Origin of the sequence: Maridesulfovibrio sp., from assembly GCF_963676065.1 — a bacterium.
Classification (GTDB): domain Bacteria; phylum Desulfobacterota; class Desulfovibrionia; order Desulfovibrionales; family Desulfovibrionaceae; genus Maridesulfovibrio.
In genome coordinates, this window is sequence record NZ_OY780933.1 from 173,014 (window position 1) to 634,386 (window position 461,373).

General features: G+C 48.9%; 396 protein-coding genes and 1 tRNA gene (2 of these 397 cut by a window edge). 241 read left to right on the top strand and 156 right to left on the bottom strand.

The genetic code is table 11. From position 1 onward, the window contains the following. From ACKU35_RS00770 to ACKU35_RS00790, 5 genes are all read left to right on the top strand, one after another. On the top strand, positions 1 to 581 hold the 3' portion of the coding sequence (locus ACKU35_RS00770) for an acyl-CoA dehydratase activase (protein WP_319762177.1). 184 nt of this gene lie to the left of the window's left edge; only the last 581 of its 765 coding nucleotides appear in the window; its start codon lies beyond the left edge, outside the window; its stop codon occupies positions 579 to 581. A 108-nt stretch (positions 582 to 689) separates the two neighbouring features. Next, positions 690 to 2,201, top strand: coding sequence for a 30S ribosomal protein S1 (locus ACKU35_RS00775; protein WP_319762179.1), 1,512 nt, complete (start codon positions 690 to 692; stop codon positions 2,199 to 2,201). Between the two features lie 104 nt (positions 2,202 to 2,305). Continuing rightward, complete coding sequence (locus tag ACKU35_RS00780; RefSeq protein WP_319762181.1) at positions 2,306 to 2,473, top strand: hypothetical protein; 168 nt, start codon at positions 2,306 to 2,308, stop codon at positions 2,471 to 2,473. 4 nt (positions 2,474 to 2,477) lie between these two features. Continuing rightward, on the top strand, positions 2,478 to 3,203 hold the full coding sequence (locus ACKU35_RS00785; protein ID WP_319762183.1) for a sulfite exporter TauE/SafE family protein: 726 nt from the start codon (positions 2,478 to 2,480) through the stop codon (positions 3,201 to 3,203). Between the two features lie 28 nt (positions 3,204 to 3,231). Then, positions 3,232 to 3,732 carry an FxsA family protein gene (locus ACKU35_RS00790; protein WP_319762185.1) on the top strand — a complete coding sequence of 167 codons (501 nt, stop codon included), beginning with the start codon at positions 3,232 to 3,234 and terminating at the stop codon, positions 3,730 to 3,732. A 72-nt stretch (positions 3,733 to 3,804) separates the two neighbouring features. Here ACKU35_RS00790 and ACKU35_RS00795 read toward each other — a convergent pair whose 3' ends face one another. Next, complete coding sequence (locus ACKU35_RS00795; RefSeq protein ID WP_319762187.1) at positions 3,805 to 4,527, bottom strand: septal ring lytic transglycosylase RlpA family protein; 723 nt, start codon at positions 4,525 to 4,527, stop codon at positions 3,805 to 3,807. A gap of 109 nt (positions 4,528 to 4,636) precedes the next feature. Next, complete coding sequence (locus ACKU35_RS00800; protein WP_319762189.1) at positions 4,637 to 4,945, bottom strand: hypothetical protein; 309 nt, start codon at positions 4,943 to 4,945, stop codon at positions 4,637 to 4,639. A 39-nt stretch (positions 4,946 to 4,984) separates the two neighbouring features. On the opposite strand from ACKU35_RS00800, the gene rlmD reads away from it, so the two are divergent. From rlmD to ACKU35_RS00820, 4 genes are all read left to right on the top strand, one after another. Further along, on the top strand, positions 4,985 to 6,382 hold the full coding sequence (rlmD, locus tag ACKU35_RS00805) for a 23S rRNA (uracil(1939)-C(5))-methyltransferase RlmD (protein ID WP_319762191.1): 1,398 nt from the start codon (positions 4,985 to 4,987) through the stop codon (positions 6,380 to 6,382). A 20-nt stretch (positions 6,383 to 6,402) separates the two neighbouring features. Further along, positions 6,403 to 10,326, top strand: a complete 3,924-nt coding sequence (locus ACKU35_RS00810; protein WP_319762193.1) for a class I adenylate cyclase — start codon at positions 6,403 to 6,405, stop codon at positions 10,324 to 10,326. A gap of 56 nt (positions 10,327 to 10,382) precedes the next feature. Continuing rightward, a complete protein-coding gene (locus ACKU35_RS00815; RefSeq protein ID WP_319762195.1) occupies positions 10,383 to 11,627 on the top strand; it encodes an HD domain-containing protein in 1,245 nt (414 codons plus the stop codon). A 104-nt stretch (positions 11,628 to 11,731) separates the two neighbouring features. Next, entirely contained in the window at positions 11,732 to 12,217 is a 486-nt protein-coding gene (locus tag ACKU35_RS00820) for a CBS domain-containing protein (protein WP_319762197.1), read from the top strand. 95 nt (positions 12,218 to 12,312) lie between these two features. Here the strand turns inward: ACKU35_RS00820 and ACKU35_RS00825 are convergent, their stop codons facing one another. Next, entirely contained in the window at positions 12,313 to 13,326 is a 1,014-nt protein-coding gene (locus ACKU35_RS00825) for an HD domain-containing phosphohydrolase (RefSeq protein WP_319762199.1), read from the bottom strand. A 432-nt stretch (positions 13,327 to 13,758) separates the two neighbouring features. Here ACKU35_RS00825 and mraZ point away from each other — a divergent pair, with 432 nt between their 5' ends. The 29 genes from mraZ (at position 13,759) to ACKU35_RS00970 (ending at position 47,876) form a co-directional block, all read left to right on the top strand. Beyond that, positions 13,759 to 14,208 carry a division/cell wall cluster transcriptional repressor MraZ gene (gene mraZ, locus ACKU35_RS00830; RefSeq protein WP_319762201.1) on the top strand — a complete coding sequence of 150 codons (450 nt, stop codon included), beginning with the start codon at positions 13,759 to 13,761 and terminating at the stop codon, positions 14,206 to 14,208. Positions 14,209 to 14,346: 138 nt separating this feature from the next. Then, a complete protein-coding gene (rsmH, locus tag ACKU35_RS00835; protein WP_319765318.1) occupies positions 14,347 to 15,321 on the top strand; it encodes a 16S rRNA (cytosine(1402)-N(4))-methyltransferase RsmH in 975 nt (324 codons plus the stop codon). A gap of 6 nt (positions 15,322 to 15,327) precedes the next feature. Further along, entirely contained in the window at positions 15,328 to 15,618 is a 291-nt protein-coding gene (locus tag ACKU35_RS00840; RefSeq protein ID WP_319762203.1) for a hypothetical protein, read from the top strand. Positions 15,619 to 15,642: 24 nt separating this feature from the next. Continuing rightward, entirely contained in the window at positions 15,643 to 17,589 is a 1,947-nt protein-coding gene (locus ACKU35_RS00845) for a penicillin-binding transpeptidase domain-containing protein (RefSeq protein ID WP_319762205.1), read from the top strand. A gap of 16 nt (positions 17,590 to 17,605) precedes the next feature. Continuing rightward, positions 17,606 to 19,066, top strand: coding sequence for a UDP-N-acetylmuramoyl-L-alanyl-D-glutamate--2,6-diaminopimelate ligase (locus tag ACKU35_RS00850; RefSeq protein WP_319762207.1), 1,461 nt, complete (start codon positions 17,606 to 17,608; stop codon positions 19,064 to 19,066). Further along, a complete protein-coding gene (murF, locus tag ACKU35_RS00855) occupies positions 19,063 to 20,451 on the top strand; it encodes a UDP-N-acetylmuramoyl-tripeptide--D-alanyl-D-alanine ligase (RefSeq protein ID WP_319762209.1) in 1,389 nt (462 codons plus the stop codon). The genes ACKU35_RS00850 and murF overlap by 4 nt, the downstream gene beginning before the upstream one ends. Then, complete coding sequence (mraY, locus tag ACKU35_RS00860) at positions 20,448 to 21,527, top strand: phospho-N-acetylmuramoyl-pentapeptide-transferase (protein WP_319762211.1); 1,080 nt, start codon at positions 20,448 to 20,450, stop codon at positions 21,525 to 21,527. Before murF ends, mraY begins: the two co-directional genes overlap by 4 nt. 8 nt (positions 21,528 to 21,535) lie before the next feature. Beyond that, positions 21,536 to 22,837 carry a UDP-N-acetylmuramoyl-L-alanine--D-glutamate ligase gene (gene murD / locus ACKU35_RS00865; protein ID WP_319762213.1) on the top strand — a complete coding sequence of 434 codons (1,302 nt, stop codon included), beginning with the start codon at positions 21,536 to 21,538 and terminating at the stop codon, positions 22,835 to 22,837. After that, on the top strand, positions 22,834 to 23,949 hold the full coding sequence (ftsW, locus tag ACKU35_RS00870) for a putative lipid II flippase FtsW (protein ID WP_319762215.1): 1,116 nt from the start codon (positions 22,834 to 22,836) through the stop codon (positions 23,947 to 23,949). The genes murD and ftsW overlap by 4 nt, the downstream gene beginning before the upstream one ends. Further along, positions 23,949 to 25,046 (top strand): undecaprenyldiphospho-muramoylpentapeptide beta-N-acetylglucosaminyltransferase, encoded by a 1,098-nt coding sequence (murG, locus tag ACKU35_RS00875; RefSeq protein WP_407944200.1) that lies wholly within the window; start codon positions 23,949 to 23,951, stop codon positions 25,044 to 25,046. Before ftsW ends, murG begins: the two co-directional genes overlap by 1 nt. A gap of 53 nt (positions 25,047 to 25,099) precedes the next feature. Continuing rightward, positions 25,100 to 26,512, top strand: coding sequence for a UDP-N-acetylmuramate--L-alanine ligase (gene murC, locus ACKU35_RS00880; RefSeq protein ID WP_319765321.1), 1,413 nt, complete (start codon positions 25,100 to 25,102; stop codon positions 26,510 to 26,512). Positions 26,513 to 26,524: 12 nt separating this feature from the next. After that, a complete protein-coding gene (gene murB, locus ACKU35_RS00885; RefSeq protein ID WP_319762219.1) occupies positions 26,525 to 27,412 on the top strand; it encodes a UDP-N-acetylmuramate dehydrogenase in 888 nt (295 codons plus the stop codon). Continuing rightward, the gene (locus ACKU35_RS00890; protein ID WP_319762221.1) at positions 27,409 to 28,263 is read left to right on the top strand and encodes an FtsQ-type POTRA domain-containing protein; all 855 of its coding nucleotides are present in this window, start codon (positions 27,409 to 27,411) and stop codon (positions 28,261 to 28,263) included. The genes murB and ACKU35_RS00890 overlap by 4 nt, the downstream gene beginning before the upstream one ends. Before the next feature lie 53 nt (positions 28,264 to 28,316). Beyond that, positions 28,317 to 29,546 (top strand): cell division protein FtsA, encoded by a 1,230-nt coding sequence (gene ftsA / locus ACKU35_RS00895; RefSeq protein ID WP_319762223.1) that lies wholly within the window; start codon positions 28,317 to 28,319, stop codon positions 29,544 to 29,546. A 223-nt stretch (positions 29,547 to 29,769) separates the two neighbouring features. Next, positions 29,770 to 31,047 carry a cell division protein FtsZ gene (gene ftsZ / locus ACKU35_RS00900; protein WP_319765323.1) on the top strand — a complete coding sequence of 426 codons (1,278 nt, stop codon included), beginning with the start codon at positions 29,770 to 29,772 and terminating at the stop codon, positions 31,045 to 31,047. A gap of 66 nt (positions 31,048 to 31,113) precedes the next feature. Continuing rightward, positions 31,114 to 32,799: a radical SAM protein gene (locus ACKU35_RS00905; RefSeq protein WP_319762225.1), complete on the top strand. Its 1,686-nt coding sequence runs from the start codon at positions 31,114 to 31,116 to the stop codon at positions 32,797 to 32,799. Positions 32,800 to 33,416: 617 nt separating this feature from the next. After that, the gene (locus ACKU35_RS00910) at positions 33,417 to 33,887 is read left to right on the top strand and encodes a periplasmic heavy metal sensor (RefSeq protein ID WP_319762227.1); all 471 of its coding nucleotides are present in this window, start codon (positions 33,417 to 33,419) and stop codon (positions 33,885 to 33,887) included. Between the two features lie 145 nt (positions 33,888 to 34,032). Beyond that, positions 34,033 to 34,881, top strand: a complete 849-nt coding sequence (locus tag ACKU35_RS00915) for a DUF4405 domain-containing protein (RefSeq protein ID WP_319762229.1) — start codon at positions 34,033 to 34,035, stop codon at positions 34,879 to 34,881. A gap of 15 nt (positions 34,882 to 34,896) precedes the next feature. After that, positions 34,897 to 36,660, top strand: a complete 1,764-nt coding sequence (locus tag ACKU35_RS00920; RefSeq protein ID WP_319762231.1) for an ATP-binding protein — start codon at positions 34,897 to 34,899, stop codon at positions 36,658 to 36,660. Continuing rightward, a complete protein-coding gene (locus ACKU35_RS00925; RefSeq protein ID WP_319762232.1) occupies positions 36,660 to 38,060 on the top strand; it encodes a sigma-54 dependent transcriptional regulator in 1,401 nt (466 codons plus the stop codon). Before ACKU35_RS00920 ends, ACKU35_RS00925 begins: the two co-directional genes overlap by 1 nt. A 610-nt stretch (positions 38,061 to 38,670) precedes the next feature. Beyond that, on the top strand, positions 38,671 to 39,861 hold the full coding sequence (locus ACKU35_RS00930; protein ID WP_319762235.1) for a glycine betaine/L-proline ABC transporter ATP-binding protein: 1,191 nt from the start codon (positions 38,671 to 38,673) through the stop codon (positions 39,859 to 39,861). Position 39,862: 1 nt separating this feature from the next. Further along, positions 39,863 to 40,702, top strand: coding sequence for a proline/glycine betaine ABC transporter permease (locus ACKU35_RS00935; RefSeq protein WP_319762238.1), 840 nt, complete (start codon positions 39,863 to 39,865; stop codon positions 40,700 to 40,702). Between the two features lie 34 nt (positions 40,703 to 40,736). Then, the gene (locus tag ACKU35_RS00940; protein ID WP_319762240.1) at positions 40,737 to 41,588 is read left to right on the top strand and encodes a glycine betaine ABC transporter substrate-binding protein; all 852 of its coding nucleotides are present in this window, start codon (positions 40,737 to 40,739) and stop codon (positions 41,586 to 41,588) included. 65 nt (positions 41,589 to 41,653) lie between these two features. After that, a complete protein-coding gene (locus tag ACKU35_RS00945) occupies positions 41,654 to 42,508 on the top strand; it encodes a glycine betaine ABC transporter substrate-binding protein (protein ID WP_319762242.1) in 855 nt (284 codons plus the stop codon). Between the two features lie 143 nt (positions 42,509 to 42,651). Next, positions 42,652 to 43,707, top strand: coding sequence for an HDOD domain-containing protein (locus ACKU35_RS00950; protein ID WP_319762244.1), 1,056 nt, complete (start codon positions 42,652 to 42,654; stop codon positions 43,705 to 43,707). A gap of 89 nt (positions 43,708 to 43,796) precedes the next feature. Next, a complete protein-coding gene (locus tag ACKU35_RS00955; protein ID WP_319762246.1) occupies positions 43,797 to 44,021 on the top strand; it encodes a NifU family protein in 225 nt (74 codons plus the stop codon). A 150-nt stretch (positions 44,022 to 44,171) separates the two neighbouring features. Beyond that, complete coding sequence (gltX, locus tag ACKU35_RS00960) at positions 44,172 to 45,566, top strand: glutamate--tRNA ligase (RefSeq protein ID WP_319762248.1); 1,395 nt, start codon at positions 44,172 to 44,174, stop codon at positions 45,564 to 45,566. Positions 45,567 to 45,752: 186 nt separating this feature from the next. Next, the gene (locus tag ACKU35_RS00965) at positions 45,753 to 47,420 is read left to right on the top strand and encodes a gamma-glutamyltransferase family protein (protein WP_319762250.1); all 1,668 of its coding nucleotides are present in this window, start codon (positions 45,753 to 45,755) and stop codon (positions 47,418 to 47,420) included. A gap of 93 nt (positions 47,421 to 47,513) precedes the next feature. Then, positions 47,514 to 47,876, top strand: a complete 363-nt coding sequence (locus ACKU35_RS00970) for an STAS/SEC14 domain-containing protein (protein ID WP_319762251.1) — start codon at positions 47,514 to 47,516, stop codon at positions 47,874 to 47,876. Positions 47,877 to 47,964: 88 nt separating this feature from the next. On the opposite strand, the gene rpmB is transcribed toward ACKU35_RS00970, so the two are convergent. Further along, positions 47,965 to 48,177: a 50S ribosomal protein L28 gene (gene rpmB, locus ACKU35_RS00975; RefSeq protein ID WP_319762254.1), complete on the bottom strand. Its 213-nt coding sequence runs from the start codon at positions 48,175 to 48,177 to the stop codon at positions 47,965 to 47,967. A 183-nt stretch (positions 48,178 to 48,360) separates the two neighbouring features. Here rpmB and ACKU35_RS00980 point away from each other — a divergent pair, with 183 nt between their 5' ends. From ACKU35_RS00980 to ACKU35_RS01100, 25 genes are all read left to right on the top strand, one after another. Continuing rightward, positions 48,361 to 48,879 (top strand): DUF177 domain-containing protein, encoded by a 519-nt coding sequence (locus ACKU35_RS00980; protein WP_319762256.1) that lies wholly within the window; start codon positions 48,361 to 48,363, stop codon positions 48,877 to 48,879. 50 nt (positions 48,880 to 48,929) lie between these two features. After that, positions 48,930 to 49,109, top strand: coding sequence for a 50S ribosomal protein L32 (gene rpmF / locus ACKU35_RS00985; protein ID WP_015850548.1), 180 nt, complete (start codon positions 48,930 to 48,932; stop codon positions 49,107 to 49,109). Then, on the top strand, positions 49,102 to 50,127 hold the full coding sequence (gene plsX / locus ACKU35_RS00990; protein ID WP_319762262.1) for a phosphate acyltransferase PlsX: 1,026 nt from the start codon (positions 49,102 to 49,104) through the stop codon (positions 50,125 to 50,127). Before rpmF ends, plsX begins: the two co-directional genes overlap by 8 nt. Positions 50,128 to 50,219: 92 nt before the next feature. After that, positions 50,220 to 51,206: a beta-ketoacyl-ACP synthase III gene (locus ACKU35_RS00995; RefSeq protein ID WP_319762263.1), complete on the top strand. Its 987-nt coding sequence runs from the start codon at positions 50,220 to 50,222 to the stop codon at positions 51,204 to 51,206. A gap of 187 nt (positions 51,207 to 51,393) precedes the next feature. Further along, complete coding sequence (fabG, locus tag ACKU35_RS01000; RefSeq protein ID WP_319762264.1) at positions 51,394 to 52,137, top strand: 3-oxoacyl-[acyl-carrier-protein] reductase; 744 nt, start codon at positions 51,394 to 51,396, stop codon at positions 52,135 to 52,137. Positions 52,138 to 52,172: 35 nt separating this feature from the next. Further along, the gene (locus ACKU35_RS01005) at positions 52,173 to 52,403 is read left to right on the top strand and encodes an acyl carrier protein (protein WP_163291710.1); all 231 of its coding nucleotides are present in this window, start codon (positions 52,173 to 52,175) and stop codon (positions 52,401 to 52,403) included. Positions 52,404 to 52,522: 119 nt separating this feature from the next. After that, on the top strand, positions 52,523 to 53,761 hold the full coding sequence (fabF, locus tag ACKU35_RS01010; protein ID WP_319762269.1) for a beta-ketoacyl-ACP synthase II: 1,239 nt from the start codon (positions 52,523 to 52,525) through the stop codon (positions 53,759 to 53,761). Between the two features lie 221 nt (positions 53,762 to 53,982). Beyond that, positions 53,983 to 55,221, top strand: coding sequence for a serine hydroxymethyltransferase (glyA, locus tag ACKU35_RS01015; RefSeq protein WP_319762271.1), 1,239 nt, complete (start codon positions 53,983 to 53,985; stop codon positions 55,219 to 55,221). A gap of 215 nt (positions 55,222 to 55,436) precedes the next feature. Further along, complete coding sequence (locus tag ACKU35_RS01020) at positions 55,437 to 55,892, top strand: cytidine/deoxycytidylate deaminase family protein (RefSeq protein WP_319762273.1); 456 nt, start codon at positions 55,437 to 55,439, stop codon at positions 55,890 to 55,892. Continuing rightward, entirely contained in the window at positions 55,867 to 57,009 is a 1,143-nt protein-coding gene (gene ribD, locus ACKU35_RS01025; RefSeq protein WP_319762275.1) for a bifunctional diaminohydroxyphosphoribosylaminopyrimidine deaminase/5-amino-6-(5-phosphoribosylamino)uracil reductase RibD, read from the top strand. The genes ACKU35_RS01020 and ribD overlap by 26 nt, the downstream gene beginning before the upstream one ends. A 3-nt stretch (positions 57,010 to 57,012) precedes the next feature. Then, positions 57,013 to 57,669, top strand: coding sequence for a riboflavin synthase (locus ACKU35_RS01030; RefSeq protein WP_319762277.1), 657 nt, complete (start codon positions 57,013 to 57,015; stop codon positions 57,667 to 57,669). 158 nt (positions 57,670 to 57,827) lie between these two features. Next, complete coding sequence (locus ACKU35_RS01035) at positions 57,828 to 59,045, top strand: bifunctional 3,4-dihydroxy-2-butanone-4-phosphate synthase/GTP cyclohydrolase II (RefSeq protein WP_319762279.1); 1,218 nt, start codon at positions 57,828 to 57,830, stop codon at positions 59,043 to 59,045. Positions 59,046 to 59,060: 15 nt separating this feature from the next. Next, the gene (gene ribE / locus ACKU35_RS01040) at positions 59,061 to 59,531 is read left to right on the top strand and encodes a 6,7-dimethyl-8-ribityllumazine synthase (RefSeq protein ID WP_319762281.1); all 471 of its coding nucleotides are present in this window, start codon (positions 59,061 to 59,063) and stop codon (positions 59,529 to 59,531) included. Positions 59,532 to 59,719: 188 nt separating this feature from the next. Then, positions 59,720 to 60,187 carry a transcription antitermination factor NusB gene (gene nusB, locus ACKU35_RS01045; protein ID WP_319762282.1) on the top strand — a complete coding sequence of 156 codons (468 nt, stop codon included), beginning with the start codon at positions 59,720 to 59,722 and terminating at the stop codon, positions 60,185 to 60,187. Positions 60,188 to 60,407: 220 nt separating this feature from the next. Next, positions 60,408 to 62,903 (top strand): leucine--tRNA ligase, encoded by a 2,496-nt coding sequence (gene leuS, locus ACKU35_RS01050; RefSeq protein WP_319762284.1) that lies wholly within the window; start codon positions 60,408 to 60,410, stop codon positions 62,901 to 62,903. Positions 62,904 to 63,015: 112 nt separating this feature from the next. Further along, positions 63,016 to 63,522, top strand: a complete 507-nt coding sequence (gene lptE, locus ACKU35_RS01055) for an LPS assembly lipoprotein LptE (protein ID WP_319762286.1) — start codon at positions 63,016 to 63,018, stop codon at positions 63,520 to 63,522. 2 nt (positions 63,523 to 63,524) lie between these two features. Next, positions 63,525 to 64,499, top strand: coding sequence for a DNA polymerase III subunit delta (gene holA, locus ACKU35_RS01060; RefSeq protein WP_319762288.1), 975 nt, complete (start codon positions 63,525 to 63,527; stop codon positions 64,497 to 64,499). Between the two features lie 229 nt (positions 64,500 to 64,728). Then, positions 64,729 to 65,406 carry a DNA repair protein RadC gene (gene radC, locus ACKU35_RS01065; protein ID WP_319762289.1) on the top strand — a complete coding sequence of 226 codons (678 nt, stop codon included), beginning with the start codon at positions 64,729 to 64,731 and terminating at the stop codon, positions 65,404 to 65,406. A 28-nt stretch (positions 65,407 to 65,434) separates the two neighbouring features. Continuing rightward, a complete protein-coding gene (locus ACKU35_RS01070; protein ID WP_319762291.1) occupies positions 65,435 to 65,707 on the top strand; it encodes an acylphosphatase in 273 nt (90 codons plus the stop codon). A gap of 185 nt (positions 65,708 to 65,892) precedes the next feature. After that, positions 65,893 to 68,340, top strand: coding sequence for an endopeptidase La (gene lon / locus ACKU35_RS01075; RefSeq protein ID WP_407944201.1), 2,448 nt, complete (start codon positions 65,893 to 65,895; stop codon positions 68,338 to 68,340). Between the two features lie 91 nt (positions 68,341 to 68,431). Next, positions 68,432 to 69,331 carry a DMT family transporter gene (locus ACKU35_RS01080; RefSeq protein WP_319762295.1) on the top strand — a complete coding sequence of 300 codons (900 nt, stop codon included), beginning with the start codon at positions 68,432 to 68,434 and terminating at the stop codon, positions 69,329 to 69,331. Positions 69,332 to 69,462: 131 nt separating this feature from the next. Next, on the top strand, positions 69,463 to 69,720 hold the full coding sequence (locus ACKU35_RS01085) for a zinc ribbon domain-containing protein (protein WP_319762297.1): 258 nt from the start codon (positions 69,463 to 69,465) through the stop codon (positions 69,718 to 69,720). A 33-nt stretch (positions 69,721 to 69,753) separates the two neighbouring features. Next, positions 69,754 to 70,680 (top strand): hydroxymethylbilane synthase, encoded by a 927-nt coding sequence (gene hemC, locus ACKU35_RS01090; protein ID WP_319762299.1) that lies wholly within the window; start codon positions 69,754 to 69,756, stop codon positions 70,678 to 70,680. After that, a complete protein-coding gene (locus ACKU35_RS01095) occupies positions 70,667 to 70,936 on the top strand; it encodes a helix-hairpin-helix domain-containing protein (protein ID WP_319762301.1) in 270 nt (89 codons plus the stop codon). The genes hemC and ACKU35_RS01095 overlap by 14 nt, the downstream gene beginning before the upstream one ends. 168 nt (positions 70,937 to 71,104) lie before the next feature. Then, the gene (locus ACKU35_RS01100; protein WP_319762303.1) at positions 71,105 to 71,326 is read left to right on the top strand and encodes a hypothetical protein; all 222 of its coding nucleotides are present in this window, start codon (positions 71,105 to 71,107) and stop codon (positions 71,324 to 71,326) included. Between the two features lie 96 nt (positions 71,327 to 71,422). Here the strand turns inward: ACKU35_RS01100 and selD are convergent, their stop codons facing one another. Further along, positions 71,423 to 72,463, bottom strand: a complete 1,041-nt coding sequence (selD, locus tag ACKU35_RS01105; RefSeq protein WP_319762305.1) for a selenide, water dikinase SelD — start codon at positions 72,461 to 72,463, stop codon at positions 71,423 to 71,425. Between the two features lie 143 nt (positions 72,464 to 72,606). After that, positions 72,607 to 73,695 (bottom strand): nicotinate-nucleotide--dimethylbenzimidazole phosphoribosyltransferase, encoded by a 1,089-nt coding sequence (cobT, locus tag ACKU35_RS01110; RefSeq protein WP_319762306.1) that lies wholly within the window; start codon positions 73,693 to 73,695, stop codon positions 72,607 to 72,609. Between the two features lie 68 nt (positions 73,696 to 73,763). On the opposite strand from cobT, the gene ACKU35_RS01115 reads away from it, so the two are divergent. Beyond that, on the top strand, positions 73,764 to 74,600 hold the full coding sequence (locus ACKU35_RS01115) for a WcbI family polysaccharide biosynthesis putative acetyltransferase (RefSeq protein WP_319762307.1): 837 nt from the start codon (positions 73,764 to 73,766) through the stop codon (positions 74,598 to 74,600). 22 nt (positions 74,601 to 74,622) lie between these two features. Here the strand turns inward: ACKU35_RS01115 and ACKU35_RS01120 are convergent, their stop codons facing one another. From ACKU35_RS01120 to pyrR, 3 genes are read right to left on the bottom strand one after another with little or no spacing between them, the layout of a single operon-like run. After that, a complete protein-coding gene (locus tag ACKU35_RS01120) occupies positions 74,623 to 75,219 on the bottom strand; it encodes a hypothetical protein (RefSeq protein ID WP_319762309.1) in 597 nt (198 codons plus the stop codon). After that, positions 75,219 to 75,773, bottom strand: a complete 555-nt coding sequence (gene thrB / locus ACKU35_RS01125; protein WP_319762311.1) for a homoserine kinase — start codon at positions 75,771 to 75,773, stop codon at positions 75,219 to 75,221. The genes ACKU35_RS01120 and thrB overlap by 1 nt, the downstream gene beginning before the upstream one ends. Positions 75,774 to 75,830: 57 nt before the next feature. After that, positions 75,831 to 76,367: a bifunctional pyr operon transcriptional regulator/uracil phosphoribosyltransferase PyrR gene (gene pyrR / locus ACKU35_RS01130; RefSeq protein ID WP_319762313.1), complete on the bottom strand. Its 537-nt coding sequence runs from the start codon at positions 76,365 to 76,367 to the stop codon at positions 75,831 to 75,833. 141 nt (positions 76,368 to 76,508) lie between these two features. Here pyrR and ACKU35_RS01135 point away from each other — a divergent pair, with 141 nt between their 5' ends. Further along, a complete protein-coding gene (locus tag ACKU35_RS01135) occupies positions 76,509 to 78,995 on the top strand; it encodes a heavy metal translocating P-type ATPase (protein ID WP_319762315.1) in 2,487 nt (828 codons plus the stop codon). Positions 78,996 to 78,997: 2 nt separating this feature from the next. Then, positions 78,998 to 79,837: an arginase family protein gene (locus tag ACKU35_RS01140; protein ID WP_319762317.1), complete on the top strand. Its 840-nt coding sequence runs from the start codon at positions 78,998 to 79,000 to the stop codon at positions 79,835 to 79,837. A 114-nt stretch (positions 79,838 to 79,951) separates the two neighbouring features. Here the strand turns inward: ACKU35_RS01140 and ACKU35_RS01145 are convergent, their stop codons facing one another. Beyond that, a complete protein-coding gene (locus ACKU35_RS01145; RefSeq protein WP_319762319.1) occupies positions 79,952 to 80,527 on the bottom strand; it encodes a tetratricopeptide repeat protein in 576 nt (191 codons plus the stop codon). Positions 80,528 to 81,155: 628 nt separating this feature from the next. Here ACKU35_RS01145 and ACKU35_RS01150 point away from each other — a divergent pair. Then, positions 81,156 to 82,532 carry a sodium:alanine symporter family protein gene (locus tag ACKU35_RS01150; RefSeq protein WP_319762321.1) on the top strand — a complete coding sequence of 459 codons (1,377 nt, stop codon included), beginning with the start codon at positions 81,156 to 81,158 and terminating at the stop codon, positions 82,530 to 82,532. A gap of 131 nt (positions 82,533 to 82,663) precedes the next feature. Here ACKU35_RS01150 and ACKU35_RS01155 read toward each other — a convergent pair whose 3' ends face one another. Further along, the gene (locus ACKU35_RS01155) at positions 82,664 to 83,218 is read right to left on the bottom strand and encodes a TetR/AcrR family transcriptional regulator (protein WP_319762323.1); all 555 of its coding nucleotides are present in this window, start codon (positions 83,216 to 83,218) and stop codon (positions 82,664 to 82,666) included. A gap of 200 nt (positions 83,219 to 83,418) precedes the next feature. On the opposite strand from ACKU35_RS01155, the gene ACKU35_RS01160 reads away from it, so the two are divergent. Further along, positions 83,419 to 83,730 (top strand): IscA/HesB family protein, encoded by a 312-nt coding sequence (locus ACKU35_RS01160; protein WP_319762325.1) that lies wholly within the window; start codon positions 83,419 to 83,421, stop codon positions 83,728 to 83,730. Between the two features lie 172 nt (positions 83,731 to 83,902). Then, complete coding sequence (locus ACKU35_RS01165; protein WP_319762327.1) at positions 83,903 to 84,796, top strand: hypothetical protein; 894 nt, start codon at positions 83,903 to 83,905, stop codon at positions 84,794 to 84,796. A 14-nt stretch (positions 84,797 to 84,810) separates the two neighbouring features. On the opposite strand, the gene ACKU35_RS01170 is transcribed toward ACKU35_RS01165, so the two are convergent. Both ACKU35_RS01170 and ACKU35_RS01175 read right to left on the bottom strand, forming a co-directional pair. Continuing rightward, complete coding sequence (locus tag ACKU35_RS01170; RefSeq protein WP_319762329.1) at positions 84,811 to 85,569, bottom strand: transporter substrate-binding domain-containing protein; 759 nt, start codon at positions 85,567 to 85,569, stop codon at positions 84,811 to 84,813. A 181-nt stretch (positions 85,570 to 85,750) separates the two neighbouring features. After that, positions 85,751 to 86,410: a CBS domain-containing protein gene (locus ACKU35_RS01175; protein ID WP_319765326.1), complete on the bottom strand. Its 660-nt coding sequence runs from the start codon at positions 86,408 to 86,410 to the stop codon at positions 85,751 to 85,753. Between the two features lie 258 nt (positions 86,411 to 86,668). Here ACKU35_RS01175 and ACKU35_RS01180 point away from each other — a divergent pair, with 258 nt between their 5' ends. The 6 genes from ACKU35_RS01180 to ACKU35_RS01205 all read left to right on the top strand — a co-directional run bounded on the left by ACKU35_RS01180 (position 86,669) and on the right by ACKU35_RS01205 (position 91,560). After that, the gene (locus tag ACKU35_RS01180) at positions 86,669 to 87,019 is read left to right on the top strand and encodes a hydrogenase maturation nickel metallochaperone HypA (protein ID WP_319762331.1); all 351 of its coding nucleotides are present in this window, start codon (positions 86,669 to 86,671) and stop codon (positions 87,017 to 87,019) included. Positions 87,020 to 87,035: 16 nt separating this feature from the next. Next, positions 87,036 to 87,692 (top strand): hydrogenase nickel incorporation protein HypB, encoded by a 657-nt coding sequence (gene hypB, locus ACKU35_RS01185; protein ID WP_319762333.1) that lies wholly within the window; start codon positions 87,036 to 87,038, stop codon positions 87,690 to 87,692. Between the two features lie 113 nt (positions 87,693 to 87,805). Continuing rightward, a complete protein-coding gene (locus ACKU35_RS01190) occupies positions 87,806 to 89,140 on the top strand; it encodes a sigma 54-interacting transcriptional regulator (RefSeq protein ID WP_319762336.1) in 1,335 nt (444 codons plus the stop codon). Positions 89,141 to 89,271: 131 nt separating this feature from the next. Further along, positions 89,272 to 89,739, top strand: coding sequence for a NifB/NifX family molybdenum-iron cluster-binding protein (locus ACKU35_RS01195; RefSeq protein ID WP_319762338.1), 468 nt, complete (start codon positions 89,272 to 89,274; stop codon positions 89,737 to 89,739). 5 nt (positions 89,740 to 89,744) lie between these two features. Beyond that, positions 89,745 to 90,104 (top strand): NifB/NifX family molybdenum-iron cluster-binding protein, encoded by a 360-nt coding sequence (locus ACKU35_RS01200; RefSeq protein ID WP_319762340.1) that lies wholly within the window; start codon positions 89,745 to 89,747, stop codon positions 90,102 to 90,104. A gap of 193 nt (positions 90,105 to 90,297) precedes the next feature. Next, entirely contained in the window at positions 90,298 to 91,560 is a 1,263-nt protein-coding gene (locus ACKU35_RS01205) for an iron-sulfur cluster carrier protein MrpORP (protein ID WP_319762342.1), read from the top strand. 83 nt (positions 91,561 to 91,643) lie between these two features. Here ACKU35_RS01205 and ACKU35_RS01210 read toward each other — a convergent pair whose 3' ends face one another. The 6 genes from ACKU35_RS01210 to rfaD form a co-directional block, all read right to left on the bottom strand. Continuing rightward, a complete protein-coding gene (locus ACKU35_RS01210; protein ID WP_319762344.1) occupies positions 91,644 to 92,792 on the bottom strand; it encodes an ABC transporter substrate-binding protein in 1,149 nt (382 codons plus the stop codon). A gap of 78 nt (positions 92,793 to 92,870) precedes the next feature. Then, positions 92,871 to 93,059, bottom strand: coding sequence for a hypothetical protein (locus ACKU35_RS01215; protein WP_136673534.1), 189 nt, complete (start codon positions 93,057 to 93,059; stop codon positions 92,871 to 92,873). Between the two features lie 17 nt (positions 93,060 to 93,076). After that, a complete protein-coding gene (gene alr, locus ACKU35_RS01220) occupies positions 93,077 to 94,201 on the bottom strand; it encodes an alanine racemase (protein ID WP_319762351.1) in 1,125 nt (374 codons plus the stop codon). A gap of 28 nt (positions 94,202 to 94,229) precedes the next feature. Then, complete coding sequence (gene mutL / locus ACKU35_RS01225) at positions 94,230 to 96,119, bottom strand: DNA mismatch repair endonuclease MutL (protein WP_319762353.1); 1,890 nt, start codon at positions 96,117 to 96,119, stop codon at positions 94,230 to 94,232. A gap of 230 nt (positions 96,120 to 96,349) precedes the next feature. Next, positions 96,350 to 98,662, bottom strand: coding sequence for an LPS assembly protein LptD (locus tag ACKU35_RS01230; RefSeq protein WP_319762355.1), 2,313 nt, complete (start codon positions 98,660 to 98,662; stop codon positions 96,350 to 96,352). A gap of 13 nt (positions 98,663 to 98,675) precedes the next feature. Next, positions 98,676 to 99,653, bottom strand: a complete 978-nt coding sequence (gene rfaD / locus ACKU35_RS01235; protein ID WP_319762357.1) for an ADP-glyceromanno-heptose 6-epimerase — start codon at positions 99,651 to 99,653, stop codon at positions 98,676 to 98,678. Positions 99,654 to 100,105: 452 nt separating this feature from the next. Here rfaD and ACKU35_RS01240 point away from each other — a divergent pair, with 452 nt between their 5' ends. The 3 genes from ACKU35_RS01240 to ACKU35_RS01250 all read left to right on the top strand — a co-directional run bounded on the left by ACKU35_RS01240 (position 100,106) and on the right by ACKU35_RS01250 (position 103,101). Continuing rightward, positions 100,106 to 101,425 (top strand): L-serine ammonia-lyase, iron-sulfur-dependent, subunit alpha, encoded by a 1,320-nt coding sequence (locus ACKU35_RS01240; RefSeq protein WP_319762359.1) that lies wholly within the window; start codon positions 100,106 to 100,108, stop codon positions 101,423 to 101,425. 114 nt (positions 101,426 to 101,539) lie between these two features. After that, positions 101,540 to 102,613, top strand: a complete 1,074-nt coding sequence (locus ACKU35_RS01245; protein ID WP_319762360.1) for an OmpA family protein — start codon at positions 101,540 to 101,542, stop codon at positions 102,611 to 102,613. A 68-nt stretch (positions 102,614 to 102,681) separates the two neighbouring features. Continuing rightward, positions 102,682 to 103,101, top strand: coding sequence for a hypothetical protein (locus ACKU35_RS01250; protein WP_319762362.1), 420 nt, complete (start codon positions 102,682 to 102,684; stop codon positions 103,099 to 103,101). 310 nt (positions 103,102 to 103,411) lie between these two features. Here ACKU35_RS01250 and ACKU35_RS01255 read toward each other — a convergent pair whose 3' ends face one another. Further along, complete coding sequence (locus ACKU35_RS01255) at positions 103,412 to 105,415, bottom strand: methyl-accepting chemotaxis protein (RefSeq protein ID WP_319762364.1); 2,004 nt, start codon at positions 105,413 to 105,415, stop codon at positions 103,412 to 103,414. Positions 105,416 to 105,424: 9 nt separating this feature from the next. Next, positions 105,425 to 105,856 (bottom strand): cytochrome c family protein, encoded by a 432-nt coding sequence (locus ACKU35_RS01260; protein ID WP_319765327.1) that lies wholly within the window; start codon positions 105,854 to 105,856, stop codon positions 105,425 to 105,427. A 589-nt stretch (positions 105,857 to 106,445) separates the two neighbouring features. On the opposite strand from ACKU35_RS01260, the gene ACKU35_RS01265 reads away from it, so the two are divergent. The 8 genes from ACKU35_RS01265 (at position 106,446) to ACKU35_RS01300 (ending at position 113,693) form a co-directional block, all read left to right on the top strand. Further along, a complete protein-coding gene (locus ACKU35_RS01265) occupies positions 106,446 to 107,006 on the top strand; it encodes a 4Fe-4S dicluster domain-containing protein (RefSeq protein ID WP_319762366.1) in 561 nt (186 codons plus the stop codon). Further along, positions 107,003 to 107,893 (top strand): CoB--CoM heterodisulfide reductase iron-sulfur subunit B family protein, encoded by an 891-nt coding sequence (locus ACKU35_RS01270; RefSeq protein ID WP_319762368.1) that lies wholly within the window; start codon positions 107,003 to 107,005, stop codon positions 107,891 to 107,893. The genes ACKU35_RS01265 and ACKU35_RS01270 overlap by 4 nt, the downstream gene beginning before the upstream one ends. A 28-nt stretch (positions 107,894 to 107,921) precedes the next feature. Then, positions 107,922 to 109,880: a CoB--CoM heterodisulfide reductase iron-sulfur subunit A family protein gene (locus tag ACKU35_RS01275; RefSeq protein ID WP_319762370.1), complete on the top strand. Its 1,959-nt coding sequence runs from the start codon at positions 107,922 to 107,924 to the stop codon at positions 109,878 to 109,880. Further along, entirely contained in the window at positions 109,868 to 110,332 is a 465-nt protein-coding gene (locus ACKU35_RS01280; RefSeq protein ID WP_319762372.1) for a hydrogenase iron-sulfur subunit, read from the top strand. The genes ACKU35_RS01275 and ACKU35_RS01280 overlap by 13 nt, the downstream gene beginning before the upstream one ends. Before the next feature lie 30 nt (positions 110,333 to 110,362). Continuing rightward, positions 110,363 to 111,322, top strand: coding sequence for a 4Fe-4S dicluster domain-containing protein (locus ACKU35_RS01285; protein ID WP_319762373.1), 960 nt, complete (start codon positions 110,363 to 110,365; stop codon positions 111,320 to 111,322). A 2-nt stretch (positions 111,323 to 111,324) separates the two neighbouring features. Beyond that, positions 111,325 to 112,383: a 4Fe-4S dicluster domain-containing protein gene (locus ACKU35_RS01290; protein WP_319762375.1), complete on the top strand. Its 1,059-nt coding sequence runs from the start codon at positions 111,325 to 111,327 to the stop codon at positions 112,381 to 112,383. Then, on the top strand, positions 112,376 to 113,206 hold the full coding sequence (locus ACKU35_RS01295) for an FAD/NAD(P)-binding protein (protein ID WP_319762377.1): 831 nt from the start codon (positions 112,376 to 112,378) through the stop codon (positions 113,204 to 113,206). The genes ACKU35_RS01290 and ACKU35_RS01295 overlap by 8 nt, the downstream gene beginning before the upstream one ends. 118 nt (positions 113,207 to 113,324) lie before the next feature. After that, positions 113,325 to 113,693, top strand: coding sequence for a response regulator (locus ACKU35_RS01300; protein WP_319762379.1), 369 nt, complete (start codon positions 113,325 to 113,327; stop codon positions 113,691 to 113,693). Between the two features lie 17 nt (positions 113,694 to 113,710). Here the strand turns inward: ACKU35_RS01300 and ACKU35_RS01305 are convergent, their stop codons facing one another. The 8 genes from ACKU35_RS01305 to ACKU35_RS01340 form a co-directional block, all read right to left on the bottom strand. After that, positions 113,711 to 114,892 carry an NAD(P)/FAD-dependent oxidoreductase gene (locus ACKU35_RS01305; RefSeq protein WP_319762381.1) on the bottom strand — a complete coding sequence of 394 codons (1,182 nt, stop codon included), beginning with the start codon at positions 114,890 to 114,892 and terminating at the stop codon, positions 113,711 to 113,713. Between the two features lie 240 nt (positions 114,893 to 115,132). Then, positions 115,133 to 116,020, bottom strand: a complete 888-nt coding sequence (locus tag ACKU35_RS01310; RefSeq protein WP_319762383.1) for a methyltransferase domain-containing protein — start codon at positions 116,018 to 116,020, stop codon at positions 115,133 to 115,135. Then, positions 116,021 to 117,040, bottom strand: coding sequence for a hypothetical protein (locus ACKU35_RS01315; RefSeq protein WP_319762385.1), 1,020 nt, complete (start codon positions 117,038 to 117,040; stop codon positions 116,021 to 116,023). After that, on the bottom strand, positions 117,037 to 117,729 hold the full coding sequence (locus ACKU35_RS01320) for a hypothetical protein (RefSeq protein WP_319762386.1): 693 nt from the start codon (positions 117,727 to 117,729) through the stop codon (positions 117,037 to 117,039). Before ACKU35_RS01320 ends, ACKU35_RS01315 begins: the two co-directional genes overlap by 4 nt. 51 nt (positions 117,730 to 117,780) lie before the next feature. Then, positions 117,781 to 118,758: a sulfotransferase gene (locus tag ACKU35_RS01325; RefSeq protein ID WP_319762388.1), complete on the bottom strand. Its 978-nt coding sequence runs from the start codon at positions 118,756 to 118,758 to the stop codon at positions 117,781 to 117,783. Beyond that, positions 118,758 to 119,801 (bottom strand): GNAT family N-acetyltransferase, encoded by a 1,044-nt coding sequence (locus tag ACKU35_RS01330; RefSeq protein WP_319762390.1) that lies wholly within the window; start codon positions 119,799 to 119,801, stop codon positions 118,758 to 118,760. The genes ACKU35_RS01325 and ACKU35_RS01330 overlap by 1 nt, the downstream gene beginning before the upstream one ends. 15 nt (positions 119,802 to 119,816) lie before the next feature. Continuing rightward, positions 119,817 to 120,863 (bottom strand): DegT/DnrJ/EryC1/StrS family aminotransferase, encoded by a 1,047-nt coding sequence (locus ACKU35_RS01335; RefSeq protein WP_319762392.1) that lies wholly within the window; start codon positions 120,861 to 120,863, stop codon positions 119,817 to 119,819. Next, on the bottom strand, positions 120,856 to 122,253 hold the full coding sequence (locus ACKU35_RS01340) for a hypothetical protein (RefSeq protein WP_319762394.1): 1,398 nt from the start codon (positions 122,251 to 122,253) through the stop codon (positions 120,856 to 120,858). Before ACKU35_RS01340 ends, ACKU35_RS01335 begins: the two co-directional genes overlap by 8 nt. A gap of 386 nt (positions 122,254 to 122,639) precedes the next feature. Here ACKU35_RS01340 and ACKU35_RS01345 point away from each other — a divergent pair, with 386 nt between their 5' ends. Continuing rightward, positions 122,640 to 123,779 carry a DegT/DnrJ/EryC1/StrS family aminotransferase gene (locus ACKU35_RS01345; protein ID WP_319762396.1) on the top strand — a complete coding sequence of 380 codons (1,140 nt, stop codon included), beginning with the start codon at positions 122,640 to 122,642 and terminating at the stop codon, positions 123,777 to 123,779. A 256-nt stretch (positions 123,780 to 124,035) separates the two neighbouring features. Here ACKU35_RS01345 and ACKU35_RS01350 read toward each other — a convergent pair whose 3' ends face one another. Both ACKU35_RS01350 and asnB read right to left on the bottom strand, forming a co-directional pair. After that, a complete protein-coding gene (locus ACKU35_RS01350; RefSeq protein ID WP_319762398.1) occupies positions 124,036 to 124,914 on the bottom strand; it encodes a radical SAM protein in 879 nt (292 codons plus the stop codon). Between the two features lie 14 nt (positions 124,915 to 124,928). Then, complete coding sequence (gene asnB, locus ACKU35_RS01355) at positions 124,929 to 126,800, bottom strand: asparagine synthase (glutamine-hydrolyzing) (RefSeq protein WP_319762401.1); 1,872 nt, start codon at positions 126,798 to 126,800, stop codon at positions 124,929 to 124,931. Between the two features lie 453 nt (positions 126,801 to 127,253). On the opposite strand from asnB, the gene ACKU35_RS01360 reads away from it, so the two are divergent. The 5 genes from ACKU35_RS01360 to ACKU35_RS01380 all read left to right on the top strand — a co-directional run bounded on the left by ACKU35_RS01360 (position 127,254) and on the right by ACKU35_RS01380 (position 135,784). Beyond that, on the top strand, positions 127,254 to 128,816 hold the full coding sequence (locus ACKU35_RS01360) for a Gfo/Idh/MocA family oxidoreductase (RefSeq protein WP_319762403.1): 1,563 nt from the start codon (positions 127,254 to 127,256) through the stop codon (positions 128,814 to 128,816). Between the two features lie 10 nt (positions 128,817 to 128,826). Further along, a complete protein-coding gene (wecB, locus tag ACKU35_RS01365) occupies positions 128,827 to 129,867 on the top strand; it encodes a non-hydrolyzing UDP-N-acetylglucosamine 2-epimerase (RefSeq protein ID WP_319762405.1) in 1,041 nt (346 codons plus the stop codon). A 21-nt stretch (positions 129,868 to 129,888) separates the two neighbouring features. Beyond that, positions 129,889 to 132,060, top strand: coding sequence for a hypothetical protein (locus ACKU35_RS01370; RefSeq protein WP_319762406.1), 2,172 nt, complete (start codon positions 129,889 to 129,891; stop codon positions 132,058 to 132,060). A gap of 81 nt (positions 132,061 to 132,141) precedes the next feature. Further along, positions 132,142 to 134,706: a CDP-glycerol glycerophosphotransferase family protein gene (locus tag ACKU35_RS01375; protein ID WP_319762408.1), complete on the top strand. Its 2,565-nt coding sequence runs from the start codon at positions 132,142 to 132,144 to the stop codon at positions 134,704 to 134,706. Positions 134,707 to 134,734: 28 nt separating this feature from the next. Further along, positions 134,735 to 135,784 carry a glycosyltransferase family 2 protein gene (locus tag ACKU35_RS01380; protein ID WP_319762410.1) on the top strand — a complete coding sequence of 350 codons (1,050 nt, stop codon included), beginning with the start codon at positions 134,735 to 134,737 and terminating at the stop codon, positions 135,782 to 135,784. Between the two features lie 29 nt (positions 135,785 to 135,813). Here the strand turns inward: ACKU35_RS01380 and ACKU35_RS01385 are convergent, their stop codons facing one another. Continuing rightward, complete coding sequence (locus ACKU35_RS01385) at positions 135,814 to 136,788, bottom strand: glycosyltransferase (protein WP_319762412.1); 975 nt, start codon at positions 136,786 to 136,788, stop codon at positions 135,814 to 135,816. A 269-nt stretch (positions 136,789 to 137,057) separates the two neighbouring features. Between ACKU35_RS01385 and ACKU35_RS01390 the strand changes: the two genes are divergently transcribed. Continuing rightward, positions 137,058 to 138,179, top strand: coding sequence for a hypothetical protein (locus ACKU35_RS01390; RefSeq protein ID WP_319762414.1), 1,122 nt, complete (start codon positions 137,058 to 137,060; stop codon positions 138,177 to 138,179). A 77-nt stretch (positions 138,180 to 138,256) separates the two neighbouring features. Here ACKU35_RS01390 and ACKU35_RS01395 read toward each other — a convergent pair whose 3' ends face one another. Further along, positions 138,257 to 138,685 carry a PACE efflux transporter gene (locus ACKU35_RS01395; RefSeq protein WP_319762417.1) on the bottom strand — a complete coding sequence of 143 codons (429 nt, stop codon included), beginning with the start codon at positions 138,683 to 138,685 and terminating at the stop codon, positions 138,257 to 138,259. 128 nt (positions 138,686 to 138,813) lie between these two features. Here ACKU35_RS01395 and pseF point away from each other — a divergent pair, with 128 nt between their 5' ends. The 10 genes from pseF to ACKU35_RS01445 all read left to right on the top strand — a co-directional run bounded on the left by pseF (position 138,814) and on the right by ACKU35_RS01445 (position 149,782). Further along, complete coding sequence (gene pseF, locus ACKU35_RS01400; RefSeq protein ID WP_319762419.1) at positions 138,814 to 139,500, top strand: pseudaminic acid cytidylyltransferase; 687 nt, start codon at positions 138,814 to 138,816, stop codon at positions 139,498 to 139,500. Then, positions 139,490 to 140,491 carry an acylneuraminate cytidylyltransferase gene (locus ACKU35_RS01405; RefSeq protein ID WP_319765329.1) on the top strand — a complete coding sequence of 334 codons (1,002 nt, stop codon included), beginning with the start codon at positions 139,490 to 139,492 and terminating at the stop codon, positions 140,489 to 140,491. Before pseF ends, ACKU35_RS01405 begins: the two co-directional genes overlap by 11 nt. Before the next feature lie 17 nt (positions 140,492 to 140,508). Then, positions 140,509 to 141,423 carry a class I SAM-dependent methyltransferase gene (locus tag ACKU35_RS01410; protein WP_319762421.1) on the top strand — a complete coding sequence of 305 codons (915 nt, stop codon included), beginning with the start codon at positions 140,509 to 140,511 and terminating at the stop codon, positions 141,421 to 141,423. Between the two features lie 5 nt (positions 141,424 to 141,428). After that, the gene (locus tag ACKU35_RS01415; RefSeq protein ID WP_319762423.1) at positions 141,429 to 142,178 is read left to right on the top strand and encodes an SDR family NAD(P)-dependent oxidoreductase; all 750 of its coding nucleotides are present in this window, start codon (positions 141,429 to 141,431) and stop codon (positions 142,176 to 142,178) included. Between the two features lie 9 nt (positions 142,179 to 142,187). Further along, positions 142,188 to 143,024 (top strand): transketolase, encoded by an 837-nt coding sequence (locus tag ACKU35_RS01420; RefSeq protein WP_319762425.1) that lies wholly within the window; start codon positions 142,188 to 142,190, stop codon positions 143,022 to 143,024. Then, positions 143,024 to 143,953 carry a transketolase C-terminal domain-containing protein gene (locus tag ACKU35_RS01425; RefSeq protein WP_319762427.1) on the top strand — a complete coding sequence of 310 codons (930 nt, stop codon included), beginning with the start codon at positions 143,024 to 143,026 and terminating at the stop codon, positions 143,951 to 143,953. The genes ACKU35_RS01420 and ACKU35_RS01425 overlap by 1 nt, the downstream gene beginning before the upstream one ends. Positions 143,954 to 144,253: 300 nt before the next feature. Next, positions 144,254 to 145,459, top strand: coding sequence for a class I SAM-dependent methyltransferase (locus tag ACKU35_RS01430; RefSeq protein ID WP_319762429.1), 1,206 nt, complete (start codon positions 144,254 to 144,256; stop codon positions 145,457 to 145,459). Between the two features lie 125 nt (positions 145,460 to 145,584). Beyond that, positions 145,585 to 146,814 carry an ATP-grasp domain-containing protein gene (locus ACKU35_RS01435; RefSeq protein WP_319762431.1) on the top strand — a complete coding sequence of 410 codons (1,230 nt, stop codon included), beginning with the start codon at positions 145,585 to 145,587 and terminating at the stop codon, positions 146,812 to 146,814. A 5-nt stretch (positions 146,815 to 146,819) separates the two neighbouring features. Then, entirely contained in the window at positions 146,820 to 148,760 is a 1,941-nt protein-coding gene (locus ACKU35_RS01440) for a glycoside hydrolase (protein ID WP_319762433.1), read from the top strand. Between the two features lie 2 nt (positions 148,761 to 148,762). Continuing rightward, a complete protein-coding gene (locus ACKU35_RS01445) occupies positions 148,763 to 149,782 on the top strand; it encodes a sialidase family protein (RefSeq protein WP_319762435.1) in 1,020 nt (339 codons plus the stop codon). A 128-nt stretch (positions 149,783 to 149,910) separates the two neighbouring features. Here the strand turns inward: ACKU35_RS01445 and ychF are convergent, their stop codons facing one another. Next, complete coding sequence (ychF, locus tag ACKU35_RS01450; RefSeq protein WP_319762437.1) at positions 149,911 to 151,011, bottom strand: redox-regulated ATPase YchF; 1,101 nt, start codon at positions 151,009 to 151,011, stop codon at positions 149,911 to 149,913. Between the two features lie 376 nt (positions 151,012 to 151,387). Here ychF and ACKU35_RS01455 point away from each other — a divergent pair, with 376 nt between their 5' ends. Both ACKU35_RS01455 and ACKU35_RS01460 read left to right on the top strand, forming a co-directional pair. Beyond that, a complete protein-coding gene (locus tag ACKU35_RS01455; protein WP_319762440.1) occupies positions 151,388 to 152,812 on the top strand; it encodes a mannose-1-phosphate guanylyltransferase/mannose-6-phosphate isomerase in 1,425 nt (474 codons plus the stop codon). A 10-nt stretch (positions 152,813 to 152,822) separates the two neighbouring features. Then, entirely contained in the window at positions 152,823 to 153,686 is an 864-nt protein-coding gene (locus ACKU35_RS01460; protein ID WP_319762442.1) for an N-acetylneuraminate synthase family protein, read from the top strand. Between the two features lie 16 nt (positions 153,687 to 153,702). Here ACKU35_RS01460 and ACKU35_RS01465 read toward each other — a convergent pair whose 3' ends face one another. Continuing rightward, the gene (locus tag ACKU35_RS01465) at positions 153,703 to 154,593 is read right to left on the bottom strand and encodes a LysR family transcriptional regulator (RefSeq protein ID WP_319762444.1); all 891 of its coding nucleotides are present in this window, start codon (positions 154,591 to 154,593) and stop codon (positions 153,703 to 153,705) included. Positions 154,594 to 154,699: 106 nt separating this feature from the next. Between ACKU35_RS01465 and ACKU35_RS01470 the strand changes: the two genes are divergently transcribed. Both ACKU35_RS01470 and ACKU35_RS01475 read left to right on the top strand, forming a co-directional pair. After that, positions 154,700 to 155,692 (top strand): aldo/keto reductase, encoded by a 993-nt coding sequence (locus ACKU35_RS01470; protein WP_319762447.1) that lies wholly within the window; start codon positions 154,700 to 154,702, stop codon positions 155,690 to 155,692. Positions 155,693 to 155,851: 159 nt separating this feature from the next. Continuing rightward, entirely contained in the window at positions 155,852 to 157,240 is a 1,389-nt protein-coding gene (locus ACKU35_RS01475; protein WP_319762449.1) for an ATP-binding protein, read from the top strand. Positions 157,241 to 157,287: 47 nt separating this feature from the next. Here the strand turns inward: ACKU35_RS01475 and ACKU35_RS01480 are convergent, their stop codons facing one another. The 3 genes from ACKU35_RS01480 to ACKU35_RS01490 form a co-directional block, all read right to left on the bottom strand. After that, complete coding sequence (locus ACKU35_RS01480) at positions 157,288 to 157,650, bottom strand: cupin domain-containing protein (RefSeq protein ID WP_319762451.1); 363 nt, start codon at positions 157,648 to 157,650, stop codon at positions 157,288 to 157,290. A 113-nt stretch (positions 157,651 to 157,763) separates the two neighbouring features. Then, complete coding sequence (locus tag ACKU35_RS01485; protein ID WP_319762452.1) at positions 157,764 to 161,000, bottom strand: efflux RND transporter permease subunit; 3,237 nt, start codon at positions 160,998 to 161,000, stop codon at positions 157,764 to 157,766. Then, positions 161,000 to 162,157 (bottom strand): efflux RND transporter periplasmic adaptor subunit, encoded by a 1,158-nt coding sequence (locus ACKU35_RS01490; RefSeq protein WP_319762453.1) that lies wholly within the window; start codon positions 162,155 to 162,157, stop codon positions 161,000 to 161,002. The genes ACKU35_RS01485 and ACKU35_RS01490 overlap by 1 nt, the downstream gene beginning before the upstream one ends. Positions 162,158 to 162,371: 214 nt before the next feature. Here ACKU35_RS01490 and ACKU35_RS01495 point away from each other — a divergent pair, with 214 nt between their 5' ends. Next, positions 162,372 to 164,309 (top strand): ATP-binding protein, encoded by a 1,938-nt coding sequence (locus tag ACKU35_RS01495; RefSeq protein WP_319762455.1) that lies wholly within the window; start codon positions 162,372 to 162,374, stop codon positions 164,307 to 164,309. Between the two features lie 17 nt (positions 164,310 to 164,326). Here the strand turns inward: ACKU35_RS01495 and ACKU35_RS01500 are convergent, their stop codons facing one another. After that, the gene (locus tag ACKU35_RS01500; RefSeq protein ID WP_319762457.1) at positions 164,327 to 165,193 is read right to left on the bottom strand and encodes a hypothetical protein; all 867 of its coding nucleotides are present in this window, start codon (positions 165,191 to 165,193) and stop codon (positions 164,327 to 164,329) included. Next, the gene (locus ACKU35_RS01505; RefSeq protein ID WP_319762459.1) at positions 165,190 to 166,296 is read right to left on the bottom strand and encodes a pyruvate carboxyltransferase; all 1,107 of its coding nucleotides are present in this window, start codon (positions 166,294 to 166,296) and stop codon (positions 165,190 to 165,192) included. The genes ACKU35_RS01500 and ACKU35_RS01505 overlap by 4 nt, the downstream gene beginning before the upstream one ends. Positions 166,297 to 166,620: 324 nt before the next feature. Here ACKU35_RS01505 and nifH point away from each other — a divergent pair, with 324 nt between their 5' ends. From nifH to ACKU35_RS01565, 12 genes are all read left to right on the top strand, one after another. After that, on the top strand, positions 166,621 to 167,448 hold the full coding sequence (gene nifH / locus ACKU35_RS01510) for a nitrogenase iron protein (protein WP_319762461.1): 828 nt from the start codon (positions 166,621 to 166,623) through the stop codon (positions 167,446 to 167,448). A 53-nt stretch (positions 167,449 to 167,501) separates the two neighbouring features. Then, on the top strand, positions 167,502 to 167,849 hold the full coding sequence (locus ACKU35_RS01515; protein ID WP_319762463.1) for a P-II family nitrogen regulator: 348 nt from the start codon (positions 167,502 to 167,504) through the stop codon (positions 167,847 to 167,849). Between the two features lies 1 nt (position 167,850). Then, on the top strand, positions 167,851 to 168,225 hold the full coding sequence (locus ACKU35_RS01520; RefSeq protein WP_319762465.1) for a P-II family nitrogen regulator: 375 nt from the start codon (positions 167,851 to 167,853) through the stop codon (positions 168,223 to 168,225). A gap of 21 nt (positions 168,226 to 168,246) precedes the next feature. Beyond that, the gene (gene nifD / locus ACKU35_RS01525; RefSeq protein WP_319762467.1) at positions 168,247 to 169,881 is read left to right on the top strand and encodes a nitrogenase molybdenum-iron protein alpha chain; all 1,635 of its coding nucleotides are present in this window, start codon (positions 168,247 to 168,249) and stop codon (positions 169,879 to 169,881) included. Positions 169,882 to 169,899: 18 nt separating this feature from the next. Next, on the top strand, positions 169,900 to 171,273 hold the full coding sequence (nifK, locus tag ACKU35_RS01530) for a nitrogenase molybdenum-iron protein subunit beta (protein ID WP_319762469.1): 1,374 nt from the start codon (positions 169,900 to 169,902) through the stop codon (positions 171,271 to 171,273). A 57-nt stretch (positions 171,274 to 171,330) separates the two neighbouring features. Continuing rightward, positions 171,331 to 172,464 (top strand): NifB/NifX family molybdenum-iron cluster-binding protein, encoded by a 1,134-nt coding sequence (locus ACKU35_RS01535; RefSeq protein ID WP_319762471.1) that lies wholly within the window; start codon positions 171,331 to 171,333, stop codon positions 172,462 to 172,464. A gap of 78 nt (positions 172,465 to 172,542) precedes the next feature. Then, on the top strand, positions 172,543 to 172,845 hold the full coding sequence (locus ACKU35_RS01540) for a (2Fe-2S) ferredoxin domain-containing protein (RefSeq protein ID WP_319762473.1): 303 nt from the start codon (positions 172,543 to 172,545) through the stop codon (positions 172,843 to 172,845). Between the two features lie 65 nt (positions 172,846 to 172,910). Then, positions 172,911 to 173,366 carry a GNAT family N-acetyltransferase gene (locus ACKU35_RS01545; RefSeq protein ID WP_319762474.1) on the top strand — a complete coding sequence of 152 codons (456 nt, stop codon included), beginning with the start codon at positions 172,911 to 172,913 and terminating at the stop codon, positions 173,364 to 173,366. A 15-nt stretch (positions 173,367 to 173,381) separates the two neighbouring features. Then, complete coding sequence (gene nifE / locus ACKU35_RS01550; RefSeq protein ID WP_319762475.1) at positions 173,382 to 174,746, top strand: nitrogenase iron-molybdenum cofactor biosynthesis protein NifE; 1,365 nt, start codon at positions 173,382 to 173,384, stop codon at positions 174,744 to 174,746. Positions 174,747 to 174,748: 2 nt separating this feature from the next. Then, positions 174,749 to 176,107 carry a nitrogenase component 1 gene (locus ACKU35_RS01555; protein WP_319762477.1) on the top strand — a complete coding sequence of 453 codons (1,359 nt, stop codon included), beginning with the start codon at positions 174,749 to 174,751 and terminating at the stop codon, positions 176,105 to 176,107. 118 nt (positions 176,108 to 176,225) lie between these two features. Further along, positions 176,226 to 177,497, top strand: coding sequence for a radical SAM protein (locus ACKU35_RS01560; protein WP_319762478.1), 1,272 nt, complete (start codon positions 176,226 to 176,228; stop codon positions 177,495 to 177,497). Positions 177,498 to 177,689: 192 nt separating this feature from the next. Then, positions 177,690 to 178,550 (top strand): hypothetical protein, encoded by an 861-nt coding sequence (locus ACKU35_RS01565; RefSeq protein ID WP_319762480.1) that lies wholly within the window; start codon positions 177,690 to 177,692, stop codon positions 178,548 to 178,550. 100 nt (positions 178,551 to 178,650) lie between these two features. On the opposite strand, the gene nifA is transcribed toward ACKU35_RS01565, so the two are convergent. Further along, positions 178,651 to 180,243 carry a nif-specific transcriptional activator NifA gene (gene nifA, locus ACKU35_RS01570; RefSeq protein WP_319762482.1) on the bottom strand — a complete coding sequence of 531 codons (1,593 nt, stop codon included), beginning with the start codon at positions 180,241 to 180,243 and terminating at the stop codon, positions 178,651 to 178,653. Positions 180,244 to 180,453: 210 nt separating this feature from the next. Between nifA and ACKU35_RS01575 the strand changes: the two genes are divergently transcribed. Beyond that, positions 180,454 to 182,397 (top strand): aldehyde ferredoxin oxidoreductase family protein, encoded by a 1,944-nt coding sequence (locus tag ACKU35_RS01575; RefSeq protein WP_319762484.1) that lies wholly within the window; start codon positions 180,454 to 180,456, stop codon positions 182,395 to 182,397. Between the two features lie 28 nt (positions 182,398 to 182,425). Here the strand turns inward: ACKU35_RS01575 and ade are convergent, their stop codons facing one another. Beyond that, positions 182,426 to 184,126 carry an adenine deaminase gene (gene ade, locus ACKU35_RS01580; RefSeq protein WP_319762486.1) on the bottom strand — a complete coding sequence of 567 codons (1,701 nt, stop codon included), beginning with the start codon at positions 184,124 to 184,126 and terminating at the stop codon, positions 182,426 to 182,428. Positions 184,127 to 184,380: 254 nt separating this feature from the next. On the opposite strand from ade, the gene ACKU35_RS01585 reads away from it, so the two are divergent. The 10 genes from ACKU35_RS01585 (at position 184,381) to ACKU35_RS01630 (ending at position 195,236) form a co-directional block, all read left to right on the top strand. Beyond that, entirely contained in the window at positions 184,381 to 185,430 is a 1,050-nt protein-coding gene (locus tag ACKU35_RS01585; RefSeq protein WP_319762488.1) for a UDP-glucose--hexose-1-phosphate uridylyltransferase, read from the top strand. Between the two features lies 1 nt (position 185,431). Continuing rightward, positions 185,432 to 186,760 (top strand): galactokinase family protein, encoded by a 1,329-nt coding sequence (locus ACKU35_RS01590; protein WP_319762490.1) that lies wholly within the window; start codon positions 185,432 to 185,434, stop codon positions 186,758 to 186,760. Position 186,761: 1 nt separating this feature from the next. Further along, entirely contained in the window at positions 186,762 to 187,784 is a 1,023-nt protein-coding gene (locus ACKU35_RS01595) for a LacI family DNA-binding transcriptional regulator (RefSeq protein WP_319762492.1), read from the top strand. After that, positions 187,784 to 188,803 (top strand): aldose epimerase family protein, encoded by a 1,020-nt coding sequence (locus ACKU35_RS01600; protein ID WP_319762494.1) that lies wholly within the window; start codon positions 187,784 to 187,786, stop codon positions 188,801 to 188,803. The genes ACKU35_RS01595 and ACKU35_RS01600 overlap by 1 nt, the downstream gene beginning before the upstream one ends. 104 nt (positions 188,804 to 188,907) lie before the next feature. Next, positions 188,908 to 190,005, top strand: a complete 1,098-nt coding sequence (locus tag ACKU35_RS01605; RefSeq protein ID WP_319762496.1) for a sn-glycerol-3-phosphate ABC transporter ATP-binding protein UgpC — start codon at positions 188,908 to 188,910, stop codon at positions 190,003 to 190,005. 73 nt (positions 190,006 to 190,078) lie between these two features. Beyond that, positions 190,079 to 191,341, top strand: coding sequence for an extracellular solute-binding protein (locus ACKU35_RS01610; RefSeq protein WP_319762498.1), 1,263 nt, complete (start codon positions 190,079 to 190,081; stop codon positions 191,339 to 191,341). Between the two features lie 123 nt (positions 191,342 to 191,464). After that, positions 191,465 to 192,583 (top strand): sugar ABC transporter permease, encoded by a 1,119-nt coding sequence (locus ACKU35_RS01615; protein ID WP_319762500.1) that lies wholly within the window; start codon positions 191,465 to 191,467, stop codon positions 192,581 to 192,583. Between the two features lie 3 nt (positions 192,584 to 192,586). Continuing rightward, complete coding sequence (locus ACKU35_RS01620) at positions 192,587 to 193,426, top strand: carbohydrate ABC transporter permease (protein WP_319762502.1); 840 nt, start codon at positions 192,587 to 192,589, stop codon at positions 193,424 to 193,426. Positions 193,427 to 193,657: 231 nt separating this feature from the next. Continuing rightward, the gene (locus ACKU35_RS01625; protein WP_319762503.1) at positions 193,658 to 194,542 is read left to right on the top strand and encodes a carbohydrate kinase; all 885 of its coding nucleotides are present in this window, start codon (positions 193,658 to 193,660) and stop codon (positions 194,540 to 194,542) included. 22 nt (positions 194,543 to 194,564) lie between these two features. Further along, the gene (locus ACKU35_RS01630; RefSeq protein ID WP_319762505.1) at positions 194,565 to 195,236 is read left to right on the top strand and encodes a D-lyxose/D-mannose family sugar isomerase; all 672 of its coding nucleotides are present in this window, start codon (positions 194,565 to 194,567) and stop codon (positions 195,234 to 195,236) included. A gap of 60 nt (positions 195,237 to 195,296) precedes the next feature. Here the strand turns inward: ACKU35_RS01630 and ACKU35_RS01635 are convergent, their stop codons facing one another. The 3 genes from ACKU35_RS01635 to ACKU35_RS01645 all read right to left on the bottom strand — a co-directional run bounded on the left by ACKU35_RS01635 (position 195,297) and on the right by ACKU35_RS01645 (position 197,442). Next, the gene (locus tag ACKU35_RS01635; RefSeq protein WP_319762507.1) at positions 195,297 to 196,169 is read right to left on the bottom strand and encodes a response regulator; all 873 of its coding nucleotides are present in this window, start codon (positions 196,167 to 196,169) and stop codon (positions 195,297 to 195,299) included. Further along, positions 196,162 to 196,566: a response regulator gene (locus ACKU35_RS01640; protein WP_319762509.1), complete on the bottom strand. Its 405-nt coding sequence runs from the start codon at positions 196,564 to 196,566 to the stop codon at positions 196,162 to 196,164. Before ACKU35_RS01640 ends, ACKU35_RS01635 begins: the two co-directional genes overlap by 8 nt. Before the next feature lie 213 nt (positions 196,567 to 196,779). Further along, complete coding sequence (locus ACKU35_RS01645; RefSeq protein WP_319762511.1) at positions 196,780 to 197,442, bottom strand: HAD family hydrolase; 663 nt, start codon at positions 197,440 to 197,442, stop codon at positions 196,780 to 196,782. 113 nt (positions 197,443 to 197,555) lie between these two features. Between ACKU35_RS01645 and ACKU35_RS01650 the strand changes: the two genes are divergently transcribed. After that, entirely contained in the window at positions 197,556 to 197,939 is a 384-nt protein-coding gene (locus ACKU35_RS01650; protein WP_319762513.1) for a response regulator, read from the top strand. Positions 197,940 to 197,946: 7 nt separating this feature from the next. Here the strand turns inward: ACKU35_RS01650 and ACKU35_RS01655 are convergent, their stop codons facing one another. Genes ACKU35_RS01655 through ACKU35_RS01665 form a run of 3 tightly spaced genes read right to left on the bottom strand, consistent with a single transcriptional unit; the run spans position 197,947 to position 205,400 of the window. After that, complete coding sequence (locus ACKU35_RS01655; protein ID WP_319762515.1) at positions 197,947 to 198,999, bottom strand: hybrid sensor histidine kinase/response regulator; 1,053 nt, start codon at positions 198,997 to 198,999, stop codon at positions 197,947 to 197,949. Positions 199,000 to 199,010: 11 nt separating this feature from the next. Beyond that, a complete protein-coding gene (locus tag ACKU35_RS01660; RefSeq protein WP_319762517.1) occupies positions 199,011 to 200,090 on the bottom strand; it encodes a two-component system response regulator in 1,080 nt (359 codons plus the stop codon). Between the two features lie 3 nt (positions 200,091 to 200,093). Beyond that, entirely contained in the window at positions 200,094 to 205,400 is a 5,307-nt protein-coding gene (locus ACKU35_RS01665; RefSeq protein ID WP_319762519.1) for a transporter substrate-binding domain-containing protein, read from the bottom strand. A gap of 211 nt (positions 205,401 to 205,611) precedes the next feature. Here ACKU35_RS01665 and ACKU35_RS01670 point away from each other — a divergent pair, with 211 nt between their 5' ends. The 3 genes from ACKU35_RS01670 (at position 205,612) to ACKU35_RS01680 (ending at position 207,542) form a co-directional block, all read left to right on the top strand. After that, the gene (locus tag ACKU35_RS01670) at positions 205,612 to 206,310 is read left to right on the top strand and encodes a Crp/Fnr family transcriptional regulator (protein ID WP_319762521.1); all 699 of its coding nucleotides are present in this window, start codon (positions 205,612 to 205,614) and stop codon (positions 206,308 to 206,310) included. A gap of 94 nt (positions 206,311 to 206,404) precedes the next feature. Beyond that, entirely contained in the window at positions 206,405 to 206,716 is a 312-nt protein-coding gene (locus ACKU35_RS01675; protein WP_319762523.1) for a DUF190 domain-containing protein, read from the top strand. A gap of 112 nt (positions 206,717 to 206,828) precedes the next feature. Beyond that, a complete protein-coding gene (locus tag ACKU35_RS01680; RefSeq protein WP_319762525.1) occupies positions 206,829 to 207,542 on the top strand; it encodes a DUF554 domain-containing protein in 714 nt (237 codons plus the stop codon). A 54-nt stretch (positions 207,543 to 207,596) separates the two neighbouring features. On the opposite strand, the gene ACKU35_RS01685 is transcribed toward ACKU35_RS01680, so the two are convergent. Then, on the bottom strand, positions 207,597 to 208,505 hold the full coding sequence (locus tag ACKU35_RS01685) for a hypothetical protein (protein WP_319762527.1): 909 nt from the start codon (positions 208,503 to 208,505) through the stop codon (positions 207,597 to 207,599). Between the two features lie 96 nt (positions 208,506 to 208,601). Continuing rightward, positions 208,602 to 209,837, bottom strand: a complete 1,236-nt coding sequence (locus tag ACKU35_RS01690; RefSeq protein ID WP_319762529.1) for a patatin-like phospholipase family protein — start codon at positions 209,835 to 209,837, stop codon at positions 208,602 to 208,604. Between the two features lie 152 nt (positions 209,838 to 209,989). Between ACKU35_RS01690 and ACKU35_RS01695 the strand changes: the two genes are divergently transcribed. From ACKU35_RS01695 to ACKU35_RS01730, 8 genes are all read left to right on the top strand, one after another. After that, positions 209,990 to 211,189, top strand: coding sequence for an aldo/keto reductase (locus ACKU35_RS01695; protein WP_319762530.1), 1,200 nt, complete (start codon positions 209,990 to 209,992; stop codon positions 211,187 to 211,189). A 66-nt stretch (positions 211,190 to 211,255) separates the two neighbouring features. After that, complete coding sequence (gene larC / locus ACKU35_RS01700) at positions 211,256 to 212,476, top strand: nickel pincer cofactor biosynthesis protein LarC (RefSeq protein WP_319762532.1); 1,221 nt, start codon at positions 211,256 to 211,258, stop codon at positions 212,474 to 212,476. Positions 212,477 to 212,551: 75 nt separating this feature from the next. Continuing rightward, positions 212,552 to 213,364 (top strand): ATP-dependent sacrificial sulfur transferase LarE, encoded by an 813-nt coding sequence (gene larE, locus ACKU35_RS01705; RefSeq protein WP_319765331.1) that lies wholly within the window; start codon positions 212,552 to 212,554, stop codon positions 213,362 to 213,364. Positions 213,365 to 213,366: 2 nt separating this feature from the next. Beyond that, positions 213,367 to 214,119, top strand: a complete 753-nt coding sequence (larB, locus tag ACKU35_RS01710; RefSeq protein WP_319762534.1) for a nickel pincer cofactor biosynthesis protein LarB — start codon at positions 213,367 to 213,369, stop codon at positions 214,117 to 214,119. A 211-nt stretch (positions 214,120 to 214,330) separates the two neighbouring features. After that, positions 214,331 to 215,122: a GntR family transcriptional regulator gene (locus ACKU35_RS01715; protein WP_319762535.1), complete on the top strand. Its 792-nt coding sequence runs from the start codon at positions 214,331 to 214,333 to the stop codon at positions 215,120 to 215,122. A gap of 7 nt (positions 215,123 to 215,129) precedes the next feature. Then, positions 215,130 to 216,767 carry a choline dehydrogenase gene (gene betA / locus ACKU35_RS01720; protein ID WP_319762538.1) on the top strand — a complete coding sequence of 546 codons (1,638 nt, stop codon included), beginning with the start codon at positions 215,130 to 215,132 and terminating at the stop codon, positions 216,765 to 216,767. A gap of 19 nt (positions 216,768 to 216,786) precedes the next feature. Further along, the gene (betB, locus tag ACKU35_RS01725) at positions 216,787 to 218,262 is read left to right on the top strand and encodes a betaine-aldehyde dehydrogenase (RefSeq protein WP_319762539.1); all 1,476 of its coding nucleotides are present in this window, start codon (positions 216,787 to 216,789) and stop codon (positions 218,260 to 218,262) included. A gap of 87 nt (positions 218,263 to 218,349) precedes the next feature. Then, the gene (locus tag ACKU35_RS01730; RefSeq protein ID WP_319765332.1) at positions 218,350 to 219,294 is read left to right on the top strand and encodes a glycine betaine ABC transporter substrate-binding protein; all 945 of its coding nucleotides are present in this window, start codon (positions 218,350 to 218,352) and stop codon (positions 219,292 to 219,294) included. A gap of 113 nt (positions 219,295 to 219,407) precedes the next feature. Here ACKU35_RS01730 and ACKU35_RS01735 read toward each other — a convergent pair whose 3' ends face one another. From ACKU35_RS01735 to ACKU35_RS01755, 5 genes are read right to left on the bottom strand one after another with little or no spacing between them, the layout of a single operon-like run. After that, on the bottom strand, positions 219,408 to 220,142 hold the full coding sequence (locus ACKU35_RS01735; RefSeq protein WP_319762541.1) for an AMIN domain-containing protein: 735 nt from the start codon (positions 220,140 to 220,142) through the stop codon (positions 219,408 to 219,410). Between the two features lie 10 nt (positions 220,143 to 220,152). Next, positions 220,153 to 223,659: a type VI secretion protein IcmF/TssM N-terminal domain-containing protein gene (locus ACKU35_RS01740; protein ID WP_319762543.1), complete on the bottom strand. Its 3,507-nt coding sequence runs from the start codon at positions 223,657 to 223,659 to the stop codon at positions 220,153 to 220,155. A 26-nt stretch (positions 223,660 to 223,685) separates the two neighbouring features. Then, entirely contained in the window at positions 223,686 to 224,417 is a 732-nt protein-coding gene (locus ACKU35_RS01745) for a DotU family type IV/VI secretion system protein (protein ID WP_319762545.1), read from the bottom strand. A gap of 3 nt (positions 224,418 to 224,420) precedes the next feature. Then, a complete protein-coding gene (gene tssK / locus ACKU35_RS01750) occupies positions 224,421 to 225,800 on the bottom strand; it encodes a type VI secretion system baseplate subunit TssK (protein ID WP_319762547.1) in 1,380 nt (459 codons plus the stop codon). A gap of 3 nt (positions 225,801 to 225,803) precedes the next feature. Beyond that, the gene (locus ACKU35_RS01755) at positions 225,804 to 226,376 is read right to left on the bottom strand and encodes a type VI secretion lipoprotein TssJ (protein WP_319762548.1); all 573 of its coding nucleotides are present in this window, start codon (positions 226,374 to 226,376) and stop codon (positions 225,804 to 225,806) included. A gap of 197 nt (positions 226,377 to 226,573) precedes the next feature. Here ACKU35_RS01755 and ACKU35_RS01760 point away from each other — a divergent pair, with 197 nt between their 5' ends. After that, a complete protein-coding gene (locus tag ACKU35_RS01760) occupies positions 226,574 to 228,028 on the top strand; it encodes a type VI secretion system contractile sheath domain-containing protein (protein WP_319762550.1) in 1,455 nt (484 codons plus the stop codon). A gap of 2 nt (positions 228,029 to 228,030) precedes the next feature. Here ACKU35_RS01760 and ACKU35_RS01765 read toward each other — a convergent pair whose 3' ends face one another. The 16 genes from ACKU35_RS01765 to ACKU35_RS01840 all read right to left on the bottom strand — a co-directional run bounded on the left by ACKU35_RS01765 (position 228,031) and on the right by ACKU35_RS01840 (position 249,601). Beyond that, positions 228,031 to 228,804 (bottom strand): hypothetical protein, encoded by a 774-nt coding sequence (locus ACKU35_RS01765; protein WP_319762552.1) that lies wholly within the window; start codon positions 228,802 to 228,804, stop codon positions 228,031 to 228,033. A gap of 18 nt (positions 228,805 to 228,822) precedes the next feature. Continuing rightward, a complete protein-coding gene (locus ACKU35_RS01770) occupies positions 228,823 to 229,227 on the bottom strand; it encodes a DUF4150 domain-containing protein (protein WP_319762554.1) in 405 nt (134 codons plus the stop codon). Between the two features lie 17 nt (positions 229,228 to 229,244). Next, positions 229,245 to 229,868, bottom strand: coding sequence for a DUF3540 domain-containing protein (locus ACKU35_RS01775; protein ID WP_319762556.1), 624 nt, complete (start codon positions 229,866 to 229,868; stop codon positions 229,245 to 229,247). A 111-nt stretch (positions 229,869 to 229,979) separates the two neighbouring features. Next, positions 229,980 to 231,041, bottom strand: a complete 1,062-nt coding sequence (locus ACKU35_RS01780; RefSeq protein ID WP_319762558.1) for a pentapeptide repeat-containing protein — start codon at positions 231,039 to 231,041, stop codon at positions 229,980 to 229,982. Then, positions 231,038 to 234,871, bottom strand: coding sequence for a DUF2169 domain-containing protein (locus ACKU35_RS01785; protein WP_319762560.1), 3,834 nt, complete (start codon positions 234,869 to 234,871; stop codon positions 231,038 to 231,040). Before ACKU35_RS01785 ends, ACKU35_RS01780 begins: the two co-directional genes overlap by 4 nt. 12 nt (positions 234,872 to 234,883) lie before the next feature. Beyond that, positions 234,884 to 237,193 carry a type VI secretion system tip protein TssI/VgrG gene (locus ACKU35_RS01790; RefSeq protein WP_319762562.1) on the bottom strand — a complete coding sequence of 770 codons (2,310 nt, stop codon included), beginning with the start codon at positions 237,191 to 237,193 and terminating at the stop codon, positions 234,884 to 234,886. Positions 237,194 to 237,214: 21 nt separating this feature from the next. Further along, positions 237,215 to 239,896 (bottom strand): type VI secretion system ATPase TssH, encoded by a 2,682-nt coding sequence (gene tssH, locus ACKU35_RS01795; protein WP_319762564.1) that lies wholly within the window; start codon positions 239,894 to 239,896, stop codon positions 237,215 to 237,217. Continuing rightward, positions 239,893 to 240,933 (bottom strand): type VI secretion system baseplate subunit TssG, encoded by a 1,041-nt coding sequence (gene tssG, locus ACKU35_RS01800; protein WP_319762566.1) that lies wholly within the window; start codon positions 240,931 to 240,933, stop codon positions 239,893 to 239,895. The genes tssH and tssG overlap by 4 nt, the downstream gene beginning before the upstream one ends. Further along, positions 240,897 to 242,627, bottom strand: coding sequence for a type VI secretion system baseplate subunit TssF (tssF, locus tag ACKU35_RS01805; RefSeq protein ID WP_319762568.1), 1,731 nt, complete (start codon positions 242,625 to 242,627; stop codon positions 240,897 to 240,899). The genes tssG and tssF overlap by 37 nt, the downstream gene beginning before the upstream one ends. A 110-nt stretch (positions 242,628 to 242,737) precedes the next feature. Next, complete coding sequence (gene tssE, locus ACKU35_RS01810) at positions 242,738 to 243,157, bottom strand: type VI secretion system baseplate subunit TssE (protein WP_319762570.1); 420 nt, start codon at positions 243,155 to 243,157, stop codon at positions 242,738 to 242,740. A gap of 178 nt (positions 243,158 to 243,335) precedes the next feature. Beyond that, entirely contained in the window at positions 243,336 to 243,818 is a 483-nt protein-coding gene (locus tag ACKU35_RS01815; protein ID WP_319762571.1) for an Hcp family type VI secretion system effector, read from the bottom strand. A 92-nt stretch (positions 243,819 to 243,910) separates the two neighbouring features. Beyond that, positions 243,911 to 245,392, bottom strand: a complete 1,482-nt coding sequence (tssC, locus tag ACKU35_RS01820; RefSeq protein WP_319762573.1) for a type VI secretion system contractile sheath large subunit — start codon at positions 245,390 to 245,392, stop codon at positions 243,911 to 243,913. Positions 245,393 to 245,403: 11 nt separating this feature from the next. Then, positions 245,404 to 245,886, bottom strand: a complete 483-nt coding sequence (tssB, locus tag ACKU35_RS01825) for a type VI secretion system contractile sheath small subunit (RefSeq protein ID WP_319762575.1) — start codon at positions 245,884 to 245,886, stop codon at positions 245,404 to 245,406. A gap of 45 nt (positions 245,887 to 245,931) precedes the next feature. Beyond that, a complete protein-coding gene (gene tssA, locus ACKU35_RS01830; RefSeq protein WP_319762577.1) occupies positions 245,932 to 247,488 on the bottom strand; it encodes a type VI secretion system protein TssA in 1,557 nt (518 codons plus the stop codon). A gap of 265 nt (positions 247,489 to 247,753) precedes the next feature. After that, positions 247,754 to 249,031, bottom strand: a complete 1,278-nt coding sequence (gene serS / locus ACKU35_RS01835; RefSeq protein WP_319762579.1) for a serine--tRNA ligase — start codon at positions 249,029 to 249,031, stop codon at positions 247,754 to 247,756. A gap of 117 nt (positions 249,032 to 249,148) precedes the next feature. After that, entirely contained in the window at positions 249,149 to 249,601 is a 453-nt protein-coding gene (locus tag ACKU35_RS01840; RefSeq protein WP_319762581.1) for a hypothetical protein, read from the bottom strand. Positions 249,602 to 249,686: 85 nt separating this feature from the next. Between ACKU35_RS01840 and ACKU35_RS01845 the strand changes: the two genes are divergently transcribed. From ACKU35_RS01845 to ACKU35_RS01865, 5 genes are all read left to right on the top strand, one after another. After that, positions 249,687 to 250,166, top strand: coding sequence for a CinA family protein (locus tag ACKU35_RS01845; RefSeq protein WP_319762583.1), 480 nt, complete (start codon positions 249,687 to 249,689; stop codon positions 250,164 to 250,166). Then, positions 250,167 to 251,411, top strand: a complete 1,245-nt coding sequence (locus ACKU35_RS01850; protein ID WP_319762585.1) for a carbohydrate porin — start codon at positions 250,167 to 250,169, stop codon at positions 251,409 to 251,411. A gap of 23 nt (positions 251,412 to 251,434) precedes the next feature. Beyond that, the gene (thpR, locus tag ACKU35_RS01855) at positions 251,435 to 251,989 is read left to right on the top strand and encodes an RNA 2',3'-cyclic phosphodiesterase (protein WP_319762587.1); all 555 of its coding nucleotides are present in this window, start codon (positions 251,435 to 251,437) and stop codon (positions 251,987 to 251,989) included. A 228-nt stretch (positions 251,990 to 252,217) separates the two neighbouring features. Then, on the top strand, positions 252,218 to 253,633 hold the full coding sequence (locus ACKU35_RS01860) for a HAMP domain-containing sensor histidine kinase (RefSeq protein ID WP_319762589.1): 1,416 nt from the start codon (positions 252,218 to 252,220) through the stop codon (positions 253,631 to 253,633). Next, the gene (locus ACKU35_RS01865) at positions 253,630 to 254,973 is read left to right on the top strand and encodes a sigma-54 dependent transcriptional regulator (RefSeq protein ID WP_319762592.1); all 1,344 of its coding nucleotides are present in this window, start codon (positions 253,630 to 253,632) and stop codon (positions 254,971 to 254,973) included. The genes ACKU35_RS01860 and ACKU35_RS01865 overlap by 4 nt, the downstream gene beginning before the upstream one ends. On the opposite strand, the gene ACKU35_RS01870 is transcribed toward ACKU35_RS01865, so the two are convergent. Then, on the bottom strand, positions 254,970 to 257,015 hold the full coding sequence (locus tag ACKU35_RS01870; RefSeq protein ID WP_319762594.1) for a S16 family serine protease: 2,046 nt from the start codon (positions 257,013 to 257,015) through the stop codon (positions 254,970 to 254,972). The two genes, ACKU35_RS01865 and ACKU35_RS01870, sit on opposite strands and share 4 nt — an antisense overlap. Before the next feature lie 494 nt (positions 257,016 to 257,509). Here ACKU35_RS01870 and ACKU35_RS01875 point away from each other — a divergent pair, with 494 nt between their 5' ends. The 5 genes from ACKU35_RS01875 to ACKU35_RS01895 all read left to right on the top strand — a co-directional run bounded on the left by ACKU35_RS01875 (position 257,510) and on the right by ACKU35_RS01895 (position 267,044). Continuing rightward, positions 257,510 to 258,121, top strand: a complete 612-nt coding sequence (locus tag ACKU35_RS01875) for a hypothetical protein (RefSeq protein WP_319762596.1) — start codon at positions 257,510 to 257,512, stop codon at positions 258,119 to 258,121. A 39-nt stretch (positions 258,122 to 258,160) separates the two neighbouring features. Further along, positions 258,161 to 259,960 carry an SLC13 family permease gene (locus tag ACKU35_RS01880; protein WP_319762598.1) on the top strand — a complete coding sequence of 600 codons (1,800 nt, stop codon included), beginning with the start codon at positions 258,161 to 258,163 and terminating at the stop codon, positions 259,958 to 259,960. A 148-nt stretch (positions 259,961 to 260,108) separates the two neighbouring features. Continuing rightward, a complete protein-coding gene (gene nhaB, locus ACKU35_RS01885) occupies positions 260,109 to 261,731 on the top strand; it encodes a sodium/proton antiporter NhaB (RefSeq protein WP_319762600.1) in 1,623 nt (540 codons plus the stop codon). Between the two features lie 345 nt (positions 261,732 to 262,076). Then, positions 262,077 to 264,917, top strand: a complete 2,841-nt coding sequence (locus tag ACKU35_RS01890; RefSeq protein ID WP_319762602.1) for a PAS domain S-box protein — start codon at positions 262,077 to 262,079, stop codon at positions 264,915 to 264,917. Between the two features lie 48 nt (positions 264,918 to 264,965). Continuing rightward, positions 264,966 to 267,044, top strand: coding sequence for an EAL domain-containing protein (locus tag ACKU35_RS01895; RefSeq protein WP_319762604.1), 2,079 nt, complete (start codon positions 264,966 to 264,968; stop codon positions 267,042 to 267,044). Positions 267,045 to 267,083: 39 nt separating this feature from the next. Here ACKU35_RS01895 and ACKU35_RS01900 read toward each other — a convergent pair whose 3' ends face one another. From ACKU35_RS01900 to ACKU35_RS01970, 15 genes are all read right to left on the bottom strand, one after another. Further along, complete coding sequence (locus ACKU35_RS01900) at positions 267,084 to 267,908, bottom strand: thioredoxin domain-containing protein (protein WP_319762607.1); 825 nt, start codon at positions 267,906 to 267,908, stop codon at positions 267,084 to 267,086. 99 nt (positions 267,909 to 268,007) lie between these two features. Next, a complete protein-coding gene (locus ACKU35_RS01905) occupies positions 268,008 to 269,264 on the bottom strand; it encodes a hypothetical protein (RefSeq protein WP_319762608.1) in 1,257 nt (418 codons plus the stop codon). 102 nt (positions 269,265 to 269,366) lie between these two features. Beyond that, on the bottom strand, positions 269,367 to 270,593 hold the full coding sequence (locus ACKU35_RS01910) for a type II secretion system F family protein (protein WP_319762610.1): 1,227 nt from the start codon (positions 270,591 to 270,593) through the stop codon (positions 269,367 to 269,369). Positions 270,594 to 270,617: 24 nt separating this feature from the next. Next, positions 270,618 to 272,210: a GspE/PulE family protein gene (locus ACKU35_RS01915; RefSeq protein ID WP_319762612.1), complete on the bottom strand. Its 1,593-nt coding sequence runs from the start codon at positions 272,208 to 272,210 to the stop codon at positions 270,618 to 270,620. 13 nt (positions 272,211 to 272,223) lie between these two features. Further along, on the bottom strand, positions 272,224 to 273,846 hold the full coding sequence (locus tag ACKU35_RS01920; RefSeq protein WP_319762614.1) for a secretin N-terminal domain-containing protein: 1,623 nt from the start codon (positions 273,844 to 273,846) through the stop codon (positions 272,224 to 272,226). A gap of 44 nt (positions 273,847 to 273,890) precedes the next feature. Next, entirely contained in the window at positions 273,891 to 274,769 is an 879-nt protein-coding gene (locus tag ACKU35_RS01925; RefSeq protein ID WP_319762616.1) for a PDZ domain-containing protein, read from the bottom strand. Positions 274,770 to 274,772: 3 nt separating this feature from the next. Next, positions 274,773 to 276,320: a type II secretion system protein GspM gene (gspM, locus tag ACKU35_RS01930; protein WP_319762618.1), complete on the bottom strand. Its 1,548-nt coding sequence runs from the start codon at positions 276,318 to 276,320 to the stop codon at positions 274,773 to 274,775. After that, complete coding sequence (locus tag ACKU35_RS01935) at positions 276,317 to 277,663, bottom strand: PilN domain-containing protein (protein ID WP_319762620.1); 1,347 nt, start codon at positions 277,661 to 277,663, stop codon at positions 276,317 to 276,319. The genes gspM and ACKU35_RS01935 overlap by 4 nt, the downstream gene beginning before the upstream one ends. A 13-nt stretch (positions 277,664 to 277,676) precedes the next feature. Continuing rightward, complete coding sequence (locus tag ACKU35_RS01940; protein ID WP_319762622.1) at positions 277,677 to 278,672, bottom strand: type II secretion system protein GspK; 996 nt, start codon at positions 278,670 to 278,672, stop codon at positions 277,677 to 277,679. Between the two features lie 4 nt (positions 278,673 to 278,676). After that, on the bottom strand, positions 278,677 to 279,276 hold the full coding sequence (locus tag ACKU35_RS01945; RefSeq protein ID WP_319762624.1) for a prepilin-type N-terminal cleavage/methylation domain-containing protein: 600 nt from the start codon (positions 279,274 to 279,276) through the stop codon (positions 278,677 to 278,679). Further along, positions 279,248 to 279,676: a type II secretion system major pseudopilin GspG gene (gene gspG / locus ACKU35_RS01950; RefSeq protein WP_319762626.1), complete on the bottom strand. Its 429-nt coding sequence runs from the start codon at positions 279,674 to 279,676 to the stop codon at positions 279,248 to 279,250. The genes ACKU35_RS01945 and gspG overlap by 29 nt, the downstream gene beginning before the upstream one ends. Further along, complete coding sequence (locus ACKU35_RS01955) at positions 279,673 to 280,155, bottom strand: PDZ domain-containing protein (protein WP_319762628.1); 483 nt, start codon at positions 280,153 to 280,155, stop codon at positions 279,673 to 279,675. The genes gspG and ACKU35_RS01955 overlap by 4 nt, the downstream gene beginning before the upstream one ends. Next, on the bottom strand, positions 280,152 to 280,568 hold the full coding sequence (locus ACKU35_RS01960) for a prepilin-type N-terminal cleavage/methylation domain-containing protein (RefSeq protein WP_319762630.1): 417 nt from the start codon (positions 280,566 to 280,568) through the stop codon (positions 280,152 to 280,154). The genes ACKU35_RS01955 and ACKU35_RS01960 overlap by 4 nt, the downstream gene beginning before the upstream one ends. Beyond that, complete coding sequence (locus tag ACKU35_RS01965; protein WP_319762632.1) at positions 280,558 to 281,046, bottom strand: prepilin-type N-terminal cleavage/methylation domain-containing protein; 489 nt, start codon at positions 281,044 to 281,046, stop codon at positions 280,558 to 280,560. The genes ACKU35_RS01960 and ACKU35_RS01965 overlap by 11 nt, the downstream gene beginning before the upstream one ends. A gap of 10 nt (positions 281,047 to 281,056) precedes the next feature. Continuing rightward, positions 281,057 to 281,371, bottom strand: a complete 315-nt coding sequence (locus tag ACKU35_RS01970; RefSeq protein ID WP_319762634.1) for a hypothetical protein — start codon at positions 281,369 to 281,371, stop codon at positions 281,057 to 281,059. A gap of 315 nt (positions 281,372 to 281,686) precedes the next feature. On the opposite strand from ACKU35_RS01970, the gene ACKU35_RS01975 reads away from it, so the two are divergent. After that, positions 281,687 to 283,597: a hypothetical protein gene (locus ACKU35_RS01975; protein WP_319762636.1), complete on the top strand. Its 1,911-nt coding sequence runs from the start codon at positions 281,687 to 281,689 to the stop codon at positions 283,595 to 283,597. Between the two features lie 118 nt (positions 283,598 to 283,715). Here the strand turns inward: ACKU35_RS01975 and ACKU35_RS01980 are convergent, their stop codons facing one another. Beyond that, positions 283,716 to 284,105 carry a PaaI family thioesterase gene (locus ACKU35_RS01980; protein WP_319762638.1) on the bottom strand — a complete coding sequence of 130 codons (390 nt, stop codon included), beginning with the start codon at positions 284,103 to 284,105 and terminating at the stop codon, positions 283,716 to 283,718. Positions 284,106 to 284,381: 276 nt separating this feature from the next. On the opposite strand from ACKU35_RS01980, the gene ACKU35_RS01985 reads away from it, so the two are divergent. Together ACKU35_RS01985 and ACKU35_RS01990 are read left to right on the top strand one after the other, a co-directional pair. Beyond that, the gene (locus ACKU35_RS01985) at positions 284,382 to 285,812 is read left to right on the top strand and encodes an ATP-binding protein (protein ID WP_319762640.1); all 1,431 of its coding nucleotides are present in this window, start codon (positions 284,382 to 284,384) and stop codon (positions 285,810 to 285,812) included. Further along, a complete protein-coding gene (locus ACKU35_RS01990) occupies positions 285,784 to 287,145 on the top strand; it encodes a sigma-54 dependent transcriptional regulator (RefSeq protein WP_319762642.1) in 1,362 nt (453 codons plus the stop codon). The genes ACKU35_RS01985 and ACKU35_RS01990 overlap by 29 nt, the downstream gene beginning before the upstream one ends. 16 nt (positions 287,146 to 287,161) lie before the next feature. On the opposite strand, the gene ACKU35_RS01995 is transcribed toward ACKU35_RS01990, so the two are convergent. Beyond that, positions 287,162 to 287,452 carry a hypothetical protein gene (locus ACKU35_RS01995; protein WP_319762644.1) on the bottom strand — a complete coding sequence of 97 codons (291 nt, stop codon included), beginning with the start codon at positions 287,450 to 287,452 and terminating at the stop codon, positions 287,162 to 287,164. A gap of 139 nt (positions 287,453 to 287,591) precedes the next feature. Here ACKU35_RS01995 and ACKU35_RS02000 point away from each other — a divergent pair, with 139 nt between their 5' ends. From ACKU35_RS02000 to ACKU35_RS02040, 9 genes are all read left to right on the top strand, one after another. Further along, positions 287,592 to 288,020 carry a universal stress protein gene (locus ACKU35_RS02000; protein WP_319762646.1) on the top strand — a complete coding sequence of 143 codons (429 nt, stop codon included), beginning with the start codon at positions 287,592 to 287,594 and terminating at the stop codon, positions 288,018 to 288,020. A gap of 119 nt (positions 288,021 to 288,139) precedes the next feature. Further along, positions 288,140 to 289,066, top strand: coding sequence for a sulfite exporter TauE/SafE family protein (locus ACKU35_RS02005; RefSeq protein WP_319762648.1), 927 nt, complete (start codon positions 288,140 to 288,142; stop codon positions 289,064 to 289,066). Between the two features lie 2 nt (positions 289,067 to 289,068). Continuing rightward, positions 289,069 to 289,815 (top strand): TIGR02186 family protein, encoded by a 747-nt coding sequence (locus ACKU35_RS02010; protein WP_319762649.1) that lies wholly within the window; start codon positions 289,069 to 289,071, stop codon positions 289,813 to 289,815. Between the two features lie 17 nt (positions 289,816 to 289,832). After that, positions 289,833 to 292,436: a PEP/pyruvate-binding domain-containing protein gene (locus tag ACKU35_RS02015; RefSeq protein ID WP_319762651.1), complete on the top strand. Its 2,604-nt coding sequence runs from the start codon at positions 289,833 to 289,835 to the stop codon at positions 292,434 to 292,436. 4 nt (positions 292,437 to 292,440) lie between these two features. Continuing rightward, on the top strand, positions 292,441 to 292,845 hold the full coding sequence (locus ACKU35_RS02020) for a response regulator (RefSeq protein WP_319762653.1): 405 nt from the start codon (positions 292,441 to 292,443) through the stop codon (positions 292,843 to 292,845). A gap of 31 nt (positions 292,846 to 292,876) precedes the next feature. After that, a complete protein-coding gene (locus ACKU35_RS02025; protein ID WP_319762655.1) occupies positions 292,877 to 293,689 on the top strand; it encodes a universal stress protein in 813 nt (270 codons plus the stop codon). Then, on the top strand, positions 293,689 to 294,555 hold the full coding sequence (locus ACKU35_RS02030) for a universal stress protein (RefSeq protein ID WP_319762657.1): 867 nt from the start codon (positions 293,689 to 293,691) through the stop codon (positions 294,553 to 294,555). Before ACKU35_RS02025 ends, ACKU35_RS02030 begins: the two co-directional genes overlap by 1 nt. Before the next feature lie 211 nt (positions 294,556 to 294,766). Then, a complete protein-coding gene (locus ACKU35_RS02035; RefSeq protein WP_319762659.1) occupies positions 294,767 to 295,843 on the top strand; it encodes a tRNA-dihydrouridine synthase family protein in 1,077 nt (358 codons plus the stop codon). Between the two features lie 94 nt (positions 295,844 to 295,937). Next, positions 295,938 to 296,630 carry a glutamine amidotransferase-related protein gene (locus ACKU35_RS02040; RefSeq protein ID WP_319762661.1) on the top strand — a complete coding sequence of 231 codons (693 nt, stop codon included), beginning with the start codon at positions 295,938 to 295,940 and terminating at the stop codon, positions 296,628 to 296,630. A gap of 111 nt (positions 296,631 to 296,741) precedes the next feature. Here ACKU35_RS02040 and ACKU35_RS02045 read toward each other — a convergent pair whose 3' ends face one another. The 16 genes from ACKU35_RS02045 to ACKU35_RS02120 all read right to left on the bottom strand — a co-directional run bounded on the left by ACKU35_RS02045 (position 296,742) and on the right by ACKU35_RS02120 (position 316,266). Beyond that, positions 296,742 to 297,203, bottom strand: a complete 462-nt coding sequence (locus tag ACKU35_RS02045; RefSeq protein ID WP_319762663.1) for a hypothetical protein — start codon at positions 297,201 to 297,203, stop codon at positions 296,742 to 296,744. Between the two features lie 20 nt (positions 297,204 to 297,223). Then, positions 297,224 to 297,427, bottom strand: a complete 204-nt coding sequence (locus tag ACKU35_RS02050) for a hypothetical protein (RefSeq protein ID WP_319762665.1) — start codon at positions 297,425 to 297,427, stop codon at positions 297,224 to 297,226. 11 nt (positions 297,428 to 297,438) lie between these two features. Further along, entirely contained in the window at positions 297,439 to 298,485 is a 1,047-nt protein-coding gene (locus ACKU35_RS02055) for an FAD:protein FMN transferase (protein ID WP_319762667.1), read from the bottom strand. A 96-nt stretch (positions 298,486 to 298,581) separates the two neighbouring features. Next, entirely contained in the window at positions 298,582 to 299,808 is a 1,227-nt protein-coding gene (nqrF, locus tag ACKU35_RS02060) for an NADH:ubiquinone reductase (Na(+)-transporting) subunit F (protein WP_319762668.1), read from the bottom strand. 60 nt (positions 299,809 to 299,868) lie between these two features. After that, on the bottom strand, positions 299,869 to 300,477 hold the full coding sequence (gene nqrE / locus ACKU35_RS02065) for an NADH:ubiquinone reductase (Na(+)-transporting) subunit E (RefSeq protein ID WP_319762670.1): 609 nt from the start codon (positions 300,475 to 300,477) through the stop codon (positions 299,869 to 299,871). A 14-nt stretch (positions 300,478 to 300,491) separates the two neighbouring features. Beyond that, on the bottom strand, positions 300,492 to 301,109 hold the full coding sequence (locus tag ACKU35_RS02070) for an NADH:ubiquinone reductase (Na(+)-transporting) subunit D (RefSeq protein ID WP_319762672.1): 618 nt from the start codon (positions 301,107 to 301,109) through the stop codon (positions 300,492 to 300,494). Further along, positions 301,102 to 301,881, bottom strand: coding sequence for a Na(+)-translocating NADH-quinone reductase subunit C (locus tag ACKU35_RS02075; RefSeq protein ID WP_319762674.1), 780 nt, complete (start codon positions 301,879 to 301,881; stop codon positions 301,102 to 301,104). Before ACKU35_RS02075 ends, ACKU35_RS02070 begins: the two co-directional genes overlap by 8 nt. Further along, positions 301,874 to 303,073: an NADH:ubiquinone reductase (Na(+)-transporting) subunit B gene (locus ACKU35_RS02080; RefSeq protein ID WP_319762676.1), complete on the bottom strand. Its 1,200-nt coding sequence runs from the start codon at positions 303,071 to 303,073 to the stop codon at positions 301,874 to 301,876. Before ACKU35_RS02080 ends, ACKU35_RS02075 begins: the two co-directional genes overlap by 8 nt. Before the next feature lie 5 nt (positions 303,074 to 303,078). Next, a complete protein-coding gene (locus tag ACKU35_RS02085) occupies positions 303,079 to 304,419 on the bottom strand; it encodes a Na(+)-translocating NADH-quinone reductase subunit A (RefSeq protein WP_319762678.1) in 1,341 nt (446 codons plus the stop codon). A gap of 272 nt (positions 304,420 to 304,691) precedes the next feature. Further along, positions 304,692 to 305,903, bottom strand: a complete 1,212-nt coding sequence (locus ACKU35_RS02090; RefSeq protein WP_319762680.1) for an MFS transporter — start codon at positions 305,901 to 305,903, stop codon at positions 304,692 to 304,694. An 878-nt stretch (positions 305,904 to 306,781) separates the two neighbouring features. Then, positions 306,782 to 307,912 carry a DUF362 domain-containing protein gene (locus tag ACKU35_RS02095; protein ID WP_319762682.1) on the bottom strand — a complete coding sequence of 377 codons (1,131 nt, stop codon included), beginning with the start codon at positions 307,910 to 307,912 and terminating at the stop codon, positions 306,782 to 306,784. A 573-nt stretch (positions 307,913 to 308,485) separates the two neighbouring features. Continuing rightward, positions 308,486 to 308,899, bottom strand: coding sequence for a choice-of-anchor X domain-containing protein (locus tag ACKU35_RS02100; RefSeq protein ID WP_319762685.1), 414 nt, complete (start codon positions 308,897 to 308,899; stop codon positions 308,486 to 308,488). Positions 308,900 to 309,164: 265 nt separating this feature from the next. Beyond that, the gene (locus ACKU35_RS02105; protein ID WP_319762686.1) at positions 309,165 to 309,836 is read right to left on the bottom strand and encodes a response regulator transcription factor; all 672 of its coding nucleotides are present in this window, start codon (positions 309,834 to 309,836) and stop codon (positions 309,165 to 309,167) included. Positions 309,837 to 309,950: 114 nt separating this feature from the next. Then, positions 309,951 to 312,689, bottom strand: coding sequence for an ATP-binding protein (locus tag ACKU35_RS02110; protein ID WP_319762688.1), 2,739 nt, complete (start codon positions 312,687 to 312,689; stop codon positions 309,951 to 309,953). Positions 312,690 to 312,702: 13 nt separating this feature from the next. Then, positions 312,703 to 314,691, bottom strand: coding sequence for a 7TM diverse intracellular signaling domain-containing protein (locus tag ACKU35_RS02115; RefSeq protein WP_319762691.1), 1,989 nt, complete (start codon positions 314,689 to 314,691; stop codon positions 312,703 to 312,705). Positions 314,692 to 314,976: 285 nt separating this feature from the next. Continuing rightward, on the bottom strand, positions 314,977 to 316,266 hold the full coding sequence (locus tag ACKU35_RS02120) for an MBL fold metallo-hydrolase (RefSeq protein WP_319762693.1): 1,290 nt from the start codon (positions 316,264 to 316,266) through the stop codon (positions 314,977 to 314,979). A gap of 204 nt (positions 316,267 to 316,470) precedes the next feature. On the opposite strand from ACKU35_RS02120, the gene ACKU35_RS02125 reads away from it, so the two are divergent. The 6 genes from ACKU35_RS02125 to ACKU35_RS02150 all read left to right on the top strand — a co-directional run bounded on the left by ACKU35_RS02125 (position 316,471) and on the right by ACKU35_RS02150 (position 324,483). Continuing rightward, a complete protein-coding gene (locus tag ACKU35_RS02125; protein ID WP_319762695.1) occupies positions 316,471 to 317,499 on the top strand; it encodes a LacI family DNA-binding transcriptional regulator in 1,029 nt (342 codons plus the stop codon). A gap of 69 nt (positions 317,500 to 317,568) precedes the next feature. Then, a complete protein-coding gene (locus ACKU35_RS02130) occupies positions 317,569 to 318,570 on the top strand; it encodes a C4-dicarboxylate TRAP transporter substrate-binding protein (protein WP_319762696.1) in 1,002 nt (333 codons plus the stop codon). 58 nt (positions 318,571 to 318,628) lie between these two features. After that, complete coding sequence (locus ACKU35_RS02135; RefSeq protein WP_319762699.1) at positions 318,629 to 319,126, top strand: TRAP transporter small permease; 498 nt, start codon at positions 318,629 to 318,631, stop codon at positions 319,124 to 319,126. A 4-nt stretch (positions 319,127 to 319,130) separates the two neighbouring features. Beyond that, the gene (locus tag ACKU35_RS02140; protein WP_319762701.1) at positions 319,131 to 320,411 is read left to right on the top strand and encodes a TRAP transporter large permease; all 1,281 of its coding nucleotides are present in this window, start codon (positions 319,131 to 319,133) and stop codon (positions 320,409 to 320,411) included. Positions 320,412 to 320,424: 13 nt separating this feature from the next. Then, positions 320,425 to 321,366: a glycerophosphodiester phosphodiesterase family protein gene (locus ACKU35_RS02145; protein ID WP_319762703.1), complete on the top strand. Its 942-nt coding sequence runs from the start codon at positions 320,425 to 320,427 to the stop codon at positions 321,364 to 321,366. A 63-nt stretch (positions 321,367 to 321,429) separates the two neighbouring features. After that, positions 321,430 to 324,483, top strand: coding sequence for a hypothetical protein (locus tag ACKU35_RS02150; protein ID WP_319762705.1), 3,054 nt, complete (start codon positions 321,430 to 321,432; stop codon positions 324,481 to 324,483). A gap of 306 nt (positions 324,484 to 324,789) precedes the next feature. On the opposite strand, the gene ACKU35_RS02155 is transcribed toward ACKU35_RS02150, so the two are convergent. The 5 genes from ACKU35_RS02155 to ACKU35_RS02175 all read right to left on the bottom strand — a co-directional run bounded on the left by ACKU35_RS02155 (position 324,790) and on the right by ACKU35_RS02175 (position 332,217). Next, positions 324,790 to 326,340 (bottom strand): methyl-accepting chemotaxis protein, encoded by a 1,551-nt coding sequence (locus ACKU35_RS02155; protein ID WP_319762707.1) that lies wholly within the window; start codon positions 326,338 to 326,340, stop codon positions 324,790 to 324,792. 647 nt (positions 326,341 to 326,987) lie between these two features. Further along, a complete protein-coding gene (locus ACKU35_RS02160) occupies positions 326,988 to 328,352 on the bottom strand; it encodes an NAD-dependent succinate-semialdehyde dehydrogenase (RefSeq protein WP_319762709.1) in 1,365 nt (454 codons plus the stop codon). 33 nt (positions 328,353 to 328,385) lie between these two features. Continuing rightward, entirely contained in the window at positions 328,386 to 329,684 is a 1,299-nt protein-coding gene (gene gabT / locus ACKU35_RS02165) for a 4-aminobutyrate--2-oxoglutarate transaminase (protein WP_319762711.1), read from the bottom strand. A gap of 313 nt (positions 329,685 to 329,997) precedes the next feature. Next, entirely contained in the window at positions 329,998 to 331,647 is a 1,650-nt protein-coding gene (locus tag ACKU35_RS02170; RefSeq protein ID WP_319762713.1) for a sigma 54-interacting transcriptional regulator, read from the bottom strand. 111 nt (positions 331,648 to 331,758) lie between these two features. After that, positions 331,759 to 332,217, bottom strand: a complete 459-nt coding sequence (locus tag ACKU35_RS02175) for an Lrp/AsnC family transcriptional regulator (protein ID WP_319762715.1) — start codon at positions 332,215 to 332,217, stop codon at positions 331,759 to 331,761. Between the two features lie 542 nt (positions 332,218 to 332,759). Here ACKU35_RS02175 and ACKU35_RS02180 point away from each other — a divergent pair. The 9 genes from ACKU35_RS02180 (at position 332,760) to aguB (ending at position 343,040) form a co-directional block, all read left to right on the top strand. Beyond that, positions 332,760 to 333,779 carry an ABC transporter ATP-binding protein gene (locus tag ACKU35_RS02180; protein ID WP_319762716.1) on the top strand — a complete coding sequence of 340 codons (1,020 nt, stop codon included), beginning with the start codon at positions 332,760 to 332,762 and terminating at the stop codon, positions 333,777 to 333,779. Further along, on the top strand, positions 333,772 to 334,680 hold the full coding sequence (locus ACKU35_RS02185) for an ABC transporter permease (protein WP_319762718.1): 909 nt from the start codon (positions 333,772 to 333,774) through the stop codon (positions 334,678 to 334,680). Before ACKU35_RS02180 ends, ACKU35_RS02185 begins: the two co-directional genes overlap by 8 nt. A 2-nt stretch (positions 334,681 to 334,682) precedes the next feature. After that, positions 334,683 to 335,504, top strand: a complete 822-nt coding sequence (locus ACKU35_RS02190) for an ABC transporter permease (RefSeq protein WP_319762720.1) — start codon at positions 334,683 to 334,685, stop codon at positions 335,502 to 335,504. Next, the gene (locus ACKU35_RS02195) at positions 335,497 to 336,537 is read left to right on the top strand and encodes a spermidine/putrescine ABC transporter substrate-binding protein (protein WP_319762722.1); all 1,041 of its coding nucleotides are present in this window, start codon (positions 335,497 to 335,499) and stop codon (positions 336,535 to 336,537) included. The genes ACKU35_RS02190 and ACKU35_RS02195 overlap by 8 nt, the downstream gene beginning before the upstream one ends. A 48-nt stretch (positions 336,538 to 336,585) precedes the next feature. Then, positions 336,586 to 338,139, top strand: coding sequence for an amidohydrolase (locus ACKU35_RS02200; protein ID WP_319762725.1), 1,554 nt, complete (start codon positions 336,586 to 336,588; stop codon positions 338,137 to 338,139). 59 nt (positions 338,140 to 338,198) lie between these two features. Next, complete coding sequence (locus ACKU35_RS02205; protein WP_319762727.1) at positions 338,199 to 339,554, top strand: putrescine aminotransferase; 1,356 nt, start codon at positions 338,199 to 338,201, stop codon at positions 339,552 to 339,554. An 8-nt stretch (positions 339,555 to 339,562) separates the two neighbouring features. Further along, positions 339,563 to 340,996: an aminobutyraldehyde dehydrogenase gene (locus ACKU35_RS02210; protein WP_319762729.1), complete on the top strand. Its 1,434-nt coding sequence runs from the start codon at positions 339,563 to 339,565 to the stop codon at positions 340,994 to 340,996. 79 nt (positions 340,997 to 341,075) lie between these two features. Further along, a complete protein-coding gene (locus ACKU35_RS02215; RefSeq protein WP_319762731.1) occupies positions 341,076 to 342,146 on the top strand; it encodes an agmatine deiminase family protein in 1,071 nt (356 codons plus the stop codon). A gap of 9 nt (positions 342,147 to 342,155) precedes the next feature. Continuing rightward, positions 342,156 to 343,040, top strand: coding sequence for an N-carbamoylputrescine amidase (gene aguB / locus ACKU35_RS02220; RefSeq protein ID WP_319762733.1), 885 nt, complete (start codon positions 342,156 to 342,158; stop codon positions 343,038 to 343,040). A 156-nt stretch (positions 343,041 to 343,196) separates the two neighbouring features. Here the strand turns inward: aguB and ACKU35_RS02225 are convergent, their stop codons facing one another. Next, the gene (locus ACKU35_RS02225) at positions 343,197 to 343,559 is read right to left on the bottom strand and encodes a hypothetical protein (RefSeq protein ID WP_319762735.1); all 363 of its coding nucleotides are present in this window, start codon (positions 343,557 to 343,559) and stop codon (positions 343,197 to 343,199) included. A gap of 88 nt (positions 343,560 to 343,647) precedes the next feature. Next, complete coding sequence (gene ccsA / locus ACKU35_RS02230; RefSeq protein ID WP_319762737.1) at positions 343,648 to 344,085, bottom strand: cytochrome c biogenesis protein CcsA; 438 nt, start codon at positions 344,083 to 344,085, stop codon at positions 343,648 to 343,650. Positions 344,086 to 344,770: 685 nt separating this feature from the next. Between ccsA and ACKU35_RS02235 the strand changes: the two genes are divergently transcribed. Both ACKU35_RS02235 and ACKU35_RS02240 read left to right on the top strand, forming a co-directional pair. After that, on the top strand, positions 344,771 to 345,472 hold the full coding sequence (locus ACKU35_RS02235; RefSeq protein ID WP_319762739.1) for a response regulator transcription factor: 702 nt from the start codon (positions 344,771 to 344,773) through the stop codon (positions 345,470 to 345,472). Then, entirely contained in the window at positions 345,465 to 346,769 is a 1,305-nt protein-coding gene (locus ACKU35_RS02240) for a HAMP domain-containing sensor histidine kinase (protein ID WP_319762740.1), read from the top strand. The genes ACKU35_RS02235 and ACKU35_RS02240 overlap by 8 nt, the downstream gene beginning before the upstream one ends. Before the next feature lie 377 nt (positions 346,770 to 347,146). Here the strand turns inward: ACKU35_RS02240 and ACKU35_RS02245 are convergent, their stop codons facing one another. From ACKU35_RS02245 to ACKU35_RS02320, 16 genes are all read right to left on the bottom strand, one after another. After that, the gene (locus tag ACKU35_RS02245) at positions 347,147 to 348,694 is read right to left on the bottom strand and encodes a hypothetical protein (RefSeq protein ID WP_319762742.1); all 1,548 of its coding nucleotides are present in this window, start codon (positions 348,692 to 348,694) and stop codon (positions 347,147 to 347,149) included. 840 nt (positions 348,695 to 349,534) lie between these two features. After that, complete coding sequence (hydF, locus tag ACKU35_RS02250; RefSeq protein WP_319762744.1) at positions 349,535 to 350,734, bottom strand: [FeFe] hydrogenase H-cluster maturation GTPase HydF; 1,200 nt, start codon at positions 350,732 to 350,734, stop codon at positions 349,535 to 349,537. Then, positions 350,727 to 351,746 (bottom strand): [FeFe] hydrogenase H-cluster radical SAM maturase HydE, encoded by a 1,020-nt coding sequence (gene hydE, locus ACKU35_RS02255; RefSeq protein ID WP_319762746.1) that lies wholly within the window; start codon positions 351,744 to 351,746, stop codon positions 350,727 to 350,729. The genes hydF and hydE overlap by 8 nt, the downstream gene beginning before the upstream one ends. Continuing rightward, positions 351,746 to 352,105: a hypothetical protein gene (locus ACKU35_RS02260; protein ID WP_319762748.1), complete on the bottom strand. Its 360-nt coding sequence runs from the start codon at positions 352,103 to 352,105 to the stop codon at positions 351,746 to 351,748. Before ACKU35_RS02260 ends, hydE begins: the two co-directional genes overlap by 1 nt. Beyond that, complete coding sequence (locus ACKU35_RS02265) at positions 352,068 to 352,334, bottom strand: hypothetical protein (RefSeq protein ID WP_319762750.1); 267 nt, start codon at positions 352,332 to 352,334, stop codon at positions 352,068 to 352,070. Before ACKU35_RS02265 ends, ACKU35_RS02260 begins: the two co-directional genes overlap by 38 nt. Beyond that, positions 352,315 to 353,748: an aspartate ammonia-lyase gene (locus tag ACKU35_RS02270; protein WP_319762752.1), complete on the bottom strand. Its 1,434-nt coding sequence runs from the start codon at positions 353,746 to 353,748 to the stop codon at positions 352,315 to 352,317. The genes ACKU35_RS02265 and ACKU35_RS02270 overlap by 20 nt, the downstream gene beginning before the upstream one ends. 38 nt (positions 353,749 to 353,786) lie before the next feature. Next, positions 353,787 to 355,196 (bottom strand): [FeFe] hydrogenase H-cluster radical SAM maturase HydG, encoded by a 1,410-nt coding sequence (hydG, locus tag ACKU35_RS02275; protein WP_319762754.1) that lies wholly within the window; start codon positions 355,194 to 355,196, stop codon positions 353,787 to 353,789. A gap of 34 nt (positions 355,197 to 355,230) precedes the next feature. Next, a complete protein-coding gene (locus ACKU35_RS02280; protein ID WP_319762756.1) occupies positions 355,231 to 356,685 on the bottom strand; it encodes a sigma-54 dependent transcriptional regulator in 1,455 nt (484 codons plus the stop codon). 5 nt (positions 356,686 to 356,690) lie between these two features. Then, entirely contained in the window at positions 356,691 to 357,809 is a 1,119-nt protein-coding gene (locus tag ACKU35_RS02285; protein WP_319762758.1) for an ATP-binding protein, read from the bottom strand. Continuing rightward, positions 357,806 to 358,312 carry a 4Fe-4S dicluster domain-containing protein gene (locus ACKU35_RS02290; RefSeq protein WP_319762760.1) on the bottom strand — a complete coding sequence of 169 codons (507 nt, stop codon included), beginning with the start codon at positions 358,310 to 358,312 and terminating at the stop codon, positions 357,806 to 357,808. Before ACKU35_RS02290 ends, ACKU35_RS02285 begins: the two co-directional genes overlap by 4 nt. A gap of 3 nt (positions 358,313 to 358,315) precedes the next feature. Then, on the bottom strand, positions 358,316 to 359,704 hold the full coding sequence (locus ACKU35_RS02295) for a [Fe-Fe] hydrogenase large subunit C-terminal domain-containing protein (RefSeq protein ID WP_407944192.1): 1,389 nt from the start codon (positions 359,702 to 359,704) through the stop codon (positions 358,316 to 358,318). Then, the gene (locus ACKU35_RS02300) at positions 359,701 to 360,294 is read right to left on the bottom strand and encodes a 4Fe-4S dicluster domain-containing protein (protein WP_407944193.1); all 594 of its coding nucleotides are present in this window, start codon (positions 360,292 to 360,294) and stop codon (positions 359,701 to 359,703) included. The genes ACKU35_RS02295 and ACKU35_RS02300 overlap by 4 nt, the downstream gene beginning before the upstream one ends. Then, positions 360,279 to 362,378 carry a formate dehydrogenase subunit alpha gene (gene fdhF, locus ACKU35_RS02305; RefSeq protein ID WP_319762762.1) on the bottom strand — a complete coding sequence of 700 codons (2,100 nt, stop codon included), beginning with the start codon at positions 362,376 to 362,378 and terminating at the stop codon, positions 360,279 to 360,281. The genes ACKU35_RS02300 and fdhF overlap by 16 nt, the downstream gene beginning before the upstream one ends. 413 nt (positions 362,379 to 362,791) lie before the next feature. Beyond that, positions 362,792 to 362,867: transfer RNA gene (locus ACKU35_RS02310), tRNA-Thr, on the bottom strand. A 157-nt stretch (positions 362,868 to 363,024) separates the two neighbouring features. Then, on the bottom strand, positions 363,025 to 363,540 hold the full coding sequence (gene tpx / locus ACKU35_RS02315; RefSeq protein ID WP_319762763.1) for a thiol peroxidase: 516 nt from the start codon (positions 363,538 to 363,540) through the stop codon (positions 363,025 to 363,027). A gap of 123 nt (positions 363,541 to 363,663) precedes the next feature. Continuing rightward, on the bottom strand, positions 363,664 to 364,743 hold the full coding sequence (locus tag ACKU35_RS02320) for a TOBE domain-containing protein (protein ID WP_319762765.1): 1,080 nt from the start codon (positions 364,741 to 364,743) through the stop codon (positions 363,664 to 363,666). 136 nt (positions 364,744 to 364,879) lie between these two features. On the opposite strand from ACKU35_RS02320, the gene modA (ACKU35_RS02325) reads away from it, so the two are divergent. The 23 genes from modA (ACKU35_RS02325) to ACKU35_RS02435 all read left to right on the top strand — a co-directional run bounded on the left by modA (ACKU35_RS02325) (position 364,880) and on the right by ACKU35_RS02435 (position 389,668). Continuing rightward, the gene (gene modA, locus ACKU35_RS02325; protein WP_319762767.1) at positions 364,880 to 365,614 is read left to right on the top strand and encodes a molybdate ABC transporter substrate-binding protein; all 735 of its coding nucleotides are present in this window, start codon (positions 364,880 to 364,882) and stop codon (positions 365,612 to 365,614) included. Beyond that, positions 365,614 to 366,279 (top strand): molybdate ABC transporter permease subunit, encoded by a 666-nt coding sequence (modB, locus tag ACKU35_RS02330; RefSeq protein WP_319762769.1) that lies wholly within the window; start codon positions 365,614 to 365,616, stop codon positions 366,277 to 366,279. Before modA (ACKU35_RS02325) ends, modB begins: the two co-directional genes overlap by 1 nt. After that, complete coding sequence (locus ACKU35_RS02335; protein WP_319762770.1) at positions 366,276 to 366,986, top strand: ATP-binding cassette domain-containing protein; 711 nt, start codon at positions 366,276 to 366,278, stop codon at positions 366,984 to 366,986. Before modB ends, ACKU35_RS02335 begins: the two co-directional genes overlap by 4 nt. Then, positions 366,986 to 367,711 carry a molybdate ABC transporter substrate-binding protein gene (modA, locus tag ACKU35_RS02340; RefSeq protein ID WP_319762772.1) on the top strand — a complete coding sequence of 242 codons (726 nt, stop codon included), beginning with the start codon at positions 366,986 to 366,988 and terminating at the stop codon, positions 367,709 to 367,711. The genes ACKU35_RS02335 and modA (ACKU35_RS02340) overlap by 1 nt, the downstream gene beginning before the upstream one ends. A gap of 4 nt (positions 367,712 to 367,715) precedes the next feature. Beyond that, positions 367,716 to 368,390, top strand: coding sequence for an ABC transporter permease subunit (locus ACKU35_RS02345; RefSeq protein ID WP_319762774.1), 675 nt, complete (start codon positions 367,716 to 367,718; stop codon positions 368,388 to 368,390). A 12-nt stretch (positions 368,391 to 368,402) separates the two neighbouring features. Next, positions 368,403 to 369,134, top strand: coding sequence for a Rossmann-like domain-containing protein (locus ACKU35_RS02350; RefSeq protein WP_319762776.1), 732 nt, complete (start codon positions 368,403 to 368,405; stop codon positions 369,132 to 369,134). Between the two features lie 619 nt (positions 369,135 to 369,753). After that, on the top strand, positions 369,754 to 370,773 hold the full coding sequence (locus ACKU35_RS02355) for a molybdopterin-binding protein (protein ID WP_319762777.1): 1,020 nt from the start codon (positions 369,754 to 369,756) through the stop codon (positions 370,771 to 370,773). Between the two features lie 68 nt (positions 370,774 to 370,841). Next, on the top strand, positions 370,842 to 373,565 hold the full coding sequence (locus ACKU35_RS02360) for a molybdopterin-dependent aldehyde oxidoreductase (protein ID WP_319762779.1): 2,724 nt from the start codon (positions 370,842 to 370,844) through the stop codon (positions 373,563 to 373,565). 133 nt (positions 373,566 to 373,698) lie between these two features. Next, entirely contained in the window at positions 373,699 to 375,972 is a 2,274-nt protein-coding gene (locus ACKU35_RS02365; RefSeq protein ID WP_319762780.1) for a pyridine nucleotide-disulfide oxidoreductase/dicluster-binding protein, read from the top strand. Then, positions 375,969 to 376,187, top strand: coding sequence for a DVU_1557 family redox protein (locus ACKU35_RS02370; RefSeq protein WP_319762782.1), 219 nt, complete (start codon positions 375,969 to 375,971; stop codon positions 376,185 to 376,187). Before ACKU35_RS02365 ends, ACKU35_RS02370 begins: the two co-directional genes overlap by 4 nt. Next, the gene (gene trsM / locus ACKU35_RS02375) at positions 376,187 to 376,837 is read left to right on the top strand and encodes a DVU_1556 family methyltransferase (protein WP_319762784.1); all 651 of its coding nucleotides are present in this window, start codon (positions 376,187 to 376,189) and stop codon (positions 376,835 to 376,837) included. Before ACKU35_RS02370 ends, trsM begins: the two co-directional genes overlap by 1 nt. Before the next feature lie 129 nt (positions 376,838 to 376,966). Then, positions 376,967 to 377,431 carry a DVU_1555 family C-GCAxxG-C-C protein gene (locus tag ACKU35_RS02380; protein WP_319762785.1) on the top strand — a complete coding sequence of 155 codons (465 nt, stop codon included), beginning with the start codon at positions 376,967 to 376,969 and terminating at the stop codon, positions 377,429 to 377,431. After that, positions 377,421 to 378,770, top strand: a complete 1,350-nt coding sequence (gene trsS, locus ACKU35_RS02385) for a radical SAM (seleno)protein TrsS (RefSeq protein WP_319762788.1) — start codon at positions 377,421 to 377,423, stop codon at positions 378,768 to 378,770. Before ACKU35_RS02380 ends, trsS begins: the two co-directional genes overlap by 11 nt. After that, positions 378,763 to 380,097 (top strand): DVU_1553 family AMP-dependent CoA ligase, encoded by a 1,335-nt coding sequence (locus tag ACKU35_RS02390; protein ID WP_319762790.1) that lies wholly within the window; start codon positions 378,763 to 378,765, stop codon positions 380,095 to 380,097. The genes trsS and ACKU35_RS02390 overlap by 8 nt, the downstream gene beginning before the upstream one ends. After that, positions 380,094 to 381,131, top strand: a complete 1,038-nt coding sequence (locus ACKU35_RS02395) for an XdhC family aldehyde oxidoreductase maturation factor (protein WP_319762792.1) — start codon at positions 380,094 to 380,096, stop codon at positions 381,129 to 381,131. The genes ACKU35_RS02390 and ACKU35_RS02395 overlap by 4 nt, the downstream gene beginning before the upstream one ends. A gap of 1 nt (position 381,132) precedes the next feature. Continuing rightward, on the top strand, positions 381,133 to 382,263 hold the full coding sequence (locus ACKU35_RS02400; protein WP_319762794.1) for a DVU_1551 family NTP transferase: 1,131 nt from the start codon (positions 381,133 to 381,135) through the stop codon (positions 382,261 to 382,263). After that, positions 382,263 to 382,880, top strand: a complete 618-nt coding sequence (locus ACKU35_RS02405; protein WP_319762796.1) for a histidine phosphatase family protein — start codon at positions 382,263 to 382,265, stop codon at positions 382,878 to 382,880. Before ACKU35_RS02400 ends, ACKU35_RS02405 begins: the two co-directional genes overlap by 1 nt. Positions 382,881 to 382,980: 100 nt before the next feature. Continuing rightward, positions 382,981 to 384,123, top strand: a complete 1,143-nt coding sequence (locus tag ACKU35_RS02410) for an iron-containing alcohol dehydrogenase (RefSeq protein WP_319762798.1) — start codon at positions 382,981 to 382,983, stop codon at positions 384,121 to 384,123. After that, positions 384,123 to 385,325, top strand: coding sequence for an ATP-binding protein (locus ACKU35_RS02415; protein ID WP_319762800.1), 1,203 nt, complete (start codon positions 384,123 to 384,125; stop codon positions 385,323 to 385,325). The genes ACKU35_RS02410 and ACKU35_RS02415 overlap by 1 nt, the downstream gene beginning before the upstream one ends. Next, the gene (locus ACKU35_RS02420; RefSeq protein WP_319762802.1) at positions 385,318 to 386,661 is read left to right on the top strand and encodes a sigma-54 dependent transcriptional regulator; all 1,344 of its coding nucleotides are present in this window, start codon (positions 385,318 to 385,320) and stop codon (positions 386,659 to 386,661) included. Before ACKU35_RS02415 ends, ACKU35_RS02420 begins: the two co-directional genes overlap by 8 nt. 170 nt (positions 386,662 to 386,831) lie before the next feature. Beyond that, complete coding sequence (locus ACKU35_RS02425) at positions 386,832 to 387,377, top strand: TlpA disulfide reductase family protein (protein ID WP_319762804.1); 546 nt, start codon at positions 386,832 to 386,834, stop codon at positions 387,375 to 387,377. Between the two features lie 12 nt (positions 387,378 to 387,389). Next, positions 387,390 to 387,974, top strand: coding sequence for a peroxiredoxin (locus ACKU35_RS02430; protein ID WP_319762806.1), 585 nt, complete (start codon positions 387,390 to 387,392; stop codon positions 387,972 to 387,974). A 512-nt stretch (positions 387,975 to 388,486) separates the two neighbouring features. Then, a complete protein-coding gene (locus tag ACKU35_RS02435; protein WP_319762808.1) occupies positions 388,487 to 389,668 on the top strand; it encodes an iron-containing alcohol dehydrogenase in 1,182 nt (393 codons plus the stop codon). Positions 389,669 to 390,155: 487 nt separating this feature from the next. Here ACKU35_RS02435 and ACKU35_RS02440 read toward each other — a convergent pair whose 3' ends face one another. After that, positions 390,156 to 391,148: a DUF6976 family protein gene (locus tag ACKU35_RS02440; RefSeq protein ID WP_319762810.1), complete on the bottom strand. Its 993-nt coding sequence runs from the start codon at positions 391,146 to 391,148 to the stop codon at positions 390,156 to 390,158. Between the two features lie 8 nt (positions 391,149 to 391,156). Beyond that, on the bottom strand, positions 391,157 to 391,285 hold the full coding sequence (locus ACKU35_RS02445) for a hypothetical protein (RefSeq protein WP_319762812.1): 129 nt from the start codon (positions 391,283 to 391,285) through the stop codon (positions 391,157 to 391,159). A 740-nt stretch (positions 391,286 to 392,025) separates the two neighbouring features. On the opposite strand from ACKU35_RS02445, the gene ACKU35_RS02450 reads away from it, so the two are divergent. The 3 genes from ACKU35_RS02450 to ACKU35_RS02460 all read left to right on the top strand — a co-directional run bounded on the left by ACKU35_RS02450 (position 392,026) and on the right by ACKU35_RS02460 (position 395,017). Next, on the top strand, positions 392,026 to 393,207 hold the full coding sequence (locus ACKU35_RS02450) for an iron-containing alcohol dehydrogenase (protein WP_319762813.1): 1,182 nt from the start codon (positions 392,026 to 392,028) through the stop codon (positions 393,205 to 393,207). A gap of 278 nt (positions 393,208 to 393,485) precedes the next feature. After that, the gene (locus tag ACKU35_RS02455; RefSeq protein ID WP_319762815.1) at positions 393,486 to 394,652 is read left to right on the top strand and encodes an ATP-grasp domain-containing protein; all 1,167 of its coding nucleotides are present in this window, start codon (positions 393,486 to 393,488) and stop codon (positions 394,650 to 394,652) included. A 71-nt stretch (positions 394,653 to 394,723) separates the two neighbouring features. Then, positions 394,724 to 395,017, top strand: coding sequence for a hypothetical protein (locus ACKU35_RS02460; RefSeq protein ID WP_319762817.1), 294 nt, complete (start codon positions 394,724 to 394,726; stop codon positions 395,015 to 395,017). 280 nt (positions 395,018 to 395,297) lie between these two features. Here ACKU35_RS02460 and ACKU35_RS02465 read toward each other — a convergent pair whose 3' ends face one another. Beyond that, positions 395,298 to 396,209 (bottom strand): hypothetical protein, encoded by a 912-nt coding sequence (locus ACKU35_RS02465; protein WP_319762818.1) that lies wholly within the window; start codon positions 396,207 to 396,209, stop codon positions 395,298 to 395,300. A 104-nt stretch (positions 396,210 to 396,313) separates the two neighbouring features. Here ACKU35_RS02465 and ACKU35_RS02470 point away from each other — a divergent pair, with 104 nt between their 5' ends. The 6 genes from ACKU35_RS02470 to ACKU35_RS02495 all read left to right on the top strand — a co-directional run bounded on the left by ACKU35_RS02470 (position 396,314) and on the right by ACKU35_RS02495 (position 402,807). Beyond that, positions 396,314 to 397,180, top strand: a complete 867-nt coding sequence (locus ACKU35_RS02470; RefSeq protein ID WP_319762820.1) for a hypothetical protein — start codon at positions 396,314 to 396,316, stop codon at positions 397,178 to 397,180. 320 nt (positions 397,181 to 397,500) lie between these two features. Next, a complete protein-coding gene (locus ACKU35_RS02475) occupies positions 397,501 to 398,970 on the top strand; it encodes a class I SAM-dependent methyltransferase (RefSeq protein WP_319762821.1) in 1,470 nt (489 codons plus the stop codon). Positions 398,971 to 398,979: 9 nt separating this feature from the next. After that, complete coding sequence (locus ACKU35_RS02480; protein WP_319762822.1) at positions 398,980 to 399,747, top strand: exodeoxyribonuclease III; 768 nt, start codon at positions 398,980 to 398,982, stop codon at positions 399,745 to 399,747. 280 nt (positions 399,748 to 400,027) lie between these two features. Beyond that, positions 400,028 to 402,181 carry a methyl-accepting chemotaxis protein gene (locus ACKU35_RS02485; RefSeq protein ID WP_319762823.1) on the top strand — a complete coding sequence of 718 codons (2,154 nt, stop codon included), beginning with the start codon at positions 400,028 to 400,030 and terminating at the stop codon, positions 402,179 to 402,181. 224 nt (positions 402,182 to 402,405) lie between these two features. After that, the gene (locus ACKU35_RS02490) at positions 402,406 to 402,555 is read left to right on the top strand and encodes a hypothetical protein (RefSeq protein WP_319762824.1); all 150 of its coding nucleotides are present in this window, start codon (positions 402,406 to 402,408) and stop codon (positions 402,553 to 402,555) included. A 72-nt stretch (positions 402,556 to 402,627) separates the two neighbouring features. Beyond that, complete coding sequence (locus ACKU35_RS02495) at positions 402,628 to 402,807, top strand: hypothetical protein (protein ID WP_319762825.1); 180 nt, start codon at positions 402,628 to 402,630, stop codon at positions 402,805 to 402,807. A gap of 182 nt (positions 402,808 to 402,989) precedes the next feature. On the opposite strand, the gene ACKU35_RS02500 is transcribed toward ACKU35_RS02495, so the two are convergent. Further along, entirely contained in the window at positions 402,990 to 403,160 is a 171-nt protein-coding gene (locus ACKU35_RS02500) for a hypothetical protein (protein ID WP_319762826.1), read from the bottom strand. Positions 403,161 to 403,319: 159 nt separating this feature from the next. Here ACKU35_RS02500 and ACKU35_RS02505 point away from each other — a divergent pair, with 159 nt between their 5' ends. The 5 genes from ACKU35_RS02505 to cbiD all read left to right on the top strand — a co-directional run bounded on the left by ACKU35_RS02505 (position 403,320) and on the right by cbiD (position 408,629). After that, complete coding sequence (locus ACKU35_RS02505) at positions 403,320 to 404,060, top strand: RNA methyltransferase (RefSeq protein ID WP_319765337.1); 741 nt, start codon at positions 403,320 to 403,322, stop codon at positions 404,058 to 404,060. Between the two features lie 81 nt (positions 404,061 to 404,141). Then, entirely contained in the window at positions 404,142 to 404,885 is a 744-nt protein-coding gene (locus tag ACKU35_RS02510) for a tetratricopeptide repeat protein (RefSeq protein ID WP_319762827.1), read from the top strand. Between the two features lie 27 nt (positions 404,886 to 404,912). Then, the gene (locus tag ACKU35_RS02515) at positions 404,913 to 406,289 is read left to right on the top strand and encodes a cobyrinate a,c-diamide synthase (protein WP_319762828.1); all 1,377 of its coding nucleotides are present in this window, start codon (positions 404,913 to 404,915) and stop codon (positions 406,287 to 406,289) included. A 32-nt stretch (positions 406,290 to 406,321) separates the two neighbouring features. Further along, positions 406,322 to 407,491 carry a DNA polymerase IV gene (gene dinB / locus ACKU35_RS02520; protein ID WP_319762829.1) on the top strand — a complete coding sequence of 390 codons (1,170 nt, stop codon included), beginning with the start codon at positions 406,322 to 406,324 and terminating at the stop codon, positions 407,489 to 407,491. Continuing rightward, positions 407,484 to 408,629, top strand: a complete 1,146-nt coding sequence (gene cbiD, locus ACKU35_RS02525) for a cobalt-precorrin-5B (C(1))-methyltransferase CbiD (RefSeq protein WP_319762830.1) — start codon at positions 407,484 to 407,486, stop codon at positions 408,627 to 408,629. Before dinB ends, cbiD begins: the two co-directional genes overlap by 8 nt. Here cbiD and ACKU35_RS02530 read toward each other — a convergent pair. Next, the gene (locus ACKU35_RS02530; RefSeq protein WP_319762831.1) at positions 408,590 to 408,862 is read right to left on the bottom strand and encodes a hypothetical protein; all 273 of its coding nucleotides are present in this window, start codon (positions 408,860 to 408,862) and stop codon (positions 408,590 to 408,592) included. The genes cbiD and ACKU35_RS02530 overlap by 40 nt on opposite strands. Positions 408,863 to 408,992: 130 nt before the next feature. Here ACKU35_RS02530 and cbiE point away from each other — a divergent pair, with 130 nt between their 5' ends. From cbiE to ACKU35_RS02550, 4 genes are all read left to right on the top strand, one after another. Continuing rightward, complete coding sequence (cbiE, locus tag ACKU35_RS02535; protein ID WP_319762832.1) at positions 408,993 to 410,228, top strand: precorrin-6y C5,15-methyltransferase (decarboxylating) subunit CbiE; 1,236 nt, start codon at positions 408,993 to 408,995, stop codon at positions 410,226 to 410,228. After that, positions 410,229 to 410,984: a precorrin-4 C(11)-methyltransferase gene (gene cobM, locus ACKU35_RS02540; RefSeq protein WP_319762833.1), complete on the top strand. Its 756-nt coding sequence runs from the start codon at positions 410,229 to 410,231 to the stop codon at positions 410,982 to 410,984. A gap of 78 nt (positions 410,985 to 411,062) precedes the next feature. Next, positions 411,063 to 412,718: a sensor domain-containing diguanylate cyclase gene (locus ACKU35_RS02545; RefSeq protein WP_319762835.1), complete on the top strand. Its 1,656-nt coding sequence runs from the start codon at positions 411,063 to 411,065 to the stop codon at positions 412,716 to 412,718. Then, positions 412,718 to 413,113 carry a secondary thiamine-phosphate synthase enzyme YjbQ gene (locus ACKU35_RS02550; RefSeq protein WP_319765339.1) on the top strand — a complete coding sequence of 132 codons (396 nt, stop codon included), beginning with the start codon at positions 412,718 to 412,720 and terminating at the stop codon, positions 413,111 to 413,113. Before ACKU35_RS02545 ends, ACKU35_RS02550 begins: the two co-directional genes overlap by 1 nt. Positions 413,114 to 413,171: 58 nt before the next feature. Here the strand turns inward: ACKU35_RS02550 and ACKU35_RS02555 are convergent, their stop codons facing one another. Continuing rightward, on the bottom strand, positions 413,172 to 413,432 hold the full coding sequence (locus ACKU35_RS02555) for a hypothetical protein (protein ID WP_319762837.1): 261 nt from the start codon (positions 413,430 to 413,432) through the stop codon (positions 413,172 to 413,174). 264 nt (positions 413,433 to 413,696) lie between these two features. On the opposite strand from ACKU35_RS02555, the gene ACKU35_RS02560 reads away from it, so the two are divergent. From ACKU35_RS02560 to ACKU35_RS02575, 4 genes are all read left to right on the top strand, one after another. Continuing rightward, the gene (locus ACKU35_RS02560) at positions 413,697 to 415,832 is read left to right on the top strand and encodes a SpoIIE family protein phosphatase (protein WP_319762839.1); all 2,136 of its coding nucleotides are present in this window, start codon (positions 413,697 to 413,699) and stop codon (positions 415,830 to 415,832) included. Positions 415,833 to 415,834: 2 nt separating this feature from the next. Further along, on the top strand, positions 415,835 to 416,080 hold the full coding sequence (locus ACKU35_RS02565) for a cysteine-rich small domain-containing protein (protein ID WP_319762841.1): 246 nt from the start codon (positions 415,835 to 415,837) through the stop codon (positions 416,078 to 416,080). Positions 416,081 to 416,095: 15 nt separating this feature from the next. Continuing rightward, on the top strand, positions 416,096 to 416,650 hold the full coding sequence (amrA, locus tag ACKU35_RS02570) for an AmmeMemoRadiSam system protein A (RefSeq protein WP_319762843.1): 555 nt from the start codon (positions 416,096 to 416,098) through the stop codon (positions 416,648 to 416,650). Between the two features lie 132 nt (positions 416,651 to 416,782). Continuing rightward, the gene (locus tag ACKU35_RS02575) at positions 416,783 to 417,691 is read left to right on the top strand and encodes a phosphotransferase (protein WP_319762844.1); all 909 of its coding nucleotides are present in this window, start codon (positions 416,783 to 416,785) and stop codon (positions 417,689 to 417,691) included. A gap of 92 nt (positions 417,692 to 417,783) precedes the next feature. Here ACKU35_RS02575 and purN read toward each other — a convergent pair whose 3' ends face one another. From purN to ACKU35_RS02590, 3 genes are all read right to left on the bottom strand, one after another. Beyond that, positions 417,784 to 418,458 carry a phosphoribosylglycinamide formyltransferase gene (purN, locus tag ACKU35_RS02580; RefSeq protein ID WP_319762846.1) on the bottom strand — a complete coding sequence of 225 codons (675 nt, stop codon included), beginning with the start codon at positions 418,456 to 418,458 and terminating at the stop codon, positions 417,784 to 417,786. Positions 418,459 to 418,645: 187 nt separating this feature from the next. Further along, a complete protein-coding gene (gene cobA, locus ACKU35_RS02585; protein WP_319762848.1) occupies positions 418,646 to 420,160 on the bottom strand; it encodes a uroporphyrinogen-III C-methyltransferase in 1,515 nt (504 codons plus the stop codon). A 277-nt stretch (positions 420,161 to 420,437) separates the two neighbouring features. Next, complete coding sequence (locus ACKU35_RS02590) at positions 420,438 to 423,092, bottom strand: valine--tRNA ligase (protein ID WP_319762850.1); 2,655 nt, start codon at positions 423,090 to 423,092, stop codon at positions 420,438 to 420,440. A 228-nt stretch (positions 423,093 to 423,320) separates the two neighbouring features. Here ACKU35_RS02590 and ACKU35_RS02595 point away from each other — a divergent pair, with 228 nt between their 5' ends. Both ACKU35_RS02595 and ACKU35_RS02600 read left to right on the top strand, forming a co-directional pair. Continuing rightward, entirely contained in the window at positions 423,321 to 424,583 is a 1,263-nt protein-coding gene (locus ACKU35_RS02595; protein WP_319762852.1) for a BPL-N domain-containing protein, read from the top strand. A 109-nt stretch (positions 424,584 to 424,692) separates the two neighbouring features. Next, positions 424,693 to 426,654: a FapA family protein gene (locus ACKU35_RS02600; RefSeq protein WP_319762854.1), complete on the top strand. Its 1,962-nt coding sequence runs from the start codon at positions 424,693 to 424,695 to the stop codon at positions 426,652 to 426,654. 30 nt (positions 426,655 to 426,684) lie between these two features. On the opposite strand, the gene ACKU35_RS02605 is transcribed toward ACKU35_RS02600, so the two are convergent. The 19 genes from ACKU35_RS02605 to aprB all read right to left on the bottom strand — a co-directional run bounded on the left by ACKU35_RS02605 (position 426,685) and on the right by aprB (position 448,414). Further along, a complete protein-coding gene (locus ACKU35_RS02605) occupies positions 426,685 to 428,487 on the bottom strand; it encodes a hypothetical protein (protein WP_319762856.1) in 1,803 nt (600 codons plus the stop codon). Further along, positions 428,411 to 429,223: a tRNA pseudouridine(38-40) synthase TruA gene (gene truA, locus ACKU35_RS02610; RefSeq protein ID WP_319762858.1), complete on the bottom strand. Its 813-nt coding sequence runs from the start codon at positions 429,221 to 429,223 to the stop codon at positions 428,411 to 428,413. The genes ACKU35_RS02605 and truA overlap by 77 nt, the downstream gene beginning before the upstream one ends. Before the next feature lie 32 nt (positions 429,224 to 429,255). Then, on the bottom strand, positions 429,256 to 429,942 hold the full coding sequence (locus ACKU35_RS02615; protein WP_319762860.1) for a hypothetical protein: 687 nt from the start codon (positions 429,940 to 429,942) through the stop codon (positions 429,256 to 429,258). Further along, positions 429,866 to 430,303: a flagellar export protein FliJ gene (fliJ, locus tag ACKU35_RS02620; RefSeq protein ID WP_319762862.1), complete on the bottom strand. Its 438-nt coding sequence runs from the start codon at positions 430,301 to 430,303 to the stop codon at positions 429,866 to 429,868. Before fliJ ends, ACKU35_RS02615 begins: the two co-directional genes overlap by 77 nt. 25 nt (positions 430,304 to 430,328) lie before the next feature. Beyond that, the gene (locus ACKU35_RS02625; RefSeq protein ID WP_319762863.1) at positions 430,329 to 430,493 is read right to left on the bottom strand and encodes a hypothetical protein; all 165 of its coding nucleotides are present in this window, start codon (positions 430,491 to 430,493) and stop codon (positions 430,329 to 430,331) included. Positions 430,494 to 430,506: 13 nt separating this feature from the next. After that, positions 430,507 to 431,718 carry a hypothetical protein gene (locus ACKU35_RS02630; protein WP_319762865.1) on the bottom strand — a complete coding sequence of 404 codons (1,212 nt, stop codon included), beginning with the start codon at positions 431,716 to 431,718 and terminating at the stop codon, positions 430,507 to 430,509. A gap of 315 nt (positions 431,719 to 432,033) precedes the next feature. Next, on the bottom strand, positions 432,034 to 434,127 hold the full coding sequence (locus ACKU35_RS02635; RefSeq protein ID WP_319762867.1) for a methyl-accepting chemotaxis protein: 2,094 nt from the start codon (positions 434,125 to 434,127) through the stop codon (positions 432,034 to 432,036). Between the two features lie 187 nt (positions 434,128 to 434,314). Next, positions 434,315 to 434,506 carry a ferredoxin gene (locus ACKU35_RS02640; RefSeq protein ID WP_319762869.1) on the bottom strand — a complete coding sequence of 64 codons (192 nt, stop codon included), beginning with the start codon at positions 434,504 to 434,506 and terminating at the stop codon, positions 434,315 to 434,317. 232 nt (positions 434,507 to 434,738) lie between these two features. Further along, positions 434,739 to 435,452: an ABC transporter ATP-binding protein gene (locus tag ACKU35_RS02645; protein ID WP_319762871.1), complete on the bottom strand. Its 714-nt coding sequence runs from the start codon at positions 435,450 to 435,452 to the stop codon at positions 434,739 to 434,741. Between the two features lie 3 nt (positions 435,453 to 435,455). Then, entirely contained in the window at positions 435,456 to 436,625 is a 1,170-nt protein-coding gene (locus ACKU35_RS02650; RefSeq protein WP_319762873.1) for an ABC transporter permease subunit, read from the bottom strand. Between the two features lie 28 nt (positions 436,626 to 436,653). Beyond that, entirely contained in the window at positions 436,654 to 437,556 is a 903-nt protein-coding gene (locus ACKU35_RS02655) for a branched-chain amino acid ABC transporter permease (RefSeq protein ID WP_319762875.1), read from the bottom strand. 143 nt (positions 437,557 to 437,699) lie between these two features. Beyond that, positions 437,700 to 438,833 carry a branched-chain amino acid ABC transporter substrate-binding protein gene (locus ACKU35_RS02660; RefSeq protein ID WP_319762877.1) on the bottom strand — a complete coding sequence of 378 codons (1,134 nt, stop codon included), beginning with the start codon at positions 438,831 to 438,833 and terminating at the stop codon, positions 437,700 to 437,702. A 29-nt stretch (positions 438,834 to 438,862) separates the two neighbouring features. After that, on the bottom strand, positions 438,863 to 439,618 hold the full coding sequence (locus ACKU35_RS02665; RefSeq protein ID WP_319762879.1) for an ABC transporter ATP-binding protein: 756 nt from the start codon (positions 439,616 to 439,618) through the stop codon (positions 438,863 to 438,865). A gap of 621 nt (positions 439,619 to 440,239) precedes the next feature. Continuing rightward, entirely contained in the window at positions 440,240 to 440,923 is a 684-nt protein-coding gene (locus ACKU35_RS02670) for a hypothetical protein (protein WP_319762881.1), read from the bottom strand. A 21-nt stretch (positions 440,924 to 440,944) separates the two neighbouring features. Beyond that, the gene (gene qmoC / locus ACKU35_RS02675) at positions 440,945 to 442,165 is read right to left on the bottom strand and encodes a quinone-interacting membrane-bound oxidoreductase complex subunit QmoC (RefSeq protein WP_319762883.1); all 1,221 of its coding nucleotides are present in this window, start codon (positions 442,163 to 442,165) and stop codon (positions 440,945 to 440,947) included. Positions 442,166 to 442,179: 14 nt separating this feature from the next. Continuing rightward, positions 442,180 to 444,468 (bottom strand): hydrogenase iron-sulfur subunit, encoded by a 2,289-nt coding sequence (locus ACKU35_RS02680; protein ID WP_319762885.1) that lies wholly within the window; start codon positions 444,466 to 444,468, stop codon positions 442,180 to 442,182. Positions 444,469 to 444,474: 6 nt separating this feature from the next. Continuing rightward, a complete protein-coding gene (locus ACKU35_RS02685; protein ID WP_319762886.1) occupies positions 444,475 to 445,713 on the bottom strand; it encodes an FAD-dependent oxidoreductase in 1,239 nt (412 codons plus the stop codon). Positions 445,714 to 445,871: 158 nt separating this feature from the next. After that, on the bottom strand, positions 445,872 to 447,863 hold the full coding sequence (aprA, locus tag ACKU35_RS02690; RefSeq protein ID WP_319762888.1) for an adenylyl-sulfate reductase subunit alpha: 1,992 nt from the start codon (positions 447,861 to 447,863) through the stop codon (positions 445,872 to 445,874). A gap of 65 nt (positions 447,864 to 447,928) precedes the next feature. Further along, positions 447,929 to 448,414, bottom strand: coding sequence for an adenylyl-sulfate reductase subunit beta (gene aprB, locus ACKU35_RS02695; RefSeq protein WP_319762890.1), 486 nt, complete (start codon positions 448,412 to 448,414; stop codon positions 447,929 to 447,931). Positions 448,415 to 449,317: 903 nt separating this feature from the next. On the opposite strand from aprB, the gene sat reads away from it, so the two are divergent. The 11 genes from sat to ACKU35_RS02750 all read left to right on the top strand — a co-directional run. Next, the gene (gene sat, locus ACKU35_RS02700; protein WP_319762892.1) at positions 449,318 to 450,598 is read left to right on the top strand and encodes a sulfate adenylyltransferase; all 1,281 of its coding nucleotides are present in this window, start codon (positions 449,318 to 449,320) and stop codon (positions 450,596 to 450,598) included. 179 nt (positions 450,599 to 450,777) lie between these two features. Beyond that, entirely contained in the window at positions 450,778 to 452,418 is a 1,641-nt protein-coding gene (locus ACKU35_RS02705) for a chorismate mutase (RefSeq protein ID WP_319762894.1), read from the top strand. Further along, positions 452,381 to 452,635 carry a hypothetical protein gene (locus ACKU35_RS02710; protein WP_319762896.1) on the top strand — a complete coding sequence of 85 codons (255 nt, stop codon included), beginning with the start codon at positions 452,381 to 452,383 and terminating at the stop codon, positions 452,633 to 452,635. The genes ACKU35_RS02705 and ACKU35_RS02710 overlap by 38 nt, the downstream gene beginning before the upstream one ends. 120 nt (positions 452,636 to 452,755) lie before the next feature. Next, positions 452,756 to 454,672 carry an aconitate hydratase gene (locus ACKU35_RS02715; protein WP_319762898.1) on the top strand — a complete coding sequence of 639 codons (1,917 nt, stop codon included), beginning with the start codon at positions 452,756 to 452,758 and terminating at the stop codon, positions 454,670 to 454,672. 99 nt (positions 454,673 to 454,771) lie between these two features. Continuing rightward, the gene (locus ACKU35_RS02720; protein ID WP_319762900.1) at positions 454,772 to 456,673 is read left to right on the top strand and encodes a SurA N-terminal domain-containing protein; all 1,902 of its coding nucleotides are present in this window, start codon (positions 454,772 to 454,774) and stop codon (positions 456,671 to 456,673) included. Positions 456,674 to 456,860: 187 nt separating this feature from the next. Then, the gene (gene argJ / locus ACKU35_RS02725) at positions 456,861 to 458,045 is read left to right on the top strand and encodes a bifunctional glutamate N-acetyltransferase/amino-acid acetyltransferase ArgJ (protein ID WP_319762902.1); all 1,185 of its coding nucleotides are present in this window, start codon (positions 456,861 to 456,863) and stop codon (positions 458,043 to 458,045) included. A 36-nt stretch (positions 458,046 to 458,081) separates the two neighbouring features. Further along, a complete protein-coding gene (locus tag ACKU35_RS02730) occupies positions 458,082 to 458,699 on the top strand; it encodes an HD domain-containing protein (RefSeq protein WP_319762904.1) in 618 nt (205 codons plus the stop codon). Between the two features lie 160 nt (positions 458,700 to 458,859). Then, on the top strand, positions 458,860 to 459,666 hold the full coding sequence (locus ACKU35_RS02735; protein ID WP_319762906.1) for an ABC transporter permease: 807 nt from the start codon (positions 458,860 to 458,862) through the stop codon (positions 459,664 to 459,666). Positions 459,667 to 459,675: 9 nt separating this feature from the next. Beyond that, positions 459,676 to 460,515, top strand: coding sequence for an ATP-binding cassette domain-containing protein (locus ACKU35_RS02740; protein ID WP_319762907.1), 840 nt, complete (start codon positions 459,676 to 459,678; stop codon positions 460,513 to 460,515). A gap of 18 nt (positions 460,516 to 460,533) precedes the next feature. Beyond that, positions 460,534 to 460,980, top strand: coding sequence for an outer membrane lipid asymmetry maintenance protein MlaD (mlaD, locus tag ACKU35_RS02745; RefSeq protein WP_319762908.1), 447 nt, complete (start codon positions 460,534 to 460,536; stop codon positions 460,978 to 460,980). Between the two features lie 34 nt (positions 460,981 to 461,014). After that, positions 461,015 to 461,373, top strand: partial view of an ABC transporter substrate-binding protein gene (locus tag ACKU35_RS02750; protein WP_319762910.1) — the 5' portion only. The gene runs 307 nt beyond the window's last position; the window shows 359 of its 666 coding nt (coding positions 1-359); its start codon is at positions 461,015 to 461,017; the stop codon falls past the right edge of the window.

Genomic DNA, 461,373 nt, shown 5'->3' on the forward strand with positions numbered 1-461,373 from the left:
AAGAACTTACCGGCTGCGAATGTTTTTCACTGACAGAAATCAAGGCGTATGCACTGGGAGTATCGCACCTTTACCCCGAAGCGCGGACCATTCTGGATATCGGCGGGCAGGATACCAAAGCAATCTCCCTGCTCGGCAAAGGCAAAGTGGCAAAATTTGAAATGAATGACCGCTGCGCTGCCGGGACCGGTAAATTTCTGGAGCATCTGGCTACGGTTTTCCAGATTCCCATTGAAGATTTCGGAGACTATGCACTCGGCGGCAATGAACCGCTCATGATCAACAGCATGTGTACCGTCTTCGCGGAAACCGAAGCTACATCACTAATGGCGCAAGGAAAAAATCCGCGGGACATCGCACTTGGGCTGCATGGCTCCATCGTGCGCAGAACGACAAACATGCTCAGCCGGGTCGGACTCAAAGGAGAATTGGTATTCGCCGGAGGAGTAGCAAACAACCCTTGCGTTATCAGCATGTTAGAAGACTCCATAGATATCAAACCGATTATTCCTGAAGAACCGGATTTCGCAGGAGCGCTCGGCGCAGCCATTCATGGAAATATGCAATTAAAATTATCTTAATAAATCGTTTGAAAATTGTGCCTTTTCCCGTTAGGTTCCCATTGTCTACGGCACTATAAAAATCCTACCTTGCCGGGACCAATTTGCCCTTTCAGGAGAATCAAGAGCATGTCCGAGAAAAACTTGGAAACAACTGGCGAAGAAAACTTTGCCGAACTGTTTGAAGCCTTCCAGTCCGAATCCAACGATAACCTTCAGGTCGGAGACCAGATCAAAGGTACCGTCATTTCCATCACCAAAGACTCTGTCTTCGTAGACACCGGGTCCAAGGTTGACGGAGTTGTCGACCGTGATGAACTGACCGACGAAGAAGGCGGACTGACCGTTAAAGACGGAGATACCGTAGAACTTTACGTTATTTCCATGAACAACAATGAAATCGTCCTTTCCAAAGCCATGTCCGGCGCTGGTGGACTGAATATGCTGCGCGAAGCATATGAAAACAAAGTCCCGGTCGAAGGAAAGGTTGAAGAAACCTGCAAAGGCGGTTTCAGAGTTAAAATGATGCACCGTAAGGTTTTCTGCCCGGTCAGCCAGATCGACTCCACTTTTGTCGAAGACGCTGAAGCTTTCGTTGGCAGCACCCACAATTTTCAGGTCATCAAGTTCGAAGAAAACGGTCGCAACATTGTTGTTTCCAGAAGGGTGCTTCTCGAACAGGAACAGGAAAAAGCCCGCGAACAGTTCATGCAGGACGTCCAGCCTGACGCAGTAATGGAAGGTAAAGTAACCAAACTGATGCCCTTCGGCGCATTTGTTGAGCTTACTCCCGGCGTAGAGGGCATGGTTCACGTTTCTGAACTGAGCTGGTCCCGTTCCGCAAAACCCGAAGACATCGTCCAGCCCGGTGATGAAATTACCGTACGCATCCTTTCCATGGAGCCGCGTAAAGACGGTAAGGGTCTCAAAATCGGCCTTTCCCTTAAACAGCTTCAGGCTGACCCCTGGGATGAAATCGGCGACAAATTCAAAGCCGGCGACAAGATCAACGGAACTGTTGTTCGCTGTGCCGACTTCGGTGCTTTCGTTGAAATCGCTCCCGGTATCGAAGGTCTGGTCCACATTTCCGAAATGAGCTACACCAAGCGCGTCCACAAACCGGAAGATGAAGTCTCCCCCGGTCAGGAAGTTGCTGTCATGGTTAAAGATATCGACCCGGTAAAACGCCGCATCAGCCTTTCCATGAAAGACGCTGCAGGTGATCCGTGGATGGATATGGAAGATACCTTTAAAGTCGGTCAGGAAGTTGAAGGAACCGTTGAGAACCGCGCTGAATTCGGTATCTTTATCAACCTCGCCCCCGGCATCACCGGTCTGCTGCCCATGTCACGCATCACCCGCTCCGGCAAACAGGCTGAACTTGAAGCTCTCAAACCCGGTGACAAGGTGACCATCTCCATCGAAGAGATTAACCCCACAGACCGCAAGGTTACTCTCACCGCAGGTGAAGCGAAAAAAGAATCCGGCGACAGCGACTGGAAAGAATACGCCAAATCAGCTCCCAAAAAGCCCGCACCACGCAAATCAGCTCCCAAATCTACCTCCACCTCAGGTGGTACCGGTGGTTTCGGCGGCCTGCTCGGTGACAAGCTTCAGGAAGCCATGAAAAATAAAAAATAATTATCAAAACGGCCGGGCATTCCTTAGTAGTGCCCGGCCTTTTTTTTTACATGAACAACAACTCAATCATTTGTTGGAAAGACTGCTGAACAGGATTCAAGGAGGTGAGTTCACGCCTTCAGAATCTTGAGCCCGGTATGACCGTAAAAGTTGAAATCCGTAAAGACCAGCGCTCCAACATTGATATAATATGTAGGGTTAGGAAATCTGAAATTATTGCTGAAGATAATATTCCGGAGAACCTAACCATGCTCACCCTGCGCAAAAGATAAAATCATGTCACCTTTCCTGCTTGTACCTGCAATTTTCCTCCTCGCAGGCCTTCTCCAAGGTCTTACCGGATTTGGTTCCGCTCTGATAGCCATGCCTTTACTCGCTTTCATTCTCAATATTAAAACAGCGGTAGCGGTCTGCACTCTTTGCGCAGTCATCATCAACCTGAGAATGTGCTGCAACCTGCGCTCGAACATGGATTCGCGCAAAATCATGCCACTAATTATTGGCAGCATTCCCGGAACAATTTTCGGAACCATCGCCCTGAAGGAAGTGGACGGGCACCTCATAACTTTTTTCCTCGGATTCCTGGTGGCCGGGTACGCTGGCTACTCCCTGCTGGTAAGACCCATCATTCTAAAGCTGAATCCGGTCTGGGGATATATTTCCGGATTCCTGACCGGAGCTATAGCCGCGTCTGTCAGCGCAGGGGGACCGCCCACAATTATTTACTCATCCCTCATGGGCTGGAGAAAAGAAGACTTCAAGGCCACACTCTCGGGATTCTTTCTGGTTTCTGCCGCAATGGCGGCTCTGGGACATCTGATCAGTGGACTCACAACACTCTATGCCTTCCAGCTCTTCCTTGTATCCCTGTTACCGGTTCTGGCGGGAGTCTTTTTCGGACACAGGCTTGCAGGAAAGGTCTCGGAAGACCTTTACAAAAGAATAATCATGATCCTGCTTGTCTTCATGGGAATCATGCTTATTTTCCAAAGCACGGGTTAAGATATTTAAGAACGGGAGTTTGTTTTTTATGTTCGCTAAAATTTTTCTGGGTTTTGTTCTTATTCCTCTGATCGACCTCTACATTCTGGTACAGATCGGCTCAAAAATCGGCACACTGAATGCCATCGCTCTTTGTCTACTGACAGCTTTTGTGGGTGCGGCCCTTGCTAAATCACAAGGCGTGGCCACCATGCAGAAGGTGCAAGAAAATCTGAATAAAGGCATCATGCCCGCCGAAGATATCCTCGACGCGGTGCTGATCTTTCTGGCGGGTCTGGTTCTGCTGACCCCCGGATTCATGACCGATATATTCGGCCTGCTCATCCTTTTCCCGGTCACACGCGGATATTTCAAGCGAATGCTCAGGGCTCAATTTGAGAACATGAAAAACAACCCGAATATTCATGTAGTCCACCACAATTCAGAATTCACGGCATGGACCAATCAGGATCAACCCAGGCAAAGAATTGATCATGACATCATTGATGTTGAGGTCGAAGACAACAAGAATGATAAGCCTTTAAAATAAAATATACCCCCAAAATAAAGAATCCCGCGACACATCGTGCCGCGGGATTCTTTATTTGAAAATAAAAAAAAGTCAGTCCTGAATAACATCAGCCAGTATAAAAGAACCGGGGAAACCTTTTCCCAACGAGAGATGCTCTTTCCGGGCACTATCCAATGTCTTGTACATACCAAGCTGGACCTTGAATATCTGGGCGCTGTCAGTGACCACGCGGACGATGCGTGTGTTATGAAAGCCGGATTTGTTAAGCCTTTCAACAAGGCGGTCGGCATTGGTCTTAACCTTGTATGCCCCGGCCTGAATATAAAACGCGCCGTAAAGATTCTTATGCACACCGGCCGGAACAGACGTCGTGATTTGAGTTTCCGGTTCCGGGCGATAGGGTTCAATAAGCACCTTGGCCTTGCCGGAATCAATGAAGCCAAGCTTCCGGGCAGCGGCGCGGGAAAGATCGATGATGCGTTCCGGCACAAAGGGACCCCGATCATTGATGGTTACAGCAACCGTCTTTTTATTGCCGAGGTTGGTAACATTAACCTTTACTCCCAGCGGCAGATAGTTATGGGCAGCGGTCATTTTTTCCATATCATATGGCTCACCACTGGCAGTCAGCTTTCCCTGAAAGCTCTCCCCGTACCATGAAGCCACGCCTGTTTCTTTATAATCAGCGGGAATCACGATTGTTTCGTATGTAGAAGAAACTACATCCGTTTTGTTCTGAGCTTCATCCTGCGCAAAGGAAGGGACCGCAATCACAACCAACAAAAGCTGCCACAAAATAAAATATTTGATCATTAATCTCTCCTGCCCAATTTAGTACAATGCATGTTACCTTTATGCAGATTTCGGGTCGGTGGCAAGCTTTCCCCTTGGAAATGAAGTAAAAAATAATAACTGTAGTCCTCTACAGCTTCTTCATTTCGCGACGGTGCTTTTCCTCGTTATACTCGCCCAGCTCATACATACGGATTTTATTACTTCGCGGAAATTCCCTTTTAAACAATGTTTTTAATAGCTTTTTCATGCCCTTCAATGCGGACAGGTGCTCAATTGTTTCATAACCGTCTTCGTAAATAATATATTCATGGGTCCGAACGTGCAAAATTAACAGGGAACGGTTGCGTTTGTAAGTCCGCAGGTCTATGCAGTGGCCCACAGGGAGTTTTTTTAACTTCCGCAAAACCGATTCAAGTGCTGTTGCCTTATCAATCATAGACCGGAACCTACAGCGGTCAAAGGAGAACTGTCAAATATGAGTAGTGAAACCAAGCCCATCCAGAAGGGCGATACTGTTGAGACCGTAATCGAATCACTGGCCTTCGGGGGAAGGGGTATCGGTCGGTATGAAGGATTGACCCTTTTTGTGGAAGGAGTCGTTCCGGGTCAGACAGTTCTTTGCGAGATAACCAAGCTCAAAAAAAGATTCGCTGAAGCCAGACGGAGCGAAGTAATCAATCATGCTGAGGCAGAAAAGACTCCGGCATGCGAATATTTCGGAACCTGCGGAGGGTGCCTGCATCAGGATATGAATTACGAGGCTCAGGTCTACTGGAAAGGCCGGCAGGTCTGCGAAACCCTGCAACGCATCGGCAAAATCCCGGAAAACACACCGGGCATGGACGATAAAGCTCAGCCTTCACCTCTGGAATACGGGTACCGCAACAAGATGGAATTTTCATTTCACGGCATCGGCGATTCCCTCAAGCTCGGATTCAAGCTGCGCGGTTCAGAAAGGGAAGTGCTGAATATAGACAGCTGTCCCCTGCTCCCTGAACAATGTGCCGGCCTGCCGAAGATGGTCCGGGATTACTGCGCCGGCACCGGGATAGGCAGCTACCTTCACAACCGCGGTGGATACTGGCGCAAACTGGTCGTCCGTTTCTCACATCATAGCGGGGAAATGATGGTTCACCTCATCACAGCTCCGGCCAAATCACACCATGCAATCAAAGGGCTGGGTAAACTTCTTTCCGAGAACTTTCCGCAACTGAAAAGTTTCGCGCACTCTACCCGCAAAGGACGCGCTGACCTCGCCACTGGTGAAAGACTTATTTCCGTTACCGGGCAGGAGTACATAACCGAAAAGCTGTCCCGCGCTGATGGTACTGCGATCAATTACCGCATCACCCCCAACGCGTTCTTCCAGACAAATTCCAAGGGTGCGGAAAAACTATACCGCAAGAGCGTTGAGCTGGCTGATCCAAAGCCGGACGATGTGGTCTGGGATCTTTTCTGCGGCTCTGGCGGAATCGGACTTTTCATGGCCGGGGATGTGAAAGAAATGATCGGCATCGAAGTTTCTGCTGAGTCGGTCGAATCAGCCAAGGAAAACGCCAAGCTGAACGGACTGGACAATACGCGCTATATTGTAGGCAACCTTGCTTCCGCAAAAGGGCTTCCAGCCGATCTGACCAGGCCGAACATCATCATTGTCGATCCGCCGCGTTCTGGGGTTCCCGAGCAGTCTCTGCAAAAAATTATTGAGCTGGGAACTGAAAAGATTCTCTATATTTCCTGCAACCCCGCAACACTTGCCCGGGATATAGCAAAAATGGAAGGAAGATACCGGCTTGAACGCTTTGCTGCGGTTGATATGTTTCCTCATACCGCGCATATAGAATCCATCGCGTTGTTGACGAAAACGGGCTAATCAGGTCAGAATATTCGTATATGGTTAAGACAGGAACAAACGACACCCTGCTGGATGAACTCCGCAGACTGACTCTTTATCCTCCCGAAGAACGGCAGCTGGCTGAATTGCGCCTCAAAATCGAAGGTAAATTCAGTGATTCGCATAATCCTCCGGATGGACTGGAATCAGCAAAATACTCTATGCTTTTTTTCGGGATGGCCCGAAAAGCCATAGAACAGGAAGCGGAACAGGGCGGTAAAATATCCTTTGCACCGGAGCCAACAGACACCACTGTGGCTATCTGTCTTGACAACCTTGCTCTAATGGGCCCCTGCGGCAGGAATATGGCTGCCATTCTTCTCTGCAATAAACTGCTACCGTTTTCACGGGTTAAAGGCTGGTTTGCCGAGCAGCAGGACAAAATTGCCATTGCAGTAGCCGACCGCATGACGGTGATACATTGCGCGGATATGCCGGAACGGATCAGATTCGCACAATCAGTACTGGAACGTGCGTCTAAATTAGACCTGCATAAATCAATAGATTTCTTCGCCCGCAACGGAACCCGCAAGGGACAGCTTTCCTTCAGTTCACTGGGAAGATTCATGTCCGGTAAGTATGGAAAAACCTGCCGTGAAAAGCTGCGCTGCCCGGAGAGTCTTGAAGAAATAACCCTCTGCACCGAATCCATGCCTCCTTATCCCGATAAGGAAATGCTCAAAGATATTTCATTCCACCTGAAAACCATGGACCCGATCATCATGGAAAAGGTGCTCCGGGCAGTAATCAGATTTGCCGATGAAATAGATGATGAGCTGCTGAAAGAAATCCGACAACTTACCGGTTCCGCATCTCTGCCACTGGCCAAAGCGGCATTGGACGCCCTGATCAAATTCGGAGGTATCGGACGGGGAAAAATCTTCGCTCAGACTTTTAATGATTCTCCCAAAATCAGGGCAGAAATCATTAATCGGGTTCCACTGCTGAGCAGTGATAATTTTTCCCGCTTCATGAACGGGATTTCAAATGTCTTCCATGATCCTGTGCTGGCGATGCTTTATTCCACCATCAGTGAAGAAGATCCGCAATGTTTCGGCAATACTCTCAGCAACCTGCTGAAACATTCCCGCAGCAAAAAGAAAAACGACCTCAAACCCTTACTGGCCGAAATACTTGCCAGGGGCAGCTTTGAAGAACCTCTCAGGCCGGAAATACCTGAAGCCAAAAAAGTTCCGGGCGTGGATTTTATCAAACAGGGCGGGCCCATCATGCTCAATATTGAGCAGAAAAAGGAACACCAGACAGGGTTCAAACGAATATTCGGCCAGTCGCAAACTCAATCCGACGGACTTCCAGATATCTTTACCGACGGCCAGATTACCAACCAGCGACTGCATAAACTAAACAAAAGGAAAAGCCTCTGCCGGGGACTGACTTTCCAGAACTGTACCTTTACAGCCTGCGAATTCAGGGAATCCCTTATGGAGGAATGTCTTTTCAAGGGGTGCAGTTTTGAGGCCTGCACATTTGCCGACGCTGTTTTTCTGGAAAGCGAATTCAAAGACTGTTCGTTTAGCGGATGTTCGCTGAATAAAATCACATTTTATGACTGCTCCCTGAAAAATTGTACTTTCGAGACCTCACATCTCGATTACGCTACAACCTTTTTGAGCACTTTTAAAAAATGTCGTTTTGAAGCTGTCGCGGCTTCGGGAGCCTATTTCTGCCGAACCAACTTTTCAGTTACAACCTTCAGACTCTGCGATTTCCGGGAGACCCTGTTTTACAAAAACAAAATAAATGGTTGTGATTTCTTTTTCTCCGATTTTGCCACAGCCCTGTTCAGGGACGGAATTTTCAGCTGCTCAGACTTTCAGGAATGCAGCACAATTCACTGCCGGGCCATGAACATGCTGACCGAATCACCGGAATTGCTCAAGGCCATGATCCGGACCTTCAGCACGCGACTGGATAAACGGGAAAGACGCAAAGAAAAATCGACCGGATTCGGAAAAATTAATGAATACAGCAAGGACATCCTCGGCAAAACAATTAAACGCTGGTTCGCCCTCAAGGATATTGACCGCAACTACGCAAACTTCGCAGCGAATAACAAACGCAGGCTGGAATGGGCCGCAGCCAAACTTGACAGCAAAAAGAGGGAACTGCTGCAAATAATACCTGCCCTGCTGCACACCAACATTTTTGAAGTCAATTCAGGTTTGGATCTTAACGGTATAAGCTCCAGAATAAACGGCTATGAACTGACTCTGCAGACTGCGGAAGTTCTGAGAAATTTTTTCCCGGAAACGCCTTATAAAGCAGGCGGCAGAGACTCCATTCCCATTGAATCTTTCATGTCCATCGGCAGTACCGGAACGATCGCCCAAACCCGTGATTCAGACCTCGACTGCTGGGTCTGTTGTAACTTCAAGGGTAAGCCATCCGAAAGCCGTGAAAAACTGGCCGAAAAGTTCAAACACATCGAAGAATGGTCCATGAAGGAATTCGGGCTGGAACTTCATTTTTTCATCATGGACATCAGAGAAATTCGCAACAACCAGTTCGGCTTAAGTGATGAAGAAAGTTCCGGTTCCGCACAAAGTGCAATCCTGAAAGAAGAATTTTATCGCACTGCGCTGCTGCTGGCCGGCAAACCTCCGCTGTGGTGGTTTACCCCGCCGGAAGCCCGGGATCAGGTATACGAAGCAGGCAAAAAACGTGTTGCACTGTTGAAGGGGAAAAATTTCTGTGTAGATCTCGGCAATGTTCCCGATATTCCGGTGGAAGAATTTTTTGGTGCCTCTCTCTGGCAGATTGTCAAAGGGATAAAAAGCCCCTTCAAGGCCATTATGAAATTCGGACTGCTGGAATTATACACATCAGACAGTAAATATTCGCTACTCTGCGAAAAGCTGAAAGAAAATGTCCGGCAAGGAACCTATCACATCCACCGGGTTGATCCATACATGCTCCTTTACCGCGAACTTGCTGTTTTTTTTGCTCTGCAAAACAACAAGAAATATGTATGGCTTACGGCTATGGCACTGCGTTTAAAATGCGGTCTGGTAGGCGAAAACGGGATTGAAAAAGTCCCGACACGTCCGGAAGAGATGGAATTGGTTAAATTCTCCGAAAATCTATCCGGAGAAGCACCGGAAGGAACGGTACACGGATTCAAGGACCTTTCCGATTTCAGTTCCGTGGTAAGGCTGGGCAAACAGATAAACCAGTTTATGGTAAATACCTACATGAAGGTCCGCGGCGAACAGGATAAATTTCCCGGAGTTGCCATAACCCCCGAAGACCTTACCCGACTGGGCAGGGTGATTTTCTCGATCTTCGCCAAACGTAAAAATAAAATACTCAGGCTTTCACTGCCCGGACCCAGAACCCATTTTTTCAATTCCATCAATATTTCCAGAAGAGACAAAGGAAAGATCTGGGACATTCATGGAGAATATCCGGACGATTCAGGCTCCAGAAAAGTCATGGCTGCGATAGAATCCGGGCCGGACCTCAACTGTATGTTGGTCTGGCTGGCCTTGAACGGGCTGTACAACCATGACATGCAGGTCAAAACCGACATCAGTTCCGGCCCCCTGCGGGAGAGAGAAATCAAAAAGCTCTTCAGCGATCTGATGCATTTCTTTCCACCTCAAAAGACCTTCAGCGTGGCCTTGGAAGAAACCCTGAATGCGGAACGCATAATCAAAGGATTTTTTATATTGAATCTCTGCGTTCCACCGGAGATCACAAAGGTGCAGGAAGCGCACTTTGTATACAGCACCAACTGGGGAGAAGTTTTCTGCAAACCGCTCAAGGTGGATATAAAACTGGTCGAGACACCGGAAAATTACCTGAAAGAAAACATGGGAGCGCTTTGCGACGGAGAAATCGTGCTGGGGCAATTTGTACCGCATAATTCCGCATGCCCGCTGCTCAAAATTCCGGTAAAATAATTTTCCCCCAGAGACTATAAAACCGGATAAACATACTGCCTGAAGGACATACTTAAATGCCGATAATTCGTAAAAGCCTGCTGCAACTCATTTTTTCCGGCTCATTCATGAAAAGATGGAACGATAAACTCAGGCCCATGGAATTGGTGGAGGTAGACAAGCAGGCTCATAAGATGATCGCCGCATGGGTTCTATTTGTGCTCAACAGTGAGCATCTTGAGCTGCAGGACCGTATCAAACTCGGCAATGATATAGTAGAGGGCGGGATATTTGAATACCTCTTCCGCATAGTCATCACCGATATCAAACCTCCGGTGTTCTACCGCATCAAGGAAAATCCCGAACATTACCGCAAACTTTCCAAATGGGTCCTAAAGCAGCTTCGCCCAAGACTGATGCCTCTCGGTAAAGAATTCTGGGAACGGCTGACCGAATACCACCTGAATAATGATGAAACCTCTCTGGACCGGAAAATCCTCGAAGCCTCTCACATGTACGCCAGCTACTCTGAATTCAAGCTTCTCAAACACCTCAATCAGCCCGACGATGAACTGGACGGGATTGAACGAAATTTCATAGACCGTCTTGAAAGTTTTTCCCACCTGAAAGGGGTAAGCGCCCTGCTGCATTCGGAATCAACCCCGCTAGGCCGTTTTGCCGACCTCTGCGGACGGCTACGATTCCAGACCCGCTGGTCACAGACCCCGCGCATACCGGAAACTTCCGTACTGGGACATGTTTTCATCGTGGCCACTTTTGCATGGTTTTTCAGCCTCGAAAAAGGGGCCTGCCCACTGAGAAGGCAGAACAATTTTTTCACCGGGCTGTTTCACGATATACCGGAACTGCTGACCAGAGATATAATCTCACCGGTTAAAAAATCCGATCCTACTATAGGAGAATTGATCCGCGAATACGAAGAGCAGGAAATGGAAAGCAGGATCATGGCTCCCCTTAAGGAGAACGGATACGATCAAATCGCGGACAGGCTGGGCTATTTTCTCGGAGTAGAAACCGGCTCGGAATTCGATGCTACGGCAAAAGTCGGCGGCTGTGCCAAAAAAATATCAACAGAAGAACTTGATGCCCGTTACAATGACGATTCCTACGACCCCAAAGACGGGGAACTTCTCAAGCTGTGCGATCATCTGGCCGCTTTTATGGAGGCATACAATGCCATGCAAAACGGGATGACCTCTCCGCATCTGCATCAGGCATACTGGCGCATAAGCCAAAGTTACATGGAAGATCCAGTAGTGGCAGGCATTCATATCGGCCCTCTGCTGGCTGATTTTGAATAATCCGCCTTTGCGTGAAATTACAAAATGTGCTTTAAATACTGCAACGATTACAAACTTACTTTGTTCAACCACAAACGATAACAGGACTTCAGAAGGAGATTTCAATGCTGCTAAGAAAACGCGCATGGGACATAATGAATGAAGATTTTTCCACGATCGATGAGTCTGCAAGCCTTTCCGAGGCAATACGAACACTCAGAGACAGCATGAAGGAAGCCCCGGAAAATCAAATAGTGGTAGTGAAGAAAAAGAACGGATCTCTTCGCGGTGTTGTCTCCATCTGGACCATGCTCAAAGCCGTTGAAGATATGGTCCTCAAAGATGAAGACCTGAGCCTGACCGAAGAAGCGGACTGGGATCGAGCTTTTAAAAGAGCCGGAACAGCCTGCTGCTCAGCTTCCCTTGATGGCCACATTGAAGAAAATCTGACAGTTCTCAAACCCACCGACCCGATGCTGGTAGTACTTGAAATTTTCCGCAAGAAAAAGCGTACATGGGCGCTGGTTCAAGAAGGAGGAAACATCATCGGTGTGGTTCACCTGAACGATGTATACCGTGAAGTAACCAGAGATCTGGTTCAGCAGTTTTAATTATTCCATCTCCGTTACTCTGCCGGACGCATTGAAAATCAGCCCTCTCTCCATGATGGAAAGAGGGCTGATTTTTTATTTACTATGGAATAAATTTATTTTTTTAACGTCAGTGCCCAAGCCTGGATATTTTTGGTCACTTCCGGATCGTAGCCCTTTTCCTGCGCTAGAACAGTCGCGGCCTTGAGCGGATCAAGCGCCTCAGCGTGAGGACGTTTGCTGATCATCGCACAGTAGGAATCAATGGCGGCAATCAATCGGCCCAGTTTACTTATATCACGACCGGACTTCCGCTGGGGATAACCTTTTCCGGTAAGCCGTTCGTGATGCTCAAGCACACAAGATTCTATTTCCTTATACTTGAGATCAAGCTTGCTGAGCATCTCATAACCGAGCATTGGATGCTTATCCACTTTCTGCCGCTCATCTGTAGTAAGCGGTTTTGGTTTCTCGCGTATAAATAGGGGTATCTTGGTCATCCCCAAATCATGTAGAAAAAAACCTGCCGTCAACCTGTTGAAATGGTTACGATTGACATCTCCGCTGGAGAAGGCTTCAGACTTCATGCGAATAAAAATATTCAGCGCAAGAATACCGCAGTTCACGCTGTGCTGACCGAGAGTGTGCTCCTTATGCAGTCTTTTTGCTAGAGCCTTGATGCGGAAAGGATCGTTCCAGAGATATTCCGTCAGAACCATCAGGTCGTCCCAGAGCTTTTCCATTACCGCGGCCACGGGCTGGTCTAGAAACTCACTTATCCGCATGGTCAGGGCTTCCAGAAAAATATCCGCAATCTCGCTTTCCTTGAGATTCCGGTCAATGAGGACAAGATCCAGCTGATAGGAAATGTGTTTCACGTATACCGGATGATCCTTACGGGATACAAAAATGAGCCCCTCTTTGACCAGTCCAGCCAACTGCTCGATCTGCTCTTTGGTCAGCCGACCTCCCACCTTGTAGAAGGTTGTGATTCTGGCGATATCTTCCTTAAACATGAAAATATCCAACGGAGGTCTGAACTTATTGAAACTCTGAAGGATATCGGGACTGATCTGGTAATATTCTTCATTCAACCCCTCAGGAACATCCATTCTACCTTTTGCATGCATACTTAAACCACACCCTATCAATTATAAACGATTGGAACAGTTAGACTAAATGAGTAGAAGTCCGTAAAAGCACAAAATCCCCATCCTACGTACAAAACAGCTAAAAACAGCGTCTGAAAATACTCAGAATCATAGTTTTCAAATTTTCTATAGCACTCATATTCCTGTTCGTGAAGCCTGTGCCTCACAGGTTACAATTTTTATCCATTTTTTTTAAAAAAAACATAAACTTTTTTTCCCCTTTTCTTAATTCTTTCTAAGGTCCGTATATATAAGCTTTTAGATGTAGCAAAATCTGTCTCGAGCATTGAAAACAGCTTATTTGGGACCCTATTATTTTATAAAGGGGTCTTGACTTTTTAGCCATTTTCACACACAGGTGGTGAGACGGGGGGAATTGGTGGTAAATCTGTGTGATTGAGTGGTAAAAAAATGAAGTTTAGAGGTCATGCACATAGAAGCATGGATGCCAAAGGCAGACTGATGCTTACGCCGGATTACCGGGATCAGGTTTATTCTGACTCCCCGGAAGGCTGTGTGACCTTGACTATTTTCGAAGGAAATATAGTCGGCTTCACTCCACCGGATTGGATGGTACTTGAAGAAAAGCTCACCAGCATCAAGAGCCCCAGCCGGAAACTCAGGAATTTCATCCGAATAATCATATCAGGTTCCGAAGAAGTCTACCTTGATAAACAGGGTAGAATCACCATTCCCTCCTATCTGCGGAAAAGCGGCAAACTGGACAAGGACGTAGTCCTTGCCGGAGTCGGCGACAGATTTGAAATCTGGGACAAGCGGGAATACGAATCCCTGCTTGAACAGGATTTCGACGATGTCTCAGACGAACTGGCTGAATGCGGAGTCGAACTCCCGTTCTAGCCTTTACTGCTGTTCCGCCCCACTTGGCACACGCATCTACAGATTTTTAAAACTTGATTTTCAAGGCCGTCACAGGTTCATCCCGACTCCCCCCAGAGTTATGATTTGATACCGACAACTGTTTTGGATCAGGAAATTATGGAAAGCAAGAAATTAAAGCCTGAACAGGTTCACACTTCCGTTCTGCTGAATGAGGTCATCGATTGGCTGGCTCCTAAACCGGGAGGCCGCTATCTTGATGGCACCCTCGGCATGGCCGGTCATTCCAGTGCAATTCTCAAAGCCGCCGGTTCGGGGGCTGAACTGGCAGGACTGGACCGTGACGAGCAGGCGCTCGAACTGGCAGGAGAACGTCTGGCCCCTTTTAATGGGCAGGCGCACAGGTTTCACCTTGCTTTCAGTAAGTTTGAAGCAGCCCTGAACGAACTGGGCTGGGATACTATTGATGGAGTAGTACTCGATCTCGGTGTGTCTTCCCTGCATCTGGATCATGCAGAACGCGGATTCAGCTTCATAAAAGATGGACCGCTGGATATGCGCATGGACCCGGCAGGAGGTATGCCGCCGGCTTCTTCCATTGTTAACAAAGGTTCTTACTCCGACCTGAACAGAATTCTGAAGCTTTACGGCGAAGAACCTCTGGCCTCCAAGATCACTAAAGCGATCATTGCGGCACGGGAAGAAAAAAAGATTACAACCACCCTGCAACTGGCCTCTATTGTTGAGAAAGCTTATCCGGCCAAACGTAGAGCCCTGTCCCGGACTCATCCGGCGACTAAAACTTTTCAGGGATTGCGCATTGCCGTGAACTCCGAACTGGAAGAACTGCAAACCTTCCTCAACAGGATTCCGGAAAGACTGAATCCCGGTGCAAGGGTCGCGATAATTTCCTTCCACTCGCTGGAAGACCGTATCGTAAAAAAGACATTCAAAGCCCAATCGCAGGGCTGCGATTGTCCGCCCATGCAGCCTATGTGCACCTGCGGAAAGACCAAGTTGATGAATGTGTTGACCAGAAAACCGATTCTGCCCACAGAGCAGGAAATGGAGGTTAACACCCGAAGCCGCAGTGCCAAACTCCGGGTGGCAGAAAGGACCGGGGAGGAGGGGTAACAGGCCATGAAAGGTGATTCCAAAGGAATAGCCATGGCCCTGACCCTGACCATGGGATCGGCACTCATACTGGGGCTGGTCTCGGTCTGGCTGAACATCGAGCGGGTCGACAAGGCTTACGACTTAAGGCGCATGGAAAAAAGACTCGATGAACAGGAATCTCTGGCCGCAAAGCTGGAGGTAGAAAGAAACAATCTGCTCTCACCCATAAGGTTGAGGGAGTTGGCAAAAGAATACGGTTTCGGTCCGGCCTCGCAAGGGCAGATAAGAAGACCCGCCAAGAAGGCGAAACCATAGCATAAAAACAGGGAGCCCGAAGCAATGGCTAAAAGGAAAAAAGAAAGCCTGAAGGCGAGCAGGACCAAGCTGCTCTTCGTCATGGTCCTTTTTGCCCTTGTATGGACAGGTCTCTTGGGCAGGGCGGCATGGCTGCAACTGTACAAGGGAGCTGATTTGTCGCGCATGGTCTCCCGTCAGCACCTCGCAGCGGAACTGGAACGCGGGGAACGCGGTTCCATCTATGACCGCAACGGTAATCTGCTGGCAACCAGTGTGGAAGCTTCGTCCGTATATATCCGCCCGGTCAAAGTCACCGACGTGGACGGCACGGCTTATAAGCTTTCCAAGATTCTCGGCATCTCAAAAGCGAAATTGAGGAAGAAACTTTCCAGAAAGTCGAACTTCATATGGATCAAACGGCAAATCAACGACCGAATTGCCCAGAAGATTAAAAAGGCCGAAATGCCGGGCGTATATCTGACCACGGAATACGTCAGACTTTATCCCAACAACTACCTTGCAGGTCAGCTGCTTGGTTTTTCAGGGATCGACGGCAAGGGGCTTGAAGGGCTTGAAAAAGAATTTAATGACCGTCTCGCAGGACGCAAGGCACAGTTCGTTGTGCAGCGCGACGCATCCGGTCGCAGGTTGTATCTCGATGCCATGGGTCGGGAGATGGACGTCCGAGGCAAGGACATCCACCTGACCCTTGATTCACAGTTGCAGTCAATCACTGAAAATGCGCTGGCTGAAGCTGTGAAAAAATATAACGGCCAATGGGGATCGGCCATAGTAGTTGAAGTCGCCAGCGGCGATATTCTGGCCATGGCCAACTGCCCGCGCTTCAACCCGAATATTTTCCGCACCAGTTCTCCGAGTATTTGGAGAAACCGTGCGGCTCTTGACGTTGTAGAACCGGGATCAACCTTTAAACCGTTTCTCATGGCTGCGGCCCTTGAACATAAGGTTGTAACCCCGGAAAAGCTCTTTGACTGCGAAAACGGACGCTGGAAAATCAACGGTAAATACATCAAGGACACCCATAAAGAAGGGTGGCTCCCAGTACATAAAATCCTGCGATACTCCAGCAACATAGGTTGTGCCAAGATCGGGCTGGAACTGGGCGTGCAGAACTATCACAAGTTCATCAGCGACCTAGGTTTCGGACATAGAACTGGCCTGCCTATCCCCGGCGACCGCAAAGGACTGGTCCACCCGGCCGCCAAATGGAATGATATCGACCTTGCTGCCGGTTCATTCGGGCAGGGAATCGGTGTAACCACCGTACAGATGGCTAAGGCCTACCTGACCCTTGCCAATAAAGGGGTTGAAAAGCCGCTTAGATTGGTGCAATACCCCCGCTCCGAGCAGGAAGAAAAGCCCAAGCGGATCTTCAGCGCAGAGGTAGCCGAGAAGGTACTCTCCATGATGCGCGAAGTAGTGCAGGAAGACGGTACCGGACGCAAAGCCCGCATAAGCGGGACCACCGTGGCCGGAAAAACCGGAACGGCCCAGAAAGCACATAAACAAGGCGGATACGGAACCGAATACATAGCCTCGTTTGTGGCACTGGTTCCGGGCTACAACCCGGATTACATTGTTTATATGATGGTCGATGATCCTAAACCGAACCATTACGGAAGCACAGTTGTGGCTCCGGCGGTTAAGGAAATCATGACCCAGACTCTTGCCTACTACGGCAAGCTGCCCGAACACCGTAAGCCGACACCGCTTATGGCTGCGGGAAATAACTACACCGCAATGCCCAAAAAAGCGTTGCGGGCTACGCCTGCAAAAATGACCGCCGCAGGTGATGAAGTCCCGGATCTGAAAGGAATGCCCATCCGCAGGGCAATTGAAATATTGGTTCAGAAAGGATTCGTCCCCAAACTGAAAGGTCAGGGGATGACCGTAACTAAACAGCTGCCCTCCGCAGGTGAGAAATGGCCTGAGGACAAAAAAGCTGAAATGGTACTCTGGGTCTCTTAATTGAAGGAATTTTTATATGTCTAAAGCAGTACTGAACAGATCAGAATGGGAATCACTTCTCGCCAAAGTAGGCGAGGGTTTGATGGTCCATACAGATTCACGGGAAGTCCGCCCCGGTGATATTTTTATCGCCATTTCCGGACCCCTGCGTGACGGTGCTGATTTCGTTCCTCAGGCACTGGAAAATGGTGCCGCATATGTTGTCTGTGAAAAAGAGATTGAAACAGGTTCCGCCGAACTGATCCTTCATCCCTCTCCCCGCGAAGCTCTGGGAGAACTGGCCGAAACTTATTTTAAAACAGCAGACTGCAAAATTAAGCTGGTCGGCATAACCGGTACCAACGGTAAAACCACCACCACTTACCTGATCGAGCGGCTCCTTATCGCTGCCGGAATGAAAGTGGGCGTGCTCGGCACGGTTAGCTATCGCTGGCCCGGATATGAACAACCGGCCCCGCTGACAACTCCCGGATGCTGGCAACTGCATGAGATGATTTCCAGAATGGATGCAGCTGGAGTCGAAGTTGCAGTAATGGAAGTTTCCTCCCATGCCCTGCATCAGAACCGTGTCTGCGGACTCAATTTCGACGCCGCGGTTATGACCAACGTCACTCAGGATCATCTGGATTACCACGGTGATATGGAAGAATATTTCAAAGCCAAATGCATGCTCTTCCAGCATTATCCCAGCGCGCTGAAACGCGGCATCATCAACTTCGATGATCCATACGGCAGACGCCTGCTCGAATGCTACTCCCCGTCCATCGGATATGGCATGGACTCCGCCTGTGCCGCAGGTGAAAAATCCCTTTGCGGGGAAATGATTTCCTGCTCCGGCAGCGGCATGCGTCTTAAAATGACCTATGACGGCAAGGAATGGGAAATCGAAACCGACCTTATCGGTAAGTTCAACGGTTCCAACCTGCTGGCAGCACAGGCTATCGGTCTGCACATGGGATTGACCCCGGAGCAGATGAATGTGTTCAAGGAATTTGATGGAGTTCCCGGCAGGCTCGAAAGGGTCCGCAATAATCAGGAACTTAATATTTTCGTGGACTACGCCCATACTCCGGATGCGCTGGACAACGTCCTGAGCACCCTCAAGGATCTTGATTTCAAAAGGATTATCTGTGTGTTCGGCTGCGGCGGTGACCGCGACCGGGCCAAGCGTCCGCTCATGGCTGAAGCAGCCTGCCGCTATTCCGATGTAGCGGTGCTGACCTCTGACAATCCGCGTACCGAAGATCCCATGCGGATAATAGAAGATGTGCGTCCCGGCCTGAAAGACTGCGCGCAGATCATAGAAGAAGTTGACCGAGCCAAGGCTATCAGAAAAGCAATTGCGGAAATGACTGTGGACGATGTGTTGCTCATAGCGGGCAAAGGACACGAAACATACCAAATTATCGGAACGGAAAAGCGGGACTTCAGCGATAGCGAAGAAGTCTCAAAGGCGATCAAGGAGATTTACGGTTGAAGCTGACCTTAAGAGAACTAGAAGAACAGCTCATGGGAAGCAGCGATCTTCCCTCTGCGGCAGACATCGAAATCGCAGCCGTGCGCATTGACAGCAGGCTGGTGAAAAAAGGTGATGTCTTCTTCTGCATTGAAGGGGAAAATTTCGACGGCCACAACTTTGCCCGGCAGGCTCTTGAAGCCGGGGCGGTCGCGGTTGTTGTTTCCCAGTTCATACCTGAACTTGAGGGTAAGCCGGCCATTATGGTCCGCGACACCGTACAGGCTCTTGGCCGTGTAGCCGCATACTGGCGCCTTAAATCCAATGCCCGCATGATCGCCGTGACCGGGTCCGCCGGGAAAACCACGGTTAAGGAAATGCTGGCTCACGTGCTTTCCGGTTCCGGACTGGTGCACAAAAATTTCATGAATCTGAACAACCAGCTCGGCCTGCCCCTTTCCATGCTTGAAGCAACTGGAGAGGAGACTTACTGGGTCATGGAGCTTGGCATCAGTCTGCCGCACGATATGGGCGAACTAGGCCCGATTGCTCAGCCGGATATGGCAATCATACACAACATCGGTCCCGCGCACCTTGAAGGTCTCGGATCTCTTGAAAATGTTGCCGCCCATAAAGCATCTCTTTTCAAATACATTCGCCCCGATGGGAAAGCCCTCTGCTGCAAGGATCACGAACTGCTCTGGAACGCGGCAAGCGCCATCACGGAGCCCGTGGCATTTTCCTCTCAGGATGAGGATGCGGAGTACTACAGCACCATGCTGCACACGCTGCCTGACGGTTCCGGAAGATTCCTGATCAAGGCTGGAGATGAAACAGCGGAAGTAATCCTGCCCACATGCGGATCACATTTTGCTGAAAACGCGGCGGCGGTTACCTGCGCTGCGCACCAGCTGGGCATGGGGCTGACTGAGATAGCGGAAAGATTAAAAACAGTAGAACTGCCCAAGCAGCGGTTCCACTGCCACACCCACGGCGAATGGACACTTATCGATGATTCATACAACGCAAACCCGCTATCCATGAGTCGCGCCATCGATACAGCCAAAAACATCGCCGGGGAACGCCCTCTGGTACTGGTGCTCGGAGATATGCTGGAACTGGGCGATGAAGCCGGATGCGCGCATTGCGATCTCGGCAGCAAAATTGCCGAGACCAAGCCGGCTGCAACTTTTTATCACGGTATGCATTACGCAGAAGTGGCTTCCCAGACTAACGGGTGCACTCTGGTGCCGGTGAAAAAACCTATCGAATTTTTGAACGGAATACATGAACTCGGTTTGAACGACGCAGTCGTACTCTTTAAGGGTTCAAGATCCTGTCACATGGAAGAGTACTTCCACGTGCTGAGCAATGAAATTAACGGGGAAAGCGGAGGCAACAAATGATCTATCACTTTCTGGTCCCCCTTAGCGCGCAATTAGGTGTGCTGAATGTATTCCGTTACATTACCTTCAGGTCAATCTACGCCCTGCTCACCGCGCTGGTCATCACCATCGTGCTCGGGCCGATGATGATGCGCTGGCTGCAAAAGATAAAATGCGGGCAGTATATTCAGGCCGAAGTAGGCGAACTGCATAAGTGCAAGGCCGGAACTCCGACCATGGGCGGACTGCTGCTCGGCTTCGGCGTGCTGGTCTCGACCCTGCTCTGGGCGGATCTGGCCAATATTTACGTATGGTTGACCATGATGGTTTTCGCCGGGTTCGGCCTTGTCGGATTTGTGGACGATTACACCAAGATCAGGGGCAAACAGAACAAAGGGATATCGCCCAAGGCAAAACTTCTCGGACAGTTGCTGGTAGCCGGAACGGCTGTCGGTCTGTTGATCATGCAGCCTGCTTATTCCACACAGCTCGCGGTGCCGTTCTTCAAGAACTTCACTCCTAATCTGGGCTGGATGTATCTGCCTTTCGCGCTTCTGGTCATGATCGGGGCCTCCAACGGTGTGAATTTAACTGACGGTCTGGACGGACTGGCGATTGGGCCTTCCATAACCAGTGCCACCTGTTACGCATTTTTTATTTACATCGCCGGGCACGTGGGAATGTCCACTTACCTAAACGTTCCCCATGTTCCGGGAGTCGGAGAAGTCACTGTTTTCTGCGGCGCGCTGGTCGGCGCGGGACTGGGATTTCTCTGGTACAACGCATATCCTGCCCAGCTTTTCATGGGCGATGTAGGTTCACTCAGTATCGGCGGCGTACTCGGTTTCATCGCCGTGCTCTGCAAGCAGGAACTGCTGTTGATCATTGTCGGCGGTGTTTTTGTCTTTGAAACAGTTTCTGTAATCATGCAGGTAAGTTATTTCAAAGTAAGCGGAGGCAAGCGCATCTTTCGCATGGCCCCGCTGCATCACCATTTTGAACATAAAGGAATCCCGGAATCCAAGATCGTTATCAGGTTCTGGGTTATCTCGATATTAATGGCCCTCATGGCCCTGAGCACTCTTAAGATCAGGTAAGGGAAGTTATGGATAGCGCATTTGTAGAACAGGTCACCTCGACCAAAATGTTCACCGGTCGGTTGGCAGTTGTCGCCGGAGCCGGAAGATCAGGACTTGCCGCAGCAAAACTGCTGCACAAGCTCAAGGCTACCGTGCGCATTGTGGACAGTAACGTGGATCTCACAGACGATATTCTGAAAGGCCTAGGCGATACCGAGCTCATGACCGGACCCTTCTGTGAAGAACAGTTCGCCGGAGCAGATGTAATCATCGCCAGTCCCGGTATTCCGGCCCGCAAGATAGCTCCGTTTATCGGCGATCTGCCGGAACGGGCCATCATTTCCGAACTGGAACTGGCCTCATGGTTCGCCAATGAGCCCAAAATCGCCATAACCGGAACCAACGGCAAAACCACAACCACCGCCCTGATTGAACACATTCTGAAAGAATCCGGACGCAAACCTTTCGCCGGAGCCAACTACGGTACGCCTCTATCAGAATTTATAGCCGCAGACGGCGAAGCGGATGTGCTGGTGCTCGAAGTATCCAGCTTTCAGCTTCAGAACTGCCGTTTATTCAGACCAAAGGCCGCGATATTGCTGAATATCTCTCCCAACCATCTCAACTACCATGAAGACATGGATGAGTATCTGGCGGCCAAACTCAAAATTTTCGAGCGGCAGAGCGAAGACGAACTGGCAATCCTGCCCGCTGAAATGCGTGGGCAGCTTGACCCGTCCGAGTTCACCAAAGCCGAAGTAAAATGGTTTGACGGTTCCACTTTCGCAGAACAGCCCAACCTGCCCGGTTATCATAACCGCCTGAATATGGAAGCAGCATGGCTGGCTCTGGAAAAAATAGGTTTGACCCGTGCGGAATTTGAAGCCGGACTCAAAACATTTACCGGCAAACCGCATCGCATTCAGGATATCGGCTCGGTCGATGGAATCCGTTTCATTGACGATTCCAAAGGTACAAATCTCGATGCAGTCAGCGCGGCCCTGAAAAGCTTTGACGGTCCTGTCCGGCTGCTGCTTGGCGGAGTCTTTAAGGGCGGAGATGTAAGCTCGTTGATTCCCGACATGCTGAATAAAGTAGCCGAAGTGGGACTTTTCGGTGCAGGTCGCGAATATTTTGAACCCGCTCTTAAAAATGAATTTAATCTGTCATGGCACGAAGACCTTGAAAAAGCAGTACGTGCGCTTTTCGAAAATGCACAGGCAGGGGACACCATTCTGCTCTCTCCGGCAACAGCCAGCTTTGACGCTTATTCCGGTTATGAAGAAAGAGGCGCAGATTTCAAACGGATCATGGAGGAACTCTCTTGAATAAGAAAAAGAACCTCTCCGGCAAACCAGAACGCCTTGATTACTGGCTGCTGGCCGCGGCATTGCTGCTGGCCTGTTTCGGACTGATGATGGTCCTTTCCGCCAGCGGAATCATGGCCGAGCGTTTCTTTGACGACAAATACCTCTTCTTTAAAAAGCAGGCGGTATTTCTCGTGATCGGCACTTGCCTGATGTACACCTGTTCCCGTTTGCCCAAAGCCCTGTACTACAACATGGTCTATGTCTGGCTCATGGCCGCTTTCGTGCTCCTTCTGCTCTGTGACTTCTCCCCTCTATCGGTAGCAGCGGGAGGCGCAAAACGCTGGATCGCAATGGGACCTATCCGCATTCAGCCGCTGGAATTCTGTAAGCCGGCGCTGGTGCTGTATCTTGCCTATTTCTTCTCCCGCAAGCAGGAGATGATCAAGACTTTCAACGTAGGATTCCTGCCGCCCTTCGCCATAACCGGGGCTTTATGCCTGCTCCTGATGCTGCAACCGGACTTCGGCGGCTCGGTATTTTTGTGCATGATCCTCTTTTTCATGAGTCTGGTCGGCGGAACCCGTATAAGCTACCTGCTGACTTCTCTGGTCTTCGCTGGCGGCGCCGGATACATGCTCATCACCAGTTCCCCGTACAGGCTCAAACGCATGACCGCGTTCATCGATCCTTTCAAATCCGCCCACGAGGAAGGTTACCAGCTGGTGCAATCCCTCTACGCTTTCGGGTCGGGAAATGTTTTCGGTCAGGGCCTTGGAGCGGGCAAACAAAAACTTTTCTTTCTCCCTGAAGCGCACAACGACTTCATCATGGCTGTTGTGGGCGAAGAACTGGGATTCATCGGTGTACTGGCCGTGTTTGCGATTATCGGATTCCTGGTCTGGCGCGGATTTAAAATAGCTCTGGCGCAGGACGATCTGCAGGACCGTTTCACCGCTTACGGACTGACCATCATGCTGGCACTGGGATTCAGCCTCAACCTCGCCGTGGTCATGGGAACCGTTCCGCCAAAAGGCGTGCCGATGCCTTTCGTAAGCTATGGCGGATCGAGCCTGATCATTTCATGCATCTGCATAGGCATCCTCCTCAATCTATCAAGGGGGAAAGTATGATGAACCGCATTGTCCTTACCACTGGCGGTACAGGGGGACATGTATTCCCTGCACTGGCAGTTGCCCATGAGATCAAAACCCGTTTCCCCGGCTGCGAGATTCTTTTTCTCGGCGGTAAAGGTCCGGAACGGGATATGGTCAGTCGGGCGGAGATATCCTTTAAGGGACTCCCGGCAAAGGGCATCGTAGGCGGCGGCATCAAAAAAGTTTTCAGTTCACTGTGGATTCTGAATGCACTTGTCATGGCCCTGAAAGAACTAGTCTCTTTCAAGCCCGATGCTGTGATCGGTTTCGGTGGATACGCCGGATTCTGTCCGGTACTGGCAGCATGGATCATGGGCATTCCCACCGCAATCCACGAACAGAACAGTGTGCCCGGAGTGACCAACCGGATTCTGGGCAAAGTTGTAAAAAAAGTTTTCGCATCTTTTGAAGATAAAAAAGGATTATTCCCCGCGGCTAAAACCACTGTTGTGGGCAATCCGGTCCGCAAGGAAATAATCGACTCCGGCAGGAGCACAGTTGGTAAATCGGTACTGGTATTCGGTGGAAGTCAGGGCGCTGCGGCCATCAATGACGCAGTCATAAGCGGACTTCCCAAACTGAAAGAAGCAGGCATCACCCTGCGCCACCAGACTGGAAATGACGACTATGAAAAAGTTCGCAGGGCATACGAATTAAACGGACTTAACAGCGAAGCGGTCTCCCCCTTCATCCACGACATGGGCAAAGCATATGCCGAAGCTTCCCTTGTAGTGTGCAGATCCGGGGCATCAACTGTCTTTGAAATTGCGGCAGCGGGAAAGCCGGCGATATTTATCCCCTTTCCGTATGCCACACATGACCATCAGACCGGGAACGCGCTTTCCCTTGCTGATTTAGGAGCGGCAATAGTCATCCCGCAATCGGAACTTGGTAATTCCGAACAGGGAGGGCAAAGGCTGGCTGATGAAATTATAAAGCTGATTACGGATCAGGACCGGCTGAAAGCCATGGGAAGCAGAGGACTTTCATTTGCCCGGACTGATGCGGCCTCCGCCATAGCGGAAGGACTTGGAGATATTATTAGAATGAAGAAAATGAGAGGTGCAGCATGATCGCAGCGGAAGGACCTAACGTACCTTTGGTAACGGAGACCACAAGCCCAATCATGCGCAGCAGGGTTGGCAACATTCACATGATCGGTATCGGCGGCTCAGGCATGAGCGGCATAGCCGAGGTGTTGATCAATCTGGGATTTACCGTAACCGGCTCCGATCTTGCCGCTGGAGCTCCGGTCAAGCGTCTGCTCAAAATGGGTGCGCAGGTTTTCATCGGACACGGAGCTGAAAACGTCAAAGAAGCTGACGTGGTGGTTAAATCTACGGCCATATCCGAAGAAAATCCTGAAGTGGTCAAAGCACGTGAACTCGGAATCCCCATCATTCCCAGAGCGGAAATGCTGGCCGAACTGATGCGCCTGCGTACCGGAATAGCAGTAGCCGGAACCCACGGTAAAACGACTACCACCTCTTTGCTGGCAACAATTTTCACGGAAGCGGAGCTGGACCCCACCGTCATCATCGGCGGCAGGCTGAACACCTTCGGAAGTAACGCCCGCTTAGGTGACGGGCAATTTCTAATTGCCGAAGCTGATGAATCAGACGGATCTTTCCTCTGCCTCGCGCCGATCATCACAGTGGTTACAAATATTGATAAAGACCACCTTGATTTCTACGGCAATCAGGAAGCGATTGATGAATCCTTCCGCAAATTCATGAATTCAATTCCTTTCTACGGAATGAACGTGGTCTGCGGAGATGATTCCGGGGTGCAGAGACTGCTGCCCTCAATCAAACGTCCCTGTATGACTTACGGTTTGAACAAGGAGAACAGATTACGCGCGGAAATCCTTTCCTGCGAAGTGCGCTCCCTCTTCAAGGTATTTCTGGACGAGAAGTTGCTGGGTGAAGTTTCACTGGCCCAGCCGGGTAAGCACAACGTGCTCAATGCCCTCGGCGCAATCGGGGTATCCCTTGAAGCCGGGCTTGAACCCGAAGTTATCCTTTCAGGACTATCCAACTTCATGGGAGTCGGTCGCAGGTTTGAGAAAAAAGGGGAAAGCAAAGGAATTCTCGTGATCGACGATTACGGGCACCACCCTGCGGAAATTCAGGCAACCCTTGAGACCGCTAAATCATGCTTTCCGCAGCGTAGGCTGGTGGTGGCTTTCCAGCCCCACAGATTCACCCGCACTCAGGCATTGTTCGGTGAATTCTGCAAAACATTTGAAAAAGCCGATGAGCTGCTGCTGACCGAAATTTACCCCGCTTCGGAAGATCCCATTCCGGGCGTAAACGGAATGTCACTGGCACAGGGTATCAGGCAGGTGAGCGACACCAAAGTCCGCTTTTACCCGGATTTTGAGATGATGCAGAATGAACTGCCCAACATCCTGAAACCCGGAGATATGTTTATCACTCAAGGGGCAGGATCAATCTATACCGTGGGTGAAAAGTTTTTAAAGTATCTCGAAGAGGACGGCGAAAAAGTCCTGAAACCTGAAGAAATGACCGCATTGTAACGGATAATATTGATGACACTGGAACTGCTTCATAAACCGAGCATGGCTCAGCTCACCTCACTAGGCATTGGCGGAAACGCACGTGTTCTGGCCAAGGTGCGCGACGAAGCCGGGCTGGACGAGCTATCCCGCTTTGTTGAGCGCGAGGGCAGCGGCCTTATTGCCATCGGTGAAGGCAGCAACCTGCTGGCCGGGGATGGAGAATTGAATCTCGCCCTCGTACAGATCGCCTGCCGGAGCAAAGCCGAAGCACTGATATCCGGCACCAGAGTGCTGGCTCCCGCTGATATGCGCTTGCCGGGACTCCTTGCAACGCTCATCAAAAACGGTCTTTCCGGCATGGAAGGACTGGCCGGGATTCCCGGTTCCGTCGGTGGTTCCGTCGCCATGAACGCAGGTTCTTACGGCACCGACATGCAGTCCTCCGTAAAAAGGGTCCGGCTGTGGACTCCTTCAAAAGGGCTTTTCTGGAAAGACACCGCAGATCTGGAATGGGGATACCGTCACTTTTCCATTGGTCAGAATAACGGCAGTGAAGATGATTTTTTTCTGGTCTGGGAAGTTGAGTTTGAACTTACCCGCTCCACCGAAGAAGAGGTGCGAGGCAGGATCAAAAACAACTTTGAAAAGAAAAAGTCCACCCAGCCGGTCACAGCAAAGACCGCCGGGTGTGTTTTCAAAAATCCTGAAGGCTATAGCGCGGGCAGACTGCTCGACGAAGCCGGATTTAAAGGTAAAAAGATCGGCGGTATGGGCTTTTCCGAGATGCATGCCAATTTCCTTGAGAATAAAGGAAACGGCACAGCAGCGCAGGCACTGGAACTTATGGATCAGGCAAGCGAAGCCGTGGCTGAAAAATTCGGCGTCACCTTAAAGCCGGAGGTAATAATACTGTCATGAGCGTAGCAGGAGTAAATAAAAGCAGGCTTAACCTGACAAAGTCAGGAAAAAAACGCAGCAGCAAAAACAAAGTTAAAAGGCGCAAGTTGAACTCGCAGCCTATCGGAAATATTTTTTCCGTCCTGCTGCGTAAATTCTGTATCTCAGGAGCCTGCCTGCTTGTACTGGCAATGATCGGAGTAGGTTGTCTTGCCGGGTACCGCTGGGTTACCACCCTGCCTTATTTTGCCCTGCAAGACATCAAGGTAACCGGCAATCATCGCTTGAGTTACGGAGAGATCCTGTCCATCGCAGATCTGAGCCTTAACAAAAACAGCCTCGCGGTGAACATCGGAGACGTGGAAAGCAGGCTGAGTAACAATCTGTGGATAAAATCCGCGGCTATCAGAAGACAATTGCCGGGTAAAATGCAGATTCACGTGCGAGAGAAAAAGCCTCGCTTCATAGTCCGCAACAATGACGCTCTTTATTACTGCGACAGCAAAGGTGAGCTGATTGCCCCGGTAGCTCCGGGCAAATTCAGTTCCCTGCCCTTTCTGAATATTGAATCAGAAGCCATGAACAAGGCAACCATCCTGCCGGAATTCATGAACAAACTCAGCAGACGGGAGCTGCCCTTCGATTCGGGCCAGATAGCATGGATCGACATCAAAGGCGGCAACAGGATGGAAATTTTTATGGACAGACTCAGCCTTACGGTGCTGCTGGGACTGGACAACTGGCAAGAACAGCTTTCACACCTGAACACAGTTTGGAAAGACCTCAAGAACAGGGGAGAGTTCAGGGATGTGGCAGTCATTTCAACCGGAAAGAACAGGGTTTGGGTTGAAAAACGCAATTCCGGGAAATGATTGCCTCAATTGGCAATACCCCGAATTTACAAGGATGATGAGGAGAAAGAATTATGTCCAAGTCTGATCTGATCGTCGGCCTCGATGTAGGCACTACCAAGATCTGCGCGGTCGTGGGGGAACCCACCGCGGACGGAGTCGATATCGTAGGTATCGGCACTGCCCCGTCCACAGGATTGCGCAAAGGAGTGGTGGTAAACATCGAGCAGACAGTACAGTCCATCAAGAAAGCTCTTGAAGAGGCTGAACTCATGGCCGGCTGCGAAATACGCTCCGTTTATGCGGGCATCGCAGGCAGTCATATCAAAGGTTTCAACAGCCACGGAGTTATCGCTGTAAAAGGCGGTGAAGTAACTCAAAAGGATGTTGACCGGGTTATCGATGCGGCGAAAGCTGTCGCCATTCCGCTGGACAGGGAAGTTATCCACACCCTGCCGCAGGAATACATCGTTGACGATCAGCGCGGTATCGCCGATCCGCTGGGCATGGCCGGTGTGCGTCTTGAAGTAAAAGTCCACATCGTTACCGGAGCAGTCACCTCCGCCCAGAACATCATCCGTTCCTGTCACCGTTCAGGACTTGATGTTTCCGACATTGTTCTTGAATCACTCGCCTCCAGTAAGGCAGTGCTTTCTGAAGAAGAACGTGAAATCGGCGTCGCCATTGTCGACATCGGAGGCGGAACAACGGATCTGGCTATTTTCGCCAACGATTCCATAAAGCATACTTCCGTTATCGCTCTTGGCGGTAACAACCTTACTAATGACATCGCCTTCGGTCTGCGCACTCCTATGGGGTCAGCTGAGCAGATCAAGGTCAAATACGGAACCGCGCTTACCGATCTGGTTACAACCGATGAAACCATCGATGTTCCCTCGGTCGGAGGACGCGACCACCGCAAAATGTCTAAACGGGTTCTGGCAGAAATTTGTGAACCGCGCTGCGAAGAAATCCTCTCCCTGGTTGATCAGGAACTGGTCCGCAGCGGATACAAGAATATGATTGCCGCAGGCGTTGTCCTCACAGGAGGAACCTCTCTCGTGGACGGCATGCAGGAACTTGCGGAGCAGATTTTCGATCTGCCGGTTCGCATCGGCTATCCCGCCGGAATAGGCGGACTCAAAGATGTTGTGAACAGTCCCAAATTCGCCACAGCGGTGGGACTGCTTATGTACGGCGCGGAAAAAGAAGGCAGCTCCGAGCAGGTCTTCAGAATCCGTGATGAAAATGTTTTCAACCGCATTCTGGGCAGGATGCGTAAATGGTTTACTGATATTGCATAATTGATTGATGCGCTCTGCGCCTTGATTAATTTGATTTCGCCTCCGGCGGTTTAACCCCTTTGAAAGGGTTTAAGAATCCCAAACTTTTTCAGTAGGATTCCTCCGCTGGGAATTGAAGGACAGGAAGAATTATAAATCAGTAAACTTGGGCATGAAGGTATTTCCGGCTCCGATCACCGGAAAAAATCTAAGCAAAAGTTTAACAGGGGAAATGAAAATGATGATGGATTACATGGAAATTGAAAATGACGGTCAGGCCCGCATCAAGGTTATCGGTTGTGGTGGCGGTGGCGGTAACGCTATCAACAACATGATCCAATCCGCACTCTCCGGTGTTCGCTTTATCGTAGCCAACACTGATGCACAGGACATCAACAAATCTCTTGCTGAATACAAAATTCAGCTCGGCGACAAACTGACTAAAGGTCTCGGCGCAGGCGCAAATCCAGAGGTGGGTAAAAGCGCTGCCCTCGAATCCGTAGACCAGATCCGCGAACTGGTCAGTGACTGCGATATGGTTTTCGTTACCGCCGGTATGGGCGGCGGAACCGGAACAGGCGCTGCTCCCGTTATCGCTGAAGTTGCCAAGGAAGCAGGAGCCCTCACTGTCGCTGTTGTAACCAAACCTTTCTATTTTGAAGGCAAACGCAGACTGCTGCAGGCAGAAAAAGGTATTGAGGAACTCAAACAGGTGGTTGACTCCATCATCACCATTCCCAATGACCGTCTGCTCCAGCTTGCCGCCAAAAAAGCAGCATTCTCCGAAATGCTCAAAAAAGCTGACGAAGTCCTCTACTACGGCGTTAAAGGTATTGCCGATCTGATCACCGTTCACGGCCTGATCAACCTTGACTTCGCTGACGTACAGGCTGTTATGTCCAGCTCCGGTCTGGCCCTTATGGGTACCGGTATCGCACGGGGTGAAAACAGAGCCCGTGAAGCTGCCATGAAGGCAATCACCAGCCCGCTGCTTGAAGATGTTTCCATTGAAGGCGCGAAAGGCGTACTCATCAACATCACCTGCTCCCCTGACATGACCATTGATGAAGTCAGTGAAGCAGCCAACATCATCTATGAAGAAGCACACGAAGAAGCACAGATTTTCTTCGGTACTGTCTTCGATGCTGAAGTGGGCGATGAAATGCGCATCACCGTTATTGCTACCGGAATCGACACTGCTGTCGAACAGACTGTGACTCCCCCCGTTGAACAGCAGTCTTTCGGTCAGCCCCAGCGCCCCAACCTGACTCCCAGAGGCATGACTCCAAAAAAAGAAGCCACTACCAACGTACGTCAGATGGGTAGCGCCCACGCAGAAGAAGACCGCTCCATCCCAGCTTACCTGCGCCACACCACAAGCAAGCCCGTTGAAGCGGCTGGTAACTCAGAGCCTGTTCAGCTTAAGCCAAAACAGGCCGCGAACTCCGGTGGAGAGGAATTCATCTTCCATGATGACGATGATTTTGAAGTTCCGACATTCATCCGCAAACAGGCTGATTAAATACAGCCGGCGATGATCATAAATCGGAAACAGGCCGGACTTAATTGTCCGCACCGCAAATAGCCTATGTCCGCAACTGAAGAATTCTTCTATTACGGAAAGGAAGAACCCTCGCCCGATGAAACTGGAGGCCGTCTGCCCACGGCCCTTGTTTTCCTCGGACGGAAGGGGTCTGCACTCTCAACCTTAGGTTGGCAGGCAGTCTATCGCTTGCTCGCTCCGGACGCGGAGCTCGCAGTGGAAAGATTCTTCCTTGGTGACCCGGGGCAGCCGTCTGTTTCCATGGACAGTAAAAAAGAACTGTCCGAGTTTCCCCTGATCGGTTTCAGTATCAACTTTGAGGAGGAATACCTCCACTTGGTCAGGATGCTGAAAGATTCGGGCGTTCCGCCACTGGCGACGGAACGCCCGGACTTCCCGCTGGTCATGGGAGGAGGTCCGGTGGCCTTCCTCAATCCCGCACCAATCGCGCCCTTCTTTGATATGTTCTGGGTGGGTGAAGCCGAAGCCGGATTGAAAAATCTATGCCTCGAGCTGAAGCACCATATTTACAACGGGGGAAGCAAAAAAGAATTTCTGGACCTGATCAAAGATCGTGACGGGGTATACGTCCCCGGAATGACCAAAGGTCCCGTCCGCAGAGCCGTGCTGCCTCCCGGACCTATAAATGAAGGACATGGAGTACCGCTCTTAAATCAACCGGCCTACTCCTGTTTCATCAGTCCGGAAGCTGTTTTCAAAGATATGTTTCTTGTGGAAGTCAACCGCGGCTGCCCATACGGATGCCGATTCTGCGCCGCAGGTTATATTTATCGACCGCCCCGACACGCCTCCATAGACCAGCTCAAAAAAATAGTGGAACTCGCTGATCCGCCCAAGGTGGGACTGGTGGGAACCGCCCTAACTGACTGGCCCGATCTCATTCCGTACATTGAATGGCTGAAAAAACGTAAAACTAAATTTTCCCTTTCATCAGTTCGCGCCGACGGGCTGACTGAAGAGCTGCTCGATATCCTGCGCGCTTCCGGCGTACGGACCGTTACCCTTGCCCTTGAAGGAGCCAGTAAACGTCTGCGTGCTGCTGCCAGCAAGAACTTAGACGAAGATGACTTTCTGCGCGCGGTTGAATTATGTGCCGCCAAAGGAGTCAATCATCTTCGGGTGTATGTCATTGTAGGCTGGCCGGGTGAAACAGACGAAGATTACGAAGAACTGGCTATCATGCTTGAAAAGATGGATCAGGCCCGCAAACGCGGACAGGGTAAAAAGAAAAAACAGTTCATGCGCATCACCTTCGGAGCCAGCTGTCTTGTGCCCAAACCATGGACTCCGTTGCAGTGGGCACCCATGCCGACTGAAAAAGAACTCAAGGATGTGCTCTCCAAGGTTAAAGGGCTGACCAAAAAATATAAAGGTATGGCTTTTTCCGGGGATTCACCTTTTCAGGCCCGCTTGCAGGGTATCCTTTCTCGCGGTGATGAATCACTTGCGGAATTCATCAGCTATGCCGCAGAACACGGCGGTTGGAAAAAAGCGACCAAATTTTACAAGGGTAATCCGCAAAGATTCATCGATGACAAACTCGATAAAGACTCCACTCTGCCTTGGGACTTTATAGATACCGGTGTAAAAAAATCCTACCTTTGGCGTGAGTGGCAGCGCTTCCAAAAAGCCGAAACTACTCCCGTATGCCCTCCTTCCGGCTGCGCTGAATGCAAATCGTGCGGCATGTATCAGTGGCTGAACGAATAATTCTGTCCACGCTTCAATCTTCCGGATACATTAAATTTATTTTGTGCAATCTATTATTTTCCTGCACAAGATGTGCAATTGTTAACCTAAACGTGCACCATCCCACACATATACTTTAAAGCAAACACAACCTTAAATACAATTAATTAAGCCACTTAATACGCATGGCACATCCTATGCTTATTAAAGATTACGAGACAGCCTTTTCCTGCGAAGGAGATCACTTAAAAAATGAAATCGTGTTCACATCATAGCCGTTATGGTTATGAGCATAGCAGGAAGTTAAAGACGTCTTTAATACCCATCAGGATGAATCCCAAAATTTCATCACCCTATACGTTTAATGCAGTACACTCCTTCCCCACTAAAAAGGAGGCCCTCTCACCGGGCCTCCTTTTTATTTACAAGCTGGGTTCAAACTCTTTACAGACGCAAAATCCTGCATGTGAGCATGCACCCATTTGTGCAGCAAGTTGCACAAATCCTTTGCACTAAAATTTAGGAGCCACTCAACACAGACATAAGCTACTGTTTTGTTTATACATAAGAATTTGGCACAGCACGTGCTATATTAAAAACTGAGAGGGCAACAACTTTTAACAGAATCAGGAGATCATATGAAAAGAAAAACTCTGGTCCCGCTGATCGTTGTGATGGTTCTGGCTGTTGCATCAGTCGCCATGGCACGCAACGGTTACCGGAACGCTGGTTACCATAACGGTAACTGGGCTGCATATGAGCAGCTGACACCTGAAAAACAGAATCAGGTGCAAAAAATCATCCAGAAATATGAATCCACATTTCAAAATCTTAAGAGTGAGCAGTGGGCGAAACACACTGAACTCAAAGCTCTGGTGGATTCCGGTAACGCCGATAAAGAGACCATCCACAATCTGGTAAAGGAACTCTCCCAAGTACGGGATAAGCTTTACACAGAACATAAAAAGATGGCGGATGAAATTGAGAAGGAAACCGGCCTGACATTCCCTCCCATGGGGCAGGGAATGGGTAACGGCGGCAGGGGCTGCGGCAACGCCCAGAGGGGCGACTGTCCCTCAAGCGGTGGATGTCCGGGCCAACGTTTCTGAACCTTATAAATAACGTTCATCTACACTTAATTACAGGAAAACGGGAAAAAAGGAGGACCACGTGGTCCTCCTTTTTCATTAAATTTCTTTCAATAGCGCCCATCATTAAGTTATTAATGTAAAAAACCAAAAAATGGAGCGCACCATGACCAGAAAAATCATTTCGCTGACCAGCTTTTTTTTATTTATCGTTCTGATTATTTCCAGCATTGTTTTATACGTCGTACCACAGGGGCGAGTGGCCTACTGGGCGGACTGGTCCCTGCTTGGTTTGAGCAAGGAACAATGGGGCGACATACATATCTGCACCGGAATCATGTTCCTCGCAGTCTCCCTGCTCCACATCTGGCTGAACTGGAAACCAATCCTCGCCTATCTTAAGAAAAAAGCAGGAAAACCCAACTTTACCTCGCCCGCGTTTTTCATCAGTATAACCCTAACCCTTTTCGTAGTCTTTGGCTCCTTGCTCAACCTGCCACCAATGAAGCAGATACTTGAATTAAGCCAAGACATTAAAGCCTCGGGCGAAGCAAAATACGGTATCCCGCCATATGGACACGCAGAGCTCAGCCCCTTGGAAATCTTCTGCAAACGTATGGGCCTTGATGCAGACAAGGCAGCCGAGTCTTTGAAAAAGGCAGGAATTGAGATTGAGTCCACTAAAGAAACCATCAAATCAATTGCCGCCAGAGCCGAAATTACCCCTAAAGAACTCTATGAAAAAATCCTCAAGGATCAGCCACGGGAAAAATCAGACATCTCAAATATGGATCACAAAAATACCCAAGAGCAACAGTCCTATACTCCGGGAGCCGGAATAGGACGCATGAGCCTTGAAAATTATTGCGCTAAATTCAATCTGGACCTGAACACAGCCATCGACATTTTGCGTGAACAGGGCGTAGTTGTTGACAAAGAGACATCCATAAAGGAAATTGCAGGGGCACTGGGCCTGAGCTCACCACACGCGATCAGTACTCTGCTTAATCCCTAACAAAAAAAGTATTTAATGGAACTAAGCCTAAAAAAATCACATAAACTGCCCCTTGCGCTCGCACTGCTGGCCCTGATTCTTCTCGGGGCAGGCAGTCTGTATCTTACGTGGCACAATCTGCGCCAGATGCACCAGACCGTGTTCGAGCACATGCTCCTTTCAGCCCGTTCAATTGCACGCGGACTCGATATCCAACTTGTTGAAGGAGCACGCCGCATGAGGCATCCGGGCCAGCACAATATGCGCCTGCCTGAAGAACTGCTTCCGGACGCACGGGAACTTTTCCGGGAAATGGTTGCCCAGGGAGATCTGCTTTACATCGCTCTTTACGGACCCGACCGCAAACCTATGCTGATAGTGGAGCAGGGAGAAGGCAACAGGCAGGTATATACCCCTCCGCCGGGCCTGTTTAACATGATTACCGCGATGCGCGAATCCAGCACTCCGGTTTTGATCCATGGTAAAGCTGCCCTGCTTTACGGCGCGGTAGGACAGCCTCTTTTGCAAAGATTATACGGGCACGAGAAAACCCGGAGCGGACTCATGCCACCTCAGGACAAAGAAACTTACCTTCTGCTTGGTCTCAGCGCGGAAAAGCATCTACGACAGTTCAATCAATACCGCAGAGCCGCCTTACTCCAGACCGGATATATCTTTCTGGCCGGATTTGTCCTCTGGCTGCTTGCCGTGGCCTACTTTCAACGCAGGGAACAGGGTAACAAACTGACCCGGCTTGAACGCTTTCAGGCAAACCTGCTGGACAATATGCCCGACGGACTGCTGACCCTTTCTCCACAGGAAAACATCATCGCGGCTAATGGATCTGCCCATGCATTGCTGCAAAGCGCGGCCGAAGCATCTCTGGTCGGCAAGAACTGGAATGATTTTTCCTACGAATCACTTCAGGATTTCAGGCGGGATAATGTTGTTTGGGAACATGTCCGGTTAGGCGGAAAAAATCTGGAACTTATTTTCCTGCCCTACTTTGAAAGTCAGGACGAAAAAAGAACCATGATCATCATCCGCGACCGCACCGATATTGCCGATCTGGAAGAGGATCTTTACGAAGCGCGCCGACTTGCCTCCATCGGTTCTCTGGCTGCCGGAGTGGCTCATGAAATCCGTAATCCTTTGAGTTCACTGCGCGGTTTTGCCCAACTGTTTGCAGATAAATTTAAAGACGAACAGCCCTACGCAACATATGCCACAACCATGCTGACCGAAGCTGACCGCCTGAACCGGGTGGTCACAGACCTGCTGTACCTCTCAAAACCGCATGTGATGAATCCTGAGCGCATGAATCTGCAGGAACTCTGCGATTCCATGCAGACCCTTATGGGCTTCGACCTCGAGCACAAAGGTACACAGTTGCAGACAACGGTGAATCACACTGAAGTATACGCAGACCCGGATGGTATCCGGCAGGTCCTGCTCAATCTGTTGGTCAACAGTCTGGACGCTGTACCCGATGAATACGGCAAAATTTCAATCACAGCCGAGGGCACGGGACACGGAGTATGGATCAGCGTTTGTGACAACGGTCCGGGCATGCCCGAAGATATTCGCAAGCATGCCCTCGAACCGTTCTTTACCGACAAACCCAAAGGAACAGGACTCGGTCTTGCCATAGTCAATACAATCATGCGCGGACATAAAGGACGTGTTACTATTTCCGCACCGGACCGCATTGAAGCGGGTGATGACCCGAAAACCGGTGCGTTAGGCGGAACATGCGTCAAACTGTTCTTTCCCGACCAGCGTGATGAAGGAACCGAATAATGGATGCTAATGAAAAAAATGTACTCATAGTTGATGACGAACCGTCACTGCGCATGCTCATTCGGGCTGTGCTGGAAAGTGACGGATGGACTGTGCATGAAGCCCAGTCAGGGGAGCAGGCCCTTGAGATCCTGCCCGGACTTACCCTGAACGCAGCCCTGATAGATATGCGCATGGACGGCATGGACGGCATGTCCCTGCTGACAGAACTCAACACCATCATGCCCGGTCTGCCCGTTATCATGCTCACAGCCTTCGGAAACGTGAACTCCGCGGTCATAGCCATGAAGCACGGAGCCTTTGATTACCTGACAAAGCCAGCCGATAATGAGGAGCTGAAAGCAGTTCTGGCCAAGGCACTGAATTACTCCCGTCTGGTGGATGAAAATGAAAAGCTCAAATCCGCAGCCGGAGCAACGGAGCAGATGATCGGCAGCTCACGGGCCATGCTTCAGGTGAAAGAACTTATCGAACAGGCCGGACCTTCCGAGGCGACCATACTGGTGCTCGGCGAATCGGGCACAGGTAAAGAACTGGTTGCCGAAGGACTGCATAGATCCAGTCTGCGTGCAGACAAACCGCTGATTAAGGTAAACTGCGCCGCCCTACCGGCAGACCTGCTGGAAAGTGAACTTTTCGGATACATGAAGGGGGCCTTTACCGGTGCCAACGCCAACAAACCGGGCCGTTTTCAACTTGCTTCCGGCGGCACCCTCTTCCTCGATGAGATCGGGGAGATGGACCCGGTACTGCAGGCTAAAATTCTGCGTGCGCTGCAGGAAAAAATTGTTGAACCGCTTGGCAGCGTCTCTCCGGTGGAAACAGATGTACGTATCATCGCCGCCACCAACCGGGACCTTAAAGATGAAGTGGAAAAAGGGAATTTTCGCGAGGACCTATATTACCGTTTAAGTGTGCTGGAAATCCGCATACCCCCCTTACGCGAACGCGTGGATGATCTTCCCGCTCTGGTGGCTCACCTGCTGGAAAAACTGGGCCGCAAAAATAATAAAAAGGTACGCTCGGTCAGCCCGTCTTTCCTCGACGTTCTGGGCCGTTACAATTGGCCCGGCAACGTGCGTGAACTTGAAAATGTGCTGGAACGGGCCATCATCCTGAGCCGCAGCGAAGTGCTGGGACCGGAACTACTCCCGCAGCAGGTGCAGAATACCGATCCCCGGCAGACACCCCCCAAACAGTCTGCCACATCCCAAGATCCGGACAATGGTGCAACGACTCCTAAATCAGTCACACCTACACTTGATGACGCCGAACGTCAGGCGCTGATATCCGCCCTCGAAGCCAATCAGCATCACCGTGAACGGACCGCCGAAGCATTGGGAATCAGCCGCAGGACCTTGCAATACAAATTAAAGAAATACGGACTTACCCGCCGCTGAAAATCTTTCCCTCAAAGAAATGATCAAGCCCGAAAATTTTATTTTCGGGCTTTTTTTATAAACGATTTAATTAAAAACAGTTAACGCCGTTACAACCTGCCCTAGCCATACAATCTACAAACACGAATCGCCTTGTCTTGATCACTGCTGAAATGGCAAAAAAATCGACTCTTCTCATAAAAAATTGATCTAATTTGACATAGAGGCATATTTTATCTAACCTTTGACTCTGGACTTTGCGTGTCTATAATTAAAACCAGACACAAATCAGCGAACTTTAACCTGAGTTCATCAATCGTCAGAAGGCAGTTTTTGCTTTATGATAAGTGGCTACTTACAAACTGCACTTTTCCAAAGTAAAAACACAGTTTCAAACTTATAACATTAAACACAACTGCAACAAACGAATACTGCATAGAAAAATGCAAGCCACACAACATTACTACATTAAAATATCCAGAACCCCAGTTCAGGAAATCAATCCCAATTCTGCCCCGGAAAAAATTCCCGTTTTCTTCGCCTTTTCACACAAACGCAACCACTGCAATTAAATCATACCGCCTTTCGTTACACGCATTGGCGGAGCTTAGTTTTTATAAACGGAGAAATCATGGAAAAGATACGAGTTGAAAATCTCTACAAAATTTTCGGTTCCACCCCAAAAAAGATTATTCCTATGCTCAAAAATGGCGCAAGCAAGGAAGAGATCATGGAGAAACACAAACACGGGGTTGGCGTAAATAATGCGAGTTTTTCTGTCGACGAAGGAGAAATCGTCGTTGTTATGGGCCTGTCCGGTAGCGGAAAGTCCACATTGGTGCGCTGCATCAACAGATTAATTGAGCCCACCGGCGGTAAAATCTTCATTGACGGGGAAGACATAACAGGCCTGAAAAAGGAAGAACTGCGTCAGGTTCGCCTCAAAAAGCTGGGCATGGTATTTCAAAACTTCGCTCTTTACCCCCACCGCACCGTACTCAAAAACACTGAGTATGGACTTGAAATCGGAAAGGTGGACCCTGAAGTAAGAAAACAAAAGGCCATGGAAGCCCTCGAACTGGTCGGTCTTTCCGGCTGGGAAGACTCCTACCCCGATCAGCTCTCCGGCGGTATGCAGCAGCGTGTGGGCCTTGCCCGCGCACTGGCTCTTGATCCGGACATACTGCTCATGGATGAAGCGTTCAGCGCCCTTGACCCGCTCATCCGCCGCGACATGCAGGACGAATTGATCAACCTGCAGGAACGCATGCACAAGACAATCGTCTTCATCAGTCACGACCTTGACGAAGCACTCAAGCTGGGTGACCGCATCGTGCTCATGAAAGACGGTGAAATCGTACAGATCGGTACTCCGGAAGAAATTCTTACCGAGCCCGCGAACGAATACGTACGCCGCTTTGTTGAGGATGTGGACATAACCAAAGTCCTCACCGCTGAATCGGTAATGAAAAAAATCGATGCTGTGGCCTACATCAAAACCGACGGTCCCAGAGCTTCCCTGCGCAAAATGCGTAAAAACAGCATATCCAATCTTTTCGTTCTTGACGAAAAGCACAAGTTGATCGGCATGCTCAATGCCGGGGACTGCGCCAAATTAGTTGAAGAAGGCGGAAAAGACATCAGAACCATTATGCACACAGATCTTGAAGCCGTTGACCTTGAGTGTCCGGCTCAGGAATTATTCAACATCATGCATGACCGAGTACTGCCCCTCCCGGTCATTAATGATGAGAACAGATTAAAAGGTGTTATCGTACGAGGAACACTTATCGGGGCACTGGCCGAAAGAGGAGGCAATTAGTATGATTATTCCACGCATTCCCGTAGGGGACGTAATCGAATCATCCATTGATTTTCTGGTGGAACATTTTTCATTTGCCACCAAAGCTTTCTCTGCCGTTTTAGAAACGGGGCTTGATGTTGTTGAAAGTGTAATGAAAGCCTGCCCGCCGTGGGCGTTCATTATCATTGTGGGCCTGGTTACATGGAAACTGGCCAAGAGCAAACGTACAACTATCTTTGCTATGGCCGGACTGCTGCTCATCTGGAACATGGGCTTGTGGAATGCCACCATCAGCACAATTGCACTGGTCATCGTCGCTACGATGCTGGCCCTGATGATCGGTATACCCATTGGTATTCTGGCTGCAATGAACAAGCACATAAACAAGGTGGTCATGCCGGTACTGGATGTCATGCAGACCATGCCCGCATTTGTATACCTCATCCCCGCCATTCCTTTCTTCGGACTGGGTAAGGTTGCAGCTATCTTTTCAACAATCATCTTTGCCATGCCTCCATCCATCAGGCTGACCTGCCTTGGTATTAAGCAGGTCCCGGAAGATCTGGTGGAATGCGCCGAGGCATTCGGTTCAAACCGCTGGCAGAGACTCTTTAAGCTTGAACTTCCCATAGCAACCCCAACCATCATGGCCGGGGTAAACCAGACAGTTATGCTGGCCCTCTCCATGGTTGTTATCGCGGCCATGATCGGCGCGAAAGGACTTGGTGGTGAAGTATGGAAAGCCATCCAGAGACTACAGATGGGTAAGGGATTTGAAGCAGGTATCGGTATCGTAATCGTGGCTATGATCATGGACCAGGTGCTCCAGAAAATGGGCACTGGTAAAAATAGCAAATAAAAGAATTACTGAAGTATATATACAGGAGATAATTATGAAAAAGATCCTAGCCTTAACGTTAGCAGCGTTACTTCTTGCTTCTTTCAGCACATCCGCTTTCGCAGGCGGCAAAAAAGTAAAACTGGCATATGTTGAGTGGGACTGCGCAACTGCGACCACCAACGTCATCAAAGCCGTTCTTGAAGAACGTCTGGGAGTGAAATGCGAGATCATTCCAGTTGCTGCTGCTGTTATGTGGCAGGGCGTAGCCTCGGGTGATGTTGACGGCATGGCCGCAGCATGGCTGCCTGTAACTCACGCCAACTATCTCAAACGGTTGAAAAATGACATTGTGAATCTCGGTCCCAATGTAACCGGAGCCAGACTGGGTTGGGCTGTTCCTTCCTATGTTACCGTAGATTCCATGGCCGACCTCAATAAATACGCAGATAAATTCAATGATAGAATCATCGGCATAGATCCCGGCGCAGGCATAATGATCCGCTCTGAAGACGCTATCGATGAATACGGCCTTGACAAGATGGAACTCATGGAAGGCTCCGGGGCAACTATGACCGCAGCTCTTTCCAGCGCCATCAAGGACAAAAAATGGGTTGTTGTGACAGCGTGGTCTCCTCATTGGATGTTCGGCCGCTGGGACCTCAAATACCTCAAAGATCCCAAGAAGGTGCTCGGCGAAGCGGAAACCATCAATACGATCGTCCGCAAAGGCCTCGATAAAGACATGCCCAAAGTATACGCCTTCCTCGACAAGTTTGCATGGAAAGACGCAAACCAGTTACAGATGGTTATGGCATGGAATCAGAAAAAGGGTGCCGATCCTTATGAAAACGCCAAGCGTTTTATAAAGGAAAATAAAGCTCAGGTTGATTCCTGGCTCAAATAGTAACTTACAGTCCCTTGCCGTTTTTGGTGGGGGACTTTTTTTTATCACAACCCAAGGAGTATAGAATGAAAAAGATCACTTTAATTCTAATTACGTTTCTTCTTGCATGCAGTTTCGCTTTCGGAGCATATGCAGATGATTCAAAAAAAGTAACACTTGCTTATGTTGAGTGGGATTGCGCGACAGCTTCCACCAACCTTGCCAAAGCTGTTATCGAAGAACGCCTGGGCTATGAATGCGAAATCCTTCCTGTCAGCGCAGCGGCAATGTGGCAGGCTGTAGGCACCGGCGATGTTGACGGTTTGGTCACCGCATGGTTGCCCGTTACTCACAAAGAATACCTGGAGAGAGTAAAAGACAAGGTTGAAGACCTCGGTGCTCTTGTCGGCGGAGCCAAGTTGGGATGGGTTGTTCCTTCATACGTAACAATCGACTCCATTGAGCAGCTCAACGCAAACGCAGACAAGTTTGACGGCAAAATCATCGGTATTGACCCCGGTGCTGGCCTGATGTCTCTCTCTGAAGAAGCAGTAAAACAATACAATCTTGATAACATGGAGCTGATGGAAGGATCCGGTGCTACCATGACCGCAGCACTTGCTGACGCTATCAAAAACAAGAAGTGGGTTGTTGTAACCGGCTGGTCTCCTCACTGGATGTTCGGCCGCTGGGACCTCAAATATCTCAAAGACCCCAAAGGCGTTCTTGGCGGAGAAGAAAAGATCCACACAATCGTCCGCAAGGGTCTCAAAAAAGACCAACCCAAGGTATACTCATTCTTGGAAAAATTTGCTTACACTAATCCCAACCAGCTTCAGAAGCTTATGGCTTGGAATCAGGAAAAAGGAGCTGATCCTTATGAAAACGCCAAGCGTTTCATCAAGGAAAACAAAGCTCAGGTCGATTCCTGGCTTAAATAAATTCCGCAGCTGAAAACAGCTAATATAAGCCCTGCAGGAATCTTCTGCAGGGCTTTTATATTTCTGGACACAGAGCTTTCCCTAATACCGCTTTTAATATATTATAAAAACAACAAATTAAGAAAAATCCAAGGCGGTTGACTATGACTGAGAGTACTCCCATCCCTGAAGAATTCATACTCAAGGCAACAGCTTTGATGGAAGACCGTTTCAGCAACACCGACAAAAACCATCCGATAATGAACACGCTTTTCGAGCTGGGAATCAATCACGTTGCCAGAGACCTTATGGAATCTCCGGATCGCTACAGGGAACACCCCGAACTGCCTATGCCCACCAAAAAATTTGATCCGGTAGACCCGATTGCACTGGTGCGGACTGAGGTCAAATTACCTTCCCTGCCACAGGTTTTCATTGAAATGCGCCAAGTCATCAATGACCCCTCAAGTTCGGCATCCGATCTGGCGAAAGTAATTTCACGGGATACGGCTCTTTCGGCTTTTCTTCTACGCATGGTCAACAGTGCATTTTACAGCTTTCCCGCTCAGATCGATACCATCTCACGGGCAGTGGCGGTTATCGGCACCAACCAACTTTCCACCCTCGCCATGGGCACTTCAGTCATGGACATGTTCAAAGGACTGCCGACTGATATCATCGATCTTGAACTGTTCTGGCGGCACAGCTTCGCCTGCGGAATCATAGCCAGCCAGCTTTCCAAAACCTTCAAGCAGGGTACGCCGGAAAAATGTTTCGTGGCCGGACTGCTGCACGATATCGGTCGCCCGATGTTCATGATGGCCCTTCCCGAGCAGGCTGTTGCCGCCGCGTCTATCTCCTGCAACAAGAAGGCCCTCATGTTCAAGGCCGAAAAGGTAGTCGCCGGGTTTGACCATGCTGAACTCGGAGGAATGCTGCTGCGCAAGTGGAACCTGCCCTTCTCGCTGGTAAACGCTGTGCTGTATCATCATACTCCGGCAAAGGCGTCCAAATCCCCGGAAGCTCTTTACGTATATTTCGCAAACATCATTGCCAAAACCATGGGTATAGGTGGAAGCGGAGATTTTTTCATCCGAAACATAAATAATGAAAGATGGGAGAAGCACGGTCTGTCTGCTGATAGATTACGTAAGCTTGACGCCGAACTGATTCCGATTCTGGATGAAGCATTTTCCATTCTGCAAAACATCGCAGCCTAAAACGAGCTGATAAAAAACAAGTACTCACGGGTTTGACAAGGCCGGTTAAAGAAAGTACTTGAGCGGGCATAGCAAACGGAGGATTTACCATGCTTGATAAAGTCGAAGCCGCGCTTAACAAGGTCAGACCTCTTCTTCAGGCTGACGGCGGCAACGTGGAACTCGTTGAGGTTACAGATAAAGGGATCGCCAAAGTGCGCTTGCAGGGTGCCTGCAAAGGATGCCCGATGTCTCAGATCACCTTGAGAAACGCCATTGAGCGTACCCTGCTCAAGGAGATTCCCGAACTCAAAGGCGTAGAGCCTGCCGAATAGAAAAAATCATCCGGTCGGAGCATGCTCCGGCTGGCTGATAAATATTTTGAACACCCCGGGTTCAATATAAGATACCGCCCTTGATGGCGGATTTTTTAGTTTTCAGTTCAGCGCATAGCGCACCACAATATATTTCAGGAGACAACCATCATGGCCAAGACAGTAACCCGTTTCGCTCCCAGTCCGACCGGACACCTGCACATCGGCGGAGCACGTACCGCTCTATTCGCATGGCTTCTCGCCAGACACGACGGCGGAGAATTTGTCCTGCGCATCGAAGACACCGACCGGGAACGGTCCAAGCAGGAATATACCGATGCCATCCTCGATTCCATGAAATGGCTGGGTATGGACTGGAATAACGATCCTGTTTACCAGAGTGACCGCTTCGATCTTTATAACGGATATATCGATCAGCTGCTGGCCGAAGGCAAAGCCTATTGGTGTGAATGCACAGCGGAAGAAGTGGATGCCATGCGCGAAAAAGCCATGAAGGAAAAACGTAAGCCCAAATACGACGGTTCCTGCCGCGAAAAGGGACTCGGACCCGGCGAAAACAGGGTTGTCCGCTTCAAGGCCCCCCTTGATGGACGCACCTCCTTCACCGATATTATCAAAGGCCCCATCAGCGTGGAAAATGCTGAAATGGATGATATGATCCTGCGTCGCAGCGACGGTTCCCCCACCTACAACCTCGCAGTTGTGGTGGATGACCACACAATGGGTGTTACCACCGTCCTGAGGGGAGATGACCACGTAAACAACACACCGCGTCAGATTCTTCTGTACCAAGCCTTAGGCTGGGATATACCTAAATTCGGCCATGTTCCCATGATCCTCGGTGCTGACAAGAAAAAACTTTCCAAACGTCATGGCGCGCTTTCCGTAATGGAATATGAAAAAATGGGTTACCTCCCCGAAGCTGTGGTCAACTATCTCGTTCGCCTCGGCTGGTCCCACGGTGATCAGGAAATTTTCTCCCGTGAAGAGCTGATCGAACTTTTCGATACCGATAATCTCGGAAATTCACCTTCCGTATTTGATACAAAAAAACTGGACTGGGTGAACAGCGAGTACATCAAGGCCAAAGCTCCGGCCGATCTCGTTCCCGGCATGCGCGCCTTTCTGCCCGCAGAAATTGAGGCTGAAGACGCATACCTTGAAAAAATCATCCCCCTGCTGCAGCCCCGCTCCACCAATTACAAAGAAATGGCCGCCATGTGCGATTTCTTCCTCGTGGACAGTGCAGCACTGGAATATGACGAAAAGGCCGTGACAAAGGTGCTTACGCCCGAAGCAGTGGATATCCTCAAAGAGTTGACCGCACGCATCAGCGCCGACGACGAATTCAGCCATGATTCCCTTGAAGCTGTATGCAAAGGCTATCTTGAAGAGAAGGAGCTTAAATTCAAAGCCATCGGTCAGCCAGTACGTCTCGCCCTTTGCGGCCGTACACAGTCCCCCGGAGGACTCTACGACCTCATGCTCGTCCTCGGCAAAGATGAAACCATCGCCCGCCTGAACCGCACTGTTACTTTGGTTTAGATCTGCTCCTAACGCCGACAAACGAAATATAAGCAAAAACTCCTTGCATCTTATGATGTAAGGAGTTTTTTTATGGATAAAATCTACTGCTCATGATCAACCTGTGCGTCATTTCTACTATTGCTTTTTGCCTGCTGCATACCATAACATTGCGCGACAAAATAAAATTTCAGCCGGAGATCTGTCATGAGACCTTTTGAAATACACAACCACATCCAGCCTGATTTCACCTTCAATTCCCGCCGTTCTCCTGTTTACGCCACCAGTGGGATGGTTACCTCCAGTCAGCCGCTGGCAACCGAAGCTGGACTGGAAATACTCCGCGCAGGCGGTAACGCAGCGGACGCAGCCATCGCCGTTGCCGCTGCCCTTGCCGTGGTTGAGCCATGCAGCACAGGACTTGGAGGAGACGCTTTCGCCCTCTTCTATCAGGCCGAAGCTAAAAATATTTTCGCCCTGAACGGCTCCGGTAAATCCGCGCAGGACATTTCACTTGAAAAAATCAAGGCCATGGGAATCACCGATAAACTTCCTGCGCGTCATGCCATGACTGTAAATGTCCCCGGCGCACTTGCACTCTGGGCCGACCTGATTGAACAGCACGGCAGCATGCCTTTATCAAAAGTTCTCGGCCCGGCCATACGCTATGCCATGCAGGGGTTCCCGGTAAGCCCGGTAACAGCAAAACTCTGGCATGCAGACACAGATGTTCTGCTCAACAGCCCCGGGGGCGAGCAACTGCTCTTGAACGGCAGGGCTCCCCGCTGCGGCGAGCTTATGCTCAACCGCAATCTGGGACTGGTTCTTGCCCGCTTGGCGGACTGCTCACCGCAAGAAGCAAAAAAACTTTTTTACATCGGTAATATCGCGAAAAAGATAGTGAGCATTGTCAGAGAGAACGGAGGTTTCCTTTCTGAAGAGGATATGGCTTCCCACTCAAGCCTGTTTCAAGAATCCATATGCGTTAACTACCGAGGATACGAAATCCATGAATGTCCGCCCAACGGACAGGGATTGGCCGCCCTGCTGGCCCTGAACACCCTCTCCGGAATCAATTTATCAGAACTGGGAAAAGCAGACTCACCCGAGAGGCTGCATTATCTTATCGAAGCCATGCGGCTGGCCTTTGCGGATGCCCGGACACATGTAGCCGATCCGCATCAGTTCCCGGCACCGCTGGAAAAATTCCTATCAGCAACATACGGCGCAAAAAGAGCAGCCCTGATTTCACCGGACCGCGCCAAAACGGATCACTCCTGCGGTGTGCCGCTCAACCATTCTGATACTATCCAATTCTGTGTGGTCGACAAGGACGGAAACGGTTGTTCCATGGTCAATTCCATATATATGGGATTCGGTACCGGGATTGTTCCGGAAGGACTGGGTTTCGCACTTCAGAACCGAGGTCACAACTTTTCGCTGGACCCTGCCCACCCGAATGTTCTGGCCGGAGGAAAACGCAGTTACCACACCATAATCCCCGGAATCTGCCTGCGTGAGGATAAATCGCTGCACTCAACTTTCGGGGTAATGGGCGGATTCATGCAGCCGCAAGGACATTTACAGATAATCTCGGCCATGCTCGACGACGGAGCCGATCCGCAGGAAGCCTTGAACAGGCTGCGTTTCTGCATTGAGCCGGGCGAAGCCGGAGGCAGGATCTGCCTTGAGGAAGGGACGCCCGACAAGACGGTGGAAAAATTATCCGCCATGGGCCATGATCTTGAAATACGCCGTGGCTATGATCGAGACATCTTCGGCCGAGGCCAGATAATCGTACGCGATTCTAACAGCGCTACACTCTGTGCGGGATGCGATCCCCGTTCAGACGGATACGCTGCCGGACTGTGCTAAAAAAAGAAAAACCATTTCAACACATACAATTTAGCAGGAATATGTTAGATTTTGATCAAATTTTTTAATTTTAAACGGAAATGGAGCTAAAAGATGATCAAAATCATGAAAGAAAGCAGCGGCCCAATGCTGGCGGTAACCGCAACGGGCACGATTTCCGGCGAAGATTACACCGAAATCTGGATTCCGGCCCTTCAGAAAACAATTCTCGACCATGGCAGATGCAAGGCTCTGCTTTACATGGACAAAGATTTCAAGGGCTGGGATTTGAAAGCCATGTGGGAAGATACGAAATTCGGATTCGCACACCGCAATGACTTTGAAAAGCTGGCCGTTGTCGGCGGACCGAAATGGGTGGAATGGGGTACGAAAGTGGCAGGATTACTGGTCAGCGGAGAGGTGAAGACCTATCCTGTCGAAGAACTGGATGCAGCCCTGAAATGGACAGCAGCATAGTTTTTGAATAAACCGCAAAAGCCCTAGCCATAAAAATATGACTAGGGCTTTTTACACGACAAGTCGTGCGAAAAATAAAAAAAGAAGCTTAGCTTACTTTTTTTGTAGCTACGGGCTTAATAACAGCGCCGGAGCGGATGCAGCGAGTGCAAGCTTTGATGCTTTTTACTTCACCGGTGGGAAGCTGAGTGCGGACTTTCTGCAGGTTGGGCATGAAACGTCTCTTGGACTTGTTGTGAGCATGAGAAACGTTGTTGCCTGTCTGAGGACCTTTACCGCATATATCGCATACCTGGGACATGTTGTACCTCCTTAATGGTAGTCACTTTTTTTAGATTGCCGGAAAGCATGATTTACCGCAAGGGAAATTGCTCTACCCGAACAAAAGAGGTATCATTTAAACGCTCGCTCTGGAAAATGCAAGCTCTTTTTCCTTGACATAAGAAAAAAAACTCATATAGGAAACCCTTCCGCGAGGAAAAATATGTCTGAACTCTGGATTACATTAAACGACATTCCCGAAGAGGGACAAAATTTTGTTTTTGAGGACCAGAACTTCTGGTCCGCATCATGGAAACAGTATAATGTGGACGTCAAGCCCGGCGATACGCTGGTGTCTGAAGTCTACGTCCTTCCTCAGGATAAAGGATGCCTTGTCAGAGGTGGAACCAAAGGTTCCGTGACAATTGCATGCGACAGATGCACGGCAGACTACAAGCACAATATTTCCACCGAATTCGAGGAATATGAGCAGGTCGCAGAAGACGGAGATGATGAAGAATCTCCTGTCGTCAAGACCAAAGAAGGGCTCAAACTCGACATCGGTGCCCTCCTTTGGGAGCATTTTGCTTTGGCACTTCCGATTAAGCCTCTTTGTAAAGAAGCTTGCAAAGGACTTTGCGCCAAATGCGGAGCCGACCTTAATAAGGGCGGCTGCGAATGCGAACAGAATGAGGGCGATCCAAGGCTTGCGGTTTTCCGCAATCTTAAGATAAAGAACTAGATTCCGGTCCACATGGATCGGTTTAAAAAAAATCTTTAGGAGACTTAGTCATGGCACAGCCGAAAAAGAAAACTTCCAAATCCCGCAGAAACATGCGTCGTTCACACGACCACGTAGCAACCCCCAACGTAGTATACTGCGAGTGCGGTGAACCTATCATCCCTCACAGAGCTTGCTCTTCTTGCGGTTCCTATAAAGGCCGTCAGGTAATCAATTCCGAAGATGCCTAGCATTATACCCCGCATTGCCGTAGACGCCATGGGTGGCGATTACGGTCTTTCGGTTATTGTCCCGGCAGCGGTGAATGCCGCTAAGACAGGACTGCCGATTACGCTGGTAGGAGATGAGCACATGATCCGGTCCGAGCTGGAAAAGCTTGATACCGGATCATGTGCTATTGATATTGTCCACGCTTCTCAGGTTGTCACAATGGAAGACAAACCTGCCGATGCAATGCGCAAGAAGAAGGACTCATCAATTCAGGTAGCATGCAGACTGGTCAAGGAAGGCAAGGCCGACGGAGTCGTCAGTGCCGGTAATTCCGGGGCCACTGTAGCCTGCGGAATGTTTACTATCGGCAGGATCAAAGGGGTTCTGCGTCCCGGTATGGCCGGAATTCTGCCCACGGAAAAGAAACCGATGGTTCTGCTTGATGTCGGGGCCAATGTCGACTCCAAGCCTGAACACCTCTTTCAGTTCGGCCTCATGGCCGACGTACTGGCCCGCGATGTGCTGGGATATAAATCCCCGCGCATAGGTCTTTTGACTATCGGAGAAGAGGAAGGCAAAGGCAACTCACTGGTAAAAACAACCTACGAAATGCTCAAAAATTCTTCATTGAATTTTGTAGGCAATATCGAAGGTCGTGACATTTTTACCGGGGACGTTGATATTGCGGTATGCGACGGTTTTGTAGGCAATGTGGCACTCAAGCTGGCCGAAGGGCTGGCAACCAGCTTCGGCAGCCTGCTGAAGGGTGAACTAAAGCGCGACATTGTGTCCAAACTGGGAGCAATGCTCGCAATCAAAGCTTTCAAAAGATTCCGCAGACTGTTAGACAAATCCGAATACGGCGGAGCTCCGGTTCTCGGATTAAAAGGAATTGTCCTGGTCTGCCACGGTAAAGCCGATTCCCGGGCAGTGGAAAAAGCCATTGAAATGGCTGCCACTTTTGTCAAGAACGATGCTGTCGCTCACCTGAAAGAAGGTTTGGCCGCTCACAAGGAAATTACTGCACGCGAATTATAACGCGGAGCATTTTTTTCTGCGGTCCCGCTTCCGGCTGGTGACGCATCCCCGGATTATCAGCTCTCTTTCCATCCTAAAACAGGACTGGTATAATGAGTACTTTCTCGCATATCAGGGGCCTTGGTTTCCATGTCCCTGAACGTCTATACACTAATACTGATCTTGAAAAAATCGTCGACACCAACGACGAGTGGATTACCACCCGTACAGGTATAAAACAGCGCCACGTTGTTGAAGACGAAACATGCCTGGACCTCACCTATGAGGCATCTTTGAAAGCCCTCAAAGACGCCGGCATGGAAGCGGACGAACTCACCCACATCATCATCGCCACTTTTACCGGCGACATGCCGGTACCCTCTACCGCCTGTATGCTCATGGAGCGCCTTGGTATCAAAAACAAGGCTGCTATGGATATAGCCGCAGCGTGCTCCGGATTTGTATATGGCATTGAAGTAGCGAGAGCACTTATCAACCTTGATCCCACGGCAAAAATACTGCTCTGCGGAGCGGAAGTACTCACCAGCCGCGTAAACTGGGAAGACCGCTCAACCTGCGTTCTCTTCGGAGACGGTGCAGGCGCAACAATTCTAACTGCGGGTGACGGCATAGAGACAGGCAAAATTGTTGACACGCTCATCCGCGCCGATGGCGGTCCGAGTTCCAACCTGACTGTTAAAGGTGGTGGATCAGCGCATCCCTACAAAATCAACCAGAAGGTTGGCGAAGAATATTTCGTTCAGATGCAGGGACGTGAAATCTATCGCTTCGCAGTCAGATCCATGACTGCCATATGCAACGAGATTCTGGAAAAGCACAACCTGACAGCCGACGATGTAAACGTACTGCTGCCTCATCAGGCCAACCTGCGCATTATCGAAGCCGTTGGTAAAAAGCTTGGCGTTGACCGTGAACGGGTATTTGTCAATGTCGATAAATACGGAAACACCTCCGCAGCATCAATCCCGATTGCCCTTGCCGATGCAAGGGAATCCGGTTTCATCAATGAAGGCGATCTTGTACTGCTGACTACTTTCGGCGGCGGCCTTACATGGGGAGCTGCTCTGGTTCAATTTTAAAGTGCTGTTTTGTAAAAGTCTGACTGTTTTCACGAGATTTTAACAACAGTGCCGTATAACAGGCAAAAACTACATAGCGCAAACGCGCATGTATGTTTAAACAAATTAATTTAGATTAAATTTGCAGTCACTGCCGCTTTAGGCTATGAGACGCATGACCGGATTAATTCAACATAGAGGAAAGTAAATGAGTGAACTGCCAAGTACCGCCCTTGTGACGGGCGGTTCCAGAGGAATCGGAGAAGCCTGTGCCAAACGGCTTGCCAAAGACGGCTTTGAAGTATTTATTACTTACGTTAGCCGCCCCGACGGAGCCGAAAAAGTCTGCGCTGAAATTGAAGCCGCAGGCGGCAAGGCCCGCTCATTCAAACTTGATTCTTCTGACCGTGAAGCTGTAACCTCTTTTTTCAAGGAAGAGATCAAAGGCAAAGTCAAGCTGGACGTTCTGGTAAATAATGCCGGAATCACCCGCGACGGACTGCTGGTCCGCATGAAGGATGAAGACTGGGACAAAGTTCTGGACATCAACCTGACAGGAGCCTTCACCTGCCTGCGCGAATCCGCGAAAATCATGATGAAGCAGCGTAACGGACGGATTATCAATATCTCCTCTGTAGTAGGTCAGGCCGGTAATGCCGGACAGGCCAACTACGTATCGGCCAAGGCCGGCCTCATCGGGCTGACCAAAGCCAGCGCCATTGAACTTGCACCGCGCGGGGTCACTGTGAATGCCGTTGCACCGGGATTCATTCAGACCGACATGACCGCAGAACTGCCTGAAAAAGTCATGGCGCAAATGATGGACAACATACCGCTGAAAAAACTCGGCACATCCGATGATATAGCGAACGCGGTTTCCTTCCTTGCCAAGGAGGAATCGGGTTATATCACAGGCCAGACTCTCGCTGTTAACGGCGGGATGTACATGTAATCAAGAAACACTAAAATAATGATTTGGAGGGGACTATGTCCGCAGCTGAAAAAGTAAAAGCAATTATCGTAGACCAGCTTGGCGTATCCGAAGACGAAATTAAAGACGAAGCTTCCTTTGTTGAAGATCTCGGTGCCGACTCTCTCGACCTCACCGAACTCATCATGGCTATGGAAGAAGAGTTTGACGTCGAAATCGAAGACGAAGAAGCTCAGAAGATCCTTAAAGTCAAGGATGCAGTAGCATTCGTTGAAAGCAAACAGTAGACTGATTGCTTACAGGGTTTTTAAAAAGAGCGCCTTATTGCTCCTCACGGGCGTAAGGCGCTCCTTTTGTATGGCCCGCCCAAAAAATTAACCCCAACATATTTTACAGGTTTAAATATATGAACAGGGTAGTAGTAACAGGCGTTTCCGCCATCACCCCCATTGGCAACGATATAGACACAAGCTGGGAGAACCTCCTTGCAGGAAAATCAGGCATTGCTGAAATCACTGCCTTTGATGCCAGCGAGTACACCGCACGAATAGCCGGTGAGGTCAAGGATTTCGATCCTAAGGAATTCATCCCCCACAAGCAGGCCAAGCGCATGGAAAGGTTCACACAGTTTGCTGTGGCAGCCAACCAGATGCTTATGGAGTCCACCGGACTCAAGCTTGAAGGTGACGACCGCGAACGTGCCGGAGTTGTTATCGGTGTAGGCCTCGGCGGCCTTGAGACCATCGAGAAACAGCATGCCAAACTGCAAAAGTCCGGCCCCAAAAAGATCACACCTTTCTTCATCCCTATCATAATCGGTAATATGGCAGCCGGACAGGTTTCCATCTTCTCCGAAGCACAGGGACCGAACCTGTGCATGTGTACTGCATGCGCATCCGGAACCCACGCCATCGGCACTGCATACACCGACATCATGCTCGGTCGTTCCGATGTTATGATCTGCGGCGGAGCCGAATCCACCATCACCCCGCTGGGTTTTGCCGGATTCACCGCCATGAAAGCACTCTCCACCCGCAACGACGATCCCGCCACCGCATCCCGTCCTTTCGACGCAGGGCGTGACGGTTTTGTCATGGGTGAAGGCGCCGGTCTGCTGCTGCTGGAATCCCTTGATCACGCCCGTAAACGTGGTGCTGAGATTCTTGCGGAAGTTGTGGGCTTCGGTGCATCTTCAGATGCCTACCACATGACCGCACCGCCGGAAGACGGCGCAGGCATGGCCAGAGCCATGAACGCTGCCATTCGTGAAGCCAAGATTGATCCTTCTGAAATTGATCACATCAACGCACACGGAACTTCCACCAAACTGAACGACTTCTGTGAAACCAAAGCCATCCATAGTGTCTTTGGTGATCACGCCAAAAATATTGCCATCAGTGCTAATAAATCTCAGATCGGCCACCTTCTCGGCGGCGCGGGCGGTGTTGAAGCCGCTTTCGCGGTCAAGACACTTGCGACCGGTATCATCCCCGGAACCGCAAACCAGATAGAAGCTGACCCCGATTGCGATCTCGATTACTGTAAAGACGGTAAACGTGAACAGCAGGTTAAATATGCACTGAGCAACTCGTTCGGCTTCGGCGGAACCAACGGCTGCATGCTGTTTAAAAAGTTTGAAGAATAAGAATTAAAATGCCTTCGGAGACTCTCCGAGGGTCCCTTCAGGGGGACCAAAGGGACTAAGCCCCCTTTGGAATCCCTGAGGGTTTATATTTGTTAGCTTAAGTAAATATTTCACTTGTCTCAGTGAAGCCCTATTAAAAGTTTTTGGGATTCTTAAAACCTTTTTTCAAAAAGGGATTAAACCCCCGGAGGGCCGCCGAAGGCATAAAAAAGGAGCTTGTCATGGAAGAACTGATGATGAAAGACCCGGCAGTAGCGGCTGCCATCGGACAGGAAGTAACCCGCCAGATGACCAAGCTTGAACTCATCGCTTCGGAGAACTTTACCTCCACGGCGGTCCGTCAGGCCATGGGCAGCGTAATGACTCACAAGTACGCAGAAGGTTACCCCGGAAAACGTTACTACGGCGGTTGTGAATTTGTTGACCTTGCTGAAGACCTCGCCCGTGACCGTGCTAAAGAAATTTTCGGCTGCGAATACGTAAACGTACAGCCCCATTCCGGATCTCAGGCCAACATGGCTGTTTACTTCGCTGCTCTCAAACCCGGCGACACCGTTCTCGGCATGGACCTTTCCCATGGCGGACACCTGACTCACGGTTCCCCGGTAAACTTTTCCGGTAAGCTTTTCGATATCAAATTCTACGGTGTTGATCCCGAGACCAAAACCATCAACTACGACAATGTTCTTGAAATTGCCAAAGAGTGCAAACCCAAGATGATCATTGCCGGTGCTTCCGCTTACCCCCGTATCATCGACTTCGCACGCTTCCGCCAGATCGCGGATGAAGTAGGCGCGGTACTCATGGTGGATATGGCTCACATCGCAGGCCTCATCGCTGCAGGCGTTCATCCCTCCTGCATCGAGCACGCTCACTACACCACTACCACTACCCACAAGACTCTGCGCGGTCCCCGCGGCGGTATGATCCTCTCCACCGAGGAAAACGGTAAGGCACTTAACTCCAACATTTTCCCCGGTATTCAGGGCGGCCCGCTCATGCACGTCATCGCTGCTAAAGCGGTTGCTTTCGGCGAAGCACTCAGACCGAACTACGTTGAATACCAGAAACAGGTTGTCGCCAACGCACAGGCTCTGGCAAAGAACCTCATGGACGCAGGTTTTGAGCTCGTATCCGGCGGAACCGACAACCACCTGATGATGCTTGACCTGACCAACAAGGACATCACCGGCAAAGACGCCGAACGCGCCCTTGACGAAGCAGGTATCACCGTCAACAAGAACACCATCCCCTTCGAGACCCGTTCCCCATTCGTTACTTCCGGCGTACGTATCGGTACACCGGCACTGACCACCCGCGGAATGAAAGAAGAAGAGATGGTAAAGGTCGCAGGCTGGATCACCGCCGCCATCGACTCCATCGGCAATGACACCAAGCTGGCCCAGATCAGCAAGGAAGTAGCCGAGTTCGCAAAATACTACCCGCTCTTCGCATACTAGGAAGCAGTGTGGGGAAAATATCTCCCCGCACAATTTGCCGATCGAAGCGGCAAAGCCCAACTAAAAAAGTTTGGGATTCTTAAATCCTTTTCAATGGGTTTAAGCCGCCGGAGGCGATATGCTTTCATCAAAAGCGCGAAGCGCATCATAACCAATAAAAAACGGACCCGAATATTCGGGTCCGTTTTCTCAGCTTCAAAGAAGGGAGCATTTTCATGGATAACAGAATGCCTTGGCCGGACTATTTCATGCGCATAGCGCACCTTGTCGCAGAGCGCTCCACCTGTACCCGCCGCAAAGTAGGTGCAGTAGCCGTGCTTAATAAACGCATCCTTGCCAGCGGTTACAACGGCCCGCCTTCCGGTACCGCTCATTGCGCCGACGTAGGCTGCATCCGTGAAAAAATGGGGGTCCCATCAGGGGAACGCCATGAACTCTGCCGCGGCCTGCACGCTGAGCAGAACGTCATCATTCAAGGCGCAACCCACGGTGTTTCACTTCAGGGAGCAGAAATTTACTGCACTACCCAGCCCTGCCTTATCTGCACAAAAATGCTGATCAACACCGGGGTCTCCGCCATATATTATTCCGAAAGCTACCCGGATGAACTGTCCGAACAAATGCTCAAAGAAGCCGGAGTCAAATTTGCACTTCTTCAATTCGACAACTAGTCCGAACGAAGAATTCATGGCCAGAGCTGTTGAACTGGCCATGCGCGGACGAAACCGCACCGCACCGAACCCGACAGTAGGCGCGGTAATGGTCCGTGACGGACAGATTGTAGCCGAAGGCTATCACCGCTACTGCGGCGGCCTGCATGCCGAACGGGAATGCATAGCTGATGCCAAGGCCAAAGGGGTCAATATGTCCGAATGTACTATGTTCGTGACACTTGAACCATGCAACCATCACGGCAAAACACCACCGTGCACCGAAGGTATACTTGAAGCTGGAATCCCGCATATTGTTGTCGGAACCCGCGATCCCAATCCAAAGGCCGCCGGCGGCATTGAATATCTGGTATGCAAAGGTGTGCGAGTTGATCAGGGCATCCTGAAAGAACAGTGCAAAGACCTGATCTCAGATTTTCTGTGCTGGCAGTTCAAAGACCGGCCATATTCCATTTTGAAACTGGCCTGCACTGTGGACGGCAAAATAGCAGGGACAACCGGGGCTCAGGAAGCTGTTTCCTGCCCGGAATCTTTTCAGGATGTGCAAAGGCTGCGCTCCATGGTCGGAGCGGTTATCGTCGGCGGCAACACCCTACGCGAAGATAACCCGAGCCTGAATTGCAGGCTTGATCCTCTGCCCGACAACTTTCATCAGCCTAAAGCTGTGGTTGTAACCGGTCACCTGCCGGAAAATCACGACGATTACACCCTGACCACAACCCGCGCCGCTGAAACAATTTTCTGGACCAGTGAGGAACAGGCAGCTACAAAGACTGCCACCGAGTTGAAAGACAAGGGAATTGAAGTACAGCCCCTTCCCAGCGGGAAAAAAGGTCTTATACTTGAAAGCGGATTCAAAATATTGCGCCAAAGGCACTCCATACTGCGCACGCTGTGTGAAGGAGGCGGTAAACTGGCCTGCTCCCTGGCTGAACAGGGACTGATGGACGAATTTGTCATGTATCAGGCTCCTCGTATACTGGGGAATGTCCAAGGCAGAGCCAATTTCGCAGGGTCCGGCAATAAACTCATCAGCGATACGATGGAACTACGCGTAAGCCGCGTAGAACAAAGTGGCCGTGATTTAAAAATAGTTTTCAAACCCGAAGGACAATAAACGATGTTCACCGGACTGATTCAGGGAAAAGGACGCGTTGAAAAAGCCGAGAACAGGGGCGGTGAAACCCGTTTCAAAATCAGTGCTCCAAGCATTAAAGATTATGAAAAGGGCGAATCCATAGCCATTAACGGGGTATGCCTGACTGTTGAAACCTATAGTGACAGCTGGTTTACCTGCTATGCCAGTAAAGAATCAATGTCGGTCACCAATCTCGGAAAACTTAAACGCGGATCGATGATAAACTATGAACGCGCGCTGGCCATGGGCGACCGATTGGGCGGCCACATTGTATCCGGTCATGTGGATTGTCTGGGTTCTGTTGAATCTGTACGTCCCGCAGGTGAATCCAAAATTTACCGCATTAAATTTCCTTCCGAGCACGGTAAATATTTTGTTCCCAAAGGATCGGTGGCTCTTGACGGAATAAGCCTGACAATCAACGATTGCGGCCCGGACTATCTGGAAGTGAACATAATTCCCGAAACACAGCAGGAAACGACAATCTCCCAATGGACACCGGGATACGCGGTAAACATCGAGACTGATGTCATCGGCAAATACGTTGAGCGGATGGTCGCGCCTTGGACCGGAGCCAAGGTTGAGGAAAAACCGCAGAGTAAGCTTACAATGGATTTCCTGCGTGAAAATGGTTTTTAAATAAACCTATTTTCATATATAACATGCTGAAATAAAACGACAAAAAAACATATTTCACCCTTTCTGTTTTTTGATGTATGAAGACAGACCTGTTTGTTTATTCGGACAGCGATTTTTTTAAATAACCCTCCGCTTGTCGGAGCATGAGGATAACGAATATGCCTTTCTGCACTATTGAAGAAGCAATTGAGGACCTCCGTAAAGGTAAAATGGTCATCATGGTCGATGACGAAGACCGTGAAAATGAAGGTGATCTTGTCTGCGCCGCAGAAAAAGTGACCCCTGAAATCATTAACTTCATGGCTACTCACGGCAGAGGGCTTATCTGCCTCGCCATGTCCGGTGAAATGGTCGACCATTTGAAGCTGCCGCTTATGGCTCAGTCAAACGCTTCCCAGTTCGGTACCAACTTTACGGTTTCTATTGAAGCACGGGAAGGTGTTACCACCGGGATTTCCGCAGCTGACCGCGCCACAACCATTCTGGCCGCTGTTAAAGATGGAGCCGAAGCAGAGGACATTGTTTCCCCCGGTCATATATTCCCCCTGCGCGCAAAAGACGGCGGAGTTCTGGTTCGTGCCGGACAGACTGAAGGCAGCGTAGACCTCGCCCGCCTCTCAGGCCTGAAACCCGCAGGCGTAATCTGCGAAATAATGAAAGAAGACGGCACCATGGCCCGCCTTCCCGACCTCAAAATATACGCTAAAGAACACAATCTCAAAATCTGCTCCACTGAAGACCTTATCAAATACCGTATGAAATTCGGCAGCCACACCGTCACCCGCGAGGCTGATGCGGAACTGCCTACACGTTGGGGTGATTTCAAGGCTTCAGCTTTCCATTCAAGCGAAGATAACCGCACCCACATCGCTCTTATTATGGGTGATATTGAACCGAGTGAGCCGGTGCTTGTCCGTGTTCATTCCGAATGCCTTACCGGTGATGTTTTCGGTTCCCAGCGCTGTGACTGCGGTGATCAGCTCGCTTCCGCTATGTGCATGATCCGCAACGAAGGCAAAGGCGTACTTCTGTACATGCGTCAGGAAGGACGAGGTATCGGCCTCGGCAACAAGATCAAGGCCTATCACCTGCAGGATCTCGGTTGCGACACAGTCGAAGCCAACGAGAAACTCGGCTTCAAGGCGGATCTGCGTGAATATGGAACAGGTGCCCAGATTCTGGTTCAGCTCGGAATAACCAAAATGAAGCTCATGACCAATAATCCCAAAAAGATTGTAGGACTTGAAGGCTACGGACTTGAAGTTACCGAGCGTGTGCCCATCGAAATGGATGCCTGCGAAATGAATCTCGATTACCTGAAAACCAAAAAAGAAAAGATGGGCCATATGCTGGATCATCTTGATGATAAAAAATAAAAAGGGAGAAGCACCATGCCTCATATCAAAACTATTGAAGGTCAGCTCGATTCCAAGGGCCTGAAAATTGCGCTCGTTGCCGGCCGTTTCAACGATATCATCGTTGACAGACTGGTTGGCGGAGCTGTTGATTACCTTGCCCGCCACGGCTGCAACAAAGAAGACATGACTCTGGTCAAAGTTCCCGGTGCATTCGAAATCCCCGTTGTTACCAAAAAACTTGCTGAATCCGGCAAATATGATGGAATCGTGGTTCTCGGTGCTGTTATCCGCGGCGCAACTCCCCATTTTGACTATGTCTGCAATGAGTGCGCAAAAGGTGTCGCTCAGGTAATCATGGACAAAACCCTGCCTATCGGCTTTGGTCTGTTGACATGTGATACCATTGATCAGGCTGTCGAACGTGCCGGTTCCAAAGCTGGCAACAAAGGCGTTGAAGCAGCTTCCGCAATGCTGGAAACTGTCCGCGTTTTGCAGCAGCTTTAAATAAAGTTTGCAGATTTCGGACTGTTTCTTTAGAAACAGCCATGATTGCTGAACATAAATAGAAGGCATACGGTCTCCGTCCTACAGTCTGGAGGCCGTATGCCTGTTGTGTTGTTTAAATAACAATTTAGATGTATCTTGCGTTGCACGGCAACTCTAGCCGCTACACCCGCAACCGCAGGATAGTGATGCAGATGTCCCAAACTAAAGGTTTAAGAAGAAAAGGCCGCATACTTGCTTTTCAGGTACTTTACGGCTTGAGTTTTGTCCCTCCCCACGGCGGATGGACATGTGAACGTATTTATAACCAGAGCCCCGCAGTGCTCAGGGAAGAAGAAGAGGATCTGATCCTATACGCCCGCCAGTTGCTAATCGGAATCTGGGATGTGCAGGAAGAACTTGACGAAGTTATCAGCCGCTACTCCAAACACTGGAAGATCGAAAGAATCGCAAAAGTCGAACTGGCAATCTTGAGACTGGCAGTTTTCGAGCTGATTCATAAACCCGACATCCCGCTGAAAGTGGGTATTAACGAGGGAATAGAACTGGCCAAGAAGTTCGGTGACGGCAACTCCCGCAACTTCATTAATGGAATTCTCGATGCCGTAGCCCGCGACATCGACACCGGTAAATTCAAAGTGGAAAAAAATTTCTAATTGTTTGGATACCCCTGCCGGGGGGTCTTAAACCCTTTTGTAAAAAGGGTTTAAGAATCCCAAAAACTTTTATCGGGGCTTCGCCAATTAGTAATAACCAAATGTCATAAACTAAAAAACAAACAGGGATTCCAAAGGGGCTTAGTCCCTTTGGCCGCCTGAGGCGAAATCAAATCGTCAAAAGCGCGAAGCGCATCAGCGTCCCAGAAGGATTTTCATAATGGGTTTTGGGAAATACAAACCGGAATTGATTGAAAACAAGTGGCAGAAGGAATGGACCGAGAAGGGTGCTTTCAATGTGGAAGCCGACGAGTCCCGCCCCAAATACTACGTGCTGGAAATGTTCCCATACCCTTCCGGGAAAATCCACATGGGCCATGTGCGCAACTACTCCATCGGTGATGTTGTCGCCCGGTATAAGCGCATGAAAGGCTTCAATGTTCTCCACCCTATGGGTTGGGACGCATTCGGCCTGCCCGCTGAAAACGCAGCCATCAAAAACAACACTCACCCCGCCGAGTGGACCTACGCGAATATTGATGACATGCGCACCCAGCTTAAACGCCTTGGCTACTCCTATGACTGGCGCCGCGAACTGGCGACCTGCCATCCCGGCTACTATCAATGGGAACAGCAGTTTTTCCTGAAATTTCTTGAGAAAGGTCTTATCTACCGCAAAAAATCACCGGTAAACTGGTGTGAAACCTGCCATACGGTTCTGGCTAACGAGCAGGTAGAAGAAGGCCTTTGCTGGCGCTGTGACACCGAAGTTGTACAGAAAGAACTTTCCCAGTGGTTCATGCGCATCACCGATTACGCCGAAGAGCTGCTTGAAAGCCTGAATGAGCTTGAAGGCGACTGGCCGGAACGCGTAATCACCATGCAGCGTAACTGGATCGGTAAATCCATCGGTGCGGAGCTTGATTTTGAAGTTGAGAATTCTGATGAAACCATCAGTGTTTTCACTACCCGCCCGGATACTCTTTACGGTGCTACTTTCATGTCTCTCGCTGCCGAGCACCCGATGGTTGAAAAACTTATCGAGGGTAATCCCGAAGCGGACAAGGTCCGTGAATTCGTACAGAAAGTGTCCAATATGGACCGCATTGTACGCGACGCAGACGACCTTGAAAAAGAAGGCGTATTTACCGGGGCATACTGCATCAACCCGCTTAACGGCCGCAAGATGCCCATCTACGTAGCGAACTTTGTACTGATGGGCTACGGAACCGGTGCAGTCATGGCTGTTCCCGCGCACGACCAGCGAGACTTTGAATTTGCTAAAAAGTACGATCTGCCCATGCAGGTGGTCATCCAGCCCGAAGGGGAAAACCTCAAGGCTGAAGATCTGGACGAAGCGTATTCCGCTCCCGGCGTACTGACAAATTCCGGTGAATTCGACAATATGCCCAATGAAGAAGCCAAGGGCGCAATCGTTGAGTACCTCGGTAAATCCGGAAAAGGCAAGAAATCCATCAATTACAGACTGCGTGACTGGAATATTTCCCGCCAGCGCTTCTGGGGTTCCCCGATTCCGGTAATCTACTGCGACCATTGCGGAATCGTACCTGTTCCGGAAAAAGATCTGCCCGTTGTACTGCCCGAAGATGCGGTTATGAACGAGGACGGCCGTTCCCCGCTGCCGGATATGGAAAGCTTCCACAATGTGGTCTGCCCCACCTGCGGTAAAATGGCTACACGCGAAACAGACACCATGGATACCTTCGTTGAATCATCATGGTATTTCATGCGTTACACCGCCGCCCGCAAAGACGACGCTCCTTTTGACAGTGACGCCCTAAAATACTGGACTCCGGTAGACCAGTACATCGGCGGTATCGAACACGCCATCCTGCATCTTCTCTATGCAAGATTTTTTACCAAAATCCTGCGCGATGAGGGTTACACTGAACTTAGCGAACCGTTCAAAAACCTGCTCACTCAGGGCATGGTTCTTAAAGACGGCGCCAAGATGTCCAAATCAAAGGGCAACGTGGTAGACCCCAACGCCATGATCAATAAATACGGCGCGGATGCCACAAGACTGTTCATCCTCTTCGCCTCCCCGCCGGAAAAAGACCTTGAATGGTCTGATCAGGGTCTCGAAGGTGCGCACCGTTTCCTGAACAGAATCTGGAGACTGGCAGAAGAATTTGAAGGCAAGCTCAGCCCTGTCGGTGCATGTGCTAAACCTTCAATGGATCTTTCCTCCGATGCCCAGAAGCTGCGTCTGAAAGAACATGAGACAGTTAAACGCGCCAGCCGTGACATGGAGAACAAATTCCAGTTCAACACCGTCATTGCCGCGACCATGGAGCTTGTTAACGAGATTTACTCTCTTAAAGACAAACTCATTGAGACTGAAGACGGACGTTTCGCGCTTTCTTCCGCATACAGCACAGTGCTGACTGTACTTTCCCCCATTGCCCCGCACATCTGCGAGGAACTCTGGGGTACCGTCGGCTATGAAGGCTATATCGCTGAAGTTGCATGGCCGGAGTACGATGAGGCCGCGCTGGTAACTGACGAAATCCTGATTATCATTCAGGTGAACGGCAAAATGCGCGGAAAACTTTCCGTTCCCGCAGCCGCATCCAAAGAAGAAATTGAAAAGACAGCTCTTGCCCACGAAAACGTGACCAAGCACACCGATGGCAAAACCATCCGCAAGGTCATCGTAGTTCCCGGCAAGTTGATAAATATTGTGGCGAACTAGGTTTGCCTCCGGCGGCAGTGGAAGGGAAAATTCTTGCAGGAATTTTCCCTTCCACAAGCCCCAACCCCTTCTGAACCTTTTAATAAGCTTCGCGTCCAGAGGAGTTAATACCGTGGTTGTTGTAAAATATGTGAAAAAGCTGGTCCTGCTTCTCTGTCTTGTTTTTGCCGTCAGCGCTTGCGGCTACCATAACTCCGCAACTGAGCCCAACAGGGTAGGTGAACAATTCCGCGAAGTAGCCATCGCCAAGGTGGAAAACCCCACCCTCGAACGCTGGCTGGAACCGAAAATCCGCTCCATGCTCCGTGATGAGATCACCCGCCGCGGTCAACTGGTCTGGACTGATAAATCCAAAGCCGACGCTCTTTTCAATATCAAAGTTCTGGAACTTTCTGACGGCAGCCGCATCCTCGGAGACCAGGATGTGACCATGAAATATGACATGACTCTCAAAGTCCAGATGAAAGTCACCGACGCGACCGATGGTTCACTGATATGGAACTCCGGTCCTTTTTCTGTAACAGAATCATATTATACAGGCCAGGAAGAAGCCACAAAGCAGCTTGTAACCAAACTCTTGGTCCGCAGGCTGGTGGATAAAATGAATCAGGCCTACTAAGCATGTCCAGACCGGGATACATGTTTCTCATCTGCCCCGATGCAGAACTGCTGCACGCCAATATCGGCGAGCTTCAGGAAAAGTACGGAGCCGAGGATTATGAGAAGAAAGTGTACTGGGCGGACGAAGACCTGCCCCCGCAATTCTGGGATGATCTGACCCTGCAAACCCTTTTCGGATCCAGCAAGGTAGTCATCCTTCGCCGCGCGCACAAACTGAAGGCCGCTGTCTGGGATAATATAGATAAGACAGTCGCCTCTCTTTCAAGTTCATCATTTCTTTTCATCTGTCTGGAAGGACAATGGAAAAGCAAAACCGCCCCTATCCCGGCGGTGCTCAAAAAACGTAAATGCTGGAAGTTCGCTGAAAAGCAGAAATGGTTCTGGAAATCTGCCGGACTTGATCAAAAATCAATCTCCGCATTTGTCGGTAAATGGGCCAGAGCCAACGGCCTGACCATTGAAAGCCCGGTCCTGAACACTCTTTCGCAGACGCTGCCCAAAGATGCCCGCGCCGCACGGCTGGAGCTGGATAAACTAGAGCTCGCCGCCGGCGAGGATCGCAAAATCCTCATGGAACATGTGAGCCTTATCGCGCATACCGAAGAGATGGATTTTTTCGCTTTCATGCGGTCCATGTCCGAGGGAGGCGATCCGGTTGAAATATGGCGGCGAGTGCTGACTAATCACAGTGAAAAAGATTCCATGATCTTCATGCTTACAGCGTCCCTGACCCGTGAAGCACGCTCCTTATGGATGATGAGCCACGGCGAAGATTCGGAAGTCCGGCTGCCTCCATTTGTAAAAAAACAAAAACAGGCCCTTGCCAGACGGCTGGGTCCTGCACGTATCGCCAGACTGTTCGACATTGTCATGGAAGCGGAAATAGGTATAAAAACAGGACAGCGCAAGCCGGAGCAGGCTCTAGAACTGCTTGTGGCCTCGCTTACCTCTCTCTTTGCCCCTCCCAGACGCTAAAAGGACACCCCCAAACCAGCTCCTGAACGTGTAAAAATCTGTTTTTTACACGTTTTTTGCATTTTTTAGACTGTTTTACACCAATTTAGGACTTAAACAGGTTGCTTTGCACCTGCATCCGGTTTATCCATGCTAACAGTAAAACTGTCCGCCGGAACCTAATACTTTTATCTGAATACGGCCCGGATTGTAACTGGACCACTTGCCAAAGCATACTTACTATTTATTTATGAATGATAAACCTCATTACCACGGTCACCGCCAGCGGCTTAAAGAAAAACTCGGAAAGAACGCGACAGGTCTTGCCGATTATGAAATATTGGAGCTGGTATTAGCTCAGGTTCTGCCGAGAAGGGACACCAAACCCCTAGCCAAAGAGCTGCTTGCAGAATTCGGTTCACTTGGGAAAGTGTTCCGGGCCCCGGAAGAACAGCTGAAAAAGTTTAAAGGTATCGGGCCGGGGGTTTTAATTTTTTTTACGCTCATGCGTGAGCTCAGGACCAGAATAGCCGAAGAGCCCATGAAAGAACCGGAGAGTTTGTCCTCTCCGGAAGCTGTTCGAAAAGCAGCCATGGCCCGGATAGGAAATCTATCCAAAGAAGAATTCTGGATTGCACTGGTCAATAACCGTAACAAAGTGATATGCTGGGATAGGCTGTCAGAAGGAACTGTTGATAAGACGGCAGTGTACCCGCGTGAGGTTGTGGCACTGGCTTTACGCCATAACGCCAGCGGAGTGATTCTGACCCATAACCATCCCGGCGGGGACCCGTCTCCATCGCCTGAAGACACGGAAAGGACTATGGAAATAGCCGCTCTCTGTCAGGACATGGAAATACGTCTGCTGGACCACGTCATCGTAACAGCGGATCGGTTCCACAGCTTCAAGGATGCAGGATATTTGTAGTTCACCTCAACATCACAAGGAGGGTCCTATGACCAGAAGCTATCATTGCGTTATTACAGGTAAGGTTCAGGGAGTATTCTTTCGCGCATGGGTCAATGATCAGGCCGTCGCACTGGGGCTAACCGGCTGGGTGCGCAATCTGGATGAAAACAAGACCGAAGTGCTGCTTCAAGGCGACGAAGTAAAAATCGCCGAGATGAGAACCCGGTTGCTGGTAGGTCCTCCCCTTTCACGGATTTCCGATGTGAAGTGTGAATGGATGGATCACGATAACGAGCATACCGAGTTTGAAATCCGCTGATGAAGCGCATGATAATTTAATGACAAACTCTCCGGCCTCTGGCGTATAAAAAGAGGCCGGAGAGACTTATGAAATAGTGAACAACAACCAGTTCAGAACTGAAGGATTTTGCGTTGAAGAAAAAAAAATCACCGATCAAACCGCTGAAACTGAACAAGAAAGATAAAGCTGAAGTTCAGAAAAAAATGCAACATAAGTCCACATCGGATGCAGGCAATGATCAGGGCTTGAACAAGCCGCCTGTTTCACCGCTGAATGTTCTTCATGATGCCGCAGATCTGCTTGAAGACGCAGGCTCCATCCCCGAAGACGCCTATGTGGATATCCCCAACACACTTCCGGTACTGGCTGTGCGGGATATTGTTGTCTTCAACTACATGATCCTGCCGCTCTTCGTGGGCCGGGAAAAATCTGTAAACGCTGTTGAAGCTGCCATGACCGGCAACCGCTATGTCATGATCCTGACCCAGAAGGACGAAAGTGTTGAAAACCCCGAGCACGAGGATCTTTACCTTTCCGGAACAGTGTGCATGATCATGCGCATGCTCAAGATGCCCGATGGCCGCTTGAAAGTGCTGGTACAGGGAGTTTCACGGGCAAAGGTAAAAAGATTCATCGGTTCGGAACCCTTCCATATCGCTGAGATTGAAGCCATTCCCGAATCTGATTCCGGCGAACTTGATGCCACACAGGAAGCACTGGTCCGTTCTTCACGTGAGCAGAGTGAAAAAATCCTGACCCTGCGCGGAATTTCTTCAACCGACATTATGAGTGTACTCAACAATGTCGATGAACCCGGGCGTCTCGCCGATCTTATTGCATCGAATCTGCGCATGAAAGTTGATGTGGCCCAGTCCATCCTTGAATGCGAGAAGCCGGTTGAGCGGTTGACTCTGGTCAACACCCAGCTCACACAGGAAGTTGAAGTGGCTTCCATGCAGAATAAGATCCAGTCCATGGCCAAGGAAGGAATGGATAAGGCTCAGAAAGATTTCTTTTTACGAGAACAGCTCAAGGCCATCAAAAAAGAACTTGGTGAATCCACGGATGAAGCCGAAGAGGCCGAAGAAATACGGGCCGCAATAGCTAAAGCGAAAATGCCCAAGGAAGTACGCAAAGAAGCTGAGAAACAGCTGCGCCGCCTCGAAGTCATGCACCCTGAGGCATCAGAAGCTACAGTCATCCGTACCTACCTTGATTGGATGATAGAAATTCCGTGGGCTAAACAGTCCCGTGACCGGCTTGATATCATCGATGCCAAAAAAATCCTTGATGAAGACCATTACGACCTTGAGAAGGTCAAGGAACGCATCCTGGAATATTTGAGTGTGCGCAAGCTCAACCCGTCCATGAAAGGACCTATCCTTTGTTTTGTGGGCCCTCCCGGTGTCGGTAAGACTTCGCTCGGCCGATCTATCGCCCGCAGCCTGAAACGCAAGTTTCACCGTATGTCCCTCGGCGGAATGCGTGATGAAGCTGAAATTCGCGGTCATCGCAGAACCTACATCGGTTCCATGCCCGGCCGCATCATTCAGGCCATCAAACAATGCGGTACCCGTAACCCGGTGATCATGCTTGACGAAATCGACAAGCTCGGTTCCGATTTCCGGGGCGATCCCTCTTCCGCTCTGCTGGAAGTACTGGACCCGGAACAGAATAACTCGTTCACCGATCATTACCTTAACGTGCCCTATGATCTTTCCAAGGTCATGTTTATCTGCACCGCCAACGTGCTGGATTCCATTCCCCGTCCCCTGCTGGACCGCATGGAAGTGATCCGCATTCCCGGCTACACAGAATATGACAAGATCAATATCGCCAAACGCTACATTCTTGGACGCCAGTGCAAGGAAAACGGCCTCAAAGAAAGCGAAATGATTATGGCTGATGAAATCATCGGCAAAATCATCAAGGAATACACACGGGAAGCAGGTCTTAGAAACCTTGAGCGTGAAGTTGGTTCCGTTTGCCGCAAACTGGCCCGTAAGAAGGCGGAAGGCGAAAAAGGCCCCTTTGAAGTAACTGCCGACAACCTGCATAAATATCTCGGTATTCCTAAACATCTTGAAGATGAGAAGGAAAGCGAACTACCCGCAGGCGTAGCTCTCGGACTCGCATGGACTCCGGTAGGAGGAACCGTGCTCCACGTGGAAGTTTCGGCCATGCCCGGCAAGGGCAAGCAGCTGCTGACCGGTCAGCTCGGTGATGTGATGAAAGAATCCGCACAGGCTGCGGTTTCCTTTGCCCGCCGCCATGCAGAGGAATACGGAATCAGCCCTAAATTCCACGAAGAGCAGGACCTGCATATCCATGTTCCTGACGGCGCTACTCCCAAAGACGGCCCGTCTGCGGGTGTTACCCTCGTAACCGCTCTGGTTTCCGCCCTGACCGGAATTCCGACCAATCCGGAACTGGCCATGACCGGGGAAATTTCCCTGCGCGGCCGCGTTCTCCCTGTCGGCGGAATCAAGGAAAAAATCCTCGCTGCGGTCTCACTGGGAATGAAAAGGGTATTGATACCCTCCCAGAACCAGAAGGACCTTGAGGATATCCCAGAAGAGCTGCTTAAAGACATTGAGATAACCCCCATCGAACGCATCGATGAAGTCTGGCCCATCGCCAAGACTAAGTAAGCCTGATCGAAAGATATAATCCAAAGGCCCGCAAGCAAAAATACTTGCGGGCCTTTTCGTTTCAAATCAGAACAGAATGAGATTATTTTAAATGAACACCGTAAAAAAATTACAACCATTAAAAAGCGTAAAGCCGATTCAACAGGTACTCACGGGAGCTATCCTGATTAGTTTTTCGGCTGTATGGGTCGGTTTAGCAGATGTTCCGGCAACAACATCTGCTTTTTATCGCGTTTTTTTCGGATCATTATTTTTATTCCTGGCTGCTGCTTTCTCAGGAGAGTTAAAACAAATAAGCTTAAAGCAAGTGGTGCCGTATAGCCTATGCGGATTTTTATTCGCGCTGGACTTATATTTCTGGCACGAGAGTATCCTTTTGGTCGGTCCCGGTCTGGCTACGATTTTAGGTAATTGTCAGGTTTTTATCATGGCTTTGTGCGGAGTATTGTTTTTGGGCGAAAAACTTACCAGAAGGTTTGTTTTCTCTCTACCAATCGCAATTTTTGGCCTGCTTCTCCTGATCGGTTTTAATTGGGCGGAACTTTCGCAATCGTCAATTAAAGGCATCATGTACGGACTGTTGACCGCACTTTCCTATGCGTTATTTATGCTGCTGCTGAGAAGAATTCAGGCACAGAAAGAAGCCAATCTTGTATACTCGCCGCTACTTTTTATATCCGCATTCTGCGCTGCTTTTCTGGCTGTACCTCTATTGTTAACCAACGCATCTTTTGCCATTCCAAACCTTGAATCTTTTGGATCACTGCTTGCGCTGGGTTTGTTCAGTCAGGCTGTAGGATGGATAATGATAGCGACAGCCATGCCAAAAATTCCAGTCTCTATCACCGGGTTTGTGCTCTTGCTTCAGCCATTCCTTTCATTTCTCTGGGATGTTTTAATTTTTTCCAGGCCGACAACACTTATCCACTGGCTGGGTGTTATAGTCACCCTTGCAGCGATATATCTGGGAGTATCACGGAAACAAAGCTGATATTTAAAACTACCCACGAACCTTGCCATCTCCGCATCCGTACTTATATGTAGCCCAGACATTGCCCCGCCTGACAATTTGGGCTATGCAATTTTTCGCAACTGAGATTTCAAAGCACGGAGTAAATTTAAATGCCTATTTTCGAATATAAATGCGCTGACTGCGGCAAGGAATTCGAGGAGCTGGTTTTCAACCGCGACGAATGTCCTCCCTGCCCGGAATGTAAGTCTGAAAAGACCGGAAAACTTATGTCCGCCTGCAAGTTCAAAACCGGTGGCGGCGTACCTGATTATGGTAGTACTGATGCTGCTCCAGCGCCTGCGGCTTCTACCAGCAGCAGTTCCTGTTCCGGATGTTCCGGCGGTGACTGCTCTTCCTGCGGCAGTTAGACCAATATAAATTTCAAACTACACGGCGGAATAATGAGAAAAATAACCATCGCAACCCGCGGCAGCAAGCTCGCCCTCTGGCAGGCAAACCACATTTCCGATCTTCTGCGCGAAGAGTATCCCGGAATAGAAGTTCAGCTGCTCAAGATAAAAACCAAAGGCGACAAAATTCTTGACGTTCCACTTGCAAAAGTGGGCGGCAAAGGCCTTTTCGTAAAAGAAATCGAAGAAGCACTGCTCGACGGTCGGGCCGACCTCGCCGTACACAGCATGAAGGATGTCCCTACCGAACTGCCGGAAGGTCTCGAGGTGGGCATCATTCCCCCCCGTGAAGCTGAAACCGACACCCTGCTTTCCGTGAAATACGATTCACTGGAAAGCCTGCCCGCCGGTGCGGTTGTCGGAACAAGCAGCCTGCGCCGCCAATCACAGGTGCTGACCCTGCGTGACGATCTGAAAATCGAATCCTTGCGCGGCAATCTTGATACCCGCGTGCGCAAACTTCTTGATGGAGAATTTGACGCTATCGTAGTTGCCACAGCAGGACTCAACAGACTCAATCTTTCCGCTCCCAAGAGTGAAATTCTCGGCCCCCCGACCTTTCTGCCCGCGGTGGCACAGGGAGCTCTAGGAATCGAATACCGCATTGAAGACACCGAAATACAAGATATTCTCGCCTTCATTCATGATGAAGTCACCGCCCGTCAGGTTCACGCTGAACGCGGTTTCCTGACCGGTCTGGACGGAGGATGTCAGGTTCCCATCGCGGCATGGTCCCAGCTTGATGGGGATCAGGTTAAACTGACCGGCTTTGTCGCTGACATTGACGGTTCCAGCCCAATCCGCATGGAGAAATCCGGCCCCGCCGAAGATGCGTGGAACATCGGAACCGCCCTTGCTGAAGAAGTACTGGCCGCAGGAGCCAAAGAAATTCTCGATCGCGTTTATGATAAATGCTGATCCGGCAATCCTGAAACAGTTCCAGACAATTCCGGGAGTAGGCAGCTCAATTGCCAAGGACCTTTGGAATCTGGGCTACCGTTCCCTTTCCGAAATCAGGGACGAAAACCCGGACGACATGTACGAACGGCTGGAAGAACTGGCCGGCTGCCATGTGGACCGCTGCATGCTTTATGTTTTTAGGTGTGCGGTTTATTGTGTAAGCAATGAATACCGGGACCCGGAACTCGAGAAATGGTGGAACTGGAAGGATTGATCAAAGCATAAGAGCCAAAAGCCCGGAGCATGATATATGCTCCGGGCTTTTTTAATCTATTTCTTTTTTAAATCGAAACCCTAAAGTCCCCTCTCAACTGTCCGATATGAACATAAACAGGGATCTTTAAAAAACATCATTTATAACTTCCAGGGACGGAGGTATACAATGGCAAACGGACATGAATTCAACAAGGTGTCACAGGTTCCTCCCGTAAGGGACGAAGATCTTGCGAACTCAATGAAGACTCTGCAAAAGAAGAGATTGCAGAGAAAGGCATACGCGGACCCGGATATGCACCGCGAACTGGTGAAGATAATTTCTTCTCCTGTTTACAATGCCAACGCGGAGCTGATTCAGGCAGTTACGAGCAGCCGAGGTTCCGCCTAAAAAAATTTCAAATACTGGAATCGCCAATTCCTCCTCATAAAAGAAAAGGCGCAGGTTTTCGCAAACCTGCGCCTTTTATATTTTTTAAAAAACAAACTATCTGATCCGCAACCGGGCAACCCCGCTTTCAAAAGCTTTCACCTCTCCCACATGAGCGGCCAGATCACCTTCCTGCACGAGCATATCAATAGCCTGTTGCAATTTATTTTCAGGAACGGCCAGCACCAGTCCGCCGGATGTCTGGGCATCAAAAACCAGTTCGGCCTTTATGCTGTCAACGTCAGCGGCTACATGTACCTGTGAGCTGCAAAAATTACGATTGGCAAAGCTGCCCGCAGGTATCATTCCCATAGAAGCCAGTTCAACCACATCGTCCATAAACGGCACAGAATCCAGCCACAATTCAACAGAAACGCTTGAAGCTTCTGCCATTTCCAGCACATGCCCGCCCAGACCAAAGCCGGTAATATCCGTAGCACCTTTTAGATCCAACTCACGGATAACCTTTCCGCCCGCGCTGTTCAGTCTGGAAGCCCATTTGTACACATCACGCTCGAAGCGCTCTGCTCCATCCCAATCTGCCTTCAGGGCAGTTGCCAGCACTCCGGTTCCGAGCGGTTTGGTCAGCAGCAGCTGGTCCCCTTCGCGCAAGCCCTTATTCGAGGCGAAGCTGTCCGGGGAAACCATTCCGGTAACGGAAAGACCGTACTTTATCTCATCATCTTCAACGCTATGCCCGCCGGCCAGCACGGCTCCTGATTCCCGGATTTTATCCATACCGCCCTGCAGAATCTCACGCAGGATAGCGGGCCCCATTTCCTTCATGGGATAGCAGACAATATTCATTGCGGTCCACGGCTCACCGCCCATGGCGTAGACATCGGAAAGCGCGTTGGCAGCAGCAATCTGCCCGAACCAATACGGATTGTTCACAACCGGTGTAAAAAAATCAACGGTCTGGACCAGTGCTTTGCCCGCAGGAAAAGAGACTATGGCGGAATCCTCGTTCCCGCCCAGCCCGGTAAGAAGGCGCTCGTCCTCCACGGCCAGCCCGCTCAAAACCTGCTCCAGGTCCCCCGGAGCAATCTTGGCGGCTCAACCAGCTGCTTTTACAGTCTTTACCAATTCTTTAGGCATGCCTAGAATCCTTATTTAATGCGTTATTCACTTTTTGACACAAACATTACATCAACAATAATGCTTAGTACGAAGGTTATTAATTTTTAATGAAGAGTCCAGAAAAATCTCCCCGGAGCATTCTTTAACCGGAAAAATAAAACTTACAGATCCCCTCCGGGAGCGACTCCGGCATCATCGAATGTTGCCATTTCGTTATAAATATTTGCGGCTGCGCGCAGCAGAAACATGGAAAGCGCAGCTCCGGAACCTTCGCCAAGCCGCATATCAAGATGCAGGAGAGGATTGCGGTCAAGCGCCTTGATGACTTGCGCGTACCCCGGTTCCGCCGAGGCATGGCTGAGTACGCAGTAGCCTCCGACCGCCGGACAGATCTGCGCCGCAGCAGCATAAGCCGCTGTAGAAATAAACCCGTCAATGCAGATCATCTGCCGGTTCTTGGCTCCGCCGATGATAAGTCCGGCGAGAGCGGCAATTTCATAGCCGCCGAGGGCGGCAAGAATAGCCAGAGGATCGGAAGATCGTACGGTTTCGGCATTGACGTCCAAAGCACGGCGGATAACCTCTATTTTACGCAGCACAGCTTTGGCATCGATGCCTCCGCCGGGCCCCGTAATATCTGCGGGATCAAGATCGAAATATGCGCAATACAAAGCAGTGGAAGGCGTGGTGTTGGAAACGCCCATCTCGCCGGTCCCCAGCACTTTTACTCCCTGCTCATGAGCCTCGTTCGCAAGCTCAAGGCCTAGAAAAATTGCCTTGAGGCAGCTTTCTTCATCCATGGCCGGTCCCTTGGAAATATTGGCTGTGCCGCACGCAACTCTACGCTGAATCAAATCGGGGTGATCAGGAAAAGGGCCGCCCTTGCAACCGGCGTCGACCACCATCAATTCCACCCCGGATGTGCGGGCAAGGACATTAATCCCCGCTCCGCCGGTCAGAAAGTTCTCAACCATCTGCCGGGTAACTTCTTGCGGAAAATAGCTGACATTCTCCTCATTGACCCCGTGATCCCCGGCAATGGTGTAAATACGGGCCGGATCAGCCATGGGAACATAACCGCCGGACGCGACATATATTTTTACAGCAAGATCTTCCAATCTTCCCAGACTGCCGAGAGGCTTGGTCAAATTATCCAGATGGGCTCGGGCCCGTCCTTCCAGAGAGGAATCCACCTGCTGCACTGCGCAGACAATGCGCTCCAGCTCTGTTCTGGAATATTTACTTGTCATTTTAACCTCTTTTGGATGATCTGCTGTATTGAGGAACCATAATCTAGTGTGCTAGTATTTATCTTGAAATGAAGAAAATATGTATCCTCCATGCCAATTGTCAGGGTGAGCCGCTGGAAGAGCTGTTCAAGCTCAGCGACGGATTCAACAGCGAATTCGATCTCCACCGCTACACCAATTATACACGGGATCATATTCCTGAAAAGATTCTAAGTGAATGTGATCTTTTCCTGTTTCAGACTCTTTCGGAAGCATGGGGGGAACACTCTTCGGAAAAATTATGCGCAGGGCTGAAAAAAACAGCCCGCTCAATCGCTATTCCCAATATGCTTTTCAAGCATTATTGGCCGCTGTGGTCCGGCGCTCCCGGCTTTAATTACCGTGATATATTTCTGGACACACTTCTTGAAAAGAAGCTGAGCGAATCTCAGATTTTGCACCTTTTCCTGAACACAAGGCTGACCAATATCTATGATATTAAAAAAATTATAGCAAAGTCCGAACAGATTGAGAGGGAAAAGGAAAAGCTTACCCCGGTCAAATACGTGGACTGGGTCCTGAAAAACTACACCCAAAAGCCGCTTTTCATGACCATCAATCATCCCGGCAGGGAATTGCTGGTAATGACCGCCAACGCACTGCTTGGAGAATTGGGCATAGCCCCGTTGACCGAACAGGATCTTGAAAATTTCCAAACGCCGTTCGCAGACTTCGAGCAACCCATTCATCCGCAGGTGACGGAGCTGCTCGGTCTCGAATTTCTGGGGCCGGAGCATCGTTATCACGTCTATGGTGCGGAGCTGACCTTTGAAGAATACGCCATGCGCTACATCAAATGCCGCATGAGCGGTATCGACGATTTCATCGGCTTTCTCACCGCCACGGCGACAATGGAAAAATCCTGATCAGCCTCTATCCGTTCAGGAACTAGCCGTTCAGGTTAGGCGGACCCATGACTATCATCTCAGCCAGAGTCAGATCGACCTTGGGCATGGTCCTGATCTTATTTCCAAGCAGCCCCATCTCAAGCCCCACAAGTTCCTTGTAAAGCGGGGTACGATCCACCACGGGAACATTCTCCATCTCTTTGGTCAGATCCTGACACTTGAAGCAACCGGGAAAAGACAGCTGTCGTCCGTTAGGCTGACGCAGAGTATTCACCACACCGTGCATGCGACAGATCATCAGCCTGTGCTTATAAACTCCGCACAAACCGTCATCATTTAGCGGACACATTGTCTTGGGCCGGATGCCGTTTTCCAGCATGGCTTTTGCATTTCGCACATATTCTTCAGAACGGCTGATATATTCATTACGCTTATCTTCGGGAAGTTTATTGAGTCCCTGCCAGAGATAAGTCCACTCTACGTAGGTGTGGTGCTGAAAATAGCTGGTGCAGCAGTTTTGTTCGCACCCCTCGCAGGAGAGTCCGATTTTGGCGGAAGTGTCAGCATAAACGGAGGCCATGCGTTCATAAAGTGCGCCCAGTTTGCGGAACACGGCCTGTCGGGTCATTTTTTTCATTATATATCCTTAACTTCACTTACTTCTTTTGATTTTAACCACTTAAGAACCTGATCCGCACATTCTTCCGGTGAGCAACGGTCCGTGTCAACGATAAAATCAGCATACTGTTCGTAGAGGGGAATCCGTTCCTTATAAAGCTCATCCAGAGACTGTCCCGGGATAATGGCCAGCCCGCGATCTTCGCCCTGACCGACACGGTTAAGGCAGGTTTCACTGGAGATGCGCAGATAAATAACAGGACCGAGCAGTTTCAACCGCTCCATGGCTTTGGGGCCGTAGACGACACTGCCTCCGGTGGACACAACCATGCGGAAAACCCCGATCCCGGAAACGATGTATTCCTCGGACTTCCGAAATTCCTCAACTCCCAGATGATCAACTATACTTTGCAGCGGACTTCCGTAATACCCCTCGATGACCGAATCCGTATCCATGTGCTCCCAGCCGAGTTTCTCAGCCAGAAGCGGTGCCAGAGTCGACTTTCCGGCCCCGGCCATACCGATCAGAATCACCGAACAATCCTCTGAAAATTCATTGTTCCATACTTGCATAAAAAATATCAAACCTTCCGGGCGCAATACGCTCCGCAGCTGGTACGGTGGAGTAAATCAGGAATGAATGAGCACAACCTTGTCTTCGTCATCCCGTTCTTTGACCAGAACATTTACATGCTGATTTTCAAACGTGACCACTTCCTTGCCCACATAGTCGGCACTGATAGGCAGCTCACGATGACCGCGATCAACCAGCACCAGTAATTCAACCCTGTGCGGCCGACCAAAATCGAGCACGGCTTCAAGGGCGGCGCGTACAGTCCGGCCGGAAAAAAGCACGTCATCCACTAAAATTACAGAAGCCGATTCAATGTCAAAAGGTATTTCTGTGCAATTGATGCTCGGCTGCCGGCCCAGATTCGTCCAATCATCCCGGTAGAGGTTAATATCCAGCTTTCCGAGCGGGATCTTCCTGCCGAGCTTTTCATCCAGGCTGCGTTTTAAACGTTCAGCGAGATCCGCTCCCCGCCGCTGGATACCGATAATTGCGAGGTTCTCATCGTCTCCACGCCGCTCGGTGACCTCTGAAGCAAGACGATCCAGAGTACGGGCCATTGCTTTTTCCGAAAGGATAATCTTCTGTTCTTTCATGATTCTCCGCACCAAAAGATGTTGATTATTATTATCAAATCTGTTCAAATTATTTTTAAAAAAGTAACCTGCCGGGACTAGCTATAATTAATGTATCAAGTCAATGCAATCCCCGCAATTTCGGCAAACAAGGAAATATCAATGCAGAGTACATTTGAAATCAAGGGAATGACTTGCTCCGCCTGTTCTGCAAGGCTGGAGCGGGTAGTTGGAAATATGGATGGAGTCAGCCGCGCGACAGTAAATCTGGCTGCAGAACTGCTTTCGGCTGAACATAATCCGGAACAGATTTCAAGCTCGGATATCATCGCTGCTGTGGAAATGGCCGGATTTGAAGCTACGCAAAAAATTGAAGGAACCGAGCTGACTCTTCCAATTTCGGGAATGACCTGCTCAGCATGCTCTTCAAGACTGGAAAGAGTGCTGAATGCCACTGAAGGAATTATCAGCGCGCAGGTCAGCCTTGCCTCGGAAACCGCAACCATTAAGTTCAATCCTTCCGGGGTAGCTCTACGCCAAATACGAAAACTGATTTCCGACGCCGGATTTGAAGCTGGACAGATTCAATCCGCGCACAACGCCAAAGAAAATTTTGAGCAAAGAAAAGCCGAAAATTTAGCAAGACAGAGTGAAATGAAAAACCGGCTCATAGCCGCCATGGCTTTCACCGTCCCGCTGCTGATCATAACAATGGGACACATGATCGGCATGCCGCTGCCGGGCTTCATCAATCCGCAGAGTTCCCCTCTGGGCTTTGCGCTCATTCAGCTGGCCTTGACCGCACCCGTGCTCTGGTTCGGTCGCAATTTCTATCAGCACGGCTTTCCCAACCTGCTGCGCGGAGCTCCAAATATGGACTCCCTTATCGCCGTGGGAACCTCAGCAGCGGTGGTCTACTCGCTCTGGAACACAATTGAAATCGGGCTGGGCATGGATGCACAAGCACGGGCGATGGATCTTTATTTTGAATCGGCTGCCACCATTATCGCCCTCATCTCTTTAGGTAAATTTCAGGAAACCCGCGCTAGATCGCGTACTTCGGCTGCAATCGAGAAACTGATGGATCTAACCCCGGCACAGGCAATTCTGCTGCAGGGAGATGAACAGATTCCCACACCGGTGGAAGAAATCGAACCGGGAGATTTCATTCTAATCCGACCCGGCGACAGGGTTGCCGCTGACGGCAAAGTTACAGAGGGACATTCCGATGTAGATGAGTCCATGCTTACCGGTGAATCCATGCCTGTTCCCAAGACAGCAGGCGACGATATGGCCGGAGGGACGGTAAATATTGGCGGAGGAGCCCTCAAAGTACAGGTCGCCAATGTGGGCGAAAACACCGTACTCTCGCGTATCATCCGCCTTGTGCAGGAAGCGCAGGGATCAAAGGCCCCTATTTCGAGCCTTGCGGATACCGTAAGCTTTTATTTCGTGCCCACGGTTATGATCATCGGCATTATCGCCGCGCTGGGCTGGTTCTTTTTCAGCGCTGAACCATTCACCTTTGCCTTGCGCATTTTCATCAGTGTTATGGTCATAGCCTGCCCATGCGCCATGGGTCTTGCCACGCCTACTGCCATAATGGTCGGAACAGGGCGCGGAGCACAGCTCGGTGTACTGGTAAAGTCCGGCGCAGCCCTTGAAACAGCAGGGAAAATCAATACCATGATTTTCGACAAGACCGGGACCCTGACCTACGGCAGACCGGAAGTGGCCGACACATTCACTGTGGAGGGGGTAACTCCGGAAAAATTGCTGCTTCAGGCCGGTTCCGCAGAAAAGCAATCTGAACATCCGCTGGCTAAAGCCGTGACCAACGCGGCTGAAAAACTCGGATCACCGCTACCGGCAACAACTGCTTTTCAGGCTGTAGCGGGGCTCGGTATAAATACGGAAACTGACGGCAGCACAATGCTGCTGGGTAACCGTAAATTCCTAGAACAGAATTTTATCGGCGGGCTGGATGACACCGCCGCCAATGAAGCAGCCCTCGGTTTTGCTTCCAAAGGGCAAAGCCCGCTCTACATCGCAAAAGACGGAAAGCTGGCCGGGATTCTGGCAATTGCCGATCGCATCAAGGACGAAACAGCACAGACAATCAGTAAACTCCATGACCTCGGCGTGCAGACAATTATGCTGACCGGTGACAACGATAAGGTCGCCAACGCCATTGCCGATAAAGCCGGAATTGACAAAGTAATTGCTCAGGTAATGCCTGACCGCAAGGCTGAAGTGGTCAATAAAGAGAAGGAAGGAGGCCGCAAGGTGGCGATGGTCGGTGACGGAATAAACGATGCTCCGGCCCTTGCTTCAGCTGATCTGGGTATCGCGATGGGTACTGGAATTGACGTTGCGATCGAATCAGGAGATATTGTACTCATGAAGGGCGATTTGGGAGGAGTGCTTACCGCCCTTTCATTAAGCCGCGCAACAGTCAGAAATATCAAGCAGAATCTGTTCTGGGCATTTGCCTTCAATGTACTGGGGATTCCGGTTGCGGCTGGCTTGCTCCATATCTTCGGAGGCCCGACCCTTTCACCCATGTTTGCGGCAGCGGCTATGTCGATCAGCTCAGTTACTGTCGTCAGCAACGCTTTGAGACTGAAATTATTTAAACCGGAAGATTGATTTTGAAAGACATTACCCTTGTTTTCCCGCAATGGCAGGGTTCCATCGATAATGAAGCCTTGACAGCCGGAGCGCTCGCACTGGCTGAGGGGATTAAGGGGCTTCCCGCCCTGAATACAGTGCAGACGGCCCCGTTCAGGAAAATAAAAAGCAGCTCTTCGATTGCCGGCAAGGATGACATCGTCAAGCAATTGCAGAATGCCTGCACCATACTGGAACAGAAAAATCCGGATCGTGTACTCCTGCTGGGCGGTGACTGCTCTACTGAAACAGGCCCGGTTTCGTGGATGTCCCGTAAATACGGTGCTGACACCGCTTTAATCTGGCTGGATGCCCACCCTGACCTTAATACCCCGGAGAGTTCACAATCCGGGCGTTTTCAGGGTATGGCACTTTCCGCTCTTTTGGGAAATACGGGCCGGGAAATTACAGATTCCATGTTCGACACCCTGCAACCGGATCAGGTTTTCTGCGTCGGCGTCAGAGTTTTTGATCCCCCGGAACTTGAATTTATCGCCAGCAAAAAGATGCCCTTTTTCGGTCCCGGCGAACTGGAACGTGATCCGGCGTGGCTTGCAAGACAGATTCACACTGCCGGTTTCAGCAAAGTATACATTCACATGGATGTGGACGCGATCAATCCCATTGGTTTCCCTCATGGCAAACCGGCGCCGCCTGCCGGACTTAACTTCATTAATATCCTGAAAATTATTGAAGAAGTCGGCAAAAAAACGGATATCTGCGGGCTGGGTATCACCGAATTTCATCCCGGCAATGAAAGGGGCATTGAAAAAGCGTCCCAACTCATAGAAAAAACATTGCCCGACTTTCTATTAAAATAGCAAACAACACAAAAAATATACCGTACTGCAATCAAAATTGCAGTACGGTATTATTACTTTACCGGTCAGAGTAGTATTCAATGCGTTAAATACTGCTCCTTTGTGCAAAAGCTACTATTGAAGATCCCTGATCATATCTTTGATCAGCTTCCCGCTGGGAGTTTTAGCCCCGGGATTCATTTGGACCAATCCATTCCATGTCTGAATCGCCGCGGCCTTATCCTTCAGGTCATAATACTGGACAATCCCCTTATTAAAACGTGCGGTCTCATGATCCGGCGCAGCAAGGATCGCTTTATCAAAACTCTCCACAGCCTTTTGCGGATTTCCGTTACGGCGGTACATTACGCCCAGATCAGTAAGCACATGCGCATCACCCGGCTTAAGTGCTAATGATTTTTTATAGGCATCTATGGCTTTGGAATGCTGATCCGTATCGAAATACAGGTTGCCGAGCCTTGCCCACAAATCTGCTGAATCCGGCTGCGATTCAAGCTGCCGCTGTGTTTCCACTATCTGTTGCGCAAATCCTGTTCCCCCGGCAGTCGTCGCTGGAGTTGTAGATTCCTTCAGTGCGGGAATGAGCACCCCGCCCAAAAAAAGCCCCGCCGCCAGTGCTACGGCAGCTATTATAATAGTACTTGTTCTGTTTTCTGAGGCCATCCCTTGCCCCTTTTTATTCTTTCCCAAAATACTTCTCCCGGTCATCCGGCCTCAAATTCCGGATCACCATATTTTGCACAAAATATGTGCAAAAATTAGTGTTTAATGCAAAATAAAACACAACTTTTACCCCAAAGACCCTAAACATCCATTCGCCTGATTAGAAAAATATTCAAGCAAAGGTTATACCACAAGCCGACAGATTTTTTTTGAGGCTGAATCAGGCAAATATTATTCTGGCAACATGCTGCTGTCTTTACAAAAAAAGTAAATCAGAAAAGCACCTGTCACTACTACATTTTTAGATTTTATTAAAAAAACACAGTGTTTTTTAATAAAAACGAAATTTATCGAATAATATTCTTTATCTTTTTAAATATACTCAATGAATATAAAATCACAAAATAAGATTACAAAAACGTATTTTACCACTGTAAAACAAAACTTATACCGAATATATTAAATGCTTAAACATCACTATTGCGCAAAATAAACAATATTTTTTGACGCAAAAAATATTAATCCATAAAATTCTTGCTCATTTCTTCTGTATTATGTACTTATCCCAGAACAATATTTTGTAAGGGTTTTTTTCTGCGAAATAAACACAATCATTTCACAGAATTTTGGTGCTAAAGCAAACAGGGGATTATTTATGGATTTCATGACTTCGTTGGACGCAATTGTTGGAAAAATCGGCGCATTCGCGTGGGGACCGCCCATGCTGATTCTTCTGGTCGGCACAGGCTTCTGGCTGACCCTCGCACTGCGCGGTGTTCAATTCAGCAAACTTTTTTACGCATTGTACCTTGCACTGATCAAACGCAAGGAAGAAACAGATGAACCCGGCGACATCACCCACTTTCAGGCTCTGATGACCGCCCTCTCCGCTACAGTCGGAACCGGTAACATTGCCGGTGTTGCCACAGCGGTAGCAGTCGGTGGCCCCGGTGCGCTGTTCTGGATGTGGGTCACAGGGCTCGTCGGCATGGCTACAAAATATGCGGAAGCAGTTCTGGCTGTTAAATACAGAGTAGTCGACGAAAACGGTGAAATGAGCGGCGGTCCCATGTACTACATTTCCAAGGGACTGAAAATGCCTTGGCTGGGAACACTTTTCGCTATATTCGCTTCCTTCGCAGCCTTCGGTATCGGTAATATGGTTCAGTCCAACTCTGTTGCAGACGCGGTTGAAGCTACCTACGGAATTTCCCCTTACGTTACCGGCGGCCTGCTTATGATCCTGACCGCAGCTGTTATTCTCGGCGGTATTAAAAAGATCGGTAAAGTAACAGGGCTGCTTGTACCCGTCATGATTGTTTTCTACATGGCAGGCGCATCATACATCATTTTCGCCAATATCGCAGAAGTCCCCGCAGCATTTGCGCTTATTTTTGATCAGGCTTTCAACCCCACTTCCGCTGTTGGCGGATTTGCAGGCGCAAGCGTGATGCTGGCCATCCGCATGGGTGTCGCCCGCGGTGTTTTCTCCAACGAATCCGGACTCGGCAGCGCCCCTATCGCAGCCGCAGCCGCACAGACCAAAGAGCCTGTAACTCAGGCGCTGGTCTCCATGACCCAGACCTTCATTGATACTCTGATAGTCTGCACCATGACCGGCCTTGTCCTCATTCTCACCGGCGCATGGTCCGGCGGCACCACAGGTGCGGAACTGACCACTATCGCCTTTTCACAGGGTATGCCCGGCGGCGCACACATCGTCACCATCGGCCTGATTCTTTTCGCTTACTCCACCATCCTCGGCTGGTGCTACTACGGCGAAAAATCCATGGAATACCTGTTCGGAGTTAAAGCAATACTGCCTTTCCGTCTGGTCTTCATCTGTTTCGTCGGTATCGGCGCCATCGCCAAGCTCAGCTTTGTATGGAACCTTTCCGATACCTTCAACGGCCTTATGGCTATCCCCAACCTCATCGGTTTGATCCTGCTTACCCCTGTTGTGGTAAAAGAAACCAGAGCATTCTTTGCTAAAAAGAACGCAAATGTTTCCGCTCAGACAGAATCAAACTAGTCCGAAACGATAGCATAAAATGACAAAAGTCCCCTGCCTGAAATTCAGGCAGGGGACTTTTTCGGTTTATGGATCATAAAAAAGGGCCGCTCCGCTAAGAGCAGCCTCTATAAAATTATCATCTTAAAAAACTACATCAGAATACTGCGGCGACAGAATTCAACTGCTTCAGCGCGAACATCCTGACGATCAGGCCAGTAGAGCTGCATTCTGGTCAAACCGAAGATAATTGTCATCACAACCGTTGCGTTTTCTTCAACCGCAACATCGCGAACAACGCCCTTTTTAATACCGATTCTGATACATTCTTCAAGAACCAGATCAAGATTTTTCATAAAAACAGCCATAAGCCGTTTTGGTGATTCCAGCAGACCGTACGTTGAAAGCATGATTTTCATATCTACTTCATGAGCTTCTACAAAAGAGAAATACTCATTCATGATCTCTTCAAGAGAGCACTCTTCACGGTCCAATTTCTGACGGATGGATTCTATATAATAAGAGAATTGCTCCTCAAGGGCATCGAGAATGTGCAAGAGAATATCTTCCTTGCTTTCAAAATGCCTATAGATAGTACCCTCCGAAATATTTGCCATTTTAGCCAGATTGGCAGTTGTGGCCTTATGGAAACCCACCTCTGAAATCATTTCCTTGGCTGTTGCGAGGATGATGTCCTTGGTTTTCATTTTACGGTCTCCCTTGAGCGCCCATACGCCCATGTTCAATCATTTTTATAAAATATTTTATCAAACTTTTTGCCTGATTACTAACACTCGTTCTAAACTGAATTAATTACCCCATGCAAGGGATGAGGTCAACCGGATTAGATTGACAAAACCTGATAGAAAACTTATTTTAGATAGATAAATCCTATAAGGAGGAAATCATGATAGAAATTACTGAAGCTGCACAAAAACAGCTTGAAAACTATTTTGCAGATAAAGACAGGACTCCCATCCGCATCTACCTGGCCACAGGTGGCTGAGCTGGCCCCAGGCTGGCATTGGCTCTGGATGAGCCAAAAGATAACGATGTGAATTTTGAAATAGAAGGGTTCACTTTCCTGCTGGATAAAGACCTTAATGAACAAGGCAGCCCTTTCCGTGTTGACCTCAGCTATACCGGTTTTGTGATTGACTCTAAAATCGAGCTTGGCGGTGGTGGTGAATGCGGCTCCTGCTCTGGAAGCTGTGGCTAGATAACAGCCTAATATAAAAAGCTTTTACATTGCAGTAAAATACGTTAGCGGCTTAATGGTCGCCTCTTCGGAGGCGACTTTTTTTATCACTTTTGTAACATTTTTTATTTTGCAGAGAACTGAAACAAGATGTAAGATGATCACCCTGTTGATTAACAGAGTGGAGATTTAAGTGAGGAAACGGGAAAGAATCCAAGGTATTTTTTCAGCCCAGAGAATGTCCGTAATCGGAACGGGAACAACCAAAAAAAAGACTAAGCAACTTACATACTGGTATGCCGAAGAACAAGAAAACGGTGTCCTGAAAGTTCAAGCTATAAACGATAACTACATTCCCACCGGACCGGTCGTGGCAGTGGAAATGGAACTTTTTTTAAAAGACTACCATCCTGAACCGGAACTATATGTAAAAAAAGTCATTCCCAACCTGAAAAAGCTGGAAAAATCAATATCTTTAGGCGAAAGCCATCGTGCTAACGGTGAGACTTATAGCGCCGAGTATGAATTCAACAAAGCCATGAGCCTTGATGAAATGAACGTGCGCGTGAATTTCGGACTGGGATTGACCTATTTCGACCGTGGTGAAGTTGAACGTGCGGAAAATATTTTCAAACGTCTTGTTTGTCTGGAAGGCAGTTTCGAACCGCAGCATAAACACCTGTTCAACGAATTCGGTATATCTCTGCGTAAAAACGGCATGCACCAGCAGGCTCTGGCATATTATCTCAAAGCAATCGATCTGGTACAGAGTGATGAAAACCTGCATCTGAATATCGCCCGCGTCTATTTTGAAGCCGGGGAAATAAAACCCTGCCTCGAACACCTGCGCCAATCATTATTAATAAACAGGGAACTCGAAGAAGCCTGCGTTTTCCTGCAGTTTCTCAAAAGCAAAGGTTTTATAGAAGACTGCACGCTGGATCAGATAATTGGAAGAGAGAGCGACAGCAGCGATATCATTGATTCACTGCTCAAGAAACCACCCAAAGAAGAAGCAAATCCGCTCAAATCGCAGACACCGAAAGCCAAATCAGCATCCCTGACTGAAGAACTTAATTTCCTATAAATATAGAGAGTGGATCAGTCCGGGCAGGGCTGAATCCACTTTTCCTGTATACCCTTGATGACTCCACGCTTTTGCAAGGCATCAAAGGCTTTCTGCCAAAGCAGGACCTTTGCGGGGTCAGTTGATTTTGAAAAAGCCATATACAGCTTGAGTTTGCGAAAAGATAAAACTGGAACGGCGTTGTTCAACAATTCTTTATCATTTTTCAGAAACTCTTTAACTCCGATGTCTGATGTTGCCACCAGATCAATCCTGCCGCGGACAAGTTTTTTAAAATTAATTTTCTGGCTGTCGGTAACTTCTAGATTGGTAAAGCCCATACTTTTCAGAAATTGAGCTCTTGCGTCATCACGATACACACCTATCCCTGATACCTTTTTGGCTTCACTCAGGCTGCTTAGCTTTCGCCCATTTTTTCGCCCATAGAAAACCCAATTATAACAGGCAACAGGACCTACCCATTGAAACAAAGCCTCCCTTGCCTTTGTCCTACTGGTGGAAAAAAGCATCACATCGGGCTGGGTCTGCAAAAATTTGTAACCACGGGCCCACGGCATAACTTCAATGGGGGTGTCACAACCAAGTTCTTTTTTTATGGCCTCGACAATTTCCACTCCGAACCCGATCAAATCACCTTCATCGTCTTCATAAGCGGAGGGAGGACTTAACTCTGTAATAATTTTTAAATTACAGTCCGCTGCCCGCGTTGCAGAATCAGTCAGCGCAACGATTAATAATCCTAAAAAAAGTACATAAAAAAAACTTTTCACCACAGCCAGCCCCTTTTGATTGCCGCACAGGATTTTGTTTAAATATAACCTGACTGAAAGCTAAAAACAACCGCCACACTATTTTTTTTTGGATCTATTAAATTTTGCATTAAAAAGCCGGAAACAGGTAATCCTGTTTCCGGCTTCAAAAGATTAAGACAATTTCAAAAAAGACCTGATAAATTTATTTTCCTGTCCACTCAGACATGAAATCTTCAGGGCCGACAACCATGTAGCCGCGTTCCTGAAGAGCCGCCACGATGGGAGAGGCATCTTCCGTGTCCACACGCACAACCACCATCCTGCGATTGTTATGGTGAAAAAGACCGGTGCTGATAATACTGTACTTCATGTTAGAGATAATACCGGCCACTTCATAAAGCACTCCGGTCCGCTCCTCTACATCTACAACAATACGAGAGCCGCCCTGCTTAAGGCCCATTTCTTCAACCAGCAATTCAAGCATTTTGTTGCGGTTGATGTAGCCGATGAGATTTTTTGCTTCATCGACGACAGCCAGCCCTGAAAGATTCATTTCAAACATCAGATCCGCAGCAGCTTCAATCTCAGTTTCCGGAGGAATGGTAGTAATGGTTTTACGCACCACCTCTCTGACGGTCAGCTTGCTGAGAAGATAGTTCAGTTCATGCTTGTCCAATGAGCTGATCACTGAAGGAAGGGCCGCACGGACATCCTCTTTGGTGACATAGCCCACGAGGTCGTCGCCCTCTTTGACAAGAAGCATCCACAACTGATTGTCTTCCAGAATTTTGTCCGCTTCCTTTACCAGAGTGTCAGGGGTTACGGTCACAAAGTCCTTGAGCATTTTCAGTCCCACATACATCTGCATGTCCTCCAGAGTCCGGCAATAGTCCGGTGCGTAAAAAAGTTTAATTGAAATACCCACACCCCATACCCAAGCTTTCGCGCACTTGCAAGGAATGCCCTCGTCTGCGGATATTTTTTACTTTATCATAACGACGACCAAAAACACTCTATCATATAGATGAAATATAAATGCTGTTCACCGTGTCACCATAGTTATACATTTATGCGCTAAAGCACCTTGCCCCTGTTAATTTTTTGGGTTAGTCCAAAATCCATGCACGAAATGTCAATAGCGCAAAGTATACTTGCAATCATTGAAGAGGAAATGGAAAAGCAACCCGGTGCCAGCCTCAAGAAAGTTGTGGTAGGTAACGGAGCGCTTGCTGGAGTAGTCTCTGATGCTCTTACTTTCGGCTGGGAAGCGGTTACCGTGGGAACATCCCTGCAAGGCTCTGTTCTGGAAGTAAACGAAATTCCCATCAAAGTCCGCTGCGGCGGGTGTAAACACGAATTTTTCCCCGAAGACAAACTTTACATGAATTGCCCGGAATGCGGTCTGGAAATTGGTCATGAAGTTCTTCAGGGCAAGGAATTGCAAATCGAAAGCATTGAGATTGACGATTAACCTTAAGGAGTTGGAAATGGGTGAAATCCCTGTGGTACGCAATATTCTGGAAGCAAATGACAGAATTGCCGATGAACTGAAACAGTTTTTCAAAGAAAAAAATATTCTTTGCCTCAACCTCATGAGCTCACCCGGGTCCGGTAAAACCAGCCTATTGGAAAAGACCCTCGCGGACCTCAAAGATGAATTCAAGATGGCGGTTATCGAAGGAGACCTGCAAACCGATAACGATGCTCGCAGAGTAGCCGCTACCGGAGCACAGGCTGTACAGATTAACACCGAAGGCGGATGCCATCTCAACTCCAGCCAGGTTAAGGAAGCTCTTTCCCTGATTGATCTCGAAGGGGTGGATATCCTTTTCGTAGAAAATGTGGGCAACCTCGTATGTCCCGCCGAATTCAACGTAGGTGAAGACCACAAAATCACTCTGCTTACTGTAACGGAAGGGGATGATAAACCTGAGAAATATCCCCTCATGTTTCACATTTCATCAGTGATGATCCTCAACAAAATAGATCTTCTGCCCTACGTGGATTTCGACCTTGAAAAAGCGCAGCAGCATGCGCGCAAGCTCAATGCCGACATCGCCCTCTTCCCCCTCTCCTGCCGCACCCGCGAAGGATTGGAAGGGTGGTACGAATGGCTCCGCAAGGCCCGCGAAGCTAAGAAATAATAAAAGCCTCCGGCGGCCCTGCCGGGGGTTTTAGAGCTTTTTGCAAAAGGGAGTCCAGAGGGAAAAAACTTATACATAAGTTTTCCCCTCTGGCCGCCGGAGGAATAGATATCATGAAATTCCCCAGTAATCTGCCTTGCTCTGCTGTCCTTGACTCCCTTGCAGACGGGGTCTTCACGGTAGACCGGGATTGGAACATCACTTTCTTCAACGAAGCGGCCAGCCGGATTACCGGTATTCCCGCCGAAGAAGCAGTGGGGGCCAAATGCTGGGATGTGTTCCACTCCAGTCTCTGCGACGGGGACTGCGCCCTGCGGTCCTGCCTGAACGATTGCGGACGAATCTCCAACAAATCCATATTCTTCATTCACGCGGATGGCCGCAAGGTGCCTGTATCCATCAGCGCCGCACCGCTCGTTGATGCACAGGGACGCACACTTGGTGGAGTGGAAAGCTTCCGGGACCTGACGGATATCCAGATGATCCGCCGTGAAGTCGAGGACTCATGGCGCTTTGAAGACATCATCGGTAAAAGCGAAAAACTTGGCAAAGTTTTCACCATACTGCCGCAGGTCAGCAAAAGTGAAGCAACGGTTCTGCTACTAGGTGAATCCGGCACCGGTAAGGAATTGTTCGCCCGGGCTATCCATAATTTAAGTGAACGCAAGCACGGCCCCTTTGTTGCAGTAAACTGCGGCGCCCTGCCCGACAATCTTCTTGAGTCCGAACTTTTCGGTTACAAAGCAGGAGCCTTTACTGATGCCCGCAAGGATAAAGCCGGTCGTTTTGAACTGGCCGCCGGCGGTACCATCTTTCTTGATGAAATCGGGGACATGCCGGCTAAACTGCAAGTGAAGCTGCTGCGGGTGTTGCAGGAAAAAACCTTTGAACCTCTGGGCGCGGTCGAAAGCGTGAAGGCTAATGTACGCATTGTAGCCGCCACCAACAAAAATCTGGCCGACCTGGTGGACCAAGGACAATTCAGGCAGGATCTCTATTACCGCTTAAATGTTGTTACGCTGAATCTCCCCGCACTCAAAGACCGGGTAGAAGACATCCCTCTACTGATCAACCATTTCGTCAACAGACTTAATGCCCTGCAGGGCAAGGATATCGACGGCATTTCCGAAGACACCCTGCATATCCTCATGCGCCATCCGTATCCCGGTAATGTTCGCGAACTGGAGAACATTCTTGAATTCGCCTTTATTCTCTGCCCTTCCGGCTTTATTCAGGTAGAACACCTGCCCGAATATCTACAACCCAAAGCCAAAGACAATACGCCAGACGCCGATATGCCCATGACCATGGAAGAAGTAAAATGTATGGCCGTTCGCCGTGCATTAGAACGCAATAACGGGAAAAAAATGGCAACCTGCCGCGAGCTGGGAATATCCAAAGACACCCTGCGGCGCACCATCTCCCGCTGCGACAAACTGGACGCATAATTAGTCCGTCATCTCATCTTTTCGGCTAAATATGAGCCGAAACACGCTTCCCCTCTCACTCTACCATTAGATAATATACTGAATTAACTTGCGTTAATATTCATGGCACAGACTATGCCTATTGTATTGCCATGAGAAGATACGAAGGACGCGATAACAATTCTACACTGCTTTGTTTAGCCTGTTATGGAGACAGGCTGGCCTCCGTATTCGACAATGCACCGGAACTTAAGCTGTTCCGGATGGAAGACAATAAAATTTGCCCCGCAGGTTACCTATCCCTTCCCTCAAAAGACCCAAAGGACAGGACATCCGCCATTATGACCTGCGGGGCAACGTTTTTAATATGTGGCGCAATATGCGGTTGCACCATGAATGAAATGGAACAGGCCGGAGTCAGAGTCATTCCCTGGATAAGCGGAATGATCGATGATGTGCTCACGGCCTATCAACAGAACTGTCTGGAAAATCTTGTAATGCCCGGTTGCCGAGGCAGAGGCAGATGCGGACAGGGAAACAGAGGAGTCAGGGGCAGAAGGAACGCGCAGGAAAATATTAATCCCGGCGGACCGTCCTTGAACTCGGTAGCAAAGGAGTAAATAATATGAAAATAGCCATCAGCTGTCAGGGCAACGATCTCAATGGTGAAATCGACCCGCGTTTCGGTCGCGCAAAAGGTTTTCTGATCTGCGACACCGATGCCGATACTCAGGAATACGTTGATAACACTCAAAATCTTAACGCCGCTCAGGGTGCCGGAATTCAGGCAGCTCAAAACGTAGCTGCAACAGGAGCAAAGGCGGTTCTGACCGGACATGTTGGCCCTAAAGCCTTCACCGCGCTCGATAAAGGTTCAATCAAGGTCTATCTCATTGAAGAAGGAACCGTCGCCAAGGCTCTGGCAGATTTCAAAGCCGGTAAGCTTGAAGCTGCCGCCGATGCCGACAAACCCGGGCACTGGTAAAATTTCCACATACCGTTCAGTCATGTCTTTTCTCCTCTCCCTTGCTCTGCGGGCATGACTGAACAATTTACCAGCATTGACAAGTCTGGTTCACGTCTTATTTTACCATGAAATGTCTACTGTAACAGATTGAAAAAATCTGTTTTTTATAATGACAACCCCCTCTTCAAGACGAGGGGCAGGAGATTGATATATGAGCGATCACGCATGCGGAAGCTGCTCTTCCTCCGGGTCCGGATGTTCCTCCGGTTGTTCTGAAGGATGCAGCCCTGAAGATATGAAGCTGAATAAAGCCCTTTCCAGAATTAAACACAAGATCGTGGTTATTTCCGGTAAAGGCGGAGTTGGTAAAAGTACTGTGGCAACAAACATCGCAGTGGCTCTTTCCCTCGCAGGGAAACAGGTAGGACTGCTTGATGTTGATGTACACGGCCCCAGTGTTCCCCGACTGCTCAGTCTTGAAAACGAAAAGCCGCACATCGGCCATGAAGTGATTGAACCCATCTCCTGGTCCAGCAATCTCTGGGTCATGTCTCTGGGCTTTATGCTGCCCAGCAAAGATGATCCGGTCATCTGGCGCGGTCCGGTAAAAATCGGCCTGATCAAGCAGTTTGTGCAGGACGTAGCCTGGAACGACCTAGATTTCCTCGTAGTAGACTGCCCTCCGGGAACCGGAGATGAACCTCTTTCCGCCCTGCAGACCCTTGGAACCGACGCTCAGGCTGTTATCGTGACCACCCCTCAGGGCGTGGCGGTTGATGATGTTCGTCGCTCTGTAAACTTCTGCAAGCAGGTCGGTAACCCTGTTCTCGGTATTGTTGAGAACATGAGCGGATTCGTCTGCCCCGACTGTGGTAGCATACATAATATTTTCAATTCCGGTGGCGGTGAAGAACTTGCCAAGGAAACCGGTGTAAAATTCCTCGGACGTATTCCTCTTGATCCGGAAGTGGGACGTTCCGGTGATGAAGGTTACCCAATCATCCGCACCGACCATGAAGGTCCTACCGGCAAGGCATTGAATACCATCATCAAACCGATGTTGAATCTCACTGAAACATTACAGGAGAACAATGAAATGCCTAAACCCGATGAGTTTGAAGCCAAAAACGGCATGGTGCGCATCGCAGTTCCCGTTGCAGCAGGTAAGCTTTGCATGCATTTCGGTCATTGTGAGCAGTTTGCTATCATGGATGTGGATGTTGCCTCCAAGGGTATCGTCGCAACCAACATGGAAACTCCCCCGCCCCACGAACCGGGCGTACTTCCCAAGTGGATCGCCGATCAAGGCGTTCAATTGGTACTGGCCGGCGGCATGGGATCCAGAGCACAGTCCCTATTCACTGATGCCGGCGTGAAAGTCATTGTCGGTTCTCCTGCTGAAGCACCTGAAAACGTTGTCTCCAGCTACCTCGCAGGCACCCTTGAAACAGGTGCTAACACCTGCGATCACTAAAAGAAATAAGTACATCTACCGTACATCTTGAACCGAAACAGCCTGTGGGAGTATCCTGCAGGCTGTTTTGATTTTTAGAGTATCTATTTCAGATCGATGACTCTCTGTACAGCTATCTTCCCGTTACGGAAAGTCGAGATGATCACATCTTTATCGGGGTCACCGTTGTCGTTATAATCGAAAGTTCCGGTCACTCCCTGAAATGGCGGCATATCCACCAGAGCATCGTGGATTGCCACGGGATTAAGCGACCCGGCTATTTTGGCTGAGGCAAAAAGACTCGTTACCGCGTCATAAGTCAGGGCCTCAAGCTCAGTTGGATCGGCCCCATTTTCTTTTCGGTAGCTTTTTTCAAATGAAGCCGCACCGCGAATGGGCGAATTCAAAATCCAATGGTCGGTGTAGTAGCTGTTTTTAAAAAGAGGATTTCGCTGCAATTCTATCGAGTCCCACGAATCACTGCCCATGAGAATCCCTTTGAATCCCAGTTTGCGAGCCTGAGCGACCTGTAACTGAACCGCCTTGGTATTATTCGGAAGGAAAAGAATCCGGGCACCGGAATCAATTATCTTTTTCAGCTGGACAGAGAAATCACGCTGACCGCTCTTAAAATTTTCAAATGCCACGACCCGTCCGCCGCTATTCTGGTAATCGTCCCTAAATATACGGGCCAGTTCAGAACTGTAGGGACTGGCGGAAGCGAAAAGTATTCCTACATCCTTTTGCCCCAGATCCTGCTTTACAAAGAGAGCCAGTGCTTGCCCCTGAACATTATTGGTATAGGAAACACGGAAAGAATATTTAAAGGATGTAAGCCTGTTGGTTCCGGCTACAGGTGTGATGAAAGGAACCTTGTGTTGCTCACACACCTCTGCGACAGCCAAAGCCACTTTACTGCTAGCCGCTCCGACGATAGCTGAGACTTTATCCTTTTCTATCAGCCGGGTTGCGACTTTGGCGGCAATTACCGGATCTCCGTTACTATCCGCCGGAATAAGTTTTACTGTATATGATCGGCCGCCAAGCGTGAGTCCTCCGTCCCGGTTGACTTTATTTGCTCCGTAGCGAGCGGCGGTAACTATATAATTGCCCTTTCTGAAAAGCTCTCCGCTGGTGACCGCAACTATCCCGACCTTGAATTCCCCGGCCAATTTATCCTTCGAGCATCCGGCGCTGAAACAAAGGATAAGAATCAATACAGAAAGTACCGGGATGAGCCTGAATATTTTCATGTAGATCTCCGCTATTGCAATGCCAACAGATTGAGGCAAAATAAAAGGCGATCCAAGGACCGCCTTTTGAACGTCCGGCTAGATACCGGCCATACAGTTATAAAGCTCTTCGCTCACTTCAATACGGACGATACCGTCTTCGATGTAAACGCGGATATTGTTTTCAGGAATCAGGGCCATATCCATAGCCACTTCCACCCATTTACTCCTGAGTTCTGCCGGATCAACATCCTTAAGAGGATGACTTTCTGCTACTTTCCACGACATGTTATATCTCCCGTTTATTATTTTTTATATGTCCTCGGATTCATCCCCAGAAGACAAAAAACTTCATACGTAATAGTCTGCCACCATCCGGCCAAGTCTTCCGCGCTGATGCGTCCTTCGCCCTCGCCGCCAAGCAGGTAAACAGAATCACCGAATTTCACATCCTCAATATGACTTACATCGACTATGCACAGCTGCATGCAGACCCGGCCAAGAATCCTGGCCCGTTTCCCATGAATACAGACCTGCCCGGCATTGGAAAGCCCGCGGCTGTATCCATCCGCATATCCAGCGCAAACAACTGCCACAGTCATATCGCGCTCTGCTGTGTAGGTGCAGCCATAGCTGATGGCCTGTCCCTTCTTAAGCTTGCGTACAGATGCGACCTTGGTGCGTACCTGCATGGCAGGTTTCAGATCGTTCCCCGCTTCACTCCACTTTGTTCCCAGTAAAGGGTTGGAGCCGTACATGGCGATACCTCCGCGCTGAGCGGAATAGTGAAGCTGATCATGAACAAGTATTCCGGCGGAGTTGGCAAGTGAAGCCTCCAATTCGTAACCGGCATTACCAAGGCGCTGCAAAATATCTGAAAAAGTTCCCGCCTGCTTGGAGATGTATCCCTCGTAAGCCGGATCATCAGAAGTGGCAAGATGAGAACTGGCCAGAACCGGACTGACTTCCGGATTTTTCTTCAGCCAGTCAATAAGGTCATCAATTTCGTGAACACCGAATCCAAGCCGGGACATGCCGGTATCGAACTTAAGGCAGATTTCAACACGACGTCCTTGTGCAGAAGCCACGCCGGTCAGCATTTCCAGCTGCTCAAATTCTCCTATGAACGGAATGATGCTGCTCTGGAACGCATTAAAACAATCTTCCTCGTTCAGCGGTCCAAGCAGAGAAATTATTCTTTTTGAGCAGCCGCTTTTTCTTAGCTGCATTCCTTCACCCACTGTACCGACAGCAAATGTATCCGCGCCTTCTGCCTCAAGCGCGCGGGCAACTTCAAACAAGCCATGCCCGTAGGCATCGGCCTTGACCACTCCGTAGACATTGCTGCCTTTTTCACGCAGCAATCGATAGTTGTGACGAATGGCATTTAAATCAACTTCAACTTCAAAAGTATTATATGCGATAGTCATTTCAGACTCCGGTTGAGATTAAGAGGAACTATTTGCGTTTGAAAAGTTTTTCCATTTCCAGCGAGGACCAGCTGATCAATACAGGACGACCATGGGGACAATACTCCCGCTGCGGACATTTAACCCACGCTTCAAGCAGGGATAAAGCCTCATCAAGCGCCAACGCAAGATTGGCTTTAATGGCTGATTTGCAGGAAAGCATAATCCAGAGGTCTTCAAGAGTCTTGGCCTGTCCGTCCACCGCTGCCTTTAAGTACTCTCTTGCCTCACCGGTTTCAAGTCCCGGGGGAATACCGCGCATGGAAAGTGTCAGTCCTGATTCAAGAGCGAGCATGAAACCAGCCGCATGCAATTCCTCCCACATTTCCTGCACCCGCTGCACTTCACTCGGATGGAGCACAAGCTCCACCGGCAGGGCCAGCGGGCGGGATTCACCACGGGTGCGCAGACTGCGCATATTCTCATAAATAACACGCTCATGGGCGGCATGCTGATCCAGCAACCCCAGAGATCCGTTAGGCAACTTCAGCACAAGATAAGTTTCAGCCACCTGCCCCAGATATTCAATGCGTGAACCGGGGACGTAAATGGGACCGGAGCCGTTCAGCGGTGATTTTTCAGGTGCAGGTATGCGAACGTCATCCGCCTGATACTCCCCATGCTGCTCATGCACGACATTCTGATCATATTTATTAGCCGTTTCCGATGCACTGAGACCGACATCAGGAAGTTTGGAAGATCCTTCCAAGCCGTCATCCATGGCCGTAAAATCTGTGTTTTTAAACTCTTGCCAGCTTGAAAATTTGGCAGCAGGTTCTATCGGAAGAGAAACACTTTCCGATAACTGCTTTTCCTGCTTTTCGCGTTCCAATGGAAACTCAGGCTGTCTTTCCTGATGCTGGGCACCTTCTACAATGCCAAGTTCATAGCGGGACAAGGCCTGCCCAATACCATTACGAATAATGCCGAAGACCGCCCTCTCGTCCTGAAAACGCACTTCCATCTTTGCAGGATGCACGTTCACATCAACCAGCTCCGGCGGCAGCTCCAGAAAAAGCACAGCCTGCGGATATTCACGGGAAATCAATCGTCCCTTGTACGCGCCCCGGATGGCACTGAGCAACAATTTATCCTGCACCGGGCGACCGTTTACGAACATGACAATGCGGTCCCCCCGGCCCTGAGCAAGTCCGGGAATTCCCGCACAACCGTGAACCTTCATCTCCCCGGCTTCGTGTGAAAATTCCAGCAGGGATTCACAAATATTACGCGGCCAGAAAACAGTCAGTCGATCGGGCAGGGACTGTCGCGGCGGAAGGCGGAACTGTTCGCGGCCATTGGATAGAAAAGAAAAACCGACATCCACATTGGCAAGAGCAATCTTGAACATCACCTGATTGCACCGCCGGGCCTCAGTCGTTTCAGTCTTCAGAAATTTAAGCCGGGCAGGGACATTATAAAAGAGGTCCCGCACCTCCACCGAGGTACCTCCGGGGATAACTGCCGGGCCTTCCTCGATTACATCACCACCCTGCACATGAATAGCCCAGCCCTCGTCAGCGCCCTTGCGGCAGGAGCTCATCCTGAACCGGGAAACTGAAGCAATACTGGGCAGAGCCTCACCACGAAAACCGAAACTGGTGATGGAAGTAAGATCATCCACATTAGAAATTTTACTGGTGGCGTGACGGGTAACGGCAAGTATCAATTCATCCGCGGCAATGCCGAATCCGTTATCTTTGACAGAGATAAAACCCTGACCTCCGCGCTCAACCGCCACATCGACCTGCGTGCTGCCCGCATCGATGGAATTTTCCACCAGTTCCTTAACAACACTGGACGGCCTTTCCACCACTTCACCAGCGGCAATCTGATTGCGCAGAGAAGCAGGGAGGACATGAATTTCAGGAATGCTCATATGTATCTATTCTGTATAATTATTAAATTTATTTATTTGGATTTAGCTTTTATCAAACTTACAATAAGCAAAGCCCCCCGTCCATACCGGCGGGGGGCCTTGTGATAATTTTCCAGCTCTCAAAGAGCCCAAAATACCGGTTGCAAAGATCAATAAGAATACACCGGATATTAAATACGGTAAACTTGCGTCGTTAAGAACAGAACCTGCTTACTTTCTGAATTATCAGATTAGAAGAGACTCGTATCTATCAGGTTGAAGTTAACACTGTAACGTTCATCAACCGTAGTTTTTGAAGCAATAAATTCCATGAAGAAACACTGATGATTCCAGCCGAGTGACGCTGTTTTTTCAAGATCACGGTCGGAATTAAGGTCCGAGCGGAATTTACCGCCGACCTGCATGTTCCACGGCAGTTTGGCTTTCATACCGTAGCTGACAATCTGCATGTCGTTGTCCTGCTGCCGTTTGTATTCATTAATCTTACGCAGATAGTCGTAGCCGAATGAAAATTCTGCGTACTCGTCATAAAAAAGTTTCAGAATATTCTCATGCTCGGTGACATCTCCCTGATAAGGGGAAATCCATGTGCGTGAAGTCAGGTTCACAAAATTGTACGGCGTTACGATAAACTCGGCCATAAAATCAGAGAACGGACGACGTTCATACTCGCTGAGCTCTACAGAACGATTTTCCTCGTCAATGTCATAGCCCTGTTCAAGGCGGACACGCAGGAATTCGAGGTAGTCGTTTTCGAGCACCGGAGTGCCGTCATCACCCATGACCACGGTTGCCCTGTTACGATCGAATACGTTGGTTAACGATAAAACAATGTCGTTTTGTTCGGTTATACGGTCACGGGCATCGAAGTATGGCAGTTTGGCCTGCCCAGCGGAATCATCCTGCACCCATGAATATTCAAGGCGGGGGATGAAATTATGCTTCATGCGGGTCCATCCGGACTGACCTATATTTTCCTCAGTCGCAACAGGCGCGGATTCAAGCTCGAATATGCGATAGATATCCGAAGAGGCACTGATTCCGGCATCGGCAAGAATTCTGGTTTGGGTGGTATCACGGCTGACTTCGGAACTTGCGTTCTGAAAGGAGCTCACAATATAGTTCGTCGCCCTAACTCCGGCATGGGGGATAAAGGTAATCCCGGCCGCACGTACAGGCATGCTGAACGACGGTTTGATATCAAAACGTCCACCGGTGGTTCCGAACTCTCTCCAGAAATAACTGCCCTGAAATTCACCTTCCCATTCAATGGGAGTCCCGAAAAAATTATCCTTGAATGCGTAGGCGGAAAGCTGCGGCATTGTCTGCAGGGTGGGATTCTTGGTGGCCGGGTTATTACCGTTCCGGTAAAGAAGATTTTCCGTAAACTGCGCAAAGGCGGAAACAGAATATTTATCCCAGCTTCTGGCAATAAGAGCGGTACTGGTTCTTTCATTGGAGTCGGCGGTGTCTATATCACGCCCGAACTGATCAAGAAAATCATCACGAGTAGCTTCGTAACCATTGGCCCCGGAACGGAACTCTCTCAAATAATCCTGGTCGGAGACAAGATCCATATCGAAGATTGTCTGCCAGTCGGGATTACCCACGTAACCGTTGTATTTAGACCTGATCCACCAACGGTTCTGGTTGGGGCGAATCATGGTATCACTGAAGGAGTAACTGGCGTCATCAGGATTATCGTAACTTTTGCTGTCGAAAAGCCAATCAGCGCGCCACGATCCTTTGCTGTTTACATCCTCGGAATGACGGAATTCAACCCCCGGGCGAAAACCGCGTTTACTCAAATATTCAGGATAGAAGGTCATATCCTTCTCATCGTCAATGGCCCAGTATATCGGAAGGTTTACTCTATTACCGAGGCGGTCGGAATTACCGATCTCGGGATTAAGCACACCGGACTGGCGTTTGCGCTGCACCGGCAGTTCCATATACGGCGTATACATAACCGGCACGCCTTTAACTTTAACCTTGGAATGCCAAAGTCGGGCGTAGCCGTTAATGGTGATATCCCCCTCGCCGGACTCAAAAGACCACAAGGGATTTTCACCATCACAGGCAGTCACTTTTACATCTTTAAAGCTGTAGGTGGCTCCGTTATGCTTCTCAATAAACTCACTTTCAAAATATACATGAGGTTTGGCAACAAAAACACGACCTTTTTTAAGCCAGCCGACCATATTGTTTAGATCGAATTCGGCTTCGGCCGCATCGTAAAAATCACCTTTGATCTGCGCTTTTACGTTGCCCCGCAGGTAAATCCATTTTGTTGCCTGATAGAAACGGGCAAAATCAGCTTTAATATAGTTATCGCCGCTTCGCAGGGTCACATCGCCGTATGCCTGTAGATACTCGCTGTCGTTTTCCACAACGAGCTTATCTGCGGAAAACTTCCATTGATCCCCTTTCTGTTCCACACCCTTGCTGTCCGTCATGGGCACGGTCATCTGCTGCTGCGCAAGCGAAACACCCGGTAGACAGAGGAAAAGTAAAACTACGAATATGGCAAACCTTGATTTCAAAACAACCCGCCCTTTAGTTCTTGAGGTAAGGATCTTCCTGAGCCAGATAATTCTGCACATAATCCTTGGCCGCATCTTCAAGGGAAGTAAACGGCTTATCATACCCGGCAGCCACAAGCTTGGCCATGTTTGCCTGAGTGAAATACTGGTACTTATCGCGGATCGATTCGGGCATCTCAATATAACTGATATTGGGATCCACATTCATAGCCGCGAAAACGGACTTTGCCAGTTCGTTCCATTCACGAGCCTGTCCGGTTCCGATATTGAAGATCCCGTTTGCTTCGGGATTCTGCAGAAACCACCACATGACATCCACGCAATCCTTGATATAAACGAAATCGCGTTTCTGTCCCCCGTTCGGGTATTCAGGCTTATAAGATTTAAAAAGCTTCATCTCCCCGGTTTCACCAATCTGATGAAAGGCCTTGCAGATTACGCTCTTCATGTCGTCTTTATGATATTCGTTTGGTCCGAATACATTGAAAAATTTGAGGCTTACCAACTTGTCCAGAACGCCTCCGCGCTTGGCCCAGAGGTCAAAAAGCTGCTTGGAGTAACCGTACATGTTCATGGGCTGAAGCCGGTCAATGCCCTCATGGTCGTCATCAAAACCGAAGCGGCCGTCTCCGTAGGTTGCGGCGCTGGATGCGTTGATGAAACGTACATCATGGTTAAGGCAGAAGCGGCAGAGCATCTGAGTGTAACGGTAATTATTTTCCATAAGGAAATCAGCATCGAGCTCAGTGGTGGAAGAGCAGGCGCCCATATGAATCACGGCATCGGTCTCAAAGGGATCATCCCCTTCAAGGATAAGCTTGTAAAACTGATTCCTGTGGACATAATCCTCGTAACGAAGATTGACCAGATTCTTCCATTTATCAGTCTTCGCAAGATTGTCGACAATGAGGATGTTGTCGATTCCCATCTGGTTAAGCTTCCAGACCATGGCACTGCCGATAAAACCGGCGCCGCCAGTCACAATATACATATATAATTTCTCCAGCTATTTTGAGCAGATGCGAACATCAAACAATACTATTACACAATATAAGTTGCCGGATGTTACTTATTTTTCTAACACTTTTCAACTACAATTAAATAGAATGAGCCGATTTGCACAAGAAATTAAGCAAAAGCAACTTTTCAACATTACTTTTGATCAAAAACATTTTTTTTTAAAACAAAAGGCACTGCGTAGATAAAGAATCTTTGTTAAAAACAACAAAAAAAGACGTCATTTTCACATAAAGAAGACTAACCACATTGCTTTCAATATAAGAAATAACACCTATGGCTCTTGCTTCATTTCATTTTAATGTTATAATTATATTTATTTTAATTTTATTATGATTTTTTCTAGACTTTATTTACAATCGTTGTTTAAATCCGATTACACACAAAAGTACAGCTCGCTTACAACATATTAAGATAGGAACTGCCATGAAATATTCTGCCAAAGAGATCCTGCACCTTGAAGTCTCCCCTGCACTGGGCTGCACCGAACCGGTTGCGATTGCACTCGCCACTGCCGCAGCGGCTTCAGTCATACCTGACAAGAGACCTGAAAAAATAGAAGTATGGGTCGACCCGAACATCTACAAAAACGGTCTGGCCGTCATCATTCCGGGAACCGGAGGCCTGAGCGGCCTTGATACCGCAGCCGCACTGGGTGCCCTCTATGGTGATCCGGAACTCGGCCTGGAAGTTCTGGAACCGCTTGACGAGTCCTCTACCAAAGAAGCATGCAAATACAAAGCAAACAAACCTGTTAATGTTAATCTACTTGAAAACAGGCATGGAATTTATGTCCGGGCACTACTTACCTACGAATCAAACAAAGTGGAAGCGATAATCGAAGGTGTACATGACAACATCATCTCGCTGACCCTTGACGGTGAGACAGTCAAAAACTCTTCGCTGGTAAAAACAAAACAGGCCCAGAAAGCGGACATGTCCAAGCTTGAGGAATATATCAAGACCCTTTCCTTGAGCGATCTGGTAGATATGCTTTACGAATTGGACGAAGATGATTTCTCCTTTTTAAAAGAAGGCATCACTTACAATATGCGGCTTGCCGACCACGGATTGAAACACGGATCGGGCCTTGGCGTAGGCGCAACTTTAGAGAAACTGGCCCGCATGAGAATTCTTAACCGGGACATGATCCTTGAAGCAAGGATCATCACCTCTGCGGCGTCTGACGCCCGTATGGGAGGTATCAAACTTCCTGCAATGAGTTCCGGAGGATCAGGAAACCACGGCTTAACAGCAATCCTGCCTATCCATGCTGTAAGCGACTATGTTGACTGCTCCGAAAAGACAGTACTGGAGGCGATAGCCCTCAGTCACCTTGTTACCGCATACGTAAAGGCCCAGACAGGACGACTGTCAGCTGTGTGCGGGTGTTCAGTAGCAGCAGGAGCCGGAGCAACTGCCGGCATCACTTACTTGATGGGAGGAACTCCGCCCCAGATGGCCGGGGCGATAACAAACCTTACCGAGGATCTGGCCGGAATAATCTGCGACGGGGCCAAATGCGGCTGCGCCCTCAAACTGGCAACAGCTGCCGGAACAGCGGTTCAAGCGGCTCTTTTCGCCATTCACGGGGTAAATGTGCATTCCACTGACGGCATAATAGGATCTTCCCCCGAGCAAACAATGCAGAACATCGGCACCTTAAGCACTCAGGGCATGATTGATACGGACAGAACAATCCTGAAGATTATGTTGGAAAAGCACTTTGCCACCGCAGAATCATGACACTTACCAAGAAAAATAATACAAAACTATTGATTAAGATCTGCCAATAACTTAAATTTTAGAGAGTATAAAGTTACAACAACCTTCAACCCAACTTACCGGAGGACTTTTATAATGCACAACAGAAACTCCACTTTAATCCTAACCGTTACCTTGGCTATTCTTCTGGCCTTCGGCTCAATGGCATTTGCAGAATCAAAAATTGTATTAAAACCAAAAATTGACTCATTTGCATATTTCGTGGACACATCCCCGTCCATGTCACAGTCATACGGTTCTACCGGAAGCCCCAAAATCATTGCAGGGCTTAATGCACTGAAAAGGCTGAACAACGTCGTTCCTGAGCTCGGTTATGACTCTGCTCTTTACGCAATGCCCGACTTTTCAACCTATTCCCCCAAAGCGACTTTCAGCAGATCCGCAATGGCCAGCGGACTTGCATCTATACCCAGCGACCTGCCTTTCTTCCAGTCCACTCCCATGGGCGAAGGCTTTGCCAACCTTGATAAAGTCGTTGCAAAATGGCAGGGCAAATTCGCTGTGATCTTCGTTTCCGACGGTCTGACCAATAGCGGACGCAACCCTGCTCGTGTTGTCTCCGACATGGTCAAAAAATACGGCGACCGTTTCTGCCTTCACATTATCAGTGTTGCAGACACACCCCGTGGTAAGGCTAATCTGAAACATCTTTCCAGCATGACTCCTTGCGGTGTATATGTTGACGCTACCGATCTTGCCGACAAAGCTATTCTCGACAAGTTCGCACAGGATGTTTTCTACACTCAGGAAGAAGAACTTATCGTCGAAATAGTTGAAGAAGTGGTTGTTCCCCCGGTTGTTCCTGTTCAGGAAAAAATCGTTTTCCGTAACTTCAACTTCGGCTTCGACAAGTACAAAATCACTGATGAAATGGTCCCCGCACTGACCGAAGCAGCCTCTATGCTGGATGAATACCCGAACCTCAAGGTTATGGTCGGAGGTCACACAGACTCCTCCGGTTCCGAAGCGTACAACCAGGGCCTTTCCGAACGCAGAGCAAAGTCTGTCGCCGACTGGCTGGCAGCTAACGGTGTTGCTCCTGAACGTCTGCAAGTCAAGGGATACGGAGAACTCAATCCCAAGTATGACAACAAGACCAAAGAAGGACGCAAACTTAACCGTCGCGTTGAAATCGACGTAGAAGAATAAGAATCTGAACACAACACAAAGGGTGGAAGGCTTGGACCTTCCACCCTTTTCTCAATTTGGAGTACCTGATGAAAATTGTTCGCAAACTTTTAACATCATTATTTATCTGCCTGATCATATGCTCCTCGGCAGCCGCATCCCAACCCGGAACACAGCAGGAACTGACTAAGTTCAGGAACTTCGCAATCGGATGGGTTGTCAAGCTGAACAAGAGCCACCTGAAAGGTTTCAGCCATATGGAAATCCTCGTGCAGGAAGATGGCAGCTACCTTGCCCGCTACCATGCTATCTCCCCGGACTCCATCTCCTGTAAAGTGAAAAGAACCAGCGCCAAAAGTAAGGGACTGGTCGGGTTACTTAAATATATTGAGACCATTTACGAAAGTACCGGAAAGACCCCGCAGGGAGCACGCGCGAATAAATTCAAACCTGTTAAGAACATTCGCATTACAGAAATTTTCAGCAACAACGGTAAAGGCTGGCGTTAATTTCGACCTTTCTTCGGGGAAAATATTTCAAAATATGTTTTGGAAACTTCACTCCCCATCAAACTGCAAAATATCTCGCAATTAAGACCGCTATATCTTGAAAGATATTTCGGTCTTTAATTTTGCTCTTCCGCTCATAACCAATAGCAGGCCGAATGGCCCTCGACATTTGATAAAAACTTCAAGAGCCCAAGCTGTTAGGCGCTGGCAAAGAAGCAAAATCCTCTCTTTCTCAATCGAGCAGGCATAAAAAAGGTCTTCCCCGCTATTGCGGGAAAGACCTTTTCATTTGGCAATGTAAAACCGGAAACTACTTAAAGCTTTCTACCAGATGGCTCAGTTTCTGAGCCATCTCAGCTACTTCCTGAATACTGGAATTCGCATTCTGGATTCCCTCGGAAAGCGACTGTGAGAGGCCGTTGATTTCGGTTACGCTGTTATTGATCTCATCGCTGGTTGCAGTCTGCTGTTCAGCTGCTGTGGCGATTGCCCGGACCATATCCGCAATGGTTTCGGACTCGTGGACTATCTGTTCAAGGACACCGCCGGCTCCTTCAGCCATGTGTACTGAATTTTCAACCCTTCCGCGCACGCCACCCATTTCGGATACAACCTCATCGGTAGACCGCTGAATGAGAGAGATAGCACTTTCAACCTCATTGGTTGCGCCCATGGTTTTCTCGGCCAGCTTGCGGACCTCATCAGCAACAACGGCAAAACCTCGTCCGGCCTCACCTGCTCGGGCGGCTTCAATGGCCGCGTTCAGAGCCAGCAGATTGGTCTGGTCGGCGATATCATTAATCACAGACATTACTTCACCGATATTAATGGCCCGTTCTGAAAGATCAGCCAGCATATCGGACAGTTTATCCGTGGTCTCGGTTACAATGTGAATTTCAGATACAGTATTGCTCACAACCTGTCCGCCGTCACGGGCGACAGAATTGGCCCTGTCGGAAGCTTCAGCGGTTTCACCCGTATTCTGGGCAACTTCAAGAACCGTGGCATTCATTTCTTCCATTGCGGTAGCAACCTGTCCGGTCTGCATGGCAGTGGTATCAACGCCTGAAGTCAATTCATTCATCTGCTGGGAGAGTTCGGTTGTATGGACAAGCAGATTTTTTGATACCTCGGTAACCTCATTGGCCACTTCTAGTAGCGCTTCCTGCTGTTGTTCAATATGCCGGCGGCTGGCTTCCTCTTCAGTAAGGTCAACCATCACCGCAATGGCTCCGACAGTTTCCTCTTCTGCATTCAGCAGGGGACAGACTTGGTAACGCAGGGGAAATTCAACCCCGTCTTTCCTTTTAAAACGAAGCAGACCTTCCGGGCATCCACCGGTTGCTATGGCTTCAGATGTCAGTGATTTGCCGTCAATATGGAGCAGGTCCCCTACAGAAACACCTGATAGTTCAGATTCCGACATACCAAGGATTGTCCGTATGGGCTCGTTGGCAAAATCAATTTTATCATCACCGTCAGTAACAATCATGGGAACGGTAATACCGTTAAGTACCCCCCGGTTATAAACCAGTTGGTCTTTAATCTGACGGGCCATTTCGCCCAAATGATCACCGAGCAAGCCTAATTCGTCACTGCTATCCACTTCAAAATGAGCATCAAGATTACCGTTAGAAAACTCACTGGTAGCATTGGAGATAAGCTGTATCCGGTTAACAATGGATCTGCGCATGAAGAAGAGAAGAGAACACAGCAGTGCAATAAATCCGCAGAAAGACAGTATCGCCCCTTTAAACTGGGATTCATGAAATACAGCAAACTGAGGAGAAACGTCCTGAATCATTACCAGCGACCCTAAAACGGGCTGCCGTCTGCCATGACAGTGATAACATTTTTTCTCATTCTTGATGGTTTCCACCTCAACAAACACTTTCTTGCCGGCCAGATCGGAAAGCAAACCTTTTTTGAGAGGGTTTTTAAGACTGCGTGTGACAAGATCATTTATTTTTTGATCACTTATTTTACTGTCAATCTCAGAACGGATATCATCTTTATTTGTTGAGTATGTGATGTTCCCCTTAAAATTAGTCAGGTAAATATCAACATCAGGGTATTTTTGCGAAACAATAGAAAATTTTTCCGTAGTACCCCGGTTATCACCTTTAGCCATTGGCTCACGGATGGCCAATTGAAGCATATCAGATGTTTTGAAAGCACTGCTCTCAATATCTTCCATCATTGTATTTTGCTGCCAGAATGAATTGGCGAGAAATAGAATGGTAAATGTTGATGCGGTAAGCAGTGAGGTCAGAACCAGAACCTTGTTGCCCAGGGAAGTTTTGATAAATTTCATGCAGCCTCCCTAGTGTGCTCCGCCGAAAATCAGCGGCTTGAAGTTGAAATTATTAACACGCTCCGCATTGTGACAGACCTCGCACTCTTTGATGGTCATCTTACGTTTGATCAAATCCGGATCTCCGTCCTCAACATGCAGGGACCCCGGACCATGACATACTTCACAGCCGGCATTGGCAAGTTGCGGAGTCTCTTCAAAGGAGACAAATCCTCCGGGCTTACCGTATCCTGTAGAATGGCATGCGAAGCACTCCTTAAGTTCATCATCATCCAGATCTGAAGCCATTATCTTCACGCTTTCACTGGAATGGGCTTTCTTGGAAAATTTTTTATAGTTGCTATACTCAACTTCATGGCATTCCTTGCATGCCCCGGACCCCACATAAACAGCTGAATCAGTAATACCGTATTCGGTTACCACACAGCTATAGAGAACCATTACCGCAACGAATACCCCTATTCGTACGGCACCTCTTTTAGCACCCATACATAACCCCGCTTGTTTATGGATCTGATTACCTCAATAGACCCAACCTGTTATACATCGCCCTAAAACAATATCCTCCACTTATAAAACAGCATCGAATATTAGTTATAATCTTTTTTTAGCTACGCTCTTTTACTCACTATGTGAAGCTTAAATTCATAAACAGAAGGCCATTCCGTGACAAAAAGACACATACTTTTTCAAAGCGGATAGATTCTTTTTATACACAAAAGCCTCTGTTCCCCACATCAAACACCATATTTATCCTGTCACTTAAGTTTTTTTATATTTATATCAACTCCAATTGCAACTAATATAAGAGGACTTGTTTTTTGAATTATTTTTGAGCAGCTGTATTTTAAAAGTGCCACACCCAAGAAAGCTCCATAAAACACGTGATTACCACTTGCCGTACATATCAAACTTCTGGCAGAATACGTCCTCTTAAGAATCCATACTCTGTCATTAATCTTTAAGCCAATCTACGGAAACTGAAAGTCTGCTCCACCGGACTTTTAAAGCGGAAGGCGGCTACTCATTTATGGGAATAGTTAACATTACCAAGTCTTACGATGCCGATTTTGTTAAGCAGGTAGAAAAAGAAAGCGGACAGAACATGTCGCTTTGCTACCAGTGCGGTAACTGTACCGCCGGATGTCCGTACACATTCGCGTACGACATCCCTGTAAGCAGAATCATGCGTCTTGTTCAGGCAGGGCAAAAGGATACCGTGCTAAAGTGCAAGTCTCTGTGGCTTTGCGCGACATGTGAATCCTGCACCACAAGATGCCCGAACAACATTGACGTGGCCCACATCATGGATGTGCTGCGCCACATGGCCCGTCGGGAAGGATATGCTCCAGTTCCCACAGTCAAGACATTCTGGGACAGCTTCCTCGATTCCGTTGAGAACAACGGAAGAGTGTTTGAAGTAGGTCTGCTCGCGGCTTATGTAGCCAAGACAGGAAGATTCTGGACCGATCTTGATCTGGGACCGAAAGTGCTGCCCAAAGGCAAAATGCACTTTAAACCTCACCAGATACAGGGCAAGGATGAAATCAAGAAAATCTTCAAAAAATTCCAAGAGGAGTCCCGCAAATGAGTGATTCCTTAACATACGCATACTATCCGGGATGTTCCGGCTCCGGGACTTCCATGGAATATGACATGTCTACAAGGGCTGTCTGTGAAAAACTGGGAATCCGGTTCACCGACATCCCGGATTGGAGCTGCTGCGGTTCTACCCCGGCTCACACCGTGGACCACACCCTGGCCAGCGCTCTCTCCGCCCGCAATCTGCAATTGGTGGAGAATATGAATCTGGATACAGCGGTAACCCCCTGTCCCAGCTGCCTGACCAACCTCAAGAACGCAGAACATCGCATGAAAGATGATGATATGCGCGAAAAGGTCAACAAACTGCTGGACAGCCCCTACAGCGGCGGGGTTGCCACAAAATCAGTGCTGCAGATTCTTGTCGAAGACCTCGGCCTTGAAGCGCTGAAGGAAAGCACCGTCAAACCGCTCAAGGGCCTTAAAGTTGCTGCTTATTACGGCTGCATCATGAATCGCCCTCCGGAAGTGATGAACTTTGACGATCCGGAACACCCCATGGCCATGGACAACATCATGAAAGCCATGGGCGCCACTGTACTGCCCTATCCTTTAAAGGTTGAATGCTGCGGTGCCTCTTTTGGTATCCCCCGTAAGGATGTGGTCATGAACCTGTCCGGCAAGCTGCTTGACGCTGCGGATGATCTCGGAGTTGATGCGCTGGTCACCGCCTGCCCCCTGTGCCAGATGAACCTTGATCTGCGTCAAACCCAGGTCAATTCTGCAACAGGAGCCAAGCATAAGCTGCCCATTTTCTACTACACCCAGCTCATGGGTATCGCCCTTGGACTGAGTGAAAAAGAAATGGGAATGGATAAGCTCTGCGTGAGCCCCCGCAACGCACTCAATGCCATCGGCAAAGAAGAGAAAAAATAGCGGAAACCCTGCTAAGGAGAAGACTTAAATGAAAATAGGAGTCTTTGTCTGCCATTGCGGGACAAACATCGAAGGTACCGTGGACACCGCTGCAGTTGCCGCAGCCGCACGGGAATTCCCCGGTGTTGTTTTCGCAACAGATACAATGTACGCCTGCTCCGAACCCGGACAGGACGAGATAATAGAAGCAATCAAGGAACATAAACTCGACGGTGTGGTTGTCGCATCCTGTACCCCCAGAATGCACGAACCGACCTTCCGCAGAACGCTGGAAAGAGCCGGCTTAAACCGCTACCTGTTCGAGATGGCCAACATCAGGGAACACGTTTCCTGGATCGGTAAAGACCGTGAGGCAAACACCAACAAAGCTGTCGATCTGGTTCGCATGGCTGCTGCCAAGCTGCTTCAGGACAAACCGCTTAATGCCAAATTCTTTGACATGAACAAGCGGGTCATGATCGTTGGCGGTGGTGTTGCCGGTATTCAGGCGGCTCTCGACTGTGCTGACGGCGGGCTAGAGGTTATCCTCGTTGAAAAAACTTCCTCCATCGGTGGTAAGATGGCTAAACTGGATAAGACTTTCCCCACAGTGGACTGCTCCAGTTGTATCCTCGGCCCCCGCATGGTTGATGTAGCCCAGCATCCCAACATCACCCTCTACGCCTGCTCAGAAATTGAGGAAGTGAACGGTTATGTCGGCAACTTCTCCGTCAAGGTAAAAAGAAAAGCCACTTATGTAGACTGGAACAAATGTACCGGTTGCGGCATCTGTATGGAAAAATGCCCCAGTAAAAAGGCTGACAACCCCTTTGACGAAGAACTGGGTAAAACTACCGCGATCAACATTCCCTTTCCACAGGCCATCCCCAAAAAAGCGATTATTGATCCCAACTTCTGTATAAAAATCAAACGCGATAAATGCGGCGTCTGTGCCAAGGTCTGTCCCTCTGAAGCCATCGTTTACGATCAGGTGGATGAATTTGTGGTCGAAGAAGTGGGCGCAGTTGTCGCGGCTACCGGTTTCGATCTCGTGGACTGGACTGTGTACAGCGAATACGGCGGAGGCAAGTACCCCGACGTAATCACCTCCTTGCAGTATGAGCGAATGCTCTCCGCTTCAGGACCAACCGAAGGTCACATCAAGCGTCCTTCCGATGGTAAGGAACCGGAAAATGTGGTCTTCATCCAGTGCGTAGGCTCCCGTGATAAATCCATCGGGCGTCCTTACTGTTCCGGTTTCTGCTGCATGTACACCGCAAAACAGGCCATCCTGACCAAAGACCACTGCCCGGATTCACAGTCCTACGTATTTTACATGGACATCCGCTCTCCGGGTAAGATGTACGACGAATTCACACGTAGAGCACAGGAAGAATACGGCGCGAGGTATATCCGCGGACGCGTATCCATGGTTTACCCCAAAGGGGACAAACTAGTTGTACGCGGTGCTGACACCTTGATGGGTGATCAGGTCGAAGTGGACGCGGATCTCGTTGTCCTCGCCGTCGGTGCTGAAGCCGCTGTCGGCGCATCCGATCTGGCTAAGAAACTGCGTATCTCTTACGATGCTTACGGTTTCTTCATGGAAGGCCATCCCAAATTGAAACCCGTTGAAACCAACACAGCCGGTGTTTTCCTCGCCGGTTCATGTCAGGGTCCCAAAGATATCCCTTCCTCCGTCGCGCAAGGCAGCGCGGCTGCGGCAAAGGTTCTGGCCATGTTCTCCAAGGACCAGCTGGAAAGTGACCCCGCGGTTTCTGTAGTTGATATCAAACGCTGCATCGGTTGCGGCAAATGCATCAGCACCTGCCCCTTCGGAGCCATTAAAGAAATGGACTTCCGCGGGCAGCCCAAAGCTGAGGTGATTGAAACAATTTGTCAGGGCTGCGGTATCTGCACATCCACCTGTCCGCAGGGTGCAATCCAGCTCCAGCACTTCACTGACAACCAGATTCTTGCGGAGGTTAACGCAGTATGCCGGTTCTAGAAGGTAAAGAGCTCAGAATCGTCGGTTTTCTCTGCAACTGGTGCTCCTACGGCGGCGCGGATACCGCGGGCGTCGGCAGGTTCACTCAGCCGACTGACTTAAGAGTTATCAAGGTTCCCTGTTCAGGAAGAATAGATCCTCTGTTTATTGTGAAGACACTCATGTCCGGTGCGGACGGAGTGCTCGTGTCCGGTTGTCACCCCAACGACTGCCACTATGCTGAGGGCAACTTTTATGCCCGCCGCAGGCTCGAAATGCTCAAAAGATTCATACCCATGCTGGGAATTGAACCTGAACGTTTCGATTACACCTGGGTTTCTGCATCAGAAGGCCAGCGCTGGCAGGAAGTTGTGACCAAGTTCACCGAACAGATTCACAAACTCGGCCCGGCCCGGAAGATTGAAGGCCCGGATGCTGAGGAGACACTCAAATTGATGGAAGCCTCCCTCTAGGCAGGGCAGTTCCACGCAAGGAGAAACAGAGTGAAAAATCTGGAAGATCTTAAAAAACAAATCAAGGATGCCCTGCCGGAGCTGGATGTGGTCATCGGTTGGTCGGACAGTTTCGACCCGCTGCATGCCACCCCGCATTTCATACGCAGGGAAGAAGACATAGATAAATTGAAAGTGGACGCGCTCTGCGTTCACAACCTCGCCACCTACCTGCCCTCACTGAAAGGTAAAAAGGTCGGTATCGTGGTCAAAGGCTGCGACAGCCGTTCCGTTGTAGAACTGCTGCAGGAAAACCTCATCAAACGTGAAGACGTAACAATCTTCGGTTTCGGTTGCGACGGCGTTGTTGACCAGACCAAGATCCGCCGCGCAGTTGGTGATGTAGGAATGCTCGAAGCATGTGAAGTGAGCGACAACGAAGTCAAACTTACCGTTGCAGGAAAAGAACACAAACTGCCCTTGGCTGACGTTCTCGCAGACAAATGCGGAACCTGCCGCTATCCTAACGCGGTCCTTTCCGATCAGTTTGTTGGTGAAGAGGTCAAAACCAACGCTTCTTTCGAAGACGGTTACAAAGACCTTGAGGAATTCGAGGCCAAATCCACCGAAGAAAAATTCGGTTTCTGGCTTGGAGAAATGGATCGCTGCATCCGCTGCTACGCATGCCGCAACGCATGCCCCATGTGTGTATGTCGCGACCATTGCGTGGCCCAGTCCCGTGATCCTCACTGGCTCAGTCAGGAAGCCCACGTCCGCGACAAGTGGATGTTTCAGGTTATCCATGCCTACCATCTCGCCGGACGCTGCACCGAATGCGGTGAATGCCAGCGCGCCTGCCCGGTAGACATTCCGATCCTGCTCTTCAAGAAGAAGTTCAACAAGGAAATCAAGGAAGTCTTCAACTACGAAGCCGGACTTGATCCTGAGGCAACTCCTCCGCTTCAGACCTTCAAAGTTGAAGAACCGACTATCAAGGAGAAGGAGTGGTAGCCATGGCAAAATTCATCAAATCCGACCAAGTATCGGCATGGCTGGAAGAGCTGGGTAAGAAACACGAAGTGCTCGCCCCGCGTAACGAGGGTGACGCAATCGTATTCAAACCCTACGATGCCAAAAAAGGTTTCAACATCGAACGTGAAGCAACCGCTCCACCGAAAAAAGCCTGCTTCCCGCAGAGTGAAACCCTTGTTGAATTCAGCCACATCAAAGATCTTGAGAATCCCGAGAAAGTGGCCCTTGATGTGAAGGAAACCATTCCAGATTCATCATGGGTTGTTTTCGGCAGTCGTCCCTGTGACGCTAGAGGATTCACCATGTTCGACCGTGTTTACCTGAACGGCAAGCACGTGGACGTATATTACAAAGCCCGCAGGGAAAACACCTGCTTCATCACCCTCGCGTGTGAAAAAGGTGAAACCACCTGCTTCTGCAACTGGGTGGGTTCAGGACCTTCCGATCCTACCGGCTCCGATGTACTCATGGTCCCTGTAGACGGCGGTTACTTTCTGGAAGCTGTCAGCGATCGAGGTGAAAAACTGCTCGAAAGCTCTCTGCTGGAAGACGGCGGATCAAAACAGACCGCTGCCGATGAATTCCGCGCCAGCGCCGACCAGTCCATGAGCGAAGCACAGGACCTGACCAAAGCTCCCGAAAAGCTTCTCGAAGCTTTCAACGATATGGACTTCTGGGAAGAACAGTCCTCCAAATGCCTGAGCTGCGGCGCATGCACTTATCTCTGTCCCACCTGCTACTGCTTCAACATCACTGATGAAAGCGACGGCATATCAGGCCAGCGCATCAGAAGCTGGGACAACTGCATGTCCAACCAGTTCACCCTGGAGGCCAGCGGTCACAATCCGCGTCCCACCAAGGCTCACCGCCTCAGAAACAGGGTCGGCCATAAGTTCAGCTACTATCCGGACCTGCACGACGGAGTTATATCCTGCTGCGGTTGCGGACGCTGCATCAAGAGCTGTCCCGTGGGCGTTGACATCCGTGAAATCGTCCTGAACGCTATTGCATATGAAGCAAAGGAGAAGGCAAATGACTAGCAATCCTTATCTTCCGGCAATGGCCACCATTCAGGAGGTCATTCAGGAAACTCCCAATATCATGACCTTCCGGGTAACGTTAAATAACCCGGAAACCAAAAAGGCTTTCACCTTTGAACCCGGTCAGGTGGGACAGCTGTCCGCCTTCGGGATCGGTGAATCCACTTTCGTAATCAACTCTTCCCCCACCCGCATGGATTACCTGCAGTTCAGCGTAATGCGCACCGGGGAAGTGACCGAAAAGCTGCATAAATTGAGTGCGGGCGACCAGATCGGCGTACGCGCTCCGCTGGGTAACCATTTCCCTTACGAAGCCATGAAAGGTAAAGACATCGTCTTTGTCGGCGGCGGTATCGGTATGGCTCCCCTGCGGACCCTGCTCTACTACATGCTGGATAACCGCAAAGACTACGGCAAAATCACCCTGCTCTACGGAGCAAGATCCCCCGTGGACATGGCGTACCAGTATGAATTGCCTGAATGGCTGGAGCGGGACGACCTCGACACCCACCTGACAATTGATGCGGAATATGAAGGCTGGGAGCATAACGTAGGGCTGATTCCCAACGTGCTTCTGGACATCAAACCTCCGTCCAAAAACGCATTCGCAGTTACCTGCGGACCGCCAATCATGATCAAGTTCACTGTGCAGGCCCTTGCCAAGCTCGGTTTTAAGGATGATCAGATCATCACCACACTTGAAAAACGCATGAAATGCGGTATCGGCATCTGCGGTCGTTGCAACATCGGCACCAGCTATGTATGTCAGGACGGACCCGTCTACACATACGAACAGCTTAAGAAACTGCCTAACGAAATGTAGTTTCCGGTCCCAGCTGACTGGGATAAGATCAAAAAAGAACCCCGTCCTTGAATCAAGGGCGGGGTTTTATTTCGTCTTTAACTTTACAGTAAACCTTTTTTTCCACTATTATGAAACCATGAAAATTCTGCTCGTTGATGACGAAAAAATAAATACTCTATCTGCATCCCGACTGCTTGAGAAACAGGGATTCTCTGTAAGCGTTGCGGTGAATGGACTGGAAGCACTGGATAAGCTGCATGAATCGGAGTTCGATTGCATTCTCATGGACATTCAGATGCCGGAGATGGACGGTTTTGAAGCGATATCACGGATACATGATGAATTTGTGTTCGGTGAAAAATCCAAAACTCCAATCATTGCCATGACCGGCCACTGCTATACCGATGCCCTTGACGAACTCAGACAAGCCGGCATCGAACACTACGTATGCAAACCTTTTGATTTCAACCATCTGCTTGAAGTTATCAAGAAAGCTACCAGTTAAATAGGCCGCAGGCGCCATCACACAAACTGCGCCGCCGCATATCCTGACGACCATGCCCATTGCAAATTATATCCACCCAGCCAGCCGGTGACATCCAGCACTTCACCTATGAAATAAAGGCCCGGAACTTTATTGCTTTCCATGGTCTTGGATGAAATCTCAGCGGTATCCACACCTCCGGCAGCGACCTCGGCCTTGGCGAAGCCTTCAGTCCCCTGCGGCTTGACCACCCACGAATGAATACGCCCTGCAAGAGCTATCCTGCGTTCTTTGGTCAACTGGCTGACTGCGGTGTCAGAATCCTGCCCCTCAAGCAACAGATCTACCATCTTGCGGGTGAAAAAGCGGGCGAAGAAATTACGCAGAGCGACATTCTCAGTGCGACTGGCTTCCAGCTCGTCTGAAATATTGTGAGTGGGCAGTAGATTGATGGTCAGTGCTGAGCCTCGCCGCCAGTAGTTGGAGATCTGCAACACCGCAGGACCGGATATTCCTTTGTGGGTGAAAAGCATATCGCTCTGGAAGACACGGCCCTCGCATTCGATGGAAACCGGCAGGGCATTGCCGCTGAGCTCTTTACAAAACTTACCGTCACGGCCGCTGATTGTGAACGGGACCAGCGAAGGACGTACCGGAAAAACATTCAACCCATATTGTTCGGCGATTTTGTACCCGAATGAAGTAGCCCCCACCTGCGGCCAAGCCGGAGAGCCCAGCGCCACGACAAGCGCGGGTGCTTCAAAATTCTGACCGCCGCTTGTAACTACAAACGGGCCTTCGCCGCTGATTGATTCCAGCTCACGATTCATAAGCGTTTCCACTCCGGCACGATGACATTTGGAAACCAGCAACCCCGCAATCTGCCCGGCCCCGTCAATGGTAAAGAGCTGCCCGGCCTCGCGCTCTTCGTATTCAATTCCCGCCTCGGCAACAAATGAAATTATATCCCACTGATTATGTCGTGCCAGCGCGGATTTAACAAAATGCGGATTCGCCGAAACATAATTTTCCGCCGAGACATCCATATTGGTAAAGTTACATTTGCCGCCCCCGGCAACACGGACCTTACGTCCTGCTTTTCCTGAATGGTCAAGCACCAGCACCTTACGCCCGCGCGCGGCAGCATGCATTGCACAATAAAGCCCGGACGCGCCCGCGCCGAGGATAATTACATCGTATTTAGAAGAGGTGTTGTTCATGTGAGGGGTTGTAGGATGGATTGGGTAGTGGGTAAAGGGTTAATGCAGACTCATAGAATGACATCTTCCCCTATTCTGTACCGATCTAATTTAGAAAAATTCGGCCTTCTGGGGGTGGTTTATGGCCCCCCTAAGAAAGGGGGGACAACCACAGCACAGGTACTTATTTCTACAAGTGGTTTGTAGCAACTGCTATCCCTGCAGGGTTAAACCACTTAACATCTTTATTTTGTACCACAATTAAAGGGTATCTTTGCTTTTAAAACTGATATTCAGCTTTTTTCCGGAAAAATACATGGCTCTTGGCATACAATCTCCATTTAATAACGGAAATGCTTTTAGGAGAGCTTGCTCTACTTCAACATCATCTTTGCCAAGCCTATGGTTTGCTGCTGACAAAAAGCCGTGCAAAGATGAAATAGGATGAGATTCTAACATCTTTAGACCGCACTGTTTATAAATATATTGCATTTCATCTTTAGTAAAAACTCTGATCGTGACATTTGATTTAGCCCATTTTTTTTGCAACAGACTCTCTATTTTATTTTTATCTTCAAAAGCAATAGCGTAATATAAATTTCCTTCTTGCATTAATTCAGAATGAGTTATGATACCATTAGGTGCAAGGGCTTTTGCGAAGTGCTCTAATCTTTTTTCAAATTTTTTATTTAGATAGCAGAGCACTTCTATACTTACTAATGCATCAATACTATTTTCGGGGATGTTAAGATCTAAGACATCAGCGCAAACCACTTGGACAAATTTACGCTGCGTAGGGCTTAAAGAATTATATAGTTGTTTTGCAGATTCCGGGTGACATTCTACTGCTATTATATTTGTGAATCCCAGTTTTAAAAGTTCGTGGGTAATTCGCCCGTCACCTGCTCCTAATTCCAGCACTGTACACGCCCGTGGAAGCAAGTTCAGAGTTTCGGACAGTAATCTGCGGTATACTTCAATATCAAGCGAGGATGTTGTCAAAGCAATATCAGCTCGGTCACGTAGAGTAGAGCCATGACCGTTAATGTTTAATTTCATCCAGTCAGATGAAGGCGTCTTTGACGATACAAAAAAATTGGGTTCAATTTCACCTAGATCATAAACTAATTCTCGTGCCAGAAGGGACATTTAATCTCCTTGTTTTTTATAGAATGTATATAGCTTTCTAGAATCATGAATAATTTGGAAAAATCGTTCTTTAAAGAAAATAGTACCTTTGTTTAAAGCTTTCTTCGTGTTAGCACTGCTGCCAAAACCGGCAAAACGAACACTCCTTTCTTTCTGCAATACAAGCCATTGCCATACAAGAAAAAGGTTAGCATTAGGTTCGGGGGAATTTCGGTCAACAAACCAATTTCTGGCTATACAACAATGCTGATTGATTCTGTCTGAAATCATTACGGCAACGATTTTGTTTTCATGGATCACTTTGTGAAAAAAAATATTATCACTAAAGAGGTCACTTCCCAGTATGATCTCCGGATCCGGGACGGTAATTGATTTGCTCTGCTGAGTAACTAACTGTTTACGGATACGGATAAAATCATCAACATCAGCAGATAGAAAGGAGAACGTTTTATCTCTTTCAATTTTACGGATCATTGTTTGATTATTCTTTTTCAGCTGAATTTCTTTTGCAAGATTAATATAAAATTCACACTGCATATTATCAAGTTTGTATCCCCAATGCAGAAGAGAGAAGTCCTCGACCTCGTGAATTTCTCCCCCAAGGCAACAACGGCTACGCCGACCATAATCTATTCTATAGTCTTTATTCCCCGCATGAGACTGACAGTAAGCAATAAGGGCTCCGATGCTCTCATGCCATAGGCTAAAACTGAGGTCTTGTTTTGCGAGTATCCCACCATAGGCAGAAGTAAAAGGTGTTTTGAATATAATTTGTTGAGGGGAGCTAACGACCCCAAATGAACAACCGGAAATAATTTTACCTTTATGCTTAAAATGAATGTAGTGAATTTCCCCTACTTTACTTTTAAAAGTATCTTGCCATCGTGCACTATCAAAAAAAGTTGCACCTATTAACTTTGGTAAGTTAGTATCCCATACAGATCCAGACACTCGCTCAGATTTTACACTCAGACTTTGAATGGCACCGGGAAATATATTTGTGAAATCCTCGGATATCATAGCATTTCTTTCAGGGTACTAACCCTCTCTTTTTTAGATAGTTGAGATAAAACATCTATGAAAATTTTTTCCATTCCATTCCCCCTCCTACGCATACTATGTGTCTCTTGTTCAGTGAGTTGCGGCAAAATGTGTCCGTTAAGAGCAGATAAGGTTTCATCAATTGTTCTGCTGTTAAACCAGATATGTACAGGGTGGAAGTTTAAAACTTTAAGACCAGGATCATTAAAACCGCTAGGATTGAAAACCGCTGTATCTGGATTAATGCGCATATACAAATTATCTCCACACCAGATAGGAAAGCGGACCAATTTCATGAATCGAATCGGCTCTATGTCACTTTGGAATGGGATTAATACTGAAGAATCATATTTGATCCCATGTTTTAGGAATAGTTGCTCTAAATTGCTGTGCCAATATAGCCTGTGTGTACGACATCCTACTGCTTTGGGATAAAGTAAGGCTACATGACTTAGTCTGTTTTCTTCGCAATCTCCCTGGGTAGAATCATTCATCAAATTTGGATGGAGTCCAATTTCAATCTGAGGATTTTTTTTAAAAAAATATGGCGTAGTACAAAATATGGTTGCAGGAATTTTGAACTCCTGAAGCAAATCGACTACATAATCAATCATAAATTGGGGGGCCCAATCAGTGTCTAGTGTTATAACATATCTAGCTTTATCCATAAAAATGTATGGTTAAATGTTGTAAATCAAAAGTATAAATCAAGCACAAAGTTAATCCACTTTTAACCCTTTGCTTATACCTTCCTCCAATGAGGCAGAGAGTGGCGGTTCCCTGTGTATTTCAAATGAAGAGAAGTCGTTCCTAATTATAGCAGGAACATTTCCCCACGGAGACAGGGCAGTGCGTATTTGTTGGATGATAGTTTTTGGAGAAGCGCAAATATCTTCATAGTTAACTGAAATGCTACTAACACCTGGAGTATCCAATTCCTCAGTCATTTCAGCACAGCAATATCTTGTTTGTAATCCGACCTCTTCACCCGGATTTTTACACTTGAATGGGCCGGCCGCAGGGATTAGAGACCACCATGTGTGGTAATTGCCATATCTGTCTTTGCGGCAGCGCAATAATGATCGGGCAATGTCACGCTGATTTCTGTGGATATGGATAAATAGTGATTTGGGATGCAATTCTGTTAGAAATCTGGCACAAAAACCGGCAATGACAGTCTTAAAAACGAAGCTTTTTCCACTTGCCCCCAAAATTTCAGATCTAAGGGTATGGGTCAGCTTTTTTTTGTCGACCCTGCTTAAATCTTCTTTGGTTAAATGATGTGTTAAATTCTTATCTAAGTGGAGCCAGTATCGCCAGAAATATCCAAATTCATGCGGGCCGGCGGGAACAGGAGTTTGGCCCTGCGTTGATTCAAAAACAGGTGCAGAATCAGGATTGTCTCCTAACACAGCATTTGCTATGTGTATTCCAACTGAAGGACGTGCCCAGAAACGTGCCATTATATTGCTTACATACCCAACATCGAGATGTTTACTCAATAATTGATATAATAACGTTGTTCCTGATCTAGGTGCGCCCACAATATAGATTAAAGGCAAATCAACTCTCTGCGGGATGGGTGGAAGCTCTATTTTTTGCAAACCAATATTCATCGCATTCAGGAAAAGTTCTTCACCTTGCTTATACGCAAACTCATCTTTGCTGCTTATTCTGCGGTGTGGGTCGGGTCTCATTATTGTCTCACAGGGAAAAGGTAATAGCCTTTAAAAGCTTCAAATATTGATTCATTTGATCGTAAAACATCTTTGCCTTTTGAAGTGGCAGAAATAATGTATCCATATGGATGGCTTAAGGCTCCCCAGCCAGCTTTAAAATGATGTAAGCTCTTTTGCTTTGCGTGAGTACCTCCAAAATTCCATTTATTTTTGCCTTCCCGAACGCTCTCACATAATGCATGGAAGATTAAAAAAGACATGGGCTGTCTAGGGCGGAATTCATGTTTGATCACTGGGATAAAGTATTCAACCCATCCCTTATGCTTAAGCAGGAGGAGAGCAGCAACAGGTTCGCCGTCAGACAAAGCAAGAGATAGCTGACTGCTATTTGACAGTTCGTTTCGTAAGGCCTTAAAATGTTGTTCTGATTTTGGAGTTCCGCCTATGGCACGCATATTCTCTTTATGGGTTGACAAGAGAAAAGACCATGCCTTTTCATCATTGGCTATGCGGCGCGTAAACCCTTGTTTAAGTGATTTGCGTACAAGATTGCGGGTTTTACTCTGCATAATTGAAAAGACTTGTTCCTCTACATTATCGCTTTGCTGTGGAAGTTCTAGTATTTGTGCTGTTCGCGGCTCCAAAGTACAGTCCTGCAAGTTTGCAAAATATATTTCCTGATGCCAATATTCAGAAGGTGAAAGACTTATACTGGCGAAAAGAAGTTCTTGCTCTTGCTGCATGTCTTCAGCAAAAGACTTTATAAGAATGTCACGAATTTCTTCCCCAGCCCCGTCCGCTATTACGCATCCCCCATGGCTGCCAAACCACGGAGAGCTGTTGTATACTGTTCCGTATTGCGGATGATATTTCCTGTAATAGCGCATAAAGCCCAATAGATCGCTATCGTTCCAAACCGAAAGAATACGTTCTTCGCCACCAACTGCGGAACTTAAAAAGCGTGCATATCCCGGCAGGTGATAAACCATACCTTCAGAGGAATTGTTAACGCAATTTTCTATAAGTGTGTTGTCTGTGAAATTTCTTTTTATTTTCAGCATTATTGGTAAGTGTTATTAAGAAAATATAGTTTTTACAACCTTCACTACCTGCCGCACCTGTTTCTCATTCATCGCAGGATAAATAGGTATAGAAAAAGTTTGGTCATATATTTTTTTTGCCCCACGATAATTATTCGACCCTTGTGAATTTGTAAAGAACTCATGACTCAACAAAGAGCAAGGTCTTCGTACAGCGATCCCGTATTCAGCAAAGCGGTGGATAAGTTTTGTTATCGGTTCCTTTGTTGTCAGAGGAAAACGATACCATGATGTGTTTTGACATGAGGGCAGGTCAATGTTGCTTATTCCGGTTAGTTCTGAAAGATAAAATTCGGCAATTTCCTGGCGTCTCTTAGAAAATGATTCTAATTGTTCAAGTTGAGACAGGCCAAGCGCCGCCTGTAAATCTGAGAACGGTGCCAAATTATTCCTGTATTCGCTTTTGCTAATAACTTGGCTTTTTATAAGTGCGTTCAATTCTGATTTTGATTTAGCAATTATGACACCACCTTCACCGCAACTGATGGGCTTGGTCCCTTGAAAAGAAAATATTCCTATGTTGCCTTGTAGCGGAAGCATCTTTCCACAAGGGCGATATAGACACTGAGCAAAATCTTCCAGAATATATGGATAGAATTCTTTTAGTTGAGAATAGTCGTGCCAAATCCCCAATAAATGAGGTAAAATAATTCCATTACAAATTTTCGCCGCATTTTTTGCCTGCTGTAAGTCTATTGAAAAATCTTTTGTCGTATCTATAAAATAGGGTGAGTAGCCACTTAAACTTATTGCATTGGGAACTTCTGGACAAACGTAAGTAGGACAAGCAATTAAAGAACCATGAGGTATTTTGCTGCATTGTAGAGCTATAAGCAGGGCTATGGATCCTGAGGATACGGATACCCCCCCGTATCCTCCATACATTTCGGCGAGATGTGCGGCCAAAGTTTCAGCAAGGCTGCCGTGCGCAACCATAGAGCTCTGGATAACTCGTGTCAGGGCATTAAGGTCTTTTTCTGTAAAACATGCCTTGCTATGGGGTATCGTTTTGTTTTTATTCATTGTTTGTGCTGTTGATGTATCGGTCGTTCTTTCCTGTGTGGATGTCACTCCACCAACCCCACACACATTTTTTCCTAAAAGGTTTCGACCATACTGGGATGTTTGACATTTCTGACTCAGTCAGATGTTTACCAAAATATTTAGTCAAAGTGTCGCCTTGGAGTATATCCTCACTAGTCCCGTATTCTTGCAAAATAGACTTAGTCATTGCAAACAGGGCCTCGGGTATAATTTCACCGTCAGGTATGTAAGCATGTTCAAAAAAGAAAGTCGGATAGTAATCACACGCACCTTGTGATGCATTTGTGAGTGATTTCAGGATATACCTTGCAACATTCTTAGGAGTATGCAACCCTCTATTCATATAACGAAGACCTTCTTCTGCTGTTTTGATACGCAACTGCCTATCTGTGAGAATCTTTTTAAGAGTGCCATATAAGTTATTTTTAGTTATGCGTATAATTGGCAGAATATTAAAGGGTATAGGTTTCGAGTATTCATCATTTGGTCCCAACACAGTGCATCCACTGGACATTGCTTCAAGATTTAAAAGACCGTTTTTACCACACGCGATCTGATCTATAACAACATCACACTCAGTTAGTGATTTTAATATTTCTTCATTAGGCAAATTTTCAGCAATAATAATGTCAAAAGGGACCCCTTCCGATTTAAGCTGATCAAGTGTTTTTAGAATTAAATTGGTCCCCTTAGCGTAGCGAGATGTAGGTGCATGAAAAACCACCGGTTTATCTCTGCCACAGATTTTAGGTGTAGTTTTTTTATCATCAAAAGGTATAAAAGTAGAATTATATGGTCTGATCCCCAGTGTGTTTGAACAAGGGGCAGACAAAATCAAATCAGCATAACATTCAGCCATACGAATATTATACATTTTTTTTGAAAAGGTATCGACATAAGTACTTTTCAAAGCAAGAGGAAGAATTTCTTTAGATAAATTCCTTTCATTGGTGAGCAGTTCTTTCGGATATCCATGGCCGAAGTGAGCGTTGAATATTTTTGCTGACTGATTGTGGCGTATATCAGATCCACAGGGAAAACTTATAATGGTCTTACCCATTTTTTTGAGGATTGGAAAATCAAGCATCCCCGGCAGCAGGGAAGTTGACGCAATGGATATATAAATATCGAAGTCAAGAACTCTGCGGTCATTCCCGGATAAATTTTTCAGGTACACTTCAGGGTCAGGATTATTTCTAAATTCCTGCTGGAACGAATCTAAAACAAAATCAAATCCAGAACCGTATAGTTTATGGTTTGCAATAGTTGAAGCTGTTCCGACCTCAAAGCCTAGCTCTCTAAACCCCTGAGCGAGTGCGAAAATATTGTTTCCTATATTATTGGTACCAATAAAAATTTTCTTTTTCATTTCGAGTCTCCTTTAGTCATTTTCGATCAGCTTCATGCTACTATTTCGGTTATGGGCTGAAAACCTTAAGTGCTTGTTCCGTCTTATTAATTACTTACTCAAAAACATGATAAAAGAAAGTAAATGAACAATTGTTTTTTACCAAAAACAAGAGTAACACCATAATATTAATACATTGTAAGTGCTTAAAAAAATAGTTTTAATTGCTATCTATGTCAATAATTGCTTTTATGGATGCTGTTGTTCATTCCACTTTTTCGGCTTGAATGTATGGTCAGACCGTAACTTTTATGTACCGGTTTATGCGAATTTATATCTGCTCCATGTTCAAGAAACTAAACCTGCAAGGTGGTATTACGCCACTCTTATACAGCAAAGGTTAAAATATGTATGACATCCCATTAATACGCCCGTTTTTAGATGAATATATTAAAAAATCAGTTTTAGATGTACTTGATTCAGGTTACCTAACAGAGGGATCTATAACCAAGAAATTTGAACAAGCTATAGCCGAGTACACCTATGCAAAACATGCTCTTGCGGTAACTAATTGTACCGTAGGACTTGAAATTGCCTTGCGAGCCTTAAAAATTAAAGAGGGGGATGAAGTTATTGTTCCCGATTATACCTATCCCGCAACAGGATCTGCAGTACTCCTTACAGGTGCCACCGCTGTTGTTGTCGACATAGATCCTGCCACTATGAATATTGATTACGATGCGCTCGAGGCAGCAATAACCCCTAGAACTCGCGGAATTTTACCTGTTTCATTGTTCGGAAACCCCCTTGATTGGAAGCGACTGAACGAGATTAAACAGAAGCACGACCTTTTTATTGTAGAAGATGCAGCATGTTCACTGGGAGCAGAATACGAGGGCAAAAAAGTTGGAACATTTGCTGATATCAGTGTTTTCAGTATGCATCCCCGAAAGTTTATTACAACTGGCGAAGGGGGAATTATCACGACTGACTCTGATAAACTGGGTTCCTGGATGAATTCCTTTAAACACTTCGGTGCTAACATTCAGGATAGCCGCGAAAAGGTCATTTTTGAACGAGTGGGCACAAATGCCAAGCTTTCAAACGTATTGGCGGCGATTGGGCTGGGACAGATGGCAAAAATAAAAGAACTATTGTCCGAGCGCAGGTTATTGGCGGAAAACTACATATCACTTCTTGATGGGGAGCCAGGCATTCAGCTTCCTTTGACTACGGTTAATGGCCTGCATTCATACCAGAGCTTTTGTGTTTTTGTGGACAATCGTGACAAAATTATAGAGAGGATCAGGACTCAGGGTGTTGAAGTGCAGATAGGGACCTATCAGCTAAGCACACAACCTGCTTTCCATAACCATAAACAATGTCGTTTAGCTGACACGATGACTGGGAGTGCAGAGGCTTTTGATAAATGTCTCACACTTCCTCTTTTTAGTGGCATGCTGCCTCAAGAACAAGAAAGAGTAGTGAACCTACTTAAAACTGCAGTTCAGTCATTATTCAGCTCTCAAAAGAGAACACTGAGCTGAATAAAGACCGAAACGGCACGCCAATAAAATTTTCAATATCCAAAATTTTTAAATCGAAATCAAACCCGTTCTTTTGTATACAGACCTAAAAGGGCCAATTCAAAGTTGCCACTTGATGCTTCCACATGACTCCAACACATAGGCTTTCATCATTCTTATAACAACGGAAAAACACAAAGCGTTAAGCGGGCTTTTCATTATGGTGTCCGATCACTTGAAAGGACACTTTTTAACCAGAACAGCCAGCTAATATTTATCAAGCATTCTCGACAAGTAGCCCTACCGGCTCATCAACCCAATGCTGACAATGCTCGCAAGGAGACACATCCCGCAAATCACAGGACTCATGGGCCTCACGTATAGCCTTGTATGCAGGAGACTGCCACACTTCCTGAATAGACTTTTCTTTTACAGAACCGATATGCTGACCAGTCACTAATCTCGTCCAATCATGGTTACATAACCCTATGTCACCGTTCCAATAGATCACCATATCTTCATATACCTTATTACATGGTTTACGATCAACATCTTTCCTACTAGGAAGGCTGCCAGGACATCCGTCAGTTGAGTGCTCAGGGTAAATACGCACACGGTCCACTTTATCGCTCCAGAAAGAAATAAAATCATCTATTTCATGTGCATTATCGACAGTTTTAACCGCGGAGACCTGTACTGTCTTAATATGTTTTTTACCCTTAACCGCTTTTCTCAATTCCAAAAGTCGCAACACATTATTAAGACTGACGTCATAATCGCACCCACGCAGCTTCCGATACAGTTCAGGATTTAATGTATCCATTGAAAAAGACAGGGTTTCTACGCCCAGCGACAATATATGTTTTGCCTTTTCTTCAGTAAGCAGGCTTGCATTTGTAGCCATTTGAATTTTGTCTAAACCATGTTCATGTAGCATTTCAAACAAAGTATCCCAGTGGGGATGAGTCAGGCTCTCTCCACGAAAAAAAGGGACGATGACGACAGGAGCATGTAAACTTATTTCCGAGATCAGCTTGCGGGCAAGCTCAACGTCCATAAATCCCGTCTCTTTTTCCATGTATCTTCGCGGACAAAACACGCAACGCAAATTACAAAAATTGGTAAACTCCAATGTAATACGTTTTGGGAAATTCATAACAAACTCCAATATTATAAATAAGTACGCAGCCACCACTCAATACTGAGAAGAGACCAAATAAACAGCCGCCTGTTTTCAACCCCGGACAGATGTTCGTTTACCAATTCCGTGCCAGTACTATAATCTAGATACTCCCAAACACGAGCTTCACGGGAAAGCAGGAAATCCTGCACATATTTTAGGCTCTCACCGCGAAACCATGAAGCATCCGGACCGGAGAAACCTTTTTTAGCTGCCGTAGAAATCCTATTAGGCACATGGCGCTCCATGGCACTACGCAACAGATATTTCCCATCTTTATATTTACGGTAAAACTTTCTGGGTTTAGAGTGTTCATTCTCATTAAGCAAAACGTTTTTAGTCAAATTCTGTAGTTTAAAATGAACAGGGAGCTTTTGTGAAAAATCAACAAGGTCATTATCAAGAAACGGCACTCTGGACTCCAACCCATGAGCCATAGAAAGCTTATCCTCGATCATCAGAAGCCCGTGTAAAAATGTTTTAGCCTCAAAATACAAAGAGCGGTTAATACTTTCCGCAGGAGTCTGGGGACTTGAGGTGTGAGGGCCAAAGACACTCCGAAATACATCCCGGGTCCAGATATGACGGGTTTCACTCTCTACCGGAGCCAGCAAGGGGCGCAGTTTGTTATTTGGGATAAGTCGCTGCCAAAAGGTGTAATATTGATCAATATAATCTTCAAAACCGTCACACTGCAAAGCACGATAATAGCGCCACGGATAACCTGCAAAGATCTCGTCTCCCCCGGAGCCTGACAAAACAACCTTAACAAAATGCGAAGCCAGTTTTGACGCAAAAAAATTAGGATAACTCTGCCCGATACGCGGCTCTTCAATGTGCCAAGCCAGTCTGGGCATTATACGTTCCAGATCTCCAGACTTCAAAATAACTTCATAATGCTCAGTTTTAAAAAGATAAGACAGGAATTCAGCTTGCTCTCTTTCATCAAATCCGAGTTCAATACCTGAGGCCGAATTCAAATCAAAACCGCATGTAAAAGACTTCATACAGGGTAATTCTTTTGCAGCGACAGCTGTTATTGAGCCTGAATCAATCCCACCGGAGAGATAAGCTCCCAGCTCAACATCACTGACTAGCTGCCTGCGGACAGCCTGACAAAACAGAAAATCCAATTCCTCTTTCGCCTCTTCCTGACTGCAAGAATAATCTGATTCGGAAAAATCAAAATCCCAATAGCGGGAAATTTCAACTGTCCCATCCCCGGACATCGAACAGACGCCGGTACATCCCGCCGGAAAAACACTGACTCCGTCAAAAAAAGTACGCTCAGTTAAAATATTCTGGAAAGTAAGATATTCTGTGAAGGCATGCAGATCCAATTTAGCACTGAAAGCAGGATGCACAGTAAAAGCCTTCGCTTCAGAAGCAAAGAGAAGTGTTTTGTTGAAAACACCATAATAAAGAGGTTTTATTCCGTAGCGATCACGTGCAAAAAAAAGATCTTGGCGAACATTGTCCAAAATGCAGAAAGCAAACATTCCATTAAAACGAGAGACGCATTTTCTTCCCCACTCGCGGTAAGCATTTAAAACAACTTCAGTGTCAGTTCTGGACTGAAATTCATACCCCAACGAGACAAGTTCTCTACGAATTTCAGCAAAATTGTATACTTCTCCATTATAAACGATACTGAATAAGCCATCCGCTGTCTGCATTGGCTGCTTACCGGCTTCAGTGAGATCAAGAATTGCCAAGCGCACATGTCCCAAGCCCACCGACCCTTTCGATACAGCATGCAAACCATCAGGCCCGCGATGACGTATAGTTTCAGCCATACGCTCAACGACTCCCAGATCGGCAGGAGCGCCGGAAAAATTATAAAAGCCAACTACCCCGCACATAATTCAGACTTTACTTTATTTGGGTTAATATGAATACAGTGTATAAAAAAACTACCATCTTCCAATCTCGAACGGCTCATAACTATAGGCCCTCATTTTTGGGAAATACAAATTAAACACAGCTGTTTATTACTCCCTATTACTAAATAATTATACACTCTAATTTTTATTAGCAAACCATTTCTATCTCCGGTGGCCCCAGTTTCTGTCCCCCCTCCCTGCGGGGCACTTCAATTGCAGATAGCCCCAAAAATACACTATAACCAAAAAATCTCAAACAGCACACCCCCATTAACATATCCCTCGGATCAATCCTCGCTAATTTTAAACAGGTTGACAAGAAAATATCATAATGCTTGAATAAATAGTCCATTTTGTAATAGTAATACACGGTGCTGATTAATCTAACATACTAGACATAATGAACGGTAACCTCTTCTGGGGGGAGAAACAGTGACAAAGAATATTGCCGTAATCGGGACCGGATATTGGGGCAAAAACCTTGTTCGTAATTTTTATCAACTCGGCTCCCTGCGTGTAATGTGCGACAATACACCCGACACTCTCGCCGCGATGGCTAAACAATATGAAGGAGTGGAAACAACTACCTCCTACCAACATATTCTGGAGAACAATCACGTTGAAGGCATCGTTATAGCCACCCCTGCTGAAACACATTTCAAGCTAGTGGAAGAGGCTCTTCAAGCCGGAAAAGATGTTTATGTAGAGAAACCTTTGGTTTTAAATGAATCAGACGGCGAAAAACTAATCGCACTTGCAAAAGAAAAAAAACGTATACTTATGGTCGGCCATTTATTACACTACCATCCGGCATTTATCCGACTTAAAGAAATGGCGAGAGCAGGAGATCTTGGCCGTATCAACTACATCTATTCTAACAGGCTCAACCTCGGAAAAATACGCCGGGAAGAAAATATCCTTTTTTCCTTTGCCCCTCACGATGTTTCAATGATCCTTTCCTTAGCCGGAGAATTACCTGCATCAGTCATTGCAACAGGTGGAAACTACCTACATAAAAAAATCGCGGATGTAACTACTACACATCTGGATTTCAGTTCCGGCTTAAAAGCCCACATATTTGTTTCGTGGCTGCATCCCTTCAAAGAGCAGAAACTGGTTGTTGTGGGAGATAAGAAAATGGCTGTGTTTGACGACACACTGCCATGGGAAGAAAAGCTCCTAGTCTACCCACACTCCATTGAGTGGAAAGACGGTTCTCCTGTGCCCCATAAAGTCGAGGCTGATAAAATTATCATCGAAGAAAAAGAGCCTCTACGCTCAGAATGCGCATATTTTATGGACTGTATTGCAAGCAGAAAAGAACCCTACACCAACGGCGAAGAAGGTCTCAATGTCCTGAAAGTGCTCAATGCTGCGCAACGCTCTATGAACGAAAAAGGCAGCGCAATAACCCTCTCCCCCAAACCGGTAAAAGGAGAGTGGTATGCCCATGAAACGGCTATTATTGATCCGGGCGTTACCATCGGCGCCAACACTAAAATATGGCATTTTTCACATATTCTCGGCGAAGTGACTATAGGTGAGCGAGTATCAATAGGGCAAAATGTTGTTATCGGGCCGGATGTCTCCATTGGCAACGGCTGCAAAATTCAAAACAACGTCTCCGTATACAAGGGAGTGATCCTTGAAGAGGATGTTTTCTGCGGCCCAAGTATGGTCTTTACCAACGTATTCAATCCTAGGGCGCACATCCGCAGGATGGACGAGTTGCGGCCGACTTTAGTGAAAAAAGGGGCTACACTCGGCGCTAACTCCACAATTGTCTGCGGCGTCACAATCGGACAATATGCAATGATCGGAGCAGGAGCAGTTATAACAAAAGATGTAAAACCAAATGCATTGATGGTTGGCACCCCGGCCCGTCAAACTGGATGGGTATGTGATTGCGGAGTAAAGCTTGACGACACACTGTGCTGCAAATCCTGCAATATGCAATACCAAAAAGAAGACAACGGAATCGCCAAACCCCAATAAAGTTAAGCAAATGAAAAACATTGTAACTATAGTGGGGGCGCGGCCTCAATTCATCAAGGCAGCCCCTCTGGGAATGGCATTGGCTAAAGTTGAAAACTTTCGCCACAGACTTATCCATACGGGACAGCACTTTGATGCCAACATGTCGGAAATTTTCTTCAAAGAACTGGGTATTCAGGCTCCTGAATTCAACCTCGGTATCAACGGCAAAACCCATGGAGTGCTCACCGGACGCATTTTAGAAGCCCTTGATGAAATTCTACCTCAGCTAAAAGCGGACATGGTCATTATCTACGGAGATACCGACAGCACCCTCGCCGGATGCCTGAGTGCTGTAAAAATGCATATTCCCGTGGCCCACGTTGAAGCAGGTTTACGTTCATTCAACCGTAAAATGCCCGAAGAAATAAACCGTGTCCTTGTAGATCATGCCAGCGACATCCTGCTCTGCCCTTCGGTGGAAGCAATGAGTAACTTGGAGAAAGAAGGCATTATAAGCAAAGCGCACATAGTTGGAGACGTGATGTACGACATGTGTCTCATGGCATCACAAAAAGCCGGAAACATATCCACAATACTTGAAGAGCTGGAACTAAAACAAAACAACTATTCTCTGGCAACAATTCACCGGGCAGAAAACACCGAATCAAAAGAAACTCTTGAAGCCGTCATTTCTTTCCTTAAAGAAGCTGCAAGGAACAAACCGATCATTTTGCCCCTTCACCCAAGAACCCGTATTGCAGCCGAGCGTTTTGGAGTTTCCCTTGCCGGATTAACAACAATTGATCCGGTTGGCTATTTTGACATGATCCAACTTCTCCAGCATGCAAACATCCTCTATACGGATTCTGGAGGGCTGCAAAAAGAGTCTTTTTTCCTGCAAATTCCATGTGTTACACTCAGGGGAGAAACAGAATGGGTGGAAACCATAAAAGCCGGCTACAACAGATTATGGCAGACACCGGAGTTTCTTCCTCGACAGAAAATTGCACCTTACGGGGATGGACACGCGGCAGCCAAGATTGTTGAAGTAATAAAACACACGCTTTAGGCCATAAGAAAAGGTAAAGACATGACTGAAAAGATCACTGCCTTCAACAATAAAGTCCTAATGGTACACGAATCGCCGTGTATCAGAGTTGTAAAGGAAGTGGATGCGCTTAGGCAGAAAGGCATCTCCATCGACCTGCTATGCTCAAATATAAACAGCCACCCTGAAATAGCCGAAAAAGTAGGGACTGTATTTTACTACAACAACTATCTGGAACTACGATCTTTTCTAAAAGACAGGCATAAAGACTGGGATGTCATCCATGCCCATAATGAACCCAATTGCATCATTGCATCAACAATAGAAGCATGTAACGAAAGACCGGTAGTTTACGATTGTCATGACATGACAAGTGCAAGAAGCAATATCCATGGTGTTCAGGCTGAACTGGAGGAATACTGCTTTAAGAATTGCGCTGCCAGCGTACACGTAAGTGCGGGGTTGAAAAAGATAGCATTTGATAAATACGGACCGCAACTCTCCATCGTACTCCCCAGTTTCCCAGCAATCACCAAAACAAAAAAAAATAATAAGCCTAAACTCTCAGGGACACATGTTGTATACCAAGGGACCATTACGGATTCTCCCGATACAAAATATTCATATAGATATTACCTGCCTTTTTTCAAAAAACTCTGTGAAGCAGGCATACATGTTCACGTATTTCACTCACCTAATACGACATGGGAAAAACTCCCCGGATATATTGCCCTGCAAAATAGAACCCGTTTTTTCCATCCCCACAAATGTCTGCCATACGACCAGCTCATCCATGAGATGGGCCAATTTCAATGGGGATTTTCCGGATTCAACTTTGACCACCTCACAGAAAAGATAACTAAAGATTATCTGGACGGGGCGCTCCCTAATAAATTTTTCGACTATGTTCTTGCAGGCATTACGCCCATTGTAATCAATAACAGTACGACGGCCAACTGGGCCGAAAAAAATGGTTTTGGCTATCACGCAAAAGACATGGATGACTTCATCCGGATATGCAAGGAAGAAAAACCGCTTGCCCCGTTCAGTAATATCGAGGCAATTGACATGAACAAACAAATTGAACGACTAATAAAAGTATACCACGTTGTTTCTGCACAAAAAGAACAGCATCGTCCGAAAAAATTATCATTCAATACCCTGGCAGAGCAATTCAAGACAACAAAAGGGAATATATCCTTTCTCACCTTGGGCTCCAACCCCAAGCCGGCGGCTGCGCTTGATATGCTGATGCAGTATTACAAATCAGGAGTCTGGATGTACAAAGAGAATGACACATTCTATTCCCATACATCCGCAGACAGCCACGCCTTCTATCTCAGTGCCCTCTGCTCAATATACAAAAGCGGAGAACATAGCGTTCTACCCGACATTCTGAATCTGAGTTCCCTACTTCTTGCTTTGAACAACCAAAACAAAGGAGGTATTTTCGGCTGGGGACTGGGCGCACCATTTGAAAATAAAATAAGATCTAAAGAGCAGGGTCCGTCAACTTGCCCCGAAACAACTACATACACAGGCATATCATCCTCCGTGTGCATAGCCCTCCTTGAAGCATACGACATCACAAAAAACATCCAATTATTGAATAGCTGTCAAATGTGGCGCGAATCCTTCTTTAAACACATAGGTTTCAATGAAATAAACGGCTGCTGCCTATATGGAGACCATGAAAGCTGGAAGCTGCCGGAGCCTCTTTTCATTCCAAATACAACCCCGTCATTCATTGGTTTTCTGTCAAAATTGGCTCAATCTTCAAGAGAAATACACGATGCAAAACTGATACGACAGGTAGGAAATAGTTTCTGGAGCCTGCACAAAGACTACAACTGGCAATATTCAAACGGTCAATTGGAAGATTTGCTGCATTTAGGAATGATCGCGGAAGGTATGTATATGGCAAGTCCTTTCCTTGATCCATCTATTGATATTTCAGGCTTGATTTCACAGATGATTTCAAAAATGTTCAAGAGACGTCTTGATGTCAATCTGGAACGAAATTGTCTAGGCTCTTCATACTGGGGACCGGGATGGGCTTTATACTCATTTATCCTTAATGAGGCCCCCATAGAATATATCGCCGCCGGAGTAGATTTCCTTATAAAAAACCCCAGAATTATGCTCTTCAACACACGTACTTCTGGAATTTATGCACGACTCCTAGGAAAAATGAAAGAAAAGTATCTTTTATAAAATCACAAAGTTCAAAACAGCTGCCTATCCAGCCAAAATCTGGGCCGCAACAAAATTTGATATCCCCGTCGAGGAGAAAGCATGCACCCAATAGAGGCTGAAAAAGCAAACACGAACATGCAGACACAGCATTCTCACACAGGCACAGACTCGTTCATTTTCAGTGTAATCCTTGTCGTCAACAATAGCGGTCCCAGGCTCAACACAACCTTCGACATGATAGCCAGACAGACCATTGGTTTTCATTCACACGTACAGATCGTTGCAGTGGATACCGGCTCATCTGAAGTTGCACAGGATCTGCTCCAGAAATGGGCACAGAACTACCCGGACAATATAACTTATTTCGACATGCCCTACGCCAGTGTACCTTCAGCCCGAAACCGTGGGATAGCTGAAGCCCGCGGCGAATGGCTTACCTTCTTTGACGCAGATACACTGATAAGCACAAATTATTTCCAAGAATTTTGCTATTTTCTGGAAAACTCAAATTACAAAGGACCAATTCTGTGCGGTAACTGGCTGCGTTATGATGAAGCCGGCGGCAATATAACGGGACAACATGAACGTTCGATCAACTGCCGGACTTCCGGTATCGTGGATGTGAAACAGGCTCCGGAGTGTTTTATTTCCTCGGCTGCGGCATGCCTGTTCCGAGCTTCATCTGTCCAAGATCAGGCTGTTCAATTCGGGGAACGCGTCCCAGCCTCTTTCTGCGGTGCCCACTTTGCCAATTTGCTTCTGCTTGCGGAAGGCTCTTTTTCAGTGGGAGTTGTGCAGGAAGCACACTACCTGCAAAGCTATCAGGGCATGCGAACCAGACAGGAGCAAGAGGTCTGGTCCGATCCTGCTCATTACCGCGAACAGCTAATGTTCGGCTATCTGGACCTTGTGCAACGCTACCAACGCTCAGTCGGAACTGTTCCAGACTTTGTGCAGAATCTGATCATCAGCGAAATGCGTGACTATATGTTGCGCATGCTCGGCAATACCATCCCATGTGAACTAAGTACGCAACAACTGAACGACTTTTTTGAATTAACCCGTCTGGTTCTGCGCCATGTGGAAGCCCGCCGCATACTGCTTTATGCCATCCCGAATCTTGATTTGAAAACACGCATAGCCATACTTGGAGCTTTTGCAGGAAACCGTTTTTCAGGAATGCCGTTTGTAATCAAAGAAATTTCTCCAGATGGCAAAGAGGCTTTGCTGATCCATTGGTCAACACATGAATCGAAGTACATACTGCAGCGGGGCTCGGAACCGGAACCTATTACCTGGGACAAACAGCATAGAATCACCTTTAATGACATTACGTTGTGCCATGAATACAAATGCTGGATTCCCCTGACCGACAATGTTAGCCGCATGATGAACGTAGATGGTGAAAATATCTCCGTTCTGTGTAAAGAAGCACTTCTGGAGAGCCTGGAACGCACTGAAGTGCTACAAAAATACTATACACCTACGAGTCAATGCCCCTCTAGGTTGCGAGACTTCCTTGAGATTGCTTCCAATGAACCGCCTGAACAATTTCGCAATGCATGGATACTTATGGATAGGGTCGGCAAGGCGGATGATAACGCCGAGCACCTCTGCCGCTGGATCATGCGCGAGCACCCGGATCAACTTGTATATTTTGTAATCGACCGAAAGAGCAGAGACTGGCTTAGACTCCAGAAAGACGGCCTCCCTTTACTGTCATATGGGAGCATTGAGCATCTGCAGGCCTTATCCGGAGCGCAATGGCTCATTTCTTCCCATGTTGACAAGCCGGTAACAGATCCCATGCAAACTCGTGATGATTTCGGTAAACCTTCGTACAAAGTAGCATTTCTCCAGCATGGAATCATTAAATACGACTTATCCAACTGGCTGAACGAATTCAGCATTAACTGTTTTGTTACAAGCGCTAAACTTGAATATGAATCAATGCTGGAGGGACAATATAAATTTACGCAGCGCGAACTTACTCTCTCAGGACTGCCGCGTCACGACACCCTTCTGCGCAAATCAGAATCTGGGAAAAAAGGCAAGATAATCCTAGTCTGCCCGACCTGGAGAGAACCGCTGATGCGCACAGGCATACAGGGTATGAGCACTGATGAAAAATACCTTTTTTTCAAAAAAAGTGATTTTTTCAAAGCTTGGGACAAAATTACATCCAGCCCCACTATTGCCAAGCTTGCCGGCGAACATAAATCCAGAGTTATTTTCCTTCCTCACCCGGAGACTGCGCCGTTTATCCACCTCTTTCGAATGTCTGAACGCTGCACTGCAATGTCTTGGAATGAAGTTAAATCCGTGCAGGATCTGTTAGTGGCCAGCGCTATGGTGATTACGGACTACTCTTCACTTGTATTTGATGCTGCATATATCAACAAGCCCGTAGCTTATTATCAATTCCCGGAATATCCTGATTTCAATGAAGGCCAATCCAGAGATAAAAACTACTATGATGACACAAAGCATGGATTCGGACCTGTGGTTTCTTCTGCTGAAGAGATTAAGAACTGGATAGCAGAGACACTTCACAACAACTGTATCCCGCAGGATATTTACACTAAAAGGGCAGAGGACTTTTTTACCCTGCGCGACGGTGAAAATTGCCGCCGGGTATACGAGGCCATTCTAAGCCGCACATAACCACTCTAATTTTGCTTAGGGAAACATTATGATAAATGTCTCAATAGTTGTTCCGGTGTACAACGCAGAATCCCACCTGCCTCGATTTGTACAGAGCATGCAGCAACAGACACTTGAAAATTTTGAAGTAATTTTTGTTGACGACACCTCCACAGATAACGGCCCCGCTCTATTGGAAAAAGTATGTAATAAAGACAAACGATTCCGTTTAATCCGTCATGAGAAAAATATGGGAGCCGGAGCGGCACGGAATACAGGAATAAAAGCAGCCAAAGGACAAACCTTATGCTTTGCTGACCCGGACGACCTGCTGCCTGAACATTCACTGGAAGTTCGTTTCGATGCTTACAAAAAACATAATGCTATCGTCCGCGCATGCCACCAAGAAGTCACGGACACAGGAGAAATAATCAATAATGAGCAACGACCTGTAAACTTCCCAGAACTATGCAATCCCGCCGAAGCAGCGTCCAAATTCGGAGTTAGTCCCTTTCTTTGTGCTCACTGGACTTGGCTGTTCCCGACAAAGATGGTGCAACGCTTAGGCATCTTTAACGAAGAGGGAATTCGTACAGCGGAAGATATTATCTTTCTGATACGCATGTTTTTCCATATTTCAAGAATGGTCTGGATTGATGATACGGTATACTACTGGATGAAACGAACTGATTCTCTCTCCACAACTGTATATTCCGCCAGTCATTATCTGGACTATCTGCTTTGTGTAGACATTTTTTATAATGAAGCCGCCCAGCATAAAAAACTTTCTCTGGCCGATAGTTTTTGTGATGACTATTTTGCCTGTTATCTACCGCACATGCTTATTCAAGTCGCCCATAAAAAAAGTAATGCACAAGATGTCGCTGTAGTATTGGAAGCAGCCGAACAGATCTGCGCCCGGCACGATGTTTTCAAACGCTGTCTGCAACGGACTCTGGCTGAACCGTTACACTACCCCGGACTGTTCCGCATGCTGCGAATCATCCACGGTAAAGGGCAGGGAAAATCTCCATTACAACGTCTCTTCGACAGCCACAATGAACTGGCCACCATTTACAAATCGGCACAGGAGTCCTGAACGACATACAGGGGAACAACAAGTAAAAATTAGTTTTGGATCAGCCTTTCAAGAGGATCGGTAGGAAGAGCAACAACCTCCGGTTTAGATGGAACTTCCTGTTCTATCTTCAAGGCCTGAACAAGAAATTCATGAGCAGTTGAAGCCAGATCAGTCCCTTTAGCCAAGTTAGCAGCATGGCTAAACAAGCGTTTACACCTACGAGCATCCGTCAATTCAATAAAACGCATCCCCAGCTTCAGGCAGGCTGCCGCCTCTGCCAGATGATCCGGCAAGCGTCCCCAACCTACGTCAGGGCAGGCCCGTTTCAAACCGACTCTGCGTATAATTCTGGCAGAAACTTCTGATTCATATGGACTCAAATCCTTATCTCCGGCACGCCCAGAATTGTGGATACGCCAAAGCAGCATATCTGCCGGAGTATGGCAGATCCGAGCATTACCGACAATTCGTGAAAACCATTCATAATCCTGACAGACTTTGAAATCAGGATCATAGCCCCCATATATGGAGTACAGTTCCCTGCGCACAAGTGTGCCTCCATCAGAGATCCAATCCTTAAAAACCATTGCCGGAACCAATTGATCCGGCTGCTCTACCCATAATGGAGCAGAACGTCGTTCCAGCGGTTGCAATCGAGCATTGCTAACCAGAATGGCACCGGTAATAATATCACACTGGGGCTTGTTTTTGATTTTATTCAGATAGTGAGCGATGATTCTAGGTGCAAGTTGATCATCTGAGCCAACCCATATGACATACTCGCCCCTTGCAAGTTCAAGACATTTGTTACGGGCAACCGGACGCCCCTGATTTTCCTGCCAAAAATAACGAATCCTTTCCTCTGCCTTACAGATTTCATCCGTGCCGTCAGTGGAGCCGTCATCCACAATAATAAATTCGCACTCATCAGTAAGCTGGCTTAATATGGAGGAGATAAGATCAGGAATAAACTCTTTGCGGTTATAGCAGAAGCTACATACTGAGATCAGCGGGGCAGGCATACGAAAACTCACGTCTTGTTAAAGTTTAAATAAAAAAGGCACCGATACTTTCTACTTTAGCTTGAAAGAACAATTTTATACCTCAGCACTATGCGATAGTGTTGTCGATTTACTTTTTTTTTTCAACAATTATTTCTTTGCACCCCTATTCCCATTGAGCCGAATTATAACACCACTCTCCCCATAAACACCACTCTCAATTTGACCAAACCACAAACCTACGGCTAGATAAAGTTATTGAGAACAACTCATAGTGAGGTTTCAAATATATGCCTAAGATCCTGCCGCGAATAATTACCGCCCTGCTGTTTTTCCTGCTTGGCGGATTCATCCTGTTCATGCTGAATCAGATTGCCGGACTGGCCCAGCTTTGCGCAGTCTATTTTCCTGCATCTTATGATTACGTGCTCTTCGGGCTCAGCGGGTTATTCCTGATTATCTGCATGAGTCCGCTGGTGATTCATTTTTTTCGCCCCGGCGCACTTGTTATGCCGGATAATCCCACGCCATCCCAGCAGCGGGAGTTCATACGCAGACTGCGGAAAAGACTGCGCAGAAACAAAAATATCCGCAAGGCAGGGTTGAAGCTTTCCACAACAGAAGATCTCGATATAGCCCTTGAGCATCTGGACCGCATTTCCACGGAAAAAATGAAAACCGTGGCCTCACGAATCTTCCTTTCCACGGCGATCTCCCAGAACGGGCAGCTTGATTCATTCATCGTACTCGGCACCCTTACTAAGCTGGTCTGGGATGTATCCAAGATTTATAATCAGCGCCCTTCAATGCGCGATATGCTCTCGGTTTACGCCAATGTGGCGGGTACTGCATTTTTCGCCAGCGCGGTGGAAGAACTGGATATTCAGGCCCAGATCGAAGCTATCATGTCCCCGGTTCTGGCGGGATCCGCACTAGGCATGATTCCCGGAACCAGCGGGTTTACATCCATCGTAACCGCCTCCATTCTGGACGGCTCTACCAATGCATTTCTGGCGCTCAGGGTCGGTATTATAACCCGTGGTCATTTTAATTTTCATGCGGAGAAAAATTCTCCGGGATACCGCAGGGCTGTGCTTCGCGAGGCTGCCGGCATGCTTCTCTCCATCGCCATGGGCTCTACCAGAACCATCACCTCCGCCTACCTGAAAACCATCACCGGAGCTGCGGGCGAAAAAGCGGCCAGCGCGGCCAAGAGGGTTGTATCTTCAACAGACAGGGCTTTTCAAGCCACTAGCAGAGCCTGCAAATACTCAGCGGATCAAGTGGGCAAAGTCGCCCGTTTTGCCTCATCATACAGCAGCAAAAAGGAAGACCCTGAACCGGAAACAATCAAAGACAAAGCGGGCAAGAAATTTGGAAGGTTTAAAGATAAGTTTAGGCGCAAGAAATAAAAGCAAAAAACTCCCGCAATATTTTGATTAATACTACGGGAGCAATTTATTCACCGAGAGAAAGACCGCAGAGGACATTACACGTTTTCCGGCACCGGCATTGGAAAAACAATATCGTACACCCAGTTGTAGGCAAAAGCATATACCAGAAAGAAAAGAGCAAACCCAATGTCAGCAATAAGAGCATTCCAAAGCGTCATATCCAGCCACCACGCCACAAAAGGCACCGTCATAGTCAACAAAGAGAGTTCAAACAGGACCGCATGTAACCCCCGCATCCATGCCGGACGAACATGTACCGGTTTATTCAACGCTACAAGAATCTTATCGAAAACTAAATTATATAGATAATTAAAGACCATAGCCGTAACAGAGATTGTAATGCTCATGATCCCTATTCTGCTTAAATCTTTATCAAGCATCCATGAAGCAAGCGGCGTGCAAGTGCAAAGTCCGATAATTTCAAATAAAAGAGTATGTCTAATTCTATCTGCTGTTGTTCTCATGGGAGTATAGATACTGTCTGCTCATTGCTGACTCAAGAGGAATGTGTAAAAATATATTTATTGTTTACAAGATGATACTGAAATATAACAGACATTGCTCACAATAAACACTGTCGGAGGGCAGCATCATGCAGGTAGCAATCATTCCCGCCAGAGGCGGAAGCAAGCGCATCCCTAAAAAATCCATCCGGCATTTTCTGGATAAACCGCTGATCGCTTATACCATTGAAGCTGCCCGCAAAAGTAAATTTTTCGATCATATTCTGGTCAGTACCGACAGCGAAGAGTTCGCCGAAGTAGCCCGTGAATACGGAGCGGAAGTGCCTTTCATGCGACCGGCAGAACTGGCTGACGATTTCACCCCCACCAAACCGGTAATTGATCATGCTGTGGACTGGGTCAAAAGCAATTGGGGCGAACCGGAGCGCTATTGCCAGTTCTTTGCCAATCCTTTTGTCACTGCGGAAAATATTCGCGGAGGCTACAAAATGCTTCGTGAGCACCGCGCCAATTGCGTGCTGGGCGTGGCTGAATTTCCTTATCCAATCCTGCGTTCCTTTAAGAAAGGCCAAAACGGCGGTGTTGAATACGCTTTCCCGGAATATGCCCCCTGCCGGTCACAGGACCTCCCGCTCTTTTTCCATGACGCGGCCCAGTTTTACTGGACCGAACTGACGGATATCCCGGAAGACCGTAACGAAGCCTTGAACATGCCCTATTTCCTGCCCCGGTACATGGTGGTTGATATCGACACCGAAGAAGACTGGCAGATCGCCGAACGCCTTTATCAGGCTTTTATGTGTGATGAAAAATAACGGCCCCATCCTTTTTTTCTGCGAAGCCGGACCACAAACAGGTTTCGGCCATGCCGGACGCTGTCTCGCTATCGCCACAGCCCTGCGCGATGGACCGGAACGCGAATCTGTTTTCGTATTTCGAGGCTCCCCGGCGGCAGAGCAAAAGATCAATTCCGCCGGATTCAAGACTGTCGCCATCAGCAACTTCAATGACTGGCGGTTAGGGACGGAATCGGCAATAGTCCTCGATCTGCGAGTTCCTCTTTCCGATTCATTTTTCCGGCGCGCTAAGGAATCCGGTAAATTGCTGATCAGCATTGATGACTCCACTCCTAACAGGCTGCATTGCGATCTTGTCTTCTATCCGCCTGTGCCTCAGTTTCATGAGCTTGACTGGGACGGATTCAGCGGGACCGTCTGCCGAGGATGGGAATTCATCCCCCTGCGTAAAGAGTTCTGCCTAAGTCCGAAGCGGAAGGCAAAACAATCGCCGCCGCAGATTCTGATCACCATGGGCGGGAGCGATCCCCATGAACTGACCCTGAAAGTTCTCAACGCCTTGATGCATGTGCCGGGAGAATGGCAGGCCGAAGTTGTTATCGGTCCCATGTTCAATAATCTGGACAAAATCGACCGGATAGCGGTAGAGCATGGTAAGAGAATAAAATTATTGTATGATATAGAGGACATGTCCGTTCCAATGCATGGAGCCGATGCGGCAATAGCATCATTTGGCATGACCGCTTATGAGCTGGCGGGCTGCGGAGTTCCGCAAATGATGTTTGCGCTGAGCGAGGACCATGCCCGCTCGGCATCGGCATTGCATGCCTCAGGAGCAGCGGTTTCACTGGGAAAATTTGACCGCATCAATAACCGGAAGTTGGCTGAAAAGCTGGAAAATTTCATTTCCAGCAAAGATTCGCTAAGATCCATGGCTGCAAAAGCTGCCGGATTGAATATCGGGCGGGGAGCCATCAACATTGCTGCCCGAATTGTAGATGCGATTTAAAAATATGGAGTACCACTTTGAGTGATAGAAAATGCTGGGTCGATCACAGCGGAATCGTATTGGATTCAGTTGACGGCTTTGATGTAATTCACTGCGAAAGTTGCGGATTTAAGCACATCATCCCCATCCCGGATGAAGAAGAAATGACCCGCATTTACACGCGGCAATTCCACGCCGAATATAAACCGCTCATGATCCAGCATCAACTGGAAGATCAGCAGTGGTACGATGCGACCAACAAGGCCCGTTTGGAAGCAATTGAAAAGCAATTAAAACGGAAAGGAACTCTTCTAGATGTCGGTTCCGGTACCGGTTTTTTTCTAAATGAAGCGGTCAAGCAGGGCTGGGAAGCCAAAGGCGTGGAACCTTCGGACATGGCAGTAGAATACAGCCGCTCCAAGGGACTGGATGTTGAGCATGCTTTTTTTGATCAGGAATGCGCTGAATCAATCGGAAAATTTGATGTGGTCCATCTCTGGGAAGTCCTTGAACACCTGCCTGACCCGGCGGGGATGGTCAACCTTTGCCGTCAGGTGCTCAATCCCGGGGGCTTGATTGTCATAGGTGTCCCAAACGATTACAACAAACTGCAAAAGATACTGGTTAACGATATGGGCGAGAAACCTTGGTGGCTGACTCCCCCGCATCACATAAATTTCTTCGACCGCACTTCCCTTGAGCGTTTGTTACGGCGGCTTGATTTTGAACCGCTCCGGCACGATATAACCTTTCCCATGGAACTGTTCCTGCTAATGGGGAAAAACTATCTGCAGGAACCGGAACTGGGCCGCGAATGCCACGCCATGCGCATGGAACTGGAATTGAACCTGCTGCGCACAGGCAATAGCGCCGTGCTGGACAAACTCTACGACAGTCTGGCCGAGGCCGGATTCGGACGGCATACCGTAATTATGGCGGGCAAAAAGGATTAGAACGTATGGGAAGATTGCAAGGTAAAACGGCATTGGTCACGGGTGGAGGTCGAGGTATCGGCAAGGCCATCAGCATCAAACTGGCTACAGAAGGAGTCCACGTCATCCTCACTTGGGTAAACGACCATGAAAATGCCCGCAAAACAACGGCTGAAATTTCCAAGCTTGGCGGTTCTTCCCGCATACTGCAACTTGAGGTCAGCACTGCTGAATCCGTTGACAGCGTAGTCGCCGATATCAGCGCGAATGAAGGCAGACTTGATATTCTGGTCAACAATGCCGGCATTAACAACCCGCAGGATTTCGACAAGATTACTCCGGAAGAATGGGACCGCATCCTTGCCGTTAATCTGAAGGGACCTTTTCTGTGTACCCAGCGCTGCCTTGAACTGCTTAAGAAGAGCAAAGCAGCCAGTGTGATTAATATCGGCTCGATCAGCGGGCAGTACGGTGGACCGCGCACCGCCCATTACGCGGCCAGCAAAGCCGGGCTCATTTCCATGACACAGGTGGCGGCGCGCTTCGGCGCAGAGTGGAATATCCGCTGCAATACTGTTTCCGCCGGACTGGTGGTTTCGGACATGGCGGATGCGAGCCTGAAGAATCCTGCGGTTAAAAAAGCCGCCGAAAATGTACTCCTGAAACGGTTTGCCGAAGCTTCGGAGATAGCAGACAGCGTGGCCTATCTCGCATCCGATGAATCATCCTACATCACCGCCCAGACCATCAACGTCAACGGCGGATTGTATTTCTAAGGAGAACCAATGGACCAGTTTAAATATCAGGAACTCGAAAATTTTGCCGCAGAACTGCGTAAATCAATCATTACCATGAATTGTTACGCCGGTTCCGGGCATCCGGGAGGCTCTCTTTCCTGTGTGGAAATAATCAGCTGGCTGTTCTGCCGGGAAATGAATTTCAGCCCGGCGAATATGGATCACCCTGAAAGGGACCGCTTCATCCTTTCCAAGGGCCACTCCAGCCTGACTCTATATGCGGCTCTGGCAGAGAAGGGATTCTTTTCCAAAAAAGAATTCAAAAAGCTTCGCCACGTGGACGGCATGCTTGAAGCCTACCCGGATAGACTCAAAATTCCCGGCGCGGAATTCAATTCAGGATCTCTGGGGCAGGGATTTTCCTTTGCACTTGGCTGCGCCCTTGGAGCAAAACGTGCTGGACGCTCCAATCGAACATACGTGCTGCTCGGTGACGGAGAACTGGACGAAGGCCAGATCTGGGAAGGCTGCATGTTCGGCGCGCACTACAGTCTTGATAACCTTGTAGCCGTAGTTGATTACAACAAACTGCAAAGCGATGACTTCAACGGTAATATCACCGCCCTTGAACCCTTGAATGATAAATTCAAGGCTTTCGGCTGGCATGTAATCGAGATTGACGGACACGACTTTCGTGAGATCGAGAATAGTTTTTTCCGGGCACGCACAACTCCCGGAAAACCGACCATGATTATAGCCCACACAATAAAGGGCAAAGGAATTTCATACATGGAGAATGTTCCCAAATGGCACGGCAGCCTCTGCCCCACCGGGGAAGAACGGGAATGCGCCCTTCGCGAATGCGGGTGCGGGGAGCTGGACTAATGCAGAATATGAGAGATGAATTCGGCAAGGCCCTTAAAGAACTGGCTGCCACCCGTGACGATTTTGTAGTTCTCGACGGAGACGTGGCCATGGGAACCGGAACATATCATTTCCGCGATGCCTACCCGGATCGATTCATCCAGTGTGCCATTGCCGAGCAGAACATGTTTTCTGTAGCAGCAGGACTCTCCGAATCAGGGATCATCCCCATTGTGACCTGCTACGCGGCATTCGCCATGCGCGCGCTGGAGCAGATACGCAACTCCATTGCCTACCCCGATTTCAATGTTAAGATAGCTGTCAGCCATCTGGGGCTGGATGTAGGACCGGACGGGGCCACCCATCAGGCTCTTGAGGATATTTCAGTTTACCGGGCCATCCCAAACATGACTGTTGTAGCCCCTGCCGATCCTGTGGAACTGAGGGCTGTGCTGCCGCATCTGCTGGACAGCACGGGGCCGCTTTATCTGCGCACCGGCCGCAGTCCCCTGCCTGATGTTTTTGCGGAAGATACTGTTTTTGAACCCGGCAAAGCCCACGTTCTTTCCGAAGGCGAAGACTGCACCATCATGGCCGTCGGGGTTATGGTCCATCGCGCTGTGCAGGCCGCCCGCACGTTGGCTGAAGAAGGGATCTCCTGCCGGGTCCTCAACATGAGCTGGCTGAAGCCCATGGATGAAGAAGCTGTAATAAAAGCAGCAAAAGAAACCGGGGCCATTATCACCTGTGAAGATCACAACAAATACGGGGGATTAGGCGGAGCTGTAATGGAGATCGTCTGCGAAAATTATCCGGTTCCGGTGGAACGGGTGGCAATTGACGATATCTTCGGATGTTCAGGTGAGCCGGAAGATCTCGCACGCAAATATGGACTCATGCCTGAAAACATCGTTTCTGCGGCACTTAGAATCATGAAGCGAAAATTATGAGGTAATTTTTAAACATTTCTGAAATATCGTCTGCCAAAATTAGCAAATCAGTCATTGAGAACTTGGCAGATTCTTATTTTTATGGTTATCCATGATACAGAGAAAATTGCTGAAAGCCATACAGTAAAAGCATCCGGGCGGGTGTATGGCAACTGGCTGCAAATTAGGAACAGGAGTTGCATTCCGCTTGCTTTCGTATCGGGAGAAACAGGGCTAAGGTTCACATTTTAAAGCACACCAAAAGTCCTGCTTTCTGCTTAAGCATGCAAACGAACTCTTTAACATGAAGAAGGACAGCTGATGGATAATCCGATTATACTGGTACAGGCGGCATCGAAGGCATGGAGCGGCGCACCTGACTGGTGCATGAACGAAATTGATGGTCGCAGCGTGGTTGCTTTGACCATTGAAAACGCACTCAAAGAATTTCCCGAAGCGGATATACGCATTATTGCTCCGGAATTTGACCGTGGAGGCAGGTTGAACGAGCTCCCGGAACTGTTCCCGGAAAGCAAAGTCAACGTTTTTTACGGCTTTGATGAAAGTCCGCTGGAACGCATGATAGCAGCAGTTGAAGATGCAGCGGACGAAAAATTAGTTCTGCGTGTGGACGGAATCCATTTTGGCTGGCTTACTGACCACGCCCGCACTATGCTCCAACTGGCGGAACAGGAAAATCTTGACTGCGTAAAGACCGAAGACGATTTTCCTATACAGCTTACTTCCGACGTATACAGAATCTCAGCGCTGAAAAAAGCACTTGCCATGCTGGAAGAGAAAGCCAGCAGCGCCCCATATCGTGTCCACCCAAAATTTTTTATGTTCAGCGAAGCGGAAGAATTCAAATGCGCCCGTATTGAAAATCCGACTGTAAACGAACAGTGGCTGAAAAAATGCCGCGAAACAGCCGAGCAGGTCTATATCGCCGGCAATATGAATGTAGGCCAGAATGCAGGCATCGCAGCCGGTGACCAGCTCAGCTTTCATTACGAGCTGGCCCTCGATCATATAACCCCGGACGCACAGGTTCTGGACTGCGGATGCGGCCCGGGCTACGGAGCAAGGATGCTGGCAGACACTGCGGAAAAGGTCGTTGCAGCCGATCTCGATATTGAAACTGTGCGACTGGCTTCCTCCGGTAAGTATTTCGACAATATCACTTTCCAGACAGCTGATGCGACCGCTCTTGATTTCGAGGACGAAAGCTTTGACGCGGTCACCAGCTTCGAGACCGTGGAACACGTCAATCCGGTGCCTTTCTTCAAGGAAATGCAGCGTGTGCTAAAGCCGGGAGGGTTGCTGATACTGAGCACTCCCCAGAATAGTCACGGACATATCCCGGTCAACTCCCAGCACCTGCATGAATTTTCATTGCAGGAAATCAAAGGGCTTTGTTCCGACCATTTTGAAATAATGCAGACCACCGGCATCAAGCAGGGACGCATCGTCTTTCCTGATGATCCCAAGGGACAGAATACGTTCATGGTCTGCCGTAAAGCGAGTTAATAATTATCCCGGTTGCAGGATAAGCTAAACTTTTGCAAATGGTTAGCATACCCTGCTGCCATCCCTTCAAAACCTTTTAATTGGACTGATCCGCTTCGTAATTTCAAATTATCCTAAGAGATTGCATGAAAAAAAGACTGATCGTAATCGGAGCCGGACTGGAATCTATTCCGGTTATCGAAAGAGCTGCTGAGATGGGACTGCATATTGTGGCTGTAGATGCCAACCCGCAGGCTCCCGGATTCGCCTATGCAGACGAATCGGTCATCGGTTGTGTCTACACCCCGGAAGTAACGGTTGCCGCCCTGACCGAGTGGTCAAAAAAGGGCGGCAAACCGCAAGGGGTTATCTGCGCCGCAGTTGATGCTCCGGGTACTGTCGCGGCAGTGGCGGAACATTTCGGGCTTACTGCGGTCAGCGCGGAAACCGCTCGTCTGGCAACAGACAAAAAAGCCATGAAGGACCGCTTAAAGGAGCGGGGAATCCCCATCCCGTGGTATCAGGAAATTTTCACCCCCGCCGAACTGGAAAAAATTATTGATGAACGGCGGGAAACACTCGTCATCAAGCCCGTAGACAGCCGGGGAGCGCGCGGAGTTCTGCGCCTCGTTTACGGTTCCCCCAGTATGCCCGACCCACGGCGGGCCTTTGAATGCTCTCAGAAAGAATCTCCCAGCGGACGGGTCATGGTGGAGAAACATCTGGAAGGGCCGCAGTTCAGCACAGAGGGAGTAATCATCAACGGGAAGACCTACTGCCCGGGTTTTTCCGACCGCAATTACGAATTTCTGGACCGTTTTGCGCCCAACATCATTGAAAACGGAGGTGATCTGCCCTCCTTCCTGCCGCAAGATGCACAGGACGCGGTAAAAGAACTTTCAGGACAGGCGGCGATTGCTCTGGGCATTGAAAATTCCATGTTCAAAGGCGACATGGTAATTCATAAAGGAAAACCGTATGTAATTGAAATGGCGGCCCGACTTTCCGGGGGCTATTTCTGCTCCCACCTGATCCCGTGGAATACGGGAGTGGATCTGCTGGGTTCGGCCATCCGGCTGGCACTTGGCGAAATTCCGGCTCAGGACGAACTGAGCCCTTCATTTCAAAAAGGCGTTTCCCAACGCTATCTATTCCCCGAACCGGGAAAAGTTGTTGCAATTGAGGGCGTGGAAAAAGCACGCGCAGTTGATGGAATCAGCATGGTGGAAATCCGCACCGAAGTGGGCGCACAGATTTCCCCGGCAACCAGCCATCCCGCACGGGCCGGAGTGATCATGGCCGTGGCCGAAAACCGCGAAGAAGCCATCAGAATTACCGAAGAAGCAGCAGCCTTAATCAAAATAATCACCGAGTAGTTGAAATGAAAATATTCGCCATATTTCATCTCAACCTCATGTTTTCATCCATCCCCGAAGAAAGCCGCGCCGAGGTTATTAATCGCTGTTACTGGCCGCTTATCAATCTGGCGGGAAGCGGTTTTCCCCTCGGCATAGAGGCTTCAGGAATCACTCTTGAAATAATACGCGATCTTGCCCCTGATTGGATCGAGGATTTTAAAGCACTTCTCCATGCGGGAAAAGTCGAATTTATCGGCAGCGGCTACGGACAGATTATCGGTCCCCTCGTCCCGCCTGCTGTGAACCGGGCCAATCTTGCTATCGGGCTACAGAGCAGCAGTAAAATTCTGGGTACGGTGCCGCACATCGCACTGATCAACGAACAGGCATGGTCCGCCGGTATGGTCAAACATTACCTTGAAGCCGGCTACAAAGCAGTCTTTATGGATTATGACAATCCAGCCCGCTACGCGGACTGGCCTGAACACATCCAGCATTTCCCCCAACGGGCCAAGGGCACAAACGGCGAATCCATTCCCGTCATCTGGAGCCGATCCATGGTTTTCCAAAAACTGCAACGCTTCGCCCACCGGGAATTGGAACTCCCTGAATATCTGGACTACGTGGAAAATCTGGGAACAGGAGAAGGCTGGCTGCCCATCTACGGTAACGATGCGGAAATTTTTGATTTCCGGCCCCGCCGCTATAAGAATGAAGCTGTGCAGGAAACAGAAAGCGAATGGAAGCTGATAAAACATGCTTTCAAAACCCTGCGCGAACGCGGACATGAATTTCGCCTGCCATCAGATGCACTGCTCGGTCTTGAGCATGAATCCGGCGGAAATGAGCTGGACTTAAGCTGTGCAGGTCAGCCTATCCCGGTCAAAAAACAAAGCAAATACAACATTACCCGCTGGGCCCTCAGCGGACGTAACGATTTCCAGCTGAATTCCCTTTGCCGGGCGACCTGCCGCAGGCTTGAACAGGACTTTCCTTTCTGCTCCGAAAATTTAAAAAAATGGAAGGAGCTATGCTTCTGCTGGTCCAGCGACCTGCGAACCCACATCACCGGACAAAGATACACTTCCGCTATGTGCAGACTCGAACAGCTCGCCTTTGAGGCCGGCGCAACTGTCCGGGAACCGGTTTTTAAAGTATCCGGCACTCCCTCCGAAAAGCGCAAACGGATGCTAAGACTGAATACGAGTACCGCCTCCGTGACCCTCAATACAGCTAAGGGGCTGTCTGTTCAGGAAGCATCTTTCGCTATGCACGCCGGAATCCCCTCCTTCGGCACCCTAAGCCACGGCTATTTTGAAGAAATCGACCTCGGCGCGGATTTCTTTTCCGGGCATATCATCATGGAAGGGCCCGGAATACCGAAAGATACTGATCTTACAAGAATCACCCCGCTGATTGATGAGGACGAAAAAAGCATCACTGTTTCCTGCTCCATGGAGCTGTATCAGGGCAGGCTCGATAAGGCTGTTCGTATCTATAAGGATCGGGAGCAGATTGATATTCTGTATCGTTTCGCACTCAATTGCAGACCTCCGGGTTTCGCGCGCATCGGTCATGTGACCCTGCTGACAAAAGAGATGGCCCCGGACAGCCTCTTCTACTCCACATGCAATGGCGGGGAAAAAGAAAAATTTCCGCTGGGCGGTCTCACCTTTGACCACAGCGACAATATTTCATTTGCAGTATCAGCATCGCAGGGGCTGGGGATGACCGACGGGAAAGTTGTACTTGGCGGGGCGGAAAGAGCCTTGGAAATCAGCCCGCTCTACCCTGAACACGGATTTGTCGGCATGGTCAAATGCAGACAGGCTGCGCCCACTCCATTTGTGCGGGTCTTCTTTTCCATGCAGGAAATGGATGAAACCAGTATGCGCGGATGCGGTCCCGAACCCAAATTCAATTTCAGTACCGGTTTCAGCATAACACCGCGTCCAGGAGAATGAACATGGCCGGCAAACGTCCGAAGCTTTCCGTCTCGATTATCGATACAAAACGCATCACCCCGCATGAATGGGACGGTTACCAGTCCTTTCCGACCATAACTGATGTAAACGGCGATCTGCTGGTGGGATTCCGGCGGGCGGTGAACATCAGCGAAGACCTGCGCAGAAGAATGGACCATGGCATGGCCGGGGATATTTACACCACCCGTTCAACAGACGGCGGACAGAATTTCAAGTCCCCGCGACTGGTCATCAGTCATGCGCTGAATCAAACCAACGAACATGACGCGCTTGTCACCCATCTGGGTAAAGATAAAGTGCTGCTCATCTCACGCACCCACACCACAGAACTTCGCCGAAACTACTTTTCCTTAAGCACTGACGGCGGGAAGAGTTTCCCCGAGCGTTCACCGCTTGATCTTCCCGGTGGGGCATGGGCATCTTTCGGGCATTTCATCCCTGCTTTGGATGATGAGAAAAATTTCATCGGTTCATTCTACAACGGTCCGGGCTGCGGGACCTTCCGCTTTAACCCGGAAAACGGAGAGATTTCCAATCAATCATACATCTACGAGCACATCCCGGAATACCGCCTCAATGAAACATCCATCACCCGCCTGCCTTCGGGCCGCATAGTGGCCCTCTTGCGTCAACAACCGTGCATGGAAGGACTTTTCACATCCCATTCCGATGATGACGGGAAGACCTGGTCCGTCCCAAAGCCCATCGGACTTTACGGGGAGGCCCCTTCCGTCAAGCTCCTGCCGGACGGGCGGGTACTGGCTATCTACCGGGGCATGATCCGCAAAAATCCGAAATGCCGAGTGGCCCTGACTATCTCTGAAGACGGCGGAGAAACGTGGAGTCTTCCCCGGACCTTAGCATGGTATAAAGGAGGAAGGTTCCACGGTGGTTACGGAGATCTGGCTGTGAATAAAAAAGGACAGGTTATCGCGGTCTACTATATTTCACGAAGACATGAAGGCCCTGTTGTAGAACGTATGGTGCTGGATGTGGGCTGACAGGATTAAAGTAAAAAAGCTCCGCAATACCTAAAAGATATTGCGGAGCTTTTATTTAAGCAAAATTTAATAACCGAACGGCGGAACCTGATAAAACTTTAGCTGGTTCCCGAAAATCCGCAAGCAATCTAAACGTTAAACAGAAAGTGGACAACATCACCGTCTTTAACGATGTATTCCTTTCCTTCTGAGCGGAGCACACCGGCTGCGCGGCATGCGGCTTCCGAACCATTGGACACGTAATCTTCGTAACCGATAACTTCGGCGCGAATGAATCCGCGTTCAAAGTCGGTGTGGATGGCTGCTGCTGCGCGGGGAGCCTTGTCGCCGTCATGAATGGTCCATGCGCGGACTTCTTTTACCCCGGCGGTGAAGTAGCTGATCATACCCAGAGTGTGAAATCCGGTACGGATAATCTTGGCCAGACCGGATTCGGTAACACCGTAGGAATCGAGGAATTCGTTGTATTCCTCATCATCAAGTCCGACCAGCTCTTCTTCCATTTTAGCGGAAATTTTTACGAATTCGGCTCCGCGTTCGTCGGCGAGAGCTTTAACTTTCTTTACGTAGTCGTTGTCCTCGGTGAGGCCTTCTTCATCAACGTTGGCGCAGTAGATCACATTCTTGGCGGTGATCAGGCGCAGATCACGGAGCAGTTCGATCATGTAGTCGGTATCCAGCTCTCCATAAGTTCCTACGGGGTTGCCCTCGTTGAGGTGTTCGAGCAGCTTTTCAGCTTCGGCAATTTTGGGACCGAGGGTCTTATCACCTTTGATCTTTTTCTTCATGCCCTCAATGCGGGTATCAAGCGCCTGCACATCAGAGAGGATCAACTCGGTTTCGATAACTTCAATATCACGCAGGGGATCAACTGAATTTGAAACGTGAATAACATCGTCGTTATCAAAACAGCGCACAACGTGGAGAATGGCCTGTGTTTCACGGATATTGCCGAGAAACTTATTGCCGAGCCCTTCACCCTTGCTTGCTCCTTCAACCAGACCGGCGATGTCGATAAAATCAACTGTGGACTGCTGCACGCGCTGGGGCTTGACCAGTTCGGCCAGCTTGTCGATGCGTTCGTCCGGGACGGGTACAACCGCCTTGTTGGGTTCGATGGTACAGAAAGCGTAGTTGGCGCTTTCTGCGTTCTGGGCCTTGGTCAGGGCATTAAAAAGGGTGGATTTACCAACGTTGGGCAGTCCCACGATACCGATACTGAGAGCCATAAGAAATTCTCCTCAAAAAATATGAATTCCGTTTCACGCCGCAAACATCCCGCACATGCAGTTTTTAATCGCATGAAAAAAATAGTTTTTTTTCGGGGTGCCGGGCCGTGAAAGGTAGATTTTCAGTTTCTATTACCTATAAAGATAATATCACGCGTTGCGGCCCCTCAATACCTGTCTTTGCGTGGATGGGCAAGTATTGATTCCCTCACGAAAATTTGTGCCTAAAATCAAAATAAAATTTCAAATTATTCCAATTAAACACACCCCTTTGCTGTCAATCTGATTATTCCCGTTTGCGCACTCCCCGTGAAAAGTGTACTTCTAACAGCTGAATAAGCCTTATTTTAAAAGCATTTTCAAGCAGGTAAATATCATGATCGTACCAGTCATACTCTCCGGGGGCAGCGGAACCAGACTCTGGCCCCTTTCACGCAGGAATCATCCCAAACAGCTTTTGAGCCTCACCGGGAAAAATTCCTTACTGCGTAATACCGCCGAACGCGGTTCCATGCTGGACGAAGCAACAGCGCCGGTTGTGGTCTGCAATAGCAAGTACCGGTTCATGGTCGCTGAAGAATTGCGCGCGGCAGGTATCAAGCCGGAAGCTATTTTTCTGGAACCCGAAGGGCGTAATTCAGCTCCGGCCATTGCCGCTGCCGCTTTCTACATCAGCCGTAAATATCCGGAGGCCCTGATGCTGGTAATGCCTTCGGATCACGTTATTCATGATTTAAAGAAATTTAATTCGGCAGTAGCTGCCGGGATAAAACCTGCCCACAATGATGATCTGGTACTGTTCGGTGTTATCCCTACCACGCCCGAAACGGGATACGGATATATCCATACAGCCGGCGAATTCCAGACCGGGACTCCTCAGCAGGTGCAGGAATTTGTGGAAAAACCTGATCTTGAGACCGCTAAGTCCTATCTTGAGTCTGGGAAATATTTATGGAATGCCGGAATTTTTCTATTCAGCCCGGATATTTATCTGGAAAAGCTTAAACAGCTTGAGCCCGAAATACATTCTTTCTGTCAGGCCGCCACAGAAAAAGCGCATATTGACCTTGATTTTATCCGTCTCGATGAAGAACATTTCACAAAATGCCCCGCTAAATCAATTGATTATGCAGTAATCGAGAAGATCAACAACCTGAGTGTTGTCCCGCTTGACGGAGGCTGGTCCGATATCGGTTCATGGGATTCCCTGATGAAAGAAAAAGAGACCGATGCAGACGGAAATGTCATCTCCGGTGATGTGCTGGCCCGGAATGTGGAAAACAGTTTTCTCCATTCATCCGGCAGGCTCCTCGGCGTGGTCGGCGTGGACGATGTTATCGTGGTTGAAACATCGGACGCTGTGCTGGTTGCAGGGCGCGAACACGGGCAGGAGGTCGCCGGACTGGTCGCGGATTTAAAAAAGCAGGAACGCGCCGAAGTTGACCATCATCAAAAGGTTTACCGTCCATGGGGATCATACGAAACAGTGGATAGCGGAGAGCGCTTTCAGGTTAAAAAGATAATCGTTAAGCCGGGAGGAGTGCTGTCGCTGCAGATGCACCATCACCGCGCAGAACACTGGGTTGTGGTCAAGGGAACGGCCAAGGTTTTAGTTGGAGATAAAGAAATTCTGCTGCAAGAAGACGAATCCACTTACATCCCTATCGGTATCAAACATCGCTTGGAAAATCCCGGCCGGATCAATCTTGAGCTCATGGAAGTGCAGACCGGCAGTTATCTGGGCGAAGATGATATCCAGCGGTTTGAGGATGTTTACGGGCGGTCCGGCAATCAAGGGTAAGAACTGACTAATGCAATCCTATCCCATTTTCATAGCTGAAGTTTCCAGCAATCACGGTTGCGATATTGAGCGCTGTTATGAATTTATAGACACCGCCGCCCGCATCGGCTGCGATGCTGTAAAATTCCAATTATTCAAAATTGATGAACTCTTTGCCCCGGAAATTCTGGCCCGCAGCGCTGAGCACCGGAAAAGAAGCGGCTGGGAACTGCCTGAATCGTTCATTCCGAAGATCTCCCAGCGATGCAAAGATCGCAAGATACTTTTCGGATGCACCCCGTTTTATCTTGATGCAGTTAAAATCCTGACCCCTTACGTGGATTTTTTCAAAATCGCCTCTTACGAGCTGCTCTGGACAGACCTGCTGACAGCATGCTCCGCCAGCGGCAAACCGGTAATACTTTCCACCGGCATGGCGGATATGAATGAAATAAACTCGGCGGTAGCAACCCTTAAAGCGGCAGGCTGCGCCAAACCGACCCTGCTGCACTGCGTATCCGGCTACCCGACTCCGGTTGAACAGGCAAATCTATCGGCAATAGAAACAATTAGGAATGAATTTCAATGTAAAACAGGCTGGTCCGACCATACTGTAAGTCAGGGAGTAATCCAGAGAGCGGTACACAAATACGATGCCGCAGTGGTGGAGATGCACCTTGATCTGGACAAAAACGGACCGGAATACAGTTCCGGGCACTGCTGGCTGCCCGATCAACTGAAGCAGACCATCGCCAATGTCCGGCAAGGGCTCAAGGCTGACGGAAACGGCAGAAAAGTCCCCGCCGAATCGGAAATACCCGACCGAGACTGGCGAGCTGATCCTGTTGACGGTTTAAGGCCCCTTAAACCCGTCAGGGAAACGTGGAATCCTTAACGCTCTCCTTTGGATTTTAATCGCATACAGAATTTTCACTAGCAATTTGAACGAAATTATCAATGGTCGGAAAATCCGCACTTTCCTTGTAGATCAGATGCATTTCAATAGTCGGAAATTCCCCGGTAAGTTTTTTGATAACCACTCCGTGCGGCCTCCTGCGAGCCATGCTCTCAGGGACAATACCGATCCCGATTCGCGCCGCGACTAATGCAACCGTCGCGCTTTTACGTGCTGTCTGCTGCACAACATCCGGCACAACTCCGGTTTCCGCAAAAACCCTCATCCACTCATCATAGAGGCGCGGCTGGCTTTCACGCGGAGAGAAGATAAAAGGCTCGCCGTCCAGCTCGGAAATATCCACACTTTCCTGCCCGCAAAACCGGTGCCCGTCAGGAACAGCCAGCGCATACCGCTCACAATGAAATAATTTACATCTGAGATCGGAAATATCATGCCGGAAAAGCCTTACAACTCCGACATCTATATCCCCGCTACGCACAGCAGCAAGCTGATCATTTGTAAACATCTCCTGCAATCCGAATCTGACCGCAGGGAATTTCTCCTTATATTTACGGATAATTTCCGTCAGCGCTGTTTCCAAAGCCGGACCGATGTATCCCAGCCTTAACTGCCCTCCCAACCCGGAAGCGGCATCCAGCAGATTCTCACGAGCCCTTTCGATTGATCTCATAATTCCCCCGGCATCCCGCAATAGAGAAGTTCCGGCCGCGGTAAGAGAGACAGAACGTTTGTTGCGCTTGAACAGGCTGACTCCCAGCTCATCTTCAAATTTCATTATCTGCTGACTGAGCGGAGGCTGTGAAATATGCAGCCTCTTAGCGGCCCTCCCGAAATGAAGTTCCTCGGCCACTGCCAAAAAATATTTGAGCTGTCGTGTTTCCATCAGTAATATCTATCAGATATTACTCTAATCTAAAAGATATATTCGACATATTTATAGCCCGGCAATATTAGTACACTCATTCAACAACATTAACCCGGAGAAAAATATGTCTGCTCAAATCACATTAAAGAAACTTGGAAACAGTGAAATCAAAATATCTCCCATTGGCCTCGGTTGCATGGGATTAAGTGAATTTTATGGTGAAAGCACACCGGAAGAAGCCGGAGTGAATCTTATCCTCCATGCACTTGATCAGGGTATAAATTTCTTTGATACAGCCGACATGTACGGCGCGGGACACAATGAAAAGCTGCTGGCCAAAGCATTCAACGGACGCAGGGAGGATGCCGTAATCGCCACCAAGTTCGGTATTGTGCGCGAAAAAGGCGAGTACGCCAGAACCATCAGCGGCAAGCCGGAATATGTACGCAAGTCCTGTCATGACAGTTTGCGCAGGCTTGGAACCGATTACATCGATCTTTACTACATTCACCGGGTAGATACGACGACTCCCATCGAGGATACCATCGGTGAAATGTCCCGTCTGGTTGAAGAGGGTAAAATCAGAGCCATCGGCATCTCCGAGGCTTCAGCGGAAACCCTGCGCCGGGCACATGCGGTGCATCCGCTTTCCGCCCTGCAATCGGAATATTCCATGCTCACCCGTGACCCGGAAGAGGAAATTCTCGCCCTGACCCGTGAGCTGGGAATCAGCTTTGTTCCATACAGTCCCATTTGCCGGGGACTGCTCAGCAACTGGGCCCCTTCCAAAGACAACTCCGACTTTAGAAACCAGCTGCCACGCTTCAAAGGAGAAGCATACGCAAAGAACAAATCAATCGCTGCCGCACTGGGCGAGATAGCAGAAAAGAAAAATTGTACTCTAGCCCAGCTCTCACTGGCATGGGTATGCGCGCAAGGGGACAACATTATTCCCATTCCGGGAACCACTAAGATTAAAAACCTCGATTCCAACATCAAAGCAACGCAGGTGCTGCTGAGCAGTGAGGACCTAGCTGCCATTGAAAAGATTCTCACAACCAATAAAGTCCAAGGCAACCGCTATACTGACGAAGGTATGAAAGGCCTAAACAGTTAGAAAAGACAGCCCTTTTTCGCTAAATGTCGAAAAAGGGCTGTCTTTAAAATCATCTGAGGTCTCATCTGTACTTGAATTTTGCTATATGATATTATCATCATTCAGGATGGCTTATAATCAGCTACTTCATTATGCAAAAGAACAGTACAGGATCAAAACGTGAAGCAAAGAAAAAGACTATACTCTATTGCTCTTAAAATTGCCGCAGTTTACTCACTTTTCGGATTTTTATGGATTATTCTTTCAGACAGACTGCTCAATTTTCTGGTACGCGACGCAGAAATAGTCCAGAGTATCCAGACTGTTAAAGGCTGGTTATACGTACTGGTCACAGCGGCGATAATCTATATGCTGGTGGATAGATATGACCGGTCAGTACAAAAAAGCCAAAATGCCTACCGAAGGTTACTTGAAAACATCGCTGATCCAATTTTTCTGATCGGCTCTAATGGGCAAATAATCGATATAAATGAAGCCGCGGTAGAAACCTTAGGTTACAGCAGAAAACAGCTACTTGACTGCACCATTTCCGATGTGGCCCCCAGCGCAAACGAGAAAGAATGGGAAAAGGCAATAAACGAAGCCGGCCCCGACCAACGCTTCCTTTTCGAAAGCAAATACAGACGCAAAGACGGAACCAGTTATCCCGTAGAAGTGGTGGCCTGTGTTTTCGAAGAAAACGAACAAAAATTCTGCATCAGCGTAGCCCGGGATATTTCCCAGAGGCTAAAGACCATGGAACTTCTGCTGCAACGGGAAAAGATGGATTCACTGGGCGGAATGGCCGCCGGCATCGCACACGAAATAAACAATCCGCTGGCCGCTATTCTGGGCTCCTGTCAGAATATCCGCAACCGAATTTTCAACGACAGTCCTAAAAATTTACATATAGCTCAGGAGTGTAATGTAGATGTAAAAGCAATGCGCGAATATATGCGCAAAAGAGATATTCTAAATATGATCAGCACAATTTCTAAGGCTGGAGAAAGAGCATCGCAGATAATCTCAAGCATGCTGAATTTCGGCTACAGCAACTCTCAGAAGCTATACTCCTGCAATGTTTCAACCTTGCTTGATGAAAGTATTGAGCTGCTTTCTTCTGATGTCAATTTTTGCAGCACATATATGTTCAATAAACTAAGAATAACAAAAAAATATATAGCTGAGGACAACCCGGTATGTTGTGTACGCAGTGAGATAAGGCAGGTACTGGTAAATATGATACAAAACGCATGTGAAGCTATGGCGGGAAAAAAATATCCACCTGATGAACAGCCGGAATTAATTTTAAGGACTAAATACGAAAAAGAAGGGACAATTATCGAAGTGGAAGATAACGGTCCCGGCATATCTCAGAACCGTTTAAAAAAAGTTTTTGAACCTTTCTACACATCCAAAAAAGTCGGTGAGGGTACCGGGCTTGGCCTGTCCATTTCATATTTTATAATCACCGAACAGCACAAAGGGACAATGGAAGTCAGCAGTATACTGGGTGAAGGTACCAAATTCACCATAACGCTGCCCAATAATTCAGGTAAATGCAGTTAGGTAAAATAAAAAGGGAGCCCAAGCAGGCTCCCTTTTTTAATAATTTATTATTGCTTGATCAAAGTCAGCAGCATCTTGAACCGCTCACGTGCCTCAAGTCCGTGGGGAACATTGGCGGGCATTACGATTGATTCTCCGGCCGCGACATTGAAGACTTCATCACCTATGGTAACTTCGGCAACGCCGTCGAGCACCTGTACCATGGCATCTCCCGGCGCACTGTGAGTGCTGATCCCTTCACCTGTATCGAAGGCGAAAAGAGTCAGGGAAATCTGCTTCACCTGAGAAAGGGTCCGGCTGACCACCTGCCCTTCCTGATAAACAACCAAATCTGTCAGGTTCAGCACCTTGTTGTGATCAATATTCTTTATGGTCAAATCCTTAATATTCTTGAGATTTAAATCAGCCATATCAACCTCCATGTAAATGGTTCGGTTTATTGTTCAGGTTGAATGTCTCAACCGCTACAGCTTATATTTCCCACAAAAAAGGTAGACCTTATATGACATAAGTCAACCTGAGCTTATTTTTCCCTCTCAAAAACATAATATCCCACAGGAATGACCAACAGCGTAAAGAGAGTGGAAGCGGTCAGTCCAAAAATAAGCGCCCAGGCCAGACCTGAAAAAATCGGGTCAAGGGTGATGGGCCATGCTCCAAGAGCGGTGGTTGCCGCAGTTAGGAGAATGGGCCGCAAACGGACTGAACCGGATTTGATGATCGCCTCTTTCAGTTCCATGCCTCCGGCAACGGATTGGCGGATAAAATCGATGAGCACCAGCGAATTACGGATTACTATCCCTCCTAGCGCGATCATACCTATCATTGCCGTGGCGGTGAAAAAGACAGGGTCGGCAAAAGCTGCTCCGACCGCCCCCTGCACGGTCCCGGCACTGAATAGATTCAGCAGCCAGAATCCGGGCATAATCCCCAGCAGGGTCAGCGGGATAGCGCACATGATCAAAAGCGGCATACCGAATGATCCGGTTTCCACGATGAGCAGAATGTAGATCCCCAGCAGGGCCGCGCCAAAGGCAATGCCGAGATCACGAAATACGTCAAGGGTGATCTGCCATTCCCCCTCGCCAGCCCAGTCGGTCCAGATAAAAGGAGGCAGCGGATCGTTATCAAGTTTGGACTGCATGTCGAGAATTGCTTCGCCCGGAGCACGACCCGCCATTTCCGCGAACACGTAGACCACTCTCTTAAGATTCTTATGGTAAACGGGCTGCTCCCGGCTGATCTGAACCAGACTCCCCAGTTCGGCCAGCGGAACATTTTTACCATCTGAAGTACGAACTTTGAGCTGTTCCAATGAAGTCACGTCAGCTCGACGCAAAAGCGGTAGAATCATGCGCACCGGCAGCGGATTACGCTCATTCTGCTCATGCACTGTCGCCGGGACCATACCGGAAAGTGCCATTTGCAAGGTGCTCACCACATCACGGGCACTGACTCCGTGCAGGGCCGCCTTTTCCTTATCAAGCACGAAATCGATCATGCCCTGCTCCGCCTCAGTGGAAGTGTCTATATCCACAACTCCGGGCTCCTGTTTCATTGTGCCCGCAATCTGCAGCGCACTCTCAATCAGGGCTGAATAAGGCCGGTCCTCGGCTCCGTACACCTCGGTAGTTATCGTCGAGATGACCGGTGGACCTGGAGGGGATTCCACTATTTTGATATTGGCATTGTTGCGCGCGGCAACCTGTTCCAATTCATTACGCAAACGAAGCACAATGGCATGGCTCTGCTCTTCACGCTGGTCCTTATCGGCCAGATTAACCCTGATATCGGCCATATGCCCACCGTCACGCCAGTAATAATGACGGACCAAGCCGTTGAAATCCATAGGAGAAGGTTCTCCGGTATAGGTTACGTAATTTGTTACTTCCGGCACGGTTTTAAGAACCTGTTCCAGTTCACGGACCACCCGGTCAGTCTGCTCAAGCGGCGTGCCTTCATCCATATCTATGACAATCTGAAATTCATTTTTATTGTCAAACGGCAGCATTTTCAGCGGCACCATCCGCAATCCGGCCAGAGCTAATGAAAAGATCAAACCGCCCATAATAACCAGTAGCAGAATCCAGCGCCGAACGCGTGATTCCAGAAAAGGCGTGATAATCCGCTTATATATTCTTTCTATTCTTCCCGGACCGGAGGACGCTGCCAACGCCTGAGGTTGAATGTTCTTAAGCAGGCGAAAGGCCATCCATGGTACGATGGTCAGGGCGCAGACAGTAGAGAATGTGACTGTCAACGGGACATTAGCGGCCATGGGAGCCATGTACGGTCCCATCATTCCGGTGATGAAAAAAAGAGGCACAAAAGAAACAATAATCGCCAGTGTGGACATGATAACCGGAGGCAGAACCTCGGAAACGGCATCAAGGGTCGCAGCGGCTGGTTTCTTCTTCCTCATTAAAATATGACGCTGAATATTATCGACATTGGTAATCGGGTCATCGACCACAAGTCCGAGGGAAAGGATGAGAGCGAAGAGAGTCACCCGGTTTATGGTGTAGCCGAGCATATAATTCACGAACAAAGCCAACGAAAAGCTGATCGGCACAGCCAGAGCAACCACCGCAGCCTCGCGCCAGCCAAGAGTCAAGGCCAGCAGAATAACCACGGTGACAACGGCAAAGCCTAAGGAACCGAGCAGTTCGTCGACCTTGGCATCGGCGGTCTTGCCGTAATCGCGGGTAACCGCAACTTCAATTCCTTCAGGAAGGATGGCCTGCCGCAATTTATCCATGCGCCCGAGCACAGCCTCGGCCACCTTTACCGCATTGGTTCCCTTTTTCTTGGAAAAGGCGATAGTTACCGCCGGGCGTGATCTCTGTTCCGGGTCCTGCCCTGTACCGGTCAGATACATTCTGGAAAATCCTATCCGGGAATAGGAATCAGCTTCCTGCGGCCCGTCTATAACTTTCGCCACATCGCGCAGATAGACCGGTCTGGAATTAAATACACCGACCACCAGATTGCGAACATCCGCAGCGTCTTCCAAAAAAGAATTAGCGGAGACAACAATTTCCTTATTCCCGGAAAGCACCGAACCGGCCACTGCGGACTGATCCGCGCCCTTGAGCGCGGCGGCTATTTCAAGCGGAGAAATGTTGAATCCAGCCATCCGTTCAGGAAAAAGTTCTACCCGTACCTCACGGGAACGCCCGGACACAAGCGAAACGCGGGAAAGGTTCTCCACCTCAGCCAGACGGGAGGCGAATTCTTCAGCCACACGCCGCAATTCAAAATCTGAAATATCACTACGTCCGGCTGCAGGATAAAGGGTCAAAGACACGATGGGGACGTCATCGATCTCAATCGGTTTAACAACCCAACTGGAAGCGATCCCCGGAGCAATATCCGTATTTTTGGCAATGGCGTTATGCAGCTTGATCAAGGATTCCTCACGATCCTCGCCCACATAGAAGCGGACCGTGACCATAGAAGAATCGCGCCGTGAAATTGAGTAGACGTATTCCACCCCGTCAATCTGCCAGAGAATGCGCTCAAGCGGAGTGGTGACCAGTTTTTCCACTTCCTCGACCCCGGCTCCGGGCGCCTGAACCATAATGTCGGCCATGGGCACGACTATCTGCGGCTCTTCCTCTCTCGGGGTAAGCTGAACAGCGGCCACACCCAGCAGAATTGCGCCTATAACCAGCACTACGGTAAGCTTGGAATGAAGAAAAAAACGAACGGCCGAGGCTATCAGGCCTTGGGAAGGTTCAGGATTGAGCGGGGCGGACATTACTGCTGCCCTCCAGCCACGGACAAATCATAGCCGACTGTTTCATTACCGTTAAGACCTGAAAGAATCTCCAGCTTGTTGCCGTGTTTCGCACCGCTGCGCACATAAAAGGGTTCCCATGATTCGCCGCTTTGCACCAGCACGGTTTCGAGCTGTCCGACACGGGACACGGCTTTAGCCGGTACGAGGACCACATCCTTTTGGCCTACGGGAATCAGTAACCTCCCGAACATACCGGGATAAAGTCCCGGCAGGGGTTTAAGTCCGGCTTTAACCAGAAATGTACGGGTCAATGGATCAGCGGAGGGAACAACCTCTTCCACTATCGCCTCGGAAAGATCACCCAGAGCCTCAATATCAACATCCAGTTTTTGCCCTATACGCACCTGCCCGATGAGACCTTCACGCACAAGGGCTTCCAGCCGTAAAGTTCCGCCGGTCTGGATCAACATAAGCGTCTTACCCGGAAAGGCCAGATCACCGGGTTCAACCATGCGCCTGGCGACTTCTCCGTCAGCCGGGGCTTTGATTGTTGTATAGCCTAATCCGATACGGGATTCTTCAACACCTTTACGGGCCTGACGGACTCTTGCTGTCGCCGCGTCCAGCCCATCTTCAGCCTGTGCCAGAGCGGCTTTTGCCTTCAGGTAGGCTGCCTCCACCCGGTCAAGTTCATCCTGTGTGGCGACCTTGCCTTCAAAAAGTTTTTTCATCCGTTTCCACGTGGCTGTGGCTGTATTAGATTCAGCTTTGGCGGCATTGATGCCTTCCCGGGCCTGACGTTCGGCTGCCTGCGCGGATTTAAGCCCCTGCTGGGCACTTTCGAGTCTGGCCTGAAGCTGACGGTGATCCAGTACGATAAGCGTATCCCCTCTGCTGACTTTCTGACCGGACCGGACCAGAACTTTGCGTACTTTCCCAGTCACCTGTGCCTCAATAGAAGCTTCTGTTTCAGGGCGCACAGTTCCCACAGCTTCATAAATTACCGGAACTGAGACAACTTCAGCTAATGCGGTACGGGTGGGAGTTTCTCCGTTACGGATGGATACAATCCTGCCCGGCTCAATAACACCCGACTTGAATGACCCGCTCATCCAGAGAACAAGGAACATTATAGCAGCGCCCAACATGGCAACAAAAATACATTTTTTAGTCATAATCAGCTCCGGTAAAAGACAATAAAAATATCTTATATTACAAATTTTATACACACTGCAATCAACTGTTTCAATTACAATTATCTAACCTGACAAAAAAACGTTCTTTATAATTCGTAGATAAAAAAACACTATTAATTCACAAGACATATTTTTTTTTGTATCCTGCTGAAGTAATCTTTTACTGTACGCTTAATTACAAGGCGGAGAAAAAATGGGAACCCAAAGAAATGCCAATAGACACGGTCGCTACCGTTTGATTTTTGAATTCTCCCCTCATGCAATGATACGTTTCGATAACACCGGAACAATTATCGACTGTAACCACAAATTCGTTGAATTGATGGGCGCGGATAAGGAAAAACTGATCGGTTTTAACTCCATAGAACAAAGTACCCCTAAAATGAGCGCGGCCATAAAAAAAGCCGTACAGGGGGAGACTTCCGAGTACGAAGATGAATATACCTCTGTAACCGGCAATAAAACCAGCTACATCCGCGCAGTATTCAATCCGGTGGAACAAGGAGTCAATCCTACGGAAGTAATCGCCAGTCTGGAAGATATTACCGAACGCAAAAGGATTGAAAAGGAACTGTCCAAGACCGAATCCCATATCAAGACTTTGGCTGAGAACTCCAAAGATCTGATCTATCGTTTTTCAGTACAGGACGAGATATTTGAATATATGAGTCCGGCTTGTTTGACTATAACCGGCTACCCTCCCGGAACATTTTATAATAATTCGCAGTTCTTTTTTGATCTGGTCCATCCGGAATTTGAAAATTTCATGCAGCAGCTGTGGATGGACATGTCCATGGGAAAAATGTCTCCTCTGGTGGAATACAAAATAATCGACCGCTACGGAAAATCAAAATGGCTGCAACAAAGCAACATTCCGTCTTATGATCAGGAAGGTAATCCCACTACGGTTGAAGGAATCGTTCGCGATGTAACAGAATTAAAGGAAGCGCTGAAAAAGATTGAGCAGGAAAAAGCCAAAGCTGAAGCCGCCAGCAACACCAAATCTGAATTTCTGGCCAACATGAGTCATGAAATCCGCACCCCCCTGAATGGAATCATGGGCATGCTGCAACTCATGGACGCGGAAAAGCTGACCCCTAAGCAGGATGAATACATACATGCCGCGATACAGGCATCCAAAAGACTGAACAACGTCCTTACCGATATTCTTGATCTGGCCAGAGTTGAAGCCGGCAAGCTGTCCCTGTGCTATAAAGAATTCAATCCAGCTGAGGCAATGAAGCAGGTTTTTAAGCTTTTTGAAGTCACATCACGCCATTCCGGGGTGAAGCTGGAACTGAAGATCGCTCCGAACATACCGCAGACAATTATAGGGGACCCGGCACGTCTGCAACAGATCCTGACCAATCTTGTCGGCAATTCCCTGAAATTCACCCATCAGGGATATATACGTATTGAAGCGGTTTTACTGCCTTATTCTTTACCCGGACACTGTCATATACTCTTCTCAGTGGAAGATACAGGTGAGGGTATTCCCGAAGAAAAGATGCATGTGCTTTTTCAATCTTTCACTCAAATTAAGGACAGCTACACCCGACAATATCAGGGAGCCGGACTGGGCCTTTCCATTTGTAAAAGGCTTACAGAACTGATGAAAGGGACTATAGCCATTGAAAGCACCTCTGGGGAAGGTACCACCTTCTATGTTTCAATACCCTTTACCCTGCCCATAAATGAAACTGTTTTACCGAAAAAAATTCATTCTGAGCCGGTAATAATATCCTCATTTAATGAGTACCGCATCCTTGTGGCTGAAGATGAAAAAGTAAACAGACTTTACACCAAGCGATTTCTGGAACAACTGGGGTTCGCTGTGGATACGGTAAAAAACGGACGTGAGGCACTGGACAAGCTCTTATACAAAGATTTCAAAATGATACTCATGGATGTTCAGATGCCCGAGATGAACGGCATCGAGGCAACCAAGGCCATCAGGATGGGGGAAGCCGGGGCACACAACAAACGAATCCCGATCATTGCCATCACCGCCTATGCCATGCAGGGTGACCGGGACCAGTTTATTAAAGACGGGATGGACGATTACATCGCCAAACCGATTCAAGAAGATGAACTGCGTAAAGTAATAATGAAAAGATTAAAAAATGACTGAATCAGATCTGGAAAGACCTAAACCGAACAAATCAACCCCTTCGACAAATTACTCAGTTGCGGCAGAAATGGGGCTGTGCTGATTTCATGATTCTCGTAATCGAAATATTCAGAATCAGCGTCCGCCGTAACACGGATCGAAATCCCCTTGCCATCGAACAATATCTGCATAGGAACGATTTCCTGCTCGCTTTCAGAACACAGGGATTCCCGGCTCTCTGGAATGAAAGCCCGCTCCTGTCCGGAACTGTGGCGAACAGTAATCATACTTAAAGATGTTCTTATAGCCGCGACATTCCCCAGCCCATCAAACACCAGTGAATTGGAATCGCCGTTAATGCCCACGGCATCATAATCAAAGGCTGTGATCATACCTATCGGAGTCTTTAAAGGAGTTGGTTCAGCCGGTTCAAGCGAAAGGATTTTGCCCTCACGGCTGAAGCTGATGCCAACGCGAGTTTTAATCTTCCCGGCAGGACTCTCGATGCTGACGGTACTCTCCGGCCAGAACGTTATGGACCGCAAGGGACCTTCCTCATAAAAACAAAGACTTATGACCTTGGCAGTAAGTATCCCCACCGGGGTATCTATCGTCAACGGATCGGTCAATTGCCCTTCATCTTCCTGCGTCCAGTAACCGGACAGCTTTCCGTTCAGAGGAAAGACACGTTTCAGTTTTCCGGATTTATAAAACGTTACCATCTCGGCATGAATAATCCCCAGAGGCGTGAAAACGGGAGTCCGTTCCTCCAGCGGCAGATATTTCAATACCCCGTTGCTATAAGTTTCAACGGGCTGCAATGTCTTGCGGCGCAGATCATCGGTAGTGTGCTGAGCCACAAGTTCACCGGCCTCGGTTGAATAAGTGTGAATTTTAGTACTCATGAATAAACCTCTTCGTCGTTGAGCTTGATAAATTCGCTGCGGGTCAGGGGACGCTCAAGACGCAGGGAAAGCTGGCGGACGGCCTCCGTCAGAGTGGACAGGCTGTCTGTGCCGCAATCAATACCGTATTCAGTCAGGGCATTACGCACTGCCGCCCTGCCGCTTTTACCACCCACAGCCATTTTACGGGCCGTGCCGACTGATTCAGGATCATAAGGTTCAAAAAGTTCCGGCGATTTGCTGAGAGCGTGGGTATGCAGCCCGGATTCACAGGCAAAAATATCAGTGCCTACAACTGCTTTTGTTCGTGGAATTGCAACCTTGGATGCGACGCTGACCAGCATACAGGTTTCTTTCAGCACTGTAGTGGAATAACGGGAATTACCTTCACGCAGGGTCAGCCGGGCCACCAGTTCTTCAGTGGCGGAGATCCCTGCACGCTCACCAATGCCGAGAACGGAACAGTCCGCATAATCGGCTCCGGCTTCAAGAGCGGTAAAGGAATTAGCCGTAGCCATACCGAAATCGTCATGGCAGTGAACTGCTATATCAATATTCAGCTTAGACCTGAATTTTGTGACCAGCTTTTCCATGGCAAGCGGAGTCAGTTGCCCGAGAGAATCCGCAAGGCGAACCCTTGAAGCTCCGCATATTTCGGCATGCAGGGCCATGGACAGTGCAAAATCACCATCAGCGCGGGAGATATCTTCAAGTCCCACGGAAACATACTCAAAACCGCAACTTCTAGCGGTTCTTACTGCGGAGGCAAGCTTACGCAGAATTGCCTGCCTGTCCGAATCCAGCCTTTTTTCAATATGCAGATCCGAAACAGGGACTCCGATATTAATGCGTTTCAGCCCCAGCGTAGCGGCTGTCTCAATATCCTTCTCCCGGCAGGGAGACCAGACACTTAATTCAGATTTGCCGCCAAGGGCAAGCGCATGTGATGCAAACAGAGCGAGACCTTCTTGTCCGACCCAGCCCAGCTCGATCTCATCCACTCCCATATTCATAAGAGAGGATGCGATGCGCTTACGGGTTTCCAGATTAAAGTAGGCCCCGAACAACTGTGCGCCTTCACGCAGGGTGGTATCGATCAACATAGTAATGCTCCAAAATAGTTTTAAAGTTCAAAAAACATAAAGCATTTTTAGTGCCAATTGCCACCATCCTTCTATTTACCTTAATATATATAGCTTACTCATAATCCACTCTCCCCACACACAACCTTCAAAAATGTATTTTATTACACTTTTGTACATTAATTTCGTATCAATCTACATTTTTTGTAGGTAGGCCAAATCTGCACCTCCTTCATTTTAAATAAATAATTTTAGATAGTTATGAGCGTATTCGTGTTTTGGCACGTGGTTTGCCTTAGGAGAATTACCAACACGAAAAACAATCCAAACCACATGGAGGAAAAAATGAGAAAAGTAGCAATCTACGGAAAAGGCGGAATCGGTAAGTCCACAACAACACAGAATACTGTAGCCGGACTGGCAACAATGGGCCGTAAGGTAATGGTTGTTGGGTGTGACCCCAAAGCTGACTCCACCCGCCTTCTTCTTGGTGGACTGGCTCAGAAATCAGTTCTCGATACTCTTCGTGAAGAAGGCGAAGACGTTGAACTCGAGGATATCCGTAAACCAGGTTTCGGCGATTCATGGTGCGTTGAGTCCGGTGGTCCTGAACCGGGTGTCGGTTGTGCAGGCCGCGGTATCATCACTTCTATCAACATGCTTGAAAACCTCGGCGCATACGAAGAGTCCGAAGGACTGGACTACGCTTTCTACGACGTACTCGGTGACGTTGTATGCGGTGGCTTCGCAATGCCTATCCGTGACGGTAAAGCTGAAGAAATTTACATCGTCTGTTCCGGCGAAATGATGGCAATGTACGCAGCCAACAACATCTGCAAAGGTATCATGAAATACGCAGAATCCGGCGGAGTTCGTCTCGGCGGCCTGATCTGTAACTCCCGTAACGTTGATAACGAAAAAGAAATGATCGAAGAGCTGGCCAAAAAAATCGGCACCCAGATGATCTACTTCGTACCCCGCGACAACGACGTACAGCGCGCAGAAATCAACCGTAAAACCGTTATCGAATGGGACGACACTGTTCCGCAGGCTTCAGCATACATGGGACTCGCAAAAGCTATCGATGAAAACGAAATGTTCGTTGTCCCCAAACCCCTTGAAATTGAAGAACTCGAACAGCTGCTCCTCGATTTCGGCCTGATGGAAGTCTAGTCCTGGCAGCAACCTAACCCATCCCCACACAGCAGAGTAAGGAGAGAACTAAAATGATGATCATGGTGAGAGCAATCGTAAGACCGGAAAAAGCGGATGATGTACTGGCCGCACTTATGGATAACGGCTACCCCGCTGTAACTAAATATTCTGTAGCAGGTCGCGGTAAACAGCGCGGCATCAAAATCGGCGAAGTAACCTACGACGAAATCCCCAAAACCATGCTCATGAGCGTGGTCAAGGCTGAAGATAAAGACTTTGTAATCAACACCATCATGGATGCAGCCCGTTCCGGCGCAAAAGGCGCTTTCGGTGACGGTAAGATATTCGTAACCGACGTAGAAGATGTCTACACCATCAGCTCCGGCATCAATGAAGCGGCCCCGGCAGAGGAGGCTTAGCATGAAGGAAGTCATCGCAGTTGTGCGGATGGACATGATGAACCGCACCAAAACAGCTCTCACCGAAGCAGGCATAGACGCTTTCTTCGCACATGAAGCTCAGGGACGCGGGAAAGGCTTTATAAACCCGGCAGTTATTGAAGGAATTGAATCCGGATATGAAGAAGCTGCCGCTGTCCTTGGCGAAAAAGGTAAACTCTATCCCAAACGAATCCTCACCGCAGTTGTTCCTGAAGAATCAGTGGATGCAATTGTTGAAAAGATTATCGAAGTCAACAAATCCGGTAAACCCGGCGACGGCAAGATCTTCGTCTGCCCCATAGGCGACGCAGTAAGGGTCAGAACTGGCGAAACAGGCGCAAAATCCATCGCCTAACCACTCAAGGAGAGAGAAATCATGAGTAAGACTAAAGTGGTGCAGTGGGACCCGGCGGACATCAAGGAAGAACTTCTTAAGAAGTATCCGCCCAAAGTAGCCCGTAAGCGCGCCAAACAGATAATGATCAATGAAGCGACTGAAAGCGAAGCTCCGCCGGAAATAGTCGCCAACGTAAGAACCATTCCCGGTATCATCACCATGCGCGGCTGTACCTACGCAGGTTGTAAGGGCGTTATCATGGGCCCCACCCGCGACATCGTGAACATCACCCACGGCCCCATCGGCTGCGGATTCTACTCCTGGCTGACCCGCCGTAACCAGACTTCTGCCGGCCCGGATGGTGATAACTATATGCCCTACTGCTTCTCCACAGACATGCAGGATCAGGACATCATCTTCGGCGGTGAAAAGAAACTCGAAGCAGCAATTCAGGAAGCATACGATATTTTTCATCCCAAAGGTATCTGTATCTTCTCCACCTGCCCGGTAGGTCTGATCGGTGATGATGTTCATGCCGTAGCAAGAAAGATGAAAGAAAAACTCGGCGACTGCAACGTATTTGGCTTCTCCTGTGAAGGCTACAAGGGTGTATCCCAGTCCGCCGGTCACCATATTGCGAATAACCAGGTTTTCACCCACCTTGTTGGCGAAAACAAAGAGCCCCGCACCGAAGAATATAAGATCAACCTTCTCGGTGAGTACAACATCGGTGGTGACGGTTTCGAGATTGACCGTGTGCTTAAAAAATGCGGCATCACAAACATCGCAACCTTCTCCGGTAACTCAACTTACGACCAGTTCGCTTCAGCACAGCATGCAGACCTGAGCTGTGTAATGTGTCACCGCTCCATCAACTACGTGGCTGACATGCTGGAAACCAAATACGGTATTCCCTGGATCAAAGTTAACTTTATCGGCGCGGAAGCAACCGCCAAGTCCCTGCGCAAGATAGCGAAATACTTCGGCGACAAAAAACTTATCGACAAAGTCGAAGCAGTTATCGCCGAGGAAATGCCTGAAGTTGAAAGCGTTGCCAAAGACGTGCGTTCACGCACCGAAGGCAAGACTGCGATGCTCTTCGTCGGTGGATCACGCGCTCACCATTATCAGGAACTGTTCAACGAAATGGGCATGAAAACCCTTTCAGCCGGTTACGAATTCGGTCACCGCGATGACTACGAAGGACGTAGCGTTATCCCGGACATCAAAGTTGATGCGGACTCCAGAAACATCGAAGAAATCGAAGTTGAAGCAGATCCAGAACTTTACAAACCGCGTAAGACCGAAGCTGAAATTAAAGCTCTTGAAGACGCAGGATACGAGTTCAAACATTATGACGGCCTGAACCCCGACATGGACAAAGGCACCATCATTATTGACGACCTGAACCAGTACGAAGCTGAAAAACTGGTGGAAATCCTCAAGCCTGACCTTTTCTGCGCAGGTATCAAGGAAAAATTCTCCATCCAGAAGCTGGGCGTACCCATGAAACAGCTGCACAGCTATGACTCTGGCGGACCATACGCCGGTTTCAAAGGTGCGATCAACTTCTACAAAGAAATCGACCGCCTCGTGGGCAGCAAGGTCTGGAGCTACATGAAGGCCCCCTGGCAGGAAAACCCGGAACTGACAGCAACGTTTGTCTGGGAATAGCAGAGAAGGAGATACGAAATGTTACTCAGACACACACCCACAGAAATATCGGATCGTAAGACACTGGTCATCAACCCGGCTAAAACTTGTCAGCCTATCGGTGCAATGTATGCCGCACTGGGCATCAAGGGCTGCCTGCCCCATTCACATGGTTCACAGGGCTGCTGCGCCTACCACAGGTCCATGCTGACCAGACATTATAAAGAACCTGTATCCGCCGCGACCAGTTCCTTTACTGAAGGCGCATCCGTTTTCGGCGGTCAGGCCAACCTCATTCAGGCCATCAACAATATCTTCTCGGTTTATGAGCCGGAAGTGATAGCCGTTCACACAACCTGCCTTTCCGAAACTATCGGTGACGACTTGAAACAGATCATCACCAAGGCAACCAAGGAAGGCAAGATACCGGAAGGTAAGACCGTTTTCGGCGCACCGACCCCCAGTTATGTGGGTTCACACGTCACCGGTTTCTCCAACATGGTTAAGGCCATGGCCCAGCTCGCTGAGCCTACTTCTGAAAAGAACGGCAAAGTCAATATTATTCCCGGTTGGGTAGAACCCAGCGACATGGAAGAGATTAAACGTCTTTGCTCCATGATCGGCGTGGACATCACCATGTTTCCGGATACCTCCGGCGTACTTAACGGCCCCCTGAGCGGCGAATACAAGATGTTCCCCGACGGCGGCGTAACCATCAAGGAACTCAAGGAAGCCGGACAGGCTACCGGTACCATCGCCCTCGGTGAATGGTGTTCCGCAGACGGCGCACGCTGGCTTGATTCCAAACACAAAGTACCCTGTACCGTATTGGATATGCCCTTCGGCCTGAAAGCAACCGACCGTTTCATTGATGTGCTGCGTACCGTAGCAGGTGCTTCAATCCCTGACAGCATCTCTTACGAACGCGGACAGCTGGTAGACATGATCTCTGACATGCACCAGTACTTCTACGGCAAAAAGGTCGCCATTTACGGTGATCCTGACCAGCTCATCTCCATGGTGGAATTCCTCCGCTCCATCGATATGTGCCCGGTCTACGTCGTTACCGGTACTCCCGGCAAGAAGTTCGAAAAACGCATCAAAGAACTCACTGCCGACATGCCTTACGAAGTTAAGGTCAAAGCTAAAGGCGACATGTTCCTTCTGCATCAGTGGATCAAAAACGAGCCTGTCGACCTGCTCATGGGTAACTCCTACGGCAAGTATATCGCCCGTGATGAAGACATCCCGTTCCTGCGTTGGGGCTTCCCCATCACTGACCGTCAGGGACACCAGTACTTCCCCACCGTGGGATACAAAGGCGGTCTCCGTCTGCTCGAAAAAATCCTCGGACTGTTGCTGGATCGCAAAGATCGCGACTCCCCCGAAGAAACATTTGAACTCGTACTTTAATCTCTACCTCATCCCCTGCGGCATTCCCTTTGCCGCAGGGGAAATACGGAGCACCCAATGACCACTTCCACCACTTCACATCCCTGTTTCGGCCCCTCTGCCCGCGCATCTGCAGGCCGGATTCACCTTCAGGTCGCTCCGAAATTTTTTGCCCGCACCCGCTTCGCCACTGAGACAAAACTCCCCGCAGCCATGATGCCCGAAGAGGCCTTTGCAATGTTGGAAGAAAAGATCAATTCCGGCGAAAAAATCAAAGTAGTCGGTATCACCGGTCCCGGTGATCCGCTGGCGGATTTCGAGACCACCTACCGGACCCTGAAAATGGTCCGCGACGCATACCCAAGCATTGTTTTATGCCTGACCACCCTGGGCATCGGCGGTTCAAAGTATGCCGAAAAGCTGGCCGAATTAAAAATTTCCCACATCACTGTTTTGGTGGATGCGGTGGATTCTACAAACGCCGAAAAGATCTATGCGTGGATTCGCCCGTCAACCAAAAACATTCCCCTGCCTGAAGCCTGCGAAATGCTCGTTAAAGAACAGGCGGCATCCATAAAAGCCTTCAAGAAGGCAGGTATCACCGTCAAGGTCAACACAACCATTTATCCTGAAAACGTTGCTCAGATAGAAAACATCGCGCTTACGGTGAAAAATCTGGGGGCGGATATCATGGGACTTCCTTTCTTCATTCCTGAAAAGGACAGCGACCTTTCAGTCGTCGACAACGAAGATGTGGCCTCCGCCCGTGAACTGGCTGCAAAGCATATTGAACTCATGGAGCCGTGGCTCAAATGCGGGGCATCCATCGCACTGGAATCACCGATATCAAGTACCCTGCCAAAACCTAGCAAGAACCGCCCGAACGTGGCGGTGGCAAGCTCCAGCGGCATGGATATCGACCTGCATCTGGGCCACGCCCATAAAATTTTGATCTACGGTCCCCGCGAAGACGGCCTTGCCTGTCTGCTGGAAACACGGCAGGCCCCGGAACCCGGCGGAGGGGAATCCCGCTGGGAAAAACTGGCCGGAATCCTCGATGATTGTTTCGTGCTGCTTTGCGCCGCAGCCGGGGAAAACCCTAAAAAAATTCTGGCCGCCAATGGCATCAGAACCATCGTTTCTGAAGAAAACGTTGAGGGCACGGTCGATGTTCTCTACGGCGGCGGCAAAAAAGGCAAGTGCAAGAAATAGAAACCAACTGTGCCTCTACATGCGGCAAGGCTTTTTTATAAAAGGCTTAAAGCGACCAAAGGCAAAAGGAGAGAGAATATGGCTACCCCCGAAAGAATGATTGTTTGTTGTCAGAGTTTCCGCGCTGCGGGTGAACCCAAAGGCATCTGCCACAAGCAGACCGACGGCTATCTGCAATACATTGAAGAAGAGATCATCGACCGAGGCATAGACGCTCTTGTGGTGGCCACCAGCTGTTTAAAACAGTGTGATAACGGCCCTATCCTCGTTGTACAGCCCGAAAACTGGTGGTTCAAGGGTGTGGATTCTGAAGAAAAAATTGATGAAATCCTCGACGGCCTGGAAGACGGCGAACCCTGCGCAGACTACCTGCTTGAATAATTAACCGAGACACTCATATTTCGAAATTCCCGCATCTGAATTTTGAAAAACCATAGAGGGAGCATATGCCGACCACTGTTCACATCCGAAACGCCAACTCTGCTGATCTGGTTCCAATGACCGATCTGCTGAACTCGCTCTTCTCAATTGAGAAAGACTTTTCAGCGGATGGAAGCAGACAGATGAAAGGACTCAGAATGCTGCTAGGCAACCCCCGTGCACGCATTCTTGTTGCGGAAGAACATGATGAAGTGGTCGGTATGTGCACCGGTCAGATAGTAATCTCAACAGCGGAAGGAGGCCCGTCAATCCTCGTAGAAGACGTGGTTGTCCGTTCCGACAGACAAGGGGAGGGAATAGGTTCCATGCTCATGGAAGCCATCCTCGGATTCGCAGTAGAAAATAGAGCAACACGGCTGCAATTACTTGCAGACTGCGAAAACACCCCGGCCCTTAAATTTTACAATAAAATCGGCTGGAACAAGACCAGCATGATCTGCCTTCGTAAAACGAACGCATAGCAACGGAGCAAAGCAATGAATGAATACACAATTTTAGACGAACGTAAGGGGCAGATCCACCGCACGGGCGAGGGAGCACTGGACATTGCCTGCAACCGGGAATCACTCGCCGGAGCTGTCAGCCAGAGAGCCTGTGTTTTCTGCGGTTCAAGGGTCGTCCTTTACCCCATAGCCGATGCCCTGCACCTGGTGCACGGGCCAATCGGCTGTGCGGTCTACACATGGGATATTCGCGGCGCGCTTTCCAGCGGACCGGAACTGCATCGCCTCTCTTTCTCCACCGACCTGCAGGAGACTGACGTTATCTTCGGCGGTGAGAAAAAACTGGAAGCGGCCCTCGATGAACTCATTGACCGCCACAGCCCTAAAGCAGCCTTTGTATATTCCACCTGCATAGTAGGCATCATCGGTGATGATCTTGAAGCGGTCTGTAGAAAAATGTCCGAGAAGAAAGGCATTCCCGTTCTTCCGGTTCAGTCCGAAGGTTTCAAAGGCAGCAAACGCGAAGGTTATCTCGCAGCATGTAAAGCCATGTTCAAGCTGGTCGGGACTGAAGATGTTTCAGATGTTTCACCTCTTTCGGTGAACATTCTCGGCGACTTCAACCTTGCCGGGGAAATCTGGATTATACGTGAATATTTCAGAAAGATGGGGGTGGAAGTCGTTGCCAACATAACCGGCGACGGGCGTGTGAAAGATATCGGGCGCAGCCACGGTGCGGCCCTTAATCTTGTACAGTGTTCGGGTGCGACATTGGATTTGGCAAAAATGATGAAGGAGAAATACGGCAAGCCTTATATGCGCGTCTCCTACCTCGGCATCGAAGATATGGCCGACTCCCTCTATCAGGTTGCTGATTTCTTCAAGGATGTCGACCCGGACATTGTCAAACGCACGGAAGATCTCGTACGGGATGAACTCTCAAAACTCATGCCCGAGCTTGCCCGCATGCGCAAGGACCTCGAAGGCAAGAAGGTCGCCATGTACGTAGGTGGATCATTCAAGGCTTTCTCCCTGCTCAAGGCTTTCCGGCACCTAGGTATGAAGGTTGTCATGGTCGGTTCCCAGACCGGAACCAAGGAAGATTACGCTGAACTGGAACGTATCTCTGATCCCGGAACGATTCTCGTGGATGATGCAAATCCGCTGGAGCTTTCCGCTTTCATCAAAGAGAAAGACGTCGACATCTTTGTCGGCGGAGTAAAGGAACGCCCCATCGCATTCAAAATGGGAGTAGGATTCTGCGACCACAATCACGAGCGCAAAGAAGCCCTTGAAGGCTTTGAAGGAATGCTCAACTTCGCACGAGAAATCCACTCCTCAGCAATGAGCCCGGTCTGGAATTTTGTCCCCCGTAGAGCCAAGAAGGAAGGAGTATAGCCATGACAACCAAGAGTAAAAATTACACATCAACGACTAACGCATGTAAACTCTGCACCCCTCTCGGCGCGTCACTCGCCTTCCGCGGAGTAGAAAGTTCAATTCCTTTCCTGCATGGCTCGCAGGGCTGCGCCACATACATGCGCCGTTATATTATCAGCCATTTCCGTGAACCTGTGGATATCGCTTCCTCTGCACTTGGTGAAAAGCACGCTGTATACGGCGGCGGCCCCAACCTCAAAAAGGGTATCCTCAATGTAATGAAGAAATATGAACCGAAAGTAATCGGAGTGGCAACCACCTGCCTGACCGAAACAATCGGTGATGATGTTCCCATGTATCTCAAAGAATTCTTTGATGAATTCGGTGATCTTGATCTGCCTAATATCGTACAGGTTTCAACCCCCAGTTACAATGGAACCCACATGGACGGCTGGCACGGCGCCGTACGTTCCATGGTCGAACAGCTCTGCACTGAAAAGGCGGAGAATGACGGACACGTGAACATCCTGCCCAACATGGTTTCATGCGAGGATGTTCGACACCTCTTTGATATCTGTGAAGATTTCGATTTGAAAGCGACCATCCTGCCTGACATTTCCGAAACCCTCGATGGCCCGGCTTTTGAAAATTACATGAAAATCCCCGTGGGCGGGACCCCGGTTGAAGACATCAAAAAGATGTCCGGAGCCGCCGCAACTATTGAGTTAGGCCGCTGCCTGCCCGCAAAAAGCGGCGGAACCAGCCTTGAAGAAAGGTTCGATGTAGCCAACCACCGCATAGGTCTGCCTATGGGGCTGCGCGAGACTGACAAATTTTTTGAAACTCTAGAAAGCATTTCCGGCAACCCTCTCCCTACCCGTTATGAACGCGAAAGAGGCAGGCTGGTCGATGCCTACGTGGACGGCCACAAATACATCTTCGGTAAAAGGGCGGTTGTATACGGAGAAGAAGACCTCGTCGTCGGACTTTGCGCTTTCCTTGCCGAGATCGGCGTGGACGTAATCCTTGCCGGAAGCGGCGCTAAGAAAAAGGGCATGGGCGAAGCAGTTAAAGCCGTTACCGAAGGCGTTGGGCGTACCATGCCTGAAATCCATGAAGGCGTTGACTTTTTTGACATTGCCGAACGGGCTGAGGAACTGAAACCAGATATGCTCATCGGTCATTCCAAGGGTTACCGCTATGCGAAAGCATGGAACATCCCCCTTATCCGGGTAGGTTTCCCGGTGCATGACCGCTTCGGCGGACAGCGCATCCCGACTCTGGGATACAGGGGAACACAGTATCTTTTCGATCAGGTTGTCAACGCTATGCTCGGAAAGAAACAGGCAGATAACCCTGTCGGCTACGGCTACATGTAATCAAGGAATTAATTAAAGATACCACGTTAATCACATTCTCGGCGAAGCCCTATTAAAACGTTTAAGGCCCCCCGCAGGGTGCCCCGCGAGACCGCCGAAGGCAAAAAGGAGATATACCATGACAAAAGATACCACCAAACATCCCTGTTTTAACAAAGAAACCGCAGGCTCCTGTGGACGTGTACATCTCCCGGTAGCCCCCAAGTGCAACATTCAGTGTAACTACTGCAACCGTAAATACGACTGCGTTAACGAATCCCGCCCCGGTGTGACCAGCGGTGTGCTGAAGCCTTTTCAGGCTGCCGAATACATGGACGCCGTGCTGGAAAAAGAGCCGCGCATCACGGTAGCAGGTATAGCCGGCCCCGGTGATCCTTTCGCCAACGCGGAAGAGACCTTGGAAACCATGCGTCTGCTCAATAAAAAGCATCCGCACCTGATTTTCTGCCTCTCTTCCAACGGCATGGGCATCCTTCCTTATCTTGACGAGCTCAAGGAACTGGAAGTTTCCCATGTAACCATCACAATCAGCGCGGTCGATCCAGCCATCGGTGCCAAGATTTATTCATGGGTTAAAGACGGCAATGTTGTATATCGCGGCGAAAAAGGCGCAAAAGTTTTGCTTGAACGCCAGCTTGCAGCCATCAAAGGATTGAAGGAACGCGGTATTACCGTAAAGGTCAACTCTATTGTCATCCCCGGAGTGAACGACCATCATATTCCGGAAGTGGCCCGCGTGGCTGCTGAACTCGGCGCGGATATTCAGAACATGATTCCGCTCAAGCCGACTGAAAACACCAAATTCGCAGACCTGCCCGAACCGGGTCACGAAATGATAAATCCCCTGCGCAAAGAAGCGGGAAAAGTTATCGAACAGATGACCCATTGCCGTCGTTGCCGGGCAGATGCAGTCGGCCTGCTGGGTGAAGATAAGTCCGTAGCCCTGTGCGGAACTCTTAAAGCGTGCTCCGAGCTGAACCCTATTGATGTTAAAGGCCCTCGTCCTTACGTTGCGGTTTCTTCCCGAGAAGGCATGCTGGTCAATCAGCATCTCGGTGAATCAAAGGAATTTTACATCTGGGCGGAAGACGGTGAAGGCGGATTTAAAATGGTAGAAAAAAGGCCCGCCCCCAAAGCAGGATGCGGTCCGCAGCGCTGGGCAGATCTCGCTGCCACACTCAGTGACTGTCGCGCGGTTCTCGCAGCTGCCATCGGGGAAACTCCGCAGGAAAAACTGGCTGAAAACGGTATTGTACCGCATATAGTCGGTGGATTCATTGAAGACGCGCTGGCAACGATTTACAGCGGCGGGAATATGGATATCCACAAAGGTAGACGGGGAAGCATCGCTGACGCCTGCTGCACCGGAACCGGAACCAAATGCGGATGATCATAATAAATTGCTCCGTGCTGTTTTTATCCAAAAGATAAATTCAGCAACACTGTGAAGCCCCCTGCGAAGTTGCTCTTGCCGGGGGTTTCGCCTTTTGAAAGAGGTTCTTATTGGCATCATTTACAGTTACGCTCTCTAGCAATCTTCAGCAAAAACGATTACATTTAAAGGAAAAGACCGGAGCTCAAAATGAAAACCACCAGCAAAACAGTACTTCTGTTCTTTCTAGTAACCCTTTTTGCAATGACATCAGCTAGGGCTGACGATGTATCAAAAGGAGTTAACTGCCCGCCGGGATGGAATGACAACCAGAGCGCCCGTGGCGGTAATCTCGTAAAACAGTGTCTCTCTCCCGACCTTGAGTCCAGCATTGAGCTCTACGTAATTCACGGAAAAAAAATTCAATTGGGCAAGCTGTTGAACAACTGGACTGCTAATATGAAGAGTCAGGGCTTCCCGCTGCAAAAAAAAGTAGCCGAAACCAAAGGCCATGTATCAGGTGTTCCGGCTCTCTTTCGTGAATACGAAGGGAATAAGAGCGGCAGGGGAATTGAATCATTGCTGGCAGCAAGCCGCCACAACGGAATTAATTACGTTTTCCTGAGCAGCTATCCGGCAGCAGACCACGAAACAGAAGGACTGGTCAGGCATTCACTGAACACATGGAATTTTCCAGAAGTTTCAACTGAAGAAGATACCCCTTACGATTCTCCGAAAAACAAAGGTACCAGCGGAAGCTTCAAAAATATCGGCAGTTGCTGGGTCTGGGGACTTTGGACCGCACCTTCAGGAGCGTCAGTCGTGATTCTGCCGGATGGAAGGGCAATATTTGACGGACAGATTTCAAAACATTGGCGGCCCAACAAAAAAGAAAGCATCGTGATGGAAATCCCGGCTGAATGGGGCGGCGGCAGCGCCATCTGGACTCATCCCGAAGGACGTCATGATGTGATTCTTCAGGTTGAATTTCCAAAAACCAGACAGATTCTGCTCCGCGACTCCTGGGAATATAACTACAAAGGAAAAGCTTTCAAAGCCTGCCACAAATAAAATGGTCAACCATAAGAAAAGAGCTTTCCACCCGATGTGGAAAGCTCTCTTTTTCTCAACCGCAATCCCCATGATCGCGGTATAGCCAGTCAGGAAATTTTTAACCCTTTTTCATACGCCGCAGGCGCGCCCGACCTTCGGCAATCATGGATTCAAGACCGTAACGCTTGACCCTGTATCCCATCTGACGGGCAGAAAGGCCCAAAGTTTCTGCGGCCTTATACTGAATCCACCCACTTCTTTCCAAAGCGGCGACAACTTCATTGCGCTCCACTTCCTTGAGCGAAGTACAGTGCGGAAGCGCGTCATTGGAAGCAGGATCGCTGTCTTCTCCGGAACTTCCGGGGACTCCGCGCTGGCCCGGAGCAAGGTATGATTTCAAAAATTCAAGGGTGATGTACTCTGAATCGGACATGATAACGAGCCGCTCCAGCAGGTTCTGCATCTCACGCACATTACCCGGCCAATCATATATCATGAGAGAATCAAGGGCCGCAGGGGTAAAAAACATCTTGCGACCATAATCTTCGGCCATCTTCTGGATAAAATGATTGAGCAGCCCGGTGATATCTTCTTTACGGTCACGCAGGGGCGGTACGGTAATTGGAAAAATGTTCAACCTATAATATAAGTCCAGCCGAAATTCATTGTGCTCCACCAGCACTCCGAGATCGCGGTTAGTGGCAGCAAGGATACGCACATCTATATTGCGTGTTTTGTTTGAACCGATTCTTTCCAGTTCTTTTTCCTGCAAAACCCGCAGGAGTTTGGCCTGAAGTCCCATGGGGAACTCCCCGATCTCATCAAGAAAGATCGTTCCGCCGTCAGCCTCTTCAAAACGCCCCGGTCTGGTAGCGGAAGCACCGGTAAATGAGCCCTTTTCATGGCCGAAAAGTTCAGATTCAAGCAGATTTTCAGGTATGGAAGCGCAGTTTACTTTAATAAAAGGATGCTTGGCGCGATCTGAAAGCTCATGGATTATCTTGGCCATGAGGGTTTTACCAACGCCCGATTCACCAAGCAGCAGAACCGTAGCCTTAGTGGGTGCAACCTTTTCCAACTGCCGCTGAACCTCGACCATGGCAGAACTATGCCCTACAATGTACAAGCCCTTGGTTTTTTTAGAAATCTGATATTTGAGGGAGGTATTTTCACGCTTGAGAACCGCCTCGCGCTCTAAGATTTTTTCATTAAGGCTTATAAACTGACCGATGAGAGTAGCTACAATCTTTAAAAAATCTACGTCTTCTTCCGCCGCTATCTCATCACCGAAAATACGGTCCACGTTCAGCACGCCGATAGGTTCGCTATGCAGGATAATCGGTACACCGATGAAACCGGTTTTAGCCCTCACGATCTTGCGAGCGCCCGTTTTATCAAGGAAAAGAGGTTCTTTGGTTATATCAGGAACATAGTAAGGCTCACCGGTCTGAAAAATACGCCCGGTAACCCCTTCATCAAGGCGGTAGACCCCTCTCTGTTTTTCCTCAAGGGAAAGACCGTAGGAGGCATTGATTGAAAGCTGTCTTGTCTCTGGATCATAGAGAGTCACTGTCGCCCTCTTCATGCTCAAGTTCTCGGAAAGAATACTGAGAACTCCGTCAAGGGCGGACTCCAGATCAAGCGCCTGCTCAATGGCCTGACAAATCGCCAGCAACGCGGAAAGCTTTAGTCCATGCAGTGAAGGATACATATTTGAAGCTTAGCAATCCTAGTGCCATTTTGTTTTTTTTACATAATTCCTTTTATTCCTGATAATTATAAAAAATACATTTTTGAAGTTATTCACATTTATGTAAATTACCGTACTGCAATGAACATTAATGGGAAAAGTCTCCTCTGATTTTCATAGCCATGATATACTTTAAATATAGAGCTCATTTTCCCTAAAAAAGGAGGCACTATGCATGGCTGGGCTGGCTGGATACTGAGGGTTGATCTGGAAAAGACTGAAATAGAAAGACGTGCGCTTGACCCCCGAACTGCGCGGGACTTCCTCGGCGGACGCGGATTAAACTCACTGGTCCTGTTCAATGAAATCAGCCCGCAGATTGATCCACTCGGGCCTGAAAATGTGTACTGCCTTGGAGCCGGCCCACTTTCGGGCACTCCTCTCGGGTTGACCGGGCGGGTTGAAGTCAGCACCCTCTCTCCGTACTCCGGCATCCTGGGGGATGGTAATGCCGGTGGATCAATGGCGTTTATGATGAAACGAGCCGGGCTGGATCAGATTGTCATCAGCGGAGTTGCGGACTCCCCCTGTTACCTGCTCGTTGAAAACAACAAGGCGGAGCTGCTTGATGCCGAAGAACTCTGGGGACTCTCGGTCTGGGAAAGCACGGACAGACTACGCGAAAGACACGGCAAATCCGCCAGTGTAGCATGCATCGGTCTGGCGGGTGAGAATCTGGTTCGCATGGCTACAACCATGATTGATAAATACGCTTCCGCCGCCCGTGGGTCAGGCGCGGTGCTCGGGTCCAAAAAGATTAAGGCTATTGTTGTCAAAGGCAGTGGAAGAATTTCACTGGCAGACGAAAATGCGTTCAGGAAAATGGCTGCCGAAGACCGGGAATTTTTTCGTAATTCCGATTTTCAACGTGAAGTGGTCGGACAATACGGGACCCATATCGGCATGATGATGTGGGAACCGGGATTCCGTAACTACAAAGAATTCTGGAAGGCTGAGGATGTGCCGGATGAATTGCGCCCGGAATCGTGGAAAAGATTTTCGCTGGGTCGCCACGGATGCCACGGATGCCATGTTCGCTGTAAGGATCATTACCGCATACCTTCCGGCAAAAGGGCCGGAGAATCGGGTAAGGCAATGGAATACGAATGTATATTCTGTCTCGGCACCAATTGCGGGATAACCGATCCGGTAGCGATAATGGAGATGGAAAACATATGTGATATCTACGGCATGGACGTGCTGGCCCTTGGTAACACCATCGCCATGCTTAAGGATTTATACAACAGGGGACTGCTGGAGGGGGAACTGACGGACGGCCTTGATCTGAGCTGGCAGAATCACGCGGACCAGATTGAGCTGCTGCACCGCACCGCTCAGCGTCAAGGACTGGGCAACCTCGTGGCTGAAGGCATGTATACTCTAGCCAAGCGGTTAGGCGGGCAGGCAATGGATTATTGCTACCATGTCAAAGGGCTTTCGCGCGGTCCTTATCCCAGCGGAATCTTTTCGCTGGCTCACGCGACCTCCACCCGAGGAGCCGATCATCTGCGTGGCCGGTCATGGGCTTTCAGCCAACCGGACCCGGACATGTTCCCTATACTAAATGAACAGGGTCTGCTGCAGGAAAACCCGGATGAAAATCCGGCCCCGGCAGTAATCACCGGCGAACGCATGACCACACTGGCGGACTGCATCGGACGCTGCAAGGGCGCGGTGAACAACTGGATCAGCGCGGTACCGCTGGTCTGGAAGAAACCTATTTTTGAAGGTCTGGCTGAGCTGCTGAGTGCGGCAACAGGCATAGGGTACACAACCGAAAAACTTGAGCAGGCTGCTGACCGGGTTTACGCACTGGAACACGCATTCAACATACGTCAGGGCATAAGCCGTAAAGATGACTGCATGCCGCAAAAACCGGACATCCGGGACACGGCAGAAGGCCGGGCCGATCTGGAAAAGCATGAAGAACATTTAAGCCGTTATTATGAACTGCGAGGCTACGACCGGCAGGGGCGGCCTACCCCGAAACGGCTTACGGAACTGGGACTGGCATTTGTGGATCAGGTCCTAAACGCGGATAACGGTTACAAACAATGGGATGGCCCACCCATGTGGAAACTGGAAAATTATCCTCATGGAGGAAATCGAAGTTAGGTACATCAACCGTTCATAATGACTTTACTCATTTGACCCATAACCCCGTAAAATCAAATGCAGCCACATCCACTAATCCCCGGTCGGTAAGTTTAAGGCTGGGGATTACCGGGAGGGCCAGAAAAGAAATCTGCATGAAAGGATTATAAGAACACCCCAACTGCTTTGTCGCCCGGTCCAGACCGCGTACTGCCTCAGCTACTTCATCCAACCCTTTATCGCTCATCAATCCGGCAACAGGCAGGGACAGTGTCCCCAGAACTTCGCCAGAACGTACCACGGTAAAACCTCCGCCTATGCGCGCTACTTCACGCGCGGCCAGCACCATATCGACATCATTCATCCCGGCCACAACCAGATTATGTGAATCGTGCGCTACGGTTCCGGCAATAGCACCGCAGGAAAGCCCCAGCCCGCGAACAAAACCGGTAGCCCGGTTTCCTGTCGCCGTATGACGCTCAATAACCGTAAGCTTACATATATCCCGCGATGGATCGGCAATGGGCTGACCTCCTTCAAGCAACGGTTCCAATTCCAGATTCTCAGTCAACAATTGTCCGCGGGAGACACCGATAACCCTGATATTTCCGCGCCCCTCTTCCGGCCTAAACATACTTTCATCAATTTCGCTCCCTATATTCATGGAACTGAGCGGCGGAAAACCGGCGTCAGATTCAAAGCATAGTTCTTCCAGAAATTGGCCTTCAATAAAGACATTTTCAACGGCGAATTCTTTAAGATCATCCACTAGGAAACAATTGGCCCGGAACCCCGGAGCGATGGCCCCGTATCCGCTAAGTCCGAAATAGCGGGCAGTATTGATGGAAACCATCTGCACCGCCCGCACCGGGTCCATACCGAGGGCCACAGCGCGACGCAGCCCGTAATCAAGATGCCCGTTCTCCCGCAGATCCAGCACGTTACGATCATCGGTGACGATGGAAATATTCTGGGAATTGAAATCATTAACCATGCCGAGCAAATCTTCCATATTACGCTCAAGCGATCCTTCACGCATCATCAGATGCATTCCTGAGCGCATTTTTTCCATCGCTTCCGGAGTGTTGGAGCATTCATGATCACTGCGCGGCCCGGCCAGAATGTAAGCATTCAAATCCAGCCCCGAAAGAAGCGGGGCATGCCCGTCTATCCTGTGTCCTTTAGCCGCTTCGAGCTTGGATAATACTTCCGGGTCCTTCGCCAGCACCCCGGGAAAATTCATCATCTCCGCCAGCCCGAGAATACGCTCAGGATAAAGCCGACGGAAATGTTCAAAATCACCGGCACTGAGCACAGCACCGGAAGTCTCCAGTGCGGTAGCCGGCACACATGACGGAAACATAAAAAATATGGAAACAGGCAGATTGCGGGAGACCTCCAGCATATATTCCACTCCGGCAGAACCCGACACATTGGCTATTTCATGTGGATCGCAAACCACGGCAGCGGTGCCCCTTGCGGCAACTGCCTGTGCAAAATGAGGCGGAGTCAGCAGGGTTGATTCTATGTGGATATGCCCCTCCACAAGCCCCGGAAGCAAAAAACGTCCTCCGGCATCAAATACTCTTTCAGCCTTGTAATCACCAAAACCGAGAAATATTCCTCCGGCAATTCCCACATCGGACTCATGGATTTCACCACTGAGCACATTTACCACCCGGCAATTTCGGATAACCAGATCCGCTTTTTCAAGACCACGGGCTTGATCTATCATTTTAGACAGCTGCATAACCACTCCGGTGTTAAGAAACAATACACTGCCTGTATTTTAACACCTTTCACCAGTACATAACAGCCTTACGAACACAAGGATCATGAATTCACATCACCCAGCCGAGTTAATTAAGAATAAAAAGGATATGACTTTTTAATTAGGGCTTATTGACAAGATAATCAGCTTGAGGCAATATTTCCGAAAACGTTTGCGGTTACGTTTGCATAACCATTTGCATAATCTGGAAAAGGACGATTCAGGCAGGAAAAATGAGCAAAAATTTTCAGGACTACCCGCACAAAAGATTCAACCCCCTGACCGGCGAATGGGTGCTGGTTTCTCCACACCGAACCAAGCGTCCATGGCAGGGAAAGCAGGAAAAAAGTGCATCTAACACCCTGCCCGAGTATGACGATAAATGTTATCTCTGCCCCGGAAACAGCCGCAATCAGGGCGCGCATAACCCCGACTACACAGACGTTTTTATTTTCGACAATGATTTCCCCGCCCTTCTAAGTGAATCTGTGGAAGGCTTCAGTGATGCCGACAATCTCTTTAAAGTGGAACCGGAAAACGGTATCTGCCGGGTGATCTGTTTCTCTCCCCGCCACGACTTGACGATTTCACGCATGCAACCGCAAGCGGTACGCAAGGTGGTCGACGCTTGGTGTGCCCAGTTCGATGAGTTGGGAAAACGCGAAGACATCGGCTACGTGCAGATTTTTGAAAACCGGGGTGACATCATGGGCTGCTCCAACCCTCATCCTCACGGGCAGATCTGGGCGACCGGTTCCATACCGGTAATCCCTGAAGCCGAAGATAATCGCCAGCGTGAATATCTGGAAGAAAACGGGGAGTGCCTTTTGTGCCGCTACGTAAAGCGGGAACGGGAAAATAAAGAGCGGATAATTTTTGAAAACGAATCCTTTGTCGCCCTTGTCCCCTTCTGGGCTGTCTGGCCTTTTGAAACAATGCTCCTGCCTAAAGTCCACATGGGCGCCATCAGCCGGATGGACGCCGCCCAACGTGAAGACCTTGCCGATGCTTTGATACGCATGGGCATCCGCTACGATAATCTTTTCGAGACATCATTTCCCTACTCAATGGGCATCCACCAGATGCCGACAGACAATGAAGAGAGCAAGCACTGGCATTGGCATATTCACTACTACCCGCCTCTGCTGCGGTCTGCCACTGTGAAAAAATTCATGGTCGGTTTTGAGATGCTGGGCATGCCGCAGCGGGATATCACCGCCGAACAGAGCGCGCAGCGACTGCGTGATCTACCGGAAAAACATTATTTGGACCGGGGAGAATAACATGCATTCAGTTGAGGCTTACCGTAAACATCTGGAGCAGAATGGATTTGACCGTATTTTCGGCCTGAACCATTCATGGTCCAGACTGAGCGAGTCTCGCACGCGCATGGAAAAACTGCTCCTTGATATGGAAAAAGCCTTCTCCCCTAAACAGATCTGTTTTGCCAGTGCTCCGGGCCGCACGGAAATGGGGGGAAACCATACCGATCACAACCACGGACATGTTCTGGCAGCAGCCGTAAATCTGGACTGTCTTGCCGTGTTTTCCCCGGCGGAAGGGAATGTGGCGACCATTATTTCCGAAGGTTACAATCCCATCATTGTTGATATTTCAGAGACAACTCCCCGCAAGGAAGAGAATGAAACAAGTGCCGCCATTGTACGCGGTGTTGCAGACGGATTCCGTAAGCTGGGATTTAAAACAGGCGGATTCAACGCCTGCGTGCACAGCACCATTCCAGCAGGGGCCGGGCTGAGTTCCTCCGCGGCATTTGAAGTGCTTGTGGGCCGGATTTTCAGCTATCTTTTTAACGGAGCAAAAGTCGACCCGCTCCAGATCGCCCGCATCGCCAAACAGGCGGAGAATATACATTTCAATAAACCCTGCGGTTTCATGGACCAGATGGCCTGCTCATTCGAGGGGATTCTATCCATTGACTTTGCCGACCCGGACAATCCGGGAATCACAAGAGTGTCTCCGGGCTTTGATACTCAAAACCGAACCGCCGGATTTTATGGCACAGGGTTCCGGCTTTGCGTCATCAATACCGGCGGCAGTCATTCGGACATGACTCCTGATTACGCCGCCATCCCGGAAGAAATGTATCAGGGTGCGCGGAGCTGCGGGCAGGATCAGGCAAAAGGATTAACTCTGAACAATGTTCTGGATAACATTGACCGCATCCGGCAACTCGCCGGGGACCGGGCGATTCTGCGATTAATGCATTTCATTGGTGAAAATGAGCGGGCCCAGCAACAAGCCGCAGCCCTGCACGAAGGTAACATGCCTGAATTTCTGCGCCTTGTCGCCGAATCAGGCCACTCTTCCTGCTCCCTGCTGCAAAACTGCTATAGCCCCGCAACACCCAGAAAACAGCCTATACCTCTGGCCCTGAACCTGACGGAGCTGACTCTCGGCACGAATGGAGTGGGCAGAGTTCACGGAGGAGGCTTTGCAGGAACCATTCAAGCTTATATCCACGAAAGAGATTTCGGAAGATACAAACATTTAATGGAAAACGTTTTCGGCGAGAATTCAGTAATTGAACTATGCATCCGCCAGCCGGGCAATGAATTCCTGACCATACCCGACAAAGGAACGGAGGCTTAGTATGGGACATGTGACGCTGAAAGACCTCGCAAAGAAACTGGGCATCTCTGCATCGACGGTTTCACGAGCCCTGCATGATCATCCTGATATCAGTGATAAAACCAAAAAACTGGTCATGGAAGCGGCGGACAAATACGGCTATCAGCCAAACCCTATCGCCCAGAGCCTGAAGAAACAAAGCAGCAAGGTAATCGGGGTCATCGTCCCTGAAATCAAACACAATTTTTTTGCCACAGTCATCAGCGGTATTGAGGAAATCGCATACAATGCCGGCTACATTATCATGGTCTGCCAATCCAATGAGACCCTGCAGCGTGAAATAGTAACGACCAAGGCTCTGGCTGCCAACAGGGTTGCCGGAGTACTTATGGCTGTTTCACTTGAAACCACAACTTGGGAACACATCAGAGCCCTGATGAAACAGGGCATCCCGCTTATCCAGTTTGACCGGGTGATTGATGAGCTTGATACCGGGAAAGTGGTCATCGACGATTTCCGTGCATCTTACCAAATGACTTCCCACCTCATCGACCGGGGGTACAAACGCATCGGATTTCTTGCCGGAAGTGAAGGCATTACCATGAACAAACTGCGCTTCAACGGTTACCGGCAGGCCCTGAAAAATCACGGGGTTCCCTTTTACCCGGAGCTTCATATCAATATCGGAGGCTGCCGGGGTCGCAACGGGAGGATAGGGGCCGAAGAATACCTGAAAATGGACAACCCGCCGGATGCGATACTGTGCATCAATGATCCGGTTGCTGTCGGCGCTTTCTGCCGGTTTCGCGAAGAAGGCCTGCGCATCCCCGAGGATGTGGCTCTGGCCGGTTTTTCCGGTTCTCCCGAATCAGCTCTCATTGAGCCGGGCCTCAGCTCGGTAGCTCAGCCCGCGTTTGAAATGGGTAAGGCGGCAGCGACCCTGCTCCTTAAGCAATTGCATGAAAAAGAAAATTTCCGGCCCGAAACAATCACTCTTGAAACTGAACTCCTCCTGCGCGGTTCAAGCTACAAGGAAAAAAAGTGATGACCGTTACACAAAAGTCATGGGGAAAAACTCCCGCAGGTGAGGAAGTTCGCTTCCTGACCCTCAAAAACAGCACCGGTTTCAGGGCACAGATATCTACTTACGGAGCCTCCCTGACCGCTCTGGAAATCCTGCTGGACGGCAAAAAGACAGATGTGGTGCTGGGCTTTGATTCTTTACGTGGATATCTGACCGACGGGACCTATTCAGGAGCCACGGTGGGACGTGTTGCCGGACGTATTTCAAATGCTCAATTCAAAATTTCCGGACAGGAATTTAAACTTGACCGCAACGAAGGCCGCAATCACCTGCATGGCGGCGATAAGGGATTCAACAGCCGCAACTGGGAAGTCCGCGCAATCAATCAAGACGAGCACGCACCATCCGTAACCCTTTCCCTACACTCTCCGGACGGCTCAAACGGGTATCCCGGCAACCTGCTTGCGGAAACAACCTTCACCCTGAACAAGACAGCCCTCATTATTTCCTACCGGGCAACAACAGACCAGCCTACCCCGCTGAGTATGACCGCCCACCCCTACTTCAATCTCAATGGTGACGGTAAACCGGTCAATGACCACGAACTCAAAATTTTCTCCGCACAATGCACCGCTCTCGGATCGAATCTTATTCCCGACGGCAGAATTATCAATATTTCCGGCACGGAGGCTGATTCCATGGACTTCTCCCCGCTGGGTAAGACAGCTCTGGACTGCTTTTTCATTCTGGAAAAGGACAATGAGAAACTCGTTCCGGCAGCCGTTGCACGAGGTGATGACTCCGGGCTTGAGATGGAAATACATACCAGCCAGCCCGGAATGCAGTTTTATACCGCTGAAGGAATAGCTCCCGGAACGCCCGGCAAATACGGACAAAAATACGGTCCCCGTTCAGGATTCTGCATTGAACCGATGGGGTATCCCGATGCGGTCAACCGGCCCGAATTCCCCTCCGTGATCCTGCATCCCGGAGAAACGTATAATCATTCAACCGAGTACAGGTTCCGCAGGGTTTCCTGATAGGATCAGTACCACGTTCTCAAGGTAGATAATTTTATACATCGATTTCATCTCCATGATTTTGATGGACCCAAAACTGGAAAACGAACAAGGCGAAATTAAGCATGGCAAACGTAGAACTTAAAAACGTCATCAAGCGTTATGGATCAGTCGAGGTCATCCACGGTGTGGACCTTTCCGTAAACGACAACGAATTCATCGTGCTGGTCGGTCCCTCGGGATGCGGCAAGTCCACCCTCCTGCGCATGGTGGCAGGACTTGAGGACATCAGCGGCGGAGACATAGCCATCGGGGAACGGATAGTCACCAATGTTTCCCCCAAAGACCGCAACGTAGCCATGGTTTTCCAGAACTACGCCCTCTACCCGCACATGACCGTTGCCGAAAACATGGGTTTCTCACTTAAAATGCACAAGAAATCCAAGGACGAGATACAGCAGCGTGTGGATGAAGTAGCCAAAATTCTTGAGCTGGAACCGTATCTGCATCGCAAACCCTCGGAACTTTCCGGCGGTCAGCGTCAGCGAGTGGCTATGGGACGGGCCATGGTCCGCAACCCGGATGTTTTTCTCTTTGATGAACCGCTTTCCAACCTCGATGCACAGCTGCGCACCCAGATGAGAATGGAGCTGCGCAAGATGCATATGCGGCTCAAAACCACAACCATCTATGTCACCCACGACCAGATCGAAGCAATGACTCTGGCCGACCGCATTGTCATCCTCAAAGACGGATACATTCAGCAGGTGGGCACTCCGGTGGAAGTCTTTGAAAGGCCGAACAATGTATTCGTTGCCCAGTTCATAGGTAACCCCCCCATGAATATACTCAAAGGGGTGCATCAGGTGATTGACGGCAAACGCTTTGTGGTAGCGGGCAGTTCCAGATTCCCCGTGGGAGATCATCAGGGACCGAACTTGAAAGACGGAGATCCGGTACTGGCCGGACTGCGTCCCGACTGTATCAAAATGGGTGATAATATCGAACGGCTGCCAAAAGACTGGTGGTGCAAAGGTGAGGTGGTTGTTTCGGAAATTCTAGGTGCCCACTCCCTGCTCGAAATCATCATTGACGGTGAAAATGAGCTCCTGGCCGAGGTGGAAGGCAGGGTTATCGCCCATCCCGGAGAAACCGTACCCATCGGATTTGAATTCGACCGCATGGTCCTTTTCGACCCGGAAACGCAGGAAGCGCTTTACTAGATAATTCCGGTAAAAGCGTCGAACTATAAAGGCTTAAGGATAACGTAGATTGTTTTAACATTTAGGAGGAAACATGAAACAATCCCTGATTAAATTTTGTCTGGTACTCGCAGCGGTTATGCTGCTGGCGGTTCCGCAGGTTTCACAAGCCAAGGAACTGACAGGCGATCTGGAAATTTTCTCATGGTGGGCAGGTGATGAAGGTCCGGCTCTGCAGGCCTTAATCGGAATTTACAAAAAACAGAACCCCAAAGTTAACGTCATTGACGCCACAGTTACCGGCGGTTCCGGCGTTAACGCCAAAGCGGTTCTCAAAACCCGTATGCTCGGCGGTGAGCCACCGGACAGCTTTCAGGTTCACGCAGGTCAGGAACTTATCGGAACATGGGTAAAGGCCGACCGTATGGAAGATCTGACCTTTCTTTTCAAAGAGCAGGGCCTGATGGACGCTTTCCCCGAAGGACTGGTCAAACTGATCGGTACTGACAAGGGGATCTGGTCTGTTCCGGTAAATATCCATCGCTCCAACGTGATGTGGTACATCCCCGCAAACCTTAAAAAATGGGGAGTTGCTGCACCTAAAAGCTGGGACGACTTCCTTAAAATCGCTCCCAAACTCCAGAAAGAAGGCATCGTGCCCCTCGCACTGGCTCAGAACTGGACAGCCAACCACCTTTGGGAATCCGTTGCTCTTGCTTCACTTGGTGCTGACAACTGGGACGCCCTCTGGGCAGGCAAGCTGAAGTTCAACAGCCCTGAAGTAATCAAGGCATGGGAACTTTTCGGCAAGGTTCTGAAGTACACCAACAAGGACGCCGCATCCCTCTCATGGCAGCAGGCTACCGATATGGTTATCGATGGCCGTGCGGCTTTCAACATCATGGGTGACTGGGCAGCCGGTTACATGGTTACCACCAAGAAGATGGCTCCCGGCAAGGACTTCGGCTGGATTGCCTCTCCTGACACTACCGGTGAATTCCTGTTCCTCGCAGACTCTTTCGGTCTGCCCAAAGGCGCACCTCATCGTGAGAACGCAATTGCATGGCTGAAAGTGCTCGGTTCCAAAGAAGGCAGTGATACCTTCAACCCGCTCAAGGGTTCCATCTCCGCCCGTAAGGACACCGACCTCAGCAAATACAATCCTTACCTGCAGTCCGCAGCTAAGGACTTCAGTAAAGACCGCGTGGTCGCTTCTCTGGCCCACGGCGCAGCAGCTAATGAAACTTTCATGGGCGGCTTCGCACAGGTTATGGAAATGTTCCTGAAGACCAAAAACGCCAAGGCTACCGCCATGGCCTGCCAGCAGTTGGCTGACAAAGCCAAAATCGGCAAGTAGTGACAGTCTGCCACCTGCGGGGCGAAGCCTAATATAAGGGTTTAAGCCGCCGGAGGCATTCTATTAAAGAATAAAAAAACCGCGCCGGAAATTTCCGGCGCGGTCCCAAAAGGGGTTCGGTTTATGAGGGAAGCATCTCGGGACAGGCTGAAGGCATTTTTAACCCTTCTGCCATCAATCATCCTGATCGCAATATTTGTATACGGTTTTATCGGCAACACCATCTGGATTTCCATGACAGACTGGGGCGGTTCCGGGTCTATGGCCCTTGATCCGCAAAAGAATTTCGTCGGTCTGGACAACTACGTGGATCTTTTCAACGGATTCCTTTCCAGCGGTTTCAGGCAGGATCTTGTCAACGCGGTTTATTACTCGGTCATGCTGCTGGCCGGTGCCATAGGACTTGGTATGTTCATCGCCATCCTGCTGGATCAGAAACCCAAGGGTGAAGATATCCTGCGTACAATTTTCCTTTACCCGATGTCCCTCTCTTTTATCGTTTCCGGTACCATCTGGCGCTGGCTGCTCGCCCCTCAGGGCGGGGTCAACATACTGCCCACCTACTTCGGATTCGATGCACTTGATTTCCAGTGGACCTCATCCACAAAAGCCGTACTTGAATTCAACTGGCAGAACCTGTTTCAGATTCTGCTTTATATCGCGGCTTTCATCCTGATTCTGACCGGCCTGTTCCTGCTTAAGGGCAACCCGCAAAAAGCCGTAAAACGCTGGCTCGGTCCCGGAGTTGTCATCGGCGCTCTGGCATGGCTGGGCGGTTCCCTGCTTCCGCAGGCTCTTTTCATGGAAGAAACGCACGGCTTCAATCTGGCGACACTGGGTATCATCATCGCTACAGTCTGGCAGTACGCCGGCTACACAATGGCCCTCTACCTTGCAGGGTTCAACGGTATTTCTCAGGATCTGCGCGACGCGGCAATGCTCGACGGGGCAAGCTCCACCGACTACTACCGCTTTGTCGCTATCCCCATGCTTAAACCGATCACCATCAGTGCGGTGATCATACTCTCGCACATCTCGCTGAAAATGTTCGACATCATCTTCGCCATGACCGGACCGGACAATGCCCAGACCGGACACCCGGCCCTGAACATGTACATGACCACCTTCCGGGCCAACGATTTCGCCCGGGGCGCGGCTATCGCCATTGTTCTTTTCCTTGTGGCGGGAACATTTATCGTTCCTTATGTAATCAGCCAGTACAAACAAAGGAGAAGGGGATAAACCATGAGTACAATTACCCGAAAATCATCCATCACCCCCGGCTCCATTCTGCTCTACGGATCACTTATCGTGCTGGCCCTGTTCTTCCTTATGCCTGCATATATGGCAGTGGTTACCGCGCTGAAAGATCCAGCAACAATCAGTCTGCCCACCTCTTGGGAACTGCCGGATAAATTCAACTGGGCCAGCTTTCCGCAGGCATTCGGACTGCTGAAATCTGACATAGCCAATTCATTAATCCTGACAGTCTGCGCAACTACACTTTCAACTGTGCTTGGCTCACTGAACGGCTACGTTTTTTCCAAATGGAAATTCAAAGGCAGCGAACTGATCTTCACCCTGTTCCTTTTCGGCATGTTCATTCCCTATCAGGTTATCCTGATCCCGCTTTTCCAGACTCTGCGGGCCATGAACCTTTACGGAGGACTGCCGGGCCTTATCCTCGCCCACGTGGTTTACGGACTGCCCATAACCTCGCTGATTTTTCGTAACTTCTACGCCCAGATTCCCACCGCGCTGGTGGAATCGGCACGACTGGACGGGGCCGGATTCTTCTCCATCTACACCAAAATCGTATTCCCGCTGTCCATACCCGGTTTCGTGGTCACCAGCCTCTGGCAGGTTACCCAGATATGGAACGAATTCCTCTGGGGTATCTGCCTTACCCGGCACGAAGACAACCCCATAACCGTAGGTTTAGCACAGCTCGCGGGAGGACAGGCCGTAAGCTGGAACCTACCCATGGCAGGATCAATCATGGCCGCCTTACCCGTGCTCATGATATATATCTTCCTTGGACGGTACTTTATTCGCGGATTGCTTGCCGGTTCTGTTAAAGAATAGCCTCCGGCGGCTCTCCGAGGGCCAAAGAAACTTTTTGAAAAAAGTTTCTCTGGACTCTTCAAAAACCTTCAGTATGTCTTCGACGACTTGAACGTACAGACATACACAGATAAAAAACAAATAATACATACGAAGCGGCGAAGCCCTGATAAAAAGTTTTGAAGGGATGAGGTCTGGGGAAGAGGAACTTTTCCCAAAAGTTCCCCTTCCCCAGCCGCCGGAGGCACATATATGAAACAACTCCTCATAGCGGGACTTGGTGAAATTCTTTTTGACGTACTGGCTGATTCTGAAGAGATTGGCGGTGCCCCGGTCAATTTTGCATATCATGCCGGGCGGCTGGGGGCGGACGGCGCGGCTATCTCGACCATCGGGGATGATGAACGCGGACGACGCGCCATAAGTGAACTTATGAACCGGAAACTTTGTCTCTCGGGGGTTAGCGTTGACCCTGATCATGAGACTGGATACGTGGAAGCCCGGCTGGATGATCAAGGCGTTGCTACTTATCATTTCCCGGAAGACATTGCGTGGGATCACTTAAAATTAAACGATGTCGCCAAAGGTCTCGCCGCTGAAGTGGACGCGGTCTGCTTCGGAACTCTGGCCCAGCGCAGCCGGATAAGCCGTGAAGAAATCCGGGCTTTTCTTGATAAGGCCCCGCAGGCTTTAAAAATTTACGACATGAATCTGCGCCAGAATTTTTACAGCAAAGAAGTCATTAGCGACTCCCTGCAACGGGCGGATGTCTTAAAGCTGAACGATGACGAGATCAATGTAATCGCTCCCATGTTCGGCTTAGTCGGCAATGAACGGGAGATGCTGAAAACACTGCATGACGAGTTTAACCTCAAGTGTTCGGTGCTGACCCGTGGAAGCAAGGGCAGCCTGATCATCGGAAAAGGCGAAGAGCTTGTACATCCCGGCATTGCGGTAAAGGATATCGCCGATACAATCGGAGCGGGAGATTCATTCACAGCGTCAGTCACCATCGGCCTTCTGCTGGAACATTCCCTTGAAAGTATCAGCGAACACGCCAACAGGCTGGCCGCTCACGTATGTTCCTGCAAAGGGGCCATGCCCGCGATTCCTGCAGAATTTAAGTTAATTAAATAATTTTTCAATACAGGACAGAAAAATGAAAAGAAGTGAAATAAACGCACTTATCGTCAAAGCCAAAGAATTTTACGCCGGCCACGGTTTCAGTCTTCCCAAATGGGCCTTCTGGGGACCGCAAGAATGGAAAGGCACAGGCGAAAGCGAAGTTGTGCGCAATATGCTCGGCTGGGATTTAACTGATTACGGCAAAGGCGACTTTGACAAAATGGGCCTCATTCTGTTCACCATCCGCAACGGCAACCTTAAGACCGGGGATCCCAAACCATACGCCGAAAAAATCATGATCCTGCGTGAAGGACAGCTCTGCCCAATGCATTTCCACTGGTCCAAACGCGAGGACATCATCAACCGTGCAGGCGGCAATCTGGTCATTAAACTTTACGGTTCCAATGACGATGAATCAATGTCTGATCAGACTTTGGAAGTGAGTGTGGACGGCTTTGTGCGTACAGTGCAGCCGGGTGGAGAAATAGTTCTCGAACCGGGAGAATCAATCTGCCTTGAACCGGGCATGTACCATTGTTTTTATTGCGAAGAGGGAACCGGCGATGTGATGGTCGGCGAAGTCAGCGCGGTCAACGACGACAACATAGACAACCGCTTCCATGAGCCGCTACCGCGTTTTCCAGAAGTGGACGAGGACGAAGAACCGCTTCATCTGCTGGTCACTGACTATGCTAAGTACGTATAAATAAAAAAATCCCGGACTGAACAACTTCAATCCGGGATTTTTTTGAAATATTATTGTCAGTTAAGGCGCAATCAATTTAAAACGCACCAGTAATTTCTGCAGAGTTTCAAACATGATCGGCTTTATCAGATAACTGTCGGCATGGCATTCATAGACGGCCTTGTGGATGTTTTCATCGTCATTCAGACTGCTGGCTATGAAAATTTTGGATTCCTTACCGAAGGTATCCATATTTTTGCTGCGCTCCATCTGCCGGATAGCTTTGCAAGCCTGCAAGCCGTCAATATTGGGCATCATGATATCAAGCATGATGACATCAAAATGCGGAATGTTCCCGGCAAGACTTTCCGAAACGGCCTGAATAGCCTCCACGCCATCCTTGGCCACATAGCAGGGCATATATTTTGAAAGAAAAGTGGTAAGAATCTTACGGCTGGTAAAATCGTCATCAACGACCAAAGCTGTGGGGTTTTCCCTCAACTCGACTCTAGCGTCATCAGGTTCGGTCGGCGCGGATTTCTCCGGTGCAGTCTTTTCAACTGCGGATTCATCGGGACTCTCCTCAAAGAGTTTGTAGCCCGGACCGAAATCTATTTTGTCATGCCCTTCCCCAACTATGCTGTCGAAGGCGGCTTCAATCTGGTCAAAACTCTTGAGCAGTACGGATATGCCCTTCTTGTCGATCTCCCTTTGCCCGGACCTTATGTCGGCACAGGCATCCTCAACCTTATGCACGAATTTTGAAAGGTTCGTCAGCCCCAGCATGGAGGAATTTCCCTTGATGCTATGCAGAGCCCTGAAGATGCGGTCTATTGAGTCCTGATCGTGAGCTTCCTCAAGGTTAAGAACATCCTGCACGGCAAGCTCTGTTGCTTCACGACATTCCAGTACAAACTCATTAAGAAAAAATTCCGGTTCAAATCCTTCACTCATTTTCTATAAGACCTATTTCTTTCAGCTTGGCAGTCAAATTTTCCACAGTAATAGGCTTTGTAATGTAGTCCGTAACTTCACTCTTGTTAAAAGCTTCAAATACCGTTTTCACGTCCGACAAAGCCGTTGCCATTATGATCACGCTTTCTTCCGCCGGAATAACATTAAATTCGCGCTCAATATTTCTAATTTCACGGGCTGCATCCAGTCCGTTCATCTCAGGCATCATAATGTCCATAAATACATAGTGGTAAGGATCTCTTTCCTTCAAAGCGGCCTTGAAAACATTTAAGGCTTCAGCGCCGTTAACAGCTACGTCAACTTCACCGTATTTACGCAAAAAAAGATGTAAAAAATTTCTTGAGGCAAAATCATCCTCAGCAACCAGAATCTTCATTAGGCCACCTCATTGGCTGGTTTTCGGAATATTACCGGAGGATAACACGGCAACACCTCTCACACAAACATCATCTACCTATAAATATCAAAATTTCTCCCCAGACAGACTGCAAACTGATTTTCTTGCCCGACAGCCTGAAAGAGCTTCTCTGGAAAACAAATACAACTGTACCGCTCTCCGGGTACATTATTAATGGGGAACACGAAAAGATTAAAGCAGCGAGATAAGATCAGCCGGGGTATCAAGAACGAGATTGGCTCCTGCTTTAACAAGCTCCCCCTCTCCGCGGAATCCCCATCCGGCACCAACGGCAATCATTCCCGCGTTAATCCCGGTTCTGATGTCCACATCGGAGTCACCGACGAACAGGGTCCTTTCCGGGGCAGCACCCATAGCTTTTGCAAGCTCAAGGGCGACATCAGGTTCAGGCTTTAAGGGAATATCCCTGCGCCCGCCGTAGACAGCAAAGAAATCTACTTTCGGAAGGAATTTATTTACTGCCTGCACTGTGAATTCATGGGGTTTATTAGAGAGTACGGCCATCTTTTTTCCGGCAGCGGCAAATTCCGCGAGAATTTCAGGAACACCGCCGTAGGGCCGGGCTACGGTATTAAGCCCCTGCTCAAATTCTTCCAGTAAGATAGGGACTAAACGGTCATAGGCATCCTGTGTCTGATGCCCTTCGGGAAGTGCGCGCCAAGCCAGTTTCTTTGCCCCGGACCCTACGAAATCACGATAGGAATCCACCGGATGAGGCTCAAATCCCATACGGGATAAGGCGGCGTTTCCGGCAGCCGCGATCTCTCCCAGAGTATCCAGCAGCGTGCCGTCCAGATCAAAAATTACAGCTGAAAAATCAAGTGAACATTCCATTTTTAATACCTTAAAATATATTCATTATGTAAATTATTTTGTAGCGGCTATTGCTCTCATACTCCAAAAAAGGTAGCCATTATATAGAGATTCCATACCCTCGGAGAATTACCATGCTAAGTACAAACGCAAGTATACTAATTGTTGATGACCATCAGAGCATGCGCCGTACAGTAGCTGATATAATGCGCATGCTTGGTTATTTCAATATCCATTATGCAGAAGACGGCATCATGGCATTGGCGCAGCTTCAGGAACATTCTTCCACCGAGCTGGTGCTTCTGGACTGGAATATGCCGCGCATGAGCGGCATTGACTGCCTACGGGAAATACGAAGCTCTCCAAAATTTGAAAAATTACCAGTGATAATGGTCACGGCAGAAGCGGAGCAGGAGCTCGTTGTTGAAGCTGTATCCGCTGGAGTCACCAACTATATTGTCAAACCCTTCACTCCGGCGACGCTGGAAAAAAAGATAAAAGAAATCTTCCCGGGCTAGACGAAGTTTACTGCGGGATTACCACGGTAACAATAACCTCGCCGTCCATGCTGGTCATGGAGATGTCGCCCTTATGAGCCCTGGCTATCAGTTTTGCAGAATAAGTCCCCAAACCGGTTCCGCGGTCTTTGCCTGCTGTGGCATATTTTGAGAAAAATCTGGTTTTAATCTCATCCGGGACCTCACCTGGATTATGAACTGAAATGTGCACCGCATCATCAATCCGCTGCAGACGGACTTTGATTACTCCCCCCTTGAGGCAGGCATCCACGGCATTCCCGATCAGATTACCAAGCATGGAATAGCATAACAATTCTTCCGCCGAGACGATAAACTCCTGTTCCGGGCCGGCCTGATCATCTCCAATTTCCAGAATTAGTTCAAGCCCGCGCATCTGAGCTGTGTCTTCATGACCTATAAAAACCTTACGGACCACGGCAGCCAAATCTATCGATTCCGGGACAAAACTATAAGTTCCGCGCTCCATCTTGAACAGGGCGGTGGACATATTGATCATGGAAAGCAAAAGATATCCGGCATCTTCAATGCGGTTCAACATTGATTTAATATTCGCATCAAAATCGCCGGACATAAGGATTAACTGCGGCAGGCTGATTACACTGGTCAGCGGTGATTTGAGATCATGGCGCATAATGCGTTCCACATCCTCCCGCACACGGACGGCTTCCCTAAGTTCAAGGTGATTTCTTACTCTTGCTTTGACAATATCCGGGTTGAACGGCTTGGTAATATAATCAATGGCGCCAAGGGCCAGACCTTTGGTTTCGTCCCCCTCTTCACTAAGGGAAGTAACGAAAATAACCGGAATATCCTTAGTTTTTTCATTTGATTTCAAACGGCTAATAACTTCGTAGCCATCCATTCCCGGCATCATCACATCCAGCAGAATGATATCCGGAGTCTTGGTTTCAGCCAGCCTTAAAGCCTTTTCACCGTCCTTGGCAGCGATTATGGCGTAATCATCCTTAAGCAGTTCCATAAGTACATGCAAGTTCTCAGGGGCATCATCCACGGCCAACACGGTTTGTTTCTCTCTCATTCGCTCTTCCTTTACATCTTGAGGGTTTCCCGTTCCTCATCAAAATCAGCAAATTCAAGAGCAATTTCCCTGAATTCTTCCTGAATATCCCAGAAAACGTCCACCAAACGCGGATCAAAATGAGTTCCGCGCCCTTCGGTTATGATTCTCACAGCCTTTGAATGAGGGAAAGGAGGCTTATAAACTCTCCGTGAAATCAACGCGTCATACACGTCGGCAATGGCCATGATCCGGGCGGAAAGGGGAATATCTTCTCCCGAAATTCCCATCGGATATCCCGAGCCGTCCCACTTTTCGTGATGGTTAAGAGAAATTTCGCGAGCGTTATGCAGAAATGAATTCCCGCCGAGAGACCGCTCTGCATTGGCCAGAGCATCGCTGCCGTACTTCGCGTGTTTTTTCATTTCTTCAAACTCTTCGCCTGTAAGTTTACCGGGCTTGAGCAAAATGGCATCCGGAACCGCAATCTTTCCTATATCGTGCAACGGGGCGGAAAGATAAAGAGTTTCAATCAATTCTTCATTCAGCTCCGCAGCGAAATTTTCATGTTTCATGGCATGTTTCGCAAGAGCCTTTACATAGTTCTGAGTCCGGGCGATGTGTCCCCCGGTTTCAGGATCGCGCCATTCAGCCAGTGCGGCAAAGGTTTCGATAGTAACCTTCTTAACCAGGGCAAGCTCTCTGGTGCGCTCCTTGACAACCTTTTCCAGATTATCCTTATGTTCCTTAAGCTCCAAGTGGTTCTTCACCCTCGCTTTAACCAGATCAGGACAAAAAGGCTTTACAATAAAATCAACCGCGCCAAGCGCCAACCCTCTGGCCTCATCTTCCTCTTCCATGAGTGCCGTGATGAAGATGACCGGGATATCCTTAGTCCGCATATCGGCTTTCAATTTTTCGCAAACCTCATAGCCGTCCATACCGGGCATCATAATATCCAGCAGAACGATATCCGGCTGGGGTTTATTTCTTGCCAGTTCCAGAGCTTTTTCCCCGTTCTTTGCCGTGACTACCGCATAATCACTTTTGAGAGTCTCCATCAAAGCCAGCAGATTCTCAACAGTATCATCAACAATAAGTACCTGTTTCATAGCCTACCTTCCTTCCTCTGCAAGCGTATCAAGTAGGGAACGGGCCGCGTCGCGGGCTTCGTCCGTTTCAAAATCATCCATGGCCTGAACTATATTACTGACAGGACCGGCCATATCAGTACCGGCAACCATTTTCTCTATTTCACCGATAAATCCCATGGCTTGAGCAACATTTTCATCAATGAGAACATCAAATTCCTTCAACTTCTTACGCAATTCATCCGGATCAGGTCCGGCAGCCACGGTTTCGGACGGCCGGGCCTCTTCAGATTCAGGGAAAAATTCATCCAGAGCTTTGCCTACAATTTCCAATTGAACGGACATATCAGCCAGTAGCTCATCCACATCCTTTTTTCCGGCCCGCAAGGCTCGTTCAACCTCGGCGGAGACTTTAGACAGTTCGTCCGCCCCAAGATTTGCGGCCACCCCCTTAACTGTATGGGCAGTCCGGGTGGCGGTTTCATAGTCAGCAGAATCAAGCTGCTCGCGAATATCATCAACCGAGGCAAGATACTTGGAGCCGAACTGTTTAAGCAGCTTCTGATACAGCTCCCGGTTACCGGAAACCTTACTCAGGCCGGACTTTACATTAATTCCCGTTATGCCTTCCAGCGGCAGCCCGCTTTCCGCCAGTTCCCGGTCCTTCTGTTCCGTAACTGAGACATAGTTTTCAGGGAGTTCCCGTTCACCGGGACTTATCCACTTTACAAGCGTCGCCAGCAGCACGTCCGGGTCGATGGGCTTGGTTATATGGTCATTCATTCCCGCTGCAAGGCTCTTTTCACGGTCCCCGGCCATTGCGTGCGCTGTCATGGCAACTATGGGCAGAGTTTCAGGGTCCAATCCCTTTTCCCTGATTTTCATTGTCGCGGATAGACCGTCCAGCTCCGGCATCTGGATATCCATAAAAGCCAGATCGTACTTATTTTTCATAATGCTTTGGACCGCTTCCCGGCCATTGAAAACGACATCAACCACCATGCCGGCTTTCTCCAGCAATTCCACGGCTATCTGCTGATTGATCTCATTGTCTTCCGCCAGCAGGACTTTTGCCCCGCGTATTTCATTTAACCCTTCAGTTTCTTGAGAGAAGAGCAACGCCCTTTTTGTCTTGCGCTCCACATCATGGCCGAAAACTCCCATGATGGTGTCGAAGAGAACCGACTGATTGACCGGTTTGATCAGAAATGCTTCCAGACCTGACCCTTCAGCCTGCTTCATAATTTCTTCACGTCCGTAGGCGCTGACCATCAGGATTTTAGGCAGGTTGTGGTCGGACATATTCTCAATGCGCTTGGCGGTTTCAATTCCGTCCATACCGGGCATTTTCCAGTCCAGTATAACCAGCTCATAAGGTTCGCCTGCGGCGGCAGCCTGCTCAAGCATTTCCAGCCCCTTATAACCGGATGAAGCGGTGCTGACCTTAAAACTCATACTCGCCAGCGCTTCAGACAAAATGGTCTGTGCAGTGGGATTATCATCCACTACCAACGCCCGCAGACCGCGAAGATCGGCAGCAGGTATGTACCCGACCGGGGCTATGTCTGTTTTACCGAGAACAATAGTAAAGGCGAAAGTCGAGCCCTCTCCGGGGCGGCTTTGCACACTGATATTTCCGTCCATCATTTCCACAATACGCTTGCAGATCGCCAGTCCCAGCCCGGTTCCGCCGTATTTGCGGGTGGTAGACCCGTCAGCCTGTGAAAAGGATTTGAAGAGCCTGTTCATCTGCTCTTCGGTCATACCTATTCCGGAATCAGTCACAGAAAAAAACAAAGTAACGGAATCATCTGTCTCATCCTGTTTGGACACAGAAAGAACAATATCGCCCTTTTCAGTAAATTTGGTCGCGTTGTTGGCAAGATTGATAAGCACCTGTCCCAGACGGAGAGGATCTCCGATCAGATCATTCGGCACCTCGGGGCTGACATGGAAAAGCACTTCCAGACCTTTCTCTTCAGCATTGAGCGCCACTACGCTCGCCAGATTATCCATGATTTCATCCAGCCGGAAAGGAACTTTTTCTATATCCATCTTCCCGGCCTCTATTTTGGAGAAATCAAGAATATCATTAATGATTCCAAGCAGATTATTGGCCCCTGATTTTATTTTGGAAAGATAGTCATGCTGTTTTGCGGTCAGCTCTGTCTGCATAACAAGATAACTCATGCCGATAATGGCATTCATCGGAGTCCTGATCTCATGACTCATACGGGCCAGAAAATCACTTTTGGCCTTTGTCGCCTCTTCGGCCCTGTCACGGGCTATGAGCATTTCCTGCTCGGCTTCAATACGCATCTGCACTTCCCCGGCCAGACGCCTGTTAGCCCTGACGACGACAAAGAGTATCAACCCGACAACAAAAACTAAGCCGAATATAATTTTGGCAACCAGCCATAAATCGACTCCGCTCTTAACCCGAAGACTGATCCACTTACGGATGATCGTTTCAGCTTCCCTCTCGGTAATAGAGTTGATCCCCTTATTGAGAATGGAGAGCAGATATGGTGACATCTGCTTACGGACCGCAAAGCGCAATGGACGTTTAAAGGGCAGTTGCATAGCGACTTTAAGATTGTACAGGCCGTTCTGGTTGATCAGATACCCTAGGACCTCGAGGGCACCCACATAGGCATCAATCCGACCCTTTGCCACCTGCTTCAATCCGTTCAATGCACCGGAGATAGGCACCAACTCCAATTGCGGATAATTTTTTTTCAAATATTTATGCGCTGCGTTGCCGCTGCTGACCCCAACCCGCATTCCGGACAGATCTTCCAAACCTGAAAGAAAAGGCATATCCTGCCGAACAACCACCACTTCCGATAACGTTATGTAGGGTTCGGAAAAATTCAGGAACTGTTTACGCTCATCTGTTTCACTGGCCGCAGCCAGCATATCGGTTTTCCCTTCCTTGGCCAGAGCAACGGATTCCTTCCATTCTTTTGTAGGAACCAGCTTGAGTGAAAGCCCGGTCCGATCAGCCACCAGCCGCAGCAGATCGGCGGAAATTCCCTCATATTTTTGTGATCCGGGGACAATACATTCAAGAGGAAGCCAGTCAGGGTCCACACTGAAACGGATAATCGGACTGGACCGCAGCCAGAGTTGTTCCGCGCGGCTTAGATCAACATGTCTGCGCTTTCCTTCTCCTGTCCATCTTTTAAGAACTTCGCGTTCTTCATCACGGCTGATAGATTTCAGGGCCCGATCCAGAATACCGGCAAGCTCAGGCCAATCCTTACGCACCCCGATAGCCAGCACAGATCCTTTGCGTTTTATTTTGCCCTGCACTTCCAGATTATTCAGCAGATTAACCTCGATAAGATAGGTAGCCACGGCCCTGTTGCCCACGTAAGCATCAGCGTCACCACGGGCAACGGCTTCCAAAGCCGAAAGGGTGTCCGGATATTCCTTAACTCGCGTCCGGGGATAGTTATCCTTAAAATCTTTCACATTAAAAAAACCGCGTTCAAGGGCAATCCTCTTTTCCGCAAGATCTTTTTCCACGGTAAGCTCAGGGGCATCGGTCCGGCCTACTATCACATGGGGAATAACCATGTACGGGGAGGAAAACTCAAGATACGATTCACGCTCTTTCTTGGGAGTGACATCCATGAGAGCATCAAGGCGTTTATCCTTAACAGCTTCCAGACTATCCTTGAAAGGTCCGGGCACTATTTTGAGCCGGTTGCCAAGCCGCTTATTGAGCAGCTTAATGTAATCAACGCCTAAGCCTTCCGGTTCGCCGCGTCCGTTAACATAATCCAGCGGAGGCCATGCGTTCATAATTGCGATTTTGATTTGAGGATGTTCATCCAGCCATTTTAAATCATCAGCTCCGGGATTAAAGGATTTGCTGTCCGAGGAATAATAGCGCTCGGCTGGATCCGAAACCCAGCGTTTTTCGATATCCGCCAAAACCTTAGAGGGAAGCGCCCTCAGCCCGGCGTTTACCTTTTTTAACAACTCCCGCCGGCCTTTAAGCATACCGGCATGAATATAATTGGAAAATTCAGTATCTTCAGACTTGGTCAGAGCCCCTTTCATCTGCCAGCTCTCCAGCTCGGACTCAACCGGCAGCACTTCGTACAGCAGGGCATCAACTTTATTTTTCAATACATCCAAAACCATTGTTTCACTGTTCCGGTAAGCAACGGCCTCAACATTCGGAAAAGTATTTATCAGGTAGCTATGCTGATATGAGCCTTCCAGAACTGCGACCTTTTTACCGCCTATTTTTGCCAATCCACCGGGCAAATCATGATCAACCCGGTGAAACAAAGCCGAATCCACCTTGAACAACGGCCGGGAAAACCCCAAAAATTTTTCTCTCTCCTTTGAACGAAACAACCCGGAATGAATATCAGCATTACCGTTTCTTACCGCTTCCATAGTTCCGACCCAGCTTTCCGGCAAAAAGTCGATGGCAATGCCTGTCTGCGCACTCCATGCTTTCCACAGATCAACCAGCAATCCTATCGGTTCCCCGTCCGGTCCGAGTAGTGAAAAAGGAGGATAGTCGAGGTTAATAGCAATGGTCAGGCTGTTCGGGTCGGCTCCTTTTGCTGCAGTAACCCACTTATGATTTATCGTCCGCCTTTCTTTCGGGGTTATCTTTTCAAAGCCCGCATTAATTGTAGCGAGTGCTTCAGACCGGCCATCAGGTACGGCTACCATCCAGTCGTTACGATAAAGGGGCTTTCCCTCCTTAAATTGAAATTTTGTCAGAAGATTATGTTTGCGCAGATGAAACATCCCGATCAGGGTTTCACTCACAAATGATTTGAGCATACCGCTTTCAAGATCAGCCATCATGGATTCAAAGTCAGGATATTCTGCTAAAGCTATTTTCGGATATTTTTCACGTATGAACTCCGCGCTGAGATCGCCGGAAATAACACCTACCCGATAGGCAAGGAGCCCTTCATCCCCATCAAACGGAAGCGCTTTATGATAAAATATATGGGTATCGGCTCTGGCTAAAGATCTACCGAAATCGAGGCTTTCGTCCCTCTTAGTGCTGTAAAAAAGCCCGGCATGGGCATCGGCCCTTCCTTCATTGACCATACGCAGGGTTTCTCCCCACGGGGCGGCCTTGAAATTCAGCCTGGTGCCGTTTTTTTTCGACCAGAGCTTCCAGTAATCCATTATCAACCCATCTGGATTACCATCTTTGTTACGGAACTCAAAAGGCTGGCAATCTTCACAATAGACTACGGAAAGAGAATCTTTTACCTGTTTAGCTGCATACGTGATTTGAGCAGAAAGGATAAGAACAAGGGTAATCACAAAAACTAAACGCTTCATAATCATCTGGAATACCCCCTGAAAAACACGTAGAATGAAAAACTAAGAGTAAAACAATATAAAAATCAGATTTAAAGAAAGATAGCTAACAGATGAAACTATGTAAACAATTCTGAACAATACCGCATCTGCATAAGATGGAAGATGAGATAATAACAACATCTTGTGAATGCATCGTTATTAAACCCTGTAACTGTTCAGCAGTAAAAGTATGTCCCGAACCTACCAAAATACAAAAGAAATAATCGCAGCCCTGCAAAAAGACATTAACCTGAACAGGGCTGATCTTCCCGAGCTTGCGGAACTTTCCACCAAAGTCCGGCGCAAAAATTACCGTAAAGGCGAAATAATTTTCAAAGCGGGAGATGATTCAAATAATTTCTGTCTGGTGGAAAGCGGCAAAGTGATTCTCTCCAAGCAGTCCCCTTCGGGAAAATCATTCACCTACCTTATCGCCACCCGGGGAATGACCCTGAACGGAATCACCTGTTTTAAATCCGGGCCGCGACTTTTCTCAGCCCGTGTTGTGCAGGACTCGGCAATTATCACTATCCCCTGTCAGGATTTTAAATTCTGGGTAGAAAACACTCCCGCCGTGGCCATGGGCATTCTGGGAACCATGGGCGAACTGCTCGACGGTGCATACACCCGCATAATCGACCTCATCGACGAAAGTGTGGAAACCCGCATCCTGAATGTGCTCAGTATGCTTTCAACACGCATAGGCGAGAACCTGCCGCTCACCAACGGCGACATTGCGGAAATGGTGGGCACTTCAAGGGAAAGCGCGGCCCGGGTCATATCCCGGTTGCAGGAAGCAGGCATTGTAACCAAAGCGCGGGGAAGCATAAGCATTCTCAACAAAGAACAACTCGATGAAACGGCATCCAGCCCTTTTTTTATAATCTGATTTTCCGGCCTTAAGTGACCCGCGTCATTGTTCGTATCCCAATTTCATCATATTCCCTGCTTGAGTTACCTAACCTGAAAAAAGGAATACAATAATGGAAGGATACTTAATCACCTTCTTCACTCAGCAGAACAGGGAGCATGAAAGTACCCCGCTGGCTGACTGGATAGTGGAAGAAGCAAAAAGAGCAGGAGTTCGCGGCGCGACTCTCTTTAGCGGTAAAGAGGGATTCGGTCACGACGGGCGGTTTCATTCAGGAAATTATTTCGACTTTGATGATCCGCCGCAGCTGATTACCATGGCCCTGACCGAAGAAGAGTGCGACCTATTATTTCCCCGCCTTCAGAAATGCAGTCAGCATATTTTCTACACCAAATCAAAAGCCGAGTTCGGTTTTATTTCATAACACCGTTCCGGTCTCTTTTACCTCACCTTTACACCGCTGCAGAAGTGTAAATCGGATAACAGGCGTGGCAGCCGCAAGGTTGCCCGCGCATTTTCATTAAAGGAATTTTCAAATGATAGGACCATTTATCAACGGAGGCGCACTGCTCATCGGCAGTGTTGCCGGGGCCATGCTCGGCCCTAAGCTGAATACCAACATCCGCACCCGCATGCCCATGGTTTTCGGCTGCGCCTCCATGGGCCTCGGCGTAGCCATGATTGTAAAAGTAAAGTTGCTGGCTCCGGTAATGCTGGCCCTTGTGGTCGGTTCACTGCTGGGGGAAATAATCCAGCTCGAGGCCCTGATTCAAAAAGCTGCGGCAAAGGCAAGGGTGGTAATCGAAAAGCTGACCCGGCCCAGCGGAGATATGTCACAGGAAGAATTCCTCGACAAATTCGTAGCCCTGCTGGTCCTCTTCTGCATGAGCGGGACCGGCATATACGGCTCCATGACCGAAGGAATGACCGGCGATCCTACCCTGCTGATAGTTAAATCAATCCTTGATCTGTTCACAGCACCCATATTTGCCTCAACCATGGGTTTCACTGTCGGGATTCTTGTTTTCCCGCAATTTGCGGTTCAAGCGCTGCTTTTCCTCGGAGCTTCGCTCATCCTGCCCCTGACCACACCGGACATGCTGGCCGACTTTTCCGCCTGCGGTGGACTTATAATGCTGGCTACAGGTTTCCGCATCTGCGGCATAAAACAGTTTCCGGTAGCTAATATGATCCCGGCCCTGCTTATGGTTATGCCCCTATCGCATTTCTGGACAATTTACTTTACATAGAAAAATCCCCGCAATGCAGAGGCGTTGCGGGGATTAACAGCTATTGGGATAAATTTATTCCGGGTAATCAAACTCCGCCCGGAGTACATCAAGCGCGACCAGTTCTTTATCCTTGTAGCGGTCCTTATCGATGAGGGTCGGCTGCCCTGTTGGCGGCACATCGTGATACATGTATTTATAGATATCGAAATTGAGACAGGTTTCACCGCGTAAATGCATTTCCCGGAACCACTGGCAGCCCACGTCAAGAATCTGCTTGCCCACGTTGATAAAAGCACCGAAGGGTGTAACCTTGCCAACCGGCATTGTCATCTTCCGAGCTTTCTTCATATTCACAAGACAGCACCATTCATTGACCCGGCACTCCGGCAGGGGCCACGGCTGTTTGAAAAATATATCATGCATACGCGGCAGGTGGTAGGCCCGGACCTGCTTACCTTCAGGAGGCTGCGCCCCCCGATAAAGAGCCAGCAGTTCCCGAAAATCCGGCCGGTAATCCATGTAGGTATCCGGCGTACATTTACCGGAAAATGCGGCTGGACAATACCAGCACTGGCCGATATGCCCGGCAGCCACATGATCTCCTATTCCCTCGACCATGGCGCCTATTATGTCTTTACGGAAGATGGCGTCATTGTGAATGATCAGAACATAATCCTTATCGCTCTTTTCCCAGCCGTACTGATAGCGCACTGAGTGGCGGTATTCCTCATCATCCATACGCTCCCATTCGATAGGAAAGCAGTAGTTCCAGTACTTGGGCATAAAGTATTCGATCTTGTGGGCAAGGGCGTCCAGCACATATTGATGGCAACCCGCGTCAATACCTTTAGTCTGGGTATTTTCCTCGATAAAATAGATCTTATCAATATGCTGACCGCTGGCTCGCTCCAGAGAAAGCAGGGCCAGACATGTTTGCAGGGGTTTGCCGCAAACGCTGATTATCACATCAACCTTACTCATTTATCACACTCCGCTAAAACGGCTGAAGCGCCGGATTAATTTGCTTTTTTTAACCATACCCCATCAACATAATAGTCATCCAACCGGATAACAGCATCACTTTATAATCAGCTCCGCCGGAGTGGCATCCGGTCCCTCACGGGAAGTCGTTGACGGGGGAGCATAATGCCACGGATTCGGGGCCTTGGCCATGCTCTTGCCCAGTATGAAAAGTTTACTCATATATATAGGACTAAAAAGCTCGTCAGACTTTTCCCTGTAATCTGGTGGAATAAATGTCAATTTAAAATCCACTCCGTCACGCTGGGCAGTGTAATACATGCGGTAAAGATCGCCGATACCCTGATTTCGGATCAACCCGGCAAGGGACCGGGCGGCGATGCCCCCGATATACGGTTCCACCTGAACCCCTTCGGTAACAAGGGCATCATTGCGAATCACGTAAAGGGTGATCTTTCTTTTCTCTCCGATTTTTTCCAGCTCATCGGCGAGGTGAATGCTGGGAGGATAAGAAAAGACCTGATTACAGACTCCACCGTCCACATGCATTTCATCGTAAACCTTATCCCCGGCCTTAACCTTGAAATAGACCGGTGGAAAAGCAACCGGGACCGACACAGAAGCGAGAATAACATCCCGAATAAGCTGATCCGCTTCCAGCGTTCCGTACTGGGCCAGCGCACCGATATCCCAGTAAACAGGGCGCATGGCATCCAGATTGGTCGTTCCGATAAGCAACCGGCGACCCTTGCGGTGTTCCGCCGCGATCTTGGCGATAAATTCATGATTGATGAATTTTTTAAGGGCCGTACGCAGAGGTTCGGTGCTGTATACCGAATCTCCGGAAATGGCGGAAACATAGGACCGCTGTTGTACAAGGTCGCTGGTCTCAAAGGTGGTATAAAACATTTCAATGAACGGATCGTAATCCGACCCCATAAAGGCGAAAGGCGCTATGAGAGCACCGGTACTGATGCCCGTAACCAGTCCGAAGGCAGGGCGGTCCCCGTGCTCTGTCCAGCCGCAAAGAAATCCGGCGCCGAAAGCTCCGTCAGCCCCGCCTCCGGAAAGAGACAGGAAGCTGATCTCATCCGGCAGCTTGCCCTGCCTGCTTAGTTCGGCCCATTGCTGCATAACCTTATCCATATGTTTCGGGGTGGTATCCCCGAAGAACCGCACTTGATCATAACCGGGCAGAATGGCCTGATTCTGCATTTCAACAGGGATAGGATTACGTTTCAAGCCGCACCCGGCAAGCATTCCAAGCAACAGGCAGAAAAAGACAATCCTGCGGATCTCTCCGCAATTATTCAGCATACAGTTCATGCTCATCAAATACTCCGCTTAAATAGATATACACTTCAAATTCCAACAAAAGTATGATCAAAATTGAGCCGGACCGAGTATAAAGATATATCAATGTTTTCCGGCAAGGCTGACAGAATATAATTACGAATTTAAAAATAAGCAAAGAGAGAAAACTTATGCATTATCGCAAAGTACCCAAGACAGGTGAAGAACTTTCCATTCTCGGTTTCGGGGCCATGCGTTTCCCCACAACCGAAGACGGAGAAATTGACGAACCTCGAGCCATTGCCCAGATGCGTGCCGCCATTGATAATGGAGTCAACTACGTGGATACCGCCTGGCCCTACCATAACGGCAAGAGTGAAGGAGTAGTGGGCAAAGCCCTCAAAGACGGTTACCGCGAAAAAGTAGCCATAGCGGACAAGCTGCCCCAGTGGCTGGTTAAATCCCGCGAAGACATGGACAAATACCTTGATGCACAGCTCAAGCGTCTGGACGTCGACTGTATTGACTATTATCTGATTCACGCGCTCGAAGGCAATTCATGGGATCGTTCAGTTGAACTGGGTGTGAAAGATTTTCTGGATAAGGCGATCGCCTCCGGCAAAATACGCTATGCAGGATTCTCCTTCCACGGTGTAGCCGGAGACTTCATCCGCATTGCCGACTCGTATCCCTGGACCTTCTGCCAGATTCAGTACAACTTTCTGGATACGGAGAATCAGGCAGGGACAGCAGGACTGAAATACGCGGCCTCTAAAGACATCGCGGTGATGATTATGGAACCTTTGCGCGGCGGCAACCTGAGTTCTCCGACTCCTCCGGACGGAGTACAGGAAATCTTTGATGAAGCAAAGATCAAGCGTCAGCCCGTGGAATGGGCCCTGCGTTGGGTATGGAATCACCCCGAAGTTACTCTCGTGCTTTCCGGCATGAATGAGGAAGCCCATGTGGAGCAGAATCTTGCCATTGCATCTGAAGCCGAAGCAGAATCCCTGACTGAAGCGGAACTGGCTATTGTGGATCGGGTTGCCGCGCGGTACAAGGAACTCATGCAGGTAGCTTGTACCGGGTGCGCTTATTGTATGCCGTGCCCGGCCGGAGTAAGGATTCCGGGCTGTTTTGAATTTTTCAACAGCGTCCACTTGTTCAAAGATAAAGAACCCATATTAAAACGTCAGTATGCTTTAATGCTCAGTCGAAAATTCTCAGGACAGGCGGCATATGCCTCCCAATGTATTGAATGCGGACAATGTGAAGAGCACTGCCCTCAGCACATAGCCATTCCCGAAGAATTAAAGCGCGTTGCGGACTTCTTTGAACAGCAGGACTTGCAGGAAATAGTAAATAGCGCCACTGCCCAAACAGCAGAATAGAAATTAGTCTGCGCGGGGGCCGGAAAAGCCTCCGCGCAAAAACGGCTAAGCCGGACCGGACATCAAATGAATATACTTTACTATAATTGTTTTTCAGGCATCAGTGGCGATATGAACCTTGCCGCCATGATTGATCTTGGTGTTGACCCCGAAGTCCTGAAAGCGGAACTTTCCAAACTGGGGTTGGACGATGAATTCAAGCTCAGGATCTCCAAAGATTCCCGTAAAGGAATTTTCGGAACCCGCGTGGATGTGGACCTTACCCATCATCACCATCATGATCATCATGGACACGAAGAGCACGGTCACCCCCACCATCACGCCCACCGCAACCTGCATGACATTGAGCAGATCATTAATTCCAGCGAACTCAGCGCTCAGGTGAAAGCGACCGCCCTCGATATTTTCAAACGTGTTGCCGAGGCCGAAGCCAAAATTCACAACAGCACAGCTTACGAAGTTCATTTTCATGAAGTGGGTGCCACGGATTCAATTGTAGATATCGTCGGCGCGGCCATCTGTTTCCATGAGCTGGAGATCGATCAGGTCTGGTGTTCCTCCATCGAACTGGGCGGCGGGTTCGTCAACTGTGTCCACGGCATGATGCCTGTACCGGCCCCGGCCACCTCCGAAATCCTGACTGGAATCCCCACCACTCAAGGCGCGGTGTCCAAAGAAACCACGACCCCGACCGGAGCAGCCATCCTTGCGGAACTGGTCGACAAATTTTCAGATTCCCCGCGTATGGAAGTGCAGCGCAGCGCATACGGCATCGGCCATCGTGATAATGAAATCCCAAACGTGCTCCGGGTGCAGCTTGCGCTGGTCCAGCAGCAGGGCAGCTCACTCTCCACTGTCCCGGCCCGGCTGCTGCAATGCAACATCGACGATATGACCGGGGAAATGCTCGGAGTCACCCTCGACCTGCTAATGGATAAGGGAGCCATGGATGTTCACTTTACACCGATAGTCATGAAAAAGAACCGCCCGGCCACAACCCTCTCCCTGCTCTGCTCCGCCGCAGAAGAGGATTTGTTCAAGCGTTTAATCTTTGAACACACAACTACACTGGGCATAAAAAGTACCGATATCGAAAAGACCGTTCTTGATATATCATATGAAAGACTCGAAACCCCTCTAGGCACGGTAACCATGAAAAACGCAATCCTCGACGGACGAGTCCTCCGCTCCAAGCCGGAACTGGAAGACTGCCGGGCTTTAGCCGCAAAACACGGGGTTCCTTTGAGCGATGTGTATTTACAGATCGGAAAAGTAAGAAAAGTTTGATGGGGCTAATTCTTTTCCATAAAATGATTCTGCCCCCGGCGGTAAACCCTTTATCTATTCCGGTTGATTGATGTGATGGAAGAACTTACGCTGAAATATGAAAACTTACTCGAACTTCTCGCAGGAACCGACGGGGCTGTCATCGCTTTTTCAGGAGGTGTAGACAGTACATTCCTTCTGCATGCAGCAAAAGAAGCCCTCGGCGAGAAGGCTGTAGCTGCCTCTATCGCAACGCCATACGTACCGGAATGGGAACAGGAAGAAGCAAAGAAATTCGCGGAGAAATCAGGGATTGAACACGCTGTGCTGAAGCTTGAATTTCCGACCGAATTACGCATGAATCCCCCGGAACATTGTTACACCTGCAAGAAAATACTATTCAGCAAGCTGCTGGAATTCGCCGGTGGCATGGGCTTGGATAAAGTTTTTGAAGGTACGAATGTCGACGATTTAAATGATTACCGCCCCGGCCTGAAAGCATTGCTCGAGCTTGGCATCCGCAGCCCCATGCTGGAGGCAAAGCTCAGCAAAGAGGATATCCGCGAACTGTCTCGTAGATTCAGCCTTCCGACATGGAATAAACCTTCATTTGCATGCCTGCTTTCTCGCATGCCAGTAAATGTGGAAGTGACCGAAAAAGCATTACGGCAGGTGGAACAGGCGGAAGTATTTCTTATGAACATAGGTTTTCCGGCTGTAAGAGTCCGCCATCATGGAGAGACCGCCCGCATAGAAGTTCCCGAAGACCAACTGCGTGATCTGATCACAGCCAATGAAAAACACAACATTAACGGCAAACTGAAAGAGTTCGGCTACCGCCACGTAACGCTGGATCTTGGCGGTTACCAAATGGGCAGCCTGAACAAAATAGCGCCTAGCGCATCATAATTATGACCAACGATAAGCTTAAAAATATATTGAACGCGATAAAAGACGGCAGCATGGATGTTGATCAGGGAATGGAGCAGCTGCGAGACCTGCCTTATCAGGACATCGGGCATACCAAGATCGATCATCACCGTTCCCTGCGCAACGGATTTCCGGAAGTTATATACGGCGCGGGCAAAACACCGCAGCAGCTAGTTGATATTTTTGAACACATGTGTGGAAGAAGCAACATACTGGCTACGCGGGTTTCCCCGGAAAGCGCCGAATACGTTTCATCCCGGTTCCCGCAGGTGGAATACAACGACACCGCAGGCACCCTGACCTGCAAAAGTGAGGAGATCAGCTACAGCAGCGGCATGGTGGGCATCATAACCGCCGGCACTTCAGATTTGAACGTTGCCGAAGAAGCTCAGGTAACCTGCGATATGCTGGGCAGCAGAGCTGAAATCATCTCCGATATCGGAGTGGCCGGAATCCACCGTCTTTTCGACCGCATCGACGCAATACGCAGATTCTCGGTACTCATCGTGGTTGCGGGCATGGAAGGCGCACTTTCCAGTGTAATCGGCGGATTGGTGGATCAGCCCATCATAGCCGTCCCCACCTCGGTCGGATACGGAGCCAATTTTTCCGGTCTTTCCGCCCTGCTGGGCATGCTCACCTCCTGTGCCAGCGGAATAACAGTTGTAAACATCGATAACGGATTCGGCGCAGCCTGCGCGGCCTGCAAAATCAATAAAGCCATAGATAGCTAGGTCATTTTTTTATAGATTTTTTTCCCATCCCCTTACCGGACTTCCCGGTAAGGGGATTTTTAATGGTCCGACCAAAACCGCCAAAGTTTCCAATCCGGGTTGACACGCATAATCGAACCTGCCAGAATGGACCTACCATTTGGGCGAAAAAACCACAGAATACGTTTTTTTGCTCTTTTTTTGCAAAAATTGAACACCAAAGGTACTACCAATGACTGAAAATTCGGAAATTCCAAACTTGTTTCTTCCCGTAGGCCTTGGCCGGGCCAGTGAGGAGATTGTTTTGCAGATTGAAGCAGCGATCATGGACGGACGGCTGGCTCCCGGAGAACGTCTTCCCAGCGAACGCGAAATGCAGAACCAATTTGGAACCGGCCGGGGTGTTATCCGCGAGGCGATTAAAACGCTCAAACAAAAAGGTCTGCTCGAAGTAAAAAAAGGAGCCAAGGGCGGAGCTTATGTTAAGGAATTAGATGTTTCCAATGTTTCGGAGTCACTGACCCTGTTCATGAAACAGCACCCGGTTGAACCGGAAAAACTCATTGAATTCCGTGAAAGCATCGACCGGACGATCACGGAACTGGCCATCGCAAGAGGCAGCAGCGAAGAAAAAGAAGAGCTCCTGAACGGGGCGAAATGCCTTGAAAAAATGCTCAGTGAAGAAGATCCGGACCTTGCCGCCACAGGCGAACTGGACCGCAAGCTCAACATCCTGCTGGTACGCATGGCCAAAAACCCACTCCTTGAATGGGTGATGCACGCAGTGCAGATGGGATTCAGTTCCCATGATTACGCTCTTTATGAAGACGCAGATTACAGCAGAAAGGCTGGAGAAAACTGGATTGAAACAGCACGATCCATCAGGGACGGGGAGCCGATCCGGGCTCTCTCCTTCAGCAGTCACCACTATGTACTGCTGAGAAAATGCGTCGAAAAAAACAACAAGGGAAAGGAGCCTCAGGGCGTACCTTTCCTAACCGAAACCAAAGAAAACCAAAATTAAAAATATTATGACACATTACGATTACATTATTGTCGGCGGCGGTTCTGCGGGCTCTGTTCTCGCCAACAGACTAAGCGCAAATCCCAAGCATAAAGTCCTCGTCCTCGAGGCGGGGCGGCCCGACCACAAACTTGATTTTCGCATTCATATGCCTGCGGCACTCACCTACCCCCTTGCTGGAAAAACATATAACTGGTGGTATGAATCCGAGCCGGAACCATACATGAATAACCGCCGGGTCTATCAGCCGCGCGGTAAGGTTCTCGGCGGATCATCCTGCATCAACGGCATGATCCACATCCGCGGTAATGCCATGGACTATGAAAAATGGTCCAAAGATGACGGTCTTCAGGACTGGTCCTATGCCCACTGCCTGCCTTATTTCAAACGTTTTGAGCAGCGCATGGCCGGTGCATCAGAATATCAGGGCGCGGTAGGACCTTTGTACCTGACCACCCCGGAATGCGAAAACCCGCTGTTCTCGGCCTTTTTCAACGCCGTTCAGGAAGCTGGCTACCCCCTCACGGACGATGTCAACGGCTATCAACAGGAAGGTTTCGGCAAATTCGACCGCACCACCTACCGTGGCAGACGCATGAACGCTGCCCGCGCTTATATCCACCCGGTCAAAAACCGTAAAAACCTGACCGTTAAATGCAAGGCAATGGCAAACCGCATCCTTTTTGACGGAAAACGGGCCATCGGCGTTGAATATACCAAAGGTAAAAACACCCATAAGGTATACGGCGGCGAAATCATCTCCTGTGGCGGTGCTATCAACTCGCCGCAGATTCTGCAGCTTTCCGGCATCGGTAACGGTGAGGAGCTCAGTAAGCTCGGTATTAATATGGTTCACGATCTGCCCGGTGTAGGTGAAAACCTTCAGGATCACCTTGAACTTTACGTGCAGTACGCCTGTAAGAAACCCGTAAGTAAATTCCCCTGCCTGAAATGGTACAACCAGCCTAAGATCGGTCTTGAATGGCTCCTCAAAGGAACCGGCGACGCGGCCACAAACCATTTTGAAGCGGGCGGGTTCATACGCGGTAACGATCAGGTCGAATACCCCAACATCCAGTACCACTTCCTGCCCATCGCCATCCGCTACGATGGTTCCGCCCCCAACGAAGGGCACGGTTATCAGGTTCACGTCGGTCCCATGAATACCGATGTCCGTGGACATGTGAAGATTAAATCCAGTGATCCAAAACAGTACCCGAGCATCCTCTTCAACTATCTGTCCACCGAACAGGAACGTCGTGAATGGGTGGAAGCTATCCGCAAAACACGCGAGATCATGACTCAGCCCGCATTTGATGAATTCCGCGGCAAAGAGCTCGCTCCCGGAGATCAGGCCCAGACCGATGAGGAAATCCTCGACTTCGTAGCCCGTGAAGGTGAGTCCGCCTACCATCCGAGCTGCACCTGCGCCATGGGTACGCACGACATGGCGGTTACCGACCCGCAGCTTCGTGTGCACGGAGTTGAAGGTCTGCGCGTAGTAGATGCTTCGGTAATGCCGTACGTTACCAACGGAAACATCTATGCCCCGGTAATGATGATCGCGGAAAAAGCAGCGGACATGATCCTCGGCAATACTCCAGTAGCACCGGAAAACGTACCTTTTTACAAACACGAAAAGTAGTCCATACCGGGAGAACCGTATGATTCGCAAACAGATGTATATTGATGGAAAGTGGATAGATGCCGCTTCCGGAAATAAACGCGAGATACTCAATCCTTTTGACGCTTCTGTCATCGCTACGGTCCCTGAGGGGGGCCGCGATGACTGCAAGGCAGCCATTGCCTCGGCCCGGAGGGCTTTTGATATAGATGGATGGCCTCAAACACCCGCGGTGGAGAGAGCCCGCCTCATCTTCAAACTAGCCGACCTGATAGAACGGGACCGTGAGGAGCTGGCGGAGCTTGAAAGTCTGGACACAGGTAAAACTGTAGAGGAAAGCCGCTGGGACATGGACGATATCGCCGGGATTTTCCGTTACTTTGCCGGTCTTGCCGATAAAGATGGAGGCGAGATCATCGAATCTCCGATCCCGGATTCCACAAGCAGTGTTGTGCGCGAGCCTGTCGGGGTATGCGGCCAGATTTCCCCGTGGAATTATCCGCTGCTGCAGGCTTCCTGGAAAATGGCTCCGGCACTTGCCGCCGGATGTACCATTGTAATGAAGCCCAGCGAGATAACCCCGCTGACTACCATCAAAGTGACCGAACTGGCGGAAGAGGCCGGTTTCCCGAAGGGAGTAGTCAATACGGTACTCGGCCCCGGAGCTGAAGTCGGCGCGGAGCTCTCTGAAAATGATGATGTGGACCTGATCTCATTCACCGGTGGAATTGCCACAGGCAAAACCATCATGCGCGCGGCAGCAGGCAATGTAAAAAAAGTCGCCCTTGAACTGGGCGGTAAAAATCCGAATATCATATTTGATGATGCTGATTTTGATACGGTTGTTGATTACGCCCTGAACGGCGTCTTCTTCCATGCCGGACAGATCTGCTCCGCGGGAACCCGCATCATGGTTCAGGACGGCGTCTACGATAAATTTGTTGCCGCTCTCAAAGAACGGATGGAACGTATCGTCGTCGGCAACGGATTTGACGAAAAGACCCAGATGGGGCCGCTGATTTCGGCTGAGCATCTGAGTAAGGTAGAATCATATGTGGAAATAGCCTGCGAGGAAGGTGCAGAGCTTGTTCTGGGCGGCTGCCGCCCGGATGCCCCCGCACTCCAAAACGGCTACTTCTACATGCCCACCCTGTTCGTCAATTGTAAAAATGATATGCGCATTGTTCAGGAAGAGGTTTTCGGACCGGTTATAACTGTTGAACGTTTCAAAACGGAAGATGAAGTTATCGAACGGGCAAACAGTACCGTTTACGGACTCTCTGCCGGCTTCTGGACCCGCGATGCGGACCGTATGGAACGGGTTTCAAAAGCCCTTCGCTTCGGGACCGTCTGGGTAAACGACTTCAATGTATATTTCGTCCAGGCCCCCTGGGGCGGATACAAGCAGTCAGGATTCGGTCGCGAACTGGGCCGTCTCGGACTCGAGGAATACACCGAAGTCAAACATATTTTCCGCAATCATAAGACAACCCCCATCAACTGGTTCGGCGCATAGTGCGCCGAACCGGTTATGGAATACGGGATGTCCTGCTGCCGGGGGAGGTGGCAAAGCATCCCTATAACTTTTAGCTCAGGAGTTATGATGATAGCCCCGTACAGACACCTTCTCGGAGTCGCCGTTCTTATTGCAACGATATTTGTTTTCTCTATTGCCGCAAATGCAGGCCAGAAAATTAAAATAGCCAGTGTCGGCTGGACCGGTGTTACTATTAAAACAGATCTGGCAGTTTCCGTCCTTGAAAGTCTCGGTTATGATGCTGAGAACATTCTGGTTTCCGTTCCCATTGCTTATGAAGCAATGTCCACAGGTGAAGCAGATGCCTTCATGGGTAACTGGATGCCCTCCATGGCTTCTATTGCCGACAAATATTTTAAGAAAGGTACTGTGGATAAATTCATTCCCAATATGCCCGGCGCCAAATACACTTTGGCTGTTCCCTCATACTGCGCTAAGGCCGGCCTGAAAGATTTTAAGGATATTGCAAAATTCGGTGATAAGCTGGATTGGAAAATCTACGGAATTGAAGCCGGAAACGACGGTAATGACATCATTTTGAATATGATAGACAAAAATATGTTCGGACTGGGCAAGTTCACGCTCGTTCCTTCCAGTGAAGCCGGCATGCTGGCACAGGTAAAGTCGTTTACTAATGAAAAAAAATGGATAGTTTTTCTTGGCTGGGCTCCGCACAGCATGAATGAACGTATCGACATGACCTATCTCACCGGCAGCACTAACGAAACTTTCGGCGGAAACGACGGTACCGCAACAGTCTGGACCAACATCCGCAAAGGTTTTGAACAAGAACAGCCCAACGCAACAAAGCTGCTGAAGCAGATGACCTTCCCCGTCTCCATGATGAACCAGATCATGACCGCTCTGCACGAGAACAAATCCCTTACTCCCCTTGAAGCCGGTCTCAACTGGGTAAAAAAACATCCCGAAACATACCGTAAATGGCTTACAGGCGTAACCACCGTTAACGGTAAGCCCGGACTGCCTGCCTTTGAAAAGACTCTCGATTAATCCGTACTACAATTTAAAAACCGATAAAACCGGTTGTCTCGACGGTTTTATCGGTTTTGTTATGTCGCCCTAACCAGGGACAAATACAAATCCCTGTTCACATGATTCTGGGTCTACTTTTCGGGAGAAGCCTCAGGCGGGCTTGCAACCACAACATCAAGCCCCTGCGGAGTACGGATCAATTTCGGGGCAGGACTTTTTTTCGCGTCCCGATCACGGAAGTTAAAGACAAGCCTCAACCGGTCAGCATGTCTGCCCAGCACAACCTGCCCCACAAATCCCGAGTTGAAATCTGTTAGCCGATGAACTGAGTAACGCCATTTACCGCGCAGATCCACCACCAGTTTTGATGGGTTATAAAGCCAGAAATATGTTACCCGCCCCACTTCACGGGAAGTTTGCAGACGGGCCAGAAACTGCCCGTCCTCATGGGTGAATTCCAGCTTATCCAATACGCCGACCGTTTCTACCGCGCCTCTCTCCTTAGGCTGCTTCGGTGTGCTTTTGGCCGCAAGATCCTCTTGAATTTCCTTTTTAATAGGATCTGCTCCGGCTTTCGCTGTCGTGTTGTCTCCAAAAAAATGCTGAACATCCTGCTCTACTTTATGGACATCATGCACAACTTCCCTGCGGATTGCCGTACCATCTTCCTCTGCCGCGCGAATAAAATCCCCGGTGCTGTTCATTTCCGAGTCTGTGCCGTTTTCCATGCGGGCAGTCTGCAAATTAAAATCGCGAATGAAGGCATCGAAGTCTCCCCATACAGAAAGGACAAAAAGAGACCCCACGGCCCCGATCCAGATCAAAAAGAGCAGGATGTAAAATCTTCTGTAAAAAACAGTCAGCACACCCGCCTCCTTAATGCTGCCAGCAATCGGTTATAAAATTAGGAAGATTCAAGGGCTTGATCTGTAAAACCTTTATAACCGGACCTGCCCCGGTAAAATTATAGCCGACTTTAACACTGCTTACGCCAAGTCCCTGCAATCCCTTTTCCTGATCCGGGAAATCCTTCGGAGCAAAATTGAGCTGCCCGTTGCGGAATTCAGACAGGAATTTCGCAAAACCCAGTTTACCTTCATAGGTTTTAACTAAGTCGATTCCGGGGAAACGGATGGTCAGGGTGGTTGTTCCGCACTCTTCCGGCTTCCACTTAAAATCCATCTTTTCTGAATAGTTGTAATTGACCAGTTCCTGTTTTCCGCTGCCGCACTCAAGCGAAAGAATGGTGGCATACGGTTCTTCCGTGGCATTGCTGTTCACGGAAGTTGGAATTGTGGATAGGCCGACCTTATATTCCGGCTGGATTTCCTGTGCGCCCTGCTCCCCGTCATTTAAGAATACAAAAAAATCCTCCCGAAAAGGAAAAGGAATTCCGAGCCACTGGCGGCTATGCCAGCCTTTGACTCCCCGGTTAAGGAAAGGAGCCGCACTGCCGGAAGTAAACTTTTTTACCACTCCGCTCTTGCCGAAAAGGGTTGCCCGCAATTTATCAGCAGGAACATGGGCTGTTTCAGCCAGAACCTTGCCTTCCCAGAGCTGCTGAAGTTCGCAGGAAGCTTCCATGGTGATAACATGAACCATGAATTCAAGCGGGCCGGCCACAAGATTCCAGAACGTATGCGTCCCCTGCCCACCCACTCCCATACGGGTCCGTAAAACGGCCATAGCATTGGTTGCTGCATCCACGGGATTATTCTTAACGGCTCCCTTGGCCGACTTGCCCTCATCGCCGCCACCGCCGGAAACATTTCCAGTTGCGGGATAAAGGGCGGCCGCACTCTTAAAGGCCGTTTCCTGACTGGTGGTAAACCCGGCCATATCACCCAGCACCTGCATATATTCATCAAGCTGCTTGGCGCTTTCGATACGTTCTTCGATATTTTCCGCCATCTTACCGCCAAGTTCGGCTATTATCTTACGCAGTGAGTCCTGTGCCTTCTGGGACGATTCTTCTACTCCTTTAGCCTTCAGGGCTTTATACTGAGTCAAAACAATATTAAAATTAAAAATATCCTCTACCCAATCAGGTTGAGTCCCGAGATCTTTGATGGACGAAAATTCTTTCTTCATCCTGACCAAAAGCTTGAAGTAAGGATTATCCGGGTTAGCCATCACATGGGCTGTGTTGATATAGTCATCCTTGGTCAGCAGTTGGCGCTCGCCCTCTGCAAAATATTCAGAGAAGGAAAACCATTCCCGGTAGAACTGCTCCGCGTACCAATTCCAGAAGTCTTTTTCGCGCTGAGCAAAATCAGAATTGTCCGGCATGGAACGGCGCAGCTCCCCAAGAAAATCCGTAAGCATTTCATGTCCCTTAACAGTATAAGCGGGTGAAACATGAGCTTCATTTTCAAAATGCAAAAGCGGTCCGCCCCAGAAATCACGCAGGGTTACCGACTCTGCCTCGGGATTAGAATCCACCCATTCGACCAGCCATTTAAAATCCGCACCCTTAAGGCTGAATACCTTGCCCAGTCGGGCCTGCAGCAGTAACCGCTGCTCTTTTAAAGCTTCCGTATTCCGGTCCCAATCAAGATACGCCGAATAAGTGCTGGCGTAATATTTCATAAGGTCAGGATCAAAATCATCCACAGCCGTGGACATGGCTTGGCCGGAAGGCAGTTCATAAGAAGCCAGCGGTTTTTCTCCCCCGCCTTCAAGACGATTATCAAGCAGATCGATGCGCCAGCCCAGCAGCTTAACAAAATCACTGATAACCTGTTCCGGGGAACCCGGATGCAGTCCTTCAATGCTTCGGGTCAATTCATCATCAACCGGTTTGAGCAGTACACTTTCAAATTTATCAGCATAGAGCTGCTCAACTTTACCTTCAGCCTCAAGACTGACATCAAGCCCCAAGCGCGGAACCCACCAATCAGAATTAAGCTCTTTAAGATGGATAATCTTCCGGCGAAACTCCTCCATTTCCACAACCCGTTCATCAATTTTTTTCGAGAATTCAGGTGGCTTCGGAAAGGCCGTAAACAGATCATCGAGGGCCCTGCGGTTGCCGAGGAAAGACATGCTGAACATCCCGCAGATAAAGAAAAGCATCAGCAACCAGACCAGCATGCCTAAATTGCGGGTCAGAAGCTTCCACTTTAAAAATTCAAGGATGGGGGTAAACAAATTGCGGTCACGAGGTAAAACCTTTGAAAAAAAATCGTGCAGAAACAACCCATGTCTGGTTCCGGGAAGTTTCTTTTCCACATTTTGTAAAGAAGGCAGACTATCTAAAAATTCTGAATTCTGCTCCCCGCTCTGTTCTCCGCTGGAAAAATGAATACCCCGGAAAAGAGGTTGTTCCTGATATGGATTTTCCTCAAATACGCCATTTGCAAAGGCGCGGATGCGGGGACGCAGGCGTTCCAGTTCTTCAGAAAAAAGCAAAAAAGCGGGATCAAAACGGTTATCCCGGTCCAGCAGGCTGACCCGAAGCTCCCTGAGCCGCTCAACAACTCCGGTCACGGCACTGTCCACAAATTCTTCAGGATCGGAAAGACCGGACTCATTGATCACGCCCATGGCCTGAGAACGGGCTTCGGTGGTCAGTACCTCGGAAAGCCCCTTAAGACCGAAGACAAGATCCATTTTAGTGAGCAGAACATAAACCGGAAACCGGACCCCCAGCACACGCATAAGTTCATTAATACGCTTACGCAGGCTGCGCCCGTATTCATGCAGACTGTCTTCATCACCGGACTGCAGGCGATCGGCAGGCAGGGTTACAATCAAACCGTTTAGCGGTTCACGTTTGCGGTATTTAACGAGCAGGGTCAGGAATTTTTCCCACTCCTCTTTATCGCGGGATTCATCGAGCGGAATGGCGTAGCGTCCGGCGGTATCGAGGATTACCGCTTCTTCAAAAAACCACCAGTCGCAATTTCGGGTAGCGGAGACTCCCGGCGTTGGTCCCACGTCAGAAAGGATTGAGGTCAATCTGCTGCTGGCTACCGCGGTACTCTTACCGGAATCAGATTCACCGAGGATCATATACCACGGCAGGGCGTACAAAGGATTGCCATGCCTGCGCAGTTCCGAATTGCGAAGCAGGCTTACGGCTTCTGTCCAGCGGGTCTGCAACTCCTGCAAGCGTGAACGTTCATGAAGCGGAGCGGCGGCAATGGCGGAATCATCCTGATCGACGATACGTTTAACGAACTTCTTTTCCCGTCTGCGCAACATCCATTTACGGACAAAGAAAAAGGCGGCGATCAACCCGATCAGCCCGCCAAATAAGCAGGCCCCGGCCCACCACGGCCAGTTCATGTAATTAACAAGGGCGTAAGAACCCACTGCCGCCAGCACGAAAAAAAGAACGACAAGAATGATCTTGAGCAGATTCAGTAGAAATTTTTTCATGCTTTCGCCTTTTCACCTCTTAATAATCAGCCGAGCCAGAGTTTCAAACTATGCTCAAGCAGAACCATATACGCCACATAAATACCACCGGTAACAAGCACAGGCAGAATAAAAAAGATCAGGGATAATGGATCGAAAACACGCCCGTAACAGCATTTACGTGGGGCAGCCTCACCCGTACCGTAGGATTGCGGGAACGCAGGGCCGCCATTATCGCCGATGCTGCCGGGGATACGGGCCACGCATTCACGGCGCAACTCCTTCAGCCTTTCTTCCCCGTTGCTGAAATATTTACCGGTATACCCCAGGGAAAGACAAAGGGCGTAGACTTCCAGAACCTCGGCCAATCCATCACCATTGCCGCCGGAAAATTCATCTTTTTTTTCCATATCCGCGAAAATACTTTGATCAACCGGCCCCTTATTGCGATTGAGCAGTTTATCGAGCCGTTCAAAAAATTCCTCACCCGCATTGGCCGTGGCATAATATTGCCGCTGCAACGGATGCTTGAGCCACTCACGGACCCCGCTCCATTTTGAAACGAGTACAGCTTCGTCGACCCATGCAAATACGGCAAAACGCGCGTGGTTGTATAAATCCTCCGCAATATCGATAGAATCACTGCGGTCATCCATGCGACTGATAAGCTTCTCAACATCTTCACGCACCAAGGAGTAATCCACTCCGACCATCTCTGCCGATCCGGTCAGGAGTCTGATGTAAGTGAAAAGTTCGAGAAAACAGTCGGATAGATGCATACTTTACCCTCTCATAGCGGCGATATAAACTGCCAGATCACTTGGTGCGCTGTCCCAGTAAAGAGAAAGACTTCCCGAACGGACCACATCTTCCCAGTGCGGTGATTCTGTATCAATGCGAAAACACAGAGACCCCTTGGATCTGGGCAATCCGGGAGGCAGATTTTCCATGTGGATCATACCGATGCCGTGTACTGCCCGGGCCAGCAGATTGCTCATACCGCGTGTTGCCGAAAGCTTGGCGACATTCATAAGTTCACGCAGGGACTGATCAGGATTCTCGGTCTTGACCAGAAGCCAGAAGCTGTTCCCGGCGGCAAAGGCCCGTTCCGGCAATTCCACGGTGAAATATGGATCGCTGAACACAAACTGACTCATGAATTCCGGTCCGGCGGTCAGGCTGTCCAGAATATTGCTGATGATCTCGCGTGCTTTTTCAAAACAGGGACCGATGTTTTCATGATCATAATCGGGCAGGACCTTCTGTCCGTCCGGCCCTTCTCCAAGAGCGGACATTTCCCGTGAAAAAGATGAGAGCTCACCGATAATCTGACGCAGCAGCCCGAACGCGTGCCACGGATGGATATGCGGAGCTGAGGCGTAATGATCCAATTGCGGGGCATAGCGGTTCAAGGTACGCAAAACCAAAAGGAATACTGTGGATGTGAAATCAAGATCACCGGAATCAAGGCCTGTCGGATTTTTATACTGCTCCAGTCGTCGGCAGCGCGAAGCGACCTGATCACTGATATCCCGAAAAAGAATACTCAGCCAGCCCGATGCATTCAGGGTGATACACGGCGGGATAAAACTTTCATCAAGCCGCACGTCCTGCACATCACGCTCAAGCCGGGCCAGAGGAATTATTTCGTAAGCTCCCAGATCATCCAACTCATGTTCCCAGAACAGGCGCAGAACATAGCGCATGGGCTTAAGCTGCGCAGACGGACCGCTGCCCAGTAAATCAGGCTGTTCCACCGGGTCCGGGGAAACCGCAAACATGGTGTTAACCAGAGCGGAAGTATCCTCAACCTCGGCAACATTGCCGCCTTCAAAGCTCCATTTACGCAGACCCAGATAGACCATGAACGGCTTGCCGCCGTCTTCCCAGTCCTTATCAAAAGAACGCGGTTCAAGAATAGCGTTTCCCGGAAAATTTACCAGATGACCACCTTCAAAAAAGACTTCGACTTCAGTTACTTCAAAATTTCTGCGTTCGAGGGCGCCCTCGCGGATTTTCAACCCGGTCACCCCCCGGAAATAAGGGAGACCGTACTGGTGCATGGCCCGGAAACGGTGCAGCTGGTGCAAATCCGAAAGCTGAAAGTGCTGCGGTTGCAAAAATAATCCCTGATGCCAGAAAAGAGGTTTATCGCCGTGCATTCCCTACTCCCCCACCTTTTGTATTTCATGGGGCCCGAGGATTATCATACCGTCCAATTTGGCAGGAGCGTACCACGTATCCCCCCACCAGAGCATTCCGGTTTCGCTGACATCCATGGGAATCTGCCATGTACGCGATCCCTTGCCCTGTAAATCATAATAGCCCGCCACCACACCTATAAACTTGGTTCCCTCGGCCCGGTCCATGACAATGGTCGAGTTTTGTCCCGGCTGGACGAACTCACGTTTGACCTGCGTGACGCTGTGGTCGAAACTGGTGCAGTTGAGCATTTTTTCAACGCCGGTAGAAGTTCCGGCCAGCTCATTGAATTTGCTTAGATTTGAAAGCTGGTAAAAACAGAGTAAAAGGGTATGGGCAGCTCCGTCATATTGATTAAGATTTTTATCCACCCCCAGTTTAAAGGAGATGGCATTGATCTGGTAGGTCCACTTCATTTGCTCAGGGCTTGAAGCGGGAGTGGTCACAGTTGTGGGATTCACCGGTTTTTTATTCCCGCCACAGCCGTAAATAGGCATAAGAAATAACAACAGCAATATCAGTAATCTGCCTCGCACGAGCTGTCCTCCGCTTGCATAGTTGGAGCCACCAAAAGATATCTTAGTACTTAAATCCAATTTACACGGAAAATACCCTTATGTCGATGCCGGATACAACTTAGCTACAAACTTTCAACACCTTATTGCCCAGGAAGACCGATATAGGCTAATATGATCCCAATACCTGTTTGCAACACAATCCCTGCGAGGTCTTCATGCATATAGAACTGCCCCTTTTTTCCTTACTTGTACTGGCCCCTTTTTCACCATCTCTGGAATCGGAGAATCCTCCGCTTATCAAGACTGATCCTGCTGATATAGACTTTGCCCTCGCAGAACTGAATCCCGCTCTCGATATCTCTCTTGACCGCTCCCGCTTCCCGGTCGCAAGCATTAATATCTCGATCAGTAAAATGGCCGATTTCAGGCCGAAGAACATCAGCCGCACGGCTGAATTCAAAGAGATAGTCAGCCGGATGGATGAAGCAGGCTCACCGGCAGCATCGCCGAAAACTCACCCGGAAAAAGAAACCAACGTGCTTGATGATATTCTTTCCATGGTCGACAGCGAAACCCCGAAGCATTCGACGGCGCCACCCAAATCGCCGGAACGTCCTAAGACAGAGCTGTTGCAGGCAATCTTCGCCGACCCTGAATTCAGGAAGATGGAATCCGCATGGCGCGGTCTGGAAATGATGGCACGTCAGGTTCCGTCCGGCAGTGAAACTGACGTTAATTTCACTCTGGTACCCATTTCCCAAAACAATCTTCCAGCCGTATTGGCACGTTTGGAAGAGGTATACAGCGCCACACCCCCGGACCTAATTGTAATGGATCACGGGTTGAGCAATAGCCCGCGATCCATGGACATACTTGAAAAAATGATGAATTTCGCGGAATTTTTGATCACGCCGGCGATGGTATCCTTCGAGCCTAGTTTTCTTGAGCTGAAAAACTGGGCCGCAGTGGATAAACTTCCGTTTATTCCCTCCCTGCTGGAAGGAGCGGAATACGGACGCTGGAAAACCCTGCGCCAGCAGCCCTCCGCGGGCTGGATCATGGGGTGCGCCGGAAATGTAATGGGAAGAACCATGCATACCCCGGAACAGGGATTTGACAACACATCACTTTCCGAACGGGGACCGCTCTGGATAAGTTCAGTCTGGGCAGCGGCCGCTCTTTGTCTGCACAGCCTCGCCAAATTCGACAGGGGGACTCTCTTTGCCGACCATTCCGCCATACGGCTGGAAGGATTACCTCTTGCTGAAGGGACAAGACCAAGTCCGGTCAACCCTCCTATCGGAACCGAACGCATCAAGGATTTCCGGCAGTCCGGCATCAATACGCTCGCCTTCAACGGAGATCAGGCTTTTTTTCTGGGGGCTGTTTCCATCGACGGAGGACCGCTTAACCTGCGCCTGTACCTTTCAAGATTGATCCATTTTCTTATCATACTGTCTACTGAGAAACGTGATGAGTTCGTTCAACCGGAATCTCAACTCACTGAAGTGGTTGCTTTATTCCTGCAAAAACAAGGCTACGCCTCGGACCACGTGACCATTAAAAAAGGAGAATCTTCATCAACGACGATCCCCCTTGAAATTTCCGTGACTCCGGGAATGGATATCACCGGGAACAACGAACCGATAACCTTCGGCTTCAACTGGTAATATTATTTAAGTTGAAGTGAATAGAATTCCGCGTCATCACCCTCCGGGAATTCACCGAAGACCAGTGCGTCCGGTGTCCCGGAGACTTTTACGAAGTATGATTCGTTTTCAGCCAGCTCATTTTTAACGGCCCAGCCGATAAAATCTTTGCCGCCCTGCTCCATTTTCAAACCCTGCATGGGGTAATTGAGCACGCATTTTTGCGGCAATTGCCCGGCAGGTCCAACGCCGTGTGCTTCGATATCTCCGCCGCTCACGCCCAGCAACGCTCCTTTCCATTGATGTCCGGGAGCAGGTCCAACCTCAATCCAGAGTCCCAGACTGGGCAAAGGATAAAGATCGAAACGGTGTTCTAGATCAACTTTTTTTATCGGGATATTGGCCTTGGCCGCCAGTTTCACGCCCAGCTTAGCCTCGTCCACCACATCTGCTCCGCGCAGCATGGTCGGCAGGGTTGCCGGGTCCAGATCGCCGTCATCGCAGATACAAAGAATGGGAAAACCGTGTCCGCGCCGGGCCTGTACAGCCGCGGCTAAAAGTCCCAGTCCGAAACGGATATCAGGATTTTCATAACTGGCTTTACCGCCTTTGATCAGCCATACGCCGACTTCAGGTTTGTCCATTTCGCCTACCGGACCGGCCCATTCCATTTTCTCAAGATTATCAGACCAGAAATGACCGTTAACACCTAGCCCATAACGGGTAACAGTCTGGAAAAGTCCCTTGCCCTTGGCTTCGTCTTTTTCCAAAATTGAGATAAAAACACTTTTTGACATGTATTGCCTCCAGAGGCTTTATCCAAGAGTTAAAACCGTCACCTGACTTGGCACAGAACAAATTCCGGGTGCGTTGGGCAGCACCGCAAGACAGTTCTGACCGGTTACACTGGTCAATCGCTGGACGGGAATGCCATCGGCAAGGATAGTAATGCAGCCGACAAGGTACTCCGTCTGCCCTGATTCCAGATGCGAAACCACACCCATTTCAACACCGGGTTCATCGCCTTCACTGACCAGCCCGAGTGAAACCTGATTAAGGGTCGGCATGCAGTCGCAAAGCACATTATACGCCGCCGGAGCAGACGTGGCCGACTCGGCAATATTCGGATAGGGGATCGGCACAGGAACAGGACCCGCCGGAGTCAGGCAGACATCAGGAAAACCCATATCCATCCCGGCTCCCATAGTAAGCGCAAACATTTAGTACTCCTTTGGTTTTAACCCATATGAATCAATTCGCCGTCTATTTTAACGTGTTCCTCGGAAACGATCATGGTATTTTTACTTTGCACGGTCAGGGTTTCGTCCACCAATTGCCGACGGGACTCCGCCTGACAATCCTCATGCTCTCTGGTGAAACGGAAATAATTAACAGCCCGCCTCGTAAATTCACGGCTGACCTCATCCACAGTTCCGGCTACTTTTTTTACCCGTTCCACATTACTGCTGAATAAACGCGAAGTAAGCGAAACTCTGCCCGCAGATATTTCAACTTCATTGGAATGCAGAGCGGCTTTATCGCTAATGCAGTTAAGCTCATTATCCGCAACGATGCTCAAACTCCCATTTTTGCTACGTAACGCGACATCACCATCAACTTCCAAAGATGTGACAGTCTCAGCCGCCCGGCTCAGCACGGACAAAATCCAGACGCCGCCCTGCTTATCTACAGAGACGAGAACACTATCGCCCACTTCCGGACAGACCAGACAACTTACCGCCTTTTGCGCTTCAAGCTCGCCAAGGGAAGTTTCAACCACAACACCGCCATCAGCCAGAATCACCCGGCCATACTCAAGCTGGGGTGTGGCTGCCTCATGTTTCTTAACCAGATTATTCATATTCTCTCCCTTGTTTTAACGCATCGATTCTTCTCTCGAAATGCCCTGCCAAAAGCGTAAATAGTTTATTAAATTTCGCTCAGAGATCAATTTCAAGCGGCGAAAGACTCCTTAATTATGCACCCAGTTTTCGGCTTCTTCCATATCTTTATCCGTACCCTGCAGCATTATCAGAGACGCACCGTCCCAGTGGGTATCCTTCTCAATGATACGATGCAGCTTGGCCCGGTACATGGAAGCCCGGCTGAAATCGGCATGGGTCAGGTCCGCATGCGAAAAATCAGAATGCTGCAGACTGGTTCCTACAAACTTTGCGGCCTGACAATTGGCCTTGCTGAAAATAGCGTGCACCATGATCGCCCCGCTGAAATCAGCAAGAGTAGCATCAACCGATCCGAAATAAGACTTGGTCATATCCGCATGACGGCAGTCGGCCTCACGCAGGGAAGCCCCACTTAACATGCAGCTACGCAATACAGCACCGGACAAATCGGCCCCTGTAAGATCCGCACCCATAAAATTGGACATGGTCAGGTCAGCACCGGAAAGATTCGCGCCGCGCAGATTTGCGCTGTCCAGCAAGACCTGTGAGAAGAGTTGGCCGGAAATATCCTGATTTTCCAGATCTGCGCCGCGCATCATCATCTTGAAATAAGTTCCGCCCTTGAATTTCGTATTCTTGAACGAAGAGCCGTTAAAAACCACACGATCCAGATTTGCTCCGAAAAAATCGACACCGTCCATATCTGAATGGGACAGCACGGTCTTGACTATCTTCATGGAACGCATGTTCGCGCCCTTAAAACTGGAATGCTGAGCCATGGACCACGTCAGCTCCGCCCCTGATAAATCCGCACCACTGAAATCGGTCTTCTGCAATGTGGACATGTGAATTTTGGCATCTTCAAAATAGGCTCCGGCAAAGCACATTCCCTGAAGATTGACCTTGGTCAGCTCCGTGCCTTTGAACCGGGCTTCATTGAATTCGCAATTCTTGAATCCGGTTTTTAGAATGTTGGCCCCGGATAAATCCGCGCCATGCAATTTTACATTGTGAAATCGCCCCCCGGTGAGATCGGCACAGGAAAGGTCCGCCCCAGAAAGATCAATATCGCGCAAAGTCCGGTTATCCGCGATGGCCGCCAATATCTGCTCTCGATTCATTAAGCTCATGAGTCATCTTCCAGAAGTTCCAGTTTACCGTGCAATTGACTGCGTTTTAAATTTGCAGCCTCGAAACGGGTTCCACCAAGTACGGACTTATAGAAATCCACAGCGAAAAGGTTCGAGCCGCGCAGGTCTGTATCCACCAGTCTGGTCTTGCGCATTCCGCCCATATGTATATTGGCGGCGCGCATGGTGGCCGCTTCAAGATTACTTTTAGTGAATCGCGCTCCCTTGGCGGAAACTCCATTCAGATTTGCCCGCACCAGCTGTGAATTATCAATCATCCCGTTTTCAAAATCCGCTCCCCGGAAATCAGAACCGGTAAAATCGGACTCGCGCAGGGCCGCGCCATGCAGGCTCGCATTACGGAAATCAGAATCCTTGAAATTAGAATTGCGTCCGGTTCGCAATTTATCCAGATTGGCGTCAGTAAAGTTTATTTTATGGGCCTCAACATCGTTGAACAGACTTTCGTTCACCGATGCTTCGCTGAAATCGGCTTCATTCAGAGATGACCCTTTGAAAATGGATTTACTGATAGTCGACTGACTGAAATCGACTTTATCAGCATTACCGCTGATCATGCACATGTTGATTCGTGCGCCTTTAAGATCCGCTTCGCTGAAATCTGTTTTTTCAAGAATCGCCATATCGAAATTGGCATCCCGAAGCACGGCCCTGGGGAATTGCGCGTCTTTAAAAATAGCCTGTGCACCGCTGGCTCTGCTGAGATCACATTCGGCGAACAGAGCTTTGTTGAACAAGCCGCGTCCAAGATCAGCACCTTGAAGAGAGGCTTTACTGAAATCAGCACCTATGGCCAGAGCCTGCTCCATCTTGACCTTGTCAAGAATCGAGTTCTTGAAATTCGTTCCCTTAAGCTGGCATTTACTCAAATCCGCTCCACTTAAATCAAGATCGGAAAGATCAACTCCTGAAAGGACCGCACCAACCAGAGATTTACCCTGATCGTATCTGCGCTGGACCTCCTCACGGGTCAGTACGCGCAGGGAGTCGGCACTGAGACCATGCTCGGCAAGCTTGGCAGCGGCATCATCGGGTAACTCTTTGGCTTCAAGCTTTTTGAGCCCTTCGGCCAATTCGATCTTCTTGGCTTCAAACTTTTTGAATAGCTCCGCCTTCTGGGCATCAAGCTTGGCGCCTGTTTTTTCTGCCCGCGAAGCTTCGGCTTCCATTTTAGCGGCAATTTCAGGGGTAATCAGTTTACTCTTGGTCAGTTCTGCGGCCCGATTCCTGATTTTGGCGGCAGCATCTTTACCTAATTGAGTAGGAGTCTGCTTCGGCTCTGTGGCTCCAAGGACCACTTTAGAGGGATCAGCACCCAGCTTGGAATATTTCTCAGCCTTCTCACGCATAAGATTAAGCATTTCGTTCTGCTTGGCTTTGAGAGGCTCAAACTTCGCTTCCATGCTCTTCTTGACCTCGGCATGGATACCTTTTGCCAAGCCCTTCACATCCGGGAACGGGGGCATGAAACCTTTCAGGAAATCACCGTCCGGCTGCTTGCCCTTTTCCGGCATAGCCATGTTAATACTGTGCTCCGCCCTATGCTCTTCAGGCAAATGATCCAGCACCCACTGCCGAATGTCGCTGCCCTGCTTGCTGGATTCAAAGACAGTTCGCCCATGTTCCAACTCCAACGGCTGCGCTGTTTTGAGTGCGGATTGCCAGTTAGCCCACGCATTCCTAAATTCACTGTTCTCACTCCATTTCTCAGGCTGGACAACCAAAACCGCGAGAGCCTTTTTCAATTCCTTGGCCGCGTCCTTGCCCGGTTTGTCCTTGGGTGATTCAAGAGTCAGAATGGAACAGAAATCCCCTACTTCCTGTTCCATGAACAAAGCCTGCAACTCATCAGCCACACATACTACCGGGGCCGCAGCAGCCGCCGGCATAGTCGGCAGATCGATAAGAGTCGAACTGGGCAGGAATAACGGATCTTCATTTGAACCGGGAACAAGCTGCTCTTCGCCGTCTGCAAAAGTACCCGGATTCATCTTGATATGATTTAGTACCGGACCGTCAAAACGGGGCAGCACCAGCCCAGCCGGAACGGTGAATTCATCATCGCCATCCAGTCCCCAATTCGCCGGGGATTCAATCAGGACTTCACCGTTAACCCCCAGCCACATACGCTTGATAGTCTTACGCTCAATACCGAGATCGGTGAGTTTTTTCATGGTTTCGCGATCATTTTCCAGCGCCCTGCGCCAACGCGCAATCAGTGGAAAGCCCCGATCATGCCACGGATTGACCTTCTTATGAAAAGGAAATTCAGCAGAAAGCGGTTCATCAGGATCAAGACCGTTTTTCTTAAGATGCTCCGCTTTGATCCCTTTAAGTTTGGTTGAAGCTTCTTTAACCGCAGCCTTGCGCGATGCTTCGAGCTTTTTCTTTGTAGCTGACAGCTTTGAACCGGTTGAAGCCAGTTTTTTTTCAATCTCAGCAAGCTTCCCCCTGAACTTATCAAATACCGTAAGATTTATTTCTACAAGATGCCCGTGCTCAGCTTGAGCCTTGCGAGCCATAGACTCCAGATTATCAAGAGTCTTGTAATGTCCGGCTATCATCTTCTGTGCACCGGCAATTACCTCTTCCGGTTCCTGAGGGGGCATGGACGGGCGGTTGCCTAGAGCCTTCTGGCGTATTTCATCCGCAAATTTAGGAATATTTTTTATTTTTAGCAGGGATTTTTGGGCCTTTTGCACGGCTTCTTCCGCCTTGGACATATCAACATCCACCCCACGATCAAGAAGCTTTATCTGTAAATCCCGGTAATGTTCAATTGACTTCGGTTCGGTGCCCTGCTCCTCATGACGAATCAGCACCCGCAAAATATCCGCGCCTTCATCATCCACCACCTCAGTTGTTCCACGATAGATGAGGAGTCCGCGCATGATGGAGGGAAAAAACCAGACTGTTTCCAGCCGGGTTGAGACTTCGCGAAACTCCTCACCTTCGCTTATCTGGTGGGATGGCAATGGCCCCACCGGAAATGTATGCGGTTTAAAATTTTTATTAACGGTAACAAAACAACGCATACGCAAATTGGGCAGCGCGCTTTCTATGAGCGGAAAATCCTGATGCATGTTCTTTATTTCAACATGCTCACCACCCTCGAAATAACCGTCCATGAACTGATCTTCACTCGCAGCATTGAAGAACTCGTAATTCATGTCGTCCGGGAAAAAGGGCCAGCGTTCGTTCTTCCATTTTTCATCGTAGGTTCCGTTCTTCTGCGCCCGTTGCGGCCACATGAGATCAAGCGGTCCAAAACCGGCAGGGTCCACTTTCTGGGAAGGAGAACCTATCTGCTGCCTCGGCAATTCTAAATTAGGCAGAGGCACGGCCTCGGAACCGTCAGGCATCGTTACTTTTCCAATGCCCTTGCCAAGGGGATTCTTGGCGTAATCCGGCCCGCCGAATGCGTTGGCCCAGACCACGGGCATTTCGACAAAAGATTCAGGCTCGCTAATCAGTCCGTTTTTCCAGTAACGGTCGCCGAAAACACTAAGCGTTTTTTCCTTTTCCCCTACCCGCACCTGCACCTGCGAAGCGGGCCGGGACTGCCCGCGCGGGGCGAAGCATGAACCACTGACCAGAAACTCACCACGAGGCTTAGGCACACCCTGATCTATGATCGGCTTAGGCCCGAGCTGTGTGGGCACGGTTTTCCAGAGTTCCTGTTCATCAAGCAGATTGCCGGGATCGTTAAGATCAAAAAAAGCCATTACCCCGACACTCAGGTAATACTTATCCCTGATGCCCAGCGGGCGTGGAAAAAACGAATGCTGTTTTTCCTTGAATATCTTCATGTGACTCCGGGGCTACATAGTAGTATCAAGTCCGGCGATTCGGGTAATTTCACCGGATATTTTGCTTGTCTCTGCTGAAACTTCGGAAAAAGCCGCAATTGCAGCAGTCTTGTTTCCGCATGATTTTATTACATTACCGGAGACCCCGGTTTCACTTCCTGCAACCTTTGTGAGTTCCCCACAAACCTCTGAGAGATCACCCGCAACTTCAGTAACTTGACCTGCGAGATTCTCCAACTCTCCAGCCAGCTTGTTGGCTTCCCCAGCCAGACTGGAAGTTTGTCCGGCTAATGCATTATGCTGGCCGACTAACTTATCATGATCTCCCTTCAATTCCTGATGCGCTTCTACAAGTTCAACACATTGAAATCTTAACTGCGTTGAGTCTCCTTCCAATTTCTCTACAGTAGCGTGCAAGTTTTCTTTTTCAGTCTCGAGCCTGCGGGCGGTACCAAGCACCAGCCCATTTTTTGTAGCAGTTATCTCATTGAGTATGGCGAGTTTTATTCCGGTCTCCATACCGACAACGATATCTTCCTTTAGAGCGCCGAAAAATTTGGTATCGTTACCGATATTCACAAGCTGCGAAAATCCCACAACAACCTTGCTTTCATTGCCGAGGATATAGCTGGCAATGTTTTTACCGTTGATCTTGATATTACCCTCGGTGGAAAGAGCCAGACTTTCTTCTTTCTTTTTCGCTTCAATCTGCTCGTCAGCTATCTGCTTTACCTTTTCTTCGGACATTGAGCTTTCGCCGCCCGCAGGTTCAGCAGCAGCTGATCCAAGCCGCACATAGGTGTTATCTTTAGGAGTTTTAAGGTGCATGCCCTCACTGCCCTGCTTATCCTGAATATGGAACAGGTTCTGACCTCCGGTGACGATAACGCATTTGGTCTGGTTGGCATCTTTGACCATACTGGGATTTTCCGGATTGGGAGCAGCTGACTGAATGATGGGACGGTCCGGGTCTCCCTCTACACATGTGATCAATACCTCGGTTCCTTTATGCAGAGGGAAATGCATGCCGTGATTGGAGCCTCCGTAGGGCTGGGCCATGCGCAGCCATGTGGTTGCCTTGCCGCCGCTGCGACCGGACTCGTCAAAAGGCATAATTACCTTGTAGCGCCCTTCACCATCGAGCTCGGCATACTGCCCGCTGCCCGAAGCATCTATCTTGGCATTAATGGTCCCTGAGAACTTGGGCTTCACTGCCTTGCGCTCAGCCCGGTACTGGGTCTGGGCCGGGATGCAGCTGAATGAATTGCGATAGTACAGACGGTCCGCGTCTTCCGCTAGATTAAGCCCCAGACCGGAGACAAGATACGCTTCCTGACTGCCTTCATGAACCACTTCGGTAGTCAGATAACGCTGGTTGAAATCCTGACGGTAGTGATCTTTTAGCTCAAAAATATATCCGGTGCGTATGTAAGGAACCGTGGAAACACCATGAAAGAGCTTTTCCCGACAGAGAAATTCCTGTGCCCTTATCTGTGCAAGACGGCTGCCTTCATCCGGGGTCTTGAAATGTTCTCCGTAAATATAAATTTCACCCATGCCCTGCGCTGAGACCATGGCCTCGGCCTTCATTTCAAGGCTTGGCTTGCGGTAGTTGTAATCCTTAAGCAGAACCTTTTTCGGCAAAGGCTGCTGCTTGAGCATGAAATTCTTAACAATCTCTTCACGATGGGTGTAATCAAGATTGCTGGGCGGGGCATATGTCAGGCTGGTTCCTTCTTTCATAGGCGAATGGGAGATATGGGTGTCGGTGATAACCATTTTTTCACCCTGCTCGGTCTGCTCAAAATAATAATACATACCGTCCCGCTCCATCCAGCGGGAGACAAAATTAAAATGGGATTCATCGTACTGGCAGACATACTCCCACGAGGGGTAGGAGCTCTGTAGCTTGAAATCAAAATTCAAACCTTCTTTGAGACCGGCCTTTTTAAGCACATCTCCGAGGACCCCCTGCACATTCTCATTCAGGAAAATCTGATTACAATGGGTCAAGGTGGCCCACCAGAGTTTCGGAACCAGCTCAGCCCTGTAAAAACAGACTTTCCCGGCCTGATGGAGCTGTTCAAACGAACAAAGCATTCCCTTGAACGGAATATCCCCATCATCACGCTTGATGGTGAACTCCGCGGGATTCTGAAGGATGGAATTCAGATCGAGATCATTTTTATCCGAAATCAGCATGATGCTGAACCGATAGATAGTCGATAAGCCTTCGGTGCCCTTAAAACGGACCACGCTAAAGGTATTCTTATCCGCACCCTTGGACTCGAAAACAAACTTGGGCTTGGAGCTGTCTGCCATAAAATTACCCTCTCATACTCTTTACTCAGCGGAAAATTCCATGCTGAAAGATCCATCCTCATCCACACCGAGATGGACTGCCGCCGGCATACCGCCCCCGGTCATATGCATCAGGATTTCCTTCGACATCTTCGGCAGCACATTGCCATTCAGGATATATTCAATGTTACGGGCTCCGGTCTCCACTTCCGTGCAGCGGGCCGCAATCTGATCCACTACGTCTGCATCGTAGGTCAGCTTCATCTTATTGTTGGCGAGGAGCATTTTTTCCAGTTTACCGAGCTTAAGCCGGGTAATCATCTTCATGGCATCGGGATTAAGACTGAAGTAGGGGACCACGTTCATACGCGCCAGAAGAGCAGGCTTGAAATGCTGGGAAAGGATGGGCCGGACGGCCGAAAGCACCGCGTCCAGAGGAATTTCATCCTCTTCGGCTGTCATTTCCTGTATGACATCAGTGCCGAGATTGGAGGTCAGGATAATAATGGTATTCCTGAAATTAATATCCTTGCCTTCACCGTCGGTGAGCACTCCTTTGTCAAAAACCTGATAAAAGGTATTCATGACATCCAGATGAGCCTTTTCCACTTCATCCAGCAGAACAACGGAATACGGCTGACGGCGCACAGCCTCGGTAAGCATGCCGCCTTCCCCGTAACCGACATATCCCGGAGGAGAACCGATCAGCCGGGAAATAGTATGCTTTTCCTGAAATTCACTCATATTCACGGTGACTACGGAACGCTCATCACCGAAAAGCAGATCGGCAAGCGAAAGCCCGGTCTCGGTTTTACCCACACCGGAAGGTCCGACCAGCAGAAAAACGCCGATGGGTTGATCCGGGTTCTTGATTCCCGCCTTGGAAGCCCGAATAACTTCGGCGATGCCTGCAAGTCCCTGATCCTGCCCCTTGATGCGCACTTTGAGCTTATCATCAAGATCAGCGACAGTGGCTGCTTCATCCCGGGCCATCTTGCCCACCGGGATTCCTGTCCAGTCAGAAACAACGCGGCCCACCAGATCGGGAGAGACCTCAATCTGGACCATGGGATCTTCGCCTTGAAGCTTAGCCAAAGCTGCATCCGCCATATCCAGCTCGGCTTTAAGCTCCGCCATATCCTTATCATCTTCGGCGGCATCAGTTGCAGCATCATCAACGGAGGCTTCTGCCTCTGGATCAGCTTTGCGGGCTTCCTGAATTCTGGCCCGTATATCCAGTACCGCATGGGCGGCGTCCCTTTCCTTAAGCCACTTTTCACTAATTTCAGCCGCTTCGGAATTTTTATTTTCAATCTGTTCAAGAAGCTCACTGTAATGCTCTTCATCCACTTCCACGCCGTTACTGCGGTCCCGGTCCACGGCTGCTTTTTCCCGCTCAAGAGCCTGTACCGTGCGCTGGCAATCCTCCAACACTCCGGGCTTGGCAGAAAGATTAACTTTGACGCGCGCGCAAGTCGTATCCATCAAATCAATAGCCTTATCAGGCAGGAAACGTCCGGTAATGTAGCGGTCGGAATAAACAGCGGCAGCCACGTTGGCGTCATCGCGAATAATCACATTGTGGGCCTTTTCATAACTCTCACGCAGTCCGCGCAGAATTATGGTCGAAGTTTCAACGGAAGGCTCATCCAGCTTGACCAACTGGAAACGGCGGGCGAGGGCCGGGTCCTTTTCAAAATATTTTTTGTACTCCGTCCAAGTGGTAGCGGCGCAGGTTTTGAGCTCCCCGCGGGCCAGTGCGGGCTTGAGCAGATTTGCGGCGTCCGCGCCTCCGGCTGAACCTCCGGCCCCGACCAGAGTGTGCGCTTCATCAATAAACAGGATTATCGGTGTTTCACTTGATTTTATCTCATCAATGACCCCTTTAAGCCTGTTCTCGAATTCTCCTTTCATTCCGGCTCCGGCTTCCAGCAGCCCCATATCCAGTCCGAGCAGAGTCACATCACTCAAAATTTCCGGCACATCACCTTCGGTTATACGCAGGGCAAGACCTTCTATAACCGCGGTTTTACCTACCCCCGGTTCACCAACAAGGATGGGATTATTTTTGCGGCGGCGAGCGAGGATATCAACCATCTGACGCATTTCCGGGTCACGGCCGAAGACCGGGTCAATTCCGCCTTCACGAGCTTTTGCGGTAAAATCAATACAGAAACGTTCCGTGAATCCGCCATCACCTTTTGACGGGGCCGTGCCTGATGCTCCCGGCGCTGCAGCGGGCATTTTGTATTCCACCGAGTTTTTGGTCACGGTCCAGAATTCACCCAGCAGGGTCTCACGGTTGATTACTGAAAAGAGATCACCATAACTGCCGGAAGCGTAAAAATTAGGTTTACCCAGAAAGGCCAGCAGCACCGCCCCGGAGCGGATACGGGTTTCGCCAAGTTCCACAGAAGAAATCAGCCATGCGTCTTCAAAAAGCTCCAGCAGCATGGGAGAAAATACCGGTTTGCCTGAATTTCCGGTCTTGAAATCCTGCAACACATCTGTAAGCGCCGCAGTTATGCGCGGTCCCTCCACCCCGTACTGATGAAAAATGAGCGGCAGGTCACTGTTTACTTCCTCGATACATTTAATAAAAAAATGTTCAACAGAGACTTCGTAGTTACTCAGCGAAACACTGAGACCGGCTGCGTTGTGCAATGCGTTAGTGCAGAAAGTATCCAGTTTTGAAAGTAAATTTCTTATATCGACATTGATCATGCTCCGTACCTCTCATGGATGTGTCCGCCTTTATTGGGAAAAGACGCTTTTGCATGTTCCAGATGTTCCCCGGAAAAAACCCAAGTATCGCAACCGAGGGATGACCATTCCTCTCCGCCCAGCACCGCCGTATTGGCCTCTCCGGACGTCATTTCTAGAACCAGATCGTATTTAAAAGGTTCCACCAGATAACCGCGCACCAGATTGTCCAGCTTATCGCCGTCTACCGCGCCGGGCAGTAATTGATGAAAATGACCGGAATTCAAATTACTCAAATGCACCGCCAGTTTACTGTTACGGTCTTTGAGCTCCTCCCCGATCCACGAACGCTCACCGAGCACATTGGAATCATGCCCGAGGTAAAAACGCTGGTCCTCGGGGATTTTGACCTTACGCATCACGCATTGCTCCACCTCTATATCCGTATGCTCTAAGGAATCCTTGAGCAGGGTTTCAAGGCCAAGCGCACTGCGCGGATACTGAGTCAAAAGGCCGATATGGCGGTAACGCCTGCATTCAGGGGGGACATGGGAAAAAGCTTCGGCGTGTCCGTATCCGAGCAGGCTGTCCAGCCGTTCCAGCCACGACCCGTCTTTTTCATCCACAGCTTTAATCATCAGCCTCGAACGGCTCCAGGCCCGGAAAAACTGGGAATATGCATTGTTGTTGATAATATCCAGAAAATCACGGGTTACGGTTTTGTCTTCAGCTGCCTCGGCCAGCAACTCCTCGGTATAAAAGACCGGAAGTGGTGATGAAGCCCCGTAAAGGCCCAGAAAGGTGGTGACAAGATGATATAGGTCACCGTCTTCTTTTTCTTCCTGTTCAAGATCGGTAAGGTCTGTGGCCGGAAAGCCGAGAGAAAGCTGGGGACGCACCCGCAGATGATCACGAAAAAAAGCTTCCAGATCCTTACCTGTGCAGTTATGCGAATGCAGCCGCAGCAGACGGATGGCCTGAAAAAAAGAATACCCGGTCGGTTTTACGAACAGGTTTCCGGTTACAGAAGCGGACGGTTCCCGATCATCGCAGTCCACTCGTAAATCTCCTTGTTTAAAGTGTCTTCAACGGTCAGCTTTGTGAAGCAATTGACCGATGCATACCCGGAAAAAAAACGGTTCATCACTGAACTGAAAAGATATAAGTCGCCGCTATTGGCAAAACCATCACAATTAAGAGACATCTTGATTTCCCGCCCGCGCATGACCAGCCCCCGCACCAGACGGTCTCCTTCGCTCACCTTCATACCGGAAACAGCCTCCACCCGTTTGGTATTGGCCACCACCGCGCCCCGGTCACGGGTATCCGTAAAGACATAAAGTTTAACCATGGCCCGCAGGCTTTCCACATCCGCAACGGAAAGGTAATTGAGATAAAGATGCGAAAGCAGACGCCAGAGCAGGTTCTTACCCAGTGGGGGCTGTACCGGAGATGTAGGCTGACGGATATTCTCAAACGAAGCCAATTCCGGAGAAGTGCTCGTTGGCTTGCTGATATCACCGTAGCGCAGTTTTTCCGGCAGCGAACCGTTGGTGCAGGTAAGTGCCATGGAAAGAGTTTCGGTGACCGGGTCATTTCCCTGTGCTGGATAGGCAACGGAGACAAAAAGATCGGTTTTATCGCGCACCGGAGAACGACGGTGATGCACAGTGTAGACAGGCAACTCCCCGGCCTGAGGATTGAACATATGAAAAGGCTTGTAGGCTTTTTCCTCCACCGTGCCCTGCACGTATCCCGTCACCGAATCCACGGAATAAACCTGATAGTCATTGCCGGAGTCACCGGACGGTCGAACTTGATATTCCGGGCGCTTATGATCCAGAATCACAGGCTCTGCGTCACGCTTGAACAAATTGATGGCCGGAGTGGCAAACAGGCAGATATCTTCTTTGGTGAACCGCTCAAAGCTCAGAGGTATCTTCTCGAGTTCCAGTGTAATCCGAAACTTGCCGGAAGCTCCCCGGTTACGCCAGTTTCCCAATCCGTCAATCTCAAAGAAAAGAAATTTTTCCGGTAAAATAAAATATTCCTGCAGGATTCTATAGCCGGGAAAAGATTGCGAAGGATAAGGCAGCAGCGCTTCATCATCTTCAAACCCGACAGCTTTCAGGCTCTGCTTTGGAAGAACGCAGAGACTGCCGTCTTCACTGCTGATATCAATTCCACGGATATAGTTAAATAATAGCTTGTAACGGCTTGAAGCACTGGCGGCATCACCGGTCAGGTGAAAGCGCAGGGTTGGATTCTCCCACTCATCAAGCGGTATACCCGTAAGCTCAAGATCGATGGTCAATGCTCCCGAAGTACCGGCGCCTTTTTTTAAATTTACATCAGTTATGGTCAAAGGATGCAGGTCAACATCATAAGTAGTCGAAAAAGTGCAGGGAACCCCGCTTACAGGTATGGAAGCGATCTGCGAACCGACCGGAACACGGATGGTTTCCATTAAACTTGGTTTCGGGGTGAATTTTACAATTGTAGTGGAAGGGATCGGCCTTAAGTAGTGCGGAAAAATAAGTTGCACCAGACCGTGTATTATCTCCGGGAATTCATCGTCCAGCTTCTGATTGATCATACCGGACAGGAATGCTGAACCTTCCAGCAGCCTTTCAACATCGGGATCGGCGCCCGATCCGGTCAGCATGGGAGCCAGTGCGGGGTGTGTCTTTGAAAACTCCACCGCAAGTTCACGCAAATGGCTAAGTTCCCTCTGATAATACTTTTCGATCATGTGATGCATGCCTCCAGCGGCCCTGCCGGGAGCCTTAAACCATTTTCCAAAAGGGTTTAAGAATCCCAAAATGTTCTAATAGGGCTTTGCCGCGTTTGTTATCGCTCCTGCTAGCTATCCTTCACTGAAATCTGACCGTCAGGATCGAGAACCGTCTCAAACACGACAGGCATATCCTGTCCTTCAAGGGCAAGCCTGCCCTGCAGCTTGAAATACAGGGCCAGCGGATTGTCTTCCATGGGCACAAACTGGATATTCACGTTTGCCAGCCGTGGTTCATATTTTAGAATGACCTCGGTCATGGATTCCTCGATGGAGCGGACCGCATCAAGCCCGGTAGCCCCGATCATGGAAGTAAAGTCCGGTACCCCGAAATCATTGGCGATCTGAGCATTTCCCTGCCGGGTATTCAAAATCATACGCAGGTAATCCAGCACAGACTTAATCACCTGCCCCGGCTCGGCAGAATCGCGCCAATCCGGGTCCTCTTCCATGAAACGTATCCGTTCAAGCAAGCGCTGAGTGATCAATCTTCCCCCTTTTCCTGAAGCGGAGGAAAATCCCGCTTCAAATTATTTCAACCCGACTGTTCAGGCTGCAATCGCGAAGCCCGGTAAATGTTTTTAAAATTCTTACTCCCCTTACTAAAAGGGGTTAAGGCCCCCGGCAGGAGCCCCGCGAGGCCGCCGGAGGCTTTTCTGGCGTTACCTAGCTGGATTTCCAGTCGTCGGTATATTCAATATTACCGTCAGCGTAGGTCCAGGTAATTTTGGAATAGGTGAAGCTCACATCTTCCATGTCGTGATAGCCCTTGTTATCGGGCAGGAAGGTAATCGGCTTGTAGCTGTGCAGATTGACTATGATCGCTTCTTCCATCTTGATGGTGTAGTACTTCTTTTCAATTCCTGTCGCATCGATATGGTAGTGATCGATTTCAACAGTGAGCTGTTCCCCTTTACAACAGGCCTGAGCCAGTTTCGGAGACGCATTGTCCACGTGTTTAGTCACGGTAAACGGCTTATGGATACGTTGTCCGGTGGGAAGGCCGGTATGGGTGTCTTTGGGGATTTCCACATTATGATCCAAAGCATAGATCAGCATGGTATCTTTTTTATCCCCGGCCTGTGTGCAATCGCCTTTGATCTGTCCTTGAGTCTTTCCTGTTACCTTCATATACGAAGTAAGTGCCATAACCCTTCTCCTCAAAATTCATGATTAAAGGTTGACCATTTAAGCGGCTGCCGCACCATGGGCAGGGGCAACAGCCGGACTCTTTCGGCTGACTATTCCTTTTCCAGCTTGCCCACCAGTGAAAGGGTAAAAGCGGCTCCCATATACTTGAAATGCGGGCGGGCCTTCAGGGAGACCTGATACCAGCCCGGATCTCCTTCCACATCACTGACCTCGATTTTGGCCATGCGTAAGGGACGGCGACTGCGTACACTGGGGGCAGGATTGTCCATCTCGGTGACATACTGGGAAATCCAGGTATTAAGCTCACGTTCCAGATCGCCGCGTTCCTTCCACGTACCTATGTTTTCACGCTGGATGACTTTGATGTAATGAGCCAGACGGTCCATAATCATCATGTAGGGCAACTGAGTGGAGAGCTTGTAGTTGAGTTCGGCTTCCTTGCCTTCTTTGCTGGTGCCGAAGAACTTCGGTTTCTGGCAGGAGTTGGCAGAAAAGAAGGCTGCGTTATCGCTGCCTTTACGCATGGTCAAACCGATAAAGCCTTCCTCGGCAAGCTCGAATTCCCGACGTTCGGAAAGCAGGACCTGCGTAGGAATCTTGGTCTGCACCGCTCCCATTGCCTCATACTGATACAGGGGTAGATCTTCCACTGCCCCGCCGCCCTGAGGACCGATTATATTGGCGCACCAGCGGTATTTAGCGAATGAATCCGTCAACTTGGAGGCAAAAGCAAATGCAGTGTTGCCCCAGCAGAAATCATCATCGCCGTTTGAAACAGTTTCCTGATAATTAAAGCTCTTGGCCGGAAGGGTCTCCGGTCCATAAGGAAGCCGTAACAGGAATTTAGGCAGGGTCAGCCCCACGTTGCGGGCATCATCCGATTCACGGAAAGAATTCCACTTAGTGTATTGCGGCATTTCAAAAATAGACTTCAGATCCTTGAGATTGGGCAGCTCGCTCCATTTCTCAATGCCGAAAAAATCAGGGCCGGCAGCGGCGATAAACGGCGCGTGAGCCATGGCCGAAACCGATGCGGTATACTGCAGCAGTTTCATATCCTGCGGGCCGGGACCGAAATCGTAATTCCCGATAATCGCTCCGAATGGCTGTCCCCCAAACTGTCCGTATTCTGCGGTATAAGCCTGCTTGTAGAGGCCGGATTTGGTGATTTCCGGGGCATCGTCAAAATCGTCCAGAAGATCTTCCTTGGAAACATTCATCATCTGGATGCGCACATTTTCCCGGAAGTTGGTGCGGTCTATCAAAAATTTCAACGAACGCCACGAAGACTCCATTTTCTGGAAATCCTTATTGTGGATGATGCTGTCCATCTGGGATGAAAGCTTTTCATCAATCTGGGCCAGCATATCATCAACCAGATTACCGGAAACCTTGGCACCCTGACGTTCAGGCTTAATCATTTCTTCAAGAAAAGCCTGCAAACCGGCCTTGGTCACGGAATAAGCTTCGTCTTCGGGTTTGAGCTTGGTGGCTTCCACAATATCATCAAGAAGCGAAACCTCAGCTGTTGATCCGGCATCCTGCTGTTGTTCGAGTTTTTCTTCTGCCATGGATATTCCCCCTACTCGATTCCAAGTTCTTTAAGCAGTTTTTCGCGCGCGCCGTCATCCTTGACCAGTTCCTGAACCTTTTTCCTGAATTCCGGCACGTTTGAGAGCGGACTTTTCAGGGCTTTCAGGGCCTCGCGCAGTTCCATGAGTTTCTGCAGCTCAGGAACCTGCTGGATAATCCGGTCCGGATCAAAATCCTTAAGGCTGTTAAACTTGAGGTTGACCGCCATCTGCGCATCGGCTTCACCGCTAAGTTTATCTTCGACGCTGAGTTTCAGATCCAGATCCTGAGCCTTGAGTACTTCGTTGAAATTGTCCTTATCGATATTTACCGGATCACGGTCCTCGACCATGCGGTCATCATCCTTCTGGGTAAAATCGCCTACCACCAGCAACTTTAAAGGAAGCTCAACCTCTTCTTTGGCATCCCCGGTTTCGGGCTTGTAAACGATATTGACCCGCTCCTTGGGTGCTACGGAACCTTCTTTAGCCATATTCGAGACCTCCGCTGAAAAGTTTTTAAAAACAGTCCAAAACGTCTAATTAACTCCGTTTATCTTCAGACCCTCAACAGGACTGAGCCTGCTGATTCGCTGTAAAATTTCAACGCTCTTTGCAGCCGAATCCGGCCCGCCTTCCGCCACTACCGCTTCATAAGCGGCAAGCAACCCGGATAAAGCCAGTTCCGGCTCCCACTGCTCAAGGCCGAAAGAATCAATATGCTCCAGCAGCCCGGCGGCATGTACTTTACCAACCCCGACCTGCCCTTCTGCGGTAAGCAAAGCGGTCAAACCGGTGCGCAGTCTAAAAACAGACCGCAAGGAGTTAGATGTATTAATCATACCACAAATAAGGGATATTGCCTCCAATAATTTCTTACTTGAGGCCAATTGGTTCGCTTTAGCCATTATTTCAGTTGTTTGATCCGTTCCCGTCTCCGTTCCTCCCGTACTGCCCCCACTTTTGCCCAGTGACTGCAACCAGGAACGGGTTTTGGCATCTGCAAAGGACGACCCGTCGGCAAAGCTGAGGCTCCCCAGTCCGGGCAGGCGCTGCACATAAAACTGCGTTTCCATTTCCAATGCGGACAGCGCGGAACTATAATCTTCGCCGAGTCCTTTGAGGGCTTGTGCGGACATACGGCTCAGGTCGAGCCAGAAAAGATATTCCCCGACGCGGGACTCCGCCGCACGCAGGGCACCGGCAAAATCCCCGGACTTGAGCTGACTGGAGATTGATTCCTTTACCGGACCGTCCGGGGCGGGAATCATAGTCCGTCCGTTTTCAGCTGGAGGCTGCGAAGTAATCGGCGCCCATGCAATCATGCGGCGCAGTCTGTAACCGTTTGGATCGGCTAAATCGTTGGCAAGAAGATATTCGGAAACAGGGCTTAATGCGAAAAGTCCGGCCTTAAAGCCGGCTACACATTCTTCGGAAGAACTAATCGCCCCCACACTTACGGCGACCTGCGGAGCTGATGCCGCAGCAGAGGAATCAGTCGATTCGGGAACAGCATTTTCCTCTACAGGCTCCGGCTGTTCAGGTTCAGGTTCAGGGGATGATTCTACCGGTAATCGATCCACATAATTTGATAACTCGTGCAGAACAGGCGCATCGTCTGATTTCTCTGCTAAAGTCGAGTCTAAATCTTCAATTCGCTTAACCAAAAGGTCGATAACATCTTTGTGTAATTCGGGGCCGTCATATTTTTTTATAAATTTTTCGGCATTTTCCATCCACCAAGTGATCGCCCCGAATCTTCCGCGCATGCGCTTTTTGACCGGATAAAGGGTATCCCAGAAATTTGTAACCAGATCGAGCAGAATCTGCGTCCCGGCGGAAAGGCCCTCTATCCCTTTGAGTTGCAGCAGCCCGACCCCGACATAGGAAGCGACTTTCAGGTCCTTGGATTTAGTGCTCAGAATGACAGAACCGAGTTTGATCACATTTTTCCAATCAACGGCTCCTCCGGCAGTTGCGCTGGCGAGTTTGTCTATCTCCTGCTGCAGCAGGTCGTATTCCTGATCGTATCGGGCATCATCCCCGGCCGGTTTTGCATCGCTTATCGGCTTCCGGCCCAGATTTAAAAGTTCCATCCGTCCTCCACAATCAATCATATGCTGGGGTTATACTCAGACCTACCCTGAAACACTGCGTACAGGATGCGGATGGTAAAAACATAACACACTTACTGGCCGTAGGAAACAAAGGGTAAAAAAAAGCCCCCGGACCGGGAGCATGTTCTGGCTTTAAAAAGGCTGATTATGCCCAACGGTGCAGACGTATGAATCGGCGGAGTACAAAAAACAAAGGGCAGCCCGAAATCGGGCTGCCCTTTTCCATTCTGTAATACAGTAACGACTAATCTGCGGTAATAACTTCCATACCGCCCATGTAAGGACGCAGAGCTTCAGGAACTACAATGGAGCCGTCTTTCTGCTGGTAGTTTTCAACCACAGCCACAAAGGTACGCCCAACAGCTAGACCGGAACCGTTCAAGGTATGGACGAACTGTTTTTTCTTGCTGTCCTTGGGCTGGAATTTGATGTTGGCGCGGCGAGCCTGAAAGTCCACGCAGTTGGAGCAGGAAGAAATTTCACGGTACTTATCCTGTCCGGGCAGCCATACTTCAATGTCGTAGGTCTTGGCGGAACCGAAACCCATATCGCCGGTGCACAGGGTAATAACCCGGTAATGCAATCCGAGACGTTTGAGAATCTCTTCGGCATGTCCGGTCATTTTTTCAAGCTCTTCAAAAGACTTATCAGGATGGGCGAAACGGACCATCTCCACTTTGTGGAACTGGTGCTGACGGATCAACCCTTTGGTATCCTTACCGTAGGACCCTGCTTCGGAGCGGAAGCATGGAGTAGGCGCACAGTAAGCGACAGACAGATCTTCTTCATTGAGCACTTCATCCCGGTGCAGGTTGGTCAAGGGCACTTCCGCTGTGGGAATCAGGAAATATTCCCAGTCTTCCAGCTTAAAAAGATCCTCGGCGAACTTGGGCAGCTGTCCTGTACCGAAAAGAGAGTCACGGTTCACGATGTAGGGAGGAATCACTTCGGTATAACCGTGGTCTCCGGTCTGCACATCAACCATGAAAGATGTCAGCGCTCTCTCCAGCCTTGCGCCCCATTTCTTGAGCACGGCAAAACGGGCTCCGGTGAGCTTTGCGGCGCGTTCAAAATCAACACCGCCCAATTCTACGGCCAGATCCCAATGTTCACGCGGGGTGAAATCGAACTCTGGCTTTTCGCCCCAGTGCCGGATTACAGGATTATCGTCCTCGGATTTACCGAGAGGCACGGATTCATCAGGAATATTCGGGACAGCGGAAAGCCATTCGCTCTCTGCGCTTTCAATATCTTTAAGATCTTCATCAAGGGCTTTGATTTTGCCGGAAACTTCACCCATATGGGCAATAATTTCAGAGGCATCACCACCTTCCCTTTTTATCTTTGCAATCTCGCCGGAGGAGGAGTTGCGCTCGGCCTTGAGGGATTCCACTTCCTGCAGGAGGGCCCTGCGGCGGGAATCCAGATCGCTGAATTCATTAACATCAAGTTTAGAGCCTCTTTTCTCAAGGCTTTCGCGAACTACATCCAGATTGTTCTGTACAAATTTCAAATCGAGCATTTCATTCTCCTGGTATCATCATATATAAAAAGGGCTCTTCTCAAGCCGCTGTCATGCTAGTAGCGAATCTAAGCGCACTAATAAAGGGTATTTTTACAGCAAAAAGCATAAAAACATCTACAACCCATCAATTCCCCTCGCCTTATTATCATAAACGCAGACGATATTTGCATAAATTCCGGCTATAAGCAGCAATGCCATAAGACTCTCCCACCAGCAGGACAAGAAAACATATATCACGCTGGCAAAAATGCCGAAAGCCTGCAGTCCCTTTTTCCAGCCCCAAGGATGTTCAAGCCATTTCCGTTCATGCTCCAGAGCCTTAGCTACCAGAACAAACGGAGGATCAGGATCAACCAGTTCAAACATAGAAACAGCAACTCCGGCAATAAAAGCAAGAGTCAGAGAAATGGACTTCATCCATACCGCAACAAGCAGCACAAACAAAGAGCTGATCATGATAATCCAGTTCCAGTGACTTTGGTGTCTTTTCCAGACAAAGGCGGTAAGATTCTTAAGAGCCATTCCGGGAGAGTAGCACTTCACCTGCCGGTAAACAATATGCAGCACAGCCCACTTTCTGGTCAGCGGGATAATTTTGAGTTTCCTGACGCATTCTCTTCAAATACAATTAAAATAAGGGTAACGTGTCCACATGCTTAATATCATCATACCATCTATCGGAAAAATTCTCGTTGAAAGGAACTGGACCATGTCCACCGCAGAATCATGCACAGGGGGTCTTGTTGCCGCCACACTGACCGATTTTTCAGGCAGTTCCGCATGGTTTTCAGGGGCCGTGGTAGCATATTCAAACGAAATAAAAAATTCGCTTCTGCATGTGCCTGAAGAAGAACTTATCGAACACGGCGCGGTAAGCGAGCCAGTAGTCAAAGCCATGGCGAAAGGTGTTTGCGACGCTTTGAATACCGAAGTGGGGATTTCCCTTTCCGGTATTGCCGGACCCACAGGAGGCACCTCTGATAAACCGGTGGGCACGGTCTGGATGGGCTGGCAGGTGAACGGCAAAAATTATGCTGAGAAATTGGTTTTCAGCGGTGACCGCAAAAGCGTTAAAGATCAAAGCCTACAAACAGTACTCGAAAAACTGCTGAAAATTCTGCAAGAGAATTAAATGAAAAAGATACTGATCCTGATCAGCGTCCTTGTTCTCAGCTGTGTAAATACCGGTTTCTGCCGTGATTCCCTGCGCTCCACACTGAACCTTCATGGTCAGCAGAATGAGAAGGAGCAGTCCGATCTGCTTGATGAGTTCCGTGATGCATGGAGCGAAGTACAGGATGTCACAGGACCACTGACCATTGAAGGGGACGTTCTCGGTTATGCACAGAGTTACGGAAGCGCAAAGATTGACGGTGATACCAAGAACGGAAATTCCTACGGTGCGTACAAGGCTCGGGTAAGGCTACACTGGTCGCCGATTGAGGATGGAGAATTCTTCTTTCAAGTTCAGGGCGGCGCTTCAGACCTCTATAGCAATCCTTCCCGACGGGGGATGGTGGCTTCGCCCCTCAACTCACAGGCTTCGCGGACCAGTCCCGGTGGGGAAGCCTCCATTTCGGACGTGCTTTACACGCAGCATTTCGCGGACAAAAAAATTTTTGTATCACTGGGTTGGACCGACCCGGAATCCTTTATGGACGGCAACCGCTTTGCCGGAAACGGGCGCACTCAGTTCGTAAACTCCATGTTTAACAATGAGCCCATTTTTGACGGCATCGACTCCAACCTGCCGATCATCGCGGTAGGCTTTAATCCTCGTGAAGAGTTCAGTTTCACCATGCTGGCCCAGTCCACCACCTACGCGGGACGTCCTGATGATCAGAGAAAAGGCGATTTGGAAGATATGGCCGACAGCCCGCTCATAGGCGGACAGCTGACATATTCGCCCAGCTTTGGTAAACTGAAAGGTAATTACCGCTTCTTCGGCTGGACCAATACCTACGACCAGCCGCGTCTCGACGGCGGAGAAGAATCCGCCAACTGGGGTATCGCCTTCAATATGGATCAGGATATAACCGAAGACTTCGGTATTTTTGCCAGACTCGGCAAGGGAAACGGAGCGATCAACAACATCACATGGACATGGTCAGCCGGTACTAACTGGCAGGGCCCGCTGCCCATGCGTGAGCAGGATGTCTGGGGCGTTGCCGCCGGAGGAGTACAGGGCAACAAACATACGGATAATACTGACATGGAATTTCATTACGAGACTTATTATCAGGTCAAACTGACCGATTATTTTTCCATAGTCCCGGATGTGACCTATGTAACCAACTCCAATGCCAACAGAAATAATGATGATATATTGTTCGGAATGTTGAAATTTTTCTTCACGTTTTCCACACCCGGTTCATAAAACATTTAACAGGCTGGGATAACATGAAAAAGATACGCACATTTATTGCACATCCCGCTCCGGAAGAGTGGATAGAGATAATAGGCGAGGCATTACCTACCCTGCGTGAAGGTCTAAACTCCAGAGTCTCGTGGGTAAAGCCCGAGAACATGCATTTCACCCTGAAGTTTCTGGGCAGCGTCGAGGAAGAAAAACTGACCGGGGTGGATCAGGTACTGAAAAATATCCCGGTTGACAACTTTAAAATTTCAGCGGCAGGGGCTGGATTCTTCCCCGGACCTGAAAATCCGTACACCATCTGGATAGGTATGGCAGAAGGAACAAGTCAGTTCTGCTCCACCGCCGCCGCAGTTGAAACCGGACTTAAGGGACTCGGATTCCGGCCAAACAAAAAATCCTGCCACGCCCACCTGACCCTCGGCAGGGTCAAAAGACAGGCTGCGGACGATTGGAAAGCACTGGCCGAAAAAATAAATCATATTGAGCTACCCGAAGCCCATCTAAGTATGTTTAATCTATATAAAAGCGTACTCACACCCGACGGACCGGTTTATTCCGTACTTAAGAAATACAGCTGAGAAGAATCCCCTGAACCAGCAGCTCGGATACCTGCCTCACCTGATACCTAAGCCAGTCCTCGAGACCTGATTTTTCACTTTCATAAAAACGGTTATTGGTAACTGGTAATCGGGCGGAGAGATGTAATAAAACGCATAATTGCTATTTCGGAGCAGTAATCGTAGGCTCGGCTGGATTAATGTTTAGTATTAAAAGTCTATTAGTTGCCGTTCTAAAAGAGGTTTCCTGTGCTTAAACTCAATATTCGTCAAAAAATAATTATCGGAATAATAATCTTCGCAATCTGCTTCGGCTGCCTTGGGCTGCTCTCATATATGAACACCGTCCAATTGGAAAACGAAGTACAATTGATTGAACGAAGTGATGACTTAAGCAGCCTTATTCTGGAAATCCGGCGCATCGAAAAAAACTACCTTTTATATCATGATCCTGCGCTTTTCACCCTTGGACTGGATTACCTGAACCGCACGGAAAAACTCCTTCAGGAATTGATGGGAGCTTTCAGGAAGAAAAAGATCAAAGGACACGGAAAGAGACTGGAAAAGAATCTGGTTATTTATAAAAAGCTGCTGCAGGAAATAGCCCGAACAGCAGACGAATCGCTCAAACAGGACAACTCCCTAAGCATCAAGCTGCGGGAAGTCGGGCAGAATCTGGTTGAACACTCCAAGGCCATATCCAACTTTGAGCGGGACAATATTCTGGATATCAACAGGACTCTGCGTTCCAACCTGTTTATTTCCATGTTTGGAATCGCGGCAGTGATCATGACTCTGGTAGGATTCTTTTCTTCGCACATTCTCAAACCGCTCAGGCAGGTTCAGCAGGCAACAGAAGACATTTCGCAAGGCACATTCAAAGCACTTACAATAAAAAACTCACATGATGAGATTCAGCAGGTTTTTGCGGCACTTAATTCCATGGTGGAACAGCTCCTCAAGAGAAGACGCCAACTGGTGCAAGCGCAGAAGCTTTCATCCATCGGGACCCTCGCCTCGGGAATTGCCCACCAGCTGAACAACCCCCTGAACAATATTTCCACTTCCTGCCAGATTCTTGAAGAACGCACCAAAGGCAAGGACGAACTCGCCGACAAAATGATGCACAACATTATGCAGGAGACAATGCGCTCAAGGGATATCGTTAAAGGGCTGCTTGAATTTTCAAGAGAAAGGGAATATTCACCCGGACCTATTGAAATCGATAAAATCGTCCAGTCAGCCGTAAGTCTCGTTTCCAGCCAGGTACCGTCAAATATTAATTTAGTTCTGAATTTGCCTGAAAACATTTTTGTTTTTGCCGACCGACGCAAACTGCAGGAGGCCTTTATCAACCTTCTGATTAACGCCATTCAGGCCATCGGCACGGATCAGGGACAGATTGAGGTCAGCTTATCAGCCGACAAGGAAAACACCACAATCAACATAAGTGACACCGGTCCGGGAATCCCCCCAGAAACGCAGGAACGAATTTTCGATCCGTTCTTTTCCACCAAGGAAGTGGGACAGGGAACAGGACTGGGGCTCTACATAGTTTACGGTATAATCGAAAAGCATCAGGGTAATATCAGAGTAAGGAGCAACCCCGGTCAGGGGACAAAATTCCTGATCACATTGCCTCTGGATCAGGAGCACAAGGCATGATAAGCCACGCCAAAATTCTTATTGTCGATGACGAGGCAATCGCCAGAGACAACCTGAAACATATCCTTACTGAAGAAGGACACACAATAACCACAGTAGGCTCAGGTACAGAGGCACTACAGCAGATCGGGAAAAACGAATTTGAGCTGGTACTGACCGACCTTATGCTTCCCGGCATGAACGGCATCGAACTTCTTGAACACATCAAGGAGATGCAACCCTCCACTCAGGTCATTGTTATCACCGGGCACGCAACGGTGGACACGGCTGTTATCGCCATGCAGAAAGGCGCGCATTCATACATCGCCAAGCCATTAAATATCAATGAACTGAAAGCGCAGGTCTTCAATGCACTGGAACGACAGGCTCTTTCTGTGGAGGTGCTCCGTTTACGGCAGGTGCTTAAAGCGGGTAAGCAGGACTTTCCACTTGTCGGGCAGAGTGACCAGATCACGAAGCTGAAAAAAACCATCGGCCAGTTGGCTCACATGGACTGCAACGTTCTCATTCAGGGGGAGACAGGAACAGGTAAGGAACTCATCGCTCAGGGAATTCATATGCTCAGCTCCCGATCCGAAGAGCGCTTCATGGCCATCAACTGCGGAACATTCACCGCCGAGTTGATGGATAAGGAACTTTTCGGGCATGAAAGGGAAGCATTCACCGGGGCGCAGCGCGGACAGAAAGGTATTCTGGAAGTAGCCAACAGCGGAACGGTATTTTTTGACGAGATGAGTGAACTGCCCCTGAACATGCAGGTTAAGCTGTTGCGGGTTCTTCAGGAACGGACTTTTCTCCGGGTCGGCGGAACTCAGGAAATTCCTGTTGATATCCGTGTCGTTTCCGCTACAAACTGTGACCTGAAAGAAGAAGTGGAAAAAGGAACTTTCCGGCAGGACCTTTTCTATCGCTTGAATGTGGTAACCCTCTCAGCTCCGCCGCTGAGGGAACACCGGGAAGATATCCCCGTACTGATGGGACATTTTCTGGAAAAACACCGCACGGAAACCCAGAATATCGACACCATTTCTCAGGAAACGCTCGATATATTAATGAACTATTCCTTTCCCGGAAATGTGCGTGAGCTGGAGAATATTTCGCAACGCGCGCTGGCACTGGCCCGCGGAACAATTTTTACGCCGGACCTGCTGCCTGAAGAAATTCGCAACATCGACCGGGGCGCTCCGATGCAAACACTTGAAGAAGTGGAAATAAACCACATCCAGAAAGTAATGCTGGCGACAAACGGCAACAAGACACAGGCTGCCAAGATACTCGGTATCGACCGAGTCTCGCTGTGGCGTAAAATGAAAAAGCTGGGACTGGAAAAAGACAGTTAGCCCATTGCTATTTTCAAAGCCTCTTCCAGACTGCCCACAAGTCTGACGTCCAGTTTTTCAAGGACTTCAGGCTCAAGACGCTCCACCGCCGAAGCGCATTGCTCCGGGAGAACAACTGTGCGGACTCCGGCCCTGACTGCCGCCATGACTTTCTCACGCACTCCGCCCACTGCAAGAACATCGCCGTGTAGTGAAATTTCGCCGCTGAAAGCCATATCCTGTGGAACAGGCCGCCCGGACAGCTGCGAAAGAACAGCCACGGCAATGGTCACTCCTGCGGACGGGCCTTCCTTAGTGACCGCTCCCGCGGGTATATGTACATGTATGTCCGAAGATTCAAAAAAATCACTGGAAAGATCAAACTTGGCTGCGTTTGAACGCAGAAAACTCAGAGCAGTCTGCGCGGATTCCCGGAGGACCTCACCGAGTGACCCCGTCAGAATAAGATTTTTGTTCCCGTGCATTCTGGCTGCTTCCACAAAAATAATCTCGCCGCCGTTCTCCGACCAGACCAGCCCGGTGGCGACGCCCTCTTTCAAAACGTCTCCGACACTGGCCCTGAAATGCGGCGGCGGTCCCATCAACTTTACCAGATCGTCCGGTGAAACCTTGAGCGGCTCGGTTCCGGCGTCTTCCAGCTTGCGTCTTGCCAGCTTACGGCAAAGAGCAGCAATCTGTTTCTCCAGTCCTCGCAGTCCTGCTTCACGGGTATAATCAACCAGCACCTTCGCCAGCACACCCGGCTCAAGCTCGACATCATGCAAGGTAAAGCCATGCTTTTTCAATTGCTCAGGCAGCATGAAGTCCTGAGCTATCCTGATTTTCTCGCTGGTGGTGTAGCTGGAAAATTCTATCATCTCCATCCGGTCGCGCAATGGACCGGGAATACGATCAAGGATATTCGCAGTGACTATGAATAAGACCCCGGAAAGATCAAAGGGCAACCCGAGATAATGATCTACAAAAGCCGAATTCTGCTCTGGATCAAGTATTTCGAGAAACACAGACGAGGCATCACCCTGAAAATCCTGAATAATCTTATCCATCTCATCCAGCATGATAACCGGATTGCGGACTCCCGACTTCTGAATACTCTGTAGCAGACGGCCGGCCATGGCCCCCACATATGTACGTCGATGGCCGCGAAGTTCCGACTCGTCCCGAAGACCGGCCATGGACATACGGATAAATTTTCGGCCCATAGCTTCGGCAATAGCCCGGCCTATGGACGTTTTACCTGTTCCGGGAGGGCCGCTGAAGCACAGGACAGGCCCCTGAACCCCTTGAAGGCGCTGATTTCTGCCTAGCAAATCGTTAACATATTCACGCAAACGGGTCAGGTTTACCGGTTTACCGAGATATTGATCGGCTCCTTTTTTCATCGCCTCAACTGCGGTCTTTACCGTGGCGTACCCGGTAAGCATAATGACTCCGGTATCCGGCCAACGGCTGCGCACCGTCTCCAAAAGCTCAAGGCCGTCCATCCCATCCATTTTTAAATCTGTAACAACAACATCAGCGGGCTCTTCTTCCATGGCGGCGACAGCTTCAAGTCCGTTTGCCACATTTCGTACTGTAAATCCTTCATGCTCAAATATGATAGAAAGATTCTCACGGGCGATCACCTCATCATCCGCGATAATCAGGTTCGGGTTGATTTGGCTACGCAGATTTTTAACGGCAAGAAACTCTAGTATACGCTCTTTTACATTGTTTAAGCCGTAATGCCGGGCATCCAGAACTTCGGTAGCCCTCTGGACGTCCAGATCATCTTTTGTCGTTTCATTCCATGGCAGGGAAAGGATAAAATCAAGATACGCATAAGACTGGGAAAATTCCGGCGAAGTGCTATCCGATTTGAGAAGTCGTTCACATTCATCACGGGCTGCATCCAAAACAGCGTCCGGCAAGTCCGCAGCCTCAACTCTTTTAGATATTTCCTCCGCCACAGTGTCAGGAACCTGTACCTGCTCAGGAGGATTAACCGGTTTAGCTTCATCGACGCCTATCTCACCAGTATTTTTTTTACTAAACCACTTCATGTATCCTCCTCGAAATGATGTCTTTTGCCACACTGAAAGACTGATTTTATCTCAATCCAGTCCGCCCTTCTTCATCGTATCACTAAAACATCCACGCTGTGAACGTTGCATCATGAAACGATACCGCGCAAGATTGTTCTTTTTGGCACAAAATACTGTAATTTCATATTAACATAATGTATTTATTAATAATATTGGAAATATTTTACATCTAATATATAAAATATCTGTAATTAATCGACTTATTTCCTGAAAGAAAGCAAAAGAAACGTTGCAAATTGAAACGCCATATTTCAAGTGTCCAATCTCCAATCCGCGTTAAACTGTGATTTCTCCAACTCAACATATTGCACATTGCAACATCAAAAAACTTGTCTTTATCAACCAAAATACTCAACATGCTGTTTTAATTGTATTTTAATGTCACAAAGTCGTTGGCATGGATATTGATCTAACGAGGCTAGACCTAAGGAAGGAAAAAGCCAGGAGGTACCATGGCCACAGGACAAAGCTTTATTGGGCTACTGGAACGTTTTTACGCATCAAAAGCAGCTAATCAATGCAACACCTGTAACGTTGGCTTATGGGCCATCAACCGGGATCAAACCTTGACCAAGCCAAAAGATAGGGGGTTTCTCTTGAAAAATTTATTGAACCGCTTCAGATCAAACAGCGGAAAAATGGAAGTTTCACAAGACGAAAACTGTTCAATGATCAACAGCCTTTCTAAAAAGACATGTGCAGGCGGAAAAATTTTAGTTGTAAGCAAGGGTGCTGCATTCTCCGGCAACGTCGTCAGCTACGCAGTTGAAATGGCAGCCAGAACTCAAAGCAGCCTTGTTGCCCTTAATTTGGATGAACAGGGTGCTGATTTCAACAATTTCTGCTCCAAGTCTGAGGAAAACATTTCCCACTTCTCAAGCAAAGCTAAAGAAGCAGGACTTCTTTTCGCACATGTTGTTAAACAGGGTGCTGAAGATTCTGTCGTAGCCGCGCTTCATGAAGAAGACGGCGGGGTCCGGTATGTAATGGAAGATGTGGCCAAACACAAGTCCGCAGGAAGAGCCATTCCAGTTTACACTCGAGCGATGATGCGGGTTAAATAGCCCGGCTTCGTTGCCGTTTCAGAACTATAAGGGAAACAAATGACTCCAGAAATTCTACTAGTTATGGGGGTACTGGCCTTCGCAGTACTCCTCTTCATATTCGAATGGGTGAGGGTCGACGTTGTCGGCATCATCATGATGGTATTGCTGCCCCTGCTCGGTCTTGTCACTCCTAAACAGGCAATCAGCGGCTTGAGCAGTAACGCCGTCGTCTCAATCATCGCAGTCATCATTATCGGGGCAGGTCTGGATAAGACCGGAGTTATGAACTCCCTTGCAAGAGTTATCCTGAAATTCGCGGGAAAAAGCGAAACCAGAATTATGGCTCTTATTGCCGGAACCGTATCCATTATCTCAGGATTTATGCAGAACATCGGCGCAGCGGCCCTGTTCCTGCCTGCGGCAAAACGTATCGGTAACCAGACTGGAGTCCCTATCGGCAGATTGCTCATGCCCATGGGCTTCTGTGCGATTATCGGTGGCTGTCTCACTCTTGTAGGTTCCAGCCCGCTGATTCTTCTGAATGATCTTATGGTCGTAGGTGGAAAACACTACGAGCCGTTCGGAATGTTTGGAGTTACCCCCATAGGACTGGCTCTGCTTGTTGCAGCGCTGATCTACTTCATGCTGCTGGGACGTTTCATCCTTCCCAATCAGGATGTAGCGGAAAACTCCGGTCCCATGTCCGAACTGCTTTCCAATACTTACGGCGGAATCGGCTCACTTTATGAGCTGCATGTTCCCGAAAACTGGGAATGTGATCATGACCTTATGGGTCTTGAACTTCGCCCTATCTACTTTTCAACAGTAGTAGCTATTGCACGCGAAAGAGGCAAGAATCATAAAATAGCTCCTGATGCGCTGGAAAAGATACTGCCCGGTGACCATCTGGCTGTAGTCGGTCCTATTGAATTCGTTCAAGCAATGGCTGCGGAATACGGATGGGACCTTAAGGAAGACCTTGAGACTTTTGCCGAAGAACTTTCTCCCAACAATGCAGGAATCATGGAAGGTCTCATCACCCCCCGTTCCGAACTGGTGGGCATGACTCTTCGTGAACTGGGTATCCGCAAGCGTTTTCAGGTTTCCCCCATGGCTATTTTCAGAGGGGAAAAACTGTTCATCAGCGGACTGACCGATATCACCCTTGAGTCCGGGGACGCCTTGCTGCTCCACGGTCGCTGGGAAATGTTCCACATGCTCAAAGACAGACCGGATTTCGTCTTTACCGAAGAGGTAAAAGGAGAAATCCTGCGGGCCGATAAAGCTAAACTGGCTCTCATGTGGCTGGCGGTATCACTTGTGATGATTCTCGGCCTGCATATCCAGCTTTCCATCGCACTGCTCACCGGTGCTCTGGGTATGATTCTGACCAAAGTTCTGAGCATTGACGAAGCATACCAGTCCGTTGACTGGATGACAGTCTTCCTGCTCGGAGGACTTATTCCTCTGGGTATGGCCTTTGAGAATACCGGAGCTGCAAAATACATTGCCGATACTATCATGGCTGCACTGGGACATCCTTCGTCCCTGATTCTGCTGACCGTTATCGGCGCACTGACCTCGTTCTTCACTCTGGTAGCTTCAAACGTCGGCGCAACCGTACTTCTGGTTCCGTTGTCGATGAACATGGCCCTCAATGCCGGGGTTGATCCACGCATAGCGGCGCTTACTGTAGCGGTGGCGGCATCCAACACATTCGTGCTGCCAACACATCAGGTAAACGCTCTCATCATGCGACCCGGTGGGTACAAAACAATCGACTATGTACGAGCCGGGACAGGGATGACCATCCTCTACATGGCGGTAATGATCTTCGCCATTATGACGCTCTACTAAACGTACAAAGAGTAAATACCACGAAAGGCCGGGATATTCCCGGCCTTTCGTAATTTGTACTTTGCCGCCCCAAACCAAACCGGAAGAAGGCAGCCCTTAAATATGCTTTCCTCAAAAGATCCGGTAATGATGTAAAAAGGAGTTTCTTATGGAGCCCACTTTTCTGCAATCACTGGGTAGTAACTTTCTCGGCCATGCTCCCAATTGGTACAAGAAAGTAATTATTGCCTTCCTCATATTAAATCCTGTGCTTATGTTCACAGCCGGCCCTATTGTCGCCGGCTGGGCGCTTATTGCCGAATTCATTTTTACTCTGGCAATGGCTCTCAAATGCTATCCCCTGCCCGCAGGTGGTTTACTGGCGCTGGAAGCTGTCGTGCTGGGTATGACTTCAGCGGAAACCATCTATCATGAAGCTTTGAACAATTTCGAAGTTATCCTGCTGCTGATATTCATGGTGGCCGGTATTTATTTCATGAAAGAGTTTCTACAGTTCACCTTCACCCGTATTCTGGTGAGAGTTCAGTCCAAGATACTAATTTCACTGATGTTCTGTTTTGCAGGCGCATTCCTTTCCGCTTTTCTGGACGCACTGACTGTAACCGCCGTCATTATCGCTGTGGCCTACAGCTTCTACAACATCTACCACCGATTCGCTTCAGGAAAGACCATGAACTGTGATCATGATCTCTGCAGCGACAACGCCGTGGTTGAGAAGAACCGTCAGGATCTGGTCGAATTCAGAGCCTTCCTGCGTAACCTGATGATGCATGGCGCTGTGGGAACCGCGCTGGGTGGAGTCTGCACTCTGGTGGGTGAACCACAGAACCTGCTTATCGGCGGAGAAATGGGCTGGCATTTTGTAGAATTCTTTCTTGAAGTCATGCCGGTATCGCTGCCTGTTCTGGGTGTGGGACTGCTGACCTGTGTTTTCGTGGAACAATTCCACCTCTTCGGATACGGAGCGAAACTGCCCGGGGATATCCGTTCCCACCTGCTGGAAACAGCGGTAGAAATGGAAGAAAAAGAAGGACAGAGAGGCAAAACCAGATTGCTTATCCAGACCCTTACCGGTATCTGGCTCGTTGCTGCTTTAGCATTTCACCTTGCGGCAGTTGGTATCATCGGCCTCTCGGTAATTATCATTCTGACCTCCATGAACGGGTACATCGAAGAACACCAGCTTGGTAAGGCTTTTGAAGAAGCCCTGCCCTTCACGGCATTGCTGGTCGTCTTCTTTTCAATTGTAGCCGTTATTCATGATCAGGGAATCTTCCATCCCATCATTGAATTTGTACTCAGCATGAAAGGACAGGCACAGCTTGTAGCATACTACCTTGCAAACGGCCTGCTCTCCGCAATTTCAGATAACGTCTTTGTAGCTACTGTCTACATCTCAGAAACCAAACTTCACTTCATCAACCTGCTTGGAACACTACCGGATATAGGCATGACCGGTCAGGCTCTGATGGAAAAGCTCACCGATCCGCATCTGATGCGGGCCGATGTTGTTGCAGGAATGCCTCAAGCTACCGCATCCAAGGCGCTTGAGATCATGCATCAGTTCGACAAGCTTGCCGTAGCCATCAACACTGGAACCAACATCCCCAGTGTGGCAACCCCTAACGGACAGGCCGCTTTTCTGTTTCTCCTGACCTCTGCCCTTGCTCCGGTCATAAGGCTTTCTTATGGCCGGATGGTAATGCTCGCATTGCCATATACCATCACCATGTCCATAACTGGACTCTTGGCTGTAAATTACTTTTTGTAATTTCGCCATGCCGCACAGAAGCGGACGCCCTCTTTCTCCGGCGGATCTCCACTGCCGGAGAAAGGGGACAAGCGTTCACCCTAGCTGATTCAACTTTCCTCCGTACTCACTAAGCCACTTCCCATCAGTAAACATATCCTCGGTAAAGCCGCCGTCATTCTTAACTCATGTTTTGTTCAGCAACTGAGTACTAATATTCATTATTGAAATATTATGTTAGTCTCAGATAAAAGGATAGAATCAATCTGACTCATAAACGATTGCAGTACATAATTTTACCTGCAATGGAAGTATAAACGCAAATTCCACACGGATTTCCAGCCGGAAAATTCGGGAGGATGCCCAATGAGTGCGAAAAAAAATGAGAGAATCAACTCTTCCGGTAACAAAAATACCGGAACTCCCACTAAGCATGAACAAGACAACCGCGCAGGATATTTCTCGTCCCTTTCATTTGAAGAGAAAATAGAGCAATCCCGTCTGGCGGCATTGGTAGCATCTTCAGATGATGCGATTCTGGGAGCAAAGCTGGATGGAACAATCACAGACTGGAATTCCGGCGCAGAAAAGATTTTCGGCTACACTCATGATGAAATTATCGGTAAATCCATCCAGATTCTTGTGCCGCCTGAAATATCGGTAGATAAAAAAAAAATCATGGATCGCATTGCTCAAGGCGAGCCCATAAATCAGTATGAAACGATACGTATGGGCAAAGACGGCACGCGTATCAATGTTTCTACCAGCATTTCCCCAATAAGAGATCCTAAGGGCAATATAATCGGGGCCTCAGCAATTACCCGCGACATCACGCAAAGGATAAAGGACGAGCAAAAGATGAAGTCTCAGGCTTTTCTGCTTGAAGAGATGGGGCATCTAGCCAAAGTCGGCGGATGGGAGTTCGACCCCGCCACGGGCAAAGGAGCATGGACGAACGAAATTGCCAGAATTCAGGATATTGACCAAAGCGTTGAGGCTACAGTTGATCTGGGCCTATCTTTTTTTCATGGCGAAAACAGGGAAAAAATTGACGCGGCACTTAAAGAGGCACGCGAGAACGGCACACCATACGATCTGGAATTGGAATTAATTTCCGCAACGGGGCAAAAAAAATGGATAAGAACCATTGGTAAACCCAAAATTGAGAATGGCGTAATTACATCCATACGCGGAGCTTTTCAGGATATTACGGACAGAAAACAGATTGAGTTTAAACTTCGGAACAGTGAAAAGAAACTATATGATATTCTGGAATCCATCTCGGACGCATTAGTTGTCGTAAACGATGAAGGCGATATTACAATGGTCAATTCTGCGACCATTAAAATGTTCGGATATTCCAGCAAAGAATTATTACATAAAAATATCGATATATTTGTACCGGCTCAACATAAGGACGGGCATAAGGAAAAATGTGCATCCTACTTCCGCTCTCCAACAAAGAACGCGCCGCTATGGAATAAAGACATCAGCATCCTTACCCGCGACGGTACTCATATTCCGGTGGATATAGCGTTATCCCTAACTTCCATAGACGGGCAGCCTCATGCAGTAGCCTCAATCCGCGACATTAGCAAACGCAGGAAAGCCGAAGAAGCTCTCGCGGCATCAGAAACAAAATTCAGGTTGATCACTGAAAATCTCAAGGAAATGATTTACAGGGCGGACCATAAGACTTTCACAGTTAACTACGTAAACAAAGCGGTAGAAGACATATACGGTTATACCACGGCCGAATGGCTGCAATCTCCTCACATTTGGGAAGAGACAATACATCCGAACGACAGGGAAATAGTCCTCCACTTTTTCCGTAATGCTGCTCAGGAATTCAAAGATGTAAAGATGGAATACCGGGTTCTGGACCGCGATGGGAATACCCACTGGGTTTATGACAGTATGACCTGGGAAAAAGATGAGTCCGGTAAGCAGGTTGCCATACTAGGCGCCATGACTGACATCACTGAGCAGAAACAGGCTCTGATTTATCTTGAAGAACAGGAAAGATTTCTCCGCGACATTCTGCATGGCATCAAGGCAGCAATCATCATTATTGATTATGAAAAAAGGTCAGTTGTCGATGTTAATGATGAATTTTTGAGCATTGTAGGCAGGAAGAAGGAACAAATTGTAGGCCATACGTGCGGCGAAGTTCTGCAATGCGATAAAGATTGCCCTAAATGTGATGAAAGTGGCAACATCACTCCCAGCCTTGTATTTAGAAAACGCAGCAGCATAAATAACTCCAAAGGAAGACGGATACCGGTGGAAGAGAGTTTCATTCCGGTGACAATCCATGGACGGAAAAGAGTTGTCGCGGTGCTGTTCGATGTTACCGAGCAGGAAGCGCTTGAAAATCAGCTGGCATATTCGCAAAAGCTGGAATCCATAGGTCAGTTGGCGGCGGGACTTGCACATGAAATCAATACCCCTATTCAATACGTTGCAGGCAACCTTTCCTATCTGAACGAATCTTTCACCAAGGTAATGTCGCTTTTATCTTTCTGTGATGAATCTTTCCGTAAATTAGCAAATACTGCAGATCAATCACTACTCTCGAAATGGGAAAAAAAGAAAAAAGAAGCTGATATTGATTTCCTTAATGACGATGTTCCGGAAGCCTTCAGGGACACGTTATTCGGAGTGGAACAGGTCAGTTCCATTGTTAAAGCGATGCGTAAATTATCGCACCCCGGTTCGGAAAAGAGACAGATGCTCAACATTAACGAGGCAATTGATAATATAATTACGGTTTCGCGCAACGAATGGAAATACGATTCTGAAATATTTACAAATTTTGATCCTGATCTCAAGACAATACCGTGCATGCCCGGTAGCTTTAATCAAGCGATACTAAATATTTTAGTCAACGCCGCGCACGCTAATACAGAAGCAGCGGTGAACGGTAAGAAGAAACCGATAACCATCACAACCCGCAAAGATGACAATTTTGCTGAAATTACTATCTCAGATGAAGGCAAAGGCATACCATTAGAAATAAGACATCGTATCTTCGACCCCTTTTTTACAACCAAAGAAGTGGGGAAAGGAACAGGACAGGGATTAGGAATCGTGCACTCAATCATGCAGAAGCATAAGGGCGTTATAAACTTTAAGTCCGTCCCTGATAAAGGAACAACTTTCAGCCTCCGCTTTCCACTGAAACCGGGAGATGACGCTATTAGCTGACAGTTGGTTTAAGCAGACAGATAAGACTTAGAACATCGGGAGAATAATATGGCAGACTCATCCACAACGACCAGCACGGTTCTTTTTGTAGACGATGAAAAAAGAGTTCTGACCACTCTGAAGCGTCTCCTTTTAGGCGAACCTTTCAAAGTTCTGCTGGCCACATCAGCTGCCGAGGCCCTGAATATACTGGAAAAAACACCGGTTGATATTATCGTCAGTGATGAAAAAATGCCTGCAATGCGCGGCAGTGACCTGCTTACGGAAGTAAAACGGCTCTACCCGGACGTATGCAGAATAATGCTGACCGGCCATGCAAGTCTTGATGCCAGCATAACCGCCATAAACTCAGGCCGTATTTTTAGATTTCTACTCAAGCCGGTGACGAAGGAAGATCTTCTGGAAGCCCTCCGGCAGGGTCTTGACGAACGCTTTCAATACAACAGGCTGCTAAGCCTGTCCCAACAGGCGGGCAGTGTCTGCAGTTTCGAAATTAGAATCGACAGCAAAGGACGCCAAAGGTACACCAGATGGTCCGATAATGTGCGGGCCATGCTTGATCTGGCCCCAGAACAGCCTTTGGATAATCTGGATATCCTGTTTGAGAAAGTCCATCCCGATGACGTCGCCACAGCACGTAGAGGCTGTTTTTTCTGCATGGATCACAGCCAGTGCCCCTCATCGGAGTACCGCATAATATTAGCTGACGGGCAATACAGATGGATAATGCAGACAAGTGATGTCGTTCTGGACACTGAAGACGGAACTCTTCGGCTGCTCTCGGTACTAAGCGACATTACGGAGCGGAAAAGGCAGCATGAGCAGCTTGAATATCAGGCCTACCATGATGAACTCACGAACCTCGGCAACCGCGCGCATCTGCTTAAGTTGCTGCCGGAAATGCTCGACAATGCCGGACCTGCTAAACAAAAAGTAGCTCTGCTGTTTATCGATATCGACAATTTCAAACTGATCAATGACAGTCTAGGCCACTCATTCGGCGACCTGCTCCTGCAAAATTACGCAAGGCGTCTAACATCTCTGATGCCTGTTAAAACCGAACCTATCCGTCTGGGAGGCGATGAATTCGCTATCGTGCTCCACGAATCCAGCGGCGATGCCCTCACTCTTGCCAACAAAATTCAGCAGGCGATGGAGCAGCCGTTCAAAATAGGCGAGGTTGAAATCTTCGTATCAAATTCAATCGGCATTACTTTTAACTACAAACATAGCGACTCCACCCTGAAAATGCTCCGTGATGCAGACACCGCGATGTATGCGGCCAAGTCACACGGAAAGAATTCGATTCGTATTTTCGATGAAAAAATGCATGACAAAGCAGCGCACTATTTCAAAATGACGGGAGATATGCGCAAAGGGCTGTCCAACGACGAATTCTATCTGCTCTTCCAGCCCATAGTAAATATTCATTCTCTTTGCGTGGAAGGTTTTGAAGCTCTGGTACGCTGGCAGCACCCCGAAGACGGTCTGATCATGCCCGAAAAATTTATTCCGGTCGCAGAAGAGAGCGGACTCATCCTTCCTCTTGGCGAAAAAGTAATGCAGATGGCATGCGCGCAAGCCAAAGAGTGGGCTTTAAGCAAAGGTGCAAACGCGCCTTTCGTCAGTTTCAATGTATCAGTTCATCAGTTGCATCAGGTTGATTTTGCCAGAAATGTGACTGATACGATTAAATCATTCGACCTTGATCCTTTTTTACTGAAGGTGGAAATAACCGAAAGCGGAGTAATGGAAGATACAGAATCTTCCCTGCGTCTGCTGCATACTTTAAAAGAAGAAAAACTCAGGCTCCAGATTGATGACTTCGGCACCGGGTATTCATCGCTGAGTTATTTGCGCAAGATCCCGGCAGACAACCTGAAGATTGACCGCTCCTTTGTAGACGGGATGGAACACGACGAAGAAAAGCTGGCCATAGTCAAAACAATCATAAACCTTGCCGATTCGCTGGGTATGGATGTGGTTGCCGAAGGGATTGAAACCGTGGAGCAACTGGCACAACTCCGGGAATTAGGCTGTAAGTATGGGCAGGGCTTCCTTTTTGACAAGCCCGTAAGCAAAAATGAAGCAGTTTCAAAGCTAAGCTATCCTGACATTCTGCATTAAGCGGTAGCCAAGTGGTGCGTCAATGATGAGATAGACAGGTTAAATCCGGTTAAGGCAATCTTCGCAGATTTCACCCTCCTGAGCCTGAGTAACTGCGTTGCCTGCCGATTTTTCCAGAATCAGGTCGACCTTCGCTTCAAACCTTTCTTTAGGAAGAAAGCCCCGAACAGCAACACCGTTAATCAGAAAGGTCGGGGTTCCGTTAATCATGAATTCTGCTGCTTCTTTTGCATCATCCTGCAGGTATTGCTGTACTTGACCGGAACCAAGATATTTTTGCAGTTGCTCATTACCTACACCGGTCTCTTTAATAATCCTATCCAGCACAGCACCGGATTTATCTTCGTAAAGAGCTCTTTGGCGTGAAAAAACCAGATCATGAAATTTATGGGATTTTCCCTTATCAAACATAGCTAATGCTTCAAATATTAAAGCCAATTCTCGGGATTTCTTATGCATGGGCAGATGTTTGAAAACAACCCTGTATTTATCAGGCTGTTTCGTCGCCAGCTCGCTGACCACGCTTGCGCCCTTACTGCAATACGGACAAAGAAAATCTGAATATTCCACTATGGTCACCGGCGCGTCAGGATTGCCGAGCATAACCCTCTCGGCCTGTATACGAGGCTTGAAAGCGTTTTCTAATTCAGCCTCAAGCTTTGCTTCACGCTTAATTTTCTCACGCTCACTTATGCCCTGTTCGAGAATTACCAGCATATCCATTTTTCTTTCACGCATGGCATCGAGAACTAGCTGCGGATTTGCGCGTATGGCCTCGGCAACCTGCTCTTTTAGCATCTGCTTGTTAACACAGCCTGAAAACATGACCGCAATAGACAAGATCAACAGAATTCGCATCAACATGAAATCCTCTCCAGCAGTTTGATAGAATCCGAAATATTTACATAAACACCAACAGAGATAACGACCCGCCGGTAATCCCGACGGGCCGCGAAGGATCATTTAATTAAAATCATCACACTTTTTACCGCCCCATGAAGTCTTGTTCCAGGGATAATAGTTTTGCGGCGGAAACGAATCGGGAGTGGTGAAGGAACACTCTGAATAGCAACCCTCACAATATTTTTCCAAACCCGGCAACCATGTTGAGTGCGGTGTAAGACGATGCTGGTTTCCCTGAACATCAAAAACAGTTGTGCCATAATTATACGCATCTTCCGGCTTCATTCTTCTTTCGTGAAGCAGGTAGGATACAGCCACATCGCCGGTGCGGTCGCAACCGGAAATACAATGAATATAAATCAGGTAAGGAGTGCCGCCCGTGCTTTCCATCATATCCCCGATTTTTGAGACCAATGTGCCCAGTCGAGGACCGCTGCTTGCTTCAGGTTTAATATTCCACCACAAAAGCGCCCCATCAATAGAGGTTCCGTCCGGGAGACTTACAGTACCGTTAACGTACTTATCCGGCGACGGAATAGCCGTGGTGCTTTTAACTGTAGAATCAAAAAATCTGTATTCAGCATTCAGCACATATCCGTTTGAAGGATTACCCGTTGAAGGGGGAGCGCTGGTGTCGGAATTAATCAGGCTGATATCAACGAACATAAATTTGCCCGGGAAGCTGCCGCTGGGAAATTGAGTCTTGTACCGCTGTTTGAGTACATTCAGGAGACCCTTAAAATCAAACTCTTCCTTACCATTTTTCACTAATGTGGGATTAGGCCCCCGAAAAAGGAGATTTCCATTTTTTTGATCGAGCAGATAGGCCTGCCAATAACTTTGAACTCCGGGGTTTACATGGGTGATAGGTAAAATGTGAAAATATTTATTACCCGAAGGAGCCTGAATGTACTGACACCCCATACACCCCGAAGAACTATACGGAGGATTACATTTTGAATCAAAACTCCAAGTATTGTTATGAGTTTTTACTGTACAATTGAAGAACTGCTGCATTGTGCCGCTTTCAAGCTGAAATATATATGTCCCTGTTGACTGCAACACAGTAGCATTATCTGATGGACCTTGATTGCCTCCGAAAAACTGCTGCGTACCATTCATCCCCTTTCCGTCCTTCCCCGACTGCCAGATAGTCAGATTCGTATAGTCATGAAAGTTATCTGTGGCATTTCCCGGGAGAGTAACACGATATGTGAAAGTGCTATCATCGGCATAGACAGCCTTAGCCATTAAGACAAAAACCGCAGCAAAAGTTATAGCTACCGCTATGCAAACTCTTTTTGAATCAAAAAACATCCTTCCCTCCTTTGTATACATGGTAACAGGTTGTCAGGTTTAGGTAACCGAAACGAATACGATTCTTCCTGAATAGACCTCCCTATAAATTCCACATAAATGCTACCCCGCCATAAGCTGCATCTGAAAAACAGGCAGCAGTATTGCCATAACAATAAAGCCGACCACAGCGCCCATGAACAGAATCATTACCGGTTCAAGAAGCGAGGTAAGGTTCTTGACCAACTGATCCACTTCGCGCTCATAATGTTCGGCAATTTTTCCGAGCATGGTGTCCAGCGAACCGGATTCCTCACCCATGGAAATCATTTCCGTGACATACGCCGGAATAATCCCGCTCTCCTTAAGCGGAGTCGCCAGTTTACTGCCCTCCCGGACCTCGGAAGTCGCCTTTTCAATCACTTTTGATACTATGACGTTCCCGGTTACACCGGCACTTGATTCCAGCGCGGACATAAGCGGAACTCCCGACCCGAGCAGGGTTCCCAGAGTCCTGCACCAACGGGCCATGCTGACCTGTATGACTATTGGACCGAAAGCCGGGAGTTTTATTTTCGCACCGTCTATACTAATCCGCCCGGCAGGTGTGGATCCGATTTTCTTCCATGCCGGGATAACGATGACCAGAAATAAGGGGAACAACCACCACGTCTGCTGCAAAGTATCTGAAATTCCGATGAGTATGCGGGTGGCAACGGGCAGCTTCTGGCCCATGCTGGAAAACATCTGCGCGAATCTGGGCACCACAAGCAGCATCATGGTTATAATCGCGCCCACCATGGCGATGAACATGATGGCCGGGTAAATCATGGCCCCCGAAATTTTTGAACGCAGGTCCTCCTGCGCCTCACGCATGAAGGCCAACCGGTCCATGGCCTGATCAAGTAAACCTCCAGCCTCCCCTGCCGCGATAAGGGAAACATAAAGGGTATCAAAATATTTGGGATATTCTGACAAGGCCCGCGACAATGGCATCCCCTCGCGCACCCGTGAATTTACAGTACCGATTACATCACCCAGCAGAGTCCCCTCATTCTGGTCCTTCAGGAACGAAAGCGCACGGACCAGCGGGAGACTCGAGCCAAGCAAAGTGGCAAACTGCCGAGTAAAAGAAGTTATCTGCCTATAACTGATACGCTTACCGAAAACCGATTGACTTTTCCCGCTTGCTTTCCGCTCTTCACCGGTGCCGCTATCCTTTAGTTCCACCCGCAGCACCCTGATGCCCTGCCCGGAGAGTTCCCGCTGCACAGCAGAGGCTGATGCCGATTCCATATCGCCGGAAATCTGCTCGCCGTCTTTAAGTGCCGTATAGGTAAACGTTGCCATGGATGCTCCAATTGCGAATTTTACTTAGTTATCCTGTGCCAGACGATAAACTTCCTCTTCTGTGGTTAATCCCTTGGCCGCCTTGGCAAGACCATCCTGAAGCAGGGTACGCATGCCCTCCTTCTGGGCCTGAGCCCCTATGTCAGCGGCGCTTGCCCCCTGCTGAATCAGCGTCTGAATGGTCGGTGTATTGATCAGCAGTTCAAATATTCCGAGCCGGCCCTTATAGCCTGAGCCGTCACAGAGATCACAGCCCACCGCCTGCCACTTGCCGTCTTTCCTCTGTTTTTTGCAATTGTTACATAGTCTGCGCAAAAGCCGCTGAGCCATAGCTCCGGCCAGAGTCGGCGCGGCTAGATAGGGAGCAATTCCCATCTCTACAAGACGGGTGATTGCTGTTGGTGCGTCGTTGGTATGCAGGGTGGAAAGCACAAGATGCCCGGTCAGGGAAGACTGGATCGCTATCTCAGCAGTTTCCAGATCGCGGATTTCCCCGACCATAATAATATCCGGGTCCTGCCGTAGAATGCTCCTAAGCGCTGCGGCAAAAGTAAGCCCGACTTTCGGGTTGACCTGAATCTGATCGATGCCGCGCAATTGGTATTCAACAGGATCTTCCGTAGTAATAATCTTTAATTCCGGAGACTTGATATAATTAAGCGAAGCATAGAGGGTCGTGGTTTTACCGGACCCTGTAGGCCCGGTCACGAGTATCGCGCCGTGCGGTCTGTGGACCAATGATTTCCAGGTCTCAAGCATTTCAGGCTCGAAGCCTACATCCGCTATGTCCACTTTGATGGAGGATTTATCCAGAATACGCATGACCACCCCTTCACCGAAAACGGTCGGTGTGGAAGCCACACGGATATCGTAATCAGACTGCTCCATCTTTAGCCGGATACGCCCATCCTGAGGAATCCTCCGCTCGGCTATATCTAGATTGGACATGATTTTGATCCGGGAAATAATGGCCGCCTGAAATTTTCTGGGCACGGTATTGACCACATGCAGAATCCCATCGATCCGAAAACGGATTTCCAGACCATCTTCATAGGGAGAGATGTGTATATCCGAAGCGCCTTGCGAGATGGCATCACGAAAAGTATTGTTCACCAGCCGGATCACCGGCGCGGCCTGAGCCATATCCCGCAGATCCTCGACATCATCCATGGACTCGAGGTCATCATCCAGACTGGTGAAAACTCCTTCCATCCCTTCCCCGGAGTAGGCCCGTTCCAGCGCGTCCACAAGATTATCCGCAGGAGCAAGCACCATGGCCACAGCCATATCAAGAGCCTGTTCCATCTCAGGCAACGCCGTACCCATAAACGGAGTTGCCACGGCCACACGGACCACTCCGTTCTCGTCTTTTGCCAAAGGCAGCAGCAGATGACTTTTCGCAAAACTCTCGGGCACAAGCTGCACCAACCCCGGCTCGGCGAGATAAGTTTTATCCAGCTCCATCCACTCCAGACCGAGAAGCTCCGCCGTCCGCTTTAATGCTTCCTGTTCGGATTCACCGGCCTGCCTGATCCGCTGCCACCATGCTCTGGCCCTGTCGGGAGAGGAAAGGTCGTGCGGCGTAGCCGGAAGGAGCTCTAGTTCTTTTTCCTGCATATTACTCCCACCGCTAAAGATCGAAGATAAGGCCGAATTCATCCACAGCCATCGGGCTCTGTGCCTTACGCAGCCCGCTCATTTCATCCGCCTCGTCCGGTGTGGCGATCACGTAGGGAGTCAGGAACAGCAAAAGTTCCGACTTGGTTGTCTTATCGTCCTGAGTACCGAATAACGGTCCCAGTACCGGCAAATCGCGTAAATATGGAGCTCCCTTCTTATTCAGACCGCTGTTTGCGGTCATCAATCCACCGATTACGAGGGTCTGGGCATCCTTGACCAAAACAGTTGTGGATGCAGCGCGGTCGGTGGACTGCCATTTATCCGGGTCGGTCTCGTCGGTAACCAGACTGGACAAAGTCTGATCTATCTTAAGGGTTACATCCCGATTTTCCGCAATAGTCGGTGTAATATCCAGCTGCATACCGAATTTACGGTGATCGTAGGTCTTGATCACGTTCTGTTGGGAAGTCATGGACGTCTGGGTCAGCTTAAGGATCGGTATTTCCGTGCCCACAGCGATGGTCGCCTTCTGGTTGTCCAAAGCAACAATATGAGGAGCGGAAACCACGCGGGAGCTGTCATCCGAAGCAAAGTAATTCATCATCAGCTTGAAATTATCCGAGTTCACGATGGAAAACTTCAGTGCTTCCTGCGCCGTATTGGCTATTCCGGCGGGATTGAAAATATTGCCGAAATCCATCGCTCCGGAAATGTCGGTGCCGTCAGCATTGGCTGAAAACATCCATTCGAAGCCGAGCTTGGTCTCATCTGTCAGGGTCACCTCGACTAGATAAGCCTTGATGGAAACCTGCATGGTGCGGACATCAAGCTTGGAAATCAGCTTGGCAATATCCGCATGGACACTTTCCGGGGCCAGCACTATCAGGGAATTAGTCTCATCCATAGCTAGAATCTGGATGGTTCTCTGGTTGGCCTTGTCCGCCTTCTCAGTATAGAGCTTGGTCAGCATAGGGGCCACGGTCTTGGCCTCAATATATTGCAGGGAATATGTTTTGGATGAAGGCAGGGAACCGGGCTTATCTATGCGACTGATCAATTCCTTAATCTTGTTCACATTTGCCGCGGTATCGGTAAAAACTATATAATTGTTGGACTTGCCGGAAAAGATAGACCCTTCCGGTGACAGGATCTGCCGGAAATCAGCGATCACATCTTCCGCCTTCAAGTACTTGAGCATGATGATTTCCGTGCTCATCTGGTCGCCGCCGACTGTTATGGAATCGACGTTCAGCCCTTCATGCACAGCCATGCTTTTAGAGACGACCTTATAATAACCGCTCTGCTGCACAAGGGTGTAGCCTTTCATATCCAGCACGGAAAAAAGCAGCCGCAGGGCTTCCATTCTGGTCACGGGTTTGGGGGAGATAACCGTCACCGCTCCCTTGAGCTGGGAATTAGGAATGAATGTCTTGCCCATGAGATGTGAATAAAATTCCAGCACGGCCATGATATCCGTCTGCCTGAAATTAATTTCAATCCTGTTTTTCCCGGCAGACGCGGCGTTGGCGATACCAACTGGCGGACCGCTCAGGGATGAGCAGAATACACAGATAATCACCAAAACGACAAACCATCGAATACAGCGGCCGACTCTTAGCATAGGTTCTCTCATCTTATATTTTCCTGAATGCGGACCCTTATATTTTAGCATAAAAATCAGGGAATTTTAATATCCACATTCATTGGGGTTCCTTTACGAATGATTGTCAGAAACACGTCCTTACCTATTTTATTCTTCAATATCTCATTAACCTGCGGGATTGAACCTACGGGCCTGCCGGACACGGACAACAACAGGTCGCCCTGCCGCAAACCGGTATCCTTCCGCGCAACACGGGTCACTTTCAGGCCGCGTCCGGGGCGCAACCCCATATCCTGCCGTTCTGCGGCGCTCAGCGGAATGAGATACACTCCCCAGCCCTTGATCTGAACATTGCTGCCCTTGCCCGGAACGTCGGCAGGCACAGCCATGGAAAATGAACTTCCCTTGCCTTCAGTAAGGCCGGATTCGCTCATAAGGTTTTCGACCTGCGCATCCCAGGCGCTGTTCATGGATAATTTGGCCTTCTGATCGTTTCGGACCAGCAATACATAATTGGTGGCGATTTCCACAAGCTCGCTTTCCCGGACCCGCTGTCCCAGAGTGACCAGAGAACTTGCCCCACCATTTATCCCACGGATGATCGCGTAGGATTTATCAGCTCCCGGCATGGTTGCCACAAGTGACAGACCGGATATATCCGGCCCATGCGGCAGGGCCGGAGTAGCGCGTTTGTAGGATCGGTGCACCAGATGCAACTGACCGTACTGGAATATGTGACGGCGCTTGATGGTGAAAAATGAAAAGTGGGGATAAGCCAGCAGGTTGGACGGTGGGTGTTCCCTCGTGGCATCCACATAATTCACAGCCCGGGGCTGCGGCGCGGGCAGAGCAAGAATGAGCGCCGCGCCGACCAGCGTCAGGGCCGCGACAATGAGTGCTATCCTGAAAAATGCGTCCGCCGCATTTTTATGCAGATATTTGCTCATACCCATAAATCAGCCCCCTGCCCCATGCGTTCCATTTACATGCGCTGTGCAATTGTAGACCCTGCGAACATAACGCCAGTCGATTATCTCATCCTTGGGGATAACCACCTCATAGCCCAGCTCCTGCTTAAAAAATGTCTCATATTTCTTGAAATAATCATCCAGAGGATTCGTCTTATCCGGCTCTACACAGGAATAGGACCGCACCTGAGCGGGACTAAGCAGCTGGACACTTTTCATCACTTCTTTAATGGTTTTTTGTGAAGCCCCCTGCGGGTTGCTGCCGCTCAGGAATTGCACCGCTTCTTCGGGGTGCTCGCGCCACCAGTCAACCGCCCGTGCAAAACCGCCGATGAGGGCATCTATCGCTTTCTCGTTTCCGGGCAGGGCATCCTTTCGCAGAACCAGAAACTGCAAAGTCCAGTTATCCACATCTCCCGGTCCGGCCACGACTCTGGCGATACGCATCTTCTGCAACCTGCCGACATAAGGCTCAAAGGTAACCCCGGCATCAATGAGTCCGGCTTCCAGACTTTGGGCCACGATCTCACGTTCCATATCGCTGACGGTAACGTCTGAAAGCGACATGCCGTTTTTTTTGAGAACCTCATAAAGAAAATAGTGGGCAGATCCGCCTGTCTCCACAAAAATAGTCTTCCCGCGAAGATCCTTAACTGATTTTACAGGGGAACTGCCCGCAACCATCAATGCGTCTCCGGCTTTAAATTTAGCGAGTGGCGCCACGATGCGCAGGTCCACCCCTTTGGTCAGGAGCTGTACCAGATCAAGAGCATGGGTAGCGGTTCCGTCTATTTCACCGGCATATAATTTTTCAAAATTGGTTTTTTCATGTTCTGAGAAATAACACTCAATGCGTGTGCCGTTTGACTGGAGCCAGCCGTTATGGCGGGCTATTTCAAAAGGGGCGAAACCGATCAGGGGAGGCAGGGAAAGCACCAGTTTTACCGCGTGTTCCGGCATCTTGGAATCGACTCTGGCAGGGATGGAATACTTGCTGACCACAAAACCGCCCTGCATGCTTCCGCCTTTACCCGTCAGCGATATTTCCGAAACAACGAAAACCTGCGGCGATGTTTCCAGATAATAAATAAATTTCTCAATGGCGGTGAAAGAACCGCTGAACGTCACATTCATGGGCTGACTGCTCAGAAAACCGTCCTTTATCTGGGACAGAGGCCGGATTTCTTTAATTGTTATCCCTGTGATGGACGCATAATCCCTGATTTCATTGTAAATATCCGAAGGCCCCCAGTCCCTGCGATCAACGAGATCAAGATGACGCTTCAGGGATTCATATTCATCCTTGACCTGACGAAGCTTTGCCTCCCGGTCAGGCAGGACCATGGCCTTGGGCATATTGAATTGAATTTCCCTTTTCAGGTCGGTCTGCTCCTTAACAGTGGTTTCGTACATATCTCCGAGGGGAGCCAGCACCCCCATATACAGAAGCACGGAAAGCAGAAATATAACGCATATGCCCAAAGCACGGCGATCGCGGGGATCAAGCTTGTTCCAGAAAGCAAGGAGAGTATTCATTGCGATTTCTCCTGTTTCTCAACGGGCTTAAAAAAACGCTGCCATGCTGGAAAATCAATCTCCACAACAAAACGAAAACCGAGCCCCTGTTCAAGCTTACTCATGGAGGCGAGCACCGCATTGCTAAAAATCTCCGTACTGCTCAGATTCTCCAGCAGAGACATAAGACTGATCTCATTTTTCGATTCCCCTTGCAGGGTTATCTTGCCGGAACGGTCAAGCCGCATGGTATTCAACTTAACCTGAGCCGGAACCGAATCTCCCAGATCGCGAAAGACATGGGAGACAAACGGTTTTTGAACCGTATACCTAAGAATGGCCCTGTTGCGCCGGGCATATTCGCGAATCTCCATTGTCACCAGATCCGTCCGCTTAGCCAGAAACAGAATCTTCTTGGCCTCATTTTTAAGGGCCGCAGCGTCCTGAGTATTTAAATGGATCACGGAAAAGAAAAGCAGCAGGCAACCCGCGATAGCCCCCGCAAAGGCCAGCCCCGCCCGCAGGTAATCTCTGGATGCAAGCGGAACACGGCCCCATTCTTCGAGGCTTTCGTGAAAAGAACCTTTGACCCTATTTACGCGCAGCAAAGGCAGGAATTCTTCGTAGGATCGGATAACCGTCGTAAGGATTCCGGGCAGCTCGCCCTCAATAACTCCGGCAAAATCCTTCGATTCACCGCCGGAATTAAGAGAATTCCAAAACACCGCCTTCTCAGGCATAGGTAGTTTTTCCGCCTTGAGTTCAGCCAGAATCACGCCCATCGCGCTTTTGAAAGATAATCCGCCTTCCGGGACAGCCTGCCAGACCAGCGGAACATTTTTATGAATGCAGCACAGCCTTGTTTCCCGTTCCCCGCGTGAAACAAGTATGGCCGGTCCGCTTGACTTCAGGTCAAATTCCGGAGTCACGATGGATGTGACCTGAAACCCCATACTTTTGGCCGTTTCCAGGCATTTATGCAGTAACTCGTTGGACACCCAGCCGAGAGTTGCGGTCATACCTTTTTCCACGCTGTGAAAGCGGACTTCACGGCCTCCTGTTTCCGGTGACCGGAACAGACGCTGAGCGGCCTCTGTTTCCACATCAGCCAAGGCATCTTTCTGCTCATTGTTCGGGGTCGGGGTGCGTACTAAAGCGAGCATGGAAGCGGGAAGCACCAAGGTGCAGGGCCGGGGCAGATTCGCTTCAGGCAATTGCGGCAAAGGACGCCAGCCACCAGCTTTGGAAGAATATTCAAAAGAAGCCGCGTAATCACCCTTTTCATCAAACACCACGGCTGTCCGGTGTGTTTTACCGAATGAACGCCTAAGCGGCATGGTTTTGAGCAGCTTCCTGAAATTCATATCATGACCCCGTTCATATTCGCGGCAGGGACTCGGACTCCCAGCGGGTAAAACGCAATTGATTCTTATCTACACTTATTCTTGCAGTTATCCTTTCAACAAATTTACCGGACTCAAACCCGGCCAGACAGGTCATTGTAAAATTCTTGGACTTCACCGTTAAAAACGGTGCAATATGCGCATTGTTCGAGGTAGCCCCCAGCACACTGAGAGCGGCATTCACCGAGGCGAAACCTTTCCATCCCGAAAGCCGATAGGCCAGCAGGCTCTGCACCTGTCCATTGCTGAACCCCACGGCATGGAGCACTTCCTTGCCCGCCGTATTTATATTGACCTTACCCGAAGAAAAACAGGTCAGATGCTGCGCTATGCCGCCGTTGCCACCGGAAGAACCGTACAAAATATCCCGGCTCATTCCCTTCACTTGTAGTAGTTCATCCAGACTGCGAACCGGACCGTCGACCTGCCCTTTAGCCATTGCCACAGAGGCGGGCGCCCCTTTAGTACTGTTACCACGTTTCTTCGTCAGGAAATAAACTATATTCGATGCCAGAACATTTGAGACAGCGGGGAATCCCTGCAACTGGCCCATTGTCGCCACATTGATATTCAAACGCGATTCCTCGTCGACCAAGCCATAATGCAACACTTTCTCTTTATTTATTTTTTTGGAGTGGTCGATTTCGGAGCTGACAATGGAATAATACCCCGGTCCGAACTTCACATCCTTATACAATGATTGCCCGGAGAACCACTTGTCCGTAATGCTGTGCACCGGATCGCGGGCATGTTTCCTGATGACCCCGGCAGCTCTGTGGATTCCGCCACGAGCCAGATTATAAGCCCGCCGATCCTGACTGCTCCAGCTTTCCACCTTAGACTCACATAATGCCTCATAAGAAAAGGAAGCCGCCATTACACCTAGAATCGCCATAACCCACAGCGTAATTACAAGGGCGAACCCCTGCTGATTTGAAAGCCGTGTTTTCCTGACCGGTTCCCCGTGCATTCATTCACCCCGACTTCTGCTGCGGTGTTACTTCCAATAAAATCCGCGACCGAAAAACATCCCGCCGCGAGGGACCTTCCTTAAAATCAAGAACCAGCCCGATCATCCCCGGTCCGGGTTTGGAGGCTACCGTCGAATCACCGGAGAGTTTCGTGCCCCGCCCTCTGGGAGTCAGCTTGAAGCGGGCTTCAACCACCCCGTTGCAAAGCTCCATTTTTGAGTGGGGTTTTCCTTTTTTCGGTTTTCCATTTTTATCCTCGCGTTCCTCTCTCCAAAGGATTTTGTCCTTGAGGATATATTGCACCCAGATCCGCTTTCCTTTTTTATCCACAACCGGGAACCGGCATTTACCGGCATTGCAGAGAATATTTGAAGCCGGACTCAAGGGGTCCAGATTACGGACATCTCTACCCAGCATGCTGAAAGCGTAAGAGGCTGAACGCATGGGGCTGAGTATCGCCTGCGCTCCCTTTTCCACCCGCGTAGCCGTTACAAAGATAGAATAAACAGCAGTCAGCACTACCGCCCCTACTGTCATAGCAACCAGCAGCTCAAGAAGGGTGAAGCCGTTGGCATCAGTAGTTGGTGATGTCCGCGTTCTCACCTGTTCCTCCGGGCTTGCCGTCCTTTCCGTAACTTAAAAGATCAAAGTCAGGACTATGCTTACCCGGAGAAGTGTATACATACGGATTATTCCACGGGTCCTTGGGGATGGTGTTCTTGCTCATATACGGTCCGTGCCAGTTCTCGGGTACGGGCGGCGTGGTGGGCTTTTTCACCAGCGCATTCAGCCCCTGCTGGTTAGTGGGAAAATCCCCCGTATCCAGTTGGTAGCTTTGCAGGGCCATGGAAAAATCTTCTATCTGCGCCTTGGCCGCCGCGACCTTGGCCTCTCCTGTTTTGCCAAAGAACCGTGGAGCTACAATGGCCGCAAGCACGCCGATAATAACAATTACCACCAACATTTCGATGAGCGTGAAACCTCGTTTTCCGTTTTGCATCATGGAGTCCCCCAGCTTGATTTATTGACCGCCTTTGTGACTGCAACGTCAGCAGGCAGATGAACATCAGTTTTAGTGATTTTACCGTCTCTATAGATAGTCAAGGCAACATTATCCCCGGGCCTTTTTCGTTGCATGATAAATGTTGAATCCCGCATGCCCTGCACCGGGACGCCATCAATTTCAACAAGGATATCTCCGAGCTGAACACCGCCCTTTTGGGCAGGGCTGTCCGGTTTGCAATCCATTACGAGCAGGGCACGATCCTGATCCTCACTGGTTTGTTCTTTTGCTATCTCTTCAATTATGTGCATCTCTTTTTTAACAACCTTCAACTGCAAACCCATCAAAGGGCGGGACCGGGACTGGTAGCCGATATCAATAGGGTCCGACTTGAGCTGGCACCCGGCCAGGCAGGCGCAAAGCAGGAGAAAAAACAGAATTCGGGGAAAGCTTATAATCAAACGCGGTACCGTTTTCATTTTTCCATATCCTTTTTCCGGGTTTTGCTCTGCACGGGCAGATTCTGATCAACCTGTGCGGTTTCAAGAACATATTCATGCTCCCGGCCTTCCACAAAGAAGAGAACTGTAACCATGACCCGTATCACGCCGGAATAGTCCGGGTCTTTTTTGCTGACGATCTTCCACCTGCCGTGAGACAGGGTTTCACAAGCGCCTGAAGTAGTTCCCGGCTCGCTGTTCCCCTGATTCAAAAACGAAGCCAGCCGCATTTCAGCCTCCAGCGCGGCCCTTTCATAACCTTCCACCTGAGACAGATTTGCGGCGGCCTGAGAATAAACCCCCGCCACCGCAACCAGCCCGATGGACAAGATGGCCATGGCAACCATAACTTCCATCAATGAAAAACCGGATTCGGCTGGTTCAGCGCACATACACGCCTCCGTCAGCCCCGGCGACAACCAGATTCATGCTCTCCCGCTTCTCGGAAACAAGCCTCATACGGGCGGGAGTCGCCGTACCCTGAGGATAAAAAATTATGTGCATTTCATGACCGGATACAGATTTCCCCAGAAGTTCCATATCCTTAACTGTTACTTTCGGGGGCAGCAGAGTCATACTCAGGATCTTGCTCTTGTCCCCGCTAAACAGCTTCAGCTCACTGCTTTCAGTATCAATCACCACTACATGCTGTTTGCCTGTATCAGCAGCCCTGAAACGGGCCGAGGCGGCAATGGTTCCCAACTCCGAAACAGCGGAACGCAGACTGTTACCCATCAGTTGCTCACTCAGCCTCGGCATGAGGACAGCCATAACAATGGACATGATCACCATGACCACAATCAGCTCCAGCAGAGTAAATCCGTTTTGGCCGGCAGAATTTTTCAGTTTTTTTTTATTCTGAAAATCCATGTCCGTCTCCTTATTTGCCGGAACCGGAAACAACCCTTCTTTTCAGGATATAACCGACGTCCGGAGAATAGGTGATCAACTCCCAGCCCTCTTTTCCATACGGAGCGAGGTTCGGCTCATACGGATCAAGTTCTGATTTTCCCAACACGTTGGGAACTATAATTTTGTATTCCCACTTGGCATTGGCAAAAGAATCCAGCTTGGCCTCGATTCTGACAAGATCATCATGCAGGGTCTGTAGCGGAGCGAGTATTTTCTCGAAATTTTCACCGGAAGAGGTTCTGGAATCGGAGTCCGCGGAGAAAGCAGGACACGGTCCAACCATTAGACACAACAGCAAAACGGCCCACAGCCCGAACCTAGGAACAGAACAAGAACAGAAAAGATTAATTCCGCAATTACAATTCACCATTCCCCCCTTCTTTAATACACTTACTATAGCTATATGGTATTAAACATTTTTTGTCCACGGACATCTAAAATTAATGGACTACTTCTGACTATAACAACCTCACCACGCAAGTGTAATATTCAAGACGGACAGATAAAAAGCATTCTATACCTTGACACAAGCAGGACCATATTGTTTTATAGTAGTGTTATTTTTTTAGTCCTTCCACATTTCACATGAGGGGTCCGCATGAGAACCAACGCAATTAAAAACAAACCGACTTTTCTAACCATCTGTATTTTTGTTCTTTGTTGCATTACCGAATATGCTCCGGCCGATACCAGCCAGTATCTATGTCAGGATTCCGGGGACAGTTCATGCACCGCGATAACCATGGCTCTCGGGCCCTGCGGCACCAATACATGGACCAATACGGTGACCTATTCCGCTGTAAACGGAAACTCTACCGAAAAAGTTTTTTCTATAAATAATAAACACTCGGGAGCAGTTACAAAATATATGAAACAGAATGTGGTCTGGAAAGTGGATGTGGAAAATACCCATTTCAATCAGACACTGACTACATATATAAAGGTAAACTCTTCAGGGTGGGAATATGCGAACGGATGCAGCAAAACATCTACCAAAAAAGGGTGCGAAGCAGCTATGCTCTTTCCTTCGCCGGGAACGAACTTAAGCCCCGGCTGCCAGATGACCAAATACACTCCATCAGGGCCACCGGCTCCATCGGGAGGCGTCTGTGGTGATAACACGAAAACAACCACATGGCAGAAGCGTATTACTATCCATAACAACTGCATGGATACCGCTTATATCGTGCTCACCCCCCCTACGGCAGAGAACAAGCAGCAGTACTACAACGCAAATCTTTGGAATAAAACAGCCGAAAAAGCCGGCATGGAAAATATGTATGCCAACCCGCAGAACAAAACTTCAGCACTATTGTTCCGCTCGGAAATCACATACGGGGAAGACTTGGTTCTTCCGGTTCCTGACGGGGGGATAGCCTCGGCCAACTTTGGAATATTGCTCGGCTGTGAAACTCCTCCTTCCGAAGGCGGCTGGCCCGGAAACTGTGTTATCGGCGGAGTGCCGGGACACGCAAGTTCAGGGGTGGGAACCGTATTTGAATATTCAGCGGGTTGCGCATACACCGGGACCGATAGAAATAAGTGCACAGTCAATCCGTCTGACGGCACATGCATGGGCGCGACAGACTATTTTGACCTGAGTATGGTTTCAGGATTCAACGTCCCCATGTCCATGACAATCGATGATCAGGGTAATGACTGCAACTTCACGGAAATGTCCGCGATTACCGACCTGTACGATTGCCCCACTGAGGATCTGACAACAATTGCAGGCAACTCGACTCTATATAAAAATTCTATGCTCAAAACAGGTGTAAACCTGCAAGTCACCAACAATGAAAGAGGTCTGGCCGGCTGCATGGCCCCGGAACAATGGCTTGAGCCTCCGGGAGGTCAAGGGAAAGACAAAAACACTAACACTGTAGCTGCCAGCGGAGGTATAACTACATCTCCACCGAATATATCCGACTGGTACGCCTGCAACGTAATGAAGGCCAAGGGTGCTGATAAAGACCCGCAAACCTGCCTGACCCCGGGCTGCGGCGGCCCGCAATGCGCGGTAGGTCCTCTGGGCAAACCCGGCCAGTATGACATGGTCTCCCTCTCAAAGGGCAAGGGAAAACCTTACACCAACTATGTAAAATATATTAAAGCCGTCGGCTCAGACGCATACGCATGGCAGTTCAACGATGACGCTTCCACCGCTATCTGCAAAAAGGCCGGTACCAGCGTCACGGTAACACTTTGCCCCGGCAAGACGGGACAGCAGCCATACAAACAGCAGAAATGGGCTTATTCCGAAGGTAAATGTCAGGTCGATTCCGGTGAGGGGGCTTACAATACTCTCCTTGCCTGCATGACGCACAACTTCGACTACAAATGCAAGCCGGAACCGGTAAAAAAATTAAACGCCAAAACCGGAGAGGCTGTCACCGCTCAGCTCAATTATTGCAAACCGGTACCCAAGGGGCAGGGAGTTTCGTATGAGGTATGCACGAAAAACAACTCGCAATACTGCCAGCAGACAGGAAACACACCGCAGAAATAGACACTCCTGACTGCAAGGGTAAATAAACTAAGCGTGGTTGATAAATGGTTCATGCGAACCTTATCAACCACGCTTTTTTATAAGCAAAGTTAATTCTATAAGGACAGATGCACCTTAATTATGCACCGGCCAGCACGTGCTCTTTGGTAACAAAGCAGGTAAAAGTTCCGCTGAAGACAACAGCCTCACCGCAGAAAACTTCCACTTTTACAATATGCTTTCGTCCGTCCTTTTCCTGCTCGTTGGCCTTGGCGATCAGAACATCACCAACCTTGGACGGCTTCAAAAAACGGCTCTCCGCTCCCGCCAGCACTACATTGGGATGATTGACAGCCAGCATCGCGGCGTAATCGGCCATACCGAAGATAAAACCGCCGTGAACCAGACCGCTGGCATCGGCAACCATATTCGGGGTACAGGTAAGACGCACTTCGCTGCATCCATCTGCCACAGCAACAGGTTCGCCACACAAGGAACGGTCTATTTTTTCATGTGTACTAATATCCATATTTTTCTCCATCCTGATATTACTTGAAGTTTGCACAGTCCGTTGCGAAGATTATACAACCCCTGCCCCGGACAAATCCAGCTATAAACGGAAAATTCGATAATTTCGATGATTACCTGTTCAAAAACTATAGTACCGGATTTTCCCGCCCTGCCGCCCGTTTTCATCCGAACCGGAGACTGAGATATAGACAGAACCCTTTTCTATAAGGCACATATATTGCTTGTAATGAGGCGACATTAAATTCATTAACCACTAAGCTCTTAAGGTTGAACGATGAAAGGGATCCGAATTAAAATCATAATATTTTTCGTCGCGTATTTAAGCTTTATAGCCCTTAATACAGGGATGTTCTGGTGGAATGTTGTCTCATTACGGGATCGTTTGATCGTCATGGATAACTTCCATGAATTGCTTTCGGACATTCTTGAGATACGGCGCTATGAAAAGAACTTCATGTTTTATCCCGAACCGGGAAGCCTTAAAGAGGTTGTGATCTATCTGGACAAAGCTGAAAATGATGCCGCCCAGTTAAAAAACAAAATCGAAGAAATAGCCGGCCCCGTGGAATATCAAGCCTTCATGAAAAACATGAACGACTATAAGATGCAGCTTAGCCTGCTCGCGGATGGCGCTCCCGGAGATCTGGTAAAAACCCGTACTCTGGGCAGCAGTATGGTGCAAAAGGCCCAGAATCTTCTCACCCTGAAGAAAAAGCGAATTCACGATGCATTAATACGAATTCAATATATTCCAATGGCCGTGATGGTCTCGCTGGCGATGCTCATCACAGTAATCTTTTACTGGCAGACCAAAAAGGTCTTCGGCAGGCTCGGTTATGTACAGCAGGCTGCTGAAGGTGTTGCCCGCGGCGATTACGATACTATTAATAAAATTAGAAGTGATGATGAAATCTCACGCCTCATGCGTTCAGCTTTCAGTAATATGGCCGCCGAGCTTGAATCACGCCAGCACCAGCTGATAGAATCACGAAAATTGATTTCCATCGGAACTCTCGCCTCAGGGATCGCCCATGAGCTCAATAATCCCCTCAATAATGTATCGCTGACGGCGGATACCATGCTTGAGGAATTCGAGGATCTTGAGCAGGACGAAGCCAAGGAGATGCTGAACGATATTATCAATGAAATAGGTCGGGCCAGCCTCGTAGTGAAAAACCTGCTTGATTTTTCAAGGGAAGGTGAACACCTGATGTGCAGCATCAGTGTTACAAAACTGATTAATGAAACCAGCAAACTAGTGGCCAATCAGCTTAAACTTGATAAAATCAGTATGCGAACCGACATCCCGGAAGATATCCCGAACATCAAAGGCGACCTGAACTCGCTGCAGCAGGTGTTCATCAACCTGATCATTAACGCCGACCATGCCATGACCGAAGGCGGCTCCCTGAGCATCTCCGTGCGCAGTACTTCCAAAGGATTTGTCCGGTTTGACGTGGCTGACAACGGATGCGGAATGACCGAGGAAACCATCGAGCGTATTTTCGACCCGTTCTTCACCACCAAGCCGGTAGGGAAAGGCACCGGACTGGGCTTGTCAATAATATATGGAATTATTAAGAAACACGGAGGCTATATAGAAGTTCAGAGCGAACTTGATGAAGGCACCACTTTTTCCATTTACCTGCCGGAACAAAAGGAAGAGGATATTTATAATGACCAAATTTCGGGCAGCTGTAATTGATGACGAAGCCCATACTGCTAAACTGGTTGCGAGAGCTTTAACTAAACAGGGTTTTGAGACCGAAACATTCGCGCTCGGACATCCTTTTCTCAACCGCATGACCGAAAAGCCTTTCCAGCTGGTTTTCATAGATTTAAAACTGCCGGATATGGACGGGATGACTATCCTCAACTTCGTAAAAAAAGGGTTTGAGGACGTTGAAGCAGTCATCATTACCGGGCACGGCTCTATTCCGTCTGCTGTGGAGGCAACAGGCAAAGGAGCTGTAAGCTACATAGTCAAACCCTTTCGCATACAGGAAGTTAAAGCCATAGCGCAGGCGGCAATGGAAAAGCTGCAACTCAAGGACGAAAACCGCCGCCTGAAAGAAAGCCTGAGTGACGTGATGCCGTTCGATAATTTCATCGGCAACAGTAAAGTCATGCAGGACCTTTTTGCGATGATACGCAAAGTAGCCAAGGTAAATTGCAATGTGCTTTTACAGGCAGATACGGGAACCGGTAAGGAAAGAGCGGCATGCGCCATTCACGACCTAAGCCCCAGACGCAACAAAACATTCGTCTCCTTCAACTGCGGCGGATTCACGGAAGAACTGATTTCAAGTGAGCTTTTCGGGCACGAGAAAGGAGCCTTTACTGGTGCTTCCGCGACCAAAATAGGGTTGCTTGAATCCGCTGACGGCGGAACTGTCTTCCTTGATGAGATAGGCGAGATGCCCCTCAATATGCAGGTCAAGCTGCTTCATGTAATTCAGGAGCGCCAGATCATGCGCGTGGGGGGAACAAAACCGATTTCGCTTGATATACGCATTATCGCGGCCACCAACCGCGACCTGTATAAAGCTATGGATACCGGGGAATTTCGTGAAGACCTTTTCTACCGCCTCAACGTGGTGATGATTTACCTGCCCCGTCTGACAGAACGCCGGGACGATATCCCGCTGCTTTCCAACTACTTCCTCAAAACATTCAACAACAGGTTCGGAAAATCAGTAACGGGAATATCCCCGCAGGCAATGGAAGTCCTTACTAATTACAATTTTCCCGGCAATGTGCGCGAGCTCGAAAACATCATCCAAAGGGCCGTAGCCCTTGCTGAAGGGGAAACTATCGGGATACGGGAACTTCCGCCGGACCTCCTTAATCTGGCCTTCAGTGCTTTCGGCGCCACCGGGCTTCTTTCTCTTGAAGAGGTCGAGCGCCGCCACATAAAACATGTACTTGAAGCAACCGGGTATAATAAACACCTAAGCAGCCATATACTGGGACTCCCGAGGACTACTCTCTGGCGCCGTATGAAAAAATACAACCTTGATACCGAGGAAACTGAATAGTTTTTATCTACCTGATTTAATGCATTAAATTACAAATTAATATAATTTTATTCAAAAGCGCCAGCACGGACTTCCGGGCTGGCGCTTTTCTTTGTTTCATTTTGGAACAAAGTCCCTTTAAAAGCACTTTTATCCCCACCCCCATATCAAAAATTCCTGTTCCAATATGAAACAGACGCATGTCATTTATAAACTGAATCCGTTCCATAAGCTTAAGCAATAAACAACATTTGCCTGATTTTAGCCACGAAAAGCTATGCTCGAAGAGCATCCCTAATTGCGTCTCACAGTACTCCTTTCGTTTCATATTGGAACAGTCTCATGCCAATTATAAGATCTGTCTTAACCGCTAAAAGTTAAAAACAGCATAATTACGGGGTTCTATGTGAGGAATGTCACAAACAGCTTTGGCATTGGGTTTGCTCTTAAGGGAGCAAGGAAGAGATATGAATAACGTACTTATAGCTGTCGACACATCTGAATACAGTTTCTGGCTCGCATATTACGCCATCGGCTTGAGCAAGAGAATATACATGAATGTCTCCATACTTATGGTTGACGATGAAGAATTTCGGAGCAGACCAAGAAACAATGAAGAATGGATCGGACTGCCGGAAAAAAAGCTGGAGTCGCTTCTGGCCGAAGACCATTCAGAGAGATCTCATATCAATTTTTATTTCACCAAAGGTAAATTTGAAGATGAGGTTATTCAATTCATCCTTGAAAACAAAATCACGACTCTTTTTGTCGGACAGCCGGAACCACGCGGGGCGAAGCAGGAAATTAAGTTTGTCGAACAACTGGAGAGAATCGGCAAAAAAACGGACTGCCATATAGAAGTCGTCCAAAAGGTCTCAGCATACGACCATCGCTGATTTTAACTGCAACTGCATCTGACGGTTGCGGAAAAATATGAAGAAAAGCTCGGAGAATCGGTTGAACCTCTATCCGGACCTACGAGTAAAGTGCAACTAAACAAACAAGGAGTTCTTTAATGTGGCATATGTATTTACCCATTGCCGGAAACAGCGTTAACGTAGTCGTCATCTTCATGTTGGGCGGACTGGTTGGCCTGCTTTCGGGGATCTTCGGTGTCGGGGGAGGGTTCTTGATGACTCCTCTGCTGATTATGTTCGGTATTCCGCCGACGGTTGCGGCTGCATCTGATTCAAACCAGATTGTAGGGGCTTCAACTTCCGGCTGTCTTGCTCACTACAAACTCGGAAATGTTGACTTTAAGATGGGTATCCTACTCCTTATAGGTGGGGTTCTCGGCGGCTTCGTAGGTGTTCAGGCTATCAAAGTACTGCGCGCCATGGGTAATGCCGATTTTCTTATCAACGTTACCTATGTACTGATGCTTGGCGGAGTCGGATCATATATGATGATCGAAAGCCTTCAGAGTCTGCGCAAAGAGAAGACTGCTGCCGTACAGGAGACTCCTAAAAAGAAATCCCGCTATGCAAAGATGCTTGAAAGCCTCCCTTTTCAGACTGATTTTGAAAAGTCAGGTGTTCGCCTCTCCATCCTTATGCCGCTGGTCCTCGGTTCCCTTGTCGGTATTCTGGCCGCCATTATGGGTGTAGGCGGAGGCTTTATCATGGTTCCGATCATGGTTTACCTGCTGCGTATGCCTATGCATGTTGTTGTAGGAACAAGTCTTTTCCAGATATTATTTACCTGTATCAACGTTACCATTCTGCAATCATACACCAACCATACTGTCGACTTCGTGCTGGCCCTGCTGCTCTTGGTCGGTTCAACTATCGGAGCCCAGTTCGGCACTAAAATAAGCAAAAAGCTGAAAGGCGAACAGCTTAAAATCCTGCTGGCGACTCTCGTTCTGGCCGTTATGGTCAAAATGCTTCTCAGCTTGCTGCTCACTCCTGATGTGCTGCTGGCTTACGCAGGAGGACATTAGAAATGAATAAAGCAACAACACTTGTCATCACCCTGATTTCCATGCTGCTTTCGTGCACAATGGCACTCGCCGCTGAAGATATAACTGTGCAGGCAAATCCCGGCCATCTCACAATCGGAACAACCTATGACGGAACTTCCCTTGAACTGAGCGGAACCATCCCCGAGGGCAGCGCCGCAGTGATCAGGATTACCGGCGAGCACAAAGACACCCACTTCAAGAAAAAAGGTAAGGCTCTCGGATTCCTATGGATGAACCTCGGATCTGTAGAACTTCATGATATACCGAACCTGTTCCTGCTCGGAACAGACTCCGAAACTTACGCTTCCGGCGGCCCGGAATGGGAAAAGCTCAATCTTGGCTTTCATTCGGTAAAAGGCGAGACAGACCAGTTGATCTTCGATGAGTTTATTAAACTTGTCAGCCATGAGGGTTTGTATGATATACAAGAAGGTGTTGTAACATATAGCGATGCCGGTAACGGAATGAGGCACTACACGGCCAAAATGGCCATGCCGTCATCCCTTAAAAAGGGTGAATACACTGTAGAAGTTGCAGCTGTACGCAACGGAAAGGTTCTCGGCAGATCTTCCAGAATAGTCACTGCTGATCTGGCTGGATTTCCGGCTTTCCTTTCTTCAATTGCGTTCGGGCATGAAATTACCTACGGCGTTTCCGCAGTTATCATCGCAATTCTGGCCGGCTTGTTAATGACCCTGATTTTCAGGGAAAAAGGTGGAGTCCATTAGGACTCAAGGTCGTAATTATGAATCGGTTGTTTAATTCCATACGCTCACTTTTGAAGGGAAGGCATAAGAAAAGGCCTCGCTCTTTTGCCGATCTCTTCACCAGTTTTAATTCCGTACTGGAATTAAACAACCGAATTCTTACCGGAATAGCATCCATGCACAGTAAGCTCGGCGGGGATTATATTTTTGATATCCAGTATCTGCGCATGGCTTCTCAAGACATGGAAGATCTGGTCCGTAAGCTTATCGATGCTCTTGATTCCATGACCCCCGGTAAATATGTCGGATTGTACAGCTCCCTGAGACAAATCTGCCGGAACATCAAAAAAGAACTTTCAGGCAGCCCGGTCATCCCGAACAGGCTGATGGTTTCTTTCAGCGAAACAACCCCTAGAGACTATGATCTGGTCGGGGCCAAAAGCTATAATCTGGCGCGTACAGCAAATCTTTTAGGAATCCGCACTCCCGAAGGAATTTCCATCACCACCCGTGCCTGTAAAGAGTATATGGAATTCAACGGGCTGAATGACATCATTTCCGCCATAAAGCATGAAAGCATGAATGGCGGAAAACCTCTTGATCAGGCTTCAAAGGAAATCTCCGATCTGATTCTTGCCGGGACCATTCCTCCCGAAGTCCGCAAAGCCCTGAATGCGGTAAGAGAACAGCTTTCCAGTAAATCCGAGAAAGGAATGGGTCTGGCTGTCCGCAGCAGCGCGTGGGGGGAAGACGGCTCCTATTCTTTTGCCGGGATTTATGAAAGCCTGATCAATGTGCCGCCGGAGAACCTGCATGAGGCATATCTGACCGTGCTGGCCGCCATTTATTCAACCGGAGCCATCCGGTACCGCCGCAGGCTGAATTACAAAACAAGGGAAACCTTGATGGCCGTGTCTTTTCAGACAATGGTCAATGCAAAATGCAGTGGCGTGGTTTACACTCTTTCGCCTACCTCCCCTAGCGATAACACTGTCATTATCAGTTCGGCATGGGGACTCGGGTCTTCCGTTGTCGGCGGTGAATCGGCAACCGACCAGTTCACCGTGTCCCGTGAAGAACCATATAAACAATTGAGTATTTCCATCCAGCGCAAAGAAACGGCATTGGGTTTAAATCCCAAGGGATCAGGTACGGTGGAGGAAAATGTTCCCGGCCATCTGCAAACCCAGTCCAGCCTTACTTCCGAAGAGATAACCCAACTGGTAAAAACCGCTCTTCGTATGGAACGTTATTTCAAAAAGCCTCAGGACATAGAATTCGCTTTTGACCATGACGGTTCGCTTATCATCCTGCAAAGCCGTCCGCTGCAGGTTCAATCCCAGAGCTATGAGCAGTCCTCTTCATTGATTGAAGAATTGGACAACCGCGAAAAAATTATTTCCGGCGTAGGCGAAGTGGCGCAGCAGGGGATCGCATCGGGTGAGGTCTTCGTGGCTCAGAATGATGCGAGCTTAAAGGATTTCCCGGACGGAGCGATTCTGGTTGTAAAGCATTCTTCCCCCTCATTTGCCGCTATCCTGCCCCATGCGGCCGGACTGATCACTGACGTGGGCTCCCCGCTGGGACATCTGGCGACAATCGCCCGGGAATATCGTGTACCGGCCTTATTGAATACTGGAAACGCCACCGATGTCCTGAGCACTGGTCAGATCATCACCCTCGATGCCGAGCAGAAAAACATTTATGCCGGAATCGTTCAGGAATTACATATTTATCAGGCTAAACGGGAAAACTTGGATGAGACGTATGAATACCGTCTGCTGCGCAGAATTCTCCGGCAGATAGAGCCGCTGAATCTATTCGATCCTTCGGACAGCAATTTCACCCCCAAAGGCTGTGAAACACTGCATGACATCACCCGTTTTGTGCACGAGAAGGCCGTGGAAGAGCTCATTGAAATCAACATCAGTTCTTCCCTTGATCTCTCTTCTCCAAATGGGAAACTTAAGCTTCCTGTTCCGCTGGATATGACCGTCATTGATATCGGAGGAGGACTAAACGACATTGATTCCGGGATAGCTGCGGAAATCTCAAAACACAAAACAATCGAGCAGGAACAGGTGGAATCAGCTCCCATGGCAGCCTTCATCGAAGGTGTCACCATGGCTGGAGTCTGGCAGTCGTCTCCTGTTCCCGTTGATTTTTCCAGTTTTATGTCCAGCATGACCAGAACCATTTCTCCGGAACTGGCCTCTGCGCCGAATGTAGGACGCAATCTGGCAGTTATTTCTAATAATTACTCGCACATAAGTCTGCATCTTGGTTATCACTTCACCATAATAAATTGTTTCGTAAGCGATAATCCGGCTGATAATTACGTGTACTTTCGTTTTGCAGGTGGAGTCACCGGTGTCCAAAGACGTTCTCGGCGGGCAAAATTCCTGAGTGAAGTTCTGGCTCATCTGGATTTTTCAATTACCGTGAGAGACGATCTCGTCATAGCGCGCGTGAAAAAAATAAGTGCCGATGAGATATTATACCGCATGAAGGTAATGGGAGTGCTTGTTGCTTACACAAGGCAGCTTGATGTTTCCATGGTCGATGACTCGCAGATAAACAGATATGCACACGATTTTGATAAGTTAATAGCAAATCGCATCCAAACAACAATCGGAGGGTGACTAAATGAACGCCTCACAAAAAACCAGTATTTTAATTCTCGATGACGAGCCTATCGTCAGCAAAAGACTTCATCCCGCGCTTGAGAAAAAGGGTTATGAAGTCGAGAGTTTTACAGATAGCAGCAAAGCCCTTGCAAGGGTCCACGAACGCAATTTCGACATCGTGGTTACTGACCTCAAAATGGATGGAGTGGATGGAATGCAGTTTCTGACTGAGGTAAAAGGCATCTCCCCCGAAACCGAGGTGATAATTATCACAGGATTTGCGACCATGGAAACCGCCAAGGAATCCATACGCAAAGGCATTTTCGACTTTCTCGCCAAACCTTTCAAGCTTGGAGAAATTCAAGAAGTGATCAGGCAGGCTGACGAAAAAATACAAAAAGCTAAACTACAGAAAAAGTCTTAAATTAATTCAGCCATGCATGCGAGGTATACTTATGAATAAAGCGTTAATTCCGGTGGAGATGACCCTGGCATCAAATATCGCCCTACGATATTCCTGCCTCAAATCGAAGGTTCTCAAAATCGGTCTGCAGCCAATACATATAGAGGAGCCTGACAACAAGGCACACTCGTCTGAAACCGGCTGGATCCGTAAATCTTGGGAATCCGGTCTTAAACAGGCCGGAATGGAACAGGTCCGCAGGATTCTCCAGAACGAAGAGCTGGACTGCTTCATCATGCCCCAGCCCATCATAAAAGTAGGGGACCGGGAAGACCTGCTGTTACAGGAACTCCGAATCGGTGACTATGAACTGTTCATTGAAGGTGAACTTTCAAATTTCAACACTGGCGAGTTCCGTAAAAAACTGCGCTCAAAATTATACAGGAAAATGCCCTGCCCGGTGCTCGTTGTTAAGAACATTATCAAATCCGACCGGGTGGCGATGGTTGTTGATTCAAGAACAGATCTTGAAGCCCTGATTCCTCAGTTCTGCGCCCTGCTGCAGGAAAAGAAAATTGATTTCGATCTGTGCGTATACAGTCTGGACGAATTCAGTCAGGAACTTCAGCCCGAAGATATAATTCAGAAAGCCACAAAAATACTCGCCGAGAACGGCCTGACTCCGCAGAGATCTTTTACCCTGCTTACCGCTCCTGAAAAAGCGGCTCTTTCGCTTCAGGAATACGGTATGATAGCTTCCGCTGTGGACCGAAATTCCACGCGCAAATCACCCCTTATTGAAGTTCTGGCCCGGGTTTCCTGTCCTTTGCTCCTGTGCTGGACCTACACTGCCGGGAGGGCATAATGAAAATTCTGATTCCTGTAGATGAAAACACATACAGTATGTACGCCATCCGTCATGCGGCGCGGCTGGCCCGGAATACCTGGCCCGATCTGGCCCTGCTTGCCATCGATAAAAAAGGACTGCTGCCGGGAAAAGAACCGGATTTTTCCGATTCCAATCCCAAAGTGCGGATGCTGCACAACTACTGCAAAGATATGCTGGCACTTCTCGGTTCAAGCTCTGAACTCTATGTAAAGGAAGGCGAACCGTTCCAAATGAAGGGACATGGTCGGCAGCTGGCTGAGGAAGAACATACAGGACGGAAAAAATTGCAGTTACATGTACGTAACGCCTCACCGGTAAAAGCAATTCTCGAAGAAGCCGAGGACGATGACAGCGATCTTATCATCATGGGTTGCAGCCGCAGCGGTTCCGCCTGGGAATCTTCCCCGCATGCTCCTGGAAAAGTGGCGGACCGGGCAGAGTGTCCGGTTCTGGTCATCAAGGATGAGCATCCCGTTTCAAAGGTCGTCTGCTGTCTGGATCATGCTCATGTCACGCAGGAATCTCTTGAGATGATCAATCAGCTGGTCACATTTTATAATGCCGAACTCGAAATAGTCGGCATACTTAAACATTCTCAACTCAAGAGTGAAGTTGAACAGCAAATGGGCGAAGTGCTGGATTACTACCTCAAGCATAATATTCGCGCTCTGGTCAGGGTTGTCGATGAAGAATCACTTGAGGCATTCATATCTTCTGGAACTCAAAGAGACTTGATGGCTGTTTGGCTCAGCCCCAAGTCAACGCTTCAGCGTCTCTTTCCCCGAGAGAAAATAGCGACTTTGGTTAACAAGGCGTTGTCTTCTATACTTATCCTGAGATAAATACGGTTAAGGCTAAATTCTTCCTTCCTAGAAAAGTCCAAACCTACCCCTTGAATCAGGATAACTTTGAGTTTCAGTTTCTAAAAGCCCGGTACAATGCTCTCCAGTGCGTTGTTCCGGGCCTTTTACTTTACGGGCTTAATCACAGCTACAAAGTGAGGACCCAAAACTTGCCCCGGTTGCAATAACAGGATACGCAAGGCTGCATCACATGACACCCATAACCAGTCTTACCGCTCCCATGAATAAATCTAATCCTGACTATTGCCACAAACTGGCAGCACAGCTAAGCACCCCCATTTACATTGGCGGAAAAATCATTCCCAACCGCCTCTGGCTTGCGCCCATGGCCGGATTGACCCACAGCGCCTTCCGTCAGGTGCTGAATCACTACGGCTCCTGCGGTCTGGTCTTTACTGAAATGTGCAGCGCCAAGGCCGTCCCGACAGAAAACCCCAAAGTATCCCCAGTATTTAAATGGCATAAATGGGAATTACCCGGACTTGTCTGTCAATTGGCCGGTTCCACGCCGGAAGAGATGGTAATTGCGGCAAAACGGGTGGAACAGGAAGGTTTCTTCGGAGTAGATATCAATATGGGATGCTCGGCGCGTGGAATGATTAAACGCGAGGCGGGAGCTGCACTGCTCAAAACACCGGAAAAAGCCGTGGCCGTGGTGGAAGCTGTACGAGAGGCTGTTTCCATTCCTGTTTTTGTAAAATTTCGCACCGGATGGTCCAAAGAGATCGCCCCGGCAGTCGCGCTTTCCAAAAGGCTTGAAGAGGCAGGGGCCGATTGTCTGGTCTTCCACCCGCGTGTGGCCCCGGACAAGCGTACCCGCCCTCCCTTCATTGATCACATCCGTTCCATCAAGGAAGCGGTAACCATACCCGTTTTCGGAAATGGCGATGTAACAACTCCGCAGCATTGTCAGAATATGCTTGATCGGACAGGCTGCGACGGTGTATCCGTAGGCCGCATGGCAGTGGCTCGTCCGTGGCTCTTTGCCCAGTGGACAAGTGGATTCACACCCGACGAAACAATTTTTCAGGATTATGTACTGCGTCTGGCAGACGCCCTTGAGCAGGATTTTGATCCCATCCGGGGAATCAAACGGTTTAGGCTGTTTATGGCATACTATGCGGCCAATTTCCGATTCGGACACAGCCTTCAGGCCACATTTTCCACAGCAAAAAGTATGGATGATGTCCGGCGCATGGCTAAGGAATATATTAAACCGGGCATGGCCTTAAGCCAGACTCCCAACATGAATTTGTATAGTCCTTGATTGTGATGCCTAAACCGACCATCATGCTTTAGGTCATTCGAAGACGCTCCGCATCGGTAATATAATTCTTCAAGACATTTAACAGGAAACGAATATGAAGAATAAACACATCCTTGTATTGAATCTTCTTTTTGAAGAACACTTAAAAGATAGCTTTGATTGTAGAATCGCAGAAGCTTTTGAACCGATCGAAGTTACATACGATACGGTTCATTTGGAAAACATCGATAAAATAAAAGATTTTACAAGTTATACTCACCTACTGCTCTCAGGCTCCACGGAAAGCGCGACCGCTGAAAACAACTGGTATCAGGATCTGGATTGCATCATCGCGGATTTCATCTCCCAAGAGAAATCAATCCTCGGCATATGTTTCGGGCATCAATTTTTGATCAGGCATATCCTCGGCAAAGACCATGTCCGCAAGTCTCAAACACCGGAAATCGGCTGGACTGAAATAAACCTGTCCGACAATCGAATCCTCAACGGAATCGATTCATTAAAATCTGCGGTTTTTCACTATGACGAGGTGTTTGATCTGGATTCCCGGTTTGAAATAACAGCAGATTCAAAACGGTGTGGAATTCATGGATTTCAGGTTAAAGGAAAATCTATCTGGGGAGTGCAGTTTCATCCCGATTTTATGTACCGTGATATTGATGCCTTTGTTAGCGAGGTAGCTGAAAAAGAAGCCGACTTTGAAGAAATTCACTGTGCGGAGGCTGTTTCCCCTGATGAATTTAAAAAGAATGATCTGATTTTCAAGAACTGGATTGAGATTTCATAGCCTGAAATCAGTTAAAGATAAGACTACAGAAAACGCCTCACAATGGAAGTTCATTGTGAGGCGTTTCTTTATCAATAGAATAAACAGCCAGAATTTAATTACGAATACTTCTTACAATGTTTCAATTCTTAAAGCATTCTTAGTCAATTTCATGTTTTCACGCTTCTCCATGTCGAGAAGTCCCTGAAATACTTCGCGGACATCTTCAGGTATATCATTCTGGACCATCGCTTCATAAGTTTCAAGCAGACACTTATCCAGATCAATGGAGATTTCCATTACCTCTTTAGTCGTCATATCCGGGCCTATTTCTGCGCTGAAAAAAGGAGAAAGGTCGCATTCCTTATGCACATACATAAACCAGGTATTTAAAATGTGTGCGGAAATGTCACTCTCGGATTGATTCATAATAGCGGCAAGACGGTCATGGTGACGACTCATGTAATCCAATAGGAGCTTCACCCGTTCCTTTTCAGCCTTATCCGAAAGTTCCTTATAAAAAGAACCAAGTTTCGCGTGAAAGGCTTTAGTCTGCTCGATCACATCTTTTGCGGTCTGGACATTTGCCATCATATCGATACTCCTGACCGCTGTTACAGCGGCTTTAGGGATGAATGTTTACTATCTACAGGCTTCTTATCAAAATCGTATTTACCGCACCTGCAACCGGAGCCGTCTCCAGCCTGAATGGAACCCTGGCAGGAGCCGCGAATGCAGTTTCGTTTAAAGATCACCCCGATAGCCAATGCCAAGAAAACAAGGCCGAAAACACCTGCTGCCATCAATACCGTTTCCATGGAATATCTCCTTAATTCATTTTTTCGTGTTGGGGGAAATCACCGGTGGCAATCTCTGATAATCCATCCGGCGTTTTCACAATGAAAAAGGCGGACAGGTTACATTCCTTGGCCAGTGCGATTCCTTTTTCCGGGCCGAGCACTGTCAGGCCTGTGGCAAAAGCATCGGCACGGGTACAGGTTTCATCCACAACACTTACCGAGACGAGCGTATGCGAAATAGGCCGCCCGGTACCGGGATCAATTATATGTGAATATCTTTTACCATCTATCTCGTAATAGTTGCGGTAATCGCCGGATGTAGCCATAGCTTTACCGGAAAGACTGATCAAAGCCTGTACGGAGCGTTCCATACTCACCGGTTTTTCAACTGCGATACGCCACGGCAAATTTCCCGGCTTCGTTCCTGCGGTCCTTATTTCTCCACCGATCTCAACCATGAAGCTGGATATGCCTCTATTTTTCAGCCAGTTGCTGACTGCGTCCACGCAATAACCTTTGGCAATTGCCGCTAGATCGAGCGTGATGCCCGGTTTTAATTTTTTAAGGGCAGGAGGATCTAAGCGGACCTCAATTTTGTCCGACCCGACATTAGCCTGCGCCTCTTTTATTTCAGCTTCGGTGGGAATAATCTCGGGCCTTTTATCGGGACCGAATCCCCAAAGATTAACCAGCGGTGCTACGGTGATATCAAAGGCCCCTTCGGTTATCTGATTCACCGCTTTGGCCGTATGTACCACCCCGGCCAATTCTTTGGACACGGAAAACCAGTCGTTCTTGCGGTAAGCATTAAAACGGGAGAGTTCGGAATCATATTTAAACAGGGACATAACCGAATTGACTTCCGCCACAACCTGCTCAACTCCTTTGTGCAGATCTTCAGCTGAAATATTTTTCGGCAAACCATAAGCAATAACGGAATAAGTGGTGCCTATGGCCCTGCCCTGAATACGGACAGGTTCAGAAGAACTCCCGCATCCGCTGAGCACAAATGCCATGCAAAGCAACTGGATCAAAAATCCATTAACTCCAGTCAACAAACCTGAAAACCGCTTCATACCGTTATCCTTACCTTCAATTCAATTCTTGCATGCCCCCTGCCGGGGAGTTTTCCCCGGCAGGAGACACCTTTTCAACAAACAGCCACAACCGGCCTATCCGCCGAAGTTGTCATACATGATGTTCTCTTTCTCCACACCCTGATCCATAAGCATATTTTCCACTGCGGAGGCCATCATCGGCGGACCGCACATGTAGAACTCACAATCTTCAGGTGCAGGATGATCCTTGATGTAATTATCATAAAGGACCTGATGGATAAATCCAGTGAACCCAGTCCAGTTGTCTTCGGGCTGCGGGTCGGACAGGGCTACATGCCAACTGAAGTTGGGGCATTCTTCAGCCAGTTTATCGAACTCATCCACATAGAACATTTCCTGCAGGCTGCGTGCTCCGTACCAGTAGCTGACCTTGCGCTTTGTGCTTAGCCGCTTGAGCTGATCGAAGATATGGGAACGCATGGGAGCCATACCCGCACCTCCGCCGATAAAAATCATTTCGGCATCGGTATCACGGGCGAAGAACTCGCCGTACGGACCGGAGATAGTAACTTTATCTCCGGGTTTAAGGCTATAGATAAATGATGACATCTGCCCGGGAGGGGCATCGGGAGCAAACGGAGGTGGCGGGCAGACACGCACATTAAGCATGATAATACCCTTTTCCTCTGGATAGTTGGCCATGGAATAGGCCCTCACGATGGGTTCTTTTACCACCGAAGTGTATCTCCAGAGATCAAATTTATCCCAGTCAGCCTTGAATTTATCGCCAACATCAAAATTCTTGTAATTGACGGTATGGGCCGGGGCTTCAATCTGAATATAACCACCCGCACGGAAGTCCACATTCTCACCTTCAGGAAGCTGAAGAGTGAGTTCCTTGATAAAGGTCGCACGCGGGATATTGGATTTAACCGTACATTCCCACTTCTTGATATCAAAGATTTCGGCCGGGACTTCGATCTTCATATCCTGTTTAACATTGACCTGACAGGCAAGGCGGACACCTTCGCGGGCCTCACGTTTGCTTACATGGGAGGTTTCTGTGGGCAGAATGTCTCCACCGCCTTCAAAAACCTTACATTTACATTGCCCGCATGAACCACCGCCACCGCAGGCTGAAGGAACATAGATTTCCTTTTCCGCCAACGCGCCGAGCAGTTTGGTTCCGGGACGAACTTCAATTGTTTTTTCCGGATCATCGTTGATTTCAATGTTCACCTCTCCGCTCGGGACAAGCTTGGCCCGGGCCAGAAGGATGAACACACACAACGCGAGTACCACGCCGGTAAACATCACAACACCGAGAATTATCTCAACCATGGTTATTCCCCACAGTTTAACGGTTCTTATATCTGCGGACGCATAAGGCGTCCGTCCTGCCTACATCTGGATTCCGGAGAAGGACAGGAATCCGAAGGACATCAGGCCGACCACTATGAAAGTGATCCCCAGTCCCTGAAGTCCTTCCGGCACATCCGAGTACTTCATCTTCTCGCGAATACCCGCCAGAAGCACGATGGCCAGTGCCCAACCGACACCGGAACCGAAACCGAAGGTAACGGCTTCCGCGAAGTTGTAATCACGCTCCACCATAAAGAGGGAGGCACCGAGAATGGCGCAGTTAACAGTGATCAGCGGCAGGAAAATCCCCAGCGCGTTATAAAGCGACGGCACATACTTATCGAGGGTCATTTCCAGAATCTGAACAATCGCCGCGATAACGCCGATGTAGGAAATCAGACCAACGAAGGTGAGATCAGTATCGCCGAAACCGGCCCAAGCCAACGCACCTTCACGCAGAAAGTAGTTGTAGAGCAGGTTATTGACCGGAACAGTAATGGTCATGACCACTACCACAGCCACGCCAAGGCCCAGTGCGGTAGCTACTTTCTTGGATACGGCCAGGTAGGTGCACATCCCCAGAAAGAAGGCCAACGCCATATTTTCGATAAAAATCGATTTGACGAATATATTAAGCAGATGTTCCACGCTTCACTCCTTGGCTAGCGTTTGTTCTTACGCTTTTCGTAGACGTTTACCGACCAGATAAGCAGTCCGATGATAAAGAATGCGCTTGGCGGCAGGAGCATCAGCCCGTTGGGTTCGTACCACCCGCCTTCGGAAGTCAGCTTTAAAATGCTGAGACCGAAAATCTTTCCCGAGCCTAAGAATTCGCGCAGGAACGCGACTGTGAGCAGCACAAGTCCGTACCCGAGACCGTTACCGATACCGTCAGCGAGACTCATTTTTGGAGAGTTCTGCATGGCAAATGCTTCCGCACGGCCCATAACGATGCAGTTGGTTATGATCAGTCCGACGAAGACCGAGAGCTGCTTGCTGATTCCGTAAGCGAAAGCTTTCAGGAACTGGTCAACAATGATTACCAGCGTCGCGATAATGGTCATCATGACGATGATGCGGATACTGGACGGTATATGCTGCCGGATGGAGCTGACCGATACGTTGGATGCCGCGGTAACGAACATTACGGCGAGACTCATTACAAAAGCGGTTTCCAGCTTGGTGGTAACCGCCAGAGCTGAGCAGATACCGAGAATCTGAACCGCGATGGGGTTGTCCTCCAGAAGCGGCTTTAGCATTACTTCTCTGAACTTAGCCATTATGTTCACCTCTCTCTTTTGCAATTCGCTTGAGGTAAGGCTCGAATCCACCCTCGCCCAGCCAGTAACGCACCAGATTGGTCACGCCGCGGGAAGTAAGGGTAGCCCCGGCCAGTCCATCAACTTTGTAGGCGGCTTTCGGGTCCTCGGCATTAACCGATCCTTTGATTACATCAATGACCGGCTCGCCCTTTGCGTTGTAGATTTTTTTATTCACCCACTGGGCCTTCCAGTCCTGGTTATCCACTTCCCCGCCAAGGCCGGGAGTTTCGGCATGTTCATAAAAGCCGAAGTTCTTGACCGTGTTCAGATCCGGATCCAGAGCTATGAAGCCATACATAGTCGACCAAAGTCCCTTCCCGTAAACGGGCAGGATCACGCGTTTCAGGCTGTTTCCATCTTTGAGCAGGTAGACATTGGCGAGCTTGGCATGGTGCCCGATACCCGCCTGATCTTCTGCGGAAGGAATGGTGACACTTAAGTTCGGGTCCTTAGCCGCTTTGCGCTGATCATAATTGGCAGCGTCCATATCGACGTATTTTCCGGTCGCCAGATCGACAACCTTGGCTTCTATCTGTTTATAAAGTTCATCCACAGGAACATCTTCATTATAGATGCCCGCGGCCTTGAGAATATTTTCCTTGCGCTCGAGAACCTTGTTCTCCTGCTGAATGGATTTGAGGCCCACAGCTGCAGCCGAAACAAGCAGCGAGCAGACCAGGCACAGGGAAAACGCCACAGTAAATACTTTTTTTGTGGAATCGTTAGACACTGCGCACCGTCCTCCGCTTGATGTTGGCCCGCATCACGAGATTATCAATGAACGGGGCACACACGTTACCGAACAGAATCGCCAGCATGACTCCTTCAGGATAGGCCGGATTGACCGTGCGGATCAGGACAATCATGATTCCGATAAGCGAACCGTAATAAAATTGTCCTTTATGAGTCATTGACGAGGAAACCGGGTCGGTTGCCATATAAACCATACCGAAAGCCAGTCCTCCCATAACCAGATGCCAGAGCGGGCTGACAGTCATCATGGGATTGGTTCCGCTGCTTACCGCGTTGAAGATGATGGCCACCGAAAAGGCACCAGCCAGCAGGGAGACCATAATCCGCCATGAGGCAATACCGGCAATGACCAGCACTATTCCGCCGATAAGACAGGCCAGAGTTGAAGTCTCACCCAAAGATCCGGGTATGGTTCCGATGAAGCAGTCCCACCATGAATATTTGGCCATTACCGCTTTAATTCCTCCTTCAGCGGCCAGAGCCAGCGGTGTTGCGCCGGAGAAACCGTCTACCGGAACCCAGACGCTATTGCCTGAGATATGTGCCGGATATGCGAAGAAGAGAAAGGCGCGGGCCAGAAGAGCCGGGTTGAGGATGTTCTTACCTGTTCCGCCGAAGATTTCCTTACCGATCACCACGCCGAAGCTTGTTGCCAGAGCGACCTGCCAGAGCGGAATGTGAGGAGGAACGATAAGCGGAATGAGCGAACCGGTAACCAGAAAGCCTTCGTTGATTTCATGTTTGCGAACGACCGCGAAAAGGGTTTCCCAGAATCCTCCAGCGATATTGCAAACGATATAAATAGGTAAAAAGTAAAGCGCGCCCAGCAGAATGTTGGCCCCGAAACTTTCGGGATTGGCACTCAGGCCTAGTCCGCTCATCACGCTCCACCGCCAGCCTGTTCCCACCTCGAGACCCATGGATGCCAGCGCTGAATTAGCCTGAAAGCCTGTGTTCCACATAGCCATGTAGAAACAGGGAATCAGGGCAAAAACGACCATAATCATGACCCTTTTCAGGTCTATGGCGTCGTGCACGTGGGGCGAGCCAGAGCTGGTCTCTGTCGGTGAGTATAAAAAGGTGTCCACCATCTCGTAGACCGGGTAATACTTTTTGTATTTCCCGTCTCCGGTTACGGCACCATGCATTTTATCAAGCAATTTTCTCATATGCCTTACCCTTCCTTCTCAATTTGGGTGAGGACTTCGCGCAACATGAGCCCGAAATCATTCTTGCCGCAATCCACGAAGGACATAAGGGCGAGGTCTTCCTCATCCAGCTCCAGACAGCCAAGGGCCTGTGACTCATCCGTATCCATGACCGCCATAGCCCGGACCAGATAGGTCGGCAGAATATCCAGCGGCATAACCTGCTCATAAGCCCCGGTGGGGAAAATAGCGCGATGGCTGCCTCCCAGAAGCGTGTTCATATCAAAACGCTTTTTCTTTTTGCTGAAAGCTGAGGCAAATATGGATTTAACAGAGAATTTATCACGGCCCGGAGCCAGCCAGCCCAGAAGCTCACTTTCTCCGCCTTCGGCAAGGGCTGAGACCTGATTGTGAAAGCGACCGAGGAAAGCAAGGGGGCCTTCCGCCTTTGTCCCGGTCAGTACCGAGCCGGAAACAGCCCGTACACTTCCGCTTTTGAGCTCTCCGGCCAGCATTTCATCAAGATTAGCACCCATGCGGGTTTTGATGATCCGCGGCCGGACTGCCATAGGTCCGCAAAGAGCGACATAGCGTTCAGTGGAAAGCCGTCCGGTGGTAAAGAGTTTACCAATGGCAATGACGTCCTGATAACCGATGTGCCAGACAGTCTTGGCAGGACCGACCGGATCGACAAAATGGATGTGGGTTCCGGGCAGTCCGGCAGGATGCGGGCCCGCAAACATATGCATTTTCACTTCCTGAATCAGGGGCAGCGCAGCATCGCCGGCGACACATACATTAACTGTTTCATTCAGGCAGTTAAGTACACGCAGACCATCCAGCCACGCATCGGATTCTTTCCAGATTATGGGAGCGGGGTCCGGGGCCAGAGGATTGGTATCCATGGCCGTTACGAAGATTGAGCGGGCTTCGGATTCCGGGGACGGAGTCTTGCTGAACGGGCGCGTGCGAAACGCGGTCCACATTCCCGAATTTACCAGATTCTCGACAACCTTGTCCCGGTCAAGACCAAGCAACTTGTCTGAATCATAAACCGGAAACTCTACTTCACCGACGGTTTCATCGAGCTCGATGACCACAGATTGTAAAATTCTGCGTTCACCTCTGTTGACAGCAAGGACTTTCCCGGCTCCCGGAGCGGTAAAGACGACACCGTCGATCTTTTTATCCGCAAAGAGAGGCTGTCCCAGCTTGACTGTATCTCCCTCGGCAACGGCCATGCTCGGTTTCATTCCGATATAGTCGCCACCGAGGACAGCCACGGTACTTGGAGATTTTTCTTCAAAAATATCCAGCGCGGGCTCGCCCGAGATAGGAATATCGAGTCCTTTTTTGAGTTTTATCATGGAGAATACACCTTGTCCCTAAAGGGTTAACGGACTTAAACTTGGGTGCAACAGTACAACCCGTCTCGGCGCATGCGCTAAGACGTCTCCTTGATGGGTGGATGGTGTGGAACTAAGTAAAGCTTCAATGCGCTCCGAATAGAATTTTCGGAAGGTGTGGGGTAATACGCACGAAGTATTTAAATTGTTTCTTATCCAGAGAAATAGAAAAGGTCAATAGGTTGTCAAAACTTTATGAATACAACATTTGATCAGTGGTCAATAGTCTGAAATCACTCAACATACAGTCTTTTGCTCATGAGTATAAAAGTAGGCAGCAGACAAACCCCGCTGAACAATGCCGTCAGCTCGAAGGCGTCTGCCATGCCCCCCGTCTCGGCCGCGAATCCGGCTATCCCCGGCCCGAGCACAAAACCTAGATTGGCAACTCCCAGAAAAAAACCCATAACCCTCCCTTTTGACCCGCACATATCAGCAGCCAGCGACATGGAAGCCGGGAGCGATAAGGCCGATCCGAATCCCATCCCAGCGACAAGCAGGCAGAAAACTAACAGGGAAACAGGCTGCCCCAGACCGAATAGACAGGCTGCGCACAAGCCCATTCCCAGAAAGGTCAAGCCGGAGCGGTCCCGCACATCAGCCCAGCGGCCTGTAAAAGGCATTGCCAGAATGATAATCAGATTTGGAAGAGCAAAGAGGAACCCTGCAAAAACGCCGTTCAATCCGAAATTTGCGCTGATCAGCCGGGGCAGAAAAGTTATTACAACCGATGCTCCCGCCGTGCGTCCCAGCACAGCAAGGAGGAGGGTCGAAAATCCTGAATTATGCCACGGCAGACCTTCTTTTTCTTTATGTTTTCCAACCGGAGCCAACAGATTCCCAGCCCTGCTTATCAAAAGAGCGATGAACGATAAGCCCATGCCCGCAAAAGGCCAGATAAGGCTCATAAATCCCATTTTTCCCTGAATCCAGACTCCGATTCCCCCCGCAAGCGGGCCGACAACCAAAGCACAATACAAATAGGTATTATAAAGAGCGAATAGACTCCCGCGCTTCTTTTTCAAGACGCATTGACCAAGCAGAGCCATACTCACGGGTTTGACTATTCCGGTACAAAATCCAAGACAGATCTGAATTATCCCCAGAGACTCCGCTGTCGGGAAAAAATAATATATAAATGGGACAGCAGTCCCTACCCCGCAAGCCCAGCGCAAAAGAGACATCGGGCCAAAATAATCCGCGCTGTATCCCGCCAGCGGTGCAAGGACAAGCCGGGCAAGAAAATATCCTGAAAATGCAAGCCCGAGCCAGGAAGCGGACAATCCACTGGAACCGGCGCTTAAGGACAATGAAAAAGTATAAGCGCCTACACCAAAGGTCGAAAAAAAAACCGTTCCAAGTACCGCCAGAACAGTTCCCTGCCGTGCTTCGACGCAATCGTCCATAATTTTTCGCCCGAATAGGGTAAGCACCTTTCTCTCCATGCAGCCTCCGCCGGCAAACTCTCACATTGTATATTACAGCTCTGCTACTCGACAAATAAACACCTGTGAATATAGCCATAATCCACTGTTAAACAACGTCTTATGCCCTGAGGGTACGTAAGTAACATGCATAGATGCTCTACTTCAATTTAAATCTATACAAGTTTATAGGGTCATTATGACTATTTGATTTTTTAAGTGTGTCAAAAAGACATATACTGCGTTTAAGGCCCTTAAATACAGGGAATGCCGATTCGCTCACGGACCAATTGTTCAATTAATCACAATCAACGTTATTTCCGGTAGTCGAACATGAAACACACAAAAAAACTGATCATATCAATAAACACTAAAAATAATTAACCATTACATTTTGGATCATTATTTGCTAAATTAACAATATCCTTTATTGGGTGGATTTACGTTGAAAGCATCGTGGGGATGCTTCTCAACTAATCATTCAGCGACTGGAGGTGATCATAACTCACTCGAAATTAACGATATACTAATAACTGTTTCCTAAACAGACAACAGTACCAAAGACCTGAAAGTCAGATGGGATCAGTTTCAATAATACCGGCATTATTCACATATCAGTATGACCGGAAATGGCATAAACCTTATCCGGTTTAACGTGTGTATTTTGTACTTTTTTATTCTCCTTTAACGAAAGACTAAGGGAAAAATCCCGCGAGTGAGAAAAGGAGAGGTGTAAAAAAGAAAGTAGCCGGAATCCAAGCTCAAGCATAGCTATGCTTGATTCCGGCTACTTGCTTAAACAGCAAAATATCTGCCACTCGAGGATCTTATTTGACCCCGGTCAAACGGCGGTAAGCCTCCGGTTGCAGCAGTTTTGCATTAAGATATATTTATCATAATTAAACTTCTATCAATTCATACTCTCTGGTTCCAAGACCTATTTTTTCTGAATGCTCAAGACAGGTTTGCCATTCGGATTCAGGAGTTGAATTGGAAAAATGGTCATGGTGGTTTACAAAATCACCCTTTGCCATATTCTCCGCCAACTGGCTGCCGGGCAGAGGTTTAGCCTTGAGGCAGGCATCCACACAGGCCTGATCAAGGGCCAGAGGATCGAAAGAAGCGAACATTCCGATATTTGGCAGGATGGGCACGTCATTTTCGCCGTGGCAGTCACAGTTGGGAGAAACGTCCACGATCAACGAAATGTGGAAATGAGGGCGTCCGTCCAGTACCGCTTTGGTATATTCGGCCATGCGACAGTTGAGTGATTTTACCGCGGCGTTGAATCCGAAAGAGATAGCGTCGAAATTGCATGCCCCGAGGCAACGGCCACAGCCCACACACTTATTCTGGTCGATATACGCTTTCTCTATTTCCTCATTGAAATGAAGCGCATCGTTAGCGCACTCTTTGAGACATGTTTTGCAGGCCCTGCATAATTCTTCATTAACGGAAGCCTTACTGTCACTGTGCTGATCAGCCTTACCGGCTCTTGACCCGCATCCCATACCGATATTTTTAATGGCACCGCCGAACCCGGTTAGTTCATGCCCTTTAAAATGTGTCAGGCTGATAAAAACATCCGCATCCATTACCGCACGTCCGATTTTAGCTTTTTTGATATATTCACCTCCGACCACGGGCACCTCAACATCGTCGGTACCTTTTAAGCCGTCACCAATTAAAATGGGACAACCCACAGTCAGCGGGGTAAAACCATTTTCCCAGGCACATTCCAAATGCTCGAGAGCGTTCTTGCGGCTACCCGGATACAAGGTATTACAGTCGGTCAGAAACGGTTTTCCGCCAAGTTCCTTAACCACATCGGCAACAGCTTTAGAATAGTTGGGGCGCAGGTAGCTGATATTTCCCAGCTCGCCGAAATGGAGCTTGATGGCTGCAAAGCGCCCATCCATATCAATATCGCCAATGCCCGCTTTCTTGATCATTTTTTTAAGCTTGGTAGGTAAACCGTCACCAAAAGCCTTTGTACGAAAATTTGTAAAAAACACTTTAGCTTTTTCCATTTTCTCTCCTGTACTATACTTTATAATTCTTAATTTTATTTATCACGAACGAGTCGTCCCCAGCATACTTTAATTTATATTTTCACACCAGCGGGTAAAATCGCTCATTCCAAGAATAAGCAGATATGCAGTATCAACCGGAGTACACACGAAACATGTTTTTCATTCTCCAGTAACCAAATATAATTCTAGTACAACATCTCTTTATTCGGATATATGCGCGAACTGACATATTCCTAGTCTAATCCTACAGGCAAATATGGCAAAAAGAATTTAATATAATGAAATCAAAAACCATCAACATGGGGTGGGGAAAATATATCGAAATTTTAAGGGAAAAGGTATTCCAGATATACAGATTGAATTATTTATAGGTAGAGAAGAAGTCTTTAGTATTGAAAATAGCGATCTTGAATATTCTATGCCAAGGTTGTGTAAAACAGATGATCTTACAGCAACGTAATATAAATACGACCAGACAAAAAACTGCAGAAGATGTGGAAAAAAGATATGTGAAATAAAAAAAACGTGACCGCCTCCAAAGGAAGACGGTCACGGCGAATCTAGATCAAATTATTTGATTACAGGACGGGGAGATTTAGCTTTCTGGTCGTACTTGTCGTACATTACTACATTGCGCACTTTACCCCACTTGGTCCAGCCTGCTACGGTGTTGTTGTCACCTTCGCCGTTCATAACGACGGTGTAAACGCCATCACCGGCAACTTTGTCGCCGTTGGTGCCGTCATCGTAAGCAGTGGTCTTGTCGTTGAATTTCTTACCGTCACTGTACAGCCATGCATCAGCCTGAGGGCCGAAATCACCGGCAGCAACTGTGATCAGAACCAGACCGGCCTGAGTATCAGCAACTGAACCGGAAACAACAGGCTCAGGTGCGGGGGAACCGTCGGGGCGAACAGCTTTCTTACAACCGGCGGCAAACATCATCATGCATACAACAATACCGAGACAAACAAATTTCTTCATCTTACAACTCCTAAATAAACAGTTAAATTTCCAAGGATGAACATAAAACCGGGCTGCACCGGACGACTGTAAAATCCGCAGGGGTAAATCTCCTTATTCATCTAACAGGGGACAAAGGGAGAAGCGCAGCCAGTGGATTCATAAAGAAAGGTCCACGCATGTACTGCATATTTAAGTGGAGAATCAAAATAAATAGGGGAACCGCACAAACAATCTGTGCGATTCCCCTATTTATGAAAACTATTTATGTAAGCTTAAGCTGTTCTTAAAGTTCGATCAGCCCCTGTTTGAAGGCGTAACGTATGAATTCGATTGTACTTTTAAGGCCCAATTTACGCATAAGGTTGGAGCGGTGGTTTTCCACGGTTCTGGGACTAATGAAGAGACGTTCGGCTACATCCTTAACTGAGTAGTCACGAGCCAGCAGTTGCATTATTTCCCGTTCGCGGGGAGTGAGCGCGGCATATGAACCGTCAGCCATGCTTTTGCGGTGCATGAAGAAATCTTCGGCAACTTCCTGAGAAACTGTGCCGTCAAGGTAGAAGTTTCCCGCTCTGGTAGCATCTAAAGCCTTGATCAGTTCCCCCGAGGCGGAAATCTTGTTCATATACCCGGTTGCCCCGGCCTGAAAAGATGCCGCTATCTGCTCAACCTGTGTTGTCATACTGACAATCAGAATCTTAATATCGGGATAAAGCCCTAAAAGTTCCTCGGAAAGCCTGATTCCGTCATAATCCGGCAGGTTGATGTCTATGATGGCAAGTTTCGGCCTTTCGGATTCTGCAACCTGCAAAGCTTCGGCACTGGTGCCGGCCTCACAGCAGATGTAATACTCTTCGGACCTGTTAATTATGGCCTTTACCCCTTCCCGAAAAAGCGGATGGTCATCTACAAGAAGCACACATTGTCTGGAATCCGGTTGTTCTTGAATCGTCATACTCCCCAACACCTTAAAAACGTATAAAAAAACAATATCTACACAGAAAAACTATTTAACAAATAATGGCAAGCACGTCCAAAATGTTCTTATGCTTTTAAACATAATCAGACATCATCCCCGCAAAACAACTTTCAATTCATCAGCAGCGCAGGCCACCTCCTGATATACTCTTTGAATCTCCCCATTGCCGCTTCTGGCGACCTGTTCAAGCTTTCCGGTAGATAGGAGCAACTTTCCAGCACTGATTACCCCGGCTGATGTTTTAAGGAAATGAGCATCCCCGGCAAGTTTTTCGTAATCGCCGAGCTCGATTGATTTTTCCATTGCGCTAAGCTGTAGCGGCAACTCCTCAAGGAAGGATTTTATCACCCGGCTGCATAATGCATCATCCTCACCGAACATAAACCGAAAACCGGACTCATCAAAAACGGACAAGGCTTCCGGATTTTCATCGGCCTTCCGCGCCAGATCGATAAAAGTGGTACTGTGGACCGATGCCGCAATAACCATCAACAGGTCGTCCACATTGAACGGTTTGGAGACAAATCCATTCATCCCGGCCTGCTCGCACTCAGCCCTGATTTCATCCAGAGCATGTGCGGTCAGGGCTACTACCGGGATTTGCATTTTATCCTCGCCTGCTTCTCCTGCACGGATCGCACGCAGGGCTTCAAGACCATTCATTTCCGGCATTTCCAGATCCATAAGAACCAGATCATAATTGCCTTCACGTACAGATTTTAGTGCTGTTTTTCCGTCATGCACATAAATCACAGTATGCGGGGTCTGATCAAGGACAGCTTTCATCAGCTCAATATTGTTCATGTTGTCCTCGGCAACCAGCAGCTTGAGCGGCTTTGCCGAAGCAGCCATTGCCTTAAGCGGATGATCGATCCTGACGGCCTCACGAAACAGGCCCGGTTCGAGCGGCAAAATGAATGTGACGGTGGTCCCTGAATCGACAGAACTATGCAGGTCAATGGTACCGCCCATCATATCAACAAGCTGTTTGCAGATGGAAAGGCCCAGCCCGGTGCCTCCGAAACGCCGACTCATGGAACCATCGGCCTGAGCGAATTTATCAAAAATATTTTCCTGCAATTCTCTTGGTATACCAATACCGGTATCGGAGACAGAAAATTGAACGATCGCTTCATCCAAGAGCTCGACCTTAAGCGATACTGATCCTGATTCGCAAAATTTGACTGCGTTACTAAGCAGGTTAAGCAACACCTGCCGCAAACGGACCGGATCCCCCTTCACCGCCCGGGGTAAACGGTTATCCACTTCCACATAGAATTCAAGCCCCTTAGATGTAGATTCCAAGCGGGTAACATCTGCAACGACATTCACGATCTCCCTCAAATCGAAATCCAGATGTTCAAGCTCCATTTTACCTGCTTCAATGCGGGAAAAATCGAGGATATCATTGATGATGCGTTGCAAGTGGTCAGAGGAATTGCGCACCACTGACATTTTCCTGCGTTGGCCGGGAGTAAGATCGGATTGCAATATCACCCTGCTCATACCCACTATGGCGTTGAGCGGAGTACGGATTTCATGGCTCATGGTAGCAAGAAAGGAACTCTTGGCCTGGCTCAAGGCCTCGGCGACCTGGCGGTCGCGGCGAAAAACAGAAATGCGGTCAGCCAGAGCAAGAGAGAAGAAAAGCATCTCAAACATATTGCAAACCTGCATTATGGAGATAAGATAATTCAAATTAGCCAATCCGGTAATCGTACAAAAACTGGCAAACGACAATCCAAGGCAGAAAATACTCCAAGCGACTAAATATAATCTGGCTGCAGTAAATCCGTTGCGGTAACTGCATACACCAAGGAGAATAAACGTTATAGAATAAATTATCATCATAATCCCGGATATGGGTGTCATGACATCTACTCCATAAAAGAAAGAAATGACTATACTAAAAAAAGAAATTAATTTTAAGACAATAAAAATTATTTTTACATATGTTTTTTCTTTTATATTACCTAAAAAACTTTCTACAAAGAAAGAACTCAAAAGCATAAATAGACCAAGAAAGAAATAATTCAATACAATATAGTATTCAATTGGGATATCTACGAACTCAATTATTGTATCACTCACTGTAAAATAATATATGTTTATTGATAAACACTGCAATGAATACCAAAGATGGCTGATATCTCTTAAAGAAAAAAACAGGAAAAAATTATATAGGATCAGGGCTCCTGAAAACCCGGCAACGATAGAAGCAAAAAGTAGTTTTAACCTACTACTTTCACGAAAACTATTCTCATCAACCAGTTCAAATACATTATAATTAGTATCCTCGGCGCAATAGTAAACATAATAATCGGTCGCCTCTTCATGCAGTGGCAGCCTAAAGGCCAAAAAGTCCTCTCCTTTCCAACTGGTTCGCCTTGGATTTTCATACCCGGCATCCCAGCGCCCCCAGCCTGATTTCATCCCTTTAACTGTTTCAGGGTAAAACATGGTAAACTGTTTGGTTTGCGGCGGGGTGAGTGCAACACGCCAGATCTGATCTACCTGAGCAGGGTCAGCCTTGACCCTGAAATGAAGCCAGTAACCCTGTTCACTCAAACCGGGATAAAAGTCTGAGCCGGGTTTGGAAAACTTATCGGTTAATGCAGCGGAAGCGATCTGCTCAATGGAATAGCCTTCATCTTTAAGCACAGTAACATAATCGCGCAGGTCATAGCTTTCCTGACTGCCATTCAAATCTATGACTTGAGGAGCGGTTGCGTGAGAGTAAACAGGAGCAAGCATTGCCGTCAGTACAATAAAGAAAAAACAGAATCGTAAAACACGGCAATATAAAGTGGACGTGGATTTCTTGCTCATTGCTAAGGCTCCATTATTTCTTATCAACAACAGAATCAGTTCTTACATCACTTAAGACTGTATCAGCAAGGAGGACATCGTTTTCAAATGGAAAGACCACAGAAAAACAACTCCCCTCACCGACTATACTCTCAGCATGAATTGCACCACCCATTTTATTCACCAACCTCTTGCTGATCGCCAGCCCCAACCCAGTCCCGCCATAACTTCGCGACATGGATCTATCCGTCTGGTAATAACTATCGAAAACCGTTTCCAACTTTTCAGGAGAAATACCAATACCGGTATCGCTGACAGAAATCTTGAGCGTTCCACTTTCACACATTTCCAGCACAAGGCGAACTTCACCACTATTTGTAAATTTGACCGCATTACCAAGAAGGTTCAGCAGAATTTGTCGAAGTCGTACGGGGTCGGCGGTAATTGTGTCGGGAAGAGGACCAATCATGTTTACAACCAGCCCAAGCCCTTTTACGACCGTCGAGGGACGGACTAAATTTTCAATTTCGGAAATGAATTCAGGGAAATTAATTTGTTCCTTCAGAAAAACAACCTGATCGCTTTCAATGGCATCCATGTCAGCCATATCACTTACAATCTGCTTTAAATATTCAGCTGAGCTATGAATTATAGCAATGGCCTTGCTTTGCTGAGAATCAAGATCTGATTCCAGCACATGCCTGCTCTCTGCATCAATTCTATCGAGTGGGTCGCAAATTTCTTTGCCCATTGCGGAAACAAATGAACTTTTGAGAACATTAACCTCAGCGGCAATGTATTTTTTACGACGTAAATTCTCAATCCTGTCCGCCAACGCCAAAGACAGGAGCAGCAATTCAAGAAGGCTCGAAGCCTGTAGCAACACAAGCATTTTCTCAAGACTGCGAACAACCACCAATCCACCGAAACCGGTCAGGATTGCAATTACAAGAAGCACCGTCCATGCAAGCAAAAAAAAGCGTGCTGGCGAGTATCCATTAAGCAAAGCCGAACTGCCTAAAAATAAATATACGGCTGGGAAAAAGATATTCAATACGGAGATAGCAGTTGTCGTCAGCACGACAGGAAGAAAGAAAATAGCCGCAAACAATACGGCAGGAACAATTGGAAGGATGCTAAGTAAGATTTTGAACCATTTGGAATTGGCAGCAGTAGTAAAGAAGTCCCTGACAAACAGCGCACTGAAAAAATGAAAAAGAGCTAGAAAGGCGAAAGTAAGTGGAGCAACAAACGAACTCTCAATGGTGACATATTGAAAGACTACACCGCGAACCAACAAAAAATAAATCGCCAAAGAAAGACCTTGTAGGGAGTACCACAAATAACTCCGATCTCTCAGGCAGCCGAACAGGAACAGGTTGTAACTTATCAGGGCAAAAGCGAAGCCGAAGGCTGCGGCAATCCAAACATTTTCGGCCATTCTTTCGCGGAAAAACATGTTTTCGGGAACAAGCAGTAATGGATTGAAGAATGAATCCTCAGCCTGAACAAACACATAGAAAGTTACCGGCGCAACACCCAACTTAACCCCATGCGCAAGGAACAATTCGCCACGCCAGCTTGTACGCTTCTCGTTTCCATACCCGGCGTGCCATGCGTTCCAATCTCCGCCAGCCGTATTTTGGATAAAAAGAATTATCTTTTTAATTTGAGGAGGAACTACTTCAAAAATCCATCTGTGGGGTATGCTGGAGTCTTTCAGAACGACAGTAAAACGCAGCCAGTATCCAGACTTATTCGCCCCCGGATAAAACGATCCGCCAGCAGCTTGAAATTTGTCATAAAATTCTGGAGAGGAAACCTGCTCAATTGAATAGCCGTTATCAGGAAGGACGGTTGCGTAATTTCGGAGGTCATAGCTTTCCTGACTGCCATTCAAATCTATGACTTGAGGAGCGGTTGCGTGAGAGTAAACAGGAGCAAGCATTGCCGTCAGTACAATAAAGAAAAAACAGAATCGTAAAACACGGCAATATAAAGTGGACGTGGATTTCTTGCTCATTGCTAAGGCTCCATTATTTCTTATCGACAACAGAATCAGCTCTTACATCAGTTAAGACTGTATCAGCAAGGAAGGAGTTTCTCTCAAGAAGAACAATTACAGGAAAACCAGTCAGAGGGCTGTGTAATTCTAGGGGATGAAATTGACGCCCAACAATTCTGTGCTATGAGCAGCAGGGAGTAGCCGTCATCTGAAAATTCAACTGTCCCCAGAAGTAATTTCGGCTTAACAGCCTATTATGGCGGAATTTATTTAATACGTTATTTCAAGACATCTGGTTACAAATCAATCAAGTATGTAGCATCGCCCTTCTTCAGCCAGTGGGAAGGGACTGTTCTTCAAAAAAGGGCAATGGTATCCGAGAACTCTGCCTTTAATTTTGCTTTGTAAAGACTCAACCTGCTTCCAATGGGAATGCACACTGTACAGATTATCAAATTCTATTTCATGGAACACCAGATCGCAATCTCCGAACCATTCGGCATCAAGTTCAGCTCGATTCAGGACTTGATTAATCTCCTCATCGTACTTGGTATCCCCGGAATACCCAAAGAAACTCCCCCCACCTGAAATTTTCAATCCCACCGTGCCGTAAGGCAGTATATGATGATTCCAGCGACTCTCTATCCTTAACTGACCAAGTTGCAGAGTTCTGCCGGGTACAAGCTCGAAAAACTCTACATGATCCACAAGATCAGGAAAAAGAGGTTCATAAAGATCAGCCAGAACCCGGTACGGCTGTGCCGCCATAATCAATTTCAGTTTACGGTTCTGCCTGATTGCCCGCTGCATGCAAGCCGTGAATCCCTGCACGTGGTCTTCGTGGTTGTGGGTAAAGAGGAAGTGGGTAATGTCATCCCAGTGAATCCCATGCCGCGCAAGGGTTTGAGCCGGATATCCGCAAGGATCTATCCAGATTACATACTCTCCGAAACGGACAATGGAATTTGCAACTGTACCGTAAACTCCGTTTCCGCAACCGACAGGAACAACTTCGAGCTTTTCACGTTTCGCGCCGTCTCCGGGAACAGTCTCCAGCAAGGATTCAATGTCATTGTCCGGGGCATAGTCTGGCGCAATGGTCTTGCGATCATAGAGCAGCATTCCGCCATCAGATATAAAGATGTTGCCGTCAGTACAACATATCTCCAAACCACCGTTTCGGTAGCTGGGGTCGGCTGCATTATGATGAAACCATCTTCCGAGCCAGTCCTTACGCACCACCTTAAGGTTCGCATCATCAAAGAAATAGGGGAAAATCCGCTCCAAATGTTGATGCAACTGTTCAACATCATCTTTCAAGCCTACGTATTCTTTGAGTATCCCCCCCTTGATCTGGGCCTGCCAGAGAACAAACTCTTCCCCGGTTCGATTATCTCCTGCAAGGGAAACCTCCCATGGCGGAACTACGATTATCTCTTCACGAAAACCGTGTTCGGTCAAAAATTTTGCTACATCGGGCATGCTGCCGATACGCACGGTTCCTTTGGACGTATGCACTAAATCCACATACATCCCGCAGTGTTCAATCCGCTGCACATGACAGGTAAGCTTTTGCAAAGTACTGGTAGCCATCATCCCCTTCTCTCAAAATGTATATGTTTACATAGAAATGACCTAGACGAAATGCAATCGTCACTAACAACGTCTATACATTAGAATATATTTTTAATTTTAGTTATATAATTCAATAAGTTAATTTAAATTTTTGCAATTTTGTTGACACAAACAGTATCAAGCTGCTAGGGAAATGTAAACGTTTACATGGCGAGGTTGTCAGTGAGTACTATTCTTGATGTTGCACGTTTAGCGCAAGTCTCCACCGCCACAGTTTCCCGGGTGATCAATTCCCCTGATTCTGTGCGCGAAAAGACCCGTGAGAAAGTTCTCCGGGCCATGAAGATGTGCAACTATAAATATAATGCTCTAGCACGTGGATTCGCCACCAAGAAGTCCAACACCATCGGACTGATCATCCCCAACATCAATAACCCGGTATTTGCTGAATCCACTCTCGGGGTTCAGGAATATGCCGAGAAAAAGCAGATCAAGGTCATCCTCGGCAACACATCCTACAAAATCTCTCAGGAAGAAAGCCTGATCACAGCCCTGCGGGAAAGTCAGGTGGACGGCCTGATCATCACAACGACCAATCCCAAGGGTGAAATAATCAAGACTCTTATAAATGAGAAAGTCCCGTTTGTTCTCCTTTTCAGCACGGTAAAAGGCGGTTCCATTTCCGCTGTGGGTGTTGATAACTATCGTGGAGGTTACGTTGCCACCGAACATCTCGTATCACTCGGTCACCGCAGGATCGGCATGATCGCGGGCAACTTCTCCGTAACGGACAGATCCTATCACCGCTGGCACGGCTACCGCCAATGCCTCAAAGACAACGACATCCCCTACGATAAAGAATTGCTGGTCCAGACCGAATACTCCCTCGCCGGAGGAAAGGATTCGATCAAACAACTCCTTGAGCAGGACTCTCCGCCCAGCGCGGTTTTCTGCTCCAACGATTATATCGCCCTCGGGGCTATCAAGGGAGCACGGGAAGCAGGTCTTTCCCTGCCCGAAGACCTATCCATAGTAGGTTTTGATGACATGCCCACAGCCTCATACATGGTCCCGGCCCTGACCACAGTCCGTCAGCCCGCTTATGAGATGGGCAGACGCGCCTGTAAGCTTCTACTTCAAAAGATGAAAACTCCGGGCAAACCGGAACAACATATGATGGAAACCAAACTGGTTGTCCGCGAATCCACCGCTGCCGTACCGCAAGAAATGGAAGCCGGGGACAGACAGTAGCAAAAGGGTTGCCGCAATTGTTGCCGCAATCCCGAAGAGTAAGGAAACAAACTTAGGAGGAAGATTACAATGAGCTTCAAGAAGACCCTTTCCGTGCTTTGCGCAGGAGCTGTCCTGCTTCTGTCCATGAGCACAATGTGCATGGCGGACGATTACAAACTGACCCTGAAACTCAGCCACGTTTTCAGCCCTGCTGAGCAGCTTTCCAAATCCATGGATGCCGTAGCCGAGTCCATCTACAGAAAGACAGACGGCGCAATCAACATCCAGACTTTTCCGCAGGCACAGTTGCCCGCATACAAAGAAGGTGTAGAACAGGTTGTACGCGGAGCTAAATTCATCTCCGTAGAAGATCCTTCCTTCATCGGCGACTATGTTCCCGATTTCAAGGCCCTGTACGCCCCCATGCTTTATCGCAGCTTTGATGAATACGTTAACCTGACCCAGTCCGACCTCGTTAAGAAAATGGAAGCTGAAGCTGAAAAGCAGGGCATCAAAATACTCGCTCTGGACTACATCTACGGTTTTCGTAACCTGATCACCCAGAAAGTCATCAAGACTCCTGCCGACCTCAAGGGCATGAAAATCCGTACCCCCGGTTCCAAATCCTACATCGACACCCTCACCGCCATGGGCGCGGTTGCTACCCCACTGCCCTGGGGCGAAACCCTCTCCGCAGTGCAGCAGGGTGTTGTTGACGGCCTCGAAGGTTCCGAATTCACCAACATCGGCACCAAAGTATACGAAGGCCCCACCAAAAATGTAGCTAACACCCACCACATTCTCGGTACCTGTGGTGTCTACATTTCCACCAAAGTCTGGAATAAAATTCCTGCCAAATACCAGAAGATCATCGCTGAAGAATTCGCCAACGGCGCAACCCACATGGTCAACCTGCTCAAGTCCCAGCACGGCGGCGTGGTTAAGGAGCTGGAATCCTACGGCGTAAAATTCAACGAAGTAGACGGCGACGCTTTTCGCGCAGCCCTCAAACCTCTCTACAAAGAACAAAAAGGTATGACTCCCGGTATTTACCAGTCTATCTTCAAAGAACTCGACGCAATGAGATAAACAATTAATTCAGGGCATGGAAGCATTGGCTTCTGTGCCCTGCTTTTGGTGGTGAACAATGTCTACTACAGCATCCAAATTTGTTTTTAAGAATTTCGACTTTCTGCTTAGCGGTTTTTTCCTGTGCATCACCGTTTCAGTGGTTATCGTCAATGTCGGGCTGCGCTATCTTTTCCAAGGCGGTCTTTTCTGGGCCGAAGAAGTGGCGACTACCGCATTCATCTGGTCCGTTTTCGTCGGTTCCGCCGCTGCGTACCGTTACAAAATGCATATCGGCATTGATATGATAAGCAAAGTAGGCCCACCCATCTGGCGTAGGTTCATTGCTGTAGTCATCGACCTGCTCATGTTCATCATCAACGGATATATTGTTTATCTCAGTATTCTGTACATTCTGGCAAACAAACTTAAACGTACCCCTGTACTTGACGTTCCCGCCATTTACGTGAATCTGGCACTTACGGTCGGTTTCTCCCTGATGGCTGTCTACGCACTGGCTTTCCTGTATCAGGACTTAGGAAAACTTTTCGGTAAACAGGCAGAAGAAGGAGAATAGAACCATGATTACATTTCCCGTAACCATTGTAATGGCCCTGTACTTCACCAGTATCCCCATTGCATTTGCCCTGCTCGCGGCGGGACTCGCATATTTCACTTTCGGCGATGTAGGCACACCTCCGGACCTGATCCTGCAGAAATTCATAACTTCCACCGCTTCCTTTCCTCTGCTGGCCATTCCTTTTTTCATTATGGCCGGAGAAATTATGAACTTTTCAGGCATCAGCTCCAGCCTGATGAAGATGGCCGACGTTCTCACCGGACACCTGCGCGGCGGTCTGGCTCAGGTTAATGTCCTGCTCTCCACCCTCATGGGCGGAATCTCCGGTTCTGCCAACGCAGACGCAGCCATGCAGTCCAAAATCATTGTCCCGCAAATGACAAAACGCGGCTACAACACTGCTTTCGCAACAGCGATAACCGCTGCTTCTTCGGCCATTGCCCCGGTGATTCCTCCGGGCATCAACCTGATCATTTACGCCCTTATCGCGCAGGTATCAGTGGCCAAGATGTTCATCGGCGGCTACATGCCGGGCATACTCATGTGTTTGGCCCTGATGCTCACTGTAGATTTCATTGCCAGAAAGAGGGATTACAAACCTTCCCGCGAAAAGATGGCCTCCTGCAGGGAAATCATCAAACAGGCTCGAGAATCCATCTGGGGACTTTTGCTTCCGTTAGGCATCATCGCCGGTATCCGGTTTGGTGTTTTCACCCCCACTGAAGCCGGAGCCATGGCTGTTCTGTTCTGCGTCATCATCGGGGTTTTCTTTTATAAGCAGTTGAGATGGGAACATTTTCCCATCATCATGAAGAACACCATTCTGGGCACCAGCTCAGTCATGCTGATTGTTATAGCCGCCTCCGTATTCGGGCAGTACATGAGCTGGGAGCGTATTCCCCATCAACTGACCCATAGTATTCTGGCTATATCAGAATCTCCGTGGCTTATTCTGGTCGTCATTAACTTCCTGCTGCTGTTCCTTGGTATGTTCCTCGAAGGCGGAGCACTGCTGATTATCGTAGCTCCGCTACTGGTTCCGCTGGTTAAAAGCATGGGCATCGATCCCATCCATTTTGGTTTGATTATGATCGTAAATATTATGATCGGAGGTATTACGCCGCCGTTCGGTTCAATGATGTTCACGACCTGTGCAATTACCGGATCAACCGTAGGAGAATTCTGCCGCGAAATATGGCCGTTTATTCTGGCATTGCTAGCTGTTCTGGTAATAGTCACTTATATGCCATCTGTGATCATGTTCCTGCCTAACATTCTCTAGTGGAGTTTTTTAAATGATGCTCATCGGCCATAGGGGCTGTAAATACCCCGGATACAACCAAAACACCGTCCGCGCTTTTGAGAAAGTCACTTCCGAAGGAGTTGCGGCCATTGAATTTGATGTCCAGCTCAGCGCAGATCAAGAGCTGGTAATCGTCCATAATCTGGATCTTGAAGAAGTTTCCACTGGGACGGGAGAGGTTTCCAGTACCGATTCCGCCACTCTGAAAACTCTCTTTGCCGGAGACCCGGCGCAAGGTGAAGACCGCATCCCTTTTCTCGGGGAAATATTCGATTTCTTCGCTTCCTGCCCGGCAGAGAAACGTCCGGCAATCCATATGGAATTGAAAGGCAACAATACCGGCCGAAAAGCCGGGGAACTTTTCAATGAATATGTAGTTGCAGGAAAACTCAATATATCCGACATTCTGGTCAGTTCTTTTAACTGGAATGAGCTGGAAGCCATCCGCAAAATCTGTCCCGAAGTCAAGATAGCATTGCTGGATGGAGCCATTCGTCGCAACCGGCTGCTGGAAAAAACCGGACCGGAGGCAGAGCAGTACTTTGCAGAGCTTTTCGCTTACGGCAACGAAGACTATATGCTGCCACGGTTTTCCACTTTAAATGACAATTTGGAACTTCTTGATAGAATTTGTCCCGAATCTGAAATACATTCAAAGTTGGCTCAAGAAATAAATGACTGCCTTAGCGGTAAATATTATACCGAGAAACTGCTGGACAGCGCTGTATCCATGAAAGCTACTTCGGTGAACCTCTGGTACCGCACTGTATCTCCCGTTTTCATTGAAAAAGCTCATGCTCGGAAACTTGCAGTTTTCGTATACACCGCCAACCAACCAGAAGAATGGATCGCTCTTAGCGATATGAAGGTAGATGGTATTTTCACTGATTATTATGCGAAGGCCGCCCGTACACTGGCGGATTACAAAATTTAACCGGACATGGGGTTCAGGCACGGGGCTTTCGGCTTCTGCCGAACCCCGGACCTACTTCATGCCATGACCAAAATATCTTCCATTTTCTTCGATAAGCTTGATTATCAACTCTTGCAGATTGTTGATGATGTTCTCAAACGCGGTCCCGAATCCCGCGCTTTCCGCTCGCTTTTAGCTGAATATATGCATCCACACGGGATCAAAGAAATGGCTGCACCACAAGGATTACGCATAGCTTATGCTGTAATCAGCCTGCTGGGCAGCTTTGAAAACGGTATCGCACATGACCGCCTAAAGGCACTGCGCTCACTGCGCGATGAAGTATTTCTCTCTTCCTCCGGATACTATCGCAAAAATACAGCCCGGGTACTTTTGCAGATCATGAAAAAGATGGTCCGGCCCGGCAACAGTGAACTGAGCAGACTCAAGCTGGCCCATGATTTCCGTATGATCTCAGCTGGAAGCCCGCGCAGAATAAGAAAAGAGCTGGCAAAATATCATCTGGTTGAAATGCCGGAAGAGTGGAACCAGTACGCCTTTGACCATCACGTTCACGACGCCAATACCAAAGGAAGAAAATCCCCCACCCACCTGATCATGGATGCATGGATCAAGGGGATTCGTAAACTTAAAGTTGTTTACTACAACTACGTGCGCCCGGAAGTCCTCGAGGAACTGCTTGAAGCAGGGTCCATACTGGATCTCGAAGTCCGGGTGAGCATCGAGCTCTCTGCTCGTTTTAGGAATAAATTCGTACGCTTTACGTGGGAGCCGAACGTTCTTTCAGACAGTTCCAGCTACCATAATTTTCTTGAAAAAAAACAGGTAGCTGATTTCTTTGAACAAGGCAGGGAGGTCTCCCGCTACCAGCAGAAGTATGTTTTTGACGTGTTGGAAGAATTTAATAACAAACACCGCGAAAACATCAGCAAACAACTGAAATTCAAGCTCCCTATTCTGGATCTGGAAGAATTTCTGGTCTTTGTGGGAACTGGGCAACCATCCATTCTCCATCTGGGGAGGTTTATCCACAATAAACTCGCCGGTTACGCTAAGAGCAAATGCGATGCGGAAAATTGCGAAACTAAAGATCAGTTCATCCCGGAACAAAACGCACTCATGCAGACATTTACTGTGCGCAGAATCATTAACGAATATCTGATTCCGGAAAGAAATCCGCAGGTCAACAATCCGGCGGAACCGCATGCAGACACCGAACTTCCGGCACTCCTGCGCTGCAACATCAACGAATTGATGACCCGTCTGCTGCACATCCATCCCAGCTCAAAATTCACCCTCAATCTTGCAGGTCTTACCGCGCAGGATACTTTGGAACTGCTCTATGACGGCGGGGGCATGATAAGCCATATTGAGGCATTTAACCTGAATGATGCCTACAAAGAAGTGACCGAGGGTGAGAATTCAACTGAGCAGCAGAGCACGCAACTCATTGGACAGAAAAAACATTATAGACTCATCGGGAAGTTACAGAAAGCCCTCAACGAGGACAGCGTAATCACTTTGAAAAGCGCTATCCGCGAAATTATTTATGATTACGATGACCAACTGGAGCGTCTGAAAAAAGAGAAGCCCGGCGATACTGAAATATTATTCGCTATGCAGGAGCGCAAACCGGAGTTGGTTGAGATTCTATCCGATCTGGAAAAATTTCATAGAATCTACCGGAAACGCAGCCTGAAATCACGCATCGGTTCCGGCTCCACCGGACAGGCAAAACATAGGCACGGTATGGGCTTTGTGGTCCTCGATACTCTTCCGGTACGGGCGCGCAAACCATTCTACCGCAACGTATGCGGAGAAGGGAGCACCCGTATTCCGGCCAGCGGGCTGATGACCAAAAGTATCAAAACCAAGGTTGGCCGCTTAGGGAGCGAAATCTCCCGAATGTCCGAAGACAAGGGCAAACGCTGGGTGGAATGGAGTCTTGATTCATTCAGAATACATGCTGGGAAACCGGGAAATATCGGCACACTTGGCGGACTGAACCTTCAGCCAGAGAACAGTACGGACTGCGTAAGGGAAGCGGAAACGCTGGAAAAACCATGGACCTACCTGAATACCAACATCAAAAATACAGCCAAGGTCCTGCTGGGGTTTATCCCTGCTTTTCTGACCTTTTTCCTGACCAAGGACTGGTGGCTGCTGTCCTATTTCGGGGCTGTAATCTGGTTTGCAATCACCGGATCGCGCAACATTATTCAATCCGTCCTCGGAGGAGGAGGCTTGCGCCGTTCTCCACTTCTGCCGTGGAACTCACTGGTAAGCTGGAGCCGGATTTCGGATTCTCTGCTTTATACCGGATTCTCAGTCCCATTGCTGGACTATCTGACCAAAACCCTACTACTGGACAACACTCTCGGCGTAACCACGTCCACTGACCCTATACTTCTTTATTCAGTCATGGGGCTGGCCAACGGCATTTACCTTTCCACTCACAACGCCATCCGTGGACTTCCTAAAGGAGCAACTGTTGGTAACTTCTTCCGTTCCATTCTTGCTATTCCCGTGGCAGTGGCACTAAGCGGACTGATTGGAGCGCTGCTCGGCATGGCCGGAATACCGGATGCAACCGGAATCCTGCAAAAGTGGGCGGCAATCATTTCCAAATTCGCATCGGACGGAGTAGCGGCTTTCATTGAAGGACTTGCCGACAGGCAGGCCAACATCAAATCCAGAATGAGCGGCTACAGAATGAAAATTGCACAGCTCTTTTCAGTTTTTTCAAAACTGGATCTCATTTTTCCGGAAGAAGATGTTCTTGAGATGCTGCAAGCTCCGAAAATCATGATGCGTACCTTAAACAAGGAAGCGAGGGATCTGGAAAAGCTGATCATCGTAAACGCCCTGGATCTTATGTACTTCTGGTTCTACCAACCGCGTTCACGCAAAGCATTATCCATTATTCGCCAGAGTATGTCCCGCGAGGAATGGCTGATTTTCTACCGCTCTCAACTTATTTTGAAACGACATAAAGAAATCAGTCAGGTTTTTGTGGACGGTCTGGTGGGCAAGAATTTTTCTAAAGCTTTGTCCTTTTATCTGGATCAGTCACCACAATATTTGGCTGATATGGAAAAGCTTGAAAGAAAAAAGTAGGGTAGCTGAAATTTATTTCCATACGCCCATTTTTAAAGTGCTTTGGAAATAAATTCCGTGGCAACCATAGCGAACACAGCTTTCAAAATTATCCCTGATACGAAGTCGCAAGGGCGTATCAGCCTTACGCACCGATAGACAACCTCCTTACTGTAACAATAGGTTGGTTTGCCAATATCTCTATTTTTAAAATGCCCCAGCTTATTGGGAAGATGTCAGCTTCATAAATACCCATAATCCAGAGCCTTAAACAATCATGAGCACGATATCCATAGCTGAGGATTTAAATATGAGTGAAAAGAAACCTTAAGCTTCCCTCAATTCTTCTATCAACCTTTGTAAATCTCCAGCCTGTTTGGCTAAATCTGTGATAGCTTCTGTTGCCTGACTCATTGTAACACTTGTTTCGGACGAAATATTGCTTATCTTCTCAGTATGCTGTGCAATCTCTTCTGAAGTAGAAGCCTGCTGTTCAGAGGCGGTGGCAATGGCATTAATCTGATCTGAAGTACCTTCTGCGAGGCTTAAAATTCCATCAAGGGCTTCGCCTGATTTTTGAGCCAATCCAGTACTCTGATTTACAACTTCAACAACTCTTTGCATATTTTCAATACTGTTCTTTGTTCCACCCTGAATAGCAGAAATTGAGTCACCAACATCCTTCGTGGCATCCATTGTCTTTTCAGCCAGCTTGCGAACTTCATCTGCGACAACGGCAAATCCCCTACCAGCTTCCCCAGCTCTCGCAGCCTCGATAGCTGCATTAAGTGCCAACAAATTAGTCTGGTCAGCAATATCTGTAATGACATTCATAATTTGCCCAATACCTTCAGCCTGCTCTCCGAGTCCATTTACATTTTCCTGCATTTCCTGAACCCGCTGGTTGATTTCAGATATGGTTTGAATGACCTTATCTACAACTTCGGCTCCTTCTTCAGCATTTGAGCGGGTAACATCTGCGTTTGAGGCCGCATCCCCGGCATTGCGAGCGACCTCTAAAACGGTGCTGTTCATTTCTTCCATCGCGGTTGCTGTTTCAGCTGCAAGTTCACGCTGAAGATCAGCGCCACGACTGGATTCTTCTACCTGACTTGATAATTCTTCAGAAGCGGAAGTAATATTCTCAACAATAGTTCCAAGCTTGTCTGCGGCCAGAAGCATGCCATCTTTTAAAGCTTGCTCGGCTTTTCTCTTCATTTTGTTGGCTTCAGTAATATCCTGAACAATTTCAATATGACCTACTTTTTCATCGTTTTGATCAGTTAAAAATGCGGTATTAACCTGAAAATCCATGTTGAGCCCAGGTTGAGTGAAGAAGGAAGTATCCTCACCTCGTCTTAAGCATTCAATTCCGCAACGCTCAGTTTTACAAATATCTGCCCCCCAATTACTGCATTGCTTACCTACCACCTCTTGCCTGGTCGACCCCGTCACATCCATTGCTGCCTTATTTATAAATGTCCAATTCATATCCATATCTGTAACAGAAATAGGCCACGGAATTGAATCGAGCAAACTTTGATACCAATAGATATCGGCAACTGTTTTGTCTAAAAATCGGTTTAAATTATAGCCCAAGGCATCTATATCTGCAGAGGACTCATCAAAACGGGCTTGTAAATCATCTGCTCTTACACGAGCAACAACTTTTGCTACTTCAGTTAGCGGCTTGGCCACCTTTCTTATTAACAGCGCAAAGAAAAACAGCACAAAGGCTACTGCAGCCGATGTGACAGGCCAAATTAATTCTGTTTTCCCTGAATAGCCTAAATAGCCTAAGGTTAAGAAGAGAACTATCATCGCGATAGTTAATCCCAGAAATTTTCCGGTTAGACCAAAAATGTTCGACGATTTCATTTTCCCTCCTTAAAAAGTTCAACATTCCACCGACACAGATTTATTGTATGTACACTGATTTTTATATCATTTTTATGATACATTAAAAGGTCTAAGATGCAACTTATCCAAATTAATTTCAGCCGAGGTGGTTACTCTTGCGACAGCTATCTGATTTTACCTCACTATAAGCTAATTCTTTATCTTTTAAACAACTTGCAGCAATAAACATCATGACGTCATAGTTAATAACGTATCTTTATTACTCACAAAAAAAGCAGAAGAATACACAGGAAGAAAAATTTAATCCAAAACACAATTCAAACCTTACTGAGATTCTAAAACAAGGATACTGATTTGGAAAAAACAATCAGAAATGAAGAAATGGCTAAAATGACGATACCATCAATTAGCAGGTTTGTGGAAGCTTTTCAGGGACAACATTTATATGATAGTCTCGACGGCATTCAAACTTTACCCACTTCTTTACCATTCTCTGCAGTAAAAATAAGCCCCACAACGTGATAACACACTGTGGGGCTGTACTTTTCCATTAAGCCAACGATTCAAATTAATCGTACGGCCTACCGGTTACAAATTGTCTGGCGGTTGATCAAATTTTAAGCTGAAAACAGGTATGATCATCTTTCTGTTAAGCTCCGGCCTTATTACCCGATACAAATAGGTTTAACATTGACAAACTCTCGAATTCCATAAGTCCCAAGTTCACGACCATACCCCGAAAGGCCAATGCCGCCGAAAGGCAGATTAACGTCGCTACGCACGAGGCTATTTATAAAAACACAGCCGGTTCTGATACGGGCCGCGACTTTTTCAGCCATATTTTCGTCTTTAGACCAGATGGAACCGCCAAGACCAAATGGAGTACTATTGGCAACAGAAACAGCCTCGTCAACTGACGATACACGAAAAACCATCGCTACCGGACCAAATAATTCCTCCTGACAAATATCCGCATCCGGGAGAATGTCGGTAACAAGAGTCGGAGGATAATAATAGCCAATCCCTTCCGGGATGCTGCCGCCACGCAGAACTTTACCACCGGCTGCCAGACATCTATCCACCTGCTCCTGAAGCTCCTGCCGCAATTTTCCTGAGGACATGGGGCCCATATCAGTGTTCCGGTCTAACGGATCGCCGACTTTCAACGCATCCATACTGTCTGCAAAACGTGAGATAAATTCATCATATACCCCGTCCATGACAATAAACCGCTTAGCAGCGATGCAGGTCTGACCGGCATTTCCGTATCTGGAAAGAGTAGCAATCTTAACCGCTTCATCCAGATCAGCATCATCGAGCACAATGAAGGGATCACTGCCGCCAAGTTCCATTACGGATTTCTTAAGCCTTGCTCCTGCCGCGGAGGCGACTTTCTGTCCGGCAAATTCACTGCCGGTCAAACTGACTGCAAAAACTGATTCGTGATCCAGCACAGATTCAACCTGCCGCGCACCGATCAAAAGTGTACGGAAAATATTTTCAGGAAACCCAGCGTCCTTGAAAATTTCTTCTATTGCCAATGCGCATTGGGGGACATTGGAGGCATGTTTCAGGACGACGGCATTACCTGCCATAAGAGAAGGAGCTGCAATTCTAAGCACCTGCCAGAAAGGAAAATTCCAAGGCATTACTGTGAGCACCGTCCCCAGAGGCTCATAAGTAATATAGGCTTTGCGTCCAGCCCCCTCTACCGGGGTAGGAGCCAACATTTCTTCTCCCTTATCTGCATAATAGTCACAGACCAGGGCACATTTGTTGGCTTCCCCTTCTCCCTGCGAGATCGGCTTACCCATCTCCAATGCCATTAACTCAGTCAGTTTTGAGCTGCGACTGCGCAAAAGCTCTGCCGCTTTCTTCAACAGCCCGGCCCGTTCTGCAAAGGCTTTACCTTTCCAGATTAACCATTCACCGGCTACGTCATTCAGAATAGACTGAACTTTCTCATCAGAATAAGCTTCAAATGAAGCAGCCACTTCTCCTGTGGCCGGGTTGACGCTTTGAATACTCATTGAATGCTCCTTTTCACAATAACTCAAATTTGTTTAACAGTTTTCCGCCAGGGCTTCTTCAAGAATTGTCAGGCCCTTTTCAAGGGTAGTTTCATCAACCGTGAGCGGAACAAGAACCCGGAGCACATTGCCATAATTTCCACAGGCGAGCAGCAATAGTTTTTTCTTAAACACATCGCCTACAATTTTCTTGGCAATATCAGCGGCAGGGGTTTTATTTTCCCTGTCTGAAACAAGTTCAATGGCGATCATAGCACCAAGTCCGCGGACATCTCCTATAATCGGGTACTTTTCCTGCCATTCCAAAAAAGTATTTTTGAGCTTTTCACCGAGAACAACACCTTCCTCAAGCACACCATCGCTTTCAAGCGACTCAAGGGCTGCAAGGGCAGCGGCGCAAGAGACAGGGTTACCTCCGTAAGTTCCACCCAGACCGCCGGGATGTACGGCATCCATTATCTCTGTTTTACCAACCACAGCGGAAATAGGCATGCCGCCGCCAATACTTTTGGCCATGGTCATCAAATCCGGCTCTACTCCAAAATGCTCTATAGCACACATCTTTCCGGTACGTCCGCCACCGGACTGAATCTCATCAGCTATAAAAAAGATATCATTTTTAGCACATATTTCTTTGATTTTAGGGAAATATTCTGGGGGAGGAGTGAGAAAGCCTCCTTCACCGGCCACGGGTTCGGCTACCAGAGCAGCCAGATTTTCTGGGGCTGCGTTACCGATAAACCAGTGACTGAACTGATCAGCACAAAAAGTGTCACATGAAGGATATTCTTTACCGTAAGGACAACGGTAACAGTAAGGATACGGTATTCTGTAGACTTCAGGAGCGTAAGGTCCGAACTTGTATTTATAAGGTTTGACCTTGCTGGTCATACTCATGGTCAACAGGGTGCGTCCGTGAAAACCGCCCTCATAAACAACAATCCCGCTCTTGCCACTGGCCAGCCGTGCTATTTTTACCGCATTCTCCACAGCTTCAGCCCCACTATTCAGCAGGACTGCCTTTTTATCGGAATCGCCGGGGGAAATTTCAATCAGCTTTTCAGCCAAAGCTATATACGGCTCATACATGGCAATATGAAAACAGGAATGAACAAGCTTTTCCGCCTGTTCCTTGATAGCGGCAACGACCTTTTCATTACAATGGCCGACATTATTAACACCGATTCCGCCTACAAAATCAATGTACTCCTCACCTTCTACATCTGTGATTATTGAGTTTTCGGCACGCTCGGCAAAGATCGGTCCCAGATTTCCTACACCCTGAGGCACGGCCTTGTTTCTTCTTTTAAGCAGATCTTCTGAATTACTCATATGAATTACGTCCTTTTTTTATGTTTGCCTCAGATTAAGCATATTGCATGCCACCAGGAATAAAGACATAAAAACAACAACTTACACAAGCAGACGACCGTAAATAAGCTTAATTTGATTCACAAATGAATCGCAAAGAAGCAAAATTAAAAAAATTGCTGCTATGGTGATTCATTTATGAATCGAAGATCGCTGATAAATTTTTATTTGGGACAAAAAATAATCTGTAATTTGAGCTTAACCCAAGGACCACAATGAGAGAAGAAGTAAGATATGCAACACGCTCTTTGATTCATCAGTGAATCAAACTCTATTAACGACTGCTCAATCCGTGTTTTTTAAGCTTGCGAACAACAGTCGGCTGGCTGACTTTCAGGTAGCGGGCTATGTCTCTTGTTGTCGGGCAGACTTTTTGAGCCTCAATAAACATTTCCCTCTCTACTTTATCAAGAGCTTCAGCCAGAGAAAGCCCTGTAGTAGATAAAGGTTCCCCCTGATCTTTACCATGAAGATCCTGCATAAGGTAACTATCCAATAATTCTCCTTCTGCCACGGCCACGCCTTTTTTGATCAGGCTGTCCAGTTCTCTGATATTACCGGGAAAGGAATAGTTCTGCAGTATTCTCAAACTGGTGGGGGAAAGTGACTTGGATTTACCATACCGCTCATTATACTTGTTAAGAAATAAAGTCGCCAAAGCAAAAATATCTTCTACCCTGTCACGCAACGGCGGAATCGTCAGAGTAAAAACATTAAGGCGGTAAAAGAGATCTTTACGGAACAACCGCTCACTGACCTGCTTTTCCAGATCCTTGTTGGTGGCGGCAATAATTATACAATTGATCTTTTTCGGAATTGTTCCGCCAAGGGGAATAAATTCTTTTTCATCAATACATTTCAAAAGCTTGGCCTGTACCGCAAGGGGCATTTCGCCCACTTCATCAAGGAAGAAGGTACCACCATCGGCAAGCGCCAGCAGCCCGGCCTTGCCGCTTTCTCTGGCTCCGGTAAAAGCTCCTTTCTCATATCCGAATAACTCAGCTTCAAAAAGCTGCTCCGGTACAGCCGCGCAGTTAACTGCGAGAAACGGCCCCGCAGACCGTGGGCTGTGCTGATGCAGCAATTTAGCAAGCATGGATTTTCCCGTGCCGGACTCGCCGAGAAGCAGTATCCCGGAAACCTCCAACTGAGCCAGTTTCAGCGCACTGTCCAGCAACCTCTTGATAGATCTGCTTTCGGCCACGTAGGCACCATGCCCCAGCTCAGTCATATTGAGATTGGTTATTTCCTTGCGCGCTTTTTCGGTTATCTCTCTGGCATCCTTCAGGTGTTCGCGCAAATCAAGAAGTTCTGTCACATCCCGTTCGTTAACCACAACCATGGAAAGTCTGCCATCACCGTCAAAGACGGGAGTTCCGGTGCAAAGAAGCTGCCTTTCAGTTCTGGCAATATTTTGCAGTATACTGGACTTTTGCTGCTTCTCCATAACTTCCTGAGAGACTGAAACATCCATAAGTCCGCTCTTGACAATCCGGTCAATACTTTTGCCTACAATATTCTCCGCCTTTATACCGTTCAACTTCTCAGAGGCCCGGTTAATCTGGGTGACGATGCCATCTCCATTGGTCACCCAGATGCCGTCACTTGAGGAATCAAATATAGCCTGCAAGGTGGTAGCCATTTCCTGAAAGGAACTCAATTCAACGGCCAGCTCTTCAAAGCGCGAGGGTTTCTGAAGACTTATTACAGCTCCTTCAAACGGCCCGTTCATCATTAAAGGAGTAATTTCAAAGAACAGCTCCCTCCCTTTCCCGACAATCCTACCTTCGCCCTTTGTGAACTCGTCTGAAGCCATGCCCTTTCGTATAAACGGTGCGGCAATGGGTAATATTTCCGCAACATCAATACCGATTGTTGTTGCGCGGTCGTAGCGCTTCAAAAAATCCAAGGCCACATTATTCATGCTTATTACCTTGCAATTTCTATCTACGGCAACGATCGCATAACTTACACAATTCTGTATTTGTTGGAACAATTCCAAATTCATGGCTTACCCTGGCGAGCTGAGTTTAAATTAGGGGCACTTTTCCCAATCATAGCTATTTTTAACTACCTGAAGCTTAATTGAAATCTCAGAACTGACAACTCCGTCAATCTGATTCACACCTTCGATAATGTCATGCAATTCTGACTGCGATTTAGCATTAAACTCCACATCAAAATCCGCAGCTCCGGTCACATATGCAATATACCAGATTCGCTTCATTTTCATGAGGCTCTCTTTAACTTGCTGACTTTTTTTGTTATCAGTCTTGATTTTGATATTACCTTCTATTTCGTACCCAAGCTTACGCAAGTTTACGACCCCAACTATCTGAATTAACTCCTCTTTAAGCAGACGCTTCAATCTCTTTCTGATGGCGGTCTCAGACATATTAAGCTTTTCTGCTATTTCAGTATTAGGCATACGCCCATTTTCTCGCAGCAGTTCGACTATTTCATTGTCAATATCGTCAAATGGTGAAGAACCCATACTACCTCTGATATTTTTTGCGGGTATATTTAGTATATTTCATTTCAACAAAGCAAGATTGAGCCAGAAGTAACAACACATTAAAGAGATATGACAAATTTGTAATCTATGAGGATTTTTTTGTCATCCCAGAGACAACAAGGGTGGATATCGTTCTAACTGGCTTCTAGCATAGCTCAATCAGGCTCTCAAGTTCGACTTTCGATTCCATTTTTAGCAAAAAGTACGCTTTTCGAACTACTCAGTTTGACATTCGAACAAATGCACCCAAGATACGTTTATAAATAAACTTATCTTTTTCAAGACCTTAAGGCAACCACACCTTACTTCGGCATAGATTCTGCTTTATCCGAATCAGTACGCATTTCTTTATCTCTGCAAAAAGCGTGACCAAACCAGCCACTTTGGTCCGAAAAACGAACCACACAAAGATATGCCCAAGGTTGAAAATATGACCCTGCTTTCAAATTATTAACGGTTAAAAAAGATCAGCCGCAAAATGGATACCTAATTTCTGGATCTATATATTAAGGGAGTAAACGATGCTTGAAGCGTATGCAATTTCAAAAAATTACGGTGAGGTCGAGGCCTTAAAAGATGTCGATATTCAGGTTGAAGCAGGCGAACTGTTCACTCTGCTCGGCCCTTCCGGATGTGGAAAAACTACTTTACTGCGAATTATCGCAGGACTGGAAAAAGCAGACAAAGGAACGGTCTACTTAAACCATCTTCCTGTTTCACTACTCCCCGCAAACGAACGCCCAATAAATACGGTATTTCAGAGCTATGCCCTGTTTCCGCACATGAACTGTGCCGACAATGTGGCCTTTGGTCTGCGCTCCCGCAAGATTCCGGAATCCGAGGTCAAGGACAAAGTCAAGGCCGGGCTTGAAATGATGGAGCTGGGCGATTTCGGAGACCGCTATCCCGATCAGCTTTCCGGCGGCCAGCGCCAGAGAGTGGCCATGGCCCGGGCACTGGTCTGTGAACCGGAACTCCTTCTGCTTGACGAACCCATGTCCGCTCTGGATGCAAAACTGCGTACAACTCTCCAGATTCAACTCCGCAAGCTCCAGAAAAAAATCAAGAAGACTTTTGTACTCGTCACCCATGATCAGGACGAAGCACTGACTGTATCTGACAAAATTGCCGTTATGAAAGGTGGAAAGATCCTTCAGCTGGGCTCTCCGCGCGAAATATACGACCGTCCCAATTGTCGCTTTGTCGCGGAGTTTATCGGCACCGCCAATATCATTGATGCCCACAGAAACGGCGAAATAATGAATACGCCTGTAGGAGATCTCATTTTACCGAAACTACCGGAGTGGAAAGACGGCTCACTGGTTATCCGCCCGGAGGGTATCAGATTGCGCGATGAGAAGCCCCTGAACAACGGCGTGCAGGGAAAAGTTACAGAGGCATACTACAGGGGTACTTATCTGGACATTTCGTTAGAACCCGGAAACCTGCGCATGCGTTGCGCGCCCCATAAAAATGTAGAGGTAGGAGATTTAGTTTGGGTTGAACTTCTTGAGGATGCATTGGTGACCATAAATGACTGATAATACAAGAATATGGCTTGGGGAGCTGACCTCTCGAAAAGCCCTTAGAAAACGGGGACTGTTCTACATTTCACCGGGATTGTTCTGGATTCTCATGTTCCTGACAATTCCAGCACTGGCACTGATTGTTCTCTCATTTGCCACACGCGGCAGCTACGGGGAAATTCAGTGGATCTTCACCTGGGAGAACTTCTCCCGCCTTGCGGGCTACGGCCTTTTCGGATGGAGTCCAGACTATTTATGGATTCTGCTTCGTTCAGTCTGGGTTGCGATAGTCACAACCGCCTGCTGCACTATACTGGCTTTTCCTCTGGCTTTCTTCATTGCAAAAAAGCCGAAAAACAAAAGATACCTCTGGCTCATTCTGGTAATCATCCCGTTCTGGACCAATCTGGTTATCCGCACATATGCATGGCAGCTGCTGCTCTCGCCCGACCTGCCCATAGCAAAATTCGTAGCCCAGCTTGCAATAATTCCGCCGGGGACACCGCTTTATCCGTCCCAGTTCGCTGTTTACATGGGCATGATCACCTGCTTCCTGCCTTTTGTCGTACTTCCCCTCTACTCAAGTGTGGAAAAGCTCGACTGGACGCTGGTCGAAGCAGCTCAGGATCTTTACTCAAACAAACGCCGTGTATTCATGCAGGCAATTCTGCCTCAAACCATTCCCGGCCTTTCCGTGGGAGCAATCCTGACCTTCGTTCCAGCCATGGGAATGTTTCTTATCCCCGACTTTCTGGGCGGAGCTAAATATATGCTTGTAGGGAACCTCATTCAGCAGCAGTTCGGTAAAAGCCGGGACTGGCCTTTCGGGGCGGCAGTGAGTCTGGCTCTCATGGTGTTGACACTTATCGGACTGTATTTGTTCCGCCGCAAAGGTGAAAAACTGGAGGTCGTCTAGTCATGCAAAAATTCGACAAACCAATCCTTATACCTATGTGCGCAATGGGTACGCTGGCTTTCCTCTACGCACCACTACTTGCAGTAGCCACATTCTCAATGAACAACTCCCGTTTCGGACTCACATGGGAAGGTTTTACATGGAAGTGGTACGTTGCCTTATTCCATAATGAACAGATCCTTGAAGCATGCTGGAACACACTGTTTCTAGCCTGCGTATCAACTGCAATTGCGACAGTTGTGGGCACAGCACTGGCAATCGGTATGGCCAGATTCCCGTGGGGCAAAAAAGCTGCGGCTTTCTTTGAGCTCAACCTCTACATGCCGGTCATCACGCCGGAAATTGTTTTCGCCGGAGCACTTGTCATTGCTTTTGCCGCTCTGCGTTACGTTTCCCCGATTTTCGAGCCGGGTATGCTCAACATGATTATCGGACACGTGACATTTCAGGTTGCTTTCGTTGCTCTGGTTGTCCACTCAAGACTGTCAGCATTCAACAATGAAATCGAAGAGGCTTCCAGAGATCTCTACGCAGACAACTGGTACACCATGCGCAAAGTTATCCTGCCCATGCTTACTCCAGGTATTGTTTCCGGTGCGATGCTGGCTTTCACTCTCTCTCTTGATGATTTTGTAATCAGCTTTTTCACAGCCGGTCCCAGCTCAGTAACACTGCCTCTTTATATATACGCGGAAGTACATCGGGGAATAACTCCCAAAATTCACGCACTGTCTACAGTAGGCTTACTACTCACAGTTTTTCTGGTGATTGCTTCAGAAAAAATATCAAACAAAACAAAAGAAAAGGAGAGCTCTCATGCGTAAAATTCTGTTTACCACAATCATGATTTTATTGATGGCTACCAACGTTTTTGCTGCAGATGAAATGAACCTGCTTATCTGGTCGGAATACATGCCGGAAGATTTTGTTAGCGACTTTCAGAAAGATACCGGAATAAAAGTTCGTGTAGAATATTATGAGTCCATGGAAGAACTGGTTGCCAAGTTGCAGGCCGGCGGAAAGAACCAGTATGATGTGGTTGTCCCCTCAGACTACATTCTTCCTGCCATGATTAAACTCGGCCTGCTGAAAGAACTTGATCACTCTAAAATCCCCAACCTTAAAAACCTGCAGGACACATTCATCGATCCCACATGGGACAAAGGAAACAAATACTCTGTCGCATATCAGTGGGGAACTATCGGCATGATGTACCGCAAGGATAAACTCAAGGATTTTGACGGATCATGGGACATTATGTTTGACCCCGCCAAACGTCAGGGCCCGTTCATCTTCATTGACTCCGTTCGTGAAATGCTCGGTATAGCCCAGTGCTTCATGGGCATGGATGTGAATACCACGGACAAAGGCGAGCTCAAAAAACTCATGGATAAAATGCTTGAGGCGAAACACGATAAGTTTTTCGCAGGATTTGATGTTGGAACCGGCGGACGTTCCAAAGTCGCTGCCGGAACCGCTGTAGCGGCAATTGTTTACAACGGTGATGCCCTGCGTGCCGTAGCCGACCACCCAGATACCTGCGCATTTATTAACCCCAAAGGCGGAACCATCGGCTGGGTCGACAGCATGAGTATCCCTTCCGGGGCTCCCCATCCTGACAAAGCACTCACATTCATCAACTGGGTCCTCAACCCGAAAGTAGGTGCGAAACTGTCCAACTGGACTCAGTATGCCACCCCGAACAAGGCGGCTTACCCGTATATCACCCCTGAAGACTTCAAAAACCCGGCAATCTACCCGAACAAAGAATACATACCCTCAATCCAGTTCATCAAGGATCTCGGCAAAGACAACAAGATCTATGACCAGATCTGGACCATGGTTAAAACCCGCTAACAGACTCTAATTCATGCCGGGGCATAAAGCCCCGGCTATCTAAAAGCTATGTACGACAACTACGTAATTACAAATATAAACGGCATCGCAATAGACGAAGCAGACACCCGCTTCACTGCTCTGGCAGTGGAAAACGGTCGAATCGCTGAAGTCGGGAGTGCTGAAGATGTTGCCTCATTCATTAAAGACGGCTGGCCGGCTCTTGATATGCAAGGCGCTACTGTGCTGCCGGGTTTTATTGATGCCCACCAGCATCTGGGATTGACCGGACAGGTTCTCGGAGGGCTTGATTTATTTAAAGCCGAGAGCCTCAAGGAAGTCTCCGAACTCATCCAGAAGGATGCCACAGACAAAACACCGGGGGAATGGATTCTCGGCTATGCATTTAATGACGTAACCCTCAAAGTTCCTTCCATGCCGCTGAGAACCGAACTGGATGAACTCTGCCCGGATCATCCCGTAATGATCGTTCATTGTACATGGCACCTGTGCTCCCTGAATTCCAGAGCACTGCAACTTCTGAATCTTCCGGAAGACCTGCCGGGAATGGACATTGACAATAACGGCATCCCGACAGGGATAGTCCGCGATCCCGGCGCAGTGACCCATGTATTCCCAGCTATGTCTGTACTGACCCCGGATTCAATTAAACTAAAAAGGTTCACAAAAGCATGTCTGGCTGCAGCGAAAGAGGGAATAACCTCCATTCACTGCCTTGAAGGCGGCGAATACGGTCCCGGCGATACCGGACTGATCCAGAAGCACAAAGAACAGTTTCCTCTCAATCTCATACTCTGGAATCAGGTTATGGACATTGAAGAGACCAAGGAACTCGGGCTTCCCCGTATCGGCGGCTGCATCTGCGCTGACGGAGCGATAGACGCATACACGGCTGCACTGTTTGAGCCGTATTGCGATCAGCCGGAAAACTGCGGGACTCTAAACTTTTCTCAACAACAAATGGATGACTTCATCATGGATGCCCACAAGGCAGGGTTACAGATCACCATCCATTGCGAGACTGATGCAGCTATCGAACAGGTTTTATCTGCCATGGAAAAAGCCCTTGCTGCCTATCCGCGCAGCGATCACCGTCACCGCATCGAGCATTGCGAAATTCCAGCGGCAGATCAGCTGGACAGGATGGCCGAAGCAGAGATCATTGGCTCCATGCAGCCCGGATTCATTCCCCACCTCGTTGATATGGACGAGTATGAAAAGATGTTCGGCAAGGCCAGATTACGCTGGCTCCACCCTTACAGAACCATGCTGGATAAAGGAATCGTTCTTTGCGGAGGTTCAGACTGCCCGGTAACACCCTATTCCCCATTGACAGGGATACAGGCCGCAATGCTGCATCCCAATAAAGAAGAAAGAATTTCTGCACTGGAAGCAATCCGCATGTTCACCATTGATGCGGCATTCAGTGCTTTTGAAGAAAAGGAACGCGGATCGATCGAGCAAGGCAAATACGCCGATCTGGTAGTTCTTGCCAAAGACCCGCTAACGACTTCTCCTGAAAAAATAAGGGATATCAAAATCATCAAAACCATTGTTGAAGGTAAGCCCGTTGAAGATGTCCGGGACGGCCCCGCAAATTAACAGACTCAAAGACTGACAGACGATTCATCAATCACAGTAACACATACGGAGAAATTATTATGACACGTGACATTAATGGAGCATTCAAGGAAGCGGCTGACTTTGTAGACATCATCAAAAAACCTTTCGGCGCGGTTTCTATTGAAGAACGCAAGGCAATTGCAACAGAGACTGTTGAAAACTTCCGCGATCATATCAACAAGGGTTTTCTTGAATACCGTAAATCCGTCACTGAAGCCGGATCATTTGCAGTAACAGAATGGACCGGACAGGGTTCCATCATGATTGATGCCCTCGACCGTGAATATATTGATATACTTGGTGGTTTCGGTCTTTATTCTTACGGTATCCGCCACCCAAAAATTGTAGAAGCAGTAAAAGCACAGCTTGACCGCTCCCCCCAGTACTCACAGGAAATGCTCGACCCCCTGCGTGCGAAACTCGCCCGTGTTATCGCCAAACTTACCCCCGGAGATATTCAGTACGGCTTCTTTGCCAACTCCGGAACTGAAGCAGTTGAAGGAGCCATGAAACTGGCTAAATTCTACACCGGCAAAAAAGGCTTCATCTCCATGCTTAAAGGGTTTCACGGCAAGACACTGGGCTCCCTTTCACTGATGGGCAAGTCCGACTACCGTGCTCCGCTTCTGCCCCTGCTGGAAGGTATGCGTCACGTTCCTTTCGGAGATGCTGATGCCGTTGAAGCAGAACTTAAAAAGGCACAGGCTGTCGGCGATGATATTGCCGGAGTTGTAGTTGAACCGCTTCAGGGTGAAGCTGGAGCCATTGTTCCTCCAGATGATTTCTTACCCCGCCTGCGCGAAATATGTGACAAATACGGAGTTCTCCTGATTGCCGACGAAGTCCAGACCGGATTCGGGCGTACCGGAAAAATTTTCGGCGTAGACCACTGGGATGTCGCCCCGGATATCATGTGCTTCGGTAAAGCCCTCGGAGGCGGAGTTGTTCCCATGTCCGGTTTCTTCTCTACACCGAAAATCTGGAAAGTAATGGAGCCCAACCCGTTCATGCACACAACCACCACCGGTGGTAATCCCATTGCCTGCGCATCCGCACTGGCTGCAATCACAGTAATGCAGGAAGAAGACCTGCCTGCTCAGGCAGCCAAAAAAGGTGAGTATGTCAAAAAACGCCTTGGAGAACTCTCCGATAAACACCCAGGTATCCTTGAAAAAGTAACCGGTAAAGGGCTCCTTCTGGGCATGCACTTCACCAACGATGAAATCGGATACGCAGTGGCTTCCGGCCTTTTCGCCCGCGGAGTTATCACAGCCGGAACACTGACCAACGCTAAATGCATTCGCTTTGAACCTGCACTCAACATCCCTATGGACCTCTTGGATGAAGCCCTGAACCGCATGGAAGACGTATTCAAATCATTGCCCAAAAGTTAGGGGGAGTTATGGATATGAAATTATGGATTAACGGAAAATGGACTGAGTCGGCAGACGGCTCGGTCCTTGAAGTGGAAAACCCCGCCACCGGGGAAATCATTGCCAGCGTTGCAGAGGCTAAAGACGCGGACGTCATGGCTGCCATTGCAGCGGCAAAAGCAGCCTTCGAAAACGGATGCTGGTCCGGCCTGACTCCTGCTGACAGGTCACTGGCTATATGGAAAATGGCAGACCTGCTGGAAAGCCGTATGGAGGAATTCGCCCGAGTAGAATCAGAGGACTCCGGCAAACCATACGAGTTCCTAAGTCTAGGGGCGGACCTGCCTTTCTGTGTTGATAACCTGCGTTTCTTTGCTTCCGCCTGCCGTGACACGGCAGGCCACCATGCCGGAGAATTCGCAGAAGGATATACCTCTATTTACAGACGGGACCCGGTAGGCGTTGTAGGCCAGATCACTCCCTGGAACTATCCGCTGCTTATGGCTGTCTGGAAAATAGGCTCCGCATTGGCTGCCGGATGCACAACAGTTGTCAAACCTGCGGAACTCACTCCGCGCACAACTCTGATGCTGGCTGAACTTGCAGCAGAGGCAGGCATCCCCGACGGGGTTTTAAATGTGGTACCCGGCAGTGCCGGACCTGTGCTTTCCTCTCACCCGGATATCAGACTTGTCAGCCTGACCGGAGCCACCAGCACCGGAAAGGCAATAATGAAAAGCGCCTCTGAAACAGTAAAAAGGGTTCATCTTGAGCTGGGCGGCAAGGCCCCAAGTCTGGTCTTTGAAGACGCAGATATCGCTCTTGTGGCTGAAAAACTGTCCCTTGCCGCATACTGCAACTCCGGTCAGGACTGCACTGCAGCCACCCGCATAGTCTGCCATAAATCCATCGAGCCGGAAGTTCGTGAAGCAATGGTTGAGGCTATGCAAAAAGTAAAAGTAGGCGATCCTTTTGATAAATCAACTGAGATGGGCTCCATCATATCCGCCAGACATTTAGGCATGATTTCCGGTTTTGTTGAGCGTGCCGAAAAGGATGGCGCAACTATTCTTTGCGGCGGAAAAACGATTGACCGTCCCGGCTATTTCTTCGAACCCACCGTCATCGCTGACGTGAAACAGGACTCTGAAATTGTGCAGAAAGAGGTGTTCGGCCCGGTCATCACCATCCAGAGTTTTGAAGACGAGCAGGAAGCGGTAAGCATGGGTAACGATGTTGTTTACGGGCTGGCTTCATCTGTCTTCACGAGGGATGTGGCCCGTTCCATGCGCGTCAGCCGTGCACTGGAATTCGGCACAGTCTGGGTAAACGATCATCTTCCGCTGGCAGCCGAGACTCCCCATGGCGGCTTCAAGCAATCAGGCTTCGGCAAGGATCTTTCAGCTGAAGCTGTGGGAGATTATCTGGTCACCAAACACGTTATGATCAATAACGCCTGTTAAAGTAGATGCTGAGAAATTAAGTAATAAAGTGCCGGATTAAACTCCGGCTCAAGCTGCCCTTTCGAGGAAGAGAGATAAAATGGCTAATAAACCTGTTACACCGATTCGCATTCCCGTCCGCGCTCCGTCTTGCGACGGTCTGTATATGCCGGCGGAATGGGAAGAGCACGAAGCAACCTGGATGATCTGGCCGTGCAAACCTTCGGCATGGCCTTTCGGGATGGGAAAACCCCGGAAGGTATACGCCGAAGTAGCTAAAGCAATTAGCCGCTTCGAAAAAGTATATATGATGGTTCACCCTGAACTGATTGAAGACGCAAAATCACATTGCGGTGACGCGGTAACAATAGTCCCCATGGACACCAGAGACTCATGGTCCCGCGACTCAGCTCCCACCTTCCTGGTTGACGGTAAAGGCGGAGTAGCCGGAGTGGACTGGATCTTCAACGACTGGGGACACATTGAAAGGTTCGAAGGAGGATACGATGAGGCCATGGCCCTCAACGTTCTGGAACACTTACAGATGTGCCGCTATGCCGCTCCCTTTATTATTGAAGGGGGAGGCATCCATACTGATGGCGAAGGCACAGTCATGACCACTGAACAGGTACAGCTTGACCTGCGCCGCAATGCCGGATTTTCAAAATCCGACTTTGAAGACCTTTTCGCCGCCTACCTCGGGACCCCAAAAACCATCTGGCTCGGCAACGGGCTTGAAGATGACGAAACCAACGGACATGTTGATATCCTGTCCTGTTTTGCACGCCCGGGAACTGTTCTGGTTCATGACTGCACTGATCCAGACAACGGCAACTATGCTGTTACTCAAGATGCCATTAAAAGACTTGAGGCTACTACGGATGCCAAAGGACGTTCTTTGGAAATCATCCGTATGCCTGAACCGGCACCAAAATACATTGACGATTGGCGCATGGATCTCAGCTACATCAACTTTTACATATGCAACGGCGCGATCATCATGTCCTCCTTTGATGATCCAATGGATGAAGTAGCCTATAAACGCATGAGTGACGTATTTCCAGACAGGGAAATAATACAGATTCCCAGTCTGGACCTTTTTGCCGGAGGCGGGGGTATTCACTGCATTACCCAGCAACAGCCAAAGGGAACCCCTCTCCCTGTTTTCTAGGAGTAAAATATGAGCAAGACAGCACTGGCCGTAACCCAGATGGCATGTTCCGAGAAGTTATCCGAGAATATCGACAAAGCTGAAGAGCTTGTACGTGAAGCGGCTAAGCAGGGAGCGCAGATTATCCTCCTGCAGGAACTCTTTGAGGGACCTTATTTCTGCAAAAAGCAGGATAACCGCTACTTTGAATGGGCTCATGAAGCTTCTCTGGATGATCCGTTACTGAAAAGGTTCTCCAATCTGGCAAAGGAACTCTCTGTGGTCCTGCCCGTTTCGTTTTTCGAACGTGCCAACAAGGTGCATTATAATTCACTAGCCATGATGGACGCAGACGGTTCCATGATGGGCATCTACCGCAAAACCCATATCCCGCAAGGCCCCGGCTATCAGGAAAAGTATTACTTCAATCCCGGTGATACAGGATTCAAAGTCTGGGATACTGCCTATGCGAAAGTGGGAGTCGGTATCTGTTGGGATCAGTGGTATCCGGAGACAGCCCGATCCATGGCTCTCATGGGCGCAGATCTCCTGATGTTCCCCACAGCAATAGGTAGTGAACCGACGATGCCCGACTGCGATTCCATGGCCCACTGGCGACGCACCCAGCAGGGACATTCAGCCGGGAACTTAATCCCTGTCTGCACCTCAAACCGCATTGGAACGGAAAAGGACCGTGATGTTGAACTGACCTTCTACGGATCATCATTCATCACCGACCCGACCGGAGAATTGATTGTGGACGCTGACCGCACATCCGAAGGTGTTTACATAGCTGAAATGGATCTAACAAAAATCCGTAATTTCAGATCCGGCTGGGGACTATTCCGTGACCGCAGGCCACAGCACTATGGTCCGGTTATGAGCATGGATGGCACAACAAGTATTTGTGGATAAGAGTCTGGTTGCAGGACGCACAATTCTGCCTCTCATACACACCAAAAATAAAGCCTCACAACGTGATAACACATTGTGAGGCTTTTTTTTTCATGGAGAAAACGATGCGAATGGGACTACCGGCCTGCTGATCGCTTTCATGGCCCTAACTATTCATTACTCGGCCAGCAGTTCCGGCTTGGCAAATTCCGTAATATCGTTGCCGAAATGAACGTACACCTTTTCCACGCCTTTGACCGGAATCCAGTAGCCGTCAATGTAGCTGCCGGTCTGAGCATTGAAGGCTCCTTTGCGCGTGGCCTGACCGGATTTGAGCATCTTATTGGCAAGACAACCGGGACAGACGCGATCGCTCGGGTATAGGGAATGGCATTTGATGCCTGTGGTGATACCTAACTCTTCCGCCCGCTGGTTTACAGCCAGAATATCGCGGCAGGCATGGATGAGCATAACGGGCTCGGGGTACAGCCCCCACATGGTGTCAAAGGCTTCCAGAACGGATTGATCAATTGATTCCATTGTTTTCTCCTTTTGATGTTGGTTAAATTACTAAAATTTATACTGATAAGATTTGCGTAATATCTACCATGCAAATGCAAGTGATTTCTCAAGTCGCTGCCAGATATAGCTCCAGAACAAAGGATATTACCACTGCGTGAAAACCATAGACAGCCAGATATGAAGGGATTTTACCGCGCAGGCCCATGGTCAGCCTGAAGAACAATATGAGTAGATAGAAAAGCCAAATGGCGGCTGGAAAGAATATCCGTGGCGAAGTCAGATCCACGATTCCATACTTGGCATCCTGAAGAGCTATGCCCATAAGCAGCCCAAGGCCCATCGCGACAAAACCGAGGGTCAGGGAGGCAAAAAGGCTACGGTCCAGATCATGGAGACTCCAGCGAAATCCCTCACCCAATCTGTACGCCTTGGTCTTAATCGCCCTTTCGCTCTTCAGGTAGGCATAAGCGCTCACGGAAGTTATTCCAAAAAGGAAATATCCCAGAGAGCAAATGATAATATGAAGAGACAAAAGTGCTGACATTGCTACTTCTCCTTTGTTGACCGACTAGGATGCCCGGCTATTTTTTTCACTGAGCCGAAATTCTTGACTTCGTTTCCTGCTACGGCTTTTTTTCGTGACCACAGGCTGTGTGCAACCTTGCCTAAAAGACCTGTCAGAAAAGCCGTGCCAACAAAAATACCTATTACTTACTCCAGACTCCGCGAAGATGCCCAACAGCAGGAGGGGTCTCTCCATGGGCGTGAATCGTCTTCACATATTTCTTCCAGCCGGGGCAGACAGATGTATGCCAAATCCAAAGACGGCCGAGGAACGAAGAAGGCGACTGCTCCGCTCTCTTTCTAAGCTTGCAGGTATCGCACGACATTTTGGGTCTAATGTTCTCTTTTTGCATCACGATCTCCTTATAAGTGGCTGCCGCATTCCTGAGCGGCTTTAGAACCATACTACGCAAGCCGAGACGAAATTCCTCTCTGAGTTGCAACGAGATGTAACAAGTTGTTTCCGGCGGACGGATACAATTGGATACAATTAGTTTCAGGTCAGAAAGGCATTTGCCCCCTGCCTGCGATACTCAAAAGCATATTCACACCCGAGGTAGAAGCGTTGCGCGCAAAAAGAGGCTGGCACGGCGGCCGCTAACAAGCTATTGTACGAGCTGACTCGGCATAAGAGGCAGCTCATTTTCACATCATGCGAGGATATAATGGCAAATAACATTTTAGTCATCGAGGACGACGCCGATTTACAGCAACTTCTTAAAGAGTATCTTGCCGGATTCGGTTATACAGTCCATTCCGAAGGAACGCCCGAAGCAGGTCTGGATGCCTTAAAATCCCTTTCTCCCGACCTGCTCATTCTGGATGTCATGCTCCCCGGAATAAACGGCTTCGAGGTCTGTCGCCGTGTCAGGCAGGACTCGCAGATCCCGATCATCATGCTGACCGCTCGCGGTAACGTAATGGACCGGGTGGCCGGACTTGAAATCGGTGCTGATGACTACTTGCCCAAGCCGTTTGAACCTCGTGAACTCGTCGCCCGCATCCAATCCATCCTGCGTCGCAGCCAGCAGAATACGACATCCGGAATCGTAAAAGGAGAGTTCGGCTTACTTCGTATCGACTTCGATGGCCGTGCCGCGCTGCTCAATGGGGAAGACATTGGCCTGACCACCAATGAATTCAATGCCCTTGCCGTTTTGGCGCGCAACCCCGGAAAGACATTCAGCAGGGACGATCTTATGCAAGAGCTGCGAGGACTGGACAGTGAATCATTCAACCGCTCCATAGATATCACCATGAGTCGCATCCGCCAGAAGCTAGGCGACGATCCCAAATACCCGAAATACATCAAAACAATCTGGGGAACCGGCTACGTCTTTATTGGACAGGGAAGTGAAGATGGCTAGAGTTTGTAGAAAAATCAGGCAATCCCTGTTCACTAAATTGGCCTTGGTGCTCGTCATGGGGGTTGTGGTCATTAATGTCGTCACTATGCATCTTTACGCCACCCAGAAACGTGAACATGACAGCACGTTAAACCAGAGTTTACTGCAATATGCCCGCCACCTTGCCGACCAAGTAGGCTCCCCGCCGGACAGGAATAAGGCGGAAGCTCTGACTCACCAACGGCCTATGCGCATAACCTATACGGGAAAAAATTCATGGGTGGTTGGTGAAATGGAGGAGAAATTTCCAGAAGAATTCCTTGTGCCACGCCTCTCTCAAGAGAGAATTGAGATACTCAATCTTCATGAGAATTATAGACTGCGTGTTTCGCTCTCCTCTGGTGAGCTCTTGACTTTTGATCTGTTTTCCACAGAAGACGAACGGTCTGCGTTGCGTCAATTCGGGATTTATTTCCTCGTGGGCTCCTGCCTGATCATGATGGTCATCTACCTTGTACTGCGGCTCCTTCTTCGTCCCATTGAGTGGTTGACCGAAGGAGCTGAGTCTGTCCGGGATGGCAAGTTTGATACACGTGTGCAGATGAGAGGTTCCGGCCAACTCAGAGAGCTTTGCGAAACCTTTAACCAAATGACAATTCGACTGGAAAGCCTTGTGACAGGACAACGGGATTTGGTGCTTGGAGTCAGCCATGAATTGCGAACTCCGCTCACCCGCCTCAAGTTAAGACTTGAAATGCTGGACACAGAGATCGACACCTCGGCTATCAAACAGGATGTGGGGCAAATGGAAACCATGATCACCTCGCTGCTGGAAACTGCGAAAATGCACCACGGAGCAGATGGTATCCAGCCACAATCGGTGGATATGGCTCAACTCGTTGCCAACGTTGCGAGTAGTTATCAAGCCCAGCCCCCCGGAATTATATTAGCCATCCCTCAAGAGCCAGTTATGGCAATGATCGATCCCCAAAAGATGACAATGGCCTTGAACATGTTGATGGATAACGCAATCAAGTATTCCGCCCCGGACGGTCCTCCTGTAGAAGTCTCGCTACAAGTGCGAAACTATGAGGTCAGCATTATCATTACAGACCACGGCATAGGCATCCCGGAAGAATCGATCAGTCACCTTTTTGATCCTTTCTACAGAGTAGATGAATCCCGAACCCGTGACACTGGTGGCTATGGTCTGGGTCTTTATCTTTGCCAAACAATCATAAAAGCTCATAAGGCGCATATTGATGTGGTAAGTACCTTGGGCGCGGGCACGACGTTTCGGATAACCTTTCAATCGTGATTTACTTACTTCAGATTTTCTACTGAGGATGACTCTAGTGCGGTAATACAAAGAAGAGCGACCCCATGCATCGCTCGGAGCCATGACTCCAGTCGAGTATGTCCAAACATATTCACCCCAAGAAAACTCTACGTATGGATGGCACTAACTTGGAGAGGTTTACAATTGGTCCCCGCACGATCTGCGCCGCACAGTCAGAACCATGCTCGCCTACCAGCAAGTACCAAGCTACCTGCTCAACATCCATTTCAACCACGGCAAGCAGGAAGTTGGCGAAAAGCACTATGACAAGTCTTCACATCTGGCTGAGAAGTTGGAGGTTATGGGGGTGTGGGAGGAGACTTTAAAATCAATACTTACCCACAGAACATAAATATCTACTCACCGCTTCCTTGATTATTTTTATCTTTTTCAAGCAACTTACATGGCAACCCGAACAGACTATTTACTATTGGGTCATAGTCATGGAGCCAAATTTCAAGATCAAAATCAAGAGTCAAATTTAAAAAGCCACTGATAATATCGCTCACAACATCTGTTCGCAGACTCGAAATAATAGGCAAAAAGAAGTCCACTTTATCGCTAATACGGATGACAAGTATACACATATCACCATATTCAACTAATCTAGCTTTTTTTGTGGTCGTTGCATATTCTTTAATGGTTTCAGGCGCAGAACTATATGGCCGGTCACAATAAACATAAATTTTTTCAAGAGGAGACTGCGCGAACTCATCAATAAGTGTTTTTAATTTATAATTACCCACTATTGGCTTTATGTTCTTAGCAAACATTAAATCCAATTTACTCTTAGGAAACATTGATGGAAATTTTTTTTGTTGGCAACAACTCATATATAATAAAAACAAATGATCTGGATAAGCTCCTCCCACTTCTTCAAAAAATTTTTTAGGTATGTATGCTCTTGCATTGTTAATATTTTCCTTGAAAGAGCTATCCATAGCGATAAAAAATATACCTAAATCACGTCCATCTTGAGCATACTTCAAAATAGTTTCATCATCAGTTTTCTCTCCATTATATACCTCTCTGTAACTACTTGGTACCACATGATGGTGTATGCGCTCTATGTCAACAGCTTTTGTATTAAACGTATCAATCGTTGTATAAATAATTTCACTTAGCCGCGATTCAGAAAAAAGATTTTTAATATATGTTTTTGTATTGTCTGCACGTGTACGAAAGTACTGTTCTCTATTCTCGTCACCCAAAAAAAACTTAAGATAAAAATCTCTATTTTCAATAGGCCGCAAGGACTCTTTTAATATAGCTCTTTTATTGTACACTTGATCATCTATGGATGAAAGGACTTTGTTAAGCTCACTTAACAATACTCGAAATCGTCTATTTGGGAGGTATCTTGTCGGATGTTCTTGCTGAATATATTTTTTTAAATTTTTTTTGCTGCACATTTTTTCCATTGGGATAGCCGTTAAATCACAACTCATTGCGACGAATGCTAGTCGATAAACGATGTCAAGCAAATCCTTAGGTGAAAAATTAGCTTCGCCATCTTTAGGCATGTCAGTAAACTTGAGCAACCTTAAAAGATGTGGGTACATATAGTTATAGTATTTTTTTCTTGTAAGCTTAAGCCTGCTTATAAATTTTGGAGCCTTTTCGAGTGATTCCCTTTCAACAAAACGAATAAGCTCAAAAAAAGTACTTATACCTTCCTGAAGGCCGAGCATGTGTTTAAACAAAAGCTTATTTAAATATTCGTATTCTGGATCAAATTTCACTACTCGGTCAATAACTGTTGAGAAAAAGCCATATCCAGTTGACTGAGTAAGGATAAGATGAACAATCTCATGCAAATGAGTACTTTCTAAACCATCATCATGTGCATCAACAAAGTTGACAATTGAGTAATTCGCGTATGCATATTCACCTAAAGTAGTCATCAAAATTCTCCACAGCATAGACATATTAAAAGATTATTTAACACTTTCTCGTACTCCATACTGCATGTCATACATTAATTCAACAAATCACACTCACACGTTTAAGATATAACATTCAAATCCACCTCCCAAAACATGAGCAAGTCCAATATAGGCCCCCAAAGGGACCGGAGGCTGGAGCGCAGCGAATCTAAAAGCGGTATCCCAATCTCACACTCAAGCAATAGCACGGTGTATACTTTCCAAACTGGCAAAACTGAACATTCGCGCCCTCACCAGCTCTTAATCCCAACTACGATAATGTTTGCTCAGCAGCTTAAACAAGTACTGAATGTCCTGATCTGCAAGCTCTCGTTCCTGTTCAAGACACCTGCGCAGCTCTTTCTTGGCTTTTGCTTCCAACTTCGGGTTGGTAGCTCTGGGCCAATCTGTGAACCAACGACAAGCATCCGGCTCAACATCCCCGGTCGAATTGTCGAATGAGGGTTCCCAACCACCGCAACTAAATCTGCATAAATAGAAAAAGGGCTTACATTCATAAGATGTAAGCCCTTGATTTAACTGGATCCAACGATCGGAATTGAACCGACGGCCTGCTGGTTACGAATTGTCTGGCGGGAGATTAATTTCTCAGCCGGGAATGCCCGTTATCCCTTGATTCATAAGCTCTACCACCATTTCATCCCATTTCCAAAACTGCCGAAAACTACCTAAAAATACCGCAAAGTGTACGCAAATTTGCGTACACTTTGCGGACAGGGAAACATTGTCTTCTTCAAGTCCCTGTCACAAAAAATCAGTTAAAATTCCTGTCTTGAAAACTCCGACAATTCTGCCCGGCTAACAAAGCTTCCTGACGATCCTGTCCAACACTCCCTGCACCTTGGAAATGGCAACGCCGTAATTGGTGATCGGCACCTCCCTGCGGGAACATTCTCTAATGCGGCGCAGCATTTCTGTACGACTGGTCATGCATCCGCCGCAATGTACTGCCAGAGCAAAGCCTTCCAGATCATCAGGGAAGTCATGGCCGGAGTACATAACAAACTCCAGCTCCCTGCCAGTGTACTGCGTGATCCAGCGCGGTATTTTTACCCGTCCTATATCGTCAGCCACATCGTGGTGCGAGCATGCCTCACACAAGAGCACCCTGTCACCATCCTGCAGGGAATCAATAGCTTCAGCTCCCTGAACCAGCATCCGCAAATCTCCCTTGAAGCGTGCAAAAAGAGTCGAAAAAGTGGTCAACGGAACTTCCTCCGGAACATCGCCTGCCACCTTGAGCACCACCTGAGAATCAGTTACGACCAATGCTGGAGGCGTGCTCAGCCTGTCCAAAGCCTCTTCAAGCTCGCGCTCCTTGACCACCATTCCCATGGCGTCACTGTCCAGAATATCGCGCAGAACCTGAACCTGCGGGAGGATCAGCCGACCTTTCGGGGCGGCCAGATCAATAGGCACAACGCAGAGCACAACATCCCCCTCCTCTATCAAATCGCTCACAAGAACCGGTTCTTCAATGAATTCACGGGGAGCCATATTGATTACGGCTTTTTTGAGATCATCAATGCCCTTGGCGGAACGGGCGCAGACAATCTGGCTATTAATGGAATGCTCCGCACAAAAAGCAAAATCTTCCGGGGAGGGCCCGGCAATATCAGCCTTATTGAAGACGACCAGTACGGGAATGTTCATTTTCCGGGCAATATGCAAAATATCCTCTTCAGCCTTGCCCACACCCTGCTCACCGACAACAAGTAAAGCAAGATCAGTCCGGAACAACACCTTGTGTGTAGCCCTGGTGCGCAGTTCACCGAGCTCGCCTTCATCGTCAAGTCCGGCGGTATCGTAAAAGGTCACCGGTCCCAAAGATAGCAACTCATAATGCTTTGCCACCGGATCAGTGGTTGTACCCGGATAATCGGATACAATGGCTGTATCCTGACCGGAAAGTGCGTTGATCAGCGAAGATTTCCCGGCGTTACGCCTACCGACCAGGGTAATAACCATACGCACGCCTTTAGGGGCTTTGTCATTCATTTAACAATTCCTTATTTTTAAAAGTACGCATTGGAGACCGACCTCGGGCTGAAGAGGGATGATAGCCCGCAATCCTCAGCCGCTGTTGTAAATGAGCGACATTCTTCAAAACGGATTTAACGGATGAATTTTTTCCGGGATAAATGCTATAACCTGCCCGGACGGATTCCGGGGTGACTGAAGGCATGACCACATTGGCCCCTACCTCAAGTCCCTGCTCGCGTCCGTTTGAAACCAACATATCAAGGGCGCTGGTGGCCGGGATATTCGCCACCGGATTCATAATGCGCAGCAGTGCGGTTGCCCGCAGGGATTCATCTAAACTGCCTGCCCAAAAACGACCAAGCGGCGTATCAGGATGTGGAATAAACGGCCCGACAGCAATCATGTCCAAGGGAAGTCCGCTCAGACGCGACAGATCCTCGGCCAGTATTTCAGAAGTCATTCCGGGAAGCCCGGTGATAAGCCCGGACCCTGTTTCATATCCCAGACTGCAAAGCATTTCTAAATGATCCAGACGTTTGGAAACACTCTGCCCCGGTCGAAGCATGGCGTGTAATCTTTTGTCAAAGGTTTCCATTTTTAGAAGATACCGATCCGCGCCGCAATCCCGCCAGAATTTATAACTATCCCTGCCATGATCACCAAGACAAAGGGTTACCGAAACATCGGCATACGTTTTGATGGATTGAATTATATTTCCAATGAAACGCGGGTCCATGGCTTTATCCTCACCGGATTGAAACACCACAGTTCCCAACCCGGCATCAATGGCCGACTTTGCCGCGCCCATAATGGACTCTTTATCAAGGGAAAACCGTTCTAGCTGCCCGTTACAGCAGCGCAGTCCGCAATAATGGCAGTTCTTGCGGCAGTGGGTGGAAAACTCCACCACTCCGCGCTGATAAACCTCATTACCGAACACGGAATCACGTACTTCACGGGCCTGCGCAAATAATTTTTCAGGATCGGGCGCGCGCAAGGCATCGAGTATTTCTTTCGCGGTCATCATCACAAATCCATCGGATTCACTTGGCTGAGCAGGTATGCGCACTCGGAAACAATCCGATAAGCGGCCCGTTCTTCAACTGCGGAAGGTTCCGTGCCAACGCGGACAGACTCGAAAAGGGATTCAACAGGGCCTTCAACCCGGCACCAGAAACCTTCAGGAGTCATAACCGGGCCATGGGCAAAATGACCGAAAAAAATCTGATCATCGACGATGATCGCCGGAAAATTCGGACGTTCCCGCAATTCAAGAACTGAAACACGCTCGGGAAACATGGCAACAAGTTCACTGAGGAATGCCCGCGACTCAGCCAGTTCGCGCTGCTTATCCTGCATATTCATGCCCGGACGCAGCAGGCTCATCAATTCTCCGGCCCACGTAAAAACATTCGGATCCGGCAGGCAAAGTACGCGCAATGACGCTCCCTGCGGATGAGAAAGTGCGCAACTCAGAGCAGAACAAATTTGTGGGGACTTCCTGAAATTCCCATAAGGAGGCGCAAGCAGCAGGATCTCCCGGCGCGCCGAGCTTAACGAAATATCCAGATTCAAACCATTCAACCCAGCTGAAATCATGAGTTTTCCTTTTCAACAAAGGACTCATAGGTTTCAGGGGTATAGCCCAGTTGCCGCATCCGTCCCGGTGTGAATAAATCTGCAATAATATTTTCAGCTATGCCAAGTATCTGTGAGGCGGCCTCAACGATGGAAAGATCCTCTTGGCAGGCCAGCCGGGAAATTTCCTCCGCCCGCTCATAACCCACAGCAGGAACAAGCATGGTTACGAAAGAGCCGCTGGCGGAAAGATTTTCCAAACAACGCTGAACATCCGGCTCAACTTGAGCCAGACAACGTTCATTAAGCAGCACATAAGCATTGATCAGCAGGTTGAGCGATTCAAGAATGGTTTGAGCCAGCAGTGGCATGAACTGGTTTAACTCCAGATTGCCCAAGGCCCCGGCCTGTCCGATCAAGCCGTCATTTGCCATGACCCGCAGTGCCGCCTGAGATACTGCTTCCGGAATAACCGGATTGACCTTGCCGGGCATGATCGAAGACCCGGCCTGCATGGCTGGAATCTGCAATTCCGCAAAGCCGCCAACAGGGCCGGAGGCGAGCAGCCGAATGTCTCCGCTTATCTTCAGCAGATTCGATGCACAAACCTTGAGCATGCCCGAAACTTCGACAAAACAGTCCGTATTCTGGGTGGCATCCACCAAATTTTCAGCCCGGGATATCTTCAATCCCGTAATCCGACGCAGTTCATCCACAACCCGAAAAATATATTCGCGAGGCGCACCAAGACCTGTGCCCACAGCTGTTCCGCCGAGGTTGACCTGCCTGATCCGCTCCCGGCACTTGAAAACCCGCCAGCGATCCCGGGCCATGGGTTCGGCCCATGCTCCGAAAGTCATGCCCGCAGTGACGGGAACAGCGTCCTGCAGCTGGGTCCGGGCCAGTCTTGGTACGGCCTGAAACTCCTGTTCCTTGCGTTGCAACATGTCCTGCAACCCGGAAACAGATATTTCAAGCCGTTTAAGCTCATGCAAAACGGCAACTTTCAAAGCTGTAGGATAGGTATCATTGGTGGATTGGTGCTGGTTTACATGATGCAGAGGGTGCACAACATATGACCCGTAAGGACTGCCGAGCAATTCGCCGGCACGGTTGGCAAGGACCTCATTCATATTCATGTTTGTTGAAGTCCCTGCTCCCCCCTGAAAAGCGTCTACCAGAATATGATCATGATGCTTGCCGCCGATCATCTCCAGACAGGCCGTCTCGATGGCTCCTGCTGTTTCCTGCGCAAGAAACCCAAGCTCCCTGTTGGTCCGCGCACAGGCCAGCTTCACCTCGGCATAGGAACGGATAAAGACTTCACTGAGGCGAACCCCGGAAAGAGGGAAATTATCCATAGCCCGTGCGCTATGCACGCCGTAAAGGGCCTCAGCGGGTATATCGACACTTCCAAGCGCATCCTGTTCACTGCGGTACTCTGCTGCCATCCTGTTTCTCCCTGAAAAAACCTGAGTCGATCCACAAATTACAGATAAAGGTCCCGCTCACCGTGTTCAATACGGACCAGCCTGTCAGCCACCACATTTTTGCGTTTCGCGGCAAAGCCTTTAAGCTCGTTGCTGATGAGGGCGTTGCCCATGTCCCGCGTGCCCGCCTGAGCATAATCCAGCAGATATTCCTTGAAAGTCAGCAGGGCGTTGGGATGGCAAAATTCCTGTATAAAGCCCTTTTTAGCCAGTTCCATGAAATGTTCTCCGGTCCTCCCTGCACGGTAACAGGCCGTGCACCACGAAGGGACATAACCGTGCTCCACGATTTCCCTGATAACTTCTTCAAGATTGCGGTTGTCACCGATGCAGAACTGCTGCACATCAGGACGGTCGTAATCGGGATCGCTGTATGCTCCGGGGTAAGTACGCGACCCGGCACTGAGCTGGGAGATACCGAGATCAAGCAACTCGCGGCGCATCTGCCTGTTCTCACGGGTGCTGAGGATAAGCCCGGTATAGGGAACCGAAAGACGCAGCACTGCCACCAGCCTCTTGAACCTTGCATCTGAAATGGGATACGGCGGATTGTATGCCATTTCTGAATTGAGAGCGGGTTCCAGACGCGGAAAGGACAAAGTGTGCGGCCCCACTCCGAACTTCGATTCCAGTTCCGCAGCATGTGACAGCAGGGCAATGGTATCAAAACGGTAGTCATACAATCCAAGCAGAGTACCCATACCCACATCATCTATGCCCGCTTCCATTGCCCGGTGCATGGCATGCAGACGCCAGAGGTAATTTTTCTTGTGCCCTACGGGATGAAGCTCGGCGTAAGTTTCCCTGTGGTAGGTTTCCTGAAAACACTGGTAGGTGCCGATGCCGACCTCATGCAATTTGCGAAACCCTTCCACATCCAGCGGAGCGCAGTTGATATTCACCCGCCGGATTTCGCCGCTTTTGTCGGAAACAGTATCGTACACGGTACGCACGGTGTCAGCGATCCAGTCAGCACCGAATTTCGGATGTTCACCGTAGACCAGAAGCAGCCGTTTATGGCCCTGCTTTTCCAGCACGGACACTTCCTGCCGAATATTATCGGCACTGAGGGTCCGGCGAAGCAATTCCTTGTTTGTGTCCTTGAATCCGCAATATGCACAACGGTTGAAACACTCATTGGTAATATAAAGGGGAGCAAAAAGAACCAGCCGGTTACCGTAAATGGTCTGTTTCACTTTACGGGCGGTCTCAAAGAGAGCCTCGCTCAGCTCCGGGTCCTCGACCTGCAAAAGCCTTGCGGTATCATCAAGGGACAGCCCCTTGGCTTCCAAGGCCTTATCCAGAATATCATGCACATGGGCAGCTTCGGTCCGGGTAGTGGAATTAACTGTTTCCCAAATCTTATTTCCGTCAATAAAGTCTGTTAATCCTGTAGTCTTCAGTTTCATGATGATCTCCGGTATATAATCTGTGCAGAAATTTCTATTGGCTTTCGCCTTGCTGTCTGGCCGCAAGCCGGTAATAAAGCATGCGGATGGAAATCCCCAGTTGCGCAGCAGCTTTGGTCTTGTTGCCGCTGCTTGCAGCAAGTGCGGCGTCTATATCTTCATCAGTGGGTCTTGATCGATTTTTTGGGCCGTTTTTCCGTAATATGGGGCTTTTTTCCCGCACCGGGGCTATTTTCTGCATACCTGCGAAAAAACCGGACAGATGTTCAGGGAACAAAACCTGCGCGTCATGCATGACCGAAATCCATTCCATGGCATTTTTCAATTCCCGCACATTGCCTGCCCACGGATGATCCAGCAGGGTTGCGGCAGCTTCGGGACTGATCTCTCTGAAAGCCTTGCCCCGTTTCTCTGAAAACGCCCTCAGAAACAACATGGCCAGAGGAACAATATCAGCAATCCGTTCCCGCAGAGGCGGCACCAGAATAGAACCGACTCTCAACCGGTAATAAAGATCCATACGGAAAAGGCCCTGTTCAATGCGTTCGGTCAGGTCAAGATTTGTAGCGGCTATGATACGTATATCAGTGCGAACTTTACTCAACCCGCCGACGCGATAAAAACTCTTGTCCTCGATAACGCGTAACAGCTTGGCTTGCAGTTCCACAGGAATTTCACCGATCTCGTCCAAAAAAAGAGTTCCGCCCATAGCCAAATCGATCTTGCCCCTGGCTCCGCGGGTGGCGCTGCCGGTGAACGCCCCGGCCTCATAACCGAACAATTCACTTTCAAAAAGATTGGCAGGAAGAGCCGCGCAGTTGATGTCCACAAAAGGCCGGGGTGAAGAGGAATTGTCCTCGCCGTAGTGAATCAGCTTGGCCACGATGTCCTTGCCGACTCCGGTCTCCCCTTGAATGAGCACAGGCAGATCACGGTCCGCGTGATAACGCCGGGCCTGATTCACGACTTCCCACATGATCTCGGAAAAAATACCCACGTTATTGAGTCCGGCCTGCCTGGCGAGCAGATCGCGCAAGCGGGACAATTCGGCCCGCACATCGCTCGTGGCCTCGGCCACGACCTCCTCAAAATGCCCGGTCAGTCTCTCATTTTCCTGCAAAAGGGCCTGATGCTCTGCAACGCGGTCCAGAACCGCACCGAGTTCCTCAAGATTGATGGGCTTGGTCAGGTAGTCGTATGCTCCGGCCCGCAAGGCGCCGATGGCAAGTTCCAAGTCGGCGTGCCCGGTATAAAGGACAACATCCGCAGGATGGGAACGGGGCAGATCCTTAATGTCACGAACCAGTTCAATGCCGGTTCTTCCCGGCATCTGGATATCGGAGAGAACCATTTCAAAATGATGATTGCGGCAGATTTCCAGAGCGGAAACCGCCTCCGAACAGGGGGTGACCGCATGCCCGAGCAGGGTTAAATATTCGGCCAGAGAATCCCGTGTGGCCATGTCGTCATCGACAAGCAGAATACGCATGTTATCTAATCCCTTCCCGCTTCGGCAGCAGGCAGTATGGCCCGCAGCAAGGCCCCGCCCCCGGGACGGTTTTCCGCAATGACGGAACCTCCGGCGGCCTGCACGATAGTGCGCACGATGGACAGTCCGAGTCCCATGGAAGTACCCGGAGATTTAGTGGAGAAAAAAGGCTCAAAAAGTTCGCCGGCCAGTTTCGGGTCAAATCCGGGACCATTGTCGGCCACGCTCAGTTCCACGGAATCAGCCCCCTGCGGGACCACCCGAATGGAAATTGTTTTCTGTTCATTTTCAGCCCCTTCCAGAGCCTGCATGGCGTTGGCCGCAAGGTTCATGACCAGCTCTTCAAACCTGATACATGTTCCGGCAACAGGTTTGATTTCAGGATCTATGTTGAGTTCCAATGCTATGCCTCTGGCAATCATCTGGGCACTCAGCAGGGAAAGAGCTGACTGCGCCGCCTCCCCAAGGTTGCACAACTCGCCGGCCCCGGCCTGATTATAGCGCAGATGCTCACGAAGATGATTGACAATGGAGTCGATGCGGTCCACCTGCCCGGCAATCTTGCGCAGGATACGGACGACCTCATTGTTGGGGGTCTCACAACGATCCTCCAGCAGCAGGGCCGAGGCGGAAAGTAAGCGTATTGCGTTCAACGGCTGATTGATCTCATGGGCAATACCGCCGCCGATGACGGCAAATGTAGTCACCCGACTGGCGCGTTCCATGGCTGAGCGAGCTTCGGCCAAAGTAGCTTCAGCCTGCCGCTGGACTGTTACGTCACGCCCCACGGATTGATATTCAACCGCGCGACCTTCTTCATTAAAGATTGCCCGGGTAATATATTGTACGTAGTAAACGTCTCCATCCTCAGCGGTATAGCTGGGCTCGGTGACAACCTCGGGATTATCAGGAGTCAGGGAATATACCTGACGAACGATCTCCTCACGTTCATCAAGTGCCAGAAGATCCTGAAAATTAGACGAAAGAAGGAATTCGGAACTCTTGCCGTAAAAATGACAAAAAGCCCGGTTCACAAAAGTCAGTCGCCCGTCGGGACGAAAACGACGGATAAGCTCAGTCTGGTCCTCGACCACGCTGCGGTATATGGAATCCTGCGCTGTCATTTTGTTGCTCTCCGCGCACTTTCTTTGCGTTTCGACGAGGACAGCTTTTGCAGGGATTCGCCGGAAAAAAGGCTCAAGGCCCCGGCCGGACAGACCGAAACACAGGCCGGTTCGTCACGGAATCCGGTGCATAGATCACATTTATGGGCTACCGGCACATGGCGTTCAACATCGATGGTCCCGACCTGCATGGCACCGACTGGACAAACGGCCAGACAGGCCTTGCATCCGAAACAACGCTCAGCATCAATCGCCACCGACCTGCCGTTAAAGGTGATCGCTCCCACAGGGCATGCCGCAGCGCAGGGGGCGTCCTCACACTGCCGACACTGAACAGGGGCAGTGACACCGGACTCGCGGACAACCGAAATGCGCGGACTGAAAGGTTGCCCGCTTTCCATGGCCCGGCCCATGTCGGATGCAATGTGGGCGTCCACGCAGGCTATTTCACAGGCTCGGCAACCGATACAACGGGAAGGTATAGCCAGAACAAAAGCATTCATGACCTAATGTCCCTCACAATCTGTTCCGTAGTGCGTATGCAGAAGCTCATGCGAACGGTGGCCCAGAGGTTTTCCCAGAAACTTTTCATAGAGGGCCACAACGGACTCGTTTTTATGCGAAGCGCGGACCGGCAACGCCTTGTCATGACGATGCAGACCGCCACGGCGGCGGGCAATGGCATCGGCAAGGTCCACTCCGGGCAGCAGTTTCGGCTGGCCCCCTCCGGCAACACAGCCGCCGGGACAACACATGACCTCCATAAAATCAAAATCGGCCTTTCCGGCGCGGACATCCTCAAGCAAAGGGGCTGCGTTGGCCAGCCCGGAAACAATGACCGCCCGGATTGTCTTTCCGGACACATCTATGGAAGCTCTGCGGATACCTTCTCCCGCCGGGGAAAATTTCACTCCGCTTTCACAGACATCATTGCCGGTTGTGACCGCAATGGCCGTGCGCAGGGCTGCTTCCATAACCCCGCCGGAGGCTCCGAAAATCACCCCGGCCCCGGAATAAAGTCCCATGGGAATATCAAAATCCTCTTCCGGCATTGCTGGTAAATCAATATCCCTTTCCTTCAGCATAGCCGCAAGTTCGGTCACAGTAAGCACGGCATCCACATCGGGATATTCGCTGGCCTGCATCTCAGGGCGTGCGGCCTCATGTTTTTTGGCCGTACAGGGCATAATGGCGACACTGGCAATGGATTCCGGGTCTACACCGGCGATTTCAGCACCATAAGTTTTAAAAAGAGCTCCGGCCATCTGCTGCGGAGATTTGCAGCTTGAAAGGTGGTCGGTCAAATCGGGCCAGACGGTTTCCATGTAGCGCACCCAACCGGGGCAACAGGATGTGAACATGGGCAAAGGACCATCGGCCCCGAGCCGCTCCAGCAATTCCGAGGACTCTTCCATGATGGTCACGTCCGCGGCGAAAATGGTATCGTAAACCGCACCGAAACCGAGACGACGCAGGGACGCGGCAAGCTGTCCGGGAGTCAGGGTTCCCGGAGCCAAACCGTATTCCTCGGCAATTGAAGTCCTTACTGCCGGGGCACACTGAACCATGGTCATTTTGGAAGGATCGCTGAGCATCTCCGCTACCCGGCCTGTATCGCTGCGGAAATGGGCGGCAAATAACGGCGACAAATCATTTTCCGAAAGACCGCGTTCACGGCGCAGGTCCGGAAGATTGTCCGCGCCGTCATCAAAAGGTGAGACAAATGCGGAGCAGATCAAAACACACTGACCGCAGACCACACACTTTAAAGTATCGATTGTCTGGGGTTCACCTTCAGCACCGGAAATGGCATCGACAGGACAAATCTCGGCACAGCGACGGCAGCCGGTACAGATCATGGGATCTATGGATACTACTTGGGAAACAGCTGTCATGACAATTCCTCACCCGCTCTCGCTCCAGCCCCGGCAAGGGCCAGTGCGGCTTCAAGATTACGGCGTTTTTTTATTTTCATCGGGTCTACCAGCGTCAAGGCATCTTTGGGACAGGCCTCCACGCAGGCCGGTCCTCTTTCCCGCTCATGGCAGAGATCGCATTTACTGGCAAGAAGAGCCGGTTCCACAATGTAGGAATCCTGGTTGAGCGGATCTGTAACCCGTCGAAGAACAGGACGGCCATTCTTCCATATCTGAGCCATTTCCATGGCCCCGACAGGACAGGCCGCAAGGCAGGTCTTGCAACCCACACAGCGTTCCTCATCCACAATCACGCCGGAATCAGTGCGGCTTATGGCACCATTGGGGCAGACGGCAGCGCAGGGAGCGTCTTCACAATGACGGCAGCCCACAGGGACACAGACTTCCCCTGCCCGGATCAGATAAAGCCGAGGGGAAAGGGAGCCTTTCAAACTCCCCACGGAAGCACCGCCCTGCAGATGGGCAGCCGCACAGGCCAGCTCACAGGCCCGGCAACCGATGCATTTAGCTGCGTTGGCAAGAATAAAAGGGATCAAACGAGATGACATGAAATTTCTTCCTTTATTGATATTAAAGCCTGCGCATCCACGGGCTCCTTGAATTTACGGATGGAAACAGCGCAAACTTTCAATTGCGGAGTTCCGGTAATCGGATCGCCTGCCGAGGTGGTCAGCATATTGCCCGGACTTTCAGAGAAGTGGAAGGTCATGAAAACCAAGCCGCGCCGGACCCGCCGGGTGACCCAGGCCCGGGCCCGGACAGTCCCCCTGCGGGAACTTATTTCTATCAGCTCGCCATCGGCAATGCCGTATGTTGAGGCATCGGACGGATGGATTTCAACAAGCTCCTCGGGCCAGGTCCCGGCCAGCCCGAAACAGCGGCGGGTCATGGTGGCGGTATGGTAATGAGCGACAACCCGTCCGGTGGTCAGGGTCAGTGGATACTTAGCATCCGGCAGTTCCGCAGGTTCCCGGTGTACCAAAGGAAACAATTTTCCGGGACCGCGCATGCATTCTCCCACGTGCAGGACGGGAGTCCCCGGATGCGACTCATCAGGACAGGGCCACTGGATACCCCCGGATTCCAGACGTTCATAACTGATGCCAGCATGGGTGGGAGTCAGCCTGCGCATCTCGTCAAAGACATCGGAAGCAGCGGTGTATCGCTCCGGACGGCCCACTCGGGCCAGCAGATCTGCCAAGATTTCCCAATCCGGACGACTGTCCCCAACGGGATTTATCGCCTTGCGGACACGTTGCACGCGACGCTCAGTGCTGGTGAAAGTTCCGTCCTTCTCGGCAAAACTGGCTCCGGGCAGGACAACGTCGGCCAGCGCGGCTGTTTCAGTCAGAAAAAGATCCTGCACAACCAGAAAATCAACATGTCGCAGGCAGTGCTCCACGTGGGTAATATCCGGGTCACTGCGCATAGGATTTTCACCGAAAACAAAAAGTCCTTTGAGACGGTCCTGCTCAATGGCATGCAACATCTCGGGTAAGGTCAGCCCCGGCTCAGCAGGAATTTTAACTCCCCATCCGGATTCAAAAACCTCCCGGACAGCATCGTCAGTTACCGGACGATAAGCTGTCAACACATTGGGCAAGGCCCCCATATCGCACGAGCCCTGGACATTATTCTGACCGCGCAAGGGATTCACCCCGGTCTTCGGACGTCCGACATTTCCGGTGAGCAATGCAAGATTGGACACGGCAAGGACATTGTTGGTCCCGGTTGTGTGCTGGGTCACGCCCATGGTGTAGTAGAAAGATGCGTTGGCTGAACCGGCGATGATCCGGGCGGCCTTGCGGATATCTTCCGCAGGGACCTCGGCAATGGCGGCCACGCTTTCAGGATCAAAAGCCTGCAGTCCCTCACGGAACGCCTCGAAATCTTCAGTAGCTGCGCGCACAGATTCCAGATCGGCCAGCCCTTCATCCAGAATGACCCGGGCAATGGAGGACAACAGTGGAGTGTCAGTACCGGGGCGCAACCTGAGCCAGACATCTGCCTGACGCGCAAGGTCGATTTCCCTCGGATCGATGACCACCAGTCCGGCCCCGTTGCGTTTGGCCTCCATCATACCGATACCGATAATGGGATGGCACTCGGTAGTGTTAGTGCCTACGGCGCAGATACAATCTCCCCGGCCCATGTCCCACAACTCACGAATGGAGTTTGTCATGGAGCCGTTTCCCAATGACATGGCCAGCCCGGCCACAGTGGGAGCGTGTCAGAGACGTGCGCAATGGTCGACATTATTACTGCCGAGTCCTGCGCGAAAAAGCTTCTGGAAAAGATAATTTTCTTCGTTTGTGCAGCGGGCACTGCTGAATCCACCGACAGCCTCCGGTCCATATTCAGACGCGATAGAGCTTAAACGGGTTGCCACAAGACCAAGCGCTTCATCCCAGGAAGCGGGAACCAGCTCGCCGTTTTTACGCACCAACGGAGTGGTGATCCGGTCACAGTGCTGGACAAAATCAAAACCGAACCGCCCCTTGGAGCACAAAGCACCCTGATTGACCGAAGGCTCAGGACCGCCAGAAACACTGACGATGCGCCCGTTTTCAACTTCCAGAGAGAGTGAACAGCCGGTACCGCAGTAAGGACATGTTGTAATTGTACGTTGCATGCGCTTCACCTAGCACAAGACATGCCATAAACCAACAGATCCGTGAAAACTCCCATCGTACCTAAATAATTGAAAATAAAGTCAGACACATCGTGAAGAAAAACAAAAGGGCTGCGATTGCACACCCTTACTGCATGCAATTTTGCGCGCATTGCATGCAATGAAAATCATTCCCTACCACGGTGACTTTGCACAATATCTCCAAAGCCTTTGACACAACCAGAGCCTCACTCTTCATAAAAAAATATTCAGGGTAACAGGTTGGATATCAGCAGGCCGCTCTAATTAATTCAGCATGTTAACGAAGCAAATCCCAGAATGTACGCAAATTGTCCGCACGATTTTACTATTTTCTGCTCCAACAAATAAAGCCTCACAATGCGATAACACACTGCGAGGCTTAACTTTTACTATGGAGCCAACGATCGGAATTGAACCGACGGCCTGCTGGTTACGAATCAGCTGCTCTACCGACTGAGCTACGTTGGCTTGTTGTAGAGATGCCTTTTATATCAAGGACTAAACCCCGGTCAAGCCGAAAATTAATCTACTAAAAAATCCATAAGTGGCCATCACCGGACGCTTAAGACGTCCGGTGATGGCCGGAGGAACTTTAATATTCTTTAATTACGTATTCAAAAACGGATTAAACCAGTTTTTTAGCTGCATCCAGAGCTGCATTGTAGTCCGGTTCTTCTGTTACTTCGCTTACATACTGAACGTATTGTACGGTACCTGATTTATCAATTACGAAGACTGCACGGCTGAGCAGACGCAATTCCTTGATAAGCACGCCGTAAGCTTCGCCAAAAGACGAATTCATGTAATCTGAAAGGGTCTTAACGGCTTCAACGCCTGCTGCACCGCACCAGCGGGCCTGAGCGAAAGGCAGGTCCATGGACAGAGTCAGGATTTTAATATCATCACCAAGGTTTGCAGCTTCAGTATTGAACCGACGGGTTTCCATATCGCATACCGGGGTATCGAGAGAGGGAACAGCACTGACAATCAGTACATTTCCGGCAAAATCAGCCAAGGTTTTGGGAGCAAGTTCATTATCAGTTACGTTGAATTCAGGGGCCTTGTCGCCCACTTTGATTTCATTACCGAGAAGAGTCAGGGGATTGCCCTGAAAAGTAATTATTCCTGTTCTTTCATTCATGATTATACTCCGTTGGTTTAATTTTCACGTTCACCATAATTAACACAACAATCCATACCCTACAACAGGACTCTGCTTTTTATAACGCTAACAATACTGCCCGACCTACATCTAGGCGAAAATCTACACCGCATGTAAAACAACAGACAATGCCTTGAAACAAAATTCAACCTCAGCGCCTACGCTCAATCCTTCTTCCTCCACCGACCACGAGGTGACCAATGCGCACATCTGGGTTCCCCCGGCAGACTCACCTACAACTTCAGCTAGTACTTCGGTATGTTTCTGAGAAATAACTTTGGCCGGGACGCAGTTTCGGGAGCTTGTTCCGTGCTCTTTTAAGGGGCGCACAGCTACCAACGGGGCTTTTACTGTGGCCGATACGGACACTCCGGGCTCGAGGCCCAGTTTATAGAGACTTTCGAGTGTAATGACTGAGCTGATTATTAGTCCTTCGGCGGTTTCAAATTCCACATCAGCCAGAATCCCATCCCGCTTTACGGACCGGACATGGCCGATAAAAGTGTTCCGCGCACTGGATTTAAGGGAGTTCTCTTCGAGGGCCATGCGGCGGACGATATTGCTCACATCACACGCAGACCAATTCTGGTAGACTGCCGCAAGATCAGTTGATGAATGACCGAGCACCTTGCGCACGACTCCCAGCGGAACACCGTTACGCAACATTTCAACAGCCCTGGAACGGCGTAACACAGAGGGCGCACCCTTCTTCTTTTCCAGTCCGCACTCTGCGGCCCGCTCATAAAAAATCCTGCGCACATAGCCAGGGTCGAGATTAAAAATTTCTCCCTCAAGCCCTGAACTCATAGGACTGTCGATCAATGCTCTCAGTTCCCGGCAAACCGACTGCGGCAATGGAACTTCCCGCTGCCCCCCTTCCCTTCCGAGATAAACGACCGCTCTCGCCAGATCGAAATCACGGCGTTCGTCAAGCCGTAAAATCTCTCCCAGCCGTGCTCCGGTATGACGCAGAACAAGAAAAAGACAAAACGTCCGGGTGCGTGAACGCACATAATCGGCCCTTTTGGTCCTTTGCTTCCAGTCACGGAAACCTTCTTCCAGTAAAATTAATTCCCGTGAGTCAAGGTGCAGTATATTCTCTGGGACATCAAACACATCCGAGGTAGCCAGTTTGGTATTCCCGGCTTTAGCATCTTGATTTTGTTTTACTTTTTTGACCACAGAAAAAACCCTTCGAGAAGTCACGTTTTTAAGGAAACGCGTGACCAGTTTGATAATTTATTATTTCCCTGCATAAGCACAAGACACTGATAAAGCCAATTCAGGAAGACCTCAATTTGAAAATGGAGAATAGAAGATGAAACGTATTAATGCTCTCGTACTGGCTCTGTTGCTGGCCCTGCCCTTTTCTGCTCAGGCCGCGGACCTCATGATCGCACAGGCCGCCAACTTCATGCCCGCCATGAAGGAAATCATTCCCGCCTTTGAAAAAACAAGCGGTCTGAAGGTTCAGGCCACTTATACCTCCACCGGTAAATTATACGGACAGATAGTCAACGGCGCGCCCTTTGATGTTTTTCTCGCCGCCGATGAACGCCGCCCCGCAAAGCTTTTCAAAGACGGACTGGCCGAGACTCCTTTCGTATATGCCAAAGGAAAAGTTGTCTTGTGGTCACTTGATAAAAAAGCCCTCGGCAACAGCTGGCAGGAAGCTATAAAAAGCAAAAAGCTGCATAAAATAGCCATCGCCAACACAGAAACCGCACCATACGGAACAGTTGCCATGATAGCCCTGCAGAAGGAAAAACTGTGGAAAGAAATACAACCGGAACTGGTCTTTGCCCAGAATATTGCCCAGACATTCCAGTTTGCATCCACCGGAGCGGCGGACGCCGGTTTCTGCGCTTATTCATCCATGTTTACCCCCACCGGTAAAAAGGGCGGATTCCATATCCTTGAGCAGGCTCCTCCGGTAATTCAGGCCGCCTGTGTACTCAAATCTTCAGAACACAAAACCGCAGCACTTAAATTCGTAGAATTTCTGTCCAGCCCGGAAGTTAATTCCATCAAGAAAAAATACGGATACGATTAATGGATTTCTACCCGCTTTTTATCTCTGCAAAGCTGGCCGTGGCTACGACCCTATTTATACCTATCGTAGCCGCGCCTATAGCTTACATTCTTGCTTTCCTTGATTTCAAAGGCAAAAGCTTGATTGATGCGATTGTTTCTCTCCCCATGGTCCTTCCTCCTACGGTTCTCGGTTTCGGGCTGCTTATAGCCATGGGACCGCAAGGACCGTTGGGAGGGCTATGGAAGGATCTGACCGGAGAACGTATGGTTTTCAGCTTTTCCGGAATATTACTGGCCTCGCTGGTTTATAATCTGCCTTTCGCGGTACAGCCTATGCGGGCAACATTTGAAAAGCTGGACATAAGGCTGCTGGAAAATGCGGCAGTGCTTGGGCTTTCTTCCACCTCCACTTTTTTCAGGGTAGTACTGCCCAACAGTTTACCAGGGATAGCAGCTTCAGCCATGCTGGTATTCGCCCATAGTTTAGGCGAATTCGGAGTCATCCTCATGGTCGGCGGCTCCATTCCCGGTTCGACCAAAGTTGCCTCCATAGCCATCTACGAAGCTGTGGAAGCCATGCGTTACGGCGACGCTCTCTATATGTCGCTGGCAATCATTCCGGTCAGTTTTATGGCCCTTTTGGCCATCAACCGTCTCAACCGTTTCAGCCGGAGTCGATCATGACCCTTAAAATAGACATCCGCAAACAGCTGCCCAACTTTGCTCTGGACGTAGCTCTGAACTGTGATCCAGGCACCCTGACCGCGATTGTAGGACCTTCGGGTGCCGGTAAAAGCACTTTGGTCCGTATAATTTCCGGACTTGAAAAACCGGACAGCGGGACCATCTCCCTCAACGGTAACATTTGGGTGGATACGGCGAATAATTTTTTTGCCACACCCCAAAAACGTGAATTGGGACTCGTCTTTCAAGAATACACGCTCTTCCCGCATTTGAATGTACGCAATAATGTGGCCTTTGCCGCTGTTGATAAAGAATGTGTGCCGGGTCTGCTGGAAAAATTCGGAATCTCTCACATCGCGGAAAGCAAACCTTCCACAATTTCCGGCGGGGAACGCCAGCGGGCAGCCTTTTGTCAGGCTCTTGCCCGCGAACCTGTCCTGCTGCTGCTGGATGAACCTTTTTCCGCGCTGGATATCGCCACCCGCGAAGGACTGCGCAAGGAACTGCGTGACCTGAAAAAAGAGCTGAATATCCCTATCATCCATGTAACTCACGACCTCGAGGAAGCGTATTATCTGGCTGATACCATTTTTGTGCTTGAAAACGGACATGAGTCCCCGCAATGGCTGGACAGGCAAAGAAAAAAGTTCTGCTCTGAGCCTGGCCCGTACTCACGCCCTCACCTAGAACTTGTAGGAAATATGTAATGAAAAAGATATACATTCCGATACTTCTCATCCTGCTCTGTCTTCCCGCTGCCGCTCAGGCAAAAGTCGTTATAGCTTCCGGGGCCGGATACCGCGCACTGGTTGATAAGCTGACAACCGCATACACGGCAAAAACCGGGAACGAGGTTGAAAGGATCTATGGAAATATGGCCCGCGTAACCGCACAGGCCAAAAACAGCGGTACGGTTGATCTGGTCCTCGGCGACAAATCCTTTCTGGATAAATCCGGACTTGACTGTTGCGCAACCCAGAGAGTCGGACGCGGCAGACTGGTACTAGCCTACCCTAAAGGCAAAAGCTACGCGGACCCCAAAGACCTGCTCTCATCAAATATCTCCCGCATAGCGTTGCCGGATACCAAACGGGCCATTTACGGCAAAGCGGCTCTGCAATACCTGAAGAACAAGGGCGTGTTCGACAAAGTAGAATCAAAACTACTTATGGTGGCAACTGTACCGCAGTCAGCATCCTACGTCGTCGCCGGGGAAGTGGATTACGCTTTCATAAATCTGACTCATGCACGCAAAATCAAGGGTTCCATCGGTGGATTCAAAGTTGTGGATGAATCAGCTTATTCGCCCATATCGATTATTATCGAACAGATGAGCAACTCCGCCCATGGAGCTGAATGCAAAAAATTCATGGAATTCCTAAACTCCGATACAGCCCGCAAGATCGTGGTCGCTCAGGGTATGCAGGATTAACTTTATGAATATTGCTGCTATTCTTTTTGACAGTGCAACACTTAACCCGCTGACCCTGTCCGCAAAAGTGATGGGGGTAGCGGGAGTGCTGCAACTGACCTTGGGAGTGCCGCTTGCTTTCTGGCTATCCCGTTCAAAAGGAATGCTGCATAATTTCGTGGATAGCGCCGTGACCCTGCCACTTGTATTTCCGCCGGTGGCAACCGGCTTTGTACTCCTGTTTCTGCTTGGCAGACGCGGGCCTGCGGCAACTCTTTTCGGTGACAGCATTATCTTCAGCTTCCCCGGGCTGGTGGTTGCCGCCTTCATTGCCGGACTGCCCCTTCTTGTCAAACCGGTGCAGGCAGCCCTTAAATCAGCTGAGGCTGCTAAACTGCACGAAGTGGCAGCCGTACTCGGAAAATCAGAAGGCGCCATATTTATGCAGGTTCTGCTGCCCTGTGCACGCCGGGCAATCGCAGCCGGAAGTTTGCTGGCCCTTGCCCGCTCACTTGGCGAAGTGGGCATGAGCCTGATGCTCGGGGGTAATGTCATCGGACGTACGAACACACTTTCACTGGAAATCTACAATGCGGTTTTCAATGGAGAGTTTGAGCGGGCGGCAGTTTTGTCTGCGGTCATAGGCATAGCCTCTTTAACAATGTTCACAGCTTTGAAAAAATTTTCAGACGCGGAATAAAAGGAATGAATAATGAGCAAATCTATTTTAGCTGAAATTCAATCAAGGGCTTACAAGGCTTGGAAAGAAGCCGGCATACTTGATGAAGATATTGAAGTAAAAGCACGTACCCTGAGCACAGAAGAAGCTATCGGTAATCCAGAAGGTGATGATTTTCCCCTGCTGCGTGGCAAGGAAAAGTTGATGGAAGCACGGTTCAGGGATTCAAAAGGGCAGGCATTCACAGACCGTTACGGAGATTTCAGCAACACATTACGTGAAATAGCGGAAATGGACCTGACTAATAATTTTCGGAGGGCCATCTTTGTTTCCGCCCTGAATGCAGTTCAGTGCAGCCTCGGCAAAGCCGAAAGAACCATACACTGCAAGGATGAAGGTCCGGCCCTGTGTGCGCCGCAGCTGGGTGATTATATTGCTGAAAAATACGGTAATCCCAAGCTGGGACTTGTCGGTTACCAGCCGGCCATGATTAAAGCCCTTTCGGGACGCTTTGAAATGCGCATCGTGGATCTCGACCCGGACAACATCGGCAGCGAAAAATGCGGAATCACAGTTGAAGGCCCGGACAACACCTCTGAAGTTCTGGAAGATGTCAACCTCTTGGTTGTCACCGGGTCAACCATCGTTAACGACACCATCGGCAACTTCCTGCGTGATGACAAACCTACCATTTTTTTCGGCACTACTGTATCTGCAGCGGCGGAAATGATGGGCTGGCAACGATTCTGCTGTCAGAGTTCCTAGCCTGGAAAAACAAACCCTGCCGGGTAATCCAAGTATATTTCCCGGCAGGTCGCAATTGCGCCAACGGACGAAGATAAACCTCTCAGCCCGCTTTCTGCCGGGCATTAAACCGCTTCTATTTCCACAGTCAGCTTCTGACACATATCCATGCACAGCTGTTCCAAAATGACACACATCACATCAATTCGGCTTTCTATGCGTTTTTTCACACATTAAACAAAAAATCACAGCTAGCCAATAAGTGCCTTTTAAAAAATAAATAAAAAATATTGATCCAGTTTTAAAAAACGCCCTTCATCCAACCATCTGTTTTAATTAACTATACCGTTTTGGACCTAATTTTGCTTTAGGTTCTACTCAATTGAGGAGTTGCCTGCACAGCCCTTACTAGACAGGGGCTGCCGGAGTTTGTCCAAAACGGGACTATCTCAAATCACCAATTCAATGGTGTTACTTGACTTACTATTCCCGTTTAGACATAAAAAACGCACGATCACACAAGGTTTGCAGTCGCGTCTCCGCGCTAAAGCGCGCTCTGAAATTATGTCTTTTTTGATATATCCAAACGATATTTATGACACTTAAGAAACTGAAACTATTACACCCGGAGCCTTAAATCATGATGAAAACTGTTCCTGTAGAGGACTCCATCGGTAATGTCCTCTGTCATGATATGACCCGCATTGTTCCCGGCGAATACAAGGGACCCGCTTTTAAAAAAGGCCACATCATCACACCGGAAGATATCCCGGTACTTTTAGAAATCGGCAAAGAACATGTTTACATCCTGAGCCTTGAAGAAGGCCAGATTCATGAAAACGATGCCGCAAGACGGATTGCCAAAGCAGCAGCCGGACCGGGCATTACTCTCTCTGATGTGAGCGAAGGAAGAATTAACATGATTGCGGCTCCCGGCCTGCTACACATCAATGTAGAAGCCCTGAACCGCATTAACAGCATTGAAGAAGTTGTGCTGGCCACCCTGCACAACAACATTCAGATCACCGAACCCCGCGAAGTAGCGGGAACCCGCATCGTGCCGCTTGTTATCGATGAAAAACAGCTCGAAGAAGTGGAAGAAATCTGTCGTGATTGCGGTCCTATTGTCAGTGTGAAACCTTTCCGCAATCTAAAAGTGAGCCTGATCACCACCGGCAGCGAGGTTTACCACGGTCGGATCAAAGATAAATTCGGCCCGGTTCTCCGCAAAAAATTTGCACGTCTCAATTCGGATGTTATCGGACAGACCTTTGTCAGCGATGATCCCGATATGACCAGCACTGCAATTCTTAAAGCTATTGATGACGGAGCGCAGATGGTTGTGCTCACCGGCGGTATGAGCGTCGATCCCGATGACCAGACCCCGGCTTCCATTAGGGCCACAGGTGCCGAAATTGTTACCTACGGCTCACCGACCTTTCCCGGAGTAATGTTCATGCTCGGCTATTTAAACGGAGTACCCATTTTGGGTCTGCCGGGCTGTGTCATGTATTACCGGGCCAGCATTTTTGACCTTATTATTCCGCGGATAGTGGCTGGTGAACGCCCCTCCCGCAAAGAAATCGCCGAATTGGGCCATGGTGGTTTCTGCGCTGGATGCGATACCTGCCGCTACCCGCTGTGTTCTTTTGGTAAATAGAGGATAGTTCGACGTCCCTTTCGGACGCCTGCTAATACAAAAAGCAGTAATTCAAGGAGGTTCTTTCCATGATCAAACGGACTCTAAAAGTTAACGGTGTTGAGAAATTCATAATCTGCGAAAATGATGATTCTCTCGCCAATGTTCTGCGCGAAAAACTCGGCTTGACCAGTGTTAAAATCGGTTGCGGAACTGGGCAGTGCGGTAGCTGCTCCATCATTATCAACGGTAAGCTCAAACGCTCCTGCACAATGAAGATGAAGCGTGTTGCAGATCACACCGAGATCATTACCACTGAAGGTATCGGTACACCGAACAAGATGCACCCGATCCAGATCGCATGGATGTCCCACGGCGGTGCTCAGTGCGGTTTCTGTACTCCCGGTTTCATCGTTTCCACTTACGCCTTGATCCTTTCCAATCCCAAACCGAGCCGCGACGAAATCCGCGACTGGTTCCAAAAGCACCGCAATGCCTGCCGCTGCACCGGTTACAAACAGCTGGTTGACGCCGTTCAGGACGCTGCCGCTGTTATGCGTGGCGATATGTCCGAAGACGATCTGCTCTTCAAGATGCCTGAAGATAAACGCATCTGGGGTTCCAAATACCCCCGTCCTACCGCAGTGGCAAAAGTCACCGGTACTCTCGACTACGGTGCAGACCTCGGCCTGAAAATGCCCGAAGGCACCCTGAAATGTGCTCTTGTACAGGCTGAAGTTTCCCACGCAAACATCATTTCGATTGACACTTCCGAAGCCGAAGCAATGCCCGGCGTAGAAAAAGTTGTCACTTACAAAGACATCAAGGGTAAAAACCGCGTCACCGGTCTGATCACCTTCCCCACCAATAAAGGTGACGGTTGGGATCGCCCCATTCTCGCTGACGAAAAGATCTTCCAGTACGGTGACGCCATCGCTATCGTCTGCGCTGATTCTGAAAAGAATGCAAAGGCTGCAGCAGCCAAAGTTAAAGTTGAACTTGAACAGCTGCCGGAATACATGAACGCTCCCGCTGCCATGGAAGAAGACGCCATTGAAATTCATCCCGGCACACCCAACGTCTACTTCGAACAAAAAATTGCCAAAGGTGATGAAACAGCTCCCATCTTTGATAAAGCGGAAGTTATCGTTGAAGGCAGTTACTATGTACAGCGCCAGCCGCATATGCCCATCGAGCCTGATGTAGGTTTTGCTTACCTTGATGACGATGGCAAACTCTGCATCCACTCAAAATCCATCGGCTTGCATCTGCACGCAGCCATGATCGCTCCCGGTCTCGGTGTTGAACTCGAAAACCTGATCATGGTTCAGAACTATGCGGGTGGAACATTCGGTTATAAGTTCTCCCCCACCATGGAAGCTCTGGTCGGCGCAGCCTGCCTTGCTACCGGTAAGCCCGTATTCCTTGGCTACGACTGGTACCAGCAGCAGACCTACACAGGTAAACGCTCTCCCTTCTTCACCGACATCCGCCTTGCTGCAAGCAAAGACGGTAAACTGCTCGGTATGGAAACAGACTGGATCTGCGACCACGGTCCTTACTCCGAATTCGGTGACCTGCTGACCCTGCGCGGTGCACAGTTCATCGGTGCCGGTTATAAGCTGCCCAATATCCGCGGCCTCGGTAAAACAGTTTGTACCAACCACGCATGGGGCTCCGCTTTCCGTGGCTACGGTGCTCCTGAAACAGAATTCGGTTACGAAGTTCTTATGGACGAACTGGCTGAAAAACTCGGTATTGATCCTTTTGATCTCCGCGAGCAGAATATCTACCGCGAGAGTGAAGGCGACACCACACCTACCGGCTGCCAGCCTGAAGTATACTGCCTCGAAGAAATCTTCGCTCAGGCTCGCCCCAAATACGAAGAAGTTAAAAAATGGGCTGCCGAAGACGCTGCCGAAGGTTTCAAACGCGGCGTAGGTGTCGCTCTTGGTATCTACGGTTCCGGTCTTGACGGACCTGACACCGCTGAAGCTGAAATCGAACTTAACGCTGACGGTTCCGTTACCATGTACGCCTGCTGGCATGATCATGGTCAGGGTGCTGATATGGGTGTTCTGGGTACTGCCCACGAAGCTCTGCGCCCTCTCGGACTGGAACCTGAACAGATTCATCTCGTCTTGAACGATACCCGTTACTGCCTCAACGGCGGCCCCGCCGGCGGTAGCCGCTCACAGGTTGTCGTTGGTAACGCCATCATCGCAGCCTGCCGCAACCTGCTCGACGCTATGCGTAAGCCTGACAACTCCTACATGAGTTACGATGAAATGACCGCAGCAAACAAAGCAATCCGTCACAGCGGCAAATGGTCCGCTCCGGCTACCGATTGTGATGAAAACGGTCAGGGTTCACCTTTTGCCTGCTACATGTACGGTCTGTTCATCTCCGGTGTAGAGGTTGAAATCGCTACCGGTAAGGTACAGGTTGAAAAGATGAGACTCATTGCCGACATTGGTAAAATCAACAACAAACTGGTTGTTGACGGTCAGATGTACGGCGGCCTTGCACAGGGTGTCGGTCTTGCCCTCACTGAGGACTACGAAGACATCAAGAAACACTCCACTATGGTAGGTGCAGGACTCCCCTACATCAAACAGGTTCCCGATGATATGGAACTTACCTACGTTGAGACTGAACGCCCCAACGGTTCACACGGAGCTTCCGGTGTAGGCGAACTGCCGCTGACCACACCTCACTCCTCCATCATCAACGCAATCTACAATGCCTGCGGCGCACGCGTAACTCATCTCCCGGCTCGCCCCGAGAAGGTTCTCGCTGCCATGAAAGGCTAATTGATGATTTATGGTCCGAAGTCAGGTATATGTACCTGACTTCGGATTTCTTTTTTGCCTACGAGATCCGGGAAACCCTTTCAAATAGGGGTTTCCCGGGCTCTCATAAAACATATATTAAGGCTTCGCTCCTATGGATCAAAAAAACTTACGCGATTGGGAAGCAAGATGTACGCAAGAGGAACCGCCTAAATGTAAAGCCCGCTGTCCACTGCATGTGGATGGTCGGGAATTTTGCCGTCTTATGGCAGACGGACAGGTGGACAAGGCTTGGGCTGTACTGTGTAAAACAATGCCCTTTCCTTCGCTTACAGCCCGTATCTGTGATGGCGACTGTCAAAACGACTGTCTGCGCTCACAAAAAGGGGGCGGAATCGAAATGGCAGCTCTGGAGCGTTTTGCCGCTGAGAACTATAAACGGTCCCCAATGATCCGGGCCTTGCCGCCACGCGGTAAAAATATCGCTGTCTTCGGGGCGCATCTTTCAGGGCTTGCCGCTGCATGGGATCTAGGTAAAAAAGGGTTCACGGTAAAACTTTTCTGCCAAAGTAAATTTGAAGGTTACTCAGAACTCCCGGCACAGCGCATCACTGAAGATCTTTTCAGCAAGGAACTGTCTCAGCTGGAAAAGATGAACGTGTCTTTTATTGAAGGAAGCGTAATTGATCCTGAAACAGTCTTAAAAGCTGCTGACGATTTTGATGCGGTATTCGCGGATCCATGGACCTGCAATTCCAAAGCTCTCGATATGCAGCAGGTGAATTTGAAGACTCTTGAAACGGAAAAAGAATTTCTTTTTGCTTCCCCTAAAATAAGCGAAGAGTCCGCTATCGAACTGCTCGCCCTTGGACGTAAGGGAGCGCTTTCCATAGAGCGCAAGCTTCAAAATGCCTCGCTGACAGCAGGCCGGGATCGCGACAACCCGTTTGAAACCCGCCTGTTTACCAATATCAGCAAAGTGGAACCTGTAAGCCCCGTAACTGTACCTGAAGACGGATATTCTCCGGATCAGGCCCGTGAAGAGGCCGGACGCTGCCTGCTATGCGAATGCATGGAATGCGTTAACAACTGCGTCTATCTGCAGGAATTCAAAAGCTATCCTAAGGCATACGCCCGCCAGATTTACAATAACGCATCCATCGTTATGGGCACACGCATGGCCAACACAATGATAAATTCCTGCATGCTCTGCGGACTTTGTGAGCAGGTATGTCCCGAAAATTTTGCCATGCAGGATCTGTGTCTCGAAGCCCGGCAGGATCTGGTACAAAAAGACCAAATGCCGCCCTCTGCACACGAATTCGCCTTCCGCGACATGGATTTTGCCGATTCATCGGTCTGCGCAGTAATCAAAAACCAGCCGGGGACTGATAAAAGTAAGCAGGTTTTCTTCCCCGGTTGCCAGCTTAGCGCTTCCGATCCGGGGGCTGTTGAACGAAGCTACGCCCATCTCTGCTCCATTTTGGAAGGCGGGACTGGACTTATGCTGCGCTGCTGCGGAGCTCCGGCAGACTGGGCCGGACAGAAAGAGATGTTCAGCCGCAAGATGGACTCCTTGAGACATGACTGGGAATCCCTTGGACGTCCGCAAATAATCGCAGCCTGCCCTTCCTGCATTGAAAGCCTGCAAAAAGGATTGCCGGAAGCGGAAGTCACTTCACTCTGGTCAACACTCAGCAATCAGGCTGACCGACTTGCCATGCCGCAGGAAAAAGAATCGCTCTCCCTGCATGATCCCTGCTCCGCGCGTGACAATCAGATTCTTATGAACGATGTGCGCTTACTTCTCAGCAAACTGGAAGTTACTTTTGATGAGCCCGAATTTTCTGGAAACCTGACTGAGTGCTGTGGATTCGGAGGACTGCTCGCCAATGCAAATGAACAGCTGTCCCAAAAGGCTGCTGTGCACAGGGCCGGAAAATTGGATCATGATGGTGTAACATACTGTGCCATGTGCCGGGACATGCTCGCCAAAGCAGGAAAACGCTGCCAGCACATACTGGATGTTATCCTGCCCGGAAGTAACGAAGACCACGCAGGACGTGTTGCCCCCGGTTATTCCGTCCGGCGAGAGAACAGGGTCCGCTTAAAAGAGACCCTGCTCAGGGAAACTTGGAAAGAGCAGCCCGAGCCCCGTAACGATTACGAATCCGTCGCGGTGGAATTTACTGACGAAGCACGCGAATTAATGGAAAAAAGACGCATTCTGTTATCCGACGTGCAAAAGACTCTGCATGCGATGCAGGGTTCAGCCCGTGTGCTTGAGAACACTGAAACCGGTCATAAACTGGTACACTTCCGCCCCGTAACAGTTACTTATTGGGTAGAGTATGAAATGAATGACGGGACATATTTGGTACACCGGGTCTGGTCTCATCGCATGCGCGTTATAGGAGAAGCATCATGAGTAGTTCCCTGAAAGTTCTGGATAAAGATTTTTCATCATGGAAATGTGCAACTTGCGGCAAACATCTAAGCCCGTCTCCTGTGGAACTTGAATATCTGGACAGCAGGTTTAACGTAGAATTACCCAAATGCCCGGATTGCGGATTCGTCCTCATTCCTGAAGAACTTGCTCTGGGTAAGATGGCCGAAGTTGAACGAATGTTGGAGGATAAGTAATGACCGAAACCCCTCTCTGGGAAAAATCTATACTGCGAGAAGCTTCCGGGCCCACCCTGCGCCCCGGAGGATATACACTCACAGACCGTGCAGTAAAACTGACCGGTCTGCTTCCGAATGACCGGGTACTCGATGTAGGTTGCGGACTGGGAGCGACAGTAAGTCATTTACGCACTGAGCACGGCCTCAAAGCTTTCGGCATGGACTACTCACCCCGGCAGCTGTCCGAAGCCCAGAAAGATTTACCCCTGACCCGTGCCGACGGGTCAGCCCTACCCTTCGCAGATTCATTCTTTTCCGCTATATTCTGCGAGTGCGTGCTGTCACTCCTGCCCGATAAAGAACAATGCATCAGCGAATTCAAACGGGTACTCACAAAAAACGGTAAACTGATTATCAGCGATTTATATCAGCGTGGAAGCGGCCAGATCCAATGTCTGGACGGATCATGCGCCAGCTCTCCGCTCTACCTCGGACGTATTGAACAAATTTTAAGACAGCAGGGCATGCACATAACCGCCATAGAAGATTATTCCCGGTTATTGGTGGAGCTGGCGGCAAAACTCGTCTTTGCCGGAGGTAAGAATCCATCCGCCGGACAGAATTGCTGCGACCGCCCAGGATACATGTTGCTGATTGCAGAACTATAACAACCGAACAAGCTGAATCGAATAAGTTAAATTTTTAATGTACCGCATGAGCTCTTCAGAAATATTTAGAGCTCTCAACCCCTTTTGCAAAACGGGATTATGCCCCCGAAGAGACAGCCGGAGACAATGATGACCGACATGGATCTTAGAATAATGCAACTTAATGGCGCCGGGTATTGCTGCGCCCAGATAATGATAATTCTCTGCCTTGATAATTTACAGCAGGAAAATCCCGGACTGGTAAGGGCCACGCAGGGCTTATGCATGGGCGGGGGCGACTGTTCCGGAAACTGCGGGATATTAAGCGGCGGAATTTGCGCGCTGGGCCTTTACGCCGGTAAAGGGACAGACACTGAAACAGCAGCGGATGATTACCCGCTGCTGGTGGAAAATTTCCGGGAATGGTTCAAGGAAAGAGTCAGCGCTGAATTCGGAGGCATTAATTGTAACGATATTCTTGGTGGTGAATGCGGAGCACCAAAGGCGGACCGTTGCGGGGTTCTGCTTGGCGAAGCATACGCCGAGTTAATTAAAATTTTGCTGGAATGCGGATATGATCCGACAGAGGGGAGAGAAGATTCCGATGGATACTAGTCATGATATGGCCGAAACCGAATCTCTTTGCCCCGTCTGTCTAAAAAAAATTCCGGCCCTCCGGGTTACAGAAAACGGTGAAAGCCGAATTGTAAAAGAATGCCCTGAACACGGCAGATTCAGTACCCCCTTCTGGCGCGGCGAGCCTTCAATTTCCGGCTGGTCACGGCCTAAGCAACCGTCCTGTCCTCCGGTGATGGATAATACCGTGAGCAAAGGCTGCCCTTTCGATTGCGGACTCTGCCCGGACCATAACCAGCACACATGCACCACTCTGCTGGAAATTACATGGCGCTGCGATCTTAATTGCAAGGTCTGCTTTGCTTCAGCCGGAAAGAAAGTTCCTGCCGATCCAAGCATACCGGAACTGGAAAAACTGCTGCAAAAAATACGCAGCACTGCCGGACCGTGTAATTTGCAGATTTCAGGCGGGGAACCAGCTATACGGGACGATCTTCCGCGCATCGCTGAGCTGGCAAAAAAATTAGGATTCCCTTTTGTGCAGGTCAATACAAACGGGGTACGTGTTGCCCGCGAACACGACCTTGCCAAACGCTGGGCTGCGGGCGGGGTTGATTCCGCTTTCCTACAATTCGACGGAACCAATGACGATATTTATAAAACTATCCGCGGACGCAATCTTCTTGAAGAAAAGATAAGGGCCATAGAGAACCTGACTGCGGCGGGAATAGGCGTGGTTTTGGTTCCCACTATTGTTCCTGAAGTAAATGACGACAACATCGGGGATATACTGAAACTGGCTGTCTCGTATGCTCCGGGAGTTCGCGGGGTGCATTTTCAACCGGTAAGCTACTTCGGGCGCTACCCCTCATCCCCTTCAGACAATATGCGGATTACCCTTCCGGAAATTATGACCGCACTGGAAGAGCAAAGTGAGCAGATGGTCCACAAGGATGATTTTATGCCCCCGGGGTGTGAACATTCACTATGTTCTTTTCATGCCAATTATCTGGTAATGGAAAACGGCAGCCTGAAAAAACTTTCCGCCAAAAAGGAAGGGTGCTGCACGCCGAAACCTGCTTCGGAAGGAGCTGATAAATCTAAAGCTTTTATCCGCCGCCAGTGGGCGGCTCCACAGGCTAAATGTTCCTGTGAAAAGCCGCAGGATGACCTTGATCGCTTTTTAAACCGGGCGAAGACCCACATTCTGGCCCTTTCAGGAATGGCATTTCAAGACGCATGGACCCTTGACCTGGACCGCTTAAAAGGGTGTTGTATCCACGTGGCTGATCCAGACGGCAGGTTGATTCCTTTTTGCGCCTACAATTTAACCGCCATGGACGGCTCCACGTTATACAGGAGGACGATTGATGACTGAAAACCCGCTGGGTAAATGGCTCAATCTACGTATGGGCCGCCCTCTCGAACTGGCCCCAGTTTCTGTGCGTGAACTTCAGGAATGGCAATTTAATTCTTTGCGCAGGACAATGTTTCAGGCAGTCAGCAACTGCCCATTTTACCATGAACGACTGGCAGGGGTACAAACAGGAGCGGTTCATACCCCTGCGGATCTAGAACACATTCCCTTCACCAACGCAGACGACCTGCGCCATAATCCCGATAATTTTCTATGTGTCTCGCAGGACGAGATAGCGCGGGCGGTAACCCTCGCCAGTTCCGGCTCAAGCGGCGCTCCCAAAAGGCTTTTCTTCACTGCCGGAGACCTTGAACGGACAATTGAATTTTTCCATTACGGAATGTCCCCCATGCTAAAAGAAGGGGAAACCATTCTGGCAATCCTACCCGACTCACGTCCCGGAGGAGTCGGCTCACTTTTCGCAGAATCCATTTCCAGACTGGGCGGGGAAACAGTGCTTCCCGTCAACCCTTCATACATCAGCACCCTGCTTAATCTTCTGCTCGATAACCACGCTAGCTGCATCCTAGGACCGGCCATACAGATACACGCTCTTGCCCGGATGCTCGACAGCAAAGGGATTGTCATCAATCACGTACGCTCGGTTCTGCTCTGCTGGGACGTGCTACCTTACGCCAGTATGCAGACCATCTCGCGGGTATTTGGTTGCGAAGTTTTCTCCCATTGGGGCATGACTGAAACCTGCCTTGGCGGCGGAGTGGACTGCCGGCCCGGTTCCGGCATGCATTTACGCGAACCAGATTTTTATGTGGAGATAATCAACCCGGCAACAGGAAGGCAGGTACCTAATGGACACAAAGGAGAAATTGTAATCAGCACCCTTTCCCGGCGGGCTATGCCCCTGATTCGATACCGCACGGGAGATGTCGGCTGCATCATGCCTGACGAATGTTCTTGCGGCCTCCCGCTACGCAGACTGGGGGCGGTGGAAGGAAGGCTGGGAGACGGCATCATACTTCCGGGCGGCAGCAGGCTCGACCTTAATGAGCTGAACAACTCCATCCTATCCCACAAATCCGTTCTTGATTTTAAAGCGGAGTACCATCCCGAAGAGATGCTGCTTTCCGTCAGGCTGGATGTCTTGCCGGGCACGAAGTCTGGAGCGGAAGTAAAAAAACAGCTGCTGAGCTACCCAAAAATAAAACGAGCCTGCGATAATCATAATTTGAAATTATCCGTTAGACTTGCTAACCAAGACGGAACCATACACTCCGGTTTCGGAAAACGTTCTATAACAATTAAAACGATAAGATCCGGTAAATTATGAAAAAACTTATTGCAAACATCTGTTCACAACTCCAGTCCGGCAATGACCTTATTTTAGCCTCCATAATTAAAAGTTCCGGCTCCACACCCCGTTCCTCCGGGAGCAAAATGATTGTCATGCGCGATAAATCCATAGACGGAACCATCGGTGGAGGGCTGGTCGAAGCGTTGGTTCAAAAAGCAGCGGAGGAGATTTTTGCTGAAGCCGAAAATACCGTTGCATTCCGTGAATTCGATCTTTCAAATGAGCTGGCGGCAAATGCTGACATGATTTGCGGCGGGTATGTAGAGGTAATGCTTGAACATCTGCCGGCAAATGACACGACTCTCGACATTTTTTCCGCCCTGAATGCAAGCCTGAACAAAGGCAGGCAGGCCATGCTGCTAACCAACGTTGATAATTCGCTGGTCCGGGAAAGGCGTGTGATCGCTCCCGGATGCCAGCTGCCGGAGCTATCATTCATAGATGAAGCGGGAGCAACGGCACTGCTGGAAAAATCCCTCAAATCAGGTATCCCCGTGCTGAACGAAACAGGCTCAGGACTCACTGTGGCCGAAAGCTTTATCCCTCAGCCGGACCTTTATATATTCGGGGCAGGTCACGTTTCCCGGCCCACCGCTGCCCTTGCCGCTTCTGTCAATTTCCGCACTGTAGTCCTAGATGACCGGGCGGACTTTGCCAACAGGGAACGGTTTCCTCAGGCGGCTGAAATTCGTGTACTTCCTGATTTTAAAGATTGCTTTGCCGGGCTGGAAGTAAATGAAAATTCATATATCATTATCGTCACCCGCGGACACCTGCACGACAAAACGGTGTTGGGACAGGCCCTCGACACTCCGGCTCGATACGTGGGCATGATAGGCAGCTCCAAGAAAAGAAACGCCATTTATGATGCCCTGCGTGAAGAAGGCGTTACGCAGCAGGAAATCGATCGCTGCCACTGCCCTATCGGACTCTCCATCGGCGGCCAAACTCCTGAAGAAATCGCCGTGTCCATCGTGGCGGAATTGATCCAAATACGGGCGGGAGACTAGTATGGAAATTTACGGACTTGTCCTTGCGGCGGGTTTCTCCTCACGAATAGGAAAGCTGAAAGCCCTGCTGCCAATTGATGACTGCACTGTACTTTCAAGCTGTATCCGTTCGCTGGTAAACGGCGGAGCTTCCGATGTTTTCGTAGTCACCGGTCACAAGGCGGATCAGATCGGCGCCCAGGCCAACGCATTGGGGATGCATGAAATATACAACCCAGACTATGAACAGGGCATGTTCTCCTCTGTCAAAGCCGGCGTGCGGGGACTACCCGACGACGCCTCCGCTTTTCTGGTCCTTCCGGTAGACATTCCGCTGGTGCGTTCATCCACCATTCGAGCTTTGACCTTTGATTACTCATCCGCTCCCACAGACATCATCTACCCATGTTTCCGGGGAGAACGGGGCCACCCTCCGCTGATCAGCGCAAAACTGATCCCGGAAATTCTCGCCCACGACGGCACGGGCGGATTGCGCGCAATCCTTGAACGATACGACAGCACTGCCCGGGAACGGAATATGCCGGACCTCGGCATTCTGCGAGATCTGGACACTCCCGAAGATTACGAAAAAGCCCGGCAAATACCGCGCCGCAGGGTGCCGCTGCCAGAAGAGTGTATGGCCCTTTGGGAACTGGCCGATACTCCGCTGCAAACCCGTGAACACTGTAAGGCAGTAGCTGAAGCGGCCTGTTTCATGGCTGAAGCTTTAAATCGAAACCGTGACCGGCAGAAAGCACTTGATCTGGACATGGTCAAAGGTGCAGCGCTGATGCACGATGTGGCCAAACTAAAAAGCAACCACGAAGCGGCCGGGGCAGCTATCCTTGCGGGTTACGGATTCACCGGAATTGCCGACATTGTAGCCTCGCACCGGGATACGGACATAAAGGCGGACTCACCGCTGACTGAACAGGAAATTGTTTTTCTGGCGGATAAAATTTTTCAGGGGACCACGCCGGTCTCGCTGGATCAACGCTACGGCAAAACACTTGAGCGGTGGAAAGATGATCCCGAAGCAGTAGCCGCAATAACCGGCAGACTGGAACGGGCCAAAACCCTACTGCAACGTTTTGAACAGGAAGCAAAGGTCAAAGTTCCTCAACAGCTCCCGCAGCTCGACAGGAAATCCTGATGATCATCCTCATCCGTCACGGACAGATAGAGGGTGGCAAAGGACGGGCTGTGGGTCAGATTGACTTGCCGCTTTCCGCAAACGGACTGAAACAGGCTGAACAACTGGCTGAATCATTGAAATCATTCCGCCCCCGGCGCATCTATTGCAGCCCCCTGAAAAGGACCCTGCAAACGGCATCATTCATTGAAAAACAATGCGGACTTGTAGCGACACATGTTCCTGAAATAAAAGAAATAAATCTGGGAGAATGGGAAGGACAGGAATTTGCCGAGATTAAAAAAAAGTATCCGGCGGATTACCGGCAACGCGGTGAGGACGTAGGAAATTTTCGTGTTCCCGGCGGAGAAAATTTCATTGATGTTAAAAAACGAGTCCGCTCATTTCTAAATGAACTAGAGGGTGAACCGATCATCGCGGTGACCCATGCCGGGGTGATAAGGACGGTGATGCATATAGTACTGGGCTTTCCACTGGAAAATATATTCAGGCTGAAACCTGATTACTGCCACGCCTCTGTTATTGAAAAAAAGAAAGACGGATTCTTCCTGAAGGCTTACAACCTTCCACCTGAACCAGATTTAGGCAGGACACTGGTACAAATGATGCCGAACTGACTTTGATTCCCCTGCTCTTGACTTATTTCAGATACGGACAGACAATCGGATTATGCAATAAAAATATAAAGATAGGCTGAGTCTAAAGCAGGGAGAATATATGCAGATAACCAAATTCGCCATACCGGAAGTTATTTTCGGAAACGGCAGTATTACATATCTGGCTTCATGCGCCCAAAGACTGGGTGGCAAAAGAGTAATGCTCGTCAGCGATAAGGGTTTGGAAAAATCAGGCTGGGTTAAAATCATCATCAATCTGCTCAATGCCGCAAATCTGGACTGCGTTTATTTCGACGGGTTAACCTCCAACCCCCGCTCTTCCCAGATTCAGCAGGGGGCCGAGCTCTACCTGAAAAATAATGCCGATGTCATCATCGGACTTGGAGGAGGCAGCCCGATTGACGCGTCAAAGGGAATTGCCACCATAGTCAGCAACGGTGGGAACATCCACGATTATGAGGGCGCAAACCGCATCAGCCGTCCCCTGCCGCCCATGATCCTGATCCCGACTACAGCCGGAAGCGGCTCTGATGTATCCCAATACGCCATCATCACGGATAAAAAACGTAAAGTGAAAATGGCCATCATCAGCCGATCTCTGGTCCCTAATATTTCCATTATCGATCCTGACCTGCTGATAACTAAACCGCGAGGTCTCATTCTGGCCTCGGCAGTGGATGCGCTGGCCCATGCCATTGAGTCCTATGTTTCCCGCCTGGCCTCTCCCTTCACGGAATCACAGGCGTTAACAGCCATCAGGCTCATTGCCGGAAACATTAAGCCCGCAGCAAACTCACGGGACCCGGAAGCCTTGAAAAATCTTTCCATTGCCAGCACCGCCGCTGGCATGTCCTTCAGTAACGCCGGTTTAGGAGTCGGCCACTCTCTGGCCCATTCACTTGGCGGGAGATATGATGTCACCCACGGGCTTACTCTGCCCATCCTGCTTCCCGCTGTGGTTCGCTTTAACAAACCCTGCGCCGAAAGGAAGATGGAAAACATCGCCAGAACCATTAACGAAAGCTGCCCGGCTCCGGTCAGGCAGAAAAAAAGAAATCTTAGCCAAATTCTGCAATCCATGTTTGAAGAGCTGGGAATCCCAATGCGCCTGCGGGAGATTGTACCGGATAATGACCAGATGGATGAAATATGCCGGCTGGCGGCCAGAGATGCCTGCACAGTAACGAATCCACGGGAAGCGGACTGCGAGGATCTGCTCACCATATGCAGGGAGTCTTGGTAATGACCAACAAAACAGCACTGCACGATCTGATCGGCATTGAACATCATAAATTAAATTTCTTTCAGGAGCTGCAAAAAAACATAAAGGAACTGAAGGAAATTAACCGCGAATCAGAAGATCAGCGTTGCGAGATCGCGGCCATCCTCGACGGCATTACCGATGTAATGATGGTTCTTTCCGAAGATATGGAAATTATTTCTGTAAACCGGATATTTGAACGGCTTTTCCCCGGGGTGAACCCCATCGGGAAAAAATGCTACGCCCTATTCCGTGATAGCGAAGGGCCCTGTTCGGAGTGCCCGGCGTTCAAATCCCTTTCCACCAACTCGGTATGCAAGGACACCGCAATCTTCCGAATTGACGGTAAAAATCTGCGTTTCGACATGGTTGCCTCACCGCTGAAAACTCCCGGCACCGAAGAAGATCGCATCCTTATATTCAAACGGGATGTGACTATGGAAAAAGAATATCAGGCCAAATTCTATCAAGCTGAAAAAATGGCTACAATCGGAGTGCTCGCCGCAGGCGTGGCCCACGAGATCAACAATCCCATGGCCGCGGTAGCCGGATTTGCCGAGGGAATCCAGCGCCGGTTAACCCGCATGGATGACAAAATCCCTGATGAGCTGGCCGAAGATCTTTACGATTACACCAATACCATTCTCAAAGAATGCCTGCGTTGTCAGGATATCGTCAAAACACTGCTTTCATTCAGCAGACCGGTGGCCTCGGAATTTATTCCGGTGGATATGAATCAGGTTGCCGAGGATACCCTGCGCCTGCTTGACCACCAATTCCGGCGCTATCAGAATGTTGAACTCAACATAAACCTTGCCTCGCCTATGCCATCCATTTTAGGTAATGAGGCCCAGCTTAAGCAGGTCATTCTCAACCTGCTTACCAATGCGGTGGACGCCATTGAACACAATGGAAAGATCGACATTGAAACTTTTGTTAAGGACGGACACGTGGGAGTGCGGGTCAGTGATTCCGGCTACGGCATTCCCGAGGAAAACAGAGTTATGCTCTTCGAACCTTTCTTCACCACCAAACAGGTAGGCAAGGGGATCGGCATAGGTCTGTCCACCTGCTATAATATTGTAAGAGAACACAACGGCGAAATTTTAGTGGACAGTGAAGTGGGCAAAGGTTCCAGCTTTACTGTCCTTTTCCATCCCGCAGAGAGATTTGATAATGCCTGAACCATACAAAGTACTTATTGTTGACGACGAAGAATCCATACTGAAGCTGCTTAGCAAAGAGCTTGCCGGCCCGGAAAGGATTCTGCATACCGCAAACTGCGCAAAAGCCGCCCGGGAGATGGTTCGCAAGGAACGCTACGAAGTTATTGTCTCCGACATTCGCCTACCGGATGGTGACGGTCTTGAGCTGCTCACCGAGTTCAAGGATATGGAACCTGATGTAGAAGTGATCCTGATCACCGGGCACGGTAATATCGATAACGCGGTTGAAGCTATACGCATCGGGGCCTACGATTACATAACCAAACCTTTCCGCCTCGACAAAGTCGATCTGGTCGTGGACAGGGCATGGCAAAGAGTCTGTCTGACCCGTGAAAACCGGAGCTATCGCCATTCCCAGCAATCAGATACCACCAGCTCACAACTTGTAGGCAGCTCTACCCCCATCAAGCAGATACGGCATCTGATCAATAAAGTTGCGCCCACCAAAGTCCCGGTGCTGATTACCGGGGAGTCCGGGGCAGGTAAGGACGTAGTGGCCCACTCCATTCACTGCGCCAGTCAACGGGCCGGTAAACCCATGATCGTCAAAAACTGCGCAACTCTGCAAAAAGAACTTTCACGCAGCGAACTTTTCGGACACACCAAAGGTTCCTTCACCGGAGCAACGGAAAACTGCGACGGGCTGATGACATTTGCCCACACCGGCACCCTGTTTCTTGATGAAATAGGGGAACTGCCCATGGAAGTGCAGGCATCGCTGCTGCGCGTGCTGGAATCACACACTTTCCGCCGGGTAGGTGAAAAAGATGAACGCACCGTGGACATCCGCTTCCTTTTTGCCACGAACCGCAACCTTGCCAAAGAAGTGGAAGAAGGAAGATTCCATGAAGCCCTCTTCCATCGCATCAATGTCTTCAACATCAGCCTTCCGGAACTAAAGGACCGCCGCGAGGACGTGCCTCTGCTCATAGATTTTTTCATCAACAAACTCGGCTTCCAGATGGGACAGGGCGAATACACCATCAGTGAGCGCGCCATGCAATGCATGCTCTCCTACCACTGGCCGGGCAATGTCCGCGAACTGCGCAACGTACTGGAGCGCAGCATTATTCTGGCCGACAACAACACCATCACCTGCGCCTGCCTGCCCAAAGAAATCGCCGACCAGCCGGAACGTGAAGGAGAAGCGGGAATCCTCTCACTTGAAAGAATGGAGAGGGAGCACATCATCAAGGCGCTCGATTTCTTCAACGGCAATCGGCAGAAAGCTGCACTGGCACTCGGCATCGGAAGGAAAACCCTTTACCGCAAGATTGATAAATACAATTTATAGTTACACCCGGACCTAAGAAAATTATGCAGGCCGTCCCTCGTAATGTGGGGCGGCTTTTCATATTCAGCACCAGTCTTTTTTGTGCCAAACCAGCCCCAGCTTATTTTTCACTGGACTTTTTTCCCATATCGGAGACGATAAAGTGTGAATAAACCCTAAAGGAATCCAATATGCATAAAAAACTTCTCCACATAATATTACTGGCACTATTCATAAGCTCCACGGCTTACGCGGCCCCGCTTCAGCCCGGTGAGAATTTCCCGGACATTCCCCTCAAAGGAGAATTGACCGCAAAACAAAAAACTTATCTCGGCCTTAAAGGTGACGGGCCATGGAAGACAAGCGATATTGAAGACACCTATATTATTATAGAAGTGTACAGCATGTACTGCCCCCACTGCCAGAAAGAAGCCCCTACAATGAACGCTTTCTATAGGCTTCTCAGTAAATCTGATAAGTTTGCAGACATAAAGTTTTTCGGCCTTGCCAGCGGAAACTCACAGTTTGAAGTTGATTTTTTCAGAAAGAAATTTTCCGTAAAATTCCCGCTCTTCACGGACGAGGATCTGGATCTGCACTCCAAAGTCGGGGCTCCCGGCACCCCGCACTTCTTTATGCTTAGAAAAAAAGGTGAGAGCTTGCAGATAATTTTGTCCCACGCTGGGCCGTATGCAACAGCAGAAGAATTCCTGAAAGACATTAAAGATAAAATATAGAAGGAAGCGGCTATGAAAAAACTATCTTACGCAATCATTATTTCCTTTTTACTTTGCGTAAACGCTCAGGCCCGAGTAGCTAAGGACCAAATATATCAACAGAAAGAGATGAAGCCGGTGGTCAGTTCCGTGACCGTGAAAGTCGGGGATAAAGCACCGGATTTCGTGCTCCCTTCGCTATCCGGCAAAAAGATCAGTCTCTCGGATTACCGCGGGAAAAAAAATGTCGTTATCTCATTTGTTCCTGCTGCGTTCACGCCCGTATGCTCGGACCAATGGCCGGGCTACAACCTCGCCCGCGAACTTTTTGAAATGCATGATGCAGTAATTCTGGGAATTACTACCGACAATATACCCTCGCTATACGCATGGACAAGCCAGATGGGAGACCAAGGGCTATGGTTCCCTGTACTTTCCGACTTCTATCCCCACGGGGCTACAGCCAAAGCATACGGCATCCTGCGCCCGGAAGGGATTAGTGAACGAACAATTATCATCGTCGATAAAAAAGGTTTGATCCGCTATATTGATGTGCACGATATTAACACAAAACCGCATCTTGAAGAAATAATCAATCCACTTAAAAAACTGGACTAAGAACCTACCTCGCAAAGAAACTACAGCCGTCCTTCATATGAAGAACGGCTTTTTTATTTATAAGCAATGCAAAACAAACTTTTGGACATAACATACATTACAATTGTATACAAAGAAAACTATTTGATTCCGCAATCAATAAATTAAAAACAACAAAAGCCATGTAAAATAAAATTTTAAACACCATTTCAACACTCGTATATGTCCAAATAAACATAAGTTCCATCTGACACACAGCACTACATTACTGGTCCATAATGACACACCAGCCCTTCACCCCCCGCAGCGTAACACTTTTGACACTCTTGTTACATTTTTCACATTAAAAAATTCTATTTCAACACAAAAACTGTATCTGAAATGATTCATCGCTACGGGGCCCTCAACCACATAAACAATTGAAATAATGAGTTTTACACGTTTGGCACACGTCTTGCCTTATAGAAAGCGTTAATAAGTACACGACTAGGCCCAACCTTCAATAACCTCTTAAGCTTCAAGGATGGTCTCAAATGGCAGTACGTGAACAAGTAAATGGTTTTTTTATTCCCAGTGTTACCCTTATCGGTATTGGCGCCCACAAAGAAATTCCCGCACGCATTAAGGCTCTCGGCGGTAAAAAACCCCTGCTCGTAACAGACAAGGGTATTACCGGAGTCGGCATCACCCAGCAGATCGTAGACATTTTGAAAGCTGAAGGTATGGACTGCATAGTCTATGACGAAACCATTCCCAACCCCACTGACAAGAACGTCGCTGACGGTGTAAAAGCTTATCAGGACAATGGTTGTGACTCACTGATCACTCTCGGTGGCGGTAGCTCCCATGACTGCGGTAAAGGCGTCGGCCTCGTTGTTGCCAACGGCGGCAAGATCCACGACTTTGAAGGTGTAGACAAATCTACCAAACCCATGCCCCCGTACGTAGCAGTTAACACTACTGCCGGTACTGCTTCTGAAATGACCCGTTTCTGTATCATCACTGATACTTCACGCAAAGTTAAAATGGCTATCGTTGACTGGCGCGTTACCCCCGGCATCGCACTTGATGATCCGCTGCTGATGATGGGCATGCCTCCGGCACTGACCGCAGCTACCGGTATGGACGCTCTGACTCACTCCGTTGAAGCATGGGTTTCCACCATCGCTACCCCCATCACTGACGCTTGTGCTGAAAAATCTATCCGTCTGATCAATACTTTCCTGCGTCGCGCAGTTGCCAACGGACAGGACATCGAAGCACGTGAAGGTATGTGTTACGCACAGTATCTCGGTGGTATGGCCTTTAACAACGCATCTCTTGGTCACGTACACGCCATGGCTCACCAGCTTGGTGGTTTCTATGACCTGCCTCACGGCGAATGTAACGCAATCCTCCTGCCCCACGTTGAGCAGCACAACCTGATTGCAAACGTTGACCGTTTCGCCACCATGGCTGAATGGCTCGGCGTGAACACCGACGGTATGGCTCCTCGTGTTGCTGCTGACGCCGCACTCGACGCTATCCGCCAGCTCTCCGCTGACGTTGGTATTCCTTCCGGTCTCATCGCTCTCGGCGAAAAATACGGCAAGAAGGTATCCGAAAAGGATATCCCGACTATGACAGAAAACGCTCAGAAAGATGCCTGCGGTCTCACCAACCCCAGAATGATGACTGACGAAGCTGTCGCAGCAATCTATAAGGCTGCCTTATAGCATAAAAGTTCCGTCCCGCCTGCGGCACCTGCAAGCCGCAGGCAGGATGTACAAATGTTTTGTCCGCAGGCATACGGATCATTTTGCATAACAGAGGTCATGGATTGGCAAAGATCTAATCCGTTTGCCTGTAGACTTCCGGAAAAGGCGCGCAGGTGGAGCTGCAAACTACATTAATCCGGACAGACAAAGTATTTACCGGGGGGGATTTTAGTCCCCCCAGAAATTTTCTCCATGCAGGCCCGGTTGCTGTTTACGCCAATTAACAAAGCATACGGACCAATGCATATGTTTCAATCACGTGCGGCCCTAACAGGCCGTAGCCCCCGGCACCTTGGAAACAAATGCAATCGGGCCTGCTCTTTCCTCCTCCATCTCAGTAATATTGCTAAAGCCGTAATTATTACGAAACTAGGCAATATAAAATCGAAACCCCCGGCAACTGGATAGTTGCCGGGGGTTAACTAATACTGATTAAATGTAAAAATTAATCATGAATATCCACATAAACCAAAGTCTGGTTTAAAAGCTGGTATGCAATTTCACCGAAAGTTATCGGCCCGACAAAAGGATCTGTCTTTTTGCCTTCCAGTTCAGAATAAAGATAATTAAGGATACAATTACAGGAAAAAGCGATCTTCTTGCCTGCAACGTTATTTTCCATAAGCTGCTGACTGAATGCTCCAGCATAGTCGGAAAGAGGCTTGGCATGTTTATAGCGGACACCGGAAAAGACCGGTGCGTAAAAACTGACTCCATCTTCAGGTGACACAGCCTGAAAACTGATATTAATCAGCGCCCCGTAATAATCAGCAACAAGAGGCAGCTTCGTATCAATATTTTTCTCTGTGATATATTCCGCGAAATTCTTTTTAACCCCGTCAACCATGACAGAATCAGTTGCGAAAGTATCCTTATTGAATGTCAAAATATCGCCGTCTCCCTGTTCAAAGATGTTGACAATCCCAACATCAATCGTCTTGCCGGGGATTAAATCCACATGCATTACCAGGGCTTCGTCTTCATAACTGTTGCCGGTAGCACCGCTGAAAACCTTGGGTTTCACCTTACCCAAATCATCCAGCAACACACCGGAAATCCAACCCACCAGCGGCTGGGATCCGAAATCTTTATAATTCGGCGCATTGAGAGCAAAAGAAACATGTGCGGGGCTTGAAGCAGGGATTATTATAAAGCTGAATCCACCGTCACCGGCATCCAGGTATACATTTCCAAGTTCGTCCTGATTATATTTTTTTAAAGTGACAGAAGCAGCAACATCAGAAATATCAGTCACAAAAAGTTGCTCCTGAGTAACAACCCCTCCTTTGGAAGAAGAAACAAAATAAGGAATGGTTCCTCCAATCCACTTACCCTTTGGTAGTTGAGCCAGAAGACCTTCGTCCCCAGCGATTAAAAGAATTTTTCCCTCAGAAATAAGATCAACAGTTTCTTTGACGCTACGAAGCACTTGATTCATACCCCCTCCTATCCGAACATGGTTTGCAGATCTTCCTTAGCTGAAGCATTATCTGCATTTTTGGTATAAATAGCATGAAGTTCAGCAACAGCCTTGGACACATTCTGCGGAGAGCTGTCCGCCTTAACAGTGCGCATAAGACGTCCCAACAGAATTTTTGCAGCAAGAAACTTTAGCGTATAAGTTTTTTTGCCAGTGACAATCTCCTTCCACCTAGAATTTGAACTCGGAGGAACACCCATGAATAAAACCTCCACTTTAACTTTAATAGATACAGCTTATGAAGTTAACAAAAAACAAATAAACACTTTATTCTGACAACTATATGCACTTTAACACTTGTCACTTTTCTTGTCTCGCTATTTTAAAAAAAAATTATCCATTAATATATTAGGCGCTGACCCACCGATTCTAAACAGGTTGTAAGACATTTAATATATTTTAATTATCTTCATAACCATTAGATACATCATTGATTTTATTTTGATTAACGAATCAATAAAAAATATTACAATAAAAAATGAAAAACCATTTCTACATCAACCTTTTTCGTGTATATAAACTTACAGCATACCCAGATTGCATCTGCCACACGTTACTATGCAGGTGATCAACCTTGAACATCTTCTAATAAAAGACAGTAAGGTAGTAAGGGGATGTTTTTGTTGCCATTATTTTGCTTTTTAATATTAGAAAATAAAATAAATGTATCGCAAACGACCTTGAACAAATACACTCAGGTACCAATTGTTTTTTGGTTAAACATATAAATTAACGTGTTTTTTGTCTTAAAGACTCTTGCCTTATAGAAAGCGTTAATAAGTACACGACTAGGCCCAACCTTCAATAACCTCTTAAGCTAAAAGGATGGTTTCAAATGGCAGTACGTGAACAAGTAAATGGTTTTTTTATTCCCAGTGTTACCCTTATCGGTATTGGCGCGCACAAAGAAATCCCCGCACGCATCAAGGCTCTCGGCGGTAAAAAACCCCTGCTCGTAACAGACAAGGGTATTACCGGAGTCGGCATCACCCAGCAGATCGTAGACATTTTGAAAGCTGAAGGTATGGACTGCATAGTCTATGACGAAACCATTCCCAACCCCACTGACAAGAACGTCGCTGACGGTGTAAAAGCTTATCAGGACAATGGTTGTGACTCACTGATCACTCTCGGTGGCGGTAGCTCCCATGACTGCGGTAAAGGCGTCGGCCTCGTTGTTGCCAACGGCGGCAAGATCCACGACTTTGAAGGTGTAGACAAATCTACCAAACCCATGCCCCCGTACGTAGCAGTTAACACTACTGCCGGTACTGCTTCTGAAATGACCCGTTTCTGTATCATCACTGATACTTCACGCAAAGTTAAAATGGCTATCGTTGACTGGCGCGTTACCCCCGGCATCGCACTTGATGATCCGCTGCTGATGATGGGCATGCCTCCGGCACTGACCGCAGCTACCGGTATGGATGCTCTGACTCACTCCGTTGAAGCATGGGTTTCCACCATCGCGACCCCCATCACTGACGCTTGTGCTGAAAAATCTATCCGTCTGATCAATAAATTCCTGCGTCGCGCAGTTGCCAACGGACAGGACATCGAAGCACGCGAAGGCATGTGTTACGCACAGTATCTCGGTGGTATGGCCTTTAACAACGCATCTCTTGGTCACGTACACGCCATGGCTCACCAGCTTGGTGGTTTCTATGACCTGCCTCACGGCGAATGCAACGCTATTCTCCTGCCCTACGTTGAGCAGCACAACCTGATTGCACACGTAGACCGTTTCGCCACCATGGCTGAATGGCTCGGTGTGAACACTGACGGAATGTCTAAGCGTGATGCAGCTGACGCAGCACTGGATGCTATCCGCCAGCTCTCCGCTGACGTTGGTATTCCTTCCGGCCTCATCGCTCTCGGCGAAAAATACGGCAAGAAGGTTTCCGAAAAGGATATCCCGACTATGACAGAAAACGCTCAGAAAGATGCCTGCGGTCTCACCAACCCCAGAATGATGACTGACGAAGCTGTCGCAGCAATCTATAAGGCTGCCTTATAGCATAAAACCCATCCTGCCTGCGGCTTTACGGTGCCGCAGGCAGGATGTACAACTGTATTTACGGATCACTACCACATGCGGCTCTAATAGACCGCCCCCACCCCCGGTACCTTGGAAACCAATGCAATCGGGCCTGCTCCTCAACCCTGCCCTCAATTCTGACATCTTCTTTTTTTTAATTTCTGTATCTTTTCATCTACTGCATAACTGTCTATTGTGCTTGACTCATAATATCTCTACTACTTCCTTTAAAAATATTCTTATCCAAGGAAAGCACAATGTTCATTCTGGAAAAACCATATGTATCCGACCTGTTAAAAAACACCCTCGCGGAACTTGGTAAACCCGTACTTGAAAACGAAACAGCTTGTAAGGAACTGCGTGATACCGCTGTCTGCCTCACACCGGGGCATGAATTCACGGCAGAATACAACAACGACCGTTCCCGGCCTGTCTACTCCAACTCGGAAAACGCAATTGACTGGATTGATAACAATCTGGACAGCGGCGGACTGCCTGCTAAAATCAGACTTTTCAAGGACAAAGGTGCGTTCCGCGATCTGGTTAGGGACATGTATCCCGACTTTTTCTACCGCACTGTTAAATTCGAGGAACTTGATACCGTCCGTGTGGAAGACCTGCCCATCCCTTGTGTAATTAAGCCCAGCGTCGGCTTTTTCAGCCTCGGGGTGCACATGGTAGAATCTGCTGCAGGCTGGAAACAAGCCGTTGAAGCAATTAAGAATGAAGTGGAACAAATTAAGACCATGTATCCGGCAAAAGTACTTGAGCTGGACAACTTCATCATAGAGGAATGCATTGAAGGCGAGGAGTTTGCTGTAGACGCCTACTTTGGCCCAGAAGGCAATCCGGTAATCATCAATATCCTCGGACATTTATTCGCCTCAAGCGAGGACGTGAGCGACCGCTGCTACATAACCTCGACCGATATTATCACCAAACACCACGCCAATTTTCTTCAGCTGTTGCAAGAAATCGGCAGTCGGGCGAAACTGAAAAATTTCCCCATTCATATTGAAATACGTAGCGACAAGCAGGGCAACCTCGGTGTCATCGAGGTCAATCCCATGCGTTTCGCCGGCTGGTGCGTAACCGATCTGGCCCACTACGCGTACGGCATCAATCCCTATAAATATTTTATGGAAGGGTTGAAACCGGACTGGAAGAAAATCTCCGGCTGCTGCGATGGTAAAGTATACGCCATGATTATCGGGGACATCGATTCAACCGTAGACCGCAAGAGGATAAAATCCGTGGACTACGAAAGATTCAAGGCCAATTTTACCAAGCCGCTTGAATTAAGAAAGATTAATTACAAAGAGCATCCTGTTTTTGCCTTTATCTTCGCTGAAGTAGATGCTGATAATATGGAAGAATTAAAGAAAATGCTGCATGCTGATTTTACACCATACCTGAACTTTTAAACCCCGCCTTTGACAATGGCGGACATTTACGGCAGATTCCGGTTATTGTAACAACCCCTCAAGGAGAGAGCATGAGTTCAACAATCGAAGATTTGACTATACATTACGAAGAAGACGACCAGATAATTGTAAAAGAACTGGATAAAGAAGTTCTGACCAAGGGCGCGTGGACAACTATCATGTTTCGCTACAAACAGTTGGATCGTAAAACCGGCGAATACGGCAAAGATATGTATACAATCCGCCGTTTCCGCAAAATGAAAGGCGAATACCGCCCGCAGTCCAAATTCAATATCTCAAGCCCTGACCAGGCCCGCAAGATCATCAATGCTCTTGAAGGCTGGATCAAAGATCTGGAAGATTAAACCCTTGCTGATCGCAAATTGCCGCAGGCAATAAAAAACTCCGCCCGAAATATCGAGCGGAGTTTTTTTTATACTCAGCGAGGCGGCAGATTACTGCCGTAAAAAATCAGCAAAAGATCAACATCAAGACCGCCCCCAGCTGCGTTTACAAAATAGACATAAGTCGTTCCGATACGCCCCTGCTTCTTAAATTTCATCCAGATCAGACACGAAAACGGAATGGACTAAAATAAAATACGATACGTAGACCATGAAAAAACATGGATCAGCTACCTCATAATTAATTTACAGTATACGCTCCGCCCTGCTCTACTTTCTGCACAGTGGAATTGGTAATCGTGAACCAGAGAAATTCACTGAATTTGGTACCCAACTCATTTTTTTCACTGTAGGTACAACCCACCAGCCATCCTGAATCAGTGTAGTAGCAGTCGGTTGCGGATTCCATTTCCAGCGTTTCCGGGGACATGGAATTATTCACCAAGTATTTCTTCACTTCAGGGTAGTATTTACGATCTGCGGAAAGCTTGGGTTTGGGCCCGAATTTGTCCAGCTCTTTCATGAAAGATTCATACTTTTCGCGATACCGTTCATACTTACTTTTATAAAATTTTTCGCCGGGGTTAAGCTGCATCAGCTCTTCGTAGATATCCATATTGGCTTTGAAGTCACGCACAGGCAAAGCCTGAGCCTGTGCGTACAGTTTACGCTCAAGCCTTTTACGCAGTTTTTTATCATAACCCTTCAATTCCTTGCGGTACTTGCTGTTCTCCGGGTTAAGGTCAGCCAGCTCGGCATAATATTTGGCGAGGTCGGCATAATTCCATTTAGATGTCCGGTCAATTCGGTCAAGCAGATCCTTTTCCGTGGCCAGCTGAATCATTGCCTTCAGCTCATCATTCATAAGCTCTTTATTCTGCTCTGCAACAGTCAGGGCTGTTTCGGCATTTCCGGTCTCAATCAGCCTCTTCATGGCATCTATTACTTTAGCCCTTTGTGCCGCCTGCTTTTCCGTGAGGATGCGCTGCTTTTCAATCCTGTTCTGTTCGGCAATACGTGCTTTTTCCTCGGCAATAGACTGCTGCACTGTAAAAATTAAGTACCCGGCAACGAGCAGGGCTATCCCTCCGGCAACACTGGCCAGCAAAATCTTCCGCGACTGTATAAATTCTTTAATCTTATCAATATTCATGACAGCAAAGATACGGACAGCTCACACCCCCGTCAACAAAACATAAGGGACGAGCACATTTTTTTTTTGCTTTTTTCCCTAAACAATTCTCAAGGGAATCCGATATGACCTACAAGAAAGGAATTATGGTCATGTTAATAAACGCATCAGCATTAAAAAATAATTACGGAGCTCCGGCTTTACTGGAAAACGGTTCTCCGCTTTTAGGCGGGAGTCGAACTTCCGGCGTTAGAGCGACGCGCCTGAACACTTCGGCCCCGCCTGTAAATACTGCTGACCAATTTGCGCAGTTAATCGCTCAAAAGACCATTTCTCCAGACCAAACAGATAAAATCCAGAAGGGTTCCGAGGGTGACGCGCAGATCCCCAAGGACCCTTCTGATCTGGCCGGGGCACTGGCAAGCGCAGCCGACTTCATCGAAGGTAAATTCGGGCATAAAGCAGCCACAGCCTTCAAAGGCATCGTAATTGCCAATTCCGGAGACCAGATCACTGAGGATTCGCTGAGCAACGGGCTGTTGAAATCCATCCAGTTTATTGACCGCAACTTCGGATTTGCAGCCGGAGATCAGGTCATGGACAATTTCAATTCCAATCTCAACAGCGCCATCAACGACTACTTTGAAAATGGCTTGCAGGAACATTTCTTTGCAGTCAGCCCCGAAGCGGGAATCTCAGGGGGTGCCGGCCTGACTCTGAAGAACACTTTCGCACAGGTCAGCCAGCAGTTCGGTGAAGATACCGCTGACAACATCAAGAGCCTGATCGATCAGGTCCTTGAGGACGAGGGCAACAGTCTGGATTCTTTTAAAAAGGGTCTCGACGAAAGCTTAGCCGAAGCGGAAAAGACCAATCCCGGAATTACAGATCTTGCTGCTCCTCTGGCTGCCGGGGAAATTATGGATAAGCTTCAATCCGGCAGCTCAGTTACGGCTCCGTCCCCCGGATCTGTGCTCAATATTTCAGTATAGCCGCCGAGAATCTACTCCGCCCGATTCAATCTACCTAATTTACTGTTCAAACCTCATTTTTTTTGCTATCTGCAAGTAATCCAGTTCAATAAGCATTAAACGGAGGAGTAAGGATATGAGCTTTTTCTGGTTTTTCTTCGGCCTCGCAATGACTATTACCGCTATTGCCTTCATCAAAGCCGGTAGCCACGAAGACTAGTCATTCAGTTAACGGGTGGTGCCCGTTGTATTTTTTGTAAGCCCGCTTTATGCGGGCTTTTTTTATGTCCGTCTTTCAGGTAAATGTGCATAAAACATAAACCCCAAAAAACGGACGACCCGTGACCAGACAGGAAATACTCAACCGGATCAACAAAAACAGCTCTGCATGGAGCATCGTACCCAGCGTCTTCAAAAATGAAACGGGCGAACCGGAATTTGAAATGCTGCTGGCAAATGCTGAAATGCATGACCCCGGCACGGCATCCCTTCATTTCCGGGAAACACGCTGCGGCGGTTTTGAATACGCATCCCGGGCATTTCTGCACGCACACCTACAACCGGACGACCTGTTTATTGATGTCGGGGCTCACTTCGGACTCTACACCCTGACTGCGGCCGTAAAATTTCAGGACCGGGTTTCGGTACTGGCTGTTGAACCACATCCGGAAAATCTGAAAAGACTCTCCCTGTGGTGTGAACTCAATGAATGCGCCTCGAATGTTACCGTCGCGCACTGCGCCGCATCCTCGTACAGCGGACAGGGAGACCTGATTCAAAATTCCTCCATGGGACACAGCCTTGTGCCCCAGCCCGGCAACCGCAGTCAGGGAAAAACTCTGCCGGTACGTCTGGAAACTCTGGACAATATCGCCAGCCAGACCGGTTATATGAATTCGGACCGGCCTGTTATCCTGAAAATCGATACTGAAGGTCATGAACTTGCTACTCTAAAGGGAGGGCTGGAGCTACTTAAAACCGGACGTGTAAAGGCCATAATCTGGGAGAAAGGACACTTCCATAACTCCCAAAAAGGTATTCAGGAATTCAAAGCCATCATGGGCCTGTTACGTGATCTGGGCTACGACTCCTACCGCTTTCCCCATGAGGATATGGGCGGACCGCTGGTCCCATATGCCCCCAGCCATGAATTATGTAATGTAATCAGCATTGACAGATCCGTGGAGCCCCAGAAGAACTATGAGCAGCCGTGGTCCGCGCACTCTGTAATGTCGCACGGTATGCGCCCGTCGGTTTCAAAAAATTTCATGATCGGCTTCACCGAGGAACTCATTGAAACCAAAAAGACCGACTGCGGACGCTGGGCCCGCTGGAATCAGCTGGGTAATGAGGCGGACCTGCGAGCCGGGATGGCCGGCCAGCTGATCCCGGAAGGCAGCAGAGTTCTTGATGCAGGGGCCGGCCTGATGATGCTGAGGGATTACATCCCTGAAAGCTGCACATATACCCCGCTGGACATAGTGGCCCGCAACAGAAACACATTGGTAGCGGACCTGAACCAGCAGCACTTCCCGGATGAGAGCTATGATGTCATATGCGCGCTGTTCCTGCTGGAGTTTCTGCATGAGCCGCAATTATTTTTTGACTGGACCTTCAACAAATCGGAAAAGTTGATTTTCATCTACCATCCGCTTTTACCGGGAGGAACCACGGAAGAACGCAGGGCGGCAGGTTTTTTTAATGACTTCACTGCGGTAGAACTTAAATCCATGGCTCTGCAGGCTGGTTGGAAAAAAGTTTCCGTCACTGATATTTCTTTTGGGCAGGCTTGTTTTGAATGTTTAAAATAAGGACAGACTATGAAAATTTATTCCTGGAATGTTAACGGATACCGAGCGGTAGTAAAAAAGAACTTCACAGAATGGTTTGAGCAGTGCGACGGCGATGTGGTCATGGTGCAGGAAACCAAAGCCCATCCCGACCAGATTCCCGAAGAACACCGCGACTATGCAGGGTATGAATCATTATGGAACTGGTCCAAAGTAAAAAAAGGTTATTCCGGTACGGCCTGCTTTTCACGGCTGCCGGTAATCTCCCACTCCTTCGGACTGGCCGATGATAAATATCAGGGCGAAGGAAGGGTTGTGCTCATGGAATACGAACACTTTTACCTGTTCAACATTTATTATCCTAACGGACAGATGAACGACGAACGGCTTGAGTTCAAAATGGGTTTTTACGACAGCTTTCTGGAATATGCGCAGGAGCTGCGCAAGAAAAAGCCCATCGTGGTCGGCGGTGATTTTAATACCGCACACAAGGAAATAGATCTCAAAAACCCCAAAGCCAACTCGGAAAGATCCGGCTTTCTGCCCATTGAACGGGCATGGCTCGATAAATTCATCGACCACGGCTATGTGGATACCTTCAGAATGTTTGATGACAGTCCGGGCAAGTACTCATGGTGGAGCTACCGTTTCAACGCCCGCAAAAACAACGCCGGATGGCGCATCGATTACTTTTTCGTCTCCGAAGAATTAAAGGACAATGTAAAAAATGCATGGATTGAATCCGATATTTTAGGCTCCGACCATTGCCCCATCGGAATAGAACTTTCATTTCCATAATTCTACCTGCGGGGTAAACCGTGCCCCGCAGTTTTTTCCAACCTGATTTAACTTACCAAGAGGATATAAATTGTAGTTCTGTTTCTACTAACCTTCAAAATTAATATAAAAACAAATTTTTACCGTTTTTATTCTGGATAATAGTAGATTATAACTATATAATTACGAAGGTATGAGTTTTGGAAATTCAAATTATCACTAACCTAAACAGGCCAGAACTCCTTCCGAAAAGAAATATAGTGCACAGTCATGACAGCCACAACAACATGGAGGAGAAGCCGTGTTTAAAAAAATGCGCATAGGGACAAAAATCGCGATCAGCATCAGCCTTCTGATGATCATTATTTTCGGTTTATTTTCAGTAATAACCGCAAGTAAGAGCAGAGACAATTCAATCAGGCAGGCTGAGCTTTTGGCTAATGAGATGGCCGGGCGTTACGGAAATGAAGTAAAGGCCGTAATTGAAAAAGCACTTGATGCCTCATGGTCCGGAGCTGCTGCGGTAGAAAGTATAACCAGCTTCAAAGACAACGTGGACCGTGAAATGGTCAGCGACTTTATCAGGACATTGACCGAAACCAATCCTATGTTTTTCGGGACCCAGATTGTCCTCGAACCTAACAAGCTGGATGGCCGGGATGCCTACTTCATGGGCAACGACAAATACGGTCCCAAAGGGGAATACGGTCAGTACGGTTGGCACGAGAACGGTGAGTGGAAAATCACGGAAATGCACAAAAACGACCCGAACAATACCCGTGCATGGTACATGATACCCCGTGACACCAAAAAAGCGGTCCTCACCGAACCCTATACGACCTCAATTGTTCCCGAAGTTATGGCTACTGTCAGTGTACCCATTCTCCAAAATGGGAATTTTATAGGTGTAGTCGGCATCGACTTTGTACTCGGGGCATTTGATAAAATGACCGAGAACATTCATCCGATGGGCACAGGGTACGCTTTCATCACTTCCAATAAAGGTTACTGTGTCGCACACCCGAACAAAGACCTAACCACCAAGAATATAACCGAAGCCTTCCCGGAAAAAGACCGGGGAGCAATCCTGGATGCTATCGAAAACGGTAAACGCTTTCACAAAAAGATAGTTTCCCCCCTGGACGGCAAAGAGTACTACTACGTATTTGAGCCCATTGTAATTTCCGGAACCTCCACCCCGTGGTCCATTGGACTGGCAATTCCCACAGACAGAATTTATGCCGAGGCCAATGCTTTTCTCCAACAAACCTTACTCATGTCCGCCCTTGCCCTACTACTGGTTGTGGCTGTGGTTCTCCTCATAGCCCGCTCCATCTCCAAACCCATCGGGGCAATGGTTGATCATGCGCAGAAAGTTGCCGAAGGCGATTTTGGAAGCAAAGTTGACCGTAATATCTTTAGCGGTGAGCTGCTGACGCTGCACGACGTCCTGCACTCAATGGTGCAAACCCTTGTTGAATTGATCTCCACAGCAGAAGAAAAATCCAAAGAAGCCGAAGAGCAGACCCTGGCAGCGAATAAGGCCCTTGAAGAAGCCAGTCAGGCAAAAGAGGAAGCCGACAGAGCCAAGGCCGAAGGAATGCTCCATGCTGCAAGTCAATTGGAAGAGATCGTGGCGCAGGTGACTTCCGCTTCAGAAAAACTCTCCGCCCAGATTGAAGAATCCGCGCAAGGTTCAGAAATCCAGCGCGAGCGCACATCCGAATCCGCAACCGCCATGGAAGAAATGAACGCATCAGTGCTCGAAGTAGCGCAGAATGCTTCGCAAGCGGCGGAAAGTGCTATGGATGCTAAAAGAAACGCTCAAGAGGGCGGTGGTATTGTAGCAGATGTGGTCTCTTCAATCGATTCTGTCAATCAGGCTTCAAGCAAAATGGTCAGCGGACTTAATGAACTTGGGACACAGGCCGAAGGTATCTCGCAGGTTATCACAGTGATCACCGATATTGCCGACCAGACCAACCTGCTGGCCTTGAATGCGGCCATTGAAGCTGCCCGTGCCGGTGAAGCAGGACGAGGATTCGCAGTCGTTGCAGATGAGGTCCGTAAACTTGCCGAAAAAACCATGCAGGCAACTCAGGAAGTCGAGCAGGCCGTTCACGCTATTCAGACTGAAACCCGACGGAATATCGACGAAATGAACAACGCAGCGGGCATGGTTTCCAAAAGTACGGAATACGCCGGAAAGGCAGGAAAAAGCCTTGAAACCATCGTTGAACTTGTCGATTCCACTGCGGATCAGGTTAGGGCAATTGCTACTGCCAGTGAAGAACAGTCCGCGGCCAGTGAACAGATCAACCGGGGAACAGAAGAGGTTAACCGAATCGCCATGGAAACGGCCGAAGCAATGCAGCTCTCCAAGGATGTGGTATCAGATCTTTCAAGGCTGTCTGAAGAGCTTCAAAACCTTATCAATGGACTCAAAGACGTATAAGAGATTGTGATGAATAAGAAAAAGAGCCGTTCCTTATGGAGCGGCTCTTTTTTTAGGAAAATCAAAAACTATCTGCAGAAGACTAGCCACCAAAAATCACCTTAAGAGATGAGAATAAAAGATTATATTGTGATATTTTCCTAAATATTATTTTTTACTTGAAAACGACTATCAAAATCATTATAACGGATTTCAGACATTTTACCCAAGACAGGAGCAGCACTATGACCCAAACTGCCAGTATTTCATCAATCGACAAAAAGAAATTTCTGAAAACAGCTTTCAAGGGATTCTGCGCTTCCAACGGAAAAAGGACCGAGGAAGCAGAAGCATCTCTTTCACAGCCTCGGAAAAAGGATCAGCCCCGTTCCTGACCGGGGCCTGTCGTCAAGGTCCTGATGATCATAAATATTTTATAAAGTTAATAAACCAGTACGGAGAATCAAATGTCAAATGCCGTAAGGGAAGCCGCCCGCATGAGGAGGCAGTACGGATGGAAAACATACCTTATTAAATTTAAGGACTACTACTCATATACCTTTGACCCCAGTCTTTTCCCCGAGTTTGAATTACTTGGTGAAGTCGATGCCGAGGGAGCGATCATTCCCTCCTCCAAGGCCCGATAAGTGCGAAAACAATTAAGTTTGAAGTAATCGGCCTTCCTTTGGTATGATGAAAATCATTTCCATTCGGAAGGCTTTTTTACGCGCTACGTTGTTAAACACCCCGCCAGTTCTTGGATAAAGCCTTATAAAGACTGGGATTGGAATCAAAATTATGAATATTTTTGGACTATCGCGAACCGGGATTAATCATCTGAACAGGTTTCGGAGACGGCATTCCCTACCCTTTCCAAAACATCCTTCAGGGCCTCAGGAATCGCGCCGCTTCCGCTTAACAGATCACGCACTTCTTCAGCAGTGAGTCCGGCTGATTCCGCTATTGTCAGAATTTCTTGTGATAATAAAGTATTGTCCATGCCCTCTTTTACACCTCCCTCGCAGAGTTGGCAAAAATTGATTTTGCGGAAAAACGAAACTGGACATCAAGTAAGGATGAATCTATTAAAGCACTTCGTCTGGACCTTGAAAGGAATCAGCCTCTGTCGCAGACGAAAGAACTTCTTCCCGGAGCAGATATGCTGGACAACCTGAGTATTGTACTTTTCGGCACCAAATACCCTGAGAATGTAGGGTCATCGGCGCGCGCCATGACCAATATGGGCTGTAACAACCTCACCCTCGTACGCCCCGCATCATGGAATATGGATAAGGCCCTGCCGCTGGCAACAGTCAAGGCACGGGACATCGTGGAAAAAGCCGTTCTTGCTGATGACCTATCCGAAGCCCTCAAGGGACAGACCCGTGTATATGGAACCACTGCCCGCACCGGGGGATGGCGCAAAGGGGTTATGACCCCGTCCACCGCGGCGCCTATGATCGTGGAGCAACTCCGGGCCGGCGAAAAAGTATCCGTAGTTTTCGGACCGGAAGACCGGGGATTGACCAATGACGAAACCCAGCTCTGCTCCCGCTTGATCAATATTCCCACCAGCCGGGAAAACAGCTCCCTGAATCTATCTCAGGCCGTGCTCATTATTTTATATGAATGCTTTAAAAACGCGCTGGACAAACCTTTCACGCCATCCGGTCCTCCTGAAGAGCGGTCTACATCATTCGAGGAACAGGAAATACTAGCCTCCAACCTGCAGGAAACCCTGCTGGCCATCGATTTTCTAAAGGCAGACAACCCTGACTATTGGATGATGCCGGTAAGAAGATTTATGTCCAAAATGGATATTAAACGTAATGAATTCAATCTACTCATGGGAATATGCCGTCAAATTAAATGGATAGCAGGCCGGGCCGACAAAGAATAACTAGATTATAAATCAAGACTCTTCTCAATTTTGAAAAAGAACGTTACAGTATATTCAAAGAAAGAACTGTGGAGCCTGTAAATGACCGACAACAATAAGATTCAAGATCTAAGTGGAGTTTTTTCCCGCCAAAAGATTGCCAAAGTAGGGACCGGAACAACAACTCGCCGGGTGGCCCAGATCGGCTACTATTTTGTTGAGCAGATGGATGACGACCTTTTTCAGGTCCGCCCGTTGAACAGTAATTTCGTGCCGACCGGTGACCCGGAAGAGATCACCCGCGATGAGCTTTTGGAATCTTATACTCCAGAGCCGGAAATGTACCACAAGCAGGTTCTTCCCAACATGAAGGAATTGCAGAAAACCCTTGCACGCGCGGACCGCTACCGCCAACAGGGCAACTCCTTCAGTGCCGAAATGGAATACACCAATGCCATCAAAGTTGATGAGATGAACGTACGCGGCAACTTCGGAGTAGGCCTATGCCTCATGCAGCGAGGTGAAACCGATCGGGCCAATGATATCTTTGCCCGCCTTGTTGCCATGGATGCCCCCTTTACCCCCGAACATAAACATATGTTCAATGATTTCGGTATCAACCTACGTAAATCAAAAATGATTCCACAGGCTATCGAATACTATTCAAAAGCCATCGCGCTCAGTCCTGAAGATGAGCACCTGCGCTACAATCTGGCCCGTGCGTATTTCGAGGATGAGCAGTATAAAAAAGTACGAGAAGAAATTAATAAATGCCTTGAAATAAACCCGAACTTTGCCGAAGGCAAAAAGTTTATCGCTTATCTGGATAAAAATAAGCTGGGCTGATCAAGGAAAAAGCTTTATAGAGTTCCAATGAGCTCAATAAAAGGATTCATTGTCGCAGGGACACATAGCGGCTGCGGTAAGACCTCGGTGGCACTGGGGCTTATGGCCGCGCTCGCCCGACGCAATATCAAAGTCCAACCTTTTAAGACCGGACCGGACTTCATAGATCCCGGCCATCACTCCCGTGCTGCGGGCAGACCATGCCACAATCTCGATGGCTGGATGCTTTCCGGCGACACTTTGCGCGACATTTTTTCCCGCTACGCCCAGAACGCGGATGCCTGTATTGTGGAAGGCGTCATGGGACTCTATGACGGTTATTCCGCGCTGGATGAAACAGGCTCCACCTCACATCTTTCCAAAAAACTGAACCTGCCGGTCATACTGGTTGTTGACGCCGGTTCTATGGCCCGTTCGGCAGCCGCATTGGTTCAGGGATTCTGTAATTTTGACCCCGAGACACCCATTGCAGGTGTTATTTTCAACCGTGTGGGCAGCAGTAAGCACGCCCGGATTCTGGAAGAAGCCATATCCCTGACCGATGTCCCGCTTGTTGGCTGCCTGCCTAGGCGGGAAGAGATTTCCACCCCGTCACGGCATCTGGGACTGGTAACCCCGGACCATCTTGAAGATCTGGATTTCAAATACAACGCCCTCGCCGACTGGGTGGAGGAAAATCTGGAACTGGAACAGATAATAGAAGCCCTGCCGGATATCCCCCTGCAACCGCGCTTCGATGAAGTCCCAATGATCCCCCGGGTAAGAATCGGAGTGGCACGCGATGATGCATTTTCCTTTTATTACGAAGAGAATCTGCGTTTGCTGCGTGAAGCAGGGGCTGAGTTGATACCATTTTCCCCCATTGAAGCGAAAGAACTGCCCGAAGGAATTTCAGGTCTTTATTTCGGAGGCGGCTATCCGGAACTGGCTTCATTTGATCTGGCCCAAAATACAAAACTGCGCAGGGCTATTGCTGATTTTTCCGCAACTGGTCATCCGGTTTACGCCGAATGCGGCGGCTTCATGTACCTCATGGAATCCATCAGCAAAGACGACCGACTATTCCCCATGTGCGGGGTCTTCCCCTTCCGTTGTTCCATGCAATCCCGCTTTCAAGCGCTTGGCTACCGGGAGGTAAAGCTCGCGCGTGAAACGATCCTCGGCCCGGAAGGAACCAAAGTAAGGGGGCACGAATTCCATTACTCCGCCCTTGAAGGAATAAAAGAAACCACGCAGACCTCCTATCAGGTCACCAGCAAAAAAACAGTTTCAACTAACGAAGGTTTTATTGCCAACGGCAACACTCTGGGCAGCTATATCCACCTGCATTTTGCAAGCAATCCGCTGGTGGCGAAAAATTTTGTGGAAGCGTGTATCCATTCTTCCCGAATGGAAAACATTTAAGCTGACCGCCTTACTCCGCAACGGGCACCCTAATGCAGAAGAACATCATGCATATAGACATGGACGCCTTTTTCGCGTCCGTGGAACAACTGGATAATCCGGACCTGCGCGGCAAACCGGTGGGTGTGGGGTCTTTGCATAAGCGCGCTGTATTAAGCGCTGCATCCTATGAAGCCCGTAGATTCGGGGTTCGGTCGGCCATGCCTGTAGGACAGGCTCTTAAACTCTGTCCCGAACTACAAGTAGTTACCGGGCGAAGACACAGATATAAAGAAATTTCACACAAAGTAATGGAAGTTCTTTCCAATTACTCGCCAGTAGTGGAGCAAGCCTCCATCGACGAGGCCTATATCGATATAACCGGCACGGAAAAACTCTTCGGCCCCCCGCGTCAAATAGCGGAATCCATCAAAAAAGAAATCTTGGCGAGCACCGGACTGACCGCTTCGGTCGGCATAGCCCCGGTTAAATTTCTGGCCAAAATAGCCTCAGACCTGAACAAACCTAACGGCATATCAATTATCGAGCCGGACCAGGTTCAAAATTTCCTGAAGACTCTTCCGGTAGAAAAAATCCCCGGGGTAGGCAAGAAAGCCCTTCCGAAGCTACGCTCTTTCGGCATCGTTTACGCCGCGGACCTGCGCCGTTATCCCCGCGAATTCTGGAAAGAGAGATTCGGTGAACGCGGTCCGGTCCTCTACGACAAAGGTGCGGGAATAGATCCCACACCGGTCACCGAAGGCGGCGCAATGAAATCATCCAGCGCAGAGAATACCTTTGGCGAAGATGTCTCCGACATACACACGTTAAAAACACTTTTACTCAAGCAGTCCGAACGAATTGCAGCAGATATCAGAAGAAACGGGCTTAAGGGGAGAACCGTCACCCTGAAAATAAAATTTCCCGACTTTCGCCAGATAACGCGCAGCCGGACCCTTGATTCACGAACTTCCCATGCCGGAACAATCTATAAGACCGGCTGCAAACTGCTGGATGAGGAACTGCCCCTCGGCCCAGTCCGGCTGATCGGCATCGGTATTTCCAATTTTGAAGAACGAAGCAGGCAGCTTTCCCTACTGGATGACCCTGAAAAGCCGCAGGAAAACAAGAAACTGGAACAACTGGACAAAGCGATAGATCAGGCCCGCAACAAATTCGGCAGTAATATACTCACCAGAGGCAGGCTGCTCGAAGATGAGTAAAGGCAATATTGAAAAGGGACAGCTTCGCGAAGGCTACACGACCGGTTCCGCGGCAACAGCAGCGGCCATGGCCGCGGTACGGGTTCTACTTGGAGGGCACACGCCTGAGAGGATTGAAATTCCTCTCCCGGTAAAAGGTTCTCTCGATATTCCAGTGGCACGGGTAGAATTCTCCGGCGAAAAAGCACGCGCAGTGGTCATCAAAGACGGCGGCGACGACCCCGACGCCACCCACGGTCATGAAATCCACGCACTTATTAAATTCAGCAAATCGGACGTGTTGAGGATCGAACTTGACGGAGGGAAAGGTGTCGGCAGAGTAACCCTTCCGGGACTCCCGGTTCCAGTGGGTGAAGCTGCCATCAACCCCGTTCCCAGAAAACAGATCATTGCCGGAGTCTTAGCAGAAATATCCCGTAGTTCAGCAGATTTTAGAGGGCTGGTCCATATAACCATTGAAGTGCCGCAGGGTGCTGCCATCGCAGAAGAAACCATGAACGCACGACTGGGTATTCTGGGCGGAATTTCCATACTGGGAACTCAGGGAATAGTGCGACCGTTCAGTAACGCATCGTGGAAGGCCTCAATAGCCCAGTCCCTGAATGTCGCCCGCGCCTCAGGGCTTGATACAATTGTCTTCAGTACCGGAAGACGCAGTGAACAATTTTATCTTGAAAATTTTCCTGAAACTCCTCAAATCGGCATGATTCAAGCCGCTGATTTTTTTAAATTCTCCATGCAGCAGGCCCGCCTGAAAAAGATGCGTAAGGTACGCTGGGCCATTTTCATCGGCAAGCTGGTCAAGCATGCCATGGGCTTTCCCTATACACATGCCAAGGATTGGGCCATTGATTTTGACCTGCTGGCCAGATGGTGTACCGAGCTGGGATTAAGCGATAAACTGACAAAGAAAATCCGGGCCGCGATAACGGCCCGGAATATATATGAAATGGTCCCCGAAAAATCGCGCGATGCTTTCATCAGCATGCTGGTCCGTAAAGCAAAGCTGAATGCATGCGCATTCTACGGGAACTCGGAGGTAGCGATAGAATATGCTCTCTTTGATTTTGACGGCAACATAATATATAACGATTATAATCAAAAAAAGTCTTCTTCATCGTTCTCTCCGATGGAGTAAAGGACATAAATCCCGGCCGCACCAGCCAGTAAGGCCACCACGTAATACGGAGTGCAACGATTCTCAGTACCGGCGCTGTAACTGTTCACAACCTGCTCAATGCGCAAGGTACCTATAATATCATTTACGTCGGACATGTGTTTTCCGGCCATTAAAGGGGCTGTAAGAGAGAATCCGTAGAAAGCAGTAAGAAGAGAACCGATCAGGAGAGATATGGCGATTAACCTTTTCATATCACATTACCTCCGCAAAAAAGAAGGAAGAGGTCAATTTCATAATAACAGATTCTTATTTTTTTGCTAATTAATATTTAAAAAAAATTTATATTTAAATTCTTCCTTTAATATCCGATCAATAGATTATATGAAACAGAACATGAACCATCCATTGCAGATAATCGGCCTCCATCCGGGCAGTCTCAAAGCTCCGCAGGAAGCCCTCGAAACCATCGCCAAAGCTGATGTGCTTAGCGGGGGAAAACGCCTGCTGGCAGCTTTTCCGAAATTCAAGGGGAAAAAAATTCCTTTCGCTTCCGGTATGGAAGAATATGCCCGGACTCTTGAAAAACTGCTGAACAAAGGGAAAAAAGTCGTCCTTCTGGCAGATGGTGATCCCCTGCTCTTCGGAATTGCCAAGTCAATAATTCCTTTACTGGGCGAAAAAAATGTGAAGATTACTCCCGCCCTGTCCGCAATTCAGATCGGCGCTTCACGGCTCGGCCGCAGTTGGAAGGATTCTGAAATCATATCATTACACGGGCGCAATGATTTTTCCCCGCTCTTCGGAGCAATGCAACGCAGGAAAGATTGCGCCATATACACTGATAATATCAACACTCCGCAGGTCATCGCCCGGCGTCTGTCAGATAAAGGGATCGACAACTATACCTTTACCGTGCTTTCCGATCTGGAAACACCTGACGAAGTTGTCGCACAGGGCCGGCCGGAATCCTTTCTCAACTACAAATGCTCAGACCTGAATATAATTATCCTGACAGCGGACAACAAAGATCACAGCACCCCGGTCTTCGGACGCTCAGATGATGAATTTATCCGGGAGAAGGGATTGATCACAAAATTTCCCGTTCGTGCGGCGGGCATCGCGCTGCTTGATCTTAGAGAAAAACATACTCTCTGGGATCTCGGGGCAGGCTGCGGCTCTGTTGCAATTGAGGCTTCTTTTCTGGCCTCTGATTCACGGGTATTTGCAGTGGAAAAAAACAGCGCCCGAGTCCGTATGATCGAGGAAAACATCCGCAATTTACGGGCATGGTCCGTGGAGGCGGTCAGCGGAGATATGCCGTCTATTCTGGCGGAACTGCCCGAACCGGACCGCATTTTTATGGGCGGGGGCATCGGGCATGATGATTCCGCCCTGCGCGATGCCGCCGAAAGACTAAAGCCCGGAGGCAGGATAGTCATCCATGCAATCCTCATGGGCAGCATCCAGCGCACACGGGAACTTTTTGATGAACTGGGTTGGAACTGGCAATCCATGCAGATTCAAGCATCGACTTCAGATAAGCTGGCCGGAGATGTCCGGTACAAAGCATATAATCCGGTAACCATACTCTGGGCGGATAAGCCCGAAGGAAAATAAATGGGCAAAATATACTTTATCGGCGCCGGACCGGGCGACCCGGAACTTATCACCGTCAAGGGTCAACGCATCATCCGCGAAGCGGGGCTTGTTCTTTACGCCGGTTCACTGGTACCGGAGGCAGTAATCGCGGAAGCACGCGAAGACGCGCGGGTAGAAAACTCCGCCTCCATGTCTCTGGAAGAAACCGACCGTATCATGCAGGAATACGCTGCCAAAGGCGATATAGTAGCCCGCGTTCATACCGGTGATCCCGCACTGTACGGAGCAGTACAGGAGCAGGCCCGTCTGCTTCGCTCCGCGGGATTTGAATATGAAGTTATCCCCGGAGTGACTTCGGCCTGCGCGGCCGCTGCAGCCTCAGGAGCATCATTCACCGTGCCCGGCGGAACACAAACCCTGATTCTGACCCGCATGGCCGGGCGGACTCCGGTCCCGGAAACGGAAAACCTGCAAAAGCTGGCCGCCCACAACTCAGCCATGGCAGTATACCTTTCCGCAGGCAACCCCTCGGGAATTCAGGAAGCGATACTTGCAGGAGGAATGGCCCCCTCAACCCCGGTAATCCTCGGCTATCGCATCGGATGGCCTGATGAGAAATCGGTGCCGACGACTCTCGCTGATCTGGCCGAAACAGCAACACGCAACAATTTCACACGGCAAACAATTTTCCTGATTCTGCCGGGCAAGGATAGCGACAGCGAATCTCTGCTCTACGATTCCGGATTCAGCCACATGTTCCGTAAAGGAATTTAAATATAATCCGGGTAGTAGCTCTCCTGTCTACTTCGTGGTAATCTTTTAAGCTGAATTTTTTTATCAGGGGTGCCTTGAATGCGTTTACAATTCTTCCCTAAAACAATCAGCGGTATGATCAGGTGGTATTCCGTCTTCATAATCGGTATTTCCCTGATCTTTCTTACTGTTATGCTTATTGTTTTCACCAAGTCAGCTATATTGCAGTCCGCGCAGCAGGATTTAAAAGATCAGGTAAAATCGCATCAGACCGTCATTGCGGAATGGTTTAAAGAACGGCAGTTCGATGTAAAATTTCTTGCAGAGAGCGATAGCGTCCGCAGCGGTAATCCGGAAAGAATATGGCAGATGCTTAAAATTTTTGATGAGACCCACACTGATATCAGCGCTGCCGCCTGGGTTGATGCAAACGGCATCATCATCAACAGCAGAAATGCATCCACGTCGAAGATTGATGTGTCTGACCGTGAATATTTTATTCAAGGCCAAGCCGGAAATCCCCACGTGACCAAAGTAATCATTGGCCGTTCTTCCGGTAAACCGGTGGTTCTCTTCTCCTATCCGGTAACTCTCAAAGACAACTCCTTTGACGGAGTGATTATACTGGCTTCACGGCTGACCGCCATTGATGAAATGGTTAGAAACCTACGTTTCGGCTCCACCGGTGAAACATATATAGTTAACCGGGAAGGATACATGCTCACCGAATCACGCTTTTTGGATGAGCTAAAACAATCCGGTAGAGTTGAAAATAGCGCTATCATAGAAATTAAAACCAGCACAAAAATCCTTGAAGCGGCGCTGAACGGAAAACAACCCCAAGGAGCCTACCGCGATTACCGGGGGAAAAAAGTAATCGGGGCCAGCCAGTGGGTCAATGACGGAAGATGGCTGGTGATTTCAGAAATTGATTACTCTGAAGTAATGGCCCCCATATACTCTTTCATGCTGACCGCATGCGCCGGAGCAGCTCTCGCCCTGCTGATCCTGATTCCGTTCTCCTTACGGCTGGTCCGATCCATATCTATTCCCCTTAAAAATCTGGATGTAATAGCCCGGCAAATGACCAAAGGAATATTTAGCTGTGACTGCGCCGATGCGGGTATAGATTCCCCACCGGAAGAGGTCGAACGTCTTATACAAGGATTCTGCGCCATGCAGAACAAAGTGGAGAGCACCGTGCAGGAACTCCAGAGATCAGCTATCACGGACCAGCTCACCCAGTTGCCCAACCGACGGTACCTGATGAAAGAAGGCTCCAGACTGCTAAACATAGCTATCCGTGCCGGTCAGCCCTGCTCCATCATGATCCTCGATATTGACCGTTTCAAAAATATAAATGACACGTACGGTCACAATGTGGGCGATATTGTGCTGCGACAGATGAGTAAGACATTTCAAGAAATAATACGTACTTCGGACATCGTCGCCCGATATGGCGGAGAAGAATTTGTGGTAGTAGCTCCGGGATCGGATATTGAATCAGGACGCATTCTGGCCGAAAGGCTTCGCAAGGGCATAGAAGACAGGACCTTCAATACTGATGAGCACCCTCTGACCTGCACCATTTCCATCGGAGTGGCCCATTACAATACTGATATCAGGTTCGGGGTGGATATTTATGAAGACACGCTGGCCCGGGCTGACGAAGCTTTATACGCCGCAAAGAATGCCGGCCGAAACAGAGTAATGCTGGCCGAGGAACAACACGAGACCTCGGAAGGAAGAGAATGATGAATACAATACAGATTAATACCGGAAGCCGGGAAGAAATGGTCGATATAACTGACTCTGTTCGCCGGATGATCAAAGAAAACGACTGGCAATCCGGCGCCCTGCTGCTCTACTGCCCGCACACAACCGGAGCGATAACGGTCAATGAAGGCGCAGACCCGGATGTTGTACGTGACATTACCGTCAACATGCGCAAACTGGTCCCCCATCACGGAGATTACAAACATCTGGAAGGCAACTCCGATGCACACATAAAAACAAGTATGTTCGGTCCTGATCAGATGCTCATTGTGGAAAACTCCGAAGTCATGCTAGGCACATGGCAACGGATATTTTTCTGTGAATTTGACGGTCCGCGCAACCGGAAACTCTGGGCGCAGTTTATGCCGTCCTAGGCCTCAGCCTTCTTTTAGGCACACTCAGGCACTGATCAGGAAGACCGCATCAGTCTTATCACAGCCCGACACACGCAATCAGCGGCCTTCTTTTGTCTCCCTCCGAAACAGAACAGGCACATATTTCCGGGCTGATCCTCTTCTTGGCACCGCTTAAGACCATACGCAGGCAGAAACGGGAGCCGTGCCCTCCGCTTGTGGCTATACAGTTGAGAATTTCATCCCCGGCACGGTCCAGAGCTTCAGAGACATCCAATCCCTGCTGTTGCAGACGCTGTGCCTTCTTCCTAAGCAGTTCTTCCAGCAATGCGGTGTTCATTAAGCACCTCCGAAGTCTTCTCGAACTTTATTCACAATTTGTGGATGTCGGCTTTCCGGCACATCCACTCCCTGACAAGTTCTGATGCAATTCTCAATCCTTCGTTGCCGTCCGGCAATAAAGCAGATACAATAAAACAACACAAAACAAACGGTAATTATTGCTGAAGTCTCTTATATTCTAGCATCTTCAGATTTCATAAGCGACCTTTTTTATATTTTTTTTCAAAACCTCAAAAAAACTGATAAGTGAAAGCAAAAGACTATGAGCATGCGCCTAAAACTTTTCATCCTGCTACTGTCATTCAGCCTGATTCCCTTACTGGTGGTATCAATAATCAGCCGGCAAGGCATTCAGGATCTGGGCCATGTCCAGTCCAGCAATCTGCGGGCGGACATGATAAAAATCCTGACGGAAGAAATGCGCCAGTCCGCCAAGGATTCAGCCAAATTGGTCCAGCAGCAGGCTGTCTCACTCGAATTCGCCCTCAAAGCCATCGGAGCGGAAGCCGAAGATGTACTCAATGATCCGCCGAAAGGAGAACCCAAGGTCTACTTTGCTGAAGATTTTGATACAAAGGGCAGACAGCCTGATGACTTCGGACCTTCTCCGCAATATTTCACGCTCAGTGAACCGGGCAGCAAAACCCCATCCCCGGTTAGTATGGAAGAACCTGTCTTCTTCTACCCAGAAGGACAGAAGCAATTAAAACAGTCACCTGATCTGGCCCGGCTGTATATGCTCAAGCCTGATTTGAAGTCTTATTTCAATCAGGCAGGAACCGCGCTGCACCGCATATACATCACCCTTAATTCCGGTCTGCACATGGCCTATCCCGGTCATGGCAAATACCCGGCCGGCTATGATACCCGCAAACGGTCATGGTTCACTAAAGCGAAGGAGAAAGGGTCTATCATATGGGACAAATTCATTGACGCCAGCACAGGACAGCAGGTTTACACCCTGTCCAAGCCGATCCGTGACCGTAAGAAAAAAATCATAGGCGTGGTCTCCATCGATATCCAACTAATAGAGTTGCTCCGCAAAGATGATCTTTCATCACAATGGTCCAGCGCCATCCAGTCTTTCGTTGTCGGCCCGGTAAGGACAAAAGAGGGAGTGGGACTGCGTGTCTGGGCCGAGGCAGGGCACAAGGAAGCTAATTTTTCTTGGATGAGCGAGCTGCCTAATGAAGTTCGCTACCTGAAATCCTCAGACAAAAAATCCATGGATAAAATGCTCTCCTCCATCAGTAGAGGTAAATCAGGAGTCATCCGCATGCCATACAACGGCGTGGATTCTGTATGGGCCTTTGCACCTTTTCGCAATGAAGGAAGCTATGTGCTGATCACCCCGGAAAAGGTCATTACCAAAGTTCCGGACAACGCGGCCATGCAGGCCCTGATCCTAAGTAAAAACCTTTACGTAACCGTAGGGGCGGCTTCTTTATTCACCCTACTCACAGTCGCGCTGGTTGCCTTTTTCGGCAGTCGCAAAATCCTGAAACCGCTGCAGGCCATGACCGATGCCGCCGAAAAAATTTCAGAAGGAGACCTTTCCGTACATGTAGAGGTTCAAACCGGGGATGAGCGCGAAAAACTCGCCAATGCCTTTAATCATATGATCCCCAAACTGCAGGACCACATGCGCATCAGCAAATCTCTAGAACTGGCGCAGGAAGTCCACACCAGCCTGCTCCCTGAGGGATCTCCTCAGATCACGGGACTGGATATCTCGGGAATCAGCATTTCCTGCGATGAAACCGGTGGCGATTACTTCGGCTACTATACCCCGCCGATCAGCAAAGGCACCGGAGTCCTACTTGGCGATGTGACCGGGCACGGTTTTTCCGCAGCCCTGCTCATGACTACCGGACGCGCGCACTTGAAGCATACATCACTACACAAGGAACCGCTGTCAGTCCGTATCGGCGAGGTAAACAAATTACTCTGCTCGGATATCGGCGAGACCGGTCGATTTATGACCCTGTTCTGTCTTGAAATTTCCCCGGACAACTCCAAAGCCACCTATGTTCGTGCCGGTCACGACCCGGCTACAATCTACAACCCCGCCAGCGGAGAAAAACGTGATCTTATGGGATCGCCCATGCTGGCGCTGGGTATATTTGATGAAAGCGAATATGAAGAGTTTGAAGTAGACCTTAACGAAGGGGAAATCATCTTCATCGGCACTGACGGAATCTGGGAAGCCCGCAATTCCGGAGATGAAATGTTTGGACGAGAACGTCTAGACCAGATAATATTTTCCAATGCTCACAGGAGTGCCGCTGAGATACAGCAGGAAATAATCGCTCAGGTCTACAAATTTCAGGACGGAATGGATCAGGAAGACGACATCACACTGATTATCATCAAGGTAAACGAATTCAACCGGGAATAGCCATGGAGAATAGTCACCGCTTTTTCAGAAACATCAGTTGCCGATACTTTCCCTGTCATGAGACAAGTGACGAGGCATCTTTCAATTGCCTGTTCTGTTTCTGTCCCCTCTATCTCATAAAGGATTGCGGCGGTCGCTATAGAATAAACGAGAAAGGCATTAAGGACTGCACCGTATGCAAGATTCCGCACCGCCCCGAAGGTTACGATTACATTATCAAAAAGATAAAAGAAGCCAATAAGCCATAACACCGGAGTTTTAACATGTCAGATAATTTCAGCTTCGCCCTTACTCAAGAAGAAAAAGACTATCTCAAAAGTCTAGTCCGCCAAAGCATTCTTTGTCGGCTGAACAGGCAGGAGGAGTCCACCCCCGAACCTGTTACCGACCACCTTCGTGAAGAATACGGGGCCTTTGTTACTTTGACCAAAAACGGGCAGTTACGTGGATGTATCGGAAACGTGCAGGGAAACGGCCCGCTCTATAAAACCATCTGGAAGATGGCCCGCTCCGCAGCTTTTGAAGACCCTCGTTTTCCTCCGCTGAACCCTTCAGAATTTGATGAGATTGAAATCGAAATATCCATCCTCAGCCCTCTCGATATCTGTAAAGATGTGGAGCAGATCATTATTGGGAGGCATGGGCTCATAATGCAGCGCGGAATGCAATCCGGCCTGTTGCTGCCGCAAGTTGCTGTGGACTGGAAATGGGATCGCGAACAATTCCTCGCCCAGACATGCCAGAAAGCCGGCATGGAACCGACTGCATGGAAGGACCCGGAAACCAATATTTTCTGGTTTGAGGCAGAAGTATTCTGATACGCTTCACCTTTTGACAATAAAATCAGCTTCCTGCGCTCTTTCAGAAACCAAAGAAACTTTTTTAATAAATTCTCTGGACTCTTCCAAAACTTTTAATCGGCTTCCCTGCTTTGAATATGAGGATGTGCCATGATTGATGCTCTTTCCCCCTGGGGTCTAACCACCCAGGAACGCCATACCGACAAAAATATTCCCGGTAGTCCGGAACGAGCCGTCTCGCGCTCGGTAATTGAAGATACAGAAAACCGCCTCTGGCTTATGGAACGCATTGCCGGAAAACAGGTGGAAACCCGTAGCGCAATTGCAGAAAACCTGCTGACTCTGCAAAAATCAGGAATGGATTGGCTGCTGCCCTATCAGGAGACAAAGGACGGTCAGGTCATCGCTGAAGTTATGGGATTTCCATGGCAGCTTTCACCATTTTACGAATCGGATGAACTGCCGAGACCGGACTACGTTTACGATGCCCAACGAGGGACAGAGCTTGCCGGATTTATTGCTCAACTACGGGAGCACACCAAAGGCAAAACCATGCAGGGGCATGACCGCTCTTTCGCGCTGATCGAGTATACACGTGATCTGCTTGCAACCGTCAAAGAACGGGAACCGGAGATATTCAAACGGCTGGAACCCATCTGCGCCAGACTTTTCCCGAAAATGGAGCAGTTCCCGAAACTTCCCAAAGCTTTCTGTCACGGAGATTTTCATCCCCTGAACGTGCTTTGGAAAGGTCAGAAAATAGGTGCTGTTATTGACTGGGAATTCTCCGGTATGCGCCCTGAAATATATGACGTAGCCAACATGATCGGCTGTGTGGCTTTCGAAAACCCAGGAGCCCTCGGTGAAGGACTTATTCCGGCTTTTATGGATGGTCTGTATGACAACACTGACATAAGCGATGACAGTTACGAATCACTGCCCGCTTACATCCCCTCCTTGCGCTTTGCATGGCTTTCCGAATGGCTGCGTAAAAAGGATCATGAAATGCTGCAAATGGAGCTTGATTTTATGGAGCTGCTGCTGGCGGTTATGGGATAAAGAATTAAGTCAGGAGAAAATAAGACAGCGCATGGAAATCAACCTTTCCATGCGCTATTTGAAAATTATCTCAAGGCAGACGCGGATAAAAGTTAAAAGCCTTTCTCCAGCGGAGGATTAACCAGACTGAAAACATCGCGCTCGGCAGCAGCCACATCAGCCTCTGCAAGCTTCACAAAACGGTTCTCAATGGTCAGTCTTTCCTTGGCCAGCCACTGGATAGCCTGAGGCAGAATGCGGTGCTCCTGCTTGAGAATGCGTTCGCGTAGATCGTCCTCTTTTTCGCCGGGATAAGCGGGAACGGCAGCCTGAATAATCACTGCGCCGTTGTCCATTTTTTCATTAACAAAATGGACTGTGCAGCCGGCCAGTTGCACTCCGTATTCTGCGGCCTCACTCTGCCCGTCAACGCCGGGAAAGCTAGGCAGGATCGCGGGATGAATATTAATGATTTTACCGGGGAAAGCGTTCAAAAATACCGGGGTAATGATACGCATGAACCCGGCCATAACAACAGCTTCTACTCCGGCTTCTTTCAGAACCCGCACCATCTCCGCGTCAAATTCCTCACGGGAGCCGAAATCCTTATGGTTCAGAACAGATGTTGGAATGCCGTAGGCTTCAGCCCGCTTCAGACCATAAGCATCAGCTTTATTTGAAAGAACCATCCTGATGTCCACGTCAAGGATGTTATCTTCCATTTTTTCAATAATGGATTGCAGATTAGATCCACCACCAGAAATTAATACAGCAATAGGAAGACTCATTTTCCCTCCGGGGTCCAAAGAAACTTTTATCGGGGCTTCGCCGATTTAAATAATTAATCGTACAAATTTTAATTCATATTGCCGTTATTCCCCAGCGAAGCATAACTAAAACGTCTTTTGGGAAGAGGGGATGGGGAAGGAGAGGCAAATAAAAAAGGAGGACCACGTAGATCCTCCTTTTAAATAACTATTCAGAAACTTCCTGCACCAGAACATCAACCAGTGCGGGAATGGTGTAATCCTCGGGCTGAATGTCCGGCTCATAACCGAACCCTTCGAGGGTCTTAGCGGTGATAGGCCCGATACAGGCTATTTTCACACTGTCTTTGTATTTGTGGAAAACTTCCGGCTCAATCAGATTGAAGAAGTTCTCAACTGTGCTGGAGCTGGTGAAAGTCAGGTAATCGATCTTGCCGGATTCAAGGGCCTCGGCAATGGGACCGGGATCATTCTCGGACAGTCCGGTCTCGTAGACGGGCAGGATCTTAACTTCTGCTCCGGCCTTACGCAGTTCTTCGGGCAGCACTTCACGGGCTATTTTGGCGCGGGGAATAAGCACCTTCTTGCCTTTAACGCCCTTTTCAAGCAACCCGGCGACAACACTCTCCGCAACGTACTTTTCAGGCACAAAGTCGGGCTTAATGCCCTTGGCTACGAGTGCGTCAGCTGTTGCGGGGCCAATAGCAGCAATTTCGATTCCGGCAAACGCGCGGGCATCGAGACCGGCTTCATCAAGCTGATTAAAAAAATGTTTCACGCCGTTAACGGAAGTGAAAATCAGCCAATCCCAGTTTGAGAGGGCTTTAATTTCACTCTGCACCGGAGCATAATCAGCGACAGGCTCGATGTTGATGGTCGGGAATTCGTGGACACATGCGCCGAGTTTGCCAAGTGTGGAAACAAGTCCGCTGGACTGTTCACGGGCACGGGTTACAACAACCCCCTTGCCGAGCAGAGGACGTTTTTCAAACCATGCCAGCTTATCATGCAGGGAGCAGACGCCGCCCACTACGATGATGGAGGGAGCCTTGAACTTACGCTCTTTAGCTTCCTCGGCGACATTTTCAAGGGTAGAAACGAAAGACTGCTGGTTACAGCGGGTTCCCCAGCGCACAAGCGCTACCGGGGTTTCGGGATCACGTCCGTTCTTGATCAGGTTCTCCGCGATCATGGGCAGATTTTTCACGCCCATATAGAAAACGAGAGTACTGGTGGATTTGGCATAAACCGCCCAGTTATGACCGGTTTTTTCCTTGGTGGGATCTTCGTGTCCGGTGATGAAGCATACGGATGTGGTGAAATCGCGATGGGTAACCGGAATACCGGCGTACGCGGGAGCGGCAACACCAGCGGTGATACCGGGAATGACTTCAAAATCGATTCCGGCTTCAACCAGCTCTTCAGCTTCTTCACCGCCGCGGCCGAAAACATAAGGATCGCCGCCCTTAAGGCGGGCAATAACTTTGCCTTCGTTGGCTTTTTCAACGATCAGTTCGTTGATTTTATCCTGCGGCAGGGTGTGATCGCCGCCTTTTTTACCTACATAGAGGATTTCGCAATCCGCTTTGCAGTAATTCAGAAATTCGATGTTCGCCAGATAGTCGTAGATAAGGACATCCGCAGTTTCCAGAACTTCCTTGGCCTTAACAGTCAGCAGGCCCGGATCACCGGGACCCGCACCAATCAGATAAACCAAACCCATATATCCACCCTCTCTAGTTAAAAGCAATTTGATGCGCTTCGCGCTTTTGACGAATTGATTTCGCCTCCGGCGGCCAAAGAACCCTTTTGAAAAAGGTTTCTCTGGACTCTCCTAAAACTTTTAATAGGCTGTCGCTACGTTATCTGGTCACCTTCATATTATCCATATCGAATAACAAAGCTGTCCGGCGAAGCCCTAATAAAAAAGTTTGGGATTCAAACCCTTTTCAAAGGGTTTAAGGCCCCCGGCAGGATCGCCGAAGGCCTCCCTTGAATTCTTATTCCATTACACTGACGAGTCTATCTTTAAGCTCGGTCAGCTTTGCTTTCTTATCGTTAATTTCTTCCAGCTTGGCTTTTTCTTTTTCTACAACCGCTGCGGGAGCGTTGCTGACAAAACCCTTGTTGGATAATTTCTTTTCTATCACAACAAGATCTTTGTCCAGCTTGGCAAATTCCTTATCCAGACGGGCGATCTCGGACTCGAAATCAACTGCGCCGGCCAGAGGTACGAAGAGTTCATTCCCCTGCACAACAGCGGTACCGGATGCGCTGGGTCCTTCCACATCAGAACCTGCGCTGACAGAATCCAGACGGGCGAGAGCCTTGATCAGCTCGGCGTTGTCATTGATCAGAGCAGTTGTTTCTTCATTGGCTGTGCGTACGATGAGCTCCAGCTTCTTGGAAGGAGCGATGAGCAGCTCGGTACGGATATTACGCACAGCGGAAACGATTCCCTGAAACAGTTCCATCTGTTCAACTGCGGCTGCGTTGCGGCAGTTGTCACGTTTTTCAGGGTAGGCTTCAGTGGCGATATCACCGTTCTCGATACCGGGAAGTACGGACCAGATTTCCTGAGTGACAAAAGGCATCACCGGATGCAGCAGGACCATGGTTTCTGAAAGAACAGTCCAGAGCACTTTCAGAGTCGCATCTTTACGGGAAGCGTCATCACTGTAGAGGTCCGGTTTGATCATTTCGAGATACCAGTCACAGAATTCGTTCCAGATGAACTTATACATGGTCTGGGCCACTTCATTGAAGCGGTAGGCTTCCACTGCTTCGCTCATGGTATCTTTCACTTCTTCGAGGCGATGCAGAATCCATGCGTTTGCGAGACCGGTTGCATCTTCGAGTGAAGCTTCCGGCTTTTTGCCGTCAAGGTTCATAAGAGCGAACCGTGCGGAGTTCCAGATTTTGTTCACAAAATGGCGGTAACCTTCAATGCGCTGCTCGGAAAGTTTGATATCACGTCCCATCGCGGCAAAAGAAGTCAGGGTAAAACGCAGAGCGTCAGTACCGTACTTGTCGGACATTTCCAGCGGGTCAATTACGTTACCGGTGGACTTGGACATCTTTTTCCCGTGCTCATCGCGCACAAGGGCGTGAATATAAACATGGTGAAAAGGAATCTGATCCTGAAAATGAATCCCCATCATCATCATGCGTGCAACCCAGAAGAAGAGGATATCGAATCCGGTAATCAGCACGGAAGTGGGATAGTACTTGGCCAGTTCCGGTGTTTCATCAGGCCATCCAAGCGTGGAGAAAGGCCAGAGAGCGGAAGAGAACCATGTATCAAGTACGTCTTCTTCCTGTGTAAGCTTGGAAGATCCGCACTTGGTGCATTCAGTAGGATCATCCATTGCAACGATGAGTTCGCCGCACTCTTCACAGGTCCATGCCGGGATACGGTGTCCCCACCAGATCTGACGGGAGATACACCAGTCGCGGATGTTATCCAGCCATTCGTAGTAGACCTTTTCCCAATTGGAAGGGAAAATCTGTGTTTCGGCAGGAACAGCGGCGCGGGCCTTTTCAGCCAGCGGCTTCATGGCTACGAACCACTGTTCGGAAACATGAGGTTCGATGACGGATTTACAGCGGTAACATTCACCTACGGAATGTTCGTGATCGTCAATGGAAATGAGATAGCCTTCAGCCTTGAGGTCCTCGACGATAACATCACGCGCATCATCCTTGAACATGCCCCGGTATTTTTCAGGAGCATTTTCGTTGATGTTGCCGTCTTCGTCAAAAACAGCCAGCACTTCAAGATTGTGCTTGCGGCCGAGTTCCCAGTCATTCATGTCGTGGGCCGGGGTCACTTTCAGGGCGCCGGTACCGAATTCCATATCTACGTAAGAGTCTCCGATGATGGGCAGCTCGCGACCGATAAGCGGCAGGATAGCTGTCTTGCCGATAAGGTGGTTGAAGCGGTCATCTTCGGGGTTGACGCAGATGGCGGTATCGCCAAGCATGGTTTCGGGACGGGTGGTGGCGATAATCAGCTCGCCGGAACCGTCGGAAAGTTTATATTTAATGTTGTAGAAATGTCCCGGTTTGGGGGAATGTTCCACTTCATCGTCAGCAAGAGCGGTGTGGCAGCGATTACACCAGTTGATGATGTAATTGCCCTTGTAGATAAGGCCCTCTTCGTAAAGTTGTACAAAAACCTTACGCACGGCCTTGGCGCGCTGTTCATCGAAGGTGAAGCATTCGCGGTCCCAGTCAACAGATGCGCCCATGCGGCGAATCTGCTTGAGGATATGATCACCCTTTTCTTTTTTCCATTCCCAGACACGCTCGATAAATTTCTCGCGACCCAGATCGTCACGGGTTTTGCCTTCAGCCTTAAGCTGGCGCTCAACAACATTCTGGGTAGCGATTCCCGCATGGTCAGTGCCCGGAACCCAAAGAACATTCTTGCCCTGCTGGCGCTGGTAACGGCACAGGATGTCCTGTAGGGTGAGATTCAGAGCATGGCCCATGTGCAGTACACCAGTGACATTAGGCGGTGGAATCACAATGGAGTAGGGATCGCCGTCAGCTTCGGGGTCGGGGGTGAAAGTTTTATTTTCTTCCCAGTGATCAAGCCACTTTTTTTCTACATCCCAAGGTTCATAGCCTTTGGGGAGGTTTGATTCGGCCATTTAATGACTCCTGTTCAAATATAAATTCTTAAACACAGAAACACGTACCGGATCGCTGTAATTCAACTTTCCGCTGCGTAAAATGTATTAAGTTGGTTTTATAATAAAATTTATAAAAAAAGATGTGCTTTTCCTGCCCTGTTTTTACGTGTATTTACGGATCAGGTCCGGGAACAAAGCACTCGCCTCGTTAACTTGCGCTACACACATTTATAAAGAGACACGAACATGTCAAGTATCTATATATTATGGGACGACGCCCACATATGGGGACTGCTTATAAAAAGAGCCCTTGAATCATGGAATGTCGACCACGAACTGGTGCGTGGGCATCAAATAGCGCAAGGGCTGCTTTCAGGCAAGCCTCCGGCGGCACTTATCGTACCTGGAGGCTGGGCCAAAGGAAAAGCAATGAAACTCGGCGGTCCGGGAATCCTTGAAATTCAGAAGTATGTAAGCGAAGGCGGAAACTATCTCGGATTCTGTGGCGGAGCAGGTCTGGGTCTTTCAAAGACCGGTGGGCTGGGCCTAAGCTGCTGGCAGCGCAAAGGCTTTGAAAACAGGCTGCACCATTTTTTAAGTGGACACATCAATGTACAGCTGGACCAGAGCAGCCCGCTGGTTCCGGACGCTCTGGGAGAAAACGCCTTGATTCCGGTCTGGTGGCCGGGACAGTTTTCACCGAACAAATGTGATTCAACCGCAGCCCTTGGACGCTACCGCGAACCGGGTAACGACTTCTGGGTCGCAGATCTGTGCATAAGTTCACTGCCTGAGGGGACTCTTAACGACTGGCACAACATGTACGGAATATCGCTGCTGCCGGAATTCCTGCATGACCGCCCGGCGGTTGTTACCGGGAATAAGGGCAAAGGGAGATTTATTCTCAGCTATCCTCATCTGGAAACACCGGCATCAGCACAGGCCAACATCTGGCTTTCGCACATTCTTGACCGCATGCTGGGACAGAAAACGCAAGAACGCCCCACTTTACCGGCATGGGAACTTACCGACACTCCTTTAATATGGAAAGATCCGGATCTTGTTTCCGTGCGCAATTCTCTGGAAAAAATCATCGCAACCGGACAAGGTCATTTTCTGCTCTTCTGGCGCAACCCATGGCTGCTGGGCTGGAGAAGAGGAATTCCCGGGGCGGCGCTGAACAGCCTCTATGCCCTTATCTGCAAGGTAACTTCACACACCCCCAATGATGCTGCCATAGAAAAGTGGAACTCATGCAAAGCCGATTTCATGAAGTACATGAACCTCTTTGAAGAAGGTGTTACAGGATACTTACTCGCTGAACGCTTTGCCATGACCATGCGTTCACTTGAACCGGAGACTTTCTTCCCCAAGGCATTACGCGAACAGCGCAACGGGCTTTTCGGCCCTCCTCCCGGAGCTGGCGGGATCTACGCAAAATTGCTTTATATGCTCGAAGACCTTGTTTGGGAGATGTGCAGGAAAGAGCAGAATGCGACTGAGCTGTAAAGCAATAGTTGCATTTGAATAAAAAATAAATCTAATATATGGATTAAGTACATATACTTCTCCAATTTCGGCATAACGGTATGAGCTTAACACATAGGTAATGTGATACATGACAGACCGAGAGTCTCCCGTACGACAAGCTGACCTACGCAACAAAAGCGACAATAAAATTGTCGAGAGCCGTAATGCCATGCTGGAATTCCAGCTTACCCCTGATAAAATGGCCGCTTATATTTCCGCCTACACCCCTGCGGAAGGAGACGGAGCGCCCCTATCCATTGAACTGATGCAATCCGAACTGAAACGCTCCGGCATAGAAGGAGAACTGGATCACGACGGGGCTATGTTTGCTTTGAAGAGGGCGGGAGAAGGAAAAAGTATTATCAATGTGGCCCTTGTGCGGGCCCTTTACCCCCAGAACGCGGAAGATGGCCAGATCATAACTGACGCGGATTTCAGCTTCCCGGTACTTCCGGGCATGGAATTCGGAACCCTGCACGAAGCACTCCCCTCCAGTCCGGGCAGAAACCTGCAAGGAGAGGAAATTCCCGCCACAGAAACACATACTCCGAAGCCGATAACCCTCGCCGGAGCAGAAGAATGCAACTGCATCCTTGACCCGGGTAACAAAAAGCTGATCGCCAACACCTATGGCCTTGTAAAAATAGAAGAGCAGCAGATTAAGGTTGAGCCGCTTATTAAGGTTTCTGCCGACTTTATGAATGTTTCCACCATGCTCTATCCGCATGACTGTTTCGGCAGGCGCTATGATCTTAGCGCGCTTGAACCCGCTTTAAATCAAATGGATATTTCCCGTCCTTTGCAGCATATGGCCGGACAGGCAGCCTTAAAAAAAGCCCGCGAAACAGGTCAGGCTCAAGAGGCGGTCATAGTACGAGGAACTGAACCGCTTCCCGGCAGAGACGGATATTTTGAATTTAACCGCAAAGACGTTATCCGCTCCTCCGTAGGCACTACCGGAGATGATGACCGCGTAGATTTTAAGGAACGCGGGGTTCATCCCATGGTCGGTCCCGGAGATATAATCGGCAAAATCCATCCTCCGGTTGAGGGTAAGGCCGGGGAGGATGTTTATGGAAGACTGACTCCCCCTCCCGGCGGCAATCCCCTAGAAATAAAAACCGGGTCTCACGTTGCCCCCATGCCGGACGGGATTACCTACAAAGCCACGGAGACAGGCATCGTCCAGCTTCAGGATAATATCATTGCGGTCAAAGATGTTCTGGAAACCAAGGGTGATGTCGATTATTCCACCGGGAATATCAAGCTGGAGAAGGGCTCGGTCCATGTAAACGGCTCCATCAGGGAAGGATTTACCGTGGAAGTCCCGGACCATATTGTAGTCAAAGACTCCGTTGAAGGAGCCCACATCACCTCCGGGGGAGATATTGAAGTCAAGGGAGGGCTGGTCATGTCCGGCAAGGGCGTAGCCAAGGCGGGTGGAACAATTACAGCCCAATTCGCGTCCAACGCCCGTATTGAATGCAACGATGAAGTTATTATCGCCCATGAGATCAGCAACTGCCTTATTCGCTGCAAGGGACCGATCAGCGCACTCGGCGGCAGGGGTACTATCCAAGGAGGAGTCGTCACTTCAGAGGTCGGCATTGAAACCAATGAAATCGGATCAGAAATAGGTGTAAAAACAGTTGTCGCCATCAACGCCAAGCAAAAGGTAAACACGAAACTGGTGAAGGAAAGGGAACAATTGCGGGAACGGCTTATGAAAATAAACTCCGTTGTTGGTCAGGGTGATAATGAAACCATCCTCAAATCCACTCCCCCGGCCAAGCAGGAACAGATGCAACAGATTCTCATGCTCCGCGGTCGCATTAAGCTGAAGCTTAAAGAGATACGCAAGCAGCTTTCCAAAGAACTTAACGACTACTACAAGTCACTTGAGAAGCTTTCCATACGGGTTCACCGCAAAGTACATCCCGGCGTGGAAATCAAGATCGGGGGAAAAACGGTACAGATCAGCAAGCCCGTCCCGCGAATGAAATTCCGGTTTGATGCCGATGCGCGGACCATTATCGCAACAAAATTTTAAATTCGATCTTAACCGCAAATCCGGCGACAACTACCCCTTTGTAGAGATCAAACGCCCGGTATCATCAGCGGGATCATCAAAGTCGAAATCAAAACTATCCTCAAAAGTATCGACCAATTCCTTTTTTACTTCCAGCTCAAGCTCAGTTCGGGGAGCAGGTTCAGGCAGCCACGGCCCTGGAAGCGAGGTTTCCGGAATCAGGTAGGACCGGACCGTATTTTCAATAACCCGATCATTCACATCGTTCCAGTTAGCAAAGAGTCCAGAGTCTTCATCTTCCAACAAATCCCGGACCTTATCAGGATCGGCAAGTAGTGCATCGTAAAACGCCTCGGAATCAAACCAGAGAAGCTTATCTTCCTTCACTTCCTTGAGACCCATCCATTCCAGATCAACTTTATTGTCCGTTACCGGATCGCGCCACATATCGGCGAATCCCTCACGAAAAAGATCTTCGGAAGGCAGTATGGATTTGCGCAGATCGTTGTAACCATCAGTTACCAGCCCTACATTCTTTTCCATCTCAGTCACGGCGTCCATCACTCTCAAGGGCAGGCTGTCGCCGAAATTTCCATCCAGTTCGACCTTTACCCGACCCCGATCCAAGGCAAATTCACCGGGCGCACGCACTTCCTTATACCCGTCAACTGTCATCTGCGCATCCGCGCCGGGATGAGCGGTCACATTCAGTCCAAGCGCATCAAGTCCTGAACCGGGGTCCAGAACCAACCGCTCACCTATCTTGGGACTGACAGCAGTGAGACTTAGCGCCTTACCGTCGATGAGATAATAATCATCTCCGGTATAAACCGGTGAAACCAGACGGCCATCAACGACCTCGGCAGTAATCTTATCCGAAACAGAAGCGGCTCTATCGGCAATACGATTCAGCACCGTATTCCAATCATCACCCGCTTCTACATAAAAATCGATGCTCCCGGATTCGGAGCCGATTGTATAATCAATGGAATGATCGCCGGTAGTCAGGGTTGTTATGGCGTTGGCATCGAAAGATTTGCTCAAGAATTGAGATGGGCCGCCGGATGACGCTTCGGAAAGATTATAAAGCCCCTCTTCCGCCGGGCCGATAGGCTTGTTGGTGGCGTAAAGATCCAGATTGGAAATCAGATGACCGCTGCTGTCACGAAAAGAAAGTTTGTTGGCGATATCAAGAGGTAAGGTACTGTCTCCGCGGTTCTCTTCAGTAACGACGTAAGCGGTGTTCACGGAAAAAGCCAGCGCAGAACCTATGCCCAACAGATCGTCCGGATTTGAACCTACCGCGCTCTGCTTGAATATGCGCGCCTGTACCGGGAGAGAGCTTTCATTTACCGCATCACGAACCGCTTCGAGCACTTCGTCATTAGTCATCCCCTCGACAACATCGACTTCAAGTTTTTTTGAGGAAGCGCCCAACGTCATATCAAATTTATACGTACCGGCATCAAGAGCAGTTTCAGCCTCACCGCTAAAACCTCGTGAATAATAGCGGTAGTAGCGCTGCACATCGTCCTTATCAGTCAGGGACGCAGAAACATTTTTATCCAGCAGGGGATCATTGACTACAAGGCGGGAACTGCTCAGGGTAAAGCCCTGATCCGGCCAGCGGAAAGAAGCGAGAGTTTCGCTTAGTGATTTGACCTTCGACTGCACCTCCATAGCCACCGAAGGTGCGGTCAATTCATATTTATTTTTCAGTAAGGCACGGCTGAACCTTTCATCCCAGTATGAATCCGGGAAGACTCTTAGCAGGGAATCAGATTTGTTCTCCGACTCCGCTATCCTGAGATTGGTTCCGTCCAGTGTCAGTTCCGCCACAACCCTCATCTCCATAGTAAACACCGGCCATACACAAGCCCTGAGCTGGAGCTGTGGCCGGTGCCGCAGTTCTGTCCTTCATCTGTAATAATGATCGGACACTTTCGGGTTTGGCTTTACCCCTCCCGATAGTGACCAGACAGCCGGTTATGTTGCGGACCATTTGTTTCAGAAAACCGGAGCCGCAGATTTCCAGAACCATCTCCTGCGCGTTCTGACCGGGGTAGCGTTTAAAATCGTGAATTGTACGGACGGTGGATTTGATCAAAGTACCGGTATTTTGAAATGAGGAAAAATCGTGCTCACCCAGAAAATACTGCATGCCCTTATCAATTGCTTCAAAATCAAGGGGGCCGCATTTCCAGACATAGTGTCTGCGCCACGGCAGGAAAAAGTTATTTTCCAGCCACAGGGTGTAGGTATAAGTCTTGTGGACAGCATTGTAGCGGGAATGAAAATCGGAAGAAACAGGTATCGCCTGTAATACGGTCACATCATCAGGCAGCAGGGAATTAAGAGCCCTTTGCCAAAGTACCGATGCGAATCGATCTTCCACGTCAAAGTGGGCAATCTGCCCCAGCGCATGCACACCGCTATCGGTGCGCCCTGACCCGTGAACGCGGACCGGGCTGCCGGTTACGCGGGCGATGGATTTTTCAAGTTCACCCTGAACGGTGCGTAGATTCGGCTGCAGCTGCCAGCCGCAAAAGTCCGTACCGTCATAAGCGATAATAAGTTTAATTCTCTGCATTTCGGATTTCGACGCCCCTGCCGGAGCGTAATTTACTTACCTTCCAAGGGAGTCTGCAGCTTGGTCAGTTCTTCGGAGAGCTTGGCGGCTTTTTTGGGTGCGACATATCCAAGAATGGCACCGGCACTCCGTCCACGCATGCCGGACAAAATTTTGACAGCAAGGTCGGTATCTAGGGATTCTATAACCTGTGCAGCCTGCTTGGCTTTCATGGCAGTATAAACGCCGACCAGATGCTTAATCTTTTTATCCTTAAGCACATCAGCTTCAGCGATCATCTTCTTTAGACGTTTTTCAAGGGAGTTAAGCTCCGCAAGTTTTTTATCCAGATTCTGCTCAAGAGTACGCAGGGAGCGTTCCTTGCGGGCCAGTTCATCTTCCTTGGCCTTCAAAGCTTTCCAGTCTGCCTCGGGCATACCGGAGGGTCTGGCGGATTCGGTTTTAGTTTTGGAAGCTTTGTCTTTGACTTTCGGCTCTGCGGCGATTGCCTGCGGGGGAGTAACAACATCATGAACTACGTTGCTTTCCACCACAGCCTCCACAACCTGCTGCACATTCTTGGAATGGCCGCTAAGATCAAACCCGATAGAGCCGATTAGAGAGAGCTTGAAAATAGCTAGAAAAATTAAACAAACAAGGATCTTAGAAATTTTCAGGTTTGAAACGAATTGTTGCCATTTCGTCGAACTCTTTTTGTTCCTTGAGGTTTTCTTCTTCATAATATTTCTTCGCCTGATTCTCTTTTAGCTTTTCGAGCAGTTTACGATCTTTTGACTTTCTTACAGCTTCTGCCCTACATTTCTGCAAATTAAGGGCCAACTGCTTTAAACGATTCTGGATAGTATGCAAATCCTCTTTAAGGGCTAGATCATACTGCTGCCAGAGCCACATATCATTGGCTGAAAGATTCTCGTATCTTTTTTTTTGGTGGGCGGAAATCAATTCTTCAACAGTAAGGAGCTTTTTCTTCTGCTCCTGATGCAAACGCAGGGCTTCCGCAAGGGCAAGCCGGGCCTGCTCTTCTGCCTGTTCCCTGAACTCCAGAACCTTTTCTAGTTTGAAAACATAAGGTTTGGGCATACTATGAATTGATCACCGTAACAGACTATTTCTTTTCTTCGGGCTTTCCTGCCAGCCCGCAATACCCCTTATCTCCGTCAGCGAAACGCCACATCATACACATCGTGCCCTGACAGAATTTCATTTTGTCATCACTTGTCATCAGGTAAGGGCAATATTTGAATTTAGCTTCATTTTCAGAATTGAGCATGGCTACCTCGCTGCTAGTTGGAGACTACTTTTTCATAGATCAGACACTGCTTGCCCATGGCCTGCTTGACATATTCCTTGACCAGAACACCGATGCGCTCTTCACGGGTAAACTTATCGGCATACTTACCGTTTTCATAAACCTCGGGGAATTTATCTGACAGCACCGGATGTTCTTCAGCAATATGTTCGACCTGCTTTGAATATTCGGAGATATAACTGTTGATGTCCTTGTCGGACATCGCTTCGATTTCGCGCACCTTTTCGGCGAATTTTTCAGGGGACGGAAGATTATCAGATTCCATCAAACCGGTAAAAGCACGACCGAAACGTTGGCTGCCTTCAAAGATGTGCTTGGGGCGAACCACGTTCAATCCGGCCCACCCTGCGCGCAGCCATTTAAACAGATAGCTGACAGTCTGGCCGGGATTATTCTTATCCTGAATGTACAGATTCAAAGACATGGAATCGTACATATAAGTATCCATCCAGCCCATACCGCCTGAAGTCAGACCGGGGATGCCGCTGTAGAAATAATTCCACTGGTTATCATCCACTACCAGCCCCTTCATACCAACGCTGGATTTATCGATCTGCTTGGAAACGGAAAGAAAGACATCGCGGCCCTTATATTTAAGCAGAACCAACAGACGGTTCAGGTCATAGCGATAATATCCGCCGCCGAATGAATCGGGAGTGTTGACTTCAAATTCCTTACCACGCCAGACCCTCGGAGCCGCACAATCATCAAGGTATTTCCATGGCTGTACTTTTTCAGCGTAGAACTGACTGTCCTGATGCCAGCCACTGACCCGGATTACTGACGGATAAATAGCGTAGTTAGGAATTTCCGGATTGTATGTGTACTCAAGAATCCGTTTCAACCCGGCTTTAACCTGCATACGCATTGCTGCCCCGTTGGCTGAATCGCGCTTGGGAAGTTTGATAATTTCATCCGTTGCCGGAGAATCATCAACGTATTTAATTAAAGCTTGAATCTTGGACCCATCAAGATTGGACTCATTACCGTCGAGGAAGGCAAAAAGATAATCTAGACCATTGTCAACTTCTTTAGGAAGCGTTGCTTTTTTTTCATTTTTCTTTTCAGAAAAAGTAGCGCACTCGGCACCGCCGTCCATGGCAAGGACAGAAATAATCATAATCAACGTAACGGCAACAGCGCGGAATAATACCCGAAAAGACTTCGACCCCAAAGAAAAATTCATATATTGTATTCACCTTCCCGCATTATTGGTACGGGTTTTTGTTAATGTTTCCTACTCCATATTTATGCACTAATCCCCATCTTGGCAAGTCTTGCATATCTACGGAAACCTTCATCCATGCAGGAATAGGCCTGCATCAGCCCTTTACATGGCTATTGCAAAAGTAACACCTGTCGCCGCTTCATCTATAATTCAAGAATAATACACGAACTGAATCCCCTTCCAGACGGGTGTAAAATGTCAATAGTCAATTAGACGTCAAAAAGGCCGGGCGAAAATGAATTCACCCGGCCTGATGTCTTATAAATTATGATTCTATGAATTTTTCAAGTCTTCAATCAGATTATTCAGCATATTGGCAAGTTCCGACAGATTGGCCATGGCTTCTGCGGACTGTTCCATCGCGTTGAAGTTTTCGTCAGCAATGCGGTTGATTTCTGAAGTTGACATATTAATTTCCTCTGAAGCTGCGCTCTGCTCTTCCGCAGCCGTCGCAATCGAGCGGACCTGCTCCGCAACCAGATCAATGATGTCAAGGATTGAAGTCAATGCTTCCCCGGCTTCATTTACCAATGTCGTCGTAGAATCGACCATCTCGGCCGTTTCGGACATGGTATTGATCGAATTTCTTGAAGACTGCTGAATGGAACCGATAGCCTCGCCTACTTCAGATGTCGCGCTAACTGTCTTTTCTGCGAGCTTGCGCACTTCATCAGCTACAACAGCGAAACCGCGTCCAGCTTCCCCGGCCCGGGCTGCTTCAATGGCCGCATTCAGCGCCAACAGGTTCGTCTGATCAGCAATATCTGTGATAACGCTCATGACGCTGCTGATTGATTCTGCTTTTTCGCCCAACTGCCCCATTTCAGTGCTCAGCTTTTCTGATTCAACTTTAAGGTTACCTACAGAGGTTACCACTTTCTTTACAATTTCTGAACCGTGAACAGCTTCGCTCTTAGCCCGATCAGCTTCTTCTGAGCTTTTCGAGGCATTGGATGCAACCTCAAGAACGGTGGCATTCATCTCTTCCATAGCGGTGGCATTCTCGGCTGCCCGTTCCCGCTGCATTTCAGAACCGTTTCTCGATTCTTCGACATTTGCGGAAAGCTCGGTGGAAGACGAAGAGATACGCTCCACTATTTCCTCAAGTTGACCGGCGGCCTGCATCATGCCTTCGCGCTTAGCGCTTTCAGCTCTGCGAGTGGCTTCTTCAGCCTCGCCCAGAGCTTCCTCGGCCTGAACAGTTTTTTCCTCAGCTTCACGGGTCTTTTCATCAGCAAGGGAAATTGTCTTAACAAGCTCCCGCGTCATTGATTGCAGGTTATCCAACAGCTCTCGCAGTTCGGCGCGGTAAGACGCTTCTTCAGGCTCTGCATTGTAATTTCCTGCGGCAATCTCCTTGGCAAAACCGCCCATGGCATGAATTGGGCGCACAAGGCTGCGGTTAACCATCGCTGCTCCTAAAGCTCCGAAGAGAAGAGCCGCCACAGCTGCAATCATCAGCATAGTTTTATTTGCTTCCCTGGATGCCATATAAATTTCATCATGAGGAAGAAAGGCTATAAGCGTCCAGCCGGTTTCCTTGGATCTGTAAACCTCTGCGGAAAATTTATTTCCCTTAAAATCAAGAGAACCTAACCAGGCCTCCTTGGAATTATAAGCCTCTTTCAGTGCTGTGTTATCTATTTCATTAACTTTCTTAAAATTATTTTCCGGAGTCTTGGGGTCCGCCAAAATTGTTCCGTCACCTTGAACGAGAACGACAAAACCTGTTTCACCGATATTAAGATTGTTAATAATTTTTGTAAGGTCTCCAAGTGAAATATCCACCGCGGAAACACCAATAAAATTTCCGCTATTGTTTCTTATCTTGGTCACATACCCGATATTGGGAAAGCCCTCGGTTGTCATATACGCAGAAAGCAATGACGACTCCTTAGAAGAAGTCTTACCTTCCTTATACCAAGGCCTTTTACGCGGATCATAATCATTTTTTAATGTGTCGGAGCCGTCCTGTGTGTATCCACCATCTTCAAAGCCCAGATAAACATAGGCAAAAGCAGGATTGGCATCCATCAGATTATTTGCCAGCCGGTTGACCTTGATTTCTGAAGGATCTGTTGCAAACTGGGCAGGTTTTGATGGACCTTCCAATTCAAAATACTTAGTCCACTTACCTATAGCATTCTTTGTTTCATCCAGTTCAGCCACGAACCTGCTGACGTTCTCAGCTTTCTTCAATATTTCTGCAATATAGTTATTAATTAACTTAAGTTCCTGACTTGCAGTTTTCCGGTATGAATCCTCGGCAGTACTGTCAAACTGCATAGAAACAGTAAACATTACAACTGCCACAGAAATTATCATGGGCAACACAATAGCTAAGATCATCCTTGTCCTGATTCTCACGGTACTTCTCCCTGCAATAGATATAACACATAGGATCTCCAGCCTTAACTATACCTTATTTATTTTTTCTGTCTATAAGTTCGTTACCATTAATGTGTGTTTTCTGTTAATTTTTGCGGCAGGAAAAAAGGCACAAAAAAAGGCGCTCAAAAGCGCCTTCACATAATATAAAATTCAACCAAAACAGCTACTCAATCCGTATGCACTCCACCGGGCAGGAATCAATCGCCTCTTCAACACAATCGAGGTCAACCGCATCTTCTTTGATTACTTCCGCCTTTTCCCCTTCTGAATCAAGGGCAAAAACCTCCGGACAAAGTTCCACGCATGTTTCACACCCAATGCACTCATCCTGATCAATTACTACTTTTCCAGCCATAATTTGCCTCCATATCTTTCGGGAAATGACTGTATTTATTCTGAGTACGACTTAACCACAAACAACATCTTTCATGCAAGTTTTAATTCCAAAAATATATATGCTCTAGCATTTATTACTTTCACATGAACAACGGGCTTGAGGCACGCTGTGACCGGAGAAAAATTACATTAAACCGAGAAAGCCCCATGATAAAATCACGGGGCTTTTTCGGTTTAAACTACATGTGTTTCTATTCCCCGAGATAAGCCTTCTGGATATCCGGATTATTGAGAAGTTTGGACGCTTCATCTTCCATGACTACACTACCGGTTTCTAATACGTAACCTCGGTGAGCCATGCTCAACGCCACTCTGGCATTCTGTTCAACCAATATGATGGTCGTTCCCAATTTATTGATTTCACGGATAATATCAAAGATCTGCTTAACGATAAGCGGTGCCAACCCGAGGGAAGGTTCATCCAATAAAAGGACCTTAGGACGACTCATCAGTGCACGGCCGATGGCCAGCATCTGCTGCTCTCCCCCGGAAAGAGTTCCTCCTGCTTGCCTGCGCCTTTCACGCAGAATCGGAAACATGGCAAAGACTCTCTCCATATCGTCGGCTATTTCTGTATCATTGCGAAAAAAAGCTCCCATATCGAGGTTTTCCTCAATACTGAGCCGAGGAAAAATGCGCCTCCCTTCCGGGACCTGGCACAGGCCCATCGCCGGCAAACGGTCAGAAGCAATCTTATTGATACATTTTCCCTGATAGAAGACCTCTCCCGCAGTAGATTTGACTATATTGCAGATGGTCATAAGGGTCGTGGATTTTCCAGCTCCGTTTGCACCGATGATGGAGACAATCTCCCCTTCCATCGCCTTAATACTTATCCCTTTAAGGGCCTTGATGCTGCCATATCCCGCGTGGATATCACGGAGTTCTAAGATAGGTTCAGACATGACTTAATCCTTTCCAGCCTTCATTTTGCGTTTGGGAGGCAGTAGTCCCTGGGGCCTGAAAAGCATCATCAGAGTCATAACACCACCGAAAACAAGCATGCGATAAAGTTCAAAATCCCTGAATATTTCCGGCAGGGCAATCAGAGCCAGAGCGCCGAGGATAACCCCGGGAATGGACCCCATACCGCCGAGCACAACCATGGACAAAACCATCGCCGACTCAAGGAAAGTGAATGATTCAGGACTGACAAAGCGCATGCGTGCTGCATAGAAAGCCCCGGCCATACCGCCGAAACAGGCACCGGAGCAATAAGCCAGCAGCTTCATATAAAATGTGGGAATACCCATGACCTCTGCGGCGGTCTCATCCTCGCGGATTGCCTCCCACGCGCGCCCGATACGTGAATGGTTTAACCGATAGATCGCAATAATAGTGAATACTACCAGCGCCAGAATCACGTAGTAGATCAGGGAAAGTTTTTTAAGCCAGAGATGTTCAAAAGTCATCCCGTTACCGAAATCCGGCCAGTAAATCCCCGGAGCCTTGATCCCTGTTATACCGTTAGGACCATTTGTCAGACTCATCCAGTTATTGAAAACCATACGCACAATTTCCGCGAAACCGAGAGTCACAATGGCAAGATAGTCCCCGCGCATCCGCATGGAGCAATAACCGATGATACAAGCGCCGATTCCAGCCACTGCCGCGCTAAGTGGCAGACAAAGCCAAAACGACAGCTTATAGGAAACTGAAAGCAATGCGTAAGTGTAAGCTCCCAGTCCGTAGAAAGCGATATAACCGAGGTCGAGCATACCTGCCAAACCAACAACTATATTGAGTCCCAGCCCAAGGCAGATGTAAATCATGCAGTTAATGGCTACATCCTGAGCATAACGCCCGAAAAGATGCGGGTATGCCACAGCAAAGGCAAGCAGCATGAAAGCCCATACAGCGAAAGGCATAGCCGAGGTTGCTTTTTTTACCCCGCCCACTGCTGCACCGGCAGGCTTGGTTATAAAATTGAAAAAACCGATGCTGTTGAGCTGGTAGACTACGAGGATGGATGAACAGCCAAGGGCTATTTTCCACCAGACCGCAAAAGTGGTCGCCACTTCCAATCCTTCAGGCTTAACCCCAAGCAAGGGCCAGAGCAGGACGAACAACCAGATCATCCCAACGCCTAAAGAAGTCCAGTGCTTTTTAAACTCTGGTATCGTCAACGTTCTCTCCCATGATTCCTGAGGGTCTGAAATAGAGCACACCGATAAGGATCAAAAATGCAAAAACATCTTTGTATTCACCGGAGATATAACCTGCGGCAAAAATCTCGACCATGCCGATGATAAAGCCTCCGATCATCGCGCCGGTGATGTTACCTATGCCTCCAAGTACTGCGGCTGCAAAGGCCTTGATACCCGGAACAAACCCCATATCGTAACGAACTGACCCATAATAAAGGCCAACCATTATCCCGGCCGCTGCGGCCAGCCCGGCACCGATTGCAAAAGTCAGGCTGATGATGCGGTTGGAGTTGATTCCAACCAAAGCAGACATGATCTTGTCCTGCGCAGTGGAACGCATGGCCTTACCTATGCGGGTCTTGAAGACCAGAAAATTAAGGGCAACGAGCAGAAAAGCTGTCAGACTGACTATAAACAGCTGCATATATGAAAGCATGACTGTTCCGAACTCAAATCCGCCCTGAGTAAGCTCTGTCGGGTATGCGCGGTCATAAACGCCCTGAGTAAGCATAAGTCCGTTCTGCAAAAAGATAGACATACCCAATGCTGAAAGCAGCACTGAAAGTCTTGAAGAGCTACGCAGAGGTTTATAGGCGACCTTCTCCACTGCCATGGCAAGCATAGCGCAATAAGCCATCGCCAAAATTAGTGAGCCGGACAGGCAGACCCATGCGGGAGCACCCTGTGCCAGAAGGTAGCTCATAAAGATAACACCGACATAACCGCCGGCAGCAAAAAACTCCCCGTGTGCGAAGTTAATAAGCTGAATGATGCCGTACACCATGGTATACCCCAGCGCGATCAGTGCATAAACACTGCCGAGAGTAATACCGTTGATGAGTTGTTGAAAAAAATATTCCATGGAATTCCGGGGGCTGTTCGTAATGGCCCCCGTCCATTATGGACAGGGGCCGACATTTTTGGCTTCTAGTGTGCCCCCTTAAAATAAATCCTTATTTATTTTAAGGAGATCAAATTCATTTACATGAATTTTCCGGACAATCTTTAGTAGAGCTTACCGGTAACAGGGTTCCAGTAGTTGATGAACTTGCCGTTATCAACTTTACGGATGATGTAGTTGGAACCGGAGTCTCCGTTAGGCTTGAATTTGATGTGCTTGGTTGCACCGTCATAGTCGAGCTTCATGAGTTCAGCCTTTACTTTTTCAGAATCGGCGGAACCGGCGGCCTTGAGAGCCTTGAAGTATGCCATGGCGGAGTCATATGCATAACCGGAGTATGCACCGGGCTCACCATACTTAGGCTGGTACTGAGCGTAGAATTCTTTATATGCGGGAGCATTGTCATCGATGAAACCAAAAGTGAGGTAAACATCATTAGCAGCATCTTTCGCAATTTCGATCAGCTGCGGATGGTAAACCGCGTCCTGAGCAAGACGTGCAGCCTTAATACCCATGCGCTTTGCCTGAATGAGCATAAGCGCTCCGGTAGCGGAGTTCTGCATGGACATGTAATAAACATCAGGATTGACGCTTTTTACTTTGGTCAGGATAGCGGAAAAATCTTTATCGCCCTGGTTAACGTGTTCATGACCGAGAACCTTAATTCCGGCAGCTTCACACATTTTTTCAACACCGTCAGCAAGCCCCTGTGAGTATGCGGTCTTATCGTCGACGATGTATACGGACTTAGCACCGAGCTGCTCCTGCATGAACTTAAGGGCAATGGCACCCTGGTCATCATCACGTCCGCACATGCGGAACATGTAAGGAAGACCGCGGGAAGTAACTTTTTCATTAGTGGAGGCCGGGGTAATCATGATGATTGATTCTTCATCAAGAACTTCGGAAGCGGGCAGAGTCGCACTGGAGCAGTAAGAACCAACAACAGCGTTCGCTTCTTCATTAATCAGTTTGTTTGCGGTTGCCACAGCCTGACGGGGTTCGCATGCGGTATCCTGAGGAAGAACCTCTATGTTATCAAAACCGGGAATTCCGCCGTTGGCTTTAACAACTTCAACAGCTGTAAGCACGCCGTTTTTAATGTCGTTACCGTCAGCTGCGTAAGGACCGGTCAGCGGCCCCATGGTTCCGACCTTGAGGGTTTTCGCGAATACCATACCTGCGCTCAGCGTGAGAATTGCTGCCACAAGTAAAGCTGTAATGATAGAACGTTTCATAAAAAAGAGCCTCCCTAAAGTGAATAAGGTTAGTTACCCAGATATGCCTCAATTACAGCAGGATTTTTCTGAATTTCTTCAGGGTTACCCTTTGCAATCATCACTCCGTGATCAAGGACCACCAGACGCTGGCAGATACCCATGACAACCTTCATGTCATGTTCCACCATAAGTACGTTGATACCCCTTTCGGAAATTTTGCGGATTGTTTCCATCAGCTCGGCACTTTCAGCCGGGTTAAGGCCGGCAGCGGGTTCATCAAGGAGAATGGAACTAGGTTCTGAAGCCAGTGCCCTCGCAATTTCGAGTCGCCTTTGATGCCCGTATGGAAGACTGGACGCAACCTCGTCAGCATAGTCTTCCAACTCCGCGAAACGGAGCTCTTCCATGGCTTTCGCCTTGATACGCTGCTCTTCCTTCTTCTGAGCGGGAGTGCGAAAAATGGCGCCGAAGATCCCGCACGAAGAGCGGGAATGCTGGGCAACCATTACGTTTTCAAGAGCTGTCATGTTCTGGAAAAGACGGATATTCTGAAAAGTTCTGGCGATACCTTTATGAAGTACCTGATACGGCTTAAGCCCGGTGAGATTCTCACCATTGTACTCCACGTGTCCCCCGGAAGCTGAATAGACCCCGGTTATCACGTTAAAGATTGTGGTCTTACCTGCGCCATTAGGGCCGATAAGCCCCATAATTTCCCCCGGCATGAGAGAGAAGTTAACCTCTGCCAAAGCCTGCAGCCCACCAAAGCGGACGCTCACGTCGTGTAAATGAAGTTCTGCCATATTGGACATACCTATACACATTATTCTTCTTGAAATCAAGCCGGAATACGTTTTTTATTCCTTACTAGCTCAACCTAAAGAATTAATATTCGCAACAACAATGTTTTACTGTAACTTAAACTGTATTACTGATTGCATAATCAACATACATACTAAATTTATAGCAACAGAGTCGATAACTTGATTAAAGAAAAGCAGAACTCGAATTTAACTATATTCTGAATTCTAGAGCTTTTCTCTAATATTAGTATCCACAGCAACCGATTCACATTTGATCATACATATTATAACATGTAATAAAAGCATTTTTTTGCTTACAAATTTGTCCATATATTTAGCATTATTTTCCATATTTGGCTAATTTAGCCTCTACCGAACGCCTCTTTCACTTACGCTAACATTTAATCTCTTAAATCAAGCTTTTCATGAATATCATTCGAGTATTTTAATTAATTGCAGCATAACAACTTTCATGCCCGCGCAAATATCTTCTCACTTATGTTAATTATATGGGAAAAAATTTTATTCTGTTGGATTATTTTAAAAAAAAATGACCCTGCCCGCATTGCGGACAGGGTCATTATATTCTTCAAATAAATGAAGTGAATAGGCTTAAACGGCCTACCAGCTATCATCACCGAAGGGATCAGAACCGAAGCCGAAATCTTCAGTGGGTGCGCCACCGGTTTCGGGAGCGCCAGCGGATGCACCGGCTGCAGGAGCCGCGCCTTCAGCAACAGCACCGGCTGCAACGGTTACAACACCGTTCTTTTTAACATCTTCGATCATCTTGAGGAGTTCATCAACTTTGCCGATGTACTCTTCAACTTTTACCTGAGAAGTAACGAGGACTTTATCGCCTTCGTCCTTACCAGCAGCTTCAAAAGCTTCACACTTGCCTTTGTATTCAGCCATGGCTTTTTCGGTTTCACCGAGTTTGCCTTCAGCTGCAGCAAGTTTGGTTTCCAGATCCTGAACTTTAGCAGCCTGTTCAGTGATAGTGGAACGGTATTCAGCGAGCTTTGCGAAGATAGCATCAACCTGGATCATTACATCGCCGGGCAGTGAGCCAACGGAAACGTTATCACCGAGGCCGGTAACCTGACCGGTTTTCATTTTAGCCAGTTCAGGATGCTGTTCGTAAATCCATGCTTTTGCAAGTGCTGCTGCAAAAGGTTCGAATTCGGCATCAATGTCTTTCTGAGTCATGTAACCCAGAAGTTCCTGTACAGAGTTGTTGCTTTCGCCACCCTTGATATAGGACACAAAAGTGCTCATGGGGAAAGTTTTGCGTGCTTCAGACATGGTTAGTTCCTCCTTGCTCTATTACAGAGTAAAAGTCTTTTCTTCACGGACCGGCATGGGCAGACGGCCGATGTATCTTGCATAAGTTAAAGCTGCGGTCCTGTAGACAAGGTGTCCAAGCTTGGACCAGGGCAGATAGACAAACATCATGAATACGGCGATCAAGTGCACGTAGTACATGGGATATGCGAGAACTGCGACGCCGAGAAGACGCAGGAGTTCGCACATTACGCCGGTACCGGCGATAGTCCAGATCAGACCGAGCAGGTACCAGTCATAATAGCTGGAACCGTGTACGGACTGGTCCTGATTCAAACGACGTTTGGTGAGCAGTACCAGAGAATAAACCAGCAGTACTGCGCCAACGTTAGCAAGAATCTTGACCGGGTGCCACAGCGGCATGGGAGTGTGTCCTATATGACCGAGGAAAGGAATAATTTTTCCACCCCAGTGAGTTACAGCAACCACACCAGTTACCACCATCAGGCAGATGAAAGCGAGCATGATGAAGCGGTGACCGTTGAACTTCTGTTCATCAGCTTCGTCTGTTTCGCCACATTCTTTCCACTTTGAGTGAGTCAGCAGTTCGTTTTTGCAAACGTCAATGAAACACTCAAGCAGGCTGGGCTTTTCAGATTTGTCACCTACAGCAAATACCTTCGGTTGATCTTTAAATGATGCAATAAGGTTCTTCACTCCTTTATAGAAGGTCCAAGCCATAAAGCCGAAGGCAATCATGAAGATCGGGTCAATAGTAAAATCGCCGGGGAACAGATGTCCGTAGACAATTTCACCATCTTTAAGAGGGAAGAAGGAACCGCGCACTCCCGCCATGATAAACCAGATGACCATATAGATCGCTGCCGGAATAGCAATAAGCTTGGGCAAGTGCTTGGGAGAAGCCATCCATTTACCGAAAATGGAGGGGGTTACCATCTTCTGATAGGCCATGTTACGCAGTGCTGCGAGCAAGTCTGCTGGACGAGCGCCACGGGGGCACAGGTCTGAGCACTGACCGCAGTTGTGACACAACCATATATCAATGTCGTTAACGAGTTTATCTTTGAGGCCCCACTGAGCCCAAACCATTTCCTTACGCGGGTAAGGATTATCAGCAGGCGACAGGGGACATGCTACAGAGCAGGTTGCGCACTGATAGCACTTCTTCAGGCTTTCGCCACCGACTTCCTGCAGTTCTTTGATGAACTTCAGATCCGGTTTAATGCGAATATCTTTATCCATATCGCGTCTACCTCCTAGTAGCCCTTGAACGGGTTAGGACCGATCTTGATCATCTCATTAACAAAGTTATCGATCATATCGGGAACTTTGTCGTATTCATCGATGGCAAGCTCAGCCTGAACAACACGCTCGGGTTCAACGCCAAGTCTGTTCAGAGAATCAGCGACGTTTTCCATGCGGCGGTTACAAAGCTCAGAACCCTTAACAAAGTGGCACTGGTAGTCTTCGCCGTATTTACAACCGAGCAGAAGAACTCCATCAACACCTTTTGACATTGCATCAGCAATCCAGATGGTGTTTACAGAGCCGAGGCAACGGACAGGAACGACACGAACATAGGGGGACCAGCCTTTACCGCGCATTGCTGCCATATCGAGTGCCGGGTAGGCATCGTTTTCGCAGGCCAATACGATAAAGCGGGGACCACCGACTTCCATATCATCAGGTACATCAACCTGTTTAATCATGGAGCCGATCATATCGATATTATAGTTGTCGAATCCGATTACGCGCTCAGGGCAGGCACCCATACAGGTACCGCAACGGCGGCAACGAGACGGATTCGGCATTGGTGTTCCTTTTTCATCATCATCAAGTGCGCCGAAAGGACATTCTTCGGTACAACGCTTACACTGTGTGCAGCGCATGAAATTGAAAACAGGATAGGTGTTATCACCGGAACGGGGATGTACAGAAACGCCGTGGTTAGCAGAGTTAATACACTGAACCGCTTTCAGTACAGCACCGGCTGCATCCTCACGGGCCAGTCCCATAGACATGGGCTGACGCACACAACCGGCGGCATAGATACCGGTACGGCGTGTTTCGTAGGGGAAGCAGATGTAGTTGGAGTCTGCATAACCGTCGAACTGCTTGAGATCGGGGAATGCGGGACCCTGTCTGTAAACGAGGTTGATGGTCGGATCATGCGCGGTGGTGGGAACCATACCGGTAGGAACAACGACCAGTTCAGCTTCGATTTCAATATTTTCGCCCAGCAGGGTATTTTTGGCGGAGATGACCATTCCGGCGCCCTCTTCCTTGATGGAAGTAACGGAACCCTTGGTCAGCATAACACCGGGATTATCCTGTGCTGCGCGATAGTAACGCTCGTTAACACCAGGCACCATCATGTGATCATAGATGATGTAGGCAATAGCGTCTTCATTCTTTTCGCGTACGTAGTTAGCCTGTTTAAGAGCAACAAGGCTGTTAAGCTCAGAGCTGTAAGGAAGATGTTTGTAGGATTCCATGTCTTCGTAGACGAAATCCTCTTCTTCTTCACCTTCAGCAGCTTCGGCAGCGGCTGCATCGTCAGCTGCAATCTGCTCATCAGAGCGATTAGCGTATGCTTCTTCTTCAGCAGCAAACTGCTTTTCGCTGAGGCGGGTATCAAGAACGAAAGCAACGGACTTTGCAGTCATTTTGCCTTGCTTGACCATAGCTTCAAATTCAGCAGCAGTCACAACTCTGGAAGAACCGTAGCCCATGGGCTCTACATATTTAGTATCCTGGGGAACCCAACCGGTTGCCAGAACACAAGCACCCACAGCCATCTCTTCAACATTGCCACCGACTTTAACTTTAGCAGTATATTTACCGGGAGCGCCTTCGAGAGCCTCAAGCTGTGAGGAGGTCAGCACTTTGATTCTGGAATTGGACTGAACTTCAGAGATCAGCGCGTCAATTCCGGTTTCATGTGCTTCAGTGTAGGGGTAGGAAAGGGGAAATGTTTTATACATTCCGGCAGCCTTACCACCGAGGTTGGCTTCCTTTTCCACCAAAATTACGTCGTGATTGGTCTTGGCAGCGTAAAGAGCTGCGGTAAGACCGGTGAAACCGCCACCCATAACCATAACGACTTTAGTAGCGTCAAAGGCCTGGGATTCCCGCTCATTTGTTTTGAGCAGTTTGGTTACGCCCATCTTGACGTATTCGTTTGCCATTATTTTGAGGAGCTCAGGAACTTCGCCGTTAGGATCTGGCATGGTGCCGTCGGGATTCCTGAAAACCTTGATGCACTGTTCACGCAAGTTGACTCGTTCGACTGCAACATTGTCAAAGTCGAAAATATCCCAGTCAACGCGGGGGCTAGTGCCGCAGATACATACTGCGTCAACGTTGCCAGCGTCGATATCTTCCTGAATGAGCTTTCTTCCTTCCTCGCTGTTAAGACGCGGGTGCACCTTTACGACGGAACAGTCGTTCGCGTAAACGCGACCAACAAATTCAGCCATTTCTTCAGCGTTCAGGTAAGGAGATACGCTCGCTTGGTCGAAATAAACACCGATTTTTTCGGGCATGTCGACTTACCTCCCTATCACCGTTTGGATCGCTTTGAGAGCGGCAGCAGTACCTGACTGGGCTGTCTTCATGACATCCAGAGGCTGCTTTGCACACCCGGCAGCGAAAATGCCTTGTTCTTCACCGCCGACAATAAAGCCCTGATCGTCAATCTGTACGCCGGAAGGAACCGGGGTACCAGCAAGACTGGGCTGCATACCGGTGGCAAGCACTACGAGATCATGCTCGTTCTGGGCCTTGATACCGGTTTCAGCATCCTCAACTGTGACGAGAACGTTGCCGGAACCGGATTCTTCGATAACTTCAGCGACCTTACCTTTAACGGCATTGATCTTGTCATCGGAAAGAATGCGTTTGGCAAACTTATCGTAACGGCCCGGAGTACGCAGGTCGATGTAGTAAATGGTGACCTTTGCATCAGGGAACTGATCACGAACATATGCAGCCTGCTTCAGGGAAGCCATGCAGCAGATGTAGGAACAGAAGTTGAGGTGATTTTCATCGCGGGAACCCGCACACTGTACGAATGCGATGTTTTTGGGCTGTGCACCGTCAGAGGGGCGCACAATCTTACCATCGGTAGGTCCGCTGGGAGCTGCAAGTCTTTCCATCGCCATGTTGGAAATACAGTTCTTTACGGTACCTGCACCGAGGTTGGAAAGTTTGGTAACATCGTAAGGCTTCCAGCCGGTAGCGTAGACGATGGAACCTACGTTGAGAGTAATGACCTTTTCCTCATCTTTAAGGTCGATAACATCGACACCTTCGAGGAGTTTGAGGTCATCATCAGTGCAATTTTCTTTTTCTAAAACATACCTTGCGGGGAAAGCAAAAGGTACGTCAGTATAAAGAGCCTTGCGGTCGCAGAGCTTGAACTCGAATTCATCACTGATGTCGTTAGACAGTTTCTCAATGACTTCGGTAAGATCAACACTTCCGGGACCTACATATCTGGGCTTGATACGGACCTTGACGTCATAATTGCCTTTGGAACCGCTGATGGATTCCACTTCAGCCAAGGTAAAGAACTTTACGTTCTTATTGTTTTTGATTCTCTGAAACTGAATCTCCAATCCGCAGGAAGGAGGACACAGCTTCGGAAAATATTTATTCAGCTGCATCACCCGGCCACCCAGATACGGCGCCTTCTCTACGATGAAGACTTCATGGCCTACTTCAGCGGCTTCGAGAGCAGCAGTAATACCGCTGAACCCGCCGCCTACAACAAGTATGCTATTTGACATTCTCTATCCTCCTGAACTCTTTGAGGCCCTTAGCCATAAAATGGCCCAAACCCGGACACCGACCTTAGGTCGCAATACGGATTCAGACCATTTCAGTGCAAGCCGTAAAAGAACGGCTGCGGGCTTTAAGCCCGCAGCCGCATATAGTCATTCCCGGCTTAGGTGGGGATGATCTGGTGGTATGCTTTTTTGAAGACGGTAGTTTCGCCTTTTTCAACGTCATACTTGGAGTTGACGAAGCATTTCCACTTGGAGTCATCGAGACCCATGAAGTCACCACGGTAGTAGAAACCGGGGTAACGGGACTCTTCACGGAATTCAATGTGCTGCATGTGCAGGCGTACAGTCCACAGTCTGTGGAACTGTTCCCAACAGCGCATGAGTTCGTGGAGGTCACGAGCAGCCAGTTTGTGAGAATCTTCTTCGAGCATTTCGAGAAGATGGAAACCGGTGTGCAGCAGGGATTTAGAGGTAACGTACATGGTACCAACACCACCACCGTATTCATCAGTTGCCTTAACAAGACGCATCATGAAGTTTTTGGGAGTGATGTAATTGGGGTTAACTACGGGGTCGGTAGAGATTCCTTTACCTGCTTCGTAGGTGTACCAAGGCTGGTAGATTTCTTTAGCGAGATCAGCAGCATTTTCTTTCAGAGTGGGTTTGAAGTCCTTGTGGTCAGCAACCCAGCGTACCATCTGCTTACCAACGATACGGCCTTCAGCGTGAGAACCGGAAGAGAACTTGTGACCGGATGCGCCAACACCGTCAGCACAGGTCCAGAGGCCGTTAACGGTGGTCATACGGTTGTAGACTTTACCGTTGTCAGCTTTAACTTTGTAATCTTCGGGAACCCAGTCTTCGTCCGGACCGGAAGTCCAGATACCGCAGCAACCGGAGTGAGAACCGAGGAGGTAAGGCTCGGTGGGCATGATTTCGGAACCGGAGTTTTCAGGTTCGATGTTCTGACAAGCCCAGAGGTTAGCCTGACCAACACACATGTCGAGGAAATCTTCCCATGCTTCAGATTCGAGGTGTTTCTGTTCAGCGGGGGAGAGTTCTGCGAAAGTGTTCTGCAGTGCGGTAGCGGTATCCATGTAGATGGGGCCGCGGCCTTCACGCATTTCACGGAGCATCATGTGGTTACGCAGACAGGTCGGGATAACGTGACCTTTAGCGTAGCCGCGATCTTCGTAAGGCTTGAGCATTGCGCGGTTAGTTTCGCAGTAGTCTTCGCCTTTGTAGTTGGTTGCTTTAGCTTTGAAGAGCAGGAACCATGCGCCAACCGGACCGTAACCGTCTTTAAAACGAGCGGGTACGAAGCGGTTTTCCATCATGGTCATTTCAGCGCCAACCTGTGCACACATGGTGTAGGTGGAACCAGCGTTCCATACGGGATACCATGCACGACCCATACCTTCACCAGTGGAGCGAGGACGGTAAACGTTTACAGCACCACCGCAAGCTACAACAGCTGCGTTACATTTGAAAACATATACTTTGTTTTCACGAGTGGAGAAACCTACAGCACCAGCGATACGGTTGGGTTCGTTGGCATCAAGAAGCATCTTAACGATGAAGATACGTTCCATGTAGTTATCTTCGCCGAGAGCCATTTTAGCAGCTTCAGCAACGATACATTTGTAGGACTCACCGTTGATCATCATCTGCCAGCGACCGGAACGAACGCAAGCGTCGCCGTTACGCAGGGAGAGACCAGCTGCTTTAGCAGCTGCACCGTCGAGGTTCTTACCGTCTTTTTTGATCCAGCAGGGAAGGCCCCACTCTTCAAAAAGGTGAACGGAATCATCAACGTGACGGCCGAGGTCAAAAATAAGGTCTTCACGAACGAGGCCCATGAGGTCAGTACGAACCATGCGTACGTAGTCATCAGCGTCATTTTCGCCAAGGTATGTGTTGATAGCGGAAAGACCCTGTGCAACAGCACCGGAACGTTCCATAGCAGCTTTATCGAGAAGCATGATGGACATATCGCCACCAACTTTTTCGATCCAACGGCATGCTTCATAAGCAACACCGCAGTTACCCATACCACCACCGACGAGGAGCAGGTCGACGTCTTTTTCTATAAGCTCAGGTTCTGCGAGAGCAACACCTTTAGAAGCTTCTTTACTAGGGAGAAGAGGCATGTTTCCTCCTTAATTAGGTTTTAGATTACGTGAATTAATACACCTAAGCCAATGCTTAGCAGTGATTAATCCAGATCCTTCCAAGCTGTGGTCTTGTCAGCATCAGCAACGTCAAACTTCTGTCCGAGAACTTCTTTGGGCTTAGCCAGTTCAGTTTCGGTGAAGAGGAGTTCGCTGTCGAGATCGCCCGGCTCGGGTTTACCTTCATAAGGTTTGATAGAACCTTCAGCGGTAGTGCGGATGGGGAACTTGAAGCGTTTTACGTTTCCATTACGGAATTTAACGGTCCACATGATGTCTTCAGCGGAACGCATGGGGATAGAAGTACCGCCCATGGGTGCGAAGTCACCGTAGGGACGTGCTTCGATAGCGCCCTGGGGACAAATTTTAACGCAGGAGTAACACTCCCAGCATCCTTCGGGTTCCTGGTTGTAAGCCCGCATTTCTTCGGGATCCAGGATCATCAGATCGTTAGGGCAGATGTACATGCAGGCGGTCTTTTCGCCACCTTTACAGCCATCACACTTTTCCGGATTGACAAAGGTCGGCATACCTAGTCCTCCTAAAAGGGTTTAATGTTATCAATCACCGACATCCTATAACCATTTATAATCTTGCCTAATGTTCAAGGCTCGTGAAATTAGTAACTATCAAGCCCCACACACGGTGTCAAGACGAAAGTGAAATTTAGAACAAGCTAATCTCAAGTCCGCAATACAAATGGTTCTGAAACACTGTTGCCAGTTCACGATGCCGCAAAAAACAGCACCGGTCTTTTCGCAACAAAACAATAATGTGTTCCATCATGGGTTGGTATTTAGTTCAATCTAGCCTTTAATTGCAAGCCTTTTTTTCAGAATATGAGATTTTCTTCACAACAACTCTAACAATTTGATTTTACACACCAAGAACGTAGAGATTCACCTGATTTTCTCTAGACTAACTTCAAAAATACTTATCATATAATATGCACAATTCTTGATAGGCTTAAGAATAGAGATAATGAAGACAAACGATCTCGAATATCTTTCATACAAAAAACAGCTAACAGTTAAACCCTGCCTGCCCCTGCTCAAGATCTTTTTTTGGACCTCTTTTTGTGTCCTTCATAACAGACTATAATCAAAGTAATTTTTACGAATAGATTTCCCTTAATCTTCACTCTTTAGAACAGAGCAAGTGAAAAATTTCACCCCTTTTCAAATTTGCCCTTGACATTTCTTTCACAAACCATTCATAACGCCTTTTAAGCTTTATGGAGAAAATGCTTTTTGGGCTTTCTTGAAAGTCCACTCCATGATATTTGTTTTTACGAATTTTCGTTCCGCAGACCCGCCTCATTTATATGAAGCGCAGCCTCCACAGTTTACCCGGAGGCCGAGGATTTCTAATCTGGAGGTCTTGCGGAAGGGCCAAGGTGTTGAAAAAAATAATTACTACAAGGAGACGTAAACATGTCTAAGCTCGTAGCCCCTCACGGTGGTAAAGGTCTTGTATGCTGCCTGCTCGAAGGAGCAGAACTCGCTGCTGAACAGAAAAAGGCAGAAGGTCTGAAGCAGATCGAAATTTCCGCCCGCGCAAAGGGTGACCTCATCATGATGGGATGTGGTGGTTTCTCTCCCCTGAACGGCTTCATGGGTAAAGCAGACTGGAAAGGCGTTTGTGAAAAATTCCTGATGGAAGACGGCACTTTCTGGCCTGTTCCGGTTACCCTCGATTCCGATGACGAAAGCGTCAAAGTCGGTGACGAGATTGCTCTCGTTAACGATGGTACCGTATACGCTACCATGCAGATCACCGAAAAATACGAAATGTCCGAAGAAGACAAGAAATGGGAATGCTACCAGGTCTTCAAAGGTGAAGGCGAAGAATCTGCTGACGATATCTTCTGGAAAACCGCACTTGAAGATCACCCCGGTGTTCAGATGGTTATGGCTCAGAAGAAGTACAACCTCGCCGGTCCCGTTAAAGTTCTTTCCGAAGGTGAATACCCCGAACAGTACAAAGGCGTTTACCTGCGTCCCGCAGAAACCCGTGCAATGTTCGACGAAAAAGGCTGGTCCACAGTTTCTGCTCTCCAGCTGCGTAACCCCATGCACCGCTCTCACGAATTCCTGGCAAAAATTTCCATCGAAGTTTGTGACGGTTGTCTGATCCACTCCCTGATCGGTAACCTCAAACCGGGCGACATTCCTGCTGACGTTCGTGTTAAAGCTATTGACACTCTCGTTGAGCACTACTTTGTTAAAGAAAACGTTATCCAGGCTGGTTACCCCCTCGATATGCGTTACGCTGGTCCTCGCGAAGGCCTTCTCCACGCTACCTTCCGTCAGAACTACGGTGTTAACCGCATGCTGATCGGTCGTGACCACGCTGGTGTTGGTGACTTCTACGGTCTGTTCGAAGCTCAGGAAATTTTCGACAAAATTCCTTACGCAACTGAAGCTTGCCCCGAACCAGGCAAAGCACTTCTTTGCGAACCCATGAAAATTGACTGGACTTTCTACTGCTACAAATGTGACGGCATGGCTTCCCTGAGAACCTGCCCCCACAACAAAGAAGAGCGCGTAATCCTTTCCGGTACCAAACTGCGTAAAGCTCTCTCTGAAGGCGCTGAAATCGTAGATCACTTCGGTCGTGACGAAGTTCTCGTACAGCTCCGTGAATACTACGAAGGCCTCACTGAAAAAGTTGAAGTCAAAATGCAGGGTGCTGCTTCCGGCGACGCCATGTAATTTAAGTAGTACCACTACTTGCTTATTCAGGGGGGAGGCGGCTAACGCCTCTCCCCTTTTTTCTTTTTTTACGGGCAGATAGGGAGTCTTTTTCATACGCAAAAGCAAGGGTTGCCCATTATTTGAATTCGCGCTATTAAATTGGACTTCTCTACATCACATTTCAGGAAACAAAAAGAATGCCCGAATATAAAAAATTTGACAGAAACGGTGCCTCCGCACCGCGCAGACAGTCCCTGCTCGACGAAATCAAAGAGCTGGACGCACGACTCCTTTCCCTCGTATCCCGCAGAAATTACCTCATGGGTAAAGCTGCTTCCAAACGGAAACAAAAAGGTTTGCCTCTTGGCGACCCGGATATGGAAAGACGAATTTTTGAAACATGGACCTCAGAAGCAGGTAATAAAAAATTTGATATTAAAACTGCCCGTCGCGTATTCGAGCAGTTGAACAACCTAGCATACGCAGCCGTTGCCAAACCGGAAAACCGCAAGCTTTCCACCTACATTCTTTCTCCTCCCCGCAAACCGGTAAACGTCACTTTTGACGGTCCCGGCTCTCTGCTGCAGTCCAAATTCTGGATTGCCCTAAGTGCGGTGTCCGGAGCTGAGAGTAGGATGGCACCCCTGTGCGTCAATGACCAGCTGACTGAACTTATCAAGGCTTTCAACCAGGCTGGCGCGCATATCTCCTGGGACGGTGATGCCGTTGAATCCCGCGCAGGAGACGGCATTGAATTTGAGGAAAAGCTAGTCTTCGCCGGTGACGACGCCATGACTATGTTCCTCACTATTGCTTTCGGACTGAAAACTGTCGGCAAATTCAAAATTGCCGGCGGCCCCATCCTTAAACAATATGATTCAAGACCTCTCGCCGAAGTCCTGTCTCCGCTTGGTGCACGACTGAACACCCTTGATCTTCAGAGTCATGGCCTGCCGGCCAGACTTGAATGCGGCGGACGCATGGCTTCTTCTATTGAAATTTCTAATGATATTCCTTCTGAATTTGTTGCCGCCCTCGCACTTGCAGCATGGACATATCCTCAGGGCCTTACAATTAAATTCCCGAAAAACTGGCACGGAATGGAACTGCTGCAGGAAGTGGTCTCGGTTCTCAAAAAATGCGCTGTTAAAGTTTCGCTTAGCGATACTGAATGCCGCATCCCCGCAACTGAGAAAATTTCCATCCCTGAGCAGCCGAAAATTGCGCTGGAGCCCGAACTTTGTGCCGCGCTGTTATCCATCCCCGCTTTCAGCGACGGGAAGGTTACCATCAACGGAAACTGGCCCAAATCCGCAGTTGCTGACGATGCGCTGCAAGCTCTTAGAACCGGCGGAGTTAATGTTAGTATTTCTGCTGAAAGCATCACCGCGACCAAAGGTGAAGCCGCAGCTGACGCATCTTTCGATTTCGGAAATGCAAACGCTCTCTTCCCTATCGGACTCGCTTTAGCGCTGAATTCGCGCTCCGAATGCAAACTGAGCAACATCGATGATGAAGTGCTCTTTGAACAGGGAATTGAACTGCTCGAACGCCTCGGCATCAGGTATGAACGTGGCGAAGACAGTCTGACTGTCATTCCCGGCAGACTCAAGTGGGATGAAGCATGGTCCGCACCGACCCCCTTCTTCGGTATCGCTCTCGGACTTCTGGCATGGATGCGCCCCGGAATATCCATAGACAACCCCGGCGATATTAATGATCTCTGGCCCCGTTATTGGACTCTCTACAACAATCTGCCTGAAATTGACGGACTCAAAGCCCCTGAGGTTAAGACAAAAGATGAATCAAAAACCAGAAGAAGAATTAAAATCGATTAGTATTCCCGAAATCGAAGTTGAAATTGAAAACTTTAAGAAGGAATTGGATCTTTGCAAGCAGCGGACTAAAACGCTGATGGCTAGTGAAAAACCTTCTGAAGAAATCTTTTTTGCAAAAGAAATATTTGAATCTCAGCAGGACAAACTGCGTCTGGAAGCAGAGATTGACATACGTCAACGAAAAATCAACCGAATGCGCCTCGGAATGGAAGGATAACTGCCCCGTCGATCATAACAGCTTTAGCGGGCACTTTATGAAATTCACGGGAATTCTACGTACAACAGAACACTTAGTTCAAATCAGCTTATTAAAAAGCGCAATCACACCGGAGGTATCATGGGTTTAAACATTACTGAAAAGATCATATCTGCTCATCTGTTAAGTGGAGAAATGGAGCCGGGCACAGAAGTCGGGCTACGAATTGATCAGACACTTACTCAGGATGCCACCGGTACGATGGCTTATCTGCAATTTGAAGCCATGGGCATTGACAAGGTGCAGACAGAACTTTCTGTAAGCTATGTCGACCACAACACCTTGCAGATGGGTTTTCGCAACCCTGATGACCACCAGTACCTGCGCACCGTCGCAGCCAAACATGGTGTAGTGTTCTCTCCCGCAGGAACCGGAATCTGTCACCAGCTGCATCTGGAGAACTTCGCTAAACCCGGTAAAACCCTGATCGGTTCCGACAGTCACACCCCCACCGCCGGTGGACTCGGCATGCTTGCCATGGGTGCGGGCGGACTTTCAGTTGCCCTGGCTATGGCAGGTCAGCCTTACTCAATCCCCATGCCGCAAGTAGTTAAGGTCGAGCTGACCGGAGCACTCACAGGCTGGGCTTCCGCGAAGGACATCATCCTTAAGCTGTTGCAGATCAAGACAGTTAAAGGCGGCGTAGGTAAAGTCTTTGAATTTGCGGGCGAAGGTGTAAAAACTCTCTCCGTACCTGAACGAGCTGTTATCACTAATATGGGTGCGGAACTGGGTGCGACCACTTCCATCTTCCCCAGTGATGACAACACCAAAACTTTCCTCAAGGCCATGGGCCGCGAAGAAGATTGGTCCGAACTGATTGCCGACGCAGACGCAACATACGCCGAAGTTGTCGAAATCAACCTTTCCGAACTTGAACCCATGGTAGCACAGCCGCATATGCCCGACCGGGTTGTTACTGTTAAGTCCCTTGCCGGACTGAAGGTCAACCAGTCCGCCATCGGCTCATGCACAAACTCTTCTTACTCCGACCTGAAGACAACAGCGCAGATCCTGCAGGGTCAGCAGTTGCCGCAAGGAGTGGACCTGATGATCTCCCCCGGCTCAAAGCAGGTTCTGAAAATGCTTGCTTCCGATGGGCTGATCGCCAACTTCCTCGATTCCGGCGCCAGACTGCTGGAATGCACCTGTGGTCCCTGTATCGGAATGGGCGGTTCTCCGACATCAGCAGGAGTCAGCGTACGTACCTTCAACCGTAACTTTGAAGGCCGCAGCGGAACTCAGGATGCGCAGGTATACCTCGCAAGTCCGCAGACTGCTGCCAAGCTTGCTCTTGCCGGTGAATTTACCGATCCCGCAACATGGGGTACTCCTCCGGCCAAAATCGATTTCCCGGATGAAGTTCCTTCCATCCGCCACCTGTTCATCTTCCCGCCTGAAAACGGTGCTGAAGTTGAAATCGTGCGCGGACCGAATATTGTTCCCCTTGAAACCTTCTCCGCCCTTCCGGATCAGATTTCCTCGGAAATCCGTCTGAAAGTCGAAGATGACATTACCACCGACCACATTCTGCCCGCAGGAGCCCAGATTACTGCTCTACGCTCTAACATCCCGGCCATCAGTGAGTATATCTTCAGCCGCGTTGATGAAGGATTTGTCGGTCGCATGAAGGCCGCCGAGAGCGGAATCATTCTTGGCGGAGAAAACTACGGTCAGGGTTCCAGTCGCGAGCATGCAGCCCTCGGCCCCCGTCATCTAGGGGTTGTAGCAGTTATTACCAAATCTCTTGCTCGTATTCACAGGGCAAATCTTATCAATTTTGGTATTCTACCCCTTGTACTCTCTGAAAAGAGTGATTACGACAAACTATCTGAAGGTAGTAAATTGACCATCGATACCACCAGCATAACCCCGGGCGGCGAAACCGTGGTCACTGCTGACGGCATCGAAATCAAGGTCAAAAACGATCTTTCAACGAAAGAACTGGATATTATTAAAGCCGGTGGACTGCTGAACTACGTCGGCAAACAATTGTAAGTGAGTTATGGCAGGAAGGCCGTGTAAGCGACCTTCCTGCCTGTTTAATAGAATAAACATTAGAAAGCAGCCCTGCTGCAAACGGAGATTGAAGAAGCCATGATGGACATTCTGCGCCAAAGTGCCCAAAGCTGGGGCATCAAAATAGCGTTCGGTATCATTATCGCAGTTTTTATTTTTGCCTTCGGCGCTGGCGGATTCAACGGCAACACCGACCCGGTAATCGCCTATGTTAATGATCAGCCGGTTCCCACTCAGGAATTCATGCAGGTTTACCGCGAAACAGCCGAAGCTATGCGGGCCCAGAATCCCAATATGGATTCAGAACAATTTCAGTCTCCTGAGTTCAAAAAAGCAGTGTTCGACCAGATGGTCAGCCAGAAACTTCTTGATGCAGCAGCCAGGAAGCTCGGTATCTCCGTTTCCAACAACGAGCTGTCATACAGCATCAGACAAATTCCAGGCTTTAATGACGATAACGGTAAATTCGACATGGACCGCTATCAGGCATTCCTGCAGAGCAGGCACATGTCCGCAGCCACTTTTGAAGATGATATTCGCAACAGTGCGCTTATCCGCAAACTGCAGGAATACATAACCCTGCCGGTTAAGCCTTCAGAAACTGAGGCTCGCAAACTTTTCGATACCGCATCTGAAAAAGTCCAAATTGACTACTACTATATTTCAGGTGCTGATTTCATCAAGAATACTAAGATCAGCGAGAAGGAAATAGAGGATTTTTATAAGGCCAATCCTGATAAATTCACTATCCCTGCACGTTCTGTGATCAAATACCTTTCCTTCACACCTGAAGCCCTTGCCATCAACGAGACTGTAAGCCCTGAAGAAATTAAAGCTTACTATGATGCTAACAAAAACGATTTTCAGCAGGAAAGCGAAGTCAATGCCCGTCACATACTGATCGCAGTAGATAAAGACGCATCGGAAAAAGATGTTGCTGCGGCTGAAAAGAAAATCAAAAAGATTTTGGCCAAAGCTAAATCCGGTCAGGATTTCGCCAAACTTGCTAAGAAATATTCCGAAGGTCCCAGCAGCACTAAAGGCGGAGAACTGGGCTGGTTCAGTCGCGGATCTATGGTCAAGCCTTTTGAAGAAGCTGCTTTCGCGCTCAAAAAAGGCGAAATCAGCGAACCTGTCCGCACCCGCTTCGGCTGGCACTTAATCAAAGTTGAAGATGTGCATGAAGCAGGTCAGAAAGAATTAGATCAGGTTAAAGATGATATCAGCAACATTATCGCTGAAGAAAAAGCTGCCGATTCCATCACCGACAAGCTCGATCATGCAATTGACATGCTTGCTTCCGGTATGAAGCTGGACAAGATATCCGAAGATCTGGGTATCGCTGTTCAAGAAAGCCAAAAAGCCACTGTTAAAAATCTTGCTCAGGCATTCGGCATGACAGAAAGTGCAGCCCAGACCATTATCAGTCTGGCATCAGGTACTTCAACCGATATGCCTGTTGCTGTCGACGGCGGTTACATTCTTGTGGAGAAAGAAAAAGATATTCCGCCGTCCTTGAGTCCGCTCAAAGACCAGAAGCAGGATATCGAGAGCTTCCTTTCACAGCAGCGGGCTATGCAGGCGGCTAAAGCCAAAGCCATGGTCATTATGAGCCAGCTGACAAACGAAAAGACTGTCGCCGGCACCCTGAAAACTATCAAAAAAGACCTTAAAACTTCTGAGCCATTCGGCCGTAACGGCTTTGTACCCAATCTGGGAATGAATCCGAAGCTGGCTCAGGCTGCTTTTGTAGCGAAAAAAGATCAGTGGCTGTCTGACGTATTTGAACTGCCCGGCGGATTTATCGTAGCCCGTTTAGACGAGCGTATTCCGCCCAAGGATGATGCATGGAAAGCACAGAAAGACAGATTTATAGATGCTATTTATCAACAGCGCGGTAATGAAGTATTCAACGCCTTCCTCACCAGCCTGCGATCCAAAGCACAGATCGAGTACGTTCGCAAAGATATCCTGAATTAATACGGACACACATTAAGATTATTAACGGGTCTGTTCTTTGTGAACAGACCCGTTTTTTTTAAATAAATTTCACCAACTGTTGTTTTCAATCATATCTTTTATCTTGCACAGTCTATTTCTAGAGAGTAACTGTTTTTTCATTAATGCCCATCATTATACGGGTAACAATTTTCAAGGATGACCAACCATGCTTAAAACTCCTAAAGGATACAAATTCACAGCCCTTGAAGGCGGATTCAAATACAGTGGCCGTGACGATTTAGCCTTAATTCTCAGCGATGTTCCTGCTGTTGCGGCTGCCGTTTTCACAAAAAATAAATTTCAAGCCGCCCCGGTTACAGTGGGCAAAGAAATCCTGGCTGAATCGCACCTTGTTCGCGGAGCCATGATCAATGCAGGACTGGCCAATGCCTGCACTGGAGCTGAAGGAATTGAGGACTGCAAGGAAAGCCTTATTCTAGCAGCCAAGTATCTCAGCATCAGTGAACGGGACCTTCTTCCCGCCTCTACAGGTGTTATCGGTCCACGCTTTAATATGGACAGATGGCGCGAAGTCGCCCCTAAATTCAAAAAAGCTCTGACTGAAAATGATCCCGTCAAAGCCGCAAAAGCCATTATGACCACAGACAAATTCCCTAAACTGGCTTGGGGCGAAATTGAATGTAACGGTCAGTCGGTCCGCATGCTCGGGATGTGCAAAGGAGCGGGCATGATCTCCCCTGATATGGCTACAATGCTCGGATTCGTCACCTGCGATGCCGAGGTCGATCCCATTTGGTGGCAGGATGCCTTACGCCGCTGCATTAATAAGAGCTTCAACTGCATCACTGTGGACGGAGATACCAGCACCAATGATACGGTTATGGCTTTTGCCAACGGAGCTTCCGGAGTAAAGGCAGACGACGATGCAACCAAGAAATCTTTAGAAGACCTGCTTCTTGATATCTGCCAGCAGCTTTCATACATGATTGTGCAGGATGCCGAAGGTGGCACCAAGGTAATGCACATAAAAGTTACAGGTGCAGCTTCCGACAAGGATGCTGAACTCATGATCCGGGCTGTAGGTAATTCACCTCTGGTTAAAACCGCCCTATTCGGTGAAGACCCGAACTGGGGCCGGATCGTCGCCGCAGCTGGACGAAGTGGAGCGGATTTCGATCCTGAAAAGCTGACTTTAAGTTTCGGAAAAATAGTGGTTTTTGAAAATGGCAAACCGGTGGAAGGCGATATGGATGCGCTGCTGGAACCGTTAATGCGCAAACAGGATGTTGAGGTGAACATAACTCTTGGTGACGGTGAAGGATCATCCCTGTTGCAGGCTTCGGATCTTACCCGCGAGTACATCAATATCAATGCGGATTATAGATCATAAATTCTCCATAACATTAGGTTTGAACCAGACATTTATATGATGAAACAACTCGCAAACCGCGATAAGATGACCAGACTTGCCGATTTTCTTTTTGAAGTAGGCATGCTGCGTAAAACCCCGCGTACCGGTTATCAGTTTCTGGGCAGTGGCTCCGAATCCGTCGCTGACCACTCTCACCGGGTATCGGTTCTAGGCTACGTACTGGCCGATATGGCCGGGGCTGATATGGCCCGCACAGTTTTTATGTGCCTGTTCCATGATCTGCATGAAGCGCGCACCGGCGACTTCAATTACGTAAACAGCATCTACAACAAAAGTGACCGGAATCAGTCATTACGCCATACCTTGAGCGGGACCGGGCTGGAAGATAAAATCTTTCCCCACTGGGAAGAACTGGAAGAAGGCGATACTCTCGAGTCAAAACTGGCTCATGATGCCGACCAGCTCGATTTTATTCTCAATCTCAAGGAAGAAAAGGATATGGGGAATCCTTATGCTGCCAAATGGCTGGAATCGGCTTTAAAGAGACTGCGCACAGAAGAAGGGCAGCAACTCGCCGATAAAATTGCTGAAACTGACCATACAGACTGGTGGTTTCTTGGGCCTCCGCCCAGCTGGTGGGAAAATAAAAAAAGTCTGGACGAAGAAGACTGACTATAAAGAATTTAAGACATTGTCCCGATCTCATGCTTAAATGCTGCCGCTGCTAACTTTTACCCCTTTTATTTTCCTGATCACTATGCTAGTTGAGCGGTTTAGGCAGATCTTCAACAAGATTAACGCATACACATTAAAAGAACAGAATCAATAAACAATGCCTCAAACTGAAAATAAAATACTCATGCCGTTCAGCATGCTGGGTAATTGCTGCATGAATCTCCTCGCCGAAACCGGGGCCATGTTCATTTTCCTGCTGGATGCCGTTGCTCATATATTCAGTTCACTGGGCATCATAACTAAAACGGTCAAGGAACTTTACTTCATCGGAGTCAAGTCCATAACCGTTATATCCTTGATCGGACTTTTTACCGGCATGGTAATAGCTCTGCAAACCTATTACGCGCTGGCAAAATTCGGATCAGAAGGCTTTTTAGGTGCTGCGGTGGCCCTTTCACTGGTCCGGGAATTAGGACCTGTGCTCACTGCGATTATGCTTACCGGACGAGCAGGCTCTTCCATGACTGCGGAAATCGGGGTCATGCGTATCTCTGAGCAGATAGACGCTCTGGAACTCATGGATATAAACCCCATGAACTATCTGGTAAGTCCTAAACTTCTGGCCTCGATCATCTCCTTTCCCATCCTGACCGCTTTTTTCGACCTGATCGGTATCGCAGGCGGTTACCTGACCGGGGTTGCCCTGCTCGGAGGAAACTCCGGGGTGTACTGGCACCGAGTGCAAACCTCTCTTGGCTGGGAAGATATTTCAGCAGGCTTCAGTAAATCCATCGTATTTGCTGTACTGGTCTGCACGGTGTGCTGTTTTCAGGGGTATTTTACTCACCACCGTAAAGACGGCAAAGGTCCCGAAGGCGTTAGCCAGGCAACGACAACCGCAGTAGTTATGTCCTGTGTGCTGGTCTTAATGGCCGACTATGTCATGACTTCTCTGCTCTTCTAGAGGGACCGGATGAATACAAAGGCACCGGATATTAAAATCAAAGACCTGACCATCGGCTATGACGGATCACCGGTGGTTTCAGATATCAACGCTACCCTTCCCGGCGGTGGTATTTCAGTTATCCTCGGGCGTTCCGGGTGCGGGAAGTCTACCCTGCTTAAAAATATTCTTAAGCTGAACGAACCTATGGGTGGAGCCGTCTTTCTCGGAAGACACAATATTTACGAGCTTAAACGTAAAGCCTTCCGCTGCCTGAAGCAGCGCATAGGAGTGCTTTTTCAGGACGGGGCCCTGCTGGGCGCCTTAAACCTGTTTGATAACGTAGCCCTGCCTTTGCGGGAACATACACGTCTCAAGCAGTCGGAAATACACGAAGTAGTTAAGGCAAAGCTCAAACTGGTCGGTCTGGAAGATTACATGGATTACTTTCCGAATGAGCTTTCAGGTGGTATGCGCAAAAGGGCAGGACTGGCTCGGGCCATGGTTATGGACCCGGACATTCTTTTTTGCGACGAGCCTACTTCCGGCCTTGATCCTATCAATTCTGCGGAATTGGATGAACTGCTGCTGGAACTTAAAGATCGGTTCGACATGACCATCGTCGTGGTCAGCCATGATCTGGCCAGCATGGAAACCATAGCTGACTACGTTGTGGTTCTAGGAGAGGGAAGCACTCTCTTTAAAGGACAAAAAAAGGATCTACTGGCTACTGATGATCCTTATCTAAGGCAATTTCTGGATCGTGAAGGCGAGAAACGGGAAAATCCCCGTTTGACCATGGCCCCGCTCGATCCTGCGGTAATGAAAATGAATTGTGCCAAATACATTGGCGATTTGAACAGCAATTAAATGCATATGGACCTCGGCATGAAAAAATATCCCAAAGAAACAGCGGTCGGAATTTTCGTCTTACTCGGTCTGCTCTTTATCGTTTATATGAGCGTCAAGCTTGGCGACGTGCGCATGTTTGCCGATGACCACTATAAAGTAACTGCCAGCTTCAACGATATCACAGGCCTGCGGGTCAATTCCCCAGTGGAAATGATGGGGGTTCCCATCGGATATGTGAGTAACATCGACCTTAATCTGGAAAAGCAAAAAGCAGTGCTTACCTTCAGTATTGAAAATCGCATTCAGCTTACCGATGACGCAATCGCATCGGTAAAAACCAGTGGTCTTATCGGGGATAAATATATTAAAATAACCCCCGGCGGAGTGGGTGACCCCATCGAACCGGGCGGAGCGATAATTGAAACCGAGTCAGCAATTGATATTGAAGACTTGATCAGTAACTATGTTTTTGGCAAGGTTTAAAAACAATTTAATTTATAAATAATCGGTTCTCAATATGAAAAGAACATTATCAATATTCATCGTCTTTCTGCTTCTTTGCAGCTTCACCGGGACATGCTTCGCAGCAGCCGAAAATTCTCCCATGATTCGTCTGCGGGCAGGCATTCAGGGTGTTATCGAAATCCTTAACAATCCTCAGTACAAAGGACACCCGGACAAGCGAAATGAACAAATCGCCCAAATACGCGAAACCATAAAAGACTTTTTCGATTTTGAAGAGCTCTCCAAACGTTCCGTGGGACGGGCTTGGCTCCAATTTTCTCCTGAAGAAAAAACACGTTTTATATCTCTTTTCACCAAACTTCTGGAACAGACCTATCTTGCCAGGATCGAAGATTATTCCGGTGAGAAAGT

Bases quoted from the DNA above. Each gene is read 5' to 3' on its own strand.
- ACKU35_RS01695 (WP_319762530.1), top strand. From the start codon at position 209,990: ATGCATTATCGCAAAGTACCCAAGACAGGTGAAGAACTTTCCATTCTC.
- mlaD (WP_319762908.1), top strand. From the start codon at position 460,534: ATGAAAAAATATCCCAAAGAAACAGCGGTCGGAATTTTCGTCTTACTC.
- ACKU35_RS01210 (WP_319762344.1), bottom strand. From the start codon at position 92,792: ATGAAAATATTCAGGCTCATCCCGGTACTTTCTGTATTGATTCTTATC.
- ACKU35_RS02100 (WP_319762685.1), bottom strand. From the start codon at position 308,899: ATGAAGAAATTTGTTTGTCTCGGTATTGTTGTATGCATGATGATGTTT.
- hydE (WP_319762746.1), bottom strand. From the start codon at position 351,746: ATGATGACCGCGAAAGAAATACTCGATGCCTTGCGCGCGCCCGATCCT.
- tssC (WP_319762573.1), bottom strand. From the start codon at position 245,392: ATGGCAGAAGAAAAACTCGAACAACAGCAGGATGCCGGATCAACAGCT.
- ACKU35_RS01975 (WP_319762636.1), top strand. From the start codon at position 281,687: ATGAGAACCAACGCAATTAAAAACAAACCGACTTTTCTAACCATCTGT.
- ACKU35_RS01370 (WP_319762406.1), top strand. From the start codon at position 129,889: ATGACTGAAAAGATCACTGCCTTCAACAATAAAGTCCTAATGGTACAC.
- ACKU35_RS01480 (WP_319762451.1), bottom strand. From the start codon at position 157,650: ATGGCTGATTTAAATCTCAAGAATATTAAGGATTTGACCATAAAGAAT.
- sat (WP_319762892.1), top strand. From the start codon at position 449,318: ATGTCTAAGCTCGTAGCCCCTCACGGTGGTAAAGGTCTTGTATGCTGC.
- ACKU35_RS01605 (WP_319762496.1), top strand. From the start codon at position 188,908: ATGGCAAACGTAGAACTTAAAAACGTCATCAAGCGTTATGGATCAGTC.
- ACKU35_RS02015 (WP_319762651.1), top strand. From the start codon at position 289,833: ATGAATCGGTTGTTTAATTCCATACGCTCACTTTTGAAGGGAAGGCAT.
- ACKU35_RS02175 (WP_319762715.1), bottom strand. From the start codon at position 332,217: ATGGGTTCTTCACCATTTGACGATATTGACAATGAAATAGTCGAACTG.
- ACKU35_RS02630 (WP_319762865.1), bottom strand. From the start codon at position 431,718: ATGAATTTTTCTTTGGGGTCGAAGTCTTTTCGGGTATTATTCCGCGCT.
- tssH (WP_319762564.1), bottom strand. From the start codon at position 239,896: ATGATCAATGTCGATATAAGAAATTTACTTTCAAAACTGGATACTTTC.
- ACKU35_RS02715 (WP_319762898.1), top strand. From the start codon at position 452,756: ATGGGTTTAAACATTACTGAAAAGATCATATCTGCTCATCTGTTAAGT.
- gabT (WP_319762711.1), bottom strand. From the start codon at position 329,684: ATGAGTAATTCAGAAGATCTGCTTAAAAGAAGAAACAAGGCCGTGCCT.
- ACKU35_RS01880 (WP_319762598.1), top strand. From the start codon at position 258,161: ATGACTCCAGAAATTCTACTAGTTATGGGGGTACTGGCCTTCGCAGTA.
- ACKU35_RS01940 (WP_319762622.1), bottom strand. From the start codon at position 278,672: ATGCACGGGGAACCGGTCAGGAAAACACGGCTTTCAAATCAGCAGGGG.
- ACKU35_RS02180 (WP_319762716.1), top strand. From the start codon at position 332,760: ATGCTTGAAGCGTATGCAATTTCAAAAAATTACGGTGAGGTCGAGGCC.
- hydG (WP_319762754.1), bottom strand. From the start codon at position 355,196: ATGAAACTGAAGACTACAGGATTAACAGACTTTATTGACGGAAATAAG.
- ACKU35_RS01610 (WP_319762498.1), top strand. From the start codon at position 190,079: ATGAAACAATCCCTGATTAAATTTTGTCTGGTACTCGCAGCGGTTATG.
- ACKU35_RS01675 (WP_319762523.1), top strand. From the start codon at position 206,405: ATGGAAGGATACTTAATCACCTTCTTCACTCAGCAGAACAGGGAGCAT.
- ACKU35_RS02355 (WP_319762777.1), top strand. From the start codon at position 369,754: ATGATGAAAACTGTTCCTGTAGAGGACTCCATCGGTAATGTCCTCTGT.
- ACKU35_RS02415 (WP_319762800.1), top strand. From the start codon at position 384,123: ATGACCAACAAAACAGCACTGCACGATCTGATCGGCATTGAACATCAT.
- ACKU35_RS01590 (WP_319762490.1), top strand. From the start codon at position 185,432: ATGCATTCAGTTGAGGCTTACCGTAAACATCTGGAGCAGAATGGATTT.
- nifK (WP_319762469.1), top strand. From the start codon at position 169,900: ATGTTACTCAGACACACACCCACAGAAATATCGGATCGTAAGACACTG.
- tssK (WP_319762547.1), bottom strand. From the start codon at position 225,800: ATGCACGGCGATAAACCTCTTTTCTGGCATCAGGGATTATTTTTGCAA.
- ACKU35_RS00850 (WP_319762207.1), top strand. From the start codon at position 17,606: ATGTCTAAAGCAGTACTGAACAGATCAGAATGGGAATCACTTCTCGCC.
- tssF (WP_319762568.1), bottom strand. From the start codon at position 242,627: ATGATCGAAAAGTATTATCAGAGGGAACTTAGCCATTTGCGTGAACTT.
- mraZ (WP_319762201.1), top strand. From the start codon at position 13,759: ATGAAGTTTAGAGGTCATGCACATAGAAGCATGGATGCCAAAGGCAGA.
- ACKU35_RS02740 (WP_319762907.1), top strand. From the start codon at position 459,676: ATGAATACAAAGGCACCGGATATTAAAATCAAAGACCTGACCATCGGC.
- ACKU35_RS01960 (WP_319762630.1), bottom strand. From the start codon at position 280,568: ATGTGCGCTGAACCAGCCGAATCCGGTTTTTCATTGATGGAAGTTATG.
- leuS (WP_319762284.1), top strand. From the start codon at position 60,408: ATGGGTTTTGGGAAATACAAACCGGAATTGATTGAAAACAAGTGGCAG.
- ACKU35_RS02510 (WP_319762827.1), top strand. From the start codon at position 404,142: ATGACCGACAACAATAAGATTCAAGATCTAAGTGGAGTTTTTTCCCGC.
- rlmD (WP_319762191.1), top strand. From the start codon at position 4,985: ATGAGTAGTGAAACCAAGCCCATCCAGAAGGGCGATACTGTTGAGACC.
- ACKU35_RS02190 (WP_319762720.1), top strand. From the start codon at position 334,683: ATGCAAAAATTCGACAAACCAATCCTTATACCTATGTGCGCAATGGGT.
- ACKU35_RS02595 (WP_319762852.1), top strand. From the start codon at position 423,321: ATGTCAAGTATCTATATATTATGGGACGACGCCCACATATGGGGACTG.
- ACKU35_RS00965 (WP_319762250.1), top strand. From the start codon at position 45,753: ATGAGACCTTTTGAAATACACAACCACATCCAGCCTGATTTCACCTTC.
- ACKU35_RS02205 (WP_319762727.1), top strand. From the start codon at position 338,199: ATGACACGTGACATTAATGGAGCATTCAAGGAAGCGGCTGACTTTGTA.
- cobT (WP_319762306.1), bottom strand. From the start codon at position 73,695: ATGACAAGTAAATATTCCAGAACAGAGCTGGAGCGCATTGTCTGCGCA.
- ACKU35_RS01615 (WP_319762500.1), top strand. From the start codon at position 191,465: ATGAGGGAAGCATCTCGGGACAGGCTGAAGGCATTTTTAACCCTTCTG.
- ACKU35_RS01430 (WP_319762429.1), top strand. From the start codon at position 144,254: ATGGATAATCCGATTATACTGGTACAGGCGGCATCGAAGGCATGGAGC.
- ACKU35_RS00995 (WP_319762263.1), top strand. From the start codon at position 50,220: ATGAGTACTTTCTCGCATATCAGGGGCCTTGGTTTCCATGTCCCTGAA.
- ACKU35_RS02555 (WP_319762837.1), bottom strand. From the start codon at position 413,432: ATGAACACCGCATTGCTGGAAGAACTGCTTAGGAAGAAGGCACAGCGT.
- ACKU35_RS02145 (WP_319762703.1), top strand. From the start codon at position 320,425: ATGATGCTCATCGGCCATAGGGGCTGTAAATACCCCGGATACAACCAA.
- ACKU35_RS01770 (WP_319762554.1), bottom strand. From the start codon at position 229,227: ATGTTTGCGCTTACTATGGGAGCCGGGATGGATATGGGTTTTCCTGAT.
- truA (WP_319762858.1), bottom strand. From the start codon at position 429,223: ATGCAGAGAATTAAACTTATTATCGCTTATGACGGTACGGACTTTTGC.
- murC (WP_319765321.1), top strand. From the start codon at position 25,100: ATGCGCAGCAGGGTTGGCAACATTCACATGATCGGTATCGGCGGCTCA.
- ACKU35_RS02295 (WP_407944192.1), bottom strand. From the start codon at position 359,704: ATGACAGCTGTTTCCCAAGTAGTATCCATAGATCCCATGATCTGTACC.
- ACKU35_RS01680 (WP_319762525.1), top strand. From the start codon at position 206,829: ATGATAGGACCATTTATCAACGGAGGCGCACTGCTCATCGGCAGTGTT.
- ACKU35_RS02730 (WP_319762904.1), top strand. From the start codon at position 458,082: ATGATGAAACAACTCGCAAACCGCGATAAGATGACCAGACTTGCCGAT.
- ACKU35_RS01560 (WP_319762478.1), top strand. From the start codon at position 176,226: ATGACAAAAGATACCACCAAACATCCCTGTTTTAACAAAGAAACCGCA.
- ACKU35_RS01635 (WP_319762507.1), bottom strand. From the start codon at position 196,169: ATGAGTGAAGGATTTGAACCGGAATTTTTTCTTAATGAGTTTGTACTG.
- radC (WP_319762289.1), top strand. From the start codon at position 64,729: ATGAATGATAAACCTCATTACCACGGTCACCGCCAGCGGCTTAAAGAA.
- ACKU35_RS01205 (WP_319762342.1), top strand. From the start codon at position 90,298: ATGAGCGATCACGCATGCGGAAGCTGCTCTTCCTCCGGGTCCGGATGT.
- ACKU35_RS00840 (WP_319762203.1), top strand. From the start codon at position 15,328: ATGAAAGGTGATTCCAAAGGAATAGCCATGGCCCTGACCCTGACCATG.
- ACKU35_RS02650 (WP_319762873.1), bottom strand. From the start codon at position 436,625: ATGATCTGGTTGTTCGTCCTGCTCTGGCCCTTGCTTGGGGTTAAGCCT.
- ACKU35_RS01655 (WP_319762515.1), bottom strand. From the start codon at position 198,999: ATGAGAGAGAAACAAACCGTGTTGGCCGTGGATGATGCCCCTGAGAAC.
- ACKU35_RS01685 (WP_319762527.1), bottom strand. From the start codon at position 208,505: ATGAGTAAGGTTGATGTGATAATCAGCGTTTGCGGCAAACCCCTGCAA.
- amrA (WP_319762843.1), top strand. From the start codon at position 416,096: ATGTCAGATAATTTCAGCTTCGCCCTTACTCAAGAAGAAAAAGACTAT.
- hypB (WP_319762333.1), top strand. From the start codon at position 87,036: ATGGGTGAAATCCCTGTGGTACGCAATATTCTGGAAGCAAATGACAGA.
- ACKU35_RS01325 (WP_319762388.1), bottom strand. From the start codon at position 118,758: ATGAGACCCGACCCACACCGCAGAATAAGCAGCAAAGATGAGTTTGCG.
- qmoC (WP_319762883.1), bottom strand. From the start codon at position 442,165: ATGGATAAAGATATTCGCATTAAACCGGATCTGAAGTTCATCAAAGAA.
- ACKU35_RS02030 (WP_319762657.1), top strand. From the start codon at position 293,689: ATGAAAATTCTGATTCCTGTAGATGAAAACACATACAGTATGTACGCC.
- ACKU35_RS01180 (WP_319762331.1), top strand. From the start codon at position 86,669: ATGCACGAAATGTCAATAGCGCAAAGTATACTTGCAATCATTGAAGAG.
- ACKU35_RS02280 (WP_319762756.1), bottom strand. From the start codon at position 356,685: ATGCGTATTCTGCTTGTCGATGACGACATGGCCACACGGGATTCTCTG.
- ACKU35_RS01845 (WP_319762583.1), top strand. From the start codon at position 249,687: ATGCTTAATATCATCATACCATCTATCGGAAAAATTCTCGTTGAAAGG.
- ACKU35_RS02545 (WP_319762835.1), top strand. From the start codon at position 411,063: ATGCGTTTACAATTCTTCCCTAAAACAATCAGCGGTATGATCAGGTGG.
- ccsA (WP_319762737.1), bottom strand. From the start codon at position 344,085: ATGTCAGCACTTTTGTCTCTTCATATTATCATTTGCTCTCTGGGATAT.
- nifH (WP_319762461.1), top strand. From the start codon at position 166,621: ATGAGAAAAGTAGCAATCTACGGAAAAGGCGGAATCGGTAAGTCCACA.
- ACKU35_RS02670 (WP_319762881.1), bottom strand. From the start codon at position 440,923: ATGTCTGAAGCACGCAAAACTTTCCCCATGAGCACTTTTGTGTCCTAT.
- ACKU35_RS02085 (WP_319762678.1), bottom strand. From the start codon at position 304,419: ATGATAAAACTCAAAAAAGGACTCGATATTCCTATCTCGGGCGAGCCC.
- ACKU35_RS01600 (WP_319762494.1), top strand. From the start codon at position 187,784: ATGACCGTTACACAAAAGTCATGGGGAAAAACTCCCGCAGGTGAGGAA.
- ACKU35_RS00810 (WP_319762193.1), top strand. From the start codon at position 6,403: ATGGTTAAGACAGGAACAAACGACACCCTGCTGGATGAACTCCGCAGA.
- nifA (WP_319762482.1), bottom strand. From the start codon at position 180,243: ATGTATCCTTCACTGCATGGACTAAAGCTTTCCGCGTTGCTGGCGATT.
- ACKU35_RS01515 (WP_319762463.1), top strand. From the start codon at position 167,502: ATGATGATCATGGTGAGAGCAATCGTAAGACCGGAAAAAGCGGATGAT.
- ACKU35_RS01455 (WP_319762440.1), top strand. From the start codon at position 151,388: ATGATCGTACCAGTCATACTCTCCGGGGGCAGCGGAACCAGACTCTGG.
- ACKU35_RS02660 (WP_319762877.1), bottom strand. From the start codon at position 438,833: ATGAAACGTTCTATCATTACAGCTTTACTTGTGGCAGCAATTCTCACG.
- tssB (WP_319762575.1), bottom strand. From the start codon at position 245,886: ATGGCTAAAGAAGGTTCCGTAGCACCCAAGGAGCGGGTCAATATCGTT.
- ACKU35_RS02260 (WP_319762748.1), bottom strand. From the start codon at position 352,105: ATGAGCCTGCTGCGTCCGGGCATGAATATGCAGGATAAGCAGCGCGAA.
- ACKU35_RS02720 (WP_319762900.1), top strand. From the start codon at position 454,772: ATGATGGACATTCTGCGCCAAAGTGCCCAAAGCTGGGGCATCAAAATA.
- ACKU35_RS00785 (WP_319762183.1), top strand. From the start codon at position 2,478: ATGTCACCTTTCCTGCTTGTACCTGCAATTTTCCTCCTCGCAGGCCTT.
- ACKU35_RS01135 (WP_319762315.1), top strand. From the start codon at position 76,509: ATGCAGAGTACATTTGAAATCAAGGGAATGACTTGCTCCGCCTGTTCT.
- nifE (WP_319762475.1), top strand. From the start codon at position 173,382: ATGAATGAATACACAATTTTAGACGAACGTAAGGGGCAGATCCACCGC.
- ACKU35_RS01095 (WP_319762301.1), top strand. From the start codon at position 70,667: ATGATAAATGCTGATCCGGCAATCCTGAAACAGTTCCAGACAATTCCG.
- ACKU35_RS02000 (WP_319762646.1), top strand. From the start codon at position 287,592: ATGAATAACGTACTTATAGCTGTCGACACATCTGAATACAGTTTCTGG.
- ACKU35_RS01035 (WP_319762279.1), top strand. From the start codon at position 57,828: ATGCCTTTCTGCACTATTGAAGAAGCAATTGAGGACCTCCGTAAAGGT.
- ACKU35_RS01625 (WP_319762503.1), top strand. From the start codon at position 193,658: ATGAAACAACTCCTCATAGCGGGACTTGGTGAAATTCTTTTTGACGTA.
- ACKU35_RS01870 (WP_319762594.1), bottom strand. From the start codon at position 257,015: ATGAAGTGGTTTAGTAAAAAAAATACTGGTGAGATAGGCGTCGATGAA.
- ACKU35_RS01390 (WP_319762414.1), top strand. From the start codon at position 137,058: ATGCCTAAGATCCTGCCGCGAATAATTACCGCCCTGCTGTTTTTCCTG.
- ACKU35_RS02240 (WP_319762740.1), top strand. From the start codon at position 345,465: ATGGCTAGAGTTTGTAGAAAAATCAGGCAATCCCTGTTCACTAAATTG.
- ACKU35_RS02210 (WP_319762729.1), top strand. From the start codon at position 339,563: ATGGATATGAAATTATGGATTAACGGAAAATGGACTGAGTCGGCAGAC.
- ACKU35_RS02005 (WP_319762648.1), top strand. From the start codon at position 288,140: ATGTGGCATATGTATTTACCCATTGCCGGAAACAGCGTTAACGTAGTC.
- hemC (WP_319762299.1), top strand. From the start codon at position 69,754: ATGAGAAAAATAACCATCGCAACCCGCGGCAGCAAGCTCGCCCTCTGG.
- ACKU35_RS02200 (WP_319762725.1), top strand. From the start codon at position 336,586: ATGTACGACAACTACGTAATTACAAATATAAACGGCATCGCAATAGAC.
- ACKU35_RS02710 (WP_319762896.1), top strand. From the start codon at position 452,381: ATGAATCAAAAACCAGAAGAAGAATTAAAATCGATTAGTATTCCCGAA.
- modA (WP_319762767.1), top strand. From the start codon at position 364,880: ATGAAACGTATTAATGCTCTCGTACTGGCTCTGTTGCTGGCCCTGCCC.
- ACKU35_RS02530 (WP_319762831.1), bottom strand. From the start codon at position 408,862: ATGAAAAGGTTAATCGCCATATCTCTCCTGATCGGTTCTCTTCTTACT.
- ACKU35_RS02110 (WP_319762688.1), bottom strand. From the start codon at position 312,689: ATGAGCAAGAAATCCACGTCCACTTTATATTGCCGTGTTTTACGATTC.
- rpmF (WP_015850548.1), top strand. From the start codon at position 48,930: ATGGCACAGCCGAAAAAGAAAACTTCCAAATCCCGCAGAAACATGCGT.
- ACKU35_RS02735 (WP_319762906.1), top strand. From the start codon at position 458,860: ATGCCTCAAACTGAAAATAAAATACTCATGCCGTTCAGCATGCTGGGT.
- ACKU35_RS00925 (WP_319762232.1), top strand. From the start codon at position 36,660: ATGGATGCTAATGAAAAAAATGTACTCATAGTTGATGACGAACCGTCA.
- ACKU35_RS02215 (WP_319762731.1), top strand. From the start codon at position 341,076: ATGGCTAATAAACCTGTTACACCGATTCGCATTCCCGTCCGCGCTCCG.
- ACKU35_RS01080 (WP_319762295.1), top strand. From the start codon at position 68,432: ATGAACACCGTAAAAAAATTACAACCATTAAAAAGCGTAAAGCCGATT.
- ACKU35_RS02455 (WP_319762815.1), top strand. From the start codon at position 393,486: ATGTTCATTCTGGAAAAACCATATGTATCCGACCTGTTAAAAAACACC.
- ACKU35_RS02370 (WP_319762782.1), top strand. From the start codon at position 375,969: ATGAGTAGTTCCCTGAAAGTTCTGGATAAAGATTTTTCATCATGGAAA.
- ACKU35_RS01980 (WP_319762638.1), bottom strand. From the start codon at position 284,105: ATGGATATTAGTACACATGAAAAAATAGACCGTTCCTTGTGTGGCGAA.
- ACKU35_RS02470 (WP_319762820.1), top strand. From the start codon at position 396,314: ATGACCTACAAGAAAGGAATTATGGTCATGTTAATAAACGCATCAGCA.
- hydF (WP_319762744.1), bottom strand. From the start codon at position 350,734: ATGAATGACAAAGCCCCTAAAGGCGTGCGTATGGTTATTACCCTGGTC.
- ade (WP_319762486.1), bottom strand. From the start codon at position 184,126: ATGCAGCTGTCTAAAATGATAGATCAAGCCCGTGGTCTTGAAAAAGCG.
- dinB (WP_319762829.1), top strand. From the start codon at position 406,322: ATGCAGAAGAACATCATGCATATAGACATGGACGCCTTTTTCGCGTCC.
- ACKU35_RS02020 (WP_319762653.1), top strand. From the start codon at position 292,441: ATGAACGCCTCACAAAAAACCAGTATTTTAATTCTCGATGACGAGCCT.
- nifD (WP_319762467.1), top strand. From the start codon at position 168,247: ATGAGTAAGACTAAAGTGGTGCAGTGGGACCCGGCGGACATCAAGGAA.
- ACKU35_RS02440 (WP_319762810.1), bottom strand. From the start codon at position 391,148: ATGAATCAAGTGCTTCGTAGCGTCAAAGAAACTGTTGATCTTATTTCT.
- ACKU35_RS01155 (WP_319762323.1), bottom strand. From the start codon at position 83,218: ATGAAAACCAAGGACATCATCCTCGCAACAGCCAAGGAAATGATTTCA.
- ACKU35_RS01405 (WP_319765329.1), top strand. From the start codon at position 139,490: ATGAAAAATAACGGCCCCATCCTTTTTTTCTGCGAAGCCGGACCACAA.
- ACKU35_RS01890 (WP_319762602.1), top strand. From the start codon at position 262,077: ATGAGTGCGAAAAAAAATGAGAGAATCAACTCTTCCGGTAACAAAAAT.
- ACKU35_RS02460 (WP_319762817.1), top strand. From the start codon at position 394,724: ATGAGTTCAACAATCGAAGATTTGACTATACATTACGAAGAAGACGAC.
- ACKU35_RS02040 (WP_319762661.1), top strand. From the start codon at position 295,938: ATGAAGAATAAACACATCCTTGTATTGAATCTTCTTTTTGAAGAACAC.
- ACKU35_RS01340 (WP_319762394.1), bottom strand. From the start codon at position 122,253: ATGAAAAAGAAAATTTTTATTGGTACCAATAATATAGGAAACAATATT.
- ACKU35_RS01240 (WP_319762359.1), top strand. From the start codon at position 100,106: ATGAAATATTCTGCCAAAGAGATCCTGCACCTTGAAGTCTCCCCTGCA.
- ACKU35_RS02120 (WP_319762693.1), bottom strand. From the start codon at position 316,266: ATGGCTACCAGTACTTTGCAAAAGCTTACCTGTCATGTGCAGCGGATT.
- ACKU35_RS02225 (WP_319762735.1), bottom strand. From the start codon at position 343,559: ATGGAATCAATTGATCAATCCGTTCTGGAAGCCTTTGACACCATGTGG.
- tpx (WP_319762763.1), bottom strand. From the start codon at position 363,540: ATGAATGAAAGAACAGGAATAATTACTTTTCAGGGCAATCCCCTGACT.
- ACKU35_RS00930 (WP_319762235.1), top strand. From the start codon at position 38,671: ATGGAAAAGATACGAGTTGAAAATCTCTACAAAATTTTCGGTTCCACC.
- ACKU35_RS01005 (WP_163291710.1), top strand. From the start codon at position 52,173: ATGTCCGCAGCTGAAAAAGTAAAAGCAATTATCGTAGACCAGCTTGGC.
- ACKU35_RS01280 (WP_319762372.1), top strand. From the start codon at position 109,868: ATGCCGGTTCTAGAAGGTAAAGAGCTCAGAATCGTCGGTTTTCTCTGC.
- glyA (WP_319762271.1), top strand. From the start codon at position 53,983: ATGGAAGAACTGATGATGAAAGACCCGGCAGTAGCGGCTGCCATCGGA.
- rpmB (WP_319762254.1), bottom strand. From the start codon at position 48,177: ATGTCCCAGGTATGCGATATATGCGGTAAAGGTCCTCAGACAGGCAAC.
- ACKU35_RS01630 (WP_319762505.1), top strand. From the start codon at position 194,565: ATGAAAAGAAGTGAAATAAACGCACTTATCGTCAAAGCCAAAGAATTT.
- ACKU35_RS02245 (WP_319762742.1), bottom strand. From the start codon at position 348,694: ATGACTACTTTAGGTGAATATGCATACGCGAATTACTCAATTGTCAAC.
- ACKU35_RS02490 (WP_319762824.1), top strand. From the start codon at position 402,406: ATGACCCAAACTGCCAGTATTTCATCAATCGACAAAAAGAAATTTCTG.
- ACKU35_RS01865 (WP_319762592.1), top strand. From the start codon at position 253,630: ATGATAAGCCACGCCAAAATTCTTATTGTCGATGACGAGGCAATCGCC.
- ACKU35_RS01310 (WP_319762383.1), bottom strand. From the start codon at position 116,020: ATGTCCCTTCTGGCACGAGAATTAGTTTATGATCTAGGTGAAATTGAA.
- ACKU35_RS02645 (WP_319762871.1), bottom strand. From the start codon at position 435,452: ATGTCTGAACCTATCTTAGAACTCCGTGATATCCACGCGGGATATGGC.
- aprA (WP_319762888.1), bottom strand. From the start codon at position 447,863: ATGCCTCTTCTCCCTAGTAAAGAAGCTTCTAAAGGTGTTGCTCTCGCA.
- ACKU35_RS01595 (WP_319762492.1), top strand. From the start codon at position 186,762: ATGGGACATGTGACGCTGAAAGACCTCGCAAAGAAACTGGGCATCTCT.
- ACKU35_RS01030 (WP_319762277.1), top strand. From the start codon at position 57,013: ATGTTCACCGGACTGATTCAGGGAAAAGGACGCGTTGAAAAAGCCGAG.
- aprB (WP_319762890.1), bottom strand. From the start codon at position 448,414: ATGCCGACCTTTGTCAATCCGGAAAAGTGTGATGGCTGTAAAGGTGGC.
- ACKU35_RS02590 (WP_319762850.1), bottom strand. From the start codon at position 423,092: ATGGCCGAATCAAACCTCCCCAAAGGCTATGAACCTTGGGATGTAGAA.
- ACKU35_RS02605 (WP_319762856.1), bottom strand. From the start codon at position 428,487: ATGGAGATGAGGGTTGTGGCGGAACTGACACTGGACGGAACCAATCTC.
- ACKU35_RS02080 (WP_319762676.1), bottom strand. From the start codon at position 303,073: ATGAGAAAATTGCTTGATAAAATGCATGGTGCCGTAACCGGAGACGGG.
- ACKU35_RS02345 (WP_319762774.1), top strand. From the start codon at position 367,716: ATGAATATTGCTGCTATTCTTTTTGACAGTGCAACACTTAACCCGCTG.
- ACKU35_RS02105 (WP_319762686.1), bottom strand. From the start codon at position 309,836: ATGACGATTCAAGAACAACCGGATTCCAGACAATGTGTGCTTCTTGTA.
- ACKU35_RS01665 (WP_319762519.1), bottom strand. From the start codon at position 205,400: ATGAAGCGTTTAGTTTTTGTGATTACCCTTGTTCTTATCCTTTCTGCT.
- ACKU35_RS01200 (WP_319762340.1), top strand. From the start codon at position 89,745: ATGAAAATAGCCATCAGCTGTCAGGGCAACGATCTCAATGGTGAAATC.
- ACKU35_RS01120 (WP_319762309.1), bottom strand. From the start codon at position 75,219: ATGAAAAAAATGACCCGACAGGCCGTGTTCCGCAAACTGGGCGCACTT.
- ACKU35_RS01535 (WP_319762471.1), top strand. From the start codon at position 171,331: ATGACCACTTCCACCACTTCACATCCCTGTTTCGGCCCCTCTGCCCGC.
- aguB (WP_319762733.1), top strand. From the start codon at position 342,156: ATGAGCAAGACAGCACTGGCCGTAACCCAGATGGCATGTTCCGAGAAG.
- ACKU35_RS01920 (WP_319762614.1), bottom strand. From the start codon at position 273,846: ATGAGAGAACCTATGCTAAGAGTCGGCCGCTGTATTCGATGGTTTGTC.
- ACKU35_RS01520 (WP_319762465.1), top strand. From the start codon at position 167,851: ATGAAGGAAGTCATCGCAGTTGTGCGGATGGACATGATGAACCGCACC.
- ACKU35_RS02515 (WP_319762828.1), top strand. From the start codon at position 404,913: ATGAGCTCAATAAAAGGATTCATTGTCGCAGGGACACATAGCGGCTGC.
- ACKU35_RS02615 (WP_319762860.1), bottom strand. From the start codon at position 429,942: ATGAAGAAGAAAACCTCAAGGAACAAAAAGAGTTCGACGAAATGGCAA.
- ACKU35_RS02500 (WP_319762826.1), bottom strand. From the start codon at position 403,160: ATGGACAATACTTTATTATCACAAGAAATTCTGACAATAGCGGAATCA.
- ACKU35_RS01245 (WP_319762360.1), top strand. From the start codon at position 101,540: ATGCACAACAGAAACTCCACTTTAATCCTAACCGTTACCTTGGCTATT.
- ACKU35_RS01425 (WP_319762427.1), top strand. From the start codon at position 143,024: ATGCAGAATATGAGAGATGAATTCGGCAAGGCCCTTAAAGAACTGGCT.
- ACKU35_RS02140 (WP_319762701.1), top strand. From the start codon at position 319,131: ATGATTACATTTCCCGTAACCATTGTAATGGCCCTGTACTTCACCAGT.
- ACKU35_RS00800 (WP_319762189.1), bottom strand. From the start codon at position 4,945: ATGATTGATAAGGCAACAGCACTTGAATCGGTTTTGCGGAAGTTAAAA.
- ACKU35_RS00980 (WP_319762256.1), top strand. From the start codon at position 48,361: ATGTCTGAACTCTGGATTACATTAAACGACATTCCCGAAGAGGGACAA.
- ACKU35_RS02010 (WP_319762649.1), top strand. From the start codon at position 289,069: ATGAATAAAGCAACAACACTTGTCATCACCCTGATTTCCATGCTGCTT.
- ACKU35_RS01315 (WP_319762385.1), bottom strand. From the start codon at position 117,040: ATGATATCCGAGGATTTCACAAATATATTTCCCGGTGCCATTCAAAGT.
- ACKU35_RS02420 (WP_319762802.1), top strand. From the start codon at position 385,318: ATGCCTGAACCATACAAAGTACTTATTGTTGACGACGAAGAATCCATA.
- ACKU35_RS01435 (WP_319762431.1), top strand. From the start codon at position 145,585: ATGAAAAAAAGACTGATCGTAATCGGAGCCGGACTGGAATCTATTCCG.
- ACKU35_RS02300 (WP_407944193.1), bottom strand. From the start codon at position 360,294: ATGTCATCTCGTTTGATCCCTTTTATTCTTGCCAACGCAGCTAAATGC.
- ACKU35_RS01970 (WP_319762634.1), bottom strand. From the start codon at position 281,371: ATGGTTGGACCGTGTCCTGCTTTCTCCGCGGACTCCGATTCCAGAACC.
- wecB (WP_319762405.1), top strand. From the start codon at position 128,827: ATGAAAAACATTGTAACTATAGTGGGGGCGCGGCCTCAATTCATCAAG.
- ftsA (WP_319762223.1), top strand. From the start codon at position 28,317: ATGTCCAAGTCTGATCTGATCGTCGGCCTCGATGTAGGCACTACCAAG.
- ACKU35_RS00935 (WP_319762238.1), top strand. From the start codon at position 39,863: ATGATTATTCCACGCATTCCCGTAGGGGACGTAATCGAATCATCCATT.
- ACKU35_RS01745 (WP_319762545.1), bottom strand. From the start codon at position 224,417: ATGCATCTATCCGACTGTTTTCTCGAACTTTTCACTTACATCAGACTC.
- ACKU35_RS02680 (WP_319762885.1), bottom strand. From the start codon at position 444,468: ATGCCCGAAAAAATCGGTGTTTATTTCGACCAAGCGAGCGTATCTCCT.
- pyrR (WP_319762313.1), bottom strand. From the start codon at position 76,367: ATGAAAGAACAGAAGATTATCCTTTCGGAAAAAGCAATGGCCCGTACT.
- ACKU35_RS01985 (WP_319762640.1), top strand. From the start codon at position 284,382: ATGAAAGGGATCCGAATTAAAATCATAATATTTTTCGTCGCGTATTTA.
- ACKU35_RS02350 (WP_319762776.1), top strand. From the start codon at position 368,403: ATGAGCAAATCTATTTTAGCTGAAATTCAATCAAGGGCTTACAAGGCT.
- ACKU35_RS01300 (WP_319762379.1), top strand. From the start codon at position 113,325: ATGAAAATTCTGCTCGTTGATGACGAAAAAATAAATACTCTATCTGCA.
- ACKU35_RS01265 (WP_319762366.1), top strand. From the start codon at position 106,446: ATGGGAATAGTTAACATTACCAAGTCTTACGATGCCGATTTTGTTAAG.
- ACKU35_RS00795 (WP_319762187.1), bottom strand. From the start codon at position 4,527: ATGATCAAATATTTTATTTTGTGGCAGCTTTTGTTGGTTGTGATTGCG.
- thpR (WP_319762587.1), top strand. From the start codon at position 251,435: ATGAAAAAGATACGCACATTTATTGCACATCCCGCTCCGGAAGAGTGG.
- ACKU35_RS02600 (WP_319762854.1), top strand. From the start codon at position 424,693: ATGACAGACCGAGAGTCTCCCGTACGACAAGCTGACCTACGCAACAAA.
- ACKU35_RS00775 (WP_319762179.1), top strand. From the start codon at position 690: ATGTCCGAGAAAAACTTGGAAACAACTGGCGAAGAAAACTTTGCCGAA.
- ACKU35_RS01350 (WP_319762398.1), bottom strand. From the start codon at position 124,914: ATGAATTTCCCAAAACGTATTACATTGGAGTTTACCAATTTTTGTAAT.
- ACKU35_RS01640 (WP_319762509.1), bottom strand. From the start codon at position 196,566: ATGAAGATTCTGGTTGCTGAGGATGATTTTGCCTCAAGAAATTTTTTA.
- mutL (WP_319762353.1), bottom strand. From the start codon at position 96,119: ATGAGCATTCCTGAAATTCATGTCCTCCCTGCTTCTCTGCGCAATCAG.
- ACKU35_RS01020 (WP_319762273.1), top strand. From the start codon at position 55,437: ATGGATAACAGAATGCCTTGGCCGGACTATTTCATGCGCATAGCGCAC.
- ACKU35_RS01565 (WP_319762480.1), top strand. From the start codon at position 177,690: ATGAAAACCACCAGCAAAACAGTACTTCTGTTCTTTCTAGTAACCCTT.
- ACKU35_RS01195 (WP_319762338.1), top strand. From the start codon at position 89,272: ATGAGAAGATACGAAGGACGCGATAACAATTCTACACTGCTTTGTTTA.
- ACKU35_RS01150 (WP_319762321.1), top strand. From the start codon at position 81,156: ATGGATTTCATGACTTCGTTGGACGCAATTGTTGGAAAAATCGGCGCA.
- ACKU35_RS02365 (WP_319762780.1), top strand. From the start codon at position 373,699: ATGGATCAAAAAAACTTACGCGATTGGGAAGCAAGATGTACGCAAGAG.
- ACKU35_RS00940 (WP_319762240.1), top strand. From the start codon at position 40,737: ATGAAAAAGATCCTAGCCTTAACGTTAGCAGCGTTACTTCTTGCTTCT.
- ACKU35_RS02270 (WP_319762752.1), bottom strand. From the start codon at position 353,748: ATGGCAGCAGAGTACCGCAGTGAACAGGATGCGCTTGGAAGTGTCGAT.
- ACKU35_RS01925 (WP_319762616.1), bottom strand. From the start codon at position 274,769: ATGGGTATGAGCAAATATCTGCATAAAAATGCGGCGGACGCATTTTTC.
- ACKU35_RS01270 (WP_319762368.1), top strand. From the start codon at position 107,003: ATGAGTGATTCCTTAACATACGCATACTATCCGGGATGTTCCGGCTCC.
- ACKU35_RS02055 (WP_319762667.1), bottom strand. From the start codon at position 298,485: ATGAAGCGGTTTTCAGGTTTGTTGACTGGAGTTAATGGATTTTTGATC.
- ACKU35_RS00970 (WP_319762251.1), top strand. From the start codon at position 47,514: ATGATCAAAATCATGAAAGAAAGCAGCGGCCCAATGCTGGCGGTAACC.
- ACKU35_RS01555 (WP_319762477.1), top strand. From the start codon at position 174,749: ATGACAACCAAGAGTAAAAATTACACATCAACGACTAACGCATGTAAA.
- ACKU35_RS01540 (WP_319762473.1), top strand. From the start codon at position 172,543: ATGGCTACCCCCGAAAGAATGATTGTTTGTTGTCAGAGTTTCCGCGCT.
- murB (WP_319762219.1), top strand. From the start codon at position 26,525: ATGACACTGGAACTGCTTCATAAACCGAGCATGGCTCAGCTCACCTCA.
- ftsZ (WP_319765323.1), top strand. From the start codon at position 29,770: ATGGATTACATGGAAATTGAAAATGACGGTCAGGCCCGCATCAAGGTT.
- ACKU35_RS01620 (WP_319762502.1), top strand. From the start codon at position 192,587: ATGAGTACAATTACCCGAAAATCATCCATCACCCCCGGCTCCATTCTG.
- ACKU35_RS02655 (WP_319762875.1), bottom strand. From the start codon at position 437,556: ATGGAATATTTTTTTCAACAACTCATCAACGGTATTACTCTCGGCAGT.
- ACKU35_RS02685 (WP_319762886.1), bottom strand. From the start codon at position 445,713: ATGTCAAATAGCATACTTGTTGTAGGCGGCGGGTTCAGCGGTATTACT.
- ACKU35_RS01760 (WP_319762550.1), top strand. From the start codon at position 226,574: ATGCATATAGAACTGCCCCTTTTTTCCTTACTTGTACTGGCCCCTTTT.
- ACKU35_RS01505 (WP_319762459.1), bottom strand. From the start codon at position 166,296: ATGTTGATCGATACCACCCTGCGTGAAGGCGCACAGTTGTTCGGGGCC.
- betB (WP_319762539.1), top strand. From the start codon at position 216,787: ATGATTCGCAAACAGATGTATATTGATGGAAAGTGGATAGATGCCGCT.
- ACKU35_RS00955 (WP_319762246.1), top strand. From the start codon at position 43,797: ATGCTTGATAAAGTCGAAGCCGCGCTTAACAAGGTCAGACCTCTTCTT.
- ACKU35_RS01395 (WP_319762417.1), bottom strand. From the start codon at position 138,685: ATGAGAACAACAGCAGATAGAATTAGACATACTCTTTTATTTGAAATT.
- cbiD (WP_319762830.1), top strand. From the start codon at position 407,484: ATGAGTAAAGGCAATATTGAAAAGGGACAGCTTCGCGAAGGCTACACG.
- ACKU35_RS02025 (WP_319762655.1), top strand. From the start codon at position 292,877: ATGAATAAAGCGTTAATTCCGGTGGAGATGACCCTGGCATCAAATATC.
- ACKU35_RS01445 (WP_319762435.1), top strand. From the start codon at position 148,763: ATGGCCGGCAAACGTCCGAAGCTTTCCGTCTCGATTATCGATACAAAA.
- ACKU35_RS01385 (WP_319762412.1), bottom strand. From the start codon at position 136,788: ATGCCTGCCCCGCTGATCTCAGTATGTAGCTTCTGCTATAACCGCAAA.
- ychF (WP_319762437.1), bottom strand. From the start codon at position 151,011: ATGGCTCTCAGTATCGGTATCGTGGGACTGCCCAACGTTGGTAAATCC.
- ACKU35_RS00815 (WP_319762195.1), top strand. From the start codon at position 10,383: ATGCCGATAATTCGTAAAAGCCTGCTGCAACTCATTTTTTCCGGCTCA.
- larC (WP_319762532.1), top strand. From the start codon at position 211,256: ATGAATATACTTTACTATAATTGTTTTTCAGGCATCAGTGGCGATATG.
- ACKU35_RS01305 (WP_319762381.1), bottom strand. From the start codon at position 114,892: ATGAACAACACCTCTTCTAAATACGATGTAATTATCCTCGGCGCGGGC.
- ACKU35_RS01790 (WP_319762562.1), bottom strand. From the start codon at position 237,193: ATGGCAGACAGCTCCAAGCCCAAGTTTGTTTTCGAGTCCAAGGGTGCG.
- ACKU35_RS02560 (WP_319762839.1), top strand. From the start codon at position 413,697: ATGAGCATGCGCCTAAAACTTTTCATCCTGCTACTGTCATTCAGCCTG.
- ACKU35_RS02390 (WP_319762790.1), top strand. From the start codon at position 378,763: ATGACTGAAAACCCGCTGGGTAAATGGCTCAATCTACGTATGGGCCGC.
- ACKU35_RS01645 (WP_319762511.1), bottom strand. From the start codon at position 197,442: ATGGAATGTTCACTTGATTTTTCAGCTGTAATTTTTGATCTGGACGGC.
- ACKU35_RS02095 (WP_319762682.1), bottom strand. From the start codon at position 307,912: ATGGAAAAAGCTAAAGTGTTTTTTACAAATTTTCGTACAAAGGCTTTT.
- ACKU35_RS01775 (WP_319762556.1), bottom strand. From the start codon at position 229,868: ATGAATAATCTGGTTAAGAAACATGAGGCAGCCACACCCCAGCTTGAG.
- betA (WP_319762538.1), top strand. From the start codon at position 215,130: ATGACACATTACGATTACATTATTGTCGGCGGCGGTTCTGCGGGCTCT.
- gltX (WP_319762248.1), top strand. From the start codon at position 44,172: ATGGCCAAGACAGTAACCCGTTTCGCTCCCAGTCCGACCGGACACCTG.
- ACKU35_RS02665 (WP_319762879.1), bottom strand. From the start codon at position 439,618: ATGGCAGAACTTCATTTACACGACGTGAGCGTCCGCTTTGGTGGGCTG.
- ACKU35_RS01100 (WP_319762303.1), top strand. From the start codon at position 71,105: ATGGCAAACGGACATGAATTCAACAAGGTGTCACAGGTTCCTCCCGTA.
- ACKU35_RS00820 (WP_319762197.1), top strand. From the start codon at position 11,732: ATGCTGCTAAGAAAACGCGCATGGGACATAATGAATGAAGATTTTTCC.
- thrB (WP_319762311.1), bottom strand. From the start codon at position 75,773: ATGCAAGTATGGAACAATGAATTTTCAGAGGATTGTTCGGTGATTCTG.
- ACKU35_RS02705 (WP_319762894.1), top strand. From the start codon at position 450,778: ATGCCCGAATATAAAAAATTTGACAGAAACGGTGCCTCCGCACCGCGC.
- trsS (WP_319762788.1), top strand. From the start codon at position 377,421: ATGGATACTAGTCATGATATGGCCGAAACCGAATCTCTTTGCCCCGTC.
- ACKU35_RS01295 (WP_319762377.1), top strand. From the start codon at position 112,376: ATGACTAGCAATCCTTATCTTCCGGCAATGGCCACCATTCAGGAGGTC.
- ACKU35_RS01215 (WP_136673534.1), bottom strand. From the start codon at position 93,059: ATGTCGTGGAAAGTAGCAGAAAGTCATCCTCTTAAGGATGTTGATCCG.
- ACKU35_RS01995 (WP_319762644.1), bottom strand. From the start codon at position 287,452: ATGAAACGAAAGGAGTACTGTGAGACGCAATTAGGGATGCTCTTCGAG.
- asnB (WP_319762401.1), bottom strand. From the start codon at position 126,800: ATGTGCGGGGTAGTTGGCTTTTATAATTTTTCCGGCGCTCCTGCCGAT.
- ACKU35_RS01460 (WP_319762442.1), top strand. From the start codon at position 152,823: ATGCAATCCTATCCCATTTTCATAGCTGAAGTTTCCAGCAATCACGGT.
- ACKU35_RS01660 (WP_319762517.1), bottom strand. From the start codon at position 200,090: ATGAAACAGGTACTTATTGTTGATGATACTGTTGAGAATCTGCTGGCT.
- lon (WP_407944201.1), top strand. From the start codon at position 65,893: ATGCAACATAAGTCCACATCGGATGCAGGCAATGATCAGGGCTTGAAC.
- ACKU35_RS01485 (WP_319762452.1), bottom strand. From the start codon at position 161,000: ATGTCCGCCCCGCTCAATCCTGAACCTTCCCAAGGCCTGATAGCCTCG.
- ACKU35_RS01815 (WP_319762571.1), bottom strand. From the start codon at position 243,818: ATGGCACTTACTTCGTATATGAAGGTAACAGGAAAGACTCAAGGACAG.
- ACKU35_RS01715 (WP_319762535.1), top strand. From the start codon at position 214,331: ATGACTGAAAATTCGGAAATTCCAAACTTGTTTCTTCCCGTAGGCCTT.
- ACKU35_RS01670 (WP_319762521.1), top strand. From the start codon at position 205,612: ATGTCCCGAACCTACCAAAATACAAAAGAAATAATCGCAGCCCTGCAA.
- tssA (WP_319762577.1), bottom strand. From the start codon at position 247,488: ATGGAACTTTTAAATCTGGGCCGGAAGCCGATAAGCGATGCAAAACCG.
- nhaB (WP_319762600.1), top strand. From the start codon at position 260,109: ATGGAGCCCACTTTTCTGCAATCACTGGGTAGTAACTTTCTCGGCCAT.
- ACKU35_RS02045 (WP_319762663.1), bottom strand. From the start codon at position 297,203: ATGATGGCAAATGTCCAGACCGCAAAAGATGTGATCGAGCAGACTAAA.
- ACKU35_RS00950 (WP_319762244.1), top strand. From the start codon at position 42,652: ATGACTGAGAGTACTCCCATCCCTGAAGAATTCATACTCAAGGCAACA.
- ACKU35_RS02090 (WP_319762680.1), bottom strand. From the start codon at position 305,903: ATGGAGAGAAAGGTGCTTACCCTATTCGGGCGAAAAATTATGGACGAT.
- ACKU35_RS02035 (WP_319762659.1), top strand. From the start codon at position 294,767: ATGACACCCATAACCAGTCTTACCGCTCCCATGAATAAATCTAATCCT.
- ACKU35_RS02430 (WP_319762806.1), top strand. From the start codon at position 387,390: ATGAAAAAACTATCTTACGCAATCATTATTTCCTTTTTACTTTGCGTA.
- pseF (WP_319762419.1), top strand. From the start codon at position 138,814: ATGCAGGTAGCAATCATTCCCGCCAGAGGCGGAAGCAAGCGCATCCCT.
- ACKU35_RS02640 (WP_319762869.1), bottom strand. From the start codon at position 434,506: ATGGCTGGAAAAGTAGTAATTGATCAGGATGAGTGCATTGGGTGTGAA.
- ACKU35_RS01190 (WP_319762336.1), top strand. From the start codon at position 87,806: ATGAAATTCCCCAGTAATCTGCCTTGCTCTGCTGTCCTTGACTCCCTT.
- ACKU35_RS02435 (WP_319762808.1), top strand. From the start codon at position 388,487: ATGGCAGTACGTGAACAAGTAAATGGTTTTTTTATTCCCAGTGTTACC.
- ACKU35_RS01415 (WP_319762423.1), top strand. From the start codon at position 141,429: ATGGGAAGATTGCAAGGTAAAACGGCATTGGTCACGGGTGGAGGTCGA.
- ACKU35_RS01440 (WP_319762433.1), top strand. From the start codon at position 146,820: ATGAAAATATTCGCCATATTTCATCTCAACCTCATGTTTTCATCCATC.
- ACKU35_RS01545 (WP_319762474.1), top strand. From the start codon at position 172,911: ATGCCGACCACTGTTCACATCCGAAACGCCAACTCTGCTGATCTGGTT.
- holA (WP_319762288.1), top strand. From the start codon at position 63,525: ATGTCCAGACCGGGATACATGTTTCTCATCTGCCCCGATGCAGAACTG.
- fliJ (WP_319762862.1), bottom strand. From the start codon at position 430,303: ATGCCCAAACCTTATGTTTTCAAACTAGAAAAGGTTCTGGAGTTCAGG.
- ACKU35_RS01320 (WP_319762386.1), bottom strand. From the start codon at position 117,729: ATGGATAAAGCTAGATATGTTATAACACTAGACACTGATTGGGCCCCC.
- ACKU35_RS01990 (WP_319762642.1), top strand. From the start codon at position 285,784: ATGACCAAATTTCGGGCAGCTGTAATTGATGACGAAGCCCATACTGCT.
- murG (WP_407944200.1), top strand. From the start codon at position 23,949: ATGAACCGCATTGTCCTTACCACTGGCGGTACAGGGGGACATGTATTC.
- ACKU35_RS02360 (WP_319762779.1), top strand. From the start codon at position 370,842: ATGATCAAACGGACTCTAAAAGTTAACGGTGTTGAGAAATTCATAATC.
- ribE (WP_319762281.1), top strand. From the start codon at position 59,061: ATGCCTCATATCAAAACTATTGAAGGTCAGCTCGATTCCAAGGGCCTG.
- ACKU35_RS01335 (WP_319762392.1), bottom strand. From the start codon at position 120,863: ATGAATAAAAACAAAACGATACCCCATAGCAAGGCATGTTTTACAGAA.
- ACKU35_RS01955 (WP_319762628.1), bottom strand. From the start codon at position 280,155: ATGAAAACGGTACCGCGTTTGATTATAAGCTTTCCCCGAATTCTGTTT.
- ACKU35_RS02290 (WP_319762760.1), bottom strand. From the start codon at position 358,312: ATGAATGCTTTTGTTCTGGCTATACCTTCCCGTTGTATCGGTTGCCGA.
- ACKU35_RS01250 (WP_319762362.1), top strand. From the start codon at position 102,682: ATGAAAATTGTTCGCAAACTTTTAACATCATTATTTATCTGCCTGATC.
- ACKU35_RS01875 (WP_319762596.1), top strand. From the start codon at position 257,510: ATGGCCACAGGACAAAGCTTTATTGGGCTACTGGAACGTTTTTACGCA.
- ACKU35_RS01070 (WP_319762291.1), top strand. From the start codon at position 65,435: ATGACCAGAAGCTATCATTGCGTTATTACAGGTAAGGTTCAGGGAGTA.
- fabF (WP_319762269.1), top strand. From the start codon at position 52,523: ATGAACAGGGTAGTAGTAACAGGCGTTTCCGCCATCACCCCCATTGGC.
- ACKU35_RS01575 (WP_319762484.1), top strand. From the start codon at position 180,454: ATGCATGGCTGGGCTGGCTGGATACTGAGGGTTGATCTGGAAAAGACT.
- ACKU35_RS01740 (WP_319762543.1), bottom strand. From the start codon at position 223,659: ATGAAAAAATTTCTACTGAATCTGCTCAAGATCATTCTTGTCGTTCTT.
- modA (WP_319762772.1), top strand. From the start codon at position 366,986: ATGAAAAAGATATACATTCCGATACTTCTCATCCTGCTCTGTCTTCCC.
- ACKU35_RS00790 (WP_319762185.1), top strand. From the start codon at position 3,232: ATGTTCGCTAAAATTTTTCTGGGTTTTGTTCTTATTCCTCTGATCGAC.
- modB (WP_319762769.1), top strand. From the start codon at position 365,614: ATGGATTTCTACCCGCTTTTTATCTCTGCAAAGCTGGCCGTGGCTACG.
- ACKU35_RS02170 (WP_319762713.1), bottom strand. From the start codon at position 331,647: ATGAATAATGTGGCCTTGGATTTTTTGAAGCGCTACGACCGCGCAACA.
- ACKU35_RS02450 (WP_319762813.1), top strand. From the start codon at position 392,026: ATGGCAGTACGTGAACAAGTAAATGGTTTTTTTATTCCCAGTGTTACC.
- ACKU35_RS01900 (WP_319762607.1), bottom strand. From the start codon at position 267,908: ATGTTGATGCGAATTCTGTTGATCTTGTCTATTGCGGTCATGTTTTCA.
- ACKU35_RS02395 (WP_319762792.1), top strand. From the start codon at position 380,094: ATGAAAAAACTTATTGCAAACATCTGTTCACAACTCCAGTCCGGCAAT.
- ACKU35_RS02155 (WP_319762707.1), bottom strand. From the start codon at position 326,340: ATGAAATCGTCGAACATTTTTGGTCTAACCGGAAAATTTCTGGGATTA.
- ACKU35_RS00890 (WP_319762221.1), top strand. From the start codon at position 27,409: ATGAGCGTAGCAGGAGTAAATAAAAGCAGGCTTAACCTGACAAAGTCA.
- ACKU35_RS02405 (WP_319762796.1), top strand. From the start codon at position 382,263: ATGATCATCCTCATCCGTCACGGACAGATAGAGGGTGGCAAAGGACGG.
- cbiE (WP_319762832.1), top strand. From the start codon at position 408,993: ATGAAACAGAACATGAACCATCCATTGCAGATAATCGGCCTCCATCCG.
- ACKU35_RS01585 (WP_319762488.1), top strand. From the start codon at position 184,381: ATGAGCAAAAATTTTCAGGACTACCCGCACAAAAGATTCAACCCCCTG.
- ACKU35_RS00915 (WP_319762229.1), top strand. From the start codon at position 34,033: ATGACCAGAAAAATCATTTCGCTGACCAGCTTTTTTTTATTTATCGTT.
- ACKU35_RS01290 (WP_319762375.1), top strand. From the start codon at position 111,325: ATGGCAAAATTCATCAAATCCGACCAAGTATCGGCATGGCTGGAAGAG.
- ACKU35_RS01765 (WP_319762552.1), bottom strand. From the start codon at position 228,804: ATGTCAAAAAGTGTTTTTATCTCAATTTTGGAAAAAGACGAAGCCAAG.
- ACKU35_RS02400 (WP_319762794.1), top strand. From the start codon at position 381,133: ATGGAAATTTACGGACTTGTCCTTGCGGCGGGTTTCTCCTCACGAATA.
- fabG (WP_319762264.1), top strand. From the start codon at position 51,394: ATGAGTGAACTGCCAAGTACCGCCCTTGTGACGGGCGGTTCCAGAGGA.
- ACKU35_RS01965 (WP_319762632.1), bottom strand. From the start codon at position 281,046: ATGGATTTTCAGAATAAAAAAAAACTGAAAAATTCTGCCGGCCAAAAC.
- ACKU35_RS01115 (WP_319762307.1), top strand. From the start codon at position 73,764: ATGAAGAAAATATGTATCCTCCATGCCAATTGTCAGGGTGAGCCGCTG.
- ACKU35_RS01175 (WP_319765326.1), bottom strand. From the start codon at position 86,410: ATGTATGTGGGACTGAAAATGCTCAAGGACTTTGTGACCGTAACCCCT.
- ACKU35_RS02565 (WP_319762841.1), top strand. From the start codon at position 415,835: ATGGAGAATAGTCACCGCTTTTTCAGAAACATCAGTTGCCGATACTTT.
- ACKU35_RS01500 (WP_319762457.1), bottom strand. From the start codon at position 165,193: ATGAGTACTAAAATTCACACTTATTCAACCGAGGCCGGTGAACTTGTG.
- ACKU35_RS01255 (WP_319762364.1), bottom strand. From the start codon at position 105,415: ATGAAATTTATCAAAACTTCCCTGGGCAACAAGGTTCTGGTTCTGACC.
- ACKU35_RS02135 (WP_319762699.1), top strand. From the start codon at position 318,629: ATGTCTACTACAGCATCCAAATTTGTTTTTAAGAATTTCGACTTTCTG.
- ACKU35_RS02130 (WP_319762696.1), top strand. From the start codon at position 317,569: ATGAGCTTCAAGAAGACCCTTTCCGTGCTTTGCGCAGGAGCTGTCCTG.
- murD (WP_319762213.1), top strand. From the start codon at position 21,536: ATGGATAGCGCATTTGTAGAACAGGTCACCTCGACCAAAATGTTCACC.
- ACKU35_RS01730 (WP_319765332.1), top strand. From the start codon at position 218,350: ATGATAGCCCCGTACAGACACCTTCTCGGAGTCGCCGTTCTTATTGCA.
- ACKU35_RS00845 (WP_319762205.1), top strand. From the start codon at position 15,643: ATGGCTAAAAGGAAAAAAGAAAGCCTGAAGGCGAGCAGGACCAAGCTG.
- ACKU35_RS01910 (WP_319762610.1), bottom strand. From the start codon at position 270,593: ATGGCAACGTTTACCTATACGGCACTTAAAGACGGCGAGCAGATTTCC.
- nqrF (WP_319762668.1), bottom strand. From the start codon at position 299,808: ATGGTTGAGATAATTCTCGGTGTTGTGATGTTTACCGGCGTGGTACTC.
- ACKU35_RS01850 (WP_319762585.1), top strand. From the start codon at position 250,167: ATGAAAAAGATACTGATCCTGATCAGCGTCCTTGTTCTCAGCTGTGTA.
- argJ (WP_319762902.1), top strand. From the start codon at position 456,861: ATGCTTAAAACTCCTAAAGGATACAAATTCACAGCCCTTGAAGGCGGA.
- ACKU35_RS01785 (WP_319762560.1), bottom strand. From the start codon at position 234,871: ATGAAGATATTCAAGGAAAAACAGCATTCGTTTTTTCCACGCCCGCTG.
- ACKU35_RS01495 (WP_319762455.1), top strand. From the start codon at position 162,372: ATGGGAACCCAAAGAAATGCCAATAGACACGGTCGCTACCGTTTGATT.
- ACKU35_RS02185 (WP_319762718.1), top strand. From the start codon at position 333,772: ATGACTGATAATACAAGAATATGGCTTGGGGAGCTGACCTCTCGAAAA.
- ACKU35_RS02425 (WP_319762804.1), top strand. From the start codon at position 386,832: ATGCATAAAAAACTTCTCCACATAATATTACTGGCACTATTCATAAGC.
- ACKU35_RS01275 (WP_319762370.1), top strand. From the start codon at position 107,922: ATGAAAATAGGAGTCTTTGTCTGCCATTGCGGGACAAACATCGAAGGT.
- nusB (WP_319762282.1), top strand. From the start codon at position 59,720: ATGCAGATGTCCCAAACTAAAGGTTTAAGAAGAAAAGGCCGCATACTT.
- ACKU35_RS02070 (WP_319762672.1), bottom strand. From the start codon at position 301,109: ATGGCTAAGTTCAGAGAAGTAATGCTAAAGCCGCTTCTGGAGGACAAC.
- ACKU35_RS02285 (WP_319762758.1), bottom strand. From the start codon at position 357,809: ATGACAGCGCAGGATTCCATATACCGCAGCGTGGTCGAGGACCAGACT.
- ACKU35_RS01380 (WP_319762410.1), top strand. From the start codon at position 134,735: ATGATAAATGTCTCAATAGTTGTTCCGGTGTACAACGCAGAATCCCAC.
- alr (WP_319762351.1), bottom strand. From the start codon at position 94,201: ATGACTATCGCATATAATACTTTTGAAGTTGAAGTTGATTTAAATGCC.
- cobM (WP_319762833.1), top strand. From the start codon at position 410,229: ATGGGCAAAATATACTTTATCGGCGCCGGACCGGGCGACCCGGAACTT.
- ACKU35_RS01465 (WP_319762444.1), bottom strand. From the start codon at position 154,593: ATGGAAACACGACAGCTCAAATATTTTTTGGCAGTGGCCGAGGAACTT.
- ACKU35_RS02195 (WP_319762722.1), top strand. From the start codon at position 335,497: ATGCGTAAAATTCTGTTTACCACAATCATGATTTTATTGATGGCTACC.
- ACKU35_RS01650 (WP_319762513.1), top strand. From the start codon at position 197,556: ATGCTAAGTACAAACGCAAGTATACTAATTGTTGATGACCATCAGAGC.
- ACKU35_RS02625 (WP_319762863.1), bottom strand. From the start codon at position 430,493: ATGCTCAATTCTGAAAATGAAGCTAAATTCAAATATTGCCCTTACCTG.
- ACKU35_RS02480 (WP_319762822.1), top strand. From the start codon at position 398,980: ATGAAAATTTATTCCTGGAATGTTAACGGATACCGAGCGGTAGTAAAA.
- ACKU35_RS01490 (WP_319762453.1), bottom strand. From the start codon at position 162,157: ATGACTAAAAAATGTATTTTTGTTGCCATGTTGGGCGCTGCTATAATG.
- serS (WP_319762579.1), bottom strand. From the start codon at position 249,031: ATGCTCGATTTGAAATTTGTACAGAACAATCTGGATGTAGTTCGCGAA.
- ACKU35_RS01905 (WP_319762608.1), bottom strand. From the start codon at position 269,264: ATGTTTTTTGATTCAAAAAGAGTTTGCATAGCGGTAGCTATAACTTTT.
- larE (WP_319765331.1), top strand. From the start codon at position 212,552: ATGGAAGAACTTACGCTGAAATATGAAAACTTACTCGAACTTCTCGCA.
- ACKU35_RS01690 (WP_319762529.1), bottom strand. From the start codon at position 209,837: ATGAGCATGAACTGTATGCTGAATAATTGCGGAGAGATCCGCAGGATT.
- cobA (WP_319762848.1), bottom strand. From the start codon at position 420,160: ATGGGTTTGGTTTATCTGATTGGTGCGGGTCCCGGTGATCCGGGCCTG.
- larB (WP_319762534.1), top strand. From the start codon at position 213,367: ATGACCAACGATAAGCTTAAAAATATATTGAACGCGATAAAAGACGGC.
- ACKU35_RS01780 (WP_319762558.1), bottom strand. From the start codon at position 231,041: ATGAGCTTAATGAATCGAGAGCAGATATTGGCGGCCATCGCGGATAAC.
- rfaD (WP_319762357.1), bottom strand. From the start codon at position 99,653: ATGTATATTGTGACTGGCGGCGCCGGTTTTATCGGCAGTGCCATGGTC.
- ACKU35_RS02495 (WP_319762825.1), top strand. From the start codon at position 402,628: ATGTCAAATGCCGTAAGGGAAGCCGCCCGCATGAGGAGGCAGTACGGA.
- ACKU35_RS01375 (WP_319762408.1), top strand. From the start codon at position 132,142: ATGCACCCAATAGAGGCTGAAAAAGCAAACACGAACATGCAGACACAG.
- ACKU35_RS02575 (WP_319762844.1), top strand. From the start codon at position 416,783: ATGATTGATGCTCTTTCCCCCTGGGGTCTAACCACCCAGGAACGCCAT.
- ACKU35_RS02115 (WP_319762691.1), bottom strand. From the start codon at position 314,691: ATGAGCAAGAAATCCACGTCCACTTTATATTGCCGTGTTTTACGATTC.
- ACKU35_RS01330 (WP_319762390.1), bottom strand. From the start codon at position 119,801: ATGCTGAAAATAAAAAGAAATTTCACAGACAACACACTTATAGAAAAT.
- ACKU35_RS00905 (WP_319762225.1), top strand. From the start codon at position 31,114: ATGTCCGCAACTGAAGAATTCTTCTATTACGGAAAGGAAGAACCCTCG.
- ACKU35_RS02235 (WP_319762739.1), top strand. From the start codon at position 344,771: ATGGCAAATAACATTTTAGTCATCGAGGACGACGCCGATTTACAGCAA.
- ACKU35_RS02380 (WP_319762785.1), top strand. From the start codon at position 376,967: ATGACCGACATGGATCTTAGAATAATGCAACTTAATGGCGCCGGGTAT.
- ACKU35_RS00945 (WP_319762242.1), top strand. From the start codon at position 41,654: ATGAAAAAGATCACTTTAATTCTAATTACGTTTCTTCTTGCATGCAGT.
- ACKU35_RS02050 (WP_319762665.1), bottom strand. From the start codon at position 297,427: ATGGAAACGGTATTGATGGCAGCAGGTGTTTTCGGCCTTGTTTTCTTG.
- ACKU35_RS01935 (WP_319762620.1), bottom strand. From the start codon at position 277,663: ATGAATTTCAGGAAGCTGCTCAAAACCATGCCGCTTAGGCGTTCATTC.
- ACKU35_RS02335 (WP_319762770.1), top strand. From the start codon at position 366,276: ATGACCCTTAAAATAGACATCCGCAAACAGCTGCCCAACTTTGCTCTG.
- ACKU35_RS02505 (WP_319765337.1), top strand. From the start codon at position 403,320: ATGCTGGACAACCTGAGTATTGTACTTTTCGGCACCAAATACCCTGAG.
- plsX (WP_319762262.1), top strand. From the start codon at position 49,102: ATGCCTAGCATTATACCCCGCATTGCCGTAGACGCCATGGGTGGCGAT.
- ACKU35_RS01345 (WP_319762396.1), top strand. From the start codon at position 122,640: ATGTATGACATCCCATTAATACGCCCGTTTTTAGATGAATATATTAAA.
- ACKU35_RS01915 (WP_319762612.1), bottom strand. From the start codon at position 272,210: ATGCAGGAAAAAGAACTAGAGCTCCTTCCGGCTACGCCGCACGACCTT.
- ACKU35_RS01260 (WP_319765327.1), bottom strand. From the start codon at position 105,856: ATGGTTCTCTATAGCTGTGTGGTAACCGAATACGGTATTACTGATTCA.
- ACKU35_RS01085 (WP_319762297.1), top strand. From the start codon at position 69,463: ATGCCTATTTTCGAATATAAATGCGCTGACTGCGGCAAGGAATTCGAG.
- ACKU35_RS01895 (WP_319762604.1), top strand. From the start codon at position 264,966: ATGGCAGACTCATCCACAACGACCAGCACGGTTCTTTTTGTAGACGAT.
- mraY (WP_319762211.1), top strand. From the start codon at position 20,448: ATGATCTATCACTTTCTGGTCCCCCTTAGCGCGCAATTAGGTGTGCTG.
- ACKU35_RS02465 (WP_319762818.1), bottom strand. From the start codon at position 396,209: ATGAATATTGATAAGATTAAAGAATTTATACAGTCGCGGAAGATTTTG.
- ACKU35_RS02150 (WP_319762705.1), top strand. From the start codon at position 321,430: ATGACCAAAATATCTTCCATTTTCTTCGATAAGCTTGATTATCAACTC.
- ACKU35_RS02410 (WP_319762798.1), top strand. From the start codon at position 382,981: ATGCAGATAACCAAATTCGCCATACCGGAAGTTATTTTCGGAAACGGC.
- ACKU35_RS02550 (WP_319765339.1), top strand. From the start codon at position 412,718: ATGAATACAATACAGATTAATACCGGAAGCCGGGAAGAAATGGTCGAT.
- ACKU35_RS02160 (WP_319762709.1), bottom strand. From the start codon at position 328,352: ATGAGTATTCAAAGCGTCAACCCGGCCACAGGAGAAGTGGCTGCTTCA.
- ACKU35_RS01420 (WP_319762425.1), top strand. From the start codon at position 142,188: ATGGACCAGTTTAAATATCAGGAACTCGAAAATTTTGCCGCAGAACTG.
- ACKU35_RS02445 (WP_319762812.1), bottom strand. From the start codon at position 391,285: ATGCGCACTGTTAAGGCGGACAGCTCTCCGCAGAATGTGTCCAAGGCT.
- ACKU35_RS00920 (WP_319762231.1), top strand. From the start codon at position 34,897: ATGGAACTAAGCCTAAAAAAATCACATAAACTGCCCCTTGCGCTCGCA.
- gspG (WP_319762626.1), bottom strand. From the start codon at position 279,676: ATGATGCAAAACGGAAAACGAGGTTTCACGCTCATCGAAATGTTGGTG.
- ACKU35_RS01470 (WP_319762447.1), top strand. From the start codon at position 154,700: ATGTCTGCTCAAATCACATTAAAGAAACTTGGAAACAGTGAAATCAAA.
- purN (WP_319762846.1), bottom strand. From the start codon at position 418,458: ATGAGTCTTCCTATTGCTGTATTAATTTCTGGTGGTGGATCTAATCTG.
- gspM (WP_319762618.1), bottom strand. From the start codon at position 276,320: ATGAATACTCTCCTTGCTTTCTGGAACAAGCTTGATCCCCGCGATCGC.
- rsmH (WP_319765318.1), top strand. From the start codon at position 14,347: ATGGAAAGCAAGAAATTAAAGCCTGAACAGGTTCACACTTCCGTTCTG.
- trsM (WP_319762784.1), top strand. From the start codon at position 376,187: ATGACCGAAACCCCTCTCTGGGAAAAATCTATACTGCGAGAAGCTTCC.
- ACKU35_RS00910 (WP_319762227.1), top strand. From the start codon at position 33,417: ATGAAAAGAAAAACTCTGGTCCCGCTGATCGTTGTGATGGTTCTGGCT.
- ACKU35_RS00825 (WP_319762199.1), bottom strand. From the start codon at position 13,326: ATGCATGCAAAAGGTAGAATGGATGTTCCTGAGGGGTTGAATGAAGAA.